The sequence below is a fragment of the Priestia sp. FSL P4-0332 genome, from assembly GCF_038005845.1.
Classification (GTDB): Bacteria; Bacillota; Bacilli; order Bacillales; family Bacillaceae_H; genus Priestia.
On record NZ_JBBOUA010000001.1, the window covers coordinates 3,749,394 to 4,210,766 of the forward strand.

At 39.2% G+C, this 461,373-nt stretch carries 458 protein-coding genes, 1 tRNA gene, 2 pseudogenes, 3 riboswitches and 2 other annotated features (2 of these 466 running past the window's edge); of the genes and pseudogenes, 68 read left to right on the top strand and 393 right to left on the bottom strand.

Annotated features, from left to right (window positions below; all coding sequences use genetic code 11):
• The 5 genes from MKY06_RS19760 to MKY06_RS19780 all read right to left on the bottom strand — a co-directional run.
• Positions 1-1,457 carry the 5' portion of an ABC transporter permease gene (locus MKY06_RS19760; RefSeq protein ID WP_098526544.1) on the bottom strand. Its footprint begins 454 nt before the window's first position, so 1,457 of the gene's 1,911 nt are visible here — the first part of the coding sequence; it begins with the start codon at positions 1,455-1,457; the stop codon falls past the left edge of the window.
• Positions 1,444-2,211 carry an ABC transporter ATP-binding protein gene (locus MKY06_RS19765; RefSeq protein WP_013058555.1) on the bottom strand — a complete coding sequence of 256 codons (768 nt, stop codon included), beginning with the start codon at positions 2,209-2,211 and terminating at the stop codon, positions 1,444-1,446. Before MKY06_RS19765 ends, MKY06_RS19760 begins: the two co-directional genes overlap by 14 nt.
• Positions 2,208-2,564: a DUF1093 domain-containing protein gene (locus MKY06_RS19770; protein ID WP_013058556.1), complete on the bottom strand. Its 357-nt coding sequence runs from the start codon at positions 2,562-2,564 to the stop codon at positions 2,208-2,210. Before MKY06_RS19770 ends, MKY06_RS19765 begins: the two co-directional genes overlap by 4 nt.
• 87 nt (positions 2,565-2,651) lie before the next feature.
• A complete protein-coding gene (locus tag MKY06_RS19775) occupies positions 2,652-3,686 on the bottom strand; it encodes a sensor histidine kinase (protein WP_098279142.1) in 1,035 nt (344 codons plus the stop codon).
• 1 nt (position 3,687) lies between these two features.
• Positions 3,688-4,359, bottom strand: a complete 672-nt coding sequence (locus tag MKY06_RS19780) for a response regulator transcription factor (RefSeq protein ID WP_013058558.1) — start codon at positions 4,357-4,359, stop codon at positions 3,688-3,690.
• Positions 4,360-4,684: 325 nt separating this feature from the next.
• On the opposite strand from MKY06_RS19780, the gene MKY06_RS19785 reads away from it, so the two are divergent.
• A complete protein-coding gene (locus MKY06_RS19785) occupies positions 4,685-5,503 on the top strand; it encodes a squalene/phytoene synthase family protein (RefSeq protein WP_029323747.1) in 819 nt (272 codons plus the stop codon).
• A 35-nt stretch (positions 5,504-5,538) separates the two neighbouring features.
• Here MKY06_RS19785 and MKY06_RS19790 read toward each other — a convergent pair whose 3' ends face one another.
• Both MKY06_RS19790 and MKY06_RS19795 read right to left on the bottom strand, forming a co-directional pair.
• Positions 5,539-7,488, bottom strand: a complete 1,950-nt coding sequence (locus MKY06_RS19790; RefSeq protein WP_064472035.1) for an FUSC family protein — start codon at positions 7,486-7,488, stop codon at positions 5,539-5,541.
• A 155-nt stretch (positions 7,489-7,643) separates the two neighbouring features.
• Positions 7,644-7,904 (bottom strand): metal-sensitive transcriptional regulator, encoded by a 261-nt coding sequence (locus MKY06_RS19795; protein WP_013058561.1) that lies wholly within the window; start codon positions 7,902-7,904, stop codon positions 7,644-7,646.
• Positions 7,905-8,196: 292 nt separating this feature from the next.
• Between MKY06_RS19795 and MKY06_RS19800 the strand changes: the two genes are divergently transcribed.
• Both MKY06_RS19800 and comJ read left to right on the top strand, forming a co-directional pair.
• Positions 8,197-8,571 (top strand): NucA/NucB deoxyribonuclease domain-containing protein, encoded by a 375-nt coding sequence (locus MKY06_RS19800; RefSeq protein WP_223269005.1) that lies wholly within the window; start codon positions 8,197-8,199, stop codon positions 8,569-8,571.
• A gap of 35 nt (positions 8,572-8,606) precedes the next feature.
• Complete coding sequence (gene comJ, locus MKY06_RS19805; RefSeq protein ID WP_064472036.1) at positions 8,607-9,014, top strand: competence protein ComJ; 408 nt, start codon at positions 8,607-8,609, stop codon at positions 9,012-9,014.
• Between the two features lie 28 nt (positions 9,015-9,042).
• On the opposite strand, the gene helD is transcribed toward comJ, so the two are convergent.
• From helD to MKY06_RS19820, 3 genes are all read right to left on the bottom strand, one after another.
• On the bottom strand, positions 9,043-11,361 hold the full coding sequence (gene helD / locus MKY06_RS19810; RefSeq protein WP_064472037.1) for an RNA polymerase recycling motor HelD: 2,319 nt from the start codon (positions 11,359-11,361) through the stop codon (positions 9,043-9,045).
• A gap of 244 nt (positions 11,362-11,605) precedes the next feature.
• Entirely contained in the window at positions 11,606-11,731 is a 126-nt protein-coding gene (locus MKY06_RS19815) for a hypothetical protein (protein ID WP_016765178.1), read from the bottom strand.
• Between the two features lie 139 nt (positions 11,732-11,870).
• Positions 11,871-12,389 carry an enoyl-CoA hydratase/isomerase family protein gene (locus tag MKY06_RS19820; protein ID WP_223268980.1) on the bottom strand — a complete coding sequence of 173 codons (519 nt, stop codon included), beginning with the start codon at positions 12,387-12,389 and terminating at the stop codon, positions 11,871-11,873.
• Positions 12,390-12,628: 239 nt separating this feature from the next.
• Between MKY06_RS19820 and MKY06_RS19825 the strand changes: the two genes are divergently transcribed.
• The 3 genes from MKY06_RS19825 (at position 12,629) to MKY06_RS19835 (ending at position 14,280) form a co-directional block, all read left to right on the top strand.
• Entirely contained in the window at positions 12,629-12,997 is a 369-nt protein-coding gene (locus MKY06_RS19825) for a winged helix-turn-helix transcriptional regulator (protein ID WP_029323759.1), read from the top strand.
• Between the two features lie 15 nt (positions 12,998-13,012).
• Positions 13,013-13,612 carry a CGNR zinc finger domain-containing protein gene (locus MKY06_RS19830; RefSeq protein ID WP_116327213.1) on the top strand — a complete coding sequence of 200 codons (600 nt, stop codon included), beginning with the start codon at positions 13,013-13,015 and terminating at the stop codon, positions 13,610-13,612.
• 113 nt (positions 13,613-13,725) lie between these two features.
• A complete protein-coding gene (locus tag MKY06_RS19835; protein WP_013058568.1) occupies positions 13,726-14,280 on the top strand; it encodes an HPP family protein in 555 nt (184 codons plus the stop codon).
• Positions 14,281-14,390: 110 nt separating this feature from the next.
• Here MKY06_RS19835 and MKY06_RS19840 read toward each other — a convergent pair whose 3' ends face one another.
• From MKY06_RS19840 to MKY06_RS19875, 8 genes are all read right to left on the bottom strand, one after another.
• The gene (locus MKY06_RS19840; RefSeq protein ID WP_013058569.1) at positions 14,391-15,605 is read right to left on the bottom strand and encodes a cytochrome P450; all 1,215 of its coding nucleotides are present in this window, start codon (positions 15,603-15,605) and stop codon (positions 14,391-14,393) included.
• 169 nt (positions 15,606-15,774) lie between these two features.
• Positions 15,775-16,170: a DoxX family protein gene (locus tag MKY06_RS19845; protein ID WP_013058570.1), complete on the bottom strand. Its 396-nt coding sequence runs from the start codon at positions 16,168-16,170 to the stop codon at positions 15,775-15,777.
• Between the two features lie 155 nt (positions 16,171-16,325).
• A complete protein-coding gene (locus tag MKY06_RS19850) occupies positions 16,326-17,798 on the bottom strand; it encodes a glycosyltransferase family 2 protein (protein ID WP_223268979.1) in 1,473 nt (490 codons plus the stop codon).
• Positions 17,791-19,014, bottom strand: a complete 1,224-nt coding sequence (locus MKY06_RS19855) for a nucleotide sugar dehydrogenase (RefSeq protein WP_029323773.1) — start codon at positions 19,012-19,014, stop codon at positions 17,791-17,793. Before MKY06_RS19855 ends, MKY06_RS19850 begins: the two co-directional genes overlap by 8 nt.
• Positions 19,007-20,533 (bottom strand): glycosyltransferase family 2 protein, encoded by a 1,527-nt coding sequence (locus MKY06_RS19860; RefSeq protein ID WP_029323774.1) that lies wholly within the window; start codon positions 20,531-20,533, stop codon positions 19,007-19,009. Before MKY06_RS19860 ends, MKY06_RS19855 begins: the two co-directional genes overlap by 8 nt.
• Positions 20,534-20,535: 2 nt before the next feature.
• Positions 20,536-20,736: a hypothetical protein gene (locus tag MKY06_RS19865; protein ID WP_029323776.1), complete on the bottom strand. Its 201-nt coding sequence runs from the start codon at positions 20,734-20,736 to the stop codon at positions 20,536-20,538.
• An 18-nt stretch (positions 20,737-20,754) separates the two neighbouring features.
• Entirely contained in the window at positions 20,755-21,102 is a 348-nt protein-coding gene (locus MKY06_RS19870) for a DUF2642 domain-containing protein (protein ID WP_029323778.1), read from the bottom strand.
• Positions 21,103-21,360: 258 nt separating this feature from the next.
• Positions 21,361-22,035 carry a C40 family peptidase gene (locus tag MKY06_RS19875; protein ID WP_013058576.1) on the bottom strand — a complete coding sequence of 225 codons (675 nt, stop codon included), beginning with the start codon at positions 22,033-22,035 and terminating at the stop codon, positions 21,361-21,363.
• A 185-nt stretch (positions 22,036-22,220) separates the two neighbouring features.
• Between MKY06_RS19875 and MKY06_RS19880 the strand changes: the two genes are divergently transcribed.
• Positions 22,221-23,510, top strand: a complete 1,290-nt coding sequence (locus MKY06_RS19880) for a globin-coupled sensor protein (protein ID WP_055990598.1) — start codon at positions 22,221-22,223, stop codon at positions 23,508-23,510.
• Positions 23,511-23,550: 40 nt separating this feature from the next.
• Here the strand turns inward: MKY06_RS19880 and MKY06_RS19885 are convergent, their stop codons facing one another.
• The 3 genes from MKY06_RS19885 to MKY06_RS19895 form a co-directional block, all read right to left on the bottom strand.
• Positions 23,551-24,081: an HTH-type transcriptional regulator Hpr gene (locus tag MKY06_RS19885; RefSeq protein WP_013058578.1), complete on the bottom strand. Its 531-nt coding sequence runs from the start codon at positions 24,079-24,081 to the stop codon at positions 23,551-23,553.
• A 197-nt stretch (positions 24,082-24,278) separates the two neighbouring features.
• On the bottom strand, positions 24,279-25,142 hold the full coding sequence (locus MKY06_RS19890; RefSeq protein WP_064472039.1) for an RsiV family protein: 864 nt from the start codon (positions 25,140-25,142) through the stop codon (positions 24,279-24,281).
• Entirely contained in the window at positions 25,139-25,639 is a 501-nt protein-coding gene (locus MKY06_RS19895) for an RNA polymerase sigma factor (RefSeq protein WP_013058580.1), read from the bottom strand. The genes MKY06_RS19890 and MKY06_RS19895 overlap by 4 nt, the downstream gene beginning before the upstream one ends.
• A gap of 158 nt (positions 25,640-25,797) precedes the next feature.
• Here MKY06_RS19895 and MKY06_RS19900 point away from each other — a divergent pair, with 158 nt between their 5' ends.
• Positions 25,798-27,207 carry a polysaccharide deacetylase family protein gene (locus tag MKY06_RS19900; RefSeq protein ID WP_098526541.1) on the top strand — a complete coding sequence of 470 codons (1,410 nt, stop codon included), beginning with the start codon at positions 25,798-25,800 and terminating at the stop codon, positions 27,205-27,207.
• Here the strand turns inward: MKY06_RS19900 and MKY06_RS19905 are convergent.
• Complete coding sequence (locus tag MKY06_RS19905; protein WP_078082106.1) at positions 27,163-27,537, bottom strand: GerAB/ArcD/ProY family transporter; 375 nt, start codon at positions 27,535-27,537, stop codon at positions 27,163-27,165. The genes MKY06_RS19900 and MKY06_RS19905 overlap by 45 nt on opposite strands.
• Positions 27,538-27,874: 337 nt before the next feature.
• Between MKY06_RS19905 and MKY06_RS19910 the strand changes: the two genes are divergently transcribed.
• On the top strand, positions 27,875-28,108 hold the full coding sequence (locus MKY06_RS19910; RefSeq protein ID WP_013058583.1) for a hypothetical protein: 234 nt from the start codon (positions 27,875-27,877) through the stop codon (positions 28,106-28,108).
• Between the two features lie 167 nt (positions 28,109-28,275).
• Positions 28,276-29,448, top strand: a complete 1,173-nt coding sequence (locus tag MKY06_RS19915) for a hypothetical protein (RefSeq protein WP_223268977.1) — start codon at positions 28,276-28,278, stop codon at positions 29,446-29,448.
• Between the two features lie 50 nt (positions 29,449-29,498).
• Here MKY06_RS19915 and MKY06_RS19920 read toward each other — a convergent pair whose 3' ends face one another.
• The 4 genes from MKY06_RS19920 to MKY06_RS19935 form a co-directional block, all read right to left on the bottom strand.
• Positions 29,499-30,932, bottom strand: a complete 1,434-nt coding sequence (locus MKY06_RS19920; RefSeq protein ID WP_029323791.1) for an amino acid permease — start codon at positions 30,930-30,932, stop codon at positions 29,499-29,501.
• A 231-nt stretch (positions 30,933-31,163) separates the two neighbouring features.
• Positions 31,164-32,063, bottom strand: a complete 900-nt coding sequence (gene rocF / locus MKY06_RS19925; RefSeq protein ID WP_098476256.1) for an arginase — start codon at positions 32,061-32,063, stop codon at positions 31,164-31,166.
• 515 nt (positions 32,064-32,578) lie between these two features.
• Positions 32,579-34,657 (bottom strand): gamma-glutamyltransferase, encoded by a 2,079-nt coding sequence (gene ggt / locus MKY06_RS19930; protein WP_029323794.1) that lies wholly within the window; start codon positions 34,655-34,657, stop codon positions 32,579-32,581.
• 409 nt (positions 34,658-35,066) lie between these two features.
• Positions 35,067-35,564, bottom strand: a complete 498-nt coding sequence (locus MKY06_RS19935) for a tetratricopeptide repeat protein (protein WP_223268976.1) — start codon at positions 35,562-35,564, stop codon at positions 35,067-35,069.
• A 174-nt stretch (positions 35,565-35,738) separates the two neighbouring features.
• Between MKY06_RS19935 and MKY06_RS19940 the strand changes: the two genes are divergently transcribed.
• Complete coding sequence (locus MKY06_RS19940; RefSeq protein WP_016765201.1) at positions 35,739-35,825, top strand: YjcZ family sporulation protein; 87 nt, start codon at positions 35,739-35,741, stop codon at positions 35,823-35,825.
• 188 nt (positions 35,826-36,013) lie between these two features.
• Here the strand turns inward: MKY06_RS19940 and MKY06_RS30735 are convergent, their stop codons facing one another.
• The 4 genes from MKY06_RS30735 to MKY06_RS19955 form a co-directional block, all read right to left on the bottom strand.
• Positions 36,014-36,094, bottom strand: a complete 81-nt coding sequence (locus tag MKY06_RS30735) for a YjcZ family sporulation protein (protein ID WP_078082107.1) — start codon at positions 36,092-36,094, stop codon at positions 36,014-36,016.
• Between the two features lie 322 nt (positions 36,095-36,416).
• On the bottom strand, positions 36,417-37,736 hold the full coding sequence (locus tag MKY06_RS19945) for a TrkH family potassium uptake protein (protein WP_098449427.1): 1,320 nt from the start codon (positions 37,734-37,736) through the stop codon (positions 36,417-36,419).
• Positions 37,737-37,739: 3 nt separating this feature from the next.
• Complete coding sequence (locus MKY06_RS19950) at positions 37,740-38,399, bottom strand: potassium channel family protein (RefSeq protein ID WP_013058591.1); 660 nt, start codon at positions 38,397-38,399, stop codon at positions 37,740-37,742.
• Between the two features lie 124 nt (positions 38,400-38,523).
• A riboswitch (cyclic di-AMP (ydaO/yuaA leader) is annotated at positions 38,524-38,668 on the bottom strand.
• A 115-nt stretch (positions 38,669-38,783) separates the two neighbouring features.
• Positions 38,784-39,242: a carboxymuconolactone decarboxylase family protein gene (locus MKY06_RS19955; RefSeq protein WP_013084575.1), complete on the bottom strand. Its 459-nt coding sequence runs from the start codon at positions 39,240-39,242 to the stop codon at positions 38,784-38,786.
• Positions 39,243-39,362: 120 nt separating this feature from the next.
• Here MKY06_RS19955 and MKY06_RS19960 point away from each other — a divergent pair, with 120 nt between their 5' ends.
• The gene (locus MKY06_RS19960; RefSeq protein WP_013058593.1) at positions 39,363-39,818 is read left to right on the top strand and encodes an Lrp/AsnC family transcriptional regulator; all 456 of its coding nucleotides are present in this window, start codon (positions 39,363-39,365) and stop codon (positions 39,816-39,818) included.
• Between the two features lie 448 nt (positions 39,819-40,266).
• On the opposite strand, the gene MKY06_RS19965 is transcribed toward MKY06_RS19960, so the two are convergent.
• Both MKY06_RS19965 and MKY06_RS19970 read right to left on the bottom strand, forming a co-directional pair.
• Positions 40,267-41,169 carry a peptidyl-prolyl cis-trans isomerase gene (locus tag MKY06_RS19965; RefSeq protein ID WP_013058595.1) on the bottom strand — a complete coding sequence of 301 codons (903 nt, stop codon included), beginning with the start codon at positions 41,167-41,169 and terminating at the stop codon, positions 40,267-40,269.
• Positions 41,166-42,440, bottom strand: coding sequence for a S1C family serine protease (locus MKY06_RS19970; RefSeq protein WP_013058596.1), 1,275 nt, complete (start codon positions 42,438-42,440; stop codon positions 41,166-41,168). Before MKY06_RS19970 ends, MKY06_RS19965 begins: the two co-directional genes overlap by 4 nt.
• Positions 42,441-42,662: 222 nt before the next feature.
• Between MKY06_RS19970 and MKY06_RS19975 the strand changes: the two genes are divergently transcribed.
• Positions 42,663-43,334: a response regulator transcription factor gene (locus tag MKY06_RS19975; RefSeq protein WP_029323803.1), complete on the top strand. Its 672-nt coding sequence runs from the start codon at positions 42,663-42,665 to the stop codon at positions 43,332-43,334.
• On the top strand, positions 43,331-44,680 hold the full coding sequence (locus tag MKY06_RS19980; protein WP_098804427.1) for a sensor histidine kinase: 1,350 nt from the start codon (positions 43,331-43,333) through the stop codon (positions 44,678-44,680). The genes MKY06_RS19975 and MKY06_RS19980 overlap by 4 nt, the downstream gene beginning before the upstream one ends.
• Positions 44,681-44,716: 36 nt before the next feature.
• On the opposite strand, the gene MKY06_RS19985 is transcribed toward MKY06_RS19980, so the two are convergent.
• Positions 44,717-45,709, bottom strand: a complete 993-nt coding sequence (locus MKY06_RS19985) for a D-cysteine desulfhydrase (RefSeq protein WP_057273860.1) — start codon at positions 45,707-45,709, stop codon at positions 44,717-44,719.
• A gap of 150 nt (positions 45,710-45,859) precedes the next feature.
• On the opposite strand from MKY06_RS19985, the gene MKY06_RS19990 reads away from it, so the two are divergent.
• From MKY06_RS19990 to MKY06_RS20000, 3 genes are all read left to right on the top strand, one after another.
• Positions 45,860-46,378: an acyl-CoA thioesterase gene (locus MKY06_RS19990; protein WP_013058600.1), complete on the top strand. Its 519-nt coding sequence runs from the start codon at positions 45,860-45,862 to the stop codon at positions 46,376-46,378.
• Positions 46,379-46,453: 75 nt separating this feature from the next.
• Positions 46,454-47,134: a GntR family transcriptional regulator gene (locus tag MKY06_RS19995; RefSeq protein ID WP_013058601.1), complete on the top strand. Its 681-nt coding sequence runs from the start codon at positions 46,454-46,456 to the stop codon at positions 47,132-47,134.
• A complete protein-coding gene (locus tag MKY06_RS20000; RefSeq protein WP_029323811.1) occupies positions 47,131-48,072 on the top strand; it encodes a DMT family transporter in 942 nt (313 codons plus the stop codon). The genes MKY06_RS19995 and MKY06_RS20000 overlap by 4 nt, the downstream gene beginning before the upstream one ends.
• A 41-nt stretch (positions 48,073-48,113) precedes the next feature.
• Here MKY06_RS20000 and MKY06_RS20005 read toward each other — a convergent pair whose 3' ends face one another.
• The 3 genes from MKY06_RS20005 to MKY06_RS20015 form a co-directional block, all read right to left on the bottom strand.
• Positions 48,114-48,692 carry a suppressor of fused domain protein gene (locus MKY06_RS20005; protein ID WP_013058603.1) on the bottom strand — a complete coding sequence of 193 codons (579 nt, stop codon included), beginning with the start codon at positions 48,690-48,692 and terminating at the stop codon, positions 48,114-48,116.
• Positions 48,693-48,915: 223 nt separating this feature from the next.
• Entirely contained in the window at positions 48,916-50,016 is a 1,101-nt protein-coding gene (locus MKY06_RS20010; RefSeq protein ID WP_098279135.1) for a M24 family metallopeptidase, read from the bottom strand.
• 75 nt (positions 50,017-50,091) lie between these two features.
• Positions 50,092-50,766, bottom strand: coding sequence for a hypothetical protein (locus MKY06_RS20015; RefSeq protein WP_053487663.1), 675 nt, complete (start codon positions 50,764-50,766; stop codon positions 50,092-50,094).
• A 537-nt stretch (positions 50,767-51,303) separates the two neighbouring features.
• Between MKY06_RS20015 and MKY06_RS20020 the strand changes: the two genes are divergently transcribed.
• Positions 51,304-52,035: an LCP family protein gene (locus tag MKY06_RS20020; protein ID WP_371399888.1), complete on the top strand. Its 732-nt coding sequence runs from the start codon at positions 51,304-51,306 to the stop codon at positions 52,033-52,035.
• 212 nt (positions 52,036-52,247) lie between these two features.
• A complete protein-coding gene (locus MKY06_RS20025) occupies positions 52,248-52,613 on the top strand; it encodes a hypothetical protein (protein ID WP_029323815.1) in 366 nt (121 codons plus the stop codon).
• Between the two features lie 27 nt (positions 52,614-52,640).
• On the opposite strand, the gene MKY06_RS20030 is transcribed toward MKY06_RS20025, so the two are convergent.
• From MKY06_RS20030 to MKY06_RS20055, 6 genes are all read right to left on the bottom strand, one after another.
• Positions 52,641-53,159, bottom strand: coding sequence for an NAD(P)H-dependent oxidoreductase (locus MKY06_RS20030; protein ID WP_013058609.1), 519 nt, complete (start codon positions 53,157-53,159; stop codon positions 52,641-52,643).
• 139 nt (positions 53,160-53,298) lie between these two features.
• On the bottom strand, positions 53,299-54,045 hold the full coding sequence (locus MKY06_RS20035) for a YwaF family protein (RefSeq protein ID WP_172738528.1): 747 nt from the start codon (positions 54,043-54,045) through the stop codon (positions 53,299-53,301).
• An 18-nt stretch (positions 54,046-54,063) separates the two neighbouring features.
• Complete coding sequence (locus tag MKY06_RS20040; RefSeq protein ID WP_013058611.1) at positions 54,064-54,234, bottom strand: hypothetical protein; 171 nt, start codon at positions 54,232-54,234, stop codon at positions 54,064-54,066.
• 142 nt (positions 54,235-54,376) lie between these two features.
• Positions 54,377-55,900, bottom strand: a complete 1,524-nt coding sequence (locus MKY06_RS20045) for an ABC transporter permease/substrate-binding protein (protein ID WP_053487665.1) — start codon at positions 55,898-55,900, stop codon at positions 54,377-54,379.
• The gene (locus MKY06_RS20050; RefSeq protein ID WP_013058613.1) at positions 55,900-56,850 is read right to left on the bottom strand and encodes an ABC transporter ATP-binding protein; all 951 of its coding nucleotides are present in this window, start codon (positions 56,848-56,850) and stop codon (positions 55,900-55,902) included. The genes MKY06_RS20045 and MKY06_RS20050 overlap by 1 nt, the downstream gene beginning before the upstream one ends.
• A 266-nt stretch (positions 56,851-57,116) precedes the next feature.
• Positions 57,117-57,189 (bottom strand) — tRNA-Thr (locus MKY06_RS20055).
• 210 nt (positions 57,190-57,399) lie between these two features.
• Between MKY06_RS20055 and MKY06_RS20060 the strand changes: the two genes are divergently transcribed.
• The gene (locus MKY06_RS20060) at positions 57,400-58,452 is read left to right on the top strand and encodes an aromatic ring-hydroxylating oxygenase subunit alpha (protein WP_098279134.1); all 1,053 of its coding nucleotides are present in this window, start codon (positions 57,400-57,402) and stop codon (positions 58,450-58,452) included.
• Positions 58,453-58,487: 35 nt separating this feature from the next.
• Here MKY06_RS20060 and MKY06_RS20065 read toward each other — a convergent pair whose 3' ends face one another.
• Positions 58,488-60,011: a DHA2 family efflux MFS transporter permease subunit gene (locus MKY06_RS20065; protein WP_013058615.1), complete on the bottom strand. Its 1,524-nt coding sequence runs from the start codon at positions 60,009-60,011 to the stop codon at positions 58,488-58,490.
• Positions 60,012-60,277: 266 nt separating this feature from the next.
• On the opposite strand from MKY06_RS20065, the gene MKY06_RS20070 reads away from it, so the two are divergent.
• Positions 60,278-61,180 (top strand): TetR/AcrR family transcriptional regulator, encoded by a 903-nt coding sequence (locus MKY06_RS20070; RefSeq protein ID WP_013058616.1) that lies wholly within the window; start codon positions 60,278-60,280, stop codon positions 61,178-61,180.
• Between the two features lie 256 nt (positions 61,181-61,436).
• On the opposite strand, the gene MKY06_RS20075 is transcribed toward MKY06_RS20070, so the two are convergent.
• From MKY06_RS20075 to MKY06_RS20100, 6 genes are all read right to left on the bottom strand, one after another.
• On the bottom strand, positions 61,437-62,258 hold the full coding sequence (locus MKY06_RS20075) for a carbohydrate ABC transporter permease (protein WP_013058617.1): 822 nt from the start codon (positions 62,256-62,258) through the stop codon (positions 61,437-61,439).
• Between the two features lie 15 nt (positions 62,259-62,273).
• On the bottom strand, positions 62,274-63,176 hold the full coding sequence (locus MKY06_RS20080) for a carbohydrate ABC transporter permease (protein WP_098279133.1): 903 nt from the start codon (positions 63,174-63,176) through the stop codon (positions 62,274-62,276).
• Between the two features lie 23 nt (positions 63,177-63,199).
• Positions 63,200-64,441: an ABC transporter substrate-binding protein gene (locus MKY06_RS20085; protein WP_013058619.1), complete on the bottom strand. Its 1,242-nt coding sequence runs from the start codon at positions 64,439-64,441 to the stop codon at positions 63,200-63,202.
• A 72-nt stretch (positions 64,442-64,513) separates the two neighbouring features.
• Positions 64,514-66,634, bottom strand: a complete 2,121-nt coding sequence (locus tag MKY06_RS20090) for an amylo-alpha-1,6-glucosidase (RefSeq protein ID WP_055990630.1) — start codon at positions 66,632-66,634, stop codon at positions 64,514-64,516.
• Between the two features lie 85 nt (positions 66,635-66,719).
• Positions 66,720-67,736, bottom strand: a complete 1,017-nt coding sequence (locus tag MKY06_RS20095) for a LacI family DNA-binding transcriptional regulator (protein WP_029323830.1) — start codon at positions 67,734-67,736, stop codon at positions 66,720-66,722.
• Positions 67,737-67,878: 142 nt separating this feature from the next.
• Entirely contained in the window at positions 67,879-69,153 is a 1,275-nt protein-coding gene (locus MKY06_RS20100; RefSeq protein WP_013058622.1) for an ATP-binding protein, read from the bottom strand.
• A gap of 271 nt (positions 69,154-69,424) precedes the next feature.
• Between MKY06_RS20100 and MKY06_RS20105 the strand changes: the two genes are divergently transcribed.
• Positions 69,425-70,189 carry a sulfite exporter TauE/SafE family protein gene (locus MKY06_RS20105; protein ID WP_013058623.1) on the top strand — a complete coding sequence of 255 codons (765 nt, stop codon included), beginning with the start codon at positions 69,425-69,427 and terminating at the stop codon, positions 70,187-70,189.
• A gap of 232 nt (positions 70,190-70,421) precedes the next feature.
• Positions 70,422-71,774, top strand: a complete 1,353-nt coding sequence (locus MKY06_RS20110; RefSeq protein ID WP_029323833.1) for a cation:dicarboxylate symporter family transporter — start codon at positions 70,422-70,424, stop codon at positions 71,772-71,774.
• A 27-nt stretch (positions 71,775-71,801) separates the two neighbouring features.
• Here the strand turns inward: MKY06_RS20110 and MKY06_RS20115 are convergent, their stop codons facing one another.
• Both MKY06_RS20115 and MKY06_RS20120 read right to left on the bottom strand, forming a co-directional pair.
• Positions 71,802-72,197, bottom strand: coding sequence for a hypothetical protein (locus MKY06_RS20115; protein ID WP_013058625.1), 396 nt, complete (start codon positions 72,195-72,197; stop codon positions 71,802-71,804).
• A 70-nt stretch (positions 72,198-72,267) separates the two neighbouring features.
• Positions 72,268-73,239, bottom strand: a complete 972-nt coding sequence (locus tag MKY06_RS20120) for an NAD(P)H-dependent flavin oxidoreductase (RefSeq protein WP_029323835.1) — start codon at positions 73,237-73,239, stop codon at positions 72,268-72,270.
• A 172-nt stretch (positions 73,240-73,411) separates the two neighbouring features.
• On the opposite strand from MKY06_RS20120, the gene MKY06_RS20125 reads away from it, so the two are divergent.
• A complete protein-coding gene (locus tag MKY06_RS20125; RefSeq protein WP_204231935.1) occupies positions 73,412-75,454 on the top strand; it encodes a catalase in 2,043 nt (680 codons plus the stop codon).
• 123 nt (positions 75,455-75,577) lie between these two features.
• Positions 75,578-76,291 carry a YoaK family protein gene (locus MKY06_RS20130; RefSeq protein WP_013058628.1) on the top strand — a complete coding sequence of 238 codons (714 nt, stop codon included), beginning with the start codon at positions 75,578-75,580 and terminating at the stop codon, positions 76,289-76,291.
• 27 nt (positions 76,292-76,318) lie between these two features.
• Here MKY06_RS20130 and MKY06_RS20135 read toward each other — a convergent pair whose 3' ends face one another.
• The gene (locus tag MKY06_RS20135) at positions 76,319-76,816 is read right to left on the bottom strand and encodes a GNAT family N-acetyltransferase (protein ID WP_013058629.1); all 498 of its coding nucleotides are present in this window, start codon (positions 76,814-76,816) and stop codon (positions 76,319-76,321) included.
• Between the two features lie 200 nt (positions 76,817-77,016).
• Here MKY06_RS20135 and MKY06_RS20140 point away from each other — a divergent pair, with 200 nt between their 5' ends.
• Positions 77,017-77,598, top strand: coding sequence for a YitT family protein (locus MKY06_RS20140; protein ID WP_029323840.1), 582 nt, complete (start codon positions 77,017-77,019; stop codon positions 77,596-77,598).
• 37 nt (positions 77,599-77,635) lie between these two features.
• Here MKY06_RS20140 and MKY06_RS20145 read toward each other — a convergent pair whose 3' ends face one another.
• From MKY06_RS20145 to MKY06_RS20175, 7 genes are all read right to left on the bottom strand, one after another.
• On the bottom strand, positions 77,636-78,604 hold the full coding sequence (locus MKY06_RS20145) for an LCP family protein (protein ID WP_013058631.1): 969 nt from the start codon (positions 78,602-78,604) through the stop codon (positions 77,636-77,638).
• Positions 78,605-78,691: 87 nt separating this feature from the next.
• Complete coding sequence (locus MKY06_RS20150) at positions 78,692-80,614, bottom strand: LTA synthase family protein (protein WP_013058632.1); 1,923 nt, start codon at positions 80,612-80,614, stop codon at positions 78,692-78,694.
• Between the two features lie 407 nt (positions 80,615-81,021).
• Positions 81,022-81,375 carry a cupin domain-containing protein gene (locus tag MKY06_RS20155; protein WP_029323842.1) on the bottom strand — a complete coding sequence of 118 codons (354 nt, stop codon included), beginning with the start codon at positions 81,373-81,375 and terminating at the stop codon, positions 81,022-81,024.
• A 52-nt stretch (positions 81,376-81,427) separates the two neighbouring features.
• Positions 81,428-82,327 (bottom strand): DMT family transporter, encoded by a 900-nt coding sequence (locus MKY06_RS20160; RefSeq protein ID WP_098979966.1) that lies wholly within the window; start codon positions 82,325-82,327, stop codon positions 81,428-81,430.
• 151 nt (positions 82,328-82,478) lie between these two features.
• Positions 82,479-83,606 carry an NADH-dependent flavin oxidoreductase gene (locus MKY06_RS20165; protein WP_013058635.1) on the bottom strand — a complete coding sequence of 376 codons (1,128 nt, stop codon included), beginning with the start codon at positions 83,604-83,606 and terminating at the stop codon, positions 82,479-82,481.
• Positions 83,607-83,801: 195 nt separating this feature from the next.
• Positions 83,802-83,987 (bottom strand): Fur-regulated basic protein FbpA, encoded by a 186-nt coding sequence (locus MKY06_RS20170; protein WP_013058636.1) that lies wholly within the window; start codon positions 83,985-83,987, stop codon positions 83,802-83,804.
• 109 nt (positions 83,988-84,096) lie between these two features.
• The gene (locus MKY06_RS20175) at positions 84,097-84,981 is read right to left on the bottom strand and encodes a DUF4405 domain-containing protein (RefSeq protein ID WP_098979965.1); all 885 of its coding nucleotides are present in this window, start codon (positions 84,979-84,981) and stop codon (positions 84,097-84,099) included.
• Between the two features lie 237 nt (positions 84,982-85,218).
• Positions 85,219-85,450: a binding site (T-box leader), on the top strand.
• Positions 85,451-85,517: 67 nt separating this feature from the next.
• On the opposite strand from MKY06_RS20175, the gene MKY06_RS20180 reads away from it, so the two are divergent.
• Positions 85,518-86,888 carry an amino acid permease gene (locus MKY06_RS20180; protein ID WP_029323851.1) on the top strand — a complete coding sequence of 457 codons (1,371 nt, stop codon included), beginning with the start codon at positions 85,518-85,520 and terminating at the stop codon, positions 86,886-86,888.
• 42 nt (positions 86,889-86,930) lie between these two features.
• Here the strand turns inward: MKY06_RS20180 and MKY06_RS20185 are convergent, their stop codons facing one another.
• The 4 genes from MKY06_RS20185 to MKY06_RS20200 form a co-directional block, all read right to left on the bottom strand.
• Entirely contained in the window at positions 86,931-88,157 is a 1,227-nt protein-coding gene (locus MKY06_RS20185) for a DUF819 family protein (protein WP_013058639.1), read from the bottom strand.
• A gap of 369 nt (positions 88,158-88,526) precedes the next feature.
• Positions 88,527-89,093, bottom strand: a complete 567-nt coding sequence (locus MKY06_RS20190) for a TetR/AcrR family transcriptional regulator (RefSeq protein ID WP_013058640.1) — start codon at positions 89,091-89,093, stop codon at positions 88,527-88,529.
• Positions 89,094-89,214: 121 nt separating this feature from the next.
• Positions 89,215-89,853, bottom strand: a complete 639-nt coding sequence (locus MKY06_RS20195; protein ID WP_057273875.1) for a hypothetical protein — start codon at positions 89,851-89,853, stop codon at positions 89,215-89,217.
• Positions 89,850-90,749: a LysR family transcriptional regulator gene (locus tag MKY06_RS20200; RefSeq protein ID WP_013058642.1), complete on the bottom strand. Its 900-nt coding sequence runs from the start codon at positions 90,747-90,749 to the stop codon at positions 89,850-89,852. The genes MKY06_RS20195 and MKY06_RS20200 overlap by 4 nt, the downstream gene beginning before the upstream one ends.
• Before the next feature lie 155 nt (positions 90,750-90,904).
• Here MKY06_RS20200 and MKY06_RS20205 point away from each other — a divergent pair, with 155 nt between their 5' ends.
• Entirely contained in the window at positions 90,905-91,654 is a 750-nt protein-coding gene (locus MKY06_RS20205; RefSeq protein ID WP_098399890.1) for a sulfite exporter TauE/SafE family protein, read from the top strand.
• A gap of 21 nt (positions 91,655-91,675) precedes the next feature.
• Here MKY06_RS20205 and MKY06_RS20210 read toward each other — a convergent pair whose 3' ends face one another.
• From MKY06_RS20210 to MKY06_RS20220, 3 genes are all read right to left on the bottom strand, one after another.
• On the bottom strand, positions 91,676-92,170 hold the full coding sequence (locus tag MKY06_RS20210; RefSeq protein ID WP_013058644.1) for a GNAT family N-acetyltransferase: 495 nt from the start codon (positions 92,168-92,170) through the stop codon (positions 91,676-91,678).
• A 73-nt stretch (positions 92,171-92,243) separates the two neighbouring features.
• Positions 92,244-92,885, bottom strand: a complete 642-nt coding sequence (locus MKY06_RS20215) for an NAD(P)-dependent oxidoreductase (RefSeq protein WP_098196885.1) — start codon at positions 92,883-92,885, stop codon at positions 92,244-92,246.
• A gap of 401 nt (positions 92,886-93,286) precedes the next feature.
• Complete coding sequence (locus MKY06_RS20220) at positions 93,287-93,949, bottom strand: MgtC/SapB family protein (RefSeq protein WP_013058646.1); 663 nt, start codon at positions 93,947-93,949, stop codon at positions 93,287-93,289.
• A 111-nt stretch (positions 93,950-94,060) separates the two neighbouring features.
• Here MKY06_RS20220 and MKY06_RS20225 point away from each other — a divergent pair, with 111 nt between their 5' ends.
• Both MKY06_RS20225 and MKY06_RS20230 read left to right on the top strand, forming a co-directional pair.
• Positions 94,061-94,552 (top strand): class I SAM-dependent methyltransferase, encoded by a 492-nt coding sequence (locus MKY06_RS20225; RefSeq protein ID WP_013058647.1) that lies wholly within the window; start codon positions 94,061-94,063, stop codon positions 94,550-94,552.
• Between the two features lie 363 nt (positions 94,553-94,915).
• Entirely contained in the window at positions 94,916-95,635 is a 720-nt protein-coding gene (locus MKY06_RS20230) for a poly-gamma-glutamate hydrolase family protein (RefSeq protein WP_029323865.1), read from the top strand.
• 136 nt (positions 95,636-95,771) lie between these two features.
• Here MKY06_RS20230 and pdxR read toward each other — a convergent pair whose 3' ends face one another.
• The gene (gene pdxR, locus MKY06_RS20235) at positions 95,772-97,175 is read right to left on the bottom strand and encodes a MocR-like pyridoxine biosynthesis transcription factor PdxR (RefSeq protein ID WP_029323867.1); all 1,404 of its coding nucleotides are present in this window, start codon (positions 97,173-97,175) and stop codon (positions 95,772-95,774) included.
• A gap of 112 nt (positions 97,176-97,287) precedes the next feature.
• On the opposite strand from pdxR, the gene MKY06_RS20240 reads away from it, so the two are divergent.
• Positions 97,288-97,686: a GNAT family N-acetyltransferase gene (locus MKY06_RS20240; protein WP_098288254.1), complete on the top strand. Its 399-nt coding sequence runs from the start codon at positions 97,288-97,290 to the stop codon at positions 97,684-97,686.
• A gap of 29 nt (positions 97,687-97,715) precedes the next feature.
• On the opposite strand, the gene MKY06_RS20245 is transcribed toward MKY06_RS20240, so the two are convergent.
• From MKY06_RS20245 to MKY06_RS20260, 4 genes are all read right to left on the bottom strand, one after another.
• Positions 97,716-98,555: a GNAT family N-acetyltransferase gene (locus MKY06_RS20245; RefSeq protein ID WP_289917703.1), complete on the bottom strand. Its 840-nt coding sequence runs from the start codon at positions 98,553-98,555 to the stop codon at positions 97,716-97,718.
• Between the two features lie 240 nt (positions 98,556-98,795).
• Positions 98,796-100,199, bottom strand: coding sequence for an alanine permease AlaP (alaP, locus tag MKY06_RS20250; protein WP_013058652.1), 1,404 nt, complete (start codon positions 100,197-100,199; stop codon positions 98,796-98,798).
• A 317-nt stretch (positions 100,200-100,516) separates the two neighbouring features.
• Complete coding sequence (locus MKY06_RS20255) at positions 100,517-100,675, bottom strand: DUF1540 domain-containing protein (protein WP_016765258.1); 159 nt, start codon at positions 100,673-100,675, stop codon at positions 100,517-100,519.
• Between the two features lie 100 nt (positions 100,676-100,775).
• Positions 100,776-101,114, bottom strand: a complete 339-nt coding sequence (locus MKY06_RS20260) for a hypothetical protein (protein ID WP_013058653.1) — start codon at positions 101,112-101,114, stop codon at positions 100,776-100,778.
• 69 nt (positions 101,115-101,183) lie between these two features.
• Positions 101,184-101,285: riboswitch (SAM riboswitch) on the bottom strand.
• A 121-nt stretch (positions 101,286-101,406) separates the two neighbouring features.
• Between MKY06_RS20260 and MKY06_RS20265 the strand changes: the two genes are divergently transcribed.
• Complete coding sequence (locus tag MKY06_RS20265; RefSeq protein ID WP_013058654.1) at positions 101,407-101,703, top strand: hypothetical protein; 297 nt, start codon at positions 101,407-101,409, stop codon at positions 101,701-101,703.
• A gap of 12 nt (positions 101,704-101,715) precedes the next feature.
• On the opposite strand, the gene MKY06_RS20270 is transcribed toward MKY06_RS20265, so the two are convergent.
• The 6 genes from MKY06_RS20270 to MKY06_RS20295 all read right to left on the bottom strand — a co-directional run bounded on the left by MKY06_RS20270 (position 101,716) and on the right by MKY06_RS20295 (position 107,429).
• A complete protein-coding gene (locus MKY06_RS20270; RefSeq protein WP_029323874.1) occupies positions 101,716-102,162 on the bottom strand; it encodes a GNAT family N-acetyltransferase in 447 nt (148 codons plus the stop codon).
• 83 nt (positions 102,163-102,245) lie between these two features.
• Positions 102,246-102,686: a hypothetical protein gene (locus MKY06_RS20275; protein ID WP_013058656.1), complete on the bottom strand. Its 441-nt coding sequence runs from the start codon at positions 102,684-102,686 to the stop codon at positions 102,246-102,248.
• Positions 102,687-102,796: 110 nt separating this feature from the next.
• Positions 102,797-103,786 (bottom strand): glycosyltransferase family 2 protein, encoded by a 990-nt coding sequence (locus MKY06_RS20280; RefSeq protein ID WP_063672536.1) that lies wholly within the window; start codon positions 103,784-103,786, stop codon positions 102,797-102,799.
• 12 nt (positions 103,787-103,798) lie between these two features.
• On the bottom strand, positions 103,799-105,484 hold the full coding sequence (locus MKY06_RS20285; RefSeq protein ID WP_053487671.1) for a DUF6044 family protein: 1,686 nt from the start codon (positions 105,482-105,484) through the stop codon (positions 103,799-103,801).
• A 38-nt stretch (positions 105,485-105,522) separates the two neighbouring features.
• A complete protein-coding gene (locus MKY06_RS20290) occupies positions 105,523-105,945 on the bottom strand; it encodes a GtrA family protein (protein WP_029323880.1) in 423 nt (140 codons plus the stop codon).
• 158 nt (positions 105,946-106,103) lie between these two features.
• Complete coding sequence (locus tag MKY06_RS20295; protein WP_035439110.1) at positions 106,104-107,429, bottom strand: metallophosphoesterase; 1,326 nt, start codon at positions 107,427-107,429, stop codon at positions 106,104-106,106.
• A 221-nt stretch (positions 107,430-107,650) separates the two neighbouring features.
• On the opposite strand from MKY06_RS20295, the gene MKY06_RS20300 reads away from it, so the two are divergent.
• Entirely contained in the window at positions 107,651-109,036 is a 1,386-nt protein-coding gene (locus MKY06_RS20300) for a protoporphyrinogen oxidase (protein ID WP_098279120.1), read from the top strand.
• Positions 109,037-109,509: 473 nt separating this feature from the next.
• Here the strand turns inward: MKY06_RS20300 and MKY06_RS20305 are convergent, their stop codons facing one another.
• From MKY06_RS20305 to MKY06_RS20320, 4 genes are all read right to left on the bottom strand, one after another.
• Positions 109,510-110,361 (bottom strand): VOC family protein, encoded by an 852-nt coding sequence (locus MKY06_RS20305; RefSeq protein WP_029323886.1) that lies wholly within the window; start codon positions 110,359-110,361, stop codon positions 109,510-109,512.
• A 202-nt stretch (positions 110,362-110,563) separates the two neighbouring features.
• Positions 110,564-111,502 (bottom strand): MBL fold metallo-hydrolase, encoded by a 939-nt coding sequence (locus MKY06_RS20310; RefSeq protein ID WP_057273886.1) that lies wholly within the window; start codon positions 111,500-111,502, stop codon positions 110,564-110,566.
• 24 nt (positions 111,503-111,526) lie between these two features.
• The gene (locus tag MKY06_RS20315; protein WP_098804421.1) at positions 111,527-112,453 is read right to left on the bottom strand and encodes a DMT family transporter; all 927 of its coding nucleotides are present in this window, start codon (positions 112,451-112,453) and stop codon (positions 111,527-111,529) included.
• Positions 112,450-112,932 carry a GNAT family N-acetyltransferase gene (locus MKY06_RS20320; protein ID WP_029323892.1) on the bottom strand — a complete coding sequence of 161 codons (483 nt, stop codon included), beginning with the start codon at positions 112,930-112,932 and terminating at the stop codon, positions 112,450-112,452. Before MKY06_RS20320 ends, MKY06_RS20315 begins: the two co-directional genes overlap by 4 nt.
• A 220-nt stretch (positions 112,933-113,152) precedes the next feature.
• Here MKY06_RS20320 and MKY06_RS20325 point away from each other — a divergent pair, with 220 nt between their 5' ends.
• Positions 113,153-113,773 carry a LysE family translocator gene (locus tag MKY06_RS20325; RefSeq protein ID WP_013058667.1) on the top strand — a complete coding sequence of 207 codons (621 nt, stop codon included), beginning with the start codon at positions 113,153-113,155 and terminating at the stop codon, positions 113,771-113,773.
• A gap of 277 nt (positions 113,774-114,050) precedes the next feature.
• Positions 114,051-115,484: an alanine/glycine:cation symporter family protein gene (locus MKY06_RS20330; protein WP_029323894.1), complete on the top strand. Its 1,434-nt coding sequence runs from the start codon at positions 114,051-114,053 to the stop codon at positions 115,482-115,484.
• 63 nt (positions 115,485-115,547) lie between these two features.
• On the opposite strand, the gene MKY06_RS20335 is transcribed toward MKY06_RS20330, so the two are convergent.
• Positions 115,548-116,000 (bottom strand): CBO0543 family protein, encoded by a 453-nt coding sequence (locus MKY06_RS20335; RefSeq protein ID WP_029323896.1) that lies wholly within the window; start codon positions 115,998-116,000, stop codon positions 115,548-115,550.
• Positions 116,001-116,157: 157 nt separating this feature from the next.
• Entirely contained in the window at positions 116,158-117,123 is a 966-nt protein-coding gene (locus tag MKY06_RS20340; protein ID WP_013058670.1) for a bile acid:sodium symporter family protein, read from the bottom strand.
• A gap of 290 nt (positions 117,124-117,413) precedes the next feature.
• On the opposite strand from MKY06_RS20340, the gene MKY06_RS20345 reads away from it, so the two are divergent.
• A complete protein-coding gene (locus MKY06_RS20345) occupies positions 117,414-118,520 on the top strand; it encodes a mechanosensitive ion channel family protein (RefSeq protein ID WP_013058671.1) in 1,107 nt (368 codons plus the stop codon).
• A gap of 40 nt (positions 118,521-118,560) precedes the next feature.
• On the opposite strand, the gene safA is transcribed toward MKY06_RS20345, so the two are convergent.
• From safA to MKY06_RS20370, 5 genes are all read right to left on the bottom strand, one after another.
• The gene (gene safA, locus MKY06_RS20350) at positions 118,561-119,184 is read right to left on the bottom strand and encodes a SafA/ExsA family spore coat assembly protein (RefSeq protein ID WP_078082276.1); all 624 of its coding nucleotides are present in this window, start codon (positions 119,182-119,184) and stop codon (positions 118,561-118,563) included.
• 137 nt (positions 119,185-119,321) lie between these two features.
• Positions 119,322-120,686, bottom strand: a complete 1,365-nt coding sequence (locus MKY06_RS20355) for a hemolysin family protein (RefSeq protein WP_098526537.1) — start codon at positions 120,684-120,686, stop codon at positions 119,322-119,324.
• Between the two features lie 612 nt (positions 120,687-121,298).
• Positions 121,299-121,529, bottom strand: coding sequence for a hypothetical protein (locus MKY06_RS20360; RefSeq protein ID WP_035439113.1), 231 nt, complete (start codon positions 121,527-121,529; stop codon positions 121,299-121,301).
• Positions 121,530-121,643: 114 nt separating this feature from the next.
• Positions 121,644-122,363 (bottom strand): NAD-dependent protein deacylase, encoded by a 720-nt coding sequence (locus MKY06_RS20365; protein ID WP_013058675.1) that lies wholly within the window; start codon positions 122,361-122,363, stop codon positions 121,644-121,646.
• Between the two features lie 12 nt (positions 122,364-122,375).
• Positions 122,376-122,774, bottom strand: a complete 399-nt coding sequence (locus tag MKY06_RS20370) for a universal stress protein (RefSeq protein ID WP_013058676.1) — start codon at positions 122,772-122,774, stop codon at positions 122,376-122,378.
• A 158-nt stretch (positions 122,775-122,932) separates the two neighbouring features.
• Here MKY06_RS20370 and MKY06_RS20375 point away from each other — a divergent pair, with 158 nt between their 5' ends.
• Entirely contained in the window at positions 122,933-123,076 is a 144-nt protein-coding gene (locus tag MKY06_RS20375) for a hypothetical protein (protein ID WP_013058677.1), read from the top strand.
• Between the two features lie 26 nt (positions 123,077-123,102).
• Here the strand turns inward: MKY06_RS20375 and pfkA are convergent, their stop codons facing one another.
• Positions 123,103-124,062, bottom strand: coding sequence for a 6-phosphofructokinase (gene pfkA, locus MKY06_RS20380; protein WP_013058678.1), 960 nt, complete (start codon positions 124,060-124,062; stop codon positions 123,103-123,105).
• Between the two features lie 345 nt (positions 124,063-124,407).
• Here pfkA and MKY06_RS20385 point away from each other — a divergent pair, with 345 nt between their 5' ends.
• Both MKY06_RS20385 and MKY06_RS20390 read left to right on the top strand, forming a co-directional pair.
• Entirely contained in the window at positions 124,408-125,085 is a 678-nt protein-coding gene (locus MKY06_RS20385; protein WP_098279116.1) for a C40 family peptidase, read from the top strand.
• Between the two features lie 139 nt (positions 125,086-125,224).
• Complete coding sequence (locus tag MKY06_RS20390) at positions 125,225-125,767, top strand: 5' nucleotidase, NT5C type (RefSeq protein WP_057273889.1); 543 nt, start codon at positions 125,225-125,227, stop codon at positions 125,765-125,767.
• 152 nt (positions 125,768-125,919) lie between these two features.
• Here MKY06_RS20390 and MKY06_RS20395 read toward each other — a convergent pair whose 3' ends face one another.
• The 3 genes from MKY06_RS20395 to MKY06_RS20405 all read right to left on the bottom strand — a co-directional run bounded on the left by MKY06_RS20395 (position 125,920) and on the right by MKY06_RS20405 (position 127,124).
• On the bottom strand, positions 125,920-126,045 hold the full coding sequence (locus MKY06_RS20395) for a hypothetical protein (protein ID WP_013058681.1): 126 nt from the start codon (positions 126,043-126,045) through the stop codon (positions 125,920-125,922).
• 445 nt (positions 126,046-126,490) lie between these two features.
• The gene (locus MKY06_RS20400; protein ID WP_255260849.1) at positions 126,491-126,616 is read right to left on the bottom strand and encodes a hypothetical protein; all 126 of its coding nucleotides are present in this window, start codon (positions 126,614-126,616) and stop codon (positions 126,491-126,493) included.
• A 103-nt stretch (positions 126,617-126,719) separates the two neighbouring features.
• A complete protein-coding gene (locus MKY06_RS20405; RefSeq protein WP_013058683.1) occupies positions 126,720-127,124 on the bottom strand; it encodes a secondary thiamine-phosphate synthase enzyme YjbQ in 405 nt (134 codons plus the stop codon).
• Between the two features lie 118 nt (positions 127,125-127,242).
• Between MKY06_RS20405 and MKY06_RS20410 the strand changes: the two genes are divergently transcribed.
• From MKY06_RS20410 to MKY06_RS20420, 3 genes are read left to right on the top strand one after another with little or no spacing between them, the layout of a single operon-like run.
• Complete coding sequence (locus tag MKY06_RS20410; RefSeq protein WP_029323899.1) at positions 127,243-128,673, top strand: spore germination protein; 1,431 nt, start codon at positions 127,243-127,245, stop codon at positions 128,671-128,673.
• Between the two features lie 21 nt (positions 128,674-128,694).
• Positions 128,695-129,798 carry a GerAB/ArcD/ProY family transporter gene (locus MKY06_RS20415; RefSeq protein WP_098279115.1) on the top strand — a complete coding sequence of 368 codons (1,104 nt, stop codon included), beginning with the start codon at positions 128,695-128,697 and terminating at the stop codon, positions 129,796-129,798.
• The gene (locus tag MKY06_RS20420; RefSeq protein WP_013058686.1) at positions 129,795-130,922 is read left to right on the top strand and encodes a Ger(x)C family spore germination protein; all 1,128 of its coding nucleotides are present in this window, start codon (positions 129,795-129,797) and stop codon (positions 130,920-130,922) included. The genes MKY06_RS20415 and MKY06_RS20420 overlap by 4 nt, the downstream gene beginning before the upstream one ends.
• A 6-nt stretch (positions 130,923-130,928) precedes the next feature.
• Here MKY06_RS20420 and MKY06_RS20425 read toward each other — a convergent pair whose 3' ends face one another.
• A complete protein-coding gene (locus MKY06_RS20425; RefSeq protein WP_013058687.1) occupies positions 130,929-131,297 on the bottom strand; it encodes a hypothetical protein in 369 nt (122 codons plus the stop codon).
• Positions 131,298-131,527: 230 nt separating this feature from the next.
• Between MKY06_RS20425 and MKY06_RS20430 the strand changes: the two genes are divergently transcribed.
• Complete coding sequence (locus tag MKY06_RS20430) at positions 131,528-132,130, top strand: DUF3885 domain-containing protein (protein WP_013058688.1); 603 nt, start codon at positions 131,528-131,530, stop codon at positions 132,128-132,130.
• 39 nt (positions 132,131-132,169) lie between these two features.
• On the opposite strand, the gene MKY06_RS20435 is transcribed toward MKY06_RS20430, so the two are convergent.
• From MKY06_RS20435 to MKY06_RS20455, 5 genes are all read right to left on the bottom strand, one after another.
• Entirely contained in the window at positions 132,170-132,865 is a 696-nt protein-coding gene (locus tag MKY06_RS20435) for a hypothetical protein (RefSeq protein ID WP_029323910.1), read from the bottom strand.
• Positions 132,865-133,734, bottom strand: coding sequence for an ABC transporter ATP-binding protein (locus tag MKY06_RS20440; protein ID WP_289917828.1), 870 nt, complete (start codon positions 133,732-133,734; stop codon positions 132,865-132,867). Before MKY06_RS20440 ends, MKY06_RS20435 begins: the two co-directional genes overlap by 1 nt.
• The gene (locus MKY06_RS20445) at positions 133,731-134,099 is read right to left on the bottom strand and encodes a GntR family transcriptional regulator (protein WP_034649413.1); all 369 of its coding nucleotides are present in this window, start codon (positions 134,097-134,099) and stop codon (positions 133,731-133,733) included. Before MKY06_RS20445 ends, MKY06_RS20440 begins: the two co-directional genes overlap by 4 nt.
• A 105-nt stretch (positions 134,100-134,204) precedes the next feature.
• A complete protein-coding gene (locus MKY06_RS20450; RefSeq protein ID WP_053487675.1) occupies positions 134,205-134,960 on the bottom strand; it encodes an alpha/beta family hydrolase in 756 nt (251 codons plus the stop codon).
• Positions 134,961-135,187: 227 nt separating this feature from the next.
• On the bottom strand, positions 135,188-136,078 hold the full coding sequence (locus MKY06_RS20455) for a YitT family protein (RefSeq protein ID WP_029323915.1): 891 nt from the start codon (positions 136,076-136,078) through the stop codon (positions 135,188-135,190).
• 258 nt (positions 136,079-136,336) lie between these two features.
• Between MKY06_RS20455 and MKY06_RS20460 the strand changes: the two genes are divergently transcribed.
• The 3 genes from MKY06_RS20460 (at position 136,337) to MKY06_RS20470 (ending at position 138,713) form a co-directional block, all read left to right on the top strand.
• Positions 136,337-137,146 (top strand): DUF4397 domain-containing protein, encoded by an 810-nt coding sequence (locus MKY06_RS20460; RefSeq protein WP_013058694.1) that lies wholly within the window; start codon positions 136,337-136,339, stop codon positions 137,144-137,146.
• Positions 137,143-137,766, top strand: a complete 624-nt coding sequence (locus MKY06_RS20465; RefSeq protein ID WP_057273893.1) for a class F sortase — start codon at positions 137,143-137,145, stop codon at positions 137,764-137,766. The genes MKY06_RS20460 and MKY06_RS20465 overlap by 4 nt, the downstream gene beginning before the upstream one ends.
• A 128-nt stretch (positions 137,767-137,894) precedes the next feature.
• Positions 137,895-138,713: a glycerophosphodiester phosphodiesterase family protein gene (locus MKY06_RS20470; protein ID WP_098526535.1), complete on the top strand. Its 819-nt coding sequence runs from the start codon at positions 137,895-137,897 to the stop codon at positions 138,711-138,713.
• 27 nt (positions 138,714-138,740) lie between these two features.
• Here the strand turns inward: MKY06_RS20470 and MKY06_RS20475 are convergent, their stop codons facing one another.
• The 11 genes from MKY06_RS20475 to MKY06_RS20525 form a co-directional block, all read right to left on the bottom strand.
• On the bottom strand, positions 138,741-139,427 hold the full coding sequence (locus MKY06_RS20475; protein ID WP_057273894.1) for a hypothetical protein: 687 nt from the start codon (positions 139,425-139,427) through the stop codon (positions 138,741-138,743).
• A 1-nt stretch (position 139,428) separates the two neighbouring features.
• Positions 139,429-140,271, bottom strand: a complete 843-nt coding sequence (locus MKY06_RS20480; RefSeq protein ID WP_013058698.1) for an ATP-binding cassette domain-containing protein — start codon at positions 140,269-140,271, stop codon at positions 139,429-139,431.
• A gap of 119 nt (positions 140,272-140,390) precedes the next feature.
• Positions 140,391-140,900 carry a GNAT family N-acetyltransferase gene (locus MKY06_RS20485; RefSeq protein ID WP_013058699.1) on the bottom strand — a complete coding sequence of 170 codons (510 nt, stop codon included), beginning with the start codon at positions 140,898-140,900 and terminating at the stop codon, positions 140,391-140,393.
• A gap of 35 nt (positions 140,901-140,935) precedes the next feature.
• Positions 140,936-142,141, bottom strand: coding sequence for a TolB family protein (locus MKY06_RS20490; protein ID WP_098399884.1), 1,206 nt, complete (start codon positions 142,139-142,141; stop codon positions 140,936-140,938).
• A gap of 361 nt (positions 142,142-142,502) precedes the next feature.
• Complete coding sequence (yidC, locus tag MKY06_RS20495) at positions 142,503-143,321, bottom strand: membrane protein insertase YidC (protein ID WP_013058701.1); 819 nt, start codon at positions 143,319-143,321, stop codon at positions 142,503-142,505.
• Positions 143,322-143,826: 505 nt separating this feature from the next.
• Entirely contained in the window at positions 143,827-145,206 is a 1,380-nt protein-coding gene (locus tag MKY06_RS20500; RefSeq protein WP_029323925.1) for a sucrose-specific PTS transporter subunit IIBC, read from the bottom strand.
• A gap of 178 nt (positions 145,207-145,384) precedes the next feature.
• Entirely contained in the window at positions 145,385-146,212 is an 828-nt protein-coding gene (locus MKY06_RS20505; RefSeq protein ID WP_013058704.1) for a PRD domain-containing protein, read from the bottom strand.
• Between the two features lie 37 nt (positions 146,213-146,249).
• Entirely contained in the window at positions 146,250-146,747 is a 498-nt protein-coding gene (locus tag MKY06_RS20510; protein WP_013058705.1) for a PTS sugar transporter subunit IIA, read from the bottom strand.
• Positions 146,748-147,001: 254 nt separating this feature from the next.
• Complete coding sequence (locus MKY06_RS20515; RefSeq protein WP_013058706.1) at positions 147,002-147,628, bottom strand: FMN-dependent NADH-azoreductase; 627 nt, start codon at positions 147,626-147,628, stop codon at positions 147,002-147,004.
• 140 nt (positions 147,629-147,768) lie between these two features.
• Complete coding sequence (locus tag MKY06_RS20520) at positions 147,769-148,221, bottom strand: hypothetical protein (protein ID WP_029323927.1); 453 nt, start codon at positions 148,219-148,221, stop codon at positions 147,769-147,771.
• A gap of 159 nt (positions 148,222-148,380) precedes the next feature.
• Positions 148,381-148,926, bottom strand: a complete 546-nt coding sequence (locus MKY06_RS20525) for a hypothetical protein (RefSeq protein ID WP_013058708.1) — start codon at positions 148,924-148,926, stop codon at positions 148,381-148,383.
• Between the two features lie 689 nt (positions 148,927-149,615).
• Here MKY06_RS20525 and MKY06_RS20530 point away from each other — a divergent pair.
• Positions 149,616-150,782: an FtsW/RodA/SpoVE family cell cycle protein gene (locus MKY06_RS20530; RefSeq protein WP_029323930.1), complete on the top strand. Its 1,167-nt coding sequence runs from the start codon at positions 149,616-149,618 to the stop codon at positions 150,780-150,782.
• 243 nt (positions 150,783-151,025) lie between these two features.
• Here MKY06_RS20530 and MKY06_RS20535 read toward each other — a convergent pair whose 3' ends face one another.
• Both MKY06_RS20535 and deoD read right to left on the bottom strand, forming a co-directional pair.
• A complete protein-coding gene (locus MKY06_RS20535; protein ID WP_013058710.1) occupies positions 151,026-152,474 on the bottom strand; it encodes a SulP family inorganic anion transporter in 1,449 nt (482 codons plus the stop codon).
• A gap of 219 nt (positions 152,475-152,693) precedes the next feature.
• Positions 152,694-153,398 carry a purine-nucleoside phosphorylase gene (gene deoD, locus MKY06_RS20540; protein ID WP_013058711.1) on the bottom strand — a complete coding sequence of 235 codons (705 nt, stop codon included), beginning with the start codon at positions 153,396-153,398 and terminating at the stop codon, positions 152,694-152,696.
• Positions 153,399-153,592: 194 nt separating this feature from the next.
• Here deoD and MKY06_RS20545 point away from each other — a divergent pair, with 194 nt between their 5' ends.
• Complete coding sequence (locus MKY06_RS20545) at positions 153,593-153,745, top strand: hypothetical protein (RefSeq protein WP_013058712.1); 153 nt, start codon at positions 153,593-153,595, stop codon at positions 153,743-153,745.
• Positions 153,746-153,796: 51 nt separating this feature from the next.
• Here the strand turns inward: MKY06_RS20545 and MKY06_RS20550 are convergent, their stop codons facing one another.
• The 5 genes from MKY06_RS20550 to MKY06_RS20570 form a co-directional block, all read right to left on the bottom strand.
• Positions 153,797-154,120 (bottom strand): hypothetical protein, encoded by a 324-nt coding sequence (locus MKY06_RS20550; protein WP_013058713.1) that lies wholly within the window; start codon positions 154,118-154,120, stop codon positions 153,797-153,799.
• Between the two features lie 246 nt (positions 154,121-154,366).
• Positions 154,367-154,993, bottom strand: coding sequence for a phosphatase PAP2 family protein (locus tag MKY06_RS20555; RefSeq protein ID WP_013058714.1), 627 nt, complete (start codon positions 154,991-154,993; stop codon positions 154,367-154,369).
• A 235-nt stretch (positions 154,994-155,228) separates the two neighbouring features.
• Positions 155,229-155,999 (bottom strand): sporulation protein, encoded by a 771-nt coding sequence (locus tag MKY06_RS20560; RefSeq protein ID WP_013058716.1) that lies wholly within the window; start codon positions 155,997-155,999, stop codon positions 155,229-155,231.
• Positions 155,986-156,822 (bottom strand): serine/threonine protein kinase, encoded by an 837-nt coding sequence (locus MKY06_RS20565; protein ID WP_098399883.1) that lies wholly within the window; start codon positions 156,820-156,822, stop codon positions 155,986-155,988. Before MKY06_RS20565 ends, MKY06_RS20560 begins: the two co-directional genes overlap by 14 nt.
• Before the next feature lie 3 nt (positions 156,823-156,825).
• Positions 156,826-157,080 (bottom strand): hypothetical protein, encoded by a 255-nt coding sequence (locus MKY06_RS20570; protein ID WP_078082119.1) that lies wholly within the window; start codon positions 157,078-157,080, stop codon positions 156,826-156,828.
• A 117-nt stretch (positions 157,081-157,197) separates the two neighbouring features.
• Between MKY06_RS20570 and MKY06_RS20575 the strand changes: the two genes are divergently transcribed.
• Complete coding sequence (locus tag MKY06_RS20575; protein ID WP_013058719.1) at positions 157,198-158,259, top strand: DUF2515 family protein; 1,062 nt, start codon at positions 157,198-157,200, stop codon at positions 158,257-158,259.
• Between the two features lie 58 nt (positions 158,260-158,317).
• Here the strand turns inward: MKY06_RS20575 and MKY06_RS20580 are convergent, their stop codons facing one another.
• The 3 genes from MKY06_RS20580 to MKY06_RS20590 form a co-directional block, all read right to left on the bottom strand.
• The gene (locus tag MKY06_RS20580; protein ID WP_013058720.1) at positions 158,318-158,488 is read right to left on the bottom strand and encodes a YozD family protein; all 171 of its coding nucleotides are present in this window, start codon (positions 158,486-158,488) and stop codon (positions 158,318-158,320) included.
• A 265-nt stretch (positions 158,489-158,753) separates the two neighbouring features.
• On the bottom strand, positions 158,754-159,440 hold the full coding sequence (locus MKY06_RS20585; RefSeq protein WP_013058721.1) for a hypothetical protein: 687 nt from the start codon (positions 159,438-159,440) through the stop codon (positions 158,754-158,756).
• Between the two features lie 202 nt (positions 159,441-159,642).
• Positions 159,643-159,858: a YozE family protein gene (locus tag MKY06_RS20590; protein WP_029323935.1), complete on the bottom strand. Its 216-nt coding sequence runs from the start codon at positions 159,856-159,858 to the stop codon at positions 159,643-159,645.
• A 408-nt stretch (positions 159,859-160,266) separates the two neighbouring features.
• Here MKY06_RS20590 and MKY06_RS20595 point away from each other — a divergent pair, with 408 nt between their 5' ends.
• Positions 160,267-161,304 (top strand): acyltransferase family protein, encoded by a 1,038-nt coding sequence (locus MKY06_RS20595; RefSeq protein WP_013058723.1) that lies wholly within the window; start codon positions 160,267-160,269, stop codon positions 161,302-161,304.
• A 121-nt stretch (positions 161,305-161,425) separates the two neighbouring features.
• Entirely contained in the window at positions 161,426-162,271 is an 846-nt protein-coding gene (dat, locus tag MKY06_RS20600) for a D-amino-acid transaminase (RefSeq protein ID WP_013084681.1), read from the top strand.
• A gap of 35 nt (positions 162,272-162,306) precedes the next feature.
• On the opposite strand, the gene MKY06_RS20605 is transcribed toward dat, so the two are convergent.
• The 13 genes from MKY06_RS20605 to MKY06_RS20665 form a co-directional block, all read right to left on the bottom strand.
• The gene (locus tag MKY06_RS20605; RefSeq protein WP_013058725.1) at positions 162,307-162,585 is read right to left on the bottom strand and encodes a YokU family protein; all 279 of its coding nucleotides are present in this window, start codon (positions 162,583-162,585) and stop codon (positions 162,307-162,309) included.
• A gap of 14 nt (positions 162,586-162,599) precedes the next feature.
• The gene (gene ablA / locus MKY06_RS20610; protein WP_013058726.1) at positions 162,600-164,012 is read right to left on the bottom strand and encodes a lysine 2,3-aminomutase; all 1,413 of its coding nucleotides are present in this window, start codon (positions 164,010-164,012) and stop codon (positions 162,600-162,602) included.
• 67 nt (positions 164,013-164,079) lie between these two features.
• Complete coding sequence (gene ablB / locus MKY06_RS20615) at positions 164,080-164,928, bottom strand: putative beta-lysine N-acetyltransferase (protein ID WP_029323939.1); 849 nt, start codon at positions 164,926-164,928, stop codon at positions 164,080-164,082.
• 26 nt (positions 164,929-164,954) lie between these two features.
• A complete protein-coding gene (locus MKY06_RS20620; RefSeq protein ID WP_029323942.1) occupies positions 164,955-166,220 on the bottom strand; it encodes a peptidase in 1,266 nt (421 codons plus the stop codon).
• 13 nt (positions 166,221-166,233) lie between these two features.
• Positions 166,234-166,896, bottom strand: coding sequence for a 3-oxoacid CoA-transferase subunit B (locus tag MKY06_RS20625; RefSeq protein WP_013058729.1), 663 nt, complete (start codon positions 166,894-166,896; stop codon positions 166,234-166,236).
• On the bottom strand, positions 166,881-167,582 hold the full coding sequence (locus MKY06_RS20630; RefSeq protein ID WP_340961232.1) for a CoA transferase subunit A: 702 nt from the start codon (positions 167,580-167,582) through the stop codon (positions 166,881-166,883). Before MKY06_RS20630 ends, MKY06_RS20625 begins: the two co-directional genes overlap by 16 nt.
• Positions 167,583-168,932, bottom strand: a complete 1,350-nt coding sequence (locus tag MKY06_RS20635; protein WP_029323944.1) for an aspartate aminotransferase family protein — start codon at positions 168,930-168,932, stop codon at positions 167,583-167,585.
• Between the two features lie 108 nt (positions 168,933-169,040).
• Entirely contained in the window at positions 169,041-170,276 is a 1,236-nt protein-coding gene (locus MKY06_RS20640; RefSeq protein ID WP_013058732.1) for a dicarboxylate/amino acid:cation symporter, read from the bottom strand.
• A gap of 533 nt (positions 170,277-170,809) precedes the next feature.
• A complete protein-coding gene (locus tag MKY06_RS20645) occupies positions 170,810-172,279 on the bottom strand; it encodes an NAD(P)/FAD-dependent oxidoreductase (protein WP_029323946.1) in 1,470 nt (489 codons plus the stop codon).
• Positions 172,280-172,496: 217 nt separating this feature from the next.
• Positions 172,497-173,897, bottom strand: coding sequence for an ATP-binding protein (locus MKY06_RS20650; RefSeq protein WP_013058734.1), 1,401 nt, complete (start codon positions 173,895-173,897; stop codon positions 172,497-172,499).
• Positions 173,898-174,050: 153 nt separating this feature from the next.
• A complete protein-coding gene (locus MKY06_RS20655) occupies positions 174,051-174,236 on the bottom strand; it encodes a YjcZ family sporulation protein (RefSeq protein ID WP_075419415.1) in 186 nt (61 codons plus the stop codon).
• Positions 174,237-174,327: 91 nt separating this feature from the next.
• Positions 174,328-174,753 (bottom strand): hypothetical protein, encoded by a 426-nt coding sequence (locus tag MKY06_RS20660; protein ID WP_223268973.1) that lies wholly within the window; start codon positions 174,751-174,753, stop codon positions 174,328-174,330.
• The gene (locus MKY06_RS20665; RefSeq protein ID WP_172738507.1) at positions 174,743-174,904 is read right to left on the bottom strand and encodes a hypothetical protein; all 162 of its coding nucleotides are present in this window, start codon (positions 174,902-174,904) and stop codon (positions 174,743-174,745) included. Before MKY06_RS20665 ends, MKY06_RS20660 begins: the two co-directional genes overlap by 11 nt.
• Before the next feature lie 214 nt (positions 174,905-175,118).
• Here MKY06_RS20665 and MKY06_RS20670 point away from each other — a divergent pair, with 214 nt between their 5' ends.
• Entirely contained in the window at positions 175,119-175,874 is a 756-nt protein-coding gene (locus MKY06_RS20670) for a DUF4397 domain-containing protein (RefSeq protein ID WP_289917919.1), read from the top strand.
• A gap of 32 nt (positions 175,875-175,906) precedes the next feature.
• Here MKY06_RS20670 and MKY06_RS20675 read toward each other — a convergent pair whose 3' ends face one another.
• The 7 genes from MKY06_RS20675 to ilvA all read right to left on the bottom strand — a co-directional run bounded on the left by MKY06_RS20675 (position 175,907) and on the right by ilvA (position 182,709).
• On the bottom strand, positions 175,907-176,479 hold the full coding sequence (locus MKY06_RS20675; protein ID WP_013058738.1) for a YpmS family protein: 573 nt from the start codon (positions 176,477-176,479) through the stop codon (positions 175,907-175,909).
• A 12-nt stretch (positions 176,480-176,491) separates the two neighbouring features.
• Positions 176,492-177,376, bottom strand: a complete 885-nt coding sequence (locus tag MKY06_RS20680; RefSeq protein WP_014458541.1) for an SGNH/GDSL hydrolase family protein — start codon at positions 177,374-177,376, stop codon at positions 176,492-176,494.
• Between the two features lie 236 nt (positions 177,377-177,612).
• Positions 177,613-178,191 carry an SCO family protein gene (locus tag MKY06_RS20685; RefSeq protein WP_029323951.1) on the bottom strand — a complete coding sequence of 193 codons (579 nt, stop codon included), beginning with the start codon at positions 178,189-178,191 and terminating at the stop codon, positions 177,613-177,615.
• 24 nt (positions 178,192-178,215) lie between these two features.
• Positions 178,216-179,832 carry an ATP-binding protein gene (locus MKY06_RS20690; RefSeq protein WP_029323953.1) on the bottom strand — a complete coding sequence of 539 codons (1,617 nt, stop codon included), beginning with the start codon at positions 179,830-179,832 and terminating at the stop codon, positions 178,216-178,218.
• Between the two features lie 150 nt (positions 179,833-179,982).
• Positions 179,983-180,825: a DegV family protein gene (locus MKY06_RS20695; RefSeq protein WP_013058742.1), complete on the bottom strand. Its 843-nt coding sequence runs from the start codon at positions 180,823-180,825 to the stop codon at positions 179,983-179,985.
• Positions 180,826-180,995: 170 nt separating this feature from the next.
• Positions 180,996-181,247, bottom strand: a complete 252-nt coding sequence (locus MKY06_RS20700; protein WP_013058743.1) for a YpmP family protein — start codon at positions 181,245-181,247, stop codon at positions 180,996-180,998.
• A 190-nt stretch (positions 181,248-181,437) separates the two neighbouring features.
• Positions 181,438-182,709 carry a threonine ammonia-lyase IlvA gene (ilvA, locus tag MKY06_RS20705; RefSeq protein ID WP_013084697.1) on the bottom strand — a complete coding sequence of 424 codons (1,272 nt, stop codon included), beginning with the start codon at positions 182,707-182,709 and terminating at the stop codon, positions 181,438-181,440.
• Between the two features lie 231 nt (positions 182,710-182,940).
• Between ilvA and MKY06_RS20710 the strand changes: the two genes are divergently transcribed.
• A complete protein-coding gene (locus MKY06_RS20710) occupies positions 182,941-183,159 on the top strand; it encodes a hypothetical protein (protein ID WP_029323955.1) in 219 nt (72 codons plus the stop codon).
• Positions 183,160-183,436: 277 nt separating this feature from the next.
• Here the strand turns inward: MKY06_RS20710 and MKY06_RS20715 are convergent, their stop codons facing one another.
• The 14 genes from MKY06_RS20715 to MKY06_RS20780 all read right to left on the bottom strand — a co-directional run bounded on the left by MKY06_RS20715 (position 183,437) and on the right by MKY06_RS20780 (position 197,895).
• Positions 183,437-183,922: a dihydrofolate reductase gene (locus MKY06_RS20715; protein WP_289917952.1), complete on the bottom strand. Its 486-nt coding sequence runs from the start codon at positions 183,920-183,922 to the stop codon at positions 183,437-183,439.
• Positions 183,919-184,713: a thymidylate synthase gene (locus MKY06_RS20720; RefSeq protein ID WP_013058746.1), complete on the bottom strand. Its 795-nt coding sequence runs from the start codon at positions 184,711-184,713 to the stop codon at positions 183,919-183,921. The genes MKY06_RS20715 and MKY06_RS20720 overlap by 4 nt, the downstream gene beginning before the upstream one ends.
• Before the next feature lie 177 nt (positions 184,714-184,890).
• Entirely contained in the window at positions 184,891-185,016 is a 126-nt protein-coding gene (locus MKY06_RS20725; protein WP_257146053.1) for a hypothetical protein, read from the bottom strand.
• Between the two features lie 144 nt (positions 185,017-185,160).
• Entirely contained in the window at positions 185,161-186,063 is a 903-nt protein-coding gene (purU, locus tag MKY06_RS20730) for a formyltetrahydrofolate deformylase (RefSeq protein WP_025750221.1), read from the bottom strand.
• A complete protein-coding gene (locus tag MKY06_RS20735; RefSeq protein WP_013058748.1) occupies positions 186,060-186,218 on the bottom strand; it encodes a hypothetical protein in 159 nt (52 codons plus the stop codon). The genes purU and MKY06_RS20735 overlap by 4 nt, the downstream gene beginning before the upstream one ends.
• A 131-nt stretch (positions 186,219-186,349) precedes the next feature.
• Positions 186,350-188,155: an IucA/IucC family protein gene (locus tag MKY06_RS20740; protein ID WP_029323962.1), complete on the bottom strand. Its 1,806-nt coding sequence runs from the start codon at positions 188,153-188,155 to the stop codon at positions 186,350-186,352.
• Positions 188,152-189,309 (bottom strand): MFS transporter, encoded by a 1,158-nt coding sequence (locus tag MKY06_RS20745; protein WP_098322316.1) that lies wholly within the window; start codon positions 189,307-189,309, stop codon positions 188,152-188,154. The genes MKY06_RS20740 and MKY06_RS20745 overlap by 4 nt, the downstream gene beginning before the upstream one ends.
• 3 nt (positions 189,310-189,312) lie before the next feature.
• Positions 189,313-190,602: a lysine N(6)-hydroxylase/L-ornithine N(5)-oxygenase family protein gene (locus MKY06_RS20750; protein ID WP_013058751.1), complete on the bottom strand. Its 1,290-nt coding sequence runs from the start codon at positions 190,600-190,602 to the stop codon at positions 189,313-189,315.
• Positions 190,581-191,174, bottom strand: a complete 594-nt coding sequence (locus MKY06_RS20755; protein ID WP_013058752.1) for a GNAT family N-acetyltransferase — start codon at positions 191,172-191,174, stop codon at positions 190,581-190,583. The genes MKY06_RS20750 and MKY06_RS20755 overlap by 22 nt, the downstream gene beginning before the upstream one ends.
• Complete coding sequence (locus MKY06_RS20760; protein WP_098279103.1) at positions 191,171-192,925, bottom strand: IucA/IucC family protein; 1,755 nt, start codon at positions 192,923-192,925, stop codon at positions 191,171-191,173. Before MKY06_RS20760 ends, MKY06_RS20755 begins: the two co-directional genes overlap by 4 nt.
• A complete protein-coding gene (locus MKY06_RS20765; protein ID WP_098279102.1) occupies positions 192,903-194,423 on the bottom strand; it encodes a pyridoxal phosphate-dependent decarboxylase family protein in 1,521 nt (506 codons plus the stop codon). The genes MKY06_RS20760 and MKY06_RS20765 overlap by 23 nt, the downstream gene beginning before the upstream one ends.
• Before the next feature lies 1 nt (position 194,424).
• On the bottom strand, positions 194,425-195,789 hold the full coding sequence (locus tag MKY06_RS20770; RefSeq protein ID WP_098279101.1) for an aspartate aminotransferase family protein: 1,365 nt from the start codon (positions 195,787-195,789) through the stop codon (positions 194,425-194,427).
• 262 nt (positions 195,790-196,051) lie between these two features.
• The gene (locus tag MKY06_RS20775; protein ID WP_013058756.1) at positions 196,052-196,744 is read right to left on the bottom strand and encodes a copper homeostasis protein CutC; all 693 of its coding nucleotides are present in this window, start codon (positions 196,742-196,744) and stop codon (positions 196,052-196,054) included.
• A 251-nt stretch (positions 196,745-196,995) separates the two neighbouring features.
• Positions 196,996-197,895: a hypothetical protein gene (locus MKY06_RS20780; RefSeq protein WP_289917995.1), complete on the bottom strand. Its 900-nt coding sequence runs from the start codon at positions 197,893-197,895 to the stop codon at positions 196,996-196,998.
• Between the two features lie 165 nt (positions 197,896-198,060).
• Here MKY06_RS20780 and MKY06_RS20785 point away from each other — a divergent pair, with 165 nt between their 5' ends.
• Together MKY06_RS20785 and MKY06_RS20790 are read left to right on the top strand one after the other, a co-directional pair.
• Positions 198,061-199,488, top strand: a complete 1,428-nt coding sequence (locus MKY06_RS20785) for a cryptochrome/photolyase family protein (RefSeq protein WP_098279099.1) — start codon at positions 198,061-198,063, stop codon at positions 199,486-199,488.
• Positions 199,489-199,701: 213 nt separating this feature from the next.
• Positions 199,702-200,934, top strand: coding sequence for an ATP-binding protein (locus MKY06_RS20790; RefSeq protein WP_223268972.1), 1,233 nt, complete (start codon positions 199,702-199,704; stop codon positions 200,932-200,934).
• A 346-nt stretch (positions 200,935-201,280) separates the two neighbouring features.
• On the opposite strand, the gene MKY06_RS20795 is transcribed toward MKY06_RS20790, so the two are convergent.
• Both MKY06_RS20795 and MKY06_RS20800 read right to left on the bottom strand, forming a co-directional pair.
• Positions 201,281-201,766, bottom strand: coding sequence for a metal-dependent hydrolase (locus tag MKY06_RS20795; protein ID WP_013058760.1), 486 nt, complete (start codon positions 201,764-201,766; stop codon positions 201,281-201,283).
• Between the two features lie 116 nt (positions 201,767-201,882).
• Positions 201,883-202,050 carry a hypothetical protein gene (locus MKY06_RS20800; protein ID WP_013058761.1) on the bottom strand — a complete coding sequence of 56 codons (168 nt, stop codon included), beginning with the start codon at positions 202,048-202,050 and terminating at the stop codon, positions 201,883-201,885.
• 123 nt (positions 202,051-202,173) lie between these two features.
• On the opposite strand from MKY06_RS20800, the gene MKY06_RS20805 reads away from it, so the two are divergent.
• Positions 202,174-202,416 carry a hypothetical protein gene (locus MKY06_RS20805; RefSeq protein ID WP_029320678.1) on the top strand — a complete coding sequence of 81 codons (243 nt, stop codon included), beginning with the start codon at positions 202,174-202,176 and terminating at the stop codon, positions 202,414-202,416.
• Between the two features lie 36 nt (positions 202,417-202,452).
• Here the strand turns inward: MKY06_RS20805 and MKY06_RS20810 are convergent, their stop codons facing one another.
• The 3 genes from MKY06_RS20810 to gabT form a co-directional block, all read right to left on the bottom strand.
• Positions 202,453-203,877 (bottom strand): NAD-dependent succinate-semialdehyde dehydrogenase, encoded by a 1,425-nt coding sequence (locus tag MKY06_RS20810; RefSeq protein WP_098279098.1) that lies wholly within the window; start codon positions 203,875-203,877, stop codon positions 202,453-202,455.
• A 31-nt stretch (positions 203,878-203,908) separates the two neighbouring features.
• Positions 203,909-205,279: a sigma-54 interaction domain-containing protein gene (locus tag MKY06_RS20815; RefSeq protein WP_098279097.1), complete on the bottom strand. Its 1,371-nt coding sequence runs from the start codon at positions 205,277-205,279 to the stop codon at positions 203,909-203,911.
• 148 nt (positions 205,280-205,427) lie between these two features.
• Entirely contained in the window at positions 205,428-206,783 is a 1,356-nt protein-coding gene (gene gabT / locus MKY06_RS20820) for a 4-aminobutyrate--2-oxoglutarate transaminase (protein WP_014458523.1), read from the bottom strand.
• A 276-nt stretch (positions 206,784-207,059) separates the two neighbouring features.
• On the opposite strand from gabT, the gene MKY06_RS20825 reads away from it, so the two are divergent.
• Positions 207,060-207,485, top strand: coding sequence for a DUF2621 domain-containing protein (locus MKY06_RS20825; protein WP_013058765.1), 426 nt, complete (start codon positions 207,060-207,062; stop codon positions 207,483-207,485).
• 31 nt (positions 207,486-207,516) lie between these two features.
• On the opposite strand, the gene MKY06_RS20830 is transcribed toward MKY06_RS20825, so the two are convergent.
• The 3 genes from MKY06_RS20830 to MKY06_RS20840 all read right to left on the bottom strand — a co-directional run bounded on the left by MKY06_RS20830 (position 207,517) and on the right by MKY06_RS20840 (position 209,588).
• Positions 207,517-208,008, bottom strand: coding sequence for a CcdC family protein (locus tag MKY06_RS20830; RefSeq protein ID WP_013058766.1), 492 nt, complete (start codon positions 208,006-208,008; stop codon positions 207,517-207,519).
• A gap of 104 nt (positions 208,009-208,112) precedes the next feature.
• Positions 208,113-208,670, bottom strand: coding sequence for a DUF2179 domain-containing protein (locus MKY06_RS20835; protein WP_013058767.1), 558 nt, complete (start codon positions 208,668-208,670; stop codon positions 208,113-208,115).
• A 210-nt stretch (positions 208,671-208,880) separates the two neighbouring features.
• The gene (locus MKY06_RS20840; protein ID WP_013058768.1) at positions 208,881-209,588 is read right to left on the bottom strand and encodes a cytochrome c biogenesis CcdA family protein; all 708 of its coding nucleotides are present in this window, start codon (positions 209,586-209,588) and stop codon (positions 208,881-208,883) included.
• Between the two features lie 140 nt (positions 209,589-209,728).
• On the opposite strand from MKY06_RS20840, the gene MKY06_RS20845 reads away from it, so the two are divergent.
• Positions 209,729-209,905, top strand: a complete 177-nt coding sequence (locus tag MKY06_RS20845; protein ID WP_013058769.1) for an aspartyl-phosphate phosphatase Spo0E family protein — start codon at positions 209,729-209,731, stop codon at positions 209,903-209,905.
• Between the two features lie 22 nt (positions 209,906-209,927).
• On the opposite strand, the gene MKY06_RS20850 is transcribed toward MKY06_RS20845, so the two are convergent.
• The 8 genes from MKY06_RS20850 to yneA form a co-directional block, all read right to left on the bottom strand.
• The gene (locus MKY06_RS20850) at positions 209,928-211,733 is read right to left on the bottom strand and encodes an ABC transporter ATP-binding protein (RefSeq protein WP_013058770.1); all 1,806 of its coding nucleotides are present in this window, start codon (positions 211,731-211,733) and stop codon (positions 209,928-209,930) included.
• Complete coding sequence (locus tag MKY06_RS20855; RefSeq protein ID WP_098279096.1) at positions 211,723-213,486, bottom strand: ABC transporter transmembrane domain-containing protein; 1,764 nt, start codon at positions 213,484-213,486, stop codon at positions 211,723-211,725. The genes MKY06_RS20850 and MKY06_RS20855 overlap by 11 nt, the downstream gene beginning before the upstream one ends.
• Positions 213,487-213,576: 90 nt before the next feature.
• Positions 213,577-213,789 carry a YneF family protein gene (locus tag MKY06_RS20860; protein WP_013058772.1) on the bottom strand — a complete coding sequence of 71 codons (213 nt, stop codon included), beginning with the start codon at positions 213,787-213,789 and terminating at the stop codon, positions 213,577-213,579.
• A gap of 90 nt (positions 213,790-213,879) precedes the next feature.
• Complete coding sequence (gene sirA / locus MKY06_RS20865) at positions 213,880-214,320, bottom strand: sporulation inhibitor of replication protein SirA (protein ID WP_013058773.1); 441 nt, start codon at positions 214,318-214,320, stop codon at positions 213,880-213,882.
• A 148-nt stretch (positions 214,321-214,468) separates the two neighbouring features.
• Complete coding sequence (gene tkt / locus MKY06_RS20870) at positions 214,469-216,475, bottom strand: transketolase (protein WP_013058774.1); 2,007 nt, start codon at positions 216,473-216,475, stop codon at positions 214,469-214,471.
• A gap of 167 nt (positions 216,476-216,642) precedes the next feature.
• On the bottom strand, positions 216,643-216,873 hold the full coding sequence (locus tag MKY06_RS20875; protein ID WP_013058775.1) for a DUF896 domain-containing protein: 231 nt from the start codon (positions 216,871-216,873) through the stop codon (positions 216,643-216,645).
• Positions 216,874-216,942: 69 nt separating this feature from the next.
• Positions 216,943-217,611, bottom strand: a complete 669-nt coding sequence (locus tag MKY06_RS20880; RefSeq protein WP_289918076.1) for a YneB family resolvase-like protein — start codon at positions 217,609-217,611, stop codon at positions 216,943-216,945.
• 53 nt (positions 217,612-217,664) lie between these two features.
• Positions 217,665-217,994: a cell division suppressor protein YneA gene (gene yneA / locus MKY06_RS20885; RefSeq protein ID WP_013058777.1), complete on the bottom strand. Its 330-nt coding sequence runs from the start codon at positions 217,992-217,994 to the stop codon at positions 217,665-217,667.
• A gap of 146 nt (positions 217,995-218,140) precedes the next feature.
• Here yneA and lexA point away from each other — a divergent pair, with 146 nt between their 5' ends.
• From lexA to MKY06_RS20900, 3 genes and pseudogenes are all read left to right on the top strand, one after another.
• Positions 218,141-218,758 carry a transcriptional repressor LexA gene (gene lexA / locus MKY06_RS20890; RefSeq protein ID WP_013058778.1) on the top strand — a complete coding sequence of 206 codons (618 nt, stop codon included), beginning with the start codon at positions 218,141-218,143 and terminating at the stop codon, positions 218,756-218,758.
• 211 nt (positions 218,759-218,969) lie between these two features.
• Positions 218,970-220,415 (top strand): hypothetical protein, encoded by a 1,446-nt coding sequence (locus MKY06_RS20895; RefSeq protein ID WP_053487688.1) that lies wholly within the window; start codon positions 218,970-218,972, stop codon positions 220,413-220,415.
• A 32-nt stretch (positions 220,416-220,447) separates the two neighbouring features.
• Positions 220,448-221,002 (top strand): annotated as a pseudogene (locus tag MKY06_RS20900) (glycosyltransferase); the annotation flags it as partial.
• A 38-nt stretch (positions 221,003-221,040) separates the two neighbouring features.
• On the opposite strand, the gene MKY06_RS20905 reads toward MKY06_RS20900, so the two are convergent.
• From MKY06_RS20905 to hflX, 7 genes are all read right to left on the bottom strand, one after another.
• A complete protein-coding gene (locus MKY06_RS20905) occupies positions 221,041-222,018 on the bottom strand; it encodes a cation diffusion facilitator family transporter (RefSeq protein ID WP_013058781.1) in 978 nt (325 codons plus the stop codon).
• Between the two features lie 108 nt (positions 222,019-222,126).
• Positions 222,127-223,953, bottom strand: coding sequence for an APC family permease (locus MKY06_RS20910; protein ID WP_013058782.1), 1,827 nt, complete (start codon positions 223,951-223,953; stop codon positions 222,127-222,129).
• Between the two features lie 162 nt (positions 223,954-224,115).
• Positions 224,116-224,257, bottom strand: a riboswitch (cyclic di-AMP (ydaO/yuaA leader).
• A gap of 191 nt (positions 224,258-224,448) precedes the next feature.
• The gene (locus MKY06_RS20915; protein WP_029320646.1) at positions 224,449-225,483 is read right to left on the bottom strand and encodes an N-acetylmuramoyl-L-alanine amidase; all 1,035 of its coding nucleotides are present in this window, start codon (positions 225,481-225,483) and stop codon (positions 224,449-224,451) included.
• Between the two features lie 739 nt (positions 225,484-226,222).
• A complete protein-coding gene (gene glnA / locus MKY06_RS20920) occupies positions 226,223-227,557 on the bottom strand; it encodes a type I glutamate--ammonia ligase (protein ID WP_013058785.1) in 1,335 nt (444 codons plus the stop codon).
• Positions 227,558-227,640: 83 nt separating this feature from the next.
• Positions 227,641-228,048: a MerR family transcriptional regulator gene (locus tag MKY06_RS20925; protein ID WP_013058786.1), complete on the bottom strand. Its 408-nt coding sequence runs from the start codon at positions 228,046-228,048 to the stop codon at positions 227,641-227,643.
• A 191-nt stretch (positions 228,049-228,239) separates the two neighbouring features.
• Positions 228,240-229,502 carry a methionine gamma-lyase family protein gene (locus tag MKY06_RS20930; RefSeq protein ID WP_013058787.1) on the bottom strand — a complete coding sequence of 421 codons (1,263 nt, stop codon included), beginning with the start codon at positions 229,500-229,502 and terminating at the stop codon, positions 228,240-228,242.
• A 14-nt stretch (positions 229,503-229,516) separates the two neighbouring features.
• Entirely contained in the window at positions 229,517-230,779 is a 1,263-nt protein-coding gene (hflX, locus tag MKY06_RS20935) for a GTPase HflX (RefSeq protein ID WP_078082127.1), read from the bottom strand.
• A gap of 277 nt (positions 230,780-231,056) precedes the next feature.
• Between hflX and MKY06_RS20940 the strand changes: the two genes are divergently transcribed.
• Positions 231,057-231,668, top strand: a complete 612-nt coding sequence (locus tag MKY06_RS20940) for a trimeric intracellular cation channel family protein (RefSeq protein ID WP_013058789.1) — start codon at positions 231,057-231,059, stop codon at positions 231,666-231,668.
• Positions 231,669-231,699: 31 nt separating this feature from the next.
• On the opposite strand, the gene spoVK is transcribed toward MKY06_RS20940, so the two are convergent.
• From spoVK to MKY06_RS21580, 128 genes and pseudogenes are all read right to left on the bottom strand, one after another.
• The gene (gene spoVK, locus MKY06_RS20945; RefSeq protein ID WP_013058790.1) at positions 231,700-232,656 is read right to left on the bottom strand and encodes a stage V sporulation protein K; all 957 of its coding nucleotides are present in this window, start codon (positions 232,654-232,656) and stop codon (positions 231,700-231,702) included.
• Between the two features lie 187 nt (positions 232,657-232,843).
• On the bottom strand, positions 232,844-233,068 hold the full coding sequence (gene hfq / locus MKY06_RS20950) for an RNA chaperone Hfq (protein ID WP_013058791.1): 225 nt from the start codon (positions 233,066-233,068) through the stop codon (positions 232,844-232,846).
• Positions 233,069-233,100: 32 nt separating this feature from the next.
• Positions 233,101-234,051, bottom strand: a complete 951-nt coding sequence (gene miaA / locus MKY06_RS20955; RefSeq protein ID WP_025601390.1) for a tRNA (adenosine(37)-N6)-dimethylallyltransferase MiaA — start codon at positions 234,049-234,051, stop codon at positions 233,101-233,103.
• Positions 234,052-234,151: 100 nt separating this feature from the next.
• A complete protein-coding gene (mutL, locus tag MKY06_RS20960; RefSeq protein WP_013058793.1) occupies positions 234,152-236,029 on the bottom strand; it encodes a DNA mismatch repair endonuclease MutL in 1,878 nt (625 codons plus the stop codon).
• An 18-nt stretch (positions 236,030-236,047) separates the two neighbouring features.
• Positions 236,048-238,705, bottom strand: a complete 2,658-nt coding sequence (gene mutS / locus MKY06_RS20965) for a DNA mismatch repair protein MutS (RefSeq protein ID WP_025601389.1) — start codon at positions 238,703-238,705, stop codon at positions 236,048-236,050.
• Between the two features lie 163 nt (positions 238,706-238,868).
• The gene (locus tag MKY06_RS20970; protein WP_013084740.1) at positions 238,869-240,266 is read right to left on the bottom strand and encodes an amino acid permease; all 1,398 of its coding nucleotides are present in this window, start codon (positions 240,264-240,266) and stop codon (positions 238,869-238,871) included.
• Positions 240,267-240,443: 177 nt separating this feature from the next.
• Positions 240,444-240,989 carry an outer spore coat protein CotE gene (locus MKY06_RS20975; protein ID WP_013058796.1) on the bottom strand — a complete coding sequence of 182 codons (546 nt, stop codon included), beginning with the start codon at positions 240,987-240,989 and terminating at the stop codon, positions 240,444-240,446.
• 224 nt (positions 240,990-241,213) lie between these two features.
• Positions 241,214-241,645 (bottom strand): RicAFT regulatory complex protein RicA family protein, encoded by a 432-nt coding sequence (locus MKY06_RS20980; RefSeq protein WP_013058797.1) that lies wholly within the window; start codon positions 241,643-241,645, stop codon positions 241,214-241,216.
• A 1-nt stretch (position 241,646) separates the two neighbouring features.
• Positions 241,647-243,176 (bottom strand): tRNA (N6-isopentenyl adenosine(37)-C2)-methylthiotransferase MiaB, encoded by a 1,530-nt coding sequence (gene miaB / locus MKY06_RS20985; protein ID WP_025601388.1) that lies wholly within the window; start codon positions 243,174-243,176, stop codon positions 241,647-241,649.
• Positions 243,177-243,731: 555 nt separating this feature from the next.
• On the bottom strand, positions 243,732-244,598 hold the full coding sequence (locus MKY06_RS20990; RefSeq protein ID WP_013058799.1) for a 2-oxoacid:ferredoxin oxidoreductase subunit beta: 867 nt from the start codon (positions 244,596-244,598) through the stop codon (positions 243,732-243,734).
• A complete protein-coding gene (locus MKY06_RS20995) occupies positions 244,585-246,342 on the bottom strand; it encodes a 2-oxoacid:acceptor oxidoreductase subunit alpha (protein WP_013058800.1) in 1,758 nt (585 codons plus the stop codon). The genes MKY06_RS20990 and MKY06_RS20995 overlap by 14 nt, the downstream gene beginning before the upstream one ends.
• Before the next feature lie 17 nt (positions 246,343-246,359).
• Positions 246,360-246,536: a hypothetical protein gene (locus tag MKY06_RS21000; RefSeq protein ID WP_155660653.1), complete on the bottom strand. Its 177-nt coding sequence runs from the start codon at positions 246,534-246,536 to the stop codon at positions 246,360-246,362.
• A gap of 184 nt (positions 246,537-246,720) precedes the next feature.
• Positions 246,721-247,638: a dipeptidase gene (locus tag MKY06_RS21005; protein WP_025601386.1), complete on the bottom strand. Its 918-nt coding sequence runs from the start codon at positions 247,636-247,638 to the stop codon at positions 246,721-246,723.
• Between the two features lie 75 nt (positions 247,639-247,713).
• Positions 247,714-247,974 (bottom strand): stage V sporulation protein SpoVS, encoded by a 261-nt coding sequence (spoVS, locus tag MKY06_RS21010; protein ID WP_003181955.1) that lies wholly within the window; start codon positions 247,972-247,974, stop codon positions 247,714-247,716.
• A gap of 223 nt (positions 247,975-248,197) precedes the next feature.
• Positions 248,198-248,995 carry a TIGR00282 family metallophosphoesterase gene (locus MKY06_RS21015; RefSeq protein WP_029320635.1) on the bottom strand — a complete coding sequence of 266 codons (798 nt, stop codon included), beginning with the start codon at positions 248,993-248,995 and terminating at the stop codon, positions 248,198-248,200.
• A gap of 81 nt (positions 248,996-249,076) precedes the next feature.
• Positions 249,077-250,636, bottom strand: coding sequence for a ribonuclease Y (gene rny, locus MKY06_RS21020; protein WP_013058803.1), 1,560 nt, complete (start codon positions 250,634-250,636; stop codon positions 249,077-249,079).
• A gap of 280 nt (positions 250,637-250,916) precedes the next feature.
• Positions 250,917-251,954, bottom strand: coding sequence for a recombinase RecA (gene recA / locus MKY06_RS21025; protein WP_013058804.1), 1,038 nt, complete (start codon positions 251,952-251,954; stop codon positions 250,917-250,919).
• Between the two features lie 199 nt (positions 251,955-252,153).
• Positions 252,154-253,395 (bottom strand): competence/damage-inducible protein A, encoded by a 1,242-nt coding sequence (locus tag MKY06_RS21030; RefSeq protein WP_029320633.1) that lies wholly within the window; start codon positions 253,393-253,395, stop codon positions 252,154-252,156.
• Between the two features lie 16 nt (positions 253,396-253,411).
• The gene (pgsA, locus tag MKY06_RS21035; RefSeq protein ID WP_013058806.1) at positions 253,412-253,996 is read right to left on the bottom strand and encodes a CDP-diacylglycerol--glycerol-3-phosphate 3-phosphatidyltransferase; all 585 of its coding nucleotides are present in this window, start codon (positions 253,994-253,996) and stop codon (positions 253,412-253,414) included.
• A 144-nt stretch (positions 253,997-254,140) separates the two neighbouring features.
• A complete protein-coding gene (locus MKY06_RS21040; RefSeq protein WP_223268970.1) occupies positions 254,141-255,118 on the bottom strand; it encodes a helix-turn-helix domain-containing protein in 978 nt (325 codons plus the stop codon).
• Between the two features lie 12 nt (positions 255,119-255,130).
• Positions 255,131-255,922: a DUF3388 domain-containing protein gene (locus tag MKY06_RS21045; protein ID WP_013058808.1), complete on the bottom strand. Its 792-nt coding sequence runs from the start codon at positions 255,920-255,922 to the stop codon at positions 255,131-255,133.
• 213 nt (positions 255,923-256,135) lie between these two features.
• Positions 256,136-256,396, bottom strand: coding sequence for a DUF3243 domain-containing protein (locus MKY06_RS21050; RefSeq protein ID WP_013058809.1), 261 nt, complete (start codon positions 256,394-256,396; stop codon positions 256,136-256,138).
• A gap of 65 nt (positions 256,397-256,461) precedes the next feature.
• Positions 256,462-257,187, bottom strand: coding sequence for an elongation factor P 5-aminopentanone reductase (gene ymfI, locus MKY06_RS21055; RefSeq protein WP_013058810.1), 726 nt, complete (start codon positions 257,185-257,187; stop codon positions 256,462-256,464).
• Positions 257,188-257,250: 63 nt separating this feature from the next.
• Entirely contained in the window at positions 257,251-258,534 is a 1,284-nt protein-coding gene (yfmH, locus tag MKY06_RS21060) for an EF-P 5-aminopentanol modification-associated protein YfmH (RefSeq protein WP_025750276.1), read from the bottom strand.
• Positions 258,521-259,816 carry an EF-P 5-aminopentanol modification-associated protein YfmF gene (yfmF, locus tag MKY06_RS21065; protein WP_013058812.1) on the bottom strand — a complete coding sequence of 432 codons (1,296 nt, stop codon included), beginning with the start codon at positions 259,814-259,816 and terminating at the stop codon, positions 258,521-258,523. The genes yfmH and yfmF overlap by 14 nt, the downstream gene beginning before the upstream one ends.
• A 258-nt stretch (positions 259,817-260,074) precedes the next feature.
• A complete protein-coding gene (locus MKY06_RS21070) occupies positions 260,075-261,034 on the bottom strand; it encodes an ABC transporter permease (RefSeq protein ID WP_013058813.1) in 960 nt (319 codons plus the stop codon).
• The gene (locus tag MKY06_RS21075) at positions 261,031-262,092 is read right to left on the bottom strand and encodes an ABC transporter permease (protein ID WP_098279091.1); all 1,062 of its coding nucleotides are present in this window, start codon (positions 262,090-262,092) and stop codon (positions 261,031-261,033) included. The genes MKY06_RS21070 and MKY06_RS21075 overlap by 4 nt, the downstream gene beginning before the upstream one ends.
• A complete protein-coding gene (locus MKY06_RS21080; protein WP_013058815.1) occupies positions 262,089-263,618 on the bottom strand; it encodes an ABC transporter ATP-binding protein in 1,530 nt (509 codons plus the stop codon). Before MKY06_RS21080 ends, MKY06_RS21075 begins: the two co-directional genes overlap by 4 nt.
• A gap of 119 nt (positions 263,619-263,737) precedes the next feature.
• Complete coding sequence (locus tag MKY06_RS21085; protein ID WP_013058816.1) at positions 263,738-264,826, bottom strand: BMP family lipoprotein; 1,089 nt, start codon at positions 264,824-264,826, stop codon at positions 263,738-263,740.
• Between the two features lie 133 nt (positions 264,827-264,959).
• Positions 264,960-265,685 (bottom strand): GntR family transcriptional regulator, encoded by a 726-nt coding sequence (locus MKY06_RS21090; protein ID WP_013058817.1) that lies wholly within the window; start codon positions 265,683-265,685, stop codon positions 264,960-264,962.
• A gap of 638 nt (positions 265,686-266,323) precedes the next feature.
• Positions 266,324-268,681 carry an FtsK/SpoIIIE family DNA translocase gene (locus MKY06_RS21095; protein WP_013058818.1) on the bottom strand — a complete coding sequence of 786 codons (2,358 nt, stop codon included), beginning with the start codon at positions 268,679-268,681 and terminating at the stop codon, positions 266,324-266,326.
• Between the two features lie 138 nt (positions 268,682-268,819).
• The gene (locus MKY06_RS21100) at positions 268,820-269,029 is read right to left on the bottom strand and encodes a YlzJ-like family protein (protein ID WP_013058819.1); all 210 of its coding nucleotides are present in this window, start codon (positions 269,027-269,029) and stop codon (positions 268,820-268,822) included.
• On the bottom strand, positions 269,026-269,778 hold the full coding sequence (locus MKY06_RS21105; protein ID WP_013058820.1) for a ClpP family protease: 753 nt from the start codon (positions 269,776-269,778) through the stop codon (positions 269,026-269,028). Before MKY06_RS21105 ends, MKY06_RS21100 begins: the two co-directional genes overlap by 4 nt.
• Before the next feature lie 105 nt (positions 269,779-269,883).
• Entirely contained in the window at positions 269,884-271,551 is a 1,668-nt protein-coding gene (locus MKY06_RS21110) for a ribonuclease J (RefSeq protein WP_025601502.1), read from the bottom strand.
• Positions 271,552-271,745: 194 nt separating this feature from the next.
• The gene (gene dapA, locus MKY06_RS21115) at positions 271,746-272,618 is read right to left on the bottom strand and encodes a 4-hydroxy-tetrahydrodipicolinate synthase (RefSeq protein ID WP_013084756.1); all 873 of its coding nucleotides are present in this window, start codon (positions 272,616-272,618) and stop codon (positions 271,746-271,748) included.
• Between the two features lie 75 nt (positions 272,619-272,693).
• Complete coding sequence (gene dapG / locus MKY06_RS21120; protein ID WP_013058823.1) at positions 272,694-273,926, bottom strand: aspartate kinase; 1,233 nt, start codon at positions 273,924-273,926, stop codon at positions 272,694-272,696.
• A 39-nt stretch (positions 273,927-273,965) separates the two neighbouring features.
• A complete protein-coding gene (gene asd / locus MKY06_RS21125; RefSeq protein WP_013058824.1) occupies positions 273,966-275,009 on the bottom strand; it encodes an aspartate-semialdehyde dehydrogenase in 1,044 nt (347 codons plus the stop codon).
• 191 nt (positions 275,010-275,200) lie between these two features.
• Positions 275,201-275,806: a dipicolinate synthase subunit B gene (locus tag MKY06_RS21130; protein WP_013058825.1), complete on the bottom strand. Its 606-nt coding sequence runs from the start codon at positions 275,804-275,806 to the stop codon at positions 275,201-275,203.
• Positions 275,806-276,705: a dipicolinic acid synthetase subunit A gene (dpaA, locus tag MKY06_RS21135; RefSeq protein WP_013058826.1), complete on the bottom strand. Its 900-nt coding sequence runs from the start codon at positions 276,703-276,705 to the stop codon at positions 275,806-275,808. Before dpaA ends, MKY06_RS21130 begins: the two co-directional genes overlap by 1 nt.
• 188 nt (positions 276,706-276,893) lie before the next feature.
• Positions 276,894-277,160, bottom strand: coding sequence for a YlmC/YmxH family sporulation protein (locus tag MKY06_RS21140; RefSeq protein ID WP_013058827.1), 267 nt, complete (start codon positions 277,158-277,160; stop codon positions 276,894-276,896).
• Positions 277,161-277,258: 98 nt separating this feature from the next.
• Positions 277,259-278,503: a M16 family metallopeptidase gene (locus tag MKY06_RS21145; RefSeq protein WP_013058828.1), complete on the bottom strand. Its 1,245-nt coding sequence runs from the start codon at positions 278,501-278,503 to the stop codon at positions 277,259-277,261.
• Between the two features lie 28 nt (positions 278,504-278,531).
• Complete coding sequence (locus MKY06_RS21150; RefSeq protein WP_013058829.1) at positions 278,532-279,512, bottom strand: polysaccharide deacetylase family protein; 981 nt, start codon at positions 279,510-279,512, stop codon at positions 278,532-278,534.
• Positions 279,513-279,654: 142 nt separating this feature from the next.
• Positions 279,655-281,781 carry a polyribonucleotide nucleotidyltransferase gene (gene pnp / locus MKY06_RS21155; protein ID WP_013058830.1) on the bottom strand — a complete coding sequence of 709 codons (2,127 nt, stop codon included), beginning with the start codon at positions 281,779-281,781 and terminating at the stop codon, positions 279,655-279,657.
• Positions 281,782-281,949: 168 nt separating this feature from the next.
• The gene (rpsO, locus tag MKY06_RS21160) at positions 281,950-282,219 is read right to left on the bottom strand and encodes a 30S ribosomal protein S15 (RefSeq protein WP_013058831.1); all 270 of its coding nucleotides are present in this window, start codon (positions 282,217-282,219) and stop codon (positions 281,950-281,952) included.
• Between the two features lie 149 nt (positions 282,220-282,368).
• Entirely contained in the window at positions 282,369-283,325 is a 957-nt protein-coding gene (gene ribF, locus MKY06_RS21165; RefSeq protein WP_013058832.1) for a bifunctional riboflavin kinase/FAD synthetase, read from the bottom strand.
• Positions 283,326-283,353: 28 nt separating this feature from the next.
• Entirely contained in the window at positions 283,354-284,271 is a 918-nt protein-coding gene (gene truB / locus MKY06_RS21170; protein ID WP_013058833.1) for a tRNA pseudouridine(55) synthase TruB, read from the bottom strand.
• Between the two features lie 92 nt (positions 284,272-284,363).
• Positions 284,364-284,729, bottom strand: a complete 366-nt coding sequence (gene rbfA, locus MKY06_RS21175) for a 30S ribosome-binding factor RbfA (protein ID WP_013058834.1) — start codon at positions 284,727-284,729, stop codon at positions 284,364-284,366.
• A 14-nt stretch (positions 284,730-284,743) separates the two neighbouring features.
• Entirely contained in the window at positions 284,744-285,022 is a 279-nt protein-coding gene (locus tag MKY06_RS21180; protein ID WP_013058835.1) for a DUF503 domain-containing protein, read from the bottom strand.
• Positions 285,019-286,887: pseudogene (infB, locus tag MKY06_RS21185) on the bottom strand (translation initiation factor IF-2); the annotation flags it as partial. The gene MKY06_RS21180 and the pseudogene infB, both read right to left, overlap by 4 nt.
• Before the next feature lie 22 nt (positions 286,888-286,909).
• Positions 286,910-287,209, bottom strand: coding sequence for a YlxQ family RNA-binding protein (locus MKY06_RS21190; RefSeq protein WP_013058837.1), 300 nt, complete (start codon positions 287,207-287,209; stop codon positions 286,910-286,912).
• A complete protein-coding gene (gene rnpM, locus MKY06_RS21195; protein WP_013058838.1) occupies positions 287,209-287,490 on the bottom strand; it encodes an RNase P modulator RnpM in 282 nt (93 codons plus the stop codon). The genes MKY06_RS21190 and rnpM overlap by 1 nt, the downstream gene beginning before the upstream one ends.
• A gap of 13 nt (positions 287,491-287,503) precedes the next feature.
• Positions 287,504-288,616: a transcription termination factor NusA gene (gene nusA / locus MKY06_RS21200; protein WP_013058839.1), complete on the bottom strand. Its 1,113-nt coding sequence runs from the start codon at positions 288,614-288,616 to the stop codon at positions 287,504-287,506.
• A gap of 37 nt (positions 288,617-288,653) precedes the next feature.
• The gene (gene rimP / locus MKY06_RS21205) at positions 288,654-289,124 is read right to left on the bottom strand and encodes a ribosome maturation factor RimP (protein WP_013058840.1); all 471 of its coding nucleotides are present in this window, start codon (positions 289,122-289,124) and stop codon (positions 288,654-288,656) included.
• A 364-nt stretch (positions 289,125-289,488) separates the two neighbouring features.
• Entirely contained in the window at positions 289,489-293,799 is a 4,311-nt protein-coding gene (locus MKY06_RS21210; protein ID WP_013058841.1) for a PolC-type DNA polymerase III, read from the bottom strand.
• Between the two features lie 118 nt (positions 293,800-293,917).
• Entirely contained in the window at positions 293,918-295,615 is a 1,698-nt protein-coding gene (locus MKY06_RS21215) for a proline--tRNA ligase (RefSeq protein WP_013058842.1), read from the bottom strand.
• Between the two features lie 105 nt (positions 295,616-295,720).
• On the bottom strand, positions 295,721-296,980 hold the full coding sequence (gene rseP, locus MKY06_RS21220) for an RIP metalloprotease RseP (RefSeq protein WP_025750292.1): 1,260 nt from the start codon (positions 296,978-296,980) through the stop codon (positions 295,721-295,723).
• Positions 296,981-297,058: 78 nt separating this feature from the next.
• Positions 297,059-298,207, bottom strand: a complete 1,149-nt coding sequence (gene dxr / locus MKY06_RS21225) for a 1-deoxy-D-xylulose-5-phosphate reductoisomerase (protein WP_013058844.1) — start codon at positions 298,205-298,207, stop codon at positions 297,059-297,061.
• Between the two features lie 35 nt (positions 298,208-298,242).
• A complete protein-coding gene (locus MKY06_RS21230; RefSeq protein WP_029320614.1) occupies positions 298,243-299,034 on the bottom strand; it encodes a phosphatidate cytidylyltransferase in 792 nt (263 codons plus the stop codon).
• Between the two features lie 18 nt (positions 299,035-299,052).
• Complete coding sequence (locus MKY06_RS21235) at positions 299,053-299,835, bottom strand: isoprenyl transferase (protein ID WP_028410833.1); 783 nt, start codon at positions 299,833-299,835, stop codon at positions 299,053-299,055.
• A gap of 134 nt (positions 299,836-299,969) precedes the next feature.
• Positions 299,970-300,527, bottom strand: coding sequence for a ribosome recycling factor (gene frr, locus MKY06_RS21240; protein WP_013058847.1), 558 nt, complete (start codon positions 300,525-300,527; stop codon positions 299,970-299,972).
• Between the two features lie 2 nt (positions 300,528-300,529).
• The gene (pyrH, locus tag MKY06_RS21245; protein ID WP_013058848.1) at positions 300,530-301,252 is read right to left on the bottom strand and encodes a UMP kinase; all 723 of its coding nucleotides are present in this window, start codon (positions 301,250-301,252) and stop codon (positions 300,530-300,532) included.
• A gap of 76 nt (positions 301,253-301,328) precedes the next feature.
• Positions 301,329-302,210 (bottom strand): translation elongation factor Ts, encoded by an 882-nt coding sequence (gene tsf, locus MKY06_RS21250; protein ID WP_013058849.1) that lies wholly within the window; start codon positions 302,208-302,210, stop codon positions 301,329-301,331.
• A 107-nt stretch (positions 302,211-302,317) separates the two neighbouring features.
• Positions 302,318-303,037 (bottom strand): 30S ribosomal protein S2, encoded by a 720-nt coding sequence (rpsB, locus tag MKY06_RS21255; protein ID WP_013058850.1) that lies wholly within the window; start codon positions 303,035-303,037, stop codon positions 302,318-302,320.
• A 158-nt stretch (positions 303,038-303,195) separates the two neighbouring features.
• On the bottom strand, positions 303,196-303,723 hold the full coding sequence (locus tag MKY06_RS21260) for a hypothetical protein (protein ID WP_098279089.1): 528 nt from the start codon (positions 303,721-303,723) through the stop codon (positions 303,196-303,198).
• A gap of 15 nt (positions 303,724-303,738) precedes the next feature.
• Complete coding sequence (locus MKY06_RS21265; protein ID WP_013058852.1) at positions 303,739-304,500, bottom strand: FliA/WhiG family RNA polymerase sigma factor; 762 nt, start codon at positions 304,498-304,500, stop codon at positions 303,739-303,741.
• A 49-nt stretch (positions 304,501-304,549) separates the two neighbouring features.
• Positions 304,550-305,044 (bottom strand): chemotaxis protein CheD, encoded by a 495-nt coding sequence (locus tag MKY06_RS21270; RefSeq protein ID WP_013058853.1) that lies wholly within the window; start codon positions 305,042-305,044, stop codon positions 304,550-304,552.
• Between the two features lie 50 nt (positions 305,045-305,094).
• Positions 305,095-305,523, bottom strand: a complete 429-nt coding sequence (locus MKY06_RS21275) for a chemotaxis protein CheW (RefSeq protein WP_013058854.1) — start codon at positions 305,521-305,523, stop codon at positions 305,095-305,097.
• Between the two features lie 30 nt (positions 305,524-305,553).
• A complete protein-coding gene (locus MKY06_RS21280; RefSeq protein WP_098279088.1) occupies positions 305,554-307,533 on the bottom strand; it encodes a chemotaxis protein CheA in 1,980 nt (659 codons plus the stop codon).
• 14 nt (positions 307,534-307,547) lie between these two features.
• Positions 307,548-308,591, bottom strand: coding sequence for a protein-glutamate methylesterase/protein-glutamine glutaminase (locus MKY06_RS21285; protein ID WP_098279087.1), 1,044 nt, complete (start codon positions 308,589-308,591; stop codon positions 307,548-307,550).
• Positions 308,592-308,600: 9 nt separating this feature from the next.
• Positions 308,601-309,470 carry a MinD/ParA family protein gene (locus tag MKY06_RS21290; protein ID WP_098279086.1) on the bottom strand — a complete coding sequence of 290 codons (870 nt, stop codon included), beginning with the start codon at positions 309,468-309,470 and terminating at the stop codon, positions 308,601-308,603.
• On the bottom strand, positions 309,463-310,560 hold the full coding sequence (gene flhF, locus MKY06_RS21295) for a flagellar biosynthesis protein FlhF (protein ID WP_029320603.1): 1,098 nt from the start codon (positions 310,558-310,560) through the stop codon (positions 309,463-309,465). The genes MKY06_RS21290 and flhF overlap by 8 nt, the downstream gene beginning before the upstream one ends.
• Positions 310,560-312,596: a flagellar biosynthesis protein FlhA gene (gene flhA / locus MKY06_RS21300; protein WP_098279085.1), complete on the bottom strand. Its 2,037-nt coding sequence runs from the start codon at positions 312,594-312,596 to the stop codon at positions 310,560-310,562. The genes flhF and flhA overlap by 1 nt, the downstream gene beginning before the upstream one ends.
• A 30-nt stretch (positions 312,597-312,626) precedes the next feature.
• Entirely contained in the window at positions 312,627-313,709 is a 1,083-nt protein-coding gene (gene flhB, locus MKY06_RS21305) for a flagellar biosynthesis protein FlhB (protein WP_013084780.1), read from the bottom strand.
• A 2-nt stretch (positions 313,710-313,711) separates the two neighbouring features.
• Positions 313,712-314,488: a flagellar biosynthetic protein FliR gene (fliR, locus tag MKY06_RS21310; protein WP_013058861.1), complete on the bottom strand. Its 777-nt coding sequence runs from the start codon at positions 314,486-314,488 to the stop codon at positions 313,712-313,714.
• 2 nt (positions 314,489-314,490) lie between these two features.
• Positions 314,491-314,760: a flagellar biosynthesis protein FliQ gene (fliQ, locus tag MKY06_RS21315; RefSeq protein WP_016765390.1), complete on the bottom strand. Its 270-nt coding sequence runs from the start codon at positions 314,758-314,760 to the stop codon at positions 314,491-314,493.
• 10 nt (positions 314,761-314,770) lie between these two features.
• Positions 314,771-315,439 carry a flagellar type III secretion system pore protein FliP gene (gene fliP, locus MKY06_RS21320; RefSeq protein WP_013058863.1) on the bottom strand — a complete coding sequence of 223 codons (669 nt, stop codon included), beginning with the start codon at positions 315,437-315,439 and terminating at the stop codon, positions 314,771-314,773.
• Entirely contained in the window at positions 315,432-316,073 is a 642-nt protein-coding gene (locus MKY06_RS21325) for a flagellar biosynthetic protein FliO (RefSeq protein WP_029320595.1), read from the bottom strand. The genes fliP and MKY06_RS21325 overlap by 8 nt, the downstream gene beginning before the upstream one ends.
• A 63-nt stretch (positions 316,074-316,136) precedes the next feature.
• A complete protein-coding gene (locus tag MKY06_RS21330; protein ID WP_013058865.1) occupies positions 316,137-316,499 on the bottom strand; it encodes a response regulator in 363 nt (120 codons plus the stop codon).
• 21 nt (positions 316,500-316,520) lie between these two features.
• Complete coding sequence (gene fliY / locus MKY06_RS21335; protein WP_025601678.1) at positions 316,521-317,651, bottom strand: flagellar motor switch phosphatase FliY; 1,131 nt, start codon at positions 317,649-317,651, stop codon at positions 316,521-316,523.
• A 4-nt stretch (positions 317,652-317,655) separates the two neighbouring features.
• A complete protein-coding gene (gene fliM, locus MKY06_RS21340) occupies positions 317,656-318,642 on the bottom strand; it encodes a flagellar motor switch protein FliM (RefSeq protein WP_029711210.1) in 987 nt (328 codons plus the stop codon).
• A gap of 20 nt (positions 318,643-318,662) precedes the next feature.
• Positions 318,663-319,094, bottom strand: coding sequence for a flagellar basal body-associated protein FliL (fliL, locus tag MKY06_RS21345; protein ID WP_025601680.1), 432 nt, complete (start codon positions 319,092-319,094; stop codon positions 318,663-318,665).
• Between the two features lie 3 nt (positions 319,095-319,097).
• Positions 319,098-319,307, bottom strand: a complete 210-nt coding sequence (locus MKY06_RS21350) for a flagellar FlbD family protein (protein WP_025601682.1) — start codon at positions 319,305-319,307, stop codon at positions 319,098-319,100.
• Between the two features lie 35 nt (positions 319,308-319,342).
• Positions 319,343-320,137: a flagellar basal body rod protein FlgG gene (gene flgG, locus MKY06_RS21355; RefSeq protein ID WP_013058870.1), complete on the bottom strand. Its 795-nt coding sequence runs from the start codon at positions 320,135-320,137 to the stop codon at positions 319,343-319,345.
• Positions 320,138-320,162: 25 nt separating this feature from the next.
• Entirely contained in the window at positions 320,163-320,591 is a 429-nt protein-coding gene (gene flgD, locus MKY06_RS21360) for a flagellar hook assembly protein FlgD (protein WP_025601684.1), read from the bottom strand.
• Positions 320,592-320,600: 9 nt separating this feature from the next.
• Positions 320,601-322,868: a flagellar hook-length control protein FliK gene (locus MKY06_RS21365; RefSeq protein ID WP_289918764.1), complete on the bottom strand. Its 2,268-nt coding sequence runs from the start codon at positions 322,866-322,868 to the stop codon at positions 320,601-320,603.
• Positions 322,869-322,885: 17 nt separating this feature from the next.
• Complete coding sequence (locus tag MKY06_RS21370) at positions 322,886-323,503, bottom strand: MotE family protein (RefSeq protein ID WP_029320584.1); 618 nt, start codon at positions 323,501-323,503, stop codon at positions 322,886-322,888.
• Between the two features lie 9 nt (positions 323,504-323,512).
• A complete protein-coding gene (gene fliJ, locus MKY06_RS21375; RefSeq protein ID WP_013058874.1) occupies positions 323,513-323,956 on the bottom strand; it encodes a flagellar export protein FliJ in 444 nt (147 codons plus the stop codon).
• Positions 323,957-323,958: 2 nt separating this feature from the next.
• Complete coding sequence (gene fliI / locus MKY06_RS21380; RefSeq protein WP_013058875.1) at positions 323,959-325,272, bottom strand: flagellar protein export ATPase FliI; 1,314 nt, start codon at positions 325,270-325,272, stop codon at positions 323,959-323,961.
• Positions 325,247-326,035 carry a flagellar assembly protein FliH gene (gene fliH, locus MKY06_RS21385; protein ID WP_025601671.1) on the bottom strand — a complete coding sequence of 263 codons (789 nt, stop codon included), beginning with the start codon at positions 326,033-326,035 and terminating at the stop codon, positions 325,247-325,249. The genes fliI and fliH overlap by 26 nt, the downstream gene beginning before the upstream one ends.
• Positions 326,028-327,047, bottom strand: a complete 1,020-nt coding sequence (gene fliG / locus MKY06_RS21390) for a flagellar motor switch protein FliG (protein ID WP_340961261.1) — start codon at positions 327,045-327,047, stop codon at positions 326,028-326,030. The genes fliH and fliG overlap by 8 nt, the downstream gene beginning before the upstream one ends.
• 11 nt (positions 327,048-327,058) lie before the next feature.
• Positions 327,059-328,651 (bottom strand): flagellar basal-body MS-ring/collar protein FliF, encoded by a 1,593-nt coding sequence (fliF, locus tag MKY06_RS21395; protein WP_098279081.1) that lies wholly within the window; start codon positions 328,649-328,651, stop codon positions 327,059-327,061.
• Between the two features lie 49 nt (positions 328,652-328,700).
• Positions 328,701-328,991, bottom strand: a complete 291-nt coding sequence (gene fliE / locus MKY06_RS21400) for a flagellar hook-basal body complex protein FliE (RefSeq protein WP_013058879.1) — start codon at positions 328,989-328,991, stop codon at positions 328,701-328,703.
• Between the two features lie 12 nt (positions 328,992-329,003).
• Positions 329,004-329,453 carry a flagellar basal body rod protein FlgC gene (gene flgC / locus MKY06_RS21405; protein ID WP_098279080.1) on the bottom strand — a complete coding sequence of 150 codons (450 nt, stop codon included), beginning with the start codon at positions 329,451-329,453 and terminating at the stop codon, positions 329,004-329,006.
• A 2-nt stretch (positions 329,454-329,455) separates the two neighbouring features.
• Positions 329,456-329,845, bottom strand: coding sequence for a flagellar basal body rod protein FlgB (flgB, locus tag MKY06_RS21410; protein ID WP_028411435.1), 390 nt, complete (start codon positions 329,843-329,845; stop codon positions 329,456-329,458).
• Between the two features lie 443 nt (positions 329,846-330,288).
• The gene (gene codY / locus MKY06_RS21415; RefSeq protein ID WP_013058882.1) at positions 330,289-331,068 is read right to left on the bottom strand and encodes a GTP-sensing pleiotropic transcriptional regulator CodY; all 780 of its coding nucleotides are present in this window, start codon (positions 331,066-331,068) and stop codon (positions 330,289-330,291) included.
• A gap of 28 nt (positions 331,069-331,096) precedes the next feature.
• Complete coding sequence (gene hslU, locus MKY06_RS21420) at positions 331,097-332,497, bottom strand: HslU--HslV peptidase ATPase subunit (RefSeq protein WP_013058883.1); 1,401 nt, start codon at positions 332,495-332,497, stop codon at positions 331,097-331,099.
• 16 nt (positions 332,498-332,513) lie between these two features.
• A complete protein-coding gene (gene hslV, locus MKY06_RS21425; protein WP_013058884.1) occupies positions 332,514-333,056 on the bottom strand; it encodes an ATP-dependent protease subunit HslV in 543 nt (180 codons plus the stop codon).
• A gap of 14 nt (positions 333,057-333,070) precedes the next feature.
• Entirely contained in the window at positions 333,071-333,973 is a 903-nt protein-coding gene (xerC, locus tag MKY06_RS21430; protein WP_013058885.1) for a tyrosine recombinase XerC, read from the bottom strand.
• A 65-nt stretch (positions 333,974-334,038) separates the two neighbouring features.
• Entirely contained in the window at positions 334,039-335,343 is a 1,305-nt protein-coding gene (trmFO, locus tag MKY06_RS21435) for an FADH(2)-oxidizing methylenetetrahydrofolate--tRNA-(uracil(54)-C(5))-methyltransferase TrmFO (protein ID WP_013058886.1), read from the bottom strand.
• A gap of 206 nt (positions 335,344-335,549) precedes the next feature.
• The gene (gene topA / locus MKY06_RS21440; protein WP_013058887.1) at positions 335,550-337,625 is read right to left on the bottom strand and encodes a type I DNA topoisomerase; all 2,076 of its coding nucleotides are present in this window, start codon (positions 337,623-337,625) and stop codon (positions 335,550-335,552) included.
• Between the two features lie 154 nt (positions 337,626-337,779).
• Positions 337,780-338,661, bottom strand: coding sequence for a DNA-processing protein DprA (gene dprA, locus MKY06_RS21445; protein ID WP_013058888.1), 882 nt, complete (start codon positions 338,659-338,661; stop codon positions 337,780-337,782).
• A 63-nt stretch (positions 338,662-338,724) separates the two neighbouring features.
• The gene (sucD, locus tag MKY06_RS21450) at positions 338,725-339,627 is read right to left on the bottom strand and encodes a succinate--CoA ligase subunit alpha (protein ID WP_013058889.1); all 903 of its coding nucleotides are present in this window, start codon (positions 339,625-339,627) and stop codon (positions 338,725-338,727) included.
• A gap of 18 nt (positions 339,628-339,645) precedes the next feature.
• Entirely contained in the window at positions 339,646-340,806 is a 1,161-nt protein-coding gene (gene sucC / locus MKY06_RS21455) for an ADP-forming succinate--CoA ligase subunit beta (protein ID WP_013058890.1), read from the bottom strand.
• 369 nt (positions 340,807-341,175) lie between these two features.
• Complete coding sequence (locus MKY06_RS21460) at positions 341,176-341,943, bottom strand: ribonuclease HII (RefSeq protein ID WP_098449456.1); 768 nt, start codon at positions 341,941-341,943, stop codon at positions 341,176-341,178.
• 107 nt (positions 341,944-342,050) lie between these two features.
• Positions 342,051-342,917, bottom strand: a complete 867-nt coding sequence (gene ylqF, locus MKY06_RS21465) for a ribosome biogenesis GTPase YlqF (protein ID WP_013058892.1) — start codon at positions 342,915-342,917, stop codon at positions 342,051-342,053.
• Between the two features lie 21 nt (positions 342,918-342,938).
• The gene (gene lepB / locus MKY06_RS21470; RefSeq protein WP_013058893.1) at positions 342,939-343,490 is read right to left on the bottom strand and encodes a signal peptidase I; all 552 of its coding nucleotides are present in this window, start codon (positions 343,488-343,490) and stop codon (positions 342,939-342,941) included.
• Between the two features lie 180 nt (positions 343,491-343,670).
• On the bottom strand, positions 343,671-344,015 hold the full coding sequence (rplS, locus tag MKY06_RS21475) for a 50S ribosomal protein L19 (protein ID WP_013084808.1): 345 nt from the start codon (positions 344,013-344,015) through the stop codon (positions 343,671-343,673).
• A 161-nt stretch (positions 344,016-344,176) separates the two neighbouring features.
• Positions 344,177-344,917 (bottom strand): tRNA (guanosine(37)-N1)-methyltransferase TrmD, encoded by a 741-nt coding sequence (gene trmD, locus MKY06_RS21480; protein ID WP_013058895.1) that lies wholly within the window; start codon positions 344,915-344,917, stop codon positions 344,177-344,179.
• Complete coding sequence (rimM, locus tag MKY06_RS21485; protein WP_013058896.1) at positions 344,917-345,429, bottom strand: ribosome maturation factor RimM; 513 nt, start codon at positions 345,427-345,429, stop codon at positions 344,917-344,919. Before rimM ends, trmD begins: the two co-directional genes overlap by 1 nt.
• 12 nt (positions 345,430-345,441) lie before the next feature.
• The gene (locus MKY06_RS21490; RefSeq protein ID WP_013058897.1) at positions 345,442-345,825 is read right to left on the bottom strand and encodes a YlqD family protein; all 384 of its coding nucleotides are present in this window, start codon (positions 345,823-345,825) and stop codon (positions 345,442-345,444) included.
• A 151-nt stretch (positions 345,826-345,976) separates the two neighbouring features.
• Positions 345,977-346,207, bottom strand: a complete 231-nt coding sequence (locus tag MKY06_RS21495; protein ID WP_013058898.1) for a KH domain-containing protein — start codon at positions 346,205-346,207, stop codon at positions 345,977-345,979.
• An 11-nt stretch (positions 346,208-346,218) separates the two neighbouring features.
• Positions 346,219-346,491, bottom strand: coding sequence for a 30S ribosomal protein S16 (gene rpsP / locus MKY06_RS21500; RefSeq protein WP_013058899.1), 273 nt, complete (start codon positions 346,489-346,491; stop codon positions 346,219-346,221).
• Positions 346,492-346,627: 136 nt separating this feature from the next.
• Positions 346,628-347,971, bottom strand: coding sequence for a signal recognition particle protein (gene ffh / locus MKY06_RS21505; RefSeq protein ID WP_013058900.1), 1,344 nt, complete (start codon positions 347,969-347,971; stop codon positions 346,628-346,630).
• Between the two features lie 12 nt (positions 347,972-347,983).
• Entirely contained in the window at positions 347,984-348,316 is a 333-nt protein-coding gene (locus MKY06_RS21510) for a putative DNA-binding protein (RefSeq protein ID WP_013058901.1), read from the bottom strand.
• Between the two features lie 290 nt (positions 348,317-348,606).
• A complete protein-coding gene (ftsY, locus tag MKY06_RS21515) occupies positions 348,607-349,605 on the bottom strand; it encodes a signal recognition particle-docking protein FtsY (protein WP_013058902.1) in 999 nt (332 codons plus the stop codon).
• Positions 349,606-349,630: 25 nt separating this feature from the next.
• Entirely contained in the window at positions 349,631-353,191 is a 3,561-nt protein-coding gene (gene smc / locus MKY06_RS21520) for a chromosome segregation protein SMC (RefSeq protein WP_098279079.1), read from the bottom strand.
• Between the two features lie 77 nt (positions 353,192-353,268).
• Entirely contained in the window at positions 353,269-354,015 is a 747-nt protein-coding gene (rnc, locus tag MKY06_RS21525) for a ribonuclease III (protein ID WP_013058904.1), read from the bottom strand.
• Between the two features lie 179 nt (positions 354,016-354,194).
• Positions 354,195-354,428 carry an acyl carrier protein gene (acpP, locus tag MKY06_RS21530; protein ID WP_013058905.1) on the bottom strand — a complete coding sequence of 78 codons (234 nt, stop codon included), beginning with the start codon at positions 354,426-354,428 and terminating at the stop codon, positions 354,195-354,197.
• Positions 354,429-354,566: 138 nt separating this feature from the next.
• Positions 354,567-355,307: a 3-oxoacyl-[acyl-carrier-protein] reductase gene (fabG, locus tag MKY06_RS21535; protein WP_013058906.1), complete on the bottom strand. Its 741-nt coding sequence runs from the start codon at positions 355,305-355,307 to the stop codon at positions 354,567-354,569.
• Between the two features lies 1 nt (position 355,308).
• Complete coding sequence (fabD, locus tag MKY06_RS21540; RefSeq protein ID WP_098279078.1) at positions 355,309-356,253, bottom strand: ACP S-malonyltransferase; 945 nt, start codon at positions 356,251-356,253, stop codon at positions 355,309-355,311.
• A 3-nt stretch (positions 356,254-356,256) separates the two neighbouring features.
• On the bottom strand, positions 356,257-357,261 hold the full coding sequence (gene plsX / locus MKY06_RS21545) for a phosphate acyltransferase PlsX (RefSeq protein WP_098279077.1): 1,005 nt from the start codon (positions 357,259-357,261) through the stop codon (positions 356,257-356,259).
• A 20-nt stretch (positions 357,262-357,281) separates the two neighbouring features.
• Positions 357,282-357,845 carry a transcription factor FapR gene (gene fapR, locus MKY06_RS21550; RefSeq protein ID WP_013058909.1) on the bottom strand — a complete coding sequence of 188 codons (564 nt, stop codon included), beginning with the start codon at positions 357,843-357,845 and terminating at the stop codon, positions 357,282-357,284.
• Positions 357,846-358,346: 501 nt separating this feature from the next.
• Positions 358,347-360,395, bottom strand: a complete 2,049-nt coding sequence (recG, locus tag MKY06_RS21555; RefSeq protein ID WP_098279076.1) for an ATP-dependent DNA helicase RecG — start codon at positions 360,393-360,395, stop codon at positions 358,347-358,349.
• On the bottom strand, positions 360,388-361,275 hold the full coding sequence (sdaAA, locus tag MKY06_RS21560) for an L-serine ammonia-lyase, iron-sulfur-dependent, subunit alpha (protein WP_014458410.1): 888 nt from the start codon (positions 361,273-361,275) through the stop codon (positions 360,388-360,390). Before sdaAA ends, recG begins: the two co-directional genes overlap by 8 nt.
• A gap of 99 nt (positions 361,276-361,374) precedes the next feature.
• Complete coding sequence (gene sdaAB / locus MKY06_RS21565) at positions 361,375-362,037, bottom strand: L-serine ammonia-lyase, iron-sulfur-dependent subunit beta (protein WP_013058911.1); 663 nt, start codon at positions 362,035-362,037, stop codon at positions 361,375-361,377.
• Positions 362,038-362,249: 212 nt separating this feature from the next.
• Positions 362,250-363,278 carry a PTS sugar transporter subunit IIC gene (locus MKY06_RS21570; protein ID WP_016765419.1) on the bottom strand — a complete coding sequence of 343 codons (1,029 nt, stop codon included), beginning with the start codon at positions 363,276-363,278 and terminating at the stop codon, positions 362,250-362,252.
• 195 nt (positions 363,279-363,473) lie between these two features.
• Positions 363,474-365,141, bottom strand: a complete 1,668-nt coding sequence (locus MKY06_RS21575; protein ID WP_063672611.1) for a DAK2 domain-containing protein — start codon at positions 365,139-365,141, stop codon at positions 363,474-363,476.
• A 16-nt stretch (positions 365,142-365,157) separates the two neighbouring features.
• Positions 365,158-365,520, bottom strand: a complete 363-nt coding sequence (locus MKY06_RS21580; protein WP_013058913.1) for an Asp23/Gls24 family envelope stress response protein — start codon at positions 365,518-365,520, stop codon at positions 365,158-365,160.
• 314 nt (positions 365,521-365,834) lie between these two features.
• On the opposite strand from MKY06_RS21580, the gene rpmB reads away from it, so the two are divergent.
• Entirely contained in the window at positions 365,835-366,023 is a 189-nt protein-coding gene (gene rpmB, locus MKY06_RS21585) for a 50S ribosomal protein L28 (protein ID WP_013058914.1), read from the top strand.
• Between the two features lie 57 nt (positions 366,024-366,080).
• On the opposite strand, the gene spoVM is transcribed toward rpmB, so the two are convergent.
• From spoVM to MKY06_RS21670, 17 genes are all read right to left on the bottom strand, one after another.
• Complete coding sequence (spoVM, locus tag MKY06_RS21590; RefSeq protein ID WP_016765421.1) at positions 366,081-366,161, bottom strand: stage V sporulation protein SpoVM; 81 nt, start codon at positions 366,159-366,161, stop codon at positions 366,081-366,083.
• Positions 366,162-366,240: 79 nt separating this feature from the next.
• On the bottom strand, positions 366,241-366,888 hold the full coding sequence (locus tag MKY06_RS21595; RefSeq protein WP_098279075.1) for a thiamine diphosphokinase: 648 nt from the start codon (positions 366,886-366,888) through the stop codon (positions 366,241-366,243).
• 116 nt (positions 366,889-367,004) lie between these two features.
• Positions 367,005-367,661, bottom strand: coding sequence for a ribulose-phosphate 3-epimerase (gene rpe / locus MKY06_RS21600; RefSeq protein ID WP_013058916.1), 657 nt, complete (start codon positions 367,659-367,661; stop codon positions 367,005-367,007).
• A 2-nt stretch (positions 367,662-367,663) separates the two neighbouring features.
• Positions 367,664-368,545, bottom strand: a complete 882-nt coding sequence (gene rsgA / locus MKY06_RS21605; protein ID WP_013058917.1) for a ribosome small subunit-dependent GTPase A — start codon at positions 368,543-368,545, stop codon at positions 367,664-367,666.
• Between the two features lie 13 nt (positions 368,546-368,558).
• A complete protein-coding gene (gene pknB / locus MKY06_RS21610; protein ID WP_170960230.1) occupies positions 368,559-370,604 on the bottom strand; it encodes a Stk1 family PASTA domain-containing Ser/Thr kinase in 2,046 nt (681 codons plus the stop codon).
• Positions 370,605-370,609: 5 nt separating this feature from the next.
• On the bottom strand, positions 370,610-371,353 hold the full coding sequence (locus MKY06_RS21615) for a Stp1/IreP family PP2C-type Ser/Thr phosphatase (RefSeq protein ID WP_013058919.1): 744 nt from the start codon (positions 371,351-371,353) through the stop codon (positions 370,610-370,612).
• 4 nt (positions 371,354-371,357) lie between these two features.
• Positions 371,358-372,449, bottom strand: a complete 1,092-nt coding sequence (gene rlmN / locus MKY06_RS21620; protein ID WP_013058920.1) for a 23S rRNA (adenine(2503)-C(2))-methyltransferase RlmN — start codon at positions 372,447-372,449, stop codon at positions 371,358-371,360.
• Positions 372,450-372,451: 2 nt separating this feature from the next.
• Positions 372,452-373,792, bottom strand: coding sequence for a 16S rRNA (cytosine(967)-C(5))-methyltransferase RsmB (rsmB, locus tag MKY06_RS21625; protein ID WP_053487705.1), 1,341 nt, complete (start codon positions 373,790-373,792; stop codon positions 372,452-372,454).
• Positions 373,785-374,723 carry a methionyl-tRNA formyltransferase gene (gene fmt / locus MKY06_RS21630; protein WP_013058922.1) on the bottom strand — a complete coding sequence of 313 codons (939 nt, stop codon included), beginning with the start codon at positions 374,721-374,723 and terminating at the stop codon, positions 373,785-373,787. The genes rsmB and fmt overlap by 8 nt, the downstream gene beginning before the upstream one ends.
• Before the next feature lie 10 nt (positions 374,724-374,733).
• Positions 374,734-375,207: a peptide deformylase gene (gene def, locus MKY06_RS21635; protein ID WP_013084828.1), complete on the bottom strand. Its 474-nt coding sequence runs from the start codon at positions 375,205-375,207 to the stop codon at positions 374,734-374,736.
• 70 nt (positions 375,208-375,277) lie between these two features.
• The gene (priA, locus tag MKY06_RS21640) at positions 375,278-377,692 is read right to left on the bottom strand and encodes a primosomal protein N' (RefSeq protein ID WP_098279073.1); all 2,415 of its coding nucleotides are present in this window, start codon (positions 377,690-377,692) and stop codon (positions 375,278-375,280) included.
• Positions 377,689-378,906 (bottom strand): bifunctional phosphopantothenoylcysteine decarboxylase/phosphopantothenate--cysteine ligase CoaBC, encoded by a 1,218-nt coding sequence (gene coaBC / locus MKY06_RS21645; protein ID WP_055992974.1) that lies wholly within the window; start codon positions 378,904-378,906, stop codon positions 377,689-377,691. The genes priA and coaBC overlap by 4 nt, the downstream gene beginning before the upstream one ends.
• Before the next feature lie 180 nt (positions 378,907-379,086).
• Positions 379,087-379,308: a DNA-directed RNA polymerase subunit omega gene (gene rpoZ, locus MKY06_RS21650; protein WP_013058926.1), complete on the bottom strand. Its 222-nt coding sequence runs from the start codon at positions 379,306-379,308 to the stop codon at positions 379,087-379,089.
• 2 nt (positions 379,309-379,310) lie between these two features.
• Positions 379,311-379,925, bottom strand: a complete 615-nt coding sequence (gmk, locus tag MKY06_RS21655; protein WP_013058927.1) for a guanylate kinase — start codon at positions 379,923-379,925, stop codon at positions 379,311-379,313.
• 13 nt (positions 379,926-379,938) lie between these two features.
• Positions 379,939-380,199: a DUF370 domain-containing protein gene (locus tag MKY06_RS21660; RefSeq protein ID WP_013084831.1), complete on the bottom strand. Its 261-nt coding sequence runs from the start codon at positions 380,197-380,199 to the stop codon at positions 379,939-379,941.
• A gap of 46 nt (positions 380,200-380,245) precedes the next feature.
• Entirely contained in the window at positions 380,246-381,121 is an 876-nt protein-coding gene (locus tag MKY06_RS21665) for a YicC/YloC family endoribonuclease (RefSeq protein ID WP_029320527.1), read from the bottom strand.
• A gap of 153 nt (positions 381,122-381,274) precedes the next feature.
• The gene (locus MKY06_RS21670) at positions 381,275-383,953 is read right to left on the bottom strand and encodes a cation-translocating P-type ATPase (protein WP_029320525.1); all 2,679 of its coding nucleotides are present in this window, start codon (positions 383,951-383,953) and stop codon (positions 381,275-381,277) included.
• Positions 383,954-384,094: 141 nt separating this feature from the next.
• Here MKY06_RS21670 and MKY06_RS21675 point away from each other — a divergent pair, with 141 nt between their 5' ends.
• Complete coding sequence (locus MKY06_RS21675) at positions 384,095-385,807, top strand: Rqc2 family fibronectin-binding protein (protein WP_041816621.1); 1,713 nt, start codon at positions 384,095-384,097, stop codon at positions 385,805-385,807.
• A 50-nt stretch (positions 385,808-385,857) separates the two neighbouring features.
• Here the strand turns inward: MKY06_RS21675 and pyrE are convergent, their stop codons facing one another.
• The 42 genes from pyrE to MKY06_RS21885 form a co-directional block, all read right to left on the bottom strand.
• A complete protein-coding gene (gene pyrE / locus MKY06_RS21680; RefSeq protein ID WP_013058931.1) occupies positions 385,858-386,496 on the bottom strand; it encodes an orotate phosphoribosyltransferase in 639 nt (212 codons plus the stop codon).
• Positions 386,493-387,215, bottom strand: coding sequence for an orotidine-5'-phosphate decarboxylase (gene pyrF, locus MKY06_RS21685; protein ID WP_013058932.1), 723 nt, complete (start codon positions 387,213-387,215; stop codon positions 386,493-386,495). Before pyrF ends, pyrE begins: the two co-directional genes overlap by 4 nt.
• Complete coding sequence (locus tag MKY06_RS21690; RefSeq protein ID WP_013058933.1) at positions 387,187-388,128, bottom strand: dihydroorotate dehydrogenase; 942 nt, start codon at positions 388,126-388,128, stop codon at positions 387,187-387,189. The genes pyrF and MKY06_RS21690 overlap by 29 nt, the downstream gene beginning before the upstream one ends.
• A complete protein-coding gene (locus MKY06_RS21695) occupies positions 388,125-388,898 on the bottom strand; it encodes a dihydroorotate dehydrogenase electron transfer subunit (RefSeq protein ID WP_013058934.1) in 774 nt (257 codons plus the stop codon). Before MKY06_RS21695 ends, MKY06_RS21690 begins: the two co-directional genes overlap by 4 nt.
• Positions 388,895-392,107: a carbamoyl-phosphate synthase large subunit gene (gene carB, locus MKY06_RS21700; RefSeq protein ID WP_013058935.1), complete on the bottom strand. Its 3,213-nt coding sequence runs from the start codon at positions 392,105-392,107 to the stop codon at positions 388,895-388,897. The genes MKY06_RS21695 and carB overlap by 4 nt, the downstream gene beginning before the upstream one ends.
• Positions 392,107-393,192: a carbamoyl phosphate synthase small subunit gene (locus MKY06_RS21705; RefSeq protein ID WP_013058936.1), complete on the bottom strand. Its 1,086-nt coding sequence runs from the start codon at positions 393,190-393,192 to the stop codon at positions 392,107-392,109. Before MKY06_RS21705 ends, carB begins: the two co-directional genes overlap by 1 nt.
• On the bottom strand, positions 393,177-394,466 hold the full coding sequence (locus MKY06_RS21710; RefSeq protein WP_013058937.1) for a dihydroorotase: 1,290 nt from the start codon (positions 394,464-394,466) through the stop codon (positions 393,177-393,179). Before MKY06_RS21710 ends, MKY06_RS21705 begins: the two co-directional genes overlap by 16 nt.
• Entirely contained in the window at positions 394,429-395,367 is a 939-nt protein-coding gene (locus MKY06_RS21715) for an aspartate carbamoyltransferase catalytic subunit (RefSeq protein ID WP_013058938.1), read from the bottom strand. The genes MKY06_RS21710 and MKY06_RS21715 overlap by 38 nt, the downstream gene beginning before the upstream one ends.
• 148 nt (positions 395,368-395,515) lie before the next feature.
• Positions 395,516-396,823 carry a uracil-xanthine permease family protein gene (locus MKY06_RS21720; protein WP_013058939.1) on the bottom strand — a complete coding sequence of 436 codons (1,308 nt, stop codon included), beginning with the start codon at positions 396,821-396,823 and terminating at the stop codon, positions 395,516-395,518.
• A gap of 156 nt (positions 396,824-396,979) precedes the next feature.
• Entirely contained in the window at positions 396,980-397,522 is a 543-nt protein-coding gene (gene pyrR / locus MKY06_RS21725) for a bifunctional pyr operon transcriptional regulator/uracil phosphoribosyltransferase PyrR (RefSeq protein ID WP_013058940.1), read from the bottom strand.
• Positions 397,523-397,713: 191 nt separating this feature from the next.
• Entirely contained in the window at positions 397,714-398,628 is a 915-nt protein-coding gene (locus tag MKY06_RS21730) for an RluA family pseudouridine synthase (RefSeq protein ID WP_013058941.1), read from the bottom strand.
• Positions 398,625-399,092: a signal peptidase II gene (gene lspA, locus MKY06_RS21735; RefSeq protein WP_013084844.1), complete on the bottom strand. Its 468-nt coding sequence runs from the start codon at positions 399,090-399,092 to the stop codon at positions 398,625-398,627. Before lspA ends, MKY06_RS21730 begins: the two co-directional genes overlap by 4 nt.
• Positions 399,093-399,172: 80 nt before the next feature.
• Positions 399,173-399,460, bottom strand: coding sequence for a conjugal transfer protein TraR (locus MKY06_RS21740; protein ID WP_013058943.1), 288 nt, complete (start codon positions 399,458-399,460; stop codon positions 399,173-399,175).
• Positions 399,461-399,630: 170 nt separating this feature from the next.
• A complete protein-coding gene (gene ileS / locus MKY06_RS21745; RefSeq protein ID WP_013058944.1) occupies positions 399,631-402,396 on the bottom strand; it encodes an isoleucine--tRNA ligase in 2,766 nt (921 codons plus the stop codon).
• A gap of 70 nt (positions 402,397-402,466) precedes the next feature.
• Positions 402,467-402,687: a binding site (T-box leader), on the bottom strand.
• A 69-nt stretch (positions 402,688-402,756) separates the two neighbouring features.
• Positions 402,757-403,251, bottom strand: a complete 495-nt coding sequence (locus MKY06_RS21750; protein ID WP_013058945.1) for a DivIVA domain-containing protein — start codon at positions 403,249-403,251, stop codon at positions 402,757-402,759.
• A gap of 84 nt (positions 403,252-403,335) precedes the next feature.
• Positions 403,336-404,109, bottom strand: a complete 774-nt coding sequence (locus tag MKY06_RS21755; protein ID WP_013058946.1) for a YlmH family RNA-binding protein — start codon at positions 404,107-404,109, stop codon at positions 403,336-403,338.
• Between the two features lie 51 nt (positions 404,110-404,160).
• Positions 404,161-404,430 carry a YggT family protein gene (locus MKY06_RS21760; protein WP_013058947.1) on the bottom strand — a complete coding sequence of 90 codons (270 nt, stop codon included), beginning with the start codon at positions 404,428-404,430 and terminating at the stop codon, positions 404,161-404,163.
• 3 nt (positions 404,431-404,433) lie between these two features.
• A complete protein-coding gene (locus MKY06_RS21765) occupies positions 404,434-404,898 on the bottom strand; it encodes a cell division protein SepF (protein ID WP_013058948.1) in 465 nt (154 codons plus the stop codon).
• Between the two features lie 16 nt (positions 404,899-404,914).
• Positions 404,915-405,598, bottom strand: coding sequence for a YggS family pyridoxal phosphate-dependent enzyme (locus MKY06_RS21770; protein ID WP_053487709.1), 684 nt, complete (start codon positions 405,596-405,598; stop codon positions 404,915-404,917).
• 7 nt (positions 405,599-405,605) lie between these two features.
• Positions 405,606-406,427 carry a peptidoglycan editing factor PgeF gene (gene pgeF / locus MKY06_RS21775; protein ID WP_029320498.1) on the bottom strand — a complete coding sequence of 274 codons (822 nt, stop codon included), beginning with the start codon at positions 406,425-406,427 and terminating at the stop codon, positions 405,606-405,608.
• 74 nt (positions 406,428-406,501) lie between these two features.
• On the bottom strand, positions 406,502-406,756 hold the full coding sequence (locus MKY06_RS21780; RefSeq protein ID WP_013058951.1) for a YlmC/YmxH family sporulation protein: 255 nt from the start codon (positions 406,754-406,756) through the stop codon (positions 406,502-406,504).
• 348 nt (positions 406,757-407,104) lie between these two features.
• Positions 407,105-407,884 (bottom strand): RNA polymerase sporulation sigma factor SigG, encoded by a 780-nt coding sequence (gene sigG, locus MKY06_RS21785; RefSeq protein ID WP_013058952.1) that lies wholly within the window; start codon positions 407,882-407,884, stop codon positions 407,105-407,107.
• A 148-nt stretch (positions 407,885-408,032) separates the two neighbouring features.
• Positions 408,033-408,752 (bottom strand): RNA polymerase sporulation sigma factor SigE, encoded by a 720-nt coding sequence (gene sigE / locus MKY06_RS21790; protein WP_013058953.1) that lies wholly within the window; start codon positions 408,750-408,752, stop codon positions 408,033-408,035.
• Between the two features lie 30 nt (positions 408,753-408,782).
• A complete protein-coding gene (spoIIGA, locus tag MKY06_RS21795) occupies positions 408,783-409,706 on the bottom strand; it encodes a sigma-E processing peptidase SpoIIGA (protein ID WP_053487710.1) in 924 nt (307 codons plus the stop codon).
• Between the two features lie 276 nt (positions 409,707-409,982).
• Positions 409,983-411,140 (bottom strand): cell division protein FtsZ, encoded by a 1,158-nt coding sequence (ftsZ, locus tag MKY06_RS21800; RefSeq protein WP_013058955.1) that lies wholly within the window; start codon positions 411,138-411,140, stop codon positions 409,983-409,985.
• Between the two features lie 41 nt (positions 411,141-411,181).
• Positions 411,182-412,477: a cell division protein FtsA gene (ftsA, locus tag MKY06_RS21805; protein ID WP_013058956.1), complete on the bottom strand. Its 1,296-nt coding sequence runs from the start codon at positions 412,475-412,477 to the stop codon at positions 411,182-411,184.
• Between the two features lie 425 nt (positions 412,478-412,902).
• Positions 412,903-413,661 (bottom strand): cell division protein FtsQ/DivIB, encoded by a 759-nt coding sequence (locus MKY06_RS21810; protein ID WP_013058957.1) that lies wholly within the window; start codon positions 413,659-413,661, stop codon positions 412,903-412,905.
• Positions 413,662-413,814: 153 nt separating this feature from the next.
• Entirely contained in the window at positions 413,815-414,720 is a 906-nt protein-coding gene (gene murB, locus MKY06_RS21815) for a UDP-N-acetylmuramate dehydrogenase (RefSeq protein WP_013058958.1), read from the bottom strand.
• A 540-nt stretch (positions 414,721-415,260) separates the two neighbouring features.
• Complete coding sequence (gene spoVE / locus MKY06_RS21820; RefSeq protein WP_013058959.1) at positions 415,261-416,361, bottom strand: stage V sporulation protein E; 1,101 nt, start codon at positions 416,359-416,361, stop codon at positions 415,261-415,263.
• Between the two features lie 61 nt (positions 416,362-416,422).
• A complete protein-coding gene (gene murD, locus MKY06_RS21825; protein ID WP_013058960.1) occupies positions 416,423-417,772 on the bottom strand; it encodes a UDP-N-acetylmuramoyl-L-alanine--D-glutamate ligase in 1,350 nt (449 codons plus the stop codon).
• Positions 417,773-418,747, bottom strand: a complete 975-nt coding sequence (gene mraY, locus MKY06_RS21830; RefSeq protein ID WP_013058961.1) for a phospho-N-acetylmuramoyl-pentapeptide-transferase — start codon at positions 418,745-418,747, stop codon at positions 417,773-417,775.
• Positions 418,748-418,808: 61 nt separating this feature from the next.
• Positions 418,809-420,272 (bottom strand): UDP-N-acetylmuramoyl-L-alanyl-D-glutamate--2,6-diaminopimelate ligase, encoded by a 1,464-nt coding sequence (locus MKY06_RS21835; RefSeq protein WP_013058962.1) that lies wholly within the window; start codon positions 420,270-420,272, stop codon positions 418,809-418,811.
• 211 nt (positions 420,273-420,483) lie between these two features.
• Positions 420,484-422,400, bottom strand: a complete 1,917-nt coding sequence (locus MKY06_RS21840; protein ID WP_013084856.1) for a stage V sporulation protein D — start codon at positions 422,398-422,400, stop codon at positions 420,484-420,486.
• Between the two features lie 69 nt (positions 422,401-422,469).
• A complete protein-coding gene (locus MKY06_RS21845; RefSeq protein WP_098279071.1) occupies positions 422,470-424,728 on the bottom strand; it encodes a penicillin-binding protein in 2,259 nt (752 codons plus the stop codon).
• Positions 424,729-424,733: 5 nt separating this feature from the next.
• Positions 424,734-425,093 carry a cell division protein FtsL gene (gene ftsL, locus MKY06_RS21850; protein WP_013058965.1) on the bottom strand — a complete coding sequence of 120 codons (360 nt, stop codon included), beginning with the start codon at positions 425,091-425,093 and terminating at the stop codon, positions 424,734-424,736.
• Between the two features lie 33 nt (positions 425,094-425,126).
• Positions 425,127-426,062, bottom strand: coding sequence for a 16S rRNA (cytosine(1402)-N(4))-methyltransferase RsmH (rsmH, locus tag MKY06_RS21855; protein WP_013058966.1), 936 nt, complete (start codon positions 426,060-426,062; stop codon positions 425,127-425,129).
• A 333-nt stretch (positions 426,063-426,395) separates the two neighbouring features.
• Positions 426,396-428,021: a bacillithiol biosynthesis cysteine-adding enzyme BshC gene (gene bshC, locus MKY06_RS21860; protein WP_029320486.1), complete on the bottom strand. Its 1,626-nt coding sequence runs from the start codon at positions 428,019-428,021 to the stop codon at positions 426,396-426,398.
• Positions 428,022-428,111: 90 nt separating this feature from the next.
• Positions 428,112-428,495, bottom strand: a complete 384-nt coding sequence (locus tag MKY06_RS21865) for a DUF3397 domain-containing protein (protein WP_013058968.1) — start codon at positions 428,493-428,495, stop codon at positions 428,112-428,114.
• A 1-nt stretch (position 428,496) separates the two neighbouring features.
• The gene (locus tag MKY06_RS21870; protein WP_013058969.1) at positions 428,497-429,378 is read right to left on the bottom strand and encodes a 2-dehydropantoate 2-reductase; all 882 of its coding nucleotides are present in this window, start codon (positions 429,376-429,378) and stop codon (positions 428,497-428,499) included.
• A gap of 158 nt (positions 429,379-429,536) precedes the next feature.
• Positions 429,537-431,078 (bottom strand): acyl-CoA carboxylase subunit beta, encoded by a 1,542-nt coding sequence (locus MKY06_RS21875; RefSeq protein WP_013058970.1) that lies wholly within the window; start codon positions 431,076-431,078, stop codon positions 429,537-429,539.
• Between the two features lie 19 nt (positions 431,079-431,097).
• Positions 431,098-431,310, bottom strand: coding sequence for a biotin/lipoyl-containing protein (locus MKY06_RS21880; RefSeq protein ID WP_013058971.1), 213 nt, complete (start codon positions 431,308-431,310; stop codon positions 431,098-431,100).
• Positions 431,307-432,659, bottom strand: coding sequence for an acetyl-CoA carboxylase biotin carboxylase subunit (locus MKY06_RS21885; RefSeq protein ID WP_340961280.1), 1,353 nt, complete (start codon positions 432,657-432,659; stop codon positions 431,307-431,309). The genes MKY06_RS21880 and MKY06_RS21885 overlap by 4 nt, the downstream gene beginning before the upstream one ends.
• A gap of 313 nt (positions 432,660-432,972) precedes the next feature.
• Between MKY06_RS21885 and MKY06_RS21890 the strand changes: the two genes are divergently transcribed.
• On the top strand, positions 432,973-433,443 hold the full coding sequence (locus tag MKY06_RS21890) for an N-acetyltransferase (protein ID WP_013058973.1): 471 nt from the start codon (positions 432,973-432,975) through the stop codon (positions 433,441-433,443).
• 81 nt (positions 433,444-433,524) lie between these two features.
• Here MKY06_RS21890 and MKY06_RS21895 read toward each other — a convergent pair whose 3' ends face one another.
• The 4 genes from MKY06_RS21895 to MKY06_RS21910 form a co-directional block, all read right to left on the bottom strand.
• Positions 433,525-434,127, bottom strand: a complete 603-nt coding sequence (locus tag MKY06_RS21895; protein ID WP_013058974.1) for an RsfA family transcriptional regulator — start codon at positions 434,125-434,127, stop codon at positions 433,525-433,527.
• 175 nt (positions 434,128-434,302) lie between these two features.
• The gene (locus MKY06_RS21900; protein ID WP_013084864.1) at positions 434,303-435,070 is read right to left on the bottom strand and encodes an enoyl-CoA hydratase/isomerase family protein; all 768 of its coding nucleotides are present in this window, start codon (positions 435,068-435,070) and stop codon (positions 434,303-434,305) included.
• Positions 435,071-435,239: 169 nt separating this feature from the next.
• A complete protein-coding gene (gene rpmF / locus MKY06_RS21905; protein WP_013058976.1) occupies positions 435,240-435,413 on the bottom strand; it encodes a 50S ribosomal protein L32 in 174 nt (57 codons plus the stop codon).
• A 65-nt stretch (positions 435,414-435,478) separates the two neighbouring features.
• Positions 435,479-435,997, bottom strand: coding sequence for a YceD family protein (locus MKY06_RS21910; RefSeq protein WP_013058977.1), 519 nt, complete (start codon positions 435,995-435,997; stop codon positions 435,479-435,481).
• A gap of 179 nt (positions 435,998-436,176) precedes the next feature.
• On the opposite strand from MKY06_RS21910, the gene MKY06_RS21915 reads away from it, so the two are divergent.
• Positions 436,177-437,376, top strand: a complete 1,200-nt coding sequence (locus MKY06_RS21915) for a nucleotidyltransferase (RefSeq protein ID WP_025750385.1) — start codon at positions 436,177-436,179, stop codon at positions 437,374-437,376.
• A gap of 27 nt (positions 437,377-437,403) precedes the next feature.
• Here the strand turns inward: MKY06_RS21915 and MKY06_RS21920 are convergent, their stop codons facing one another.
• Complete coding sequence (locus MKY06_RS21920; protein ID WP_272812415.1) at positions 437,404-438,420, bottom strand: SepM family pheromone-processing serine protease; 1,017 nt, start codon at positions 438,418-438,420, stop codon at positions 437,404-437,406.
• Positions 438,410-439,207 (bottom strand): patatin-like phospholipase family protein, encoded by a 798-nt coding sequence (locus MKY06_RS21925; RefSeq protein ID WP_013058980.1) that lies wholly within the window; start codon positions 439,205-439,207, stop codon positions 438,410-438,412. Before MKY06_RS21925 ends, MKY06_RS21920 begins: the two co-directional genes overlap by 11 nt.
• A 466-nt stretch (positions 439,208-439,673) precedes the next feature.
• Here MKY06_RS21925 and ylbJ point away from each other — a divergent pair, with 466 nt between their 5' ends.
• Positions 439,674-440,882 (top strand): sporulation integral membrane protein YlbJ, encoded by a 1,209-nt coding sequence (ylbJ, locus tag MKY06_RS21930; RefSeq protein WP_098288272.1) that lies wholly within the window; start codon positions 439,674-439,676, stop codon positions 440,880-440,882.
• Positions 440,883-440,941: 59 nt separating this feature from the next.
• Here ylbJ and coaD read toward each other — a convergent pair whose 3' ends face one another.
• Together coaD and rsmD are read right to left on the bottom strand one after the other, a co-directional pair.
• Positions 440,942-441,436 carry a pantetheine-phosphate adenylyltransferase gene (gene coaD, locus MKY06_RS21935; RefSeq protein ID WP_013058982.1) on the bottom strand — a complete coding sequence of 165 codons (495 nt, stop codon included), beginning with the start codon at positions 441,434-441,436 and terminating at the stop codon, positions 440,942-440,944.
• 35 nt (positions 441,437-441,471) lie between these two features.
• Positions 441,472-442,041 carry a 16S rRNA (guanine(966)-N(2))-methyltransferase RsmD gene (gene rsmD / locus MKY06_RS21940; protein WP_013058983.1) on the bottom strand — a complete coding sequence of 190 codons (570 nt, stop codon included), beginning with the start codon at positions 442,039-442,041 and terminating at the stop codon, positions 441,472-441,474.
• Positions 442,042-442,653: 612 nt separating this feature from the next.
• On the opposite strand from rsmD, the gene MKY06_RS21945 reads away from it, so the two are divergent.
• Positions 442,654-443,040 carry a DUF7147 family protein gene (locus MKY06_RS21945; protein WP_014458362.1) on the top strand — a complete coding sequence of 129 codons (387 nt, stop codon included), beginning with the start codon at positions 442,654-442,656 and terminating at the stop codon, positions 443,038-443,040.
• A gap of 79 nt (positions 443,041-443,119) precedes the next feature.
• On the opposite strand, the gene MKY06_RS21950 is transcribed toward MKY06_RS21945, so the two are convergent.
• The 22 genes from MKY06_RS21950 to aroB all read right to left on the bottom strand — a co-directional run.
• Positions 443,120-443,395, bottom strand: coding sequence for a YlbG family protein (locus MKY06_RS21950; RefSeq protein ID WP_098279070.1), 276 nt, complete (start codon positions 443,393-443,395; stop codon positions 443,120-443,122).
• Between the two features lie 397 nt (positions 443,396-443,792).
• Entirely contained in the window at positions 443,793-444,239 is a 447-nt protein-coding gene (locus MKY06_RS21955) for a YlbF family regulator (RefSeq protein ID WP_013058986.1), read from the bottom strand.
• A 100-nt stretch (positions 444,240-444,339) separates the two neighbouring features.
• Complete coding sequence (locus tag MKY06_RS21960) at positions 444,340-444,726, bottom strand: hypothetical protein (protein WP_013058987.1); 387 nt, start codon at positions 444,724-444,726, stop codon at positions 444,340-444,342.
• A gap of 99 nt (positions 444,727-444,825) precedes the next feature.
• Complete coding sequence (locus MKY06_RS21965; RefSeq protein ID WP_013058988.1) at positions 444,826-445,062, bottom strand: YlbE-like family protein; 237 nt, start codon at positions 445,060-445,062, stop codon at positions 444,826-444,828.
• A 5-nt stretch (positions 445,063-445,067) separates the two neighbouring features.
• The gene (locus MKY06_RS21970; protein WP_013058989.1) at positions 445,068-445,478 is read right to left on the bottom strand and encodes a YlbD family protein; all 411 of its coding nucleotides are present in this window, start codon (positions 445,476-445,478) and stop codon (positions 445,068-445,070) included.
• 82 nt (positions 445,479-445,560) lie between these two features.
• Positions 445,561-446,148 (bottom strand): DUF1405 domain-containing protein, encoded by a 588-nt coding sequence (locus MKY06_RS21975; protein ID WP_013058990.1) that lies wholly within the window; start codon positions 446,146-446,148, stop codon positions 445,561-445,563.
• Between the two features lie 135 nt (positions 446,149-446,283).
• Positions 446,284-447,051 (bottom strand): menaquinol-cytochrome c reductase cytochrome b/c subunit, encoded by a 768-nt coding sequence (locus tag MKY06_RS21980; protein WP_013058991.1) that lies wholly within the window; start codon positions 447,049-447,051, stop codon positions 446,284-446,286.
• 110 nt (positions 447,052-447,161) lie between these two features.
• On the bottom strand, positions 447,162-447,836 hold the full coding sequence (gene qcrB, locus MKY06_RS21985; protein WP_013058992.1) for a menaquinol-cytochrome c reductase cytochrome b subunit: 675 nt from the start codon (positions 447,834-447,836) through the stop codon (positions 447,162-447,164).
• 3 nt (positions 447,837-447,839) lie between these two features.
• Positions 447,840-448,340: a QcrA and Rieske domain-containing protein gene (locus MKY06_RS21990; RefSeq protein ID WP_013058993.1), complete on the bottom strand. Its 501-nt coding sequence runs from the start codon at positions 448,338-448,340 to the stop codon at positions 447,840-447,842.
• A 204-nt stretch (positions 448,341-448,544) separates the two neighbouring features.
• A complete protein-coding gene (locus MKY06_RS21995; protein WP_223268969.1) occupies positions 448,545-449,003 on the bottom strand; it encodes a YpiF family protein in 459 nt (152 codons plus the stop codon).
• A 117-nt stretch (positions 449,004-449,120) separates the two neighbouring features.
• Positions 449,121-449,666, bottom strand: coding sequence for a ReoY family proteolytic degradation factor (locus tag MKY06_RS22000; RefSeq protein WP_013058996.1), 546 nt, complete (start codon positions 449,664-449,666; stop codon positions 449,121-449,123).
• Between the two features lie 97 nt (positions 449,667-449,763).
• A complete protein-coding gene (locus MKY06_RS22005; protein ID WP_199866381.1) occupies positions 449,764-451,026 on the bottom strand; it encodes a tetratricopeptide repeat protein in 1,263 nt (420 codons plus the stop codon).
• Positions 451,027-451,360: 334 nt separating this feature from the next.
• A complete protein-coding gene (gene aroA, locus MKY06_RS22010) occupies positions 451,361-452,650 on the bottom strand; it encodes a 3-phosphoshikimate 1-carboxyvinyltransferase (RefSeq protein ID WP_029320453.1) in 1,290 nt (429 codons plus the stop codon).
• 21 nt (positions 452,651-452,671) lie between these two features.
• The gene (locus MKY06_RS22015; RefSeq protein ID WP_029320451.1) at positions 452,672-453,775 is read right to left on the bottom strand and encodes a prephenate dehydrogenase; all 1,104 of its coding nucleotides are present in this window, start codon (positions 453,773-453,775) and stop codon (positions 452,672-452,674) included.
• Positions 453,776-453,847: 72 nt separating this feature from the next.
• Positions 453,848-454,951 (bottom strand): histidinol-phosphate transaminase, encoded by a 1,104-nt coding sequence (hisC, locus tag MKY06_RS22020; protein ID WP_013059000.1) that lies wholly within the window; start codon positions 454,949-454,951, stop codon positions 453,848-453,850.
• A 4-nt stretch (positions 454,952-454,955) separates the two neighbouring features.
• Complete coding sequence (trpA, locus tag MKY06_RS22025; protein WP_013059001.1) at positions 454,956-455,771, bottom strand: tryptophan synthase subunit alpha; 816 nt, start codon at positions 455,769-455,771, stop codon at positions 454,956-454,958.
• Positions 455,758-456,972: a tryptophan synthase subunit beta gene (gene trpB, locus MKY06_RS22030; RefSeq protein ID WP_013059002.1), complete on the bottom strand. Its 1,215-nt coding sequence runs from the start codon at positions 456,970-456,972 to the stop codon at positions 455,758-455,760. Before trpB ends, trpA begins: the two co-directional genes overlap by 14 nt.
• Complete coding sequence (locus MKY06_RS22035; RefSeq protein WP_013059003.1) at positions 456,969-457,595, bottom strand: phosphoribosylanthranilate isomerase; 627 nt, start codon at positions 457,593-457,595, stop codon at positions 456,969-456,971. Before MKY06_RS22035 ends, trpB begins: the two co-directional genes overlap by 4 nt.
• Positions 457,585-458,352, bottom strand: a complete 768-nt coding sequence (trpC, locus tag MKY06_RS22040; RefSeq protein ID WP_098279068.1) for an indole-3-glycerol phosphate synthase TrpC — start codon at positions 458,350-458,352, stop codon at positions 457,585-457,587. Before trpC ends, MKY06_RS22035 begins: the two co-directional genes overlap by 11 nt.
• A complete protein-coding gene (trpD, locus tag MKY06_RS22045) occupies positions 458,342-459,367 on the bottom strand; it encodes an anthranilate phosphoribosyltransferase (RefSeq protein WP_098279067.1) in 1,026 nt (341 codons plus the stop codon). The genes trpC and trpD overlap by 11 nt, the downstream gene beginning before the upstream one ends.
• Entirely contained in the window at positions 459,360-460,874 is a 1,515-nt protein-coding gene (trpE, locus tag MKY06_RS22050) for an anthranilate synthase component I (RefSeq protein ID WP_057233632.1), read from the bottom strand. The genes trpD and trpE overlap by 8 nt, the downstream gene beginning before the upstream one ends.
• A gap of 283 nt (positions 460,875-461,157) precedes the next feature.
• A protein-coding gene (gene aroB, locus MKY06_RS22055; protein WP_013059007.1) for a 3-dehydroquinate synthase crosses the window boundary here: on the bottom strand, positions 461,158-461,373 show its 3' portion. 867 nt of this gene lie beyond the right edge of the window; 216 of the gene's 1,083 nt are visible here — the last part of the coding sequence; its start codon lies off the right edge, out of view; its stop codon occupies positions 461,158-461,160.

The window sequence follows — 461,373 nt, forward strand, 5'->3', positions numbered from 1 at the left end:
AGTTCATTTTGTTTGTTTTCATCATCCGTATTAAACACGTACACCGCTTGCTTTTGTCCAGCTTTTAAAAGCTTGTTAAATGTATCGTGGTTGACTACAAACTGATAGCCGGCACTTTCAGAGTCAAGAATAAGTGAAGGTTCTGATTTAACGACTTTTAAAGCAAGCTGTTCTGATTTGTTCAGCTGCACAACTGCCGTTTTACCTGTACTAGGCTTAAACACTTTTCCTTTTGCCATCGAATCAAAAACAACGGTTTCGTTTGCACTTAACGAAGGAACCGAAACGCCGTTTTTCCGCACTTCTTCTTCATCTAAAAAACTGATTCGCTCACCATCTCCGTAATAACCAGATGTAATAAATCGAAAGTCCGATAAATCAGCAGAGTGCTTCACGATATGATACACATACTGATTTGATTGGATATCTAACTTACGCAGTACTTCTATAAAGTCTTGCGCTGCGTTTTTGCTGTGCAGCGTATAGTCATAAGGCTGCATGCTTCTGGCGTCGGCTTTTGTGTTATAGTACGAGGAATACGTCACACCAACTGCTACAAGTGTAGTAGCCGACAAGATCGTAATTAGGGTTAACACTTGTGCATTTGCTTTAATTCGATACATCATAGTAGAAACGCTTAGCATATTTGCAAACGAATAATATCCGCTTGCATGCTCTCGGTAAAGTCCCATCAGCCACTCAATTGTGGCTTTAAAAAGTAAAAATGTACCGAAAATGACCGAGAACAGTACAACGGCTACAATTAGAAAAAACTTAGGCGTCACAATGTTTCCTGATGAAAGGTAGTACCCGTAGCCAACGAGTAAGATACCAAGTCCTCCCACTACAATTGATCGCTTTGAATTCATTTTATTTACGCGTTCACTTTTGCTTTCTGCTTGAAACAGATCTAATAGCGTATAGCGGTACATAATAAAATAGCCTTGAAACGATATAAAAATGGTAACAATTAAAAACACTACGGCTGTTTTTAAAACCGCTTGAAGAGAAAATGTGAGCGTAATAGAAAGCGACAGTCCCATAAGCTTTAGTAAAAACAGCACAAACAGCCTTGAAAACACGGTACCTAGTAAAATACCGACCACCAGAGAAGAAATCCCCAGCAGCATATTCTCATAGAAAATCATTTTTCCAATCGTACGTTTTTCAATGCCGACTAAATGATACAGCCCGAGCTCTCTCTTACGCTGCCTGATAAAAAATGAGTTTGTGTACCAAATAAAGACAACAATAAAGGTAAGCAGAACGTAGTTTGAAGCATTAAAAATGCCCTGCAGCCTCAGCTCTTCTCCAATAACCTTTGAAATCGATTGGTCGTACTGAAGTGTAGCAAACACATAGTACACAATAATGCTAAAAATCATTGAAAAGAAATAAAGGCTGTACCGGCTAATATTTTTGCGCATATTCTTTTTAACAAGATCAAATACGGTCATAGCCTTCACCGCCTAATGCGCCTTGAATGTTCATAATTCGTTTAAAAAATGCTTGTCTCGTTTGTTCGCCTTTAAACAGCTCCGTATAAATTTGTCCGTCTTTAATAAACAGCACGCGGCTGCAGTAGCTTGAAGCCAGCGGATCATGCGTCACCATAATAATCGTGGCACGGTCTTCTTGATTTAGTTGCGACAGCTTTTCAAGCAGGCTTGAAGCAGCTTTGGAATCAAGAGCTCCGGTAGGTTCATCGGCGAAAATAACGGCTGGATTCGTAATCATTGCTCTCGCTGCTGCAACGCGCTGTTTTTGTCCGCCAGAAATCTCGTACGGGTACTTATCCGCCAGCTCATAGATGCCTAGTCGCATTGCGGTGTCTTTAAGCTTCGCTTCCATCTCTTTCTTAGACATTTTTGTAACCGTAAGCGGCAGAAGAATATTTTCTTTTACCGTTAACGTATCCAATAAATTATAATCTTGAAAAATAAACCCTAAATGATTGCGTCTGAAAGCAGACAGCTTCTTATCTTTCATGAGCGCCACGTTTTCCCCTTGAATCCATACCTCGCCATCGGTTGGACGGTCAATCGTTGAAAGAATGTTCATCAGCGTCGTTTTTCCCGCTCCAGATGGTCCCATAATACCGACAAACTCTCCTTCTTCGATTGTAAAATCAATTCCTTTTAGCGCTTCGTATACATTTCCTCTTGATCCAAACGTTTTGGTTACATTTTTTCCTTCAAGAACAATGCTCACTTTTCCTCCTCCTTTCGTTCTTTTGTAGGCCACACGCTTTTCACTCGCTGCGGCAGCTCATTTTTTGTTATAATGTCATATTTCCGAACTTCATTACCTCGAACGAAAAGGTCAATAACCGTTCCTTCTTTTAACTGTTTAATCGTTGTAAATGTTTGAAACGTTGTTTGTCCTTTTTCGTTTATCACTGAAATTGTATATTGAACTCGTCCATACTCATCCACTTTTTTTGCTTCTTTTGGGATAATCCCGTATTGATGCTCCGTTGCGGCTTTTTGATAAATCTTTATTCCTCCTATACCTGCTCCTACAACAAAAAGCAGAGCTAAGAGGCTAATCCACTTTCTCTTCATGTACGTTCCCTCCTTGTGTATAGCTCTATCTTACTTTGAAACAAGGAAAGATTCGTTTGAAGCAGATGACAATCTCAGCGTGCAATCTTACATTTTTGAAAGGTTATCAAAAGAATTCGGTTTGTAGAAGGTCAGAATCACCGTGGTTCCTTCGTGTAAAAGTGAATTCACCTCTATTTGATGGCCAAGAGCATCTGTAATTTTTTTTGAAAAATACAGTCCTAGCCCTGTAGCTCCCTTCGTTTTTCTTCCCGCATTTCCTGTGAATCCTTTTTCAAAAACCCGGGGAAGATCTTGAGTTGGAATCCCTTTCCCTTGATCAGCGATAAATAACTTTACGTAATTTGGCGTTTCTTCACTAAAAAAAGAAAGCTTTCCTTCTAGAGGGCTATATTTAATGGAGTTAGACAGCACTTGCCTCACAACAAACTGCATCCACTTTGGATCAGTGTGCACCAGTATGTCTAGATTTTTTTCATCAATATGCAGTTTCTTTTCAATACACCATTTTGAGAAGTACGCAACGTTTGGAAAAACAAGTTCACTTAGCGACACTGCCTGCACCTGATAATCTTTTTCTAAGTACTGCAGGCGTGCAGAATATAAATTCTGATCTACTAATCCGTCAATTTTCATCCACTCATCTTCAATATCCTTTAGCCAAGGCCATTTATAAAGCTCTGTACGATGAGCATTAATAAGCAGCTTCATCGCAGTAAGCGGCGTCTTGATCTCATGAACCCAAGTCGTTACATATTCCTGCTGCTCTCGCTGCTGTACGTGAAGAGCATGAGTTTGTCTGCGATACACACGATCTATATGCTGTAGCAGACTCAGCATATCTTCATCTGCTTTCGTTCTAACGTATGAATGCATTTCTTGTAAATCGTACGCATCATGCCGCAGCATTAAGCTTAACTTTTTTAGAAATCTTCTTTCTTTTATTCCTCTCCATAAAAGAAACAGAATCAGCAGACACAGCGTTAAAAGATTCAAATACCAAAACGAAGTGGACGATACCTTAATATCATACTCAAGCAGCAGCAGAGCATCGATTACACTCAGCCATATAAGAACAAATAAAATCCAGCTTAGCCTTTCTCTTAAAAAACTTTTCCACATCTTAATTCACCAAATATCCTTGGCCTTTTTTGGTCACAATTTTATCATTCAGCCCGATGTCTTCCAGCTTGGTGCGAATGCGTGTGATGTTGACAGAAAGCGTATTGTCACTTACAAATTTCTCATCTTCCCATAACCTTCGCATAAGCTCTTCTCGCGATACAATCTTGCCTCGTTCTTCCAAAAGAAGCCGTAAAATAAAAAATTCATTTTTCGTTAAATGAATTTCTTGATCGTTGTAATGCAAACTTCCTTTTTTTAAGTCTAGCACCGCGCCGTTCCAATCGATAACGTCTGAAATCGTGTCTCCATATGAATACGTTCTGCGCAGAAGCGCCTGCACTTTAGCAACAAGAACATCCAAGTTAAACGGCTTTTGAATATAGTCATCTGCCCCAACATTCATTGCCATAACAATATCCATTGGATGTTCACGAGAGGAAAGAAAGACGATAGGAGTTTTTGAAACTGTACGTATTTGCTGACACCAGTAAAACCCGTCATATACAGGCAAATTCACGTCTAAAATAACAAGCTCTGGGCTTTCTGCAATAAATACTTCCATTACCTTTTGAAAATCTTCTACTCCAGCCACTTCAAATGACCACTGTTCAAATTTCTCTTTTACTAATTCATATATTTTATCATCGTCTTCTACAATTAAAATTTTCATACATTCACCTCTGTATTGTCCTATATATTATGTATAACCCACTGTTGAATACTCTCTTAAAAGCTCACCTAATTCATTAGCATGACAGCAATTTTCTTAAAAATAAACCATTTATTTCTGTAAAACGAAGAGTGAACGAGTATTATCGTAGTGTAAACTTGTATATGTTACAAGTTTCTCTGTTCAAATACTACAAAATAATGACAATATCGTTAATAAGTAATCTTTAAACTCCATTAAATGCTCATTTTTTGTTACTATAGTATATAAGATGAAAACTTAAACTAATTTGACATGTGGATATGTAAAAAGGAGCTAGTTATCAATGAGTGTACCCAACAAATTACGCGACAACGCAATGGTGATGTTAAAAGAGACAAGCCGAACATTTTTTATTCCAATTAGCCACTTGCCGGCAGAATTGCAGGATGCAGTAGGATCTGCTTACTTATGTATGAGGGCAATTGATGAAATTGAAGATCACCCTGAGCTAGAAGCCGGTGTAAAAAGCCGCTTGCTTTACGCCATTAGTGACCTGTTAAAAAAGTCTTTTAACGAAGACGAGTACATGGCATTAGTAGGTCCTTATCAAGCTGATTTACCTGACGTAACGCTTCAGCTCGGCAACTGGATTGCGCTTTGTCCGACTGGAGTTGCAGATCAAGTATTAGATGCAACTTCTATTATGGCCAAAGGAATGGCCGATTGGGTAGAAAAAGACTGGCATATTGAAAATGAAGCGGATTTAGATGACTATACGTTCTACGTAGCTGGTCTAGTAGGTGTGATGCTTAATGACATTTGGAAATGGTATGACGGCACGGAAACAGACAAAGAATTAGCCATTGCGTTTGGACGCGGCTTGCAGTCTGTTAATATCCTGCGTAATACCTCGGAAGATTCAGAGCGCGGAGTCAGCTTCTTTCCTAACAATTGGAGCAGAGAAGATATGTTTGCCTACGCTCGCCGCAATCTTTCACTAGGAAAGAAATATTTAGAAGATGTCAAATCGCTTCCGATCCTTCATTTCTGTAAAATTCCGTTAGCGCTTGCTGATGGAACATTAAACGCCTTGATGAAAGGAAAAGAAAAAATGACGCGTGACGATGTAAATAAAACGGTAAATGAAGTTGTGGATATGTAAAAACAAAAACACGGAGCCCCTGGGTTCCGTGCTTTTTATATTTCTACCTGAAGACTTTCATATAAAGCGACGAGTTCTCCTTGAATAATAGGGTAGTGTTTCAGGGTCGGAACACTTGAAAGCTTTGGCGCTCGTTTTTGCTCAGCTGCTGCAGCTAGCTGAGCAAATGTTTCTTGAAGCTCTCGTTTTTCCGTTTCTGAAAGCTCATATCCTTCAAACGACGCAAGAAGCATATAACCTAACTGCTGTGTAGCGACAACTGCAGGCCACAACCCTTCTAGCTTGACGGCCGTTTTAGAATATTCTCCAATCACATTATCGTACAGCGCCCGAAGATTAACGAGTTCTCCTTGAAGCTTATTTCTTTCTCGTTTAATTCTTTCTTCATCTTGTTCGGTGCTTAGCATTTCTAAAAACTGTCCTTCTTTTCGTATCACATCTCCAAGCAAATATGGCAAACGAAGTGAAGAAGCTCGTTTGAAAATTAATACCGTGCCGACCACTCCAATAATAGAACCAATGACAATATCAATCACTCGAGCAGACGTAAAGTAGCTAATCGCTTTATCAGGATGACCGCTTTCAGCAATTAAAAGAGCATTCGGTGTGATAAAGAGCGTGCCGAGCGCGTAGTTTTTGACAATTACAATTTCAATCGTCGACTGAAGCACAAAGACAATGAGCGCAATGACGATTCCCGTTGGTTCAAGCATTAGAATCCCGGTTCCAATTAAAATACCTAAAATGGTTCCGACAGAACGCTGAATACCTCGCTGAACCGTTGCACGAACGGTTGCTCCAAGCATCACTCCTGCGCACGTAAGCGGAATCCAGTAAGACCTTGGAATATTTGTCGTGTAGGCAACCGCTGCGGCAACAATCATAATAATTCCGTAGCGCAAAGCGTTTTTAAGCACATACGAACGTTTGTGAAAAGCAGCTTTTAACCGTGTTTTTACGCTGCCTTGTGAAAACTGAATATACTCCGTTTCTTTTAATTCTTTCATTTGAAGAACGTCATTTACATCCAATAGCAATGTACGCAGCTCTTCTTTGATGGACAGCTCTTCAATTTCTTCTCGAACGTCTCGAATTTTTTTATGTTTTTTTAACGTGGCCATTTCGGATGCGAACGTTTCAATCACTGCCTGTGCTTTTTTAGAAACAGCTGGATTAAAATCGTTCGCAGCGGCCATCACAAAGATAAACAGCCCTTCGGCTTTTTGATTTAATAAAAACAGACGATGCGCAAACGATGATTTTTTTCGATTAATTTTCGCTTGTTTCATCGCTGTTTCCGCTGCCCGAAGCTCGACAACCGTTTTATGCTGCTCGGCGTGAAACGATTCCGTACCAAGAGACCCGACAAACGAAGCTAGCTGCCTGTACGCTTTCGCCACAGCGGCAGTTTCAGGTCCGCGCGGGTTAATAAGCCAGCCGCTCATGCTAATACACCAAGATAGTGTCCCTCCTAAAAAAACGAGTCCTGCGTGCAAAAAAACAGCCTGCAAATTCGGCGCTGGAATGCTCGTACTCACAGCAAATGAAAGGACAAAAAACATGGCAGAAGGTCCTGGAATTTTTAAGGCTCCGAAAACATAAACCGATACAGCTCCAATAACACCAAATAAAATAGTTTTCATCCAAGCTACGTCAGCAAATAATGAGCCGAGTGTAAAACAGAGCGTAACGCCAAGCAAAGCTAAAAATAACTTAACGGCACGCTGCGCGTAAGGCTCATCTTTTGTATATAGATATGTAAAGCCGCCAATGCTTGCAATGAGTCCGTACTGCAAATGATCAAACAAAATTCCTATCAAAATCGGCAGGCTTGAAGACAAGCCTGAGCTGATTCCTCTTACCCACGGAGAAGAAGCGTGGTTAAAGCGAAAAGCAGCTTTGATTCCCGGCGCTTTTGGAGAAGCCTCAATTTTATGATGAATTTCCGTATGATTATATGTTGGTGACTTTTTGTCATCACTCACCTTGACCTCCTCCTTTCTCTCCATATATCTTTCCTGTTCTTAAAACGTGATAAACCTAAAAAACGGTTGTTCCTATCCGTATTGTGTTTAGGAACAGCCGTTTTTATCCTTATAAGCAGCCTATACTAAAACAAAAAGCAGATGAAACGAATGTCTCATCTGCTTTTTACTAACAGCTCTACTGCTTCTTTTACTAAGTTTTCGGTATTCTCGCCTTTTTCAATGCTTTCTCTTACGCATTGTTCAAGATTGGTGCTGACAATAACACCCATTGTGCGATCAATTGCGCTTCTAGCTGCTGAGAGCTGTGTCACAATGTCACGGCAGTCTTTTCCTTGTTCCATCATATTTAAGACGCCTTTTAACTGACCTTCAATTCGTTTTAAACGATTTTTAACTTGCTTATCATATTCCATCATACTACTACCTCCGATCGTGCATGATTGCGTTTCTTTCTTTTAAGCTGTACGCAAGAAATAAATGTATACACAACTTTATACCTATTAGGGTATGATGTCAAGTAAAGGAAGTTTAATATAAATGTTAATACTTGTTTACACCGTATTTATTGTCCTGTAATCTAAACTTAGCAATCTGAGAGTATAGTTAAGCTGTAAAAACGACTTATACTGGAGGTTTGAAATGGCTACATACGGGAAAAAATTAATGGCAAGTCTATTCATTATCATGGCATGTGTTTTAGGGTTTATGGGACATGCGGCGTTTTTAGCTCCTGAAAAAACGGAAGCTGAAGTAAACTACGATGCGACGCTTTATTTTCCGTTAGACCGATATCCTGAAACGGGTGATCATATTCGTGACGCGATTGCCGCTGGGCACTCTTCCGTTTGCACAATTGATCGCGACGGTGCTGAAGCGAACCGGGAAGAATCGCTGAAAGGATATCCGACAAAAACAGGCTATGACCGTGATGAATGGCCAATGGCTATGTGCGAAGAAGGCGGAGCAGGAGCTGACATTCGCTATATTTCACCTTCTGATAACCGCGGAGCCGGCTCATGGGTTGGAAATCAGTTAGAACAGTATCCAGATGGTACACGCGTACAATTTATCGTTCAATAATAGCAGAACAAGCTTTACTTTGAAGAGGTGAAATCATGAAAACAAAATGGAAAGAACAAGAGCTAACCATGTCTTATCATCAGTTTACACTGTTTCAAAAAGGACAGCCAAAGCCCCATCACGACTGGAGTGAAGAAGATATTCAAAAAGGATATGTCGCAGACGATAAAGCTATTTCATTTGAAGCCGTATCGAACACAAAAGCCATTATTGAAGTGTGGGTAAACGAAACTCCAGACGTATCACAGGCTGAAAAGACCACTCGCCTTCCTTTTCACGTCGAAAGCGATGGGATTGAAATCAAAAGCGTCCTATCTGAAACCTTAAGCTATGATATTCCAAACGGGTATTATTACGTCACATGCCTGACCATTCCTCTTCAAGAAAAAACAAACTCAGGCCTTTATTTGGTGAAGTATTTGCTGCATTTTGAAAGTCAATAAAAGAAGGCAGCCTACTGGCTGCCTTCTTTTATTGACTTTGGTATTCATAAGTTTCTTTATTTGATATAAACGGGCTGATTTCACCAAGCGAGAACAAGTGCAGCTCATGCATCGCTCTTGTACATGCTGTATAAAATAAATTTCGCTCGTATTCATCTTGGTAACATTCACTCGATGCATTGTAAATGATGACGGCATCAAATTCAATTCCTTTTGCTAAGTAAGCTGGCAGAACAAGCATGCCTTTTTCAAATGAACTTGTTTCTTTTGTCAGCAGCCTTGCAGACATCGCTTCAGGCAGTGCTTGGAATGCCTGACGACTTTCCTCAGCTGTTTTGGCAATAACAGCAATCGTTTTATAGTTTTGCTGCTTCAATTCATTAATTTTGTGTATAATTGCCTCATGCAGCTTTTGCACGTCGCCTGTAGCCGTTACGGTCGGTTTCGCTCCGTCTCGATTAAACGGCTCGATTAAATGACCGTTTGCTACCATATCCCTTGAAAATTCGACAATTTGACGTGTTGATCGGTAGCTTCTCGTAAGAGTCAGCGTTTCTGCTTCTTTCTCTTCGTACAGTTCGCTTGAAAGAATGGTCGGTGCGTTCAAGGCGTGCGCATAGATCGCTTGATTCAAGTCTCCAAGCAGCGTCATTCTGGCATGCGGAAACAGCTCTTTTAAAAACGCCAGCTGAAACGGTGAATAGTCCTGTGCTTCATCAATAAACAAATAGCGAATGACAGGGTTGGTTTTACGCCCTTCAATTTGATCTTTTATATATAAGTAAGGCGTTACGTCTTCATAAGACAGCTTCATGTTCATGACTCTTTGCACCGTGTTTTTAGCAGTGTCTTCCCATCCCTCTACGTGGGAAAAAAGGTGATTTCTTTCAAACAGCTGCATATAGATACGGCGAATGTCGATAAATTTAAGCTGTTTGATGGCTTGCTTAATAAATTTCATTTTTTTAGCTACAACCGCTTTGGCTAAATACGCTTGTTCCCGGTCAAAGTCGTCAAATGAACTTTCCGTGTAGCCTTCCTTTTTCTGCAAGTGCTGATAGGCCTCTACATAATCTTCTTTTTCTAAAAGCTGAATTTCTTCTTGAACCCAATCTTTTTTGCGCTCAAGTTTTTCAAGCTGATTAATGAGTTTAAGCGCCCATTCCGCAACGAGCTGCATCCTGTTAGGTATGGAAATTCCCTTATCAAGCGAATAGAAATAAGACAGCAGACGCCGAGCAGATAACACGATTTCGCCGCGAAACTTAATGTTTTTAAAAATGATGTCTTTAGTAGACAGTTCTTCAATATACGCATCTACCTGCTTTTTAAATTCACAGCTTGCCTTGTAGCGAATTTCCTGCATTTTTTGCTTTTTTGCCGCAGCATCTTTTTCCGTTAGCAAATATTCGATTTGCACGAACAAGTCCTCCACTTCAAACTCGTTTCCTAACCGGCCATCGGCATATTGCTGAAACGTTGTTTGTTTCATATTGTCTTCTCCAAGCTCCGGAAGAACGGTTGAGACGTAGCTGTTAAAAAGCGGATTTGGTGAAAACAGCATCATGTTTTCTGCAGTCAGCTGCTTTCGGTGATGATAGAGAAGATAAGCCACGCGCTGAAGAGCTGCAGACGTTTTACCGCTCCCTGCTACCCCTTGAACGATCAGCACTTTATTTTTTTCATTTCGAATAATTTGGTTTTGTTCTTTTTGAATAGTCGCTACAATACTTTTCATTTGACTGCTTGCATTGTGTCCGAGCACTTCTTGAAGCAGTTCGTCTCGAATGGTAATTCCTGTATCAAACATGCTTTTAATTACGCTATTTTCGATAATAAACTGACGCTTTAGCTTCATCTCGCCTTTAATCGCTTCACCTGGCGTTTCGTACTGCGCTTTTCCCGGTGAATAATCATAATAAAGACTCGAAATAGGCGCACGCCAATCATAAATTAAAAACTCTTCATCTTTTTGATCCATTAAAGAGCCCACGCCCACATAAATAGCTTCCGCTTCTTTTTCGCCATTTTCTATAAAATCAAAACGTCCAAAATAAGGGGATTGCGTTAGTTTTTTTAATGTTTTTAATTGATCATACGCTTGTCTATGGGTAATTTCACGTTCAGCTAAAAGTTCTGCCTGCTGCTTAATACTCGTAAATGTCTCAATCACATCATCCGGCTCATCCATATTAACCGTGACATCGTCCCAAAACGTGCTTCGCAAATCGACAATTTCGCCTTTTACGTTTCCTACGCTTTTGCCTATTTTTTCAGCTTTTTGGCTGATTTCTTCTACTACCCAATCAACTCGCTGCTGTTCTTCTGTTAAATTTTTGTCTTTCACTTATCCACACCCCTTACACACGTTACCCGATAACAGAACTTGTTACCGGGTAAAAGCGATCGTTGTTTATTTTTTTCAGAGTCTACATACTTCCCTACTGAATTCGTAAATCCCTGCTATGTAACCATATTATGTCTTAATTTCCACCGTTAGTATACTGAAAAATAATGAACTCCACAACAAAAAGGGCTGAGAAAATCTCAAGCCCCTTATCTTTATAAGTCGTTCCTCTACTTATTAGCTATTACTGTTTCCAAAAAGTTAGCAGATGAATGATGGCTGACACCACTTCTACCCCTTGAAACGCCAGTAAACCTGCTGCTGCCGCTGTAAACAATCCGACTACCGCTTCTTTAAAAATGAATGGCATTGATACCAGCTCCTTTGCTTATTTAAAATAAGTAGATTTGTTATCATTCTACTCCTTTTTTCAGAATTTTCAATACCTTTTTATCAACAAAGCAAAATAAAAACGCTTTCACTTTATAAAAATAAAGTGAAAGCGTTTTTTAAGCTTCCTTTTCTAATGCGTTCAGCGCAAGTGAATATTCTAATCCTTTTCCTTTTTGCACAACGTGCTGCACTTTGCCCATGTTGCACGCTTCTTGCGCACTAACAGTCATGCCGTTTGTTAACTTTAGCTGCACAGGTTCTTCCGCAATTCGTACATCGCATGCTAAAGCTAACTCATATCCTCCGCCAAACGTAAAGTTTGTAAGAAGCGCAATCGTTTGTTTGGAGCTGCATGAAATACGCTGAAAAATCGCTCGAGCTGCTACTGCATGAATCGGCTGATAAAGCCTTCCTGTTTCTTCACGTAGGAAAGAAGCTGTTCTATGATCTCCGTTCATCTTATAGTACTCTCCCATAAATACAATAGATCCAACCGACGCATCGTGCTGCAGCTCATTCATCGTTTCTTGCAGCTCATACATGACTTCACTGTTCAAACGATTAAGCATTGACTGATTCATTCGTACAACCGCCACATGATTTCTTTTTTCTACTTTGATAAATCTTTTCATCATTCCTCCGCCCTTTCCCCTGTCGTTCTTTATAAATAAAGCGCTTTCAAAATATTTCGCTTTTTAATAGAAAAGTTATTTTCATAGTTTCATCATACAACAAACTCATAATTATTTCCATTAATTTTTTAATTTTCCGTTAATAATTCCATGAATCATTTCCATGTTTTTATCAAATAAGACGTGCTATAGTATAAACAGCACAAATGCAGCTGAACTCACTGATAAAAGGAGTAATCACTATGAAATACGACTTAACAAAATGGGAGCCTCACGGCTATTCTTGCCCTGTGGAAGCAGCCGTTGATGTAGTCGGCGGCAAATGGAAAAGCGTCATTTTGTATCAATTATCGAAGGAACGCCGCCGCTTTAATGAACTGCGCAGACTCATTCCTGGTGTGACGCAGCGAATGCTCACACTGCAGCTTCGCGAACTCGAGCGCGACGGAATTATCCACCGCGAAGTCTATAAACAAGTTCCGCCTAAAGTAGAATATTATTTGACATCCTTTGGAGAAACGCTCATCCCTATTATCGAGCTGATGTTTAAATGGGGATATGATCATACCGATAAAATTGCTGAAGCGAGAATTCAAGCAGAAAAAGAGTAAGGAATGAGAAACGATATGAATAAAAGAAAAAAATTCCCTTTAATCTCCCCTTTTCTTTCGCTCAATTTAGTAAATACTGAAGTCGTCAGTCATGGCCGTCGTCACGAGTTACTAAGTGAAGACCAAGATTTGCTAGACTGGCTTCATATAATGTGTGAAGAGATCCCTTCTCTTGATAAAACAATATTGACTATGTCCCAAAGTGAATTAACGGAAGTGTTACATCTTATATATGATTTTCGATTGTGTTTAAGAAACAACTTTGAATCAATAGCAGATGGAAATGCCATTGATAATAAGTGGATATTATCTTTAGAAAGAAATATTGAAAAAGCTCCTTATGTTTTTAAAGTTCATGCACAGCAATTAGTACAAATCCCAATCGGGAGCATCGTAAATAAACTCTTTTCCTTACTATCATTAGATGCTTTGCAGTTAATCAGTGAAGGCCAACTAAACAAAATAAGAAGATGTAGCAACCCTGACTGTGTATTGTTATTTATTGATACAACTGGAAGACGTAAATGGTGCTCAATGAAAATCTGCGGGAACAGGCAAAAAGCGGCGCGTTTTCAAGATAAAAAGGATAGGGGTGAAAAAAAGCTTGAATTCTAATCATGAATTCAAGCTTTTTTTACCTCACAAAAAATAACCATTAAAATCATTATTGACAGGTTAATTTACAAAGAGGTAAAATGATTGAAAAATAAAGGAGGTTTTATATAAAGATGAATAGTTCACCTAAAGCGTCGGCAAAGGAAGACATTTCATACACGCAATCATATTTTTCTAAAATGATAACAACCGCGAGAAGCCCTTTAAAAATTGACGTAAAAGATGCAGTTACAGGCTTAGTCGGTGGAACGGTTAGTATTTTACTTCTAGCTATACTGACTCAGCTTACATCAAGCCCTTGGCTTATGGCCCCTTTTGGAGCCAGCTGTGTATTAGCATTTGGCCTTTGGAACGCTCCTCTATCGCAGCCCAGAAATATTATTGGAGGGCATTTAGTAGCGACTTTGGTAGGGTTAACCATCTATCATTTATTCGGTAATAACCCTTACACTTTAGGAACAGGAGTCGGCCTAGCCATTTTCTTTATGATGCTTACAAAAACAACTCACCCACCCGCAGGAGCAGACCCCATTGTTGTGATCTTAGGCGCTTCTTCTTGGAATTATATTATCAATCCCGTTTTAATAGGATCGATTGTAATTGTAATCGTTGCCCTTCTTATAAATAACGTACGAAGTAACAGGTCGTATCCTACCTACTGGATATAAGAAATTTGCTGATAAGAATTTAAAAGTTTATAAGAATAGTCTCTAGAGTGAATCTACATAAAAAAAGACTTCCCACAGGTCAGTGAAATTGACTTGTGGGAAGTCTTTTTTTATACGTTTTTCCGAATTAATAATTCTTTTAATCCGTATACAAATGTACTTTCAATCGGCTTTAACTCAAATGCCGGGCTCCAGTCCATCTGCGGATAGCGGTCAATCAGCTCGGCCAGCATAATTTTTGCTTCTATTCGAGCAAGCGGTGCTCCTAAGCAAAAATGAATGCCTCTTCCAAATGCCATATGCACATTTGGCTTTCGATCGATTTTAAATACATCCGGGTCTTCAAAATACTCCGCGTCTCGGTGCGCAGATCCCATCCATGGAACGACGTGTTCCCCTGCTTTTAGTTTCTGACCTGCAAGAATCACATCTTCTTTTACGATTCGGTGAAGAGCCTGAACGGGTGAACGATAGCGAAGAACTTCTTCAATCGCAGAAGGCAAAAGTTCTTTCTCACGTTTGAGTCGTTCAAAAGAAGCTTTATCTTCCATTAAACAATAAATCGTATTTGAAATTAAATTTGTGGTTGTTTCGTTTCCTGCAATCAGCAGCAAAATAGAAAAACCGACGATCTCTTCATCCGTTAGCTGTTTCCCTTCTTCTTTTGCCTGAAGAAGCACGGAGATAATATCATCTCCTGGACGCGTGCGTTTTTCTTCAATGATTCGATAAAAGTAAGTTTCTAGCTCATCATTTGCTTTCATTTTCTCTTGCTGCAATTTTTCGAGCGTTTCACGTTCGTTATTAGAAGGACCGGCTACGATAATATCCGACCAATCTTTAAACTGACGCTGATCTTCTATCGGCACGCCTAAAATATCGGCAATTACCATAACCGGAAGCGGATAGGACAGATGCTCGACTATATCAATATCTTCAAGATGCTCCACTTCTTGTAATAATTCATTTGTAATACGCGCAATTTTAGGCTCCCATGCTTTCATTGCTTTAGGCGTAAAAGCTTTATTAACAAGCGATCTCATTTCAGCATGCTTAGGCGGATCAATATTAATTAGGCTCGTTCCTAGAGCAGTTTGTCTTTGGTTTTGTGGAGGTCTTCGATCAGAAGAAAAAATATTCTTTTGTTCTAGCACTTCTTTGACTCCGTCATAGTGAAAAACATCCCATACCTGCCTTTCTTCATCCCATTGCACAGGCGCGCTGTTTCTCATCTCTTCATACCATGAAAAAGGATTAAAGCGCTCTTCTTTTGTTTGAATCGTATTCACTTGACGGACAATTCCGTTTTCTCTTTCGGTTTTCATGTTAAAACCTCCCCGTATCGTTCAAATAGAATGACTGTGTAGTCATCTATGACCAAATAGTACCATATATAAGAATTTTCTTAAAAATGATAGCTGTATATTTTAGTAAAAATGAATCGATAGAAGGATATTTTTTACAAAAAAGGGTAGGCGCATAGCGCCTACCTTTTTAAGAATAATGTTCTTCTGGTTTTTGTAATCGGTTGTCTAACGCGTACGCGCCGCTTCCTGCTAGAATCATATGAAGCGAAACGACAAAAAGGGCAACCTCAAGCTCATAGCCGCCTGTAAAACCAGCACCGCTTTTCGCTGTAAAAATAGCGCCAATCATCACAATCGCAAACAAGACACCGATTAAACGCGTTTGAAATCCAAGAATCATAGCGGCTCCCCCTACGAATTCAATAACCGCAACCGCATAAGCGAAAAACGCAGGAATGCCCATGCTGTGGAAAAAACCGACCGTATTATCAATACCGCTTTGGAATTTGCCAAGGCCATGAATAAAAAACGTTAGCCCTAACATAAGACGAAGTAAAAACGTTCCAAGCTGATAGCTTTTCATTTCTTTTCCTCCTTTTTTACTTTTGTCTGCACATGTAACAATTTTAGTTACAACTGTGAACAAATTCAAGGGGTTAGAACAGAAAAACAAGATATCAGCAAATTTCTTTATCTCATTTTAAACGTTTCTTTTGGAAGTAAGGCAATACTCCCTGCTCAGTCGCGCTGAAGATACGATAGAAATGCAAAAATATGATCCTGAATAATGAGTTCTGCCGTAGGAGAATGGCTCTTTAATGATAGGTGTTCAGAATATCGAAATCGGTTAAATTTATTTACATCAACATGGTGAACGGCCTGCACATGAAAACCTTCTATGATGGCTTTTATTTGGGCAAAAGGCGGTACAGCAAGAGATTCGGGCTTAATTTTCTCCAGACACTCTCTGCTTATGGCATGAGGAACAGCCGTCATGGAGCTCATTAATAAATCTTTTCTTCCTATTGTCTCGTTCAATACGTACTTCCACCCCTGCACCACATGCGTGAGCTTTTCTTCATCTTCACATACGTTTAAAGCTACATCAACGCCGCTCGCTACCGCTGAAGCAAACGGATACAACTCTTGAGCTGAAAGAACAAAATCCCCGTCTATAAAGAGAAGTATATCTCCCATTGCTGCAAGGGCCCCCGCAGCTCTTCCGCAATCATGCCCTAACCGCTCATCGTAGACGAGGGTTTTGACACCCTGTTCTTTGGCATACGCCTCCGACTGATCAGTGGAACCGTTAATCACGACAATGATTTCTAACGGCTCAAGTTTTCTTGCTTCTGCAATCACTTGTTTGATTGTTTGTTCTTCGTTGCAAACCGGAACAATAACAGACAGCTGTTTGCCTCCATAAAAAGATGATAGTTTCCCCCAGCCGTGCTCAACAACTGGAATGGGCTGCGCAAGCATATCCACTCTCCTTTTACGATTTGACGCAAGCGTATAGTATGTTTGAAGAAGCTGCTGGTAGGATTGAATTCGTTCTCTGCTGCGCAGCGGGCGATCGAAAGGACGAAAGCTTCCCTTTCCCTGGGTTTCAATCGTAATGTGCGAGCTTACACGATACTGCGTTAACAATGTCACAAATAAAGAAAGAGGCGGCATCTCCCAGTAGTTCTTCAATACACTTAACAGCACCCCGTAAGGCGCTTTTAAATAAGCGTTGGCACGATGAGGCTTTCCAAGCGCATGATGCAAGACCGCACTCCACGTCATTTCGCTGCGGTTAAAAGCATTTATCTTTGTTTTTTCCCACTTGTTTAGCACCACATCGCTATGTCCAAATAACAACGGCTGCACAAAACGTTCAATCTCAGAAGCAGAAAGAATAATATCTCCGTCTACAAATAAGACGGCATCTCCTTTGGCGGCTTTGGCTCCTTCCATTCTTGCTTCATGGGGAGAAAGGCGTTTTTCCACTACTTTTACCATGCACCCTTCTTCTTTTGCTATTTTTACTGAAGCATCGGTACAGCCATTTGCGATTACAATAATCTCAAGCACATTCACTTTCTTAATTTGTTTAAGCACGGTCTTTAGCGTGTCTTCTTCATTGTAAACAGGCAGCACGACAGAAAGAGTTTTCATTAATATCACCCCTAAAAAAGAACCACTGAATAACTCAGCGGCTTCATTCATTTAAAATACCTCTTGTATCTACAACTTTTTTTGCATTTTTTACGATTGACCAATCCACCTGACTATGGTCAGTTAATACCAGTACAACGTCGCTTTTTTCGATTTCCTCTTTTGTAAGCGGGACAGAAAAGTACGTTTGCTTATTAAACACGGCAGAGTCAATATACGGGTCATGATACGTTAATTCATACCCTTTTTCTAAAAGACCTTCACACACGGTCAGCGCCGGCGATTCACGTATGTCATTTACGTCTTTTTTATACGCAACGCCTACCACGAACACGCGCTTTTCATTTGCGTCAAGCTGCTTTTCAACTCGCCTAATCACTTTATTTGGCATTTCTTCATTAATATGATGAGCCGCTTCAATAAGTTCGCTCGTTAGCCCATTTTGCTTTAGTTTCCATAAGAAATAAAGCGGATCAACAGGTATGCAGTGCCCCCCTATTCCGGGACCTGGATAATAAGGAGTAAACCCAAACGGCTTGGTAGATGCCGCTTGTAAGACCTCATAAAAATCTATCCCTAATTCCCCACACAGTTCGTTTGTTTCATTCACCAACGAAATATTGACCAGGCGCTGAATGTTTTCAAACAGCTTGCACATTTCCGCTACTTTCGGAGAAGAAACAGGTACAACCTGCTGGAAAATGCTTTCGTAAAATATCTGTATATGATGAAGGCATTCTTTGCTGTAGCCGCTAATCACTTTTGGAATATACTCAATGTCGTACGACTTGTTTGCTGGATCGACTCGCTCTGGAGAATATGCTAAATAAAAATCAACTCCTGCTTGCAAATCAGACTCCTTTAAAATAGGTAAAACGACTTCTTCAAGCGTGCCTGGATAGGTAGAGCTTTCATAAATAATTGTTTGTCCTTTTACCATATGTTCCTTCAAAAACGTAGATGCGCTAATAACGGGTCCTAAGTCCGGATTATGATTCTCTGTAATAGGTGTTGGCACGGTCACCACTACATAATCGCATGCTTGAAATGCGGAAATACCTTTTTTTAATTCATATGCTTGAAAGTTTTTCTCACTTTGAATCACATCATTACGTACATCTGGAATATAGCTTTTCCCTTGTTTTAGCGCTTCAATTTTCCGAACGTCAATATCAAGTCCAATCACGGTGTAGTTTTTTTTAGCAAACAAAAGAGCAAGCGGGAGTCCCACATACCCTAGACCAATAACGGCAACTTTTTTATTCATTGTTTAACACCTCAAACAAAAGATCATGTCTTCGTATGTCCGGAAGAAATTCGCCTCTTTCACTAGTTTGGCTAATATAGTACGCCATGGCCTCTACATAATCTCCTAGAATTCTCTGAGTGGATGCTGCTAGACCTTTGACTTTCATATGCTCTTTTCGAATCCGGTTCGTTCGCGCCACATCCACAAAATGAACAGGCTGAACCATAAAGCCGTACATGATACTTTTTAATTGAAATAAAGGTGGAATAATAAGAGATTCGTAGCCTACTTTCTCCATTACATCCCGTTTAATTGCATGCGGAATCGCCGTCGTTGTATTAATGGTTAAATCCGGACGTTTGCAAACAATATTAAGAAAATATTTCGCCGCACTTACAGAGTGGATGGGATGCACTTCGTCAAGCAGACACTCTAAATTATTAAGCGCTACATCAACTCCTTGGTCAGCCGCTTCTAAATATGGACGTAAATGTTCCGCGGAAATAACAATATCTCCATCTACGAACAAGCAAACTTCACCGCTGCTGTACATCGCACCAATTGCTCGAGGTACATTGTGTCCAAGGCGCTGCTTGTAATGAAGAACAGTAGCTCCGGCTTCGATCGCTCGTTTGACCGTTACTTCATCGGCTCCGTTGGCAACCACGATGATCTCTTCCACTCCGGCTTTTTTTACTTCTTTAATCACGTTTGCAATCGTCTCTTTTTCTTCACCTGCCGGAATAACAGCACTGTACTTAACTCCTGTTTTCCGTTTTACATTCGGTGTATAAGCGGAAACAACTTCTCGGTTTCGATCACCATCTGTGAGCCCGCCTCTTATTCCTTTTTCTTCGATAAGATGAGCTAACGCTTTAATATGATCTCCAATAATATAGTTAGTGGAAATAGGGAAAGGAGAATTGGTAGGAATGGTTTTGTGGGTGGTTCTAATCTTATTGGTATAAATAACGTCTGAAGAACACGGTGCAACGATTGACATTCCTTTTAAAAGAGCAATCGTATGAGCAAGAGGCGGGTGAGCTAAGTTCTCGTATCCAATTTTAGCTGCTGATGTTTTCTTGATAGCATGGGGAATAGCTGTTAATGCTTGAATGGATAAATCTTCACGCTGCAAGCATAAGTTCAGCATGTATTTCGCAACGGAAACCGGATGCGGACGCACCTTCCGCTTCATAATCCATGAAAGGTTGTTCAACGCTATATCATGACCGGTTTCTATAGCCTTCGTATATTTCATCAGCTCCTCATGAGGAACCGCTATATCTCCGTCCAAAAAAAGCAAAATATCTCCTTTTGCTTTTTTAGCCCCAATGGCTCTTCCAATATTAATACCAAGAGCTTCCTCATAATAAATGACGCGGCAGCCTGCATCCTCGGCAATTTCCTTTGTTGTATCACTGGATCCATTTACGACGACAATAATCTCAAACGGCTTCATTTTTTGAACTTCTTTAATGACAGGTAACAAAGAATCAGCTTCGTTACAGGCTGGAATAATCACTGATACTTTCAAACTCACTCAACTCCGCTGAAAATTCGAACATACGTAATGGATACTAGTGGAATGGTTACATCCGCGGGCTCGCCATATGAGCTTGATGTACGTACAACAGCCGCTGCGTCCGTAACAGCAAGCAGTGTTCCATTAATAACGTCAATAGCTGTGATGATTTGCACAAATGAACCTACATTTTCTCGTAATGCATCTTGAAACATATTTTTTCCTCCTTTCGTTTAAGCGCTTTGAATAGTCACAATGCTTGTAAATGGCAGCAATACCGTTGACGTTGGAGACTCTACTAATTCCAAATAATCATCTCCTACAAATGTCACAACACCTTCTAGTGGACCAGCGGTTGTTTCAATCACAACTTCCTGTCCGATATACTGCTCGGCAATTTCTTTAAAAGGTGATTCTTGAGATTCTTTAATAATACTGATCACATATTCTCTAAACGTGTCAGAATAAACAACGTCTTCTACTGCTTTTTTTGTGTTTTCCTGAATAAATTCAGCAAATCGATTTGAAAACAAAAGGTGTTTTATCTTTTCTACATAGCGACGGTAACAACAAAAAAACATAAATTTTGTTCCTCCTTTTTATACTGTTATCCCTTCAAATTACCTACAACAATTGACGTAACCTGAGAGATTACTTTATCAATATATACAAGCTGTATCATAAAGGTGACAGAACTTTTGTCATATTTCCATACAAATACACACTTGACTAGTCCATTTTGTATAGGGTAATCCCCTACCTACCTCCTACCTACTGAAACCAATACAAAAAAGACAAAGCCCTTAGGCTTTGCCTTTTTGTATCTATTAAATGATAAATCAGTTAGCTGCAATACGCTTTGCTCCTATATAGCGATCTTTCCAATAGCTTGAATTTTTATCGCTAATCGTAACGCCTTTAGAAGACGATGCGTTAATAAATTTTCCGTCTCCAAGATAAATGCCTGCATGAGAAGGGCCTTCTTTGTACGTTTCAAAGAACACAAGATCTCCTACCTGCGGTTCACTTACATTTTCACCTGCTTTATAGATATCTTCAACCGTTCTGGGAATATCAACGCCTACACTTTCTTTATATACATACTGAAGATATCCGCTGCAGTCAAATCCTGAAGGTGTAGTGCCGCCCCATTTGTACGGCGTGCCCATTAAAGATTTTGCTTTGCTGATTACTTTATCCGTATTCACTTCTGATTCGCCTTCTACAACGCCGCCTTTACCTAATGCATTGTATGTATTCTCTCCAACAACTCCATCTGCTTCTAGGTTATGTTTCTCTTGAAAAGCCATAACCGCTTTTTTTGTTTCATAATTAAAATAACGCGATACTTCGCCTTTTAAAAATCCTTTATCTTTTAACACCGTTTTAACTTGTTCAACATCATCATTTGTCATCCCTTGTTTTAAAACCGTGTCGCCAAACGCAGCGTGTCCCATTGCCGGACTTGCAAATAAAGCTCCTCCTACAAGAAGCGCCGATAGCATTTTTTTCATTTCGTTTCCTCCCCGAATCATGTTTTAAGCACCGTACAACCATACCATCTGCGGATAACAATTCAATTAATAGAAGATAACAATTTGATAACAATCTTCTTAAACAGCCTCAACTCTTGGATGTAAAACGCCGAAATATAAGAAGAAGAGAAAAACAACTATTCTAGCAAATAAAGGTGATAAACATGAATTGGTTTAAACGAAACAAAGCGCATGCCGAAGCCGCGGCTGTCGAATCCATCACTGTAAAGCTTCATGTATCGGACCCGATGATAAAAAAGCAGATTAACATGATTTCCTTAACAGCAGAGGATCTCGAAAGGATTGCCAGATTTCAAGTTCACGCGCTGAACGCCATCGAAGAGATCGTGAATGATTTTTACAAAGCTATTGGAGAACAGGCCCATTTGGTTGAGATTATCGAAAAGCATAGCAGCGTCCATGCATTAAAACAAACGTTAAAACAGCATATCTTAGAAATGTTTGATGGACAAATAGATGATGCTTTCGTGGTAAAACGTCAAAAAATTTCCAAGATGCACGTTAAAATTGGACTTGAGCCAAACTGGTATTTGTGCGCATTTCAAAATTTATTTACGTCGCTTCTTTCAGTATGTGAACGTACGATGGAATCAAAAGAAGAATGTCTGGCTTTTATTGCAAGTATGACAAAGCTTATTAGTCTAGAGCAGCAAATTGTGTTAAAAGCCTATGAGCTTGAATATGACGAGCAGCGCGCTGGACTTCAGACTCAAAAAGAGAAGATTCAGCTAGAAATCTCTCGTACATCATCTATCCTTTCTTCGTTATCTGAAGAAACGAAGACGTTTATGAATCAAATGCACAGTCAATCCTCTGACGTCGTTTCTTATGCAAACAAAAGCTCTGAACTAGCAGAAGTCATTGAGAAGGAATCCGTTACGAGTCAAGCAAAATTAAAAGAAGAACAAAACATGCTTGGAAGCATACAAAAAAATACGTCGCTCATTCAAAACAAAATGAAAACGCTCGAACATACATCACAGCAAATTCATCAAATTGTTTCGATTGTTACTTCTATTGCTGAGCAAACAAATTTATTAGCATTAAACGCTTCGATTGAGTCTGCTCGAGCAGGCGAGCATGGAAAAGGGTTTGCAGTGGTGGCACAGGAAGTACGGAAGCTTGCAGAAGAAACGAAGAAATCTATTTCCAATATTTCAACTTTTATCGGAGACATTCAAAAACAAATCGAAAGCGTCTCGGCGTTAGGTGGAGAAGTCGCTACATTAACAAAAGATACGGCTGACAATATGAACAACATTACTTCTTTTTTCACAAACGTTCTTAGCATAACAACCGAGAACAAACAGCAAACCGTTCTAACAAAAAAAGAGCTTGAAAAAATAGCCGGCGTAATGAAGCAGCTGTCTCTCCGAATTGAGAAGATGGCCCATTCCTCAGAAGAACTTGAACGGTTAACTGAAAAAAGTTGATATGCAAAAAAGCCTTCTCAGCTTGCACAAGAAGGCTTTTTTATTTTTTCAAGCTAGCGGGCTCTTGAGAAGAACGTTCGATAAACTGGACAAAATCCTCTCCGTATATGCTTCGAATCAGAGCCGTCAGCTCAACAAAGTCAGGCAGCTCTCCGTAAACATCTCGTAGCGGCATCGCTCCTTGAAACAAAGGATTTTCAAGAGGATTATAATCCTCGAGCGTTTTTAAAAACATCTTTTTTCCTTCTTCTGTGAGCTGTACGTATGTATTCCGCTTATCTTTCTCATTTTTAGAAAGGGTAAGATAGCCCCGCAGGTGCAATTTTTTTGCAAAGTTAAAAGCTGTGGATAAATGCATGACGCCTAGTTTTGAAATGTCGGTCATCGACGCAATTTCCAGCTGATATGCAATCCCCAAAATGTGATGCTCATTAATGCTCAAATCGTACGGCTTAACCCACTGCTCCCAATCCTTTTCAGTAGACTTCCAAAGAGCTTTGCTTACCTGCATCACAAGCTGATTAAACAGCATAGCATCTTTAATCGTATCTTGATTTAACGTGCGTTTCACCTCTTCACTTCCTCTCTAGAAATGCAACCGTTCACATCATTTTCCCCTAAGACTTTATAAACAAAAAGAATGAAAATATATACAAAATATTATACATGATTGCTTATATATTTCAACTTATTTTGCATAAAAATAAATTTTAACGTTTCTTTATGTAAAAAAACAGGCGTGAACGTTCAGCGTTCATGCCTGTTTTTTTAATGAATATACCGTTTACCAACCAGAAGGTTTGAAATAACGTCTGTCGGAATTTCAAACTCAATGTTTCCCATATATCCTGGGGCGACTTTATATTTATCAAATACAATTCTAAGCTTGTGATCTTTTGTAATATAGAAGCTTTGATTCTCAGCAATCTCTTTAAAAGGATCCATATCTTCTTCAGTCAGCCAGTAGATTTTGCCCTCTTCATGCTTCATTTGATCTTTCATTTGCTGTTTAATATTTTCACTAATGACCTTTATATAGCTTTTATCTTTGAACAAACTTGGAAGCGTAACGAGCACTTCGTGTTTTTTATCAATCGTGTCGTACTGATTGACGCTCGACGTTGAAGCTCTCGATTCTTCCACATATCGATGAACCACAAGCAAATCATCGGTATCCGTCATAATATCATAGCCGCTGCTGACAGCCACGTTTCCTTTCTCTCCTTTTTGTAATGTTTTCATCTCTTTTTTAAACTGTTCATACAGCTGCTCATTTTCTTTTATATACTTTTCATTCAAGCTTGTTTGAAGACCTTTGTTTTCCAAGCCTGAAATCGATGGTGTTTTCACGTCAATACGAGAATGCTTTTCTTCTTGCTTTAGTTCATCAAATGTGATCGCTTCTACTATTTTTCCAAGCACAGGAATTTTTGCCATTGCATTTGCCGTATCTGGACTCACATTCACCGTTGTGATAAAAATCACCGCTGCTGCCGCAATCGCGCTCGGCCAAATATAGGATTTCTTTTTACGGGAATGTGAAGAAAGTGCCTGTGCAACAACATCATCTAATTCGTCTGGAATAGGAATGTCATGATACTGCTTCTTTAACTTTTCTATTTTTTCGTTCATTGTTCTAAGTCCTCCTCCGTCATCGTAATCCGCAACAGGTTCAACCCTCTGTATAGCCTTGTCTTTACCGTGTTTACATTTTCCTCAATGATTTCCGCAATTTCGTCCATTTTTAAATCTTCGAAAAACCTCAGAATAATAATGGTTTTATATTTAACCGGCAGCTGATCCATTGCTTGCTTTAAATCGATATCTTTATACTGATCTTCACGTCCGCTGCTCAAGTACTCAAGCGCTTCATCATCCATAAGCGTTAGACGTTTATGCTTACGCAGGAAATCGATTGCTGTTCGTACAACAATTTTATAAAGCCAGCTTTTAATCGATTGAATATCCTTGATACTGTCCATTGAAATGAGTGCTTTTTTAATCGATTCTTGCACAATATCAAGCGCATCTTCTTGATTTTTTACATAGCTAAAAGCAAGCCGGTAAAAATCCGCTTTATGCTCGGTTACGCACGCTACGAGCACCTGATGTGCATCATGTTTTTTCATCGTCTTTCATACCCTTCTATTTTCTCTTGCTGAAGTACATCTATAAGGTAGACGGAATGAGTAGAAAAATAGTTTGGTTTTTTTTAAAAAAAGTAAAACTAAATAATGGTCTCATGCGTCTATTAGGTAGATATATACAAAAAGGGGAATATTACTACATGAAAACCATGGGCTACAAACGTATTTTGACACTGCTTGGATGCTGTATTTTGTTTCTTGGTACAGCAGGGTATATCGTCAAAGCAAACAGTACAGAGAAAAAAACGGCAAGTATTCAAACAGATCAAACCTATCCAAACGTTGAAATTCAAACGCTAGTTAAGGACCTTACCGACGGAGGCTATGCCATTAGCTACCCTTCCTTTGGTAAAAAAGAAATCGATCAATCCATTCAAGCTTACGTAACAGATCAAGTGGCACACTATGAAAAAAAGCTGAAGAAGCAGTCAAAAAAGAAAAAATCTGAATTAACGATTACATATAAAATCGTCCATTACAGCAAGCAAACGCTAAGCGTTGTCTTTGATGAATATGAATCTGTAAATGGAGAGAAAGGAACGTCTTCTCTCAAAACCTTTACCTTTGACCTGCCTGCTCAAAAACAAATGACGTTAAAGAATTTATTTAAAGAAAATGCAAACTATTTAGATCGCCTTTCGGCTATTTCATATGCTGAATTAAAAAAACAAATGAAAACAGCTGATTTTGACCCGGACCTTCAAAAAGGAACTCAGGCAGCTAATCAAAATTTCAGTCAGTTTGCGCTGCTTGAAAACAGTATTGTGATCTATTTTAAGCCTTATCAGCTAGGTGCTGAACAAACGAAAACCAAAACAATCGCTATCCAAAAAGATTTATTTAAAGACATGCTGATCGATGCTTACAAAGACGAAGCAGCAAATAAAAATAAAGTCAAAGAAACGCCTCCAAAACATATCGTTAACGAAATGCCGCAGCAAGGAGCGCCTATTGATCCAACTAAAAAAGTCGTTGCGATGACCTTTGATGATGGACCTAACCCTTCATCTACCAATGTGATTTTAGATGGATTAAAAGAAGTGAACGGGCACGCTACCTTTTTTGTGTTAGGAAGCCGCGTTCAATATTATCCTGAAACAATCGAACGTATGGTCAAGGAAGGAAACGAAGTGGGAAATCACTCTTGGGATCATCCTCAGCTCACACGTTTGAACGAAGCGCAGGTCAAACACCAAATAGGCGATACCCAAGCGCTCATTAAACAAGTGAGCGGCTATGAACCACTGCATGTACGCCCTCCTTATGGAGCCGTCAACGCAAATGTAAGACGTTATATCGGAAATGTTGGCGTGACTCTATGGGATATCGATCCCGAAGACTGGAAATATAGAAACGTTCCTCACTCCGTTCAAGCAGTTATGAGCCAAGTCGGAGACGGAAAAGTTATTTTAATGCATGATATTTACCAAACAAGTGCCGAAGCAGCGGTTGAAATTATGAAGCAGCTTCATGCACAAGGGTATCAGCTTGTTACGATTTCACAGCTAGAACAAGTAAAAAAAGAGCGAGAGCAGCTGCATTTGCAGTAGCGGATAGCGGACGAACGCGCTGCAGCCATTAGGATGGCTGCAGCGCGTTTGTTTTTTTATGCGATGTTTAATAAATGCTATACAGAGCAGCGTAAACGGAATCACTACGTGAAAAGGGATAAAAAGCAACACCGGCATAATCGTTAGCCCTTCTTTTAAATGCTCTTGAACATTACTTGCAATTGTCCAAGAAAAAAATAAAATCACCGTGCCCACAGGATATGTCAGCGCAGAAGGTCGTTTCACCTTAAACAGTGTGGAAAGTCCAACAATCACAGCGTAAAAAAAGACGCTGATTTTAACAAATCCTACGATTACTAATGCAATCATAAAAAACACGTCTAGCCGTTCTAGCTATTACTTCAAGTCCTTTGTGCACCGTATAAATAATTAACAGCAGCAGCATCACATTCATTACAAATAAAGGACTGTCGCTTGTTCCTCTGATGACAAAGCTTCCGTTTCCTTTTTATTGTCTTTGCTTTTTTTATTTTTAAATAAAGAAGGCACGATTAAAAACACCTTTCTTTTCTTTTTTTTAGCTTTTTCCAAATAAATGCTTTGTATGCAATTTTTAATAGAGCAATCAAAGCGTAAGACAAAAAAAATAACAAAAACTATCGGTAGAATGTTTTTAAGAAAAAAACAAAAACGGAGAGTGAGACGTATGAAAATCGTTTGGATATCAGCTTTGCTGTTAGGATGCTTAATGGGATTTTCTATTGGAGTGGATATGATGCAAGGATTTAGTTTTTCCATGGCCTTGCAAAATGCCTACAGTCCGTTTCGTGTTATGGAGTTCGCTGAACTATTTGTCCTTTTTTTCCTTTTGTTCTGTTTTGTAGCTGAAGTGTTTTATCGTTCATTTAAAGTAAAAAAAGCAAAACAGCGACAAAAATAAAACTCCGTAAAAAACACATATTTCTCCTTTTTACCACCTATTCTCCTTCTCATTTAAATGTTATAATTTTCATAATTGGAAAAACTTTTACACGCCTTTCTACATAGAAAGCTGTACGCTTAAACTACAAAATAAACATTGACTTTGAACTAAAAGGTGAAGAAATGATGAAAAAAAAATTAGCCGTTATTAGTACAGCTTGCTTACTTATTCTTGCAAGTGATCCCATCCCTTCTAATGCTACTCCTGATTCCCCGGATTCCTCTTCCGACGTTTTGGACCAGTCAACAGACGTGGATACAGCTGAAGATGTAAAAGCTATTTTTGACTCTCTCTATCAAGAAGGCTATTCGCTTGGAGAAGAAGATGGATACGCAGAGAAAAAATTTGAACAGTTTGATCAAACAACAGGACTGGACAAATCTTCTGAAGAATTCACGTGGTTTATGATGGGGTATACGGTAGGATATAAAAAAGGACAGCAGCAAAAAGAGGAAGAACTTAAGACTGAACAAGAAAATGAAATGGCTGCCGGCGAAGAGGAAGGCTATCAGCAAGGCGTCCTTGATTACAAACATGCTACTATTCAATCAAAAATCGACCCTTTCCCTTCTAAGTCATCCGACTGGAATAAAGGGTATGTTCAAGGCTACAAAAAAGCTATTTCTTTAATGGACTTATCTGTTAAAGCAAAAAAAGAAGGCTATGACCAAGGTCTTGAAAATGATTCAATGAGTGTTCCGAGCATGTATGATGATGAGGATGTCACACGTCAGGCTTTTACAGAAGGCTTTGAAACCGCTCAAGCCGAAGTGCTGAAGCAGCAAAAAAAGCAGTTTGAAAAGCAGGGCTACGTACAAGGCTATCACGACCTTTCATTAGAAGTACCTGCAGAAGCAGAAGGCGAATTGCAAACAGCCTTTGAGCAAGGATATGAAAAAGGACAGAAACAAAAGCAAAAAGACGTAAAAGCAGACGGGTACGACTCAGCTTTCACTTATCAGACCTATAGAGCGCCTAAAAATCTTCAGGACAAGCCCGAACTAGAAAAATGGTACAAAGCAGGCTTTTATTCGAATAAAGACGTGAAACCTTTGCAGCAAAAAGCTTATAAAGACGGCTGGAAGCTTGGAAAAGAAATGAGCGTTCCAAAAAAATACCAGCAAAATAAAGCTGCCGTGGCGATGTATAAAAAATATTTTGAACAAGGCCAAAAAAAGCAGGATAAAACAGTGAGTCATATCCTGCTCGGCAGCGGTATTGTTCTTACACTTGTTGTCCTTATCACGCTATGGAGACTTCGCCGCCGTAAAAATGAAGAGACAACACTGGATAGCTAAAAACGAGTACATAAAAAACCCGGAAAATCGTGATTTTCCGGGTTTTTATGTTAAATAATCATTCGTTTATTTTCCGCAAGCTGAACTTCTTGCTCTTGTTTTGACTGATTTTGTTTTCGAATTTTCAAATAATAATAAACATAGCAGCCTATAAAGAAAATACCTCCGCAGTATAACGCCATTCGCTGCTCGGGATCAAACGCAAGACTGATCATAACGATACAGTTCGTAATAAGCGCTACGATAGGAAGAACCGGATAAAGAGGTGTTCTAAATTTGAGATCTTCCACTTTTCCACCTTTAGCCACGTAAGCACGACGAAACGCAAGCAGTGAAGCTGTAATCGCAATCCAGCCAATTTGAGCGCCGAGTCCAGCGAGTGAAATCAGCCACACAAAAACGGTTTTAGCTGCCACTACGCTTGAAAGCAGAGAAAAACATGAAATCACAAGCGTAATTAATAGTGCATTAAATGGAACTCCTCTTTTGTTAACTTTTCCAAGCGCAGGACTTGCCATTCCTTCTCTTGAAAGAGAATAAAGCATACGTGTAGCCGCGTAAAATCCAGAGTTTGCGACTGAAAGAAGAGCTGTTAAAATGATAAAGTTCATAATATCCGCCGCGTAAGGTACACCTACACTGTCTAACACAACAACAAACGGGCTTTCTACGACGCCTGCTTTTTCACGAGGAATCATGCTTGCTAGGACAAACACGGATAAGACGAAAAAGAAAAGCGTACGCCAAACCGTTTGCTTGATCGCTTTTGGAATTGTTTTTTCCGGATTTTCACTTTCTCCTGCCGCAATTCCAATCAATTCTGTTCCTTGAAACGAAAAGTTCACCGTAATCATTGTGATCAGCAAAGCCGTTACGCCATTTGGAAACAGCCCTTCGGCAAAGAAGTTTGATAGAAGCGGTGCTTCCTGTCCGCTTTTCATATCAATGAGTCCAAACATTGCCGCTCCACCTACAACAATAAACATAATGATGGCGAAAATTTTAATGCTTGAAAACCAAAATTCTGTTTCACCAAATGCTTTAGCTGAAAGTGCATTTAGTGAAAAAATTAACGCTCCAAAAATCGCGCACCATAACCAAACGGGCGAGTCTGGGAACCATCTTTGCATTAATTGTCCGGCAGCTAAGAACTCAAGTGCTACCGTTACTGCCCATCCTAGCCAGTACAGCCATCCAATCGCAAAACCGGTTGCAGGGCCGATAAATTTAGTGGAGTATGTTTGAAACGATCCTGCAACTGGCATAGCAACGGATAATTCTCCAAGACACAGCATCGTTAGATACATAATGATCCCTCCTACTAAGTAGGAAATCATTGCTCCCATCGGACCTGCTTCATTGATGGTATAACCTGAACCAAGGAAAAAACCGGTACCAATACATCCTCCTAGTGATATCATAAAAAGATGCCTTGTTTTCATCGTTCTTTTTAATTCTCCTGGCTGTCCCTGTGGAATATTCATCCCATTTCCTCCCTTTGCTGCATAAAAATGAAATCGCTTTCATTTTTTTAGGTTTATTTTGTTTTTATAGCCGCTTACTGGGTAGCTCTTCATGGCTGAAGTCCATTAGTGCCGGATGTTTTTCAAATGGCGCCAGCCCCGTAGCGAGGATGGCAGCCGATTAACCCTGCATGACCGTTTATTGGATCATAATAGATTTTCTTCTACACGATACCTGTAAGTAGCTCTTTCTTATAAAAGCTTATCGCCAAACAATGAACTCATTAACGCAACCGCTACTTCTGCAGTTTTGTTATGCTGATCTAAAATGGGGTTCACTTCTACAAATTCAGCAGATGTCACCATGTCTGCTTCCGCTAGCATTTCCATTGCTAAATGACTTTCTCGGTAGCTGATGCCGCCTTTTACAGGTGTACCTACGCCTGGTGCATCATCCGGATCTAAGCCGTCTAAGTCCAGCGACAGGTGCACGCCGTCTGTACCGCTTAAATAATCAATCGTTTCTTTCATCACTTGCGTCATACCTAAACGATCAATTTCATGCATGGTATACACTTTAATTCCTTTTTCTTTAATTAACTCTTTTTCACCATCATCCAATGAGCGTGCACCGATAATAACTAGATTTTCAGGTTTAATTTTTGGGGTATACCCTCCAATATTTAAAAGTACAGGATGTCCAATACCCAAGCTCACCGCTAACGGCATGCCGTGAATGTTGCCTGATGGAGATGTTTCAGCTGTGTTTAAATCACCATGAGCATCATACCAAATAACGCCTAAATTTTCTGAACCTTTCGCGACTCCTGCAAGCGTTCCAATCGCAATGCTGTGGTCTCCGCCTAATATTAACGGAAAGCGTTCTTGCTCTCTTACTTCTTCAACTCTTGCAGCAAGCTGTTCATTTCCGCTGGCTACAGCCGCTAAGTTTTTTAAATTCGTATTTTTATCTACGTCTGCCCGCTCTTTAATTTCTACTTTAATATCCCCTTCATCGTGTACGGTATAGCCAAGAGCTTCTAAGCGTGTATTCATGCCTGCATAGCGAATCGCGCTCGGCCCCATGTCTACACCCCTTCTTGTTTGTCCGTAATCCATGGGTACACCGATAATTGAAATGTCTTTTTTCATTTTCTATACCTCCGTTGCATTTTATTTTGTGTGAAGTAAACATAGGTGTTTATTTAACTATGTATTTTTTTCATTGATACAGCCCCTCATCTATTTCTTATGCAAAAATGATGCCAACTTTGTTTGTAGCATTCTATCAGTCTTTTTATCACGGGTTTTCTTACATGCGCCAAAAAAACTGTCGATTTCTACAACTTTTTGGCAAAACGTGCAAACTTTTTTGTCATTTCGTTTAAAATCGCCAATTATATTTGCTTTCATAAAAAAGAGATTGCGACATAACAAAATCCATTCAATCTAAAGATGAACAACTGTTGATTTCAGTGCAAGGCTTCGCTTTCCGCGGACTAGGTGAGCCTTGCTCTCTAATCAACAGCTAGAAGCAACTACATAGACGAAAACTATGGTCACCATAGCAATAAAAAAAATCCGAACGAGTTGGATTCTCCATCAAGAATCTCAATTCATCGTTCGGATTTTCTTTCACCTAAAATACTTTTGTCCCAGTCTCTTTTTTAATTTGTAATAACGTCTCCGTCTTCATCATCGCCGGCATCGTCTTCACCAGGATCTTTTTCTAATGAGACCACTTTCTTTTCTTCGTCCCATTTCACTTTGTAGCCAAGGGATTTTGCTACTTTGATAACTGATAAATAAGAGTGATGATTTGGTTTATATAGCTTTAAATCACTCGAATCAATGACGCCTAAGCCTAACAGTAGGCGATCGGACTGAACGTAAGGCTTTCCATCAATCAGCTTCACTTGCTTATCAGTAAATGGATAAACGGCACGGTTGACTTCAACTGTAAACTCTCCTTTTTTCTCTTCTTTAATTGGTTTTGGCTGTTTGGATACATATTTAATTGCGTCTACTCCTAATACCGTGCCTTGGCGCGTATTATCAGCGCCTCCGTACATTTTCCCTGTTTCATAGTCATAGATAACCGCTTGAACGTTTCCAATATGCTCAGGCTTTTCTTCAAACGCATGTCCTTTAGCCATCATTTCAAGAATTGTATCTTGGCTAAAGCCAGGTTCCCATCTTACGGTTGGATAGCCGCCTGAATAAATACGAGGTGTTAAGATCGCTTTTTGAATCGGCATCTTATGGTCAATAACATTCATAATCGTTTCTGCTACAGACGCAATAATGGTTGGGCCTCCCGGTGAACCAATTGCCATGAACGGCTTTCCGTCTTTTAACAGCATCGTTGGAGACATACTGCTTCGAGGACGTTTTTTAGGCTCAACCTGATTCACGCCTCCCGGAGTGGCATCAAAATCCGTCATTTCATTGTTGAGCATAAATCCGTAGTCAGGAACCATAATTCCTGAACCAAAAACTTGTTCAATGGTAGTCGTGTAAGAAACCATGTTTCCCCATTTGTCTACAACAGAGAAATGAGTCGTTTGGCCGATTGGATTTTCTTCCTTTACTGTTGCTTTATTTGGGTTTTCTTTTCCTTCATATTTCCAAGGGTCTCCTTCTTTGACATTAGGCGTTGCTTTGTTTGGATTAATTAATTTACGACGTTCTTTAATATAATCTTCATCTAACAGTCCTTTTTTCGGCACTTCGTAAAAGTCTTCATCTGCCATATACGCCGCGCGGTCCGCGAAAGCTAAGTGCATCGCTTCCGTTAAATGCTGCAAATACTGAGGCGTATTGGAACCCATTTTTTCTACATCATAACCTTCCATTAGCTTTAAAATCTGCTGCACGGTTAATCCGCCGGAGCTAGGAGGAGCCGCACTAACCACATCGTAGCCTCGGTAAGTTGTTTTGACCGGCTCACGTTCTTTTACAACGTAATTTTTCAAATCATCCATAGTCATGCTTCCATCGCGTTTTTGAACTTCTTTAACAAGCGCTTTTCCAATTTCTCCTTTATAAAGAGCGTCTGATCCTTCTTTTTGAATAAGCTTTAATGTTTTAGCAAGATCCGGCTGAACAAGCTTATCTCCTTCTTTTAATGGCTTGCCATTCGGCACGAATACACTACCGGCCGTTTGGTATCTTTCAAGCTTGTCCACATTTTCATCAATGTACTGAGCCATCGACCAATTTACTTTGATTCCTTGTTCTGCTTGAGTAATAGCTGGTTTAATAATATCTGATAAGTCCATTGTTCCATAATCTTTAAGGGCTGTTTCTACTCCTTTTAGCGTACCAGGAACTCCAACTGCTTTTCCTGTTATGTGACGCTTACTGAAAGGGATGACTTTTCCTTTTGAATCTAAAAACAGCTTAGGCGTGACATCAGCTGGTGCCATTTCACGGCTGTCTAGCATCGTAATTTTATCTTTCTTTTTTTCATAAATCATCATAAAGCCGCCGCCGCCGATACCTGACATCATCGGTTCCACAACGTTTAGAGATAATTGAATGGCAGCTGCCGCATCCACAGCGTTTCCGCCTTCAGCTAAAACTTTCCTTCCCGCTTCAGCAGCCAGCGGGTGAGATGCCGCTACAATTCCTTGTGTAGCACCTCGTTTCATTGAATGGTCGACACCCGGAACTTCAGCAGCAGCTGGTGTGACAACTAAACTTAAACTAAATAATGCAATAACCAACATCTTCATAACCTTCATCTGGGTCTCCTCCTTCAAATACATTATTTTACATCGTCTGAAACGATGGATTTCACAAAGAATAAATTGGTTTATTATGATATTTTTTACATATGTGTATAAATAAAAAGCAAAGTAAATCAGACCTTTGCTTTTTTAGTTAGTCGCATGTTTAACTTTTCTCTCTATCCATCTACAATTATCTATATTTTCTAACAATTTATCCATAGGCTGATAGTTTCTTACTATTTTTGGAATTATGTAGACTGAACGCTCTAATAATGTAGAAAATCTAGCAGTTAAGAAGTCGTTGGACTTACATGCACTTCTTAAAATTTCTATAAATATTCTTATTGTTATATAAAAAGCAATTCTTTATGAAAATCAGCATATGTTTCCTGAAAACCAAAAATAAAACAGGACTTTTGATTCACCGTCCTGTTTGCAGCATGTCTTCGACTTTTTTAATATCCGCGTGAGTAGGATTGATTTCCCTGGCATAGGCGATTTGTTCTTTCGCTTTTTCCATTTCTTTTAATTGAATATAGGTTTTGGCGAGTTCGAGCGGCAGCATAATCCCTCCAAAACCAAGATCTTGCGCCCGCTGCAAATAAGACAGCGATTTTTCGTAATTCCCTCCAAACATAAGCGGAGTTTCCCGGTATTTTATTCCTCGAACGAAGTGCGCCAAGCTTGAAGATGGATCTAATGTTAATGCCTGATGAAGAGCTCGGTCCATTTCTAAATTCAATACCATTTTTTCAAAAATAATTGATTCTTCGATTTGCTTTGCTAAACAAACTGCTAAGTAACAGTACAAATCAGATGCTTGAGGTTTTTTCTTCATTTCTTGTTGAATTTCGCGTTTGATCTCTTTCCACTTACCCTCTTCTAGCTGATTCATGACGTATTCTACATGTATTCCCACCACTTTGCCCTCCTTTTCCTCTTTATCATAAAGGATTTCTGCACAAATGAAAAAAGTAAGTGTTCTTCATTTTTCTCAAAAGATCGTTACCGTTAAAAAATAGGCAAATTTCTTAATCACTTAACCCAATTAGTACATAGGATATAGAGAATTTTATTAAAGGAGGTTACACATATGGGTGCAAAAGGCGGTTTTGGTTTTTCATTTATCGTTGTTTTATTTATTTTATTAGTAATCGTAGGGTGTTCTTGCTACTATTAATTTCTAAAGAGGATGAACATCATTCATCCTCTTGCGACAAAAAAACCATGCTTTCGCATGGCTACATACCGATTAGATAAATGAGTAGAGGAACTCATTGTTCGGCAATATTGAAGAAATTTTTGGTTTTCACTTCCGCCTAGTATGCCCTTCTTAACAGGGGCTATGCGCAAATAAAGAACTAACATTTAAAAGTGAAAGCCAGACGCACCTACAATAACAAGTAAAACAAATAACACAACGATTAACGCAAAACTTTGTTTTTCCACGTATCATCCCTCACTTCCTGTTATCTGCTTTTAGTGTATGCAACAGCTTGGCAAAATGTTTAGGACAGGGGTGTGGATTTTCATGAGAAAAACCTTCAAATTTCGCTAAAAAAGTGAATCATATTTTTGTTTCTTTCGTTATATATAGTAAGAGATTTTTTACTATAAAAAAGGGGGACCTTTAATGCGCCGACATTCCAAATTGCCCATTGTTCTTGTCTTTGCCTTCTTTTTATTCATCGCAACTGTTTTGTGCGTAACCTCTTATATGTCTTGAATATATAAATAACATAAAAAACCGCCTCCTTGGAGGCGATTTTTCTTACCCTAGCATAATATCTTCGTTTGGATATCGTACAGCTTCTCTCTTCTGTTTTGATAATGAAAATGCAAGCGTTAATGGCCCCACTTTTCCTAAAAACATGATAAAGATAATAATCACGCGTCCAAAGTACGAAAGTTCAGGAGTGGCTCCCATCGATAAACCTACTGTTCCAAACGCAGAAACAACTTCAAACATAATTTTTACAAACGGCAGGTTTTCCGAAATATTTAACAGGAAAATGGCCCCAAACACAAACATAATTGAAATCATCGTGATGGCTAGTGCCTTAAACACGTGAAGGGGAAGGAGCCTTCTCTTTAGGAGCACAATATCTTCCCTGCTTCGTAAAAATGCCCATACTGAAAAAATAATTACCACAAACGTTGTTAGTTTGATACCGCCTCCCGTTGACGCACTTCCTGCACCAATAAACATTAATAAAACCATTAAAAACACCGTTGCGTCATGCAGGTGAGCTAAATCAATCGTATTAAATCCAGCGGTTCTTGTCGTTACTGCTTGAAAATAAGACGCCCATGCTTTGTCCCCTAATGATAAATTTCCAAGCGTATGTGAATTGCCGTACTCTAAGAAAAAAATAAAAAGCATTGCAGTCACGTTAATCGCAAACGTGCTGATAATCATAATTTTTGAATGCAGCGTTAGTTTTTTGTACGATTTTTTCACCCACATATCAGCAAGGACGGTAAACCCTAACCCGCCAATAATGAACAGAAAAGAAATTGTTATGTTAATAATAGGGTCTCCTACATACTGAACTAAGTTATCAGACAGCAGTCCAAACCCTGCGTTATTAAAAGCAGAAATCGAATGAAACAAGCTAAAGAACAATCCCTTAGACCATCCGAATTCCGGAACCCAGCGTATTGCTAAGAAGATAAGTGCAACAAACTCAATTAAAAATGAAAAGATAAACAGCCTTTTAACTAGCAGCACAACTCCGCCGACGCTCGTCTGATTTAAGGCCTGCTGAACGAGCATACGCTCTTTAAATCCAATTTTTTTACCTAGCATCATAAAAATCAACACGGCAAATGACATAATGCCAAGACCGCCTATTTGAATTAACAGCATAATGATCGTTTGACCGATGACGGTAAAACGTGTACCTGTATCTACGACGGCTAAGCCGGTCACTGTCATAGCGGAAGTAGATGTAAAAAGGGCGTCTACCCACCGGATTGGCTCAGTAGTAGAAAAAGGCATCATCAATAGAAAAGCACCAATAATAATTCCTCCTCCAAAAATAGAGATAAGCAGCTGCGGAGGGGTAAGTTTAATGATTTGTTTTTTCATGAGTTAAACTCCTTCTTCTTCAAAACGGTTCAAATCGCGATTATGTCCGATAACAATCAGCATATCTCCTTGTTCAATTATTTCATGTGCGGTAGGCGAAATAACCATTTCCCCGTCTTTTCGCTGAAAGCCGATAATATTGCAGCCGTACTTGGCACGAATGTTTAAATCAAACAGCGTTTTATTATGAAGTTTCTTAGAGGCGACAATTTCGACAATACTATAATCCTTTGACAGTTCAATGTAATCAATGATTTTTTCTGACACCACGTGATGAGCAATACGCTTAGCGATATCGCGCTCTGGATGAATAACTTTGTCCGCTCCTATTTTTTCGAGCACTTTTTGATGATACATATTCACTGCCTTTACCCATACTTGCTTAACGCCCATATCTTTTAAAAGCATGGTTGCGAGTACGCTTGCTTCGATATCATCTCCAAACGAAATAAGCGCATGATCAACATTGCGGATACCTAGCCCCTTTAAGCTAGCTTCATCAATCGCGTTTGCTTGCACAACATATGTAGCTGAGTTGCTAAATTTATTTACTACCTCTTGATTGCGGTCAATAGCGAGCACATCCACATCCAGATTAGCAAACTCTTCAACCAAACTGCCTCCAAAACGACCTAATCCCAATACAGCAAACTGTTTTTTCATAATGTATTTATTCCTTTCTTCAACTGCTGTGTGTTCTCTTAGCTTATACTTTTTCTAAAAAATTACATCCTTTTCTTAAAAAAAGCGCAAAAAAACACAGGAAGGCTCCTGTGTTTTTCCACACTCTTCCCCCTCAAAACGCTTGCGAAGTTAGCTGTCGGGTTCGGGTTTTAAGAGTAACCCTACCTTTTTAAGGATTCACCCCGGAGCACAATATGTGCGTAAATAATGGGTCCTCCGCTCCGTAATGGATTAAGCGATTTTTATTCAAATGTCTATGATCTATTTTTTAGAATAATCGATTCGATTCATGATGCGTTTCACTTCACGAAAGCTATCTTACTCCTGTGGATTTTGTCTGTCAAGATATTTTTAGGGAAGATCTCACTTGCCCTGCAAGCTGCAAAAATCATATAAATCTAAACTGACAATCATTTTGTGAAATTGATCAAATAAATTAATAACAGCCAAAAGCTCTAACAGCTGCGTATCACTGTAAAATTTCTTTAATTGATTCATATCAGCATCCGTCAACTCCCTTGGACGCACCCGGTATACATCAATAAATCGAAACAGTAATCGATCTTTTTCTTCCAGCTCTTTTTCTCTTAACACTTTTTGATTAAGCGTCTCATCGCCTACATATGACATGCTCATACACGTCTCACAGCCGTTAACACCTGCTAGATAAAGCCTAATTTTTTCCTTAGTCTCTTTTTCTACTATATCGCTGTTCCAAAGCGTGTCGTAAAGCTCATCATACAATCTTTTTACATGCGGAATTAAATTCAATGCTTTTTCAAAATTTGTTCCCTCTTCGTTTGCTAACAAAACTCTTGCCATTTTTTACTCACTCCTTTTTAATTATTATAGTAAGAAAAATGGAAATTTCAGATTACATATAAAACATCTTATCTACTATTACTAATCAAATGAAACGTTAATGAGAAAGAAGGTTTTCAATTGAAAATTGATGAAATTGATTTATCGATTTTGCAGGCGCTGCAGCAAAACAGCCGCCTTTCCTTACGAGAGCTAGGAAAACAAATTAACCTGTCTCCTCCTTCGGTGGCAGAGCGAGTAAGGCAGCTAGAGAGCTTTGGCGTTATAAAAGGATATACGATCGATATTGATTATGAAAAGCTGCATTTGCCTGTGTCGTGTTTTATTGAAGTAACCATGAAAAACGGAGAGCATGAGCGTTTTAAACGATTTATTTCTCAGTATCCCTACGCTTTATTCTGTGAACGAATCGCCGGGCAAGCCTGCTTTATTACAAAGCTTCAGCTTCCTCACCTGCACGTACTCGAACAATTTATTAACGAAATTACACCTTATGCCAAAACGATTTCACACATCGCCCTTTCTCACGTGGAGATGGCTCCTGCATTATTGAGTCATTTAAAAGATGAAAAGTGATTGAAACCTAACGAAAGCGGTCCAATCTAAAAGCGAACAATGGGATCAATAAGCTCGTATGAATCACTTTTGACACCGCTGTTGATTTCTGTGCCAGGCTTCGCTTTCCGCAGGAGTCTTCGCCTTGCCCTCCAATCAACAGCTAGAACCAAATAAATAGATTAAACATACGTTCACCATACTAACGAAAAAATCCGAACGATTCATCGTTCGGATCTTCTTTCCATTAAACTACTTTTGTCCCAGCCTCTTTTATTCGTCCAACAGCATAAAAAATAACCCTCCAAAGCTGGAGGGTATAAATTTTCCGAATAATGAAAGTTTTACAACTTCATTTTATCAGGTGCCGACATTTCTGTCTACTTAAAAATGTAAAAGAGCTCTCTATTAATAGAAAGCTCTTTTACCTGCTTGTTTTTTGAAAACAATCAATCTATATAAAAGGGAACTACCTAAGGTTGAAAGTCACGTGAAACCTTGGCAGTTGATCCTGGATATACCGGTTGATATGATTCAAAACAAGTTCTTTCATCATTTCTTCTTTGACTTCTGATTCCGTTTTTTTATCTTTTTGTTTTAAAATAAGAATATAATAGACTTTACCCATTTTAATGGGCTCACTACTCTCTCCGATGTGCTGTTTTTTTAAAACATCTATAAAAGAGGGAGATAAACTTGAAAGCTTTAGATTATCAGCATTCTCTATTTTGCTCACTGTCTGGACATCAGCATATTTTTTTTGAACGTCCTGAAGCGATGTTCCCTTTTGCAGTTCAGCCGCAGCGGCAGCGGCATCATGTAAAGTGGAAAAAGCCAGCTGCGTAAAAGATACGCGCGTTAGATCGTTTTCAATACGTTTATAGTAAGCAGTTAGTTCATCAGACGTAATTTGTTTACGAAAATATTCTTCTAATTTAAACTGATTCGTTAGCTGGTTGGTTACATCACTGGAACGAATATTTAACACTTCATAACCTTGTTTTCTTGTATCCTCGTCATATGAGCGTTTAATTTGCTTCCACATATCCTCGACTTGTTTTTGTACTTTATCGCTTGTCTTTAGATGCGAAATTAAGATTTTTTGCATAACAAGCTGCCGCAATAACTCTTTGCGGTAGCTCGTATCATTTAGCGGAGCATCTGGATTTAAGAACCCTTCAACGGCTAAAAAACGGTTGAATTCAGCTCCTGTCACCTTGCCTCCCTCATACGCTGCCAGTTCTTTGGTAGAAGATAGCTGACTAATTTCTACAGAAGGAAACATCGTGTTTGAATGCTTCCCTTCGCAGCCGGTTAAAAATCCTAACGCTGTTAATACTGCTAGCAGCAGCTTTAACGGTGTTGAACTCATCCATTGTTATCCTGCTGCTCTGAAAGCTTCAGAGAAATAGTTTGTTTTTTTCCATTTCGATACACGTCTAATTTTACCGTGTCTCCTACTTTACGTTTTGTGTATAGATATTGACGTAAATCACTGGATGTTTTGACTTCATTTCCATCGATGGCAACAATCACGTCTTTTGATTGTAAACCTGCATCAGAAGCAGAAGAGAATGGTTCAACCGTCGTTACGACAACTCCTTCAGACGTATCGCTGGTTAGGCCTAGCTGGTTTTGTTTTGTTGCAGCTGAAAGCTGACCTACATCTTGAAGACCTACCCCCATATATGGACGCGTTATTTTTCCGTTTTTCATCAGCTGTTCAATCGTCGGCTGCACTTCATCACTTGGAAGAGCAAAGCCGATGCCTTCTACATTGTCTTCTGAAATTTTCATACTGTTGATACCGACTACTTCACCGGAAGAATTGATCAAGGCACCGCCGCTGTTTCCTGGATTAATCGCCGCATCCGTTTGAATTGCATCTACGTTCCAATTTTCTGAAATAGGGACAGAGCGTTTTGCTGCGCTCACGATACCTTGTGTGACCGTACGAGAAAATTGTTCACCAAGAGGATTTCCGATTGCAAGCACCGTTTCACCCGCTACTAAATCCGATGATTTCCCGAACTTCGCCACTTGTTCAACATTTTTGTCAGACATCTCAAGTACCGCTAAATCCGTTAGCGCATCAGCTCCGACAATCTTAGCTTTTTCTTTTTGTCCGTTTGAAAGTGACACTTCTACTTCGCTGGCGCCGTCAATAACGTGGTTATTGGTCACAACGTATGCTTTTCCATTTTCTTTTTTGAAAATAACACCGGAACCCGTTCCTGCTTCTTGCGTTTGGGTATCTCCAGAAAATGGATTTGTTTGCTGTTGAATATTGTTCACGCCTACAACAGCAGCTGATACTTTATTTACAACTGAAACAAGATCTGACTGATTCACGGTTGTGCTTACTGTTCGAGGCGTGGTGCTTGTTGTTGTTGCGGTTTGAGTCTGCGTTGTTTGATTCGCTGTTTGCGTATCAGCTGAATCTATTAATCCCAGCTGCGGAGCACCGTATAGCACAATTCCTCCCCCTAGCACTGCTCCGGCGATAGAAGATGCAATCACTGGAAATAAGCGTCTTCTTGGAGGCTGTGATGATGACGCAGGCTGATACTGATCATAGCGCTGCTGGCGGTTTTCATATTCTTCTTTTCGTTCTTGCTCTCTTTCATAATCACGTGGATCCATGAAAAACACTCCTTTTAACGTAGCAAATTTTATGTTATCTATACTATAAAATAAAAGTTTGGGATAAGTATCAAAACAATGTGTGAAATTGTGAAAAATTTCTTTATAACAGCAAACACGTAGTATAATAGCGGGTACATAGACCTTTAAAGAAACGCGCATATATGGCGTAATATGCTTTATTTACCTTAATTTTCATATATTCAGAGGAAGGTGTCAAATTTGAGCTTTACACTATATTTAGTAGAGGATGAACAAAATTTAAACGAAGTTTTAACCCTTTACCTTCAAAAAGAAGGCTGGGACGTTCACACATTTTTTAACGGCACGGACGCCAAAGAAATGATTGCAACTCCTCCGCATCTGTGGATTTTAGATATTATGCTGCCTGACATTGACGGGTATCAGCTCATTCGCGAAATCAAGCAGCAAACGCCACATGTGCCTGTTATTTTCATCTCAGCCCGCGATGCCGATATTGACCGGGTTCTTGGGCTTGAAATGGGCAGCGACGACTATTTATCAAAGCCTTTTTTGCCTCGTGAACTAGTTATTCGAGCAAACAAACTGCTAAACCGCGTATATGGTTCCAATCAAAAGAAAACCGATACCATTACGCTGACTCCTTATGAAATCGATTTACATACCCGTACGGTCAGTGAAAATGGAAAGCCGATTGATTTAACGTCTAAAGAATTTGATTTTCTTGTCACTATCTCAAAAGACCTTGGACAGGCTTTTTCACGGGAGCAGCTGCTGAATCTCATTTGGGGAGAAGATTATTTCGGCACAGACCGAGTGGTGGATGATTTAGTAAGGCGCGTGCGTAAAAAAATGCCGCAAGCACGAATTGAAACGATTTACGGATACGGATACCGGATGATGAAAGCATGAAAAACAAGTCGCTTGCATTTCAAATTTGGCTCGTCATCTCCGGTATTTTACTGCTTATTTCAATTTTGCTCGCTATTTTATTCCCAACGACGCTCAGGCAGTTCTTCACGAATGAAATTTATACCACTATTGAAAATGAACAGCATATTTTAAAAGAATACGGCTTGCCAAGCCGCTCAGGTGAATACTACTTTAGCAATGAAGACAGTGAACCAACACTTGGCAATCGAACCGTGGATCATATTTTATTGCCTGAACATGCGGATATCTCTTATTTTTCATCACGGGTGTTGCCTCAAGACTTTTTGAGAAAAGCACAGGAAGATGCAATCAGTCAGCGGAAAATCGTCGCTCGCTATGAAAAGGATCTCGGCAACCGGACGCTTTTTTATGTAATTCGAAAAGTAAGCGTAAACGGACAGCCTGCTTTTTTGCTTTCATTTTCGTGGGATACGTATCGCAACGCGCTCACTTCTACTCTGTTTAAACAGCTGCTTTTTGTAATTTCCATTGTATTTCTATTCAGCTGGCTTCCATCTATTTGGCTATCAAGATATTTAAGCAAGCCGCTTGTATCGCTTGAAAAAGATGTAAAAAAAATTGCCGAACAAAATTGGCATGAGCCCGTTACAATCAACCGTTCCGATGAAATTGGCAAGCTAGGCGCCTCGATCGAGCAAATGCGCAAAAGGCTCGTATCTAAAGATGAAGCACAGCAAACGCTGCTTCAAAATATTTCACATGATTTAAAAACACCGGTTATGGTTATTCAAAGCTACGCTCAGTCGATTCAAGACGGCATTTATCCAAAAGGTGATTTATCTCAAACGGTAAAAGTTATTGAAGATGAATCTAAAAATCTTGAGAAAAAAATCCGCGATTTGCTTTACTTAACCAAGCTTGACTATATGTCCACTCATCAGCTTGCACAAGATGACTTTGATTTTACTGCACTTCTTCATGAAGTAGTGGATCGCTTGCGGTGGAGGCGCCCTGAAATACAGTGGGAATTTGACGACGCAAACGCAACAATTAAAGGAGACAAAGAGCTATGGACAAAAGTTCTTGAAAATGTGCTCGACAATCAGCTGCGCTATGCCGAGACGAAGGTTTCACTTTCACTTGCTAAACACCAAACGAACGTTCAATGTACAATCAGCAACGATGGTCCGCCGATTGATCAAAGCGTGCTTCAACACTTGTTTGAACCGTTTAAAAAAGGAGCAAACGGTGAATTCGGTATTGGCTTAAGCATTGTAAAGCGTATTGTTACGATGCACGATGGAGCAATTACGGCTGAAAATACAGACACCGGAGTAACGTTTTCACTTACTATTCCTATATAAACTAAAAAAGCAAGGGAGTCGAATCCCTTGCTTTTTTTATGAAAAAAATGATGTATAGGCATAAAGAGCCGGTGAACCGCCTGAGTGGACGAACACTACATTTTCATCCTTATTAAAATAACCTTTTCGAATTAAATCAATTAGACCAGCCATCGCTTTTCCTGTATACACAGGATCTAATAAAATCCCTTCCGTACTGGCCACAAGTTTGACTGCTTCCACCATCTCTTCTGTCGGAACAGCATACCCTGGACCTACGTATTCATCCATACACACAATCTCTTCTTTTTTAAAAGGCGTTTTACTATGCAAATGATCATAAAGTTCACTCGTCAGCTTAGCAACTTTTACTTCTTGCTCTTCTTTAGCACGACTGACATTCATTCCAATAACAGATACGTCACTTTGAAGACCTTGAAAGCCTGCCACTAATCCTGCGTGCATGCCTCCGCTGCCGCTTGTGCAAACCACGTGGCTAAGCTTTATTTGCTGCTCATAGCTTTGCATAAGCAGCTCTTGTGCACAGGCAGCGTATCCGGTTGCACCGATAACATTCGAACCTCCTACTGGAATTAAATAAGGCTTATGACCTTTTTCAATTAGCTCTCGCTCTACTTTTTTCATTTCCGCTGTCAAATCAGAACCTTCAGCGACAAACCGCATGTCATGAGCGCCTAATAAATGATAAAGAAAATAGTTTCCTGTCGGCTGATCGCTTGCTTTATTTTCCCCTTCTTCCAGTACGAGCACGCATTTCATTTGCTCTTTTACAGCCGCAGCGAGCGTCAAACGACAGTGATTGGATTGTATCGCACCGCACGTTACAAGCACGTCTGCTCCTTGCGCCTTTGCATCAGCTACTAAATATTCAAGCTTGCGCGTCTTATTTCCGCCCCCTGTCAGTCCAAGCATATCATCGCGCTTCATATAAATTGAAGGTCCATTTAACTGCTGAGATAAAACCGATAGCTTTTCTAAAGGTGTAGGGGAATCCGTATATTTTCTTCTAGAAAATTGAGTTAAGTTCATGCTCTCATCCTCTCTTTCATATTTGTTCTATTTTACCATATAGAAGCTTTTGAAGAGCTTTTTACGAAAAGGCTTTCTATAACTTGTATACATAAGAACAAGTAGTCAACATACATTAAACCATATAAACAGTTTGAAGGAGTGTTTTCAATGAGTGAAAAAGCAGTACTTTGCAGCGTCTCACGAGTAGTCAAATCACAGCACATTTTTCCAAATGACCTAAACAATCACCACACCCTTTTTGGGGGGAAAATTGTCGCTGACATGGACATGACGGCTTCTCTTTCAGCAGCTAAACATTCCCGAAAGTCGTGTGTTACGGCTTCCATTGATCACGTTGACTTTATCGAACCCGTCACCGAAGAAGATTTTATTTCATATGAAGCATTCGTTGTTGTTACAGGAAAAAGCTCTATGATTATTTTTGTTAAAGTGATTGCCGAAAATTTGTTAACGGGCATTAAGCGTATTGCAGCTACTTCTTTTCTTACCTTTGTTGCATTAGAAAACGGGAAACCTGCCCCCGTTCCTCAAGTTATTGCTCAAACTGAAGAAGAAAAAAGTCTTCAAAAAGTAGCTCTTGAACGAAAAGAGTCCAAAAAAACGCAGGTTGAGCACAGCAAAGCGATTGCGAGCATTTTATCTAAATCTTTGCGCAGCAGTAATTAAGCTCTTCATCTAAAAAGCAGACAGCTGCTTTTTAGACGAAGTTTTTTTAGTTTTCACATTGTTATTTAATGTAATATGCGATATATTGGTTTTATGAAAAATAACATTCAACCTCTCAAACGACTTTCTTTAAGAGAAGAAGTCTATCAAACACTTAAACATAATATTGTCATGCTTGAATTTCAGCCGGAACAAAAGCTTCAGGATAAAGAATTGGCTGAGCAATTTGGAGTTAGCCGCACTCCTGTTCGAGAAGCATTAAAAAGACTTGAAGATGAAGGCCTTGTCCAAACGACACCTGGCTCTTCTACAAAAGTGGCTCCATTAAACCTTGAGGAGGCAAAACAATCTTTTATTGTCGTCGCAGCTCTTCATGCACTTGCTGCTAAGCTGGCTTGTACTTCGTTACAAGAAGAAGATATGGGCGAACTAATCAAACACAATCAATCTCTAGAACATGCAATCAAAACAAGAAATGTCCTTAAAGCGATTGAAGCGGATGAAGCATTTCATTCCGTCTTTTTAAAACGGGCGAACAATATAGAGCTAGAGCGTGTTGTAAAACAAACAAGCGCCAAAATTCAGCGTTTAGAAATAGCTCGCTTTTCTTCTCTTTCTAGTCTTGCTTCCGTTGATCAGCACAAAGAAATCATAAACGCTTGTCGTCAAAAAGATGCCGCACTGACAACGCAGCTTGTCGAAACGAACTGGCTGACGCTAGGTGAAGCGCTGACAAGTGAGGAGGAATCCAAGTGAAGCCTCTTTTATTAGGCATTGCTGCATCATTCTTTTTTGCTTTTACATTCGTTTTAAATCGAGCGATGGATTTATCCGGAGGCAGCTGGGCGTGGAGCGCGTCGCTGCGCTATTTTTTTATGGTACCTCTTTTGCTTGTGCTCGTTTATTTTTGGGGTGGTATTAAACCTGTGGTGGCAGAAATAAAAGCCCAGCCGCAAAAATGGCTGCTTTGGAGCACGGTTGGATTTGGCTTATTTTACGCTCCTCTTTGTTTTGCTTCAGCCTACGGTCCCGGCTGGCTTATTGCAGGAACTTGGCAAATCACAATTTTATCGGGGTCTCTCCTAGCTCCTTTGTTTTACAAAGAAGGAAAGAAGCGAGGAGGCATTCCTTTCAAGCAGCTAGGTTTTTCGTTTATTATTTTAATAGGAGTTGTGCTCATGCAGCTTGAGCATGCGACTGAACTGTCGGCCGCTACTGCCTTGCTTTGTACCATTCCCATTTTGATTGCCTCTTTTGCGTACCCGCTTGGCAACCGTAAAATGATGGAGGTGTCGTCACTTAATACGTTTCAGCGCGTGCTTGGAATGACGCTTTCAAGCCTGCCGTTTTGGATTATTCTTTCTGTCTATGCCTACGTGACCGATGGACTACCAAAAACAACTCAGATTTATCAAAGCAGTTTAGTTGCTTTACTTTCAGGAGTATGTGCAACAGTTTTATTTTTTGCAGCAACCGACCTTGTTAAAAAAGATTCTCAAAAGTTAGGTGCAGTTGAAGCTACACAATCGATGGAAGTTTTATTTGCACTGCTAGGAGAGGTCTTCCTTCTATCAAGTCCTTTGCCATCGATTCTTTCTTGGGTTGGAATGGGAGTTATCATAGCAGGCATGGTGCTTCACAGCTACCAAACGAGTCATAAAAAAGCTATACCGCAAAAAGAATTGACCTACTAATCAATAACAAAAAAGAGCGTCTCAGTCGGCGCTCTTTTTGTTTATACAACAGATCTTCTTTCTAAATTGAAGACATTCACCTGCTCAGCATCAAAGCGGCTTAGCAACGAATCTACCCCGTACTCAAGTGCAAAAGCACGTTCATTTTCTGAAATCGGAACGGCCTGCAGGAACGCTACTTTTTTATCAGATAGTTCAATCGTTGAAAAATTATCCCATAAAAACGGCGGAATCAGCAAAATGTGCTGCATATGAAAGCTGTCATCAAGGACTGCAATAACGTCTTTATAAATAGCTCCTGGGAAGATGGACACATGAGATTTCATCATATGGAAAATACAGTTTGCTAAAATAGCAGAATAAATACCGAATTCCTCATGACAAGCCCCAACGATTTCAATTCGAAGCGGGATCCCTCCAACTGTATAGCCTGTCGGACATTGATGTCCACCGAGCGTTGCATACGCGGTTACGTCTTGACGCGGATGGTTTTCACACGCCACAACGTGAATACCATGCTTTTTTCTTTCATCTGAATAATCTTCAATTCGATCCTTTTGACCAAATACATCTATTGCTTTATGTATAATTAATTCTTCATCTTTTGTAAAATTACTCATAAAAAACCTCCTTGCTTGCGACCTTAAAAAGCTCCCTACTGTACAGCATATACTACTGCACTCGCTTACGATATAGTTTTTAGAAAATGTGATAGAAATGTTATCGTTTCGTAACATACTATGAAATTGTACCAAGAAGCAAACAAGAAACCTTAACCAATTTTTTCTTTTCCCATAAAAAATAGAGCCTGCACCATGGCAGCCTCTATTTTTTATGACATTATTATGAAATAATTTGTAATTCTTTTGGGTATTTCGTTAACGTTTCGTATCCATCTTTTGTAATGATTACATCATCTTCGATACGCACGCCTCCGAGTCCTGGAATATAGATACCCGGTTCAATTGTATATACCATGCCTTCTTGAAGCACATCATCATTGTTGCGGCTCATTGAAGGAAACTCATGCACGCTGATGCCAAGACCATGACCAAGACGATGCAAGAAATACTCTCCATACCCTGCTTCTGTAATAATATTGCGTGCTACCATGTCCAAGTCGCCAATGCGAGTGCCGGGCTTGGAAGCTTCAAGAGCTGCCTGCTCGGCGCGCTGTACCGTTTCATAGATTTCTTTTTGCTTATCATTAATGGACTTGTAAGCGACTGTACGCGTAATATCTGAACAGTATCCGTCTAGCACTACACCTAAATCGAACAGAACCATATCTCCTGGCTTTAACGTGCGAAGACCTGGGTTCCCGTGCGCTTCTCCCGTTTTTTCACCAAATAAAACCATCGTTGAAAACGACATCTCACGAATTCCTTTTCGCTTTAGCTCGTATTCAATTTTAGCCAGAACATCCATTTCCGTAACGCCTTCTTTTAAAGCAGCTACGCCTACTTCTACACCAAAATCAGCTAAGGCAGCTGCCTTTTGCAGAATCTCAACTTCACGCTCATCTTTAATTAAACGCAGCTGATTTAACTTCTCTTCTGCTCCGACTAGCTCAGCGTTTGGATATAGGCTAAGCAGTTCTTCGGCTCTCGCATACAGCAGCTGCTCTTTCTCTACAGCAACCTTTTTCACATCTATTACGTTTCGTTTATGTAAAGCTTCTTTAATAAGTTCCCAAGGATTTTGATGGTCTTCATATCCAATCACATCAAACTTCCAGCCGGCTTCTTTTGCTTGTCCCACTTCCATTGATGGACAAACAAGCATCGGCTCCGCTTCGGTAAACACAAATAAGCCAAGCAAACGCTCATGCGGATCCGTGTGAAATCCAGTTAAATAAAATACGTTTTCGGTTGACGAAATAAAGGCCGTTTCTACATTCTTTTCTTTTAGCCACGATACGACTTTTTGTAAACGTGCTTCCATTAAAAAAACCCCTTTCATTGTGCAATATTACTATTATAACATAGTTATTTAGCAATATTGTACAATGAATAGAGGTTAAGACAAAGCCGCGTGAAGAGTAGTAAGCTGCTCTTTAATCGCTTTTCGCTGAATACTTACTTTCATCAGCCAGCCATTTTCTCCGTATCTATAAATAAATTCGTACGTACCTTTAGGAAAATATTCTTTTACCAGCATGTCTCGGTTTTCAACAAATCCGGGATCGCCAATAAAATAGGTACCTTCTTCAAGCGGAAGCTCATGAACTTTTTTTTCTAGCTGCTTCTCTTCGTCTTCGTCATCATCTATCACAATGTGCAGACCGCCTTCATCACGCACAACATCAAATTCACCGTTTTGTTCAAGCTCAAGCACCGGCACCACCTGTCCATTTACCGTTAACAGCTGCTTCGTTCCTTCAAGGACCTGGGACCAGTGATCATCGTATAAAGTAGAAGAATAAAAAATATAGCCCTGAGATTTATATAATAAAAGCAGCTGTTCAAAATGATTTTTTACTTGTTCTTTATCAAACAGAATAACAAAATGCTTTCGATAGAAAAAACTTGTAAAAGGCAGAATAGACGATTGATTAAGCTCTTTAATTATTTCAGCACTATCTTTACCTGAAATAATAGCTCCGGTCAATTCCCCCGCGCCATAAGGTTTCCAATGACTTAACGCCGCTTCTGGAATCAGCACAAGGTTCGAAGATGACACATATATACTCATTCGCTTCACTCCTTTTTTCTACATTTAGACCTATATTTGATTCTCCACAAACAGAGACTTTCCTCTTATTCCATTCTTAAAAGACAGAACTTTTTCCCTAACTATGATAGATTATAACAAATATCCTCGAAAAAAATAACCTTTATTTCCTCTTTCTTCTATTTGTACACTTCTCTTATTTTAGCTGTCTTCACAGATTTACTAGTGAACGTACTTGCTAATCTAATTCCTTAGTGTTAATTTTATTATGTCGTTTTATAATTTTTTGCATAATTGGTTTCAAACAAAAAAGTATTAATATTTTTGAATGCGATGGTGAGACATTTGGAAGAACGTACAGAACGTAAACAACATAAAAGAAAAAAGCAAAGAAAAAAGAAACGCTTTAGAAAGCTACTTCTTTTCTTTCTCATTCTTGTAATTGCCGCTGGTGCGTATGTGTATTATCAATACCAACAAGGGTTAGCAGAAGCAGACGGAGCTTTTGGGAAAGATGGACAATTTGATTTTAATGGTGCAAGTGCCAATTTAGATAGCATGAATGTGCTGCTTCTTGGAATTGACTCTCGAGGTGAAGAACATTCGCGTGCCGATACAATCATGATTGCTCATTATGACAAAGACAGCAATCAGCCTAAAATTGTTTCTTTGATGCGTGATTCATATGTGGATATTCCCGGACATGGCAAAAACAAATTAAATTCAGCCTATGCATTTGGCGGTCCCGAATTAATGCGTAAGACAATTAAAGAAAATTTCGGCATAGATGTAAACTATTATGCCGTTGTTGATTTTAAAGGTTTTTCTAAAGTTGCCGATACGATTGCCCCTGAGGGAATTACGGTTACCGTGCCGCACGAAATGTCATCAGGAATTGGCATGACGCTAAAACCTGGAAAACAAACTCTTCACGGAGATAAATTACTAGGATACGTGCGATTCCGACATGATAGCCAAAGTGATTTCGGGCGCGTGAAGCGTCAACAAGAAGTGATCGGTAAATTAATGGATGAAGCTCTTCAAGTAAAGACGCTGGCGAAAGCTCCTAAGCTATGGGGAGTCATTGATCCATATGTGGATACAAATATTCCGCCAAAAACATTTATTGTGATAGGAAAAGATTTTTTAGTTGGAAATCAGCCAGATTTAAAATCTCTTCGTTTACCGGTTGAAGGTTCCTATTCAAACGAACGAATATCCGGTATTGGTGCTGTTTTAAGCATCGACCTTGAAGAAAACAAACAAGCGTTACAATCATTTTTAAATTAGGAAAAGGTGTCCATTAGCGGACACCTTTTTTATACTATTCAAAAAAACTTCTGTTTTTCCTCCCTATCCTTCAAAAAATTTTCAGCTTCGACAAAAAATGAAGCCATTTTCCTAGAAACAGCCGTTTCTTTGGAGTTCTATTTTTGCTGTTACATGCGTATATGAAAGGAGAAGGACTTCTTTTTATATTTTTTAGCCAAGGAGATGAAATGATGAAATTATATGGTTTTCAAGCTGAAGAAGAGCGTTCCTTTCTTCATTCTACCTATAAAGTAAACCCATTACTTTCTCATACTGGAGATGTCAAAATCAGCTTTTTATCTTTTCAAGAAAATGATTATACCCCTCGTCAAGAAGCTACGATTCCACAGCTTCTTTTAGTCGTTCACGGGGAAGGCTGGGTAGCTGGCGATAACGGACTGAAAATTTATATCAAACAAGGTGAATCAGCATTTTGGAGAGCCGGGGAATCTTTTGAAGTCGGGAGTCTAACGGCTATGACAGGACTACTGATTGAAGGATTAGATATCGCTCCTCAAAAGCTGCTTACTTCTTTCTCACGAACAAACGCAAATTAAAAAGCCGCTGTGACGCGGCTTTTTTTATTATCTTAGTAATCGAGCGTAGCTTTCTGCACTATCTTGAATAACTTTGTCACTCAGATCACCGCCTGCTCCTTGAAATAAAAATGGCGTTTGAAACTTCATACCTGTTAAATTTGCCATAGCTTGAAAAGGAAGAAGCAGATGATTCATTGGGTAACGGTTGTATCCCCCTTCTTGATAAGCTTCTGCAGGGCCCCCTGTCGAAGTAGCTACGACAAACTCTTTTCCCTGAAGTTTAGTACCTTTGCTTCCATAAGCCCAGCCGTATGTTAAGACAACATCTTGCCACTCTTTTAAGAGTGCTGGTGAGCTGTACCAGTAAAATGGAAATTGAAAAACAATACGATCGAATTGAACAGCTAACTCCTGCTCTTTTTCTACATCAATTTTGAAATCGGGATAGTTTGCGTATAAATCATGAACGTACACATTCTCTTCTTTTTTTACTCGCTCTGCCCACGCTTTATTAATACGAGAAGATGCTAAGCTTGGATGCGCTAAAATAACCAGTGTTTTCATTTTGATACTCTCCTTCTGATATTTGTGCTTGCTTTATTCTTTTCTATTTTTATGCTTGCCTCTAACGGCTTGTTCAGTCATTCTTTCCTTTTCCTTCAGAAAATCTGAGTTAGTTTACACTTATAAACTACCAGTATTATCATTCTGCTTCAATAAAATTGACTTTGTTTTTATCACCTTTAATTTTTTTATGTACCCAAAACGGCAGATAAAGGACAAGAAAGCAAAGAATCATGATTCCTTCAATCCATACTAAATACCAAGGATGAGGTCCAAGAACATCCAGTAAGGAAGCGTGCTCTGGCTTTTTCATCATATATAAATAATTCGCCCCGAGTAAACGATTCATAGCATAGATAAAACCTCCGTACAGATTAACAGATACTACGCTTACCCATAAAGAACGAAACGTCGGCTCATATCTGCAGACAGCAATTAGCATACAGCAAGCAAGTACCACACCGCCATGCGATACATAAAACTGCACATAGCGAAACTGGGCATACGCATAGCCGCCAAGGTCCGGGGTAATCATCGCTTGAACAGAGCTGCTGATTCCTGCGAAGTACACAAAATAAAAAAGAAGCCTGCTTTTGGTTATCAGCATAACAGCAGCCAGCAGCACGACTATATCGCTGAGCTGAAGAGGCAAGGAAGTTTCAGCGGACCACTGATGGCAGCTGATTTCCCAAGCCTGGTAGGCTGTTTCTGAAGCAATTAGAATCAGTGAAAGCAAAATGAACACAAACATCTTTTTTCGCAGCTGCTTTCGACACAAAAAAATAAATGCTCCTATGATCACGATAATAGCTAAAGTTACAAGATGTTCAACTGAAAAAAGCTGAAAGGAATGTTGTACAGGATGACACGTAAAAAATGAATTCATAAAAGCGCCTCCCTTCCATCAGAAAACAAATTCGGTACCTTTAGCTTGTTCATAAGGCCTCATTTTCATTAATGCTTCTCCCGCATTAAAAAGAGATTGAGACATAACGAAATCACGCCAATCTAAAGACGGACGAATGGAGTAAATAATCAAGTATGGATCACTTCTTGCACCGCAGTTGATTTCCATGCAAGGCTTCGCTTTCCGCGGGAGTCTTCGCGTTGCCCTCCAATCAACTGCTAGAAACAACTAAAATAAAAAGATCCGAACGATTCATCGTTCGGATTTTCTTTCAACTAACATACTGTTGTCCTAGCTTTTTTCTTCGTTTTTACTCCTTAATTAATCCTTTTTTCACTAAGAATTGATGAGCAACTTCTTCAGCCGTTTTTCCTTTCGCATTTACTTGATAGTTCATTTCACGCATTTCGTCATCACTGATTTTACCGCCCAGTTGATTTAAGATTTTTTTCAGTTCAGGGTGCTCTTTTAGCGTATCTTCACGAAGCACAGGCGCTCCTTGATACGGAGGGAAGAACTGCTGATCGTCTTTTAAGACTTTCAAACCAAACTGTTTGATTTCAGGGTCCGTTGCGTAAGCATCAAGCACGTTAATATCGCCTTTTTCTACAGCGCGATAGCGAAGCTTCGGCTCCACCGTTTTAATATTCGGGAAGGTAAGGCCATATTCTTTTTGAATGCCTACATAGCCGTCTTCACGATCTTTAAACTCAAGCGTAAACCCTGCTTTTACTTTATCTGTTGCATTTGCCAAATCTGAAATAGTTGTTAGATTATTTTCTTTAGCGAATTCTTTTGTTACGGTCAATGTGTACGTATTATTAAACTTCATTGGATCTAAATAGACAAGGCCGAATTTCTTTTGAAATCCTTCTTTTGCCTGCTTGTACACCTCTGTTTCATCTTTGCTGTCCGGCTGTTCCTTTAGATGCGTCACAATGGCTGTACCCGTATATTCAGGGTACAAATCAATTTCCTTGTTACGCAGAGCCTCAAATACAAATACCGTTTTCCCAAGCGACGAACGTAGATTTACTTTCATATCGGTTTGATCTTCAATTAATTCTTTGTACATATTAATTAAAATATCTTGTTCTGCACCAATCTTCCCTCCGATAACAAGGTCTGGTTTTGTTGCGCTCATCGCTGCAAACGGAGAAACAAGAATGAGTATTAATACGATGATCATAATAAACGAGCGTTTTTTGGACCCTTTTTTAGCTGAGTGTTCAATCGTTCGCAGAATTCCATCAAAAATAAGCGCTAATAATGCGGCTGGAATGGCTCCTAATAAAATCAAACTATTATCGCTTCGGTCAATACCAAGCAAAATTAAGCTTCCGAGTCCGCCCGCTCCGATAAGAGCCACGATTGTCGCTGTACCAATAATGAGTACCATCGCTGTGCGAATTCCGGCCATAATGACAGGAAGTGCTAGAGGAAGTTCTACTTTGATTAATCGTCTCCACGAGTTCATCCCCATGGCTTTGGATGCTTCAATTAAAGATGGGTCCACTTCTTTAATTCCGGTATATGTATTTCGTACAATAGGAAGAAGCGAATATAAAAACAGTGCAATAACCGCGGGAAAGGTTCCAATTCCGACAAGAGGAATCAGTAATCCTAATAAAGCGAGTGAAGGAATGGTTTGCAGTACGGCTGTTACGCCAATGATCGGTTCAGCAATGCCGTCATGCCTCGTTAAGTACAGTCCGAGCGGCACTGAAATTAATACGGCGATAACAAGAGCCAGTACGGAAATTTGAATGTGTTCAAGAAGAGCTTGAAACAGTGCATCTCCTCGTTGATCTAATAATGTGCTTAGTGCATTCATTACAGCGTTCCTCCTTCTTTCGTTTTATCAGAAAGAAACGCTAATAGGTTTTTGCGCGTTACAACGCCAATGCGTTTGCTCCCTTTTTTCACGGCTATTGCTTCATGGTCGTAAAGGGCGTCCATTGCCTGCTGAACAGTGGCGGTTGAAGCTAGCTCTTCAGTAGGCTCTACGTCTGGCTGTTCACTTTCTTTGACAAACATATCCAATGTCTCAAATAAAGCATTGCCTTGATTTCCAATAAATGTTTTTACAAATTCATTTTTAGGCTTTTGAATGAATTCCTCCGGGGTTCCAACTTGAACAATTTCCCCATCTTTCATCAGGCAGATACGATCTCCAAGCGTCATCGCTTCGCTCATATCATGCGTAACAAACACAAATGTTTTTTTGATTTTTTCTTTTAAGCTAATAATATCTTGCTGAAGCTGTTCGCGGCTTAACGGATCGAGGGCACTAAAGGGTTCGTCCATTAAAATAACGGGGGGATCGGCTGCGAGGGCACGTGCTACACCTACACGTTGCTGCTGGCCACCTGAGAGCTCAGACGGCTTTCGGTTTCTATATTGCTTTGGGTCTAGTCCTACCAAGGTAAGCAGTTCATCAATGCGCGTTTTGATTTTGTTTTTCTTCCAATGCTTCATCTCGGGTACAATGGCTATATTTTCAGCAATGGTCATATGAGGAAAAAGAGCAATCTGCTGCAGGACATAGCCAATGTTCCAGCGTAACTTATGTATGTTGTGGGCCGATACGAGCTTATCTTTTATGTATAGTTCTCCTTCGGTAATATCATGAAGACGGTTAATCATTTTTAAGGTGGTTGTCTTCCCACACCCACTCGGACCAATTAAAACGAAAAACTCCCCTTCTTTAATTTCTAGATTAATATTTTTCACGGCGGTCGTACCGTCTGGATATTGCTTTGACACATTCTTAAACGTAATCAAATTATCGTTCACACTCCCTGTTGAAATTTAACCCCTAGTTTCGTGTACCCAATACTTAGAGGCAATAAACATTCTTTTAAGAATATTTCTAAATATGATTCATAAGACATAGTGGAAAAGATACACATGTTTTCTCACAGCCTCCTAATAAGGCTATCAAACTGTTAAAGTTTTCACAAGGCGGGGAAGAATAATTCGGAGAAGAATTTTAAAGTCAACACAAATAAAAAAACCTTCTTTCAACAAGAAAGAAGGTTTTTTTAGTATGCTAGCGACAGGGATCGAACCTGCGACCTCTTGCTTACCATGCAAGTGCTCTACCTACTGAGCTACACCAGCGTCTTGGAAAATTATATCACGTTTAAATTTATTTAGGAAGCGCTTTTTTAAATTTTTTTATTGGTATATTCTCTAATTTGCGTCTTCTGAAATTCGCACTTTCTACAAAGTTCCATATTTTATGTTAGAACTCCTTACATAAATTGTGTGAATTTTCTTTTTTTATATTACCCTTAGTAAAAGAGCTTACAAAAGAAGGGAAGAAAATAGATGGAACAACAACCAACCATGACCAAATCAAAAACGGCAACTCCCTACCCAAGAGACTGCACGTTCAGCCTGGAAGATTGGACGACGCTCGCCAAGTATTGGTACCCGGTCGCCCGCTGCAGTGATGTAACAGAGAAACCAACGTCCGTAAAACTACTAGATGTAAATCTAGTTCTATACCGCACGACAAACAAAGTAGTAGCGGCTCGTGATTTATGCGTTCACCGAGGCACCCCGCTTAGCATGGGCTGGGTGGAAGATGATGAAATTGTCTGTCCTTACCACGGCTTCCGCTATGCAACGGACGGCGCATGCACGTCGATTCCAGCTCACCCTGATGCCAACATTTCTCCCCGCCTGTGTATGGCCGTCTATCCAGTTATTGAACGATTTGGATTAGTATGGACTTCCCTGACAGGAGAACAAGATAACCTGCCTTACTTCGATGCTTGGGAGGACCCTGATTTTCAGCAAATTGTTTGTCCGGGCTTTGATATCATGGGTTCGGCCGGTCGTCAAATGGAAGGCTTTTTAGACGTAGCTCATTTTGCTTGGGTGCACACGGACACATTTGGTGATCGAAACAACGCCTTTGTGCCTAAATATAAAGTAAGCGATACAGACTATGGGCTTCATGTAGAATATACCAGCACCGTGAGCAATTATTCCAAAGAACAGCAGCATTTAAATCCACCTGATTTTAAATGGCTTCGCGTCTTTGATGTTTATCCGCCGTTTACAGCTACGCTAAAAGTATACTTCCCAGAAGGCGCAGAGCTGTGGATTATGAATGCAGTCTCTCCTATTTCAGCCCGCGAAACACGTTTATTCGCACCAATCGCTCGAAACTTTGACAAAGATTCTCCCGTTGAAGGTGTGTATGACTTTAACCTTCGCGTCTTTGACGAAGACCGTGAAATGGTTGAAAACCAAAAACCTGAAGACTTGCCTTTAGACCTGCAGATGGAAGCGCATATTATGGCTGATCAAACGTCCATCGGCTACCGGAAATTATTAAAGAAAATGGGCTTAAGCTTTAGATATACAAGCTAAAAGAAATCCCCGCTGTCTCAGCGGGGATTTCTTTTTTATTTAGCAAACTGCTCGCGTCCTGCTTTTTCCTTTATCACTTCATCTTCACTTGCCGGCGTGGCGCGTTTCATAAACAATGAAAGAATTAAGGCAACCACCACTAGTACTACTGAGACGGCAAACGCATCGTTAATTCCTTGTACCATTGCCTGCATCCCAATTTGTTCTTTCATTTGAGCTGCCCCGGCTGCCGTTGCATTCGCTGCTCCTGCTCCGCTCATTGCATCTTGAGCGAGCTCTTTTGCATGCGTAGCTGTACGGTTTGACATCACCGTTACTAAAAGAGCCGAACCAATAGCTCCCGATACTTGTTGAAGCGTGTTATTCATCGCAGTACCATGCGGATTAAAGCGCTGCGGCAGCTGATTTAACCCGTTTGTCATAACCGGCATCATCACCATAGACATTCCGAACATGCGAAGCGTGTAAAGCGTAATGAGCGTTGTATACGTCGTATCAAGCTCTAAGTTACTGAAGAAATACGTCGTAACGGCTGTAATCGTTAGACCCGTTACAGCCAGTGCACGCGCTCCGAATTTATCAAATAATTTTCCGGTAATCGGTGACATCACACCCATTAGCAGCGCACCCGGAAGCATTAGTAATCCTGAATGAAGCGGAGAAATGCCTCGTACCGTTTGAACATAAATTGGCATTAGCAGCATGGCTGAGAATAATGCCATTGTGATCACCATTGAAATCGTTGATGATAAAGCAAACATTGGATATTTAAAAATTCGGAATTCAAGCATAGGTGTTTTCAGCTTGAACTGACGCGTAATAAATAAAATCAGCGCCACAGCTCCTACGATAATGGTGCCGTATACTTCCACAGAATCCCAGCCTTTATCCCCTGCTGAGCTAAACCCGTATAGAAGTCCTCCAAATCCAATCGTAGATAACACAAGTGATAGGAAATCCAAATTGATTTCCACTTTTTCTTTTTTGTCTTTTAATAGGAAGAAAGAGCCTATTAATACAATTGCCGCGATTGGCGTAACAAGGTGGAACAGCATTCTCCACTCATAGTGTTCAATTAGCCACCCTGATAATGTAGGACCAATTGCCGGAGCAAAAATCATAACTAAACCGAAAATCCCCATCGCAGCTCCGCGTTTTTCTAATGGAAAACTTGTGAGCAATACGTTCATTAAAAGCGGCATCATAATGGCTGCGCCTGATGCTTGAATAATACGAGCGGTTAACAATACCGAAAATACGGGCGAAGCGCCGGCAAGTATTGTTCCTGCTGTAAATAAAGTCATAGCCGTTAAAAATAAGCCTCTGACAGAATAGCGCTGAATTAAAAAAGCGGTAGTTGGAATCATAATACCATTCACTAACATATAACCAGTAGAAAGCCACTGGACAGTTGACGTTGTCACATCTAAGTCTTTCATAATAGATGGCAGCGCCACGTTTAATAACGTTTCATTCAACAATGAGATAAAAGCGCCTATTAACAAAATAGCAATTATGCCATAAGGCGGCTTTTCCATTTGATTTATCGATTGACTCATTATTGTACCTCCTTATACTTCAAGTTCATTTTTTTAGACACATGTTCTACATAGAGTATATTATACTGTGAGTTCAATTTATGCAAGCGAAAAATCTTGCGTTCATGTCCTTTATTTTACCGACTTTTTTACTCCTATAACCCTTTTATATCAATACATTGTCGTGATATCGTCCATTTTTTAAAAAAAGAACATTTGTGTAAACGCTTTAAATCATGTATCATAAAGTTGGACCATGAGTCTAATTTTATATTTAGGTGATAATAATGAATAACCGAAAACAGCAAGTTGTAAAAAATGCACACCATCTCTTCGTTGAAAAAGGATTTCAAGCTACGTCTATTCAAGACATCATTGATTATAGCGGCATTTCAAAAGGAACATTCTACAACTATTTTTCTTCAAAAAATGAATTATTAATCGCTGTTTTTACCTGGCTCCATACAACAATTGAACAAGAGCGAAACCAGCTGCTGGTTGGTAAAAGCCTGACCGATGTAGATGTATTTGTTAAACAGATTGATGCACAGATGAAAAACCATCATAAACATAAATTTTTTACATTACTTGAAGAAGTATTTGTTTCCAATGATCCTGATTTAAAAGCATACATAAAAAAAACCCAGTTTATTGAAGTAAACTGGGTTTACAAGCGGTTCATTGATTTATTTGGACAAGAAAAGAAACCGTACCTGCTAGATTGTGCAATTATGTTTCTTGGCATGCTTCATCGCAACTTTCACTATAATTTTATGGTTAACGGCACAAATACTGACCCGCATGAGATCATAAGCTACAGTGTCAAGCGCCTGCTTCCTCTTGTAGACGAAGTAGCAAATGCAGGAGACATTTTGCTCGATCCGCAAACGATTAAAGAATGGCTTCCATCTTGCCCGAATACTAAAAATCAAATAGAACAGGACATTTCTGCAGCACTTATCGATTTAAAAAAACAAGTTCACAAACAATTTACTGATGAATTTGAGCGTCAAAAATGCACAGAGCTTATTAGTTTTATTGAAGAAGAGCTGTTTAAACAATCAAATCCCCGCAAGTTTGTTGTGGATAGTGCCCTTCAATCGTTAAAGCAGCTGTCTGTTAACAACAGTAAAACGCCCCTAGAGGAACTGCAAACGATGATTGATCAGTATGTGAGTGAACTTCATTAAAAAGCGTTTAAGACGTAACTAAATCATTTCAATTTAAAGTCGAACAAATTGAATAAAGGAGTTAGTATAAGTTACTTGTTACACCGCTGTTGATTTCCGTGCAAGGCTTCGCTTTACGCGGGCGGCCGGTGAGCCTCTTTTCCCGCAGTAGCCTTCGCCTTGCCCTTCAATATAACAAAAAAACGAACGATTAATATTTTTTAATTAATCGTTCGTTTATAATTCTAACTAAAATATTTTTATCCCAGCCTCTTTTTTATTTTCCTCCAGTAAACGAGATTCCTTTAATAAAATATTTATTAAAAAACGCATAAATGAGTAAAATGGGAAGTGTAAAAACCATGGAAGCTGCCATAATATAGTTCCAATAACTGATATACTGACCTTTAAATGTGTTAAGCCCTAAAGTTAATGTAAACATATTTTCATCAGACATCACAATTAAAGGCTTCATAAAATCATTCCAAAATCCCATAAATACAAAAATCGTTTGTGCTGCTAGGGCAGGTTTTGCAAGTGGAAGGACTATTTTGAAGAATGTTCCAAACTTTGATAACCCATCCAACTCCGCTGCTTCTTCAAGCTCTTTTGGGAAATTAATAAAAAATTGACGCATCATAAATATAAATGTCGCATTCACCATTCCGGGTACAATCATTCCCTGATAGGTATTTAACCAGCCTAACTCTTTCAAAATTAAAAAATTAGGGATCATGGTTACTTGTCCAGGAATCATAAGCACAGCTAAAATAATAATAAACAAACTTTTCTTTCCCGGGAAACTGAGGCGTGCAAGGGCATAACCAGCCATTGAGTTAAATAGCAAATTCAGAGCTGTTCCTACTACAGCAATAAATAAGCTATTAAACATCCAGCGAGGGAACAGCTTTTGTTCCACAAAGATTTGTTTATAGTTGTCTAGCGTAAAGTGTTTCGGAATAAAGTTCACCGTACCTGACACAATTTCTTCAAGCGTTTTAAAAGAAGCTGACAGCGCCCAAATAAATGGAATTAGCGTAATCAGTGCGTATATGCTTAAGATAGCATATAAAATAAGGACTCCCGTTTTTTTCTTCATCTTTTTCTTCCCCCCTTAGTACATACTTTCTTCTTTTGAAAACTTTCGCTGAAGAACCGTTGCCACCAAAATCACGAGCGCCAGCATAAAGGCTAGTGCTGCAGCATATCCCATGGTTCCTAAATTTTTAAATGCATATTGATAAATAAGAAGAACAACAGTCAGAGTCGAGTTATTAGGTCCCCCTGAACCTCCTGAAAAAATAAACGATTGATCAAACAGCTGAAACGTACCAATTAGTCCCATGATTACCACGAACGATGTAACCGGACGCAGATTCGGAACTGTAATATGCCAAAATCGTTGAAACACATTAGCACCATCCAACTGAGCTGCTTCATACAGCGAATCTGGTACATCCTGCAAAGCTGCCAAATAAATAACCATAAAAAATGGAGCTGTTGCCCAGATGTTCATAATCATAATGGCAATCAAAGCGACCTGCGGATCTCCAAGCCAATTATAAGTCGGAAGGCCAACAAACTTTAAAAACTCGTTCACAATTCCATTTTGATTGTACATCCACATAAAAATAAGCGTTAATACAGCCGATGATGTAAGCGTAGGTAAAAAATAAATAATACGAAAAACTTTTTCTGCTTTCAGCCCTGCATTTAATGTGGCAGCCAGTATAAGTGCCAATGCGGTTTGTACCGGTACAACAATTACTACATACTTCACCGTATTCCAAAGAGCAATTTTAGCTTTGTCATCTTCAAGAACCTTCAGATAGTTCTCAAGCCCTCGAAAATGGAACTCAGTCCCTCCCAACAATTGAACTTTATGTAAAGATAAAAAGATGGCATAAAAAATAGGTGCAATCACAAACAGCAACAGTACAAACAGTGTAGGTGTCATAAAAGCATACCCTTGCCCTACATCACGAGGTTTGTACGTTCGTATTTTTCCGTTTTTCATTTCCTCCACTCCCCCGCCAAGCCTTATTCATAAATACTAATCTCTTGATTTGCCTGCTTTTGTGCTTTTTTCAAAGCTGTTTCTAAATCACTTTGTCCTAAAAAGGCGCTTAAAAACTGGTTATTAAAGTTATTCATAATAATAGGCAAATACGGACCATCTTGCCAGACAGTAGCATAAGCAGCTCCTTTTACCAACGGACCGCGTTTTTCATCTTCAGCAAAACCAAGCTTATCCGCTACGGATTTTCTTGTTGGCAATGCGTACCCCTTACTTGTCCAAGTTTCCATTCCTTCTTTACCAGTTAAGTACTGAATGAGCTCCCAAGACGCTTTTTTCTTTTTCGAGTCAGCATTCATTACATACGCGACCGTAAATGCCATCGTATTTTTATGACCGTTTATTGTCGGAACCTCCGCTGTACCGTAATCAAGTTTTGGAAAGGACTCTTGTAGAAACGGAATCATCCAATTCCCTTCAATTACCATAGCCACTTTTTGTTGTGCAAACATGTCCGTACCTGAGTTTGCGCCTACATCAGAGGGTTGTACAGACGTTTTATCTTTTAAATGCTGATCGATGAGCGGCTGAAGAGCGTCAACGACTTCTTTCGTAGCAAAATTTGCCTTATTGTTCTTTACCACGTCTCCTCCGTTTGCCTGCGCCATATAAAAGATACGTGCTAATTCCGGCGTGACACCAAACGCTTGAATCCCTTTCTTTTTAAATACTTTTGAAACTTCTTCAAACTCACCCCATGTTTTTGGTACTTCTACTCCCGCTTCTTTAAATAGCTTTTTGTTGTAAAATAAGCCTAACGTGGAGTAATCTTTTGGAAAACCATATGTCTCTCCATTTTTTTGAAACGCTTTCAATAATGGTTTCTCAAAATCTTGAACATCAAAATCAGACTTTACATAAGAATTCAAAGGTTCTAAAACTCCTGTATTAATAAGACCAGGCGCTTCAAGTGCATCAAGATAAAAAACATCTGGACCGTTTCCACCTATTAAACGCGTTTTTAGAATATCCATGTATTGATCAGTGATTACTTCATGCTTCACATGAATCGATGGATGGAGCTTTTCAAAATCTTGAATAGTTTGATTAAGCAGCTTCGTCTCTGTTGGGTTGCCTCCCCAGCCGGCTAATACAATTTCGACTTGACCATCTTTCCCGGAAACTTCTTGTACATTTGAACATCCAGTTAAAGCTGCTCCGGCTACTGCCAGAAGCAAACTTAAAGCGAGTACCCACTTCTTCATTAGCTGTCTCCTTTCATTTCATTGACCTGCAGCTTATTAATAGACGCTTAATAAGCCCCAGTCGAATTAACATTAACCTACATAATTTCTTACTTTACATTGAGATAGAAGCTCGTATTTTGTCGTATTTTCTTTCACGTAAATGATAGTTTCGCTTTCTTCTTTTTTAACCGTTAATGACAGTTTTCCACTGCCAATCACAAGGTTTTCTACAGAGAGTTCATTCATATCGTCTATGAGCACAGGATTTATCTGTATCGTCCCTGCTGTGCTATCAGGAAACAGTCTCAGCATCGCCTGTACGAAAGCTAAAGGCGTACCGGCTGCCCAAGCTTGAGGTGAGCAGGCAACAGGATATTTAACAGGTTTGTCAAGTTTACTTGAATAGCCGCAGAATAATTCAGGAAGACGGTCGTACTCAAAATGTTCTGCTGCATCAACAAGCCCTTTTATAACTTTATTGGCTTCTGTTTGCTTGTTCGCTTTACTCAAACCGAGAACAATTAAACTATTATCGTGCGGCCAAATGCTCCCGTCATGGTAACTCATTGGATTATAGCCTGCTTCTCCTTCTGCCATTGTGCGGATACCGTATCCCGAAAACATAGAGTCCGATATTAGCCTTTCGCTTACTTTGTGCAATTTCTCCTCATCCATTATCTCTGCTAAAAGCGCATGACCTGGATTTGACGTAATCGTTCCTACTTGGCTCTTATGTTCATCCAGTGCAATTGCGTAGAATGATACGTCATCCATCCAAAAGGCTTCATTAAACTTTTTACGCAGCTGCCTTGCTTCTTTACGTAAATTATTTGCTTCATCTGTTTTGTTTAACTGATCATATAAAGAAGCAATACCCATTTTTGCTTGATATACATATCCTTGTACTTCCACTAAAGCAATGGGAGTTTTTGCATATTCACCGGTGCGATGGACAACAGAATCTCCTGAGTCTTTCCAGCCTTGGTTAGCAATTCCTTTACTTGACTCTTGATGATATTCAAGAAATAAATCGCCGTCTCGATCCCCATAATCGTTGATCCATGTCAAAGCTCTATCAATAGTCATGTGCATTTCTTGTACAAACTCCAAGTCTCCCGTCCATTTTACATATTCCGTTAATAAAATTAAAAACAATGGCGTCGCGTCAACCGTTCCATAGTACGGCGTAAAAGGAATTTGATTTGTGTTGGCAAGTTCTCCGTAACGTATTTCGTGCATAATTTTACCCGGCTGCTCATCACGCCATGGATCATTTGCTGTTCCTTGATACGCCGCCATCGTACGCAGCGTTCCTTTTGCCACTTCCGGATTAAAAGCAAGCATTTGAAGCGCTGCAATTAGACTATCCCTTCCAAATGGCACACCAAACCAAGGCAATCCTGCTACAGGAAAAGCACCGAATCCTACATCCGTTAACAGTACGCGCAGGTCGTTAAGCCCTCTTGTAATAAGACGCTGCATTGTCGGATGATCAGTTGTCACTTTTGTAGAAGATTTTTCCCACTTTTTATATGACTGCGTTAGTAAACTAAGCGCTTCATCAGCTGATAAAATATTTTCATTAATGTTTTCACCCATTTGCGGCTGAACCATTAATGTAATTTCTTCTTCTTCTTGATGATTGAGTTCAAAAGAAAATGTAACCTCTCCTTGCTCATCCATATATGAAGCTTCTTTATCCCAGAGAATCCGTGTCGCCCGCTTGATATCATCTGCTCCTTTGTATGTATATGTTAGGCTGCTTTCTCCTTTTATTTCCCCCGTTCGTTTTCCGACATTTCCAGTTTGAAAACCTCTTACGATGAACATATCGTTAAAATCGACATCTGCTTGGATACTTAATGTAAAAGCAATTTTTTTAGGAAAATAGCTTTTTAACTTTATTTTTTCATAGAAAACTCCTCCATATATAAAGCGCTTTCTCTCTATTTCTATAGACTCTCGCCATAGTACAAGCTCTCCTTCTTTTTCCATATGCGGATTAGTAAGAAGAATTGTAGCTAATAGGTTCTCCTCTGCACTTGAGGACAATAACACAGGATCTGTATCATTAATCTTCAAACGAAATTTGCTCAAAAAACGCGTATCTTTCATATATAGCCCTAAACCATACTGATGGTTTTCATTGATATTTCCTGCTGGATCAGTCAGTAAAAATAGGTCATTTTCTTTAATAACACGGTAATCCATTTCCATCCCCCTAAGTTTTACCGAAACGTTTTGGAAAAAGCGCACAATATCCGAAACGTTTCGGTTTTGCATTATATAAAAACCACTAATTGTGGTTTTTATCTGTTGATTCTCGAATAATTAGCTTTGTATCAAGATATCGCTTCATATTTGTTTCTTTTCCTTCTAACATTTCAATTAATAAATCTGCAGCTTCATAGCCAATCTGATATACTTCCTGTCCTACTGTCGTCAAATTTGGAGACGAATAAGAGGCAAGGACAATGTTATCGTATCCGACAATCGACATCTCTTTAGGTACATGAAGGCCAAGTTCTTTGCATGCTTTTAGTGCTCCAAGTGCCATTAAATCACTTGCACAAAAAATAGCCGTGACCTCTTTATGTCGATTTATAAGCTCCCGAACAGCTTTCTCTGCTTTCTTTTCTTCAAAATTCCCGCTTACAACCCACTCAGAACGAAACGACAAACCGCATTCTTTGAGCGCTTCTCTGTATCCGTTGAGACGTTCCTGGCTGACAAATGCGTCTTCATGTCCGTTAATCATCCCAATATGCTTATGGCCAAGACTCGCTAAGTGTTCAACTGCTTTTTTAGCTCCCAAGGCATTATCAGTGGTGACATAGCCCACTGAATTAGAATGAACTGGAATATCAACTAAAACACAGGGAATATCACTTTCTACTACTTCTTTTAAATAGGGATCTTCTTTTTTAATACCTTGAATAATTGCCCCATCCACCCTTCGCTCTCGACAAAGCTGGGTATACGTTTTTTCTCGTTGCATCATCGTGTTTGTATTAAATAAAATCAAATCATACCCTAAAGTAGATGCTCGCTCATTTACACCGCACAGCACTTCAAATGTAAAATTATCTTTTACGCTCTCTCTGCTGATGCCTGAAACTAGTAGTCCAATAGTCTTTGACTTTTGCATAACCAGTCCTCGAGCTAACGTATTAGGGCTGTAGTTCAGCTCTCTTGCTACGTCTGCAATCTTTTGCCTTGTTTTTTCATTTACATCTGAATAACCATTTAAAGCCCGAGACACCGTTGTTACAGATACGCCAGCAACTCGCGCTATATCTTTAATCGTTGTCACTCAAAATTCCTCCAAAACGTTTCGGATAGCTTTAAATAGATTGTAACGCTTTCATTTATTAAATTCAATACTTTTTTAATAATCAGTTTACTTTTTCTCTAAAACTTTTGCGTATAAAAAAAAGCAGCCCTAAGGCTGCTCTTTATTCACAAAGTGGAAATTCAAGTGAAAAACACGTTTCTTTTCCTTTTACGCTAGACACACTCACTTTTCCCTTCATATAATGAATAATGCTGAAAGATACCATCGTTCCAAGCCCCGTACCTTTTTCTTTTGTTGTAAAATACGGTTCGCCTAGCCGGTTGATTTGTTCTTGCGTCATGCCGCAGCCTGTATCGATAATATCCACAATAACAGCTCCGCCTTCTTTTGTTACTTTAACGGTTAACGTGCCTCCATTTTGCATGGCTTCAATACTATTTTTAAATAAATTGATTAGGCACTGCTGAAGCTTTCTTCTTTCTCCCATTACGAAGAACTTCACTTCTTCATCAAATGTAAAATCAATAGCGACTCCATTCATATTGGCAAGAGGCGTCATAATATGGGTGACATGATGAATCTCTTCTGAAATATTCATTTTTTCATTTCGTTCCGGAGCAGAATTGGCAAACAGCAAGTAATCATCAATGATTTCTTTTGCACGATCTAGTTCATTAATCGCAATGGAAATGTAGCGTTTTTTAGCAGGTTCTTTTTCATCTTCTTGCAGCATTTGCATAAATCCTCTGCTTGCCGTTAGAGGATTTCGCACCTCATGAGAGATGCTGGCAGCTAAATGACTGACAATTTCTAGTTTCTCTGCTTTCATCAGGCGCTGCAGTACTAGTAAATTTGCCCGTATCGCTTCCCACAGTATGGTAATGACAAACATGCCTGCTACATCTAAAATCGCGAATTGAACCCACACGCTAATAGGAATGCTTGTTACGTGCAAGACAAAAATAGATACAAGCATAGCTAATAAAGAACCGATTACACTAAGACAGGTGCTCACGATAATTCTATTTTTTAATGAGAAATGTAAAAAGTATTTTGTTATGAAAAATAAAGGAATGGATAAAATCGGAAGAGCAATTAGTGTTGATAAAAACCCTACATCGTACCCGCCAATTAGCAAGCGCAGCAGTAAAATAAAGACAAAAAGCAAGCTTCCTAGCGGCCAGCCTCCATATAGCGTTCCTAAAATATAAGGAATTCTTCGTAAATCCATTCGATAATCATCGGGGACATAAGCTCCGTTAACCGGAAACAAAAGGCAAAAGATAATAGCTAAAATCGGAAATACCGCGATATAACGATCTTTCCACCAATGAATTTTTTTAGCATACTTGATTAAATAAAACATCTGCACTAAAAACAGCGCCAATAAAATAAATAAAAAATTAATTAACAAATCTTTCGTGACAAAACTCATGTATTCACCGGTCTTTCAAATGAGATAAAAATAAACTCTTTTATTGCATTTACATTTGTAACACAAATTAGAGCGTAATCATAGACAAATAAACGTATTCTATTTACTTTTTTATAACTTCCTATGACTTTATCGTCCGTTCCCCAAAATAGTGAAGGCAAAGAAAACCTTTTCAACTCCACTAAAAATATTCAGAATTTTATTTACATATGAGCTACAATGCTCTATAATCAGATCAATGTACTTGGTTTTGAGAGTAGGAGGAAGAAACATGGAACTATCAATTACCTTAATGGGATTATTCGTCGGAACCCTAGTAGGCTTAACGGGAGTTGGAGGCGCCGCTTTATTAACACCTTTACTGATTGTACTCGGCATTAACCCTTCCATTGCCGTAGGAACAGATCTTGTCTACAATTCTATCACAAAATTATTTGGAGTCGCTCAGCACTATAAACAGCGAACCATTAACTTTAAATTAGCAAAATATTTAGCCTTCGGAAGTATTCCGAGCGCTGTTCTTGCCATTGTCACACTTCATGCATTTCCATCTTTTCACGAGCATCAAGAAACGATTATTAAGCACGCTCTTGGATATGTCATGACACTGGTTGCCATTTCAATTATCTTTCGCGTCTTTTTTGATAAATTCATTCGCCCAAATCGTTTTCAAGAAATGGACTTAAATCAGAAAAAAGGATTAACAATCGGAATTGGTGTAGTCTTTGGATTCATTGTCGGACTAACATCGATTGGTTCGGGCTCATTATTTGCGATTGCGATGCTGTACTTATTTAAGCTAAAAACATCTGAGCTAGTTGGAACTGATATTGCACATGCGTTTCTTCTCGTTACGGTGGCTGGTATTTTAAATGCAAGCTTCGGAAGCGTGGATTACATGTTGACTGCTAACCTATTAACTGGATCTATTCCAGGTGTGTTAATCGGAAGCCGTTTATCAACGAAAGTGCCTTCAAGACCGCTTCAAGCCATTATGGCAACCATCATTCTAATTAGCGGAATTAAATTAATTTAACAAATAAAAGCACATGCCTTTGCATGTGCTTTTTATTAGTTTTTTTAAAGATCTATATTAAAAATAATAATGTTTTAAACCACTCCCTTCCCTTCTTATACACTTCAACTAATATTTTTATTGAATTTTAGTCAAAGAGACCAATGACACCTCAAACAACCTTACGTTAAAATGTAAAAAAACATAACATCTATTGTGATATCTAAAAAATTGTACGACGAAGGGAGAACACATGACACAAACAGCGGCAAAAAGTAAGCAAAAACCTTTTTATAAAGGTCTTTTCTTTCAAATTATGATGGCGATTGTACTTGGCATAGCCGTAGGATATCTGTGGCCAAGCTTCGGGAATGCTGTGAAACCGATTGGAGACGGTTTTATTAAGCTTATCAAAATGCTGATTGCTCCTCTTATTTTTGGAGTAGTCGTTGTTGGAATTGCCAAGGTTGGAAACATTAAAACAGTTGGGCGTATCGGCGGAAAAACCATTCTTTACTTCGAAATTGTCACAACATTCGCTCTATTAATCGGTCTATTAGTAGCAAACGTAATGAATCCCGGCACCGGTATGAATGTTGATCCTTCAAGCTTAAGCACAAGCGAAGTGGACGCGAAAACTAACGGCTCCGAACTTCCGAGTGAAGGTGATTTTTTTCTTAATATGATTCCAGACAGTGCAGTTGGTGCTTTTTCAAGCAACTCCATGCTTCAAGTGCTTTTAATTTCTTGTTTGTTTGGCATCGCGCTTGTCCATATAAGTGGAAAAACAGCAGAGACACTTTTAAATGTATTGGAGAAAGTAAATGATGTATTGTTTAAAATTATGGGATACATTATGAAATTAACGGCTCTTGCCACGTTTAGTGCCATGGCATTTGCAGTTAGTCAGTACGGTCTTGGAACACTTGCTGCATTCGGAAAGCTGTTTATCGCTATGACAATTGCTTGTCTAGCATTTGTTCTTGTTTTAGCTGTTATTTTACGAATCTATTTAAAATTAAGTTTGTGGAAAGTCATTCTATATATACGAGAAGAAATTATGCTGGCATTTGCTACGGGTTCCACTGAAGCCGTTATGCCGCAGCTCATGGATAAATTCGAACAAGCAGGATGCAACAAAGCAGTCGTCGGCCTTGTTGTACCTACGGGCTATTCGTTTAATCTAGACGGTGCTTCCATTTACTTGTCTCTTGCCCTCGTCTTTTTAGCACAAGCAACGGGCGTGGATTTGAGCCTCACTGATCAGCTTTTAATGCTTGGTGTTCTTCTTCTTACGTCTAAAGGAATGGCTGGTATTCCAGGATCAGCTTTTGTTGCTCTCTCTGCTACCGCAGCAGCAACCGGATCCATTCCGGTAGCAGCCGTTGCTCTGATGCTCGCTCCTGATCGCTTTATGGGTAATTACCGGACTACAGTTAATATTATTGGTTATGCGGTAGCTGCTTTTATTATCGCACGATGGGAAAATTTATTAGATCTACAAAAAGCAAATGATGTGCTGGACGGAAAAATTGCGTATCAGCCCAAAAATGCTGAAATTTCTCTCCCAGAGAGTATTCCAGCAGCCAATGAAAAAGCATTTTAACAAAAAAATTTCCTGGCCGAGACAAGTCTATTTTGCTTGTTTTTCGGGCAGGAATTTAATTGTTACATGAAAGGCCTTTTGCTGAAACTTATTTTCTTCGAGTATTTTATATACCATTTGTTTAATCGTTTCTTGCGTTTTGGCATCAGCTGAAACGGAAGGTTCCATATACACATCCAGCTCTACTCTGTCTTTTGAGTAAAGGGAAGAATTCACGCCCCTTGATTCATAGCCCGCTTCAGTTAAACCGCTGCTGATTTTATGCCAAATATCCAGTTTGTCCATTTGTTTAATAACAGGCTTTGCCTCTTCGTACACTTGTGCTTGCTGAGTCTTGAAAACTTCTTCTTTTTTAGTAAAAACTGCATACCCTGAACCTACTACTAAAAACGTCATAATAGCAAATGCTCGCATCCTTTTCATTCTCTCACCTCATTTAGAGATATAGATTATAAATATGCGAATAATTGCTGCGGTATGACGGCTTGTATCTCTACTTCTTTTCCAATATACTCAGCAGTCGTTTAGAACCAACTTCTACTTCTTCTATCATACTGGCAAAAAGCTCTTGCACCGTTGGAATATTATCAATCAGTCCAACGACTTGGCCTGCCCATCCATAGCCTTCATCGATTTTATTTTCATAAATATACCGGCAGTTTGCCCCTCCGCTAATGACGTCTTTTAACTCTTCGTACCTCTCTCCTTGCTGCTCACGCTCGATAATGTCAAGAGTGTAGTGGGACTTCAATACGCGTCCAGGTGCCCCGAACGAACGTTTAATAACCACAGTATCGGTTTCTTTGGCTTCTACAATAGCTTGTTTATATGCATCATGGGCATCTACACATTCTTTTGTCGCGATAAAACGTGTTCCCATTTCTATCCCTTCAGCGCCTAATGATAACGCTGCTAATAATCCTTGTCCGTTTCCAATCCCTCCGCTTGCCAAAACCGGAATTGACACAGCCGCAGCTACTCGAGGAATTAATACCATTGTACCCAGATCCTCACGTCCGATATGTCCTCCTGCTTCTTGCCCCACTGCCATGACAGCATCTGCTCCTAGCTTCTCGGCTTTTTGAGCTTGACGCACGTTGGCTACCAGTACGAGCGTTTTAATTCCCGTTCCTTTTAATCTCTCAAAAATAGGTGCGGGATTTGCTCCTGTTATGGAAACAACCGGCACGCCTTCTTCTACTGCTACGTCGAGAAGTTCTTTATAAGAACCTTCTGTTTGACCTCCCACAGCAAAATTAACGCCAAAAGGACGCTCAGTTAAAGAACGTACTTTCTTAATTTCAGCTCGTAGTTTCTCAGGTTTTCGGAGCGTCATAGCTGTGATTTGTCCAAGCCCGCCTGCATTTGAGACAGCAGCGGCAAGTTCTGCGTACGCTAAATACGCAAGACCTCCTTGTACAATTGGATATTGAATCCCTAATAAATCTGTTACCCGTGTTTTCATCTATGTATCCCCTCTCCTTTTATTTTTGTATTTATGAATACTTATTCATAATCATAACAAGAAAATAACGGATTTCCTACGAAAAAATTCCAACATTTCTGTTTGCTTCAACTTTTGATAGGGTACACATTTTGTAATGATTATTAACTGAAGATCAAGGAGGAAGACAGGTATGACAAAAAAGCACCCTGTAAATGAAAAAAGCAAGCAAGAACAGCTCGAGCAGTTTAAAACAGATGATCGAAACCAAGCGCTCACAACCAATCAAGGGTTAAAGCTTTCCGAAGATGAATTTTCTTTAAAAGCGGGTGAACGTGGTCCAACCCTTATGGAAGACTTTCATTTCCGTGAAAAAATGACGCATTTTGACCACGAGCGCATTCCTGAACGCATCGTTCATGCACGAGGCTTCGCTGCTCACGGAGAATTTGAACTGTATGACTCTCTCAGTGAATATACAAAAGCTAAATTTTTACAGAATCCGTCTGTAAAAACACCTGTATTTGTCCGTTTTTCTACTGTAGCAGGTTCTAAAGGTTCAGCTGAAACGGTGCGCGACGCCCGTGGTTTTGCAACAAAATTTTATACAGAAGAAGGAAACTATGACTTAGTTGGAAATAACATTCCCGTGTTCTTTATCCAAGATGCGATTAAATTTCCGGATTTAATTCACGCTGTTAAGCCTGAGCCACACAACGAAATGCCGCAGGCGGCTTCAGCACATGATACGTTTTGGGATTTTGTCGCCAATAACCAAGAGTCTGCTCACATGGTCATGTGGTCAATGTCAGACCGTGCAATTCCACGCAGTTTGCGTATGATGGAGGGCTTCGGCGTACATACTTTTCGCTTAGTTAATGCAGAAGGAAAAGCTCATTTTGTCAAATTTCACTGGAAGCCCGTGCTTGGAACGCATTCCCTTGTTTGGGACGAGGCTCAAACAATTTCTGGGAAAGATCCGGATTTTCATCGTCGCGATTTATGGGAATCGATTGAAAACGGAGACTATCCTGAATATGAGCTAGGCATTCAAATCATAGATGAGGAAGATGAATTTAAATTTGACTTTGACATTCTCGATCCAACTAAGCTTTGGCCTGAAGAAGACATTCCCGTCAAACTAGTTGGAAAAATGAGCTTAAATCGAAATGTGGACAACGTATTTGCCGAAACGGAACAAGTCGCATTCCATCCGGGGCATGTGGTACCGGGAATTGATTTTTCTAACGATCCTCTCTTACAAGGAAGATTGTTTTCATACACAGATACCCAGCTTATTCGTCTTGGCGGTCCGAATTTTCACGAACTTCCAATCAACCGTCCAGTATGCCCGTTTCATAACAACCAACGAGACGGTTACGGACGTCAAACGATTAACAAAGGACCTGTCAGCTATCACAGAAACTCTCTTGCAGCCAACACGCCGGCTCCTGTACCTGAATCAGAAGGCGGTTATGCTCACTATCAAGAAAAAGTGGAAGGAAGAAAAGTTCGAAGCCGCAGCGAAAGTTTTAAAGACCACTTTTCACAGGCAACGCTATTTTGGAATAGCATGAGCGCCCCTGAAAAAGAGCATATTATCAGTGCTTTTAGCTTTGAACTTGGAAAAGTAAAAAGCAAGTCTGTTCAGCAGCAGGTCGTTGATATGTTTGCCAACGTCAGTACAGTGCTAGCTAAACAAGTAGCACAAGCGATTGGTGCAACGCCTCCATCTGGAGAAGACGCGCCAGTGACCAAGTCATCTCCGGCTCTTAGTCAGGAGCAAACGATTAAAAAGCCGAATACGCGTAAAGTAGCTGTCATTGTAGCTAATGACTTTAGCAGTGACCTACCACAGGTGTTAAACAGTTTAAAACAACAGGGCATTCAGCCTGAAATTGTAAGCACAACCCTCCAAAACGTAAAAGGAACAGACGGGTCAGAGCTTGAAGTACAGCACACCTTCTTAACAAGTGACTCTGTCTTATTCGATGCGGTTTATGTTGTCGGAAGTTCGTCAGCTGATGAGAAGTTTCGTAAAGAAGCACTGACGTTTGCTCAAGAAGCATTCAAGCATTTTAAACCAATTGGGGCGACGAATGAAGGTGTTAAGTGGCTGCAAGCTGCTGGATTAGATAGTAGTCCCGGCGTCGTAACTGGAGAAACTACACGCTTTACAGATGAATTTATTGAAGCTATTTCAGCTCACCGCCACTGGAATCGTCACGTTATATAAATTACAAAAAAGATAGGGACCTACCCTATCTTTTTTATATGAAATCGCAGTAATTGAAGAAAAGCTTCTCTTTTGCTTATACTAGATAATGCATCTTAGATTTTCAGGAGGCAGAAGGAAGACATGCTCACAAACAAATCATCTTACTTTTTACAATTAACGAAACGATTCAAAAAAGCTGCAACGGCAAATTCAGTTATTCTTGGAATTTTGTTAGCTATTGTGGGAGGTTTTCTTGATGCTTATACGTATATAAGCAGAAACGGAGTATTCGCAAATGCACAAAGTGGAAATATCGTCTTATTAGGTGTAAAGGCAGCGCAAGGTCAATGGACAGAAGCTTTTCTTCATATTCCCCCTATTGTAGCCTTTATCCTAGGCGTTGCTGTAACCGAAACATTTAAGCAACCGCGATTTGTATCTGTACTCCCTGATACTTCTCGTATCGTATTGCTTTTAGAAATTGTCGTACTCATTATCGTTGGTTTTTTACCGTCTAGTGTTCCTAATATGTTGGTTACAGTAACAATTTCATTTGTTGCTGCTCTTCAAGTTTCTTCATTTAGAACTTTGATAAAATGGTCATATAATACAACCATGACAACCGGAAACCTTCGTACTGCTTCTCAAGCAGCATACTATGCTATATTCAAACGCGATGAAAACGCTGCTTATCAGTGCCTTCGTTTTACCGCCATTATCCTCTCTTTTTTGAGCGGCGCATTGTTAGGTTCTATTTCTACTTTCACCCTAGGGACAAAAGCAGTTTGGCTAGCTTCTGCTATTCTTTTTCTCGCTTTTGTCATTTTAAATTCAGAATCTCAAAAAAGCCTTTGAAATCATTGATTTCAAAGGCTTTTTTTATTAAACTGATTTTCTAAATGCCATAACGTGCAAATCTTTTACCGGATAAAAGTCGTTATCAGGAAAGCGAACGTAACCTCTTTTAGTGTACAGCTTAATGGCATGTTCCATTGAATGATCTGTATGTAAACCTAAATAAGAACACCCTAGCTCCCGAGATTTTTTTTCACACGCTTCAAGAAGCGCATTGGCGACTCCTTTTCGGCGATGAGACGGAGCAACTGCCAGCAGACGAATTTCAGCCCATGGAAATGGTTTTAACAATCCTCCATATACATCCGTATTTGGGGGATAAAACAAAACGCTTCCTGCCATTTCTCCATCGATTTCAGCTACAATGCACTCAAATTTCTTTTCTTCACTCAGGGTATGTAAAATTCCCTTTCGATATCTTTTCCAGTGTGCTTCTGATTTTACAGCTGCATATTGCTCATAAGCAGCAAGCGTCACTGTTTCAATAGATGATGTTTCTTCTTCTCTAGCTTTTCGAACGATCAATTTTTTCTCCTCCATTTACCTTCTTCGTTAATTCTTATTGTCTATGGTGAACCATGTTTATGCAACACATTTGCATCTTAAAACAGCTTCCTTTGCATATATTTAATCCGTTCATTATGGTTTCTAAAGCGGTCTTTGTGCTGAAACTCTGCTTGTCTTCATATACATATAAAGAGATTCATAGACAAGGATGAGACAGCATGTATAAAAAATTGATTGCAATTGGAATTGGCAGTGTGTTTGTTAGTATCGGAATTAACGTTTTTATTCTTCCGCTTCAGCTTGTAACAGGAGGCATTACGGGAATTAGCTTAATCATTAATTATTTACTTGGCTATAAAGTAGGTGTGATGATTTTTTGCTTAAACTTGCCGATTTACCTTCTCGCCCTGGGTTTTAACCGCTCTTATTTTTTAAATGCTATCTATGGCATGGTTCTCTCAGCCGTTATGATTGATTTGCTGTTTCCGCTTCACGGGATGTTTCACCTTCCCATTATCTTAAGCGCTTGCCTTGGAGGTGTTTTTAACGGAATCGGAACCGGCATCATGCTCCGGCAGCACGCAAGTCAAGGCGGGGTCGACTTATTTTCTCTGATACTTGCGAAATGGTTATCTTTAAACCCCGGCATCATCATTTTAGTGATTGACGCATCTATTATTATTTCAGGTATTTTACTGCTTCAAAACGATACAGCTATTTATTCATTATTCATTGTTGTATGCTCTGGTATAGTGACCAGTTTAATTACGTCATTCAAACGCATCATCGTCTATGTATAAGGAAAAAGCCTCGAGACATGCGTCTCGAGGCTTTTCTTTATTTGTCATTTAAGAATTCTTGCAGCGCTTCTTTATTTTTATCTAAATCAATATCAAGCACCATCCCAACACCGCTATACGTTTTGTTTTCAAATGATCCGTCTAACGGCAGTCGCAGGCTTTGAACATCTTTCATGTTTCCTGTTACCACATCTTTAGCTAGAAGCATCATGCTTTTTGTATCTAAATTTGTATCGATGTAAGGATCCATTACGCCGAGAAGCTTCGGTATTTTAAACACGCTGTTTAGGCTTGCTGCTTCATCTTTAAGCTTTAAAACGACTTCTTGCTGGCGCTGAACGCGTCCAAAATCACTCATGTTATCATGGCGAAAACGTACGTAGCCAAGCAGTTGTTCACCGTGTAAAACTTGGGTGCCTTTGTGAAGCGTCATACCAATTCCCGAAGACATATCGTGAGGCACGGTTACTTCAATGCCATCAGGTGCAATCGTATCTACAATTTTTGAAAACCCTTCGAAGTCCACAACTGCATAATAGTTAATATCGATATCAAAATTTTGTTTGATTGTTTGACGCAGCAGCTCAGGACCTCCGAACGCGTAAGCAGCATTCAGCTTTTGCTTGCCGTGTCCTGGAATATCCACGTACATATCCCTCATAAGGGAAACAATTTTCGGGTGTTTGCTTTTAGAATCGTAGTGAGCAATTAAAATAGAGTCTGTACGAGAATGCTTTTCCCCGCGCGAGTCACTTCCTAACAGCAGCATATTTACTTCTCCGTTATTTGGGAGACTGCCTTGAAACTGTTCAAATGTCGTGCCGTCATCCGCAAATTTACCATCGCTTGCCATCGATAGCCCTTGCTTATATTGGAAATAGCTGTATATGCCTCCAACGATAATAAAAAGAAACAACAAAGCAAAGAACACTCTGCCCCATCGAACTCTTCTTCTTCTTTTGCGTCTTGTTCGCTCCACGTTTCTGTCACCAGCTTTCTTTTTCAATGAAGTTCTCATAAAACAAGCAAGTAGCTAAGCTTTTAAAAAGCTCCTCTACTTGCTTGTTTGGATTGTATGGTGTGAAAGCTTACATTACTTTTCTGTTTCTTGGTCTTTTCCATACATATATTTTGATGGATCGACCGCTTTAAAGTCATCTAATTTATTAAATCGTAATAAATCACCGTATAACACTTTATCAGAAAGTTCTAGCTCTCTTCCAACTTTCTTTTTATAAGCTTTCGCTTCGTCTGTTGCTGTGATTCTTTCTCCTGTGTTTGTATCGTAATACTTGCCGTCAATTGACGTGTATTTCGGAGAAACATAATCACCGTTTCTAAATGCTACTACCTGATCGTGGTCTTTTGATAATAAATCTGTACCGAATTGAACATACTCTTTACTATCAATTCCCACTAAGTGAAGAAGCGTAGGCACTACGTCAATTTCACCGCCGTACGTGTGGTTCACTCCACCTTTTACACCTGGTACGTGAAGGAAGAACGGTACGCGTTGAAGCTGAGCGTTTTTATATGGCGTAATTTTCTCGCCAAGAACTTTTTCCATTGCTTTGTTATGATTTTCAGAAATACCGTAGTGGTCGCCGTAAATCATAATAACTGAGTTGTCATATAAGCCTGAAGCTTTTAGCTCTGTAAAGAATTCTTGCAGTGATTCATCCAAATAACGAGCCGTTTGGAAATAACGGTCTACCGTTCCATCTCCTGTGTTTGCCGGCTCAATGCTAGCATCGCCTTTATCAAGGACAAATGGGAAATGGTTTGTTAATGTAATCATATGCGCATAGAACGGCTGCTTCAATGACTGTAGCATTGGCATAGATTCTTTGAAGAATGGCTTATCTTTTAATCCATAGTTTACTTTGTTATCACCAGTCATATTGTAATAACTTGCGTCAAAGAATTTATCCACACCGAACTGCTTATAAATTTCATTACGGTTCCAGAACGTTTTATAGTCTCCGTGTAAAACGGCACTTGTATAGCCGCCCTCTTGATCTAAGATCGCTGGTGCTGCTTGGTACGTGTTGCGGCCTTTTAAGCTAAATGCTGATCCTTGAGGCAAGCCGTATAATGACGTATCCATCATAAGCTCTGCATCAGCTGTTTTACCTTGTCCTGTTTGATGGAAGAAGTTATCAAAATACATAAATTCATTTCCATTTGCTAATGAATTTAAAAATGGCGTTACTTCTTGCCCGTTTAACTTATAGTTAATCAGGAATGACTGAAATGATTCTAGATGAATTTTAATAATATTTTTCCCTTTTGCTTTACCGGCATACTCAATATTTGGAGCTGCATAGTGACTTGTACTGAAGTTTTTCACTGTTGTTAAGTCATCACTGCTTGCGAATGCTCGCTGCTTTGAGTTTTTAAACGTTTGAACTGCATCATACACCGTGTAGTTGTATGCTCCTAAATATTTCACTAGGTAGTTGCGATCAAATGTTCTTGTTAATAATTCAGGGCGATCTTTTTCAGCATAGTGCAAGTTAATTGCAAAAGCGATAGCTCCTGCCGCTAGTACCATGAACGTATAGCGGAATTTAAGACGTGCTTTTGGCCATTCGATTTTTCTAACAAACAATAGCGCAATCAGTAAAATGATATCTACAAAGTAAAAAATATCGTGAGCTTTTACTAAATCAGCGATACTGCCTCCCATATGACCCACATTGCTTGTTTGCGTTAAAGTAGGCAATGTCACAAAGTCATTGAAGAATCGATAATATAAAATATTGCTGTACAAAATGACCGTCATGATTGTACTAAGAATAAGCGTCCAAACGATGGATCTTTTTCCTTTTGCAAACAATGCTAACCCTAAGAAGATCAGGGTTGAACTAATCGGATTAATAAACAATAACGTTTTTTGCATTGAGTCACTTATATCTAAGTTGAACTCCACTTTGTAAGACATGTAAGACTTGATCCACATGAATAAAACCGCTATAAAAAAGTAAAACAACGGCTTTGAAAATAGTTTTTTCATTTTCAAATTCCTTTCACTAAAAAGTAGAGATTTCATGTTCAGCTAATCTCAGGAAAGTCCCCTACATCAAATCGTAACGGTTACGTCCTGCAAAAGATTACCCGAAAATGATTCAATTTGTCAAACAATATCATCTTCATCTCTTTTTTTAGTCATCTACAAAATTCACAAATTAACTTGTAATCTCTTATTTTTTATCGTGATGTTAATATTACACAATTGTTAATTTGTAAATTTTGTTCTCCCTATATTGCATACATATTAATTTACCACATTTCTGCTCTGCAATAAAAGTATTTTTATATTTATTACGCATAATATTTCACTTACTTAATGAAAAGGTACTATTGTACTGGACGGTATTCTTCGCTTACTGTTAGGACTAGTAAAAATAGACTTATCTATGCTTAGTCTTCCTCTTTATAAACAGCTACGCGGTCTCCTTGTGCAAAAGGCTGTGAAATAACAAGAAACTCAATCTCCTCGCTCGAACGATTCATCATTTGATGAAGAATGAATGGAAGTACTTCTACTCCTTCATGTGCTTTTACATCATAAATGATTCCGTCTACTTCTAGAGCAGCTGTTCCTTTTAATACAAAGAAAAATTGCTGTGCTCTCGTGTGATAATGCCTTACCTCTTTCGTATGAGGGGGCATGCGCTCATGAATAATACTTACGTCTTTATTTTTCACTAGGTGCCACCCATCGCATTTTCCTCCCCACACATAGTGTTCTGCGTTTTGCTTACTGACTTTCATGACTAGCTCCCCTTTTTCTAATAAATGAGCACCTGCAGATTAAATAGAAATTCTATGTGATCTTTTTAATCTTGCTATTGGAAATACTTTTTTGAGATGAAGGTTTTGGCTTCAAAGTAAAAAGCATTCCTAAAAAGATCAAAACAATGCCTGCAAGCTGAAAAAGCGTCGGGCGAAATCCCGTGAATGCTGTATCTAATAAAATAGCAACGGCTGGATCTAAAAATACCAGAACTGAAATTACCTGAGTTTTTAAGTAGCGCAGGCTGTCGAAAAACAAATAATACACTAAACCAGTATGTACAAAGCCTGTTACTAAAATCGCTGTCCAATTGGCCGTTGTGAGGAGATGAAAATCATTAAAGTGAACAAACGGCAATAATAAAAAAATTCCTAAAAAAGTCTGAAGAAATGTAACAGCGTAAGCACTCGTATGAATAATTCCTTTGCCAAGCAGCGTCGTGCATGCATAAAACAAAGCGGCTAAAAGCGCCCACAGTATTCCTGACGACATGAAGCTATCAATCGTAAGTTCCTTCCCCCCAATAATCAGAATTGTTCCCACAAAACAAATAAAAATAGACACAACGCCAAGAACCGTTAATTTCTCCTTAAAGATACAGCTTCCCAGAAGCAATACTAAGACGGGCGCAAGATGATAAACAGAAATAGCTACCGTAACGGACATCATTTCAAATGCTTTAAATAGAAATACCCAGTTAAACACAAGAAATATTCCGCACAGTAAAATCTGCTTTATTTCTTTGGCATTCCATTTCTCCCTTTTATATTCACCAGTTACAAACCAGCACATTCCGAGAAAAAGCGTTGCACAAATACAGCGAACAAATACTAAATCAAAAGAAGGCAGTCCAGTTTGTGTGGAGAAAAAGCCAATTGAACCAAAAATACTCATTGAAACCATCATTTTTACCATTGGGCCTGCTTTCATTTTTCTACCTCACTTTCAGAAAACTATTATTATTCAAACATAAAGAAGCCCATTTGTAAATTAATGGTTCAAAAGCGCTATTCCATGAAGAAGCAAAAAGCGCAAAGACACGGGGGCAGTCCCATCGTCTTTGCGCTTTTCTGTCTTTCTTTTAATCTTCAACCGGGAACCAGCCTGGCGTGTTGATAACGGCTTGCCACAGTGGATCAGGAATGACAAGCTTTTCCTGATCTTTTTTGCTTAATGTTGTCACAATTTCATTTTCGCGGCCTTCTTTGACTTTTTGAACCCAGTCTGGATCTATAATTAATTCACGGCCAATCGCAAGCAGTGGAATACCCGTTTCAAGAGCTGCTGCTGCTTCGTCTGCTGTATGAATAGAACCTACGCCCATCACAGGCACGCGACTTCCTACTCGCTCTTGAATAATTTCAATACGTGAACGAGTATCTTCCACGCCTCGGCGCGGTTTTGACCAGAATTCCATTAGGGATACGTGAAGGTAATTAAGGTCTTTTTCTGCTAGTGCATCAACTAACTTCAACGTATCAGCCATTGTGATTCCGGGCGTTTCAGGCTCTTCTGGCGAGAAGCGATAGCCTACTAAAAATGGCTCTTTTGCATGTTTAGAAACGGCTTGCTTTACTTCGTCTACGATTGCTAGCGGGAATGTTAAGCGTTTTTCCACGCTGCCACCCCATTTATCTTCGCGGCGATTAGAATGCGGAGAAAAGAACTGCTGAATTAAATAGTTATTTGCTCCGTGGATTTCAACTCCGTCAAATCCTGCTTCAATAGCACGGCGCGTCATCTCACCAAAATCATGAATAATGCCTTCAATTTCTGCATTTGTTAACTCTCGAGGCACCGGTGCTCCTTCTTGTTCTGCAGCAACAGCACTTGCGCTAACAACCTCTCCATTTGGAACAAGCTCAGGCGGACACATGCGGCCTCCGTGGAAAATTTGAAGAACTGCTTTTGCTCCTTGATCTTTAATTGCTGTTGCTAAACGGCGCAGGCTAGGAATCATTTCATCGCTGTCTGCAGCAAACTCTCCGTGAAATCCTTTGCCGTTCGGCGTTCCGTATGTACATGCTGTAATGACCATACTAACACCGTTTGAACGTCGTACATAATAGTCTACTTCTGCATTTGATACTGTTCCATCTTCATTTGATGAAAAATTTGTCATAGGTGCAAGAATAACGCGGTTATCTAATTTGATGCCATTTGAAAAAGTAAATGGCTGTAAAAGCGGCTCATACTTTTTATTTGTCATTTTATTTCCCTCCAAAAATGATACGGTCAAAAATATTGGCATATTATAGGTAGAAACTGTTTTCTTTCCTACTAATATGTGTCATTTAAAACTGTAACTTTAAAATATACTGTTATTTTAAGCTGTACAGTTTTGCCTGTCAAAGAATAAGACTTTCTCATATAAAAAAGCACTCATACACTGAGTGCCTTTTTATCATTGCGAAAGAGGTTCTTGATTATACATAAATGCTTTTACTTTTACATATTGAGCTTCTAACTCTTGAAGTGTCAGTTCGTATAGATGCCGATTTCCTTTTTTATAAATACCAAAATTCAATAGCGCATTAATAAACCAATTTTTCTTATGTTCCGTTTCAGGCTGTGTGTGTTGTTTCACCATTTCCACCACCTAAGTTTATCTCATATTAATTTTGCAAAGCATTCGCTTTTACATAAATAATTTTACTTCTGTACGATGAAAAAACAGTGAAATAGAAAGCTTTTTTATTTTAAATTTCCGCAGCCGGACCCGCCATTTTTTTGCGTCTTTTTACTCCTGCTAATATTTTTTCAATATAATAAATAACAATAATAAAAACCGACATAATAGCAAAATAAGTACCGATTACAACAAAAGGATTCGGACTTTCAAAACCGCCTTCTTTTCCTTTCATCCCTCTTTCCAAACCTCCGCCATCGTGATCAAAGTTCGGACGTTCGTGACCAGCAGATGCCATCGCAGAAGATTTGTTCTCGCTAAATGAATGGCGATCAAAATCCGGCTTCCCACCGCCTTTTTGCGGCATATCTGAGGAACTTAAATTCAGCACTCTCGTTACTCCTCCAGGCTTTCCAAGAAAACCCGTCTCATTTATTTCGTATATGCCAACGACTAACAGTGCAACGGTTGCGAGCTTAGCTGCTATGTTCAAGCTTTTCTTTGACTTTTGGAATTTCGTCATATTTTTACATACATTTATAACCCATTGCCAATGAAGACCTATGTGAGCGGCTACTAAAATTAACACTAAAAATGATACTGAAATATGCGAAACCTTAAACCACTGTTCATTACCAATATTAATATTCGGAAATACTACTCTTGAAATAAAAATACCGCTAATCATAATAAATGACATCGTAATCAACAGCATGATATTTAAAAAATAACCGAACTTTGTTCTGCGGGGAAGCTTGCGGTCAAATAATTTAACCGTAACTCTCTTTACCCACTGCCAGTTTAGCAGCACGTGGGTAAAAAACGCGACGGCAATCGCTAGCCCCGCAATTTCATGAAACGTTAACCCTCCCAATACTTGTTTGTTAAAAAATAAAACAAACGTAACGGCCATTAAAAGATCCAGTCCAAACCGGACATACATCATCTTTTTCACTCTATTCATTCTCCTCACCTATGTATTTGTCAAAACAACCTCTTTTTCATATTTCTTAATGTAAGCAGAGTTGGTGAAAATTAGGTGAAACGACTGATTTTTTTACCAAAATAACCAGTCCTGAGTTCTAAAAAAACCAAAGTTCCATCATTGTATTTTTAAAGAAATAGCTGTTGACAAAGAAAAAAGAAGCACGTATAGTAATGGTTATTCATCAAGAACTTTCAGATTTTAATCAAAAACACAGCGATTGGGAGTAGTAGAAGCTTATTATTCGGTCAAGAGAGCTACGGGTTGGTGTAACGTAGTCCAATAATACTTTGAACTCGCCCAGGAGTGGTAATTCAGAAAGAATGCAGAAGTATTCTCTAAGTTTTAACGTCTAACCTTCGTTATCAGGTTTTAAGCAGGGTTCTTTAAGAGCCAACAAGAGTGGTACCGCGGTCAGCTAAAGCTTATCGTCTCTTCTCTCATTTGATAATGAGGTAGGAGACGATAAGCTTTTTTTATTTTATAAAAAAGTGGAGGGAAAAGTCATGAAGAAGGACAACCAAGGTTTACAGCGAACAATGACTTCACGTCACATTATGATGATGGCGCTAGGTGGAGCAATTGGCGCTGGTTTATTTAAAGGAAGCAGCTCAGCTATTGATATGGCAGGACCATCAGTTATCATTGCTTATTTAATTGGCGGAATTATTTTACTATTCATTATGCAAGGTCTTGCTGAAATGGCGGTTCGAAACAGTGACGCACGAACGTTTCGTGATTTAGTTCAGTCGATTTTAGGAAGCTACCCCGCTTATTTTTTAGACTGGATTTACTGGAAAATGTGGGTGTTAAACATTGCAGCTGAAGCCGTTGTAGCAGCTATTTTTATTCAGTACTGGCTTCCTGATTATCCAATTTGGATGCTTGCTTTAGGCGTATCCGTTATTGTCACAGTTATTAACTTGCTTTCGGTTAAAGCATTTGCTGAAACGGAATACTGGTTAGCCTTAATTAAAATCACGGTCATTGTGATCTTTATCATCGCTGGACTTCTATTACTATTTGTATCATTTGGTCACCATACCGCAGCGGGTTTTTCGAATTTAAGTGATCACGGCGGTTTCTTCCCTAAAGGACCAACTGGGTTAATTACAGCGATGCTAGTTGTCATCTACTCTTACGGTGGAACTGAAATCATCGGGGTGACGCTAGCTGAAACAAAAAACCCTGAAAAAGTAGTACCAAAAGCCGTGCGCAGTACATTAACGCGCATCATTGCTTTTTATCTGTTCCCGTTTTTTATCATCGTGAGCTTGATTCCTTGGAATGAAGTGAACGGCGTTTCTCAAAGTCCTTTTGTGATGGTATTTAACATGATTGGAATTCCCGGAGCAGATCATATTATGAATGCCGTGATCTTGTTAGCCGTTATTTCTTCAATGAACTCAGGACTTTACGGTTCATCACGTATTTTATATACGCAAGCAGTAGACGGTCGAGTGCCGAAGATATTTTCGAAACTTTCTGTTAACAAAGTTCCTGTCTATGCAATCTTAATGTGTACATCATCCCTTTATGTGGGCGTGTTGATTTCCTTATTTGCAGGAAGTAAAACATTTGATTATTTGATGGGATCCTTAGGATATACCGTGTTGTTTATTTGGTTGATTATTGCGATCGCACACTTAAAGTCCCGCAAAGTTCAGCCAGAAGCATCAAGCAGCTACTCTGTTAAATGGTTTCCTTATACGACGTGGGCTGCCCTAATTGCACTAAGCGCTATTTTAATTGGTGTTATCTGCACAACCTCCGTTGTTATTACGACTATTACACTGGCTATCTATTTATTTATTACAGCTACGTATATCTTTAAAGGCCGCTTTTATCGATCATCAGCAGTCAAGCACGCTAAATAAAAAAACGCCTCCTTTGAGTCATCAGAGGCGGCGTTTTTTTATTTAAAATGTTAAGTACCAATAGCCAAGTGCAAAGCCGATATAGTTACCAATAATATAGCCAAGCGTTCCTACTACCAAGATAGGACCAACCAAACTTCCCCATCCTTTAGCAATCGCCATTGCACTTGCTGTCGTAGGTCCCCCTACCGTTGCATTGCTCGCCAGTAAAATATGTTCTAAATCAATTTTAAATACTTTTCCTAAAAGCAGCCCCACAATTAAATTACTCATTCCCACAATGAGCACAAATAGAATCAAAAGCGGTGCTTTTTCAACAATTAATGGAATGGACGCCGGCACTCCAATGACAACAAAGAAAATATAAATGAAGTACGTGCCGATTTCTTGGCTTCCGCTAATGTTTTTAAAATAAGAAGGAAACAGATAAATGACAAGAAACGTAAGTGTGGAAAGCAATAAATATTTTTCGCTCAAAATAGTATGTAATAACGTTTGAACTACCGAAACATTTGGACCAGTTGGAATGATTGTTCCAAACCATTCGGCTAATTTAAACGATGCAACCACTAGAAAAAATGATGTACCAATTGAAGCCGCCACGTCTTTTAACGAAATTTCTTTTTTCGCCCAATATTTTTCTGCAAGCGTATGACGATCATTTTCTCCATATTGCCCAGCCTCTACTTCTTGAATATGAGGCGTCTTAAAATGTTTCCTAAAAAACTTCATAGAAGGAACAAACATATACACGGCAAACAGCAAAGCCATGACCATATTATCAGCAACCACCGTCGCCGAAACCATTTGACTTGATGGTTCAAATTTGGCCGTAACGGTAGCAAAGTTAACCCCTCCACCTACATAAGAAGCGCCGATAGCAGCTGCAATTTTTGCTAGTTCAGGAATATAATCTTTTAATAACAAGAAGCCTACCGTGCTCCCTATGACCGTTCCTACTGCACAGATTAAGAAAATAAAAAGCAGTTTCCGGCTTTCTTGAAATAATTCTTTCATATTGACTTGAAATAACAATAATGGAATGGCAAGCGGTACTAGATACGCCCAAACCGCATCATAAACCGGCGACTCTGTTGGAATGATTTTTAAATTTGATAGGATAAGCGCTCCTGCTAGCGCAATAATAGCTCCTGACAGAAAAGAAGCCCACTTATACTTTTGTTCGAGAAAAATACTAACAGAAGCCCAAATTGCTAAAATTCCCCATAGTGCCCACGTATCATCAGCTTGAATAATAGTAAAAATCACAAGCTACTCCTTTCTTTCCCTTTGTAAGAAATAGAATTTTCAGAAAATATACCTTTAAATTTTATCAATATATGCCAAATTCCGTCAATCTATAAAAAAGAATCGAGGACATAATAGTTTAGTTAAAGTGAAACACGAACTATCTATCAAAAAGGATGAATAGTTCGTGTTTTTTTATGATTATAGTGAACGTAGGTTCCATGTAGGTAGCTACTTCTAGCTGTTGATTATAGGACAAGGCGAAGACTCCTGCGGGGAAAGCGAAGCCTTGCACGGAAATCAACAGCGATGTCACAAGCAGTTCAGCTCATGTATCCCGATTGTTAGTCTTTAGATTAGATTCATTTTGTGATGTCCCAGCCTCACTTTTTATTTACGAACAAGCACTGGAATCTGCTGCTGAATCTGCTGCAAAGGAGCGCTTGTTTTCTCTGTTAACGAACGCAAGATTCCTCCTTCGATCATACAGTTAATCACAATTGCAAGCTCTCCTGCCTGCTTCTCTTGAAATCCGCTCTCTATCATTTTTTCTCTAAAAAGTTTTTCCCAATCTTGAAACGCTGCGTAGCAGACTTCGCGCAGCGGTTCATTAATAAGAGCCGTTTCTCCAGCCAGCAGTCCAACAGGCATACCAGCAATACTTTCTTCGTGTTCAAACTGCTTGGACAATTCTTCAATAAAATACTGAATAGCCTGCGCTGCATCAGAAGATTTATTTAGACTTTCTTTAATTTGAACTTGTACGTATTTATTCGTATATTGAACAGCGTGAATCGCCAGTTCTTCTTTCCCTTTTGGAAAATAATAATAAAGAGACCCTTTTGGCGACCCACTCTCTTTAATAATTTGATTTAATCCTGTTGCATGATAGCCTTGCAGCTGAAAAAGCCGCGATGCTGTTTCTAAAATCTTATCGCGTGCATTTGCTTTCTTCACAAAACGATGCCTCCCCTATATAATAAGTGGTTTCTATAACACTACTTATCATATAAGGAAATGAAATTTTTGTCAAAATAAAGTGAATATTTTACCATTTATTTTTTCTTCCTTTCATTTCTTATGACCTAATAATTGTTTTTCTTACTTCTTCCGCTAACGGTTGAAGAGGCGTAATAATACGGTCGCTTACCTCCTCCGCTGCTTCTACCATTGAGAGCTGTGCCACTGAAACAACAGTGTTATGCTCTTTTATTAGCTCATGTAAGACATGTTTTACCTTCTGTTTATACTTCTTTAGGTTTCCAGTCATTACTAGTTCAAAAGCACCTTCTATCACAACAGGGCGAACCTTTATCTTTACATTTTGATAAAATGCAAATTCGTCTAGGCGCTTCATTGTTCCTTCTACGGTCTCCGGATTTGTAAACACGATAAGCTGCGGTTCTTCTATTTCACATATTCGGCGAAAATAAGGCTCATCGATTTTAATAATTGGAACATCGCTTGTAAATGCTTCTGGTAAAAGAGCAATGTAATTCGTACACGTAAGTAAAATAGCATCCGCTGAACATTCTTCCATCCACTTTAACTGCTTTTCTACTTTTGCAGCTGCTGACTCCGCTGCAAACTTAGGGTCGGTTGTTACCCGATGTACAAGTCCAGGGTCTACGAAATGCATACAGTTCGCAAACGGCAGCGCTTTTTCTATATAAGAGATGTTCGAATGATGAGCGTGCAGGCAAGCAATTTTCTTCATCGTTTTCCTCCTGTATGATGGTCTTTGAAATACTGAATTAAAAATTCCTGGAACTTTTTCGCAACAGGAGTTAAATATTTATCCTTGTTCCACGCAATCCCAATTACCCTTGAAGCTGTGTCTTCTTTGAGCTTTATTTTTTTAATGCCTCGCAAGTCCACTCCCTTTATTTCAGGAAGCAAGGCAATCCCTAAATGAGCCGCTACAAAACCAATCACCGTCAAAAATTCTTCTCCTTCAAACGTAATATTTGGGACAATCTCGGCTTCGTCAAACAGCTGATCAAAAATTGTTCGGCTTCCGTATCCTTTTTTTAACGCGATAAACGATTCATGAGCCAACTCTGAAATCGAAAGCACTTGTTTTGAGGCAAAAGAATGCGTATCAGGGACATACGCGTACAGCTCGTCTTTCCATAAATATTCCCACTGAATTCCTGCCCTAGATTCCGTTACGGAAGACATACAAAAATCAATTTCCCCCGTTTGAAGCTGATCGAGCATGATGTTCGTGGCGTTCTCAAAAATTTGAAATTGAACGTTCGGATACTCTTGTAAAAAAGCATGAACTAGTTTTGGGACCGACGAAGCGCCTAATGATTTTAAAAAAGCAAACGAAATACTGCCGCGGTGAGGGTGGATTAAATCTGAAAGCTCACGTTTAGCTTCTTCCATTTCGTTTAATACTTTAGCCGTTCGTTCATAAAAAAGCCGGCCATATCGATTTAAAATGACTTGTCTTCCTTTTCGTTCAAATAGCGGCACGCCAAGCTCTGATTCTAATTTAGAAATTGAGCGGCTGAGCGTAGGCTGCGCGATTGATAATTTTTCTGCGGCCTTTGTGAAATGTTCCGTTTGAGCTACAACATTAAAATATTCGAGCTGCTGCCATTCCATTTTTTCACATCCTTTACTTATTACATAATACTATCAATTTCATATAAATTATACATTGGACGTCATAAAAAATTCATGTTTAAATGAAGAACGTAGCACTTGCTAAAAATGTTATGTGTCTGCATAGAATAAGTGTTGAAAGAAGGAATTAGTTTATGGATGTTTCAATTGTTTTAACAATGTTAGCCGTCGGACTGATCTTAGGATTTGTCGGAGCAGGCGGATCAGGTTTTATTATTTCAATTTTAACGCTGCTGTACGGCGTATCTGTTCACGTTGCACTTGCAACGGCTCTTACCGCAATGATTTTCTCTTCTTTATCTGGCGCAGTCAGTCATTACCGCGAAGGTAACGTATCTTTAAAATCCGGTATCTCTGTTGGTATCCTCGGTGCATTAGGCGCTTGGATTGGGTCTAACCTTTCATCCTTTATCCCAGAAGGCGAGCTAAAATGGCTAACAGCCGGTATGCTTTTATTATCTGGCGTTTTACTTTGGCTGCGAATGTTTTTATTTTCCCGTCAGCAAAAAGAACGTACGATTCCAACAGGAGCTAAATTTGTCGTCTACTCTTTACTGATCGGCTTAATCACAGGCGCTCTGTCAGGAATGTTTGGAATTGGATCAACTCCATTTATCCAGCTTGGCCTTATGATGGTGTTAGGCTTGTCTATTCGTCAGTCGGCCGGAACGACTATGCTCGTTATTATTCCGATTGCCGTCGGCGGAGGAATGGGCTATTATCAGCAGGGCTTTTTAGATATTCCGCTGTTGATTCAAGTAGTAGTCGGCACAATGGTCGGTTCATATATTGGAGCAAAGTTTACAAATCGCGTACCTGCTCCCGTATTAAAAACGTCCCTTGTAGCGCTGCCTATTTTCTCTAGCTTCCTCCTTGTTATATAAGAAAAAAGCTTGAACTCTTGTTCAAGCTTTTTTTATGTCCATCTGATAAACAAACTGCTTTCCTTGGCTTCCAAAAATATGCCGGCCTGTATCGACAAAGCCGCTTCTTTTGTACAGATGCTGCGCGGCCGTGTTTTTATAGTTCACGCCTAGCACCACTTCATTTTTAGTCGGAAAGTGATGGTTGATAAAAGAAGGAAGAAGTTTCAATGACTTTTTGCCAACTCCCTTTCCTTGATAATCAGGATGAATGGAATACGACCGTATTAAAAGCGCGCCGGAGCTCTCGGTATATTCTTTAACGGCTTCCCCTGCGTCGAGCACGAAAAAGCCGGCTACTTTGTTTTCTGCCAAAATCAAAACGGGCGTTCTGTCCTTTTCCTGCTCACAATTAGCTAAGGCTTCAGCGGGAAGTGCCGTATAAATAAGCTGCTCTTCAGGCAGCGTATAGCTATGTATAGACGAGTCGTACGCTTCACTATAACACGCTAGCGTTACGTTTTTTGTATTCTTCATTTTCTGCTGTACTCCTTTTCTTTTTTCATAGTATATCACTCACAAAAAAAAGCCGCATAAAGCGGCTTTTCCTTTATCTAGCGTCGGATACAACGGTAAAGCGTTCGTTTACATGCTCTCCTCGCTCAATTTCATCAATGACAGCAATAGCATAATCAGCATAGCTGACATGGCTGTTTCCTTCTGAGTTTAAAATAACATGATCTTTTCCTGTTTTATAAGCATCCGTTCGTTTTCCTGAAGGATTAAAAAATGCTGCTGGGCTAATAAACGTCCAATTAATATCGCTTGTACTTTCTAAGTCTTTTAAATTTTGAGCTTGGTTGTCAGCTGTCGCTTTATACTCTTTTGGAAAATCAGGCGTATCTGCTAAACGCGTCGTCTTCTCTTCATCGACAAACAAACTGCCTGCTCCTCCTACAACAAGAAGACGAACGTCCGGAGCTTGTTTAAATACATGAATTAACGACTGCCCCGCTTCTACATGCAGATGTTCTTTTCCTTCAGGAGCTCCAAACGCATTCACTACTGCGTCGAAACTTTCAATATCGTTTGCCGTAATATCAAAGATATCTTTTTCCAATGTACGAACATCCTTTTCTTCTACTTTGCCCGCATCACGTACAATTGCTGTTACGTCATGCCCGCGATTTAAAGCCTCTTTCACGATAAAACTTCCTGCTTTTCCTGTAGCGCCTACCACTCCAATTTTCATTTTATAACCTCCAGTAAAATTCTCTATATTTAGGTAATAGCCTTTTTTTGCTTTGCTAAAACACGGCGAAACAGTTTAAGCAAGATAGAGAACAAATAAAGAGACTGGAGCAAAAGTATTCTAGTTGAAGGAAGATCCGAACGTAGGTTTTATATATGTAGGTACTTCTAGCGGTTGATTGGAGGGCAAGGCAAAGACTCCTGCGGGAAAAGCGGAACAGGTGAGACCCCGTAGGAGCGCAAGCGGCGAGGAGGCTCACCGGCCGCCCGCGGAAAGCTAAGCCTTGCATGGAAATCAACTGCGGTGTACTAAACGATCCATACTGGCCCCTTTATCCATTTGTTCGACTTTAGATTAATTTAGTTATGTCTTAATCTCTTTGACAAAAAATAAATAAGTACTTATTCAATTTCAATAAATAACACATGAGCCATAGAATGAATCGATTTAATCAATTCTACTTTATTCCCTTTCTTTTTTGCTTTTCCTTTTATTTCAACAAAATAGAGCAGTTCACCTTGATGATGATCTCGGTGAATTTCATAGGATGAAATCATAATATTTTCCCTTTCAATCTTATCAAGAAGCTCATAAATATCCTCTTGATTCGCTGCACGAAACTTAATTAAAATGGAATGCGTAGAAAGAGATGTAAACATTACGTTCAATATTTCTAAGCCAATCAGCACCAGTATAGTTGCACTAATGCCGACTGTATACATACCCGCTCCAATGGTTAAACCAATTCCCGACGTTGCCCATACGCCTGCGGCTGTTGTGAGCCCTCTAATATGCTGCTTTTGAATAATAATCATACCTGCTCCTAAAAAACCAATACCGCTTACTACTTGTGCGGCAACCCGGCTCGGATCAAGGGCCATATGATCTTGATGAAGCACATCCGAAAAGCCGTATTTCGAAATTAGCATAATTAGCGTGCTACCGACAGCAACTAAAAAATGAGTGCGAAAGCCCGCTTCTTTTGCTCTAAATTCTCTTTCTAATCCAACCAAAGCTCCTAACAGACCCGATAGAGCTAGACGACTAATAAAAGCTGCGGTCATTTTTCCCCCTCCTTTCTCTTCATCTTCATTTTTTCACAAACGCACCTATTAACTATTTCTATTTTTGTTATAATTTACTATAACTAATTTTTGAAGTGGAGGCTAATCAAATTGGATAAAATCATCAATTATTACAGCAGATTCGATGAGTGGGGAAGATTAGAACGCGAGCCTATTGAGTTTCAAGTAAACTGGCATTTTATCAAAAAGCACCTTCCTCCCAGCGGACATATTTTAGATAACGGTGCCGGACCGGGAAGATATGCTTTGAAACTAGCGGAAAGCGGCTACGAATTAACTTTAACTGACTTGACGCCGCAATTAGTTGAGAAAGCCAAAGAAAAAGCTTTAGAACGGCAGGTATATGATGCATTTCATGATTTTCACGTGGCGGATGCCAGGAATCTTCAATGTTGTTTCGATGAACAATTTCATGCGGCATTAATGCTTGGACCAATGTATCATTTGCAGAAGAAACAAGATCGTATTCAAGCAGTTCGAGAGCTGTATCGAGTCACAAAACCAGGCGGAACTGTCTTTATTTCGTTTATGCCGCGCGTCCAGCACGTCATTTCTTCTTTAAAACATCCCCGGAGCGTTTAAAACCAAACAACACGGCAAAAGCGCTGCATGATTTTTATGAATCAGGCTGCTTTGATCATGCCGAAGAAGGCCGGTTTACTCATGCTTATTACGCTAATATTGAGGATATTATTCCTTTTTTAAAGAAGCATGGATTTCAATACATCGAGCTGATTGCCTCTAACGTTGCTTCGTCCGTTAATTCTGAGGAATGGACTTATTGGAAAGAAAAGTCCCCTGAAGAAATGGACAGCATCGTTCAACTGCTTATTCAACAAGCATCAAGTTCTTATCACCTTGGACTTTCTTCTCATTTACTCTATATCGGACGGAAATACTAATAATCACCTCTATTTATCATAGGATAAATAGAGGTGATTATTGATGAATCGTTTATTCAAATGGAGTACAAGCATTTTGTTGCCTTTCATGTGCTGCTTTTTGATTCTCCCTCCCTCTTATGCAAGCGGTGACTATTACTCCTCTTATGCCGAACTGCAGCAGCACGAAATTCTTCACCAAGACTACGATATTCGCTACGAGCAGCGCTTTAGCTACCTATCCATTATGGCCATTCATGGCGGAGGAATTGAACCGGGTACATCAGAAGTCGCCAAAGAACTCGCCGATCATTTTTCCGCTTCTTACTATTTATTCGAAGGCATCAAATCAACTAACAACGGAGTTCTGCACATAACCTCAGAAAACTTTGACGAACCCACTGCTAGAGGAATGGCTCAGCAAAGCATGTCCGTTTTGACGATTCACGGCTACAGCGGCAGTCAGCCTATCGTATATGTAGGCGGAAAAAATCAGCTTTATAAAGAGCTGGTAAAGCAATCGCTGCGCAAACACGGCTTTACAGTCCGTGACGCCCCTTCTGATATAGCCGGAACAAGCGAGCAAAATATTGTAAACGATAATCTGCTAAAAGCCGGAGTACAGCTTGAACTCACAGCCGAACTAAGAAAATCATTTTTCGTAAACCACGACTGGTCGAGAAATAACCGCATGAATGTAACGCCGCTTTTTCATGCATTTGTATCTTCCTTACAAGAAGCATCTTCTTCCTATCAAACTTTCCTTTACCTACAGATTCACTAATTTTCACAAACTCTCGATTTTCAGACAAAAAACCGGCGCAGTCTGTGTAATCAAACGCGCTGGTTCTTATCTATTTCTCTCGCTAAAATAGACCGTTTAAAGTCTTTTTGTTTAAAGAACTCTTTAATTTCACTTCTTATTGGACGAACCAAGCTTTAAACAGCGAATCTATGCCCGTTTTTATCTCTTCGTCAGACAGTCCAGCAAATCCAAGCAATACATAGGGCGTGTTGTTATCACCGGCACTATGATAATAAATAGACGTTGGATAAATCGTTACCCCTTGCTTGGCAGCTGCTTCTATTAGTTTCTGCTCACTCATTCCATTTTTCACCTCAAGAAGAATATGCAAGCCTGAATGTTCTCCAATAACATCTACATGATCTCCCATAATAGTAGTCAAGCAATCTAGCAGCAGCGCTTGTTTTTTACGGTACGTTGTTCTCATTTTATTCAAGTGACGTTCCCAGTGCCCTTCTTTCATAAACAGCAAAAGCGTATGCTGATGAAGCCTTGAAACAGGCTGTTTAAAAAGTCCACAGTGCTTCACATAGCTTGTACGAAGCCGGTGTGGCAGCACGGCATAACTTATTCGAAGAGAAGGCATCAACGATTTTGAAAACGTACCCGTATAAATAACGCGATCGTCTTGATCTAATCCTTGAAGGGCCGGAATCGGTTTTCCTTTATAGCGAAATTCTCCGTCATAGTCATCTTCTATAATATAGCTGTTCGTTTCTGCCGCCCACTCTAGTAGTTCAAGTCTTCTTGCTATCGGCATGACCATCCCAATAGGAAATTGATGAGACGGCGTAATGTACACCGCATCCGCTCCGCTTTCTTTCAGTTCCTTCACTTTCAAGCCAGAATTATCGAGAGAAATAGGGATAACTGACATGCCTTGTTCTTGAAAAACGTGCCTCGTTCGGTGAAAACCCGGATTTTCAAACCCAATTATTTTTTCTTTCCCCAACGTGACAGAAAGCAGCCACATAAGATACTGCGTACCTGCACCTATCACAATTTGCTCCGCCGTGCAGCGCACTCCTCTTGAATGATAAAGATACGCTGCAATTTCTTGGCGAAGAAGCAGTTCGCCCTGTGGATGTCCGCTGTAAAAAAGCTGGCTTTCATCATGATAAATAGTTTGAACCGTTAGCTTTTTCCACGTGTTATACGGAAATTTTTCTACGTCTACCTTTCCATGGCTAAAGTCAATGACAGTTGATTTCCGTTCTTCTTGCGGTAAAGAGACATAGGCGGGAGGCAGTTCTTGAAGCACAACTTCATTTTTTATCTCTTTTACAAATGCCCCTTTCCTGGCTAGTATCTCGATATAGCCCTCTGCTTCTAACTGTACATAAGCTGCTTCAACCGTATTTTGGCTAATGCTTAAATGAAGAGCTAGCTTTCGTTTAGAAGGCAGTTTTTCAAGAGGCGGAATGGTACCTTTTTGAATTTGTTTCTTTATGTAGATATAAAGCTGCATGTATAAGGGATCTGCTTTTCTTTTATCAAGCAAAGGCATTAACTCTAACATAGTGTTCTTTCCTTTCTAACTGATACTATTAAATTCACTGTTTCTGACACTTACTCTCAGTTCAGGTTCTTCATATACTGGACTATATCTTATAAATCAAGGAGATGACGCAATGACTATCACTTATAAAACCAACGTCTCAATCCGTGCGGAACAAGCTGCTGAAGTATTTGTACATTCCGGTATTAAACGTCCTGCACAAGACCTTGATCGAATTCAAAGAATGCTTGATCATGCTTCTCTTACTATCACCGCTTGGAACGACAGCGAACTCATTGGCATAGCCAGAGCGTTAACAGATTTTAGCTATTGCTGCTATTTATCGGATTTAGCTGTTGTAAAAGATTATCAAAATCAAGGAATCGGTACACAGCTAATCAAACACGTTCAATCAGAAATCGGCGAAGAAGTCGCGCTGATTTTACTTTCCGCTCCTTCTGCTATGAACTACTATCCAAAAGTCGGCTTTCATCAAATTGATAACGGATTTAAAATTGATAGAATTCGGTAGACGCGAAGAAAGGAGCTTCTCCTTTCTTTTTATCCAAACGCCTGAGCTGCTATAGCAAAAAGATTGCCCTGTCTAGCAGGTAGGGGATTGACACCATACGCCATAACAGGAGGCTCATTTTGAAGCTGAAATCCGTGATTTTCCATAAGTTTCTTTAACGTTTCCTCATGAGAAGACAGGTCAATTCTCAGCTTTTCTTTGTAATTCTTCGCTAGTTCATCAATGACTAGCATTGCTGCTTCAGCGTTTGGAGCAACTACAGGACCAATCACGATATTGCTTGGGGTACGAACCGCAAAACCATAACCCGTCATTTTATTTTGTTCGTTTTGTAAGACAACTGCTTTTTCAGCTTGCTGAATTCTACTTTTTAAAAATAGCTTTCTATTATCTCCAAATGCTGCTTCATCAAGCTTTACAACCTCTTTGAAGTCCCTTCTCGTTAAGGATCGTGTATAAACCCCTGAAGCTTTAAATGCTCTTGGTATGTATTCACTGCTTATATATTTACTTACATAGTCCACGGTTTTAAACCCTGCTTTTTTATATAAGTGCTCACCTTCTTTTGTCGCAATTAAGTAGGCATTCACCTCAGGGGAAAGAGTTTGCAAACAGTGCTTCATGAGCTGCCCGGCTAACCCTTGTTTTCGGTAATCTTTTCTCACAATTACCATTCCTATAAAAGCTGACTGATTTTTATACAAAATTACTGCTACGCTTGATACAATGTTACCTTTCTCATTTCTATGACCAAATACGTCTCCAGATGAAAAAATCGTATGTAAATCCGCTTCGCTATAATCCCATTTTTCCAACTTAGATAGCACTAGCAAATCCTTTATGTCTTTTTCACTAAATCTTTCTATCATTTCTGCCTATTTCCTCCCAACTTTTCGATGCACTGTACGGCGTTAAAAAGCGTAAAACTAACATACTTATCCACTTTCAATTACCACTTAATCATTAACGAATTCTCTAACTAAATAGTACAGAATAAATAGAATATTTTCTACATTATTCATACGTACCAATGATCCCTTAAAACAAACTAATCATTCGCACATAAACTAATGAAAAAAGACCTCTTTCCAAGAAAGAGGTCTTTTCTTTTATTTCACTAGCTTTTGCTCAGCTGCAGCTGAACCTTGACTTCGTTTGTGGAATCCTTTTGCATAGTACGCGATAATAAGACCGATAAACCATAATGGTCCGATGACAACTGCAATTCTAGTATCTGGATTATATGCCATGAGAACCACCACCAGCGCTAGGAACGCAAGTGACACATAAGATGTTAACGGAAATAAAGGCATTTTATATTTCAGCTTTGCCTCTTCACCTGTTTTTAACGTTTTGCGATACTTAATTTGAGAAAGCAAAATAATTCCCCATGTCCAAATCGCACCGAATGTTGCAATGCTTGTTACCCACGTAAATACTTTGGCAGGCACAATGTAGTTTAACGCTACTCCCACTAATAAAGCACCCGCTGATGCTAAAACAGCTTTTCCCGGTACGCCGCCTTTTGTAAGCTGGCCGTATCCTTTTGGTGCTTCTCCGTGCTCTGCTAAGTTAAACAGCATACGGCCTGTACTAAAAATACCGCTGTTACAAGAAGAAAGAGCTGCTGTTAGCACGACAAAGTTAATAATACCAGCCGCCGCTGGAATGCCGATTTTTTCAAATGTTAATACAAAAGGGCTTCCCTGTGAACCGATTTCTTGCCACGGATAAATCGACATAATGACAAATAATGCACCAACGTAGAAAATAAGAATACGCCAAAAGACAGAATCAATCGCTCTTGCTAGAGATTTTTCCGGATTTTTCACTTCTCCCGCGGTAACGCCGATCATTTCAATTCCTAAATATGCAAACATGACCATTTGCAGCGACAGCAAAATGCCTTTAAATCCGTTCGGGAACAGTCCGCCGTTGTCCCACAAGTTTTTGATACCAGTCGCAACGCCGCCGTTGCCGATTCCAAACACAATCATTAATAATCCAACGGCAATCATTAATACAATCGCTAAAATTTTAATAAGTGCAAACCAAAATTCCAGTTCACCATATGCCTTAACAGCTAAGAAGTTAACCGTTGTCATGATAACAAGCGCCGATAACGCCCAAATCCAGTTTGGTACATCCGGATACCAATACCCCATATAAATACCAACGGCTGTAATTTCAGCCATACATGTTACAACCCATAAAAACCAGTAGTTCCAACCTGTTAAATAACCGGCAAGCGGCCCTAAGTAGTCGCGTGCGTACTTACTGAATGAACCTGCAACAGGTTTTTGAATCGCCATTTCTCCAAGTGCTCTCATAATAAAAAACATAATCATTCCGCTAAATCCGTACGCCAATAATATTCCCGGTCCTGCTAATTTAATAGCAGATGCAGATCCAAGAAACAGTCCTACCCCTATGGCTGCTCCTAAGGACATCAGCGTCACATGTCTTTCTTCTAACCCGCGTTTCAATTCTTTCCCCTGAGTTTTCCCCTGCATAAACGTCTCCCCTTTTTCCAATCTGTCAAAACGAGATGAACACAGCCTTTTTTGTTAGCGCTTTCATATAAGTTTGTGCTAAAAGACAGCTAGGCTGTATATTTGTATTCTATCACCTTTCTCTCACTTTTCTTTTGTCGAAAAACAAAAAAATTATCTTATCATTTTGTTTAAACGCACAATTAGACATAGGCCCTGCTATTTTAATATGTATTTATTATTGCACTTAAGCAATAGTATTTTAAAAAAATAGAAAAACGCCGACTCAACTCCGTCAGCGCATCGTTCATTTTATGCTTTTTTATAAAAACTAGCATTTATCTCGCGGGTTCAAAAGTTTTACAGCCAGGTTCTTCCGTTTCAGAAACATGGTGACTACTTTCAGGACTCACAACGTAAATGGACTCTGCACTGCATTTATTTCCGGATTTCCAATACATGCACTCATTCACTTCACATAATACACCTTGGGCCACTGTTATCCCTCCTTTGCTTGTCTTATCTATTTACTACCCGAAATATAACGATTCTAACATTTTCACGCAAAAAAACCGCTTGTTTATCAAGCGGATCTTTTTATTGCGTGTGTTCAACATACTGTTTTTTAGCTAAATATAACTCACGGCTCAGCGTGATCCGCCGTTCTCTCAAGTGCCTTAATTTAGTCTGAAATTGTTCGTTAGTTGGCTCTTTTTGAATCAAGCGATACGTAAAAGAAATATCTTCATTTAACTGTTTAAAATCTTCCCATATCTCTTGAACTAGGGCGGATTGTTTTTCTTCAAATGAACGATTTTGCTGCGTTTTTAGCGCAGCTAAAGTTTCCTGCTGCCACGTTTCGTCTTTTATTTCTTTGGCTAATAAGTATAGATCTAAATAATCATCAGTGCTTAACGCTGTTTGTCTACTGTTCAATGTCCTCACCTTTTCTATACGAAATGTTTCTTCCTAAGAAGAGGATTTCATCATAGAAAAAGATTCCTCTTCTTATCTGTCAGAGCTAGGCTATGCTGGAATTAGCACCATTCAATAATTGTGGTTGCTGAGGCTTCAAAGGGCCAGTCCCTCCACCTCTCTAGATAAGAATATTTCGTTTTTAAATTATTTCTGGCTATTCTAATATGTTTTATAGGTTACGTCAATAGCTTTTCAATAAAAAGAAAAAAGAAGTAAAATATGGTATGATTTCATAAAGGATGGTGAGCACATGAAACGATATATGTTATCTGCTTTTTTGGGAAGCTTGCTGCTGCTTCTTACTATTGCTTTTTCATCTACTTTCCATATTGCAATTGTCAAAACAACGGGAAGCATCGGAGGAATTATTTTAGCTGCGGCAGCTTTAGTTATGAACGCGCTTGAAGATCCCCCTTCCTCAGATAATACAGGTGGAGGAGCCGTTGAAGTACTAGATAAAGGAGCCGTTTGGGCTACTTATTTACTTTTACTTTCACTGCCAAACCTCATCGCGTGTATAACATCTTATGTTTTATGGACTCGCTGATATTCACCAACGTTACGGACGTTTTACCATCTGTAAGGTCATTGATATTTGTTTATCTACAAATCCAAGGTCACGATACACATGCTGTGCAAAATTCCCAGCATGAACGCTGAGTCTGATTTCAGGGTATCCTTTGATAGACAATTCATCAATTGCTTTTTGTATTAACGGCTTGGCTAAACCTTGCCCGCGGTATTCCGGTACAACATATAATTCGTAGATAAAGCCAATTTCTTCTTTTGAAAAGAAGTCGGTAGATGGGCCGATAAGAACCCAGCCTGCGAGTTTATTTTCTTGTCTTGAAACTAAATAATAACAGCCTTTTTCAAAGGCACTACCAACTAGTTCATTTACGCGTTCAGCTGACGGATGAAACTGCTTCATTGTTCCTTCAAACAGCGCATCAGCAGATTTCGTCCGAATTTCCTGTAATTCTTCTTCAGTAGCTTTTGCAATCATTATCGATCTCTCCTTTCGTGTTCGTTTTCTACATGCGAGGATAAATTCCTGCAAAATAAAAGTCTTCGCCTAGGCGAAGACTTTTATTTAAATTCAAAATGCTCTTGATGATTACCTTGTTCGTCCGTCCAGTTGATCATGATGTCTAAGCTTGCCGCTTTTCCAGGAACAGCAAAATTCGCATAGCGAAAACGCTGACCGCTTTTGCTTAAGTTAGACCTTTCAATAGGAGAAAACAAGCTGTATTTCGCCTTATTTTTTCCTTCGTGCCGAAAAGCTTGGACCTGCACGCGCTCTACGTCTTTTCCAATGTTTTCAACGGTTAATCCATATGTATGATAGACGTTATTTTTCCACTTTAGCTGATTATCTCCCGTCATGCTCGCTTTTGTCAGTTCAACCGACCATTGTTCAGATGATTTCTTCATTGGAAGCTTCTCAATCGAAAGAGCGCTGACATGAATGGCTGCAAAAGCAAGCCAGACAAAACAAAAAGTGCTGACTGTATAAAATAGTCTTTTCATAGATTTTGATCTCCTTAGAAATTTTAGTAGTAGCATTTCCTGTTCACTTAAAAATTATGATAAACGCTTTAACAAAAAAAAACCTCTCCATTTAGGAGAAGCTTCTTAAATTAATGCATAAGCAAATCTTTTTGTTTGTCTAATGAGTGTTTTGTATATAAATCTCTTTCAATCGCATATTTAGGACGCTGTTTCACTTCGTTAAAAATCTTGCCAATGTATTCTCCGACAAGACCCATTCCCATTAGCTGCAGGCCGCCTACAAGCCAAATGGATAAAATAAGAGACGTCCAGCCGATTTGCGTATGATCTAAATATTTTTGAATCAGCGCATAAATACCAAACGCAATACTAAAGAGAAAAGAAGCTCCTCCAAGCAGCGTCAATAAGCGTATCGGCGCTACGCTAAAAGATGTAATCCCATCGAATGCAAAAGCAAGCATTTTCTTTAACGGATATTTTGATTCGCCCGCCGTCCGTTCTTTTCGGTCATATGTGACTTCCGTGGAGCGAAATCCTACTAATGGTACAAGGCCTCGTAAAAAGACGTTTCCTTCTTTATATTTCATGAGTTCGCCAAGAGCACGTTTGCTCATGAGACGAAAATCAGCGTGATTTTGAACGAGCTGAATTCCTAGCTTATTCATAAAATGGTAAAACCCTACTGCCGTGGTTCGTTTAAAAAATGTATCGGTTTCTCTGCTGTCTCGAACACCATATACGACTTCATACCCGAGCCAATATTTCTCCACAAAGGTACGAATGACGCTAATATCATCTTGCAAATCTGCGTCAATGGAAATGACGCAATCAGATTGCTTATGGGCTGCTTCTAGTCCTGCGAGCAAAGCATTTTGATGTCCTACATTTCGCGCTAGCTTTAACCCTTTTACAAATAAATTGCTGCAGCTTTCTTTTTCAATAAGCGACCACGTGCTGTCTTTGCTTCCATCGTCGACAAATAAAATGGTGCTTTCACTCGATACAAGACGTTCATTTATCAGTTCTTTTATTACAGTAGTTAATTGAAAAGATGTCTCTGTGAATACTTCTTCTTCGTTGTAACATGGAACAACAATCGTTAAAATAGGTCTGTTCATGTTATTGCCCCCTTACTTTGCTTCATATACATACACTTTCCAAGCGGACTGTTTATCGTTAAATGCTTTTAAAAAGTGCAAACCGTCACTTTCAGCATTTTCGATTGGAACAGCTGAAAAGATATAGCGACCGCCCATTTTCTTAAATTGGCTGATATTAAGCTGCAAATGACGGATTTTTTTCGTTGAGTCTTTTCGGTAATCATATTTTTTCCCTAGCTCGCTAACAAACACATAGCAGCGGTTGCCCCAGTGATCATAGTAGCTTTCTAACTTTTTATTTTTATCAAGCTCTTTGGCAATGATTTTGCGAAACTCATGTTTATAAGTTAACGGATAGAAGTTGTTATACGTATCTAGCGTATAAAAGCCGTTATACTGAGCAATTGATGGATGAAGCCCAATGCTTGCTACCCGATAAGATGATTTAGGTTTCCCTATATATCTGCTGATTTCATCGAATTGATGGACAGCATAAAATTCTTTGACTGACGGCTCGTGATTGTAGCGATAATAAAGCTCAGGGTTCGCTATAAATAACACAAGCAGCTGTAAAACCAAACACACCCACACAAACTTTTTCCACGCTTTGCCCCGCTTCCATAAAACATAGCCGCCAACGGCAAACATCAAATAAATAATGAGCGGGCGTAAAAAATGAAATCTAGCAAAGTTAAACGTATTTAAAAGCTGAAATTTTTCTTTTAGCGGCTCCCATCCTTTATAAAACCAAAACGCATACCAAATCGACAGTAGTAGATTAAGAACAAATAACTGCAAAAACGTTTTTTCAAGCTTTCCTTTCTGATTGCGAGCGACAATCCACAGTACAATAAAAGAAAGCGGTAAAATGACAAAGGTATGAAGCGTCATTACATGTGTATGCCCAAGCGTATAGTTCTTCAAAGTAAGGCGAATGGAATGTCCGAAACTTAGAGTAGAGCTTAAAAATTCATTTCGACTCGTCGGGGCCTCCGGAAACAAAAGAGAATCAACAAGCCGGTATTCAATGAGCAGAAAGACAGCGGTCATCGCTGCAATACTGCTTAAAAAAGGCATATTCCACGCTCGTTTTTTTACTGCATCTCTTAGCCATAGCAGCCCCATCGCTGCTAAAAAGAAGAAAAACCCTAGCACAAAGCTCGCGTAAAACGGAAGCAATAAAAGAGTAAGCCATTCCTTCCACGTTCCTTCGCGGTTTCGAATGGTTAAAAACGCCCACAGCGCCAGCGGCTGTCCTAATGTACTCAGCATCCCCGAAGGCCAAAAAGGAGTAAGTGCAAAAGCAAGTGATACAAGCACTCGAATCGCATAAGCATCCTTGCTTTTGATAAAATGCTTTTTTAATAATAAGTACATTCCAATTAAAGCAAATACGCGCGTGATCGTTTGACTCAGGCTGTATGCAAGCATGGTCGGGAATAAACCATACAGCCACTGAATACCGCTAAATTCTGTTCCAAACGTATTCCTCGGCAATCCGTTAATAATTTGAGGTAATACGGCATGACTGGAGCCAAACAGCTCTCCGCTTCGATGCAGAACTTTATACCACGTAATATTTGAGTCTAAATTATCGTGCACGCGTATATGTGAATTTTCCCCAAGCAAAAACATAGGGGATACATACGCAAGCAGCAAAAGGAAAGCGATAATAAGCAATGTTTTTTCTTTATTCATAGCTGTTTCTTTCTTCATCTGTTAACACCTATTTCCCTTTTCATAATTACTAGAAGCTACTCGTGTATGACGGCTGCTTCTTTTTTTGCATTAAATACAAAGTATTTTTGACCCGTATAATTTAAAAGCGTATACAGACCTGTTCCAATCAATATACCGACGTCTTTTTTGAACGGACGCACAGCAGCAGGAAGTTGGTGCAATAACCAGCTGGAGAACTGCAGTCCAATATAGTAAGATAAACCGTAGCAAACGCCAATAACCAAAATAAAACGCAGTATGCTTTTAGATAAATGAACTCCGCTTTTAAACGTAAATATTCGATTTAATACGTAGCTAACGACTGCCCCCGCTGCGTTGCCCACAAACGTTGCTGCCCAGTAATGATGAAAGATATGAAGCAGCACATACATAATGGAGAGACCTACTCCTGTATTGACCAGCCCTACTACTAAAAAACGTACAAAAGATCCTTTCATACAAACTCCTTTTGATTTTGATACTTTCATGAAAATTACATATTATTACTTTAAATACAGTTTCAGTGTAGCAACTCCACTTAAAAATCTAATGAAAATAACATTAAAAACAGATGAAAAAAAGTTAAAAGAATCAATAAAAATCAGGATTCTTTTAGCTATTTAGTAGAGCCTTCAATGATTAATTTTTGGTCGCTTTGATTGTCAAACGCATCCACTGCCGCTACTTCTATTTGATACGCAGTATGAGGCTGCAAACCTGATAACGGGAGACTTAGAACATCCGGAACAGGATCGCTGTAATATTGAGAAAATGCATTATATGTTTTGACCGCTTCTCCAGTTTCTTTATTTTTGACGGTAATGCGATAAGAATGAACCATCAGATTATCCACCGCTTGCGTAAACTGGATATAAAGCTGATTCGATGAAGCTTTTTCTTGTATAACAGAAATAGTAGAGCTTGGAAGAAAAATCGGTTTTACTAAATCTCGTTCATTCGTGTAGTGAAATTTTTTTGAATCTGCAGGTATGTCAATTTTCCACGCTTCTCCTGTCCACTTATTTGCGTGAAAATCTCGCCTTTTAACTACTACTTTTCGATTATAAACCTCTACAAGAAGACCTTGACTCACATCTCGGTAGCCAGGAGGAAGTTCACCTTGTAAATATCCAGCACCAGGCCATATATACCGAACAGAAGACGTTGCAAGAGATGTAAAATCTCTTTGAAAAATAGTACGAGGATCGTCCAACGGATGGTGGGTATGACCAGAAAATGTAATGACTTGCGGATAAGGTTTTAACGTATTGTAAAGAAGCTGTTCATTCACTTCTATCCCCCATCTGTTTTTCCCGTACAGTGTATTGTTAATAGGCTGATGAATAAAGACAAAAATCGGTTTTTTAGGATCGTCTCGCTTTGCTATCTTCAGCTGTTCTCCAAGCCAGTTAATTTGTTTGATTGAATAATCACCGGCGGTCAGACGGCTTTCTGTTCCAAGCATGATAAAATGATACCCTTTTATCACTTGATGAAAATAAAGAGCTTTCATTTTGGTTTTAGATAAAAAACGCTGCTGCGCTTGCTGATTAGTTACGCTGTCCCGGTATTCATGATTACCAATTGTAAAAAGAGATACGGCCTGCGGCTGTTTATTTTGATTATAAATAGAAAAAAAGCGGTCGTATTCTTTTAACGCGCCGGTATCAGCCAAATCTCCTACTACTACAAATGCATCTTGTTTCGGTGCCTGTTCATTTAATTGCGTTAATGCATGTTGAAAAGTACGCAAATCAAGCGTTCCTGTTTCCTTAATATGAACATCACTGATCACAGGAAAAACTAGCTTTGGTTCGATGTATCCGCTTCGTCCGCTCTTCTCTTCGGCTCGTACGTTTAAGGTAATACCGCATATAAGAACACTTATTAATACTAAAGCGAGCCAGTCTTTTTTCAGCGTTTCCATAAAACCGCCGAGCATGATGCTTCCTCCTTTCTTCACTGCTGCGTCTCAGTCATTTTCTCTACGTGTATGAGCTTTTATTTTATGTAATTTCAAAATATCTAATCGTATAGTTTCAATATTTCTTTTCGTGTTTGCACACACTATGTTCACAATCAATTCATTACACTTTTCCTAGTCATAGTGGTATGATTTTCGTATATTACAGACTAATTGTTGAAAATGTAGGAGTGAATATTTTGAAAACGGTCGCTGTTATTGGAGGAGGAATTACGGGCTTAACCACTCTGTACTATTTGCAGAAACTAAAACGAGAACGTAATCTCCCGCTTAAATTATTATTACTAGAGAAACATTCCCATTTAGGAGGGAAAATCAATACGCGTGAAGCTGGGGAATTTATCATGGAAACAGGGGCGGATTCTATTGTAGCTCGAAAAGAAAATGTTATGCCCCTGCTAGAAGAGCTGCACTTAACAAACGATTTAGTCTATAACGAAACGGGCAAATCGTTTATTTACTCTGCTAATGAGCTGCTTCCAATTCCTGAAGATACCATGTTCGGTATTCCAACAAGCGTAGAATCTCTTTTTAAAAGCGAGCTGATTTCTTCAAAAGCTAAAATTACAGCTTTAAAAGACTTAATTACTAAAAATACAACGTTTACGAAAGACAGCTCAATTGGACTCTTTTTAAAACATTTTTTAGGAGAAGAGCTAGTAGAAAAGCAAATTGCACCTATTTTATCGGGCGTCTACTCTGGCGATTTAGACAAACTCACGATTTCTTCGACTCTCCCGTATCTGCTCGACTATAAAAACACGTACGGCAGCATCATCAAAGGAATGGGAGCCAATGAAAAAAAATTTAAAACGGCAGGAAATAAAAAATTCATTTCGTTTAAACAAGGTTTATCAACGATTATTCACCGCTTAGAAGAAGAGCTTTCTGATGTAACGATCTTAAAAGATACGCCAACCACCAGCATAAAACGGAACGGTGAACGTTACCAAATCAGTACGCCGGGGCAAGCCCATTCAGCGGATTACGTGGTGTTAGCTACACCGCACACGGCTGCTCAGCACCTGTTGAACGATCCCGAATTAAACGAAGACTTTGAGCAGTTAAAAGATTCTTCTCTAATTAGCGTGTACATCGGCTATGACGTTCCAGACGAATACCTTCCCGCTGAAGGCACCGGGTTTATTGCCTCTCAATCAAGCAACTTAATCGCCAATGCCTGCACGTGGACGAGCAAAAAATGGGCTCACACCTCTAAGCGAGGGAATTTGTTAGTTCGCTTATTTTATAAAAGCACGAGTCACTACTTTGACAGCCTGCGGCCGATGTCAAAAGCAGAGCTGCTAGCAGTGGCACAAAAGGACATTGAAAACAGCTTAGGGATCAAAGAGAAGCCCATTGAAAGCGACGTAACCAATTGGGATAAATTGATGCCTACCTATCACCTTAAACACGGTGAACTCGTACGCAGCTTGACTCAAAAATTGCATGACAAGCACCCCGCTATTACATTAGCCGGCTGTTCTTACTATGGAGTAGGCATTGCAGCGTGTATAACAAACGGTAAACAAACGGCTGAAGCTATCTCTCAACAGTTGACTTAAAAAAGGTTTAAAAACAATAAAAGGCCTGAAAATAATATATTATTTTCAGGCCTTTTATTACCTTTTCGTTAGCATATAAAGCTACTTTCCTTACTATTAACAACTCTTTTATCGCTTTTCTTTTTGCAAAGCAGCAGTAGCAAACAATACAAGATAGCGCTCGTCTGAAGTTAATCTAAGCCAATGTTTCACTTTATATCTCACAGGTTTCCGCTCCCTTCCTTCAAGGTTTTATATGAAAAGACTTTATATAAAGGTTCAATAACGATAAGAAATGATGCTTGATATGTATTTTATTCCCACGCCCGCTTATTTACAAACTTTTTTAAACGTAAGACTCTTCGTTTATTTCCCTGAAAATAACACCGTTTTCGCCATTATCATCTTACTATTTGAGAAAAACGTGTACATTTCTTTCCTATTTTGACGAACATTGCGATAAATAAAAGCTGCCAATTACGGCAGCTTTTATTTTAAAGGACTAATCTAATTATATTGCCTGATGGATCTTTTGTGATGAAATCTTGGTTTTCTTTAGACACAGCTGCTCCAATTTCACGAAGCTGATTTATTGCCTGCTCCCTTGCTTCTTCAACTGGAAAAACAAGTGTAAATGACTCTAAACCAACGCTGCTTTCAAGAGGACTAGGCGCTCCAATTCCATTCCAAACGTTTAGTCCGATGTGATGATGATAGCGCCCAGTTGAAATAAACAATGCTTGATTATGGTAATTACTCACAACCTCAAAACCTAATCCATTTCGATAAAAGTTTTCCGTTTGTCCTAATTCAGAAACGTGAAGATGAATATGTCCCATTAAGGTAGCTGAAGGTAATCCTGTCCATGGTTTACCGTTTCCTTCAGCTAATATCTCTTCTGCATCTAAAGGTTTTGTAGCCATTACTACTTCACTGTCATTCCATTCCCATGTACTTGACGGACGATCTCGATAAATCTCTATGCCGTTTCCATCTGGATCTGCCAAGTACAGCGCTTCGCTCACTAGATGATCAGACGCCCCTTGAAGCGGATAACCGCTATTTAACAAATGCTGCAGTATACTTCCTAAATCAGAACGAGTCGGCAACAATAGAGCAAAATGATATAAGCCTGTTGTACGAGGCTGTTTTGCTGTAACGTTTTCCGGCTGTTCAATCGATAACAGCGCGGTGCGTCCATCAGCTGTTAACAGAGCTTTGTTCTCTTTTCTCCCTAAAAGTTTAAACCCGATTATTTGCTGATAAAAAGCAAGTGAGCGCTCTAAATTTTCTACTTTTAAATTTACTTTCCCAACAAATACATGAGGTGCACGGTGAAAATTCATGATTATTTCTCCTTTTGAATATATCATTTTTTAATCGACTTACTTTATGTAACTTATTATATTTTTATAACTTTATTTCGTCAAGTTATTTATTTTACTATCATAACTTAAAGCTTATATCACTGCACAACCAATTGAATAAGCCCGGCTGCTCATAACATAGTATGAACAGTCGGGCTTATTTATCATTATGTATAAACTATCAAAACAGTTCTCTGCTTTTGCGTTTGATATTTCCATTAACAAAATACTGTATTCTCTCTTTTTGCTCATTTGTCGGCTTTTTATATGTTTCACATTCAAACTGAAAACATGCTTTTTCTAAATCGACTTCATTTCCTACAATTTCTCCAATCGCACTCAATTGGTTTAAATCTCGCCAAAGTTCCTCAGGAGTTTCAGGGTCAAAATGAGATGAGAGATAATACTGCGCATCATATTTTTTAAGCTCTCTCTGAATCCGCTCAAAGTCTTCTTTATCATAACTCCAGTCACCGCTATAAAAATCTGGACATAGACAATCACCTAAAAACAGGACTTTTTCTTGGGGTATGTAGACAATAGACGAGTCCTGCGCGTGTACTCCTCCAATATGCTGAATACAACAAGTGATTCCACCTAGGTCAACTTCCATATGATGATGAAACGTTACGTCTGGCTCCTGTAAAATTAACGCCTCTCGACTCGGCATTTCTTTCTTGATCATATCCCGGCAAAATTCAATTTCCTCCCCCTCCTGGACGCGTTTATCCAAGGAATCATCGTCCCAGCGCAGTGTCTTTAAATAGGCCAGCTTTTTCTTTGTTAAATGATGGCTGATTGTATACTTATTCATTGCATGAATGCCAAATGTATGATCCCAGTGCCAATGCGTAATAGCTACTCCTTTGATTGGAGGGACGCCCATTTTTTCCACTTCTTCTAAAAATGATGATGCATGCGCAGGAGAATTCCCGGCATCTACGATGAAACTATACTTCTCCCCGCAGATAAGCCCGAGGACCGGCCGATCCGTTTCTTCAGAATGAGGAAAGTAATAAACGTAATCCGTTAGTTTTTTCAGCATATTTACACCCGCTTTATATAGTTTAATAAAAGTCTCTTCACCAAATGGTAAATAATGATAAATAAACTGTATCATACTCGGTGCTGCTAGCCTATCCAATTAGCTGATATTGGACTTTTCTTGAAGAGCCGTGACTTTTTCTAGCTCTGCTGCTTTGTACTTTAAGAAGATCATCACACTAATCATCACAATCATTCCTCCCACTAACTGAGAAACAGTTGTCATTTCTCCAAGCAAGAAATAAGCGAGAATGATGGCACCAATTGGCTCGCCCAAAATAGCCATTGAAATCGTTGTAGCATCTACGTACTTTAACAGCCAGTTAAATAAGGCATGACCAAAAATATTAGGAATAAGTGCTAAAAGCAAAAAGATCCACCAATCTTTTATGTCATATTGAATCAGCGATACGTTTGTACAAATATTGTAGACAAATAGAACCAGGCCACCGATTAAAAAAACGGCGAAGCTATAGATGATTGAAGGCATTTTCCTGCATAATTCTTGCCCCGCCAGCATATGAACAGAAACAGCTACTGTACCTAAGACAGAAAGTAAGTCTCCGTAAAGAGCCGTTTTGGATACTCCGATATCTCCCGATGCGATAGTCACTGAGCCGCTAACAGCAATTAAAATGCTGATGATTCCTACTTTGCTTGTTTTTTCTTTAAATAAAAAATAAGCTCCTATCACTACGAAAACCGGCTCAAGCGCAGTCAAAATCATAGCGCTAGCAACTGTTGTATGTGAAAAAGACTCCATCCAAAACAGAAAGTGAAGCCCTAAAAACACGCCTGATACAGCTAGCATTAGCCATTCTTTTAACGTGCTGTTTTTAAAAAGAATTTTCATTTCCCTCCATGGTAAAAACGGTAAAAATAAAAGGACCGTAAACAGCAGTCTATACATTCCTAAAATAGAAGCAGGCGCTTGCGACCATTTAATTAAAATAGAAGAAAAAGAAACGGCTACTACACCGATTAAAAGAAAGACAGGAGGCGGTAAAGGAAGAGTTGATTTATTCATGCCATTACTCCTTTTAGAATCTCTTTTTTCATATTTACTACGGGAATATCCACTCCGTCTCTATGTACGATTTCTTTTTCCTCTATGTAAAAGCCGATTGATTCATACAAAGCTATATTACGAGAAACACTCATTCGCACCTTGCATGATAAACTTTCCTTGCCACACTCTTTGGCGTATGTTTCTAACCATTGAATAAGCTGTTTAGCCATTCCTTTTCCTTGAAAAGTAGGAATAACAGACAGGCGGTAAAAATATAAGCTCGTTTCTTCTAGCGTAAAACGCGCCATCGCTACCGGCTTATTTTCGACGTATAAAATGACAGCTTCTTTTCCGTGCTTTAACGATTGCATAATAGATTCTATCGTTTCATCAAGAGCACTGGACGGTGGGACAGAATCGCGATAGACGGAGAAGGCTTGCAGCATAAGATCGTGAACTATAGCAGCGTCCTCTGGCTGTGCTAAACAGTACTTCATAAATTTTACCCTCTTTCTATAAAAATTAAGTATATCGAATTATTATACAACACCACCTATTTTTTTCCTACATCTTTTATTGATTTTCATTAGGAGAAATAACCTCTTTTTATGCTTTTATGCCTTCTTAACTTTACTCCATTAATCTATTAATTCATTAGCACACACTCTTGAGAACTTTTTGTCGAAATGGTTAAAATTCTGTTGGGAGGGAATCATCATGACATTTTCTTGGCTTATACCTTACATAGCCGTGTCACTTATCATTGTCTTAATACCAGGACAAGACATGATTTTTGTAATGACACAAAGTATTGCTTCAGGCGTCAAAGCAGGCATCAAAACCGTATTGGGATCTATTACGGGAACCTTTGTACATACTCTTTTAGCCGCAGTGGGGCTATCTATTATCTTTCAAAAATCAATTATAGCCTTTACGATTCTAAAGGTTGTAGGCGTTCTGTACCTGCTGTTTTTAGCATACCAATCGTTTCGCGAAAAAAGCGGTCCATTGGAATTAACAGAAAACGTTCAGCAGCACCATCACTTTAGAAAAGGATTTGTTAGCAACTTAACCAATCCAAAAGTAGCTATTTTCTTCATCACGTTCTTACCGCAGTTTGTTAATTCGTCTCTTGGACATGTAAGTTTGCAGATGATTTTGTTTGGTATCATCTTTATCGCCGAAACGCTCATCATCTTTTCACTTATTGCGCTATTTGCTTCTGGCCTTGGGAAAAAAGTCAAAAAAAGCCGTATCTTTCAGCACACATTAAAATATGTAAAAGGAACGGTTTTTGGCGTACTTGGCCTAAAACTTTTATTTTCTAGCAACAATTAAGTAAAACAAAATGAAATTTCTTTCATCCCTGCTGTTATCGCCTTTTCATACCCGCTTCATTTGTCATATCACCCTATTTTTCCATGTGAGGTTAGTTGACAAAAGACCAAAATTATTATTTTATATATATATAAGGTTCAGATTTAGCAACAAGATTCGACAAGGATAATGAAGAAAAACAGCGGGGAAATAGGGAGATCTATCTAAATAGAGGGAAAATTCTATAAATTCACGTTTTTTATTATTATTCTACTATAATTCATGAAGAGGTGAAACTATGCAAGAAGTAGTTCAAGGTTTTGTTAGTTCAATCAACGAATTTCTTTGGTCCTACTTACTGATTGCGATGCTGATTGCATTTGGTTTGTTTTTTACATTCAGGTCAAAGTTTTTACAAATTCGGTTATTAAGAGAAATGATTCGTGTATTAAAAGAAGGTGCGGATAGCTCTTCTAAAGACGGAATTTCGCCATTCCAAGCATTTTGTATCAGTATGGCAGCCCGCGTTGGTACGGGGAACATTACAGGTATTGCGATTGCGATCGCTTTAGGGGGACCTGGTGCTGTATTTTGGATGTGGGTGCTTGCCGTTATCGGTTCAGCTTCAGCATTTATCGAAAGTACATTAGCACAAATATACAAAGTAAAAGACAAAGACGGCGGCTTCCGAGGCGGACCGGCTTACTATATGGAAAAAGGTTTAAAGAAGCGCTGGATGGGCGGACTGTTTGCTGTCTTAATCACTTTATCATTCGGCTTAATTTTTAATGCTGTACAATCGAACACGATTACTCTTGCTTTTGAAAATGCGTTCGGAACAAATCGTTTAGTGTTAGGAATTATTATGACAGTGGCTTTCGCTGCCATTATTTTTGGTGGAGTTAAGCGTATTGCAAAAATGTCAGAATATATTGTGGTAGTACTGGCTGTTGCCTACATTGGCGTAGCACTCTTTATTATTATTATGAACATTCAAGAGATGCCTTCTCTTATTGCGTTAATCGTAAAAAATGCATTTGGTTTCGAGCAAATTGCCGGAGGTTCTCTTGGAGCAGCTCTTATGCAAGGAATTAAACGCGGATTATTCTCAAACGAAGCGGGTATGGGTAGCGCGCCAAACGCTGCAGCTGCTGCAACAACAAGCCACCCGGTAAAACAGGGATTGATTCAAGCCTTTGGTGTATTAACGGATACGCTTATTATTTGTAGCAGTACTGCCTTTATCATTTTACTTTCAGGTGCTTACACAAATAAAAATTTAAGCGGTATTGAGTTAACACAGGCTGCTTTAAGCACTCACATTGGTTCTTGGGCAGCAGGCGCTCTTGCGATTATGATTTTCTTATTTGCTTTTAGTACATTAATTGGTAACTACTACTATGGAGAAACAAATATTGAATTCTTGAACACAAATAAAGCTTGGCTGATGACTTATCGTGTTGCTGTACTTGCAATGATTGTGTTCGGTTCTATTTCTCAAATTCAGCTTGTATGGGATTTAGCAGATCTGTTTATGGGCTTTATGGTAGTAGTCAACTTAATCGCAATTCTCCTGCTGTCAAAAGTTGCCTTTGCCGCACTCAAAGATTATCTTGCCCAAAAGAAAGCTGGAAAAGACCCTGTCTTCTATCAAGACAGCATTTCTGGACTTGATAATATTGATGCGTGGGATCATTCAAAAGATAAATCCAGCTCGAAAAAAGCGATCTAACAAAAAAAGCCGTGAATATTCACGGCTTTTTTTATTGTGCATATTTACTTCTTTTTCTTTCTTCTAGTGAAGCAGTCTAAGACTAACCAAATACCTATAGTATAAATAAATCACGCTGTACGGAATCCAGTAGGAAAAAAATGTCCAGCCGAGATTCCACCCGTTTCCGTATATAACTCTTTCCATATGCACATACGTTCCTTCTAAAAATGTTGTAAACAGCGCAATAAGAAAAATAAAAAAATAAGGTTTTCCGATTCGCTGGATTAAAAAAATCATATAGCTGGCCAATACAGGATAGACGCCTAAATTAAAAGGCAGCGCCTCTAATGCTTCATTTTCTAAAGAAGTGCGGAGTTTCCAAAAGCCATAATAACTTCCTAATTCATTGACAATGATTGCTAAAATGCAAAAAGCAGTTCCTACTAAAGGCATTAAACGACGATTTTTAGGATGTAAATAAAGTGTGCCAAAAATCCAAGGTAAAACAAACCCCAGCGCTATATTGATAAGCAAGAATATCCGACCTTTTTCTTTCTAGTATGCCACACCGTTTCTTTTTCTAATCATCTCTTTATCTTGAATGCAGCAAGCGTAAAAGCACCTTATCTCTCATCATTAAAACAGAGTGCTTACTTTATGATTACTGTGGTTCGTCCCTTGCTTCTTCCATTTATTTTAATGAAACAAATTCAGCGTCTTTTTTCTGGTAATAGTTTTGAACTAAACGCCCTGATAAAGCGGCTAATACCTGCTGAAATAACATCCCTAGTACGACGGGTACAGCAACGGGAGCTGGAAAATAAGATACCGCTAATACGGCTCCGGCGCTAATATTTCTCATGCCCCCGCAAAACGTAAGCGTCACAACTTTTGCTCGGTCCCACCTTAGCCATTTACCAATCATCCAGCTAAAGAAATAACCAGCTGAACTCATTAAAAAGACGATCACGATGATAAACAGCAGTTTTTTATCGATATGTTTTAAATAAGGGGCAATCACTCCCCCGTTTACCATGACCATCACACTTAACCCTATTTTTGAAACAGGTGCCAGCTTTGGTCCTAATGTCTGCTTAATTGTTCCTTTTGTATATTGATTTAAGCACATGCCTAACAGAGATGGAAGGACAATCATAAAACATAAATCTTTGACTAGCTTTAGCGCTTCCAAATGCACGGTGTCTCCAACCACCAATAAAAGCGTATAAGGAACGATAAGCGGCGCTAAAAGAGTATCAATTAAAATAATGGACAGCGCAAGAGGAATGCTTCCTTTGTAAATAGAGACCCATATAAAACTAGTCACTCCGGTTGGAATAATCGCTGCTAGTAAAAGGCCCGTGCTTGTAAATACATCATGCGGAAAAATCACCTGGCCAACGCTCCAAGCCCACGCTGGCATAAAAATATGTAAAACAAACAGGGCCATAACGATTGGAAATGGACGGTGTATGGTGGCGTTTAACTGCTGAAAATTTGAGTTTAAACTTCCAGCAAACGTCATTAATGCAAAAAGCCATGGAATTAAAAAGGTATACTGACTCAGTGACGAACCGATAAGCACTCCTATGAGTAAGCTGACCGGCGTAATAAAGGGCATCAATTTTTCTAGCATTCTATTTAATTGACTTAACAAAGCTTCTCCCTCCAACGAACGTTTTAAATAAATAATAAGATAAATTAATGTTTATAATATCACCTATTTATTATACAACTTATTTTCAGACTATTGTCTGTCTCTTTTACTAAAAAGAGATATATTCATAATTATCACTTAAATAGATTTACGGGTATTTTTATGCTATTTTAATAGGGAAGAAGCTTTTAAAAAGCATGAATTTAGGGTACAGTACACTCTACATAGAAATGCTTTAATTGACGGATATAAATGAACTGTAGCACAGTTTTGGTAACTAGGAGGATTGTATGGATTTTTTGAAGTCTCTGTCATCTTTAGATGATTGGAAAAAAATCGTGATTGCGATTGGGATCTTTCTGATCTTTTTAATTCTTCGCAAGCTGTTCACGACTTATTTGTTTAAGTTTATTATTGGTTTTGTCAAAAATAAAAAAATCAATTTAATTACGAGCGTTTTAGAAGCTTTTGAAAAGCCGCTGCGCTGGATTTTTGTGATTATTGGTTTCAAGCTTGCTCTTCCCTATCTTCCCTTTGATGTTTTAACAGCCGACACGGAAAGACATTTAGTTCGTTCAGCTTCTGTTGGCCTTGCAGGATGGGGCTTGTATAATTTAGCTGCTTCTACCAATTTATTTTTTGCAACGTTTGCCAAAAGCTTTGATATCCAAGTGGATCGAATCATTATTCCTTTTATTGAAAAGTTCATCCGCATCGTTGTTGTTATGCTTTCTATATCCATCATCGCAGAAGAATGGGGTTTTAACGTAAACGGCTTTGTAGCGGGTCTTGGGTTAGGTGGTCTTGCTTTTGCCCTAGCCGCAAAAGACACCGTTAGTAATTTATTCGGCGGAATTGTGATTATTACCGAAAAGCCTTTTACTATTGGAGATTGGATTAAAACACCGAGTGTTGAAGGCGTTGTAGAAGATATTACGTTTCGAAGCACCAAAGTTCGAACGTTCGCTCAAGCAGTCGTAACGGTTCCAAATGCTACTCTTTCTAATGAGCCTATTATCAACTGGGCTAAGATGGGAAAACGTCAAATTGCCTTTCATTTAAACTTGAATTATAATACACCAAAAGAAAAGTTAGAAACCGTAGTGACAAGAATTAAAAAGATGCTGACGGAGCACGAAGAAATTCACAATGAAACGATTCTTGTGAATTTTGACGGCTTCTATGAATCTAGTCTAAATATCTATCTGTATTTCTTTACAAATACAACCGTTTTTGCTGATTATTTAGATGTAAAAGAAAATATAAACTTCGAAATTATGGACATTCTTGAAGAAGAAGGCGTAGAATTTGCTTTCCCTACGCGCACACTCATCGTTGAGCAGGACGGAAAGCTTTCTGGCAATCCAAAAGAATTTCTAGAAAGTGCTCGAAGCTAAAAAAAGCTGACTACTAAGTCAGCTTTTTTTCCTTTCTTTTTTAGTTTGAAATGAACATTTGAGTCCAGTAATGGCCGTAGCTTCCACCTTTAGCGTAACCTACTCCGATTTCGGTAAATTGACTCGATAGTATGTTTTTACGGTGACCTTCGCTATTCATCCATGCGTTAACCACTTCTTTTGGAGTTGCTTGTCCAGCAGCGATATTTTCACCTGCTGTACTGTATGTAATACCAAAGTTTTTCATCATGTCGAACGGACTTCCATATGTAGGCGATGTATGACTAAAATAATTTTTATCAATCATATCCTGCGATTTATAGCGAGCAACGCGAGCTACTTCCCAATTAGACTTTAAAGGCTTAAGTCCTACTTTAGCACGTTCTTGATTCACTAGCTGAACCACTTGCTCTTCGTATGAACTTCCTGCTTTATCGGTTGGAATAGTAATTTTCTGTCCCGGATAGATCGAATTAGGATTTTTAATAGCAGAATTCGCTTCAATCAGCTCGGAAACGCCAACCTGATATTTTACTGCTATTTTCCACATCGTATCTCCCGATTGAACGGTATGTACGGTTGCTGCTTGCGCAGTGTTATTAAGACCAAAAGCTAGAGTGACAGACAACAGTGTTACTAATAAAAGTTTTGATAGAGTTTTCATACTTTTATTAAAGCAAATTGATTTCAAGATTCATAGCGGTAATATTATCCCTTAGTTCCATCATATGACTTTATCATCTTCTCAGCACGCTTTTTTCATAAGAAAGGCGCACTGCTCTTTTGCAATGCGCCTTTTTGTTACGAAGATAAAGCCTGTGACTGGTTCATGTCCGACACATTAACCGCTTCATCCGTGCTTTGATGCACCTGACGTTTTTTGATCACATCAATATATTGAATGTGATGGCCTTCCATTTTCGCAACGGTAAAGTCATACTGATCAAAGCTAAGGCTTTCTCCTTGCTTGACGTCATATTTTTCCGTCAAGACCCAGCCTCCAATTGTATCAACATCCGTATCATCAATTGTTGTGCCAAGCAGCTCGTTAAGCTCACTTACTAATAACTTTCCATCTACAATATAATGATCGGGTTTGACTTTCTGAATTAATGGAAGTTCATCCGCATCAAATTCATCACGAATTTCACCGACAATTTCCTCTAAAATATCCTCTACTGTTACAATCCCTGCTGTTCCACCGTATTCATCAATTAAAATAGCCATATGGATGCGTTCACGCTGCATCTTAAGCAATAAATCATGAATAGGAATCGATTCAATTACTTCAATAACAGGACGGATATACTGTTTTAAATCTATTTTTTCCTTGCTGTTGTTCATGACAATCTCGGTTAAAATCTCTTTCATATTGACCATTCCAATAATATGATCTTTATCTCCATCGATGACCGGATAGCGGGTAAACCGCTCTTCTTGGACCATCTCAAGGATGTATTCGACTGTATCTTCCTGGTCAATCGAAACGACTTCCGTACGCGGCACCATAATCTCCTTGGCAACGCGATCATCAAAGTCAAAAATTTTACTTACATATTTAAACTCCGATTGATTGATTTCACCGCTTTTATAGCTTTCTGATAACAAGATGCGAAGCTCTTCTTCACTGTGTGCAAGCTCATTTTCTGAAGCAGGCTTTAGACCAAATAACCCTGTTATTAAACGAGAAGAACTGTTTAATAGCCAAATGAAAGGATAGGTTACTTTATAAAAGAGTATAAGCGGACGAACAAATAATAAAGTGACTTTCTCTGCTTTTTGAATTGCAAATGTTTTCGGAGCAAGCTCTCCGACCACAACGTTTATAAATGTAACAACCGCAAAAGAAATCGCAACAGATAGTACTTTTGTTAAAGCTCCGCTTATCCCTAGTTGATCAAGTAATGGTGAGAGGAGATGCGAAAGTGTAGGCTCTCCTAACCAACCAATTCCCAGCGCAGTAATCGTAATACCAAGCTGACACGCAGATAAGTATTCATCTAAATTTGAAATAACTTGCTTCGCAGCTTTTGCATTGCTGCTCCCTTCTGCTATAAGCTGATCCACTTTGGAACTCCTCACGCGAATAATCGCAAACTCGGTAGCAACGAAAAAAGCAGTTAATGCAATCAGTACCGCTAGTAAAATCAAGTTAAATATGTCCAATCAAGTTCCTTAGCTCGTTTAAAAACGAGTAAGGACTCACCTCCTAAAAAATAAAAAATTTGGATAAAGAACTCTATCCCTGTACTGATCACTTGGAAAAGTGCATATAAGGAGGAATCACATGATAAATGTATAAACATTTTTATATGGAGCAAAACTGCCAGTCTTTCTTCCTTATCTCACGTTTCACTCGTTAGTGTAGCAGGTCATTCTTTATTCAGCTGTTCTAGATGTGAAGCAATGGCTCACATCGCTTCATTTCATGATGTTGCTTCAGCGCTGATTCTCTCTTCCATTCATTTATAAAAAATTTAGTAGTTTACAATCTTTATAAAGTTAAAGTCTGTTAACGTCTTAAAAGAGCGATTATGTGATAAAGAGCGATATGCGTGAAGCAAATGTAGGTTTATATAATACTGTATTGTACGCTTTGACACTGGTGCATATAATGCTACTTCGCCAACGTGGTACACTGCCCCATCCAATCACCTCTATTTCCGTATATCTAAAAAGAATAAGGAATAATTATCCTATTTCTTTTTAAACTTATTGACTTTATTTTAAATGTTAAAAACTTTGCAGTCAAACGTTTTAGTTAGTCTCCTGCCCTTGCTATTTACTGGTGCGGCGATTTTTAGCAGGTAAATAAAAGCTTGCTGCTACACAAAAAAAACCAAGGACAAAACAGATAATGGGGAGTTTCACACCTATCGCTTCAGCATAATAAGTGAGACTCCTTCCGTGAATAGGGACAAGATTCATTTCAAAAATCAAAGTCAAAACAGCTGTCACTTTGAGTGCAATACCAACAATGAAGAGACAAACTCTCAAGCCTACACTCATATGCGAAAACATCCCTTCTATCCATTAGCGAATGGATGATGTACTACACCATATGATACATCCCTACACTTTATCACTAAATGCTAAAAAAGCGCTATGTCCATGCATAGACGCTTATAAATTTGCGACCACTTGTCCAATGGAATCATAGATAACCAAATCAAACAAATAATCGTAATGCGTAGGTTCTTTATTAATCATCACCATGTTTGTACGATTGTACCGGCTCACAAGCAGCGGAATCTGATTAATCGGTGCTACTTCAAGCGATGAACCAAGCACGATGAATAAATCAGATGACAGCGCTGCTGTAACTGCTTCATCGAACTGATGAATGGCATCTCCAAAGAGAACAACATTTGGCTTTAAAAGGCGCTCACACGCTGTACATTGTGGGAGAGCCGACTGATTTAAATACGCTAAGCCATACTCTTCTTTACAGCTTGGACAATGAGCTCTCTTAATGGATCCATGAATCTCAAAAACGTTCGTGCTTCCTGCATCTTGGTGCAAGCCATCAATATTTTGCGTAATCACATGCACGGTTTTGGCTTCTTCTAGTTCAGCAATAAAGCGATGGCCCGTATTTGCTTTATACTGATGCAGCATTTTAATATGAAAAATCTCTTTAAACAGCGGCCAAAACTCATGAGGATACTGTTCATAGAAGTCAGCAGCTACTATGTCCACAAAGCTTTTGTTTTGGCGATATAAGCCATTTTGAGAGCGAAAATCCGGTATGCCTGACTCTGTGCTCATTCCTGCTCCCGTAAAAAAACAAATGTGTTTAGCATCATCAATGAGCTGTTTTAATTCTTTGTACTGTTTTGACATTGCATTTCTCTCCTATTTAACAATTAGCACAGGAATCGTTACTTGCTGTGCAATTTTAGAACTCACGCTTCCAAGCAGCATGCCTTTTACAGGATTTAACCCTCTGCTTCCTATTACTACAAGGTCAAATGAATTTTGATTAGCAAATTGAATCACTGTTTTAGCCGCGTCTCCATGCATAAACGTAATCTCATACTCCACGTTTCCTTGCTTTAAAATTTCATCTGTTGTATGTATCCGACTTTCCCGTTCCTCGTCGCGGCTAAGTGATTTTAATCTTGAATCACCCTCTACTGCATAAATAACTTGAATAAAACTGTTTTCCGTCAGCTGAGCCAGCTGAACGGCTTTTTCTGTTGCTTTAGCTGCATGCTCTGAGCCATCTGAGGCAAGTAAAATTCGTTTAAACATCACGCTTCCTCTCCTCTTTTGTAAAATGGTCTTCTCTCTTTACTATATCACTCGCTGTTCAAATGTAATCATTTTTTTAATTATTTCTATAATTTTTAAAATTATTTGTCTACTTTTATGATAAACTGAAAGAAAACGTGTACAGAGGGGATGGAACGATGTTTGGTTTTGAATTAATTTGCACTTTTTGCAAAGGGCTCGGAAAGCTAGCCGTTATTCCTGGTATCGGTTACATGAAAACATGCAAACACTGCGAAGGGACAGGGATGCAATCAAAAAAAGACGAAACTCCTTCAATATAAGAAGTTTCGCCTCAGCAACACTGTGATTAGATTGAAAGCTCTTTAGATAAACGGTACATATCAGCATTGATATGGTGAGGTTCACCTAAAATTTCCATAATATCATAATCTACAATTTCATTTTTACGGATACCGATTGCACGGCCGCCTTTACCTTCTAGCAGAAGCTCGACTGCACGACCGCCGAAACGGCTTCCTAGCACACGATCTTGAGCAGTTGGGGAACCACCGCGCTGAATGTGTCCTAATACTGTTACACGCGTTTCAATACCTGCAGCTTCATGAAGCTGCTTCGCCACTTCATTACCATTGGCTACACCTTCAGCTACTACAATAATGCTGTGCTTTTTACCGCGCTCTTGGCCTTTTCTCAAACGATCAACCATTTCTTGGAACTCATCTTTTGCTTCTGGGATAAGGATTGTTTCCGCACCGCCAGCAAGACCTGACCAAAGAGCAATGTCTCCTGCATTACGACCCATAACTTCAATAATAAACGTACGTTCATGAGAAGTCGCCGTGTCACGGATTTTATCAATTGCATCGATAACCGTATGAAGAGCCGTATCAAATCCCAATGTAAAATCTGTTCCTGGAATGTCGTTATCAATTGTTCCTGGGATACCGATACAAGGGAAACCAAGCTCTGTTAGTTTTACAGCTCCCATATATGATCCGTCTCCACCAATAACTACTAAGCCTTCAATACCGTGCTTCTTAAGGTTTTCAATACCTTTTAAACGCCCTTCTTCTGTTTTGAATTCTGGACATCTTGCAGAATAAAGCATAGTTCCACCGCGTTGAATGATGTCACCAACATCTCCAACTTCTAGCTTTTTAATATTTCCTTCTATTAACCCTTGATATCCTTGATAGATACCGTAAACTTCCATACCTTCATGAATTGCTTTACGCACAACAGCACGAACCGCAGGATTCATACCTGGAGAATCTCCGCCGCTTGTTAATACACCTATTCTTTTCATTACTTTCACCTCATCAAAGTCACATACATGACTACTATATTATAGTTCTACATTTTACCCGAGTTCGAACTTTTTGTGTAGTAATTCACAACATATTTCTTTGTTAAATTTTAAATGTACATACTTTTTCATATCTTTTAGTTATTTACCGTCAAATATTCAAAGTTTTTCTAGCAATATTGCACATCTAAAGAACCCTTTTAGTTACAGCTTTTATAAGACTATATTCACCTTTATATTTCATTTTTTTCATATATGTAATGAAATTGTAACGTAGAACACTGTCGAAAGATGATATGATGAATTTACTCAAATCAGGAAAAATTTTCAGGGGGTACTAGTTTTATGAAAAAAGTAATAGCAGCTCTTACGCTTGCTGGCGTTATTGTTTCTACTAGCCCGATTGTCAGCCAAGCGGCTCTAGGCGACCAAACGCTTCGCCAAGGCATGAATCATCAAGATGTTAAACAACTACAACAAACGTTGAAAAATAAAGGTTATTTTAAAGGGAATACGACTACATACTTTGGGACTGTTACAATTTCTGCTGTAAAATCATTTCAGCGCAAAAATGGACTAGCAGCAGATGGTATTGTTGGAAAAGGAACGTATGCTAAACTAGGCGTTTCAGCAAAGGGTAAATCTTCTTCTAGCTCAGCGCGCTATAACCCTAACGCAGTGATTAACAAAGGAAAACAGTATATGGGCGTTCGATATCGCTGGGGTGGAACAACGCCAAGCGGCTTTGACTGCAGCGGTTTTATTGGCTATGCGTTCAAACATGGCGGCGGGGTTCAACTTCCTCGAACAGTAGCTCAAATTTATCAAAAAGGAACGCGCGTCTCAAGTCCAAAAGCTGGAGATATTGTGTTCTTTCAAACCTATACAAAAGGGCCTTCTCATGCAGGAATTTATTTAGGAAATAACCAGTTTCTTCACTGCTCTTCATCTAAAGGTGTGAGCATCTCTTCTCTGAAAGAGAGCTATTGGAGCAAACGCTATTTAGGTGCTAAAAGAATGTAGTTTCTATAAAAAGGGCAAGCTGTGCGATTTTGATGCGGCTTGCTCTTTTTCTGCATGTAAAAGATTTGGTATAGTAGAAGCAGCACATTACATTGCAAAACCAAGCGTGTAGATGAATACTGTAAAGGAAGTTGAATAAATGCACACCCTTTTAATTGACATGGATTCTGTCATTTGTGATCTTATGACGGATTGGCATAACCAATATAACAAAGATTATTGCGACAGCTTATCGGTTAAAAAGTTAAAATGCTGGGAATCAGAAAAGTATGTAAAGCCGGAATGCGGCACAAAAATTTATGACTACCTCGATCAGCCGGGGCTTTTTTTACATTTAAAACCTCTGCCTCATGCTGTTGAGGTTCTTAAACGACTTTATGAAAGGTTTGCCATTTTAATTGTCACAAGCAGCCGTACCTATGCTTATACAGAAAAAGAGCAGTGGGTTGAAAAACACCTTCCGTTTATCGGAAAATACAATATCGTGTTTACACACCAAAAAGATAAAATATACGGAGACTTGCTATTTGATGATGCACCGCATAATTTGAAGGCTTTTCAAGCTACAGGTCGCCATGCTGTTGCCATGAGCTACCCGTATAACGAAGAAGTAAAGGTCCCTCGCGTGGACGATTGGCTTCAGTTTGAACAGTACGTAAATACTTATTTCAACGAATGTTGAGCTTAAAAAAACACGTGGACTTTGTCATCAGAGAATGAATGCAGTTCGTTTGTTAGCACAGCTATAAGCATAAAAAAACCGCCCAAAAGGCGGTTTTTGACGGATAGCCCCCTAAGGGTTATCCTCTTTTTATTTAAAAAAGATATAGTTTTTTAGTACTTATCAGCTGATGAGAAAAAGTCCATAATGGCATGGATAATTTCAACGGACTGAAAAGAGAACAATGATATGGCTGTTAATGAAAAGAAACCAATCATGGCCATACGTACAAGTAACATAGACTAATCGCCTCCCTGTTTTGAACTAAATGAACGCACCCAAAACATTTCGCTATCTGTCTTTGTTTGTACGACGTTTTCGCCAAGCAAAGGCAGCTCATTCACTGCGTGTAACAATAACAATGAATCTTCATCTTTATCTTAAAGACTAAGCGTATAGTTAGTATATCAAATGAAACTTTTTCTTCAAGGCTGTACTAGCGGTAAAAAAGGAAATAGTATGAAACGATGCGTTTTATCTTTATTTCATACAATTCAGTACCCTAATATTTATTATATTAAACCTTTTAAGAAAATTGCTACTATTATATCTTTTTTATAAAAAAATATTGAGACATAGCTACATGCAGTAAACCTGCGTTCACCATCACAATGAAAAAATCCGAACGATTCATCGTTCGGATCCTCTTTCAACTGAAATACTTTTGTTCCGGCCTTCCCCATTTTATCGACACGTACTGTAATACTCATTGACAATGTCTAAAATGGTTGGGTATTCTTCCACCCATGTAAAATTTGTTTTTTCATTTTCTTTTTTTTCTGTTTCTTGTTCTGCACCTATCTTTTCCATTGTTCAATCTCTCCCTTTAACTGTTATATAACATTTATATTAAATTAACTTTGTTTTATAACAATTTTCAGAAAAAAGTTGGACAATGACGTATGAAAAAAAGTTATTGTGCCGATAAAATTTTCACATAATACGTACGAGTCCTCGGTCCATCAAACTCACAAAAATAAATTCCTTGCCACGTTCCTAGCAGCAGCTGCCCATCGTGAACGATTATATGCTGAGAGGAGCCGACCGTGCTCGCTTTGAGGTGCGCCGCCGTATTTCCTTCCATATGAAGATCTAACTTATGTTCCCAAGGATATACTTCATCGAAGCGTCGGATCATATCGGTTTTTACATCCGGATCCGCATTTTCATTAATTGTTATACCAGCGGTTGTATGAGGACAGTAAACAACTACAGCCCCTTCTTTTAACCCTTCTGTTCTTAGTACTGCCTGCACCTGACTCGTAACGTCAATCATTTCGTCACGCTTATTCGTTTTTAACGTAAATGAATGTAGCATATCATCACCTCTTTTCTTTACCATAACATATCTTTTCTATTCTTCCACATTTTTCGCATAACTCGTTTTTACATCGTAAACACTAAGCTCATTAATACAACAGGCGGTGAGTTTATTTATGCTCGATTCAAAATTTCAGCCCAATGCAGACTACACCGTTCAAACGTTTCTAGATTTGGTGGGTCAAAATACAGATGTTGGTTCCAAAAAATTATGGCTGTCTCCCACAAAATATATATGCATTATTTATCTCCAAGGATTAGTCGACGGAGAAAAACTTGATAATCTTACTCAGCATGTTGTTGAGACAAAAGCAAAAAGTGAAACGCAAACACTCGATGACATCGATTCGTTTATTTCTGTCATTAAAGACAAAGAAGTTTATACATACAAGCAAGCGATCTCGTGTTTTTTTAAAGGTCAGCCCCTGCTGTTTATTAGCGAAAGCACCACGGCATACTCATTAAATATGTCTATGACCAAACAGCGCTCTTTAAGTGAACCTACAACAGAAAAAGTAGTGCGTGGCCCTAAAATTGCTCTTATCGAAAACTTAGATGAAAACCTTGGTCTTTTAAGGCAGCGTTCTACCGAAGAAGAAATGGTTATTGAAGACATTTATATTGGAAATACAAAGGAACATCGAACAAGTATCGTTTTTCATAATAAACACTGTCAAACTCACATCGTGAATCAAGTCCGAGAGAAATTATTAGACATTCCTTTAGATAACATTCAAGACTCAGGAATGATTGAAGAATTTTTAGAAGAAGCACCTTACTCACCGTTCCCTCAAGTACAAAATACAGAAAGACCGGATCGTGTTCTCGCTGCGGTGAATGAAGGGCGAGTAGCCATTTTAGTAGATGGCTCTCCTTTTGCTCTTTTAGTGCCTACAACTTTCGATATGATTATGAAATCACCCGATGATTATTACGAAAGATGGATAGCCGGTTCATTGCTAAGATTACTAAGGTACTTGTCTATTTTTATTACCCTATTCTTTTCAGCTATTTATATTTCACTCGTTTCGTTTAACCAAGGCCTGCTTCCGACTGAGCTAGCTATTACGATTGCGGCCACACGAGAAAACGTTCCTTTTTCTCCTTTTATCGAAGCAGTGGTCATGGAAGTGACGCTTGAATTATTGCGCGAAGCCGGGCTGCGTCTCCCTACTCCTGTTGGACAAACAGTTGGACTTGTAGGCGGGGTTGTGATTGGTCAAGCAGCGGTGGAAGCCCATATCGTTAGCTCCGTTATGATTATTGTTGTATCTGTATCGGCAATTGCTTCCTTTACCGTTCCTCAGTATGGAATTGGCCTTTCGTTTCGAATTTTGCGTTTCGTATCTATGATGATTGCAGCAATCTTTGGGTTATATGGCGTTACCATGTTTTTTCTTGTTCTCGTCATTCATCTAACCAAGCTCGAAAGTTTTGGTATGGCTTACTTCAAACCGTTTTTTGCGTTAAATAAAAAAGCCTGGAAAGACTCTTATATTCGTCTGCCAAACAAAAGTCTAAAACAGTCTAAAAATAAATCGGAATAAAACTCACATAAGGAGGACCATATGGAACAATCACATTCACAATCAAGCAAGCTTCTTTCAGACTTTTATGCCATTTCAATTATTTCTTCAACCATGCTGGGCGTCGGTTTATTAACACTGCCAAGCAGCATTACAAACCAGACAAATAATGCAGATGGATGGATTGTACTTATTATGGACGGCCTTTTGTTTATTGGAATTGTTCTTTTTTTAGTCTGGATGGTTAAGTATTTTACGATTAGCTGTATGTTTGATTTCTCGCAAGAAGTAACCGGCAAGTTGATTGGAAATATATTCAATTTTGCTATAGTCGTTTATTTCACATCTGTAGCAAGTTTTGAAGTAAGAGCTATGGCAGAAATGATTCATTTTTATTTACTGGAAACGCTGCCCATTGAGTTAATTATCCTTTCGTTTATTTTGACAGGCGTCTATTTAATCACTGGCGGCATTGATTCTATCGGAAAAATAATGGCGCTATGTTTCCCTGTAACGGTCATTATTCTTCTTATCTTATATCTTCTTAGTATTGGAATGGTCGATTTAAAAAACTTGCAGCCTGTGTTAGCTGATGGCTTCAGTCCGCTTCTTTCTGCTTTTACAACCGTCTCTGTCTCCTTTTTAGGGATTGAAACGATTGTATTTCTTCCAAAGCATATGAAAAACAAAAATCATTTACGAAAAGTTTCTATCATCGGATTTTCCATTCCTTTACTTTTATATATTATCACTTACGTATTAGTTGTCGGCGCGTTATCCGTCCCGGAAGTAAAAACAACCGTTTGGCCTACCATTGAATTTGTTCAGACGCATGAAGTAAAAGGAATTTTCTTTGAGAGGCTTGAATTATTTTTACTTATTGTCTGGCTTCTTCAGTTTTTTTTAACCTTTGTAATGTATTTCTTTTTAGCTGTTTCAGGATTTAAAAAGATTTTCAAAAACCGATCAACTACTAATATTATCTTTCTTGTGCCCGTTCTATTTATGAGCTCTTTAGCGCCCAAAACAGCAAGCGACGTGTCGAATTATTCAACTGTTCTAGGCTGGGCATTTTTAGTGACATTTTTAGTTATCCCTCTTTTTTTCAGCATGTTAATGAAAATAAAAAAGGTTGTGTTCAAATGACGAAAAAATGTCTTCCTGTCATAATGGCCATTTTTTTATTGTGCGGCTGCACAAATCATCGAAACATTGAACAACTTGCTCTTGTTATAGGAGTGGCAATGGATATTACATCGAAAATCGAACCAAAAACAGGAAAAAACCAGCTTGTGCTGACTCATCAAACGTTAACCGAAACGGAATCCGGAAATATGTCTTCTTCCATTCCATACAAAAACATTACAACAGCTGGTCCTACAATTCATGAAATTACGCGAAATATTTCGCTGAAATCTGATCCTATATACAGCCAGCATCAGCGAGCACTTTTAATAGGAGAAAAAGCGAGCAAGACCATCCCTCTTGATGCGCTTATCAATCAGTTTGTCCGCGACAATGAAATACGGCGCAGCAGCCTTGCGTTTGTTACAAAAGGCGATGCTAAAAACGTTTTAACGATTCAAGGAATGTCTGTACCGCCTGTAAACTTAATTTACGAGCTTGTTTACAATAAATTCAAAACGAATAAAATTCTAAATCCCCTAACAATGGGAGAGCTATCGGCTAAGTTAAAAACCGATCAAAGCTTTTTAATACAGCGGCTTTCTAAAATAAAAAATAGCGTTGAAATAGACGGCGCGGCAATCATAAAAGATAAAAAAGCAAAATTCACCTTAACTCAGCACCAAGTGGAGGGTTTAACGTGGTTAACGGGGAATATTAAAGGCGGAATTATTTATGGCAAACACAGATCATACCCATTTTCCTATGAAATTGGAGATGTTCAGCAAGATGTGAAGGCCCGCATTGATTCAAATCACTCCGTTCATTTTGACATCAACGTTCAAACAAGCGGCAGGCTATCAGAAGATTGGGAGACTTCAAAACAGGCTCTTGCCGCCTCTAATGTAAAGAACACCGAAAAAAAAATAGAAAAAATCATTCGAAAAGACGCAGAAAAAACACTCCGCTTATTGCAAAACAACTACAAAGCTGATGTGATTGACCTGCATGATTACGTGCGAATTCATCATCCTCATTTTTGGAAAAAACATCAGCATGAATGGGATGAAATTTTTAGCCAGTCGACCATCGACTATCATGTTCAGGTTCAAATTAAAGATTTTGGGACACAGGGCAGAGATTAGCTCTTATTACTCAACGCCAGCTTCAGTGAGCTCTTTTTTCTTTAGTTCCATAATCGTGAACTTATCGGTATAGTTTTTGCTGACGAACAGCTGGCGTTCATTGTCGTTATTAAAATAAAATTTTTTATTATCTTGATATTGAAAATTCACTTTCTTCTTTTTCATTTGTTTAATAAACGTTAAGTAGTCATTTGAATGAATGAGATACCTTTTAGGCTTATCGGATATTTGAACAACATCTTCACCCGAAGATTTTAATTTTACAATACTCCATGCAATGGGGAGAGGATTACCTTCTTGAAAGATCGTTTTGTGAAAAATGAGCACAAAGAAAGCAGCTGTAATAATTGAAATAAGAACAAGCTGTTTTTTCACCGTATATCATCCTTTCTTCACGTCTTTACTACGTTAAGTAATACGACAGGCGTATGAAAAAACCTGTTCATCCGCAAAGGTTGTGTAAAGAAATAATGCAAAATCAACAAAATATAACAGTTTGGTTACCTTTTGATTAAATAACATTACTTCTTTACAAATTTAGCTAATCACGTGATAGACTAAACTCAACATATTAAGTCAGGACTAAACTAAATGAGGTGTTGCGTATGACTACAATGCGGCTTCAATCATACTTAACAACAATGTTTCCAAATGTTCAAATGAAAAGACCTCTTTTTTATAACGCGCCCGCAGGTATCCGCTTTACCCTTACCAATCAAAAAGGCGTATGGGAACGAGAATACATGAAAAATGTGTACGCACGCGCTTATGAAATTTTTGAGACACTCCATGAAAAAAATGATGAGCTGTTACTTGTTTTCAAAGCGAATGCTGCACAGGATGATTTACTTTTAAAAAAGAAAAAAGAAACAGCTATTAAAAAATTCATTCGCTCTCGCCTGAAGAAACAAGAAGTTCAATCCGTAGCATTATTAAATAACGCTGAGTATATTATTGCCTGTAAAACAAATGATGTGAAAGAAAAGCTTCTTTTGCAATCAATTGCCAACCGCGATCTTCATATTCATCCGGCTATTGAAGAAGAGTGTTATATTGTGAATTTGAATAAAGAAACCATCTTCCACCTATACGACGAGCGCGGACTGGACATTGTATCGAACAATCAGTCTTCTCTTCAACTTCTTCAGCAAAAGTTTCACGACTGGATTCTAGATATTGATGCAGCTTGCTCTAAAAAAGTACAATAAAAAAAGCAATCATTCAGTAAAGGAATGATTGCTTTTTTATTAGGCTTGATGGACAGGAGACGCTTTTTTTAAAAACAGCCAGTTGATAAGAAAGAATAAGAAGCTTACGATAACCATTGTTCCGAATGTAAGTAACAGCGACCCGTTCGAAAGGCTTTTTATAAAATGAATAACCGGTTCTTTTGTCACTGGAATCGTAAACAGTAAAATTAAAACAGCACCGGTGATCATCCCTCCTGTTTGCCCGAATTTGTAAACGATACTGCCGAGCAAACACGATGCTGCTGTAATAAAAAAGATAAATACAGCGTCCGTTAAAAAGTGAACAGCGACAGTAGGGTCATGAAAGATAAAATCGCTCGCATAATAAAGCTGAACATTCATTAAATTGAAACTATTAATCACCTTTATTGAAATGCTCATGATGACAACATTGATAAGGGACATTACAATTGCAAATAAAGCAAAAACACAGGTCATCGTTAAAAGATATGCTTTACGAGTAGCTCCTAACTTTAAGCAAAAGGAGAAACTTTTTCGAATGATAATAAAACTTACAATACCTGAAAAGATGTACTGCGGCATACTTGTTACTAATAGAAGATGCTCATTCACCTGACTGAACACTAAAATATCTACTACAACAAAAGCTAACAGAATCGTCCAAAAGCGAATCATTAAATACTTTAGTTCAACGTAGAGCGAATAACTAATGGCGGCAAACTGTCCTTTCATTATGCTACACCTCCACGATTTGCTGTAAGATAAATCATAATATCCTGTATGTGAACAGCTTCTACATGAAATGAACTGTCGACAAGCTCTTCAGCATAAATATCTTCATTAAAGAGCACTATTTTTTTCTCTCCTCCGAATACTTGTTCATGGATTACTTGCTTTCCTTTTTCATATTCTTCAATTTGACTTTTAGGTCCTTTCACACTTACGCAGCGCTGCTGCAAATTTTCTGCCGTATCCTGAAGAATCAGCTTTCCTTTTTGCATAATGAGTACTTCTTCAAATAAATTACTTACCTCATCAATTAAATGCGTTGAAATAATGAACGTGCGTGGATATTCTTCATATTCATCCAATAAAAGCTCATAAAAACGCGCTCGCATCGCAGCATCAAGTCCAATATAAGGTTCATCAAAGATTGTGATGCTCGTTCGAGAAGATAGCCCAACAATAATTCCTAATGCTGATTCCATACCTTTAGATAATGCTTTCACTTTCATATTACAATCTAAATCGAACTCTTCCATAAGCCTCTCAGCAGCTTCTTCACTCCAGTAAGGATAAAAAAGTGACGCAATTTTTAGCACGTCTTTGACTTTTAATGTTTTTTTGAAATTTCCGCTTTCGTTAATTAAGCAGATGTTTTGCAAAACAGAGCGGTTTTCAAATGGAGGTTGATTTCCCACTTTTACCTCTCCTGTCGTAACTGGAATATGTCCTGCTACAATTTGCATCAGAGTCGTTTTGCCGGCTCCGTTTCTACCTAGCAACCCGTATATTTTATTTTGTGCTAGCGTAAGTGAAATGTCTTTTAACACTTGTTTAGACCCATAGCATTTATTTAACAACTGCGCTTCTATATTCATTTTATTTCCCCCTTGTCTAACAGCTCTTTTAGCTCTTTTACCGTAATCCCCAAATGCTGTGCTTCTTTTTTCAGGGGAACGATAAAACGGTTATAAAATTCTTCTTTTCTTTGTGTAAGCAATACTTCTTTGGCGCCCGCACATACAAACATCCCTATCCCTCTCTTTTTATACAATATTCCGTGGTCAACTAGCTGATTAATTCCTTTAGCTGCCGTTGCAGGGTTAATGCGATACATTTTGGCAAATTCATTCGTAGACGGTACTCTTTCTTCTTCTGGAAAAGCATCATTCAAAATATTCTCTTCGATGGTTTCTTTGATTTGTTGGAAAATTGGTCGCTGATGATCTAGTGATTGTTTCATTTTGACTACCTCACTTAAGTGGTTCATTACTTATGTAACTAACTATATAACTGACTGGTTATTTTTTCAAGCGTTATTTCCAAAAAAAAGAAAAAAGTCCGTCAGTTAGTTACTGACGGACTTTTTCATTTGACTGTTTAACCACTTGACCGTTCTTTTTACTAGCTCATCCTGCTGCTCTTTAGTGGAAATACTGGCTTTGTTGTCGCCTTTTTGTTTCCCGTACATTCCAAACTGTGCGTGATTAGCTCCTTTTACTTGGACCAGCTCCGTATTTTTTGAAAGTAAATGCTTGGTTTCTTTAATTTTTCCAGGCGTCGACAAACCATCTTTCTCACCGGTTAAAGACAAAATAGGATAAGTGGAAGTTGAAAAATTATTTTTATTCATCGGATACGATGCTAAAAGAACTAAGCCTTTTATTGAATCTTGATGATCATACGCATAAGAGGCTGCACTCACTCCTCCAAGGGAATGCCCTCCGATAAACCATGCGGAAATCTTCGGGTAGCTCTTCACAATATCCGTTGCTTTGTTTTGACTAAAAAAACTCATATTAAACGGAGAATCTACAACAGCAACAAGATATCCTTCATTTGCAATTTGCTGAGCATAATAGCCATATGCTAACGGCTCTACTTTAGCACCTTGATAAATAATATAGCCGGCTTTTATCTCTTTGTTCGTTTGAGGCTTGAATACGTAATAATCGTCTTTCTTCACTACTTTTTTCTCATCTACTAGTGAGTGAAGCTGCTTTGAAGGTTCATAATCAAAACCTGACCATATGACAAAAAAAGCCACGGTTACTGCAACAAGAACAGCAAGACCGACTCCTAATGTTTTTAACGTTTTTTTCATGTCACTCCCTCTTTCTGTTTTTTTACTATGTACTCTTTTTATATCTTTTAGACATTTTACATGTTTGTTTTAAAGATATACAAGAAAAAAGAGAGGTTCGATATGCCCAAAGCAGGACGCAGCAGAAGTGACATAAACCATTCCATATACTCGAAGAAACAAAGAGAGAAAATTTAAAAGGCTGCTGCATGTAATAACGGGACAGCCTCATTAGCAGACAACCTTCACTAATGAATATCTCGTTTCTTAAACCTCCCTCCTCTAACTTCAGCAATAGCTGCTACAGCAAAAAAAGCAGATGGATCTATCTCATCGATAATCGCTTTTAGCTTTGCTTCTTCAAGCCTGGTAATAACACAAAAAATTACTTTTTTATCATCTCCCGTATACGCCCCTTCCCCATTTAAATACGTGACGCCTCTCCCTAAACGAGCAAGAATTGCTTCGCCAATTTGTTCATATTGTTCACTGATAATCCAAGCTGACTTAGACTCATCTAACCCTTGAATCACAATATCAATCGTTTTAAAAGCAATGAAGTAAGCCATTAAAGAATACATAGCGCGATCCCAGCCAAATACAAAACCGGCACTTCCCAAAATAAATAAATTAAAAAACATAATCGTCTCACCTACAGAGAAAGGCGTACGCTTATTAAATAAAATAGCTAATATCTCGGTGCCGTCTAGCGAACCTCCGTACCGAATAACAATTCCTACTCCCACACCGAGAACAATTCCGCCAAACACAGTGGCTAAAAGAGGATCACCTGTTAAGACCGGTAAGTCGTGAAAAATAGAGGTAGCAATGGATAGAATGATAACACCTAAAAGCGTAGATAGCGCAAATGTTTTTCCAATTTGCTTGTAGCCAATAAAAAAGAATGGAAGATTTAATACGAAGATATAAAAGCCGATTTGAACATCGGTTAAGTGGGATAAAATAATAGATATACCTACAATTCCACCGTCAATAACCTCATTAGGGACAAGAAAAAATTCTAGCCCGACGGCCATTAAAAGGGCTCCCACTAAAATAAACAGCATGCGCTTTACAATCATTTTAGCTGATAGCGAACGATGAACAACCTTTTTTATTTCATGATCCGTTTGCAGCACATAACTTCCCCTCCTTTTATGATAGAGACATCAACTACTAACCAAACCCTCTCTTTTAATATTATCACAAAATTCAAACTATTTACCTGCTCTTTTACAAAATTTCATCTAATGAAATAAATTATGCATATATTGGATAAAATTGTAGATGATAACAAGTGAATAAATGCCCGATCATGTTCAAAAGTGAATGCATGCCCACCACTTTTCATACGGGACTAACAGGACAAACTTAGATTAAAAGGAGAGTAAAACGTTATGAACCGTGTAAAGATTATTGCTGCTTCTTTACTCGCAGTTTTATTGCTAGCTTTTTCAGATAATTTCACTTCTGCAGCTGTGCAGGAGGCGATGATACGAGTTGTGCATGCGTCACCTGATGCACCTGAAGTAGATATATATGTGGACAATCAAAGCATCGTAGTCGGCGCATCGTTTAAAGATGTGACAGATTACCTTAAAGTACCTGCGGGGTCTCATAAAATAGAGGTATACGCCATAGGTACAAAAGGAAAAGAAAAACCTGTCATTTCCACTAATGTAACCGTCGAAGCAAACAAGGCCTATACTCTTGCTGCTATTAACCAAGTTGCACACTTAGAATTAAAAGTAGCTCAAGATGATATGAACGTAGCTAAAGGAAAGAGTAAAATTCGAATTGCTCACTTTTCTCCAGATGCTCCCGCTGTTAATGTAGGTATTAATCACGGCCCTACTTTGTTTAAAGACACTGCCTTTAAACAAATGACAAATTATTCTGAAGTAGATGCCGGAACCTATGATTTAACCATCGCAACTAGTCAAGACAATAAAAAAGTACTGGACATTCCAAACCTTAATTTAGAAGCTAACACGGTCTACACAGTGCTCGCTATTAACAAAGCCGACAGTCTTGAAACGCTTTTATTAAAAGATAATACGGCTATGCCTTCCGAAATGCCAAAAACAGGTATGGGCGGTGCTTCACAGGATAATTATAATTCAATTGTGCCAGTTCTTACTTTATTAGGAATTGGAGCGGTCGCTATATTTGTTGTTCGTCGTCACAGAGGATACGAAAGCGAATGAAATGGATAGGAGGGGTTTTCACCTTTTCTTTTATACTATTCATGAGCAGCTGGTTTGCCCAACCAGCAATTGCAAACGGCTCGACGGATTTTGTTGTGAAGATGGCTGAAACAAAATCGGCTCAATCCTTGAAATCTTCAGGAAACGCTTCTACGCCTCTTCCATCTCAGCTTATTATTCCGAAGCTTCATATTAAGGCTTTCATAAAAGGAATGGGCCTTACTAACCAAGGTGAAATGAGCGTTCCTGATAATGGTCATGATGTAGCTTGGTTTAAGCTTGGAGCAAGACCCGGAGAGGAAGGAAATGCGGTCATTGCAGGACATGTTGATGATCAAAAAGGACCCGCTATCTTCTATCATCTCGACAAGCTCACAAAAGGAGATGAAATTTTTGTAACCGATCAGCAAGGGGATCAGCTGACCTTTGTTGTTACCAATAAAGCTTCTTATCCCCGAGATTCTGCTCCTATCAGAGAGATTTTCGGTCCAACTTTTCAACACCAGCTTAATTTAATCACCTGTACGGGAACGTTTGATCATAAACAGAAAACTCATGAGCGAAGGCTCGTTATTTATACAAGCCTTCGCCCGGAAAAAACAGCCGATGTTTCTCACTAAACATCGGCGTTTATTACTTTTAATTACATACTGGTTCGTTTTATTTAAATATTTACACAGCCTTAATATGAACACAACATCTCACTAGTAAACTAATGCATGACCCCTCAATAAAAAGGAGTTTTGATATGAGACGAAAATGGTGGTTTGTAAGCTCACTCACTCTTTGTTTATGCGGCATTTTTATGTTTATACATACGCAGGCAGCTTCTATTCAAGCAGAAAAAGTAGCCATTATTGCTCATCGAGGCGCATCAGGGTATGAGCCAGAGCATACGATGCAATCTTATCTCGTGGCCGTCCAGCAAAAAGCGGATTACATTGAACTTGATCTTCACATGTCTAAAGATCAGCAGCTTGTAGCAATTCATGACTACAAAGTTGACCGAACGACAAATGGAACAGGATATGTAAAACAATATACAGTGAAGCAGCTTCAGCGTTTGAACGCAGGAAAAGGTAATAAAAAAGCCGTCATTCCAACTTTAGAAGAAATATTCCGTACGTTTGGCAATCGAACAAACTATTATATTGAAACAAAATCTCCTCATGAATATCCAGGTATGGAAAAGGAATTGTTGACGTTGATGGCTAAGTACAACATTCATACCAATCACGTCATTGTACAATCATTTAGTCCTGAAAGCTTAAAAACCGTCCATCGATACCGACCTACTATGAAACTAATTCAACTGATTCGTTCTAAGCAAACCAATATGTTAACAGATCAGCAGTTCAGACAAATCAAAACGTACGCGAACGGCATCGGTCCGAACGCAAACACGCTGACAAAACCATATGTACAAAAAGCTCGCTCGTACGATTTAGACGTTCATCCTTATACAGTAAATGACGAAAAACAAATGAGAACGCTTATCGAGTGGGGCGTAACCGGTATGTTTACTAATTACCCGGATCGTCTTTATAACGTGCTTCATAATAAATAAACACTTGCCGCGGCAAGTGTTTATTCTTTATACATCTCTTCTATTCGCTCTCCACAAGTACAGGCTAATTAATGCTATGGCATAAAGCAAAGCCCAGCCAAACACCAAAAATTTGTTTAATCCTTCGTTAATAAATTGAATGATTGCAGATACGGGTGGCAACACATACAGCAGCAGTCCGCCTCCTTGATACGGAAATGAGACGCCTGCCGCTGCAAGCGTAACGATTAAAATAAATAGAGGTCCAAACCATGATAAGCTGCCTTCTCTTACAACATCTCTTGTAAAAACAAGACCTATGCTCATACCAAGCAAACTAAACGTCCAGTGAATAATAAACCCAAACACCATTTGCTTAGTGGATATATCCACTTCAAACATATCAAGCAGCACGGGATAAGCAATAGAAACCGCTGATAAAAACGTAAACAGCAGCATACAGGTAATAAGCTTGCTCATAAAGTACTTGTTCTTTTTCCCTACATGAAGTTTTGTAATAACTTCTTGACTGGAATCTTCTGCGTGAAACAGCGACATCGTAAACCAAGTGGTTAGAAAAAAGAGGAAAAGTGCCGTATTAAAAAAGCTATCAAGCACCGGGTTCGGTCTATATGTATAGTTCATACACAGCGAAATAATATAAAGTGCAAGCGGCGGAATATATCGATACGATTTAATGTATGTAATAAAATGATAGCGAATCAATGCACCCATCTTAAATTTCTTCCCTTTCCATATGATATAGCTTTACAACTTCAGCTTGAACAGCAAGCAATTCTGCAAGAAACTCATTTACATATTTTTTATCTATATAAAAAATCCAGTAGTTTCCGTGCTGTTCAATTTTCGTGCACTTTTCTTTTAATAAACGAAGCGGCTTATTGAGAATGACATTTGCCTCAATAACCGTTAAATGCTCAATGAGTTGAACGCGCTCATTTTTTAAAATGCGCTGTGAGCCAATGGTGATAACACGATCGGCTACAGCATGAATGAGCCTTTCTTCATGACACGTAAATACAATGGTCATCCCTCGTTCTTTGAGCTTTGTAAAAATCCGTTCTACTTCTAGCTGAGCACGAGCATCTAATCCTGATAGAGGTTCATCAAGCAATAGCAGCTTAGAAGAACTCAGCAGTGCTTGCATCATGTTGACTTTTTGCTTCATTCCTTTTGAAAAAGAAATGATTTCTTCATGTCTAAACTCTACCATTTCGAAAGTTTCGAGCAGTTCTTCAATTCTAGAGCTGCGCTTTTTCTTAGACAATCCTTGAATTCGCCCCATGTGCTGCAGATAACCTGCTAGCGTAAAACGCAGCTCCTGAGGAAATTGTTCCACCACAAATCCAGGCGTACCGGTTTCTTTATGAAGGTGAATTGTCCCTTTAGTCGGTTTAGATAATCCGCCAATTAGCTTTAAAAACGTACTTTTTCCCGCACCGTTTTTTCCAACAATCGCGACAGTCTCTCCTTTATAAAGGGTCGTGTGAATGTTTTCTAATACGGTATGTTTTTTGTATACTTTTGCAACATTTTTTAATTCAATCAGTTTTTCCATCTGCTGCCTCGCCTCTCCATAATCCTATATGTTAAATCATAGCATATTTATGGGAAATGTGCTTCCATCTCTATACGTTTCAGCTAAATTTTTCCCGCACAAAAAAGCCTTTGATATGATCAAAGGCTTTTCATACACAATACCATATGCTCTTCATCGATAAATTCACCATCTACTTGAAGAGCTCTTTTTTCATACGCATAAGAAGTAAAACCGAGGCTTTTGTATAGGACTTTTGCTCCTTCATTTTTAGCAGCGACGGCCAGGTAGATTTGCAAAACATTTGTTTTTGAAAAAGCTTGTTCAACAGCGGTTTTTAACAGCTTCTTTCCAAGACCTTTCCCCCTTGCTTCAGGGGCTACGTACATCCCCCAAATATCTCCTTTATGCTGAACTTTTAAAGGCTTTTGCTGCTGAAACCCTACGATCCCCACAAGCTGTTTTTCTATAAAAGCTCCTACTACAAATTCTGATTGACTGCTTGGAAAATAATTTCGGATGTCAGCAATTTCTTTTTCATATTCTTCTTCATAACTTAAAATAAAACTTTCGGGATGATCTTTTAAAGCACGAAGACGGAGTTCAAAGTACGCGTCAGCGTCTTCTTTTACCAACAATCGTATATTCATTTTTTCACCTTAGTTTCTTATGTTTTAATTAGCTATTAAGGGTTGTACACGCTAAATACTTCATTCCACCGATACAGCTCATAATAATTTTCCGGCAGGTCTAAGCCTGAAATAAGTACCTTATCATTTTTCGTGTCTTTTACGCGTGTTAAAAGATTTGCTTGTTTTCGATTTGTACGAATCCACATCGTTTGATTCGTTGCTTTATGATAAACAGGCGCATAATCTCCTAAGCCTTTTTGTGGAAATGTGAACTGACTTTGCTTATTGGTCTTTACGTTCATGCTATACAAAAAAGGCAGTGGCCTCTTTTTTTCATCATTCGACCACCCTGCTTCGGGCACACGTGAAATGATGATGTTATCTTTTTCTGTCCAAGTAAAATCCCAATCTGCGAAGCCTTTTGGAGTAAACACATGTTCTTTAAAAACCGGCATCTCTTTTAAAGTAAACTTTTTATTTTCAGTGGCAAACCTTCCTTCCCCATTAATAAATGCCAGTACTGGCTCTTCATTACTCCACTTAAACCAATTGGGTACATTAAGCATATCTCCCACTACTTGAAAAGCTTTCCCTTCTTTTGTAATGATGCACAGCTTATTTGCATCTGCAGACATCGAAGCCGTTGGAATAGCAATAAAACTAATCCATTGACCGTTAGGAGACCATTTGAAGCTGCTTGTTGTATAGGCAAAAAATGAATCATTTTCTGCTGGCAGCGTTGTAAAAGCCTCCACTTTTTTTACGTCTAATCCTGCATATTTGCTCACTGTATATAGCTTTACCGGTCCCCATCCCGTCGGCGCCAGCGCAGCAGCTGACGTAATTAAAAATCGATCTCCTTCTGGAAACCATGAAAACTGATCAACTCCTACGGCTACACGCTTCTTTTCATGCGTTTTAACGTTGTAATATACTAAGATTCCATTCGAAATATACGCAAGTTCCTCAGCAACCGGTGACCATTGATAATGAGTCACATCATGTTCAACAAGTAGCGGCTTTCCTTTTAACGGTGCAATCATTAAAGAATCATTTTCTGCATAAGCAACTATATCTCCATGTGATGACCATTGAGGCATAGAGGCATGACGGGCATAGGATAACTGCCTTTCGGTACCGTTATCATATACCCATAGGTTTCCTTGCCGTATAAAACTGACTTTCACTGTATTGGCAGCATTTATTTGCATAGGGAACAACATAAGAAAAAGCAGACATAACGCTATTTTTTTCACCATGTTCACTCCTGTCTTTTTTTATAGCGTTACACAAATCTCCTCATCTCATCACATTTTTGAAAAAATAAAAGAGGTTAAGACATAATGAAATGAATTTAATCGAAAGACGAACAAATGGGATACATGAACTGAACCTCTTGTGACACCGCAGTTGATTTCCGTGCAAGACTTCGTCTAGCCCTCCAATCAACTGCTAGAAGCAACGAAATAGATGAAATCTCCGTTCACCATAACAAAAAAAACAAACCACTAATCAAATATTTTGATTAATGGTTCGTTTTTCACTTCGGCTAAACTACTTTTGTCCCAGCCTGTTTTAAAAAAATAAAAAAGCGCAGCGAATAGCTGCGCTTTTTGTATATTATGATTTTGACTTAGATTTTGGTGATGGCTTTGTTTTAGCTTGTGCTGTATTATTAGCCGCATCTTTTTCTTTTAATAAACTCATACGTTTTTTCAAGTAGTAACCTTGTCCAATTCCGAATAAGTTACCAATTACCCAATATAATGCAAGAGCAGATGGAAGTGAAATTCCCGCTACTAAGATGAAGATTGGCATAATGTTCATCATCATTTTCATTGGAGGTTGAATTTCATCCGTCATACTTACACGAATTTGTAAGAATGTCGTAATCGCTGCAACTACCGGTAAAATGAAGTAAGGATCTGGCTTTCCTAAACTTACCCATAAGAATGAATGCTGCGCAATTTCATGCGTTCGTGCAATGGCATTATAAAATGCGATAATAATAGGCATTTGAATAAAGATTGGCAAACATCCGCCAACCGGATTAATTTTATGCGTTTGGTAAAGCTGCATCATTTCTTTTTGCTGCTTTTGCTGTGTTTCAGGATCTTTTTTACCAGCATATTTCTTTTGAATCTTTTCCATCTCTGGACGAAGTGCTTGCATAGCCATCGTGCTCTTTTGCTGTTTTAAAATAAGTGGCAATAGAACTAAACGAATGATAACCGTCGCAATAATAATAGACAGACCATAGCTTCCGCCTGCCCACTCAGCAATTTTCGTTAATGCCATAGATAAAGGGTAAACAAAATAATGATCCCAGAATCCGCCGCTTGTAGCCGTGACCGGTGTTTTTGTACTGCTACAGCCGGCTAGAGCTAAAAGAAGCGCTCCCATTAAACCAAGCAATAATAATTTTTTATTTCTTTTCATATTCTTTCCTCCTAATAATGACTAAATGTATGAAGTGTTTTTCAGAAGGAAAGGATCTTCTTCATCATTATTCTTCTCTTTAACTGGTGTTTTTCTATACACATGTATAAATACATTTCGTCTTTTCCATATTGTTAATACTGAAGGGTCAATCCCTGCATTCACATGGTCGGTGACAGGTTCCGCATGAAAAGCCGTAAACCTAGCTTCACGAAGCATATAATAACAAAGGATGTATAAAACGAAAGCAGATAAATACGGCGCATATAGAAAAAGATCGTGATAAAATTCCATGTGCCAGCTCTCTTTCTGACTATAATAGTACAATCCAATATATGTAGTGTAGCATTTACGTTCCTGTTACACAACATCAACTTATCTCTTTGGCTGTTCTACGTATTACTTTTTAAAAAGTTTCATATTTACGACACAAAATTTGCTCACCATAAAATATGATGAGCAAATCTAATACCATTCTTTATTCTCGTATGCTTACCGCTGCTTCTCAGTCTTCTTTTAGTTTCATGAACCACGTAACGCCGAATGCTACACCTACAGAAATAATCATGCCGATTATATAGTGAATTAAATTGCTCATACCAAGCGGTGCAGCAATGGCCATCATTGGAATACCTGTGAGTCCGTAGGCATTGGCTACTACGTGCATAAGTACAACATAGCCTCCTCCGGCTGCTCCGCCTATAGCCGCCGCAATAAATGGCTTGCGAAGTCTTAAGTTGACGCCGAAAATAATCGGTTCTGTAATTCCTAAGAAGGAAGAAATAGCCGCTGGAATCGCAATTTTTTTCGTTTTGGCATTTTTCGTCTTAAAGTAAACAGCCAGCCCTGCTCCTCCTTGCGCCACATTCGCGCAGGCCCAAATAGGAAGTAAGAAGTTAACGCCAATCTTCGGATTAGCAAGCAGTCCTGCTTCAATAGCATGAAAACTGTGCTGCAAGCCTGTCAATACAATGGTGGAATATAAGCCACCAAACAAAATTCCTGCAAACACTCCGGCTACATCGTATAGAGACTGAAGGCTGATCGAAATTAAATCTCCAATATAGCGACCGAAAGGACCAATAAACACAAGTGACACAAAGCCTGTGATAATAACAGTTAAAAAAGGCGTAACAAGTAAATCAACCGAATTCGGCACAATTTTCCGGAGTCCCTTTTCAATTTTGCTCATGACGTAGATAGCCAATAAAATCGGAACGACCGTACCTTGATAGCCAATCAGCGGAATACTTAAGCCAAACAAATCCATATATTCTGGCTTAGCATCTGCTAATGTCCACGGATTTAATAACATCGGATGCGTTAAGATCCCGCCGATAACCGCTCCCAGATAAGGATTTGAACCAAATTCTTTTGCAGCTGAAAACCCGATTAAAATCGGTAAAATGATAAATGCTGCGCCTGAGAACATATCCAACAACACAAACAACGCGCTATCTTTTGAGACCCAGTGGAACGCTTTCATCATCCCGAGCAGTCCCATTAGTAAACCACTGGCTACAATGGCTGGAATAATCGGAACAAAAATATTGGAAAGCATGCGGGCAAAACGGGCGAATGGGTTCATTTTCTTTTTCATTTCTTTTTGATGATCCGCTGGGGCAGCAGCCTCGTCAGCACCTAATTCTTTCACAAAAGCAGCGTGGATTTTATTAACGAGACCGGTTCCAAAAATGATTTGAAACTGTCCTGAATTTGAAAAAGCCCCTTTTACATCTTCTATTTCATCTAAACCTTTTTGATCGATTTTGCTTTCATCTCGAATAACTAGGCGCAAACGCGTAGCACAGTGCTGCGCACTAGCAATATTTTCTTTTCCTCCTAAAAGCGGAACAAGTTTTTTAGCAATTTCTTTTACGTCCATCTTACTTCCTCCTTTTTGTATGTCATAAAAAAAGCAAGACCTAAAACACGCTTATAAAAGACACACTTGTCCTTCATGCGCATTCTAGGTCTTGCCTGCTTTACCAGTCACAATCCCGATTATTCAATTAATACGCTTTCATTGTACTCAAAGCAACAATATTCGTCAATGTTTTTTTCTATATTCTTTGCTCTATTCGGCAAATATGAAGCGTAATGTATCCTAGCTCCGCTTCTGGAAAATTAATTTCGTACTCATCTTTGACAAATTGCTTTATCGTTTCAGCACACTGATACGATTTTTTATATTTGACTTTTAATACGTCGAGCATCTCTTCATCCATTTCATGAAAAGGTTCATTTTGCGCTAAACGGTTTAACGCAAAGCGCAAGTGAGTCAGCAACCGCTGATAGGACATGCTGTTTTCATCAATCTCCGTATTCAGCTCTTTTTTTATAATCGTAACCATTTCATTAATAATCGTTGTATTCATCATGAGCTGCTGCATTCCCGGTGAATTCAGTTTCGCCGTATGAATATGAAGCGCAATATATCCCGCTTCGTCAACCGGCATCGTGATATCTAATCTCTTTTTGATATGCTGAAGAGCCCATACTCCTATTGCATACTCAGGCTGATAGAGAGATTTAATTTCATTAAGCAATTTATTTTGGATGGAAATACCGCGGGCTATCCTTTCAACAGCAAAAGATAAATGATCGCTCAAAGCAATATGCACATGATGACTTAACGTAGCAGAAAGCTGCTGCTCAGCATAAGAAATGATTTCTTCCGCCACTTGAATATGCTCTTCAGGAAGGTTTTTTAATAGTTCCTGAAACTTTTCCTGTTCTTCTTTCATGACAAAGACTTTCTCCACTTTTGCAGCATTAATAAGATCATTTTTACCTTTTTGAAAAGCAATACCGGGACCCATCGCAATTTTTTCAACTCCGCCTTCCTTAAAGACAACGGCGTTGTTATTTAACACTTTTAAAATCTTCAAATGCGCTCTCCTTTCTTAAAGGAAAAGGCCTTGCTTATTACTTCATCGTTACTTTTGCACAAGCCGTTTCGCCTTTTTGAACCGTCCCTTGAGCCAAAATTTCGAAACTTTCACTTGCATCACTGTTTGTAATAACGATTGGTGTGATAATGCTTTTCGCTTTTTCTTGAATAAGCGCTAAATCAAATGTGATAAGAGGTGTTCCTACACTTACTTTGTCACCTTGTGCCACGTGAGCTTCGAATCCTTCGCCTTCCATTGCCACTGTTTCAAGGCCGATATGTATTAATACTTCCGTACCGGCTTCTGTTTTTAAGCCTACCGCGTGTTTTGTATGGAAAAGCTGAACGACTTCCCCAGCAACAGGTGAAACAACTTGTCCTTCTGAAGGTTCGATTGCAAAACCGTCTCCCATCATCTTCTGTGAGAACACTGGATCTGGCACTTCGCTTATTGGCAGGATATTACCTGAAAGCGGAGCTAGAACGGTTGTTTCTTTTGATTTTGTCTTATTACCAAATAATTTTTTAAACATCTCAATCACCCTTTTTTAGATTGTACTTGTAGCATACCCCAATGATTCTGCAGAAAAACTTCCCCTATCCCGATGTTACGTTAACATGGTCATTATTTAACCATGCTTTTTTTGTCTTGTAAATAAAAATGTATAATCGTTTTTATAAGAAGTACGTTCTCTACGCTGCATTTTATGTAACCCTTTACATATTTTCCGAAGGCGGGATATTGAATTTCAAACCTAAAAAAAGCCCTTTTAAAGGGCTTTTGACATTAGAACGTTGATGCAACTTCTTTTGCTTTTTCAGATGCTTTTGCTAGAATATTGTCTGCTTCTGCTGGTGTGTAAGCCATGCCTTCTGCAACAACCAGTTGGAAATCTTGAACACCAATAAAGCTCATCACTGTACGTAAATAGCTTTGAGTAAATTCTAGCTCTGCCGCAGGGCCTTCTGAATACACTCCTCCACGAGCTTCTAGTAATACTACTTTTTTATCTGAAGCTAATCCTACTGGACCATTTTCAGTATATTTAAACGTTTTTCCTGCAATTAAAATGTTATCAATATATGCTTTCATTAGTGGAGGGAAGCTTAAGTTCCACATTGGAGCTGAGAAAATAACTTTGTCAGCTTGTAAAAACTGCTCTACTAATTCACCCATACGCGTTACTTTTTCTAATTCAACGGTTGATAATTCTTCACCAGCTCCAGCTTTTCCCCATGCCGCTAAAACATCTCCATCAATGAATGGAACTGTTTCTTTATACAGATCAAGCGTTGTCACTGTATCAGTCGGGTTTGCTGTTTTATACTCATCTAAGAAAACCTGTGCTAAACGAGTTGAAAATGATGCTTCATCAACCTGCGGATTTACTTTTACATATAATACATTTGCCATAAATGTCATCTCCTAAAAAGTGTCTATTATCATTAGTTCGAGATATTACTAAACAAATTATCTTTAATTCGAGATTTATTATATAACGCCATTTTTTATGCGTCAACCTTTTCGCACAAAAAAACTCCGCAAGCGGAGTTTTATACACATTGAAATTCTCGAATTTGATTTACATCTACCCCAGCATACACCCAGAAAGATCCTGTCCAGCGATATCCTGCAACTGAGCGTCTGCCTACAAAGGTTGGGTAAAACCAGTAAGGTCGACCATTTCTCGGCCATATATAGGTATATCGGTATAAGCATCCTGAAATAGCGCCTGGATCAACAGCATAAAGCGATGGACCTCCTGAACCTAGCTTTGGTGTAGGTGTAAAAGCTGGCGGTGGACTTGAAGGCGGCTGCGCTCCTCCCTGCGGGGGAAACCCTTGGCCCCCTCCTCCAGGTGGTGGCGGTGGAAACCCTTGACCTCCTCCTCCAGGTGGCGGTGGCGGAAATCCTTGGCCTCCTCCAGGTGGAAACGATGGAAACCCTTGACCTCCTCCAGGTGGAAACAAATTTTGAAAACGTGGATCGTATTGATATGGATACATACGCACTCCCCCTTTATAATGCTTGCTACGTTACAATATGCATCATAATGAAGATAGGTGAATGTCTACTTTTACCTTCTATAGACTAATTGTACGTGTCAAACTTGATGAGCTCAAAGGGGAGCCTTACCGGAGGAAATAATAAATCCAACACGGAAACTACTTGCGTGTTGGATCTGCTTGCGGGAAATATTTTTCAATAAAATTATACAGCCAAAATACGGTAATCAAAATAGGAGCTATTAGAAAAGGATGTTGAACCCACATTTTTACCAGTACCTTTTCAAATGACGGAATCGATTTTAACACTTGAAATAACGAGCTTCCGCTAAAAATAACGCTCGTTCCTATCAATAAAAAAGATAGCCAGTTAAATTGATCCATCCACATGCTCATAGAGATATAAAAACTAACACCTGTTCCTATGCCCCCCATTATTCCGCTTAAAATACTTTTTACCGAAAAAGGAATCCCTACAAACCATCCAGCTCCTAGTCCTGCACACCCTGCTAAAATGCTAGAAAAAAGCAGCGGCTGCTCAAGCCAGAGACATGCATTCACTCCAACCACTAAGGTGACATGTATTCCTACGTGAAGGGAAATTCTTTTGCCAACAGGCTCTGAAACATAATGATAGTAGCGCCCGCTATAAAAAATTGTCCACCATAATAATAAAAATGCTATCACACTTGCCCCTATAATCATAAACACACCTCTCTACGTTATGATTCTATTAATCTCTATCTATTATTTTCCTAATATCCTGTGTCTCTTATTCGTTAATCTATCCGTATACCTTCTATACATTCGTTCATCAGCAAGAAAGTAGAATATAACTGTATTCTTGTCTCAACTGTTTACTCGTGGGAGTGCTAAGAAGTTGAATGTCTGCATGTAGAAAAAGATAGTATAGAACACTTTCTCTTATCTTTACTATTATTCATATGTATAGCTTGCTAGATTTAGTCCTCGCAGTTTAGAATTTTTCAGTCGTTCATATGAAACTATTTGCCCTTTCTTTCGTTATATATATACACGTTTCTTTATCTTTTCACGTGCAAAAAAAGATGAATTCCTATAATATGTTTTCATATTAACCTTTAAGGAGATAAAGAAGATGAATTGAATAAATCCCTGCAAATAGAGTTTTTAGAAAAAAAGAAATTGTTATCATTTCTCCTATTTATGTTATAGAATAATTCATGTATAATAAAAGGCTGTATGGTAACGCAGCTTGCGACATATCTTTTCTTACTTTTAGCAAGTCTATATTCAAAGCAAAAACTGCAAAGTGGGGTTAGTGCGACTCTTCATTAATCGACTTTGCATTAAAAACCAGCATTTTTCTTTTATCATAAAGAAAGAATGAGATTTAATAGTGACAGGTGAATAATATGGGTGAAAATCAAAGAAATGTTAGTAGATTTGACTGGAACTTGGCTTTCCTAATCTTCCTATTGTTTTGCGTAAGCGTTGTGGCAATCCATAGTGCTGAAAAAATTGGGCAGTATGATAAGAACTTCGTAGCGCAACAAGTTGTGTTTTATATAATCGGAATGGTGATTATAGGGTTTATCATGCGTTTTGACTCCGATCAGCTTCAAAAGCTAACGTGGGTTTTTTATGGATTTGGGAACTTTTTATTACTTCTTTTACTAGTGGCTCCGTCAAGCATTGCCAGAGAAATTAACGGGGCAAAAAGTTGGTTCACACTTCCCGGCTTTTCGTTACAGCCATCAGAGTTTATGAAAGTGTTTTTGATTATCACACTGAGTACGGTCATTGTTAAACACAATGAAAAATATCGTATCCGGACAGTAAGAGAAGACTTTTTACTGCTTGGTAAACTGGGTGCTGTACTTGCTTTACCTTTATTATTAATTATGCAGCAGCCTGACTTAGGTACCGCTCTTGTGTTCTTAGCAATCACGATCGGACTTGTATTTGTTTCAGGCGTAAGCTGGAAAATCATCGCGCCTGCATTTTTAGGTATTACGGCGGTTGGTTCTGTCATTTTGGGACTTGTTGTTTATGCACCTAACCTATTAGAAAAGTATCTAGGGGTTAAGCAATACCAATTTGGACGTATTTATTCTTGGCTTGATCCTGAGTCATATAGTTCGGGAGAGGGCTATCATTTAAAGAAATCGTTAGATGCAATTGGATCAGGAATGGTAAACGGTAAAGGAATCGGAAATGGAGTTGTCTATTTGCCAGAGGGACAGACCGACTTTATTTTTGCGGTTATTGGAGAAGAGTTTGGCTTTATAGGCGCCAGCATTGTTATTAGTCTTTTCTTCGTACTCGTTTATTACTTGATCAAGCTAGGCCTTGAAACAAAAAATGAATTCAATTCTTACTTATGTGTAGGCGTTATTTCAATGCTTACGTTCCACGTATTTCAAAATATCGGTATGACCATTCAAGTCTTGCCTATTACCGGAATTCCACTTCCTTTTATTTCATATGGAGGTAGTTCACTGATGGGGAACATGTTTGCAATGGGTCTGATGTTTGGAATCTCATGGCATCATAAACGCTATATGTTTGGAAATGATTAAAGAGAGACGATGGTCTCTCTTTTTTCTTTTATCTCCCTATTAAGCATGCTACAATGAAGAAAACGTTTCCAAATCCTGTTTTAAAAGGAGTGGATATGCATGCTTGATTACCAATATCGGCGCAAAGCCTATGCTATTTTGTTAAAACAGACATCCGTACCCTCATCTACAACTTCTTTTTCCACCTGGCTCATACAGCTACTAAAACGAAACAAGTAAAAAAGGTGTGCTACTGCACACCTTTTATTTGTTCGACAGCGACGTTATGCCAATTTGCCTTACAATTTTTTTACTGTCTTCATTTAATCCTTTTACAATAACCTTTTTATTCAATCGCTCATATTTATCGATAATTTTTGAGATGCCGATCACGGCCGATTGATCCCATATATGAGAAGAACTAAAATCAATAATGATGGTATCCGGGTCTGTTTCATACTGAAATTCATCCATGAAGAAGCTGATGGTAGCAAAAAATAATTGCCCTGAAACCCTGTATTGCTTCATATTGCCTTCTGTTTGTGAAGTTGTTTTGATTTTAGCCATCTTCCAGCCAAATACAATCGTACTTAAAACAATACCTACCATTACTCCTAATGCTAAGTTATGTGTAAACAATACGATAACCACCGTAACAACCATTACAATGGCATCCGATAGTGGATATTTCGTTAAGTCTTTAAGGGACTGCCAATCAAATGTACCGGCAGCTACCATAAACATAACGCCTACAAGAGCAGCCATTGGAATCTGTTTAACAACATCGCCAAGCACCATAATTAAGAACAATAAAAAGACTCCGGCCACTAAGGTAGATAGCCTTCCACGTCCCCCTGATTTTACATTAATCATAGATTGTCCAATCATGGCACAGCCAGCCATTCCTCCAAAGAAACCTGTTACAATATTAGCGATGCCTTGACCGCGCGCTTCTTTATTTTTATTCGAAGGCGTATCTGTAATTTCGTCCAGCACCGTTGCCGTTAGCATAGATTCAAGTAGGCCTACAATCGCTAAAGGAAGCGAATAAGGTAAAATGATAAGCAGTGTCTCCACTGATAAATCAACCTTTGGAAAGTGAAGAACCGGAAGCGAACGCGTAATATTCCCCATATCTCCTACCGTTTTTAAATCTAAATGAAAGACAATCGCTACAATCGTCATCAAGACAATGGCAACAAGCGGAGATGGTATTGCTTTGGTCATGAGCGGAAACAAATAGACGATGAGCAGCGTTCCGGCTACCATTGCGTACATCATCCAATTTGCTCCTTGAAAATGGGGAAGCTGTGCTGTAAAAATTAAAATACCTAGCGCATTTACAAATCCAATCATAACTGTTTGAGGAAGAAATGATAAAAACCTTCCTACTTTCAAAACACCAAGTAAAATTTGAATAATTCCGGTTAAAACAGTAGCTGCAAATAAATACTCAATGCCGTGATCTTTGACTAAGTCAATCATCAATAAAGACATTGCTCCTGTTGCAGCTGAAATCATAGCTGGTCTTCCGCCTGTAAAAGCAATCACAATTGCCATACAAAAAGATGCATACAGGCCAACCATGGGATCGACACCGGCGATAATGGAAAAAGCAAGGGCTTCTGGAATAAGCGCAAGAGCAACTGTCATCCCAGACAAAATATCTGCTCGAACGTTTGAAAACCACTGCTGTTTAATACTTGCCATCATGATGGTTGATCACCTCTTATGAATTTTTTATACAATTTTCGACTTTCACGAAAATCAAAGCCGTTTTTAACGTATCAAATCGTACCATACAATTTCCCGTTTGGAAACAATTAATTTTCACAAATAAAAAGGCGAGAAGCTTGATTGCTTCTCGCCTTTTTATTTGTTACGCCGCAGCATTTCGCTGCCATTCAGCAAATAAACGAAATGAAATTATGTTCATTCATTAATTGCTGCTTCAAGCGCAACAACAATCATATCGTTAAACGTCGTTTGACGCTCTTCTGACGTTGTTTCTTCACCAGTAAAAATGTGATCACTTACTGTTAAAACCGATAAAGCATTACGGCCGTATTTAGCGGCTAGGGTATACAAAGCCGTTGTTTCCATTTCAACTGCCAATACGCCGTGAGCTGCCAATTTTTCTAGCTGGCCGTCTTCATTGTAAAATTGATCAGATGTAAATACACTTCCTACTTTTAACTGAAGGCCTTTTTCAACACCTGCATCGTAAGCGCGCTTTAATAAATCAAAGTTAGCTGTCGGTGCATAGTCAATAGGACCAAATTTAACGCGGTTCATTTGTGAATCACTTGACGAAGACATGGCTAAAATAACGTCACGTACTTTTACATCTTTTTGAATTGCTCCGCATGTACCAACGCGAATTAGGTTTTGAACACCATATTCATTCATTAGTTCATTTACATAAATAGCAATTGATGGTACACCCATTCCTGTTCCTTGAACAGAAACGCGCTTTCCTTTATATGTTCCTGTGAATCCAAGCATACCGCGCACTTCGTTATAGCAAGTTACATCTTCTAAAAACGTTTCTGCAATGTATTTTGCACGAAGTGGATCACCTGGAAGTAAAATCGTTTCTGCAATATCACCTTGTTTTGCCCCAATATGTACGCTCATTTCGTACCTCCTATATGTAAAAAATCTTACGCTTTCACTATACCATATTGTATCCCTTGCTTGTCTATTTACTTCTAACATTATGCGTCAAAAATAAAAAGACATACAGCCCAAAAAATGGCGTAGTATGTCTTTTTATATAAGGGTACGCTAATAGCGCAAGGGATTTACTAACGTTAGCTGAGGTGATATGTATGGGGAAAAAACATCGCAATCGAATTAATTCGCCTAAAAAGAATAATCATATTCCAAAAGAAGCAATTATAGCAGAACATGAAGCCCATGGAGATGAATATTCAGCAACAAACCGAAAAAATGGCCCTGGCCATCATACTCGTGATTACTAAGGGTCAACATATAAATAAAAAGCGGCCAGATAGGTCGCTTTTACCTTATGTTTAGCGTACGTGCAGGCGGTTCACTTTTTGCCAGCCGTCTGTCCATAACTTGTAGTAATACTTTCCTCGAGTACCTTCATCAATTAACAAAATATCGCCTGTGCTGATAAACCTCGCATCACAATCTTTTGGCAAATTATCAGCAATATTAAACATTTGAAATACTTGTGTTGCTGCGTCTTGATGATCGAATGCTGTAATCGTTAGACGATGGACAGGCTTATATCCGCGCTTTTCGCCTTTTTCTTCTGTTTGCATAATGGTTACATCATATTCTGTGCTAATATTAAATTGTTTTTTTATTGTGGTCCACACACTCAACATTCTTCCCTCCACCCAAAAGCAAGTATTTACTCTTTTACGTCATGTATTCTTATATAATTAGTGATAAAATCCGAAAATCCTTTATCGAATCAAAACGTTTTTTGTCGAAATTACTAGTTTTTTCTTATTAAACATGTACATAAAATATTTGTTTCCCATTTTATCATTAGTTGTTTTTGAATGGATGAATCAATAGGCCTACTTAAACAAAATGAAATATTAACGAAAAAAATGTAACCATTGCTCCTATTTTTGGTTATATAGGCGTTTAGAAAGGAGATAGACTCCTAAGGACCAAGCAAGTCCTAAACAATATCCTGCTAGTATATCCGTTAAAAAGTGTACGCCTAAATACAAACGGCTAAATCCAATTAATAAAATAACAATAGCTATTACGCATGCAGCTGCCGTTTTAACAGCCCTGCTTCTTGTATACATCCATATTAACAAAAGTACTCCGCTGTAAAACGCCATTGAGTTCATGGCATGTCCGCTCGGAAAACTATAGTGAGAGGCGGGAACGACTTGACTCCAATCAGGTCTTGGTCTTGCAAAAATCTCCTTCAATCCCCAATTTAAAGCGCGAACTCCCCAAAAAACGAGCGTGATATATAAAGCGAGCAACCCTTTTCGTTTATAAAGAAGAAATACTATAATTGCAAACCATATTGGCGCAGTGACATACCAAGATCCTACGGTTGTTATAAATATGATGATGGGTGTTAACGTGTCCGTCCTCCATCCTTCAATGGTATGAAGTACATTAAAGTCAAGCTGTTTCACCCAAGGTGTATTAAACGTAAATAAAATGAGTAAAAAGAAAGCTAAAAGCGATACAATAAATAGAGAATATTTTGTAGTGCGATTTACCATTTTTTATTTCCTCCAACCTATTAAAAGAAAAAGCATGTAGCGTTCTACATGCTTTACTTATTCACACGTTTTGGCTGAATATAGTCTTCCGGCTTAGGAGCTTGATGAACGACAAATTCAGCCGAAAATTCCTCTTTTGCATTTATTTTTTTCGTTTGCTTTGATTGCGGCATATACCTCTCTCCTTTCTTTTTACTGTCTTTAATATACGAAAAATAAAGGAGAGCTATGCACGTTAGCTATAGCGTGAAATAATATTGGTTAATATATTTTTTAACTGAGGAATTTCTTTTTCAGAAACATGAACATGAACGAGCGACTCATCTGCATCCAGCATTTCAGATAGAAAGCCGCCAAACCCTCTGGCACGTCGATCTACTTCTATAAATAAATCGTAGTCATGTAAGCCGCTCGGCTGTACGATGATTTCAATTTCATCTACTTTCCCAGCGTACAATCCACCGCTTGGAACAAATTCAAATTCTTGAACAAAAGGAAGTCTTTTTCTCATCCGGCGAGGGGCTTCTTCGCACTCGACTTGGCGCAAGCGAAAGCCAAGCTGTTCCATAGCTTCAATTGCGCTTGTTACCATAAGGTTAGGAAGCACTTTTACATGATCAATATCTGACGGATCAACGGCATCTTTAATATCGAGGCTCGTCGCCACCCAAACCCGGGTTCTCCCTAATGTAACAGGCGTATCATCAGGCAGCTGAAAGGTAAAAGGAATAGATTTCGTTTCAGATGGTTGAATCGTGAACGGGTCGTTAATCTTAAACGTATTGAGCTCAATATCCTGCTTGTATTTTTTATCGTCTCTTTCTTTTACATAAGTTGTGAATAGACGCAGATAGATGCTGTCAATTTTCTGCTCAACATTGCCTCCGTACACTTCAACAATCCCTTCAATCTTTTCACCAGCACGAAATTCATCATTGACAAGCTTAGCGTCCACTCGCGCTGCACCAATTCCAATGCGGGCTAACGCTTTATTAAATAGCGCCATACTTTCCCCTCCCTGAGTTCTTACTATTTATATAGTCATAAATATCTTTTTGTAAACTTTTAATGCTTTCATACGATTCATCTGCTCTCAGCATTTTTTGAATGATGATCTTAATAGGTGTCGACAAACTTAGCTCTTGTTCCCAGCTTCTTTCTTGTTTTTCCGTCGGCTCATAACCAGAGTATAATAAAAATAAAAGAAAATGACCAAGTGCATAGATATCGCTTGCAGCGGATGTTTGTCTCATAAACTGCTGTTCTTCTATAAGGGTGCTTGTTTCTTCATGGTCCCCTAAAAATCTAGCAAGACCAAAGTCAATAACATAGATGGTTCCGTTAACATCAATAATATTTGGAATACGAAGATCACGGTGAATGATTCCTTGCTCATGAATAGCAGAAACTACGTCTAGAATATTAAGTAAAATGTCAAGCGCTTGTTCTTCCGTATACACGCACTTCTCTTCAAAAATTAAACCTTCAAACGTTTTTCCTTGAATCAATTCCATCACTAAGAAACAGCCTTCATATGTTTCGATAGCTTCATACAGTGAAGGAATTTGAGGATGATTTAATTGAGACAGCAGTTTCGCTTCATAATGATAAGACTTCAGCCCCTGAGACGTGCGCTGCTTTGTTTTACGGAGCTGTTTTACTACTACCTCTTTTTGTTGCACAATATCGTTAGCAACATATGTTATACCATAGCTTCCCATTCCCAGTACATCTATGATTTCATAGCGCCCGCAAATGACTTTTCCTTTTTTAAAAGGGCGGTCAACTAACCAGCGATGAAGGTGTTTGAACATTCGATTTTTCATCATAAATCAACTTGAGAAAAAGCTTGAGAAGAAGCTTCCACTTTTACGTTTGCGCTTGTAGTGGTGGTGGCCATATTTTGAATGACTGTGGCTGTCATAATATTTGCTTCGTTTATAATCGCTACTGCTGCTATGGTGACGAGGACGTCTGTAATGCTGATCACTGCTGCTGTAGTGACGAGGACGTCGATAGTGTCGATCGCTGCTGCTGTAGCGTCGATGTTTAGATCCAGTTAATGATTCAAAAATTTTTCTGAACATAAAGAAAACCTCTTTTCTTAACATTTGTTACCCTTTATACGTACGAAATGTTATAAAGGTTTCAAAAAATCCCTTACCCTTTTTTTATATAGTTAAACGTTTCAAAGGAGGCTTAACATGACTTCTACTGACACAAATTCTCTCATTAAATTGGAGGATGTTCTTCGCCTGCAGCAGATGATGCAGCTCAAACCTCCTGCTACCCTCCCGCTGTCTTTTATCGGAGAAGACGTAAAATTGATTCAAGAGATTCGAAAAAAAGTAAAAAAAGCTAATCAAAACAATGTTACACGTACCCAAGCTTATTTAGACTATTATCAAAAACACCCCGAAATTCACTGGGCTTTTTTAGCACACTTGGTTTCACGGAACGGCGGCTATTACATGACAGATCTCTCCACTACCTTAATAAAATCCCTGCTTTCTCCAGAAAAACAGCACGCGTACTTCTTGTTTTTAGAACATTCCAATTCCGCCATTTTTCATGATGCTTACGCTCAGCTGTTACTCTATGAAAAAAGCAAAGAGCAAAACAGCAATCTGTTTCATTTACTACCCGCTTTTCACATATCTTTTTTTATGAAAACTGTTTGGAATGACTTTTGGCAGCATAGAAACAAAACGCTCTTATCAATAGCCCTGATTGTGAACGAACAGTATCATATCGAAAAAAATGTTCTCTTTAAAAAAGAGTTTCAGCGGGATGTTCTTCACTCTTGGCAGTTTCACACTCAAAACTTTCTCGGTATGACTCAAATCGTCTTTCCCTATTATTCAGGTAATAACATTGATTTATGTGGAACAAAAGTGTATCATTTCGAGTCTGTCTTAAAACGGATTGAAGTGGGAAAAACTTTATACGTTCTTCTTTTTTATTCAAACTTGCATGATTCTATCTATACATTTAGCCTTAAACACCCCCACACAGGGTCTCGAAGCGATTATAATACGGATATATTTACAAAGAATCGAACTCATTCCAAAAAGCTGTATAGCCCGACTTTAAATATGAGCTGGGGAGACCGCGTACACCTTTTTTTAAGAAAAGATGAGTGGTTTGAAGACGAAAGCATATTTTCTCTCCTTGAGTCTATTCCCGCTTCTTCAGTTAAAAAAATTCCCATTCAGCATCATATAAAAGTGCAATCCGCTATTAAAGCTGCTAACCCTTTTTCATAGCCGCTGTCTCATAAACAAAACGACGAGTTTCCCCGTCGTTACAGATGTATCTATCTTTTTATTCTTCATCTTGCTCATCAATAATACATTTATCAATGAGATAATCAAAAGTTATATCCGCTAATTCGCCTAGCTCTTCTTCAGCGGGAACATAGCCTCGCTTGACTAGTTCATTGTAAAAGAACTCCGCAATTTCTTCCGTATCAATGACCACTTCGATTTCTTTCACAATATCACTCCTTATCCCGTTTGAACGGATTAGCGTACCTTATTTTTCTTAAAAATAGGTTCACTCCATCTTCTGCTTGAAGTTTTACCTTATACACATTTATGAACAATTCAGCAATAGTATGTCTAAAATTTCAGCAGTTTAAATAGAAAGGTAATTATCCCCATTCTTTTTTCATTACCATCGCCGTATACACAATAAAAGATAGCTAAGAGAGATGTGATGATCTATCTCGGCTATCTTTTATTTATTAGGCATCTACCTGCTATTTTCCTTGTTCGGATTTTGCTATCTTTTTTAAATGTTTCAGCACTAAGTTCATGACTTCAGCGTATTCTTCATCTTCAAAAAGCTCATACAAAAATTTATAATCATTGTACACATCTAAAAGACCGTTTATAATCTCATGCTTTTCTTTAGTTAACCTCACTTCTTCTTTTTCAGAACCGTTTTGTTTTTTCATCTTTGGTAGCAACTCCGTCTTTTTAATTTCTTTACCTAAATACAACATATCAACACTTTGAGCATAATTTTCTGTTTCCTCATGAGGAGTTACGAGAATGAGTTCTTCTTCACTAGCCTCAAGCCATTCTCCATCTGTTACACGTGACAATTCATAGACAATATCTTCCCATGAATCCTCTTTATAACGCCATATTTCTGTTCGAATACCAATGATTTTAAATAACTCTTTTCCATAATTAAAAACCTGGACGATATCGCCGAAGAAAAATTTATATTCAAGCTCTACTCTTTCCTGTACTAATATTTGACCTTCATATTCTTCTAGAAGCTCAATTGTATCTTCTAAAAAAAGACCTTCACTATGGTTGATTTCGTATACAAAAATCCCATCCATTACTTTTATATCGGTTATAGTGCCAACGGTCCCGTATATTGTTACAACGACTGTTTCACCAATTCCGTATTTAGGTTTTTTCTTCCCTGCCATCGTCGCACCTCCTTAGTAAACATACACCTACTGAAAAGTTACAATATTATATGCAGTAACTAAAAAAGGGGAAGTATAACATCTTTAGAACCAAGCCTTTATTATCTATTGCCCTCTATCATTTTTACCCCTGCTTATTGCATGAGCTAAAGAAAATAAAAAAGCAGGCTGATGGATATCCATCAGCCTGCTTTTTTATTTCTCACGCATTATTTTGATAAAGCTCCCATGCTTCATCAAATACGGTCATACTTGATAAATAATGTCCGTTGAGCTCTAAATAAGAACTCAGTTCGTCATAATTTGTTGAAGATTTCGGGAAGCTGTGATCATCATAAGCACTTCGCGCAAACTCTCCCATTCGATCATGTTTTTTATTTGATCGGAATTTCATTATATAGTGATAAAAGGATTTCATCGTACTCCCCCTCCAGCGGTATGTGTATCTTTTCTATCATTTTTTCAAGAAATCTACAACTTTCTTCTGTGTTATGTAGATGTCGAACACTGCAATATAAGTGGTTTACCGGACAAAAAATATTAAATTCATGTTACAGTTGCAAAACAAATTTCACTATTAGCGTAACGAATAAATATTGTTATATCAATATTTTTCTTTTTTCAAAAAGACATTTGTAACAAAAACACATCGTTTTTATAACAAAAGCGTTGATTCGACAGGTTTCTCAAGCCTTTATGTAATTGCAAAAAAGAAGAATTCATGTTTTAATTCCGTAGTGAAAGGTTATTCTAACAATAATCGCCATTTAAATAAATCTTGTTGGTGGGAGGTTTACATCAGCATATGTTGAGGAAAAATAATACTATGAATACTCGAAATGCTTACTTTGATAATGCTAAATTTGTATTAATTTTTTTAGTTGTATTTGGACACATGATTTCTCCGTACCGAACAGATAGTAGCGGAATGCTGTCCATTTATCACTTTATCTTTATTTTCCATATGCCTGTCTTTATTTTACTAGCAGGTTATTTCTCAAAAAATTTTCATAAAAAAGGCTATTACAAAAAAATATTTACAAAGGTGGCTCTTCCTTACTTAGCTTTCCAAACTATCTATACCCTTTATTATAGTGTGCTTTATACAGATGAAACGTACACGCTTCAATATTTGGTTCCTAGATGGGCAATGTGGTTTCTACTGAGCTTAATTTTTTGGAAATTAATGCTTCCTTTCTTTGCGAAATTCCCGATGTGGATCAGCTTAACTGTCTCTATTTCGCTTGGACTTGCAATGGGCTTCATTGATATTGACGGATTTGATAAAATTCTAAGCATTAGCCGAATGTTTGTCTTCTTCCCGTTTTTCCTTTTAGGCTACTATTTGTCACAGCGACAAGAGCCTTTTACAAATCTTTTGACAGCGCGAAATCGAATCATTGCATCCATCGTATTACTAGTGACATTAATCGGAAGCTATTCTTTCTTAGACGACACGGCTTACACAGATATGCTGTATGGAACGAACACGTACGACAATGTGGCCGAATTTTTAATGCGCGTTTCTCACTATGGAATTGCTTTTCTTGTATCTTTTGCCTTTATGGCTTTAATTCCAACGCGCGGTTTTGCTTTAACAAGCATTGGACAGCGATCCCTATACGTGTATTTATTGCACGGCTTCATTTTAAAATGGTTCTTTACAACTGACTTCTCAAAAAGTCTAGAGCCAACATCATGGGGTATTATCGTCTTAATCGCCCTGTCCATTTTAGTAACGATGCTTCTCGGCAGCCGTATTGTCGATTGGTTCATCACCGGTACCAAGCTCATTGTTCAGTTTGTTACACCTAAAAAAGCCATTCAGAAATTTTCACTAGCATTCAAACGTACGTTTTCATAAAAGTCATACTCCTAAAGGAGTATGACTTTTTTCATTTTCTTCGAAGAAACCAAGTAAATAATTTCATTTTGCTGAATTTTATGTTAACGTTTTAATATCTAAAGGAAGGGAGTTTTTCAAGATGGAATTAGCATATTATGCTGGAGAGTTTAGAGATATTAATGAGGCTGTTATTCCAATTGATGAACGCGGTCACCAGTTCGGAGACGGTGTTTATGAATTTATTCGCGTATACAAAGGAGTTCCGTTTTCGATTGAACGTCACTTAGACCGCTTAGAAAGAAGTGCAAAGGCAATCTTTATCGAACTGCCGGTTTCAAGACAAGAGCTAAAGGACATCATTCACCAAGCAATGGAAAAATCAACGTTAAAAGACGCTGATATTTATATTCAAGTTACGCGCGGGATTGCTCCTCGAAATCATTTATTTCCCGATGTACCTGCACAATTAGCACTCACAATACGCCACCCTCGCCAAACACCTGAAGAAGCCTATGAAAAAGGCATTTCTACGCTTCTTTTGGAAGACGAGCGATGGGCTAATTGCTATATCAAATCATTGAACTTACTTCCTAACCTTCTGGCCAAACAAGCTGCGGCTTCTAAAGGATGTAAAGAAGCTATTTTAGTAAAAGACGGATACATAACCGAAGGGTCGAGCAGCAATGTATTTGCGATAAAAGACAACGTCTTGTTCACGACTCCTGCCACAAGAAAAATTCTATCCGGTATTACGCGCGCTAACGTACTCGAATGTGCGCAGGAACAAGCCATTCAAATCCGAGAACAAAATATGACTCCTTCCTTTTTAAAAGACGCTGATGAAGTTTTTATTACGAGCACATCTGTTGGTCTCTTGCCCGTTTCAAAAATAGACGAAGTCGAACTTCCAACTTTCCGTCCTGTTACAGTGGCTTTAAAACACGCCTACAGCCTGCGCACTGCTGGAACAAAGGCTTATCAATAAGCAAAGCCGCCCCTTACAAAATAAGGGGCGGCTTTTTAGAATTTAAAGTAGTTGCGCTTTAATAATCTCGGCACTTTCAATAGCTCATCATACCGAATGGATTCATCAAGTTTTTTTGTATCGACAAGAAGCAGCTGTGTTTCCACTTCTTCTATGATCTCTTCTTCTTGATATGACATCCCGCAACCTGAACAGCTGATACATGGCATATGAGTAATTTCAATACTTCTCGTTCCGTCTGGCAATTCCCAGTATGCGGTATTGGTTGTTTCTACCGCTTTTTCTTCTTCGCACCATGCGCATTGAACAGTCATATTACAGGACCTCCTTAAGATGATGGAGCATCGTCGCTTTTACCGTCTTTTTTCAATTGTGCTTTAAACTTTTTATCTTTTAATTCATCTCTTTTTTCACGTTTGTCTTTTAGGCTTTCGTGAGCACTGTCACTTTCATATGTTTTACGTCTTTTTACTCTCCCTAACCCTTCCGGTACAAGGTTGAATTGAGCATCATTCATAAGACCCGAGATGCCGATGGAAGAATCTTTAGTATCCGATGCTGGATAAACAGCTCGAAAATAATCATCTGCACCCCCAGGCACATAGCTTTCTGGCTCCGGATACGTCGTAATCACTCCTTCAAAGTTTCGCAGAACAACTTTACTTGCGCTTTGACTAATAATATAGTTTGGCTGAACCGCAATCTTTCCTCCTCCTCCTGGCGCATCAATAACAAACGTTGGAACAGCATAGCCAGACGTGTGACCTCGCAGCCCTTCCATAATTTCAAGCCCTTTGGAAACAGGTGCACGGAAATGCCCAATTCCTTCTGATAAATCACATTGATAAATATAGTAAGGACGAACGCGTATTTTCACTAAGTCGTGCATAAGCTTTTTCATGATAGCTACGCTGTCATTAATCCCAGCTAAAATAACGGCTTGATTGCCAACTGGAACGCCTGCATCGACAAGCATTTCACATGCTTTTTTTGTCTCTTCCGTAATTTCAATGGATGTATTAAAGTGAGTATTTAACCATACTGGATGATATTTTCTTAAAATGGCACATAAATTTTCCGTTATTCGCTGCGGAAACACAACGGGTGCTCTTGTGCCAATTCGAATAATTTCCACATGGGGAATAGCTCGTAAATTCTTCAAAATATATTCTAAAATGTTGTCATTAATCAGCAAGCCATCACCGCCTGAAATGAGTACATCTCGTACTTCGGGTGTTTTGGCGATATAAGCAATCGCAGCATCTAACTGCTTTTTTGGAACGCCCATTCCGATTTGTCCTGAAAACCTTCTTCGAGTACAGTATCTGCAGTACATGGAGCATTGATTGGTAACTAAGAACAAAACGCGATCAGGATAGCGATGAGTCAACCCTGGCACGGGAGAATCTTCGTCTTCATCTAGGGGATCTTCTAGATCGTATTTTGTTTTATGAAGTTCTTTGCCAACCGGAACAGACTGCATACGGACGGGGCAGCGAGGATCATCTGGATTCATTAAAGATGCATAGTAAGGCGTAATATTGAGCGGAATTGTTTTGGTTGAAATGCGTACTCCTTCTTCTTCTTCAGGAGTTAAGTTAATAACCTTTTTTAAATCATCTAACGTTCGAATTGTGTTTGTTAATTGCCAAATCCAGTCATTCCATTTTTCTTCAGGAACATCTTTCCATAACTCAATATCTTTCCAATGTCGGGACGGCTTATATAAATCATATAACATACAATCGCTCCTTTATGAAGATTTACTATTGTTATATGTTACAGCCCATAAATTGGTTAATTATTTCTCACCCTTTACTTTTTGACAGATCCTTCACCCATACGTTCATATCTTCTAACGATTTATAAATGTAGCAATTATTCGTTAATCGTCCCGTATAGATATACCCAAGCTGATGAAAAGCGGCATTCATTCCAAATGAAAGCGCTCTCGCTATTGTGTATGCACAAAAAATATGCCGCTGTTTTAGCTCCGCCTCTAGTGCGCTTAATAAATGCTTCATGAATCCATACTTTCGGTAAGCAGGGAGAGTCGCACAATCCGTTAGTTCAGCATTATGATAAACATAGTCAATTTCAGCAGAAGCAGCGCTAACGATATCGTTCTTGTCAACTATGATATAAAACAAACTATCTTCTTGAAGCAAACTAGAGAGATACTCTTCTTCGTAAAGGGGAGTAGGATACACTGTGAAGATTTGACGATAGAGCTGAGAAAGTTGTTTAGCGTCAGATGAAATGGCTCGGCGCATGATCAGTTGATTTGATAAAGGAGAATAATCAGATGTCGGCAAATTCAAAACATCTTGAAGCAGCTCTGTTTCTTTTAACGTCTCCCCGCTGTCTCGGCGGGATTGAGACGTATAGTAGCATAAAAGATACGCGTCGCTTCCGTTAAAATAGTAGGGAACAGTTGCTTCTAAAGAAAATCCCAAGCTCATCCAGTCCAACAGATGTTCAGCACGTGCTTTTATAATCCACTTTTCGTACGTTGCCTTATCAACTTCTTTATATATATAGCTGTAAATATCGTTCATATTTCCCCGGTAATCATCTATTCTCAGACGCTTGTTACATTCATCTAAAAAAAGAGTCATAGCAAAGGTTGGTTGACAAATATTTTCTTGTTTCGCCATTTGTTTGTATCCTCTCCCTTTTTAGCTTAGTCCGCAATACTGCACCAGTCTGCTACCGTGAGAGCAATAATTTCTGCTGCGTCAAGCATCGTTTGAATACAAATATACTCATTCGGAAAGTGGGCCACTTCTGTTACTCCCGGTCCAAAAACAACTGTTGGAATATCCCCTACTTGTGACAGTATCCCTCCGTCCGTTCCCCAAGGAGATGCTTCAATGATCGGCTGTTTCTGTTTCACTTGATAAAAAGAGGACGAAAGAGAGGTCATAAGCGGATGCTCCAATTCAATTTCACCGGGAAGCCAGTGGGCCCCAAACCATTCCAGGTCGACAGGATGCTCAGCAAACCACTCATCACACTGAGGCAAAAGTTCAAGCCAGGCTTTCATTTCTGCTCTGACATTTTTCATTTTTTCATGCGGAGCAACTCCTATCCTGCCTTCTAATATTACTTGATCAGCGACTGAAGAAGGCCACGTTCCTCCTTGTATATTTCCGATATTAATCGGCACGGGAATGGGAATTTTATTATAGAGCGGATCTGTAATTCGACTGTTTCTCTCTTTTTCAAGACCCTCAATATGTTTAAGCACAACAGCCGCTTTTTCAATCGCACTCACGCCTTCATACCGAGTCCCTCCATGTGCTGCTACTCCATGCACGGTCACTCGAAACCACATGGAGCCTTGCTGCTTAGGAAAGATCTTCATGTTGGTTGGTTCCGGAATAATGGCACCATCTGCTTTATACCCTCTAAGTACGCAGGAAAGTGTTCCTGCACCTCCGCTTTCCTCTTCTACTACGCTTTGAAAAATAACATCTCCTTTTAGTGAAATATCTAGCTCTTTCAACGCTTGAATAGCTAAAAGTAACGACACATTTCCTCCTTTCATATCCGTTGCTCCGCGCCCATATAAGTTTCCATCTTTTACAACAGCCGTATAAGGGTCTTCCGTCCACTGTGAAAGATCTCCGGGTGGCACTACATCAATGTGCCCATTCAAAATGATGGATTTCCCTCCGCCTTTCCCTTTTAACACGCCTACCACATTCGGACTGTCTCGAAAAGTAGAACGGTTGGAGGCAAAAGCTTCATGGCTACGAAGTATTTTTTCGTCCGGTTCCCATATATCAATATCTAACTGCAACTGTCGAAGGCGTTCAATGACAATTGCCTGCGCATGCTTTTCAGAACCTTGTACGCTTGCTTCTTCTACGAAACGCTTGAGTAAACGCACTGCACTTTGACGATGCTCTGTCATCCAGTTATGAATAGATTGCTGTATCTTCATGTAATGGTCCTCCTTATGGTATCGTAATCAATTGATCACTCAGGCGAACTGTCGCTTCTGTTGAACTCAAAATATCCTCTACGGTATAAGGAGACATTAACTCTGTTAGTAGAAGCGCATCTTTTTCCACTTTAAAAACCGCCCGATCTGTAATAACTAATCCCACGCAGCCCGAAGCAGTCAGAGGTAAAGAGCACGTCTTAACCAGCTTCGGTTCTCCTGTCTTGCTCGTATGATTCATTAGCACAATGACTTTTTTCGCTTTTTGAGCTAATTCCATCGCTCCTCCCATCCCAGGAACTCGCTTACCTGGCACAATCCAATTAGCTAAATCCCCTTTTTCACTCACTTCTAACGCACCAAGAATGGTCATATCGACGTACCCTTTTCGAATCATCGCGAAGGCTGTAGCACTGTCACAGTATGAAGCCCCTTGAACGGTAGTTGTTGGATAGCCTGCTGCATTGCAGACATTCTCATCTTCTTCACCTAAAGGAGGCGAAGATCCTAACCCTAAAATTCCGTTTTCAGCATGAAACATCACATGAACAGTACTTGGTACATAATTAGGAATAAGAGAAGGAATGCCAATCCCTAAATTAACAATCATGCCGTTTTTGATTTCAGCCGCAGCACGTTTTGCAATACGATGACGCATATCTATTCCCAAACCCATTTCCAATTCACTCCTTTTGAAGGAACAATATAATCCACAAATACACCTGACGTCATCACGTTCTCTGGGTCAATGTCGCCAAGAGGAACAATTTCATCCACTTCAGCGATAGTTATACGACCTGCCATTGCCATTAACGGATTAGTGTTTCGAGCGCTTTTATCATAAAGCAAGTTGCCGAATGGATCGGCTTTTTTTGCATACACAAAAGCAACGTCGGCTGTGAGCGGCTTTTCCACTAAAAATGTCTTGCCGTCTACTTCTACTTTTTCTTTTCCAAATTGAATAATGTCATTTTCTATTCCTACATCAACCAGTATTCCTCCAAGTCCAACTCCTCCCGCTCGAATACGTTCAGCAAGCGTTCCTTGAGGAGAAAACTCAACTTTTAGCTTTTCTTCTGTCATGAGCGTCCCAGCCACTGGGTTCGACCCAATATGAGAAGCGATCAGCTTTTGAATTTTTCCTTGGTTTACCAATTTTCCGGCGCCAATATGAGGAAAGCCTGAATCATTACATATCAATGTAAAATTTGATTTTCCGCTTTCAATCAGACCGTCAATGAGAGAAGGCGGGCTGCCTACTCCTCCAAACCCTCCTATCATTAGCGTAGCAGCATAATCGACATATCCAATCGCTTGTTCCACAGTTGTAATCTTTTGAAATGAGTTTTCGACCTTTGTCACTTATTTCACCTCATTTCTCTGTTTTTCATTTTGTACTTCATGCAATGTTTTTGAAAGCAGATCGACCGTTTCATCAAGCTGACGATGAGTAATTGTAAATGGTGGGGCAATAATAATGCCGTCTCCTTCGACTCCGTCTGTTCCTGCTTGTGAAGGGTAAAGAAGAAGACCATTTTTTTGGGCTTTACTTATTAGGCGTGCCGTCATATTTTCCGAGGATGAAAAAGGCTCCTTCGTTTTTGGATTTTGCACAAGCTCAAGACCAATTAGTAAGCCTTTGCCGCGTATATCACCAATGATAGGATAAAGAAGCTGAAGCTTCTTCAATTTTTCTACTAAGTAGTCTCCTTTCAGCGCTGCTTCTTGAACGAGATCATGCTTTTCAATATAGGTTAAAACAGCTAGCCCTACAGCCGATGACAGCGGATTAGCGCTTAGCGTATGTCCGCTCATAATTAATTTGGATCCGTTCATAATAGGTTCAATCGTTTTGCTGCTAGCCAACGTAACGGCTATTGGTGTATATCCTGCTCCCACTCCTTTTCCAAGCGTCATGATGTCTGGTTTAACTCCCCAGTGCTCATACGCAAACATCACGCCTGTACGCCCAACCCCAGTCATGACTTCATCCGCAATCCATAACACATCATATTTATCACAAATTTCTCTTATCACTTCATAATAACCGGGAGGAGGTGTAAGCGCTGCTCCGGCTGCTCCTACAATGGGCTCTGTAATAAAACCAGCAATATGTTCAGGGCCAGTTCGTTTGATAACTGTTTCCAATTCGTGTGCACAAGCAAGATTACAGGATGGATAGGTTTGATGAAACGGACATCGATAGCAATAAGGAGGTGAAACCGAAGGATAATCTTCAAGCAAAGATGAGAAGCGTTTTCGTCTTCCAACGTGCCCTGACATAGACAGAGCTCCTATTGTAATACCGTGATAGCTCATCCAGCGTGACAAAACCTTTGTTTTGGTTGGCTTTCCTTGCTCTTGAAAATGCTGAATTGCCGTTTTCATAGCCGTTTCAGTCGCTTCTGTCCCGCTGTTAACAAAAAAACTCCACTGGAAATGATTGCTGCTTAATTCACATAGTTTCTTAGCTAAGGCTTCTGTTGAGTCACTTGTAAACTGCGACCGATATACAAACGCAACTTTCTGTGCCTGATCGGTCATCGCATCAATAATTTCTTTTACGCCGTGTCCGATACTTGCTGTAACTGCCCCCGACGAAGCATCTATGTACCTTTTTCCATCTTGGTCGTACAAATAAATTCCTTTTCCATATGAAATAACTGGGTAGTCATCGTCGAGCAGCGGCTTTATTACATGAGTTTTATTCATTTCCGCACTCTCCTTTCAAACATACACTCTTATTAAACTGTATGCTGAAACGAAGAGTTTCTTGCCAATAAAAAAAGCCCTAGCATATAGCTAGAGCTTTTGCGCTTATTAAGCTGATTGCGTTACAGATTTATCGATACGCTTTGCTTCTGACTCAGCCACAATAACGGCACACGCAGCGTCTCCCGTAATATTTACAGATGTACGAAGCATATCAAGCAAGCGATCAATTCCAATAATTAATCCGATACCTGCTACAGGCAGTCCAACCGAACTCAGTACCATTGCTAGCATAATGAGACCAACTCCCGGCACACCTGCTGTACCAATACTAGCAAGCACCGCTGTCAATACAACCGTCACAAGAGCACCTAGCGACAGGTCAACGCCGTATACTTGTGCAATAAAAATAGTCGCTACACCTTGCATAATTGCCGTTCCATCCATGTTAATGGTAGCACCTAACGGCTGAACAAAACTGCTGATGGACTCCGGGACACGAAGATTTTTTTGAGCCACATTCATTGAAATCGGAAGCGTTGCATTACTGCTTGATGTACTGAATCCAACTGTCATCGCAGGAGCAAAACCTTTAAAAAATTCAATAGGGTTACGTCTGGCCATAAGCGCGACTGATCCCCCATATGTTACGATCGAATGGATAAACAGCGCGAGCACGACTACAATCATGTACAGCCCCATCGCTTTAATTGCCTCCCAGCCTTGACTTCCAACCGCGGTTGCAAGAAGCCCAAATGTTCCGTAAGGAGCAAACTTCATCACTAGATTTACAAGATACATCATCAATTCATTGCCTTGCTCGAGTAAATTGTAAAGCCCTTTTGTTTTACTTCCAAGCATCGTAATACCAAAACCGATAAAGATAGAGAAAACGATAAGTTGAAGCATATTCCCTTCAGCCATCGCTTGAATTGGGTTGACTGGAATCATATTTAAGAATGTCTCTCCAACCGGCGGTGCTTTTTCGGCTTCAAAAGAAGCGTTTTTTGTATCAAAAGATCCAAACGTACCCGGTTTAATTGCATACGCTAAAATTAAACCAATAATAATAGCAATGGTTGTTGTAACTAGGAAGTAGGAAACTGTTTTAGCCCCGATTCTTCCTAGTTTTTTAGGATCTCCTAAACCTGCTACGCCTAACGTGATAGAGAAAAACACAATTGGTACAACAAGCATTTTAATTAAGCTTAAGAAGATTTGGCCAAGCGGTGTAAACAAGTACTTGTCCAGCGGAGCAAAAGCACTTGGAGCAAAAGCATTAATCAACACTCCTACAACAGCACCAGCAATTAGCGCGATAATGATCTTTGTCGATAGCTTCATAGATTTACCTCCCGTAAATAAATTATATTAGAATGATTCTAACTACCATACTTATTTTACCATGCATTGAGAACGGTAACACTCGAAATATACAATATATTAAAAATTTTCAGATTAATATTTTTCAGCTATATAAAAAACCATGAGAATATCGTGGTTTCATAAACCACCATTCATAAATATGAATAATTATTCTAATACCCGCGTACTTTACTGCTTTCATAAATATTTTACTCATCAAAAAATAACTCTTTCCAGCTGTTGATTTTATCCTTATTGTACTGCTTGATATAACCCTCTTAAAATTTCACTGAATTTATTGATGGAAAGAAATGGACATTATCAATTCGCCTTATTCTATTTAATTCTGCTCACGATAGAAGTATGGATTCCGTAATATCTTTTAAAAAAGGAGCGGGTAATTATCATATAAAACTATCGGAGTTGGAGCGGTACAAGTTCTTTACTTTTTACTTATTCGCTCTCGTTATTTAACACATAAAAAAAAAGAGGCCGTGACGGCCTCTTTTTTTTTATACAGTAACAGGTTCAGAACTTGCTTTGCGATTCTTTAATTTTTCAACAATGTCACGCGCTACCCACACACCGCACGCACTTGCCTGCGCGAGCCCTCGCGTAATACCAGCTCCGTCTCCTCCCACGTATAAACCAGAAATTTCAGTTTCAAACTTATCGTTTAACTTCGGACGGGCGGAGTAAAATTTCGCTTCCACACCGTAAAATAGCGTATGTTCAGATGCTAATCCAGGCGTTACGTGATCCAGTGCTTCTGTCATTTCAATTAAGCTTTTCATCGTATTGTAAGGAAGCACTAAGCCCAAGTCACCAGGTACAGCTTCTTTTAACGTTGGTTCTAAAAAGCCTTCTTTAATTCGAGTCGCTGTTGAACGACGGCCCTTTAAAATATCTCCATACTTTTGAACAACTAAACCCCCGTTTGACAGCATATTAGCTAACCTTGATACTTCGTGCGCATATTCATTCGGCTGATCAAATGGATCCGAAAATTTATGGGAAACAAGCAGCGCAAAGTTCGTATTTTGACTTCCAAGCTTCGGATCTTTGTATGCGTGTCCATTTGCTAACATAATACCTGAATGATTCTCTACTACCACATGTCCTGAAGGATTGCTGCAGAACGTTCTGACTCTTGTACCTACAGACGTATTGTAAATGAATTTCCCTTCGTACAAGTGCTTGTTGATTTCTTCCATAACAACGTTGGATGTTTCGACTCGAACGCCGATGTCCACTTGATTGTTAATCATTTTTAAACGACGTTTTTTTAGTAAGTCACTCATCCACTTCGAGCCGTCTCGACCTGGTGAAACAACCACTTTATCAGCCGTAATTCTTTCACCATTCTTCAATTCGATACCGCGCACGATATGCTGACCATCTTCTTTTTCTGTTATTAAATCGTCTACTTCCGTTTTATACTGCATATCAATTTTTTCTTTTAAGTATTCATAAATGCTTTTTAAAATTTCTAAATTTTGCTCTGTTCCTAAATGACGCACCTGGGCACGTAATAGCTTTAATCCTGCTGCGTATCCGCGTTTTTCAATTTCACGAACTTTATCAGTTAACGGATCCGTAATCGTATCGGTTGCTCCGTGTTTTAAATTAATTTCATCCACATATTTAATTAAATCTACCACCTGTGATTCAGACAGATAATCCGTCATCCAGCCTCCAAATTCACTGGTGATATTAAACTTCCCGTCTGAATATGCGCCGGCTCCACCGAAACCATTTGTGATAGAACAAGCAGGCAAACAGCCAGCAAACTCTTTTTTGCCAACCGCAGGCGGACATTTTTCAATTTTTTTCTGAAGAATCGGACAATTACGTCGATAGATATCGTGTCCTTTATCGATTAATAAAATAGTTGCTTCCGGTAATTTTAACGTTAACTCATAGCAAGTAAAAATCCCAGCGGGTCCTGCCCCTACCACAATAACATCATAATTTGAGTTCATTGTACATTCTCCCATCATCTTTTTTCTTTGGGTAAAAGATAAAAGTTATTGACCGAATTTTCTTTTTTTATTATAATTCGGTTATTTTCTAGCCATTTGATAATATATCAAAAACAAACCCTTTAGTCAACAATATACACGAACATTAAAATAAAATATTAAAAAAACATTCGTTTTTATTCCAAACAAATAAAAACCAGTGAACGAATAGCAAGCGCTATGAAATGTTCACTGGTTCTTTAATGTACGGAAGAGCAATTTCTACTTTTGTTCCTACTCCTACTTTACTCGCAAATGAAATATGCCCTTGATGCTGTTCGATTATTCGGTAGCTAATCATTAACCCTAGCCCCGTTCCTGTTTGTTTAGTGGAATAAAACGGTTCACCTAGCCGAGCTAAAGATTGCTCATCAATTCCACAGCCTTCATCCTCGATAATGACCATGCCGTATTCATTTCTTTTCTCAACGGTGACTTTAACTGTCCCTTTGCTCATTGACTCAAGCGCATTTTGAATTAAATTAATAAAAACTTGTTTAAGCGCATTTTCTTCACAAAAGATTGTAATCTCATCACTAATCTCATTAATAATACGACAATTTTTATAATTGGCGTGTGTATCTAATAGTAATGTCACATGACGTATGATTTGATTGAGACTTTTGGGGTGGTATGAATTTTCAATTTTAGGCTTGGCCAGCGTTAAAAATTCTTGAATAATGGATTCGACGCGATTCAATTCTTCAAGCATAATATCATTGTATTCTTCGTTGTACTGTTTCGATGCTTTTAACAGCTGAATAAACCCTTTAATCGCCGTCATTGGATTACGAATTTCATGTGCTACTCCTGCCGCTAACTTGCTCACCATTGTAAGCTTTTCAGATTTGCTTGCCATTTCATCATATTTTTTTCGATCCGTTACGTCGCGAATAATATACTGAATGGCATCCTGTCCTTCAAACTTAATTTTGGTTGCCGAAGATTCAATAATGACGACTCCTTTTTTAGTCAATAGTTTCACATCAACACGCGGCCTCACGGACATTCCATTCATCAGCTGAACCATTCGTTCTTTTACGATTTCTAAATGTTCGGGGTGAATAAAATGAAGCCAAGGACGCCCGATATACTCTTCTTTTTTCTCGCCGCCAAGAAGTTTAACACCAGCGGGATTCAAATATTGAATTCTGCCTTCTCTTGTTACAATAAATGCATCTTGGCTTTGCTGGACAAACTGCTTATATTGCTTCATTTTTCGAATGACTTCCTCTTGCTTTTCAATACTTGAGGAAAACTCTTTCCACTGAACAACTAAGAGCGGAATATCCCCTTCCGTGCGCTGAATATGGATGTGCATCGGAAACTGCTGATCTACTTTTTTCTTAAGTAAAACAACTTCTTCCTCTTGCTTTCTTAACGGTTCCACTTCATGCTTTTCAATAAAAAAGCGATTTGGCTCTTCAAATACATTACAGGAAAGAAGTCGTTCCTCCGTTGTTTTAAAAAGGTGGCAGCACGCTTCATTTAAAATTTGAATATCTCCATCCATATTCATTACGAGCATTGGTGTAAATGACATTGAAAATAGCTGTTGAAATACTTTTTCCTTTTCCATATATTCACCTTCGCTTATTGAGTTACTAGCTATAGTATAATATGGTAAATGTTGATTTGGCAAAATTTTTTTATTATTTAAACAATTTATATGTAAGTTTGTCCTTTTCCATCTGTTATAAAAAGCTCGCACATGCGAGCAAATGAGATCTAATCAGCAAAAACAGGTGCAGCCAATGATGATTAATAAAATAAATAGCACAACAATCAATGCAAATGACTGGCCCGTTCCGCAATGATGATAACCGCCAATTGGATAGCTAATTGGATAGTGGCAAGTATCATATAGGTGGTGATAGCCTCCGTGATGGCATGGATCGTAACAATCGTAGTTATACATAGCAATCTCTCCTCTTGTTTTTTTTATTCATTTCGTACACTGTACTTTATATGCGTTAGTTGATTGTCCTGTATGTGCATTCGCCCATTTTTTACTTTCTCTTACGCCATATTCGCCTTTTGGGCTGCAGCGTATACGAAAACAACAAAAGTAAAATACTTCCCATCACCAGTAACGTAGTAAAATCTTTCATAAACTCAATAATGAGCCCTATATACGGGAGATGGTATGCGTAGCTTCCAATCACTTTAAAAGAGGCAGACAAAGAATCTCTTTGAGCTGTAACCAGTACATCTAGCTCTTGATTATGGGCCAGTACAAGTTCATTCTTTGAAGAAGATGATTCGTCTCTAAAGACAACTATATCTCCGCGATGCAGGTGGTGATAATCCGTTTCTTGAACGGTCACAGTGAAACCAAATAGGCTTGGAACTGTACTAACAAATAAAAATGTAAAGCAGATAGCATAAAGAACAAGTACATATCGAAACGCAGAAAACATACATTTATTGATCATAGGCAATCAGCTCAATTCGCTCGGTTACTTTATTTAGCGCGGGGGTAATGTGATTAAATGAAGTAGAGCGCCCTGTAAATTGAATCAAAAGTAGCAGCAGTAAAAAACTTAACATAATTAACCGTAGCATCCGAGCATAAAAATCGCGCATGCTCTCACTCCTTTTTTCTATACTAAATTCGGTCGTACAATAAGCCTTCAGTCAATAATTTGATTCAGTATATGCACATAGAGGGCATTTGGCTCATTGTTTCTTCTTGGAGGTCTCGGGAGTGATCAGTGATCGGCATAAATTATGAGTTTTAGCATATGTTTGGTTACGTATGGAAATGTTTTTATACTCCGACAATAAGGGAGCTGAACATATGGCTAATTATTCCTTTGATCAATATATCAAAAAAGCAATGAAATACGATTTTCTAGCTAACTACTATAAGTATAGTGATCCATCTAAGCATATTCATTATTATCAAAAGCATTTGTACTATATCCAGCAGGCCATCTTAACTTCTTCTGAAAATACGAATTCACGCGTAAATCCACCGCAAATTCGTATACTTCACGCTTCTCCAGATTCTCCATCTGTAGATATTTATATTAACAACAAACGAGTGATTCGCAATTTAACTTATAAACAAGAAACAGATTATATTGAATTACAAGAACCTGGAAGATATACAATTTCTATTTATCCCGCTGGAGAAACGGGAAGACCTGTTTTAACGGAATCATTTACATTTGAAGGAAACCAAAATTACACGGTAGCGGCGGTAGATGAGCTAAATAAGCTTGATTTATTATTTATCTATGACAATACGGATGTACCAAGTGGAGAAACAAAGCTTCGGTTTGTGCATCTTTCTCCTGATGCTCCTGCTGTGGATATTGCAGCTAGAGGCGGAGACGTCATTTTTTCTGGAGTGCAGTTTAAAGAAGTCACAAAATATTTGCCTTTATCCCCCATGCATGTTCAACTTAGTGTGCGCATAGCGGGAACCAAAAATGTATTACTCGAAATCCCGGCACTGAACCTTCGTCCGAATCGAACATATACGGTATATGCCGTCGGATTTGCTAAGAACCGTCCTGCGTTAGAAGCGCTGATTTCCCAAGATCGTTAACAAAAAAAAACCTTCCAAATTGGAAGGTTTTTTTATTCACTGCGCGAAATTAAACGTACGCGAATATCATCATTTTTTAAATCAAACTTTTGTACTTTTACAGCAAAATCACTCTCTAACTTCATCTGCTGTAACGCTACGTATACTGATTCATTCTTTGGATCAATCGTTACCCATTCTGGTAGCGCAAAGTTATTATTCACGTATCGAAGCACTGTGCGGACAGGAAGCTGCAGCTTTCCAACAGAAAGTGACTGCTGTTCAAGCACAATATCTCCATTTTTTTGTACGATTGGATCAAATGTCATTCGAATATTAATATCATCGCCGAATACTTGAATCGTACCATCTACTCTTACTACATCGGTAAGAGTAATTTTGTAGTTAAGCGGCTGATTCTTAAACTCTTTTTTTAAATATTTATCAATCAGTACATTTAAGTCCGCTTTTTTAGCCAAAATAGTTAGTTCTGCGTCTCCTTCTACTTTTTCAGAGGGAGTTGGATTGGCCTTGTCAACCGGTTGAAAAATAAACGCAATAATAAGGATAGCCCCTAGAACATTAATCCCTAATAACGCGATAAATAGGGTTTTCCACTTCTTCATATAACAATCTCCTTACTCGTTCCCACTCTCTTTCGTGTTTTTCTCTTTTTCATCAGATGTAACTTCTTCTGCTGTTTCCTTTTTCTGGTCTCCAACGAGAGGATCTTCTTCCTCCATTGATTTACTAATGCGCTCAGCCATTAGTTTGTACCCTTTTTTATTAGGGTGAAACTCGTCTTTCCCTAATAAATTTACGTCAGAATCATAAAAAATATCATCAATTTTTACATAACTTACATTATCATATTGAGAAGCAATTTTCTCGCTTGCCGCATTCCATTCATTAATAACAACATTAATTTCTTTCACATCACTTAACGATTTAAAGAATGGATTATAAAAACCAATTAAATAAATATGAGCATTAGGATTAAGCTTACGTATACGTGAAAACACGTCATTTAGACGTTTTTCATATTTTGACTGCTGTGATTCAAACGTCTTAATTGAGATATTGTAAAAGTAATCTCTTACCACTTTCATCACGTCATTGCCGCCAATCGTCAAGAAAACGATGTCTGCTCTTGATACTTCAGCTGCTACTCCCGGCTGATTTAACCTCGCTAATAGCTGATCCGTCCGGTTTCCTCTTTTACCTAAATTCTCTGTTCGTACATTTTGCACTTCATTTTGTTTAGAAAGGTATTTAGTTAAGTATGGTACATAACCGCCTTTTTTAGACTCATCTCCTACTCCTTCTGTTAATGAGTCGCCAATGGCTACAATATCTAAATCTACAGGAAAAAAGCCTTTCGGAATATGCTTTTTAGGTGTTAAATCCACTTCTTTCTGAACGGCTTCTTCTTTATTGTCCGTTGGCAAAAAAGTCGTCGTCGAACAGCTCGCTAACACCACCGCACTCATACTGCTTATCACTATACTTTTCCATTTTCTCATCATAACACCTACTAACTATGCTGTATTCTCGCTGTCACAAGCAATACTGCTTACCGCTCTGAATAACTATATCTTTATATCTTATCATACTATGTCAAGTTGATATTTTACTACGTTTCTTATATATAGTATATGTAAAAAAAAGGATAAGCATGTTTCTTTCATAAAAATATCCGCTAACACATCACTATAAAGATAGCTGTGTTTGGCGGATAGATTTGACGGATTTATAGCTCTTACTGAAGGGTTTTGATATCTTTTAACATATCTTCATAAGGAGGATCAGTCACTCCTTGATAAGATTTTTGAACGACTCCATCTTTGTCAATTAGAAAAAAATCCGTGCCGTGAATAACCTGCGGATTTTCTTGCGGCTTTTTCACAATCGTTTTAAATTGGTCCAGCGCAAACTTTTCAATTTCCGCTTGTTTATAACCCGTTAAGAAATCCCAATTCGAAAAATCAGCGCCAAATTTAGTCGCATAGTCCTTCATTTTCAGTGGAGTATCCACTTCAGGGTCTACGCTAAATGAAACAAAGCGAACGTCCAGCCCTTCATCCTTGGCCATTTTTTGTAATTTAGCCATATGAGCCGTCATTGGGGGACATACGGTTTCGCAGCTTGTGAAGATAAAGTTAGCTACCCAAACGTTCCCTTTCAGCTGACTTAGCCCTACTTTCTTTTGATCTTGGTTAACATAAGAAAAAGAGTCCATCTTCCAATTAAGCGGATTTTCTATTTTGGAACCACAGGCTGTTAACATCATACAACTAATGAGCAGTAAAAAAAACAATTTATAAGACCAGCTTTTCATATGTTCCTCCTGCACGGTTAAAGTTTAGTCATAGCTAGGGAAAATCAAGGTAAACGTTGAACCTTTTCCTGGTATGCTTTCCACTTCAATTCTTCCATTCATTTGTTCGACCAGTTGATAAGACACCATCAGACCAATCCCTGTTCCTTTTTCTTTTAAAGAATAAAACGCTGTTCCCAGCCGGTTCACTTGTTCACTGGTCATGCCTATACCAGTATCTTCAATTTGAATATGTACATGCCCTTCTCGCTTGTAAAGCCCTACTCGAAGCGTTCCTCCATTTCTCATGGCTTCAATTCCATTTTTCATAATATTAAGCAGAACTTGATTCAATTCGTTTCGGCTGCCGCGAACATACATCTCTTCTTTTGCGTCTAATTCTATGAGTATATTGTTTGTTAACAAAGCATAAGAAGATAATAAGTCTACTAAGCTTGTAACACACTCTAAGCAGTTAATAAAACGATGCTGATGAACATCCGGCTTGGCTAAAGATAAATAGTCATGAATAATCGCTTCCGCTCTGTCCATTTCGTTAATCATAAGATGAATGTAACTTAATTCAGTGTTTGAAAGCTTTGTGTTATCTTGAAACAGCTGTAAAAACCCTTTTACCACCGTCATAGGATTTCGAATTTCATGGGCTACAGAAGCAGCTAATTGACCAATTGCATTCATTTTCTCTGCTCGCTGCAATTCCTTTTGCATCCTCGTTTTTTCCATAATAACTTCTAATTCATCAATCGCTTTAGCAATTCCATCTTTTGAATGACTGAAATTCGTTTCTACGTTCAGCTGTTCTTTTGTTGCTGATACTTGTTGAAAAAGCTGCTGAAGCCGCTCGGTCATTTCATTAAATCTTGTGTGTACATTCCCTAACTCAGAATCATTTTCATGTGTCAGCTTCACATCAAACTTACCTTGACTTACTGCTTGAATTCCTTCTATTAATTCTCCTAGGGGCGACATTAATCGCCTTAGTCCCCAGTCTTGAATAACAATAATGAAGGTAAACAAAATCGTAAACGCAACGATCAAAGCCACAATTAAACGTTTTTGGTAGATATAGATAGCGCTCGCATCTATATCTACACCAAGCATAGCCACGACTTTTCCGGAGCTGTTTGTAATAGGCGATAAAACGGTGATCCACGTCCCGAATTCGTCTTTGTATGTAGATGTTACGATATTCTTCTTTTCTTGTTCTGCTTGCTTAAATGATTTGTAAAATTCTTCTCCTCCATAATAAATCATGGACGGCTCTAGTGATTGCTTAATTTTCTTATTCGCTGTTACGATAATCTTATTTCCATGCGACTTGAATTTTTCGGTCGTCATAATATATCCCTGCAAGTACGACGGATGCAATTCATAAATCTTTCTAAACTGCTTTTCTAGCTCGTCTTTTTCAGGAATCGTCCCGTTCCTTGAATCCACTGCTGCTATTACGGCTTGTTTAGATAAAGACTCCCTCCATAAATCAGCCATAATTAACGCGTGCTGCGTTAGTGTCTCTTTTGCCATCTTTTTTTGAACTTGATAGCTAATGGCTAAAGAAATGACTCCAAGGGCAACTACAATTAAAGTAGAAAATAAAACCGTTTTGTTAAACACACTCAAATTTCGAATATATTTTTTCATCGGTATACTCCGGATTCAAAAGAATAGTAACCAGCACAGCATTCGCTGGTAGAAAGTTGATTCTATTATATCACACGTTCGTCCACTTCTCTTTCCCCTTTTTCCAAAAAAGAGAAAGCCAAAAAAGTGACTTGCAAAAAGCAACCCACTTTATTCAGCAAAATACATAAAACCAATTGCACCAATACCTGTATGCGTCGAGATAATAGGCGTCGTATCTTCAATCGAAAATTGCGTATAGCCCCTTGCCTTCACAATTGATTCTTTTAACTTAGAGGCGAGTCCAAATCCATCTGCATGTACAAGCCCTACTCCTTTAATACTTTTTCCTTCTGTATGCTCTTCGAACTGTTTCGTTAAAAACTTAACAATTTGAGAATGGCTGCGCACTTTAGCAACAGGAGTATATACTCCGTCAGCTAGAGAAGCAATCGGCTTAATATTTAAAAGAGAACCGATCAATCCTTTTCCTCGTCCAATACGTCCACCTTTAACCAAATTTTCAAGCGTATCAACTACGACAAAAAGATTCGTATTTTGACGCACCTCTTCCAAGCGTGTGATAATTTCTTCTACTGTATGCCCATCTTCAATCATTTTCACCGCTTCAAAGACTTGAAACGAAAGAGCTTTTGTAATGTACATAGAATCAACAACGGTGATGTTTCCTTCTACCATTTGAGCCGCGCTTTCAGCTGCTCGAACAGTTCCGCTCATTCCCCCAGTCATATGAATCGAAATGACGTCATACCCTTCACTAACTAATCGTTCATATACTTCAACAAAAGAACCAATAGCTGGCTGAGAGCTTTTTGGTAATTCTTTTGAATTTTTCATTTTTTCAATAAAATCTGTCGGCGTTAATTCCACGCGATCTAAATACGTTTCATTATCAATGTTAATACATAAAGGTATCATCTCAATACCGTACTTTTCAGCTTCTTCCAACGTTAAATCAATTGTTGAATCCGTTACCACTTTAATTTTCGCCATGTGTTCACCCCTATAAGATGCATTGCAGACTAGTATAACATGAACACTTACAACAATATAGTTATAATAGAATGCAAGTTTTGCTAATTCGTAAAACGCATGTTCAACCTTTTATATCAACAAAAAAAAGTTGACTCTGCTGAAATATTCAGAAAAGTCAACTTTTACGTTTATGCATTATGTTTTAATACATGAGACTTAAAGAGCTGTTCGTAATCTTTCCATTTCAACACGCGTTTTAAATATTCTTGAAACGAGTAGGTTTGCTTCGGAACTGATTCGTTCGTGATTTGTCTAATAAATAAATCAAGTTTTGCAGATAACATGAACCGAAACGTGCTATTTTCCTCTAAAACTGGAATTTCAGTAATTTTTACTTTTTGACCACTGACATGTTTAAATTCAAGGCTTTTTAATAGCAAGGCGATCAACCCTCTTTTTACCCGTTTATTTTATTATAATGCTTAAGGCACTTTCTGTCTTGATAAAATAAAAAGAAAACACAAATATTCTTTAAAATAAAAAGAAAACACAAATATTCTTTAAAATAAAAATGCTTCATCAACTTATTCGACAGTTGATGAAGCATTCCTTTTTAAAATGACCTTCTATTTAAATAAATAAGTGAAACAAGTTGCTTTCTTTATTAATTTCTGTGTAAGGGAATCCTTTTTTATCCATACGATTAATCAGTGGATAATAATCTTCTTTATGCTTGAGCTCGATTCCAACAAGTGCTGGTCCGCTGTCTTTGTTATTCTTTTTCGTATACTCAAAGCGCGAAATATCGTCTGTCGGTCCAAGCACTTCGTCTAGAAATTCACGAAGAGCTCCTGCGCGCTGAGGGAAATTAACGATAAAATAATGCTGTAATCCTTCATAAATCATCGAACGTTCTTTGATTTCTTGCATACGTCCAATGTCATTGTTTCCTCCGCTGATGACGCAAACAACCGTTTTTCCTTTAATTTGCTCACGGTATGAGTCAAGAGCAGCAATCGAAAGAGCTCCTGCTGGTTCTGCTACAATCGCATTTTCATTGTATAGAGATAAAATGGTTGTGCAAACCTTGCCTTCAGGAACAACTACAATATCGTCCACAAGCTCTTTACTGATGTCATACGGAAGCGTTCCGACTGTTTTAACAGCTGCTCCGTCTACAAATGGATCGATTGCCGGTAGCGTCACTACATTTCCATTTGCTAAAGATGTCTGCATGCCAGGCGCGCCTGCTGGTTCTACCCCAATTACAGCTGTTTGAGGCGAGATGCTTTTTACGTATGTGCCGACACCGGAAATTAATCCGCCCCCGCCGATACCCGCAAATACGTAGTCAATTTCATCTTCACAGTCATTGAACATTTCAACGGCTACTGTACCCTGCCCTGCAATAACGTCTACATCATTAAATGGGTGAATAAATGTACGATGTTCCTCTTCACTGCATGCAATAGCTTGTTCATAAGAATCATCAAACGTATCTCCGATTAGTACGACCTTTACGTTATCTTTGCCTAAAAATTTCACTTGATTAATTTTTTGGCGCGGCGTTGTGCTCGGCATAAAGATTTTACCATCGATATTTAAATGACGGCACGCATATGCTACACCTTGTGCGTGGTTTCCTGCACTTGCACAGGCAATTCCATTTTCTAATTCTTCTGGGGATAACTTTTTGATTCGATTGTACGCACCGCGAATTTTAAATGAGCGCACCACCTGTAAATCCTCACGTTTTAAATAGATATTACATTCATATCGTTCAGACAAAACGTCATTACGCTGTAGTGGTGTATGCACAACAACATCTTTAATCAATTGATTTGCAATCATGATGTCCTCTAAATGTACGTGTTTTGTTCGATTATCTACTTGTTGTTTCATAACCAACTTCCTTCCTCTTCTACCATTATTAATTTGTACATTATATCACAAAAAATTTAGAAAAATCATTATTTTTCATTAATAATAACTAAAAAAACTTTTCCAACTATTTTACTGTCCACATACTTTACATATGTTTAGCAAACGCTAAATAGACTTACAAAATTGCCCATACTTTCTACATGCAGCTGATGCGATAACAGGTATAAATTAAGAAAGGTTGTGGAATAAATGGAGTTTTCGCTTCAAAGTCATGAAAGTGCCGTTCCGTGCGAAATAGTTGCAGATGAAGAAAACGGTAGATACATGCTTCGCAAAGCAGATACGAGCGGAGAAGTTTTTAATACACCAAGCGAGCTGATTCAATGGATTGAAGCTAACTGGAGCACTGAACAGTTTGTGAGCCCAGCGGCTTTTCACGAAATGATGAAGCAATTAAAATCAATATAAAAAGAGATTGAAACATAACGAAATCAATCTAAAGACGAATAAATGGAGTATAGGAGCTAGCTAGTAGGGGGTGCTTGTTACACCGCATTTGATTTCCATGCGAGACTTCGCTTTTCGCGGGCGGCTGGTGAGCCTCCAATCAACTGCTAAAAGCACCTACATACATGAAATCTACCTTCACCCTCATAATGAAAAGATCCGAACGATTCAACGTTCGGATCTTTCTTCGACTAACATACTTTTGTACCAGACTCGCGTTTTTTATAAACAAAAGAGATCAGCTTCGCTCGTATACGGTAAAATAATACGTGTAGGGATTTTTTTCATCTTTAATTCCTTGCTGCTTCGAAATAACTTTCCATTCGCTCAAATCAATCGCAGGAAAATGTGTATCTCCTTCAAAGGATTCTTCAATATGCGTAATATAAAGTCGGTTTGCAACTTCTAATGTTTGCTCATACAGAGTAGCTCCGCCAATCACGAAGAGCTCGTCTTTTTTTTCAGCATCTAATGCTTCTAATTCCTCAACTGAATGAATAACGGTTGCTCCTTCTTGTTGATAATCTTTTTGACGCGTAAGAACCACATTCTCGCGATTAGGGAGCGGTCGTCCAATTGATTCAAATGTTTTTCTTCCCATTATAATGGTATGACTCGTTGTGATGCGCTTGAAATACTTTAAATCTTCCGGAAGGCGCCATGGCAAATCATTTTCTTTACCGATCAGCCTGTTTTGATCCATTGCGACAATGAGGGAAATCATACGCTCACAGCTCCTTTGATGTGAGGATGCGCATTATAGTCTACTAGCTCAAAGTCTTCAAATTTAAAGTCAAAAATTGATTTTACGTCTGGATTGATTTTCATTTTTGGCAAAGCATGAGGCTCACGCGTTAACTGCAGGTTTACTTGTTCAATGTGATTGCTGTAAATATGCGCATCGCCAAACGTATGAACAAAATCACCTGGCTCTAAATCACACACTTGTGCCACCATCATTGTAAGCAGCGCATATGAAGCAATATTAAACGGTACGCCTAGGAAAATATCAGCTGAGCGCTGATACAATTGACAAGACAATTTGCCGTCCGCTACATAAAACTGAAATAAGCAGTGACACGGCGGTAAAGCCATATTGTCTACATCAGACACATTCCAGGCGCTTACCATTAAGCGGCGAGAATCAGGGTTGTTTTTAATTTGATTGATAACATTTGTAATTTGATCAATTTTTTCTCCGTCCGGCGTTGGCCATGAACGCCACTGATGGCCATACACAGGGCCAAGCTCCCCGTTTTCATCCGCCCATTCATTCCAAATGCGCACGCCGTTATCTTGTAAATACTTAACGTTTGTATCTCCTTGTAAAAACCAAAGCAGTTCATGAATAATTGATTTCAAATGAAGTTTTTTTGTCGTTAATACCGGGAAACCTTCTTGTAAATTAAAACGCATTTGATAGCCAAATGTGCTAATTGTACCTGTTCCTGTCCGATCTTCTTTTTTTGTTCCATTTGCTAACACATGCTCGCAAAGTTCAAGATATTGTTTCACTTCCGACACTTCCTTTATTAAAAAGTCCTTTTCTATTGTATAAGTGTTCACGAGCTAAGTAAACAACTAAATCTCAGCTCATGTAGAAAAGTTTTTTATCATTTAGATACACGATTTCCCCGAAAAAAACGAGGATGAGACCTAACAAAATCAATTAAATGATCGCGTATGAATCGCCTATGACACCGCGGTTGATCTCCGTGCAAAGCTGGCGGCCGATGAGCCTCCTCGTCGCTTGCGCTCCTGCGGAGTCTCACCGATTCCGCTTTTCCCGCAGGAGTCTTCGCCTTGCCCTCCAATCAACCGCTAGAAGCAACTAAATAGATGAAATCTACGTTTACTATCACCATAAAAAAATCCGAACGAATTTCATTCTCTCTCAAGAATTTCGATTCATCGTTCGGATCTTCCTTCGGGTAAACTACTTTTTTAATAGCTTAGTCTTTGTTAATTAAATACAATTGTGCGGTTTTCATGCACTAAAATGCGGTCTTCTAAATGCCATTTTACAGCACGTGCGAGCACCGTACGTTCAATTAAGCGGCCTTTTTTCTTTAAGTCATCCGCATCATCACGGTGGTTCACGCGTTCAATATCTTGTTCAATAATTGGTCCTTCATCCAAGTCGTCCGTTACATAGTGAGACGTAGCACCAATTAATTTTACACCTCGTTGATATGCGCGTTCATAGGGGCGTGCTCCGATGAATGCCGGTAAGAATGAATGGTGAATATTAATGATACGATATGGATTTTCAGCCACAAAAGTCGGCGTTAAAATTTGCATATAACGCGCCAAGATAATTACGTCAATATTATAATCTTTTAATACCTGCAGCTGTTTGGCTTCTGCTTCTTGGCGAATGTCTTTTGTCGCCGGTATATGCTTAAACGGTATACCGAATGATTCAACCACTTCGCGCGCATCTTCGTGATTGCTCACAACGACAGCGATGTCTGTCATCAAATCTCCGCTTTCCCATGCCCACAGCAGCTCTAGTAGACAATGAGGCTCCTTTGACACAAAAATAGCTGTTTTTTTCAAATTATGAGCATATGTAAACTGCCAGTTCATTGAAAACGTATCGGCAATTTTTTTGAAGCTTTCTTCTAGCTTTACTTCTTTAGCTAATAAATCCTCACATTCAAATTCGAAACGGATAAAAAACATCCCCCCTTCATGGTTCGTTGAATGTTGACTTGATTCTACAATATTTGCACCGTGCTCATGTAAAAACGTAGACACAGCGGCTACAATACCCGGTTTGTCCGGACAGCTAATTAGCAGCCGACCGCGATTTTTATATTTCTCTTTATATGAAGTTAAATGTTTTTGAATATGCGATTTCATGTAATTCCCTCTCTTTTTTTAAATATACAGACAATTGTACCATTATCCTTGCAGCGATGCGACATTGAAATAAGGCTTTGACAAAAGAAAGCCGAAACGTTTGCTTCAGCTTGTGTACTTGTTGTTCTAACATCTACTCCCATCAAATCGTTCATTCACTCACCTTTACGTTCTACACATACCTAAAATGAGTGTTTCCTAAAGTGCTGTAGCTCATCCAATTCTCTTGCTGCTTTTGAATTAAACATAAAAAAGCCGCTAGCACAACACCAGCGGCTTTTCCTTATTATTGCACAGCTTTTTCACTAACTTCATGCAAGGCATTTCGTACCTTTCCATATTCGCTTGCGTGAGGACGATCTCCGTCATCTTCGTATCCGTAATCAAACATTCGATTTCGATTTAACGTTAATTTCGTAATGGTTGGACGTAATAAATCAAACAATTCAAATCGTTTTTTCAAATGTGGAAATGATGCTTGATAATGTAAAATTTCTGCTCGTACACTTTTCCAAAATTCCGCTTCTTCTACGCCTTCATGCTCTTCTAAAATAGTCGCTAAATAGCGGAAGTGACAAACAAATAACCCTGTTAAAATAAACTGCGTCAGTCCTTCCGGCTCTTCGCTGCGCAACACTTCTTTCAGTTCAAAAGATAGCTGCTGCAGTTCTTCAAACGGCTGATCGCTAATATTCACGTCGTCTACAAAATCTTTCATAATAATTCGAACGGGCTTGTTGTTTTTAAGCACCAGTACCGTATTTTGACCGTGCGGGGAAAATACAGTACCGTATTGATATAAGTAATGAAGAAGCGGCGGCAATACAGCGCTGGTTAACGCATCAATCCACTCGACAGGAGTTAAACCCGACTTTTCTATATAAGATGAAACTAAAGCTTTCCCTTTACTGTCAACATGTAAAAGCGCAGCTAGCGTAATCGCATGCTCTCCTTCTTCTAACTCTTGATAGATGCTTTCACGCCAAACCACTCCCAGCATTTCTAAATACTGATAAGGCGCGTTTTTAATAGAAGCAAACGTGGGCTGAGTTACGTTTAACGTAGCCACTTCACCTAAAAGTCCTACTCTGCACGTATCTTTTAAAAACGCATCGCGATCTCGTATGCCTTTAATGTGCTGAGTTACTTGAGGAGCAATTACCGTCCGCTCACTTGGAAGGCCTCTGTACACAAGCGTATTTAATATACTCATGGGAAGCTTCACATGATATTTATCTCGATTTGTTGTATTCACAAATGTACGAATCGACTGCTGAGGAAAATATTGATCTTCACCTTCTCCTAACGGAACAATTAAATCATTTGCAATGTATTCAGCGAATAAAGGAACAATCACGTTCATCCACTGCCATTCATGGACGGGAATATAGTAATAGTCCGCTGCTAAAAGGTCTTGGCTTGTTAATTCTTTTTCAAATTCAGCTAGCGTCTTACCGCTTAACTCCTGCTCCATAACATCATCGAAGCCGAGGGTATCTAATGAATGAAACGAAGCAATTTGCTTCGCAACAGCAATCCATGAAAGCTTAATTTTTTGTTTTTGCTCAGGTGCAAACCGCAGATAATCATCATAGCCAAATCCGATGCGCCCTTTGTTGTATGTAATCCAAGGATGTCCCGTCATTTCACCTTCTAGCTCCGCATAATCCATACCTGCTAATTCATCAGCTGATTTTCGATTTTGCAAATGTACGTCTGCTATTAATGTATGAAAATATTCTTTTGCTAAGTGACCTGCGGTTGAGCTAGACATTCCTTTGTCTTCAGATAAGCTAATTAACAGCTGCAAGGCCTCCGAAAATGTAGGGGTTGACGCTTTAGATGTCAGCTTAATACTTTCTGGCAGTACAGAAAAACTATCAAACAATCGCTGTTTCGCTTGATATGTATACGTAACGCCCCGGTGGTCTTCCCATCGATACGTGGCAAGCGCACCCTGCTTTTGCAGCTGTTTTGGCTCAATAATATTTTCATACATGAATTCCTGCAGCATTTTAGCTAAAAGCTGGCGATTTGCTTTTTCCCATGATTGCTTATTAAATACGGAAAGATACGTTTCTTTGATTTTCATCCTTCATTCTCCTTTACTTGTCTTAGAATAGGGATTGTTTTATTACGCAGCGGCATTACAGCGCTAGCAGCTAGCAAAGCAGCAGCACCAGCTGCTAACGGAAGCGCTAAATTTACTTTGCTGATTTCTAGTGCTAAAAGCGGTGTAATCAGCAGGGCAATATTTTGAACAGCAATAAGCCAGCTGTAATAGTAAGCAGCTCCTTCTTTGCTTTTTTGAAATAAATAGATATCAAGTATAACCATGCTGAGATAAAACCCGGCTCCATATAAAATTCGACTTATAATAAATATGCTGAGATGATCGGCATATGCTTGCAAACATAGCAGTAAAGCACTAGCACCCGTTACGCTATAAAAAAGCGGTATAACTTTTCCATTAAATAGCTTTGTAGGTACCGTAAGCTTTAAGACGATCGCCATAATGCTCGGCATCACATATAACAAAGCGCTGCCTTGACTATTCATGCTATATGTGTCACTTGTAAACAATGTAAAATAAGGGCGAATGACATTGTGTCCAAGGTGAAAAAAGAAAATAGCCAGCAAATAGAAAAAAATAGGCTCGTTTATACTTTGAATGTATGCTGGTGTTTTTTCTTTTTTTAAAGATGAAGCTTTTCTTGTTATGAGCCATACGGCCAGTACCATATCAGCTAAAGCAAAGTACTGATATACTTTAAGCGGCATTTCCCATGCAATAATCGTACTTCCAAACAAGCTAGCGACAATAATAGCCGTATGAACAATAAATACATAGGTTGTTGCGGCACTTGCCTTTTTCTGTCCATTTTTCATGCCGCCTACTAAATATGGGTACAAAAGATATAAACTGCTTTGAAACACAAGTAATACTAACGAAATGGCTAAAAATCCATAAAAAGTAGAAACTTCGCTCAGAATGACTTTAATTAAGGCTGTCATTAGAAGTGACGCTACGATTATATGTTGTACTTTCCACTTCTTAAGCAGCATTCCCCATAAAGGAGTCATAACAATGACCACAATTCGGCAGCAAATAATAAAAAAAGACGTCATTGCGACTCCATCTACATGGAAAGCATTTGTAAAATACTGCGGATAAAATGGTGATAATAACACTTCCGACGTCATGGTCATAAACAAACAGATAAAAACAAAGCGCGGAGAAATCATTTCTTAAAATCCAAACTTTTGGAAAACAGTATTTTTATATATTTTGTACACGTTTTCACCTGCAATTTGATTAATCAAAACAGCATTGCGATAAGCGCCTAAACCTAAGTCTGGTGCTCCAACCCCGTGTGTATGAAGCTCTCCGTTTTGAACAAATAGCGGGGCGCCTTTTTTCTTCATCTCAACTTGATAGAGTTCGTTGATTTTCAGCTGTCCTTTTTCATCAAACAGCAAATGTTCTTTTAAACCTTCCATAAAAGCAGGCTCTTTTGCATGATAGCCCGTGGCCATAATGACAATTTCACTTTCTTCTTTTTCAAACGAGTCCTGCTCGTATTGGTGAAGAGTAAGAAGATGTGTATCGTTTGTCTTTTCAACGCCTGCAAGTTCCGTAAGCGCTCGCATCGTTAGCGGCACTTCTTTTCCTCCAATTGTTCGTTCGTAAATCAAATCATAAATATCACCGATCGTTTCAAAGCTTATTCCTTTGTATAAAAGAGCTTGATTTCGTAAAACGCTCTCTTTTTTCTCTTGGGGCAATCTGTAAAAATAGTGGGTATAATCCGGCGAAAAATGTTCAAGGCCAAGCTTTGAATATTCCATCGGATAAAACCCTTTTGAGCGCGTATACCAATTCAGCTTATAGTCAAACTGAGGCTGCTGTTGAAGTAAATCATAGACAATTTCAGCTGCGCTTTGACCAGAGCCAATTACAGTAATACTTTTAGCCTTCAGCGTTTGTTCACGATTCATTTTGTACTGAGCGGAGTGATAGAACGTATCGCTGGCTACTGATTGAAAGTCTCTTGGCACTACGGGCTGTGTACCTACTCCGGTTACAAGATGATAGCTGTAATAGGTATGAAGCTTTCCTTCTTTTTCAATCGTTACTTCATAAAAAGGTTTAGCGTCTTCATGCATTTTTACTTCTTTTACTGTGCTGTTAAATTCAAGCCCACTCAGCTGGCTCGCTACCCAGCGGCAATAATGATTGTATTCATTTCTCGGAATGTGAAACTTCTCAAAGAAATAAAACTGATACAAGCGCTCATGCTCATGCAGATAATTTAAGAACGTGTACGGACTCTTCGGATCCACCATCGTGACCACGTCTGCCATAAACGGAACTTGAAGAGTTGTCCCTTCTAAAAGCATTCCTGGATGCCAATTAAACTCCTTTTTTTGTTCAAAACATTTATATGTACAATCTGTTTTATCAATTAAAGCTGCTAATCCTAAATTAAATGGACCAACTCCTACTCCAATTACGTCTAAAATGTCCCGTTGTTCCATTCACTCCACCTTCTTTCAAATACTGTTCTTTCACATTTCAGCAGTACGCCTGTTTTATCAGGCAGCGACACTTCTTTCATAAATTGAAACCCGCATTTTTTAAATACTGCAATCATCTTTTCATTTCGTATATCTGGTTCCGCTATTACTTTAGCAGTATCTGCTACCTGGAACTTGTGCTTTAGTAAACTAAGAAGGAGCGGATAAATATGGCCTTTTCCTAAAAAAGCAGGTTCTCCAATTAATAAATGAATCCCTTGATCTCCTTTTTCATAAGGGTAATAGTTACTGATAATATCGCCGTCAACCGTATAAGATTCCCAATAGCTCATAGGTACACCGTCAATTTCTCCAATTAGCAGTTTTTGATGGGAATCAGCTAGAAATGTTTTTAAATGCTGTTCATACGCCTGTTTTGAAATATTTAAATTCCAATACGGAATAACATGCGGTTCATGCATCCACTTGTACAGCCGTTCGAAATCTTTTGCAAAAGAAACAGAGCGAAAGGTGATGCTCTGCTCCTTTTGCTGAATCATAAATGGATACTGCTTTTGTAATGCCGATTTCATAACCGTACACCTGAAGATTCGTACAGAGGATTTTCAACATTTACATAAACAGACTGCGTTTCAAGAGAGCCTACCAGCTCATCCATATCGTGAACGCGCGTTAAGAAATTAGCTTTGCAAGGCAGCACTTTCTCTTCTAATATTGATGAAACAAGCCCTGTATGATCTTTTTCTTTGTACATCTCTACCTCTTGTCGCAGGATCAATAGCAGATCTGACTCTTGAACGAGGCCAGCTGCACCAAAAGCGTTAACTAATCCTAAAATATGATTAAAAAATACGTAATAACGAAATCTTTCTTCTGCTACAGCGTCATCACATACCGTATCGCTTTCTCCGTTTAAGGAAGGAAGCAGCTTGCGAAGCTCTTGTTCCTTTGATTTCATAAAGTAATAGCCTTGGTTGTCACGGTAGTAAAACACCGATGGATATCCGTTTTCATCAAGTTTAATAACGGAATTTTGCTGATGAGCTTCCAGCGCAATTCCTTTTTGAGTGTAAAGCCACATCATAGGATGAAATGAGACATCTAAATAGCGTTTAAACCAGTGCTTGCTTATGTCTTCATTTGTGCTATTTTCACTTGCAGCAATGTAATTAATAATATTTTCAATTTGAGAAGCTTTCCCAAACACATGATCTTGACACAAACTTGCTAAGAGTGTTGTACGGTCCCCATGCTCACCTTGAAAAGGATTGCTTCGAATCATGACTTCAAACCCAAGCTCTTTTTTTCCAAGCGTGATGTAAGCAGGGTCTTCAATCACTTGAAAAGCCGGATAGTTTTCTTGAAGCTCCGCCTGCAATCCTTCTTGCAATAAACGGCTAACTTCTACCCCTCTGCTTAATTCTTTGCGTTTATTCACTCTCAGTGAATTCGTAATCTTCACCGGAATAGAAAATTTGTACATCACATCTGCATCTTCACTGTATACGGTTCTAACAGACGAAGTCGGATAAAACGGCTGACCGTGTGGCCCTAGATAAGCAAGCCTGCCTTTTTGAATCCATTCACACACTTCTTCTTTTCCTAAAAGATAACGAGCTTGCAGCGGATGCATAGGTATAAGTGAATAATCGTCCGCTTGGCAATGCGACTGTATGAATTCTTCAGAAACCTTGTTATCTTTTTTCAGCTGCTCTTTAATAAGCTGTGAAGCGGTTTGACTCCCGGCAGACTGTTCTGCAACAAGAGATTTATGTGCTTTAAAATAATGAAGCTGAAATTTGCCGTTAACTTCAGGCCCAAACACCTCTTCTTCTTCAGGTAATATCCCTTGACGGCTTTTAGGTGTAGGATGCAGCTGGTGGCCAATAAGCAATGACTGCTCAGATTCTAAGAACGTTTTGTCCCATTTATAGCACGTTTCTAACTCTTTCTGTCTTTTTTCAATGAACAATTTCATATTTTCATAGCTTAATAGCACACGTACAATTAGCTCATTTACCTGTAGTAAATGATCTGTTACTTCTTTTAAAAGAAAGGCCAAAAGAGTGACGACATCTAACTCCTTGAGCTCCTCTTTCTGAATGCGATAATAAAAGACCGGAAAGAACAAGTGACGTCCGGTAGCTGAACGGTACTTTACTGGAAAGTAAAGAGTTACCGGCTGTTTTTCTAGCCTAAGAACGAGCGTTTCTTCGCTTTTTATTTCTGTAATGGACTGCCATACTCCCTTACCTGTTTCTCGAATATAGCAATTAATAATATTTTGCATCGTAATAAAATTAGCCGATAACTGAGCGTTCACGTAATCGCTCCTCCTTTTTCTCCAACTCTTTTCCTAAAGCCACGACTTCCTCCAACTGAGTGGCAACAGTATCAACTGTAATCATGGGATTTAACATCGTTAGCTTTAAATAAGCTTGCTCTTTATGCTTTGTTTTTGCCATGATAAACGTGCCTTTTTCATATAAGTGCTGCTGAATAAGCTGATTCAATTCATTTTCATAATGCTGCTGTTTTTGACAATCAACATATAAAGTATCTGGCACATAGCGAAATACAACCGCGTTCATATAAGGATCATTTAACACCGTAATATTCCTTTGCTTTCGTAAATGTTCAGCTGTCTGCTTAGCCGTTTCAATCGTATGGTCAACCATTTTTCCATACTCATTTGTACCTACTGCACGGAAAGTCAGCCATAGCTTCAAGGCGTCAAATCGTTTGGTCGTTTGAATGCTGCGATCTACCAAATGTACGTGCTCATCTTCTTCAGGATTTAAATAATCTGCATGAAGCTGAATGTGTTTAAACATAGCTGAATTCTTCAGTAAAAATGCCCCGCAGCTCACCGGCTGGTAAAACCACTTATGAAAATCCATCGTAATAGAATCTGCTCGTTCAAGAGCTTTTAAGCGTTCACGATATTTATGTGAAAATAGCAGCGCTCCTCCATAAGCGGCATCGGCATGAAGCCAAAGCCCTTCTTTTTTAGCTAGCTCACTTATTTCAAAAAGAGGGTCTACGCTTCCAAAATCCGTCGTGCCTGCCGTTGCTACAACAGCAAAAGGAAGGTTTCCCTGGGCTTTGACTTCCCGTATCGCTTCTTCTAAATTTTCTATATCCATCTCGTGCCTTTCATTGCACTTTACCCTCACCACTGCATTCATGCCCAATCCAAGCTGAGCTGCAGATTGCCGCACCGTAAAGTGGGCTTTTTCGGAGCAGAAAATCCGCAGTTTTTTAGCTTGGAGCGGTAAACCTTCTTCACTAACATCAATTGAAAATGCAGCATGACAATATTCATTACGAGCAAGCAGAAGTCCCATATAATTCGACTGAGTCCCTCCGCTTGTAAAAACGCCCGAAGAAGAGCTTGGATAACCAATTTGTTTTGTTAACTCATCAATCACTTGATCTTCTATATACGTGGCTGCCGGACTTTGATCCCACGAATCCATAGATTGATTCAAAGCAGAAATCATCACTTCCGCAGCAAGGGCCGGTATAATCGGAGGACAATGCAAGTGTGCCATTGCCCCGGGATGCGAAATATGAAGCGAATGATCCAGCACTACGGCTTGTACGTCATCAAACAGATCTTCTAGCGGCTGTTCATGTTCGCTAAAATAGACCGAACGATTGACTAAGTTCGATAGTTCGTCAACGTCTATATGAGTATAAGGGGATTTTAGTTCATGGTAGTGACGTTTAATCATCTCTGTCATTCCGCCTATCATCGCTTCATAATTCTCGAGGCTTTCTTTGGATGATGATAAAAACCACTTTTCAAACGGCGCCATTTTATTTATTCACCCACTTCTCTTCTGCTGCTTTTATCGCTTCTTCAAATCTTGTTAACACTTCATCGGTTTGTTGTTTCGTTAAAATTAATGGAGGAAGCAGACGAATAACAGCACCATGTCTTCCACCCACTTCTAAAATGACGCCTCTGTCGAAACATTCTTTTTGAATCAGCTTAGCTAACTCACCGTTTGCAGGATGACTGCCGATTTTATTAGCCGGCTTTGTTGCGTCTATGATTTCAACGCCTAGCATCAAACCTCTTCCGCGTACATCACCAATTGAGAATACTTGCTTTTGAATATGTTTTAGCTGACTCTGAATATAAGCTCCTAATTCATGAGCATGTGCAGGTAAGTTTTCTTGTTTTATAAATTGCAAAGTAGCTCGTCCTGTAGCCATCGCAAGCTGATTTCCTCTAAATGTACCGATGTGTGCACCTGCTTCCCATTGATCAAGCTTTTTATCATATAGAACAACGGATAAAGGAAGGCTTCCTCCAATTGCTTTAGATAGTACTAATACATCCGGTTCGATATCAGCGTGTTCGAATGCATACAGCTTTCCTGTTCGTCCAATTCCAGTTTGAACTTCATCTACAATAAGCGGAATGTTTCGTTCTTTTGTGATTCTGCGAAGCTCTTTTAACCATGGAATCGGCGCCGGAACAGAGCCTCCTTCTCCTTGTACAATTTCTACTACAACACCCGCCGGAGTAACAATTCCGCTTTCAGGATCATCCAGCATATTTTCAATGTATGTACTAATGTAAGTGTGACCTTCAGCACCTACGCCAAACGGGCAGCGGTATTCATATGGATAAGGTAGAAAATGTGTATCGGGCACTAGCGCATGAATGTGCTTTTTGGGACTCGTTGTACCGCTAATGCTTAACGTTCCGTGCGTGGAGCCGTGATATCCCCCTTGAAAAGATAAAATCGTGCGGTTGCCTGTTGCTGTTTTTACAAGCTTCAAAGCCGCTTCAATTGCGTCTCCTCCAGTTGGACCGCAAAACTGTATTTTCGCTTTGTTTGCAAATACTTCTGGTAAACTAGCAAATACTTCATCGATAAAAGCTTCTTTCACAGGCGTTGTTAAATCTAATGTATGTAAAGGAATAGATTTTGCTAAAACGTCTTGTATTGCTTCATGGACTACGTAATGGTTATGACCAAGAGCAAGTGTGCCGGCTCCTGCTAAACAATCAATATACTCTTTTCCATCCATATCCATGATCACGGCGCCTTTTGCTTGTTTAATTGCAATAGGAAGGCGTCTAGGATAAGACCTTGCATTGGATTCACGTTCATTTTGCATAGCAAGCAGCATTTCGTTTGATGTAAGTTGTTTCGTTGACGTTGACATATCATATCCTCCTGTTTGTTCAATTGATAATGATTTTCATTAACAATTACAACAATAAATGATAATGATTATCACTGTCAATGATTATTCTGAAAATATGAAATTATTCCTATTTCACTCTAAAGTCGGGAAAACGCAGCATTTCTCTTATGTATCAAGGATTCAAAGGGTTTTATGATGTTTTCCATTTAGGGAAAACTATGTAATAAGTCCCTTTCTATTTCCAAATAAAAAAGTGCTACAATTCCTTGTAGCACTTCTGTTACTTTTGCTTATTCATCGTTTCTTTTGCAGCTTTTACACTCCTTGGGTCAAGCGGTTTCGTATATTGACAATTCACTCGAACCCCTGAACCAATACGAATTTCTTTCACGGGAGTAACGGATAAGAACGCTTGAAGATTTTCAGGTTTCAGCCCTTTTGTCCCGATTAAAATAATATCTTTATCTTTCATTCTTCTTAACAGTTTTTTAATATGAGGAATACCGTTTAGCGCACTTTTATCCGCTCCTGAAGTCATGACACGCTGAATTTGCTTATAGCTTACAAGCGTTTCAAGCGCCTTTTCTTGATCACTGATTTCATCAAATGCTAAGTGGAACGTTACATTCATTTCTCCTGCCGCATCCAGCAGTCGCTTTAAAGCTTGCTCATCAATAATTTTGTCTTCTGTTAAACAGCCTATTTCAATTCCATCAATGCCAATTTCTCTTGCATAGTGAATATCTTCAATCATTGTTTGCAAATCATCTTCATCATACTGAAAAGATTGATTATGTGGACGAATCATCACAAATATTGGGATATGTATCGTTTCTTTCACTTTTTTCATCAAACCGTAGCTTGGGGTTAAGCCGCCTTCACCGATTCCAGTTACAAGGCTTATACGATCGGCACCATGTTCCTGGGCAACTTTAGCATCATGTAAGGTTGCAGCTGTGACTTCTAATATCATTCTAAAAACACCCTTTCCCCTTTAATATAGAGCTTTTGCCTTCTTTTCCCTGTATTTATACTTAAAAAACTCTACCAAACTCTCTTATGTAAGAAAACACCCAAAAGATGTGATTAATATTTTCAAAAAATTGAATGTCATGGAAAAAGAGTAAGAACTATTCTTTTTCTCATGACGTTTCAATTAATAAAATTCTATATTTATACTAAAGATTCAAAAATACATCCCTTTTATCTAGGGTAAAGGGTTTATTAAAAAGAGCGTGGATTTGTTTGTTGCATGAACATCCAATCATTTAAAGGATGAGGCTGCTGATGACCAACGGGTGCTGAGAAATCGCGGCATCCGCAATCATGCATCGGCATTTGACCCATTCCTCCTTGCATTGGCGGCATTCCTCCGTGCATCGGCATTTGGCCCATTCCTCCGTGCATTGGCGGCATTCCTCCTTGCATCGGCATTTGGCCCATTCCTCCGTGCATTGGCGGCATTCCTCCTTGCATCGGCATTTGGCCCATTCCTCCTTGCATTGGCGGCATTCCTCCTTGCATCGGCATTTGGCCCATTCCTCCGTGCATTGGCGGCATTCCTCCGTGCATCGGCATTTGGCCCATTCCTCCGTGCATCGGCATTTGGCCCATTCCTCCGTGCATCGGCATTTGGCCCATTCCTCCATGCATCGGCATTCCGTCTTGCATCGGCATTTGACCCATTCCTCCATGCATCGGCATTCCGTCTTGCATCGGCATTTGACCCATTCCTCCATGCATCGGCATTCCATCTTTCATCGGCATTTGACCCATTCCTCCATGCATTGGCGGCATTCCTCCGTGCATCGGCATTTGACCCATTTCTTCATGCATTGGCTGTAGCTCTCCGTACATTGGCATTTGATTCATTTCTTTTTGCATCGGCGGCATTCCGCCTTGCATTGGCATTTGATTCATTCCTCCATGCATCGACGGCATTGCATCTTTCATCGGCGGCATTTCTCCGTGTATTGGCATTTGATTTGCGCCTTCTTGCATCGGCATTGCCTGCATTTCTTTTGCAGAAGGCATAGGCGGCATTTTAGCAGGTTTAGGTGCTGCTTGCATATATGGATTGGATATCGGTTGTCCGGTTTGTTTCATTCCATACGAATTTCTCATTTTTAAGGGCTCCTTCCCATTCTCTTACTCTGTTTACGTTATTCTTTTTACCATCAATCTGAAATTCGTCCATAAGAAAATAGGCCTTCTACACATTCAAAATTGTAGAACGTATAAGAAAAAAGCTATAATCGAGGCAAATTGCAGATAGAAAGGTGGCACATGATGAATAAAACCATTATCGTATGGATTCGAAAAGATTTCCGGCTAGTTGATAACCCAGCTCTATTTCACGCAGCTAAAGAAGGAATGGTTGTACCTGTTTATATCCATGACGACTATGAAGAAAGCTCAATGGGAAGTGCAAGTAAATGGTGGCTTCACCATGCGCTGAATGACTTTAAAACCTCGATCAAAAAAATAGAAGGAACGCTGATTGTACAAAAAGGAAACCCTAAAGATGTGTTACAAAAATTACTCCATGAAACGAATGCACAAGATATTTATTGGAATAGACGCTATGAACCACATGCGCTAAAAAGAGATAAAGAGCTTCAAGCTTTTTTTTCAGAGCAACAAATAAATATTCGCACATTTGAGGGGTTTCTCCTTCATGAACCTTGGAAAATCACAAAAGAAAATGGGGATCCTTATAAAGTGTTTACAGCTTACTATAAAGCTTCTCAAAAACATTCAGTATCTTCTGCTGTAAAAAAAGTTACTTCCATACAGGCCTCCTCTAAACCGGTTGAATCTCTTTCAGTCTCAGATCTCGATTTGCTTCCAAGCATACCGTGGGATGAAACGATTAAGTCGACGTGGGAAGCTACGGAAAAAGGCGCTATTGATGTCTTCAAAACGTTTTTAAAGAATAAGCTGCTTCATTATGAAAAAGGACGAGATTTTCCTGCTGAAGCATTAAATTCATTTCTATCTCCTTATTTGGCTACAGGACAGCTCTCAGCTCGAGTCCTTTATCATTATTTGAGAACTAAAGCTGAAAAAGTAGGTTCTGATGCTTTTGAACAGCAAGCTGAAATGTTTATTCGTCAACTTATATGGAGAGATTTTGCTTATCAGCTGCTTTATCATTTCCCGCACACTACAACTGAACCGCTTAATGAAAAATTCAAGCAATTTCAGTGGGCTGACGGCAATGAAGAGCTTCAAGCTTGGAAAAATGGAAAAACCGGCTATCCCCTTGTCGATGCCGGAATGCGGGAGCTGTGGGAAACAGGTTTTATGCACAATCGAGTTCGAATGGTAGCTGCTTCCTTTTTAGTAAAGCACCTTTTAATTCATTGGAAACACGGAGCAAATTGGTTTTTTGATACCTTAGTAGACGCAGATTTAGCTAATAATACAATGGGGTGGCAGTGGGTTGCAGGCTCGGGAGCAGACGCCGCGCCATATTTTCGTATTTTTAATCCAATTACTCAATCAGAAAAATTTGATAAAGAAGGAGAATATATTAAAAAGTGGCTTCCAGAGCTTAAAGATATTCCTTCTTCTTATATTCATAAACCTTGGGAGGCCCCAGCAGACGTATTAGAAAAAGCAAACGTTACACTTAATAAAACATATCCGGCTCCAATTGTCGATCATAAAGCAGCTAGAGAGCGAGCGCTGGAGCATTATCAGCACATCAAATAAGAGGTAAATCAAGCCTCTTATTTGATGTGCTGAATTTTTTAAATGTGTAAAAAATTCCATTCCTCATCTATTTACAACTAAAAACATGTATTTGAAATCTCTTTATAGGGTTTTCAAGCCCAATTCCCCTCTCTATAGCACATTTGATTTTTCATATTTTTTCCTATAATTTGAATATATAATAATGATTATATATGCTTGGGAACTCTCTCATTGCATAGATCTGATTGGAGTGATTCGATGCCCGTTTGTCCTTCTTGTAACTATAAGGAAGATTATAATTTTTGCAGAATGTGCGGCACTCAAGTTCGGCACACCTTCGCCAACCAAGAAGATCAGCCTTTTTATCCATTAAAAGATCGAATCATTACGGATGACAATGAACCAAAGCATCAAGCTATTTTATCTCATACCCATGATTTAGTATGTGCTATTACTGAAGATGGCATTTATGAATACGCTTCTCCTTCTTACGCTAAAACGTTAGGCGTTTATCCTGATGAGCTTATTGGACAACATGTGCTTATCAATGCGTATCCCGAAGACAAACACATAATCTCGACTACTTTAGCTAACATGAGCAAAACAAAAGATGCCTCCACATTTGAATACCGAAAGTTTCACGTGAACGGCACCATCGTTTTATTAGAATGTAAAGGCGCTCCAATTATTACATCCACTGGAGAAATCGAAGGGTTTGTATTTGTCTCACGAGACGTAACAGAAAAAAGACAAGCAGAGAAAAAGATCCGAAATTCAGAAAAACTTTCTGTCATTGGTCACCTTGCTGCAAGTATCGCACACGAGGTTAGAAATCCTTTGACAACCATTAAAGGGTTTGTACAACTGTTCAGTGAGACACAGCAGCCGAAAAAAACAATGATTTATCGAGATCTCATTCAGCATGAACTTTCACAAATTGAACATATCATCACAGAGTTTATGAGTTTAGCTAAACAAGAGTACGTATATACAGACAACCTTGTTATTACCGACTTGTTAGATGAGGTATTAAAGCAATTTGAACCGGTTACTGGAGTCAAAAACATCCGCATCTTTCGTCACTATCCAAAAGAACATCCTCTGCTCGTTAGTGGGCAAAAAACACAGCTAACCCAAGTATTTATTCATATTATACAAAACGCTATTGATTCGATGGAAAGCGGCGGCAAGCTGGCGGTATCGATTGAAAAATCAGCTAGAGAAACGCTGTGCATTGTGATAAAAGACAATGGATGTGGAATTGATTCAAAGCGTATCCCTCATATAGGAGAGCCTTTTTATACAACAAAAGAACGAGGAATAGGCCTGGGACTAACAATTTGCAACAAAATTATTAATGAACATAATGGTTTTTTTCATGTATCCAGTGAAAAAAATGACGGCACAAGTATTACCATTACCCTTCCTATGAAAACGACTGAACTTTACGTAGTGGAAGCCTAAAAGAGAGGTTGAGACATAACTAAATCACTTCCATTTAAAGACGAGCAAATTAGATAAATGCTCTAGTATAAATGGCCTTTTACACCGCTGTTGATATCCGTACAAGGCTTCGCTTTCCGCGGGCGGCCGATAAGCCTCCTCGTCGCTAGGCTCCTGCCGGGTCTCTTCTAGGCCGCTTTTCCCGCAGGAGTCTTCGCCTTGCCCTCCAATCAACCGCTAGAAGCAACTAAACAGATGAGACCTACGTTCACCATTCCAATAAAAAACGAACCACCAATCAAACATTTTGATCAATAGTTCGTCATTCACCTTGGCTAACATACTTTTGTCCCAGCCTCTTCTTCCTTTAAAACAGCTGGGTGTACAGCTGATACTTATAAAGCATATAAAAACTTCCTATCACTGCCAGGTAAAAGATGAGAGTCTCTGCTCCGCTACCTGTTTCATATGTTAAAGGAGGCTTAAACTTCTTCTTGCTAAGAGGAGAGAAAAAAGGTACCCCTCGTTTAGAAAAGAAATCTCCAAGAATATGAAAAGCGTATCCATAGGCTATTCCTAATGTAAAATCGTTGTTATACATCGTATGTAAATAAAAAATAAGTCCGCTTGCAAGAATAGAATGCGTAATACCTCGGTGACCAAAAATAGATTTAATGACTTTTGCGAGACCAAGAGATCTTCTACCAATATATGAATTTGGTTCATCAATATCAGGAAGCAGCGCTCCAATCGCAATGCCTACAACATAAGGAAATGTAAACGAAGCGTCTCCTGTTATAGCCACACCGGCACCGGCAGCAATCGATGTTGCAATATGTGTGTGATATCTCAAATATGCCACCTTCTTTCTTTTTCAACTTAAGGCAAGCACCGTGACCAAAATCATACATATGTTCGCCCAAAGTTAACTATAAGTGAAGGTGGTAAAAATGTCAAAATAATCTATGGTTACGTAAACTGCAGACCGACTAACCCGATAAGCATCACAAGAAAACTAATAAGAGTACCCTTTCCATTTTTCTTTGCTCTTCCATCTTTTTTGACAATTGAATAAATCCACGTACTCGAATACACAGCGAATCCAAGAAAACCAAATAACGTGATATATGTAAACATGCCGAAACTCCTTTGCTTGTCATTACTATTAACTATACGAGATTTTATAAAAAAAACAAAGTAATATGACAGCTTGTTTAATATCTCTTTCTTTTTCTTATACTAGGAAGAGGAGGGATGGCTATGCAACAGAAGCAGCTGGAAGATATATTCGACTTTTATGGGTTAAGTGAGGTTTATCGCGGCAATTTTGAGGATGTTGAACACCACTGGTTATTTAAAGACGTGGAGGCAACTATACTTGAAGATTTTTTTAACTCTCACGATTGCGAAGATCTCGAATGCTGTACTCTAGAAGAATTTTGTTTTTTATTCATGAATTTCCAATCCGTACATGCACAAATTCCCCACGTGTACTATTACTAAAAAAGTGATTTCGCAGGAAAGCGAAATCACTTTTTGTTAAAAGCCTAAAGAAATATATTTCACTTCTAAATATTCTTCAATTCCGTAATGTCCGCCTTCACGTCCAAGTCCACTTTCTTTAAAGCCGCCAAACGGCGCTTGTGGTGTAGAAGGTAGTCCATCATTTAGCCCTACAATACCATATTCTAAAGCTTCAGCAATACGAATAGCTTCTGAAATATTTTCAGTGAACACATAGGCTGCTAATCCGTAAGGCGAGTTATTTGCACGGCGAATAACTTCTTCTTCTGTTTGATACGTCGCAATTGGAGCAATTGGCCCGAATGTTTCCTCGTACATACAAAGCATATCATCCGTTGCACCATCTACAACCGTAGGTTCAACAAACAGTCCGCTTCCCTCTTCGCGTACAGCCCCTCCAGTTAAGACGTTTCCACCTTTTGCTACAACATCATCTAAGTGGCGCTTTACTTTTTCTAACGCTTTTTCATCGATTAGAGGTCCGATATCCGTACCTTCTTCTAAGCCGTTTCCGACTTTCAGCTGACTAACAGCCGCTGCAAACTGCTCTGCGAACGGTTTAGCAATAGACTCGTGCACGTAGATGCGGTTTGTACATACGCATGTTTGACCAGCGTTGCGGAATTTAGAAGCAATTGCATTTGTTACTGCTTTATCTAAATCAGCATTTGCTGTTACGATAAACGGAGCGTGTCCGCCTAATTCTAAAGACACTTTTTTAACCGTATCAGCTGCTCCGCGCATTAACAGTTTACCTACTTCTGTAGAACCCGTAAACGATAGTTTACGTACACGTCCATCTTGAAGCCACGCTTCTCCAATCGCTTTTGCATCTCCCGTAACTACATTAATTACGCCTTTTGGAATACCTGCTTCTTCTGCCAGTTCTGCTAGACGAAGAGCCGTCAATGGCGTCTGTTCTGCCGGCTTAATAACCGCTGTACATCCAGCTGCTAAAGCTGGCGCTACTTTACGTGTAATCATTGCTGCCGGGAAGTTCCACGGCGTAATAGCTGCCATAACTCCCACTGGCTGCTTGTGAGCAAATAGACGTTTATTAGGAGAAGAAGCTGGAATTGTTTCTCCGTAAATTCGTTTTCCTTCTTCTGCGTACCATGACACGAATCCGTTGGCGTAGCCAATTTCACCTTTTGCTTCTTTAAGAGGCTTACCTTGCTCGACTGTCATTATTTCAGCCAGTTCATCCGTGTGTTCTTCAATCAGCTGATGCCATTTAAATAATAGTTTGCCGCGCTCTTCTGCTGTTTTTTTAGACCATGTTTGAAACGCTTCATAGGCAGCATCTGCTGCTAGCTTCGCTTCTTTTTCTCCGCCTTTTGCAACGGTAGCTACTACTTCATTTGTCGCTGGATTTACCACTTCGTATGTATCATTTGTTGAAACAAATTCTCCGTTAATATATAAGTTTGCTTGCTTCATATTTCTTCACTCCCTGCTTAAATTTATCTACTCACTGTTCGGTGCTGTCCGACACGTATTTTCGGATTTTACGACTCGCTTGTGATTGGCTAATACCAAGCTGTTCGGCTACTTTGTAAGATGACCTATGCTGTTCAAACGCCTTGATGACCATTTCTTTTTCCACATGTTCAATCATTTCAGGAAGCGTATGAACAGGTGGATCGATAGCAAACTCTTTTGCAAACGGCAAGTCTTTAAGCGTAATCATTTCTTCTCCTGTAACAACCAGGCGCTCAATGATATTTTCCACTTCGCGAACGTTTCCTTTCCATTCCTGACCTAAAAATGCATCTAACGCCTTTGGTGATAAGCGTACATTACGTTCGTATACCGTATTAAAATGATGAAGAAATTGATAGACAAGAGGCAGAATATCTTCTTTTCGCTCTCGTAAAGGTGGAATCGTAATTGGCACTACGTTCAGTCGATAGTACAAATCACGTCTAAACTTTCCTTCTTCCACCATTTGCTCCAGATTTTGATTCGTAGCAGCAATAATTCGTACATCTATTGATACTGCTTTTGTTGAACCCACGGGACGAATTGTACGGTCTTGCAGTACATGGAGCAACTTACTTTGTGCTGAAAGAGAAAGTTCACCAATCTCATCTAGAAAAAGCGTGCCTTCGTTCGAAAGCTCAATGATACCTTTTTTCCCTTCTCGAAATGCTCCAGTGAACGTACCGCCTTCATAGCCAAATAGCTCTGATTCAATAAGCTGTTCAGGAAGCGCTGCACAATTAAGCTCATGATACGGCTGCTGTTTTCTTGTACTAAGCTGGTGAAGCAGTTTTGCTACTCTGCTTTTTCCTACCCCTGTTTCTCCAAGTAAAAGAACGGTTGTATTTACAGAAGCAACTCGTTGAATGGTTGAAAAAACCTTTTTCATCGCTTCGCTTTTTGTCACAATGCCTTCTAAGTCTACGGATTCATTTAACTCTTTTTTATAGTTTTCAAGCTGTTCTTCCATCTCTTCTACTTTTCGTTTTAATTCCATTAAGTCTGTGAGATCTCGAGAATAGCTAATAACACTTTTTAAATGCCCCTCATTGGTAAATACCGGCCTTGTCCGCACATGAAGATACCGGCCGGAGTTTGTTTTTTGAACCAATTCAATTGCTTGATTAGATTCAATCACCTTTAACGTGGCCGAAGGATAAAAAATACCCATTTCCTGCAGTTCTTTTACGTGCTTTCCAATAAAATCTTCCACTTTCAAAGCATAATTTTTTTCACACTCTGAATTTACAACTAATACATACCCATTTGCATCAGTTACAAAGATTTCATCAAATGATGACTCAAATATATCGTAAAGTTCGTCGTTAATTTGCTGAATATGCTTTTTATGAATGGTCATTTGAATCACCTTTTCGTCAAAAAATAATTATTATTTTATTTTATCAGAAAATGAAACATCTATAAATAGAGTGTCCAAACATACCCATTCTTTGTAATTCATGAAGAATGAGTGAAGAGTTCTCTCTTCACTCATATCTCAATTTCTCTTACACTTCAACAGTCTGCTGTACGCTTGCTTCTAGTGCTGCTTCAAAAATAGCTAAGCCTTCTTCTAGCTGCTCATCCGTAATAACAATCGGCATTAAGATACGAAGAACGTTTCCAAATACTCCTGCGCTAAGCAGTAATAATCCACGTTTGTTTGCTTCTTTTACGATACGCTGTGTAAGCTCTTTGTCCGCTTCTTTTGTTTCACGGTCTTTCACAAGCTCAATCGCAGACATCGCTCCTAATCCGCGAATATCACCGATACAGTCATATTTTTCTGCTAGTTTTTCAAATCGTGATGTTACCACTTTTCCAAGGTACTCACCGCGTTCGTTTAGCTTTTCTTCTTCAATGATATCAAGTACAGCTAAGGCTGCTTCACATCCAAGAGGACTTCCACAATACGTTCCGCCAAGCTCACCAGGATTAGATTCATCCATGATTTCAGCACGGCCAATGACACCGCTGATTGGTACGCCAGCTCCTAGTGATTTTGATACCGTAATTAAATCAGGCTCAACGTCAAAATGTTCAATACCGAAGTAGCGGCCTGTACGTGCAAATCCTGCTTGAATTTCATCTGATACAAATAAAATTCCGTGCTCTTTACATAATTGATACACTTCTTGCACAAAACGTTTACCTGGAACAATGAAACCACCTTCACCTTGAATCGGCTCCATTACAACAGCTGCAATCGTTTCCGGTGCTACTTCTGTATTTAAGAAGTTTTTGAATTCTGTAATCATGAAATCTTCGTATGCTTCAACTGATAACCCTTGTGGACGGCGATACTCATAAGGATATGGAGCTTTGTAAACTTCAGGAGCAAACGGTCCAAATTCATATTTATATGGTTTTACTTTACTTGTCATTGTCATTGTCATTAATGTACGACCATGGAAACCGCGGTTAAAGGAAATAATTCCTTGACGCTTTGTATATTTACGAGCAATTTTCACTGCGTTTTCTACAGCTTCTGCTCCGCTATTTAAAAGTAATACTTTCTTGTCAAATTCACCAGGTGCAATTGCTGCCAATCTTTCTGCAAGCTCTACATATGACTCATACATCATTACATTAAATCCTGTGTGAATAAAACGGTCTACTTGTTTGTGAAGCGCTTCTTTTACTTTTGGATGACTGTGTCCTACATTGATTGTGCCAATTGCGCCTACGAAATCAATAAACGTATTGCCATCGACATCTTTAACGATCGCCCCTTCAGCCGTATCAGCAAATGTCGGAATGCCATAACTTACACCTTTCGGAATGGCACGGTGTCTTCTATCTAATAATTGCTTTGCATTTTCTCCCGGTAAATTTGTTGCTACTTTGCTAAAAGTTTGACTCATTTTTTATCTTCCTCTCATATTAAATAATTCTTCAATTAGTTTATATGCAAAAAACGTGCCAACTTTTAAAAAGCTGAAAAATAAGGATTTTTAGATAATTCTAACGATAATTTACTCGTCAGCGAGTCTATATAAACTTATCGATGAGTCAAAAAAGACTTTCTTCTCCTACAAAGTACAGGAATTTTATATTGCCATAAAAGGAACAAGGCTTTTATAATAAATGTATAAATATAGTAATGTTTTGTTTAACCTCTTTATAAGGGAGTGAAAAATATGCTAGAGGGCTGGTTTTTATGGGTTATTTTATTTTGGGTTGTCTTTTTAATGAGCATGTTTGCTATCGGCGGATTTTTTATGTTCAGGAAATTTTTAAAGCGCTTACCAAAAGAAGACGGCATGTCTGAGCTTGATTGGCAAGATCACTATCTTTCCAAAACCGTCCACCTTTGGTCAGCGGATCAAAAGCAGCTATTAAACGTTCTTGTTGAACCAGTACCTGAACTATTTCGCGATGTAGCCAAACAAAAAATCGCGGGAAAAATTGGGGAACTCGCAATTGAGGAACAAGCAGCCTCTATAACGGAAGACTTAATCGTACGTGGATACATTTTAGCTACGCCTAAACGTGATCATAAATTTTTATTAAAAACATTAAAAAAGCAAAAAATAGATGCCGTCCCCTATCAGCATTTATTTTAAATCAAAAAAGGTGGCTGCGTAGCCACCTTTTTTAGTTTAATATCGTTGTATTAGCAAGACGATCATTATGCAGCTTTCGTTCGAGCTTTTTGTACGATGTGTACATAGCAATGCGCCAAGGTACAATCATACCAAATGCTAAGATCCAGAACATACCGCCAAGCTGGCCAACATCAATTGAAGAACTTAAATATATTTTCATTGCAATTCGAATAATAAGCAAACCAATAATAATGAATGCAAAAGCTTTTGAACGCTTCAAGTAAATATGATCGTCACGAATTTCAAATTTAGACGTTTTAATTAACAGGATTGAGAAAATCATGCCTGCTATTAACGCCTCAAGCAGTTCTGCACCCGTTACTCGAAACATTGGAAAGATAAACATTAACGCTCCCGTACTCATAAAAAAAGGCGGAAGTATAATTTTTTTTGCATTCGTTGGTTTATCAGCAGCTTTCATTCGAACAACTAATATGAAAGAAGCCATAAAAATTGCGACAAGTGTTGAAGCAATAACCAATGAAATCCTTCCTTTACTATAGTTTAGTGTTTACTTATATTATAATCCAAAAAACATCAGAAGTAAAAGTGCAACAAAAAAACAGAAGAGGATCTCTTCTGTTTTTATTTAGTAGAGGTGATATCTGCTTTTGCTTTTTGCTTTTGTTTTTGCTTTTTCATTGCTTTTAGTAAGAACCCGCCTTTAAATTTACGCGGCTCGTATGAAATAATGAAAGCACGAGGCTCATATTCTTCAATGAATGCTAATAGCTCTTCTTCTCTACTTCTTTTTGTTAAAATGTCTAATCTATAGCGTGCACTGTCTCTTCCTTCTCCTTGGTAAACAGTAACACCAAAACCTTCCTGTCGAAGGCGGTTAATCAACTCTTCATTTTTGGTCATAAGGTTAACTAAGAATGTTGTATATCCGATAGCAAGTCTAGATTCGATATAACTTCCAAGGATAATTCCCACTCCAAACCCAACTGCATATACAACCATAGCAAGCGTGCTTTGATCTCCTGAAAATACCAGGGATAAGCCGAATACATAAATTAACGCTTCAACAAATCCAAAAACCGAGGCATACATACTCATACCTTTGACTAAAAAAATTGTGCGCAGCGTCAAGATCGGTACATAGATCAGTTGCAAAAGCAAGATTAACAAAATATCTTTCAATTTATACACCTCTTTTTAACAATTAAAAATATGACGATTTTATTGTATCACTCCGTATTTATAGAAGATATAGTAAAAATAAATTTTTTCTATATATTTTTTCACATCATATTTGTGCTTATTTCCTAAGAGCGAAAGTAACTATTTTGTCTTTTAAAAAATAAAAAGAATCTGCCAATTCCCAGATTCTTTTTGTATCACTTTCCCTTTTCAGAAGCCCGTAAACCCTCCGAATACGCTCGTTGTATAAATAATAATTTTTGTCATCCAGTCAAAATACAAAATAAATCCCATTCCAATCATTGCGTATCCGCCAACTTTCATCATGGAATTCATATGTTTTTTTAACCAGTTCATTTTCCCAATAAAAAACGTCATAATAAAAAATGGAATAGAAAATCCAAGTGAATAAGTTATCATGTACAAAAGACCGGAGCCTGGGTTTGTCGCTGCAAGCGCCATAACCGATACTAAAATAGGGCCCGTACACGGAGTCCAGCCGGCAGCAAAAGCCATACCAATAAAAGAAGAACCTAAGAGTCCAGCCGGCTTATTTGCGAATTTAAGCTTGTGTTCCTGCATAAGAATTCGAGGCTTAAAAATCCCTAGTACAACTAGACCAAAGAAAATAATAAGAATAGCGCCAATCTGCCGAATTAAATCCTTATAGTTAAAAAACCACTGACCAATAAAAGAAGTGGCAAAGCCAATCATAATGAAAATAACAGAAAACCCCAATAGAAAAAAAGCTGTGTGAATAAAAGCTTTGCGCTGATGTGACTTAGCGCCTTCCTTTAGCTCGCTAACTGACACTCCTGTTATGTACGATAAAAAAGCTGGGTACAAAGGCAAACAGCAGGGTGAAATAAACGATAAAAACCCCGCGCCAAATGCCAAAAACAAATTTAAATCTCCCACATTTCCCACTTCCCTTTTTTTGTTCTTTTTGTTCTTTTTCGTTACCATTTTGTAACCAAATTGTCTTATCTCACTTCTTTCAAATAGTACCATTATCTTGTATAATTAGGTAAACGACTTGTTAGAAGGGATACATAGCATTGGCCAAAAAAGATATTCTATTAGCGATTGAAAAGAAACGAGAAGAACTCATCCGCATAGTCCGAGTAAGTGGATTAAACTCTCCACCTGCTATTAAACATAGTCAAGAATTAGATCATTTATTAAACGTTTACAATGAATTCCCTACTCAAACAACAGAAACAACCTCTTCATGAAGGTTGTTTCTTTTTTTCACCTTCACTCTATCAATTCTGTATAAATCTCTTTTACTCCTGTTTCTTTGCTGAAATTCTCTTCTTTTTCACTGTGCTGAAGCTGATACATATTATAGTACAAACCGCATTTGTTTAGCAGTTCAGCGTGCGTTCCTTTTTCGACGATTTTTCCTTTATGCAATACTAAAATACAGTCGGCGTGTTGAATGGTCGATAAGCGATGAGCAATCGCAATCGTTGTGCGGCCTTTTCCCATATCTCTTAACACCTCTTGAATCGCTTCTTCCGTTTCTGTATCAATGTGCGCTGTTGCTTCATCAAGAATAAGGATTTTAGGGTTTCGAATCACCGTTCTTGCAAATGCTAAGAGCTGGCGCTGACCGCTTGATAAAGTCGAACCTCTTTCCACTAGCACTTCATTATACTTATTAGGAAGTGCTTCGATAAATGCGTGAGCTTGCACAAATTTCGCCGCTGCTTTTACTTGCTCATCAGAAAAATGGTCTTCATGCAGCGTAATATTTCGCTTTACGGTATCGGCAAATAAAAAGGCATCTTGCAGCACCAGCCCTACCTCATCTCGAAGCTGTTTATTTGAAAAAGACGATAGCGGTTTATTATCGATCAAAATGTCTCCTTTTTGCTGCTCATAAAAGCGCATTAATAAATTAATGATGGAGCTTTTCCCGCTTCCAGTATGGCCTACTAAAGCCACTGTTTCTCCTTCGTTTACCGTAAATGATATATCAGAAAGCACATCTCGAACACCATCATAGGAAAACGTTACGTTTCTGAATTCTACCGTTCCTTTTTGTACCCCCTGCTTTTGTTCTCCTGTCATGACTGGATTTTTTTCTTTTTCATCCATCAAGTCAAATACCCGAGAGGCTGATACCATCGCTTGCTGATACATAGAAAGACGCTGCATCATTTCATTAACAGGTTCAAAAAAACGATCCAAGTAGTTGATAAACGCGTAAAGAACACCAATTTTAACAGGGCTGTCAGCTACGGAAATACCAAAATAACTGAGTACAAGAATAACGGCTAAAATGTAAAGTATTTCGACTGCCGGCCTCAGCAGCAAACCATCTAACTTAATATTGCGCATACCCGCTTTATAATGCTCATCATTAATTTCTTCAAATTCCGAGCGCAGCCGCTTTTCTTGACGAAATAACTGAATAATAGACATGCCTTGCAAAGACTCATGAAGCTTGGCATTTAATTGACTTAGCTTTTCTCGGAGCTGTCCGTAGTAAATAGCGCTGTAATGCTGATAAAGCTTCATAAGTCCCCAAATGAACGGGAGAAGAACTAAACAATAAAAAGCCAGCTTCACATCTAGCATAAACATGGCTATAAAAATACCGATCAAAAATACCCCATTTTGAATAAAAACCGCGATGACTTCCACAAACATTTCTTTCATGGCTTCCGTGTCATTTGTAATTCGAGATACCAGGCTTCCCGTTGGCGTGTTGTCAAAAAAGCGAAGAGCCAGGCGATGAACATGAGAAAAAACGTCAATTCGAATCTGCTGAATAATTTGAAGCGCAATTTTTTGAAACTGCAGAAGCTGAAAGTATTGAACGACAATTTTTAAAAGCTGTAAAAGCAAATAACTGCTCGCAAGCCACACAAGAGGCTGAAGAGGCAAGTACTTAGGAGTTAAATAATCGTCAATAAAAATTTTAATCAAAATGGGCCCTAATAAATCCGCAGCCGTAGCAATTAATAATAGTGTGAACGCTAAAAAAAATGATTTTTTATGCGGAATTGTATAGCGAAACAGACGTTTATGTACCGAAGAATGCTCAATTTTCATTTTTCGTCTCTCCTTCTTCTACCGCACGTTCAAGCTGCTGTCTATCGTACATATCCTGGTACCAGCCGCTCACGCTAAGCAGTTCCTCATGAGTTCCTCGCTGAATAATTTTCCCTTTATCAAGTACAAGAATCAGGTCTGCATGAGTAACCGAGCTCAGTCGATGCGCTGTAATAATCGTTGTTCGATTTTGACGTTTCTGCTTCAGCGCTTGTAAAATACCCGCTTCCGTTTTTCCATCTACCGCTGATAGCGAGTCGTCTAAAATTAAAAGCTCAGGATCTAATAGAAGAGCTCTTGCAATCGAGATACGCTGTTTTTGTCCACCCGATAACGAAACGCCTTTTTCACCTACTATTGTTTGATAGCCATCTGTAAAATCGAGGATGTCTCTATGTACATTGGCAACTTTAGCCGATTCTTTAATTTCTTGATTGCTTGCTTCTCTTTTTCCAAACGCGATATTATCAGCAACTGTTGTTGAAAACAAAAAGTGATCTTGAGGAACATATCCAATGCTTTTGTACAATGAATCAAAAGCATAGTCTTTAATGTCTTTTCCTCCCCATAAAACAGCTCCGTCGCTTACATCAAATTCACGAAGCAGCAGCTTTAAAAGCGTGGTTTTCCCAGCACCCGTCTTTCCGACAATACCTAACGTTTGACCGCGAGAAAGTGTAAAATAAATTTCGTTTAACGTATATTCATCTTCTTTAACATACGAAAACCTATGAATAACAGCTTCAATATTTCCTGTTGGCATTTCAACACTAGGATGCGCTGCTTCTTCAATCGAATTTTCTTCTTTTAATAAAGAAAATACCCTGTCATATGATGCTCTTCCTCGTTCCACAATGTTAAATAGCCAGCCAAACGCGAGCATCGGCCAAATAAGAAGGCCCAAATAAGTTGTAAAGGTAACAAGCTGCCCCAGTGTTAACTCTTCATTAATAACCATCTTGCTGCCAAAAATAAGAGCAAGTAAAAAAGAAAGTGCTACAATAATCGAAATGGTCGGATCAAACAATGCATCTACTCGGGCTACTTTCATGTTCTTTTGGACAACATCTGCAGACTTAATGCGAAATTCTTCGACATCAGCTGCTTCTTCCCCAAACGTCTTAATGACTTTAATTCCGCTAATGCTTTCTTGAACCTTATCATTTAAAGTAGAAAATGCTGCTTGTGCGTGATGAAACCGCGCATGAAGCAATGTACCATAGTAACTTGTTAAAACGGCCATAAGCGGCATAGGAATAAGGCAAATAAGCGTTAATTTCCAGCTGATTGTAAGGGCCATTGTGCATAGAACAAGCCCTCCTGTGACAATCGAATCTACAAGCGTCAGAACGCCCGAACCCGCAGTTTGTTGAATAGCTTGAATATCGTTCGTTGCATGCGCCATCAAATCCCCAATTCGCCGCCGCTGATAAAAGGCCTGATTCATCTTGGTAAAATGAGTGTAGAGGGTATTTCTCAGCTGCTTGGCTAGTTTAACAGATGAACCAAATATCATAATACGCCATATGTACCTTGTGAAATAGGCCACAACAGCAGCTCCTAGCAAAATGCCAACCATCTGCATTAAGCGCTTTCCATTCAGCGTCCCTTCTTTAATGCCATCTACCGTTAAACCAATAATTTTAGGCGGGAGAAGTTCTAATGCTGCCACAATAATGAGCAGCGCTATCCCCGATATGTAAGACTTTTTTTCCTGTTTGAAAAACCACCATAGCTCTCGAAAAATTTTCATCGTATCCCCCTAGCCCCACAACCATTTTCTTATATCTATCATAAAACAAAAGACACCCTTCTGAATAGAGAGTGTCTGTCCAATTAACCATTATTTAATTTGGCCGTTCATTGCTTTCATCATTTGGTTAATTTTTTTCTGCGATGGTTTCATGCCCATTTGCATCATCATCATTTTTAACATTTGTTCATTAATTGGTGGATTTTTCTTCAGATAGCTCATCATATATTTACGAGCAATGAAAAATCCTAGCGCTATCCCAACAATTAATGCTAGAACACCAACTAGAATATACATTCCCATGGTATTACTTCCTCCTTCGTGTTGTCTAACTTACAGTGTACTAGACCATACGCTATTATACAATATTTCCGTTCCAATTTCCTTAAATAATTACACAAATTTTCTTGTTTTCACAGGCCTCAGCCAGCCGTATTCATCCGTTCCATAATTCACTGCTAAAAAACAAGGATCTAGCTTGCGTAATACTTCAAAAAAAGCTGTCTCAGCATCAACATTGCCATCTCCTTCAATTGTTATACAGCTATTCGTTAATTTTATAGATGCTCGACTTTTTTTATGAGGATATTCCAGCACAAACGTCTCTTGATGAGTAAAAAAATGAGGATAATGAGAAAACGCCTGAAGTAATTCTCGTTGAATAAATGAAATGGGCAGTTGCCGAGTAATGTAATGAACTTGTTTTTGTAAGTGCGTTTCCTTCAAGTGACGCTTCATTCTATATTCAATCAGCAGCTGATAAATGAGCTTTTCTCTTCGAAAATAGGATGATGCAACTTCTTCCTCCATTAAATATACTTCATACGTTCTCACGATTCATCCTCCCTTTCGGCTCGTTCTTTTTTGTACCATTATACCGAATGGTGTACGCAATGCTTGTCTATCGATGAAAAAATTCCTTTGTTTTTTTGTCGAAAAAAAGAGCAGACCACAGGAGTCTGCTCTTTCTTATGAAAAAGAATTATGCATTAAGCAAGCTTTTCACTTTTGCTACTACATTTTCAACTGTAAAACCAAATTCTTTCATGATTGTTTCACCAGGAGCAGATGCACCGAAGTGATTAATACCAAGAACTTGTCCTTCGTCTCCAACATAGCGTTCCCAGCCAAGTGTAGAAGCCATTTCAATACCTAAACGTTTTTTCACTGATTTAGGGATAACACTTTCTTTGTACTCAGCAGATTGCTCTTCGAAACGATCCCATGCAGGCATACTTACTACAGATACGTCAATGCCTTCTGCAGCTAATGCTTTTTGTGCTTCTACTGCTAGGCTTACTTCAGAGCCTGTTGCAAGTATTAATGCATCGGCTTGGTCTTTACCAGCTTTAGATACAACGTACGCACCTTTAGACACGCCTTCGTATGCATTTTCTTTTGTACCTTCAAGCGTAGGCAAGTTTTGACGAGTCAATACAAGCGCCGTTGGGCGGTCAGTTGACTCTAATGCTAGGCGCCATGCAGCAGCTGTTTCATTTGCATCTGCAGGACGAACCACTGAAAGACCTGGCATTGCACGAAGTGATGGCAATTGTTCAATTGGCTCATGTGTTGGGCCGTCTTCTCCAACTGCGATACTGTCATGTGTGAATACATATGTTACAGGAAGCTTCATTAAAGCTGCTAAGCGAATTGCTGGGCGAAGATAATCAGAGAATACAAAGAATGTTCCTCCGAATACTTTTACACCGCCGTGTAGAGCCATACCGTTTAATGCAGCTCCCATTGCAAATTCACGTACACCGAACCAGATATTACGTCCGCTGTAATCAGCTGCAGTGAAGTCTTCTGAACCTTTAATCATTGTTTTATTTGAGCCAGCTAAGTCAGCTGAACCGCCGAAGAATTGAGGTACAGCTTGTGCTACTGCATTTAATACTTCTCCCGAAGAAGCACGGCTAGCTAGGCTTGAACCCGTTTCGTATGCTGGAAGCGTTTCTTCCCAGCCTTCCGGTAACTTTCCTTCTACTGCTAGTTCAAATTGACGACCTAGTTCAGGATATTTTTCTTTATACTGTGCAAATACATCGTTCCATTCGTTTTCTTTCTTTTGGCCATCTTCAGCAATTGTAGCTTTGAAGTGAGCATACACTTCTTCTGGCACATAGAAATCTTCTTCAAATGTCCATGCATAAGCTTCTTTTGTTAATTTTGTTTCATCGGAACCTAATGGAGAACCGTGCACGCCAGAAGTACCCGCGTGGTTTGGAGAACCAAATCCGATTGTTGTTTTTACTTCAATTAGCGTTGGGCGTGTTAAATCGCCTTTTGCTTCTTCAATTGCGTTTGCAATCGCTGTCAAGTCATTGCCGTCTTCAACGCGGATTACTTGCCATCCGTAAGCTTTGAAACGATCTTCTACGTTCTCAGAGAACGAGCGATCTAAATCTCCGTCTAAAGAAATATCATTTGAATCGTATAAAACAACTAAACGTCCTAATTTTAAGTGTGCCGCTAATGAAGCTGCTTCAGCAGATACACCTTCCATTAAGTCTCCGTCACCACAAATACCATACGTAAAGTGGTCTACAATTTCTAAACCTTCTTTGTTGTATGTTTCAGCTAAATGACGTTCTGCCATTGCTTTACCAACAGCCATTGCAATACCTTGTCCTAGTGGGCCAGTTGTTGCATCAACACCTGCTGTATGACCGAACTCTGGATGACCTGGTGTTTTACTTCCCCATTGACGGAAGTTTTTAAGGTCTTCAATTGATAAGTCATATCCAGCTAAATGAAGCAAGCTGTATAATAGTGCCGATCCGTGTCCTGCTGATAATACAAAGCGGTCACGGTTGAACCAGTTTGGATTCTTTGGATTGATGTTCATAAATTTTGTCCACAATGTATATGCCATTGGAGCAGCTCCCATTGGCATACCTGGGTGACCTGAATTTGCTTTTTCAATCGCATCGATTGATAAAGTACGAATTGTTGCAATCGAAAGATCTTCAATACGTTGTGTCATACTCTTCATTCCTTTCAAAACTATGTACATATGTTATCATACTAATGATTTGCTTATTTGTACAATACTTGAACCAAAAAAATTTCCACTTTTACAGTTTTTGTGTGCCTTATTAAAAATATACAAAAAACTAGAGGGAACTCTCCCTCTAGTTTTACTAGAACGTCTCAGTGAAGACGCTTCTTTTTACTCTCTTTTAACTTCTTAGGCGTAACATCTTTACCTTCTTCGTCCACAACTTTAATCGTATGAAGGTGATTTGTCATAGATTGTCGGAAAACTTTTAAATATTCCTGACGTAGCTCTTGCTGTTCTTTCGCTTCAGATTCTGTCAGCCCTTCAGCCTTTGCCTTTTTTGAAAGAGCATTAATACGAGCAAGTTTATCTTTTGATAGCATATAAAACCTATCTCCTTATAATCAATAATTAAAATTACCGAACCGTTCCGGCAACATGTAGTCATCTTACTAAATCTCTTTCGTTTTATCAAGAGATTGAGCACTGTCTTGGTACTCTTGATAGCGACGATGTACCGTCGCTTTTGAAATATTATAACCAAAACCTTTTAGCGTAACTGAAATTTCAGCAAAGGTTAAGCCGTTATGACGAAGGCGGACAATTTCTTCAATCGGCGCTTCTTTTTTTTCTCTTCCCGAGTTAACTCCTTGATTTTTTAAATTTTGCTGCGGACGATAACCTTTTTCTACGGCTCTTTTCATTCCTCTTTTAATTTTAGCATTATGTAATTTCCGCTGATGCTCTTCCACTAAGCTAATAATATCTAACACCATTGAATCAGATTCTGAAAGCTGAAGCTGGCCTTGATGACTAATCGTATAGATTGTAGCATTTTCTTTATGAAAAGCATGAAGCAGCGCAATTCGGGCGTTTCCTCTGCCTAATCGTGTTTCGTCTTGAATGAGCAGCACAGATATTTTCTCTTCTTTCATTGTATGAAGAACATCCAAAATACCCTCTCTGTCTACATCATATCCGCTTGCTTTTTCCATCACGACTTTTTTCACCTTTAGATGGTGAAGATCAGCAAGCTTTTTTAATTCTTCTTGCTGGCGCTGTAAAGATGTTTCTTGGGTTTTTTTATCCGTACTGACACGGCAATAAATAATGGCATCCACTTTTATCACGACCTTTTCGGCTTCTAACAATATTCAGGAACGGCCGTTACACACTACTGTTCAATTGCCACTTGATTATGTAACTCTTTTTTTAAAACAGGAATATATAATTTATCTCCAGGAGATAAAGACTGGGCAGTGTCTGAGTTTAAATCATTGACTTCTTCAACCCATTTGACAAATTCATTGGTGGTCAAATGATGGTGATTATGATACTTGTTGGACAAGTCCCAAAGCGTATCTCCTTTTGTAATAGTAACCGTTGAATATTTGTCTAAATCTACTTTATCCGCTCCTAAAACCAGCGTCAATACATATGTAAGTGCAGCGATAACTGCAAAAAAAATAGCGTAATGTTTCATAGAATGTAAGAATTGTTGCATATTATGATCCCCCTATCAGAATATATGTTCTTATTTTAGTGAGAACATTTGTTTCTGTCAATGGAATTCTTCGAACTTATGTTTGTATATTGACACATCACGTGGTATAATTCACCTAAAGAATAGCTAAAATCGAGGTGAAAAATATGAAGCTATCAAAACGTCAACAAGACATACTAGATTTTATTAAGCACGAAGTAAAATTAAAAGGTTATCCGCCTTCTGTTCGCGAGATTGGGGAAGCGGTAGGATTAGCCTCTAGCTCCACTGTACACGGGCATTTAGCTCGTTTAGAAAGCAAAGGGTTAATTCGCAGAGATCCAACAAAACCGAGAGCAATCGAAGTTCTTCAACTAGACGAAGTAAACATCCCTAAAAGCAATGTCATTAATGTTCCTGTTATTGGTAAAGTAACAGCGGGTCTTCCTATAACAGCCGTTGAAAATGTGGAAGAATATTTCCCTCTTCCAGATAAATTCGTTTCTCCAGATGATCATGTATTTATGCTTGAAATTATGGGAGAAAGTATGATTGAAGCAGGTATTCTAGATGGCGATATGGTAATCGTACGTCAGCAGCAAACAGCTAATAATGGAGATATTGTGGTCGCTATGACCGAAGACAACGAAGCAACGGTAAAACGCTTCTTTAAAGAAGAAAATTTCGTTCGTTTACAGCCTGAAAATTCAACGATGGCGCCTATTATTCTTCGCCACGTAACGATTTTAGGAAAAGTAACTGGTGTATATCGCACGATTCACTAATCAGACACTGTATGTAAAACCAACTAATCATGATGTTAGTTGGTTTTTTTACGTTTGTTTTCTAAAAAAATTGGCATATTATAAATGATACATTGAATCATCGCAGGCAGGTAGAACGGTTTTTATAAAGCTTGTTTTATCCTTTACTTTCTACCTGCATTTCCTCGACTCTTACAAGGAAATACAACCGACTATAAAAAGGATGTAGTTTATGACCAATACACCAAGGAAAACAGAACCATTTCAAACCATTGTACCTACCAAAGCAATGAACATGTTTCTTTTTCCTTTTTCCTTTGACCGAAAAAATAAAGAGCAGCTTGTTCATGCACTGGAAGCAAATTTGTTCGAGTTTTTTTCCATTCAAAACAAACATTTAGAAAAAGAATACTACGGAGAACAATATTACGTATCTCATGATAGCCTGGATCAATATTTTCTTCCTTACATTGAATGCATTCTATTCCCTGACTCGTGCGAAAAAGAAGGGTTGCTTAGATTTTCAAAAAAAATAGACCATACCATTACTTTACACACTTCCTCCACCACCGTGTCTAGCAACGTGCTGTCTGTGGATGTTTTTTTATGTCCTTTTGAAATTGGCGTCATGACCATTCGCACTGAGATGAGCCATAATCATTACACCTATGATGATATTTTAGAGTTCATGAATCATTTTCGTGTATTAGAACCGAAGCTTGCTGAAGAGCATGGATCCACCATTACCTATGAACATCATCGCTATAGCAAAGTGCAAGATTATATTTTTTCACAGCTCGCGCCATTTTTGAACGAACACATCAAGAAAGAAGCCACACGTGAACAGCACGTTGGGAGCCTTCCTTATTTTATCGATGAACGGATGTTTGTGTTAAGTTATGTAACGGTAAATCAAGAGCAAGAGATTAATTCCACAACTTTATTTCGTACTGGACAGCTAAATAGCTATACGCCTGGCGGGAAAGCGTTTATTTCTGCACACAATCATGAGTATATTAAAACGTATAATACTAAACACGTGTATTCCAGATGGGCTCCTGAAACCTATTACGTCATAACAGACCATGTGTTTTCGTGTATTTCTAAATCGACAGACTCTAAAACGGATCAGCTTTTGATGAATCATCTATTTGGCCAGCATTACTATAATTTATTTTTACATTTTTTCTATAAAATCGTGTTGCTAAAACTATCTTATGAATATTCTCAGCTCACGTTTCATAAAAATTCAGAGGGCATTGAACGACTAATCCGCTCTATTACCGTGTTTTCAGGTAAATATTTGTTTTTAGAAATTAGCTCTCGTACAGAAGGTCAAGAGTTTTCTGAGCTCTTTAAAAAAATCTTTCATATCAATTCTCTTTATCAAGAAGTCAAAGAAACCCTTGGTACTTTGTACCAAAATCAAGAGAAAATCGCAGCCAAGCGTCACAATTACTTATTATTAATTTTAACGATTTACACGGTTCTTTCCGGTATTTACGGAATGAATTTAGTTATTAGCAAACTAAAGGGAAACATCCATTGGGATAGTATGAAGCAGTTTTCTATCTTTGAATATATCGCTTTAATAGTAGCTCTATCAGGAATTCTGATCAGCATTAGTCTCGGAGTGAGTTCCCTATGGAATTTATTAAAAGATCGGTTTAAAACATAAAAGCTGTTCGCATACGTATGGATGTAAACAGCTTTTTAAATTATATGTCCGATATCGAAATCCCTAAAGACACGGGAGATTTTCGTATTATCGACCGAAAAGTAGCGGATGTATTCAAAAAAATGACTGAACGCAATCGTTTTGTACGAGGAATGATGTCTTGGATTGGCTTCAGGCAAACATATGTAGAATATGAGCGCGATGAACGCTTTGCTGGTGAAACAAAATATCCTTTAAAAAAGATGATCAAGTTTGCTTCAGATGGAATTATTGGGTTTTCAACGAAGCCTTTGCGTTTAGTAATGGTTATTGGCTGGTTATCGGTTTTTGTATCACTTTTAGTTTTAAGTTATTCGATTGTTGTTTGGCTGATAGGTAAAAACATTCAGCCTGGCTGGACTTCTATTATGGTAGCTATCACCTTCTTTAGCGGTATTCAGCTACTTGGCTTAGGACTAGTCGGACAATACATCGCAAGAATTTACGATGAAAGTAAAAATAGACCTATTTACGTTGTACGTGAAACCATTAACTTCTCGAAAGCTTCAACAGATTCTCCAAACGTACGTGAAAAAGTATATAGCTAAAAAAACAAGGAAGAAAACAGCTGTTTTCTTCCTTGTTTTTATTCTTTTTGAAGCTGTAAATCACTTGGCACCCAGTCCGGAATTCCATCATCTTCATCAAATTCAATAATGACATCCGTTACTCCTTTTTCCTGTAAAATACGATTTTCCAGACGATCTTTAATATCATCAGCTTCTGCCACTGTTAAAACAGGATCAATTTCTACTTTTAATTCAACGTGAAGCTCTTCTCCTTCTTTCATCACCATTAACGTTTGAATATCACGCACTTGTACATCTTGCATGACAATCGCGCCAATTTTCATTTCCATTTCTTTATCCGCTTCGCCAAGCGCTCCAGCAGCATTATCTAAAAAGACTCGTCCTACTACAAAAAACATCATAAGACCAATTAAAATAGAAGCAATTCCTTCAGCTTGATGAAAAGGCGTAAATCGCGAAATAAAAACGGCGATTAAAGCCAATACGCCTCCTCCAGTAGCTACCAGATCTTCCATAAAAACAAGTTTAGTTGCTGGCTTGGCTTTCTTTAAATGAACAAAGCTTTGCGCAAAAACATTTGTTTCTGCAGGGTTTATCCCCACATCGTGCAAAATTTCTTTCATTGCCTTAAATAGAACAAACATTTCAAGTAACACCGAGATGCCAAGTACTGCAATATTTAAAATAAAGCCTGAAGACTTCGTCGGATGAAGAATGTGGTGATATCCTTCTTTAATCGTTTCAAACGCCATAATTCCTACTACAAGAACCGCTCCTAATAGAACAAGATTAACCAATCGGCCAAATCCGTTTGGAAATCGTTTGGTCGGGGCTTTTTTACTTAATGCCGAACCTATAAAAACAAAAAACTGATTTGCTGCATCCCCTAAGCTGTGCATCGTTTCAGCAAACATCGCTACATTCCCTGTTAAAGCGAAAGCAATCCCTTTAATAATGGAAATAATAGTATTCACTATAGCGGCCATCATGGCCGATTTATTTCCTTTTCGCAATAACTTAATTAATTCACTCATACAATCCCTCCGTTTGCGCCTTTATGAGATTCGATTACGGTTAGTGTATGTGAATTTAAAAATTAAAAACCTCCAACATACAAGTTGGAGGTTTTTAGTCATGTTTCATTATTTTTTAAAACGGTACGGTACAGTTGTAACGATTACGTTTTTACGGTAAAGCAAATGTGCTTTTAACAGCAGACTGGACTGATTGTGAAGGATATTTTGCCAGCTTTTTTTCGTAATGAATTGTGGAATAACGACCGTAATAGCCATATTGTTTTCCCGCGCTTTTTCCTCGGCCATATCAATGAATCGAAACAGCGGCCGCACTAAGCTGCGGTATTGAGAATGAAACGTAACAATACGAATATCAGGCTGCCACTTCTCCCACTTCTCTTCCATTCTCTTTTCGCTTTCTCGATCAAAGGCCACATGCACTGCAATAACGGTATCGCCAATCGTTCTTGCATAATTTAATGAATTTTCTACTACCTTTGTCATTCCTGCTACAGGAACAATGACCACACTTCCTTCAAGCTTTCCAATCTTTTCTCCTTGCTTAATGCGAAGCTGCTCTCCTACCGCTTCATAATGCGTATGAATGCGATGAAAAATATAGACAATAACCGGTAAGAAAATGAGCACGGACCATACTTGTGAAAACTTCGTTGTAAACAAAATGATTAGCACAGTTAAGGTAATAAGCGCACCAATTAAGTTAATGGTTAGCTTTCCTTGCCAGCCGGCCGGCTTTTCTCTAAGCCATTTGACAATCATGCCTGTTTGAGAAAGCGTGAATGGAATGAACACTCCAACTGCATAAAGAGGGATTAATTGTTCAGTCGCTCCTTTAAAAGCTACAATTAAGACAATAGAAGCAATTCCAAGGGTCACAATTCCATTTGAATAGCCTAGTCGATCGCCACGAATTTGAAACATTCTTGGCATGTATTTATCAGACGATAAGTTGACAGCCAGCAAAGGGAAAGCTGAAAAGCCCGTATTCGCTGCTAGCACTAGAATTAGAGCTGTTGTGCCTTGAATAAAATAATAAAATCCATTTCGTCCAAACACACTCGATGCAATTTGTGATACAACCGTTTCATCTGCTTTTGGAGAAATGCCAAGCCAATAAGCTAAAAACGTGATGCCCGAAAATAAAACGGCTAAAATACCGCCCATCAGCATTAATGTATGAACAGCATTTTTTGCACCTGGCTCTTTAAAGTTAGGCACTGCATTTGAAATAGCTTCTACACCTGTCAATGCCGAACAGCCTGACGAAAAAGCTTTTAATAATAAAAACAAACTAATACCTGGCACTACTGTACCGAGAGATGGATGAAGCTCAGGTGAAACTTGACCTGTCGCTATTTTAAACAAGCCTACCGCTATTAACAAAATAAGAGCAATAACAAATAAATAAACCGGATAAGCTAATACAGAAGCGGATTCTGTTACACCACGTAAATTTAAAACAGTAATAAAAATCACCAGCAAACACGCAATTACTACATTGTAATGATGCAGCGTTGGAAAAGCCGAAGTTAAAGCATCGGTTCCTGCTGAAACACTCACGGCAACTGTTAAAATATAATCTACTAACAGTGACCCCCCAGCGATAAGCCCAGGATTTTCTCCTAAATTGGTTTTTGAAACAATATAAGCTCCTCCGCCTTGCGGATACGCATAAATAATTTGACGATATGAAAGAATTAAAGCCGTCAGGAGTACCAATACCCCAATCGCAATTGGAATCGAATACCAATAGGCAAGGACGCCGACTGTTGCAAGTACAATCAAAATTTGTTCTGTTCCATAAGCCACTGAAGATAAGGCATCTGAAGATAAAATAGCCAGTGCTTTAAGCTTACTAAGCTTTTGATCGCCTAACTCTTTTGTTTTAAGCGGCTTTCCAATCAATAATCTTTTGAGAACTGAATAGTTCACGCAATTTCCCTCCGATGATTGCCTAGCTACTATTTACTATTCATTGCTAAGCTCCGTTACAAGTTCACGAACAAGTGATATCATTCCTAAAAAATACCTTTTTATGTTAAAAAAGCGCACAAAAAAAACACTAAGGGTTCTCAGCGTTTTTACACAGCTTAAACCTCCTCTCCAAAACGCTTATGGGGTTAGCTGTCGGATTCGGGCTATGAGAGTAGCCCTACCTTTAAAAAAAGGATTCACCCCAAGTGACAATGCACAAATTTGGGTCCCCCACTTCTGACGAATTAAGCGATAACAGGTCAATATAATTTTCGGTTAAAGGGTATGATCGATAACATGTTTCTTTCATAACTATCCTTTGTTCTTAGATAATATACTCCCGTACAAATGGTTTGTAAAGCATTATTTTACGTAAACCATAAAATAGTACTTAAGGCGCTTTTAACAGAAAAACAAAAGGCCTTCTGCTCGCTTACAGAAGACCTTTTTGCTTTAACTTTTTGCTTTTAAAACGGCTGCTAGCTTGTTTTTCGTTTGAGGACCATAAATGCCATCTACATCATAAGGAAGATACACAAGCTGAAAACGTCTTACTGCATCTTTCGTTTGAACTCCATATATTCCGTCTACTGACCCTACTTTAAAATTAACTGCGTTTAATGCTCTTTGAAGCTGTTTCACGGCTTCTCCAGAATCACCTTGCTTTAAAATTCCATTGGGAAGTGGATATTGTTCAGCAGGTGGTGTTGGAGATGGGTTTGGTGAAGTCCCTGAAGGAATAACAATTGTTTTTCCAACCTGTAGTGTTAAAGGATCAGAAAGCCCTGTATTCGCTTCTTGAAGCGCTTGTACTGTTATATTGTACTTCTGTGCAATACTGTACAGCGTATCTCCTTGCTTGATCGTATACGTTTTTGTACCTGGTTCAGAAGGTGATGGATTTGGTGTTGGTGTTGGATTTGGGTTTGGAACTGCACGACGGGGTAAATTCAAATAGACGGCAATTCCTTTTGCATACGATTCACCCATGCTTTTTAAAAAAGCTTCGTTTTGGAGAAGTGCTGCATCGGTGCGGTTATCAATAAAAGCTATTTCAGTTAGTACTGCGGGCATATTTGTTAAGCGAAGCACCGCATAATTGGCTGACTTTCGACCGCGATTCGGATGATTATACGATAGCAGCGTTGGCTGTACTTGGCCGTGGACAATTGATTGAAACGTTTTACTGGCATTGCTAGCGCTTCTGTAAACATAATCTTCGTACCCTGTTCCTCCACCGGCATTTACGTGAATAGACATAAATGCATCTGCTCCCCACGAATTAGCTTGAGAAGCGCGCTGAGATAACGATAAAAAAGTATCTGTGGTACGAGTGGTTTTAATCGTAAAGTCACTGTAGGTGCTATTTAAATAGCTTATTAAATATTGTTGAATTTTTAAAACTAAGTTTTTTTCATACAGTCCATTCGCTCCAACTGCTCCTGCATCTGCCCCACCATGTCCTGCATCAAGATAGATTTTTTTCATATTACTTGTCCCTCCTTATTGTTAACATATGCACGGGGGCAAAAAGTGCTACGTATACTAGCCTAGCAGGTGAAAAATCACTAAAAAAAAGACCCGCTGCCTAATGGCAACGGGTTATTCTGCTTTATAGACAGAATACTGAATAAGGATAGCTCTCAAGGAGTGACAGCTATATGCAGAGTGTTGATTCGTTGATTAAATGATAATAATTATCATTTTCATTTAAAGTATACACTACAAGGAAAGTTTTGTCTATTCTATTATCGTCATAAGCCTATTTAAAAAGAAGAACACCTACAACAATGAGAATAATCCAAATTGGAATGCTTATTAAAATTCCTATGACCAAACCTTTAAAGAAATTTCCTTCTTTCATTTTCCTTACATTCCTCTCCAACAGTATTTTCTATCGATACTGTGCCTGGCTGAAAATTCTCTGAAGTTATACTGAAATACAGTGCAGAGTGAACACATAAACAATCTCTCTATCTGTTATACACTACTTTTACATATAGATTCAATGAGACAAAAAGATTATCCTTTTTAATTCATATAACCAAATTCTTTCCTGTATATAACAAAACAATAAAAAGCCTCCCGTAAATTATACGACAGGCAGCTATACTTGTTTTATGAACAGCTTAGTTCGATATTTAATATACGCATGCAGAATATTATTCATTTTGAAAAACAAAAAAGTCCGAGAGAACGTATAAACGATCTCTCGGACTTTTAGGAATTAATATTGGCTCATGTATTGGTCACGTTCCCAAGGATGAACTTGTGTACGGAACATATCCCATTCGATTTCTTTCGCTTCAACGAAGTGCTCTGCTAAGTGTTCACCTAATGCAGAAACCATAACTTCGTTTGATTGGAAGCTATCTAAAGCTTGAGCTAATGTTGCAGGTAAATCTACGATACCTTCTTCAATACGCTCTTCTTTTGTCATTACATAGATATTACGATCGATAGGTTTTGGAGCTTCAAGGTTGTTCTTGATTCCATCTAAACCAGCTTTTAATAGAACAGCCATTGCTAAATATGGGTTAGCAGCTGGGTCTACGCTACGTACCTCAACACGAGTTCCTACGCCGCGAGAAGCTGGAATACGGATTAATGGGCTACGGTTGCGAGCAGACCATGCAACATAACAAGGAGCCTCATATCCAGGCACTAGACGCTTATAAGAGTTTACAGTAGGATTTGTTACTGCTGTAAAGCTATGTGCGTGCTTGATGATACCTGCGATAAATTGACGAGCAGTATCACTTAGCTCTAGATTACCGTTTTCATCATAAAATGCGTTTTGACCATCTTTAAATAATGAAACGTTACAGTGCATACCTGAACCATTCACACCAAATAATGGTTTTGGCATAAATGTAGCATGTAAGCCATGTTTACGTGCAATTGTTTTTACAACAAGTTTGAACGTTTGGATATCATCACAAGCTTTTAATGCAGCAGCATATTTGAAGTCAATCTCGTGTTGTCCAGGAGCTACCTCATGGTGAGATGCTTCAATTTCAAAGCCCATTTCTTCAAGCTCTAATACGATGTCACGACGGCAGTTTTCACCAAGGTCAGTTGGCGCTAAGTCGAAGTAGCCACCTTTATCATTTAATTCTAATGTAGGTTCGCCTTTTTCGTCTAATTTGAATAAGAAGAACTCTGGCTCAGGTCCAAGGTTAAAATCAGTAAATCCTAACTCTTCCATCTCTTTTAACACACGTTTTAAGTTATTACGTGGATCGCCATCAAACGGAGTTCTATCTGCATTGTAGATGTCACAAATAAAACGTGCTACTTTACCTTTTTCAGATGTCCAAGGGAAAATAACAAATGTATCAATATCCGGGAATAGGTACATATCTGATTCTTCAATACGCACAAACCCTTCAATAGAAGAACCGTCAAACATCATTTTGTTGTCTAACGCTTTTTCTAATTGACTTACTGGAATTTCAACGTTTTTAATTGTTCCTAAAATGTCAGTGAACTGAAGACGAATATACTTTACATTCTCTTCTTGAACTTTGCGGAAAATATCTTCTTTTGTGTACTTTGCCATCGTGTGATCCTCCCCTAAATCTCTATATAATATTTATAATCTATACCCCTCATATACGAACGGCATAAATATTGATAACTTTATTAATGAAAGAACCTGGACATATCTCCTTGATTTAAAGTTGCTCGATTAAAACGGCCTGCTTGCATAAGTTCTGCACGAAGCATTTTTCGCAATTCATCGTCCGTTAATTCTGGCTTTGCTGTTGCTGCCACAACTTTTTCTTCTTGCTTATGCCCTTTTTGCTCCTTTTGAAGATGAAACAGCTGTTTTACACCTGCTAAGTTTACACCTTGTTCAATAAGATCACGGATTTCAAGCAGCTTATCAACATCGTTAAATGAGAATAATCGTCGATTTCCCTCTGTTCTTACTGGTGCAACTAATTCATGTTCTTCATAGTAGCGAATTTGGCGAGCCGACAACTCAGTTAACTGCATCACAATTCCAATTGGGAAAAGTGGCGTATTTCTTCGAATGTTGTCACTCATTTCAGTTCCTCCTTTGGATTAACTATTTACATTGTATGCTATGTTAGTTCACCTGTCAACCGAATGTTAGTAATTCTAACATAAATTTTTCTGAACATTTCTTCTATACAAATAAATAGCACTTCGTTTATTTTTATAAGCCTATCTTTTCTTTCTTAGCGGGGAGAAAAATAGTCTTTCTATCTTATATTTTATAAAAGTTCTTTCGTCAGCATTTGATCTACTGCCATACATATTGCTACTTTTACGTGAGCATACGTTAACCCACCCTGCACGTAAGCGACATATGGAGGCCTGATAGGCCCATCTGCCGTCAGCTCGAGGCTTGCTCCTTGTATAAACGTTCCTGCTGCCATAATTACATCATCTTCGTACCCTGGCATATAAGCAGGATAGGCTGTTACGTGTGAATTAATTGGCGAAGCGAATTGAATAGCCTGACAAAAAGAAACCATTTTATCGCGGTCATCGAACTGCACGGATTGAATTAAATCCGTTCGTTCACTGTTCCACTTCGGTTCACTTTGCATCCCTAGTTCTTCAAACATAGCGGATGAGAAAACCGCTCCTTTTAATGCTTGACCGACTACGTGCGGCGCCAAGAAGAATCCTTGATACATTTCTTGTAAGCTATAAAGCGTCGCTCCAGCTTCTGCACCGATTCCAGGAGTTGTCATTCGGTATGAACAAGCCTCCACTAAATCTTTGCGTCCTGCAATATAACCGCCGATTTTAGCAAGGCCTCCACCGGGGTTCTTAATAAGCGACCCTGCCATCAAATCTGCTCCTACATGCGTTGGCTCGATTGTTTCTACAAATTCACCGTAGCAGTTATCAACAAATACTGTAACGTCGGGCTTAATACTCTTTACAAAAGAAATCATTTCTTTTATTTGCGCGACTGTAAAAGAAGGACGAATGCCGTAACCTTTTGAGCGCTGAATGCCTATCATCTTTGTGTGCTCATGAATAGACGCTTTCACTTCCTCAAAATCCACTTGACCTTGCGCTGTTAAATCTACTGATTTATAGCTAATATTATATTCTTTTAAAGAGCCTACGCCGCTTCCTCGTATACCAACAATTTCTTCAAGGGTGTCATAAGGCTTTCCGGTTATATATAATAGTTCATCTCCAGGACGCAGTACACCAAACAGCGATATGCCGATTGCGTGCGTACCTGAAATAATTTGCGGACGCACCAGGCAAGCTTCTGTTCCAAAAACGTCCGCGTATACTTTCTCCAACGTATCGCGGCCTAGATCGTCATATCCATACCCCGTTGTCGGATTAAAATGTGAATCACTCACTCGATTTTGCTGAAAGCTTTGCAGCACCCGAAATTGATTTGCTTCAATGCGCTCGTCAATTTTCTCATGCACGGGCTTAATTTGTTTTTCTACTTTTGCAGCAAGTTCTCGAATGCGTGCCCCGTTTTTTAACTGATCAAACATCATTTCTTTGTTCCTCAACTTTCTTCAAGCGTTTGTAGCTTTTTGTAAAGGGGATGCTCTTTTGCAATATACCCTTTGCACTGATACTTCTCAGTTTCTTCATTGAATTTTAACGACTCAACAATAGAGACCGTTTTGAGTTCAGCGAGCATTTTCCCTTCATAAGCCGGCAGCAGCACATGAAAAAACGCCATTTCTTTTTTCATTTCTTCTTGAATTCTTTCCCCAAGCTTCACTAAATCAGCGGCTTTAAAAGCGCTCATTGATAACGATGTCGAAGCGGATGGGACAAATAGTTCATGCTGCATATCTTCTTTATTGTAAACTGTCAGCATCGGAATGTCCGTTACGTTCAGCTCTTCTAGTAAGCGATGCACTGTTTTTTCGTGGTTGTTGTAATCTGGATTAGATGAATCTACCACGTGCAGAACAAGGTCAGCTTCGGTTACTTCTTCAAGTGTTGAACGGAACGCGGCTACTAACGTTGTTGGAAGATCTTGAATAAATCCAACCGTATCCGTTAACAGAGCCGTTAATCCTGACGGAAGCGTATACTGTCTTGTCGTTGGATCAAGAGTTGCAAACAGCTGATTTTCTTCAAAAATACCAGCTTCTGTTAAACGGTTAAAGATCGTCGATTTACCAGCGTTCGTATAGCCCACAATTGCAATTTGATAGACATGATTACGCTTACGTCTTTCTCGATAACGTTCGCGGTGACTTACCACTGTCTTTAACTGACGCTTAATTTCATCAATTTTACGGCGAATATGTCTACGGTCGCTTTCAAGTTTCGTTTCACCAGGACCTCTTGTTCCAATTCCGCCTCCAAGACGCGACAAAGCGGTACCTTGTCCTACTAACCTAGGTAGCAGATAATTTAATTGAGCAAGTTCCACCTGCATTTTTCCTTCTCGCGTTTGAGCACGCTGTGCGAAGATATCCAAAATCAGCTGCGTGCGGTCAATAATACGCGCAGATAACCCTGCTGACAAATTGCGGATTTGACTCGGTGACAATTCATCATTAAATACAATTAAATCAGGCTCTAACTCTTCTTCAAGAGCTACAAGTTCTTCTACTTTCCCTTTTCCAATATAAGTAGCTGGATGAATGCGATCGCGCTTTTGCGTTAACCTTACCAGCACTTCGCCTTTTGCAGTCTCAGTTAAAGATGCTAGCTCATCCATTGAATATTCAAAACGTTCGTCATCGTCATGAAGCTGACATCCGACTAAAATTACGCGTTCAAGTTCAGTATTCATTTCTGCTGTCAAAGATTTTTCCTTCCCTTACTATTAAATTGACAAATCATTCATATCATATCAAAAAAATGTCCATTTCTCCATCTTTGCAAAAGAGACAGAATACATTGTCTTTTACTAGTTTAACACCCTTTTTAAAATCTATAAAACGATGATTAAAAAAACATTGAAATATCACGAAATTCTGTATACAATTTGAATTGGTTTACTTATCGAAATTTGAATCAGGCTGCCTGATTTTAAAATAATAGTCGCTACTTGGTGAAAACAGAATAAAGGGGATAGCATCATGACTTGGGACGTACTTAGCATTATTGGAACGATTGCTTTTGCAATCAGCGGAGCTTTCATTGCCATGGAAGAGGAATATGATATTTTAGGCGTTTACATACTCGGAATCGTAACGGCTTTTGGCGGAGGAGCCATTCGAAACCTGCTTATCGGTGTACCGGTGTCTGCCCTTTGGGAACAAGGACTCTTTTTTCAGATTGCTTTATTATCTATCACTGCCACTTTTTTATTTCCAAACAATATCTTAAAACATTGGAAGCGATGGGGAAACTTTTCGGATGCCATTGGCCTTGCAGCATTCGCGATTCAAGGAGCGCTTTATGCCACTCATATGAACCATCCGCTTAGCGCGGTTATTGTAGCTGCGGTCTTAACAGGAAGCGGTGGGGGGATTATCCGAGATTTATTAGCACGCCGAAAGCCTACTGTTCTTAAAGATGAAATTTATGCGGTATGGGCGATTATCGCAGGATTTAGCGTGGGGCTGCATATTACAAATACGCCTGTAGAACTTTATACGTTATTTATCTTACTTGTAGGTCTTCGGATGTGTTCATATATTTACAAATGGCGCCTGCCGATCAAAACGATTCGACAGCCAAATATGTAGAAAAAAGCCTTTCATGACGAAAGGCTTTTTTTTACAGCTGAATATCGCTTGACGTTAAAGTTAGAAGCTCGTTGCGCTCATAGCTTTCTTCTTCTAAAAGCCTCATGGATTGAGTGCGTATGGAACGTTCGATAATGTTTCGCACATATCTACCGTTACTAAAATCCCTAGGCGTCTGATTGTACTTCACGTCCATGAAATGATCTTTTAGCTTTTTATAGGCCTCTGTACTAAACTGATACTGTCTGTCATTCATCATGTGACCGGCAATGTCCATTAGTTCATTGACATCATAATCCGGAAAATCAAAAATAAACGGAAACCTAGAGCGCAGTCCTGGATTAAGACTTAAGAAATTTTCCATTTCTCTTGGATAACCAGCTAAAATCAATACAAACTTATCATTTGAATCTTCCATATGTTTGACCAATGTATCAATCGCTTCTTTTCCAAAATCTTTTTCTCCCCCTCTTGCAAGAGAATAAGCCTCATCAATAAATAAAATACCTCCAAGCGCTTTTTTTACAAGATCTCTCGTTTTCTGAGCGGTATGACCAATGTATTCTCCAACTAAATCTGCCCGCTCTGCTTCAATTAAATGTCCTTTAGACAAGATGTTCATATTCAAAAATAATTTACCTAGCAGGCGGGCTACCGTCGTTTTCCCTGTTCCTGGATTTCCTTTAAACATCATATGCAGCGCCTGCTTTCCCGCTTTTAAGCCCTGTTCCTCTCTTTTTTTGTTAATATATAACCACGCATATATTTCTTTTATCATTTTTTTCAATTCTTCCATTCCAACCAGTCCGCTCATTTCTCGTTCAATTTCCCGAAGCGGCTCATGATTTATCACAGCTTTTTTGGCAGGACGCGGAATTGATGTCGTATACGATTTTTCCTTTTTTGTTTCATTATTTAAAATGATATTAATTTGCCCATTATTTTTAAGAGTTATCGGCTGCTCCACCATGTTCACCTCTCGTTTCATCCCACTTCTCTGTATCGCATAGCTGCATGCGATGAACGATACGAAGACAATGATCTCTTATTACCGAAGAAATAATCGTCTATTATAAGGTTTATGTTCGATGAGTAAAAACAATGTTAAGAAACTTTTTTAAGCCTTTATTTGCATAAAAAAAGCATCCGAATATGCGGATGCTTCTCATTAATCTCTATTCAAGTTCTACTGTAATATTTTTATTTGGTACAAATGTCGAAATAGCATGTTTATAAATCAGCTGCTGTTTTCCTTCAGATTCAATTAACACAGTAAAGTTATCAAATCCTTTAATTAGTCCTCTTAATTGAAAACCATTTAAAAGAAATACCGTCACATAGATATTTTCTTTACGTAATTGATTTAAAAATTGGTCTTGAATATTAACTGATTGTTTCATTATTCGGCCTCCTCGTTTCTCTATCTGTTTACTTAATTCGCTTCTTTCTTCAGCTTTCCTGCAATATATGTAAAAATTTCAGCAAACTTTTCGGGAAATTTGTCAACTTCCATCTTTATCCATTTTACAGGCATTTTATTTCGAAACCACGTTAACTGACGCTTTGCATATCTGCGTGAATTTTGTTTCAACTGTTCAACGGCTTCTTCGAGCGTACAGCGTCCTTCAAAATAAGCATACAGCTCTTTATAGCCGATAGCTTGAATTGATTGTACATCATGCAGACCACTTTCGTACAATGATTTGACTTCATCAAGCAGTCCAGCCTGCATCATCATATCGACTCGGTGATTAATTCTCTCATATAATACGTCTCTATCCATTGTAAGTCCAATAATGCTTACGTCATATAATAACTCTTGCGACTGTTCTTTTGTATAGTCACTGAATTTTTTGCCGGTTACTTCATAAACTTCAAGCGCTCTGATTACACGGCGATGGTTATTTTTATGGATAGCAGCTGCACTGTCTGGGTCAATTTCTTTTAGCTTTTCATACAGGGGATCAATGCCATGAGCTTTAATAAATACTTCCATTCGTTCACGAACTTTTTCATCACTAGGAGTTTCTGTGAACTGATAATCATAAATAACGGATTGAATATAAAGACCCGTCCCTCCAACAATCATCGGCATTTTTCCTCTAGCATGAATATCATCGATTTGTTTTCTTACAATCTCTTGAAATTCTGCCACAGAAAACGATTCATCTGGCTCCTTAATATCGATCAGGTAATGGGGAATACCCTGCTTCTCTTCTTCTGACACCTTTGCTGTTCCGATATCCATCCCTTTATAAATTTGCATGGAATCACCTGAAATAATTTCTCCGTCTAACTGTTTGGCAAGTTCAATGCTCAATTTTGTTTTACCAACCGCAGTTGGTCCAATAATGACAATAAGTTTGGGTTTCTCTCCCGTCATAACAACACTACTTTCATCTATAGGCATTCACATCATTCCATTTTATCCAAATGGCCATGATTTATTCAACAAAACGGCTAGCTGCAGCTAGCCGCATTGCCTACATCACTCGCTTAAACATTTTTTCCATTTCATACGTCGAATGATGAATAATAATTGGTCGTCCGTGCGGACACGTAAATGGATCTGTTGTTTTTCTCAACGTTTCAAGTAAAGCAAAAATCTCATCGTTTCGCAAATGATGATTCGCTTTAATCGATCCTTTACAGCTCATCATAATAGCCGCTTCTTCTCGTAACTTTTCGATATTGACTCGTTTCATCGTAAAGATTTGCTGAATCATTTCTTCAATGGTTTCCTGTTCCTCTCCTTTTGGAAACCACTGCGGATGCGAACGAACTATATAGGAGTTTTGTCCAAACGGTTCTAAAAAGACTCCTACTTCAGCAAGCATGTCTTTGTATTCTTCTAAAATCAAGGCTTCATTTCCCGAGAACTCTAGCGTAAGCGGCATAAGCAGTTCTTGAACTTCTGAATCTACTTCTCCAAGCTTTCGCTTAAAATATTCGTACTTAATTCTCTCCTGCGCCGCGTGCTGATCAATAATAAATAATCCTTTTTCATTTTGTGCCAAAATATACGTTCCGTGCATTTGGCCAATTGGGTACATCGCAGGAACACGCGGTTCTGGCCGCTCTTTGGCTGAATGGCTCGGTTCTGGAATAGGAGCGTTTTCTTCCACCGATTCTTCATAGTGTTCTATTTCTCGAAACGTTGGTTCGAGTTCTTCATCTTGACGTATGACCTCTTTTTTAACAGGCGGCATGATCTCGTCTACACGAGCGGGAGCCTCCTTAAGGCTAGGCTCGCGAACCATGTCAGACGGCTGATAGCCAGACGGTTTAGACCGATGATCAAATGTAAAGGTCTGCTGCTCAGTTGGCTGAACAGCTGATTTTGACTTAGTTGGTACTACAGCATCCGGAATTAACTGCTGCTTTTTAAAAGCAGCTTTCACTCCTTGTTCAATAAGTTCAAACAGCTCCGCTTCCTTACTTAAGCGCACTTCTAGTTTCGCTGGATGAACATTCACGTCCACTAACAAAGGGTCCATTGTAATGGTTAAAAACACGATTGGAAAACGGCCGATAGGTAAAAGGGTATGATAGCCCTGCTGTACCGCTTTTAACAGCCCGTAGTTTTTAACAAACCGACCGTTAATAATGGTCGACATGTAGTTACGAGAAGCTCTTGTAATTTCAGGAAGAGCGACGTAACCACTCACTTCATAATCAAGAGACTGAACGTTAATCGGAATCATTTTTCTGGCCACTGCCATTCCATAAATAGCTGCAAGCACTTGACGCACATCTCCGCTTCCGTTCGTATACAGAAGCTGTCTTCCTTGATGCATCAGCCGAATTGAAACTTCAGGATGAGACATCGCAAGGCGATTGACTACGTCCGTTACGTTACCAAGCTCCGTGTTTACCGTCTTCATATATTTTAAACGTGCAGGTGTGTTGAAAAATAAGTTTTCAATAACAAGTTCGGTACCTTTTCGACTTGACGTTAATTCGTGATGAACGATTTCTCCGCCTCTAAGTTTAAGATGAGTGCCGGCTTCTTCTCCCGTACTCGTTTTGAGTTCAAGCATTGAAACCGAAGCAATACTTGGCAAAGCTTCACCGCGAAATCCTAACGTTCGAATTCGAAATAAATCTTGCTCTGTTTTGATTTTACTTGTCGCATGTCTTTTAAAAGCGGTCAAGCAGTCTTCAGAAGCAATGCCGTCTCCATTATCCAATATACGAATTTTTGAAAGCCCAGCTTCTTCTAGCTCAATTTCAATAACTGTACTGTTTGCATCAATAGCATTTTCGACTAGTTCTTTCACCACCGAAGCAGGTCGTTCAACAACCTCTCCGGCAGCAATTTTATTTGAAAGTTCGTCTGAAAGCTGCACAATTTTACCCACAGACTCACTCCTCTCAATCTATTTCTTCTTTAATGATTTTTGCAGTTCATACATTGCATTCATTGCGTCTAAAGGCGTCATTTCTAAAATATCCAGCTCTTTTAAACGATCTATAATTGCTTTTTCCCGTTTCGAAAGCGCAGGCTTTTCTTTTTTCTCTTCTATTTCAAAGAACGAAAGCTGATTGGCTTCATCTGCTTTTTTATTATCTGCACGTTCTTCTTGAACCAAAGAAGCACCTTCTTGTGGAACTTGTTGTGTCATCTCTTCTCTTTTTGGAGCCTGATGTACAGGTTCACGCTCAGAAGATTGTTCTAAATCGTGTAAGATGACGCGAGCTCGCTCTAGAAGCGGATCTGGAAGTTCCGCTAGTTCCGCTACGTGAATACCATAACTTTTATCTGCGGCACCATCTTTGATTTTGTGTAAAAAGACGACTTTCCCATTTTTTTCAACCGCGCTTACATGAACATTTTTAAGCGCAGGAAGCGACTCATCGAGTACGGTTAATTCATGATAATGAGTAGAAAATAGTGTCTTACAGCCAATATGTTCATGAACGTATTCAATAATTGCTTGAGCAAGAGCCATTCCGTCATACGTAGACGTGCCGCGTCCAATTTCATCTAACAGAATTAGACTCGACTGAGTGGCATTTGTCACTGCATTTTTCGTTTCTAGCATCTCGACCATAAACGTACTTTGACCTGAAATTAAGTCATCGGCTGCTCCGATACGTGTAAACACTTGATCAAAAATCGGCAGAACCGCTTCGTCTGCTGGCACAAAACAGCCAATTTGAGCTAATATCGCCGTTAAAGCGACCTGACGCATGTACGTACTTTTACCAGACATATTGGGTCCTGTAATCAGTAAAATTGAACTATCATCCGTCATTTGACAGTCGTTTGGCACATATTCCTGCGAATTCATTACTTTTTCTACCACTGGATGGCGTCCATTTTGAATCGAAATATCTTCACTTGAAAAAATAGGCTTCGTGTAATGACGTTCTTCACTGATTTTTGCAAAGCACTGCAGTACGTCAAGCTCACTTACTTTTTTAGCGAGTTCTTGCAGCCTTGGAATATATGCTTTTACTTCTTCACGAATTTGTAAAAACAATTCATATTCCAGCTCTACAATTTTCTCTTCCGCTTCTAAAATCAGCGCTTCTTTTTCTTTCAGCTCAGGCGTAATAAAACGTTCTGCATTGGTTAACGTCTGTTTTCGTTCATACATTCCTTCAGGCAAAAGATGGAGATTTGCCCGCGTTACTTCTATATAATAGCCGAACACGCGATTATAACCAATTTTCAGTGAGCGAATCCCTGTTTTCTCACGCTCTTGCTGTTCAAGTGACGCAATCCACGTTTTTCCGTTTCGGCTTGCATCTCGGTATTGATCAAGCTGTTCATGATAGCCGTCATTAATAATGTCTCCTTCTTTAATTGACAAAGGAGGGTGCTCTTTTAATCCTCTTTCAAGAAGATTAGCTAATCGCTCACAAGGATCAATGTCTTCAACAAGCTTGGTGGCATAAGGGTGATTCAAACGATTCACAACCTCTTGGATATGAGGCACATTTTGCAATGATTTTTTTAATTGAATTAAATCACGAGCATTTACATTACCAAAAGCTACTCGACCAGCTAAGCGTTCTAAATCATATACGTCTTTTAGCAACTCTCGCAGTTCTTCTCGTTCAAAAAACTGTTTCATTAAGACATCTACCATATTCAAACGATTATCAATATCCGCTTGTTTTAAAAGCGGACGGTCAATCCAATTTTTTAATAAACGGCCGCCCATTGCCGTAACAGTCTGGTCTAATAACCATAGAAGCGAGCCTTTCTTTCCTTTTGAACGAATCGTTTCGGTTAACTCTAAGTTTCGCTTAGAGAACAAATCAATTTTCATATATTCATTGATTTGATAAAACTGCACGGGCTGTAAGTGTTCAAGCGAACGCTTCTGCGTGCGAGTTAAATACTGAAGAATACGCGCAAACGTTGTAATAAGCTTTTGCTGCTGAAGCGACTCTACTAAATAATCTAGTCCTTCTACTTGCTCTGTACTATTCTCATAAGAAATGGTAATCGTCATGCGCTCTTTTAGTGTTTGTAATAAGTCAGCAGGAAACTCAGAGCTTACAACGACTTCTTTTGCTTCTTTTGCATAAATCTCTGAGACTATATCGTGAAACGAACTAACAAGCGTTACGCTGTTTTCTCCTGTAGACAAATCAGAAAGAGCAAGACCAAACGTTTGATCCTCGAACCCAGTAACAGAACAAATATAGTTATTTTCCTTTTCATGCAGTCCGCGTTCGTTCATCAGTGTTCCGGGTGAAATCACCTGTACCACTTCTCGCTTTACAACACCTTTTGCATGCTTAGGGTCTTCTACTTGCTCACAAATAGCTACTTTAAATCCCTTTTCAATTAAACGCTCGATATACGTAGGAGCAGAGTGATACGGAACCCCGCACATCGGAATTCTCTCTTGTCCTCCTCCGTCTCGACTTGTTAATGTTATTTCAAGTTCTTGAGAAGCTGTCGTAGCATCTTCAAAGAACATTTCATAAAAATCACCTAATCTAAAAAATAAAAAGGCATCTTGATACTCTGCCTTAATTCTCAAATATTGCTGTATCATTGGCGTATACGCTGCCATACTATTCCTCCATACCACATCTAGTTGTGCGTTTTTGCTACACGTATTATAACATAAGTCTTTCTTAAACTTAATTTATTCAAATAGAACAATCTTCAATTTCTTTTCATAAAACAAATAAAAAAGCTTCGGACGAAGGAAGAAGCTTGTCCGAAGCTTTTCATTATTTACTGCTGTTCAAATGACTATGCTTACGTCCGTATAAGAAGTAAACCACTAGCCCTAGTACAAGCCAAATTACGAAACTAATCCATGTTAACTTTGGAAGCTGAAGTGCTAAGTATAAACAGAACACAAAAGCTAAAATTGGAATCACCGGCACGAACGGTACGCGGAAACCAGTCGATTCTGAAGTTTGTTTTGATTTACGTAAATATAAAATTCCAATTGATACGGTCATGAAAGCAAAAAGAGTACCGATGTTTGTTAACTCTGCTAATCTTCCTAATGGTACTAAACCAGAGAAGATGGATACTAGTAAACATGTAATCCACGTATTTACTACTGGCGTTTGTTTTTTCTCACTAATTTTTGAAAAAGGCTTTGGCAATAGACCATCTCGACTGATCGCATAAAATAAACGAGTTTGTCCATACATCATAACGAGTAATACCGTTGTAATACCAACAATTGCGCCTAATGAAATAAATCCTGCTACCCAGTCTTGGTTAATGTAGCTTAAAGCAAATGCTACAGGGTTTTTAACATTTAATTCTGTATAAGGTACGATTCCTGTTAAGATAAGCGATACGACGATATAAAGGACTGTACAAATCGCGAGAGATGCGATAATTCCGATTGGCATATCCCGCTGAGGCTTGCGTACTTCCTCGGCCGCTGTTGCTACAGCATCAAACCCAATGTAGGCGAAGAATACAGTTGCTGCTCCTGTCGCTACTCCCGAGAAACCAAACGGCATAAACGGCGTCCAGTTTTCTGGTTTAACATAGCTAACTCCTACCCCGATAAACAGAAGTACAACAGCAAGTTTAATAATAACCATGATAGCATTAAAACGTGAAGATTTTTTTACTCCTTGCGTTAAAAGTAATGTGATTAAAAACACGATCATAATTGCTGGAATATCAATATACGTGCCGTTTGCAGGATTGTATGCACTTGTTAAAGCTTTGGGAAAATGTATGCCAAACCCTGCTAATAATCCTTGGAAATACCCGGACCATCCGCTGGCTACAGCAGAAGAAGCAAGACCGTATTCCAAGATAAGATCCCACCCTAAAATCCAAGCGATTAATTCACCAAATGTTGCATAACTGTAAGTGTATGCACTTCCTGAAACTGGAACTGTTGAGGCAAACTCTGCATAACAAAGAGCTGCAAACACACACGCAAGTCCTGACATAATGAAAGATATAACTAAAGCTGGACCGGCATGTTCAGCGGCGGCTACACCCGTTAATACAAAAATTCCGGTTCCGATAATGGCTCCAATTCCTAACATTGTTAAATCGAAAGCGCCTAAATCCTTTTTTAATTTAACACCTTTAGAATTGGTTTCACTAATTAACGTTTGAATTGATTTTTTTCGAAATAAGCTCATAGTAAACCCCCAAAAAATACTTATCTGATATAACTAAATTTTCTGAAAATTAATGCATTATTTTCTTTAGATTTACTATACACTGCGCATTCGACAAAAAGCAATATATTTTTTTGTTTTTATAAGAATTTTCTTAAAATAGTAAAAATAAAAAAACTAGGAAGAACTTCTTCCTAGTTACTCATCGTCCCCTAATATAAAATCAGGATCCAAATCTTCAAATTCATCGTCATCTACGTCTAAATCAAACTCATCTTCATCATCGCAGCCTTTCGGATTTACTGCAACACAAACCTTGGTTTCGCCAATCACTTCTGCCAATAATTCTCTCTCTACTTGAACAATCGTTTTATTGCCATTTGGTGAAATTGTGCACTCTAGGCAATTTGGCTGCTGCAGCACGCGAACAATTACTTCATAATCGTCTCCAATCGAATCTTCATCTTTATAGCGCAGCTTAATATTATCTTTGTATGATACGGTTTCCGTCCAAACTTCGGTTTTTGTATTATTATTGTACGAATACCAGATGTTAATATCATATCTGCCGTCAACTTCTACATTGCTGCCGCTTTTTTTTGCTTTGTACTCATGGTTAATCACCCAGCACCCCAAGATGCTTGTTGGTCGATTTTTCGGTGCAAGCGTATGAGACGATTGTGTAAACTTGCGACCTTTACCTACGACTGCTTTTGTAATAATTTCTCTATAGTGTTGTGACATGTGAGCATACCCTCCTCAAACTATCTTCATTTCATCCTATGCAGGCTCATTCACTTGTTTGCACATTATTTTTAAGAAACTAGGTTTAAGGCATAAAAAACCTATGTTCCATTGTATGCAAGGATATAGAAAAACGTGACAATTATTAGAGAGAAAATCTGCCCAATTTTATGCCACGGGATGCACAAAAAAATGCCTCAGCAAATTGCTGAGGCATTTTTTCTTTATGAGCAGCTAGATCCAGGGCTGTTTCGCACCTGTGAACCTGTTTCACCGCGCAGTAAATCACCATCTGTTGACACAATAATTTCATCCGTTACTGTGTTTGAAATAGTGTTAGCGACAAGTTGAAGCAAATCATTCACGTTTATTTGAGACTCTTGAAACTGCTGAATAATCGGCAGTTCATCGAGCTCTTCCTGTAAGCGATCGATTTTTGCCTCCACTTGTTTTAACGCTTCTGTTTTACCATAATGTTGGAAATTAACAGCTTGTTTTTGCAAGCTTTTAATGCTTGCAATGGTTTCACGCACTTTTTGATTTTCGTTAAGCTGAGCTTCGGCACGCTTGAAGAAATCTACTTCTTCCGTTTCAGCAATCATTTTTGCCAGCTCTTGAGCACGTTTAATTACGTCACTCTTGTTATACTGCGCCATATTACTTCACCTCTGCTGTTTCTTCTACCATTTCCCCGTTTAATGTCCATGTTTTGGCTTTTGTAACTTTTACTTTTACAAGTTGACCAATCACTGACTTAGGTGCTTTGAAGTTTACAAGCTTACTTTTTTCAGTGTAGCCTGCTAGTACTTCAGGGTTATTTTTACTTTCACCTTCTACTAATACTTCGACAACTTTACCTTCATATTCCTTCAATTTCTTTGCAGAAATTTCATTTACAAGAGCATTTAAGCGCTGAAGACGCTCTTTTTTCACTTCCATTGGTACATTGTCTTGCATCTTAGCAGCCGGAGTACCTTCACGAGGTGAGTAAATAAACGTGTACGCACTATCAAATTCAACCTCACGATATAGTGACATTGTTTCTTCAAACTGCTCATCCGTTTCATTTGGGAAACCAACAATAATATCAGTTGTTAATGATGCCGTTGGAATGGCTTCTTTAATTTTACGAACAAGCTCTAAATAATGTTCACGAGAATATTTTCGTGCCATAATTTTTAAGATGTCGCTGCTTCCTGATTGCACAGGTAAGTGAATGTGGTCGACAAGATTTCCGCCTTTAGCTAGAACTTCAATTAAACGGTCATCAAAGTCGCGAGGGTGACTTGTTGTAAAACGAATACGGGCAACATCAATTTTACGGATTTCATCCATTAAATCCCCTAAGCCGTACGTCATGTCTTCAAAATCTTTTCCGTATGCATTAACGTTTTGGCCTAAAAGCGTAATTTCTTTATAGCCTTGAGCAGCTAAATGACGTACTTCTTGGATAATGTCTTCTGGACGGCGGCTTCGTTCTTTTCCTCGCGTATACGGAACGATACAGTACGTACAGAACTTGTCACAGCCGTACATGATGTTAACCCATGCTTTAACGCTGCCTTTACGTGCTCTTGGAAGGTTTTCAATAACATCCCCTTCTTTAGACCATACTTCAATTACCATTTCTTTTGCTAAGTATGCTTCATTTAGAATGTGGGGCAAACGGTGAATATTATGTGTACCAAAAATCATATCCACGTGCTGATGTTTTTGTAAAATTTTATTTACAACTGACTCTTCTTGAGACATACATCCGCAGACGCCGATTAATAATTCAGGGCGCTCGCGCTTCAAGGCCTTCAAGTGTCCTAATTCACCAAACACTTTATTTTCCGCATTTTCACGGATTGCACACGTATTCAATAAAATAACATGAGCATCTTCAACAGAGTCAGTTGGCTCGTAGCCAAGGCCTAGAAAAATACCAGCCATTACTTCTGTATCGTGCTCATTCATTTGACAGCCGTACGTACGGATATAAAACTTACGTCCCTGTCCCATTCCATGAAACTGTTCATCGATTGCAAAATCATTGTGATAGGAAACTTCTTCTTTTCCTCGTTTTTTCGCATCTTTTAAAGAAGGTGGCATGTATACTGTTTGAAAATATTTACTGTAATCCTTTTCGGATTTTTTGTCCGCTGGATTAACTTGGTTGCTTTCTAAACGTTGTTTTTCATTCATAAAAAAATCTCCTTTCGCCATGACAATTGTCACGTTGCACCTGTAAATCGCAAAAAAATGTGAGAGCCTTATGCTTATGCATAAAACTCATCACATTAACATAGTATATAACTTTCAAGTAGCGAACACAATCATATACCTATTTTCTATACCTGTTTCGTTAAAATTTCGTTCGACTTTCGAAATATTTATTAAATCACAAAAAGAGATTGATACATAACTAAATTAACCTATTTTAGAGACGAACAAATGGGATAAAAGAGCTCATAGAAATTCGCTTATTACACCGTTGTTGATTTCTGTGCAAAACTTCGCTTTCGGCAAGCGGCCGATGAGCCTCCTCGTCGCTTCCGCTCCCGCGGGTTCTCACCTATTTCGCTTTTCCCGTAGGAGCCTTCTCCTAGCTCTCCAATTAACAGCTAGAAGCCACTCCCTACATGAAACCTACGTTCGCTATCACTATGAAAAAATCCGAACGAGTTGGATTCTCCATCAAGAATCTCAGTTCAACGTTCGGATTTTCCCTCTACTAAACTGCTTTTATTGCAGCCTCTTTTACATAAATTCAGCTACTAGCTCATCAAATTTTTCCTCAGTCATGCCTAAGTCTGCTTTTGACAGCGGCTCTTCACTATAACCGTGAACAAGCTGCTGATACGACGGCTGATGCGCATTTTGATAAATAAGCCCTGTTACTAAACCGTTATGCTCCATTAACGTCTGCATAGCTTGCATACGATTGTTTGCATCATAACCTTCAATTGTGCTAAGACTAGTTAGGTTTTCTTTAAACCAATCATACGTGTTCACTTTGTTATACGTTACGCACGGGCTAAATACGTTAATTAAAGAAAAACCTTTATGCTGGATGCCTTGTTCAATTAAGCTTGTTAACTCTTTTAAATTCGTTGAAAAGCTTTGAGCCACAAACGTTGCTCCAGAAGTTAACGCAAGCTCCATAACAGATAAAGACGACTCGATTGATCCTTCAGGCGTACTTTTTGTCTTGAATCCTACTTCACTACGAGGAGATGTTTGTCCTTTTGTTAAACCATAGATTTGGTTATCCATTACGATATACGTCACATCGATGTTTCTGCGAATCGCATGTACCGTGTGTCCCATACCGATAGCAAACCCATCTCCATCGCCGCCAGATGCGATAACGGTTAAGTCACGATTAGCCATTTTCACACCTTGAGCGATTGGAAGCGCACGTCCGTGAATACCGTGAAAACCATATGAATTAATATAACCAGAGATACGTCCAGAACATCCAATACCTGAAATAACAGCAAGCTCATGAGGTTCTAAACCTACGTTAGCAGATGCGCGTTGAATGGCTGCTTGTACGGAGAAATCTCCACACCCCGGACACCAGTTAGGTTTTACACTGTTACGAAAATCTTTAAACGTTGCCATTTAACACAAACATCTCCTTACTTTTTGCGTATACTTCTTGCGGAAGAAATGGATTTCCATCATACTTCAATACGCTTTGAATTTTATCATGACTTGCAATATTCATTTTTAAAATATTAGCAAGCTGTCCAGTAGCATTGTTTTCAACGACGACTACTTTTTTAGCTCCTTGCACGTAAGGAAGCAGTTCGTCAGCTGGGAAAGGATGAATCAAACGAATGTGAGCATGATTTACTTTTATACCGTCCTGTTCCAAACGTTCCATTGCCTCTTCAATGACTCCACGCGTCGAATTAAATCCAACAAATAAAATATCAGACTCTTTTTCATGAGAGTGAACATGAATTGGCGTATTAAAACGAATTCCTTTTGTTTTACGAAGACGCTTATTCATTTGATCATCGCGGTTCACCGGAGATTCAGATGGCTTTCCTGTCTCATCATGTTCTACTCCCGTCACGTGATGAATGCCATGCTTCATTCCAGGAATGACGCGTGGTGATACGCCGTCTTCTGTTACGCGGTAGCGCTTGTAGTATTGTTTTTCTTCTAGCTCTTCTAGCTCTCCTTGCTGAAGCTTACCGCGGCGGATTTCAACGCGGTTATAGTCAAGCGGTTCTACTGATTGCTTCCCAAGTGAAAGCTGTAAATCCGTTAGCATAATAACTGGACACTGATATTCTTCTGCTAAGTTAAACGCTTCAATCGTATCGTAGAATGCTTCTTCAACCGTACTTGGCGCCATGACGATCTTCGGAATTTCACCGTGCGTACCGTAAATCATGGCCATTAAATCAGACTGTTCTTGCTTAGTTGGAAGCCCTGTACTTGGACCGCCGCGCTGCGTATCTATAATAACAACAGGCTGCTCAGTGATTCCCGCTAATCCAATCGACTCCATCATTAATGATAGACCAGGTCCAGCTGATGCTGTCAGCGCACGTACGCCTGCATAGTTAGCTCCGATAGCCATCGTACATGCTGCGATTTCATCTTCTGTTTGAATAACGGTTCCACCAAATTGAGGAAGCTTTTTAATTAAGTATTCCATGATTTCTGAAGCAGGGGTAATTGGATATGCTGGCATAAAACGAGCCCCACCGGCTAAAGCACCTAGCGCAATCGCATCGTTTCCAATCATAAACATACGTTTTTTACCATCCGCTGGATCTAGTTTCATTGTTTCTAATTGTTCGCCTAGCTGTTCACGAATGTAATCTGCACCTTTTTTAATAGCTTCCATGTTTTTTTGTACAACTTTTTGGCCCTTTTTACCGAAGATTTCAAGCACTACTTCTTCAAATACTTCTGTGTCAATATGAAGCACAGCACTTGAAGCGCCAACAGCAACCATGTTCTTCATTAGTGACGTTCCTAATTCCGTTGCAATTTCCGTAAACGGAACAGCATATAGCGTAGCAGTTGTACATGTTTCGGGCAGACTTGGGTTGAATTTCGCATCTGCAATTACAACGCCACCTACGCGCAGCTCATGGACGTTTACATCGATTGTTTCCTGATCGAACGCAACTAAAATATCCAAATCATCTGACACAGATCGAACCTGAGTTGTACTCACTCGAATCTTATTATTTGTATGTCCACCTTTGATACGAGAAGAAAAATGACGATAGCCGTATAAGTAATAACCTAATCGATTTAAAGCGGTTGAAAAGATTTCTCCCGTACTTTCGATTCCCTCACCCTGCTGTCCGCCAACTTTCCATGAAAGTTGCTGTACCATAAATCAACGCCACTCCTTTAATTGCTCATAATATAGAAATCTATTTTATTAATAAAAACTGAAAAAAGTAAATTAGCAAACGATTTCATTTGCTTCTGCATTTCACCAACCAAAATCATCTGCAAAACTCCCACAGCACCTTGCCGCTGTGCAGGATACGTTTCTGCTTGAGCAGCTCCGTAATCCGTTTTCAATTTTATTCCGATTGCCAGAAAAATGCAACCCTTTCCATTGAATTCTCAATCGTTTTAATTATATTTATATTTAATGAATAAGATGAAGTTTTTTAATGATCTTTTCTGCCTTCACATGAGGCATTAGTATATAAATAATTTGTATAAAAAAGAGCTTTTTCAAGAAGAAAAAGCTCTTTTTTTATTAGCTGCATACACGATCAACAAAGTTTTGAAACAGAAAACGTTTTACCTGATCCTCAGTGTAATGCTTAAGGAGTTCTTCGATTAAATTTGTATACTGTTCATATCTTCCGAGACGATGAACCGTTTTGTCAATGCCGTCAAAGTCAGAGCCAAAACCAACGGAGTATTCGCCTCCTCTTTCACACATGTAATCAAGATGGCGGATCACATCCGCTATTTGCGCTTTGGCAGAACTCGTTAAAAATTCAGGCACAAACGTAATGCCAATCACGCCGTTTCGCTTTATTAAAGCATGAATTTGATCGTCTCTTAAATTCCGGGGATGAGAACACAATACGTGTGAATTGGAATGAGTAGCTACTACATATTGCGCTAGCTCAATCACATCCCAAAAACCTCTTACCGATAAATGAGAGACATCCGTCCACACTTTATATTCATTGTTCAATTCAACAACTTCTCTTCCAAAAGAAGATAATCCCGCGCCGCGAGGTTCTAAAATACCGTCACACACAGCATTGCTGTAATTCCATGTCAAACCTACTGAACGTACACCCAGTGAAAAAAGTGTCTTTAAGCGAACTAAACTTGTATCAATGGCATCGCAGCCTTCAAGCGTCAGCATTGCTCCTATTTCACCTTTTTTCAAGCTATCTATATCGCGTTTTGAACGAACCCATTTCACACCGGGAAGCGATAAAATATGACTCTGAAACAGCTGGATCATTTCTAACGCAACATCAAAGCGCTGAGCTGCCGGAACCGCTTCTGGAATATAAATAGCGAATAGCTGAACTTTCCCTTTTGCTTTTTTTATTCCTTCTAACGTCACATGCAGCGCTGAATCATATGTAAAAGATAAACGTTTATTTAGCCAGAGTTTCATCAATACATCACAATGAGCATCAAATATCACAACCCACACCCCTTTAACTCTATACAAAAAGGACCTGTTTGGCTTCTATGCTTTACAGGTCCGTGGTTTTTATAATTATCGCGGCTCTACAATTAATTTAATGGCTGTTCGCTCTTCTCCATCAATTTGAATATCTGTAAAAGCTGGGATGCAGATTAAATCAACCCCACTTGGTGCAACGAACCCTCTTGCGATTGCTACAGCTTTTACTGCTTGATTAAGCGCCCCGGCCCCAATGGCTTGAATTTCTGCTGCGCCGCGTTCGCGCAGTACGCCTGCTAAGGCACCAGCAACTGAATTTGGATTAGACTTTGCTGAAACTTTTAATATTTCCATATCTAGCTCCTCCTTATTCTTTACAATGTATGATGAGAGATCATTAGACCAATGACTTAATTGATTTCAATGTTACTATATTCACGATATGTCAAACGTATTCCTGCTTGTTTTTCCTAAATATTCAAAAACTTATATTTCTACACCTTTCTTTTTTCTTTTTACGTTTTTGACAAAATAAAAAAGCCAACGTATCGTCTTTCGACACATTGACTTTTTCCCTTTATTCAAAAAATGGATGGTCTTCGTTAATTAAAATTCGCTCTGTTTTTGTTGCTTTCCCCGTCTTTTGATCAATATCAATAACGATTCCACTAAGCTGCGTTCTTCCTTCTTTTGGCACTTCAAATCGAACAGGAAGAGACGTTAAAAAACGCTTAATAACAGCTTCGCGCTCCATCCCTAAAATGCCGTCATAAGGTCCCGTCATTCCTACGTCAGAGATGTAGGCTGTTCCTTTTGGCAATATACGATTGTCAGCTGTTTGAACATGAGTATGAGTGCCGACAACAGCGCTGACACGACCGTCCACATACCAGCTAATCGCTTGCTTTTCACTTGTTGTTTCAGCATGAAAATCAATAAAAATAAGCGGAGTGCGCTGACGTGCTTCTTCAATCAGTTCATCTGCTTTATGAAATGGACAATCAAGCGGAGCCATAAACGTGCGCCCTTGTAAATTAATCACGGCTACCTCAAGCTGATTGTACGTAAAATACGTAATTCCCTTGCCCGGTGTACCTTCAGGAAAATTAGCTGGACGAACAAGATTTTTTGCATCGTCAATAAAATCAAAAATTTCGCGTTTGTCCCACGCGTGGTTACCAAGGGTAATAATGTTAGCCCCTGCTTGTAAGAACTGACGATAAATCTTTTCAGTAATGCCTTTGCCCGAAGCTGCATTTTCTCCATTCACAATTGTAAGTCCCGGAGAGTATTTTCTTTTTAATCTTGGTAAATATTCTTCAACCATTTCACGGCCTGGAGAACCAACTACGTCTCCAATAAATAAAATTCTCATGTAAAAGCTCCTATACTTCATTCTTAATCTGCATCTTCATCTCTACGAAAAAAAATAAAGTGGCGAAACGCCACTTCATTTTTATTTTGCATACTCTACTGCTCTTGTTTCACGAATAACGGTTACTTTGATGTGGCCAGGATAATCCAGCTCATCTTCAATTCGTTTTCGGATATCTCGAGCAAGTCGATGCGCTTCTAAATCACCAATCGTATCTGGTTTCACCATAATACGAACTTCACGCCCTGCTTGAATCGCAAATGATTTTTCAACGCCTTCATAAGACTCTGAAATTTCTTCTAACTTTTCAAGACGACGAATGTAGTTTTCTAACGTCTCACTACGAGCACCTGGTCTTGCAGCAGATAATGCATCCGCTGCTGCAACTAGTACAGCAATGATTGATGTTGGTTCTGTATCTCCATGGTGAGAAGCAATCGCGTTAATAACAACCGGATGTTCTTTATACTTTGTAGCTAATTCAACACCGATTTCTACGTGACTTCCTTCTACCTCATGATCAATTGCTTTACCAATATCATGTAACAATCCTGCTCGTTTGGCTAACGTTTCATCTTCACCTAATTCAGCAGCCATAAGTCCTGATAAATGTGCTACTTCCATTGAATGTTTCAGCACATTTTGACCATAGCTTGTTCTGAATTTTAAGCGACCAAGAATTTTCATCAAGTCTGGGTGCAACCCGTGAACACCGACTTCAAACGTCGTTTGTTCACCAACTTCACGAATATATTCGTCCACTTCACGGCGAGATTTTTCAACCATTTCTTCAATACGCGCGGGATGGATACGACCATCTTGAACGAGTTTATCAAGTGCAATTCTTGCTGTCTCACGACGAATTGGGTCAAATCCTGATAAAATAACTGCTTCTGGCGTATCATCAATAATAAGATCAATTCCTGTCAAAGTTTCAAGCGTACGGATGTTTCGACCTTCTCGACCAATAATTCGGCCTTTCATTTCGTCATTTGGCAAGTTAACAACTGAGACAGTCGTTTCAGCAACATGATCTGCTGCGCAACGTTGAATAGCAAGTGAAAGAATTTCTTTCGCCTTTTTATCGGCGTCTTCTTTTGCACGGTTTTCTGTTTCTTTTACCATTATTGCAATGTCGTGGGAAAGTTCATTCTCAACACGATCTAAAATAATCGCTCTTGCATCTTCTCTTGTTAAGCTTGAAATGCGCTCTAGCTCTGTTTGCTGTGCACGTACTACTTCTTCAACTTTGCTTTCCATCTCTTCAATATGCTGTTGTTTAACAGTAAGAGAATCATCTTTCTTTTCAAGTAACGCTTCACGTTTATCAAGTGATTCGTCTTTACGATCAAGATTTTCCTCTTTTTGCATTAATCGATTTTCTTGTTTTTGAAGTTCTGCTCGACGATCACGAATATCTTGTTCTGCCTCTGTACGAAGCTGATGGATTTCATCCTTCGCTTCTAGTAAAGCTTCTTTTTTCAAAGCTTCCGCCTCGCGGGTTCCTTCATCGATAATTTGTTCTGCACTAGACTTTGCTCCCGCAATTTTAGCTTCAGCAATCGATTTACAAACAAAAAAGCCAACAACTGCACCGACGATTAGGCCAAGCAAAGCGAAGATGATTGTATTAGTATCCATCATTTCACCTCCCCTTGCTATAAACTTGTAAGTTTTAAATTTCATGTCGGCATGTACATCGTATTCACCTTTCAATATACACACAAAGGCTTTTAAACGCTAAAATGTTTTAAAAAGGGAAAATATACATCTTAATTGTAAATCTGTGCATTTTTATTGTCAAGCCTGCCTCTACAGTATATATTGAAATTTCGTATGTTACTTTTCTAGCATTAACAATTTTTACAAAAAAAAGACCCCTTCTTTGAAATAGAGGAGTCTTTTTTTATCTCGCAGCAAATTAAATATTTAAATCGCCTTGATCGTCATCCTCAGGAGCTGGCTCTCCATCTTGGTCTAAACCATGATGTTCACGCACTTGTCCCGCAATTTCCTGACGAATATCAGTATTTTCTTTTAAGAATTGTTTTGCATTTTCACGACCTTGACCTAGACGCTCGTCATTATATGAATACCAAGATCCACTTTTTTGAACAATATCTAGTTCAGAAGCGATATCCAAAATTTCACCCTCTTTTGAAATACCTTCTCCGTACATAATATCTACTTCAGCAGCACGGAAAGGCGGAGCTACTTTGTTTTTCACAACTTTAATTCTTGTTTTGTTACCTACAATATCGTTTCCTTGCTTTAACTGCTCTGCACGACGTACTTCTAGACGCACTGAAGAATAGAATTTAAGCGCACGTCCACCAGGAGTTGTTTCAGGGTTACCAAACATAACGCCGACTTTTTCACGAATTTGGTTAATAAAGATAGCGATTGTTTTAGACTTGTTGATAGCTCCAGATAGTTTACGCAATGCTTGAGACATTAAACGAGCTTGTAGACCCACGTGAGAGTCTCCCATTTCTCCTTCAATTTCCGCTTTTGGCACTAATGCTGCTACTGAGTCAACAACGATAATATCTACGGCACCGCTTCGAACTAAAGCTTCAGCGATTTCTAACGCTTGTTCTCCCGTATCAGGCTGAGATAATAATAGCTCATCAATATTCACACCTAATTTTTGAGCATATACAGGATCTAACGCGTGCTCCGCATCGATAAATGCAGCCTGTCCGCCCTGCTGTTGAACTTCTGCAATCGCATGAAGAGCAACTGTTGTTTTACCTGAGCTTTCTGGACCGTATACTTCAACTACACGTCCACGTGGATATCCACCTACACCTAAAGCTATATCTAACGCTAATGAACCACTTGGAATTGTAGAAATTCTTTTTTCCGTTTGTTCACCTAATTTCATAATTGAACCTTTACCAAATTGCTTTTCAATTTGTTTTAAAGCCATATCAAGGGCTGCTTGACGATCGTTCACTCAATTTCCTCCTCTATCTCTTTGAAATCATCTATAAACTGCAAACTTACTACGATGTAGTAGCAATGTCGAATTAACAACTTTCTATAACTTACTATACTAGTTTTCGAGTCGTTTGACAAGCAAAAAGCGAATAAATGTTCGTTTATTATTTTATAAAAAAAAGGCTGTTTTGGAAAAACCAAACAGCCTTTTTTCTTTATTTCTTTATCATCTTTAATACGTAATGACAGCCATAATTAACCGTTCGTGAACGAATCCCCTGGCGGCTTCCAGATAGCTGCAGGCTGTAAACTTGAGGAGCTTGATCTTTATAGGCTACCCCTATATATACTGTTCCTACAGGATGGCCTTCTTGTTTGGAGGGCCCAGCTACACCTGTAAACCCGATGCCAATATCCGTTTTGTATAACTGTTGAATACGCTGAGCCATTTCAGCCGCGCACTGCTCGCTAACGGCTCCGTACTGATTCAGCGTGTGTTCGCTCACTCCGAGAATATTTTGCTTGATTTCATAATGATAGGCGACCAGGCTGCCTTTTACAGCTTCTCCAGAACCTGAAACAGTTGTTAAACGTTCGCTGAATAAACCGCCGGTTAAACTTTCGGCTGAAGCAATCGTTAATCCTTGTGCCGTTAATTCTTTTACCAATTCATTATGTAAAGAAGTTGCTTCGTATCCATATAAATACTCGCCTACGCGCTCTGAAATGGTTTTTTCCACTTCGTCTAACATGCGCTGTGCTTCAGCAGCATTAGCGTGCTTAGCAGTTAAGCGAAGCGTCACTTCTCCATCTCCTGCTAGCGGCGCAATCGTCGGGTTGGTTTGCGCATCAAGCAAATCTTCAATTTCCGTCTCAAGCTGTGATTCTCCTATTCCGAAAAAGCGAAGAACACGTGATTCAATACTTTCTTTTAATTCAAGCTTTTGAGCTAAAAATTCTTGGCCATACGATTCATACATTGGATAAAGCTCTTTTGGTGGCCCGGGAAATAGCATATAGTGTTTTCCCTCTACCGTAAGCCCCATACCTGGAGCCATTCCGTAATCGTTAGGGAGCACTGCCGAACCTTCTAGCACAATTGCCTGTTTTTTATTGTTAGGTGTCATGACACGATTTGACTGTTTGAAATAGGCTTCAATGCTTTCAAGTGCTTCTGCATTTGTTGTCAGCTCTACTCCTAGCACACTCGCAATTGTTTCTTTTGTTAAATCATCTTTTGTAGGACCAAGCCCGCCTGTGAAAATAATTAACTCTGCACGCGTTTGAGCTGTAGCAATCACTTCTTTTAAGCGCTGTGCATTATCTCCTACTACCGTATGATAGTAAACATTAATTCCAAGTTCGGCTAATTTTTTCGATAAATACTGAGCGTTTGTATTGGCAATTTGTCCAAGCAGCAGCTCAGAGCCGACTCCAATAATTTCAGCGTTCATCATATCATCTCCATCTTACTTATTTTGAGTTAACAAAAGCCTGTTTGTTTTTAGCAAAGTAGTCCCAGCCTGAAATAACCGTAAAAATCACTGAGATCCAAAGCATTACGCTAGCAAATGGAATGGAAACCCATTCAAAAGGCAAGTTATACAACAGAATAGCTGAAATAGCTAAAATTTGAGTCCATGTTTTAATTTTACCTAACATATTTGCTGCTACAACTTCCCCTTCCCCTGCTAGTACAAGTCTTAAACCAGTGATAGCAAATTCACGGCTAATAATGATGATAGCAGCCCATCCTGCACCTGCAATTAAATCTAAGTCAACAATAGCTACAAGCGCAGCTGAAACCAATAGCTTGTCTGCTAGTGGATCTAAAAATTTGCCCAAGTTCGTGACTAAGTCGTACTTTCGGGCATAGTATCCGTCAATCCAGTCTGTTGTAGATGCAATAATAAATAATGCTGCCCCTAATAGGTGAGCGATCGGAATCTCTTTTCCTGCTGCCTCCACTGTGCCAAATGGTAGCGGCACCATCATAAAAATGAGGAATACGGGAATTAGGAAAATCCGCGAAATGGTAATCTTGTTTGGTAAATTCACTTCTTCTGCCTCCAATTACTGTTACAAACTGAAAGCGTGCAAACGAAATTGTTTGCACGGCTTTGGTTTTATTATAGCGTGAATGAGTGATTAATTCACATATTATCTTTATTTACACCCTGATCACTTTTTAAAACAGGGTGTTTACTGTGCTTCTGCCGGCTGATATTGAATCGTTACAACTTGTCGAACTTGCTTGGATGAATCAAACGGCAAGTCAACCGCTTTTCCATTTACTTTTAACTCTACTCCAGGTGAATAACCGATGTTGACACGAGCTTCAGTTTCTTTCGTCAAATCAAATTCTTTTGTTTCACCTTTTTTTAGAATGGAGCTAAAGAAAGCATTTCCTTTTCCATTTTTCACATCTAACCAAGTATCTGCTTGAGTGGATGTTACTTCTAGATTAAATGCATCTGTACCGGAAAGAGCATACGTAGCACTTCTGCCTGTTTTTTGAACTTCCTTGTATTCTTGTTTACCGCTGTCTTTCTTTTCTTTTTCAGCTTTTTCTTTCTCAGCTTTTTCTTTTGCGGCTTTTTCTTTTTCAGCTTTTTCTTTTTCTTTCTTATCAGCAGCACTTTGTTCATCTTCTGACTTGCTATTGTCATTTTTTGCAGTAGTTTCATTCGTTTCTTCCTGCGTGTTAGACTGCTGAACTTCGCTGTTTGGAGCTTCTTGGTTAGCCTGCTCCTTGTTTTTATCCGAGACGATATTTTGAGCGATTACCCAAATAATAATCCCAACAACTACAACTCCCGCCACCACTAGAACAGTTGGAAGGTAGTCATATGCTTTTGAAACTCCTTTTGTATGCTGAGGAATTTCTTTGCGGCTGCGAACGCGCGAAAGCTGCTGCGGCATGTCTTCTGTTTGAGTTGAAGGAATGTCTGATTTGTATTCTTCAAAAATAGCATCTGTGTCCAACCCAATTGCTTCGCAGTATTGCTTAATAAACGCTCGTACGTAAAATTTCCCCGGCATAACCTCATAATTGCCTTCTTCAATGCCAAGTAAATAGCGTTTTTGAATTTTCGTTAGTTTTTGTAAATCCTCTAACGACAATCCTTTGCTTTCTCGTTCTTGTCTTAACCTTTGTCCTAACTCTGTCAATGCTAACACCTACCAATTATGCTAAAAATCAAACATCGATAATCCACCGTCTTGAAACATTTGAGGACCTTCCATTATTTCATATGTAATTTTCTCATTGGGGTCGTTTCTTATTTCAATAATGTAGGCAAAATCATCTAACGAATACTCGGTATTTTGTACAAATACATCCGGATGCTCCACAATTTTTGTCGCGGGTACATTCATTACTTCTCGAACAAGCTGCCAGTGCTTTTCATTCGCGCGTTTTGTCGATACAATCCCGTCAATAATAAAAATATTATCAGCGTTGTATTCGTCAGCAATAAGCTGACTGCGAATCGTTTGTTTTAAGAGTGTAGAAGACACAAAAAGCCACCTTTTGTTCGCACATACGCTAGCTGCTACAATGGATTCGGTTTTGCCTACTCGCGGCATACCTCGAATGCCGATAAGCTTATGACCGTCTTGTTTAAACAGTTCCGCCATAAAATCTACGAGCAAACCTAATTCATCTCTTACGAAACGGAACGTCTTTTTATCATCTGCGTCCCGCTGAATATAGCGACCGTGACGCACTGCTAACTTATCACGCAATTTAGGCGGTCTCATTTTTGTCACAATGATATTATCCATTGTTTTCAAAATAGATTCAAGCCTGTCTATTTGCTCATGTGAATCACAGCGCAGCAATAATCCACGGCGAATATCATCTACTCCGTTAATTGTGACAATATTAATTGACAACATTCCAAGAAGCGATGAAATATCACCTAAAAGACCCGGACGATTTTTTTGTATCTGATATTCTAAATACCACTCAATTTTCTCCATCAAACCCCTCCCATTTCTTGGCTGGCCTTCGAGAGGTGCCCCCTTTTTTTCACCTAGTTTAACTATAAATGATTTCCATTATATTATAAACCCTAAAGACAAGTAGTTCTACATTTGTTATGTATGTAAGCGCTTATTTATTTGTACTATTTATTTCTAAGAAAAAAGGAGCTTTCACATGCGGTGAATTAGCTCCTTTTTAAAAACGATAACTTATTTTACTGATCCGTTATTTTGAACTAATTTCACCATGCTGCTCGCAATCGCATGCTGCTCTTCTTTAGAAGCAACGCTCCAAAGGTCTGCTAAAATTCGCTCTTGATCATTTTTTGCATCAACTTGGTTTGCTAAATATCCACCAATTTGATAAGCAAGATCATGAATAACTTCTTCTTGCATTCCTTCGTTTTGCGCATGATGTAAACGGTCGCCTAAAAAATCTTTCCAGCTATCCCAGTTTTCTAATACTGACATGAGTAGCCCTCCTTAAGGTTTATTCATATCATAGTTTGTACCGTGTTTTTGATTTTATGCACACTTTATATGTACCAACCGCCATTAACCGATAATATTTGTCCAGTTATGTAGGAAGCTCGTGAAGATATTAAGTATGAAACCGCATCTGCCACTTCTTTTGGATATCCTATTCTTCCTAAAGGGATCTCTTCAGCCAGCTCTTTGACCTCTTCTTTTGAATAGCTGGCCATCATATCCGTTTCAATCGCTCCGGGCGCAACTCCATTTACTCGAATCCCACTTAGTGCAACCTCTTTTGCCAAAGCTTTTACAAACGTATTTTGTGCACCTTTTACCATTGAATAAAGGACTTCAAATGAAGCTCCTGTAAGTCCCCAAATGGAAGAAATCATGATGATTTGTCCGCTTTTAGCACTAATCATTTTAGGTAATAAAGCTTTGGTAATAACAAAGGGAGCCGTGATGTGAAGATAGATCATTTCTTCGGTTTCTTTTGCCGGAGTATCTGTCATTAACCCGCTAACGCTTCGTCCGCTGTTATGAATAATAACTTCTACCGGAACAATAATTTCCTCTAAAAACTTCTCCACTCCCTCTTTACATGATAAATCCGCTTGTACCGTAAACACGGTTTTTACCTTTTCAGCAAGCTCATGTGCAAGCGCCTCTATTCTGTCTCTTCGTTGATGGTAATGCAAAATAAGCGAATATCCATCCTCAGCTAATTGCTTAGCAATCGCTGTGCCAATTCCTCCGCTTGCACCTGTCACAAGGGCAAATTTCTCCATAACCTTCTCTCCTTTACATGCAAAAAAGCTGATGAACATCAGCTTTTTTGGCAACAATCATCTTTATTTAGGTACTACTTCACAAACCGTAAAGTTCTTTTCATCAATAATCTCGTTTAGCACATCTTTTATTTCGTTCACCTTCAGTTTTTCCAGCGTTTCAACAATATCAAATAAATTCATATCATTAAATGCATAGCGTGTAAACTGATTAGCGATAAACTCAGGTGAGTTTAATGAACGTAAAAATCCGCCGATTTTCTTTTTACGGATACGTTCAAGTTCTTCTTCTGTTAGTGATTTTGTTTTCATTTCAAGTAAAATTTGTTTAACTCGATCATACAGCTGCTCGGGTTGGTCCGTATCTCCCCCAATAAGAGCAAAACCAAATCCTCTTTCCTCCGTATAATCATAAGCAAATGTTTCATCAATGAGCCCGTCTGCATATAACTCCTCATAGTACGAAGAGCTTTTGCCAAATGCGTAATCTAAGATAATATTCATTGCTAACTCATATTTAAGCATTTCTCCACCTGAACGCTGCGGATTTTTCGCTTTTAGACCCACCATACATTTAGAAGACTGCACCGGCATTTTTAGTACTTGTTTTTCTTGATCCACCGTTTCAGGCTCTTCGTCAAAGTGACGCTGTATGTCAGATATTTCTTTATAATCTTTTTTCTGCTGATTGTCTCGAACTTGCTTCATTACCTTTTCCGCATCAACAGGGCCTACAATGAACAACAGCATGTTGCTTGGATGGTAGAACGTTTCATAGCATGTATACAGCAAATCTTTATTAATATGTGAAATCGATTCGATCGTGCCGGCAATATCAATTTTAACAGGGTGGTTTTTGTACATATTTTGAATGGTACCAAAATACAAGCGCCAGTCCGGATTGTCGTCATACATTGTAATTTCTTGACCGATAATGCCTTTTTCTTTTTCGACCGTTTTTTCTGAGAAGTACGGCTCTTGTACAAAGTCCACTAATGTTTCAAGGTTTTCCTCAAAATTTGACGTACAGCTGAATAAGTAAGCTGTGCGGGTAAAAGAAGTAAATGCATTGGCCGAAGCACCTTGTTTACTAAACTGTTGAAAGACATCCCCGTCTTCTTTTTCAAATAATTTATGCTCTAAAAAGTGTGCAATTCCGTCCGGAACTTTTGTCATTTCATTTTCATTTAGTGGTACGAATTGATTGTCAATCGATCCGTAGTTCGTTGTAAAGGTAGCAAACGTTTTGTTAAACTCCGGCTTTGGCAAAATATATACCTGCAGCCCGTTATCCATTTTTTCATGATACAGCTGTTCCTGAAGCTGCGAAAATTCAATTTTCTCCATTTTCTTCACCGCCCGTTCCTGTTAAGAAATAAATTGTATCCATTTCAATTTTCTCAGCCACTTTAATAATTTCCTGCTTAGATACCGCATCAATATGCTTTAAGTATTCGTCAATTGAAATGTCTTTGCCTGTTAATTCATTATGATACATAACCTCTACTAGTCCTCGTGGAGTATCCACCGTTTCAAGCAGCTGATTGTGAATGACGGCTTTTGTTTGAGCGATTTCGCCGTCTGTGAACGACCCTTGCTTCATCTCCTGCATTTGTTCTTTAATAATGGTCACGGCTTGGTCGTAATTTTTAGCATCAATACCCGACATGACCATCAGTAATCCCTTATGACTTTCTACCCTTGAAGCGGCATAATAGGCTAAGCTTGCTTTTTCACGCACATTGATAAATAGCTTAGAATGTGAGAAACCTCCGAATATACCGTTAAATACTTGCAGAGCAAAATACTGTCTATCTCCGTACACAACATTTGTGCGGTAGCCAATATTTAATTTCCCTTGTTTTACTTCTTGTTTTTCCACTACTTCATTTACTTTTGAGATATCTTTAGACGTAATAGAATCTTCAATGTCTTTTTGCTCGCGCTTTGGTAACGTAAATGTTTCTTTTACTGTTTGTAAAACCTCTTCGACTTGCAAATCTCCAATAGCATAAAGGTGAATGGCATCTTCTTTTAACACCTGCTGATAATAGGCGTACAAACTTTCACCTGTAATTTCTTCCACGTCGTCAATTTGACCGTTTACATGTAAAGAGTAAGGTTCTTCCTTACACATTTCTTCGACTAATCTTAAATTAGCATAGCGCATTTTATCATCAAATACGGCTTGAATTCTCTGACGAAGCGAACGCTTTTCTTTTGTCATAATATCCTTTAAAAAAGAGTCCCCTTCAACTGCTGGCTTTAATAAAATATCGCCAAGAAGCGCTAACGCTTTTTGCAAAAGCGGAGTTGAATCTTTCAAATATTTTTCATTCGCTATATCAATGCGAATCGTAATATCGTGGTTATCACCTTTTTTTGTTAAGTCTACTTGTAAAGTAGCACCATAAAGCTCATCTAAATATGTACGAAGCTTTGTCGTAGACGGCAGCGACTCGGTAGCGCTTTGAAGCACATAAGGTAAAAGGGCACGCATTGTCACCGTTTTCTTATCTAAAGGGGCATTTAGTTTTAAAATGAACGTGTTTGTTTTGTACTTAGCTGTTTGAATGGTGTGAACAGTCAATCCTTCTAGTTCATGTTTTTGTTCAGTCAATAATTTCATATATAAACCTCCTTTTAAATTTTGATGTATTAACTAGACAATACTTCTATTTTGAATCTTTAACGCTAATTTTAGTCTTATAACCACTATATCGAATTCAAGGAAACATTTTCAAGTAACTTGCCGCGCGCTTCCTCATTTCTTTTCATATTCTTTCTCTCAATGAAAAAAAGGCGGAGAAAAGAATATGATTCCTTTGTCTCCACCTTCTATATTTATCCAACTTTAGTCATTGTTAGACCTCGTATAGAGGATTTATTAGCGGCGGCCTTTTTCATAAGGAACGCCTAGCGCTTTAGGAGCCTCAGCACGTCCTACAAAACCAGTAAGTGCTAAGATTGTTAATACGTACGGTGCAATGGTTAAAAGGACGGATGGGATATCTTGAATAACCGGAATCTGAGCTCCCGTGATACTCAAAGACTGTGCTAACCCGAAAAACATGGCTGCACCTAAAGCACCAATAGGATGCCATTTTCCAAAAATCATAGCTGCAATAGCAAGGAACCCTTGTCCAGCAATCGTTCCCGCTGCAAAGTTTGTAGCGATAGATGTAGCATACACCGCGCCGCCGATTCCAGCTAACATTCCGGAAATCATAACGCCAACGTAACGCATTCTCACAACTTTGATCCCCATCGTGTCTGCTGCCATTGGGTGTTCACCAACTGAACGAAGACGAAGACCAAACGGCGTTTTATAAATGATGTACCATACAGCAAAAGCTAGCGCAATTGCAATATAAGACGTAATAGGAACATTCGAAAACAGAATTTTACCGATTACTGGAATGTCTGATAGACCTGGAATACTTACTTTATCGATACGGAATTGGATAAAATCTGTTTGTCCTTTCCCAAAAATCTTTTTGATTAAAAAGATTGAAAGACCCGCAGCTAGAAAATTCAGCGCTACACCACTTACAGTTTGATCTGCTTTTAATGTAATACTTGCAACAGCATGAATCAGCGAAAACACAGCGCAAACAACAGCCGCAATTACTATCGCTACCCACGGGGCCCAAGCACCTAATGAATCCTGAAGTAAAAGGGTTGAAACAATACCTGTGAACGCGCCAAACATCATCAGCCCTTCTAATCCGATGTTCACGACCCCAGAACGCTCACTAAATATCCCTCCGAGCGCGGTAAAGATAAGCGGTGCAGCTGAATAAAGCGCCGCTGGAATAATAATGGCTAACACCTCTAAGAAGTTCATTTTGCTCCCCCCTTGCCTGCACGGCCAAGCACCCAGCGAATTAAATAACTAGATGCAACAAAAAAGATAATAAGCGCAATGACAATTTGAATTAATTCAGACGGTACGCCTGTCATAAAGTTCATTTGAGGAGCCGCAGTTTGCAATCCTCCGAAAAAGAATGAAGCTAATAAAATTCCAATTGCGCTGTTAGCTCCTAAAAGAGCTACGGCGATACCGTCAAACCCCGTACCCGTAAACGCAGTGAATGTGCCCATATACTGAAATGTTCCAAGCCCTTCCATTGCCCCGGCAAGCCCGGCAAAAGCGCCTGAAATCGCCATGGATAACACAATGTTTCGGCCTACATTTATTCCTGCATACTGTGAAGCATGTTGATTAAAACCAACAGCTCTTAGCTCGAAGCCCTTAGCTGTTTTATTCAAAATAAACCACATTACGATGGCTGCAGCGATGGTAATAAGAATGCCGTAATGAAGGCGGGAGTTATCGGTTAACTGTGCTAAAAAGCTTGATGCTAAAGATGCCGATTCCTTAATATCATACGATTTTTCATTACCCGCATATAAATACGTACGGATTAAGCTGCTCGTTGTATAAAGGGCAATATAGTTCATCATAATGGAAACAATTACTTCATGAACATGAAATTTTGCTTTTAAAAATCCTGGAATAAACGCCCAAACTGCTCCAGCTGCAGCTGCTGCTAATACAGCTAAAGGAATATGAATGACTGCTGGTAAATCAAACGCATACCCAACCCATACTGAAGCCAACCAGCCAACTAAAAGCTGTCCTTCTACTCCAATGTTAAAGAGACCGGTTTTATAAGCAAACGCAACCGCGATACCAGCCAGAGCAAGAGGAGTCATGGCACGAATCGTTTCTCCAATGGCTTTTGGCGTTCCAAACATCCCGTCAAAAAGAGATTGATAGCCAAGCATTGGATCATAGCCGCCTAGTAACATAATAACCGCTCCGGCAATGAGTCCTAATATGGCCGATACAACAGGGATCAAAATCATCATTACACGTTCATTTTTCACAAGTTTATTCATGCTGTTCCACCCGCTTTCTCACGCGTACCGCCTGCCATTAATAAGCCTAACTCTTGTTCATTCGTTTCTTTTGGATCTACAATGTCGACTATTTTCCCTTCATAAATAACCGCAATGCGATCGCTTAAATTTATTACTTCATCCAGTTCTAGCGAAACAAGCAGCACTGCTCGTCCTTTATCTCGTTCTTCGATCAGTTTCTTATGAATAAATTCAATGGCCCCTACGTCCAGCCCCCTCGTTGGCTGAGCTGCAATTAATAGCTCCGGACTGCGGTCTACTTCACGGGCAATAATGGCTTTTTGCTGATTCCCCCCCGATAGCGATCGCGCTTGTGTATATTCACTAGGCGTTCGCACATCATATTCTGCAATTAGTTCTTTTGCCTTTTTATACATCTCTTTATAATTTAAAATACCTGATTTAGACATCGGCTTTTGATAATACGTTTGAAGGCCAATATTTTCACCTATTGTATAATCTAATACCAGTCCGTGCTTATGACGATCCTGCGGAATATGTCCTATTCCTGACTCCGTAATTTTACGAGTGGATAACGTAGACAATTCTTGATTTTTTAATGTGATCGAGCCCGACTTTATTTTTCTCAGACCCGTAATTGCTTCAATCAGCTCTGTTTGACCATTCCCATCTACACCCGCGATGCCTACAATTTCGCCTGCCCGAACGCTTAGATCAAGTGAACTTACAGCCTCTACTCCTCGGCTGTCTTCTACTACTAATTCTTTTATTGTTAACACAGCTTCTTTTGGAGTCGCTGTTTTCTTTTCAGTTTTAAAATGCACTTCTCTTCCTACCATTAAAGCAGCAAGTTCATCAGGGTTGGTCTCTTGCACATTTACCGTGCCAACCCCGACACCTTTTCGAATAATTGTACAGCGGTCACATACTGACATAATTTCTTTTAATTTATGCGTAATTAAAATAATCGACTTTCCTTCTTGAATTAATTTTTTCATAATTTGAATTAATTCCGTAATTTCCTGAGGTGTTAAGGCGGCAGTAGGTTCATCAAAAATAAGAATGTCGGCTCCTCTGTAAAGCGTCTTTAAAATTTCCACTCGCTGCTGCATGCCAACTGAGATATCTTGAATCTTCGCATATGGATCTACCGATAATCCATATTGATTTGAAAGCTCTTGAATATCTTGAGCTGCTTTTTTAATATTGATTTTCCCCGTGCGCGTCGGTTCGTTTCCAAGAATAATATTTTCTGTTACTGTAAAGTTTTGAACGAGCATAAAATGCTGATGAACCATCCCAATTCCTAAGTCATTCGCTACGTTAGGGTCCGTTATTTTGACTTCTTGGCCGTTTACACGAATCTGCCCTTTTTCAGGCTGATAAAGTCCAAATAAAACGTTCATCAGCGTTGACTTACCTGCACCATTTTCTCCTAACAAAGCATGAATTTCTCCCTTTTTCACTTGGAGTGTAATATTGTCATTAGCGACAATACCGGGAAACTCTTTGCGAATATCTAGCATTTCAATAACATATTCCACTGCTTTCACTCCCTATTCCTGCCTGCTACAGGATTCTGTCTTCCGTTTTTTGGCTATGAAAAAGGCTAGTTTTCACTAGCCTTTTATACTCATATAATCATTGCTTAACAGACGTCAACTTATTTTTTAAGCGTTTTTTCAAACTCTTTAAATTCTTTATCCGTTTGAGGCACTGTAATGTCACCGTCTAGAATTTTTTGCTTATACTCATCAACTGCTTTTAACGCATCTTTGCTTACATTATCTTGTGATGGAGCAATTCCTACTCCGTCTTCTTTTAAGCCAAACACAACTTCTTTACCACCTGGGAATTTGTCGTCCATTGCTTTTTTGGCAACATCTTCTACAGCCAAGTCAACGCGTTTAACCATCGAAGTTAACGTTACGTTTTCAGGCATACCTTCTTCATGCTGATCGCGGTCAACTCCAATTACCCAAACCTTTTTGTCTTTCCCGCCTTTTGAACGGTTTTTAGCTTCTGTAAATACGCCGTTTCCAGTACCGCCAGCCGCTTGATAAATAATATCAGCGCCTTTGCTGTAAATGGTAGAAGCAATAGCTGAACCTTTTTCTGGAGAGTTAAAACTTTCTGCGTATTGAGAGATAACTTCAGCATCTGGGTTTACAGATTTAACACCTGCTTTAAATCCGTTTTCAAACTTCTTGATTAATGGAGATTCAACGCCTCCGATAAAGCCGATTTTGTTCGTTTTCGTTTGTTTAGCTGCCACTACACCTACTAAGAAAGAGCCTTGCTCTTCTTTAAATAGAATGCTTGCCACGTTATCTAAGTTCTCTGACTTTAGCGTATCGTCTACTAATGCAAAGTTAGCATCTGGATACTGCTTTGCTGCTTTTTTAATATCTTCTTTTAATAAAAAGCCAATTCCATACGTCAAGTTGTAGCCACTCTCAGCAAATTTAGAAAGATTGCTCTCGTATTCAGATGCTTTTGTAGACTGCAAATACTTATATCCAGTCCCTTCATCAAGTCCGTTATCTTTCCCAAACTTTGTCAGACCTTCCCAAGCAGATTGGTTAAACGATTTATCATCTACCCCGCCCGTATCTGTTACCATTCCCACTTTAAAATCCGCCGCTTTTTTATCTCCGCCGCTCTTACCTGCGTCGTCTGAGCCACACGCGCTTAAAAGTGTTCCTGCCGCTAATACTAGTGATAATGCAAGTCCCGTTTTACGTTTTAACATGTTTTAACCCCCTGAATAGTTTTAAAAGTATAAAGCCAATTTTCTATTTCGTCCTTGTGACCTACATTTGACACCTCCTTAAAAGGACAATGTTAAACAGTTATAAATTTTCTGACATTTAACCACAAAAAAACTAGACGCGTTTACGCAATACTTGGAAACTAAATTGATCTGCTTTAAAATAATTGATGGAATATAAAATGGGTTCATCATGCTGGTCATAATGCATTTGTTTCAGCACAAGCAAAGCGGTTTCTGGTTCGCATTGTAAAATAGGAGAAACTTTTTCATGATAGCCTAGAGGCTCAATGTTTGCCACTGCGTATGAAATATGTTTTCCTGCTTGTTTTTCAAGAATTTCTAGCAAAGACTCTTGTTTATATTCGAAATTTTCAGGCAATATTTTTTGAGGAACCTTGTCCATGCAATATACAACCGGCTCTCCGTTTGCCGTTCTCACCCGTTCAACAAATAAAATCTGTTCGTCTTCCCCGCAAGCAAAACGTGTTAAATCATTTTCAGACAACTCTTGTATTTGAGAAGATAAGAAGATTGTTCCAGCCTTCATACCGGCTTGTTCAATCATATGTGTTATACTATTTAATTGCTCAATCCCTGACAAAAAAGTAGGCTTCGTGTTGACAAATGTTCCCACGCCGTGTCTGCGAACAATAATATTCTCTTCTTCTAATATGCGAAGTGCCTCACGTAGCGTTGCGCGGCTAACCCCTAACTGCTTTGATAAATCAAACTCTGAAGGGAGTCTTTCCTTTTCTTTAAAAATTCCTTTTTCTATATTTTGTTTAATTTTATCAATCACTTGTAAATACAAGTGCCGATTATCCGCACGTATAGACATCACTCTTCCTCCATATTAAAAAGTCATCAGACCTCTGATGTTCGACTACTTAATCGAAAATAATATATCATTTTTCGACAGATAAATAAATAGGTTATATTAATTTTTTATTAAAATTATTATTATTTTTTTAAAAAAATGAATTTTTGTTATTTTTTAATGTCAGCATACCTAACAACCTGCTTTTCTTCTAATATTAGATAAAAACCAAACATTTTAGTCATTAAATTTTTTAATATTCGTTTTTATTTCATTTATTTAGCATGACATATTTTTGTATGATACTATTCTTACCGTCTCTTATTCCATAAAAAAAGAGGTTGAGACATAACGAAATGAATTCAAACTAAAGACGAACAAATGGGATAATGAGCTGAACAGCTTTTGACACTGCAGTTGATTTCCGTGTAAAACTCCGGTTTCCGCCGGCGGGTGATGAGCCTCCTCGTCGCTTGCGCTTTTCCCGCAGGAGTCTTCGCCCTGCCCTTCAATCAACTGCTAGAAGGAACGAAACAGATGAAACCTACGTTTATCATAACAAAAAAAACGAACCACTAATCAAACATGTTGATTAATGGTTCGTTTTTCACTTCAGCTAAAATACTTTTGTCCCAGCCTCATCTTTTCTAGTAACATTATTAAGATCCAACATCCTCATTTTGCTGAGAAATCAGCACGGAACGCGGCTTACTTCCTTCATAAGGCCCCACCACTCCACGCTCTTCCATTGCATCGATCAAGCGTGCAGCCCGGTTATAGCCAATTCGAAAGCGTCGCTGCAGCATAGAGACAGAAGCTGTTTGCATTTCTGCTACAAGCTGTACCGCTTCGTCATATAGCTCATCTGCAAAATCATCAACTTGTTCAGGAGCATCGGTTGGAATCATTTCTTCTTGATACTGCGCTTTTTGCTGTGCAATTACAAAATCAACAATTTCTTCTACTTCTTCATCTGATAAAAAGGCACCTTGCACACGCACAGGTTTTGAAGCTCCAACAGGCATGAACAGCATATCTCCTCTTCCTAGAAGCTTCTCAGCTCCTCCCATATCTAAGATCGTACGAGAGTCAGTTTGTGAAGATACACTAAAAGCGATTCGGGAAGGAATGTTTGCTTTAATAACCCCAGTAATAACATCTACTGATGGTCGCTGTGTAGCAATAATCAAATGAATGCCGGCAGCACGAGCCATTTGAGCAAGACGTGTGATCGAATCTTCGACGTCAGATGAAGCAACCATCATCAAGTCAGCCAACTCATCGACAATCACCACAATATAAGGAAGAGTCGGCTGTTTTGCATCGGCGTCTCCATCATCATTCATACGTTTTACTAAATCGTTATATCCTTCAATGTTTCTCGTTCCGCTGTGTGAAAACAACTCATAACGTCGCTCCATCTCACTTACAACTTTCTTTAAGGCTTGAGAAGCTTTTTTCGGATCCGTTACAACAGGAGCCAATAAATGCGGAATACCATTGTACATATTGAGCTCAACCATTTTAGGGTCAATCATCATTAATTTTACTTCATGAGGCTTTGTCCTCATTAAAATACTAATAATAATACCGTTGATACACACACTTTTTCCGCTTCCTGTTGCGCCTGCTACAAGCATATGAGGCATTTTATTAAGCTCTGCTAGCACAGCTTCGCCTGAAATATCTCTTCCTAAACCAACTAATAGCTTTTTATCCGGTCGGTTATTTTCAGTTGCTTCAAGTACTTCTCTAAGTGAAACCATCGCTACTTCTTCGTTCGGCACTTCAATTCCTACCGCTGATTTCCCGGGAATTGGAGCTTCAATCCGAATATCTTTGGCAGCTAATGCAAGTGCTAGATCATCACTTAAATTGACAATCTTACTTACTTTTACTCCTACATCAGGATATACTTCATATTTTGTAACAGCTGGTCCAAGGTGAACTTTTGCCACTTTTGCTTTTACGCCGAAACTTTGAAACGTTTTTTCAAGTTTTTCGGCATTTTTATAAATGTTTTTATGCTCTTTTGCCTGGTTGCTTTTCTTTGGCATCGTTAATAGCTTGATAGGAGGAAGCTCATACTCTTTATTTTCCGTTTCAGTAAATGTAATCATAGGAGCTTTTTCTTCTTCCTGTTCCTTTTGCGGCTTTGGCTGTTGCGGTGCAGCAGCTACAGGCTTCGATTCCATAACCGGCGGCGCTGGAGCTATAGGAGCAGCAGGAGATTGACTAGACTCTTCCTCTCCGTAGTCAAAGTGTTCAATAATTGGAGGCGAAGGTGCTTCTACTTCTATGTCCATGCTTTCTTCAGGTTCTTGCACAGCTTTTTCTTGTCTTCTCTTTTTTGTTGTTTTAGGAGCTTTTTTCTTCTTATGTTTCCACGTCTGAATATCTTGCCAGCCTTCTTTTAACTCCGTTGTTAAAAAATTCACTAGAGGTGACAAAAGTTTTAATACCGTTTCGTGAAGCGAACGTCCGGTAATAAGCAGTACCCCAATCACAATAAGCAAGGCAGCGATAAGTTCTGTTCCTAAGCTATCAAATAGATAGTAGAACATGGCAAACATAATAGCTCCTATCATCCCTCCGCCTAAATCACTGTGATTCGACTGGCCCGTTGCTTCGAGCATATACAAATCCCACGTGTTCATAATGACAGACGGATCTGTAAACGTTCCGTTTTTTGATAAATTTTCAAATAACGTAACATGACTAAACAGTAAAATAGATAAAATAATGAGATATGTACCGATAAGCTGCCGCGTCACTAAAGGAGGCATTTCTCTTTTCCAAATAATATAAACAGATAGAATAGCCATTCCGATTAAACACAGCATATACCATTCGCCAATAAATAAGCGGACCACTAGTACAAGGGCCTGTCCTACAGCACCCAGTCCTGCCATGGCAATTAACGTTAATGCTAATAAAAATAAGCCAATAAGCTCAAAGCGCAATATGCGTTTCCATTCATCCTTTTTTATTTGACCTCTTCGTTTTTTCTTTGCCATTTTTCCACTCCAATCAACGTCCAACACTCTATGTTGATTTTGTTTCTTTTATCAGTTGAATAAAAAAGCAGCCAATACAGCGGCTGCCTTCTTCGTCATATTCATTATACCATATTCACCATAATTATACTGAAATCCTTACGACAAAATTTGACCAGGATAATAATTTTCATTCAAATAATCTTGAGGATTCGTGCTTAAAATCCTCACAATTTGCTGTTGCTTTTGTTCATTTTCTTCAACAATAACCGGGATTCCATTATGGTTAATAAGCTTTGGCTGAGATTGTTCTTGATGATAAGACTGCTGAAAGATCAGTTCTTGCGGCATCATTGTATACAAAATCATTGCAGCAGCTGCTCCTCATTCTGACGTCCTTGCTCAATCAGTTCATTCAATTTTTTGATCGCTTGAGCAACTCCGCCTACTTCATTAATTAACCCGTATGAAACAGCATCTCCGCCAACTACATTTGTCCCGATATCACGCGTTAAGTTCCCTTTTGAAAACATAAGTTCTTTAAACTTTTCTTCTGAAATATGAGAGTGTTCTCTCACAAAGTTAATCACGCGCTCTTGCATTTTATCTAAGTATTCAAATGTTTGCGGTACACCAATAACAAGACCCGTTAAGCGAATAGGATGAATGGTCATGGTCGCTGTACCGGCAATATACGAATAATCAGTTGAAACCGCAATTGGAACACCGATTGAATGTCCGCCTCCTAACACAATAGACACAGAAGGCTTGGATAACGAAGCGATCATTTCAGCAATTGCAAGACCCGCTTCTACATCTCCACCTACTGTATTCAAGATAATAAGCAATCCTTCAATTTTTGGATTTTGTTCGATCGCCACAATTTGCGGGATGACATGCTCATATTTTGTCGTTTTGTTTTGAGGAGGCAGCTGCATGTGCCCTTCGATTTGTCCTACAATCGTTAAACAGTGAATATTAGAATCCTGAGGAAGCTGAGCCACGTTGGTCTGTCCTAGTTGTTGAATTTTATCTAATATTCCGCCCTTGCTTTCTTCATTTTTATTAGGCTGCTGAGGCGCTTCATCAGAATGTAATCTTTCGTTATTTTCAAACATATTCTAGCTCCTTTCACTTATTGATAGTAGTAGTATGAACTTCTCATAGTTATTACATCCGCATCAGCTGCAAATAAAAAGCCTTCCCAACGGGAAGGCTTCACATTAGATTTCCATGATAATCGGTAAAATCATCGGTTTACGACGGGTTTTTTCATATAAAAATTGATTTAAACTTTCTCTCATTTTTAATTTTAATGAAGACCACTCGATCACTTTGTCTTCCATACACTTTTCTAAAATTTGCTGAACAATCTTCGTTGCTTCTTCTAAAAGCTTTTCTGATTCTCTTACATAGACGAATCCGCGGGAGATGATTTCCGGCCCCGCTACTACCGTTTTTTGGCGTTTATTAATCGTAACTACCACCGTTAAGATTCCGTCCTGTGACAGCAGCCTGCGATCTCTCAGAACGATATTTCCAATATCACCGACGCCTAGTCCATCAATGAGCGTATTTCCCGCTTGAATAGAACCGCTAGGGTACATGCGAGCATCTTTAAATTCAACTCGCTCACCTTTTTCAAGCAAACAAATATGATCTTCTGATATTCCTAATTGACCGGCCAGCTTTGCATAAGCTTTTTGTTTTCGATACTCTCCATTCACAGGCATGACATATTTCGGCTTTGTTAAGTTAATCATAAATTTTAATTCTTCTTGACTGCCGTGTCCGGAAGCCTGCACTTTCCTCTGAGCAAACACTACGCTTGCTCCTAAACGAAAGATGACGTCAATTGTTTTTGAAAAGGTCGTTTCGTGCCCCGCCACAGGTGTAGCAGCCAGCAGGACCGTATCATCTTGTTTGATTTGAATAAATTTATGGGACTGTTTAGCCATTCGAGTAAGACCTAAAATCGGCTCTCCGTGATGACCTGTTGTTAAAATAACCGTTTCATGTTCTGGAAGATCTTTTAGCTTTTGTACAGGAACAATTAAATCCTCAGGCAGCTGCAAATGTCCAAGTTTTGCTGCAATATCAATGATTTTCAGCATACTTTTTTCCATAACGATCAGGTTACGGCCGTGCTGATATGCGGCATGAATGATTTGCTGAATACGGTGCAGATTGGAACTGTATGCAGCAACAATGATTCGACCTTTGCTTTTATAAAAAGCGTCGGTAATATTTTGTCCAATGACGGCTTCAGAAACTGTATAGCCTGGCTTATCCGCATTTGTACTGTCTGAAAGCAAACACAGGACGCCTTGTTCCCCAATGGCAGCCATTTTTCCAATATCAGCGCTTTGAATGCTGACTGAATTTTGATCAAATTTAAAATCACCTGTATATACAATCGCCCCTTGATTTGTTTGTAAACAAATACCGACTGAATCTTGGATGCTGTGCTGCGTTCTAAAAAATGAAATATCCACTCCTTCAAACGATAAAACCGTTGACGAAGTGATAGGATGTAAAGCTTCATATTTTTTAATTCCATATTCTTTTAACTTTTCTTTGATAAGTGCTAGCGTTAATTCTGTACCATATACAGGCACATCCAATTTTTGAAGTATAAAGGGAATAGCGCCAATTTGTTCTTCGTGTCCATGAGTAACAAATATGCCTTTTACGTTCTGCTGATTTTCTACTAAATATGTAATGTCCGGAATGACAATATCAATTCCTAACATTTCCCCTCCCGGAAACTTTGATCCTGCATCTAACACATATATGTTTTCATTGATTTCCACCACATACATGTTTTTTCCAAGTTCTCCGACTCCACCCAAGGCTGAAATTTTAATATTTTCTGTCTTTTCTAGTACCATAAGCTCCTCCTACTTACTTTCACCCGTACAATTTCATTTGCTTACATTATAACTGAAGTAAGAATTGGAATACAAGAAATTTCATTCGTCTATTTCCGTCATCTGCTCTTCTATTATCTTATAAGAAAAAAACGTCCCTTCATCGACTCGTATATACGGTCAATGAAGAGACGTTTAAAAAACATACTTATAGCTTATAGCGTATTTAATGTGCTGACTAACGTTTGGCGTTCTTCTTCTGTTAACGGAACTAAAGGTAATCGTACCGATCCTACGTCTAATCCTTTTAGCTGTAAAGCCGTTTTAACAGGCGTTGGACTTGGAGCTGCAAAAAGAGATTTCATAACAGGTACAATACGCTGATGAATTTTTGCTGCTTCCTTCGGATTTCCTGACTCATAAAGCTTAACCATCTCTTGCATTTCATTCCCAATAATGTGAGAGGCAACAGAAATAATACCAGTTCCTCCAATTGCTAATACCGGTAGTGTTAAGCCATCATCACCGCTGTATAAAGCAAAATCATCGCTTGTTTGTGCGATAATAGCTGTCATTGCGTCAAGATCTCCGCTTGCATCTTTTAACGCTACAACATTTGGCAGTTCAGCTAGGCGTACAATTGTATCAACAGACATATTGATCACGGATCGCCCTGGAATATTGTATAACATGACAGGCAGCTCTGTACTTTCAGCAATTGTTTTAAAGTGCTGATATAAGCCTTCCTGATTCGGCTTGTTGTAATAAGGTGCTACAATCATAATCGCATCTACGCCGATTTCTTCTGCCTTTTTCGTTAATTCAATTGATGCATACGTATTGTTGCTTCCTGTACCAGCCACAACAGGTACACGGCCATCTACTACCTTTACTGAGTGGCGGAACAGCGCCAGCTTTTCTTCTGTTGAAAGCGTAGGAGATTCACCCGTTGTTCCTGCAATAACCAACGCATCCGAACCGTTGCTGATTAAATAGTTAATAAGCTGCGTTGTTTTTTCAAAATCAATATTTCCTTTATGATCAAAAGGCGTTACCATCGCTGTTGCGACTTTCCCAAAATCAATCATGTTTTCACTCCTTGAAATTGCATTATCCCTATTCATGTAATGAACCGTTAGCTTATAGCTAACGGAACATGTAGTTTATCTCTTTTGCGGTGCTTTTGACAAGTCAAAGGCACCATGAAGAGCATTAACGGCTTTCTTTAAATCCTCTTCTTTTACAAGCACCCAAATCGTCGTATGGCTGTCAGCAGATTGTAAAATCTGAATACCTTCGCTAGAAAGGGCTGTAACAATTTTAGATGTAACACCAGGCACCCCTGCAATTCCTGCTCCAACCGTTGACACTTTGGCACAGTTGCGAATAACAGCCGGCTCATACCCCAGCGCATGAAGCACATCAATCGCTTTGTCAGTTGCTTCATCTGTTACCGTATATACAACACCCTTCGGTGAAATATTGATAAAATCTACGCTGATTTTTTCTTGTGCCATTGCTTTGAATACTTCTGCTTGCGTATCATAATGGCCTTCTTTACTAAAAACTTTAATTTGAGTGACGTTGGATACGTGCGCGATGCCTGTTACAAGGCGTTCTTGCACATCGCTTCCACGCTGCTGTGCTTCACCTTGAGATGTAACGAGCGTACCTGCTGAATCAGCATACGTGGAACGGACGCGCATCGGTACTTTTGCCTGCATGGCAATCTCTACGGCACGTGGGTGAACTACTTTTGCACCTTGATAAGCCATGTTGCATATTTCGTTATATGTGACAACGGATAGCGGCCTTGCATCTTCTACAATACGCGGGTCCGCTGTCATCACACCTTCTACATCTGTGAAAATGTCAATGTAATCAGCCATAAGGGCTGCACCTAAAGCTGAAGCAGATGTATCGCTGCCTCCGCGTCCAAGCGTTGTTGTATCACCTTCAGTAGTTGCCCCTTGAAAGCCTGTTACAACAACGACATCATATTCTTCTAATTCTTTTAACAAACGGTCGCATTTCATTTCCAGTATCTTGGCATTGGTAAAATCATCATTCGTCACAAACCCGGCCTGTGCACCGTTTAATGCTGTAGCTTTAATACCATTTTCGTTTAATAAATTCGTAAATACAACCGATGAAATTAACTCTCCGCATGCCATAAGCATATCAAGCTCACGTTTGTTAAGTGACGCTTTATTTCCATCAACAAGTGAAAGCAATGTATCTGTTGCATACGGCTCACCTTTTCGTCCCATTGCCGATACGACAACGACTACTTTGTAACCCTCACTTAATGCATTATTTAAATGATAGATTGCTCTCGCTCTTCCTTCTTCGTTACGAACGGAAGTTCCTCCAAATTTTTGGACGATTATTTTCATACTTACACCTCATCATGTTCCGAGACACTCTGGTTGCGCTTATTTTACTAAGCTAAGCTTAATAAGTGATTCTGCAATTTGTACAGAATTCCAAGCTGCACCTTTTAACAAGTTATCAGAAACGATCCACATATGGAAACCGTTATCGCGATCTAAATCTTTACGAATACGGCCGACAAACACATCTCGTTTACCTACACAATCTGCTGGCATTGGATATACTTGATTTTCTGGATCATCTTGCAATACGATACCAGGTGCATCAGCCAATAAATTTTTCACATCAGCTACCGTTACACCGTCTTTTTCAATTTCAATGTACACTGACTCTGAATGACCTGTTACAACCGGTAGACGAACACAAGTAGCAGCTACTGGCAATTCAGGCATGCTCATAATTTTCTTCGTTTCATTAATCATTTTCATTTCTTCAAATGTAAAACCGTTATCTTGAAATTTATCAATTTGCGGAATGGCATTAAAAGCAATTTGATAATGTTTTTTATCTCCACCAACCGGTAAAATTTCCGGTGTAAACTCTTTTTCTTCTAAAATAGCTTTAGCTTGTTCTTTTAATTCATTAATTGCAGCAGCTCCTGCTCCAGAAACGGCTTGATACGTTGATACTAGCACTTTAGATAAGCCGTATGTTTCGCGCAATGGCTGTAATGCTGCAACCATTTGAATTGTAGAGCAGTTTGGATTAGCAATAATTCCGTTATGTGCGTGTAATGCGTCTTCATTCACTTCCGGCACAACTAACGGGACATTTTCATCCATTCGATAAGCGCTTGTGTTGTCTACAACGATTGCTCCGCGTTTTACTGCCTCTGGTGCAAGTGCTTTTGAAATGCTCCCGCCTGCACTGAATAAAGCAATGTCTACGCCTTCAAAGCTATCCGGAGTTGCTTCTTGCACAACAACTTCTTCTCCGTTAAACAACACTTTTTTACCAGCTGAACGAGCTGAAGATAATAACGTTAATTTACCAACTGGAAAATTACGCTCCTGTAGGGTTTTAATCATTTGTTGTCCTACTGCACCTGTTGCTCCTACTACTGCTACATGTAATTCTCTTGTCATTTTAATACCGCCTCCAACAATTTTCAACTACTCAACATTTATCTGCATATACTGACTATTTTAACATATTATTATGCTTCATTGCGTCAAAGAAGAGAAGATTTTTAAAATCTTCTCTTCTTTGAGATTGAGAGTTCTCTTACAGCCGCAGTATTGAATAGATTCATGCAACAGCAAGAGGCATATATGTCCTATGACTCTTGACCGTCGCGGAACCTTTCGACAATAACAGGCTGAATCTGTTTATCTTCAAGCGCTGCGTACACCGTGTCTGATAACATCGTCATACGCGCTACCATTGAATTTGGCTTAAGCACCGGGTCATCTTGACCAAATGGAATAAAATAAATATTTTTAGTCGCCATTAGCCTCATTAAGTTTACACCATTTAGCCCTAGTGCGTCATTAGTCGAAATTCCCAGTACCACCGGCTTATTATTACGAAGCGTTGCTTTAGCTGCCATGAGTACCGGAGATTCAGTCATTGCATTTGCAAACTTACTCATCGTATTCCCAGTGATCGGGGCAACCACCATACAATCAAGCGGAATTTTTGGTCCTAAAGGCTCTGCTTTTACAATTGTATTGATGACGGCGTGACCTGTTAATTCCTCAATTTTCTTCACCCAGTCTTCTCCATCTCCAAAACGAGTATTTGTGGATTGTACAGTGTAAGAAACAACCGGTAACACTTCTGCTCCCAAATTAACAAGCTTTTCAATTTCCGGCATAACCGCATCATACGTACAGTGAGATCCGGTTAAGCCAAACCCTATTCTTTTACCTTTTAATGACATTATTTTTTCTCCTCTCTCGCATCCGCAGCGTCTTTTAATAAATTCACTAATACATTAGCGACAATCTGACCTGCTGTTTTTGGAGCCACAATTCCTGGAAGACCAGGTGCTAAAATAGCTTTAATTCCCCGTTTTTCTGCATAGCGGAAATCGGTTCCTCCAGGCTTTGAAGCTAAATCAATAATGAGCGCATGGGTCGGGACATTAGATAATGTCTTAGCCGTTAAGATGGGGTATGGAATGGTGTTAATACATATATCACTATCAGCAATTTCTTTATCGAGTTCAGAAAGATAGAAAGGTTGCAAACCCATTTCAGCAATACGTGCTAAATGTTCAGATTTTCTAGCTCCTACTTTTACATTGGCACCCAGTGCAGCAAAGGACCTCGCCACGCTCATTCCTACTCTTCCTAAACCTAGGACAGAAATATTTGAACCGTGAATAGTAAAATCTGTATGTTGAATAACAAGCATGATGGTACCTTCAACAGTAGGAATAGAGTTATAAATTGCTACATCATCACGCTCAAATAGCTGAACGAGTTTACGGTTTGTCGTTTTGACTAATTCGTTTAAATACCCATTGCTAATACCAGAATAAATAATGCAGTGCTCAGGCGTTTTTTTAAGTATTTCTTCAGTCAGCACTACTTTTTCATTTGAAAAAATAGTATCTACTTGCCCTTCGTGATTTGTTCCAGGCACTGGAAGGATGATGGCGTCAACATCTGAAAAATCCAGCTCCTCTATCTGATATTTCGTCGCACCTGTAAAACCATGATCTAGCTGATCAAAACCAATAAGAGAGGTTTTTGCATCTAATTGAATTAATTTTCGAATGACTTCAAGCTGCCTAGCATCACCGCCAATTACAGCTATGTGCAAATCCGTTAACATGTTTCATTTTCACCTTCTTTAACATTAAATAGATGTATCTTTCGCTTAAACCATCGAGATGTAAAGTGCTATCATTACGCCCTAGAATGCCTATTGCTTTTCTCCAACATACTATGTAAACACACAGGAATCGGTGAATCTTTATCCCTGAAAATAAAAGAAACGAGATGCAGTAAGCATCTCGTTTCTTATTTTGTTGACTCATTGTTTATGTCTTCTAGCTGATGGACATTTACAATCACCATATCTGTACCAATTTTCTCGATATTCCCCCACGGCACTCGCACTTCATCTCCTTGCTTTCGAAACCCAAACCACTTCACAGATGGAATAATAAGCGCATTAATTTGTCCCGTATGTTCATTAATTTCAAGATCTGTTTGCCCTAAAATACCCAAACGCTCTGCTCGCTTAACATCTACAATTTCTTTTCCACTCAGTTCGCTTAATCTCATAAAATCCCTCCTTTCATCTAATTTATTGAACAACCATACAAAAAATGACAAAAAAATAAGGCTGGCTCAATTATTTTAGCCAACCTTACTGTTACTGTTTAATTTCCTTTAAAACCTTTAGGTAAATCTCCACTCGGGCTTATTAATGAAAGAGCAAATTCATCTTTGAAAATATCTCGCGCAAGACCATTTACACTATCTTTAGTCACGGCATTAACAAGGTCTAAAATCTCATCTAATGAGCGGTGATAGCCTAGCATTAACTCATTTTTTCCGTTTCTGCTCATACGGCTATTTGTACTTTCAAGACTCAGCATTAAGTTTCCTTTCAGCTGCTCTTTGCTGTTAGAAAGTTCTTTATCCGTAATCCCTTTGTCTTTCAGATCATAAAGCGTTTCTTGAACCGTATCATATAATACGTCGAGCTGATGGCTTCCCGTCCCCCCATAAATCGTGACAAGACCGCTGTCTCGATAAGAAGAATGATAAGAGAAAACAGAATAAGCCAAGCCGCGCTGTTCACGGACTTCTTGGAACAAACGACTGCTCATACTTCCGCCAAGCACGTTATTTAATACAATTAAGCTATATACATCTTCTCCGCCGATTGGCAAACCTTTAAAGCCAAGGCAAAGATGAGCTTGTTCTGTTTCCTTTTTGCGCGCAATATGATTTGTATGGAACTCTGGCTGAACATATTGATGAGCGGAATGACTTGACGTATATGTACCAAAATAGTTTTCCACCTGTTGAATAAAACTTTCATCAATGTTTCCAGCTACTGAAATAACAATGTTTTCGGGAATATACATTTGCTCCATATACTGACGAAGCGAATCACCGTTAAATGTTTTTAACGTATCTTCCGTTCCTAAAATTGGATAGCCTAATGGATGATTGCCATATACGGCTTTTCCTAATAAATCATGTACAATATCATCAGGTGTATCTTCATACATTTTAATTTCTTCATATACAACATTTTTTTCACGAGCTAATTCCTCTTCATCAAATGAAGAATTAAAGAACATATCCGCCAGCACATCTAGCGCTTGATCTGCGTGTTCGTCTAATACTTTTGCATAGTAGCACGTGTATTCTTTAGAAGTGAATGCATTTACTTGTCCCCCAATGCGGTCGAAGCTTTCTGCAATTTCACGAGCAGATCTTGTTTTTGTTCCTTTAAAAAACATATGTTCAAGAAAATGTGATACACCATTAATTTCAGGGTGTTCACTTCGAGAACCCGTTCCGATCCACACCCCAATGGCCACAGATCGAACAGTTGGGATATTTTCCAATACAATTCTTACACCATTTTTGCACGTATATCGTTTTATCAAGCTAGTGCCTCCCTTTTGCTTATCTCACTTACTTCTTAGTAGAAGAAGGTATTTTCATCATTCGTTCTTCATCTAGCATTGTTGACACATCGCTAACTTTCAGGCCTTTGCGTTCAATATCGGTTAACAATTGGTCAAGCGATTCGGCCGTTGATTCAGTCGGGTGCATCAGTACAATAGCCCCTGGGTGAATCTTTTTCATTACTCGATTAATTAACACTTCTGAACTTGGCTTTTGCCAATCGATTGTATCAACCGTCCACATGATGGTACTCATTTTTAACTGAGAAGCAAGCGTTACTACTTCGGGGCGAAAACTGCCGCTCGGCGGAGCAAACCATTTTACTTTTTGTCCCGTAGTAGATGTAATAATATCATTCGTTTTTTTAAGCTGCTGATTGATTTGACTAGCCGATAAAGTGGCCATATCAGGATGAGAATAAGAGTGGTTTCCTACTTCATGACCTGCGTCTACAATCATTTTTGCCATATCTGGATTATTTTTAACCCATTTTCCTTCTAAAAAGAAAGTTGCTTTAGCATGGTGCTTTTTTAGCACTTCTAACATTTTAGGCAAATACTCGTTCCCCCATGCTACGTTCACTGTAAACGATACCATAGGCTTTTCATCGTGTCCACGGTAGATAGGTTCCTGCGGTAAATCACTCAAGTGAACCTTTGGTCTAACCTGTTTGTACACTAGTTTTTTTTCATCAAATTTACCCGCAGGTTTCATATTTTTATAAGAAGCAGCAAGATCAACTTTTATGCCGTTATAGCCAGGAACCCGTTTCCAAACGGGATCGATTCGTGCATTCGCTGCTGGCTTTTCATAATCTTTTGCTTTTTCTTCAATCTTTTGATATAACGCATCATGCTGAGCTGATACAAGTTGTACATCGGATTTAAGTGCTTCTATATATGCTTCAGCAAAAGGATTATAAATAGATTTATATGTAATTGCCAGTAAAAATAGAAATGCTGTAAATTGCACAATGGTTCTCTTCACTTATCCTTCCCCCTTTACCATTTAAAATATGTATAAAGAGGACAAGGTAGAACAAACATCTACAAACGATAAAATCGCCCTAAACATGGATTTTCTTCATGTATGGACGATTTCACAATATCTATATAGTAGTAAAAGAAGATTATTTTGTTTCTTTTGCTTTTTCTTCTTTTTCTTTTTGTTCTTTTAAAATTGCTTTACGAGATAAGTTAACGCGGCCTTGTTTATCAATTTCCATAACCTTAACTAAAATCTCGTCGCCAATCGATACAACGTCTTCCACTTTTCCAATACGCTCTTCTGCAAGCTCTGAAATGTGAACAAGCCCATCTTTTCCGCTGAAGATTTCTACAAATGCACCGAATTTTTCAATTCGTTTTACTTTTCCTAAGTACATTTGGCCGACTTCAACTTCGCGTACAAGATCTTCAATAATTTTCTTCGCTTTTTCATTCATCGGCTGATCAATAGAAGAAATGAAGATTGTACCATCTTGTTCGATATCAATTTTAACGCCTGTTTCTTCGATGATTTTATTGATTTGCTTGCCGCTTGGTCCAATAACATCACGAATTTTATCAGGGTTAATAGCCATTGTAAGGATCTTAGGCGCATATTGAGAAAGCTCTTGACGAGGCGTAGCAATCGTTGACATCATATGATTTAAGATCTGCATACGGCCTTTTTTTGCTTGTTGAAGGGCTTCATCCAAAATTTCACGAGATAACCCGTCAATTTTAATATCCATTTGAAGCGCAGTTACGCCATTTTCCGTACCTGCTACTTTAAAGTCCATATCTCCTAGGTGATCTTCCATTCCTTGAATGTCCGTTAGAATCGAGTAGTGTTCACCTGATTTGATCAGACCCATGGCAATCCCTGCTACAGGTGCTTTAATTGGAACCCCAGCATCCATCATTGCAAGCGTACTTGCACAAATACTTGCTTGTGAAGTAGAACCGTTTGACTCTAATACTTCAGATACAAGACGAATTGTATAAGGGAAATCTTTTTCATTTGGAATAACCGGCTCAAGTGCACGTTCACCTAGCGCACCATGTCCAATTTCACGACGACCCGGTCCGCGCATCGGTCTAGTTTCACCAACACTAAATGAAGGGAAGTTATAGTGATGCATGAAGCGTTTAGATTCTTCTACACTTAAACCATCTAAAATTTGCACATCGCCAAGTGCACCTAATGTACAGATGCTAAGCGCTTGAGTTTGTCCACGCGTAAATAATCCAGATCCGTGTGTACGAGGAAGCAAGTTTGTTTCAGAAGAAAGTGGACGAATTTCATCAATACTACGGCCATCAGGACGCACTTTTTCTTCTGTGATCAAGCGACGCACTTCACTTTTAACAAGCTTCGATAAAATTTCATTCACTTGATTTAGTACTTCTTCTTCTACATCTTGCTCTTCAAATTTTGCAGCTACTGCGCTTTTCACTTCTTTAATCGCATTTTCGCGCGCGTGCTTTTCTTGAACTTGAACGGCACGGTTCATGTCACCTTCTGCAATTTCACGAACTTGACGCTCAAGGTCAGCATCAACAGTATAAAGCTCAACTTCTACTTTTTCTTTGCCTACTGCTGCTACAATTTCTTCTTGGAACGCAATTAATTTTTTAATTTGCTCATGTCCAAACATAATTGCTTCTAACATTACTTCTTCCGGTACTTCATCAGCGCCTGCTTCAACCATGTTGATCGCGTCTTTTGTACCAGCAACCGTCAGATGAATATCGCTTTTTTCAAGCTCATCTACCGTTGGGTTTACAACAAATTCATTGTCTACACGGCCTACGATTACGCCTGCAATAGGACCTTCAAATGGAATATCAGATACTGATAATGCTAATGAAGAACCGAACATTGCCGCGATTTCTGAAGAACAGTTTTGATCTACGCTCATTACAACGCTGACAACTTGAACTTCATTTCGGAAACCATCTGCGAATAAAGGACGAATCGGACGGTCGATTAAACGGCTAGCCAAGATTGCTTTTTCACTTGGTCTGCCTTCACGCTTAATGAATCCACCTGGGATTTTACCGACTGCATATAAACGCTCTTCATAGTTTACTGTTAACGGGAAGAAATCTACATTTTTAGGCTCTTTTGAAGCCGTTGCTGTACTTAATACAACTGTGTCTCCATAGCGGATTAATGCTGCGCCATTTGCTTGTTTTGCCAACTGGCCAACTTCAACTTCTAGCTTTCGTCCAGCTAGATCTACGGAGAACACTCGTTTTTCTTGTTCCATATCGACGAGTACCCCTCTCTACATATAAAATATGTATGTAATCAAATGTGATAGTTTTATTATAAACGAAATATCCAAAAACAATAGCTTTTTTCACATTATGTAGCATCTTTAATGTTTCTTAAATGTACATACTAAAAAAGCGGGAATGCTCCCGCTTTCTTCTTATTATCGACGTAAACCAAGTTTGTTGATTAACTCACGATAACGAGTAACGTCTTTGTTACGTAGGTAGTTAAGTAAGTTACGACGTCGACCTACCATTTTTAAAAGACCACGACGTGAATGGTGATCCTTTTTATGAGTACGTAAGTGACCGTTTAGATTGTTAATTTGCTCTGTTAGGACAGCGATTTGAACTTCTGGAGAACCAGTGTCGTTCGCATGAGTTTTGTACTCACTAATGATTTCATTTTTACGCTCTTGTGTGATAGCCATCCTATTCACCTCCTTATTATTAAACCCCAGTTACCGAGCAAAACGTTGGTGAATCGTAATGCCAAGCAATGGTTGTTTTACATACAAGTGTTATGTTACTACTTATTAGAACAAAAAGCAAGTCGTAGCAACTATTTATATATATTTTTTTATTTCTTATGCTTTTGAATTCCTTCAAAATAAGCAAGGGCTTCTTCCTTGTCCTTTGAGATCTGACCGACAAGCTCTTCGATGCCGCTAAACTTTTTTTCTGAACGAATCATTCGGTGCCATTTCACCGTTACGTGCTGATCGTAGATTTGCTCGTCAAATGATAATAAGTGGACTTCGATTGTTGGCTTTTCTAAATTATCGTGAAAAGTCGGCTTGTAGCCCACGTTGCATACTCCTGCATACCACTTGCCGTGGAGCTGAAGCTCAACAGCATACACGCCGATGCGCGGAAGTAAATACTCATCGTCTAAAGCGATGTTAGCAGTCGGAAAACCTATTTGCCTGCCTCGCTTTTCTCCATGAGTTACTGTACCTGACACTTCATAATAGCGCCCAAGCAGCTCTTTTACTCGATGCATGTCTCCATTTGCTAAATTTTCGCGAATAAGCGTTGAACTAATTTTTTCTTCGCCATTTGTTAACTTATCAATTGTTGTTTGAGTGAATTTTGATCGAGAATGAAATGGTAGTATTTCCATTGTTCCTTTACCTAACTTTCCATACGTATAGTCAAATCCAGCTACCACATGCTGCACATTCAGGCCAATAATATACTGATCAACAAACTCTTGAGGCAATAGTGCTGCAAACTGTTTATCAAAATGAACGATATATAAAAAGTCAATTCCCATTTCCTCAATGAGTTTCTTTTTTTCTTGAAGTGGTGTGATCATATCAATGTGCTGCACATTGCGCCCAAGCACCACAGAAGGGTGAGGAGTAAACGTCATAACAGCACTAGCTATGCCTTTTTCATCCGCTAACTGTTTTGCTGAATTTATCACTTGCTGATGCCCTAAATGCACACCATCAAAATAACCAAGCGCTAACACTGATTGTTGAACAGCTTCTCGTTGAAAGTGGTGTGGATGTCGAATTTCAATCGTTTCCAAAACACAGTTCACCTTTTCTCTAACCGGTCTAGTCGATTGCCAACACTTTAACCGGCTTCATTAAATGTTTTTTTGTTGGGTGCTGAGCATAAATTGCTAAGCACTTGCCTGCAGAATTTATCATTAAAAAGAATGGTTCTTTTTTTAACTCTTCATCTTCCGTACACGGCAATACCGCGCCATTTTTCACTTTCTCTGCTAATGTATCACTAATTTGAAGTTTCGGCAAATGATTAAGAGCTTCTTCGATCGAATGCAGTTTCTCAGTGATCGTTTCTTCTTCTACCGCCCGTTCAATATCTTCGAATGTCACACAATCTTCCAGTGAAAACTGCCCGGAACCTGTTCGCTGCAAATAAGACATATGAGATGGATAGCCAAGAGCTTCTCCAATCATCACAGCAAGCGTTCGCACATATGTACCTTTGCTGCACGTTACGCGGAATTTGAAGGAAATCTGTTCTCCCTCAAATGTAGAGCGATCATCCAGCAGTTCAAAGCTATAGATATGAATAGTTCTAACAGGGCGCTCTACCTCGATTCCTTGCCTTGCATATTCATATAGTTTTTTACCTTTGACCTTTACCGCTGAATACATTGGAGGGACTTGCTGAAGTTCTCCTGTCATCGAAGACAGCACTTCTTCGATTTGAGCACGTGAAAAAGAATCCTCTACTTTCTTTTCTTCTACAACCTCTCCGGAAGAATCTTCTGTTGTTGTAGAAAATCCGAGTGTAACTTCTCCTTCATAGGTTTTAGTAGCTCCTGTTAGATATTCTACAATCTTGGTAGCTCTACCGATACAAATAGGCAATACCCCTGTAACGTCTGGGTCTAATGTGCCTGTATGCCCTACTTTTTTAGTGCGAAGCAGCTTTCGGACTTTAAACACACAGTCGTGCGAAGTCAGCCCAGCTGGTTTATGTAAAACTAAAACACCGTCCACTCATTCTTCATCTCCTTTTCATTTAAAAAAGGGTGTCTCAGAAGCAAAAACCACTTTTGAGACACCCTTTTTTGTTTCTACATTCACTGATCTTATTCGTTCTCTTGATGGTCATCGCTTTCTTTTTTAATTTCATGAAGCAATGATTCAATTCGATTACCATAATCAATTGATTCATCAAACTCAAACGTAATTTCAGGTGTTTTACGTAAGCGAATGCGCTGACCGATTTCTGAGCGGATAAATCCTTTTGCTTTCGCAAGGCCTTTTAACGTATTCTCACGCTGTTCAGCATCTCCTAAAACAGAGATATACACTTTCGCTTGCTGTAGATCGCCTGATACTTGAACATCTGTTACAGTCACAAAACCGATGCGCGGATCCTTGATTTTACGATTTAAAATCTCGCCCATCTCTTTTTTCATTTGTTCTCCGACTCTAGTTGCTCTTATGTTCATCTGTGTCACCCCTTTTATAACCAATCAAAAGTTGTAATGGTACGTTCAATCTCTGGAAAAGAATCAATCAAGCTTAGCGCTTTTTGCAGTTCTTGTTCCGTTGTGACACGGCTAGATGAGACTGCGACAATGCTAATTTTTGTTCGTTGCCACACATCTTGAAAATCAGTTTCTGAAACTGATACGTTAAACCGCTGCTTCAAGCGCATCAAGATGCGCTGAAGCACGGCACGTTTTTCTTTAAGAGAAGCAGCATCGTAAATTAAGCATTCACACTCCACTAGTCCAATCATTTAGGATCAATTTGCTCCATTACATATGCTTCAATAATATCTCCTTCTTTAATATCATTGAAGTTTTTAATTGTAATACCACACTCATATCCTTGAGCGACTTCTTTTGCATCGTCTTTAAAGCGTTTTAGCACATCTACTTCACCTTCAAAGATAACAATTCCGTCACGGATTAAACGAATTCCACTGTTACGTGTAATTTTACCGTCTGTTACGTAACTTCCTGCGATTGTACCAACTTTTGATACTTTGAATGTTTGACGTACTTCCACTTGACCGATGATTTTTTCAGCAAACTCAGGATCAAGCATTCCTTTCATCGCAGATTCAATTTCTTCAATTACTTTATAAATAATGCGGTGAAGACGAATATCTACGTTTTCTACGTCAGCTGTACGTTTTGCTCCAGCATCCGGACGCACGTTAAAGCCGATAACGATTGCGTTAGAAGCAGTTGCAAGAATGATATCAGATTCTGTAATCGCACCTACACCCGTATGGATAATACGAACATTTACACCCTCTACATCAATCTTTTGAAGAGCAGCAGCCAATGCTTCTACAGAACCTTGTACGTCTGCTTTTACGATAAGATTTAAGTCTTTCATTTCACCTTGTTTAATTTTTTCAAATAAATCATCTAAGCTTACGCGAGATTTTTCACCACGCTGTTGTTCAAGCTGCTTTTGAGCACGAGCTTCTCCGATTTGACGAGCTGTTTTCTCATCTTCAAACACTAAGAAACGATCTCCAGCTAACGGAACTTCGTTTAAGCCAGTAATCTCAACCGGAGTAGATGGTCCTACTTCCTTCACTCGGCGGCCGATATCATTTACCATTGCGCGAACGCGGCCAAACGTATTTCCGACTACGATTGGATCACCTACGCGTAGTGTACCAGTTTGAACAAGAAGCGTTGCTACAGACCCACGGCCTTTATCTAGCTGTGCTTCTACAACTGTACCTGCTGCACGACGGTTAGGATTTGCTTTTAACTCTTCTACTTCACTTACAAGTAAAATCATTTCAAGCAATTGATCGATCCCTTCACCTGAAATGGCTGAAAGCTTACAGAAGATTGTTTCTCCGCCCCACTCTTCAGCTACAAGGCCGTGCTCCATTAGTTCTTGCATAACGCGATCTGGATTTGCTGCTTCTTTATCCATTTTGTTAACCGCAACAATAATTGGCACTTCTGCCGCTTTTGCATGGTTAATCGCTTCAATTGTTTGAGGCATTACACCATCGTCTGCTGCAACAACAAGGATTGTAATATCCGTTACTTGCGCACCGCGAGCACGCATCGTTGTAAATGCAGCATGTCCTGGTGTATCAAGGAATGTAATTTTCTTTTCGTCAACCACAACTTGATAAGCACCGATATGCTGCGTGATACCGCCTGCTTCTGCAGCCGTTACTTTTGTGTTACGGATAGAGTCAAGAAGCGTCGTTTTACCGTGGTCAACGTGACCCATGATTGTAACAACTGGAGGACGCACTTGAAGGTCTTTTTCGTCATCAATGATTTCTAATGATTCAAAAGCAGTGTCATCTACTACTACTTCTTCTTCAACTTCTACACCGTATTCTCCGGCAATTAGTTCGATAGAATCTTTATCTAACTCTTGGTTAATTGTTGCCATTACACCAAGCATAAATAGTTTTTTAATAATTTCAGAAGGCTCTTTGCCTAATTCTTTTGCTAACTCAGAAACCGTTAAGCTTCCGACAAACGTTACTTTTTCCGGTAACTCTTTTGCAGCTGCTGGAGCTGGTCTACCTTTTGGTGCCTGTGACTTTTGTGCCTGTGGCTTTTTGTTACCTTTATTGTTTCCTTTGTTAGCTGTTGATTTTGTATTTTTATTCAATACTTTCACCCCCATAAAATTAACCGAGCATCGTTGCTAGCTTTTTAGCAAATCCCTCGTCCATCACGGCTACTACAACTCGAGCATCTTTACCAATCGCTTGACCTAGCGTATAGCGATCGGGAACGATTTTAACCGAAACGTTGTAGTAAGAACATTTATCCGTTACTTTTTTCTTTGTGTTTTCAGACGCATCGCTTGCTAAAAGTACTAACTTTGCTTTTTGTTTCCGAACTTCTCTAACCACAAGTTCTTCTCCAGAAATCAATTTGCGTGCACGGTTTGCAAGCCCTAAAAAGGAGATCCATTGTTCATTCATTAGCGTGACTGTTTCTCCTTTTCTACAAGCGCTAGCAACTCTTCATAAACCGCTTCATCTATTGACGCGCCTAAATGTGTCGAAAGCACATTTTTCTTTTTTGCCAATAAAATTGCTTCTTTATCCTTGCTTACATAAGCTCCGCGCCCGGACTTTTTACCCGTTACATCAACTGAAACGTCGCCTTCTTTTGAGCGTACAACGCGTACTAGCTCTTTTTTAGGCTTCATTTCTCCAGTGGCCACACATTTTCGCATCGGGACTTTTTTACGATTGTTCACCTTGGCTCACCTCTTATTCCATATCTTCATCTGAATCAAATGCATGTTGACTTACTAGCATATCATCGCTGTTTTTTACAACCATACCTTCTTGTTCAGCTTCTGATTGACTTTTAATATCAATTTTCCAGCCTGTCAGCTTAGCAGCTAGACGTGCATTTTGTCCACGTTTACCAATTGCAAGTGACAGCTGATAGTCAGGAACGATAACAGTTGTTGCTTTTTCATTTTCATCTACAATCACATCTACTACCTTAGATGGACTTAAAGCATTGGCAACAAATTCAACTGGGTCATTTGACCAGCGAACGATGTCAATTTTTTCACCTTTTAGTTCATTTACAACAGCCTGTACGCGCTGACCTTTTGGCCCAACACAAGAACCGACCGGATCTACTTCAGCATACTCAGAATGAACAGAGATTTTTGAACGGTCTCCAGCTTCGCGAGCTACTGATTTTAATTCAACTGTACCGTCATAGATTTCCGGTACTTCTTTTTCGAAAAGACGTTTTAAAAGACCTGGGTGCGTACGTGAAACATAGATTTGTGGGCCTTTTGTTGTTTTTTCTACTTTCGTAATATACACTTTAATACGATCATGAGGTTTATACTGTTCATTTGGCATTTGCTCGCTTTGAGGAAGCAATGCTTCAATTTTGCCAAGGCTCACATAAATGAAGCGAGAATCTTGACGCTGAACAATACCTGTCATAATATCTTCTTCGCGATCGCTGAACTCCGAATAGATAACGCCTCGTTCCGCCTCACGAACACGCTGTGTAACAACTTGTTTTGCTGTTTGAGCCGCGATGCGTCCAAAGTCTTTTGGCGTTACTTCGATTTCAACCACATCGTCTAGCTGGAAGTTAGGGTTGATTGTTTGTGCTTCTTCAACCGAAATTTCCAGGCGTGGATCATATACTTCATCAACCACATCTTTGCGAGCAAACACGCGCATTGAACCTCTTTCTAAATTTAAATCAACGCGTACGTTTTGCGCTTGGTTAAAGTTGCGTTTGTAAGCAGAAATTAGCGCTGCTTCAATTGCTTCAATAATTACATCTTTGCTAATGCCTTTCTCTTTTTCAAGAATGACTAAGGCATCAAATAACTCACTGCTCATCGTTGGATAATCCCCCTTTAATATTGGCCCCTACACATTAAAATACAATCGCTAATCGAGCAAAAGCGACTTTGTCATATGGTAAAACCACTGTTTTTGTGCGTGTTTTGATACGAATAGATAATGTGACAGTTTCTCCGTCAAATGATTGTAATTCGCCTTCAAATTCTTTTGCACCTTCAATTGGTTCATATGTTTTTATGTATACATGCTTACCAATTGCACGTTCAAAATCTTTATCTTTTTTTAATGGGCGTTCCGCACCAGGCGATGATACTTCTAAAAAATAGTTATGAGGGATTGGATCTACTGCATCCATTTTCTCACTCAATTTTTCACTTACTGCTCCGCAGTCTTCGATATCCACGCCGTTATCAGAGTCGATAAACACACGTAAAAACCAATCTTTTCCTTCTTTTACGTATTCAATTTCAACAAGCTCTAAATTCATTTCCTCTAAGATAGGGGAAACCATTTCTTCCACTGTTTGTTTTACATTTTTACTCATTCTAATCCTCCCTTCGAGACATTGCATGGTATGTTTAGGTTACGCGTTTTTTATGTCTCTTATATCAAAAAAGAGTGGTTTATTTGCTATTTTTATTTTGCACTCTATAAGAGGTCTAACCTACTAGAGTGGAAATGTTGTCATTTGTGTTGCAGGATTTTAAACGTCACATAATAAATCAATCATGGTGATTGAAAATCTACAGAAAAAACGAATCATGCTAGAAGCCGATTCGTTCTCCATACTACTTACTATGTCAGTAAGTTCATATCAATAAGAAAGAGCGGGTTTCCCCACTCTTTCTCGTCCGTATCCTTAGCATTTCCACAATTACTATATCATAACCGCTTATTTTATGCAAATGTTAGAAAAGAGAAAGCTGGTTCTGATCAGGTAATGATTCAAGGCATCCATGGTTGTCTAGATACTCTAAAATCGTCTTCGATACTTTGCCTCGCTGCTGCAAGTCTTCTTTCGATAAAAACTCTCCTGTTTCACGAGCTTTTACAATATTCAGCGCTGCATTTGTACCCAGACCGGGAATGGCATTAAACGGTGGCACTAAAGACGTGCCGTCAATTAAAAATTCATCTGCGCTTGATTTATATAAATCTACTTTTTTAAACGAATAGCCTCGTTCGCACATTTCTAAAGAAAGCTCAAGCACTGTTAATAAGTTTTTCTCTTTAGGAGATGCATCTAAACCTTTAGCGTTGATTTCTTCCATCTTCGCTCGAATGGCAGTTGAGCCTTTAATCATCGTATCAATATCAAAGTCATCTGCACGAACCGTAAAGTACGCTGCGTAATAAAGAAGCGCGTGATGCACTTTAAAGTAAGCAATACGCACGGCCATCAATACATAAGCAGCGGCATGGGCTTTAGGGAACATGTACTTGATCTTTTTACAGGAATCAATATACCAGTCCGGTACACCATTTTTGATCATTTCTTCTTCAAATTCAGGTGTTAGCCCTTTCCCTTTACGCACAGACTCCATAATTTTAAAGGCAAGTGACGGTTCAAGACCTTGATAAATTAAATAAACCATAATATCATCACGACAGCCGATTACTTCACTTAAGTTGCAAATATCATTGCGAATTAGCTCCTGCGCATTACCAAGCCATACGTCCGTCCCGTGAGACAGTCCCGAGATTTGAACAAGCTCTGAAAACGTCGTTGGCTTCGTATCTTCTAACATTTGACGCACAAAGCGCGTTCCAAATTCAGGTATGCCAAGCGTTCCTGTTTTACACATAATTTGCTCTTCTGTTACGCCAAGTGATTCCGTTCCGCTAAAAATTTTCATCACTTCAGGATCATCCGTCGGAATCGTTTTTGGATCAATTCCACTTAAATCTTGAAGCATGCGAATCACGGTCGGATCATCGTGTCCGAGTATATCAAGTTTTAATAAATTATCATGAATCGAATGGAAGTCAAAATGAGTTGTTCTCCATTCGGAATTGCGGTCGTCAGCTGGAAACTGGATCGGTGAAAAATCGAAAATATCCATATAGTCCGGTACAACGATAATCCCCCCTGGATGCTGACCCGTTGTACGTTTTACGCCCGTACATCCTGCTACTAAACGATCCACTTCTGCGTTTCGTAAATGTAAATCACGGTCACCGGCATAGCCTTTGACATAGCCATAAGCTGTTTTTTCGGCTACTGTACCGATTGTTCCCGCGCGGTATACATTATCTTGTCCAAACAGTACTTTTGTATAGTTATGAGCTCGCGGCTGATACTCTCCGGAGAAGTTCAAATCGATATCAGGAACTTTATCTCCTTTGAATCCTAAGAACGTTTCAAACGGAATATCGTGTCCGTCTTTAATAAATGGTACGCCACAATCTTCACAGCTTTTATCCGGCAAGTCGAATCCAGAACCAACGGAACCGTCATTAAAAAACTCGGATTTCTTACATTTTGGACAAACATAATGCGGCGGCAGTGGGTTTACTTCTGTAATTTCCGTCATCGTCGCAACGAATGAAGACCCTACGGAACCACGTGAACCAACTAAGTAACCATCATTCAAGGATTTTTTAACGAGTTTATGCGAGATCAAGTAAATAACGGCAAACCCGTGGCCGATAATACTTTTCAACTCTTTCTCTAGGCGAGCTTCTACTACTTCAGGCAGCTCTTCACCGTAGATGCTGCGTGCCATCGCATAGCTCATTTCACGCATTTCTTCGTCTGCACCTTCAATTTTTGGTGTATATAAATCATCTTTAATTGGTTTAATATCGTCAATCATATCCGCTATTTTTTGCGTATTATGAACAACAATTTCTTTCGCTTTGTCCCCGTCTAAAAATGAAAAACAATTCAGCATCTCATCCGTTGATCTAAAATGAACATCCGGCAGCTGGTGACGGTTTAACGGGTTAGCCCCGCCTTGTGAACCAATTAAAATTTTTCGGTAAATTTTGTCTTCCGGATTGAGATAGTGAACATTTCCTGTTGCTACAACCGGCTTTCCAATCTTTTCACCGAGCTTCACAATATTGCTGATAATATCTTTTAAGGCTTTCTCATCTCGCACTAAATCCAGTTCAATTAAGTGCTTGTAGTTGTCAGGAGGCTGCACTTCGATGTAATCATAAAATTCAGCTGCTCCTTCTACTTCATCAATTCCTTTTTGCATCATGCCTTCGAATACTTCGCCTCGGTCACATGCGGTTCCAATCAAGATGCCTTCTCGATATTTGTCGAGCTGAGATCTTGGAATTCGCGGAACTCGATAAAAGTAATTTAAATGAGAAATCGAAACGAGTTTAAATAGATTTTTTAAACCTACGTCGTTTTGTGCTAAAAGCGTCGCATGATAAGGACGGGCCCGCTGATATGCATTCCCTTCTCCCATATAATCATTTAAGCGATCGTGCATCGTAATTTCGCGTTCAAATGCATCTTTCAGCATTTTATTTAACAAATAGCCGGTTGTTTCCGCATCATAAATCGCGCGGTGATGCTGCACAAGTTCAATATCAAACTTTTTCGCAAGAGTATTTAAACGATGGTTTTTCATATGCGGATACAAAAATCTTCCGAGTTCAAGCGTATCAATAACGCCGTTAGCTGCTTTTTCTAATCCGATTTTTTGCAGTCCCATATTTAAAAATCCCATATCAAAGCTTGCATTATGAGCGACTAAAATACTGTCGCCCATCCACTCGTGAAAATCCCGAAGTACTTCTGAGATTTCAGGCGCATTTTGGACCATATCATCTGTAATACCCGTCAGCTCAATTGTTGTTGCAGACAGAGGATGATGAGGATTTGCAAACCGTTCAAATCGATCGATGATTTCGCCTTCTTTCATCTTCACGGCAGCAAGTTCAATAATGGTATCGTACACGGCTGACAAACCGGTTGTTTCGACGTCAAATACGACGTAAGTTGCTTCTGTCAAATCCACATGCTGCGGATTATAGGCAATCGGCACGCCGTCGTCTACTAAATTGACTTCCACTCCGTACAGTATTTTAATGCCGTTCTTTTTCCCGGCTCCATACGCTTCAGGAAACGACTGTGCAACCGCGTGATCAGTTATCGCTACAGCCGGATGTCCCCATTTTTTGGCTTGTCCGACTAAAGCTCCAACAGATGAAACGGCATCCATTTGACTCATTGGCGTATGCAAGTGAAGTTCCACACGCTTTTCATCTTCAGGCGCTGTATCCTGTCTAGCGGGACCGGTAATCTCGTTAACATCATTTCCAATCATAACTAGATCACGGACAAATGTATCATTTTGTACACTTCCGCGAACCTTTACCCACATTCCTTTTTTAATAGCTTGAAGTAAAGGAATATCTTCTTTGTCACGCGAAAACATTTTAACCATAATAGAGTTTGTATAATCTGTCACTTTAAAAATAAGAAGCGTACGTCCGCTTCGTAATTCTCTAGTTTCTGCATCAAATACGTATCCTTCAACGGCAATTCGCTTTTCTTCATCCACAATGGAATCCAGGCGAACCGTCTCGTCTTTAATCGTATATCCAATTGTAAGCGGACCTTTTGGTAGGTCTGGTCCATCACTTTTTTCATTTTCTTTATTTTGCATTTCTGTGATGGCTTGTAATACTTTTTCTGTATCTTCTTGTTTTCGTTGCTCTACAAACTGCTGAAATGCTTCTTCTGAATGTACAACTTCCGTCATTAGCTGAAGGTTCGGAAACCCATAGGACGCATACTGATCAGCAATTAACTGACTATACTTTTTACGTAAAGCCGTTCCTTCTGCATCATGGCGTGCGTTCACAATCAATTTGGCACCGTTCAATCTCGGCATTTGATCTTGTAAAAGCGACTGTAAAAGGGGAGATATGCCCTGCATTTCTCCAATACAATGCTTCCAATATGACTGTACATGCTCTTCCGTACATTCTTTATTAACGGTTTGAATAGAAAAAGAAACACTCGCAATATGAGAAAAAGCTGAAGACATGCGAGCATGGAATAACTCATAAATCTCAAAAGGTAATAACCCTTCTAAAGAAAAATGGAAATGCCATCTTTTTTGTTCTTTCTGAATGACGAGCTTTTCAATCGCTGCGTTTTCAAAGTAAGGAACAATTTGATCACTCGTCAGCTCTAACTGCTGCAGCAGCAACTTAAAACGCTCTTTTTTTCCTAGCGTTTGTGCTTCCAAGTTTTCTGCCTCCTTTTATAAATGAGTGCAATCTATTTTAACATAAATGACTTCTATTCTGTCATATGTTCTGTTTATAAACATAAAAACAGCAGGGATACAAATCCCCGCTGCTTCATTACTTCGCTAGCAGTTCTTTCACTGTTGAAACTAGATTGTCAACTGACACTTCTAATGACTCCCCAGTTTTGCGTACTTTTACTTCTACAATCCCTTCAGATGCACGTTTACCAACTGTTACTCGAACAGGAAGACCAATTAAATCTGAATCTGCAAATTTTACTCCTGCACGCTCTTGGCGGTCATCTAACAGCACTTCAAAGCGATTATCTAATAACTCATTATATAATTTCTCACCTAGTTCACGCTGTTCATCATTTTTCACGTTAACTGGAATAACGTGCACTTGATAAGGCGTAACAGCTTCTGGCCATAGAAGACCGTTCTCATCATTAAATTGTTCTGCAATCGCAGCTACTGTACGAGAAACACCAATACCATAGCAGCCCATAATCATTGGCTGGTTGCGTCCGTTCTCATCTAGATACGTTGCTCCCATCGCTTCACTGTAGCGAGTTCCTAGCTTAAAGACGTGTCCGACTTCAATACCTTTAGCGAACTTAATAACGCCTTGTCCATCCGGTGACTGATCCCCTTCTTGGATGAAGCGGAAATCTTCGTAAGTTGCATTAAAGTTACGTTCATTCACATTTGTGTAGTGATAACCTTCTTCATTTGCTCCGCATACACCGTTAGCAATTGCTTTTACAGCATGATCAGCTACCACTTCTACTGAATCACTTACTCCAATCGGTCCTACTGAACCAACTGCGCATTTTAATACTTCTTTTGTTTCTTCTGGAGTTGCCAGTTCAACAACGGAAGCTTCAAAATAGTTTTTCACTTTAATATCGTTTACTTCGTGATCCCCGCGAACAAGTACAAGCACAAAACGATCATCTACTTTAAATAAAAGGGACTTGATACAAGAAGTCGCTTCAACATTTAAGAAAGCAGCTACGTCTTCAATGCTATGCTGATTTGGTGTTTCTACCTTTGTTAATTCTTTTTCAGCTTCACCTGATTTTTCATACGTATTTACAACCGGTGCCATTTCAACATTTGCTGCATAAGAAGATGTATCTGAATAAGCAATTGTATCTTCCCCGATTTCAGAAAGAACCATAAATTCATGCGTATCTTTTCCGCCCATTGCACCTGAATCAGCGATAACCGCACGGAAATTTAATCCGCAGCGCTCAAAGATGCGGCTGTAGGCAGCAAACATTTTGTCATATACTTCATCTAAACTTTCTTGAGAAGCATGAAACGAATATGCATCTTTCATAATAAATTCACGACCGCGTAATAAGCCAAAGCGTGGACGTTTTTCATCGCGGAACTTCGTTTGAATTTGATATAAATTCAGCGGTAAACGTTTGTATGACTTCACTTCGTCACGAAGCAAGCTTGTGATAACTTCTTCGTGTGTTGCTCCCAAAGCAAATTCACGGCCGTGACGATCTTTCATACGCATTAACTCAGGTCCATATGAATACCAGCGGCCAGACTCTTGCCACAATTCAGCTTGTTGTAAAGCAGGCATTAATAATTCGACAGAACCTGCACGGTCCATCTCTTCACGAACAATTTGTTCAACTTTTTGCAATACGCGCTTACCAAGCGGTAAAAAGCTGTACACGCCGCTTGCATTTTGGCGCATATAACCTGCGCGCAATAGAAGCTGATGGCTTTTTATATCCGCATCAGCTGGCACTTCTCTTAATGTAGGAATCAATGTAGAACTTTGTCTCATAACCTCGCACCTCTTTGCTTACTTCTCTATCTTATTTTTTTTAGGCGGACCATGCCGCAATTTTCATATAATCAGCGAGGGAATATCCCTCGCTGAGCGTATGTCTTATAAAAAGAACTTTTGAATATCGTTCCACGTTACAACGAGCATCAGCAGCATTAATAAAGCAAAACCGATAAAATGAACAATGCCTTCTTTTTGACGATCAATTGGCTTACCGCGAATTCCTTCTACAGCGAAGAACAATAGTCGTCCTCCATCTAAAGCAGGAAGTGGAAGCAAATTGACAATCCCTAAGTTAATACTTAAAACGGCTGCCCATTTCATTAAATAATAAATGCCTGACTGTGCTACTTGATCGGTTGCTGCGTAAATACCTACAGGACCAGAAAGCATATCCAATTTGAACTGTCCTGTCACAAGCTTCCCTAGACCCGTTAAGATTTCTTTCATCCACGTATATGTTTCAGTAGCTCCGTGCGTGATCGAACCAATGAATGACTTTTCAACCGGTGCATATACGCCAATTAGTCCAATTGTCTGTTCCCCAACTTTGCGACTTTCAGGTGTAATCGGAATATCTAGCGTTTTGCCGCCGCGCTGAACCGTGAATGTAATTTGCTGTTCAGGATGTTTTTGAATTACTTTTACGACATCATCCCACGTTGAAACACTTTGTCCATCAATTGCTTGAACTTTATCTCCTTGTTTAAGTCCCGCATCAACGGCTACTCCATCTGATGTTAATTTGCCCATCACGGGTTTGTCAACAACATATCCTTGAGAAATCCCAAGAACGATAAAAATAACAAAGGCTAATATAAAGTTCATTAGCGGACCAGCGAAAATGGCTAGCGCACGCTGACCAAGAGTTTTGGAAGCAAACTGACGGCTGTAAGGTGCAATTTGAATTTCTTCTCCGTCCATAACGAAGTAAGATTCTTCTGCTACCTCGAATTTTTGCAGACGTTCATCTTCACCTTCTTCATAACCTGAAATAAATAGATTATGCTCTAAGTCTGCTTGCTCTACCTCAATAACTTTTGCATTTGGATGCTGTTCCTTGTTGTTAATAATGACTTTATTTACTTTGCCTTCCTTATCAAACATGAGGCCCACCATTTGACCAGGCTTAACTTCGATCATTTCTGGGTCTTCTCCAGCCATTCGAACAAATCCACCTAGAGGCAGCAATCGAATGGTATAAACTGTTTCATCTCGTTTAAATGAAAAGATTTTGGGACCAAACCCAATGGCAAACTCACGGCATAAGATGCCTGCACGCTTTGCAAAAACTAAATGACCAAGCTCATGAAAGAATACAAGAGCTCCAAAAATGACGACAAACGCAATGACTGTGTTCAATGGGTATTACCCCCTTCATGTAATAGAGTCAAACCTCCACCCACCAGAAATAAATGAGTGGCTTCTCTCGCACGCACATTATCGAGAGATGGCGGATCTAACAAACTCTCTTGCTTCTAAATCTACTTCTTTAATAGTAGATAAACAAGGTTTCTGTATTACAGTATGTTCATTCATTGCTTTTTCAATCACATCTTCAATTTGTAAAAATGTAATGTGACCATCTAGAAAGGCTTGAACAGCTTCTTCATTAGCTGCATTTAAAACAGTCGGAAGTGTTCCACCCGCTTTGCCAGCCTCAAATGCAAAAGCTAAACAGCGAAAACGCTCTTCATCCATTTTAGCGAAGTGAAGCTGGCCAATATCCGCCAAACTTAAACGCTTGGTATTGGGCAAAGACATGCGTTTTGGATACGTTAACGCGTATTGAATTGGCACGCGCATATCAGGCGTTCCAAGCTGAGCAATAACGCTTGTATCAGAATACTCTACCATAGAATGAATGATGCTTTCCTTATGTAACAATACATCAATTTTCTCATAGGGAAGATCAAAAAGCCAATGTGCTTCAATCACTTCTAGTCCCTTATTCATCATCGTTGCCGAATCAATTGTAATTTTAGCTCCCATTGACCAGTTTGGATGATTTAACGCATCTTCAACCGTTACTCCCTGTAGTTCTGCTCTCGTCTTATCTCGAAAGCTCCCTCCAGAAGCCGTTAAAATTAAACGGTCTATTGCTTTTTGATCTTGCCCTTGCAAACTTTGAAAAATAGCTGAGTGCTCACTGTCTACCGGTAAAATATCAGCGCCATATTCCTTGGCTGCTTCCATGACAAGGTGACCAGCGGTAACAAGTGTCTCCTTATTTGCAATAGCAATCGTTTTTCTCATTTTGATTGCTTCTAGCGTAGGAGTTAACCCTACACTTCCAAGAACAGCATTTACTAAAACTTCTGTGGATGGATGAGTTGCCACTTCCACAAGCCCTTCTTCTCCATAAACAAATCGAATAGAAGGGAATTCCGCTTGCAGTGACAGACAATCTTCTTTCTTCATCACAGAAACAAGGGCTGGCTTACACTGCTGAATAATCTTTCTTGCTTCATTAATATTTCGACCTACAGAGATTGCTGAGAGCTCAAAATGCTCCGGATGCGCTCGAACAATATCAACGGTTTGAGTACCAATTGAACCTGTAGCTCCTAACAAGGAAATTTTCTTCAAGTATATTCACTCCTATTAAAACAAAGACATCTTTTTTATAGAGATAATAAAAAAGCTAAAATTGGCATGATGAACATTAAACTGTCAAAACGGTCTAAAATCCCACCATGACCCGGTAAAATCTTTCCTGAATCTTTTACACCATAGTGACGTTTGAACGCTGATTGTACAAGATCACCCATCTGTCCAAATAACGATACGATAATACCAATTACAAGTAGTTCGATCATAGTTTGATCAATATTTGCTAACAGCTTAAATACAATAGCTACTATAATAGCGCATACGACGCCACCAACAAAACCTTCAATTGTTTTATTGGGACTGATTTCCGGCCATAGCTTTCGTTTCCCCATTGCTCGTCCAATAAAATAAGCTCCGGAATCCGTCGCCCAAATAATAAGAAAAGCAAAGAACAAATAAGCTAACCCGAACTCTTGACGAACCTCGATAAAATAATGAAAGCCAAAGCCAACATATACTGTCGTTAACAAAATAAACCCAACGTCATCGAAGGTAAATTTATTTTTAACTATAACCGTGTACATTAATAAAAGAAGGACAGCAGCAAGCGCTACTTCTATCTTATGTTCACTTAAGAATTGAAATGCAACATCTCTTCCATTTGGTAGTAAAAACACCCAGGTTAGCAATAAACTAATGATACTTGGAAAAGACATTGCTTTCAAATGTTTCATTTTTAAAAGCTCAATTACACCAACTGTTCCGATTACATACATGATAAGGGTAAAAGGTAACCCTCCAATTAAAACAATCGGCACAAATACCGCAAGTGCTACAATCGCGGTGATAATGCGCTGTTTCATCTTGTTTTCCACACCTTCTTATACACCACCAAAGCGACGACCGCGCTTTTGAAACGCCTCGACTGCTTCGATTAAATGATTTTCTTTAAAATCTGGCCATAATACTTCTGTAAACCAAAACTCTGTGTAAGCTAGCTGCCAAAGCATAAAATTACTTAAGCGAAGCTCACCGCTTGTACGAATAAGCAAATCCGGATCTGGAAGGCTTTTGCTCATTAAATAGGAAGAAAATAAATTTTCTGAAATAGAAGAGGAAGCTACTTTTCCCTGTTCTACATCTTCTACCAATGACTGAATAGCGCCCATGATTTCGTGACGGCTACCGTAATTGAGCGCGAAGTTTAAAATCAGCCCTGTGTTATGCTTTGTTTTTTCAATTGCGTTATCCACGGCTCGAATCGTATGGGCAGGGAGCTCACTTTTATCCCCCATAATACGAACTTGCACATTTTTTTCAATTAGCTCAGGCAGAAAGGTTGTTAAAAATTCCTCTGGCAGTTTCATTAAAAACTCGACTTCAGTTTTGGGGCGCTTCCAATTTTCAGTGGAAAATGCATATAAAGTTAATACTTTAACACCTAATTCATTGGCCAATCTGGTCACATGACGCACTACCTTCATTCCTTCATGATGGCCCATCATGCGAGGAAGAGCTCGTTTTTGCGCCCAACGACCGTTCCCATCCATAATAATTGCAATATGTTCAGGAACAGGGTGCTGTTTCACTTGATCTTTTCGTTCTGACAAAGACAGTGTATTTAAATCTTGACTTTTCTTCCATGCTTGAAATTTTCTTAACATGCAAAGGTCCCCCGTTGTACGCTCTCACATAAACGTGTGGCTTATGTGAGTTTTTTCTTACTACACATTATTAACAAAAAAACCCCCTGTAAACAATAGAGGGTCTTTTACAATATATTTTACCTTGAAATGACTTAAACTGCCATAATTTCTTCTTCTTTATCTTTCGCCACTTTATCCACTTTTACGATATGGTCATCTGTTAGTTTTTGAATGTCATCACTGTAGCCGCGTAAATCGTCTTCAGTAATTTCACCTTTTTTCTCTAACTTTTTGAAATCATCGTTTGCATCACGGCGTACGTTACGAACCGCAACTTTTGCTTCTTCAGCATATTTTTTCACCATTTTCACTAACTCACGACGACGTTCTTCCGTTAAAGCAGGAATCGATAAACGGATAATAGTTCCATCGCTTGTAGGTGTTAACCCTAAGTCAGATTTTAAAATAGCTTTTTCAACTTCACCAATTTGTGATTTGTCATAAGGCTGAATAACAAGCATACGAGCTTCAGGCACGCTTACTTGCGCCAATTGGTTAATTGGTGTTGGTGCACCGTAGTATTCTACCGTTACGCGGTCAAGAAGTGACGCGCTTGCACGTCCAGCACGAATTGATGCTAGTTCGCGGCTAAATGATTGAATTGCTTTTTCCATTCTTTCTTTTGCGTTTTGCAACACTTGTTTTGGCATGTTTATTTCCCCTTTACAATTGTTCCAATGTTTTCGCCTGTAACGGCACGTTTAATATTGCCTTCTTCCGTAATTGAAAAAACAATTAGCGGAATATCATTGTCCATACATAATGAAGAAGCTGTAGAATCCATGACAGCTAGTCCATCTTTTAAAACATCAATATACGTTAATGTTTCGTATTTTACAGCATCAGGTACAAGCTTAGGATCTGCATTATAAACACCATCTACGTTGTTTTTAGCCATTAAGATCACGTCAGCTTCGATTTCAGCTGCACGCAAAGCTGCTGTTGTATCTGTAGAGAAATAAGGGTTTCCTGTACCCGCGGCGAAAATAACAACGCGTTTTTTCTCAAGATGACGAACAGCTTTTCTTCTAATATAAGGCTCTGCTACTTGTCTCATCTCGATAGAAGTCTGAACTCGTGTTTGCACACCAATGTTCTCTAAGCTATCTTGAAGAGCCAAAGAGTTCATTACTGTTGCTAGCATTCCCATATAATCAGCAGCGGCACGATCCATACCCATTTCACTGCCAATTTTACCACGCCAAATGTTTCCACCACCAACGACTACAGCAATTTCCACACCTAATTCATAAACGGCTTTTACTTGTTCAGCAACAGATTTGATGATGGATGGGTTAATACCAAAACCCTCTTCACCAGCTAATGCTTCTCCACTTAACTTTAATACGATACGATTATATTTTGCTTGACTCATGCTTACCTCCATCGTTAACGGTGAGATCTCTTTTGTAAAAAAGGGAACACACAGTGTTCCCTATACGGTCAAACCCTTACTTTTTAACTTGGTTCATTACTTCTTCAGCGAAGTTGTCTTGACGCTTCTCAATACCTTCTCCTACTTCAAAACGAACGAAGCTTTCAACAGTAGCGCCTTTGCTCTCAACGAACTGACGTACTTTTTGATCAGGATTTTTAACAAATGTTTGATCTAGTAAGCAAATATCTTCGAAGAATTTGCCAAGGCGACCTTCAACCATTTTTGCAACGATTTTTTCTGGTTTGCCTTCGTTTAATGCTTGTTGAGTTAATACTTCGCGCTCACGCTCAGTTTCTTCAGCAGAAACTTGGTCACGAGAGATGTATTTAGGGTTGATTGCAGCGATGTGCATAGCAACGTCTTTTGCAACAGCTTCTTCAGTTGTACCAGATAATACTGTTAACACACCGATACGTCCGCCAGCATGTAGGTAAGCACCGAATGCATCAGCATCAGTTTTTGTTGCTACAGCGAAACGACGTAGAGATAATTTTTCTCCGATTGTAGCGATTGCAGAGTTGATGTGTTCTTCAACAGTTGCACCGTTTTCCATTTTTTGAGTAGCAGCTTCAGCAGCGTCAGCTGGTTTGTTAGCTAAGATGTGAGCAGCTAATTCTTTTGTTAATTTTTGGAAACCTTCGTTTTTCGCAACGAAATCAGTTTCAGAGTTAACTTCTAGGATAACAGCTTCGTTACCTTGAGTTTCGATGTAAGTTAGACCTTCAGCAGCAATACGGTCTGATTTTTTAGCAGCTTTTGCAATACCTTTTTCACGTAAGAAATCGATTGCTTGCTCCATATCACCGTTAGTTTCAGTTAACGCTTTTTTACAATCCATCATACCAGCGCCAGTTTTTTCACGTAGTTCTTTTACCATTTGAGCAGTAATTGCCATAATGTGTAGCCTCCTTGTTTGGGTATGTAATTAATGTATATAAATGGGTTAAATCTTTTCAAAAAAAGGTGATAAAAGGCTATTCCCTCTTATCACCTTTCACGGAATTAAGCAGTAGTTGTTTCAGTTTCAACTGCTGTTTCTTCACCTTGTTTAGCTTCTAAAATAGCATCAGCAACTTTAGAAGTTAAAAGTTTAACAGCACGAATTGCATCATCGTTTGCAGGGATTACATAATCAATTTCGTCTGGATCACAGTTAGTGTCTACGATACCAACGATTGGAATGTGTAATTTTTTAGCTTCCGCTACTGCAATACGCTCTTTACGAGGGTCAATGATGAATAATGCATCTGGAAGTTGTTTCATATCTTTAATGCCGCCTAAGAATTTTTCAAGACGCTCTAACTCTTTTTTAAGTTGAACTACTTCTTTCTTAGGTAATACTTCGAAAGTACCGTCTTCTTGCATTTTTTCGATATCTTTTAAACGTTTGATACGTTTTTGGATAGTTGAGAAGTTAGTTAATGTACCACCTAACCAACGTTGGTTAACAAAGTACATACCAGCGCGAGCTGCTTCTTCTTTAACAGAATCTTGAGCTTGTTTTTTCGTACCTACGAATAAAACAGTACCGCCGTCTGCAGCTAATTCTTTAACGAATTTGTACGCTTCTTCTACTTTCTTAACTGTTTTTTGAAGATCGATAATGTAGATGCCGTTACGCTCAGTGAAGATGTATTTCTTCATCTTTGGGTTCCAACGGCGAGTTTGGTGACCGAAATGTACACCAGCTTCTAGTAATTGTTTCATTGAAATTACTGACATGTGTTTTTCCTCCTAATGGTTTTAAGTCTCCTCCGCTCATTTCATCTTCAGCCGAAACTACAAAAAGTAGCACCATCAACCGAATCAACAAGCGTGTGTAATAACACCAAAAACAAATATAGCACACTCCTTTTTCACAAGCAAGCGTTTCATTAAGTTTATTGATGAAATTTCAATAATAATTCAATTTCAGTTTTCCCTCTGTGTAAATGTTTTGCAATTTCTTCGATTGTTAAACCTTTTCTTTTTAAATAAACGGAAAATTCTTTTATCTCTTCACTTGACAAATCTTGAATTTGGTCTGTAGTTAATTCGTCAAAAGATGTGTGTATATGCTTCTGATTTTCTTCTATAGAAAGAAGTTCATGTAGCGACTGGGAAGGCTCACTTTTTAGATCCACCCTTTTAACAGGCACGTCTTCTTCATCTACCAAAGGTGATTTTACGCTGCTTTTTTCCACTTCCGAAGAAAGCGAAGTGGAACGCTCTCGAAGCTGCCTTAAAAACTGCTCGTTTTGTTCCTGAAATTCAGCTAGATATGAACTCATCGCAGCTTCCATTTTATTTATATTTTGCTGGTGCAAGCGTTCAATCCTTTTCACTTTGGTCACTTGCATATATAAAAGAATAATGCAAAACAGTGATAGACCATGAATTAAAAAACTAACTGCGAGTAAAAACCCCATCTTTTTACCTCTTTGTTAAATTATTTTGCTTAAGCTCGTACGCATTTTAAACAGCGCTTTCGAATGAATTTGAGAAATACGTGAAGTAGATAGCCCTAACAGCTGTGCGATTTCTGTGAAAGTCAACTCTTCTTTATAGAATAATGAAACAACGAGCTGCTCTTTTTCATTTAGCTGCTCGATAACTTCAGCAAGCTCTTGATATCGTTCGTCGTTAATTAGCTCCTCTTCAGGAGAGAGCGTTTTTTCATCTTTAATCGTATATTTTTGCTCTCCATCTTCATACTCTTTCGGCTGTTCTTCCATTGACAACACGTTAGCTAAGAAGCCTTCGTTCATCGTATGAACGACATCTGCTTCTGTCATGCCTACTTCTTTTGCAACCTCACTTGGTGCAACTCTGCGCAAGTATCTTTGTTCAAGTGCTTCTGTTGCTTGCTCAATCCTTTTCGTCTTTTCCCTTGCGCTTCTTGATAACCAATCTTCTTTACGAAGCCCGTCTATTATCGCCCCTCGAATTCGAAAAGACGCATATGTATCAAACTTTAAGTCTCTACCGTAATCAAACTTTTCCAAAGCATCGTAAAGGCCGATTAACCCTAAACTACGAAGCTCTTCTTTATGAATATTCTTTGGCAGCCCCACGCTAATCCGCTGAACGTGATAGTTAACAAGCGGCATGTACTTTTTAACAAGCATGTTTCCTGCATGTGAGTCTCTCGTCTCTATCCATTCCTGCCAAATTTTATGTTCTTCAACTTCTTGTATACTTTCCAAGGGTCTTTCAACTCCTTTTTATAGCGCTATTAAACGGTCAGAGCGCGCTTTATATCGTTTTTATCCCTTCGTTAATCGTACGAACCTTTAAAATAGCCGTTTGAGGATCAAATTCAATTGTGCGTCCGTTGTGTCCTCCTGTAGCTTTTGCTGCAATTTCTACATTGTTTCTATGCAGCTCTCTCTCTACTGCTTGAACATTTCGAAGGCCAATTCGCATGACATCATTTCTTGGTTCAAATTGAAACATCTGCGCGCCTCCTGCTATTTTTGCTTTTAACAACTTTCTATGTGCGCCTTGTTTAATCAACATATTTATCAAATCAAAAATGGCTGTATCTGCATATTTAGCTCTATTAAAAGGACATTTAGCCCCGCTTGAATCCGGAAGCATCACATGAGCGAGCCCAGCTACTGAGTGAATAGAGTCATAAACGACAACTCCTACACATGATCCTAATCCCGCTGTTCGAAGCACTGCGGGTGCATGTGTAACATTCATCTCGGCAATTCCTACCTTAATCACTTGTTTATCATCTCTCACGATTCTTCAACTCCTAGAACCTTCAGCGTGATATCCATTATTCGTTTGGCTCACTGGAGGTGGTCTTCTAAAGAGAGCACTTTAGGTAAATTTAGAAGAACAATTAAACGGCTATCTACTTTAACGACTCCGTTTAAGTATTCTACAGCTGTTCCTTCAACTGTTTCAGGCACTGAAGCAATCGTTTTTTCATCAATATCCACTACATCATTTGCTGCATCGACAATCAAACCTGCTTCTACATCATTAAGACGAACCATAATAATACGTGTCAGCTCATGGTTAAGCTGTTCTTGCAAGTTAAAACGAGTGCGCAAATCAATAATCGGTGTAATAACACCGCGAAGATTAATAACACCTTTTACATATTTTTTTACTCCAGGAACACGTGTTATGTGCTGAATCTTTTCAATCGACTGCACTTCTTCTACTGAGATTCCGTACTCCTCGTCTCCCAATTGAAACACAATAATTTTCATGCCTTTCTCCCTTTCTTTTTACAGCATTTGTTATTTAATCAAAGCGTTGCAATCAATGATAAGTGCTACTTGTCCATCGCCTAAAATCGTGGCTCCTGAAATAGCAAACACATCCGGCAGATAATGACCTAAAGATTTTAAAACAATTTCCTGCTGACCGATAAAAGAATCAACAATTAGCCCGGCGGTCTTTTCTCCTTTTTTCACGATGACTACTGAATAATGAGCGCCTTGTACTGAGTTAGGCACAGTGAATAGTTCTTTTAAATCAATAAGAGGAATAATGGCTCCTCGAAAGTCAATAACCTTTTGACCGTGTACATGCATGACCTCTTTCGGCTGAACAATAGCTGTTTCAATAATCGAAGAAAGCGGCAAGGCATAGCGCTCTTCACTCATTTGCACGAGTAAAGCAGAAATGATAGACAGAGTGAGCGGCAGTTGAATAGAAAAACGCGAACCGTATCCTTCGTTAGAATCGATCGTTACAGAACCCCCTAGCGATTCAATCGTGTTTTTCACGACATCTAAACCTACTCCTCGTCCGGAAACATCTGAAATTTGCTCAGCCGTCGAAAAGCCCGAAGCGAAAATGAGCTCGTACACTTGTTTATCCGTCAGCGTTTCAGCTGTTTTCTCATCAATAATTCCTCGATCTAACGCTTTTTGCAGTATCTTTTCACGATTGATGCCCGCCCCGTCATCTTCTAAATCAATAAAGACATGATTTCCGCTATGATAAGCTTTAAGGCGAATCGTTCCCTTTTCATTCTTTCCGTTCTCTAAGCGTGCTTGAGGCATTTCAATTCCGTGGTCAACGGCATTTCTTAATAAGTGAACAAGCGGATCTCCAATTTCATCAATGACGGTCCGGTCCAGCTCTGTATCAGCTCCGACAATTTGAAGTTCAATTTGTTTCCCTAAATCTTTTGAAAGCTGTCTCACCATACGGGGAAAACGATTAAAAACGGTTTCTACAGGCACCATACGCATATTTAAAATAATCGTTTGCAAATCTCCAGAAATACGAGACATCCGCTCTACCGTTTCGTCTAATTCGCTATTATTCAATTCTTTTGATATTTGTTCTAACCTGCCTCTATCAATAACTAGTTCTTCAAACAAGTTCATGAGACTGTCCAAACGGTCAATATTAACTCGAATCGTCTTGTTATTTGAGGGCTGTCTTTTCTCTTCAACAGGCGATTTAGAAGGTGCTGACACAGTAACTTCCTGTATCGCTGCTGCTACTTCTGGTGAAACAAGCTCCTCCATTTCTGTCTCCTTTTTCACGGGGACCGCAGCAATTTTCACACTTTCTACTTCAGAGACTTCCATGAGGCTCGCCTGCAGCTTTTCTTGTGATTCGTTTGTTACTAATATAACGATAAAAGACGATTCAAATTTTTCTTGTTCGATATCTTGAACAGTTGGCGCTGACTTAATAACGTCTCCTGCTTGCTCTAACACATCAAATACCATATAAGCGCGTGCAGCTTTTAATAAGCAGGTGCGTTCAAGCTGTACGGTTATTTCAAACGAGTTAAACCCTTGGTCTGCTGTTTGGCTGAGCAGCGTTTGTACTAATTCATCGTACTCAATCGAAGAAGCTGCATGCTGTGCTACGGGTTCCTCTGCTACAATACGCTGCAGCTTTTGAACAAGCAATTTGACATCAAGCTGACCATCGCCGCCTTCAGAAATAGATTGAACCATTATTTCTAGCGCATCGACTGATTCAAACAAAGCATCAAGAACTTCCGTATGAACGTCGAGTTGGTGATTTCGAACAGCATCTAACACGTTTTCCATTTTGTGAGTTAATTGTGCTAAATCATCAAATCCCATTGTTGCAGACATACCTTTTAACGTATGAGCAGACCGAAAAATTTCGTTTACATAGCCAAGATCATCGGTATTTTTTTCAAAACGTATTAGCTGGTCATTAACGTTTTGAAGATGTTCCCTGCTTTCTTCAATAAACACTTCTAGATATTGATTCATATCCATCGTAACTTCCCCTCCTATTTCTGTGCGTAGCGAGAAATAAAGCTTCCAACGTTTCTCAGCGGTTCAATATAATCAACAAGTTTTGTAGAAACGGCTGATTTGGGCATCCCATAAATGACAGCAGTTTCCTCAGATTCAGCTAGTACAAGCACATCTTTATTTTTCTTTAACTCAATCACGCCTTCCGTTCCATCCGCCCCCATTCCCGTCAACACAATGGCAAGCGTTTGATAACCTGAAATTTTACTAATCGACTGAAACAAACGATCCACTGAGGGGCGATGTCCCTTTACAGGTGAAGAAGTATCTAAACAAATGCTGAGCTGTCCTTTTTTCTCTACAACCGTCATATGAAAACCTCCAGGCGCAATATACGCACATCCTGAGCGAACGATTTCATTGTCTTTTGCTTCTTTCACTTCAATATCAGACAGCTGATTTAATCTAGCTGCTAATGATTTTGTAAAATTTGACGGCATATGCTGCACAATAAAAATAGGTGCGTTTATGTCTTTTGAAACAGTTGATAATACTTCTTGCAGTGCACGCGGTCCTCCAGTAGAAGTGCCAATACAAATCATTTTGTTCACTTTCGTCCCCATCGGGAGGTTATATACACTGCTGTTTTGCGCGTGCTGATGACTGCTTGAAGATATGTTGGCTTTACTAGCAAGCAATAGTTTAGAGATAAGCTCATCTTTCACTTTATGTAAGTCCAGCGAAATAGCTCCCGAAGGTTTAGCAACAAAATCAACTGCGCCGTACTGCATAGCGGTCAGCGTATTTTCAGCACCTTCTATTGTTGTACTCGATAACATGACAACAGGAAGGGGCTTCACGCGCATGAGCTGTTTTAACATATCTAAGCCATTCATTTTGGGCATTTCAATATCAAGTGTCACAATGTCTGGCGACAGCTCGAGCGCTTTTTTCAACCCTTCTTCACCATTACGTGCGGTACCCACAACGTGAAAACGACTGTCACATGCTAAAAAATCGCCGATTAGCTTTCGCATAAATGCAGAATCATCTACAATAAGCACCTTTATTTCATTCACTCTAATTTCCTACCTTTCAAGAAAAAATCGTTTGAGGCGCCGAATAAACATTCCCTCGTTTTTAGCCGTTATCCTATTGTCGTGGGGAATAAGAATACTCACCATTTCTATTAGTGCTATACTTGCTTTAGATGCTGGATTTTGAAGCAAAAAAGGCATTTGGGGATTGACCGCTTTCTGGACAGCTTGATCGTTTGGTACAATACCTAATAGAGAAATAGATATGTTCAAAAACTGCTGAACAGCTCGGTTAAATCGTTCATACGTCTCATTTCCTTCTTTGTCAGAAAGCGTTTTGTTAATAATAAGACGAACCGGTGCTGATACAGAATAGGAAGCTGCTAGCTTAATAGCAGCGTAGGCATCTGTTATAGATGTAGGTTCTGGTGTTGTGACCACGATCATTTCATCTACAGCTTTTAAAAACTTAAGCACACTCTCTGACATGCCCGCTCCCATATCAAAAATCATATAATCATATTGATTTGTTAACGAATTTAATTCTTGTATTAAATGAGCAAGATCTGATGGAGACCATTCAAATACAGAGGAAATTCCTGTTCCACCAGCCACATAAGCTAAATTTTGAGGACCTTTTTTAATAATTTGCTGGATGGAAAGCTTTTTTTCCAGCAAATCAACCATCGTATATGAAGCAGTTTGACCAATCAGAATATCAATATTTCCCATCCCTATATCCATGTCAAAAAGAAGAACTCTTTGCTTTTGCTTCGTTAGTGCAAGAGATAAGTTTAATGATAGATTCGACTTTCCAACTCCTCCTTTTCCGCTTAACACGGCTAGTGTTTTACAATTCCTTAAAGAGTTTTGATGCTTCTTTAACACTTTTTCTCTTAAAACTGCTGCTTGATCATTCATCTTTCCAATCTCCAAACACATCGTCAATAAACTCTTTTATTTTAAATGCCGAAACATCTTCTGGTACATCCTGCCCGTTTGTTGTAAAAGCAGCTCGCTTGCCGTAATGATATAACATATTTAAAAGCGAGCCTTTGTGGGTTGTTTCATCTTGCTTCGTAAAAATCAAGTGATCAACAGGCAGACTAGCAAAACGTTCATATACAGCTTTCATATCTGATACTTTTGACGTTAGTGCTAAAACAAGAAACGTTTGCAAATCTTCTTGAAACGTAATAATTTTCTTTAAATCATTTACATATTGCTGTTCCAAAAAGTTACGGCCTGCTGTGTCAATAAAAATCACATCGTATGCTTCCGTTTCTAGCAAAGCTTTTTTAAAATCTGCTCCGTTATAACAAATCGTTAAAGGAGCATTCAAGATCGAAGCGTACGTCTTGAGCTGCTCAATCGCTGAAATTCTATACGTGTCAGTTGTAATAAATGCTATTTTTTGATTGTATTCCAGGACACACTTTGCGGCCAATTTAGCAAGAGTTGTTGTTTTACCGACACCTGTTGGTCCTACTACACTTACATATTTTTTGAAAGGGCCGCTCCATTCACTTGCTTTAAACTGATTGACAAACCAGCTCTTCGTCCACTCCATAAGTTGGTTTGAGTGAGGGCGATGTAAGTAGTAGTACTCTAGCATAGGAGCCTCTATGCTTTTTAAAATAGCTTCGTCTATTTCTTGCAAACGCAAATAGGCAAGCACATCCTCCACTGCTTTTGGATATGAACCTGAAGAAACCTTTGGCTTTTGATTCATTTGTGAGAGAAGAGTATTTAACTCACTGAGCTGCTGCTTCATAAAAGATTGATTATCTTCCATACTGGGTTCTGGCGGCGATGAGTTCTTCTTTACGCTCAGCCTTTCTACAGAATCGACAGCTGCCAATACTTCTATTTTTGCCTTAGTAAATAAGCCAAGAAACCCTCCTGTTCGAATTTGTTTTGAATGTAAAATAACCGCTTCCTCACCTAAATCTGAACGAATGGCTTTCATAGCTTGCGGCATAGATGCTACTACGTATTTTTTTACTTTCATCAGATATCCACCACTCCAACACTTTGAACTTCAACATTTGCTTCTAGCTCGTTATATGATAAAACCGCCATATGAGGAAAATACCGCTCAGTGATTTGACGCACGTACATCCTCACCGCAGGAGAACATAACACAATTGGAGACTGTTCTTGAAAAGAAAGTGTTTCTGTTTGATTGGCTATACTTTCTACGATAGCTTGTGAAACGCTAGGGTCTAGTGATAAATAATTCCCATGCTCCGTTTGTTGAACAGCTTCAGCCATCGTTTTTTCAACTTTTCCTGAAAGGGTAAGAACTCGAAGCAGACCTTCTTGGACCGTGTATTGACTGGTAATTTGTCTTGCGAGTCCTTGCCGGACATATTCAGTTAACAAATCGGTGTCTGACGTCATTTTGCCGTAGTCGGCCAGCACCTCAAAAATAATGGGTAAATTTCGAATTGAGACGCTTTCTTTTAAAAGCTTTGCCAGTACCCTTTGAATGTCTCCAACAGAAAGCGGATTAGGCGTTACTTCCTCAATTAATATAGGATACGTTTCTTTTGTGTGATCGATTAGTTGCTTTGTCTCCTGCCTTCCAATCAGCTCATGCGCATACGATTTTATAACTTCTGTTATGTGCGTAGACACAACCGACGGTGGGTCAACAACGGTATACCCGAACATCTCAGCCTGCTCCTTCACCGACTCACTAATCCATTTTGCAGGCATTTTAAAAGCTGGCTCTAACGTATCAATTCCTTCAATCAAATCATCATCCATTCCCGGACTGATTGCTAAGTAGTGATCGAGCAGCAGCTCCCCTTTTGCCACTTCATTGCCCTTTATTTTAAGACAGTATTCGTTGGGCTGAAGCTGAATGTTGTCTCTGATGCGAACAACCGGAATGACCAATCCTAGCTCAAGTGCCAGCTGTCGCCTAATCATCACAATTCGATCAAGCAGATCGCCTCCTTGATTCGTATCAGCAAGCGGAATTAATGCATACCCAAATTCAAATTCAATTGGATCAACGCTTAATAGATTGACAACACTCTCCGGACTTTTCATTTCATTGTCTTCAAGCTCTTCTTCAGTAGGCGCCATTTCTTCACGAACCGCCTGATGCTTAGCCCGAGACAAATAATAGCCTCCCACTCCTAACAAAATAGCAATAGGCATTGTAATAACATCATTAATTGGCGTAATTAAACCAAGAGCCGCAATCGTTCCTCCAGTGACATAAAGCATAACGGGAAAAGCAAACAGCTGCTGGGTAATATCTTCGCTCAAATTGCCTGTTGAAGCAGCTCTAGTGACGATAATACCTGTCGCTGTTGAAATCATAAGAGCTGGAATTTGACTCACTAACCCATCGCCTACTGTTAACAAAGTAAAGGTTTGGGATGCTTCAGTGATGGACATTCCCATTTGCAGCATGCCGATAATAATTCCAAACAAGATATTAATAAGGGTAATGACAATCCCTGCAATGGCATCACCTTTGACGAATTTACTAGCTCCATCCATTGCTCCGTAAAAATCTGCTTCGCGCTGAATTTTTTCACGGCGGTCAATTGCTTGCTTTTCTGAAATCATACCTGCATTTAAATCTGCATCAATACTCATTTGTTTACCCGGCATCGCATCTAAAGTAAAGCGTGCGGCTACTTCAGAAACACGCTCCGCTCCTTTTGTAATAACGAGAAACTGAATGATAATTAAAATAATGAAGACAACAAAGCCCACTAACGGATTGCCTCCAATAACGAAGTGGCCAAATGTTTCCACCACTCCGCCTGCTTCTCCTGTTCCTAAGATTGAACGTGTTGTCGATACATTCAAACCTAATCGAAACAGCGTAAGAACCAGCAGCAAAGACGGAAATACCGATAGCTCTAAAGGTTCTTTCATATTCATGGAAACGAGCAGTACAAGCAGCGCAAGAGAAATGTTAATCATGATTAAAATACTTAATAACCATGAAGGCAACGGAATAACAAGCATGACGATAATGAGTACAACACCTATAACAACTGGCAGTTCTCTTGCAGACATTAATTTTTCTCTCCTTACAATAGCGTAACGTTACATTTTATTTTGAATGCGGTATACGTAAGCTAATATTTCAGCCACCGCTTTAAAAAATTCTTCGGGTACTGCATCTCCTACTTTGGTTTGGTCAAAAAGTGCTCTTGCCAGCGGGCGGTTCTCTACCATGATGATTTCATGGCTTTTGGCAATCCCTTTAATCTTTTGAGCAATAAAATCCACGCCGCTGGCTACAACATAGGGAGCATCCATTTTTTCTTCATCATATTTTAAAGCAATGGCATAATGAGTGGGGTTTGTAATGATGACATCTGCTTTTGGAACTTCTTGCATCATGCGAGACATTGCCATTTCCCGCTGCTTTTGCTTTATTTTTGATTTGATTAGAGGATCCCCTTCAATGTTTTTATGCTCATCTTTGATATCTTGCTTTGACATTCGAATATTTTTCTCGAAATCAAACTTTTGGTACAAATAATCAAGCAGCGATAAAAATAAAAGCATAAGCGAGGCTGCAAGTCCCATTTGAAAAACAAGCTTAGACAGAACAACCAGCGAGTCCCCTATGCTTTTTTGAGATAAATTTAATACATCTTCTATGTGAATCCATAAGATAAAAAACGTGACGGCTCCGATACACATAATTTTCAGCGTTGACTTGATTAGTTCTACCAGCGCTCTCATGGCAAAAATCCGTTTGGCTCCGCTAATAGGGTTAATCTTTTCTAACTTAGGCTGAAGAGCCTCCGTGGAAAAAAGAATGCCAACTTGCATATAATTCGCTCCGAGCGCAGCAATAAAAGCTGCGAGCATAACAGGACCTGCTGCAAGGGCTATTGAAGGAAGAAGGTGCTTAAACATTGCAAATACGCGCTCTGCCGTCACTTCCTCAAGCATATACGTTTGAAAAGCTTCTCTTAACAACTTCATCATTTGCTGTAAAAACTGTTTAGCTCCAAACAAAAAATAAAGAAAAACCATTAAAAGGATGAGCGCAGTTGTAACGTCTTGACTTTTAGCTACCTGTCCTTTTTTTCTAGAGTCTTGCTTTTTTTTAGGTGTAGCTTTTTCCGTTTTTTCTCCCGCGAAAAATTGCAAATCAACTTTTACTAAAAACAAAGCTACACCCCTCCTAATATGCGGATCATCGCGTGCATCGCTTCTATCATTTGTTCAAATATGATTTGCATCATATAAAACATGCTCCCCATCACGACAATCAGCAAAATAAAGGCAACAATAATTTTTACCGGAAATCCCACTACAAAAATATTTAACTGCGGAACGGTTCTTGCGACAATTCCAAGCGCGATATCTACTAAAAATAATGAACCTACCAAAGGTAAAGACATTTGAACAGCTACTAAAAACATCGATGAAAAAACAGTTATGATGTGTGTAGCAAATGCTTGGCTTCCCACAGGGAAGGCTGTTTTGTCTAACGGAATAATTAAATAACTATTATAGATGCCGTCTATTAATAAATGATGTCCATTGGTCGATAATAAAAATAGGAGAGCAAATACATATAAATATTGACCTAGTATCGGACTTTGCGCCCCTGTCTGCGGATCTATTACGTTGGCAATCGCAAACCCAATTTGAAAATCGATGAGACCTCCGGCAATTTGAATAGCCATAATAAATACATACGCAGTCAAACCAATAAACAACCCAACAGCACATTCTTTTACTACTAAAAGTACAAACTGTGCATCTAACGAAACGACGGGTAAATCAATCGTTGTCGCAATAATGACGGATAGAGAGGCAGACAAACCTACCTTATGAACTGCGGGAATCGTTTTGTATGAAAATAGCGGAACCGTGATAAAAAAAGACGTTACCCGCACTAGCACTAGTAAAAACGCGGGATAGGATAAGATCAACTGACTCATAGCTATCCTACGTACCGATACAGATTTGAAAAAATTTCATATGTAAATGAAATCATTTTTGATAACATCCACGGACCAAAAAATACAATCCCTACTAAGACCGCTACAATCTTAGGAACAAAAGCAAGAGTTTGCTCTTGAATTTGGGTAGTTGCTTGAAAAATACTAATAATGAGCCCAACTACAAGGGCCAGCAGCAATAAAGGGCCAGATACAATTAAGATCGTATACACGCCTTTTTCTGCTAACGAAATGACAAATTCTCCATTCATTGTCTATCACCTATTGAAAACTTATTAATAATGATTTAACAACTAAATTCCAGCCGTCAACCAGTACAAATAGTAAAATTTTAAAAGGGAGCGAAATCATAACGGGAGGAAGCATCATCATTCCCATAGACATCAGCACGCTTGCTATAATCATATCGATAATGAGAAAAGGAATAAAAATCATAAATCCAATTTGAAATGCTGTCTTTAGCTCACTGATCGCATAGGCTGGGACGAGCGCCGTTAAGGGAATATCCTGAACAGAGGATGGTCTATCTATATCCGCATATTCTAAAAAAAGAGCTAAATCTTTTTGTCTTGTATGAGCACTCATAAATTCTTTCATCGGTTCAGCTGCTTTTTCATAGGCTTGATTCAGCGTGATTTTTTCTTTTAAAAGCGGCTGAAGCGCCTGTTCATTCACCTGAGAAAAAGTGGGTGCCATAATAAAAAACGTTAAAAACAGCGATAAACCAACTAATATTTGATTAGGAGGCATTTGCTGTGTCCCGAGCGATGTACGTACAAATGACAGCACAATGACAATGCGTGTAAAGCAGGTCATCATAATTAAAATTCCAGGAGCAACCGAAAACACCGTCAGCAGCAACAAGAGCTGAACAGACGTGGAAATATTTGTAGGACTGCTCGAGTTAAAGAGGTTCATCACTTCATTCATCGTTCTTTTTGTTCCTTTCTAACTCTTTTAGTACGTTTTGCCTTTTTATTTTCATTTCATTCATTTCTCTCTGAAAAAGCTGTTGAAAAGAATGACTAGATTTCTCTTCTTTTTTAGAAGTCAATTTTTCTAAAAAAGACGGTAGTACGACTTTATATTCGCTCTCGTTTTTCTGTTGTTCCTCATACTGCGTAAGCAGCTGCTGTTTCTCTTGCCCTGTAATTTCTGAAAGAAGCTGCACATTTTCACCGACTCCAATGATAAAAAGCTGATTTCCAACTTTAACTACTTGTACAGATTTGCTGCTTCCAACATTTGTACCGCCCAAGTTTTGTACTACTTTATTTTTTTGCAGCAGCCTTCCTTTTTTATTGACAAATTTTAAGAGCACAAAAAGCAGCCCAATTACAAGTAAAAACGCGAATATCATCTTCACGATATCTCCAGCTGAAAGCGTAGGTGTCCCCTGGAGTTCAGTTTTTTCTTTTGAATCAGTACTCCCACTCTCTGAACACTTCTCCGTTTTTTCCAAACATTCTTTTACCGATGCAGATCCACTTTCTGCATAGACGATTTGATTTGATCCTGCTAATACGCTTATTAACAGCGCAGCAATTACGAACTTTCGCAGCATTGTCTGCCACCTCTTACTTCAACATAGTGTAAGATTAGCGGGAAAGCCCCGCCAATCTGTTGTTTATCCAATTGCTTTTGAAATTGCCTCTAATACACGATCTGCTTGAAAAGGCTTAACGATAAAATCTTTTGCCCCTGCTTGAATGGCATCAATCACCATTGCCTGCTGGCCCATGGCTGAACACATAATCACCTTAGCATCACTTTTTATGGTTTTAATTTCTTTTAAGGCCGTAATTCCATCCATTTCAGGCATTGTAATATCCATTGTGACAAGATCTGGTGCATGCTCTTTAAATAACTCCACGGCCTGCTGGCCGTCTGCCGCTTCCGCTACTACTTCATATCCATTTTTCGTTAAAATATCTTTGATCATCATGCGCATGAATGCAGCATCATCTACAATTAAAATTCGGTTTCCCATCTCTACTCCTCCTAAAAATCCTTACTTTAGTTTGTTAATACGGTCTCTTTGACTAATAATATCCGTTACGCGAACGCCAAAATTCTCGTCAATGACGACCACTTCACCTTTTGCAATTAATTTGCTATTAATCAAGATATCTACTGGTTCGCCTGCTAGTTTATCAAGTTCAATGATTGCACCAGAAGATAATGCTAAAATCTCTTGAACCGTTCGCTTAGTCCTTCCAAGCTCCACGGTAACTTGAAGCGGTATATCAAGCAGCATGTCTAAATTTCGTGAATCCCCTTGAGGAGAAGACACGTGCTCGAACTCTGCAAACGATGCGGGCTGAACATCAACTGATACATGACCAGGTTCTGCCTGCTGCGTTTCTTCATGCTGTATGTATTCAGCTGCCGGCGGTTCTGTTTGCTTTTCGTTAAGATCTGATTCTTTTTCAATAGAAGCTGCCGTATCTTCTGCGCTTGGAACTAAGAGCTCTTCCACCAAGCTTTTGGCAAAAGATATCGATAAAAGCTGCATAATATTCGAATCGATTAATGTGCCTACCTTCAAATTAAAAGAGACCTTTACAAAGACGTCATCTTGGGGAATCAGCTCTGTGCCTTCCCCTTTTTGAATATTTAAAATATCTAAGCTCGGCGGAGAGATATCAATTTTCTTTTGAAATACCGTAGACATAGACGTCGCTGCAGAACCCATCATTTGATTCATCGCTTCCTGCACTGCACTCAGCTTAATTTCATCCATGATTTCCGTCGGATTCTCTCCCGTTCCACCAAGCATCAAATCTGAAATAACAGCTGCATCTTCATGTTTAATAACTAACAAATTCGTACCAGAAAAGCCTTCCGTATACTGAACTTGCACAGCGACATGAGGATTTGGAAATTCATCCGTCAGCTCTTCTTTATATACGAGCGATACAAACGGTGTGGTAATATCGACTTTTTGATTCAATAAAGCCGATAGCGCTGTTGCTGAACTGCCAAACGAAATATTTCCAATTTCGCCAAGCGCATCTTTTTCCATTTCCGTAAAGTAATCGTCTACTTGACTTGACTTATTCGGCTCTGAGAACTCGTCAAGTGAAGAAGTTCCTTTTAACAACGCAGCAATTTCATCTTGCGAAAGCATGTCATCGTTCATTCCTTTAGTTCCTCCTCTTAACATCATCTAGAATTTGCACAGCAACTTTCCGACTGACTTTTCCAGGCTGTGCAATAAATTTAGGTTGTTCTCCGACGTAAATAGTTAACGGATTATGAACGCTTGTTTGCAGTCGAATAACATCTCCTGCATCTAATGCTAGGAAATCTTCAATTGAAATATCCGCTGTTCCTAGCTCGGCTACAACCTGCAATTCCGCATCATTGATTTGTTCCTTTAGCTGTTCAACCTCTTGTACATTAGGTTCTTTTTTCGAAGATTGCATCCAGTAATGAACGGACAGTTTGGACACGATCGGCTCAAGCGTCACGTGCGGAATACATAGATTGATCATGCCCGTTTCATCTCCAATTTGTACGTTTAATGAAATGACGATGACAATTTCATTTGGTGAAATCACCTGCAAAAACTGAGGATTCACTTCAAACTCTGATGTTTCAGGCTCAATTTCCGCAATAGAACTCCAAGCTTCTCTCATACTATCTAACGTTTTCTCTAACAAGTTTCGAACCAAGCTCGTTTCAATTTCCGTTAAGTTACTAATTTTCCCACCGCTCTCTCCTTGTCCTCCGAGCAAGCGGTCAAGCATCGCATAGGCAATGTTTGGATTGACTTCCATAATGATATGCCCTTCTAAAGGAGGGACGGCTATCACATTTAAGATGGTTACTTTCGGAACAGAACGAATGAACTCCTCATACGGAATTTGATCCACTGATACAACGGACACTTGTACAATGTTACGAAGCTGCGCCGAAAAGACGTTGATGAGCATGCGCGCATAATTTTCATGAATTCGCGTCAAACTGCGAATCTGATCTTTTGAAAAACGCAGGGCGCGTTTAAAATCATATGTACGAATACGCTGTTTTTTATTTTCCTTTTTTAGCTCATCAGCATCCATCTCTCCGGTTGATAACGCGGATAATAGGGCGTCAATTTCATTTTGTGATAATACATCCCCTGCCACTAGCTTCCCTCCCTTTTTCTTTACTGCAACACTTTAGACGTTGTATAAATTTTAACAACATGTCCGTTTTCCATTAATTGATCAATTTGTTTTGCAATATCTGTTTCTAACGTGCTGAGTCCTTGCATTCCTTCAAAATCTTGGGCGCTCATATCTGAGAGCCTTTTGATAATAATGTCTCTTACTTGAAAATCTCTTTTTTGAAGCTCTGCCGCTGCTTTTTTACTATCCATTTGAATTTTAAATGAAATGCTGATGTAGTTATTGCTTTTTAAATTTGTTTTAATATCCGTTACATCTACAGAAGCTTTAATCACATCGTCGATAGATGGACCTTTTTCAGTACTTGCCTGCCCTGTATACTTTAGCGTCACGATAACAGCAATGCTTCCTATTAAAGTAAGAGAAAGCATGATAATAATCATCTTACTAATTAGCTTATTTTTAAACACACTTTATTCCTCCGTCGTTTGCTGCAGCCCTAATACGTTAATTCGCTGATAATAGGTCGTCACTTTCTCATTCACTTCTTCAACTGAATCCTTTACCACTAGCTTTTTGTTATTCGTTAGCGTAATGGTCGTATCGGGAAATGCCTCAACCTGCTCGATGTAGAGAGCATTTAACGTAAACGTTTTGCCGTTTAGCCTTGTTAAAGTGATCATAATCAATCGGAGTAATACTTACTCCTTCCTCCCGCCTATCGTTTCAGATTCACTAGCTCTTGCAGTATTTCATCGGATGTTGTAATAATTCTTGTGTTCGCTTGAAATCCGCGCTGTGCAACAATCATGTCCGTGAATTCCTCTGATAAATCAACGTTGGACATTTCAAGGGCGCTTGATACCAGAGTTCCTGTACCGCTAGCTCCTGGGTTTCCTACTAAAGGATTTCCTGAGTTTACGCTTTTAGCAAATAGATTTCCTCCTGCTTTTTCGAGGCCTTCGTTATTTGCAAATTTAGCAAGTTCAATTGTTGGTGTATTTGGAGTTATATTTCCATTAGCATCTATGATATTAACCTTTCCATCTGCTCCTATACTGTAGCTCTTACTTGTTGAAGGAATGTTAATATTTCCTCCTCCAGTTTTTTGTACGTACAGTCCATCACCCGTCACCAAATTACCGCTGCTATCTAAATAAAAATTCCCAGCTCTTGTGTAGTAGTCCGATTTCCCATCATTTACAACAAAATAGCCGTCTCCAGAAATAGCTAAATCAAGCGGACGCCCCGTTGACTGAATGCTTCCTGCCGTTTGAACTGTATCAATCGTGCCAATCTTTGAACCTAACCCGACTTGTTTAGCATTAACACCTCCACGGTTAGCTCCCGGTGCCGTTGCCCCTGCTACCTGCTGACTCACTAAATCTTGAAACGTTGTACGTCCTTTTTTATAGCCGTATGTATTAACGTTGGCAATGTTATTTCCTAGGACATCTAATTTGGTTTGAAAATTTTTCATGCCGCTGATTCCTGAATACATCGAACGTAACATAAAATCACTCCTTAAATTTGGTTGGTTAACTGCTTACTTCTAAGATCTCGTTTAGCGAAAGTACCGTATGATTTTCATCATTGATCCTAAACGATACCTCATTGTTTTTGACAGATGCTGTCGAAATGACTCCTTGCTTTTTATTTCCTTCTTCATCTAACCATGCAGCGGTTTTACCAATTAATTCGCTTCCTTTTAAAATAGGAGAAGCCTGAGACTGCGTTAAAAACGTATTGAGCGATGTGCTCATATTTGTCATTTGTTCAAGAGATGAAAACTGAGCCATTTGAGCAATAAAGTCTTTGTCTTGCATTGGATTCATTGGATCTTGATTTTGAAGCTGAGCAATCAAAAGCTTTAAAAAGTCATCTTTGCCAAGCGAGCTGTTTCCCGTTTGCTTCACTTGTGTCTCCCTATTGCTTAAATACAAGTCAGACGTAATTTCATTTGTCATTGTTATCACCTATACGTTGTAGTTAATGAGCGCTGCTTCAAAAGAAGATAGAAAGGAAGCCGATTCTTCCAATTGTTGTGAATCTTGATCTTCTTCTTCTTTTTTAAACGCTTCTTTTTCCTGTCTTTCTTTTTGCTGATCATTTTCATTGTTATACGACATCGCTTGTTCTGACAGTAGCACATCGATTTTATCAATTGATACATGCTGAGACGCGAGACCGTGCCGCAAAGTTGAAAGGTTGGAGTCCAATAACTCTTTTGTTTTTGCTGACGATACGACAATTCGTGCAACCGTTACACTGTCTTTCTGAAGCATTTCAATTGAAATCGCACCTAGCTGTTTTGGAAATAACTTAATGAAAAGCTTGGATGTTCCCTCTTCAGTACTGAACGAAGCTTTACTCCATATTTTTTCAAGCTCGTTTACCAAATTGCTAGACTGTTGATAGTCAGATTTTGCTTGCCCTAGATAAATAGAGAACTGCTGAAGCTTAGGCATTTCTCCAGTTCCAAAGGATGATGACTGATTCTCTACTGTCGCTCCGGTTGTGTTTGTACCTGCAGAACTTTCGCTATTTTTTAAAGAGCTATTTGTATCTATACTTTCGCTGTGTAATACCACATCTTTTTTCCATGGAAGCTGATTGAAAAACGGTACTTTTTCTTCTTTACGAAAAGCGTTCGTATTTCTCACAGAACTTTCTGAAGCGGTATGAACAGCGTCCACACCAACTTTATCAACATCAACGGATACATGCTGAGATGTGAGAGCTTGCCGTAATCTGAAAAGGTTGGCGTCTAACAGCTCTTTTGTTTTCGCTGACGATACAACTACTTGCGCAATCGTTTTATGATCTTGTTGAAGCACTTCAATTGAAATCGTACCTAGCTGCTTTGGAACTAACTTAATGGAAAGCTTGGATGCTCCCTCTTCAGTACTGATTGAAGCTTTACTCCATATATTTTCCAATTCGTTTACCAGATCTCTAGACTGTTGATACTCAGATGTTGCTTGCCTTAAATCAATAGAAAACTGCGGCACTTTTTCTTGTTTACCAAAAGCGTTCATATCTTTTACAGAAGTTTCTGGAGCTGCTTGAACAGCGGCCACATCGACTTGATCAACGGATACATGCTGAGAAGTCAGAACTTGCCGTAAAGTCGAAAGGTTAGCGTCTAATAGCTCTTTTGTTTTCGCTGACGATACAACCACTTGCGCAATCGTTTCATTTTCTTGCTGAAGCACTTCAATTGAAATCGTACCTAGCTGTTTTGGAAATAACGCAATGAAAAGCTTGGATCTTCCCTTTTCAGCACTGAGCGAAGCTTTACTCCATATTTTTTGCAGCTCATTTAAAAGATTGTCAGACTGTTGATGATCAGATTTCACTTGCCCTAGATCAATAGAAAACTCTTGGACCTTAGGTGCTTCTTTAGATTTAAAAGATGATGGAGTATTTTCTAACGTCGCCCCGGCCGTGTTAGCAGTGAAAGAAATTTCACTATCCTTTTTTGAACTATCCCTATCCATACTTTCGTTACGTAAAATCACATCTTTTTTCCATGGAAGCTGATTCAAAAGCGGCACTTTTTCCTCTTTATGAAAAGCGGTCATATCTCTTACAGAACTTTTTGGGGCTGCTTGAACAACGGCGAAGAAATCAGCTGAGCGCTTTTCATGTAAGGTATCGGTTAATACACGTGGTTGTTTATGAATTTTCTCTATTTTTTCAGCAGCAGTTTTCCGCAAACCCTCAAGCTGCGTATCCGAAAGCTTCACTGACTGCAGCTGCGGTTTTTGTAGTTCTTCCATCAGCTGAGCAAACTCTGTTTGAAAAACAGCTGACGTATTTTTACATAGTTCCAGCAAGGTAGAAATAGAAGTTAAATACTGTTCTTGACTGTCTGTTTCAGGTGAAACAGGTGCCCGCTGCATGTCTGTTAGCACGTGCTGCAGCTTTAGAAGCGGCTGTTCCAAATCTGGACTACTTGGAATCCTATTAATCATTTCGGTTAGATGTTCGTATAAGACAGCCGGTTCCATTTCTTTATCTTCTGCTTCACTTAACTGAATCGCAATTAACCCAACCGCCTGCAAGAGGTTTTGATCTACCGCTGTTTCATCTGATGATTTCTCCTCGGATGCTGAAGGCTGCGTATCTAACTGCTGAAGCTGCTGAACGATTTCTTCAAAAAAACCCTGAGTCTGACTAGCAGCTGCTTTTTCATCACAGTTTAACTTTGATGCAGCTGCTGGACGTAGTGAAATTTCCACTGTTTTCACCTCTGCTTTTATTCCTCAATCTGATCTGTTAACAATGTCGTATAGCGTGCAGCTACTTTTGGATCCATTTTTTCTAAGATTGCCGTTCTTGTACTCGCTTTGAACTGCTTAAGCATCGCGACCGCTTTGTCTTCTTTTAATTCGGCAAAGATAAGTGCTGCATTTTTAGGAGACATGTTTTCATAGGTAGCAATTACATCTTTTTTTGCCAGCTGATTGTTCTTTTGTTTTTCCGCTTCATCATCGGCTTTTTCTTCCATATCGCGCATTTCAATTTTTAGTTCATCCATTTGACGATCTTTTGTAGTGATCGTTTTCTCATAAGCTGCGATTTGCTTTTCTTTCGTGCTCAGCTTCTTTTGAAGGCTATCAACCTGCTTTTGTATTTCTTCATTGCTTTCTTGAATATTTTCATTTTTTTGCGACTGTTCACTTGATACAAACGGAATGGCGTGTGTAATACCTGAAACTTTATCATTTACATTAACGCCTAAAAGCGTCAGAACAATATAAGCCGCCAAGATGAGGAACACCGCTGGAATAAAGATTAAAAATAAAAACACTTGGCTTTTACTGTAAGACTTTTCTTCTTCGTACTCTTCTCTTAACTCTTTTTGATTAGCCATGTTGTCCACCTAATTCCTATGCAGCATATACTGCTGTAGCGACAGCTCATCCATTTGCTTCGCTTCTAACTGTTTTTCCGCGGTTATATAAGAATCGTAGTCTCTCTTTTTTAACTTTTCATACTTCTTTACTTCTATGTTCTTTTCTTCTAGCTTCAGTTTTTTTAAGTTCATTTGCTGTCTTGCAAACATGACCTCTTGTTGCAGCCTCTCAATCACTCGTTCGGCACTTGTTAAAAACTGCTGAAATGACGTAATTTCTAAAATAGAAAGCCCTTGCTTCATTTTGCCCGTATGCTGTTCAATCAGCGTTTCTTTTTCTTTTAACTTTTTATAAAGCTTTTCACCCGCTGTTTCAAACTGCTGTAAGGATTGATTATATTGAGATAGCAGTTCATCTTTTTCATTTGACTTGATTGCCATTATTTTAGATAACCTAAATTCATATGCCATATTTACTCACCTTTCACAAACAGTTCACAGAGCTTTGTTACACTTGTTTCAAATGATGGATGTTCGTTCGTTTTTTGCTTTAAAAATGCATCAATGACAGGGTGATAGTGGATGGCCTCATCAATGTAAGCAGAAGATCCTCTTTTGTAGGCACCTATGTTAATTAAGTCTTCAGAATTAGCATAGGTAGCCATTAATGAACGCAGTTTTTCAGCTGCTTCTTTATGCCGTTCACTTACGATATGGTTCATCACCCGGCTAACGCTTTTTAAGACATTGATGGCCGGATATTGACCTTTATTGGCCAGCTCCCGGTCTAGTACAATATGTCCGTCTATAATGCCTCGCACCGTATCCGAAATAGGTTCGTTCATATCATCACCGTCTACTAATACAGTGTAAAAAGCAGTAATAGATCCATGTTGATTAGTTCCCGTACGTTCAAGCAGCCTTGGCAAGCTAGCAAAAACAGATGGTGTATAACCTTTGGTAGTTGGAGGTTCACCTACGGCTAATCCAATTTCTCTCTGAGCCATTGCTACACGAGTAACAGAATCCATCATCATCATGACGCTCAGCCCCTCATCTCGAAAGTATTCAGCAATAGAAGTAGCTGTATATGCTGCTTTCATTCGAAGTAGAGCAGGCTGATCCGAGGTAGCAACTACTACAACGGAGCGCTTTAACCCTTCCTCTCCAAGATCTCGCTCAATAAACTCTCTAACTTCTCTTCCTCGCTCGCCTACAAGGGCAATGACATTGATATCTGCTTTTGTATTGCGTGCAATCATCCCGAGCAGCGTACTTTTTCCAACACCGCTTCCTGCAAAAATACCTATGCGCTGCCCTTGACCTACTGTTAGCAAACTATCAATCGTTCGTACCCCTACTTCAATCGGCTGTTCAATAGGCGGCCGCTCTAAGGGATTAGGGGGGTCTTGATCAGTTAAAACAAACGGCAAATAATGAGAAAGTTCAGACCCGTCTAAAGGGTTCCCTAACGAATCAAGCACTTGACCTATTAACTCTTTTCCCACGCTTACCTGCAGAGGTTTTTCTGTCGTTTCCACTAGGCAGCCAGGTCCGATATATCGAACAGACGTATAAGGCATTAAAATGACGTGCTCACCGTTAAAACCAACAACTTCCGCACGAATTTTATCTCCTCGTTCACTAAGATGAATAAAGCAAACATCTCCTATTGACGTTCTAGGTCCTCTAGATTCAATCATCATTCCTACTACTCGGCTAACTTTCCCGTACCGTTTAAAAGAAGATGTGCGCGGGATTTCATGAATGAGTTGTGCGACTTTCATGTTTACTCTCCTCTAACAAACGTTCTTTTAATTTTTTCTTCATTTCTGTTAACTGACTATCAAAAGAAGCAACAAGACGGCCATAAGAGGAATCGATGACACAATCCATTTCCTGAAGATTTTCATCTGCATAAATAAATAGCCCGGTTTCTCCGTTTAATAAATCGAACAGTTCTCGTTTATGTTCACATACATATGCATATTTTTTCGGAGAAACAAAAAGCTGGATTTCTTTATGTTCTCTAACTTCTTTTAAAGACCTTGCAACAAGTGATAAAAATGATTCATCTCTTTGAAGCTGCTCATTTAAAATCGTTTCAGCGAGGGCGAAACCTAATTCAAAGATGACTTCTTCAGATTGATTTATATATTCGTAGTACTGATTCTTTGTTTCTTCAACAATGTTTCGCGACATGGCTAATACATGCTCATACTCTTGTTTTCCCTGAAGCAGCCCTTCTTCGTATCCTTCTTCATAGCCTCGCTTTTGTTCTTGTTGAAACAGCAGCACCTTCTCTTCTTCCCACTGCTTTTTCAAACGTTCAACTTCGTTTTGAGCTTGTTTGCGGTAAGCGTCTGCCTCGGCCTTTACTATTTCAGCTTCACTGTGCGCTTGTTCAATAACGTGCTGTGCATTTTCTTGCTGAAGATGTTCTTCTGCGGGCTCATCTTGTATCGGAAAACCAAATGGAATGACTTGAATGTGCTTAGCATTTTCGTCTGAAAGTTTGTTCGTATAAGTTGATTTAATGATATTAGACAATAATATCGTCTCCTCCACCTCGAGCTAGTACAATTTCACCAGCATCTTCTAAACGTCTAATTGCAGCAACGATACGTGACTGAGCTTCCTCTACATCTTTCAAACGCACAGGACCCATAAATTCCATTTCTTCTTTAAACGTTTCCACCATACGGCTAGACATATTTTTAAAAATAATAGATTTCACTTCTTCACTTGCTACTTTTAAGCTCAACAATAAATCATCATTTTCTACATCGCGTATCACACGCTGAATAGAACGGTTATCGAGCGTTACGATATCCTCAAATACAAACATTCGCTGTTTGATTTCTTCTGCTAATGCCGGATCTTGAATTTCAAGCGTATCAATAATAATTTTTTCAGTCGCTCGGTCTACTCCATTTAATACTTCAACTACCGCTTCTAAACCACCTGTTTGGGTGTAGTCTTGGGTAACAGTAGCAGAAAGCTTTCTCTCTAAAATTTTCTCCACTTCATTAATAACTTCCGGAGACGTACTTCCCATCGTTGCAATCCGTCTTGCAATATCCGCTTGCCTTTCCTGAGGCAGTGATGATAAGATTTGTCCTGCCTGCGGCGGCTCTAAGTAAGATAAAATAAGGGCAATCGTCTGAGGGTGCTCATGCTGAATAAAATTTAACAGCTGCATAGGATCAGCTTTTCTGGCAAAGTCAAACGGACGAACTTGCAAAGAAGAAGTTAATCGATTGATAATCATCATAGCCTGCTCTGGTCCAAGTGCTTTTTCTAACACCTGTTTCGCATAGCTTACTCCTCCTTTTTCAAGATAGTTTTGAGCCAGCGTTATTTGTTCAAACTCATGAAGCACAGCTTCTTTTAGAGACGGCTCTATTTTTCTCACTGAAGAAATTTCAAGCGTTAGTTGCTCAATTTCATCTTCACTAAGATGTTTATAGATAGAAGCTGATACATCCGGACCGAGACAAATCAACAAAATTGCTGCTTTTTGCTTTCCAGTTAACTCATTTTTTTGCATAGCCTTTACCATTAGCCTTCCTCCTAATCCTCACTAATCCATGTTCGCAGCAGTTTTGCAAACTCTTCCGGGTCTTGCTTCGCTAACGTTTCAAGATTGCTTTTTGTTTGCTGTTCGGCACTTAAAACAGGGGCTTTTTGTGCCGCTTCATATGCTTCAAAAGTTTCATCATACTCTTCATCATATTCCTCTTCATCTAAGTCTTGACGCCTTTTCCTAATCAACAGCACAATAAGAACAACAATAATAAGCAGCAGTGCTCCTCCGATTATATACATCCACACTGGAATTGAACTTGCTGTGTTGTCAGCTGTTTCTTGTCCATTAAACGGCTGAACGGAAACGGTAATCTTATCGCTGACCGCGTTATCCGAGAGAGCTTTCGTATTTGCATCTTTTGAAATAGAAGTACGGACAATTGTACCTAACATTTTTTGAACGTCTGACTCAAGCGTATCGGAAACTTGTGATTTCCCTTTTGCATTGGACGGATCTATCATTACTTGAATGCCAAGATCTTGAATTTTGTATGGACTTTCGACGATTTCTTTATGAATTCGATTCACTTCATAATTAATTCGTTCTTCTTTTTTTTCGTAGTCTCCGTCTCCACTTGTTGTACTGGATGAGTAATTTGTTGTATCTTCTTCTCCTGTTCCAGCAACGCCTCCATCTTGAGCATTTTTACCAGAAAATGTTTCATTAATTTTTTCAGCGCTAACGGCAATTCCTTGCATATTATCTTTATCAACAGGCTCTACTAGCTTTTCTTCGCGATTTTCCTGTGTAAAATCAAGATCTGCTGTAACAGAGACCATTACTTTATCTTGACCGACCAGTCTTCCTAGCATTTGCTGTACTTGACGCTGAATATCTCGCTCAACTTCTTTTTTCGCTTCGTTCTGCGAAGCAAATGAGCTAGAAGCTGAATTCGTTTCGTTACCTTTTAAATCAAAGTACTCAAAATATTGGTTCATGATGACGATATTATCTGTAGGAAGGTTTGGCACACTTTTGGATACTAAATGATAAAGAGATTTAATTTGCTGATCATCAAATTTATAACCAGCCTTTGTATTAAGCACAATCGATGCTGATGCTTCTCCCTGCTTTTCATTCGCCCAGACGCTTTCATTGGGAAGGGTAATCATCACTTTTGCATCGTTGACTCCTTGAATGTTTTTCATTAAGTTAGCCAATTCAGTTTGCATCGCATCGAGTTTTAACACATCAAATTCATTATCTGTCATACCAAAGCTCGCATTTTTCCCAAAAAACGAATAGTCGATACTTCCGCTATCAGGAATTCCTTGTGCAGCTAAATCAACTTTTAGCGAGTCAACGCTTTGTTCAGGCACCGAAATGGTTGTTCCGTTATCAGAGATTTCTGAAGGAACGCTTCTAGCATCAAGCTCCGCTTTGATTTGTCCTGTTTCTTGAGCCGATAGATTGCTATAAAGAGGGACAAATTTATCCTGGTTTAAAAAAACAGATGCTAAACTAATGACTAGAATAGCCGCAAGAGGAGCAGCGATAAGGGCTATTTTCTGTCCTTTTTTGCGGTTATTCCAAAAGACTTTCATCTTATCTCGATAAAGAGCTATTCTTTCATTCATGGTATTCCTCCGGTTATTACTATTTTCATTTTCTTTAATAACCGCTCAATTACATTTGCATTCTCATCATTTCCTGATAGGCTTCAACAGCTTTATTGCGTATTTCAAGAGCCGTTTGCATCGTAATACTTGCTTTTTGAGCAGTAATCATCACATCTTGGATTTCGACGTTTTCTCCTTTAGCAAGCTTTTCAGTCGCTATATCCGAAGCGCGTTGAGTATTGTTTAACTCATTGATTGAGTCTTTTAAAAACGTTGAAAACTGTTGAGTTGTTTGTCCAGTGCTAGTAGAAGCTGCTGTTTTTGCTATTGCTATTTGATTGCTGATACCATTAATCATTTTATCGCTCCTTTATTTCCCAATTTCTAACGCCTTTGTTAATATACTTTTGTTTGTATTAAAGACCGTCACGTTTGCTTCATAAGATCGAGTAGCACTAATTAAATCCGTCATTTCCTTTAAAGGATCTACATTCGGCATCTGTACGTACCCTTGGTCATTCGCATCTGGATGCGTCGGGTTATATACTAAATTAAAAGGAGTATTATCTTCTACGATATCTGTGACTTTTACACCATTGTTTTGATTTTTATTAATTTCGGAGTGTAAGAGGGACGAAAAAGAAGGCGAACGATCAGACTGTATGACAACCATTTTTCTTTTGTAAGGCTGCCACTCACCATTAACGTACGTCCCTCTTGTCGTTTCAGCATTCGCCATATTAGATGAAACAACGTCCATCCTTAAACGATTGGCAGTTAAAGCTGAAGATGTAATATTCATATTTTGAAAAATAGTCAAACTTATTTACCTCCTCTAATGACTGTTTGAAGAGAATTAAATTTTCCATTTAAACGATCTACTAGCGCCTCATAGTAAATTTGATTTTCAGCCATATCCGCCATCTCTTTATCCATATCCACATTGTTTCCATTTGCTTGATAGGAAGTGTTTCCTTGCTGGGTAATCACTCGCTGGGATGAATCGGAAAATGGGATATGTTTTGAATCAGTCTGATATGCTTCTAACTCGTTATGTAATAAATCTCGGAATTCACTCGTACGCGATACTGTTTTCGATTTATAATTTGGAGTATCAACGTTTGCGATATTTTGTGCAATCGTCTGCTGCTTTTGTGACGCGTAGCTAATTCCATTTTCAATTGTTTGAAAAGTAGTTGAAAACAAACTCAATTCTTACACCTGCTTATCTATTCTATTTTCCTCAAAAATGAGACAAATTTCGACTTTAGTACCATAGAACTTATTGTAAGAAAAACTTCATGCAATGTCTATCCTTTTTTAAGAACTTTTGGACTATAAACCAAAATTTTCATTCGTTTTCCAAGCATATTTTAACATCAATGCTATACTTTAGCTCTATTTTTTAAATCCAAAATCAAAATATATACCATAAGTCCTGAACAATATGTAATAAAAGTAACGATTTGTAATCAACTAGTATCTTTTTACTATTTAAAGATTCTATAATATAATTTTTAGATTTTTATATGAAGTTTGTTATAGATTTGTAAAAATAGTGAACGAATCGTCTTAACTCACAGCGAGCCTTTTTGTACTGAGAGCACACAAAAAAAGCACACGGGCTTTGCCCGTGTGCTTTTTGGTTCATAAACTTAGTTAGATTTTAATTTTTCAAGCTCTACTAAGAATTTGTTGTTAAGAACTTTAATGTAAGTTCCTTTCATTCCTAAAGAACGTGATTCGATAACGCCAGCACTTTCTAATTTACGTAGCGCATTTACGATTACTGAACGTGTAATTCCAACGCGGTCAGCAATTTTACTTGCTACTAATAGTCCTTCATTTCCATTTAACTCTTCAAAGATGTGCTCAATAGCTTCTAACTCACTGTATGATAATGAGCTAATTGCCATTTGTACAACAGCTTTGCTACGTGCTTCTTCTTCAATTTCTTCTGCTTTTTCACGAAGAATTTCCATACCTACTACCGTTGCACCGTATTCAGCAAGGATTAAGTCATCGTCTTCGAACTGACGGTCTAAACGAGATAGTACAAGCGTACCTAGACGCTCTCCGCCTCCGATAATTGGAACGATTGTTGTTAGTCCTGCATCAAATAAGTCTTTATTTTCAACTGGGAAAGCTGTATATTGACTTTCAATGTTTAAGTTAGAAGATGTTTCTTGAATGTTAAATAAGCTTTGAGTATATTCTTCTGGGAACTGGCGTGCTTCTAACATATCTTTCATGCGCGCATTCTCAATTTGCTGTTTAACAGCGATTCCTAATAATTTACCGCGACGGCTTACTACGAATACGTTTGATTCGATCACTTCGCAAAGTGTTTCAGCCATTTCTTTAAAGTTTACTGGTTTACCAGCTGCTTTTTGTAGCATTGCATTAATCTTTCTAGTTTTCCCTAATAAATCCATTAGTACTCTTCCTCCTGCGATTTCAGTTCTATAAAATAAATTGACTCAAATCTTTGTTTTTAGCGATTTTTTCTAATTTTTCTTCCACGTACTGCGGAGTAATCACAATTTTCTCTAATGTTACTTCTGGTGCTTCAAACGATAAATCCTCTAGCAAACGTTCTAAAATCGTATGAAGCCTTCTTGCACCAATATTGTCTGTATCTTGATTCACCTGATATGCAATTTCTGCAATCTTACGTATAGCATCGTCAGAAAATTCAATTTGTATACCTTCAGTTTCCAATAATGCCGCATATTGCTTTAATAACGCATTATCTGGCTCTACTAAAATGTTTATAAAATCTTCAACGGTTAGCTTCGTTAATTCAACGCGAATTGGGAATCGACCCTGCAATTCTGGAATTAAATCCGACGGTTTTGATACATGGAAAGCACCGGCTGCTACAAATAAAACATGATCAGTTTTGACTGCGCCATATTTTGTAACAATCGTTGACCCTTCTACAATTGGTAAAATATCTCGCTGCACGCCTTCACGTGAAACGTCAGCGGAAGATGAATTAGCACTTTTTTGAGCAATTTTATCAATTTCGTCAATGAAAATAATTCCGTATTGTTCTGCACGATTCACAGCTTCTTGCGTCACTTCATCCATATCAATCAATTTTTGCGCTTCTTCATTTGTTAATACTTTTCGTGCATCTTTAACAGTAAGTTTGCGCTTTTTTTGTTTTTTAGGCATAAAATTACTTAAGGCATCCTGCATGTTCATGCCCATTTGTTCCATACCCGAACCTTGTAACATATCAAACATAGAAGGCTGTTGCTCTTCTACTTCAATTGTGACATAATGATTTTCAAGCTCTCCTAAAGCAAGCTGATGAGCAATCTGCTTGCGCTTCGTTGCAATATTCGTTTCCTCATCTTGATCAGGATCCGCATCGCTTGACTGTGTACCGTTTGAAAAAATCATTTCAAACGGATTTTTAAACGATTGCTGCTTCTTTTTGCTTGGAACAAGAAGCTCTACTATCCGCTTGTTTGCATTTTCTTCAGCGCGATCACGCACGCCGTTCATTTTTTCTTCTTTCACAAGTCGAACTGACGTTTCCACTAAATCACGAACCATTGATTCTACATCGCGTCCTACATATCCAACTTCCGTAAATTTTGTTGCCTCAACCTTAATAAAAGGTGCACCGACAAGCTTAGCTAAGCGGCGTGCAATCTCGGTTTTACCCACACCTGTAGGACCAATCATTAAAATGTTTTTCGGCACAACTTCATCACGTAAAGATTCGTCTAGCAGACCGCGTCGATAGCGATTTCGCAGCGCAACAGCGACCGCTTTCTTTGCCTTCGTTTGACCAATAATATACTGATCGAGCTTTTCTACAATTTGTCGAGGTGTTAAATGAGAATTCATAAAAAAATCCCCTTTCCTACAGTTCTTCTACAATAATATGATCATTTGTATAAACACATATCTCACTTGCTACATCTAAAGCTGCTTTTGCAATTTCTTTAGCTGTTAAATGTTCGCCTGCATGTTGTTTTAATGCACGTCCCGCTGATAAAGCATAATTTCCGCCTGATCCAATTGCTAAAATGCCGTCGTCCGGTTCAATAACTTCACCCGTTCCTGATACTAATAGTAAGTTATCTTTGTTCATAACAATAAGCATTGCTTCTAACTTTCGCAATACTTTGTCACTTCTCCATTGTTTAGCAAGCTCAACGGCTGCACGCTGAAGATTTCCGTTATACTCTTCAAGCTTCGTTTCAAATAATTCAAAAAGAGTGAATGCATCAGCTACTGAACCTGCAAAGCCGGCAAGAACTTGCCCTTGAAATAGACGTCTTACTTTTCGAGCAGTATGTTTCATAACAACAGCATTTCCGAACGTTACTTGTCCGTCCCCAGACATGGCACATTGACCGTTATGCTGAACCGCAAAAATCGTAGTAGCATGGAAAGTAGACAAATTAACTCCTCCTTTTATGCGCGAGGATGGTGATTCATATAAACTGCCTTTAAACGATCCTTCGTCACATGTGTGTATATTTGAGTGGTTGATAAATGTTCATGACCTAGCATTTCTTGAACTGTACGTAAATCTGCCCCTTCATTTAACATATGAGTCGCAAAAGTATGCCGCAAAACGTGTGGACTAATATGTATATTCTCAGCGGTCTTCTTTACTAACTGATCAATGACTAAGCGTATGCCTCGGTCTGTCAACGGTGTCCCCTTATAATTTAAAAAGAGCGAATGAGTATCAGAAGGAGCCTTTTTTAAAAGAAGCTTTCTTCCATTATCTATATATACTCTAAGAGCGCCCTTGGCATAACAGCCAAATGGCACGTACCGTTGTTTTTTCCCTTTGCCATATACGAGCAAAGTTTGAAGTGAAAAATCTATATCGCTAAGCTTAATAGATGCACATTCACTCACTCGTATTCCGGTGGCATACAGCAATTCTAATAGAGACTGATTACGCTGCCCTAACGGAGTTGTTAAGTCATTCATTTGAAATAATTTCACAATCTCCTCTTCATACAGAAAGCGAGGATTTCGCTCTTCCTTTTTAGGAAGGGTAACAAGCGCAAATGGATTATCTTCTACTAATTCTTCTCTATTTAAGTAACGATAAAACGTTCTCAAACAAGAAATTTTGCGTGACATCGATCTTTTTGAATACTGCTTTTCATATAGGCGTGTTAAAAACAGCCTTGCATCAGCATATGTAACACTTTGTAGGTTTTGTATTTGCTCTTCCTGCATAAAAGACATGAAGATACCTATGTCTTTTTCATAGCAGTCAACTGTATATTTTGAATAGTTTTTCTCAATTTGTAAATATTCTAGAAAGGAATTTAATACATCTTTAACAAATTCCAATGTTATCACCTCACAAGGGCTACTAAATATTATCACAATTAAGTAGCCCTTGCAAACAATTTTGATTATTTTGTTGTAAAATTCTGAATAGTTTCCAATGCTCTTTTAGCAAGCGTTTCATTTCGTTCTTGTTTGTTTTTGATTCGCACTTCCAATTCTTTGAATAAGCCAAAGTTGGCATTCATCGGCTGGAAGTTTTTAGCGCTTGTATGTGTGATATAGTGAGCCATACTGCCAATCGCCGTTTCCTGCGGCAATACAACCAATTCTTCACCAAGTACAAGTCGAGCTGCGTTCATTCCGGCCATTAGTCCGCTCGCCGCTGATTCTACATATCCTTCTACTCCCGTCATTTGTCCAGCAAAGAATAAGTCATCACGCTCACGATATTGATACGTCGGCTTTAACAATTTAGGAGAATTAATAAACGTATTTCTATGCATAACTCCGTAGCGTACTACTTCTGCATTTTCCAAACCTGGAATTAAGCTTAATACTTCTTTTTGTGCTCCCCATTTTAAATGTGTTTGAAAACCTACGATATTATATAGTGTACCTGCTGCATCATCTTGACGAAGCTGAACAACTGCATAAGGTCGCTTTCCTGTTTTCGGATCTTCTAACCCAACTGGTTTCATTGGTCCAAAGAGCATTGTTTTTTCTCCGCGTGAAGCCATTACTTCAATTGGCATACATCCCTCAAAATAAATTTCTTTCTCAAATTCTTTTAAAGGAACCGTCTCTGCATTGATTAATGCTTCATGAAAACGTTGGAATTCTTCTTTTGTCATCGGACAGTTTAAATAGGCAGCTTCCCCTTTGTCATAGCGAGATTTAAGATATACTTTATCCATATCAATGCTGTCTTTTTCAATAATAGGTGCAGCCGCATCGTAAAAATATAAATAATCTTCACTTGTTAACGCACGCAGCTTTTCTGATAAATCTTTTGACGTTAACGGACCTGTTGCAATAACAGTTGGTCCTTGTGGAATTTCCGTAATCTCTTCATTAACAACCGTTACGTTTGGATGGTTTTTAACGCTTTCCGTCACACGAGCGGCAAATTCGTGACGGTCAACAGCCAGTGCTCCACCTGCTGGAACCGCACACTCGTCTGCTGAACGAATAATTACAGAGTCTAATAATCGCATTTCTTCTTTTAACACACCCACTGCATTTGTTAATGTATTCGCACGCAGTGAATTACTACATACTAATTCAGCAAATTTGTCCGTATGATGAGCAGGTGTTTGCTTTACTGGTCTCATCTCATAAAGACGGACTTTCAAACCGCGCTTTGCGATTTGCCAAGCCGCTTCACTTCCAGCAAGACCTGCTCCGATAACATTAATTACTTGTTCATTCATTGTAAATCCTCCAACTTCATTTCTATCTTTTCTATCATTTTACTTATTCATTCACTTGTCTTTTCCTTTTTTAACGGGACAAAGAAAATGCGACATTACTCAATGTCGCTAATAACGTTTCCATTTTAGCACATGAAGCAATGTCGCCGCATCTTATATAACTGCTATTTTTAAATTTAAAGTGTGGGAATTCATCCCATTCTCTTTTACTGCTGAGCTTCCTCTTTATAATCACAACTTGTACAGACGACTTGAGTTCCTTTTTTCTGTTTCTTCTCCACAAGCAGATTTTCACATTTCGGACATTTTCTTGCAATCGGCTTATCCCAAGATACGAAGTCACAGCCCGGGAATCGATCACAGCCATAAAATGTACGCTTTTTCTTCGATTTTCGCTCAACGATATTTCCTTCTTCACATTTCGGACACTTTACACCAATCTCTTTTACAATTGGCTTTGTGTTGCGGCAGTCAGGAAAATTAGAGCATGCCATAAATTTTCCGTAGCGTCCCATTTTGTATACCATAGGTGAACCGCATTCTTCACAATCTTCTCCGGCAGGTTCATCTTTAATCTCCACTTCGCGCATTTCTTTTTCAGCATGTTCTAAGCGTTTTTCAAAATCACTGTAAAATTCGTCAATAACACGCACCCATTGAACATTACCATCTTCCACTTCATCCAAATCGTTTTCCATTTTAGCTGTAAACTCTACATCTAAAATTTCCGGGAAAAACTCCAATACAAGCTCTAGTACAATTTCTCCAAGTTCTGTTGGAACAAAACGCTTGTTATCGAGCGCTACGTACCCGCGCTTTTGAATCGTGTCAAGTGTTGGAGCATATGTAGACGGTCGGCCAATGCCTAGCTCTTCTAATGTCTTGACTAAACGAGCTTCAGTATATCTTGGCGGCGGCTGTGTGAAGTGCTGCTTTTCATCGATGTCCTTAGAATAAGCTACTTCTCCTTCTTCTAAGTCTGGAAGAAGATTTTCTTTTTCCTCCACTTGATCATCATTGCCTTCAACATACACTTTCATAAAGCCTGGAAATTTAACTTTCGAGCCGTTTGCTCTAAATGTTACGTCTCCATTTTTCAAATCTACAGCCATTGTATCCATAATTGCAGGTGCCATTTGACTAGCAACGAAGCGCTCCCATACTAGCTTATACAGTCGATACTGATCACGCGATAAGAACTCTTTTACCTCTCCTGGTTTACGAAGAGCTGAAGTTGGACGAATCGCTTCGTGGGCATCTTGCGCGTTCGAATTTTTCTTTTCTTTACGCTTTTCCGTTGCCACAAACTGATTTCCGTATGCGTTCGTAATGTAATCTCTAGCTTCTGTTTGAGCTGTTTCTGAAATACGAGTAGAATCGGTACGCATATACGTGATAAGACCTACTGTACCTTCTTTTCCTAAATCAATTCCTTCATATAATTGCTGCGCAATCATCATTGTTTTTTTCGCTCGGAAGTTCAGTTTCCGCGCTGCCTCTTGCTGTAATGAAGACGTGGTAAAAGAAGGAGCCGCATTACGCTTTCGCTCACGTTTTGTTACTTTAGAAATTGAAAATTCATTTCCATCTAATTGTTTAACAATGTTGGTTACATCATTTTCATTCGATAGCTCTACTTTTTTCCCTTGATATTCGATTAACTGGCCTTCAAATTGGTCGTTCCCTTTTTGAAAAGTTGCTTTTACCGTCCAGTATTCTTCTGGGATAAACTTTGCAATTTCTTTTTCACGATCAATAATTAACCGCACTGCAATTGATTGAACCCTTCCGGCACTTAATCCTTTTTTCACTTTTTTCCACAGCAATGGACTGATGTTGTAGCCAACCAGCCTGTCAAGAATACGGCGTGCTTGTTGAGCATCTACTAAATCCATATTAATTGCTCGGGGATGTTTAAAAGATTCTTTAATCGCTTCTTTTGTAATCTCGTTAAATACTACGCGACAGTCCGATGCAATGTCTACATCCAAACTGTGCGCCAAGTGCCATGCAATCGCTTCTCCTTCACGGTCTGGATCGGCTGCTAGGTAAATCTTTTTTGCTTTTTTAGCCGCTGTTTTTAGTTCTTTTAAAACCGGGCCTTTCCCGCGAATTGTAATATATTTCGGATTGTAATCCTGTTCAATATCAATTCCCATTTGACTTTTAGGTAAATCGCGAACATGTCCCATCGATGCTTTTACTTTATATTTCTTTCCTAAATAACGTTCAATTGTTTTAGCCTTTGCAGGCGATTCTACAATTACTAGGTAGTCAGACATCTATTTGTTCCTCCTCAAGAGGTAGAATAAAATCTTCATTATTATTAAATATTTGGTTCTTGTTTGTCAAATGTCCAAAAGATAAGTCATACGATTTTACTACGTATCTCACTAGTATTTCATACCATGCAAGAATATGACTACTTTGAAACATTCATCTTATATACATCATTTCATCTGTAATATCAGCAGCGCTTTGCACAAGTTTTGCCCCTAATTGGATTAACTTATTCGTTCCACATGATGTTTCTTCAAAAATAGAACCCGGTATGGCAAATACTTCTCTTCCTTGCTGAAGCGCCTGGTCAGCGGTAATAAAAGATCCACTTCTTTCTTTTGCTTGCACCACCAACGTGCCTCCTGTTAATCCGCTAATGATTCTGTTTCTGCGAGGGAAAAACCATTTCGTCGGCTTCATAAACGGGGCATATTCAGAAAGCAGCAAATGATGCTGCGCAATTTCTCTTGCTAAATTTTGGTTTCCTCTTGGGTAAATATTATAAAACCCTCCGCCTAAAACTGCAATCGTTTTAGCTTTTTCAGCGATAGCCAGTTCATGAGCAGCCTGGTCAATCCCTAGAGCTAGTCCACTTACAACGACAAATTCTTCATGCAGCATCGGCTTAACAATATGAGTCAGAGCTGCAGTTCCATATGAAGTGGGATTCCTTGTTCCTACAACGCTTAAGCTTTCTGGAGCGTGTAGAAGAGAAACCTTTCCTCTTGCAAATAATACCCAAGGCGGATCATAAATATGGCGCAAAAGTTCAGGATATTCATTATCTAGGATGGTGACACATTGAATATTCTCAGCGTCATATTTATCTAGGATATCTCGTATTGGAATAGTTTGCAAATCTTTTTTTATTTGATTAGCACGTTCAATCGAGAGAGTCAATAGTTTTTGAAGCTGTGATGGAGAGTACTCGTAGAGATTTTGTAATGAAGAATTCTGTTGAAGTAGCGTAAAAATTTGTTTCCAATTAACAGATGGACAATGTGCTAAATGAATTAATTTTTCCCGTAAATCAGACATTCTACAATCTCCTTTTTAAATGGACAAAATAGCCCCCGGTCAAAGGAGGCTATATGTCTTCTATTAATGAGTCTTACACTGCTCGTAAATGCCTTGTTCTTTTAACACTTTAATAAGTGTTTCTCCCATAACAGATGGTGTTTCAGCTACTTGGATACCGCACTCATTCATTGTTTTAATTTTTTCAGACGCTGTCCCTTTACCACCTGAAATAATAGCACCAGCATGGCCCATACGTTTTCCCGGAGGTGCTGTTTGACCGCCAATGAAGCCGACCACAGGTTTTGTCATATTTGCTTTTACCCATTCTGCCGCTTCTTCTTCTGCCGTACCGCCGATTTCACCAATCATAATTACTGCATACGTATCTTCATCTTCATTAAACGCTTTTAATACATCGATAAAGTTCGTGCCGTTCACTGGGTCACCGCCGATACCAACAGCTGTTGATTGGCCAATGCCAGCTTCAGAAAGTTGATGAACAGCTTCATATGTTAATGTACCAGAACGTGAAACTACACCTACATGACCTTTTTTGTGAATGTACCCTGGCATAATTCCAATTTTACATTCTTCCGGTGTAATAACACCTGGGCAGTTAGGTCCCACAAGGCGCGTACGTTTTCCTTCCATATAACGCTTTACTTTTACCATATCTAATACTGGAATACCTTCCGTAATACAAATAACTAAATCTAAATCTGCGTCAACTGCTTCAATAATGGAGTCAGCTGCGAATGCTGGCGGAACATATACAACAGAAGCCGTTGCGCCTGTTTTTTCTTTTGCCTCGGCAACCGTATTAAATACCGGAACACCTTCTACTTCTAAGCCGCCTTTACCTGGCGTTACGCCACCAACAATTTTCGTTCCATATTCTAACATTTGCTGTGTATGAAAAAGGCCAACTCCGCCTGTAATTCCTTGTACAATTACTTTTGTATCTTGATTAATAAATACGCTCATTCCTATCCCCCAGCCTTTCTATTTCACTAGTGAAACGATTTTTTGTGCGCCGTCTGCCATAGATTCAGCAGCTGTGATATTTAAGCCTGATTTTTGTAAAATTTCTTTTCCAAGTTCAACGTTTGTTCCTTCTAAGCGAACAACTAATGGAAGGCTTAATCCAACTTGTTTCGTTGCTTCAACAACACCTGTTGCAATAACATCACATTTCATAATCCCGCCGAAAATATTAACGAAAATACCTTTTACATTTTGGTCAGATAAAATAATTTTGAATGCTTCTGTTACTTTTTCAGCAGTTGCGCCGCCCCCAACATCCAGGAAGTTAGCAGGGTCGCCTCCGTAATGCTTAATAATATCCATCGTTGCCATTGCTAAACCTGCACCGTTTACCATACAACCGATATTACCGTCTAGTGAAATGTAGCTTAAGTCATATTTAGATGCTTCAATTTCTTTAGCATCTTCCTCTTCAAGGTCACGATATTCAAGAATATCTTTTTGACGATACAGCGCATTTGAATCAAAGTTTAACTTCGCATCCAATGCCATAACGTCTCCGTCACCTGTTACAACTAGAGGATTAATCTCTGCAATTGAGCAGTCTTTTTCAACAAATACTGTATATAAACCTGTCATGAACTTAACTGCTTTTCCAACTAATTCTTTTGGAATATTAATATTAAATGCAAGTCTGCGAGCTTGGAATGCTTGTAAACCAATCGCAGGATCTACATATTCTTTAAAGATTTTTTCAGGCGTTTTTTCCGCCACTTCTTCAATTTCAGTTCCACCTTCTTCAGAACCCATCAATACAACTTGAGACGTTGCACGATCAAGAACTAAACCGATGTAGTATTCTTTCTTAATATCGCATCCCTCTTCAACTAACAAGCGCTTAACTTCTTTTCCTTCAGGGCCTGTTTGGTGTGTTACGAGGGTCTTTCCTAAAATATCTTGTGCATATGTACGAACTTCATCTAAGTTTTTTGCTACTTTGACACCGCCCGCTTTACCGCGTCCACCAGCATGGATTTGTGCTTTCACCACTGATACTTGTGAACCTAATTCCTTTGCTGCTTCAACTGCTTCTTCAACAGTAAAAGCTACTCGACCGTTTGGTACTGCAACCCCATATTTTCTGAGTAGTTCTTTTCCTTGATACTCATGGATATTCATTTCCCATCCTCCTAACATAATCAACCACAAAACTATACTGCACGAAATAGACTGCGCTTTCATTGTATAAAAATAATTGTCTAATTGTCTACTATTCTAGTGAAAAATATTGAAATAATAAGAAAATTGATATTTTTATGGAGATAGTACTTAACTATACCTTATGAAGTCGATGAGGCTTTGCGGACGTTAAACGTATAGTTGATCATGTAAATCAACCTTCATAACTAAAGCGAACTGAGAGGAAAATAATTTACGAACTTCACCCTCTACAATATCTCCACTTAAATAGGCTATATTCTTTTTGAACCTAAAATCCCGCATGTGAAACATGCGCTAAAAAGCAGAGATATGCTCGGGTATCATGTTCTAGTTTACTTGGTTTTTTATCGGTGCAAAAGATCGGCGATGTTCTGGCAAAATTCCATATTTTTCGATTGCTTCTAAATGTTGTTTTGTTCCATATCCCATATGTTTTTCGAATCCATATGCAGGATAGCGTTCACCAAGTTCTTTCATCATTCGATCTCGCGTCACTTTTGCAATAACAGAACTTGCAGCAATCGAAATGCTTGTAGCATCGCCTTTGATGATTGACTGCTGCGAAATAGGCACCGGCAGCTTCATCGCATCAATAAGCAGTTCATCAGGCTGAACAGCTAGAAGTTCAATTGCTTCAGTCATTGCCTTTTTTGTTGCTTCATAAATATTAATAGAATCAATAACCTCTGCCCCTATAATGCCTATACCGATAGCAACAGCGCTTTTACAAATTTCTTCATAAAACGCTTCTCGCTTTGCCTCTGATAACTTCTTGGAATCTGTCAGACCAGGAAGAAAAAAATCAGGAGGCAAAATAACGGCAGCCGCTACTACCGGTCCCGCTAACGGCCCTCTTCCTACTTCGTCTACTCCGGCAATATAGGTTGCTCCTTGGCTATATAATTCATTTTCATATGCCATCATTTCATCAAACTGTTTCTTCAAGCGCTCAGCGGCTTCAAATTGCCTTTGTTTTTGAATAATAACCTGCTGCACACCTTTACGCTCATCTTGCGCATATGCCTTAAATAAAGCATCTTCCGAGCTTCTCACTTGCTTTAGTTCTTCTTTTATTTCCTTAATACTCTTTTTCATTAGCTCCACCTTCTTTATATCAACATTTTCACACGGCACCTTTACATAAAAAACGCCTCATGCTGAAAAGGCAGAGGCGTTTTTTGTTTCAGTTCGCAATGTATTGCTTACAGCTGCTGTTCAGCTTCACTTGGATCATCAAATGTAAAGGTGCCAATTTTATCCGTTCGAATTTCTCGAAGAACAAGCTCAGCTGTTTTATCGTAATCTACCATGCCGCCACCCATTAAACAGCCGCGGCGCGACCCAATTGCATCAAAAAGCTCTACAATATCTTCAGGGATTTCATTTAAATCATAACGCTGCTTTAATTGTTCTGGGTAATGGCTAGATAAGAAGCGCAGTGCATAAACAGCGACATCTTGCATATTTAAAATGGTATCTTTGATAGCACCCGTTGTCGCAAGCTTATATCCAACTTTTTCATCTTCAAATTTAGGCCACAAAATACCTGGCGTATCAAGTAGCTCCAGCTCATTCCCTACCTTAATCCACTGCTGTGCTTGCGTCACACCTGGACGGTCTCCGGTCTTGGCGATTTTTTTGCTGGCAAGGCGATTAATCAGCGTTGATTTACCGACGTTAGGAATCCCTACAATCATCGCTCGGATAGCGCGGGGTTTTTTAACTCCTTTTGCGCGCATGCGGTCAAACTTCTCTTGAAGAAGTTCTTTGGAAGACGAAACAATTTGTTTCATTCCTTTACCTGCTTGTGCGTCAATAGCTAAGGCATAAATACCTTGTTCTTTGTAATAATCTAGCCACTGCTGAGTAACGCGCGGATCAGCTTTGTCCACTTTATTCAGCAATACGATTCTCGGCTTGTTCACAATAATCTCATCAATCATTGGATTTCGCGATGATTGCGGAATGCGTGCATCAACCAGTTCGTATACAATATCAATCAATTTTAGCTTTTCAGTTACTTGTCTTCTGGCCTTGGCCATATGGCCAGGAAACCATTGAATTGTCATATTTTACTCACCTTTTATATTTTACTTTGCAAAACGTGCTTCTTTAATCGGCCAGTATACGGCACTCGTTTTACCAAGCACCTTGTCCATGCTCACAAAGCCAATCTGACGGCTGTCTTTACTGTAGCGTCGATTGTCTCCCATCACGAACAAATAGCCTTCTGGCACAGTCTTTTTACCCGTTACGTCTTCTAGTTTAAAGTCTTCGGTTAAATTACCGTCAATCACTTCTTTTTTATACTGATCTAAATAGGGCTCTTTATAAGCTTTTCCATTTACATATAGCGTATCATTTCGATACTCAATATGATCACCCGGCAGTCCGATAATACGTTTTATGTAATCTTTTTCCGCTGTAGCATGAAAAACAATAATATCAAAGCGATCAGGATCACCAATCTTATAGGAGAACTTATTTACAATCATTCGATTTTGGTCATGCAGCGTAGGCATCATAGAAAGTCCATCTACTACAATCGGTGCAAACAAAAAATAGCGAATTACAACAGCTAACAGTACGGCAATGGCGATTGCTTTTATCCATTCCCACAGTTCATTTTTCTTTCGAGCCATCTTCAGTCCTCCAACTCTTATGTCATACCTTTATTTTAAACGATAATGTTTGAAACGCCTAATAAATAAATAGAATAAAAAAATGATGACTTGTACGTCTATTTTTTACTGTCAGAGAACGAATCGTTCTAAAAAAACATTTGAAAAAAGGAGCTTGTATAAACAAGCTCCCCTTTACTATTATCGAATTTCTTTAATACGCGCAGCTTTACCACGTAATTCACGTAGGTAATAAAGTTTCGCACGGCGTACTTTACCGCGGCGCATTACTTCGATTTTTGCAATTTTTGGCGTATGAAGTGGGAATGTACGCTCTACACCTACACCGTAAGAAATCTTACGTACTGTAAATGTTTCGCTGATACCACCGCCACGACGCTTAATAACAACACCTTCAAATACCTGAACACGTTCACGAGTACCCTCAACGATATTTACGTGTACACGTACAGTATCACCAGGACGGAACGTAGGAAGATCTGTTTTTAATTGTTCTTTTGTAATCTCTTCGATTAATTTTTGCATCGCGTGTTTCAACTCCTTCCAACAGACGCTCATACCAATGCTTTTCAATCATTGCAGCGGAACATCGTTATAGGTGACCAGACATCTGCCCAAGCCACAAAATCTATCTTAGCACACTCTTATACCGTATGCAACAGAGTTTATGCATAAATTTTATGGATTTATGAAAGCTGGTTTTCTTCTTTTAATTGAGCTACTAGTTTCTTTTGCTCTTCCGTTAGCTCCATCTTTTCAAGCATATCCGGTCTTCGAAGCAGCGTGCGCTTTAAAGACTCTTTTTGGCGCCACTGTTCAATTTTTTTATGATTTCCTGACATAAGTACTTCAGGAACCGTTAAGCCTCTAAAATCAGCAGGACGCGTATAGTGGGGGTGCTCTAGTAAACCTGTACTGTGTGAGTCCTGTACAGCTGAATGATTATTGCCAAGCACATCGGGAAGCAGGCGAACAACGCTATCGATCACAACCATTGCACCAAGCTCTCCTCCAGTTAATACATAGTCACCAATTGAAATTTCATCAGTTACCAACTGCTCACGAATTCGTTCATCATATCCTTCGTAATGACCGCAAATAAAAATTAAATGCTCTTCTGCTGCTAGCTCTTCTGCTTTTGCCTGTGTATAACGTTCGCCCTGCGGACAAAGCAAAACTACCCGGGGCTTCTTAGCTGTTTCAGTCAGCTTTTCTACAGCGTCAAAAATAGGCTGAGGCGTCAATACCATTCCAGCACCTCCGCCGTAAGGATAATCGTCCACATTTTGATGTTTGTTCGTAGAATATTCTCGGAAATTAACTACATTCAGTTCAACCGCATTTTTTTCCTGTGCTTTTTTCAAAATTGATTCACCAAAAACACCGTCAAACATAGAAGGAAATAGCGACAGTACATCAATTTTCATTAGTCCAATAACCCTTCCATTACTGTAATAACAATCTCTTTTTCATCTATATCAATAGATTGTACAACGTCGTCGATGTAAGGAATAAGAACTTCTTTTCCGCCTTTTTTAACAACCCACACATCATTAGCTCCCGGCGTTAAAATTTCTTTGACCGTTCCTACCTCTACTCCGTCTTCTGTTTTTACTGTACAGCCAATAATTTCGTGGAAATAGAATTCACCGTCTTCTAAATCCGTTAGCTGCTCCTCAGGGATTTTCACTTCGCAGTTTTTATACTGCTCAACATCATTTACGTTTTGATAGCCTTCGAATGTAAGCAGATCAAAATTTTTATGCCTGCGGTGGCTTGCTACCGTTACTTCTACCGGCTCGCTTTGCTTTTCTTTGAAGATATAAAGTTTATTTCCTTTTTCATAGCGCTCATCAGCAAAATCCGTAGTTGATACAATACGAACTTCTCCTTTTACACCATGGGTATTCACAATTTTTCCAACCTTAAACCATTTCATGCTTCTTCACCTCTATCTAATCTCAACAACTTTGCTATCTTTTATAATAATTGTTTTACTTTCTTTTATCTTTTCCCAATCATCGCCGATTTTTACCTCTACTAAGGCATCCAGTTCCGTTTCAACGAGTTCGCTCCCTAAAGGAAGCTTTTCTAATTGCGTCAGCTGAAAGTTCAACACTTCAATTTTTTCAAGGCGAGCGGATTTTTCTTTTTCAAACTGACTATGTAATAAAGAAGAACCTTTATTGGCTTTTTCCATGTGCTTTAACTGAAATTTCAGCTGTTCCATTTCTTTTTCAAGCGCCTGCTTGCGGTTTATAAAACGATTTTCAAGATCTTGTTTGCTTGCTTCAGTTAACACTTGTTTCACAACCACTTTTTGAATAATGTTCAAAACGTTCCCTCCGCCCTCAAGATAGTGACCTTGTGCTTTTTACATGCATATTGAAATAGCTACCTCTTGCTCGCAAAAGACTTACTGTGATCAAAACGTTCATCTTATCATAACATAAAAAAAGGGCGAGGTTATCCCTCTCCCTTTTTGATTACTCTTGAATTTTCACATACACTTTTTTACCTTGCTGTGATGCTGCTGCATTCACAACAGTTCGAATCGCTTTTGCAACGCGGCCTTGTTTGCCGATTACTTTGCCGACATCTTCTTGGTGAACAGTAAGGATGTAAGTCACTTGACGTTCATCTTCTTGTTCCTCCACTTTAACATCAGCTGGATAATCAACAAGCGGCTTTACAATTGTTTCGATTAGTGATGTCATCTCGAGTGAAATTATTTTCCTAATTTAGCATTATGGAATTTTTCCATGATGCCTTCGTTAGAGAAAAGGTTACGAACTGTATCAGATGGTTTAGCACCATTTTGTAACCATTTAAGAGCTAGCTCTTCATCGATTTTAACTTCAGCTGGTTGAACTACAGGATTGTAAGTTCCAACTACTTCGATGTAACGTCCATCACGTGGTGAACGAGAGTCTGCTGCTACGATACGATAGAAAGGAGATTTTTTAGCTCCCATACGTTTTAAACGAATTTTTACTGCCATTTTATAAAGCACCTCCGAATATGTTTCAACAAGATAATATAATATCAAATAGGTAAAATGTTTGTAAAGGTTTTTTTCTTAACACTAGAAAAATATTTTATTTTCTTTGGTTTTTCAGTCCAAATCAAGCATTTTATCATGAAAAGAATGGAAGTTTCATACCCTTTTTCTTGCCTTTTGACATATTTGTCATTTGTTTCATCATTTTTTTCATGTCTTCAAATTGTTTAAGTAAACGGTTGACTTCTTGTACAGATCGTCCGCTTCCTTTTGCAATACGCTTTCTTCGACTTGCATTAATGATTTCAGGGTTTGTTTTTTCCGCTTTCGTCATAGAACGAATGATTGCTTCTACATGATTAATTTGCTTTTCATCAACCTGCAGGTTTTTGAGCCCCTTTACTTTATTGGCGCCCGGAAGCATACCAATTAGCTCATCAAGCGGTCCCATTTGACGCACCTGAGCAAGTTGATCTAAAAAGTCATCAAATGTAAATGACTGCGTGCGCAACTTAGCTTCAAGCTCTTTTGCTTTTTCAGCATCTACATTTGCCTGAGCCTTTTCGATAAGCGTCAGCACATCACCCATACCTAAGATACGGGAAGCCATACGCTCTGGATGGAATGCTTCAATAGCATCCATTTTTTCTCCAAGACCGACAAACTTAATTGGTGTATCGGTTACTGCACGAATAGAAAGCGCTGCACCACCGCGCGTATCGCCGTCTAGTTTCGTTAATACAACTCCAGTTAATCCTAATTGCTTATTAAAGCTATCCGCAACGTTTACCGCATCTTGACCCGTCATCGCATCGACAACAAGGAAAATTTCGTCTGGGTTAGAAAGCTCTTTGATCTGTTCTAACTCCTCCATTAGATTTTCATCAACATGCAAACGTCCCGCTGTATCAATTAATACATAATCGTGATGCTCTTCTTTCGCATGAGCAATAGCTTGTTTCGCAATCTCCACAGGACTTACTTGATCACCTAATGAAAAAACAGACATGCTAAGCTGTTTCCCTAGTGTTTCAAGCTGTTTAATAGCTGCCGGACGATAAATATCTGCTGCTACAAGCAATGGATTACGGTTATATTTTTTACGTAATAAATTGGCAAGTTTACCGGTTGTTGTTGTTTTACCTGCACCTTGAAGTCCAACCATCATAATTACAGTTGGAGCTTTTGGAGCTACTGCAATCTTGCTTTGCTCTCCGCCCATAAGTGCAGTTAATTCTTCTTGTACAACCTTAATAACTTGTTGTCCAGGCGTTAAGCTCTTAAGAACGTCTTGACCTACAGCACGTTCGCTTACGCGCTTAACAAAGTCTTTTACTACTTTAAAGTTTACATCGGCTTCTAAAAGGGCAAGTCTAACTTCACGCATCATTTCTTTAACATCAGCTTCGTTAACTTTTCCTTTTCCTTTTAACTTTTGCAGTGTGCTTTGCAAACGGTCGGCTAATCCTTCAAATGCCATATACGCCGCCCCCTAATCTAATTTCTCGAGCGAATCAAGAAGAGAAGAAAGCTTACTGTTCTTGTTTAAGTCAGCTGCAAGTTCGTCTTTCAGTTGTTGAACAATTGATTGACGCTCTTGAAACCGTTGAAATAACAATAGCTTTTCCTCATATTGTTCAAGCATTTGCTCTGTACGTTTTATATTATCATAAACTGCTTGACGACTCACATCAAATTCTTCCGCTATTTCACCGAGGGAATAATCATCCAAGTAATAAAGTGACATATAACTTCTTTGTTTGGGCGTCAACAGCGCCTGATAGAAGTCAAATAAGTAATTCATTCTTGTTGTTTTTTCGAGCATATGCACGCTCTTTTCAACCATCTGACCGCCCCCTTGTTAAGTGAAAAGCCTTTACATGTTATTAGTTTAACTAGGCTAGGTTTGAATGTCAAGTTTTTTCCTTAACACCTCACATTTTCCCACTTGAAAGAGATGGAGATATGATTAAATCACTTCGATTTAAAGACGAACAAACGGGTTAAGGGAGCTCGTATGAAACCTGCGTCCACCCTACTAATAAAAAAATCCGAACGATTAATCGTTCGGATCTTTCTTCAACTAAGATACTTATATCCCAGCCTCTTTTTAGATTACGCCTCTTTTTCTGTTTCTTCTTCTACAGCATTGGCAAATAACCCATAGATATATTGCTCCGTGTCAAACGGCTGAAGGTCGTCTACTTTTTCTCCAAGTCCAACGAATTTAACAGGAAGCTTCAGTTCGTTTCGAATGGCAAGAACAATTCCGCCTTTAGCCGTACCATCTAGTTTTGTTAACACAATTCCCGTCACGTTCGTTGCTTCTGAGAATGTTTTAGCCTGACTTAAAGCGTTTTGACCCGTCGTCGCATCAAGTACAAGAAGTACTTCATGAGGAGCACCAGGAATTTCTCGCTCAATAACACGCTTTACTTTCTCTAATTCTTTCATTAAATTCACTTTGTTTTGAAGGCGCCCTGCTGTATCACATAGTAAAACATCTGCTTTTCGAGCCTTGGCTGACTGAACAGCGTCATACATGACAGCGGCAGGGTCAGAGCCTGCAGATTGCTTAATAACATCAACACCAACGCGTTCTCCCCATACTTCTAACTGCTCAATCGCACCGGCACGGAACGTATCTCCTGCTGCCATTACGACTTTTTTGCCTTCTTGTTTGAATTTATGCGCAATTTTCCCAATTGTTGTTGTTTTCCCAACGCCGTTTACCCCTACAAACAAAATCACCGTTAAATCATTTTGCTGCATATTCAGTTCACCAATCTGCTCTTCACCAGATTCATAAATATCAATTAATTTCTCAGAGATGACAGCCTGCACATCTTGAGGGTCCTTAATATTACGGCGTTTCACTTCCGATTTTAAGTCATCAATTAAATCTAACACGGTAGCCACACCGACATCAGCACTAATTAAAATTTCTTCTAATTCCTCAAAAAATTCTTCGTCTACTTGACGATAGCGAGACACTAGATCATTCACGCGTTCTGAAAAAGAATTGCGCGTTTTTGATAGTCCATCTTTAAATTTTTGTGTAACAGAATCCGTTTGCATTGTAATTTTTTCTTTTAGTTTCTTAAAAAAGCTCACTCGTACCACCCTTTCATTCTATGAGTTAAACATATTGCTTTGATTCTTCTAAACGAACAGAGACTAATTTCGATACGCCAGATTCTTGCATCGTCACACCGTACAGTACATCAGCTTCTTCCATTGTACCTTTTCGGTGAGTAATAACAATGAACTGTGTTTGATTACTAAATTTGCGTAAATACGTAGCAAAGCGATGAACGTTTGCTTCATCAAGCGCCGCTTCCACTTCATCTAGCACACAAAACGGCACTGGACGTACTTTCAAAATAGAAAACAGGAGAGCAATGGCTGTTAACGAACGCTCTCCGCCTGACAGCAACCCTAGATTCTGCAGTTTTTTCCCAGGAGGCTGGGCAACAATTTCCACCCCTGTATTTAATAAATCTTTCGGATCTGTTAATTTCAAATCCGCTTTTCCTCCCCCAAATAGTGAAGAGAACACTGTACCAAATTCATTGCGGATACGAGAGAAAGTATCAGAAAAACGTTTCTTCATTTCCTCGTCCATTTCTTCAATCACTTGATACAGCGTGTTTTTCGCTTCGTCAAGGTCCGCTCGCTGCGTATTTAAAAATTCATAGCGCTCTGAAACGCGTTCGTATTGTTCAATAGAACCTAAGTTTACGGTTCCTAATTCATCAATTGCCAACTTAATGAGCTTGATTTTTTTCCTCGCTTCTTGAATATCTAATGTTAAAGGATACTTTTCTTTTGCTGCTTCAAAGCTAATTTCGTACTCTTCTGTCAGCTGCTGCAGACGGCTGTCTAGCTCTACGTCAATTCGATTAATTTTGACTTCTTCATCTTTTAAAGCATCCGCAATTTGTTTGTACTGACGCTGCAGCTCTTTTACAATCCTCTCTTCGTCTTCAAGTTTATTCTGGGCTTTTAACCGCTCTGATCTGCAGTCATCCATTAATTTCAACGTTTCTGTCTTTTCTTTTATTCGCTCATGCGCCGCTTCTTCGAGCTGAAGTTCACCCGAGTCGTTGCTCGTGATTTCACTCGTTAAAAGAGAAAGATCATCTGTAGTTTCAGATAAACGCTGAATGTTTTGATCAAGCTCAAAACACACTCTTTCATATTTTTCTTGCTGATTTGCGAGGAACTGTTCTTTTTTCGCAAGAAGGACTTTTACTTCTGTAAGCTCATGTTGAACCGTTTCTTTAGACGTTTGCTGTGTATGCTTGCGTGCAGCTAACTCTTCAATGTTTTTCTCTAACACATTTGCCTGCTGCTGATTTCCTTGCAAACTCGTATGCAGCTCATCAATTCGAGCGGACAAGCTCGTTTGATCTTGCCTAAAGCTAGCAATATCATGATCGTACATGGTCAATCGGTCATTCACTGCTTTTTCTTCGATGTCAATTTGCTTTACTTCTCGGTCAGACTCCTGCTCTTTGTCTTTCAAGCGTTCCACAAATGCCTGCTGTTTATTAATTTCCTGCTGAAGTTCTTCAATCTGTGACTTTTTATCTTTCACATCTTGCTCGAGCACAAGCGTCTTTTGTTCCATCTCTTCTATTTTTGCCGTAATGGCTTCCACTTCACGCTGACGGCCTAACAAAGAGTTGGACTTTTGCTTCATTGAACCGCCTGTCATCGAACCACCGGGGTTGACGACATCTCCTTTAACGGTCACAAAACGATAGCGATGCTGTACAAGACGGGCAAGTTCATTTGCACCTTTTAAATCATTGACAACAATAACGGTTCCAAGCAAATTTTTAATAACTCGTTCGTAGGTAGCTTCGTATTTAACAAGAGATGAAGCAATTCCTACATACGCTTCGTGACTCTCTAGCATAGAAATAGTTTGAGCCGGAACATAGCGGTCTTTTACAGACGTCAGTGGTAAAAATGTAGCTCTCCCGTAACCGTTTTGTTTCAAAAAGCCAATTGCCTGACGTGCACTTTGTTCGTCTTGAACGACAATATGCTGAGCTGCTCCTCCAAGCGCAATTTCAAGCGCTGTTTCATACTCTTTTGGAACATTGATTAGCTCAGCAATGGCACCTTTAATACCTGCAAGCTTCTCATCACGCGCTTTTAATACTTCTTTTACACCGTGAAAATAACCTTCATAGTCTTCTTGCATCTCTTCAAGCATTTCTTTTCGTGATTTTGTCTGCTGCACGTACTGATAAGCTTGATAAAGCGTAGACTCTTGTTTACGATAGGCTTGCCTTAATGACTCAAGCTTCTCTCCTTGCTGCTTATACACTTGTACAGCTTGCTGAAGCTCTTGACGAAACTGAGCAAGCCTTTTGATCGCCGCTTCTTTTCGCTGCGTTAATTCACGGCGCTGTTCTACGTATTGCTCGTTGGATTTTGTTAAACGCTGCTCTTTTTCAAACGTTTGCATTTTTTGCTGCTCTAAAAATGAAATTTCATTTCGGGCGGATGTCTGAGCGTTCGCTAATTCAAAATACTCGCTTTTCATCTGTTCAAGTTTTTCTTCTAGATTCTCGCTGTACTGCCTGAACAGTTGTTCCTGCTCAGTAAGCTTCAGACGTATCTCTTGTACTTCTTTTTGAGATTGCTCAAGATCTTTTCCTTCGCTGTCTTTTGCTTTACTTAGCTCTTGATGCTTATGAGTATACTCTTTTACTAAACGTTCCAGCTGCTCTTTATTTTGAAAGGCATTTTTCTTACGCTCTTTTAATACTTCTTTTTTGCCTTCTAGCTTTTCTACTTCTTCACTTACATATAGTAGTTTTTTATGTAAAGAGTCTAGTTGTTCATCTATTTGCTGAATGTGCAAACGAAGGGTCTGGATTTCTCCTTCACGCGTGCGAATATTCGTCGCGAGAGATTCTTCAAGCTGCTCGTGCTGAGCCATTTCAGCTTTTAATTTTTCCCATTTCTGATGAAGATCTTCAACTTCAAATACCGTAACAGCCACATCAATGTGCTCTAATTCTTCTTTTTTCTGCAAATAATCTTTTGCAATAGACGATTGAATCTGTAAAGGCTCTAACTGACCTTCAATTTCATGAAGAATATCTACCACTCGATTTAAATTTTCTTGCGTTTCAAGAAGTCGAAGCTCCGCTTTTCGTTTACGCGTTTTGTATTTTAATACACCTGCTGCTTCTTCAAAAATTTTACGGCGCTCGTCAGATTTACTGCTTAGTACTTCTTCTACTTTTCCTTGACTGATAATCGAAAAAGCTTCTCTTCCAAGTCCTGAATCCATAAATAAATCGACAATATCTTTCAAGCGGCACGGCTGGTTGTTAATAAAAAATTCACTGTCTCCTGAGCGGTACACGCGCCTTGTAATACTAACTTCATGATAGTCAAGCGGGAGAAACTGGTCATCATTTTCCAACGTAAGCGTTACGTCAGCAACATTTACAGCACGGCGCGATTCGCTTCCTGCAAAAATAATGTCCTCCATTTTCCCTCCACGAAGCGATTTGGCTGATTGTTCTCCAAGCACCCAGCGTATGGCATCCGTAATGTTGCTTTTTCCGCTTCCATTCGGTCCTACTACCGCCGTTACACCTGGCACAAAATCTATCGATACTTTTTCTGCAAACGATTTGAATCCTGCAATATCTAATCGTTTGAGGAACATAGAAATCCCCCCTCACACTTGTAATCTTTTCATAGCAAATCCCCCTTTATAACGAATACGTTAAGAGGGGGATCATTTTATTTCGTTTGACTTGCTCTAATTTTCGTAATAGCTACTTGAGCTGCTTTTTGCTCTGCTTCTTTTTTCGAACGGCCTACACCAACGCCGAGCTCTTCACCATTTAACGATACGCGAGATAAGAATTCGCGATTATGCGCTGGACCTTTTTCTTGCAAAACTTTGTATTCTAATTGTCCAACTCCATCACGTTGAATCACTTCTTGAAGCTGGCTTTTGAAATCCATCACATGAGAAAAAGCACCTTCATTAATTTTTGGAAAGACAACTTTTTTTAGAATCGTTACTACCGTATCAAGCCCTTGGTCTAAATAAAGAGCTCCGATAAATGCTTCAAACACATCGGCCAGTAAAGCCGGTCTAGATCGGCCGCCGGTCATCTCTTCACCTTTTCCAAGTAACACTAGTTTACCAAAATCCATTTCATTTGCAAAAGTAACAAGCGACGGTTCGCACACAACTGCTGCACGAAGCTTCGTTAACTCACCTTCACTCATCGTTGGATACTTTTTAAATAAAAATTGTGATACGGTTAGCTCTAATACGGCATCTCCTAAAAACTCAAGACGCTCATTGTCTTCATACGGTCTTCTGCGATGCTCATTCACATAGGATGAATGTGTAAATGCTTGAAAAAGAAGCGCTTCATTTGTAAACTGAATACCAATTTCCTTTTGAAACTCTGCAAAATTTTGCTTGAATTTCACGTTCATCTTTCGATCTCGATTTGAATATTGTTTAGGCATAAAATACCTCCGCTGACATGCTTCAATTGTTTCGTAGTTTTTCCTAACATCTCTCATTATAAAACGAGGTATCCTAAAAGATACACTACCTTTTCAAAAAAAGAGGTCTTTTTTTGAAATTCTTAAAAAGAAGAGAAAGCCCCGCTGTTTAACGGGGCTTTTCATACATATACTACAGATTAAATTTGGCTCTGTATGTAATTAACTGCATCTCCTACAGTTGAAATTTTTTCAGCTTCTTCGTCAGAAATTTCGATATCAAATTCCTCTTCAAGCTCCATTACAAATTCAACTACGTCTAGAGAGTCAGCACCTAAGTCTTCTTTGAAACTAGATTCTAGTTTCACTTCACTTTTGTCTACACCAAGACGATCAACAATGATTGTTGTTACGCGTTCTAGTACCTCTGCCATTGTTCTTCACCTCCCCTCAAGTCATTATAGATGATTTCCATGTAAAATACTATGGTTGAATAATAAAGTTTATCGGTCGCCTAGTAAACGTCCCTTTGTACTTTATCACCAAATTACACTTTTCGTAAAGTGCATTTTTTACATCACCATTCCGCCGTCAACGTGAATCGTTTGACCCGTAATATAACGGCTTGCATCTGATGCTAAAAACGCAACTGCGTTCGCAACATCCTCAGGCTGGCCGAAGCTTGCAAGAGGAATTTGCTTTAACATTTCCGCCTGCACTTCTTCATTCAATTTATCCGTCATGTCTGTTGCAATGAAACCAGGAGCAACTGCATTCACTGTAATATTGCGGCTTGCTAATTCTTTGGCAGTTGTTTTTGTTAAACCAATCACGCCTGATTTTGCTGCTACATAATTTGCTTGTCCAGCATTACCGCTGACGCCGACAATTGATGAAATATTAATGATACGTCCTGCGCGCTGCTTCATCATTTGACGAGTAACCGCTTTTGTACACAAAAATACGCCTTTTAAGTTTGTATTAATAACATCATCCCATTCGTCTTCTTTCATACGCATAAGAAGATTATCACGTGTGATGCCCGCGTTGTTCACTAAAATATCTACTGAACCAAATGTAGAAATCGCTTCTTTTATCATTGCTTGTACAGAATCACTTTCTGCCACATTTGCTTGTACAGCAATTGCATCCGTTCCTAATCCTTTAATTTCATCCACAACTTCAAGAGCTTTCGCTTCGCTGCCAGAATAGTTTACAACTACTTTAGCACCAAGCTTTCCCAGCTCAATTGCAACGGCACGACCAATTCCGCGAGAAGCGCCTGTTACAACCGCAACTTTCCCTTGTAACATGTTATTCTCCCCCTTTTAGTGCGTCAATCGTTGATTTTAATGATGTAAGATCATTAACAGCATACACAGTCGCACGGCGACTTACTTTTTTCACAAGACCTGATAATACTTTTCCTGGTCCAATTTCAACAAATGTATCTACACCTTCTGCAAGAAGTGTTTCAACTGTTTCTTCCCATCTCACTGGAGAATACAGTTGTTCCACTAGCTTGTTTTGAATATCTCGACTGTCAGTAACCGGCTTTGCTGTTACGTTTGCTATAACTGGAACCTTCGCATCGCTAAAGCCCACTGTTTCTAGCGTATCACGTAGTTTTTCAGCAGCTGGCTTCATTAAACTAGAGTGGAACGGACCGCTTACCACTAGAGGAATCACGCGTTTTGCACCTTTTTCTTTGGCAAGAGCTCCTGCTTTTTCTACGCCATTTACCGTACCAGAAATAACAATTTGACCCGGACAGTTAATATTTGCAAGCTGAACAGCGTCGCCTTCGCTTGTAATTTGAGCGGTAACGGCTTCTAGATCTTCCGCTGACATGCCAAGCACTGCTGCCATTGTACCTTGACCTGCTGGTACAGCCTCGTCCATATAGCGACCTCTTTTGTGAACAGCAACAACGGCATCTTTAAACGATAAAACCTCAGCAGCCACAAGCGCACTGTATTCTCCTAGACTGTGACCCGCAACAAAATCGGGTGTAATTCCGCTCGTTTTAAATGCTTCAAGCAGCATTGTACTCGTTGTTAAAAGAGCAGGTTGAGCGTGATAAGTTAAAGTCAATTCTTCTTGAGGCCCTTCAAAAATAATGTTTGAAAGACTGAACCCTAAAGCTTCGTCAGCTGTATGAATCAGCTTTTTCGCTTCCTCTGTTCCATCATATAAATCTTTTCCCATACCAACAGTTTGTGACCCTTGGCCTGGAAAGATAAAAGCAATTTTCCCCATTTCTTATCTCTCCTTTTCTTCATTAGCAGTTTGTTCGATTGCTTTTTGAATAGTGGAAGACACATTGTTTTCCACCATATTCACAGCTTGCTTAATCGCGCTAAATACTGCATTCGCATCCGACGAACCGTGCGCTTTGATAACAGGCGCATGCAATCCAAACAACCCTGCTCCTCCATATTCACTGTAATCCATTTTCGCTTTTAAGCCCTGCAGCTGAGGCTTTAGCACCGCTGCGGCTAACTTGCTTTTTAACGTGCTCATTAATTCTTGTTTAATCATAGAAAACAAGGAAAGCGCCGTTCCTTCAATGCTCTTAAGAGTCATATTCCCTGTAAAACCATCTGTTACAACCACATCCGCTACGCCGTTTAGCAAATCACGGGATTCCACGTTGCCTACAAAATTGAGATCAGCATTCTTTAGCAGCTGAAAGGCTTGCTTTGTTAAATCATTTCCTTTTTTATCCTCAGTTCCAATGTTCAGCAGCCCCACTCTAGGAGCTTGAATGCCGCGTACTTTTTCGGCATACACAGACCCCATCACAGCATACTGGAGCAAATGTTCAGGCTTGGCATCAACGTTTGCACCAACGTCTAGCATTAAAAAGCCTTTTCCATCTAGTGTCGGAAGCGTCGGAGCAAGTGCTGGACGTTCAATGCCTTTGATGCGACCTACAATAAAAAGTCCCGCTGTCATTAACGCCCCTGTATTTCCTGCTGAAATACAAGCATCAGCACGACCTTCGGCTACTTCATTTGCCATTAATACCATAGATGCTTGTTTTTTACGGCGCACAGCTCGCACTGGCTCATCAATTGCATCAATGGTTTCTTCTGTATGAATAATCGAAATACGATCTGAATTTGTTAAATACTTTTTTATTTCTGATTCGTTTCCAATTAACGTAATATGTAATTCTTTAAATTGAGCAGTAGCTTTTTCTACACCTTCAATAATGGCTTTCGGTGCATGATCTCCGCCCATTGCATCAATAGCTAGTTTCATGTTGAGTCTCATCCTTTTTATTATTTATCCTTTGTAGAACGATACATTTTAAAAGTGCCAGAGAACACTTGCTCTTGCCCTACATAGCTGTTTACCTCAACGGTGGTTCGCACTTCACTAGTTGACAGAACTTTCGCTTTTGCTATCACTCGTTCATGAAGCTTAACAGGGCGATGATAACGGATCGACGCATCTGCTGTGAGCGCTAGTTCGTTGTTAATAACAGCGACAGCTAACGAATTAGCTTGCGCAAAAAGGTGGTGACCACGAGCAATTTGATTACGCTGAAACACATGCTCTGTTTTCACATCAAAAATAGATATCGCTGATTGATCTAGTTCAATGTCGATAACTTCTCCAATTACTTCTTCAATCGGAAGCGAACGCACTTCCTCGTCTAGTTGTTTTGAAGCTACATGCTTAATGCGTTCTCGCAGTTCAGGAATTGACAACTCTAGGCGGTCTAATCGAATTGTTTGAACGCTCACTGAAAAACGGTCTGCTAGTTCTTCATCCGTAATAAATGGGTTTTCTTCAATTGTCGTTTTTAATAGCTGCTGTCTTTCTTTTTTACTGCGCTTCATTCTCCACCATCCGAACTTTTAATACTAGGTACTAATAGCAGTATATAATCATTACCTTCTAATTGCAACATTTTTCACATGCTGGATTCTGCGCATGAACGTAGTATTAATGGCCACCAGCCGCTAACTCTTTCACTCTAAGCCGTTTTTTATCTTTATAGACGAAAAGAGATTGAGACATAACTAGATCACTTCAATCTAAAGATGAACAAATGGGATAAAGGAGCTCGTATAGATTGCTTGTTACACCGCTGCTGATTTCCGTGCAAGACTTTGCTTTCCGCGGCCGGCCGGTGATCCTCCTCGTCCCTTACGCTTCTGCGGGGTCTCATCTATTCGGCTTTCCCCGCAGGAGTGCCTTGCCCTTCACTCAACAGTTAAAAGCACCTGCATACCCATCACATACATGAAATCTACGTTCATCATCACAATGAAAAAAATCCGAACGATTGATCGTTCGGATTTTCCTTCAACTAAAATACTTTGTTTCAGTCTCTTTTACTAATCAAATTTTTCTCCAGTTAATACGCCCGTTGCTTCTAGTTGTATTCTCAGCAGTGCAAACTGATCTTCTGCCCAAAAGCTGTCGGAATTTACAAGCTTAGCAGCATCTTCTCGAGCTACTTCAAGCGCACGGTAATCGTGCACCATATCGGCTACTTTAAACTCAGGCATCCCGCTTTGTTTTCTACCAAAGAAATCACCAGGTCCACGAAGCTCTAAGTCTCTTTCTGATAATACAAATCCATCGTTTGTTTCCGTCATAATGGTCATTCGTTCTTTTCCAACTTCTGATTTTGGATCCGCGAGCAGAATACAATACGACTGTGCATCTCCTCGTCCTACGCGTCCTCTTAGCTGATGAAGCTGAGATAACCCAAAGCGCTCTGCATCATAAATGACCATCACGGTTGCATTCGGAACGTTCACTCCTACTTCTACAACCGTTGTTGATACTAAAATCTGCACGTCATTTACGCTAAACTGTTTCATCACTTCTTCTTTTTCATCAGGTGACAATCTTCCGTGCATGAGACCAACGCTTGCTTTTCCATTAAAATAGTGAGTGAGTGTTGCATGTACATCAATTGCATTTTGAACATCCAGCTTGTCCGATTCTTCAATCAACGGACAAATAACGTAAGCTTGTCTGCCGTCATGTATTTCTTTTTCAACGAAATGTAAAATACGTTCAAGCATATCATGTTTTACCCAGTATGTTTCAATTGCCTTACGTCCTGCTGGCATTTCATCAATAATGGACACATCCATTTCCCCAAACACCGTAATAGCAAGGGTTCTTGGAATAGGAGTCGCCGTCATAAACAGTACATCCGGACTCTCTCCTTTTTCACGTAAAACCCGGCGCTGCCCAACTCCAAAGCGGTGCTGTTCATCCGTAATGACGAGCCCTAAACTATTATATATAACTTCGTCTTGAATTAAGGCATGTGTACCTACTAATACATGAACATCTCCGTCTTTCACTCGCTGAAGCAGCTCTCTTCTTGCTTTTCCTTTAACAGACCCTGTTAGCAAGCCTACGCTGATTCCTACCTTTTCAAGCATCGCAGTCAATGACTCAGCATGCTGTTCAGCTAAAATTTCAGTCGGTACCATTAAAGCACCTTGATGCCCTGCTAAAACAGTAGCGTATAAAGCAACCGCTGCTACAACTGTTTTACCTGACCCTACATCACCTTGCAGCAAGCGATTCATGCGATAAGGCGATTTCATATCGTGCGTAATTTCGTTTACTACACGTTTTTGAGCGTTTGTTAACGGAAACGGCAGCAAGTTCGTGAAGTTTACCAGCTCAGTTGAATCAAATACTTGCTTCATTCCAGGCGTTTCTTCTCTTTCGCGCTTTCTAAGCGCCTGCATTTTTAATTGAAAAAGTAGAAATTCTTCATAGACAAATCGACGTCTTGCTTGTTTTAAATCTTCATGATCACGAGGTAAGTGAATACTTCTAACCGCTTCTTCACGCGTTACTAGTTTGTATCTAGAACGAATAGAGGCCGGGAGCATATCCTGAATGCTACTGCCATAATTCTTCAACGCAAGAGAGACGAACTTCCTCATTCCTTTGACCGTTAAGCTGCCTTTAACTGAGTAAACAGGCTCAATCGTTTGATTTTTAACAAACGGAGAAAATTGAAGCTCCTGCAAGTTAATCGTTTGCCGATGCTGATCCCATTTCCCCGTAACCGTAACAGTTTGATCGATTTCTAACTTTGATTTATAGTAAGGGCGATTAAAACAAGTAACCGTAATCAAATAGCGGTTTACTAGCAGCCGAAACGTAAGGCGCGAACGTTTTTTTCCGTAATACGTAAGCGAGGGGACGCTGTGAACCTTTCCTTCTACGGTGACCTTTTCGTCATGCTTTGCTTCAGCCAAATCTTTTAACTCATAATCTTCATAGCGGTATGGGAAATGTTCTAACAAGTCATGCACACTGTGAATATGCATATCCTCTAATGCTTGTGCTGTTTCCTCTCCAATACCTTTAATGGTTTTAATTGAAATAGTTGTTAGTTCATTCACTTTTATTTAATGCAATACCAAAGATCTTCGCTTCAAGCTCGCGACCTGTTGGTGTTGCCGCTAAGCCTCCTTGTGCAGTTTCTCGTAATGCAACCGGCATTGTTTGACCAATTTTATACATAGCATCAATGACTTCATCACATGGAATACGACTTGTAATGCCTGCTAAGGCCATATCTGCTGCAATCATTGCATTCGCCGCTCCCATTGCGTTTCGTTTCACACATGGAACTTCTACTAGCCCCGCTACTGGGTCACATACTAATCCTAGCATATTTTTGAGAGTAATTGCCATTGCTTCAGCTGCCTGACTCGGTGTACCTCCTGCCATTTCAACAATCGCTGCAGCTGCCATACCTGAAGCTGAACCAACTTCTGCTTGACATCCGCCTGCTGCTCCTGAAATAGACGCATTATTGGCTACAACAAACCCAAAAGCACCTGATGTAAATAAAAATTCAATCATTTCTTTACGAGTTGGGTTTAGCTTATTTTGCACTGCAAACAGCGTTCCTGGCACTACTCCCGCAGATCCAGCAGTAGGTGTTGCACAGATTGTCCCCATTGCCGCATTTACTTCGTTTGTCGCTACAGCTTTGCTGACTGCATCTAAAATTAAATTTCCAGATAAAGATTTTCCACTTTGAATATAGTTTTGAAGCAGCACTGCATCTCCGCCTGTTAAACCTGTAACAGACTGTACCCCTTTTAATCCGCGTTCAACCGCTTCTTCCATAACCGTTAAGTTCCGGTCCATTTTTTCCATGATTTCTTCACGAGTAACTCCCGTGATATCTATTTCCTGTTGAATCATAATCTCTGCAATTTTTACATTTTGACTTTCTGCTAATTCTACTAGTTCTGCTACGTTTCGAAACATAGTAACCTCCGCTATCATTCTGTCTTATTTTCACTTTAGAATCATATACAATCACTCGGCCTCTGTTATTTTTTGCAGGCCGTTCACGTTCGTTCTATCCTATTCAACCATTCTTGTTACTTGAATAATGTGAGGCAATGTTTTTAACTCTTCAATAACATCATCTTCAATATTCGTATCCATTTCAATTGCCATAAGCGCTACTTCTCCGCGCTCTTTACGAGATACTTCCATATGTCCGATATTAATTGAATGTTTCATCAAAATATTCGTAACGGTCGCAATGGCACCAAATCGGTCATTATGCACAACGAGAATAGCTGGATTCATGCCTGATAAATTTAATTCAAATCCGTTCAGCTCCGTAATTTGAATTTTCCCTCCGCCAATTGAAATTCCAACAACTTCAATTTCCTTTAATCCGTCGCTCATTTTGATGCGAGCAGTATTCGGATGATCTGTGATTGCCGCTTCCTCAACAAATGTGACGTCCATTCCTTCTTTTTTAGCTAAGTCCAAAGATTGCGGAATACGCTGGTCGAACGTATCAAAATCTAAAATACCGCCAATCAGCGCTACGTCTGTTCCGTGCCCTTTATACGTTTGAGCAAAAGAACCGTACAGTGAAACCACAACTTTTGTGGGCTGCTTGCCAAAAAGCGTTCGGGCAACGCGTCCAATACGCGCTGCACCAGCTGTATGTGAGCTAGATGGTCCAATCATTACCGGACCAATAATATCAAAGACAGATTTATATTTCATAAGGATTTTCCCCCTGCTATTTAGACATTGTTATTACTTATATGTTACTTGAGCTTTTGACTTTTTGGAAGCTTTGTTTCACGCTCTTAAAAAATTTAAAAATTCTCATTTTTATTAGGGATTCACGCATAAAAAAAGCGGTGTATTTATCCATAAAAATAAGATAAGCACACCGCTTTTTTTGCTATATTATGCAGGAAAAGATGAATTACTTAAGCTGCTTCTTGCTCGGAAGCTACATCGTCTACTGTTTTAATTTTAAAGTTTTTAAAAACAACTGAACCTATAAACCCAGCTAATGCTCCCGCTAGTGCGCAAAGTACTGCACAAATTGTGACCTTCATAGGGTCATTAAACCCAAACATCACTGCAAGTCCTGCGATTGGCGTTGCCGTGCCTGCAGCATCATTTACCAATCCGAACAGAGCCACAACTACACCGGCTAGTGCACCTCCAACAAAGTTTGTAATGTAGATAGGAATCGGATTTGCTGAAATAATATTCGCTTGTGTTAAAGGTTCAACTGCAACTGAAATAGTTGTACGACGATCCCCAATTTTTAATCGATCAAACAGCACATAGTTCATGAAAGAAGAACCAAACACAGCAAGAGCTCCAATCGCCATAGGCAATCCCGTTAACCCTAGCATAGCCGTTAAAGCCATTGAACTAAGCGGAGCCGTTGCTACTACTGTAATCACTCCCCCTAAAATAATTCCCATCAAAATAGGGCTAGCACTTGTTGTATCTTTGATAATTCCTCCAATATTTAAAAGCGTCGCATCTACAATAGGTGAGAATGCATTACCAATTAATCTTGTTAAAGGTGCTGCAATTAAGATGTTGCCTAATAAGTCTAGACCAGCAGGTGCCTTTTTCTCAATAAATTTCACTACAAATGCCATGAGGTATCCCGCAAAAAATCCAGGGAGCAAGCCTAGCCCTGAACACACCACCCCCATCATAAGAGCATATACAGGAGATACTCCTAACGCCAAAGCAACTAGTGCTGCCGCCGCAACTCCTCCCATTCCTCCTGCAGCCTTTCCTACTTCACCTAGGAATGAAATACCTAGTAAATCTCCTCCTACATATGACTGAAAGGCCTCTACGAGAAACGCAGCTACCGCTCCGCTTGCCAGAGCCCCCATTGCTTTCATGCCATAAGGTGCCTTGTTGCTAAACAACCAAAATAAAAATAAAACTAATAATAATAAACCTGTTCCTTTTAAAATATCCACTGTTGTCTCTCCTCTCATGCTGTTTTCTTTCACATTTGACTCAATCAGTTTTCAAAACTACCATACAAACGGGTTCTTTTCAACTAATATACCTAACATACCGAACAATTACAACATTTAAAAATAAGATAGTTCGTGTTTAACTTAAAAAACACAAAAAAGAAGCACCCCTCAGGAGGGATGCTTCTTTTTTTGTTATTCAATTGCAAAAATGTAAGAATATAAAGGTTGATCTCCTTTATGAAGCTCTACCTCAACTTCTTCAAACGTTTCTTCTACAAACGATGTTAGCGCTTCAGCTTCATCATCTGAGACATCCTCTCCTTGAAGAATGGTAAGGATTTCCGCTTCGTCATCAATCATATAAGTCAAAAGCTTTTTCGCTGCTTCTAATTTCTCTGAATCTTTTACGACGATTTTCTTTTCGGCAATACCCATAAAATCGCCTTTAGCTAATTCAAGACCATCAATATTTGTATCGCGAACTGCATACGTTACTTGTCCTGTTTTCACGTGCTGTAGAGCTTCTGTCATTACTTCCTCGTTTTCTTTTAAGCTTTGCTGAGGATTAAATGATAGCAGCGCTGTCATTCCTTGAGGAACCGTTTTAGACGGGACAACCGAAACGTGACTGCCGGCAACAGCAGCCGCTTGGTTAGCAGCCATCACAATATTTCCGTTATTAGGTAAAATCAGTACCTGTTCAGCATTTGTTTCTTCAATCGCTTTGACAATATCCTCCGTACTTGGATTCATTGTTTGTCCGCCTTCAATGACAACCGTTGCCCCAAGGCTCTTGAACAATTCAGCAATTCCTTTTCCCATTGACACAGTAACAATGCCAAAGGGCTGTTTTTCAGCATTTTTTAGTGCAGGCTTTTCTTCACCTGAAACAATGCTGCTATGCTGTTCTCTCATGTTTTCAATCTTCATTTTAATTAAACTTCCATATTGCTGCCCGTAGTTTAACACTTCTCCAGGATGCTCAGCGTGAATATGAACTTTCACGATTTCATCATCAGATACTACAAGCAATGAGTCGCCCCATTTACTTAAGTCTTGACGAAACGTTTCTTCAGAAAATGTTTTAGCTGCAGGCTTATCCTCTTCCAGCCTTACCATAAATTCTGTACAATAGCCAAATTCAATATCTTCTGTATTCATATGGCTTTGCGCATGCTTATGATGCTCAGCATTTACGAGTTCATTCATCGAAGGAGCTGACATGGGTACACCCGGAAGTTTTTCACCTTTTAATTCAGCTAAAAACCCTTCATAAATTAAAACAAGCCCTTGGCCTCCGCTATCCACTACGCCTACTTCTTTTAACACGGGTAAAAGATCTGGCGTGCGATTTAACGAAGCATTAGCTTCCTTAAGTACTTCTTCCATGAACAGAATCATATCAGATTGCTTTTTAGCAACAGCTGCTGCTTTTTTAGCAGTATCCTTAGCTACTGTTAAAATAGTTCCTTCGATTGGTTTCATAACAGCTTTATAAGCAGTTTCTACCCCAAGCTCAAGAGCTTCAGCAAACTCAACTGTTGTAATCGCTGACTTTTGCTCAACCGATTTCGCAAAACCGCGGAATAATTGAGATAAAATAACTCCTGAATTACCGCGCGCCCCCATCAATAAGCCCTTAGACAAAGCTTGACTCACTTGGCCGATGTGATCAGATAGTTTATTTTTCACTTCTTTAGCACCAGACGTAATCGATAAGTTCATATTTGTTCCAGTATCACCATCTGGTACAGGAAAAACGTTCAGCGCATCTACATAATCTGCATTGTTAGATAGATGCTGGGCTCCTTGAAGCACCATTTCTCTAAACCGCTTTCCGTCCAACGTTGTCATTGACACGAATCTTCCTCCTTAATTAAACGTTCGTTACACGAACACCCTGCACATAAATATTTACTGAATCAACCGTTAAACCAACCGTTTGTTCCAGTGTGTATTTTACTTTTGTTTGCACATTATGAGCAATTTCAGAAATTTTTGTTCCATAGCTTACGATAATGTACATGTCGATATGTACGTCATCCTCTTCTTGTCTTACCACAATACCTCGTGTAAAGTTTTCTTTGCGAAGAATTTCTGTAAGACCATCTTTAAGCTGATTTTTTGAAGCCATTCCGACAATCCCGTAACAATCAACAGCTGCTCCTCCAGCAATTGTGGCAATTACATCTGTAGAGATATCAATTTGACCATATTTCGTTTTCATTTCGATGGACATACTCGTTCCCCTTTCTACTTTCATAGGTTATAAATATTCTACTATAATCAATCTCGTTTTAAAAGAGGCGTCCAGCTTGTCCCTTTTAAAGATGACAGTATTAGGTATCAACTTATCTTAAAATAAGTAATAGCCCAGGTTATACCTATTTCTACTCTCTATATTATTGAACATAGATTCATTTTATATGTCAAGGAAAATTTCTTGAAAGCTTTTCTCCAGAACTATTGCATTCTCTGTAAGGCTGTGATAAATTAATATAGTATTTCTCAAAACAGAATTGAGTAGTTTTTTTGGTGTTAGGAGGGAAAATCATGGCACGCAAATGTGTAGTAACTGGTAGAAAAGCTCGTTCAGGTAACGCACGTTCTCACGCAATGAACGCTACTAAGCGTAAATGGGGTGCTAACGTTCAAAAAGTACGTATCTTAGTGAACGGTAAACCAAAACGTGTGTACGTTTCAGCTAGAGCCCTTAAGTCTGGTAAAGTTCAACGCGTTTAATCTTTATAATGAAAAAGCACCATATTTTATGGTGCTTCTTTTATTATTCCGGCGTTGTTAATCTTTTTTGAACGAATTAAGCATGACCTTTACGATGCCACCTAAAAACTTTGGAAGTTTGATTGTATAGAATTTCATACTGTCCCTCCTAACCGTCTCCACACTTTATCTCCTTTTAAAGAAAGCCCTATGTCCTGCTCTCATTTTCCATACTTCATCACAAGCAACGTTTATCATTGCTTCTTACCATCATTAATATGCCTTTTGTAAATGAAAAAGTACCTCTTTGTTGAATAAGTTCATTGCTAATACATAAAGTTGAGCCCAGTTCTACTTCATGCTTATTGAGCGGATATTTGAAACCTTCTAGCGTAAGCTCTTTTACACCGCCTGCAAAAGGAACGAATGAAATATAGTGAAACTCCTTTAAACGATCAACATGATAAGTGCCTGGTTCAAACAATTGAATGATATTTTGATTGTCAATCATTTGTACATTCGCTTTCTTTTTTAACCCTTTGTACAGGAGCTGAATGCTTCCAAACATGTGGTCAAGCCTTCCACCTGTTGCTCCAAAGATACAAATACTGTCCGGTTTTTGCCCTATTGCCCACTCAAAAGCAAGTTCCAAATCCGTTGCATCTTTTTCTGCAGGATACAATTCAACATCTTGTAATGCTTCTCTCACTAGCTTAAGCTGCGTATTTGTAATGGAATCAAAATCTCCGAATGCTTTTACGGGCAAAATGTCTTGTTGAAGAAGAAGGAATACGCCACGGTCTACTCCTACCCACTTTACATCATTTGATTGGTGCAGGGGTGGCATATGTTCATCCGGTCCCCCTGCTAGAATATGAATTTTCATTATGTATATGCTCCTTTTCTATTAAAAAATGGACGAAATAAATATGTTTTCTTTATCCTAAAAGAAAAAGCTGCTGTGTACAAGTTCTACTCGTTGTACACAGCAGCTTTTATTACTTACGCTTGAACAGTTGTGCGAATTTGACTAATTGCGCCAGCTCGATCTTCTTGATTATAAATAGCTGAGCCAGCCACTAAGACATTTGCTCCTGCTTCCACACATTTTCTTGCTGTTTCTTCATTAATTCCTCCATCAACCTCTACTTCAATAGAAAGGTGACGAATTTCAATAAGCTGAGAGATTTGCTCAATTTTTGGCAATACACTTGGAATAAAGTTTTGTCCTCCAAAGCCTGGGTTCACCGTCATTAATAAAATAAGATCGATATCTTCTAAGATATGCTTTACCACGTCAATTGGCGTTGCAGGATTTAAAGCAACGCCTGCTTTCATGCCGTGCTCTTTAATTAATTGAATGGTGCGGTGCAAATGAGTACACGCTTCAGCATGTACCGTTAAAATATCAGCACCTGCCTTTGCAAACATTGGAACGTATTGATCTGGGTTTTCAATCATTAAATGCACATCTAATGGCAGTGTTGTGACAGGGCGTACAGCCTCAACGATAAGCGGTCCAATTGTAATATTAGGAACAAAATGGCCATCCATAACGTCTATATGGATGTAGTCTGCTCCACCTGCTTCAACTTCACGAATTTCTTCAGCAAGCTTTGAAAAATTGGCAGATAAAATGGAAGGTGCGATTTTTGTCATTTTTAATACCTCGGCTTTCTTTGCTTAATTTCCTCAATAAATTGCAAGTAATGTTCGTAGCGATAACTCGGAATTTCTTTTTGTTCGTATGCTTCTTTCACCGCACATTTTGGTTCTTTCACATGCAAACAACCTCGAAATTTACACTGTTCACTCAAACGCGACATTTCAGGAAAACAATCGGTTAACTCTTCTACTTCTAATGTTAAAAATTCTAGTGAGCTAAAGCCTGGCGTATCGGCTACTAAACCTTCACCAAACGAAATCAGTTCTACATGACGTGTTGTATGCTTTCCTCTTCCAAGTGACATTGAAATATCATTTGTCTTTAATTCAAGCTCTGGTTTAAGTGTATTTAACAGTGAAGATTTACCTACACCTGACTGTCCGGCAATAACCGTTACGCGATCTTCAAATAACGGCTGAATTTGTTCCATGCCTTTTTCTGTGACTGTCGACGTTAAAATGACCTCATATCCTATTTTACGATATTCTTCGGCATATTGCTCGATTTCTTGCTTTTGCTGCTGTGATAAAAGATCTACTTTTGAAATACAAATAATAGGTTCAATATGATTAGACTCCACTAACACTAAAAATCGGTCAAGAAGCATTGTGCTAAAATCAGGTTCAATCGCTGAAAAAACAAGCAGCGCCTGATCAACATTTGAAATAGGGGGACGAACTAATTCATTTTTACGTTCTTTAATTTCAAGTATATATCCTTCAAGCTTATTTTCCGCCTGAAATACTACATTGTCACCGACTAAAGGCGTTACCTTCTTTTTACGAAAAACACCTCGTCCTCGACATTGCGTTACTTGTCCGTCATGAAGAACATAATAAAATCCGCTAAGGGATTTAATAATTCTTCCTTCTGGCATAACCTCACTCCTATCACTCTGGATATTCAACGTCTTTTTCTTCAATAACTTCCCCGTCTCGGACAATTTTATAAGACGCCTTTTCATTTTCATCAACTAAAACATCGAACGATTCTTTTGTTGTTTCAGTAATCGTTAGTTCTTTAGCAGGAACGGACATATCGTTATCTGCATCTTCGATATAAATTTGTACTTTTTGCGGCTTTGGCTTTTCCTCTTCTGTTCCGGTGGCATCGCCTGTTTCCGTTGCGTCGCCTTGTTCCGTACTTGCTTCGGTGTCAGTCTCTTCTTTATACGGAATAGTCACATCCACTGACACCGTTTGAGGAGCTTTTGGCTCCTTGCCCATTGAGACTGTAATGGTGAGCCTATCACCTTGCTCGATACTCTGCTCCGCTGCAGGCTTTTGAGACATCACAAGACCTTTTTCAACAGTGTCGGAATACGCTGTTTTTACGTCCACTTCAATATCTTCATCTGATGCATAATCTTTTACGCTTTTTTCCGTCCAGCCCGAGAAATCCTTTAATGTAATCTTCGGCGGACCCTTACTTACCCATAGCGTAACCGTTGTATCTTCCGGCACGACTTGTTCGGTTTCTTTAGGCGTCTGATCTGTAATATTGCCTTTCGGTTCTGTGCTTTCAACTTCGATGGATTGGATATCTTTATAATTCTGCTTTTCTAACAGACTTTTTACTTCCGTAAAGCTTCTTCCAATGTACCGGTTAAATGCTTCTTTTTTCTTTCCTGTACTTCGATAAATAATGACATTAGATCCTTCTTTGATAACGTCTCCCGCTTCTGGCATCGTTTTAACCACGTCGCCTTCTTCCACCTCATTATCGGATATATCTTTAGGATTCTTCACTTTAAAGCCTAAAGAAACTAAATCGGTTACTGCTGATTCATAATCTTGATTATGTAAATCAGGAACCTTTACGTCTTTTGGCAGTAATAAAGCCGGAATAAATGTAACAGCGGCTACACTAGCAGCTGCCAGTAGCAAAAAAATTAAAACAAGCGTTACAATCAGCTTGCTTTTGCCTTTTTTCTTTTTCTTCTTTTTTTTCTTCGGCTTTAACTCTTCTTCCTCTTGTTCTTCCCGCTCTAAGTGAGGTGGTTTTCTCACAGGTACGTGCGTTTCTTCGGATTCAACAAAATCCTCCTTAATAACTGGAATGGCTTTTGTCACTTCTTCATCATCAGGCACCGTAAACCTTTGTTCATTATAACGATTTGGATGAACAGCAGACTGTAAATCCGCTTCGAGTTCTTCGACGGAACTGTATCGGTAAAATGGATCTTTAGTTGTTGCTTTTAATACAACATTCTCCACGCTTTGAGGGATAGATGGATTCCATCTTTTTGGAGAAGGTGTTTCTGTCTGTAAATGTTTTAATGCAATTGACACAGCCGATTCCCCAGAAAAAGGGACTCGACCCGTTAGCAATTCAAATAGGACGATGCCAAGCGAATAAATATCAGACCGCTTATTCGCAAGCCCTCCCCTTGCCTGTTCAGGAGATAAATAATGAACAGAGCCCAAAACAGAATTAGTATGCGTAATGGTTGTAGAACTTAGTGCTACGGCAATGCCGAAGTCAGTAACTTTAATGGTATCATCATGATCAATTAAAATATTTTGAGGCTTAATATCCCGGTGAATAATTCCGTACTGATGAGCATGGGCAATAGCTGATGTAATCTGCGTCATAATATGTATGGCTTTATCAAGAGATAGTGGTGATTCTTGCAGAATGTATTGCTTTAATGTCATACCCGGTACATATTCCATGATGATATAGTAAATATCTTCTTCTTCTCCAACATCATAAATGCTGACAATATTAGGATGAGCAATACTCGTAGCAGATTGTGCTTCTCGATGGAAACGCTTTATAAACGCATCGTCACTTGCAAAGTCTAAACGAAGCACTTTAATTGCCACATCACGATCCAAAATCATGTCGCGACCTAAATAGACGTTTGCCATTCCGCCTCCACCAATTACTTGCAATACCTTATAACGGTCGTTTAGCCGTCTACCTATTAGCAACACTCTCACCCACTTTCAGATGTAAAGTCCACAATTGCAAGTGTAATATTGTCTTCTCCACCAAGCTCATTTGCTAATTGAATCAGGCTCGTACCCTTTTCGTGAAGTGATGAACTTGTTGATAACGTTTCGTTCAGCTTTTGTTCCGTTACCTTATTTGTCAGTCCATCTGAACATAATAATAATCGATCTTCTTTTTCCACTTCAATTGTTTTTACATCTAAACTAACATTTTCTTCGGTACCTAGTGCTCGCAATAAGATATTTTTTCGTGGATGATGCTCAGCATCTTCTTTTGTGATTTGACCATTTTTTACGAGTTCATTCACAAGAGAATGATCTTCTGTTACTTGTTGAAATCCATATTCATTTGAAATATAGCATCTGCTGTCTCCTATATTACCAATCGCACAAAACGTATCGGCGCATAGAGCAAGTACAACTGTTGTACCCATACCTTTACACTCTTCATGCTCCTGAGCATACTGATAAATATCTTGATTAATTTGCGAAACATGCGTACGAATCCACTGCGTTGCCTCATCAGGAGACGTTACTTTGTCCGCTTCTTCCCACGCTATTTGCAATTTTTGAACCGCCATCTCACTGGCGACGTCGCCAGCTCGATGACCTCCCATACCATCAGCCACAATTGCAAGCAGCTGATTGTGTTGGTTCAAAAATACCCCTCCGTTATCTTCATTGTGTTGTCTAACTCTCCCTCGGTCTGTCATGAAGACAGTTGCCATACAATCACCTCGTCTCTTCTTTACGCTCCTTCGCACGTAATTGGCCACAAGCTGCATCGATATCATGACCTTGCTCACGTCGAATAGTCACGTTAACGCCACGCTTTTTAAGCGTACGTTCAAATGCAAAAATCTGTTCACGCGGTGTACGAACATAATCACGCTCAGGCACATAGTTTACCGGAATCAAGTTCACGTGACATTTAACGTCTTTAATCAAATCCGCTAATTCCTCGGCATGCTCTACTTGATCGTTTACTCCTCCGAATAGACCATACTCAAAGCTAATACGTCTTCCCGTTTTATCCGTATAATATTTAATAGCTTCCATCAAATCAGGAAGTTTGTACGCACGGTTAATTGGCATTAAGCGTGAGCGGATGTCATTGTTTGGAGCGTGAAGTGAAATTGCAAAATTGATTTGCATTTTTTCATCAGCAAACTTATAGATTTTCGGAATGATTCCACTTGTCGATACTGTGATATGACGTGCACCAATATTTAATCCATCATCACTGTTAATTGTTTTTAAGAAGCGCATCATTTCATCATAGTTATCAAACGGCTCCCCAATACCCATAATTACGACAGAGCTCACGCGTTCTCCTTGTTCATCTAGCGCTTTTTGTACTTTTACTACTTGCGCTACGATTTCTCCAGCTTCTAAATTACGCTTTAAACCTCCAAGAGTAGACGCACAGAACGTACAGCCGATGCGACAGCCAACTTGAGTCGTTACGCAGACAGAATTTCCGTATTCATGACGCATAAGCACTGTTTCAATCGTATAACCGTCATGGAGTTCGAATAAAAACTTCATCGTGCCGTCCCCAGACGTTTGCTGAACAACTGTTTTTAATGTCGTTAATGCAAATTTGTCTTTTAATTGTTCACGTAATCCTTTAGATAAGTTTGACATATCGTCAAAGTCCGTTACGCGTTTAACATATAACCAGTCAAAAATTTGTTTAGCACGGAACTTCTTATCTCCGTGTTCTACTAACCAATTTTCTAGGTCGTGCATTTCTAATGAATAAATAGATGGTTTTTGCGGTTTTTCTTCTGCTTTTGCTTTTCTTTTAGCTACTTCTTCCATTTTTACACCTTCTTCTGTAAACATGCAATATAAAATCCATCGCTTTGTGCATCTGGCAGCAATTGAATTTCACCATGTTTTACGTTTTGTTTAAGCTTTTGCGGCATCCGTGCAACAAGTGTTTCATCTTTTTGGAAATCAGCATGATCTGTTAAAAATGCTGCTACAACATCCCCATTTTCATCTCGGTCAATTGTACATGTACTATATACAAGGGTCCCACCTTTTTTTAATAAAGGCGCAACCGCATTTAAAATATCTTGTTGAATACGCGCCAGCTGCTTTACATCTTGCTCAGTTTTTGTATATTTCAAATCAGGTTTTCGTCTCATTACACCAAAACCTGAGCATGGGGCATCTACTAAGATGCGGTCAAACATTTCTTTATCAAACTGTTCGCCCGCTTTGCGGCTGTCTTGAACCGTCGGCTCAATATTGGTAAGATGCAGACGCTCTGCCTGCTGGGCAATCAGCTTTACTTTATGGTCATGAATGTCCAAGGAAATAACCTTACCACTGTTTTTAAGCTGCTCTGCAATATGAGTTGATTTTCCTCCCGGTGCAGCACAGCTATCTAAAATTAGCTCTTCTGCCTCTGCACCGAGCGCATGAGCCACTAACATAGAGCTTTCATCTTGAACGGTAAACATTCCTTCACGAAATGCTTGTGTATGAGCTGCATTTCCTTTTTGAACTTCTAGCGCCTCTTCTACAAAATGGCCTGGTTCTACAACAATCCCTTCTTTTTCAAGCGCTTCTTTTACTTCATTTTGCGTAAAGCGTGCACTGTTTACTCGGATTGTTTGTTTGGGGGCCATTAAATTAGCTAAACAGATTCCGCGTGTTTTGTCCAATCCATATTGTTCCACCCAGCGTTTTACAAGCCACAATGGATGACTCGTTTCAATCGCCAAGCGCTCCACAGGATTTTGTATTTCTTCTAAAGAAGGCGTGCCGCTGCGCTGAATATTTCGTAAAACGCCGTTTACCATTGAGGCAATTCCTTTGTGACCGCGTTTTTTGGCAATTTCTACTGCTTCATGAAGGATTGCCCGGTCCGGCACCCGGTCTAAATATACCATTTGGTAAAGAGATAAACGAAGCAGCACTCGCACCCAAGGCTGAAGCTTTTTTGGATTTTTCAAGAAAGGCGCTAACCCGTAATCTAACGTATCACGTCTTTGAATCGTTCCATACACAATTTCCGTTAACAGTCCTGCATCTTTTCCTTGAATACCCCGTTTTTGTATGCTGTTATTTAACAATAGATTGCTGAATGCCTGATTTTTTTCAATAGCTAGTAAAATATCTAAAGCTATGTCTCGAACGTTGTACTTACTCATTGACATCCCCTAATACTGTTCCGACTTCAACGGATGTACCTCGTAAATACTGCGCTGCATCCATACGTTTTTTTCCAGCCGGCTGAAGTTCCGTCACTTTAATAGCTGTTTCATTTCCAGTTGCTACTATAAATCCATCCTCTTCAAGTGATAAAACGGTACCCGGTTTGCCTGATGCGGATACTTTCTCTCCCCACCAAATTTTCATGACCTGACCGTCTGCTGTTGTATAAGCAACGGGCCAAGGGTGAAGTCCGCGGATATGGTTATAAATTTCTTCTCCTGTACGGGCCCAATCAATTTTCTCTTGTTCACGCTTAATGTTAGAAGCAAATGTCGCTTCGTCATCGTTTTGTTTAACCGGCGTAATTTCACCTTTTACAAGAGAAGGAATGGTTTCTGAAAGCAATTTTGCACCAGCAGCGCTGAGTTTATCATGAAGTGTGCCAACGTGATCACGTTCTTCAATCGGAACTTCTACCTGTGTTAAGATATCACCTGCATCTAATTTTTCTACCATATACATAATTGTAACACCAGTTTTCGGCTTACCTTGTAGAATTGAATAATGAATCGGCGCGCCTCCGCGCAGTTCAGGTAACAGAGAAGCATGCACGTTAATACAGCCGTATTTAGGCGCTTCTAAAATAGGGGTTGGTAAAATTTGACCAAAAGCCGCTGTTACAATTAGGTCAGGCTCATACGCTAACACTTGCTGATATTCTTCTTCTAAACGAATCTTTTCTGGCTGCAGTACAGGTATTTCATGCTTTAACGCCTCAACTTTTACAGGAGGAGGTGTTAATACGCGCTTGCGTCCTTTTGGTCGGTCCGGCTGTGTAACCACTGCGACCACTTCATATCCATCTTTAAGTAATGTTTGTAAAACCGGCACTGAAAAATCCGGCGTTCCCATAAATACGACTTTCATCGTGTAAAACCTACCCTTCTAGTTCATCCTCTTCGTAATACTTTGTTACTTTTTCCGTGAACAATACACCGTGTAAATGATCAATTTCATGCTGAATTGCTCGTGCTAAAAAACCTTTTGCTTCTATAAAATAAGGTTTTCCTTTACGGTTTTGCGCACGTACTTTCACATAATCAGCTCGAGCCACGTCACCAAAAAGGCCCGGAAAACTTAGGCAGCCTTCTGGACCGATTTGTTCGCCTCGTTGCTCAATAATTACCGGATTAATTAACTCAATTTTACCGTGTCGGTCATCCACGTCTACCACTGCCACTTGCTGCAGAACTCCTACCTGAGGAGCAGCTAGACCCACACCGTCTGCTTCAAGCATTAAATCATACATGCCGTTTAGTAATTTCGCTAATTTATTATCAAAGTTTTTAACGACTTCACATTCTTGTTCAAGTACTTCATTAGGATGGTAAACAAGCTTAAGCTTAGCCAAATAGGCACCTCCTTTATTCTTTCTATTTATATCCAAAAAGCTTCTTCTTTAACGCCATCAAGACGACTAGTTACATCATCGAGTATGGATTCAAATCAATAGTGATCGTTAAATTCTCCTTCTGCATTTCCGCTTGATAACGTTCTAATATATATTTCAACAGCGGAATCAGGCTTGGTTCCAGCTTGTATTTTAACATGCATTGATAGCGATATCTATCTTTTATCTTAGCAATCGGAGATGCGACTGGCCCTAAGATCGTTGTTTGCGGCGAAAGTTTCTGACTCAGATACTGCGAAATTTTGTCTGTAACAGACACCACTTTTGCAATATTTTCATGAGATACCGTTACAAGCGCCAAGTAAAAGAAAGGCGGATATTTATGCATTTTACGAATTTCCATCTCCTGCTTATAAAACGCATCGTAATCATGCTGACTCGCAAGTTGAATGCTGTAGTGTTCAGGCGTGTACGTTTGAATCACTACTTCTCCTGGAAGTTTGTGGCGTCCTGCTCTTCCGCTTACTTGTGTTAAAAGCTGAAACGTTTTTTCAGATGCACGAAAGTCAGGTAAATTCAGCATCGTATCTGCTGTTAAAACGCCTACAAGCGTGACGTTTGGAAAGTCGAGTCCTTTCGCAATCATCTGCGTCCCTAATAAAATTTGCGCTTCTCCACTTGCAAACTTATTCAGGAGCTTTTCATGCGCGCCTTTTCGGCTTGTCGTATCAACATCCATTCGAACGACCCTAGCCTCGGGCAGCACTTTTGTTAATTTTTCTTCCACTTTTTGTGTACCAGATCCGAAAAAGCGGATATGTTCACTGTGGCATTCTGGGCAATCAGTGTGGACATGTTCTTCGTGTCCGCAGTAATGGCATTTTAATTTATTTTGATAGCGGTGATACGTTAGTGAAATTTCACAGTGCTCACATGTCGGAACGTAACCGCAGTCTCTGCACATAACAAAAGAAGAATGACCTCTTTTATTTAAAAATAAAACGATTTGCTCCCCTTTTTCCAAACGGTCTTTCATCTTTTCAAACAGCATAGTTGAAAACATAGAGCGATTGCCGCTACGAAGCTCTTCTCTCATATCAACGATATCCACCGACGGCATTGATGACTTATTCATTCTTTGCTTTAACGTCAGTAGCTTATACACACCTTTTTGCGCTCTTGCAAAGGACTCAAGCGTTGGGGTTGCACTTCCTAAAATGACTGGACACTGATGATGCTGCCCTCGGTAAATGGCTACATCTCTAGCATGATAACGGGGGTTTTCTTCTTGTTTGTAACTCGTCTCATGTTCTTCATCGATAATAAGAAGGCCCAAATTTTCAAATGGCGCAAATACAGCAGAGCGGGCCCCTACTACAACGGATACTTCTTTTCGCTGAATTTTTCGCCATTCATCGTATTTTTCTCCAGTAGACAAGCCGCTATGGAGCACAGCAACTTTTGAGCCGAATCGCTCTTTAAAACGCTTGACCATCTGAGGGGTAAGTGAAATCTCCGGAACAAGCATAATCGCTTCTTTCCCTTTTTTTAGCACTTGATCAATTGATTGGAGATACACTTCTGTTTTTCCGCTTCCGGTTACTCCGTACATTAAAAACACATCGTGAAGATTTTCTTCGATGTCATGCAGAATCGGTGCGATTGCCTCAGCTTGTTCATCGGTCAATTGAAATGGCTGTGATGGTTTAAAGTATCGATCTTGATAAGGATCACGGTATATTTCAATTTCCGTTTCCGCTAAGAGTCCTTTGTTAATCAGCGCTTTTATAGGAGCGGAGGTAATCTGCAAATCTTCCGCTATTTCTTTTATGGCTACTTCTTCATTTCGATTCAGCATAAAAGACAGCACTTGTTTTTGCTTTTCTGCCTGCTTATTTAACTCGCTCATAAACTGCTGAATTTCTTCAAGGCTTTGATTCAGTTTTACGCCTTTTGCCGTTTTTTTGTTTCCTTTGTTTTTAACGACGTAGACGACTTCAATTAGACCTTTTTGAATATCACGGTGAAAAGCAGGAGCAGCGGCTGTTTTTTCTACTTCACTCCACTTCAGCGAGGATCTTGACTGAAAAAACGGCTTTACTTGCTCATGAAGCTGTTCGTGTGCCTCTTTTGAAAGGAGTGACAGTTCTTTATCATATTTTGCTTTCATCGCCGCAGGCAGCATAACTTGAAAAGCCGATATCATAAAACAAAGCGTTTTTTCGGTTAGCCAGTGCCCAATCTCTAACAGTTCGGGAGTCAGAACCGGCGTTAAATCAAGCAGGTCAGCGATTGGTTTAACACGCTTAACTTCAGCCTCTTCTTTAAGAGCCACCACAAACCCTTGAACTTTTCTAGGACCAAACGGAACGACAACTCGCATACCCGGAACAATAATTCCTTTCCATTTGTCGGGAATAGCGTAGTCAAAAGCTCGATCTGTTTGCTTAGCAGCCACGTCCACAATTACACTAGCTACACTCATTTTTTCAGCCCTTCTAACATTTCCTTCACTTCTTTTAACACCTCGGTAGCTACATCGTGTTTTGAAAGAATGGGAAGTTCTTTAGACTCTCCGCTTCGCTTATAGAGCGTTACAATATTTGTGTCCGTCCCAAAACCTGCTCCTTCTGTCATCACGTTATTGGCTACAATCATATCCAAGTTTTTAGATGCAAGTTTCTTTTGTGCATATTCATCCACTTGTTCTGTTTCTGCTGCAAAGCCGACTAAAAGCTGGTGTTCTTTTCGCTCTCCAAGCGTGCGTAAAATATCTGTTGTTCTCTCTAGCTCTAGTACTGCTTCACCAGGCTGCTTTTTCATCTTTTGATCAAACACATGCTTTGGTCGGTAATCTGCCACTGCGGCTGATTTAATGACAACATCTGCTTCATGATAACGCTGCATAACAGCTTCAAGCATCTGCTGTGCACTTTCAATTTGAACAACCTGCACTCCTTTTGGATACTCTAAATTCGTCGGTCCCGTTACAAGTGTTACGGATGCGCCTAATTTAGCAGCTTGTTCTGCAAGGGCATAGCCCATTTTCCCAGTAGAGCGATTGGTAAAAAATCGGACGGGATCAATGCGTTCTACCGTAGGTCCTGCTGTAACCAATACATTAACACCTTCAAGGATCTTTTGTGTATGTGATGCTTGTGAAAAATAAGATCCGATTAGTGAAACAATTGTTTCTGGCTCTTCAAGACGACCTTTTCCTACATAACCGCATGCCAAATACCCTTCTCCAGGTTCTACAAAAGAGTAACCAAATGATGAAAGAGTGCTCATATTTTTTTTAACAGCTGGATGATCGTACATATGAACATTCATTGCAGGTGCAATCCACACAGGTGCAGTAGCAGCCAGCAGCGTTGTGGAAATCATATCATCTGCAAGACCATTTGCTATTTTCCCTATCATATTTGCCGTAGCAGGAGCTACTAAAATTAAATCAGGCCAATCTGCTAAATCAATATGTGCAATCACAGATGGATCTTTTTCATCAAACGTATCTGTATAAACTGGGTTTCGAGACAGAGCTTGAAACGTAAGCGGCGTTACGAACTCGCATGCTGAAGCAGTCATCATTACTTTAACTTCCGCTCCCGCTTGTACTAATTTACTTGTTAAAGCTGCAGCTTTATATACGGCGATTCCGCCGCTAACACATAATAAAATTCGTTTTCCCTTCATCATTATGCCCCCATCTATTTATCCCGCTCAACCAGCATCCGCTTGTTTACTCGGGTAACTATCTAAAGCTTTTCAATTTAATTATTATACCATTTTTGTAGTGAGACATTCACTATCCTGCTTGAACACAGATAAAAGCACCAAAAAAATAACAACCTATAAAGTAGGTTGTTATTTTTTCACTTACTGATGTTTAGAATCTTCTTCTGCTACACCTTGCTTATAGCTTAATTGTTCAGCATTAATTTCTTCTAAAGCACAGCCTACAAACTTATAAGAAACCGGCTTTTCAATCGGCGTATCATTGTGAAGCTGTAATTGACGTGCACGTTTTGCAGCTACTGTCACAAGCGTGTACTTAGAATCTAATTTTTCCATTAGGGAATCAATTGATGGATAAAGCATGTTTATTCTACCTCCAGCATTCTTTTATAGCGCGCAGAAATACGATCACGACGGCAGTGTTCAGCCGTTACGATAGCACGGATGCGAGCACAAGCATTTTCTACTTTGTCATTTTCTACAACATAATCGTAGGCGTCCATAAGTTCAATTTCTTCTTTTGCCACGCGCATACGGTTATTGATTAAATCTTCTGTTTCAGTACCGCGGTTTACGATACGACTTTTAAGCTCTGACAAACTCGGCGGTGCCAAGAAGATGAACAAACCTTCTGGAAACGCTTCTTTCACTTGAAGAGCACCTTGCACTTCAATTTCTAGAAATACGTCTTTTCCTTCAGATAACGTTTGTTCTACATAATCAACCGGGGTACCGTAGTAGTTACCTACGTATTCAGCCCACTCTAATAATTTCTTGTTTTCAATCATGCGCTCAAACTCTTCGCGTGGTTTGAAGAAATAGTCAACACCGTCTACTTCACCTTCGCGGGGCTTTCTTGTTGTTGCAGAGATAGAATACTGCAATTTAATGTCTTCTTGCTCAAACAATGCTTTTCGTACCGTTCCTTTTCCAACACCTGATGGTCCGGAAAGAACAATTAATAAACCTCTTTCAATCATCGGTTCAAGTGACCTACCCTTCTAATAATTCTTCTTTGTTTATAAGTCGCTGTGACACAGTTTCTGGCTGTACAGGAGCTAAAATAACATGATCGCTATCCATAACAATAACAGATCGTGTTTTACGTCCTTGCGTTGCATCTATTAAAGAGCCTCGATCTTTTGCATCTTGAATAATGCGTTTGATTGGAGCTGATTCAGGATGAACGACAGAGATTATACGATTAGAAGAAATAAAATTTCCAAATCCAACGTTCACTAATTTACCGCTCATAAGAAGCCTCCTGCTATACCAATATAATCTTTATCTTACACGAAGGCTATTCAATATTTTGAACCTGCTCTTTTATGCGTTCTAATTGTGCTTTCATACTAATAACATACTGAGCAATAGTACCATTATTTGCCTTCGCACCGATTGTATTCATTTCACGATTCAGCTCTTGAACAAGAAAATCCAGCTTGCGTCCTACTGAATCAGGTGTATTTAATGCTTGAATAAATTGTGAAACATGACTTTGAATTCGCGTAAGTTCTTCGCTAATATCTGCTTTTTCAGCAAAAATAGCTACTTCAGTCAGCACTCGCTGCTCATCGAAAGTACCTTCTAAATAGTCGCTCAGCTTTCTTTTAATACGCTCGCGATATTGTTCAGCAACTTCAGGAGCAAGCTGTGTAATTTTTTCGCGAATGTCTTGAATGTCCTGTAAGTACCCCATCAAATCGTGATACAGCTCTGATCCCTCTCGTTTCCGCATATCCACTAACTGATGCACAGCAGCGTCAACGGCTTCAAAGATTGCACCATGAATACTCGTCTGATCAGCTTCTTCTTCATAAGTTGTCATCACTTCAGGCATGTGTAAAATGTCTTGAATTTGAACAGATTGTGACAGCCCATGCTTTTCTTGTACTTGCTGCAACGCATTCATGTATTCCTCAAGCAGCTGCCAATCCGTCTGCAGTTTCTTTTTTGCCATTTCTTCACCTGAAATAGTAACAAATACTTCTACTCTACCACGTTTTATGTATGTTTGAACGATTTTTTTTATTTTATCTTCAATTTCAATTAATTGTCTTGGCATACGAATAACAATTTCACAAAAACGATGATTAACAGACTTCATTTCCACTGTCACTGATCGATTTTCCACTTCCGCTTTTCCGCGGCCAAAACCAGTCATACTTTTTATCATTATCATCACATCCACTATGTACATCTTACATAAAAAGTATCATAAAAGAAAGTGTTAGCAAAAAAAAGAAATCTCTCTTCTTTATTCAACCTGTAAAGGCTGCCTTCATGAGTTTTCTCATTTGGGACAGCCTGTATTAAAGTATAGCACAATTTATGAAGGTTTTCTTGTTAAAAGTGAACCGGCAAGTAAAAAAGTTGGAAGGCTTGCAAGTCCTAAAATAACGAGCCATTCCCGCGGTGCAATGGCCATTGTATGAAAAATAGGCTGCAGCGGCGGATAGTAGATGGCCACCAGCATAAGGATAATAGATGAAATAACGGCTCCTACAAGATATAAGTTCTGAAATGGATTGCGATCAAAGATTGATTTTTCACTTCGACAGTCAAATACGTGAATAAGCTGTGCCATAACAAGTGTGGCAAATGCAATCGTCTGTGCATACTGCAGCCGATCTGGGTCATTGTCGTAAACAATCATGAATGCAGCAAGTGTAGCAGCTCCAATTAAAAATCCGCGGCTGACTACTTTCCACCCTAACCCTCTTGCAAAGATACCTTCACGCGGATGCCTTGGATGGCGCTTCATCACGTTATCTTCTGGCTGGTCTAAGCCAAGAGCCATCGCAGGCAAACCGTCTGTTACTAAGTTTACCCATAGTATTTGAATGGGCACTAGCGGAAGCGGAAGTGCTAAAATCATCGCAAAGAGCATAACTAAGATTTCTCCTACATTTGATGCAAGCAAGTAACGGATAAACTTTCGAATATTTTCATAGATGTTTCGTCCTTCTTTGATTGCTGATTTAATAGTAGCAAAATTATCATCAAGCAAAACGAGTGAAGACGCTTCTTTTGCTACGTCTGTCCCGGTGATGCCCATCGCGATGCCTATGTCTGCTGCTTTAATAGCAGGTGCATCATTTACGCCGTCACCCGTCATGGCTACAATGTGATCTTTTGCTTGAAGAGCTTTAACAATTTTAAGCTTATGCTCAGGTGATACCCTGGCATATACGTAAACATCATCCACTACTTCTTCTAGCTCTTCCTGCGTCATTTTGGATAAATCCGTTCCTTCCAAGACTTGACCGTTTTTCGGTAGAATGCCTAGCTGTTTTGCAATCGCCTGTGCTGTAATGACGTGGTCACCTGTAATCATAACGGTTTTGATTCCTGCGTCTCGGCATTCTTTGACCGCTTGCTTGACTTCTGGTCTTGGCGGATCAATCATTCCTTGAAGCCCGAGGAAAGTCAGGTCTTTTTCCGCTTCGTTCTCTGTATGAACGCTCTCATGGTCTCCTAACGGACGATAAGCAATAGCAATGGTTCGAAGCGCTTGGCTAGCTAACTGATCAATCGCTCCTTTTACTTCATTATGAACCGTTACCGACAGCGTTTGTTGTCTGCTTTCCCACAAAATATTTTTGCTGTTTACAAGCAGCACATCGGGAGCACCTTTTGTTATGACATAGCGCTTATTAGATGCGTCTTCAATGACTACACTCATCATTTTACGCGTTGAATCAAATGGAAACTCTTCAATAATCGTAAACTGCTTTTGAATGTTTTCTTTTGTCAGCCCCGCTTTCATTGCGGCAACAAGCAAAGCCGCTTCAGTAGGATCCCCGTCGATGACATATTCTTTATCTTTTCTCGAAATGGACGTTTGATTGCAAAGCAGACCAAACACCAAAAGCTGCTGAAGCGGTTTTTCACTCCGTGTATCAACTTCTCTTTCCTCTTGCGAAAATACGCCCGTAGGTTCATACCCTGTCCCTGATACCCTCCACGTCATTCCTCCTGACCAGAGGTGAGTAACTGTCATTTTATTTTGCGTTAATGTGCCCGTTTTGTCTGAGCAAATGACTGACGCGCATCCTAGTGTTTCAACAGCAGGAAGTTTGCGAACAATGGATCTTTGCTTAATCATGCGCTGTACACCAAGAGATAGCGCCACGGTTACGATGGCAGGAAGACCTTCGGGTATGGCAGCAACAGCTAAGGAAACTCCCGCTAAGAACATACTATATAAATCATGGCCTTGCAGCACGCCAATCCCGACCACTAATACAGTAAGTGCAAGCGCTACAACGATTAAAATTTTACCTAATTGCTCTAACTTCCGTTGAAGAGGGGTAATCATGACTTCAGCATTTTGAAGCAAATCAGCAATTTGTCCCATCGCTGTTTTCATTCCAATCCCTACAACGATACCTGTTCCGCTTCCTCGCGTCACAAGCGTACCCATAAAAGCCATATTGTCCTGATCTCCAAGCGGCACTTCATCTCCTGGCAAAGCTTTTATTTGCTTGGCAACTGGCAAAGACTCTCCCGTAAGCGCTGATTCTTCAATTTCTAGACTTTTGGCTTCCATAATCCGAAGGTCAGCCCCGATGCGGTCTCCGCTCGAAAACTTTACAATGTCTCCTACTACCAGCTCTTTAGATGGCAACTTAACCCATTTCCCTTCACGCATAGCTGCTACTTGAGGAGCAGAAAGCTCTTTTAATGCATGAAGAGATTTCTCTGCTTTTCTTTCTTGAAAAAAACCTAGAAATCCATTAATTACTACAATGGCAATAATAGCAATCGCATCGATGTATTCGCCTAAAAGACCTGAAATAAGCGTAGCAGCTAGTAAAACCAGCACCATAAAATCTTTAAACTGCTCTACAAACACAAGAATGGCCGGTTTTTTCTCTCCTTCAGTCAATTCATTAAATCCTTGCTGCTGCTGACGTGCTTTTACTTCTTTGTGTGTAAGACCATGCTGTCTGTCTGTTTTTGTTACTTCTACTATTGCTTTTTCACCTAATTCATACCATTTCATTGCATCTTTTCACACCCTTTTATTTGTAAATGCACCTATTAGATTGTTACAATCTTATATCGTATGCTTATTCAGACTCGTCCTAAAAAATGCTATACTTTTCTATAGGACAATTTTCAATTACTTAAGGATGTGAGCACTATGTCATTTGATGGTATTTTTACATATGGCATTTTACAAGAATTATCTGAGACCTTGGTTTCAGGACGAATTTCAAAAATATATCAGCCGTTTCCAAACGAGTTGATTTTACAAGTACGCGCTAAAGGTGAAAACCGCAAACTTTTAATCTCAGCTCACCCTAACTATTCACGCGTTCATTTTACAAATGAGCCTTATGAAAATCCATCTGAGCCTCCTATGTTTTGTATGCTTCTTCGCAAACATTTAGAAGGAAGCATTATTGAACAAGTATATCAGCTTGGATTAGACCGCATTTTAGTCATTGAAACAAAAGGACGAAATGAAATTGGCGACGTGACGTACAAGCAGCTTATTATTGAAATCATGGGAAGACATAGTAATGTTGTGCTTGTAGATAAAGAAAAACAAACGATTATCGACAGCATTAAACACGTTCCAATGGCCTTAAACAGGCACCGTACGCTTCTACCTGGAGCACCTTACGTACTGCCTCCTAGTCAAGATAAGCTTCATCCATTTGAAGCGGATGAAGAAACCGTGGTTAAAAAAATCGATTTTAATAGCGGAAAGTTAGCCACCCAGCTAGTGCAGACCTTCTCGGGGCTTTCTCCTTTAATTGCAAATGAAGTGGTGTTTCGCTCTGGCTTAGCGAATCGTTCTACCCTTCCAAAATCATTCGTCGAAACGATGACGCTGATCAAAGAAGGTCAGTTTACACCAACTCTGACAACCGTTAATCAAAAAGACTACTTTTATTTACTGGAATTAACGCATTTAGAGGGTACGAAAAAAACGTATGCAACCATCAGCGAGCTTCTTGACCGCTATTACTACGGGAAAGCAGAGCGAGATCGTGTAAAGCAGCAAGCGCATGACTTAGTACAGTTTATTTCTACCGAGAAAAAGAAAAATGAGAAAAAAATAAAAAAACTTGAGCAAACGCTGCAAAATGCAGAAAAAGCATCTGAATATCAGCTAGCCGGTGAACTCCTTACCGCAAATTTACACCTTGTCAAAAAAGGAGATGCGAAAGTGGATGTTATTAATTATTATGATGAAAATAGCGGTACACTTACGATTTCATTAGATCCGCAAAAATCACCGTCTCAAAATGCTCAAAGCTATTTCACAAAGTATCAAAAAGCGAAAAATTCCGTTTCGATTGTAATCGAACAAATTGAAAAAGCAAACGAAGAAGTACAGTATTTTGAATCACTTATTCAGCAAATGGATACTGCTACTCACAAAGACATTGCAGAGATTCGTGAAGAGCTTGTGGAAGAAGGATATTTGCGCAACCGTCAGCAAAAACAAGCGAAAAAACAAAAAAACACCACGCCTACACTTGAACAATACGTTTCAAGCGACGGCACGACGATTTTAGTTGGAAAAAACAATAAGCAAAATGAGTATTTAACAAATCGCCTTGCTGCTCGTGATGACGTTTGGTTTCATACAAAAGATATACCGGGTTCTCACGTTGTTATCCGCAGCCAAGAGCCTTCAGAAGAAACAATTTTAGAAGCGGCTCATCTTGCTGCTTACTTTAGTAAAGCCAAGAATTCAAGTTCAGTACCCGTGGACTATACAAAAATTCGCCACGTAAAAAAACCAAGTGGTGCCAAGCCTGGTTTTGTGACGTACGATAACCAGCAAACGGTGTATGTAACGCCTAGCGAAGAACTTGTACTGAAGCTGCGTCAGTCATAATAAAACCCCCTTTCTATAGAGAAAGGGGGTTTTTATTATATAGATCTAGTTTAGTTCATCCACGAAGGGTCTGAAGGATTTTCACGCCATTTAAATAGTTTGTCCATAGCTTCTTCTTCAATGTATCCCGCTTCGTTTGCCGCTTCTACTAGCGTAGAGTAGTCTGTTAGCGAATAAACTTGAAGTTCTTTTTCTTTAAACAGCTGACGCGCTTTTTCCAGCTCATATGTAAAGATAGACACAACTCCCAGCACTTCACACCCCTGCGCTTTTAATGCATCGACTGCGGTAAACACACTTCCGCCAGTTGAAATCAAATCTTCAATCACAACAACTTTTTGACCTTTTGTTACTTTTCCTTCGATTTGATTTCCTTGGCCATGTTCTTTTGCTTTGCTTCGCACATAGCACATTGGAAGCTCTAGCGCTTCACTTACCCATGCTGCATGAGGGATACCAGCTGTAGCGGTACCAGCAATCACTTCTGCATTGGCAAAATACGTTTTAATTAAATGCTGCAGACCTTTTGCAATTTCTTTTCGCACCTTCGGGTAGCTAAGCGTTAGACGGTTGTCACAATAAATAGGCGACTTAATTCCAGAGGCCCACGTAAACGGCTCGTTTGGTTGAAGGCTTACTGCCTCAATATCAATTAATTGTTTTGCAATTTCTTTTCGTAGTTTTGTCATCGCGTAATACGCTCCCCTTTCCACTGCTGTAACATCTCATAATATGCTTTAAGCGGGTCTTTTGCTTTAGTAATAGAACGTCCAACGACAATGGCACTTGAGCCATATTCTCTCGCTAGCTGAGGTGTTGCCACACGGACTTGGTCATCTACTGAATCTGTGCCCATACGAATACCCGGCGTTACGGTCAAAAAGTCTTCTCCTGCTGCTTTTCGAATCGAAGGCACTTCATGAGTAGAACATACAACGCCGTCAAGTCCACTTTTTTTAGCAAGTGCTGCATAATGCGTAACCACTTCTTGCATCGAATGTGTAATGAGCTGCTGCTCTTTTAGCATTTCATCAGATGTACTCGTTAGCTGAGTAACCGCAATACAATCCGGGCGCTTTTTGCCGGCAGCGGTTCCTAAGTCAAGTCCTTCAACGGCTGCTTGCATCATGTTCATTCCGCCCGCTGCGTGAACGTTAACCAAATCCACTTCAAGAGAAGCTAAAGACTTCATGCCTTGCTTTACCGTATTGGGAATATCATGAAGCTTTAAGTCTAAAAAGATTTGGTGGTTTTGCTCTTTTAATGCAGAAATAATGGATAACCCTTCTTTATAAAACAGTTCCATGCCTACTTTCACAAATAATGACTCTTGTTGAAAAGGCATTAAAAACTGCTGTACATCGTTAATTGATGAAAAATCAAGAGCAATGATTAACGGTTGCTTCACGCTTTTTCCAGCTCCTTCCGATACATTCTGAAACATGCTCGTATCCTAATGATGTTAATAGCCTTGGCAGTTCGTCAATGATGGTTGGGCATACATACGGGTCAACAAAGTTTGCTGTACCAACCGCCACTGCACTTGCACCTGCATATAGGAACTCGAGTGCATCTTCAGCAGTCGTCACTCCGCCCATACCGATAATTGGAATGTTCACTTTTTGGCTCACTTCATATACCATTCGAATCGCTACCGGTTTAATTGATGGGCCTGACAGTCCGCCTGTGCCGTTCGCTAAAACCGGCTGAGCTGTTTTCAAATCCAGACGCATCCCGAGAAGCGTATTGATCATCGTTAAGCCATCGGCACCAGCTTCTTCAACAGCCATCGCCATGTCTACAATATTGGATACGTTTGGTGATAGTTTAACATAAACTGGAACATTTGAAACATCTTTTACTGCTTTCGTTAAACGAGCAGCAATGACAGGATCTACGCCAAACGCAATTCCGCCTTCTTTTACGTTAGGACATGAAATATTCAATTCAAGTGCTTTTACATTTGATACGGTTGAAATTTCTTTTGCCACGTGCACATATTCTTCAATTGAAGCACCGGCTACGTTCGCGATAATCGGCACATCATATTGCTGAAGCCAAACGAGCTCTTCATTCATTACTTTTTCTAACCCAGGATTTTGTAATCCGATTGCATTTAACATTCCTGCAGATGTTTCCGCTACGCGAGGAGTTGGATTGCCAAAACGAGTTTCAGCAGTAGTCGCTTTAATCATAATGGCTCCAAGTGCATCAAGTGAATAAAATTGAGCATACTCACGTCCAAATCCAAAACAGCCGGATGCTGGCATAATTGGATTTTTCAAATCTAATCCTGGCAATGTCGTTTTTAGCATGCTCATAGAAGCACCTCCCCTGCTTGAAAGACGGGACCGTCGCTGCAGATTTTTTTATACGCCGTAGAATCTTCACTTTCTCTGCATACACATGCAAAACAAGCGCCGATTCCACAACCCATTCTTTCTTCTAAAGAAATGTAAAGCGGCTTGTTTGTATAATTATTTTCTAGTGCTTTCAACATCGGAGTTGGACCGCATGAAAACATAACATCATATGAAAACTGCTGCTCGTCAATCACCGTTGTGACAAAACCTTTTGTTCCGTAAGAGCCGTCTACCGTTGCAATATATGTTTCTCCTAAAGCTAAAAACTCTCGCTCGTAAAATACGTCTGCTTTTGATTGAAAGCCTAAGACGTGAATAACCTGCACGCCTTTTTCACGAAGTCTTTTTGAAAGCTCATAGAGCGGAGGCACTCCAATGCCTCCCCCTACTAATAAAGCGGTTTGACCTGCCTCTATGGTATCTAATGGAAAACCGTGGCCAAGCGGACCTAACACGTCAATCGACTGTCCGGCTTGTTTTTCGGCAAGCAGCGATGTTCCCGCCCCTTCTGCACGGTAAATCATCGTAAATTGTTCGTGAGTTTGGTCAATTTCTGCAATACTGATTGGTCTGCGAAGCAGTGGCAAATAGTCGTTGTTGACGCGGATATGCACAAACTGCCCCGGCTCATTCATGAAACGAACAAGCTCGCCTTGGAGGGTTAATTCATATACATTGTGTGTTAACGGTCGCTGACTGACGACTTGCATCATTTCATGTTTGATCATACGGTTGTCACCTCTTTAGTTGGACGAACTTTTTTCATTGGTGTTGTATGGAAGCTGATCGTTTCAAGCACTCGTAAAATCGCTTCTGCTGTATCAAGTGATGTTAAGCAAGGTACACCATTTTCAACTGCTTCACGGCGAATTTTAAATCCGTCACGCGCAGGCTGTTTTCCTTTTGTTAGCGTGTTGATGACAAGCTGCGCCTCACCTTTTCGTATCACATCTAAAAGATTGTGATCTTCATGATGAATTTTATTTACTACTTTTACGCGAATGTCTTCTTTTGTAAACGTTGAAGCTGTTCCTTCCGTTGCAATCACCTGGTAGCCAATGTTAGCAAAACGCTTCGCTAGCGCTGTTGCCTCTTCTTTATCTTTATCCGCTACTGTCATAAGTACTGAACCGTACGGCTTAATGGACATACCTGACGCAATTAGTCCTTTATATAATGCTTTTTCGTACGTTGAATCTTGCCCCATTACTTCTCCAGTAGATTTCATTTCAGGTCCAAGCGTAATATCTACGCGACGCAGCTTTGCAAATGAGAAGACCGGCACTTTTACGTAGACACCTTCTTCTTCAGGGTGCATGCCTGATTCATAACCAAGCTCTCGCAAACTTGTTCCTAAAATAACTTTTGTTGCCACATTCGCCATCGGAATACGCGTAATTTTACTTAAGAACGGCACCGTACGGCTTGAACGAGGATTTACTTCAAGAACAAACACTTCTCCTTTTGATAAGACGAACTGAATGTTGAGCAGTCCAATAATGTTTAAGCCTTTTGCAATACGTGTTGTGTAATCAATGATTGTATCTTTTACATCCTGTGACAGAGTTTGCGGTGGATATACAGCAATGGAGTCACCTGAGTGTACACCCGCGCGCTCTACATGTTCCATAATCCCTGGAATAACCACTGTTTCACCGTCTGAAATGGCATCGACTTCAATTTCTTTTCCAGTTAAGTAGCGGTCGATTAACACAGGGTGATCAGCGTGTACTTTTACCGCGTGTTTCATATAGTGAAGCAGTTCTTCTTCTTTATACACAATTTCCATTGCGCGTCCGCCTAGTACATATGAAGGTCGTACAAGCACCGGATAACCAATTTCTTTTGCCACAATCACTGCTTCTTCTACGGATGTAACCGTCTTTCCAAGAGGCTGAGGTACTTCTAAACGCGCTAGCGTCGCTTCGAATTTTTTACGGTCTTCCGCTGCATCTAAGCTTTCAAGCGACGTTCCTAAAATCTTGACCCCTCTTGCTTCTAGCTCGTCTGCTAAGTTGATTGCTGTTTGACCACCGAACTGTACGACCACACCTTCTGGTTTTTCTAAATCGATGATATGCATCACATCTTCAATCGTCAGCGGCTCGAAGTATAATTTATCTGAAATACTGAAGTCAGTTGATACTGTTTCTGGATTGTTATTGACAATAATCGCCTCGTATCCAGCTTCTTTAATCGCCCACACGGAGTGAACTGTTGCATAGTCAAACTCAATTCCTTGCCCGATGCGGATTGGACCTGACCCTAACACTACAACGCTTTTACGATCTGTAACAATCGATTCGTTTTCATCTTCAAATGTACCGTAGAAATATGGTGTTGTAGATTCAAATTCAGCTGCACATGTATCTACTGTTTTGTACACTGGCATCACGCCATTTTGTTTGCGGAAGTCATATACTTCACGCTCTGTTTGATTCCATAGCTTAGCAATCGTACAGTCTGCAAATCCCATTTCTTTTGCTTCCTGTAAAACTTCTACGTTATGAATCTCTTCTTTTAACACATTTTCAAAAGCAATCACTTTTTCAAGTTTTACTAAGAAGAAGAGATCGATTTTGCTCCACTCGTGAATTTGCTGAATCGTTATGCCGCGGCGAATCGCTTCTGCGATGTAGAATAATCGCTCATCACCAGCTTTGCGAATACGTTTTTCAATAATTGCATCATCAAATTCATGCGCATCTTTCAGCTCTAAGTGATGAACGTTTGACTCTAGTGAGCGTACGGCTTTTAAAATTGACTCTTCGAACGTGCGGCCAATTGCCATTACTTCACCTGTTGCTTTCATCTGTGTACCGAGTTTACGGTTAGCTGATTCAAATTTATCAAACGGCCAGCGTGGAATTTTAGATACGATGTAATCTAGTGCCGGTTCGAAACATGCGTATGTCTTCCCAGTTACCGGGTTCATCATTTCATCTAATGTTAAGCCTACCGCAATTTTTGCTGCTAATTTTGCAATTGGATACCCTGTTGCTTTTGATGCTAAAGCCGATGAGCGGCTTACACGAGGGTTTACTTCAATTACGTAATACTGGAAGCTTTCTGGGTCTAGTGCTAGCTGAACGTTACATCCGCCTTCGATTTTAAGCGCTCGGATAATTGTTAGTGAAGCATTTCTAAGCAGCTGATACTCACGGTCGCTTAGCGTTTGGCTTGGTGCTACAACAATTGAATCTCCCGTATGAATACCGACCGGATCAAAGTTTTCCATATTACATACTACGATCGCATTATCGTTTGCATCGCGCATTACTTCATATTCAATTTCTTTAAAGCCTGCAATGCTTTTCTCAAGTAAGCACTGTGTTACAGGACTGTGTTTTAATCCACTTGTTACAATTTCAATCAACTCTTGCTCGTTGTTACAAATTCCGCCTCCCGTACCGCCAAGCGTATAAGCAGGACGCACGATTACCGGATAGTTTACTTGTTCAACAAACGCATAAGCTTCGTCTAACGAATGAATGATTTCACTTGCTGGGACAGGCTGATTTAGTTCATTCATTAGTGAACGGAACTGCTCACGGTCTTCAGCTTGTTCAATCGCCGATAATTTTGTCCCGAGAATTTCTACATTAAATTCTTCTAAAATACCCGTTTCGTGTAATTCTACCGCTAAGTTCAGTCCCGTTTGACCGCCAAGCGTTGGAAGCAGTGCATCAGGGCGTTCTTTACGAATAATTGAGCTTACAAATTCAACCGTTAGAGGTTCAATATATACTTTATCTGCCATTTCTGAGTCTGTCATGATTGTTGCAGGATTGGAGTTCACAAGAATAACTTTGTATCCTTCTTCTTTTAGCGCAATACACGCTTGCGCTCCTGCATAGTCAAACTCTGCCGCCTGTCCGATGACGATTGGTCCTGATCCGATTACGAGAATTGTGTTAATATCTTGACGTTTTGGCATTAGCAATTACCTACTTTCTGATTGTTTTTCATAAGATCCATAAATTCGTTGAACAATCCGTTTGCATCTTCAGGTCCCGGTGATGCTTCAGGGTGATATTGAACCGTAAATGCCGGATATTCTTTATGCTTTACTCCTTCAACTGTTCCATCGTTAAGCGCAACGTGCGTCACTTCTAATGGCGTGTTGACAAGAGATGGCTCACATACTGTATAGCCGTGGTTTTGAGATGTAAGAGCTACTTTATTGGTTTTTAGATCCTTTACAGGATGGTTGGATCCACGATGACCAAATTTCATTTTTTCTGTATCTGCTCCGCATGCTAGCGCAAACAGCTGATGTCCTAAACAAATTCCGAAAAGAGGAACCTTTCCTAAAACCCCTTGAATCATCTCGATTGCTTCAGGTACGTCTTTTGGGTCTCCAGGTCCGTTGCTCAACATGATGCCATCTGGATTTAATTGAAGAATTTCTTGCGCAGTTACGTTATAAGGAACCACAATCACGTCGCATTGACGAGCTGTTAATTCGCGTAAAATTCCGTGTTTCATTCCAAAGTCAACGAGTACCACTTTTTTACCTCTGCCTGGGCTTGGGTAAGGCTTCACTGTTGATACTTTTTTAACTGAGTCAGTCGGAAGTTCATGATTTTGAAGCTGTGATACTACTTCTTCTACATTGACTTCCATGTTGCACACGCGTCCGCGAAGCGCACCGTGCTGACGAATTTTTCTCGTTAATTTTCTTGTGTCGATTCCAGCTAATCCTGGAATATCTTTTTGTTTTAAAAATTCATCTACTGATAGTTCGCTTCTGAAGTTTGAAGGAGCATCACAAATTTCTTTTACAATCAAACCGTGTACAGCTGGTTCAATCGACTCAAAGTCATCGCGGTTAATACCGTAGTTTCCGATTAAAGGATATGTTAATGTCACAATTTGTGCACAGTATGATGGATCAGATAGAATTTCTTGATATCCTGTCATTCCCGTGTTGAAAACAACTTCTCCTGTCATTTCTTTGTCGCTGCCGAATCCTTTTCCGATAAATACTGTTCCATCTTCTAAAATTAGTTGACGTTGCATGCTTTAACATCCTCCCATACTCGTTTACCTTCTACTAATGTCATTACCGGCCAACCTTTGCATACCCAGTTAGCAAACGGCGTATTTTTACCTTTTGATACAAATTCTTCTGGATTAATTGCTTTTTCTGTTTCAAGATCAATGATAGTTAAATCTGCTGGTTTCCCTACTTCGATGGTGCCATAAGGAAGGTTGAACGTGTCAGCAGGCTTGTTTGTTAAATATGATACTAGCTGCTCTAGCGTCATTACTTCTTTTAATACCAAGTTTGTATAAAGAAGCGGGAAAGCTGTTTCAAGTCCCACAATCCCAAACGGCGCAAGCTCCATGCCTGCTGCTTTTTCGTCCGCTGTGTGCGGTGCATGATCAGTGGCGATAAAATCAAGCGTTCCGTCTAATAAAGCTTCAATTAATGCCTGTTGATCATCTTTTCCTCGAAGCGGCGGATTCATTTTAAAGTTTGAATCAAGCCCAGGGATGTCTTCCTCATTTAGCAGTAAATGATGAGGCGTTACTTCTGCGGTTACGCGAATTCCTGCTTTTTTTGCATCCCGAATGGCGCGAATGGATTCTTTTGTACTTACGTGACACACATGGTAGTGACAGTTTGCTGCTTCAGCAAGCAGTACATCTCGTGCAATTTGAACGGCTTCACAGATAGAAGGGATACCGTTTAGTCCATGTTCTTTTGCAAATTTTCCGTCGTGGACGCAGCCTTTGTTGATTAAATCATTATCTTCACAGTGTGCAACGATTGCTTTATTTAATGAAGCGGCTTTTTTCATCGCTTCCAGCATCATTCCTGTTGACTGAACGCCTACTCCATCATCTGTAAAAGCAAATGCGCCCGCTTCTTTTAAGCCTTCAAAGTCCGTTAGTTCTTTTCCTAATTGGCGAGTGGTAATCGATGCGTATGGTAATACGCGAACATGTGCTGTTTCTTCAATACGCTTGTTTACCCACTCCATTTGTTCAACAGTATCCGGAACTGGACGCGTGTTTGGCATTGCAGCAATTGCTGTAAAACCGCCCTTTGCCGCTGCTAGAGTACCCGTTTCAATCGTTTCTTTCTTTTCTCCCCCTGGCTCGCGCAAGTGAACGTGGACATCGATTAAACCCGGTGATAAGAAGTTCCCGCCTGCATCAATGACTTCTTCATTCTCTACATCGATGTGTGAAGCTATTTCAGCAATTACACCATTTTCAATTTTCAGTTCGACTTTTTCAATTTTCCCTTCATTTAACCATGTAGCATTTTTGATAATTGTTGTCATTATTAAGTCCCCTTTCAATTGGTTGTAGCGCTCTTGCTAATACTGCCATGCGAATGTACACGCCATTTTGCATTTGTTTAAAAATTCTTGATCGTTCACATTCAACGAGCTCATCTGCAATTTCGACTCCTCTGTTTACAGGAGCTGGATGAAGGATAATGCTATGTGATTTCATTTTCCGCTCTCGTTCAACGGTTAATCCGAAGCGGCTGTGGTAGTTCTGTGCAAGCTCTGAAGTGTTCTCTTCGTGCCTTTCAAATTGAATACGCAGCAGCATCACAACATCGACCGTTTCGATTGCTTCATCGATATCAAGATATGTACCGTGTCTGTTCTCTTCATCTTTCCATTCTTCAGGTCCCGCAAAATATACGGTCGCCCCTAGTTTTGTCAGCATTTCAGCATTCGATCTCGCTACGCGGCTATGTCGCAAATCTCCGACTATTGCGACTTTTAATCCTTTAAACGAGCCGAACTCTTGGCGAATCGTCAGTAGATCAAGCAGACACTGAGTTGGATGCTGACCGCATCCGTCTCCTGCATTAATGATGGGAATCGATACTTTTTCCTGCAGTGCTTCATAATAACGATCTTGCGGGTGGCGAATAACAACTGACTGAACGCCGATTGAAGCTAATGTTTCAATCGTGTCATAAAGCGTTTCTCCTTTTTGGACGCTTGAAGTTGTTACTTCAAACGGAATTGTTGTTAATCCTAGCTGCTGTTCTGCCATTTCAAAGCTGCATCGAGTACGCGTGCTCGCTTCAAAAAATAAGTTGGCAACAAACATTTTCTCTTCCGGTTTCCATCCTTGTTTATTCGTTCGATAGTTTTCAGCGCTGTCTAAAATCTCTAGAATTTCATTTGTTTCTAGTGTTGAGACTGTCACTAAATGTTTCATATCGATTCCCTCCATTTTTGCTTTCCTCGCATTTCTTTATAAAAAACACCCTTTCTAACTTAGAAAGGGTGTAAGAAAACAAGCTTCGTCTATAACGCGCTTTTCACACACCCTTAGAAACCTCTCTGGATTTCAATTAAAAGGCGTTCTATGAAATTTTTCGTACTGACGTTTGTTGAACGTTTTCTGCTTCTTTTATCTTCTCTTTCGGCAGAACTAGATTCAGCAGAACTCCCATGATAGCAGACAGTGCCATGCTATCAATCTTTACATGTTCTGAGATATCTAAGTGTGCTCCTCCGATTCCTAACACTAAGATAATCGAAGCAATCATTAAGTTTCGTTTTGATCCAAGGTCTACCTTTGCATCCACCATCATGCGCAAGCCTGATGAAGCAATGATTCCGAATAAGAGAATTGAAATCCCGCCCATGACCGGCGTTGGTATACTTGAAATAAGAGCGTTGATTTTGCCGACAAACCCGAACAAAATCGCGAAGACTGCTGCTCCTGCTATCACAAATACGCTAAGCACCTTTGTGATGGCTAACACTCCGATGTTCTCACCGTATGTTGTATTTGGCGGTCCGCCGATCAGCGCAGCAAGCATAGTTGCTACTCCGTCTCCTAAAATCGATCTGTGCAGCCCTGGCTTTTCAATATAGTTTCGATCCACAATCTTATTTAAGACGAGAATGTGTCCGATATGTTCTGAGAGTGTTACGACTGCTACAGGTACCATGATAAGCACAATCCCTAATGAAATGGACGGCGTGTATGTGACGAACGGCACGTAGAAGTGAGGTACTTCAATCCACTCTGCTTTCACTACCTTTGAAAAGTCTACCAATCCTTGGGTATAAGCGAAGATGTATCCGCCGATAATTCCCATCAGTACCGGAATCAGACTGATAATATTTTTAAAGAAGATTGAGCAAGCAACGGTTATCGCTAGTGTCACAAGCGCAACCATCAGGTAAGTTAAGCTGTAATTTCCTTTTGCATCGTTCATAGCCATGCCTACTGCTGTATTAGCTAGTCCTAAGCCTATAACCATAATAACTGGTCCTACTACAACCGGAGGAAGCAGCTTCATAATCCAATTAATTCCTGTTCCTTTTATAATCAAAGCAACAATTCCATAAACAAGTCCGGCTAAGAAACAGCCAACCATCGTTTCTTCAGGTCCAAACGAAGCTTTTGCGAAAATGATTGGCGTGATGAACGCGAACGATGAACCAAGATAAGAAGGAATTTGACCTCTTGTAATGAGCAGGAAAGCAAGCGTTCCTACCCCGCTTGAAATCAAAGCAATTGCCGGGCTGAACCCGACTAGGAACGGCACTAACACCGTCGACCCAAACATTGCAAACAAATGCTGTAGACTCAATGTTAACCAATTTACTGCTTTTGGTTTATCATGTATATCAAGTACAAAATCTCGTTGTTGACTCATATGTTTTTCCTCCTATCACTATTAAAAAACCTCTTTACGCAGAGGCAAAGAGGTTTTCAGCATACAAGGAAGACGCTATACCGCAGTATAGTTTTCCTTGTATAGTGACCCCCCTTTTGCAGCCTCACGGGACTACCATTTAAAAGGGTATATAATTTATTTTTCGTAAATAGACACGTGGTCTTTTTCGTCTACTTCCATTAAATGCACCGCAATTTTTTCACTTTTAGCTGTCGGTACGTTTTTGCCAACATAGTCTGCTCGAATCGGCAGCTCGCGGTGCCCTCTATCCACTAAAACAGCCAGCTGAATGAGTTCAGGTCGGCCGATATCAATCAGTGCATCAAGTGCTGCTCGAACCGTACGGCCCGTATATAACACATCGTCTACTAAGATGACGTTCTTATTTGCAATATCTGTCGGAATATCTGATCCTTTTACGAGAGGCTCATCATTGCTTGTCACTTTCGATAAATCATCTCGGTAAAGCGTGATGTCTAGTTCTCCGACTGGCAATGTATTTCCTTCAATTTGTGCAATTCGTTCTGCTAAACGTTTTGCGATATAAATACCTCGCGTTTTAATCCCCACTAGCACACAATTTTCGATTCCTTTATTCTTTTCAATAATCTCATGTGCAATTCGAGTTAAAGCGCGGCGAATAGCCTGTTCGTCAAGTACGGTAGCTTTTACGTTCACTGTTTTTCACCTCAAGTTGTTGACATAAAAAAATCCTCTTGCCTTGAGGCAAGAGGATTTGGTTTTAGACATATTTCTTCAAAAAGGCTATAAGTATGCCTTTTCTGCACCGTTTCCTTCTCAGCCTCTCTGGACTGTTCTTAAAGGTTCTTATTAAGTTAATACAAGTATGCCATCACTTATGGCAGTTGTCAACTTCTTTTTTCAATAAGCTCTAGCATCTCATTAAACTCTTTTGGAGCCGGTGCTTCAAATTCCATATATTCATTTGTACGAGGGTGAATAAAGCCTAATACGCCTGCATGAAGCGCTTGTCCGTCAATCGGAAGCGTTTTTTTCGGTCCGTACTTCGGATCCCCGGCAAGCGGAAAGCCAATATACTTCATATGAACGCGAATTTGGTGTGTTCGCCCCGTTTCTAGCTTACATTCGACCAGTGAAAAATCTTTAAAACGCTGCAATACAGTAAAGTGCGTCACTGCATCACGACTGTTTTCATCAGTCACCGTCATGCTTTGACGATCTTGCTTATCTCGGCCGATTGGCGCATCAATTGTACCGTGATCGTGCGCAATTACTCCGTGAACGATAGCTTTATAACGACGCGTCACTGTTTTAGCTACAAGCTGACTAACTAATGATTCATGGGCTAAATCATTTTTTGCAACCATAAGTAAACCGGATGTATCTTTATCAATTCGATGAACGATACCAGGGCGCATAACGCCGTTAATACCGGATAAATCTTTACAGTGAGCCATTAGGCCGTTTACAAGCGTGCCGCTATGATGACCAGGAGCTGGATGTACAACCATGCCGCGAGGTTTATTTACAACAAGCACATCTTGATCTTCATAATAAATATCTAAATCCATTTCTTCCGCTACCACATCAAGCTCTTCTAGTTCCGGCACTTCAATAATAATAGCGTCTCCTGTTTTACATTTATAGTTTCCTTTGACGGTTTTATCGTTCACTTTTGCGTGACCTTCTTTAATCCACTGCTGCACTTGTGAACGTGACCATTCTGCATTTACAGTCGAAAGTACTTTATCAATACGTTCTCCTGCTTGTTCTTCATTTATAACTGTTTCAATTACATTCATTCTTTGTGCTCCTTCTTCATTTTCCCTTCAAACAGCGTCATAATAAACATGATGATTACTCCGACGACAAGTGCCGAATCAGCTACGTTAAAAATCGGAAAATCATACGTAAAGATGTATGTATTTACGAAATCAACTACTTCTTTACGGACCACTCGATCAATAAAGTTTCCAATGGCGCCGCCTAACATTAATGCTAGCGCAATACCGAACCATTTATCTTGTTTTTTGAGCTTTTGAATATAAATTATTAAACCGACTACCACAACCACCGTAATGAGATAAAAGAACCACATCTGTCCTTGTAAAATCCCCCACGCGGCTCCTCTGTTACGATGAGAGGTAATGTAAAGAAAGTTTTCAATTACGGTGATGCTTTGTCCATAATACATTTCTTTTACAATCATCCATTTTGTTACCTGATCAATAAGTATAACAGCTAAAGCGATAAGATAATAAAACACAAACGTTTTCCTCCCGCAATAAAATCAAACGAATCCATACTAAAGCATTTTAGCACATAATTCATTTTTTTTCTCGCTTCTCACCATAAAACAAATAAATCTTCGTTTGTGCGGGCCGTCGGCATTACTTTTAATTTATGAATAGACATCACTTCGCCAGTTAGTTCATCAATTCCGAACGCACCAACGTCAAGCTTTGCTAACGCGTGTTCTACATCTTTTAAATCTGCTTTAATCATTTCTATTACATAACGTTCCTTTTCATCTATATAACCAGATTGTTCTGTAGCATATCTCACTAGGCGATCTTGTAATTCTTCTTTAATAAGAGCTAATTCCTGTCCAATGGAAAGATAATTTTCATACATGCAAACGCCTCCTGTGCTGATAAGATGAAGTATTAATGATGTTAGGTTTACCGAGTTTTCCATCGAATCTACAACACAAGTTTTTCCTAAGGCTTTAAATGCTTTATACCATTGTATTTGGGAATTTCGTACAGCAAAAAACACGCCCAAAAAGGACGTGTTTTTGTTAATTACTGCTGAACGTAGTGATTTTTTACAACATCCGCACAGCGTGTACATAAGGTCGGGTGATCTTGATCTTCGCCAACTGTTGGTGATACAACCCAGCAGCGCTCACACTTCTCACCTTCTGCTTTACTTACAACAATTGAAGCATAGCTGAATTTTTGTGCTTCAGCAGGTGCTTCACCTTCCGCTACCTCAAGATCTGAAACGATGAAGAGTTGACCTACATTTTCAGAAATAGATGCTAACAGTTCTTTCGTATCTGCTGTTGGATACAGCGTTAATTTTGCTTCTAAAGACTTACCGATTACTTTTTCATTACGAGCTTGTTCTAGCGCTTTTAATACTTCATCACGAAGCTCCATGAATGCATCCCATTTTTCTACTAATTGATCTGCTCCTTCGATTTCTTGAACCTCTGGCATATCAACTAGCTGCACGCTTTCTTCCGTTACATTTGGAATGTGAACCCATACTTCGTCTGCTGTATGAGAAAGAATTGGAGACACTAATTTCGTTAACGATAATAACGTTTCATAAAGGACCGTTTGAATGCTGCGACGCTCTACATTATTTTCTGCTTCGATGTACAATACATCTTTTGCAAAGTCTAAGTAGAATGAACTCATATCAATTGTACAGAAATTATGCACTGCGTGATAAATGCTTGAGAATTCATATGAATCATAAGATTTTTTCACTTTATCAATTAATTTGTTCAGCTTCACAAGCATGTAGCGGTCTACTTCACGAAGGTCTTCAACGGCTACAGCATCAGTTGTTGGATTAAAGTCCGCTAAGTTTCCTAGTAAGAAACGGAACGTGTTGCGGATTTTACGATATACTTCTGCTACTTGTTTTAAAATGTTATCAGATACACGAACATCAGCTTGGTAATCTACAGAAGCTACCCATAAACGTAAAATATCTGCACCTAGTTGTTTCATTACTTTTTCTGGAATTACAACGTTTCCTAATGACTTACTCATTTTGCGACCTTCACCGTCTAAAGCAAACCCGTGGCTAAGTACCCCTTTATAAGGTGCTTCACCCGTTACAGCTACACTTGTAGAAAGACTTGAATTAAACCAGCCGCGATATTGGTCAGAACCTTCTAAATACAAATCAGCCGGACGCTGTAAGTCTTCACGCTCTTCAAGAACAGCTTGATGTGAAGAGCCAGAGTCAAACCATACGTCCATGATGTCTGTTTCTTTTGTGAAGCGGCCATTTGGGCTTCCTTCATGAGTAAAGCCTTCTGGAAGCAAGTCTTTTGCTTCACGCTCAAACCATACGTTTGATCCATGCTCTCTAAATAGATTTGATACGTGTTCGATTGTTTCATCCGTAATGATTGGCTCATCATTTTCAGCATAAAATACCGGAATCGGAACGCCCCATGCACGTTGACGAGAAATACACCAGTCTCCGCGGTCACGCACCATGTTATAAAGTCGCGTTTCACCCCAAGTAGGCACCCATTTTGTTTTTTCTACTGCTTTTAATAAATCTTCACGGAAATCTTTAATAGACGCAAACCACTGTGCCGTTGCACGGAAAATTGTTGGTTTCTTTGTACGCCAGTCATGTGGGTATGAGTGGGTAATGAAACTTAATTTTAACAGCGCGCCTTCTTCTTCTAGTTTGTCTGTAATCGGCTTATTCGCTTTATCATAGAATAATCCTTCAAATCCTGGCGCCTCATTCGTCATATGACCCTTACTGTCGACTGGACAAAGAACTTCCAAACCGTATTTTTGACCAACGATAAAGTCGTCTTCCCCGTGTCCCGGTGCTGTATGAACACACCCAGTACCAGCATCGGTTGTTACGTGATCGCCAAGAACAACTAAAGAATCGCGCTTGTAGATTGGATGCTCAGCTACTACACGCTCAAGTTCTGAACCTTTTACCGTACGAAGCGTCTTATAGTCAGCCCATTCAATTTCTTTAGCAACTGTTTCAATCAGTTCAGTTGCCACTACATATTTCGCTCCATCTGCTTCAACTACGCTGTACTGAAGCTCAGGATTGACAGCAATCCCTTGGTTAGCTGGCATTGTCCATGGTGTTGTCGTCCAAATGATGAATTTTTCATCTTGTTCAAGCACACCTTTACCATCTTTTACGTTAAACGCTACGTAAATAGAAGCTGAACGCTTGTCATAGTATTCGATTTCCGCCTCTGCTAAAGCAGACTCACTTGAAGGGGACCAGTACACAGGTTTTAACCCTTTGTAGATGTAGCCTTTTTTCGCCATGTCACCAAACACTTTGATTTGCTGCGCTTCGTACTGTGGCTGAAGCGTTACATATGGATTATCCCAATCTCCGCGTACGCCTAAACGCTTGAACTGCTCACGCTGGCCGTTTACTTGTTCCCAAGCATACTGTTCACAAAGCTTACGGAACTCAGCTACCGTCATTTCTTTGCGGTTTACTTTTTTATTTTTTGTTAAAGCTGTTTCAATTGGCAAACCGTGTGTATCCCAGCCTGGTACATAAGGTGCGCAGAAGCCTGACATCGACTTATAGCGAACGATAAAATCTTTTAAAATTTTATTTAATGCATGTCCCATGTGAATATCGCCATTCGCATATGGAGGTCCATCATGCAGGACAAATAGCGGACGGCCTTCCGTACGTTTTTGTACTTTTTCATAAATATTCATTTCAGCCCACTGTTCTTGCATTTTAGGCTCGCGGTTCGGTAAATTTCCACGCATCGGAAATTCAGTTTTTGGCATCAATAATGTATCTTTATATTCCATGTTTTACCCTCCAAAAAAAACGTAAATTTCATATCTTTTTGTACCATAACAAAAAGACCTCCTCATCCCAAAAAGGGACGAGAAGGCCTCCCGCGGTACCACCCTAGTAGATTTGCTGCACGCAAATCCTCTTTGCATTCGTAACGTGAATAAACCGCCACTGCTTACTATCATCAGTTCAGCAATGGTACTCTAGGGTGATTTTCACTTTTTTGTTTGTTATCGAGCTCACACCATCCTCGATTCGCTTTGACAAACTAAAAAAGCTACTGTCCCTGTCTCCGTACTGTTAGATATGAAATTTCATCTGTTACCAAATTATATGACAACAAAACGTGAGAAGTCAAGATGATGTCTTGACTAGTCAATTTTTTCTTCTAGCGCTGGCATCTCATAATCCATCAACTGATCCCAGTCGTCGCTGTTTAACATTTCAAGCTGTGCTTCGATTAACATTTTGAAACGTGTTCTAAATACTTTAGACTGCTTTTTCGTCTCCTCAATGTCCATCGCAATTTTACGAGACTTAGACAGTGCTTCATTAATAATACGGTCCGCATTTTTTTCTGCTTCTTTTATAATGAGCTTCGCTTCTTTTTCAGCGTTTCGCTTCACATCTTCCGCTGCTTCTTGAGCAATTAAAATTGATTTATTTAACGTTTCTTCGATGTTAGTAAAATGTCCAAGACGATCTGTTAATTCAGATACTCTTCCTTCTAACTCCTTTTTATCACGCATTACCAGCTCATAGTCTTTAATTACTTGGTCAAGAAACTCATTTACTTCATCTTCATCATATCCGCGAAATCCGCGATTAAACTCTTTGTTATGAATATCCAAAGGGGTTAAAGGCATCTAGGCCACCTCCGTGTTGTCTCATTACGTCATTAGTAATGGTTTATTCGACATAATTTTAAAATTTCCTGCTAGTAGATTTCTTTATTTCTGCTTTCCTACAACAATTCGCCATTTTTCTTTTTTTGTTTTACCTTCAAGTGAAACGATACGACTTCTGCCGTGACCACGAAGTGACAAAATATCACCTTCATGACATTCAAAAGAAGGCTGTTCAATGACTTTAAAATTTACTTTTACCGCTCCATTTGCAATAAACGGCTGGACTTTTTGTCTTGATAAATTGTGAATGGTCGACAGCAAAACATCAAGCCTCATTGAAGAAACTGTATAAACGTGTTCAATCAGCTCTTCTTTTACCACATGCAGCTGCTCCCTTTGAATAGAAGAAAGTGAAACTTTGGCTTTTCCAATTGATGTTAAATTCATCTCAATATAAGAAGAAATTTCCTCTGCAGCTACAAGCTGAATATCGTCTCCCGCGACCAAAATATCGCCAAATTTTGAACGGCGCAGTCCTAAGGACATCGCCGAACCAAGAACTTGAGGATGTTCAATCGTCACAAACTTTTTAGGATAATTGAGCTCATACATATGCAACTGAAAATCTTCGCTTTCAGGTACATAGTAATCCGGGTATAGCAGCGCACGCTTGCGTTCAGCAAACGGTTGTCCACCATCAAATGAAACTTGAACCTCTCCTTCAGTCCCGACAATAGCCGTCACAATCTGCTGCTCTCTTGGATCTAAAAAGTCCGTTAATTTTGGGCTGTATTGATGTAGGACATCTTCTTTCCACTGAAGAACCTGGTCAATAAATCCATGTTCTTCTTGCCTAAAATGTTCATAAATAGACATATTATTACTCCTACTATTGGTATGTAAAAAAGGAATCCAGCGATTCCTTTTTTAAATAAACCCCACCACATTATTAAGTGAATACACGCCTCTTTCCGCAAATCGCAATAAAAAGATTGCGACAAGAGGTGAAATATCAATCATGCCAATAGGCGGAATGATTTTACGAAAAGGCTCTAAGTAAGGCTCACAAATACTGCCAAGCAGCTGACCAAACTTAGACGCCCTTACATCGGGTACCCAAGACATCAAAATGTAAATAATCAGTGCCCATGAGTAAAGCCCAATTAATTTTCCAAGAATCCCAAAAACGATGTCCAAAAACTACCACCTCTTTACGTTTGTTGTATCATGTTCTCCCATCATATCTGAAATGCTTCCGCTTACGTCTACATTATCAGGTGTACATAAAAAGATGTCGGTTCCAATTTTTTGAATGTCCCCGCCTAAAGCATAAACTGTACCACTTAAAAAGTCGACAATTCTCACTGCTTGATCTCGTTGAATGCGCTGTAAATTCACAACTACGACTTTACGATTTTTTAAATGATCCGTAATTTCTTGTGCTTCGGCATAGACGCGAGGTTCGCAAAGCATCATTTTTGATGATTTTTGAACGCTTTGCAAGCTAATCACGTTTTGCTGCTGATTCGGCTGCTGACTAGCTTTCGCTGGTCTCGACTGCTGTACAGGCTCTTCTACCGACTCTTCTTCTTCGTAATGTTCTTCTACATATTCAGTATCGTCATCAAGAGCAAAAAAACTTCTAAAGCGATTTTTCATACTCATCTTGAATTACACCTCCTTAACGTTCATTCCCAACTAACGTGGTTCCTAGTCGAATGAATGTTGCTCCTTCTTCAATTGCAATTGCATAATCGTTTGACATTCCCATTGATAGCTCTGTACACGGTGCATATGGCAAGTTTAGTTCTTGTATGCGATTCTGCAATTTCTTTAGACCTTTAAAACAGCTGCGAAGCGTAGACTCATCATCTGTGTGAGGGGCCATTGTCATCAATCCGACCACTTGGATATTTGCAAATGCTTCAAGAGATTGAATAAATGGAATTACATCTTCTACAGCAAGGCCATGCTTTGATTGTTCTTCGGCAACATTAACTTGTACAAAACATTTTATACGATGTTCTGCACGTTTATCAATTTCTTTTGCTAAAGATAATCGGTCTAGTGAATGAATATAGTCAACTTTATCAATCACATTTTTTACTTTTCTTGTTTGTAAGCTTCCGATAAAATGCCAGGTCGCTTTCTCACCGATTGATTCATACTTTTCTAGAAGACCTTCATCCCTGTTTTCTCCGAGATGTAAAATGCCTGCATCCACTGCTTCTGCTGCTCGTTTTGTGGAAACGTATTTTGTTACAGCAATCAGCTCTACATCTTCTCGATTTCGATTAACTTTTTTACACGCTTCAGCAATTGTTTGTTGAACTGCTTCTAGATTTTCACTTACGCTAGCTGTCACTATGTAATTACTCCTCCTTAAAGCCTATGAAGTTAAACATGCGTCCTGTTTTCCCTTGGTCGCGGCGATGTGAGAAGAACAGGTCATCTTCACAGCTTGTACAATACGACGATGTTAAAATTCGTTCCGGCAATACGCCTGCGTTTTGAATCAGCAGCTTATTGACTTTTTTTAAATTAAGCGCGTATTGTCCAGGGCTTACTTCTTGATATCCATTTTGGCCAACTACTTCGTTTACTTGTGTAATGACGCGGTTATCGACAACATAACAGCAATCTTCAATCGAAGGGCCAATCGCCACGTAAATATCTTCAACCGGAACATTTTCTTGCTCTACCCAACGTCGAATCATATTTCCTGCAATATCTTTCACTGTTCCCTTCCACCCAGCATGAGCAAGACCAACTAAATGGTGATCAGGCGCATAGAAGTACAGCGGAACACAATCTGCATAACATAAAGCTAACAAAATATCAGATTCATTTGTATAAATGCCATCCGTTGCTTTTATGCCCTCTTCATACTTGTAGATTCCTTTTGCACAGTCGGCTTTTGTTACTTTTTGAACAGTTGCTTCATGTACTTGTTCAGCACATACAAAGCTTTCAAAAGACATGTCTAGTTCGGCTGCTAAAATTTTTCTATTTGTAATAACATCTTCTACGTTATCGTTTACGTGAAGCCCTAGGTTAAAAGAAGCAAATGGAGGTTTACTCACACCACCATTTTTTGTGGTGAAACCAGCAACAAGCATATCATTCTTTTCTACCCAAGGGCTCAGCCACATAAACGACTCGTGATGACTTTTTTTTAATGGCTCAGGATTCATGTATGTGACACATCCCTTGTTTCATTTGTTCTCACATATTGTACCACAGATTGCTAGGTGCTGTTGACAAAAAACTAATTCTCTTCAGGCTGAAATGCGTCTTTATAACGTACTAAAATGACATCAGAACCAATTTTCACAATATTTTTCCATGGAATCACAATTTCATCATCTTTTCCAAAGAAGCCCAATACACGAGAGCCTCCGATAATGACGGCCTGTATTTTTCCCGTTGTTAAGTCAATATCAATATCCCCTACATTTCCAAGTTTTTTGCCATCAGCTACATTCACTACATCTTTCAGCTGAAATTCTGAAATCTTTAACATGCTCTCTCCTCCTATAGCCAACTTTATTCCTTAGCCTATATATATTTTCAAATTTTCATTTCATGAAGGAAAAGCTTATTTTTTCTCTGCCATTCTCTTTCTATAGGCATTTTGTTTACTAATTACACAGCTTTTTAGCAAGAGACATTCTCAATGAGTAGCTAGAAGTCCTCACAGCAATAGGAAATCTGATATGAATATCCTGTGGTCATGTATTATACACCGATACATACAAAATAAGCACCGTGTCTGTTTTTATAGACACGATGCTTATTAAGTTGAACATCAAATAAAGTGGATGGTATTAATTGTATGAACGCGAGCAGCTGCCAGTTTAGATAGCTTTTGTTAACTTTGAATATTTTTATTCATCTGTTTAATAGCAGCTTTTTCTAAACGAGAAACTTGCGCTTGAGAAATACCAATTTCTTCAGCCACTTCCATCTGTGTTTTACCTTGAAAGAAGCGCTTTCGTAAAATTAGTTTTTCTCGCTCGTTCAATCTTCTCATACCTTCTTGCAAAGCAATTTCTTCAATCCAAGTTGAATCACGGTTGCGTTCATCGCTTAGCTGATCCATGACATAGATTGGGTCTCCACCATCATTGTAAATAGGTTCAAATAGAGAAACCGGATCTTGGATAGCATCTAAAGCAAACACAATTTCTTCATGCGGTACTTCTAGGACTTTTGAAATTTCCTCAGCTGTAGGTTCCTTGGATGTTTCACTCATAAGCCTTTCACGAACTTGAAGAGCTTTATAAGCAATATCACGAAGGGAACGAGAAACACGGATTGGATTATTGTCACGTAAATAGCGGCGAATTTCCCCTATAATCATTGGGACAGCATATGTAGAAAACTTCACGTTTTGACTTAAATCAAAATTGTCAATGGATTTCATTAATCCAATACATCCAACCTGAAATAAGTCATCAACAAATTCTCCACGATTGTTAAAACGTTGGATCACGCTGAGTACGAGACGTAAATTTCCGCTTACTAGCTTTTCTCTTGCTGTTCCATCTCCAGCCTGCATTTGTTTAAACAACTTTCGCATTTCTTCATTTTTTAATACGGGAAGTTTCGAAGTATCTACTCCACAAATTTCTACTTTATTTCTTGTCAACTCTTTCCCTCCTAACAGGAGATGATGTTCTGAATTCAGTATCTCCTCAGAAGGAAAAAATATGCACTTTTACAATTCTGACAATTCTCCACTAAAAAAGCTGATTGTATAAGATGCTTCTCAGCCCTTATACAATCAGCTTTTTTACTTAAACCATTTTATTAAATTCTTTTCGCAGCCGTTTAATAATTCGTTTTTCAAGCCTTGAAATATAAGACTGAGAAATGCCTAGCATATCAGCTACATCTTTTTGCGTTTTTTCTTCCCCGCCGGCTAGCCCAAAACGCAGCTCCATAATTTGCTTTTCACGATCATTTAATTGGTGCAGTGCTTTCAACAAGAGTTTTCGATCTACATTGGCTTCTAGGTCTTTTGTGATGATATCTTCTTCGGTTCCCATCACGTCAGACAATAACAGTTCGTTTCCATCCCAATCAATATTTAACGGCTCGTCAAATGAAACTTCAGATCGAATTTTATTGTTGCGGCGCAAATACATTAAAATTTCATTTTCAATACAGCGAGAGGCGTACGTCGCTAGCTTAATTTTCTTTTCAGGATTAAACGTGTTTACTGCTTTAATTAAACCAATGGTGCCGATGCTAATTAAATCCTCAATATTGATTCCCGTATTTTCAAACTTGCGGGCAATATAAACAACAAGTCGCAAATTACGCTCAATCAACAGCGAACGTGCTGCTTCATCTCCTGATGGAAGTTTTTTTAAGAGCACTTCTTCTTCATCTTTTGTTAAAGGGGGTGGAAGAGCTTCACTTCCTCCTATATAGTACACTTCATCTGTTTTTAGCTTAAGTTTAATTAATAATTTGTACCACCATAATTGAAATCGAATTCGATATGTAGCCATTCTGTATCCTCCTTTATTTGTTCACACCTTTTACGATGCGGAACTTACTTCTCCAATAACAATAAGCTTCGGATGAACAATACACTCATATTGCTTCTCCACTGAAAGCGTTGTATGACTAATACCTACTAATACTTTAGTGACTTCAATCGTATTGGACTGATGCACAAGCCTTACCATATCTGGCTTTAGAGCAAGCAGCAGCTGATTGGCTTGGCCCACGCTTCGATAAGGGACAAAGCGGACTTTTGAATACCACTCTTGATCAATATCTTCGCTGTGTGAAAAGGATTGGACATTTTTGCTTAATTCCATTAAGCCTTCAGGCAATATTTCTTTTAAAGAATCTGCTGTAACAATCATAACCGGGGTTTTCGTCAGCGGATCTACAAGCTGGTTTCCACTATCAATAAGTCCTTTCATCGACAGCGTCTGTTCGTTTAAAATAATTTCCACATCTACCAGCTGATCAAATGTAATATTTTTCATTCGCAAATCATCAACTCGTGTTTTTGAAAAATAAGATAATAGCGGAAAACCGATAAGAACAAATATCCAGCTAATAGGATCACCAAACTGTGGAGATTTCGTATCAACCATTTGATTAAGAACAAGGAACTGATCTTGAAATAAAAAGTGAACGCCCATTAATCCTCCACCCACAACAAAAGTTGCAAAATAAAACGTTAATAAATTCTCAAAGAAAAAGCGCAGTCGTTTATAACCAAACGTCATCAATACCATAAAAAAAGAGAATAAAATTTTAATAGCAGGGTGAACCATAAGATGAGAAAAAGGCGTAAACATAAGAAGGACAATCAATGAACCGATAAAGCCCCCAAGCAAAAGCCGCCACCACTTGTAATTCCGTTTAAGTACAACTGCACATAACATTAGTAAAATCGTATCTAACCCAAAATTCAGCATCCATATTAAATCTAAATAGATTGGCAATGTTTATAACCTCTCCATTCTTTCTGAATTTTTCTGTTAAAAATTAGTATATAGTACATCCTATTAGAAAGTCTGTCAGTTCATGCCGAGAAACAAGCAGTATTTTTGAGGAAATCATTCGATATTTGTCACACCACTTTTAGAAAGAAAACACAAACCCTTTGAAGGCATCATATTGACCATGTCGAATGTTTTTTATATTCTTTTGGAGTTTTCTAGCTTCATGGCATAAAAAAAGACCTCTGTATAAAACAGAGGTCTTGGCTTTTTATTTTCTTAGCGTCTACGATTACGGTTTCGTAAGAATGTTGGAATATCTAGCGCATCTTCAGACTGTGGCTGAGATGGACGCGTATATTCTTGCTGTACAGGTTCTTCACGCTTTACTTCACGCTTCGGCTGTGGGGCCGGCTGCTGTGTCGATTGCTGCATGCGATTCGCCGATAACGAAGGACGACCTGGTTTTGGCTGTGATAAATCTTGGTCACTAAAGCCAGTTGCAATAACTGTAACAACAATCTCGTCTTTTAGGTTTTCGTTAATAACAGATCCAAAGATCATGTTCACTTCTTGGTCAGAAGCCGAAGCAACGATATCTGCAGCTTCTTGTACTTCGTAAAGACTTAGGTTTGTACCGCCTGTGATGTTCATTAATACACCTTGAGCTCCATCGATAGATGTTTCAAGAAGTGGACTTGAAATAGCTTTTTTAGCCGCTTCAGCAGCGCGGTTTTCACCAGTTGCAATACCGATCCCCATAAGTGCAGATCCTTTGTTAGACATAATTGTTTTCACGTCAGCGAAGTCTAAGTTAATTAATCCAGGAACTGCGATTAAATCTGAAATACCTTGCACACCTTGTCGCAATACGTTATCCGCTTCACGGAACGCTTCTAGCATTGGCGTGTTTTTATCAACGATTTCCAATAAGCGATCATTTGGAATAACAATCAGCGTGTCCACTGCTTCTTTCATTGACGCAATGCCGCCTGCCGCTTGAGTAGAACGCTTACGGCCTTCAAATGTAAACGGACGAGTAACAACACCTACCGTTAGTGCTCCTAGCTCACGAGCAATTTGGGCAATGACTGGAGCTGCACCAGTTCCAGTTCCTCCACCCATACCAGCTGTTACGAAAACCATATCTGCACCTTTTAGTGCTTCTTGGATTTGTTCCTTACTTTCTTCAGCTGCTTTTTTACCAACTTCTGGATTAGCACCTGCACCTAATCCTCTTGTTAATTTAGCGCCGATTTGCATTTTTGTTTCAGCTTTTGATAAATTTAATGCTTGTGCATCTGTATTAACTGCAATAAATTCTACACCTTGGACGCCATGTTCAATCATTCGGTTAACCGCGTTGTTACCGCCGCCTCCGACACCGATTACTTTAATCGTCGCTAATTGGTCTACACTTGTATCAAACTCCAACATGATAGTTCCTCCTAATTCTTCGAAATTACCAATCCGTAACGTTAATCAAAGAAGTATCCAAAAAACTTCTTCATTAAATTTTGGTCATTTTTCTTTTTCGGCTGCTCAGCTGATTGTTGCGGCTGCTGTGGTTTCGGGCTAGGTTTGATCATTTCTTGCTCAATCGGCTCTTCTTCCACAACTGGCGCTCCAATTTCCCGGCCTTGTATTTTAGCATTTTTGTATGCAAATTTTATTAATCCTACGCCTGTTGTATAATGCGGCTCACGTACTCCAATATAATCAGGCACTGCTATGCGCACGTTATTCTTTAAAATTACTTGAGCTAGCTCAAGAATACCAGGCATCGCTACTACTCCGCCTGTTAAAACAAATCCTCCTGGAATATCTTTGTATCCTAGGCGATTTACCTCTTGCGTAATCATATCTAAAATCTCTTCTAATCTAGCTTCAATAATATCAGAGATTTCGAGCTGATTAAACTGCTGATGCTGATCGCTTCCAATGATCGGTACACTAAATACTTCTTCTTCAGAAGCATGATCGTAGAAAGCATGTCCATGCTTTATCTTAATATTTTCCGCATCTTCAGTCGATGTGCGAAGGCCAATCGATAAATCCTTGGTAATGTGCTCTCCACCAACAGCTAGTACATTTGTTACTTTCAAATGTCCTTGGTCAAAGATCGCAACCGTTGTTGAACCTCCACCGATATCTACCAGTGCGACACCTAAGTTTTTTTCATCACGAGATAATGCAATTGAACCAGCGGCTAGAGGCTGTAAACAAATATCACTGATTTCTAAACCAGCTCTTTCTACACAGCGTAATAAGTTATGTAAAACCGTTCTAGATCCTGTTATGATTGTGCCTTCCATTTCTAAACGTACCCCAATCATACCTCTAGGATCGTTAATACCTTCTAAGCCATCTACAATAAATTGCTTTGGAATAACATCAATGATTTCACGATCTGGCGGGATAGACATGACTTGAGCAGCATCAATTACTCGATGAATATCTTCGTTTGTAATTTCACGATTCTCGCTTGACACGGCTACTACTCCGTGACAATCCTGTAAAAATACATGATTTCCGCTTATGCCCACTACAACCTTTTTAATTGTAATGCCTACCATTCGTTCAGCTTGTTCTACTGCTTTTCTAATAGATTGAACTGTTGCATCTATATCAACGATAGAACCTTTTTTTAGTCCGTGTGATTTAACATTCCCTACACCAATGATATTCAATGAATCGTTACTCATCTCTCCGATGATTACTTTCACACTGGATGTACCGATGTCTAAACTAACGTATATTTCATTGCTGTTCATTCTTTGGCACCTCCTTTTTCTTTCTGCACATGTCATCTTAATAAATTAAGAAGAACAACAATATTAATTTTTTATTATATGAAAATATTCAACAAATACATCTGTTTCCCTTTTGTAAAATCAATTTTTTTCAAGTTTTTCACAGACTTTATCTCTTTCAAAGAACAAAACGTTCTTGTTTTGACTTTTTTTAGATTTAAGCCTAAAATTCACTGAAAAAAAGCTATTTAACTACAAGTCTACACTAAGATGTACACTGAGAAAAGCGAAACTTACCTAGAACAAATATTACATTTCCATTTCACAGCACCGGAGAAGAAAATCATATGTATGCAGAATACTTGCATGTGATTATACAATGTACAAGGGCTAGTTTGCCAGTCTCAACTCATCTATTTCCTTTAATTAACACTTATAAAAAATAATTACTGCTTGCTCTTTTTATAAGGTTTAAATGCATATCCTTCTTCTAAATCAATAATACCTTTTTGATCATCACTCAATTTACTTGCAATAGCTGGGTAATGAACAATTTTATCAGAGAAGTTGCTAATTTTCCCGCTTACTTCACGCGTATCATTCATAAATACCTCTATGTGAAGGGGTTCTGATTTTGTCGGCGCATAGTAAATCTCAGAAATAGCCCCTTTTATACTCTTAGGCGTTTTAGCTAATTCTTGAACCATGCTTTGTATAGCTTCTCCGTCTTTCCAGTCAATTAGCAACGGAGCTTCGGATGACACTTTCTTAGCACTTACTTCTTTTAAAACTTTTCCATTTTCATTCACAGGGAAATATTTATTCCCCGAGGTTACATATGCAATTCTTGCGTACTCTTTTACGTCGATTACGACCTTATTAGGAAATGTTTTGTGAATGACAGCTTCCTTTACCTCAGGGTTTTTTTCGACTTTTTCTTGAATTTGATCAGCATCAGCTTTCCAGTAGCTGGTTTTTTTGGACAGACCACTCGCTTTGACAATATCCTTATCACTTACATGTTTATTCCCTTGTACTTCAATGTTAGAAACATTACTCAGAGAAGATTGAGAATATACAATAAATAAAATAAGGATGAAAAAGAGTGATAAATACAAAATAAGCCGTCTATTTGCTTTTTGCTTTCGCTGTTCTTGCAGCTTCGGTACCCGATCTTCTAAAACAATTAACTTACCTTTTTCCATTTTTTTCACCCTTATCCATTTGAGAAAATAAACGAGGAATTACCATCCATTTATTTCCAATCTTTGCTTCATGAGAATATCCCCATTATAGCATAGAATAAACACATAAAAGCTACCTTTTCACGCATAACCATACAGCCACGGGCTGGGTAATTAGCGACCGATAATCTCAACTTCTGTATGAATATCAATATCGAATTTCTCTTTAATTGTTTTCTTAACGTGAGCAATTAAATTCAGCACGTCTGAAGCCGTTGCATCTCCTGTGTTGACAATGAAGTTCGCATGCTGCTCACTAATTTGCGCCCCGCCTACTGAAAAACCTTTTAAGTTGGACTTTTCAATTAAGTCTCCTGCATAATTTGGAAGTGGATTTCTAAAAATACTTCCTGCACAAGGGAAATTCCAAGGCTGTGTTTCGCGGCGATAGTCTTTATTTTTCTGCATGACCGCCACAATATCATCTTTCGTTCCCTTTTTCAAACGCAGCACGGCTTCTACACATACTCCAGGACGGTCTTTTTGTAGAATTGAATGACGATACGAAAATTGAAGCTCTTCATTTGTCAGCCACTCAAGAGTGCCATCTTCAAATAAAATCAACGCTTTTTCGACTACATGAGACATATCAGAACCATGGGCACCTGCATTCATATAAACAGCGCCTCCCACGGATCCAGGAATTCCACTTGAAAACTCCAGTCCAGACAGACCTTGTTTTGTAATAACTGTTGCAAGCTTGATGCTAGGGTATCCCCCACCTACAGTAACCGTCTCTCCATCTACTGTTAAATCATCTAATCCGGCTCCAAGCTTAATGACCACACCTTCAATTCCCTTATCAGAAACAAGAAGATTAGATCCTCGACCAATCGCTCTCCATTTCACGCCGTGTTTTTTAATAATATCCATTGTAACTTTTAAGTGATCAACAGAATCAGGTTCTACAAGCACATCTGCTGGACCACCAATTTTCATTGTTGTATGTTTTGCTAGCGGTTCATTTTCACGAACCTTTCCAATATTCGCTTCGACTAACTCTTTTACTAACGCTTCCATAAGAACCTCCTAAAACCCTCTTTGCTGTTATAAAACTTTCATGTCAATGCGCCCTTACTTCTAATGCATAAGAATAATAAGAACAGATTCGTAACTAAGCAGCAGCACCTTGTAAGATACCTTTTTTCTACGAAGGCACTCTATTCTGTTGTCAATTTCATCATTTTTATTTATCGTATGACATTCACCCATAGAATGTACGTTCATCTGCTATATAAAGTAATTTTGATTGTTTTTTTATCGTTTTTCATTTAGAAGTTAAACACATGCTGACAGTCATAAAAAAACGCTACGCTCATAAGTGCACATACGTTCACTTACTCACTAAGATAAAACATTTAACCTTACACATCATACCATAGTTGGACTCAAAATTGGTTATCACAACATTACATTTTAAAAACATTTCATACAAAAATATCATCTACCTGTAAAAAATCGAAAATAAACCGCCAACAAAATCCGGCGTGCACTTGGATTTAAGATGACGGTTTACTTCAGTAGACCATTGCCTACTTGACATTATACAATTTTTTTCAATTAATAGCGAGAATATCTACTAACATTTAACAAAACTCCAACTGCTGCCAGCATGAGCGTCAGCGATGATCCGCCGTAACTTAAAAATGGAAGCGTAATTCCCGTAACAGGCATAAGACCTGTTACCACGCCTATATTAATCATGACTTGAATCGCAACCATTGAAATAATTCCTAAGGCTAAAAACGTTCCGTAAAGATCAGGAGCTCCGAGCGCTACTTTAATTCCTCTCCAAAGCAATAAGCTAAACAAAAGCAGAACAAGCGTTCCACCGATGAAACCGAGCTCTTCTGCTAGAATAGCAAAAATAAAATCAGTTTGAGGCTCCGGCAGATAAAAGAACTTTTGTCTACTTTGCCCTAACCCTAATCCAAGCAATCCCCCCGGCCCAATTGCATAAAGAGATTGAATGATTTGAAACCCGCTTCCAAGCGGATCTTCCCAAGGATTTAAAAATGAGGTAATGCGTTTAATCCGATAAGGAGCCGATAAAACAAGCCCTACAAAACCAGCAACGCCAAGCAACCCAAGACCTGCAAAGTGACTTACTTTTGCTCCTGAAACAAAAATCATGACTAAACAAGTTCCAACAAGCACCGTTCCCGTTCCTAAATCCGGCTGCATCATAATAATGCCAAACGGTAAGAAAACCAGTAATAACGCCGGTAACATTCCTTTTCTAAAAGATGTAATTTTCTTCTGGTTTTCCGATAAATATTTCGCTAAAAATATAATCATAGCAAACTTCATAAATTCTGAAGGCTGAATCGAAAACGCTCCAACTCCTATCCAACTTTGCGACCCATTCCGTACTAGCCCTACTCCCGGAATCAATACAAGTACCAGCATAACAAAGCAAATGATTACAATTGGCTTCGCCCAAGTACGCCACATCCAATAATCAATATTCATGATGACAAACATTGCGCATACTCCAAGCCCTGCAAATAAGAGCTGGCGTTTAGCAAAGAAAAAAGAATCATTAAACTTGTATGTAGCCCATACCGCACTTGCGCTGTATACCATGATAAGGCCGATGGTTAGCAAGGAAAGCGTAACGATTATGAGAAAAAAATCTGGGGTAGACCTTTTTGTCGACACTGTTACACACCTCTAAAAATAGATTAGGGCTAGTGTATTTTCTAGGTGTTTAGACAAGCCCTTATTTCAGTTTATGCACAGATTCAATAAAGATGTCACCACGTTCTTCAAAAGTTTTAAATTGATCCCAGCTTGCACAAGCAGGAGATAATAAAATAACATCTTCTTCATCTGAACAAGCATATGCTTCTGAAACTGCTTGTTTAACATTATCGACACGTTTTACAATTTGTATTCCCGCTTCTTTTGCTACGCGTTCAATTTTAGGAGCCGTTTCACCAAACGTAATCACAGCTTTCACATTTTTAAACTCTTCTTTTAAATCATCAAACTCATTGCCGCGATCGAGTCCACCTGCAAGTAGAATCGTCGGCTGCGAAAAAGCGGAAAGAGCTACTTTTGTAGCAAGCATATTCGTAGCTTTAGAGTCATTATAAAACTTACGTTTGTTGATTGTCGTGACATATTGAACGCGATGTTTAACACCAGCAAACGTTGTGAGCACGCGGTAGATAGCTTCATTTGAACAGCCGTACAGCTTCACAACGGATACAGCTGCTAAAATGTTTTCTTGATTATGTTTGCCTGGCAGCACCACATCTTTTAACGACATCACTTCTTCATCTTTAAAGAAAATCGTTTCGTTTTTAATATACGCTCCTTCTGTCGTTTGAGCTGTAACAGAAAAAGGTACTTTTGTCGCTTTAACATCTGCACTAGCTTTCATCACTAGCTCATCATCCGCATTAATAACGGCAAAGTCTTCACTTGTTTGATTGTTAAAGAGATTTGCTTTCGCTTTGATATATTCCTCTTTTGTGCCATGATAGTCTAAGTGAGCATCAAACAAATTCAATAATAAAGAGATTTTCGGACGGAATTTTTCAATTCCCATCAGCTGAAAAGAAGAAAGCTCCGTTACAATTACATTGTCCTTTGTTGCTTTTTGCGCCACTTCACAAGCTACTGTTCCAATATTTCCAGCAATCAACGGCTGCTTTTGATCTTCTTCTAACATTTTATAAATTAGCGTTGTTGTTGTTGTCTTCCCATTGCTTCCCGTAATTCCAATAAAAGGAGCTTCGCTAATTTCATAAGCCAATTCTACCTCTGTTAAAATCGGAATATTTCGCTTTAATGCTTCTTGCAATAAAACATTTGAATACGGAATCCCAGGGTTTTTTACAATAACATCCGCTTTGTCTAAAAGCTCAAGCGGATGATGTCCACAGACAACTTCAATGCCCGTTTTTTCTAATTCCTGTGCTGCTACGTTCTCTTCGTACGGTTTTTGATCATTAACGACTACTTTAGCACCAAGCTGTTTAACTAACTGAGCGGCTGCTAAACCGCTCTTGGCTAATCCTAAAATAAGTACTTGTTTACCTTGATACGTATTGACTGATTTCATTTAAATCCACACCTCGATATAAATTCCAAGCATTGCAAATAATAGTCCTACAGCCCAAAAAGTCATAACTACGCGCCATTCCGACCAGCCGCTTAGCTCGTAATGGTGATGAAGCGGGCTCATTTTAAACACACGTTTTCCTGTTGTTTTGAAAGATGCGACTTGAATAATAACAGATAGTGTTTCAATAACAAACACACCACCGATAATAACAAGCAAGAATTCCATTTTCATTAAGACAGCCACCGTAGCGATAGCTCCTCCTAGCGCTAAAGAACCCGTATCTCCCATAAATACTTTTGCAGGATGGGCATTAAAAACTAAAAATCCTAACACAGCTCCTACTACAGCAACTGAGAAAATAGATAGCTCAAACTGCTCTGCATTCCAGGCAAGAACTGCAAATGCACCAAAAGCAATCGCACTTGTACCAGATACAAGTCCGTCTAATCCATCCGTTAAGTTAACCGCGTTTGAAAAACCAACAAGCCAGATGATGAGGAAAACAACATAAAACCAACCTAAATCGATTGGGTCTTTAATTCCAGGAATCGTCACTTCAGTTGAAAACTCAAACTGTCTTGCAATAAAGTAAAAAATAATTGAAATGACAACCTGACCTAAAAACTTTTGTTTAGATGTTAATCCAAGGTTACGCTTTAACACTACTTTTATAAAATCATCTAAAAATCCTAATAAACCAAATCCGATTGTGACAAATAATAATAGAAACGTCTTATATGTAAGTTCTGCATACTGATTGACCATAATAAGAGTTGCCACAATAATAGATAATAAAATCATGATACCGCCCATTGTAGGTGTACCTGATTTTTTCTGGTGAGATTTCGGGCCTTCATCACGAATACTTTGACCAAACTTTAATCTTCTTAAGAAGGGAATAAAAATCGGCGACAATACAACCGTAATCAAAAAGGCTACGCCGATTGTCAATAAAATTGATTGTTCTAGCACGATGTTCCCTCCTTAACTTCCAACTCATTCCGACTCATTTTGTTCTCTACCCATTTCATTACTACTTTCGCTCCTCAATCATTTTGCGTGCTACTTCTCGATCGTCAAAATCAAATACTTTTTTACCAATAATTTGATAGGTCTCGTGCCCTTTTCCAGCAATGACAACAACATCATCTGCATGCGCTGCTTCCACTGCATAGCGAATAGCTTCTGCACGATCAGCAATCGTCACATAGTTATCTGTATCCAAACCTTCTTCCATATCTTTTAAAATAGCCAATGGATCTTCACTTCGTGGATTATCAGATGTCAAAATAGCTTGTGTACTGTATTCAGCTGCAATCCGAGCCATGATTGGTCGTTTTGTACGATCTCGATCTCCGCCACAACCAACAATAACATATATATTGCGTTTTGCGAATTCTTTTACAGTTTTTAACACGTTCTCTAAGCTGTCCGGCGTGTGGGCATAATCAACGATAACCGTAAAATCTTGCTCCGCATCAACCACTTCAAAACGCCCAGACACGCCTTCTAACACTTTTATTTCCTCGACAATAACTGACAGAGGAATACCTGACACTAAACATGAAGCCGTAGCCGCTAATACGTTGTAGACGCTGAATTTCCCAATAAGCTTCATTTCTACACGAACCGTTTCTGTCGGTGTTGTCAAGTCGAACGTTGTGCCGCTGTTTGTAATTTGAATATTTGTTGCACGAATATCACTGTCACGGTCAATGCCATAGGTAATCACTGTAGCAGCCGTGTTTTTAATATATTCCTCGGTTGCCGCATCATCAGCATTAAGAACAGCAAATTTAGGACGATTATGGTTATAAGCGTTTCCTAACTGTGCAAATAGCAACCCTTTCGCACGACGATAATCTTCCATTGTATGATGATAGTCCAGGTGATCTTGCGTTAAGTTACTAAATACTGCCACGTCAAAGTCGCACCCGTGTACGCGTCCTAAGTCAAGTGCATGAGATGATACTTCCATCATCGCTACTTCTACATTCTCTTCCACCATTTGGTGAAATGTTTTTTGGAGCGTAAGCGATTCAGGCGTTGTGTTTTTCACATCATAAGACGTATCACCAATACGAATTTCAATCGTTCCAATTAGACCCGTCTTTTTATGTTGTGATTTAAAGATATGCTCAATTAAATGTGTAATCGTTGTTTTTCCATTTGTGCCTGTTACACCAATTAAATGCATTTTTTGTGTGGGCTGATTGTAGAAAGCATCCGCTAGCACTGCCATTGCTCGTTTTGTACTCTTTACGCGTACAACAGGTACTTCTACATCCACAGGCTTTTCCGCTAAGATTGCTACTGCCCCTTTTTCCACAGCCATCTGTGCAAAGCTATGGCCATCAACTGTATAGCCGTCTATACAAATGAACAATGCTCCGGGCTTAACTTCTCTTGAATCCATTTCAATTGACGTAATATCAATATTCTGTTCAGGAAGCTGAACAAAATCATGTAAATGTGTTAGTAGTTCTCGTAAATCCATTCCTACCATGTCCTCTCTATTTGTAAAGTGAAACGTTTGTTATAAGACGCTATGGCAACTATTCTTCTTTTTCTAGCACCTAACCTATTACATTTTACAGAAAAAGAAGCCCGGAGGGAACACCCCCAAGGCTTATTTGTTGATTTCATGTTCACACGCAGAGTAACCTGCTGATTATCATGCAAGGAAGAATAGTGGTTTATAGAGATTTTTATTTTCCCATATAAATTCTAACCGTTTCGCCTTCTTTAACTTTCGTTCCGGCTGCAGGAGACTGCTTGACCACTTTATCTCCTTCGCCACTCACATCTAATTTTAAATTAAGTAGCTGTTCTTGTAACTCTTTTTTTGACATTCCTACGACATTTGGTACTTTTATCATTGGTGTGTCCAGCCACGTTAACTCTTTTTCAATTTGTCCTTTACGCGGTTTAACGTCCATCACACGCAAACTGTCTTCAATCATTTTACCTACAATCGGAGCTGCTACAACTCCACCAAACTGAATGGTGCCTTTTGGATTATCAACCGCAACATACACGACAATTTCAGGGTTATCTGCTGGTGCAACACCGATAAAAGAAACGATGTGATTATTTTTTAAATACTTTCCATTTTGAGCTTTCTGCGCAGTACCCGTCTTTCCTCCAACGCGGTACCCTTCCACAAAAGCTCCTTTTCCGCTTCCTTGTGCTACTACACTTTCAAGAGCAAAACGCACTTGCTTAGACGTTTCCTCGGAAATAACTTTTCGCTTAGCAACCGGCTTATGACTGCTTACAACTTTTCCGGTAGTTGGATCCACCCACTCTTTTGCAATATAAGGTTCATAAAGCGTTCCACCGTTTACGGCTGCGGAAACAGCAGCTACTTGTTGAATAGGCGTAACAGCAACCCCTTGCCCAAAAGCTGTTGTAGCTTGTTCAACCGGCCCTACGCGCTCAAGCGGGAACAAAATTCCTTTTGCTTCCCCTTGTAAATCAATACCTGTTTTTTGACCAAAGCCAAATTCTTTAATGTATTTGAACAATTTCTCTTTTCCTAAACGTTCCCCAAGCTCCACAAAACCAGGGTTACATGAGTTCTGTACAACTTCTAAAAAAGACTGCTGTCCATGTCCGCCTTTTTTCCAGCAGCGAAGTCTCGCTCCGCCAACTTCCGCGGCTCCATCATCGTAAAATTGATCTTTTAGTAAATCCACTTTCTTTTCTTCAAGAGCAGCTGCCAGTGTAATAATCTTAAACGTTGATCCGGGCTCATATACGCTCCAGATTGGAAGATTGCGATTATACACCTCAGGCTTCACATTTTTAAAATCCGTAGGATCAAAGCCCGGACGACTTGACATACCTAAAATTTCACCGTTTTTAGGATTCATGGCAATGGCAATCATACCATCTGGATTATAAGCTGTCTGAGCATTATCCAACTCACGCTCCATGATCGTTTGCACACGTGAATCAATGGTCAATCTCAAATCCAGCCCGTCCACAGGTGCTGTGTAGTCATCGGCTATATTGGGCATCTTTTTACCTTTAGCATCCGAATACAATTTAACTGAACCTTTTTGTCCTTTTAGCTCTTTATCATAATATAATTCAAGGCCTGTTAACCCTTGATTATCTACTCCCGCAAAGCCTAATACATGCGACAAATAACTTCCAAACGGATAGTACCGCTTCGAATCCTCAGCTATATATACGCCTTTTAAATTTAAATTTCGCACTTCATTTGCTTTCGCATGTGAAATTTTTCTTCCTTCAGGACGCAAATATACGCTAGAAGAAGCTTTTGTTATTTGTTCATATACTTTTTCTTTTGATGCTCCCAGCACTTTTGCTAACTTTTCAGCCGTAACAGCTGGATTTTCAACTTGTCTTGGCATAACTAAAACGGTCGGTGCACTTTTATTTGTAGCAAGTGCCACATCATTGCGATCTAGTATCTTTCCTCTTTCAGGTTCAAAAGGAATATTCCGACTCCATAAGTCTTTGGCTTTTTCAGTTAGCGTATCCCCAGTCAGCAACTGTACATATCCAAGCCTTGTATCAATAATCAAAAACACAATAAAACCGACAAACAAAACAATGGCTAGCCTTTTACGAACTGTGACTCCTGATACCCGCATATATTAGAACCTCCTCTGAATCGGCTCGTTCCAATATATGCTTGTACAGGATTCACTAGAACTTATTTTCTAGTCAAGTTGCTTATCGTCTTTTTTACTATCAGAATCACTTTTTTCCGTTTCTTTTAACTTATTTAACGTGCTTGAAAACTCTTTAGGCGTTTCAAGTTCCACTTTCAGATACGTTCCTGCTTTTAGCGGGTCGCCTGCTTTAATACTTTGACTTACAACATAACCATTTTCAAGTGCGCTAGGTCGAACGTTGACAAATTCACTAAAGCGAATAACATCACGATGTGAAAAACCTGTTAAATCAGGCATTGTGGCTTTTCCATTTGTCTTAATGAACACGCGTTGACCAGTGACAATGGTATCAGAAGTAGGTGATTGGCTTTCTACCGTATCTCCTTTACCTATTACAACAGGAACAAGTCCTTTTTGTTTTAAGTCCTTCACGGCACTGTCAACTGATTCGTTAACGTAAGATTTAAGCGTAATTTCTGAATCTACCTTTTTCTCTTCTGTTTTCTTTCCATCTTCGTCTGTTTTTTCAGGCTCCACCCCTAAGTACTGCAGGCTGTTTTTCATCACCGGATTAAATACGGCTGTAAGCGGTGCAGTACCCGTCTCTTGAGGCGTGAGAGTTGGATTTTTAACGGCTACATAGACAAGCAGCTTTGGATCTTTAGCAGGTGCAAAGCCCATAAAGGAAATGAAATTTTTCCCGTGTCCATGCAAGTAGCCTCCGCTAGGACCAGGAATTTGAGCTGTTCCCGTCTTTCCAGCGACATCGTACCCTTCAATCGCGTAAGGTTTCCCTGTTCCGTCATCAGAAGAAACAACGGTTTCTAAAATATCTAGCGTTTCGTTCGCTGCTTTTTTAGAAATAGGTTGTCCTACTACGGTAGGTTTTGTTTTCTTAATCGTTTTTTTATTTGTTTCGTCGACTACTTGTTTAATCACGTAAGGCTTCATCATTTTCCCGTCATTTGCAATCGCAGTAGCCGCTTGAATTTCTTGAATAGGCGTAAAAGCAGACGCCTGTCCAAACGCAGTAGTTACGCGGTCTCTCGGGTACTTCGTCACTAACTTGCTAGAAGCTTCGTTTGGCAAGTCAATTCCCGTTTTATCCATAAAGCCAAACTTGTCCAAGTATTTATACAAACGGTCGGTACCTAATTTTTCATTGGCTAAAATGGCAACCGCTACATTTGAAGACCTTTGAATTCCTTCATTAAATGTAATAGCACCCCAGCCGACTCCGCCGTTGTGATCGTTAATCGGAACGCTGTTTTTCGTTACTTTATAAGATCCCGACTGATAGCGGTCTTCGCCGTTATAGACCCCTGCATCAATCGCGGCTGCTAGCGTAAAGATTTTCATCGTTGAACCAAGTTCATAGCTGTTTTCGACAAACGGATTACGATAAGACGTGATATCACGAATATTTGGGTCAAATGAAGGGCGGTTTGACATTGCCAAAATTTCACCGGTTTTCGGATTCACTACCGTTGCCATTAGCTCTTCTGGTTTATATTCTTTAGCAGCAGCTGTCATTGCATCCTCTAAAAACGTTTGAATTTTTTCATCAATCGTAAGCGTGACGCTGTCTCCATTTTTTGGAGCTACAATTGACTCTTTTGGATCCGGAAGCTTAATTCCATTTTTAGCAGCTTCGTATTTTACATATCCATCTTCTTCAGAAAGCTGCTTATCAAATACTTTTTCAATTCCCATTTTCCCTACGATTTTACCCGTATCATCTTTTTGTGCGTACCCTAAAATACTTGAGGCGAATACACCGTTTGGATAGAAGCGCTTCGAATCGCGTAAAAACGTGATGCCTGGGAGATTTAGTTTTTCAATTTTTTGCTTTAGCACGTTATCAATGTCACGGCCTCCGGGACCAAGTTCGACTTGGAATGCTCCCCTTTTAATTCCTCTTGTTAACATGCTGTCAATTTTTGATTCGTCCATCTTTAATAATGGGGCTAATTTTTCAGCCGTCTTTTCAGGGTCTACCACGTGCTGTGGATGATCTTTATCTTCTGATTGCGATTCCTTCAAAATCGCCACAACCGTATAAGCACCCGTGTCTTGGGCGATTGCTTCTCCGTTTCGATCGTAAATCGTACCGCGCTGTCCTTCAATTTTAGACGTTCGCGTATGCTGTTTTTGTGCAATTTCGGCTAAAGCTTCTCCGTCTGCTTTGCCCGTCGCTTGGATGTAAAAGAACCTGATGGCTAATACAAAAAAGAGCAATGCAAATATTAAAATTAATATTGCTGCTCCTGTACTAATATTGCTATTTTTTCTTGGCGTAGTCATCGCAATTAATCGTTAACGACTTTTACGTTATTTTCATTCAATTTTAGTCCAAGTTCTTTTGCTTTTGTCCAAATACGATCGTATGCACTTAACTCTGTTACCTGTAATTTTAACTCATTGTTTTTTGCTTCTTGCTTGTCAATCTTTCCATCGAGTGATTGCACTTCTTCACTGATGCTATAAAGCGAAGATTGATTTGAAATGATTTGCACAGACCCAAACAGCATGAGTGCGACAAATCCAGAATACACAATTTTTTCACCAACCGTGATTTTTCTTTTTGTCTTCCGAACAACTTGACGTACCGTCTTTTGCTGCTTCTGCTGCTGATCTTGCTCTCTTACTTTGTATGCTACATTGTTCATTCTCGTCCCCTCCTCTTTGATAAAACCCTTTAATTACACTAATTTCTCAACAATTCGAAGCTTTGCCGAACGCGCGCGCTTATTTTCTTCTATCTCTTCTTCTGAAGGTAAAATAGGTTTTCTTGTAATAACTTTCATTTTAGGTTTAAATTCTTCTGGAATAATTGGCAGTCCATGCGGAAGCTGCGGAACCGTGCTTGCATTTTTAAACGCAACTTTACAAATTCGATCTTCAAGTGAGTGGAAGGTAATAACACTTACACGTCCACCTTTTTTGATCACATCCATAGCCTGTTCAATTGCATCTTCAAATACTTGAAGCTCATCATTTACAGCAATTCGAATAGCCTGGAAAATTCGTTTTGCCGGATGTCCACCCGTTCGTCTAGCTGGCGCTGGAATACCATCTTTAATAAGATCAACTAGCTCTAGCGTTGTTTCAATTGGTTTAGACTCTCGATATGCTTCAATTTTGCGGGCAATTTGTTTCGAAAACTTTTCTTCTCCGTATTGGAAAAAGATTTTCACAAGTTTTTCATAAGGCCATTCATTTACTACGTTGTACGCAGAAAACATTGAGTTTTGATCCATGCGCATATCAAGCGGGGCATCATGATGAAAGCTGAACCCTCGCTCTGGTGTATCCAACTGAGGAGACGAGACTCCGAGGTCAAACAATACTCCGTCTACTTCTTCAATTCCGTGTTTCATTAGCTGCTCTTTTAAATAGCGAAAATTACTTTTGATTAGAATAACTCTGTCTAGATACGGGGCCAATTTCTCTTTTGCATTTGCAAGAGCGACATCGTCTTGATCAAACGCAATTAATTTCCCTTTTTCTGATAGCTGTTTTACGATATATTCACTATGACCTGCTCCGCCAAGCGTGCAGTCGACATATACTCCATCCGGCTTAATATTTAAGCCTTCCGCTGCTTCTTTAAGCAAAACAGTTGTGTGATTAAACATTATGACACCTACTTCTTTCTAAACTACTTAGTTATGTATACAAAAAGCAAAAAACGGTGTTTTTCTTTGATATATATACACGTTTATATTATATATCAAAGTTTAACATTATTTCAGCTATTTATATAAGAATTAAGTAGAATTTTGTCTTTTTGTCACAAATAGTGTCATTTTGTTAAAAGTAGGACATATTCGTAGAATAAAATGTAAGGAATATAAGGTTTTTTGCACAATTAGAAATAAATACCTTATAAGGATTCAATTGGTTAACATTCACCTTGTAGACTTTTTCTCTTTTCCAAAATAAAAATCCTGCTTTTCAGCAGGATTTTATTAGACATAACAGACTTTTAACCGGTGATTTAATTCGACTTCAGCACTTAGTAAATCTGACACAAATTGCATACCATAACCGTTTAAATAATACATAATATTCCACATGCGTTCTTGTGGAGCATTGTAGGGACGAAGAGCAAGTTCAATTTGAGCATATTTTGAATGCTTCACATCGTGCTTAATTAGCTGTTTGGATTCGACAATCTTTTGAATGGTTTCAAACTGCTTTTGAATAATCGCTCGATTTTTAAGCATGACTTCATCAAATGTTTTGTCTTCTTTTTGAATATTTTCACGAAGAGTTTTATGAATTTTTTCGAAATCTTCTTTCGCTTTTTCAAAATACATTTCGTATGGGTTGTGAACTTCTGTCTTAAGCCAGTGCTCCCTCTCTGCATCTACGCCTTCGTTCACTACGTTCGAAAGATCTAACTGAAGTTCATCCATATACTTCTCGATATGTCTTTCTACGATTGCATAGGATAACCTAGGGACCACGGGAGGCATTTTAAAGCTAAATAAAGAAAATGCTTTTTCAAGCTCTGCCCAATACGCTACTTCCCCGGGACCTGCAATAAACGCAAGGGTAGGAAGTAAGTACTCCTGCATAAGGGGTCTAGTCACAACGTTGTTACTAAGAAGCTCAGGCGTTTGTTTAGCAATTTGAACCAGCTCTTCTTTAGACAGCGCGAGTTCATTTTGCTTTCCAACAAACTGCTCTTGTTCTGCATCTCTTTCTAAAAGTACTCTGTTTTCGTTGTGTGAATAAAAGAGATGAGCCGTTTCTTCTCCCACTTCAATCATTCGTCCGTATTGTTTTTGAATCTCTGTTTGCTGTTCCATAACCGCTGACGATAATTTGTCATTTTGTTCAATTAACGTCACAAAGAAAGAAGATTCAATGCTGCGCACTTCTTTAGAGGCTGCATCCATTAAAATAAGACCTGACTCTGCGAACATTGTGGTAACCAAATGAGCAAAGAAATCGACATAGGTACGTGATTTATCTAACGCCTCTAAAACAAAGTGTAATACCTGGTTTGTATGCGCCGTTTCGTTAAACGTTTGAAATACATCACGAACCCAGCTTCTACAGGCTTCATGGTCTAGTTCGATTTGAGAAACCATTTGCTTTTTCTTTAAAGAATGCTTTAGCGTTTTCTTTAAAAGCTGGTTTTTATGCTCTGTGTATACATGGTTGATCTCAGCAAAATCATGATCTTCGCCAGCAATCCAAAACACCGGAAGCACGGGCACGTTTAAAGCTTCCTCTTGTTGTTTAGCTAGGAGCACAATTGAAATCACTTTATGAATGGTGTACAAAGGACCCGTAAGCAGCCCCGCTTGCTGACCTCCAACGACCACTACGCTGTTAGGATCTTTTAGCTTTTCAATATTTTCAATCGTCTTAGAAGATGCTCCGTAGCGCTTATTAAAATCAAGCAGATACTCAGCAAGCTGTTCTCTTGGATAAGACTGCTTTTGAACATCCGCTAAACGTTTTTCATATACGTCTTTTTCGTGTATATTATAATGAAAAAAGGAAAGTGCTTGCTTTTCACCTTTTATGTAATCGTTCGTTAGTTTGTTTCCCGCCTTTAAAGAGACGTCTGTAATCTCCATGAAAGAACTTCCTTTCTTTTCCTAATACTTATATTCTCTACATATAGCTTCATTATCCATAATGTAACTGCTCACGTCTAGTAACATGCTTTACAGAGAGGAAATACGAAAAGCGATTCCACCTATATTTAATACAATATGTGCAATAAGAAACAAAACAAAATTCATCCGAAAGAACCCTTTCGCAATAAGCTTCATTTCTAAGTCATGTTTGACTTTCCAATGTACAAACATCATAATCATTGCTACAACTAAAAGGACTAACGCAATCAACCACAAAAAAGAGTGCCCGAAAATTTCCACAGCTGCATAATGCACGGATAAAATAAGAAAAACCGTAGTAATGTACGTTGCTATGTGGACAGATTTCCTTTTATTTTTCGTCAGTTTGCGTAAAAGCATGTATAGAATAAAAAAACCAACGAGCGGCAGAGTGACAAACGTCGCAAAAACTCCAGCAATAAAACTTCCCATGTTAATCACCCTTTTCTTCTTCGATTCCTTTTATTGACCCATATAAAAAGTCAACAATAGGCGTCGACGTTCTTTTTTCAGCAGCTTGTGTTTGGATATAGCCTAAAATAGCATCAATTTCTGTTTGCCGCCCCTCCTGTATATCTTTTAGCATAGAAGATTGATTTGTACTCGTGCGTGAACAAACCCCCAGCGCATTTTCCCAATAATTAAAAGCTGAATCCAGTTTTAACACAGACGCAATCTCTTCAAACAATAGACGCATCGTTTTATAAAAGTAGCTGTTGTGAATCAGCTGCCCATTTTTTACCCGATACAGCGCCGTAAGAGGATTGATGAGCGCATTTACAACTAATTTCTTCACCAGCATCGCATACCAATCTGTTTCAATCACCCAAGGAAAATTCACAATTGGCAAGATAGACTCCATTTCTCCTCTGTACGAAGCAATACGGGTTGTTCCTATTCCTGTATGATGGACGCTATCCATATTTGTACGCATTGCCCCGTGTTCAACTGTACCCAAATAGAGAGTGCGCTGCGGGAGATTTTTGAGAATTTCAATATGGCTCATACCGTTTTGGATAAACAAAAGGGGAGTATGTATAGTAAGGGTTTGGATAAAAGGAATTATCTCTTTTAAATGATACTGTTTTACAGTAATAATGATTAAATCTGCTTCTTTTATGTTTTTTTCCAGAGGGATAGCACTGACTTTTTTAGTGTGATGTTCCCCTTGTCTATGTAAGGTAATTCCATTTTCGTTAATACACTTTGCTTGAGTTTTTGTTTTGGTGTACAAGGTTACATCATAACAGTCTGATAAATACGCGCTAAACAACAGACCTAATGATCCGCCTCCAATAATACCTATAGTTTTCATCGTATTTTTTGTTCCTCTTTCTATTATTGAGTTTCATTTTAGCAAAAAAATGCTTTGAATTAAATGCATTCTTTAAATTTTACCTATTCATATAGCCCGTGTGATTAAAAATCACCGGGCTTGTTGTAAATTATTTAGAGTGATCCCGTTTTTTTCTATTATACGGGATACACCGGATGTTTACGACGGCTAAAGGTCACATTCTTTGTTTCATATAATCGAAAGCGATCAATTAAAGTTTGACGCAGTTCGTTAGCAGGAACGATGTCGTCAATAATAAGTTCAGAAGCCAGCGTATAGATATCGATGTGTTCTTTATACTCCTGCTGTTTCTGTTTGACAAACATAAACCGCTCTTTGGGATCTTCAATTTCATTAATTTTATTAGAATAGACGGCATTTACTGCAGCTTCAGGACCCATTACGGCAATTTGAGCAGTAGGCAATGCAAGGCAGCAATCCGGTTCAAAAGCTGGACCAGCCATAGCGTAAAGCCCTGCGCCATAAGCTTTGCGCATGACTACGGAAATTTTAGGAACTGTAGCTGAACTCATCGCTGCAATCAATTTTGCTCCATGTCTAATGATGCCTGCTCTTTCTACTTTGGTTCCAATCATAAATCCAGGTACATCCGCTAAAAATAGCAAAGGAATATGGAAGGCATCGCACAGTTGAATAAATTTTGCGCCTTTATCTGCTGAATCTACAAACAGCACTCCTCCTTTGACCTTCGGCTGATTGGCAATAATCCCTACTACTTTTCCATCTATTCGTGCAAGCCCTGTTACCAATTCGGCGGCAAACAGTTTTTTCACTTCAAAGAAGCTCCCTTCGTCAATAAGGGTATCAATTGCTTCATAGATATCAAATGGAACATTTTGATTCTCCGGAATTAGTTCTACTAAACCCTTTGTCTGCTTAGGCTCTTTAGCTTTTTGTACTTTAGGCTTCTCTTGATAGTTTTGTGGAAAGTAGGTTAAATAAGATTTGGCATACGAAATAGCTTCTTCTTCAGAATAAGCTAACACATCTCCACATCCGCTAATGCTGCAGTGCATATGTGCTCCTCCCATTTCCTCTAGCGTAACCTTTTCTCCAATAACAGCTTCGGCCATACGCGGCGAACCTAAGTACATAGAAGCGTTTCCATCTACCATCACAACAATATCACAAAATGCAGGGATATATGCCCCTCCAGCTGCTGACGGACCGAAAAGCAAACAAATTTGAGGAATGACGCCGGAAAGTTTTACTTGATTGTGAAAGATCCGTCCAGCGCCTCGGCGGTTTGGAAACATATCTAATTGATCCGTAATACGTGCTCCTGCAGAATCCACTAGGTACAGCAAAGGCACATGCAGTTTTTCTGCTACTTCTTGAATCCGAATAATTTTCTCTACTGTTCTGGCCCCCCAAGACCCTGCTTTTACAGTAGAGTCATTAGCCATTACACAAACCGTTTCACCGTTTACTTTTCCAATTGCAGTTACAACACCGTCTGCCGGCAACCCTTCGGCTTTATTATTTGCAAACATGCCGTCTTCTTCATATTTCCCGTCATCAAATAAAAGCGCTAAACGATCTCTTACAAAAAGCTTCTGTTGTGTTGCAAGTTTCTCTTTGTACTTCTCCGCGTTGCCACGCTCTACTTTTTGACGATTTTCATCATATTTTTTCTGAGATTCACCTGTATGTATCATGATATCTCTCCTTTATGAGTTATGAAATAGTCACCAAAACGTCGCCTTCGTTCACAAAATCCCCCACGGCTATATGGACAGTCTCTGCAATACCAGCTTGATCGCTTTCAATAGGAATTTCCATTTTCATAGATTCTAATACAACAACAACTTCTCCTTTGGCTACACTTGCACCTTGCTGAACAAACACATTAAATACCATGCCTGCCATTGTCGCTTTGATTTCACTCATTGTGGTGCTCCTCCTTTATTTAATACTGTTGATAATAACGATGTGTTATAGGTGCCTTTTTCATATAACTCTTCATTTAACAACTGCTTAAATAGAGGAATATTCGTTTTGATTCCCTCTACAACAGCTTCCGTAAAATATGATTTAGCTAGTTCAATTGCATTTGAACGCGTACGACCAGTAATGATAACTTTTGCAATCATTGGATCATAAAAAGGTGTAACCGCATTCATATCACTGTAGCCGCTGTCTACGCGCGCATAGGTTCGCTCTGGCAAGTGATAACCCGTAATTTTTCCTGGAGCCGGTAAAAAAGTAAACGGATCTTCTGCATAAATTCGAAATTCAATGGCATAGTTATTTGCTGCTATTTCCTCTTGCACACGAGGAAGCTTTTCTCCGCGCGCAGCTAAGATCTGCCACTTAACTAAATCGACCCCTGCAATTTGCTCGGTGATCGGATGCTCAACTTGCAGCCGCGTGTTCATTTCAAGAAAATAAAAATTTTCGTCTTCATCCACGATAAACTCCACCGTACCTGCATTATAATATCCGATTGCTTTAGCCGCTTGAACGGCTTGGTTTTGCATGGCTTGTCGCGTACTTTCTTTTAAAGAAAGCGCAGGGGCTTCTTCAATCACTTTCTGATTTCTTCTTTGTACGGAACAATCGCGTTCAAAAAGATGAACGACATTACCATGCTGATCTCCAAACACCTGTACTTCGATATGTTTTGCATTTGTGATAAGCTTTTCAATAAACATTCCTTCTTGACCAAAATATGCTTTTGCTCTTGCTTTTGTTGAGGCATACACTTGTTTTACTGCTTCTTCGTTATCGCAGCGCACCATCCCAATTCCTCCGCCGCCTCCGCTTGCTTTTAACATAACGGGATATCCAATTAGACTCGCTACTTTACAAGCCTCTTCAACTGACGTCACATCGCCTTGGCTGCCGGGGACAACAGGTACACCCGCTTCTTTCATCGCGGCACGAGCAACAATTTTGTCGCCCATCATCGAAATGATTTCGGGAGAAGGACCGATAAAACAAAAACCTTCATCAATCGCTCTTTTAGCAAATGCACTATTTTCCGATAAAAATCCATATCCAGGATGAATGGCATCTACCTTTTCTTCATGACTAATTCGCAGCAATTCTTCTACATTCAAATATGACTTTTGCACAGGAGGCTCTCCAATTCGACGTGCTTTTGTAGCCGCTTGAACATAAGGAAGTTCTGCATCTGCATCGGAATAGACAGCCACCGTTTCAATGCCCATTTGTTTGCATGTATGAATAATACGAAGAGCAATTTCTCCTCGATTTGCAATCAGTATTTTTTTCACCTTTCTCTCCCCTTTCCTCAAATTTCTACTTTCCCCCATATAATTCTACAATAATTTTAAAACTCCTCTACAATTTTTGAAAACGCTTTCTATTTGAACCTCCCTTTCCCTTTGCTTCCTTTCTAAAAATTGATGCTTATAGTAATGTATTCTTCGTATTTAACTGAAAGAATTCATTTTTCTTTATGCGCATTGAACATTCGTTCACCAATCATGAAAACAGAATATTTTGTATTTTTGTTATATAATATTAGATGAACGAACCAAGCCAGTTCGTTCGCCTAGCAAGGAGACATAACAAGGGGGATATAGGATGAATTACGAAGTGAAGCATTTAAAAATTAATTTTAAAACACTAGAAGAGTTCAAGAAATTCAAAGAATATGGCATTCAAGAACTTTCAATGCTAGAAGAATTACATGCTAAGATTTCCGATAATGAAATAAATTCTCCGTTTTACGGCATTTATTTTGGAAATAGCTTAGTGGCTCGTATGAGTCTCTATAAGCGAAACAAACAGTACGATCAATATTTCGAGCCGCCTCAAACGTATATTGAAGTGTGGAAACTTGAAGTGCTCAGTGATTTTCAGCGCAAAGGATTAGGTCAAACGCTCGTTGAATATGCCAAATCCTTTCAATTACCTATCAAAACAAGCCCACGAGTAAAATCGAGTGATTTTTGGTCAAAAATGGGGTTCGTACCTGTAACGTATGATATCGATCGCGATTTGGGAGAAAACCCTCTTATTTGGCTACCAAATGGTGTAAGCGAACAAAAATAAACAGCTGATTTCCAGCTGTTTATTTTATATCTATGTGGTATATATGATCAACATGAAGTAGGGAGCATTCAAACTATCGCTTTACTTTTGAACTTTTTCTAAATTTAAATTTTTATCCACTTGAAATTTCACTTTTCTACTTTTTTCATCCTCTTTTAATACAACCATTTTACGAGCCCTCTCCATAATTTCAATAAGAGCTTTATAGTCATCCTCCACAATTAACAAGTTGTTTTGCAAAGCTTTTTTTTCTTTTTCCAAAATCGTTACTTTCTCTTGTAGACGTTCAATCTTTTGCTGCAGTTCTTCATTAGCTTCGAGAAGCTCTGACGAGTGTCTTTGCCCTTGATCTACATTTTCTAAATATTTAATTACCTCATTAAGCGAAATATGTTTCTCTGCTTCCATATATGATAAGCGTGCAGGCTGCTCGTCATCTTTTGAAACAGTTCTTGCTTTTAATTCTTTTCTCTGTTTTTTCGCAAGATCAATACCAGTCTTGTATTGTTTGCGCACAAAAGAATTCCAGCGGAAGCCACAAGCTGCTGATGTTCGTGTAAGTTTCTTCCCCACTTCTTCAAATGCAGCTAGCTGAGTGCCACCTTCACGTATATGACGCAGTACAATTTCTGCGAGTAATAAATCTTCATCATGAGTCCATGCATCTTGACGAGAAGAAGTCATTTTTCTATCCCTCCTTATCCGTACTTATTAAATGAATATGCACCTACTAGATAAGATAGACTATTGTTCCTCTTCTCAATCAAGAAAATCTTTCATATATGAAGCAAAATGAGAAACCCGTGATTCTTTCATCTTTCGCTTATTAACTATATTGCTATGGAAATGCAGTTCATAACTATGTTTTTTTAACGATGACCTTTTGAACCGCTTCTTCATGCTCAGGCGACTCCCACAATATCGAACAGCGGTGAATTTCTTGTTCCATCCGATTCCAAACCCGGCTTTGCTCCCATTTCTCAATAGCGATTTCTTTGTAAGCTTGCAATACCTGGGTCGGTTTATGAGTGATAGGCGCTAACCACTCCTCACACCTCATAGTTAGCTCTTTAAACGACGTGACATAGGAAAGAAATCCAATTTGCTTTGCTCGTTCTACTCCATACAGCTGAGCACTGTAGATCATTTCCATCGCTTCTTGATAACGCAGCTTTTCAAGAAGAATGGTTCCTCCTCCCCAGCCTGTTGTAATTCCTAAATTCCCTTGAATAAAGCCCATTTCGCTATGTGTTGCACTTATACGGAAGTCACATGCAATCGCAAGCTCACATCCTCCTCCAACCGATGTTCCATTCAAAAGAGCAACTGTTGGTTTTGGGAGTGTTAAAATCTCATAAAGAATTTTCCCCATTTTCGTTAACATTTGAGACGCCTCTTTCGAAGTCTTTAGCTCATGAAATACGCTTAAATCTCCTCCACTGCAAAATGCATCTGAACCAGCACCTGTAATTACAAAAGCTTTTACTAACTGATCATGTTTCACATAATCTACAGCTTGCTGCAGTTCATTCATAACATCATAATCAATGGCATTACGCTTTTCAGGACGATTAATCACAAACGTAGCAATGCCTTGGCTTGTAGTAAACAGCTCGCTTTTTTTCATGCTTTTTCCTCCCTATAGACAAGGTATGAATCCTTTTACAACAGTAATTGTTTATTTAAAAAGAGTTCTTGTTCTATAAGAAAAATCCTTCTCTTCCAAAGGGCAAAGAAGGAAAAAAGGCAAAAAAAAATAAAAGACCCTTAAGAGGGTCTTTTATTTAAATAAGCAATTATTTGCTTACTACGTCATTTCCTTTGTAAGTACCACAAGCTTTACATACGCGGTGTGATAGTTTCATTTCACCACAATTTGGGCACTCTACCATACCAGGAACTTGTAATTTAAAGTGCGTACGACGCGTTCTTTTCTTCATTTTAGATGTTCTTCTAAAAGGTACAGCCATTATTCCCACCTCCTTAAAAGAATTTTAAAATCATATGAAGGCCCGAAAGCCGGATCTTCGCATTTTTATTTCTTTTTGTCTTTAAAGAAATTTTCGAGTACGGCTAAGCGGGGATCTACTTTTTCCTGCTTTTCTTCTTCGGTAACAACTTCCCAGTCTTTTCCTGACTGTGGAGCTGCTCCTGCCGCTTGCTGATTTTCACTAAATACCTGCAGAGGAATTTCAACAATAATTAACTCTTGAATCAAAGGTTGTAAATCAACCGTTTCTCCCTCTACAATGCGTACTTCAGCATCTTCTTCATAATCAGCATTCACATTCAATAAAAACGTTTCAGTTGCGTTAATTTCAAACGGATACGGAACGTCAACTAATGTACGAGCACAAGGCAACGTCATTTCTCCTGAAATTTTAAGGTGAAACGTTACTTTCGAAGAGCTAATGTCGGCTCTTCCTTTCACGTTTACATCTGACATTCTACGAATTTGAGGATCAGCATTCATAAACTCTTTGCCGTCAATCACTTCATCAAATGTTAGACCTTTATTTTGCAACTGATACAATTGATGTATTGTCCATTTCATTGTTAATCACCTCAAGGCAACAAAGGTTATTATAGCTTTCACAAGATTATTTGTCAATATTTTTTCTTTACACTATAATGTACTTAAATATGCTTTTTTGTAAAAATTTCTTACTTTCATAAAAAAATGTTTTTAAAACAAAGAGCTAGACTAAAAATAATAAATTAAAAGGAGACATTATGCAAGCAGTTGGAATAATTGTCGAATATAATCCTTTTCATAACGGACACGCTTATCATTTGCAGCAAGCGAAACAACAAACCGGAGCAGATTGTGTGATTGCTGTGATGAGCGGGCACTTTTTGCAGCGCGGAGAGCCTGCTCTTGTATCAAAATGGTCCCGCACAAGAATGGCTTTAGCCGCTGGTGCAGACTTAGTCGTTGAATTACCCTATGCTTTTTCTACTCAAAAAGCTGAAACATTCGCAAGCGGCGCTATTTCTATTTTAGAATCCCTTCACGCTGACTTTGTATGCTTTGGCAGCGAAAATGGCAATATTGACTCATTTACCCGCACCGCTGATTTGCTCGAAGCTCATGAATCAGAACTATCCGCTTTAATTCAACAAGAGATGAAAAAAGGGAACAGTTATCCAAAAGCAGCTTCCAATGCTTTCTTACAGCTTTTCACGGAGGCTCCTATTGATCTATCTCAGCCAAATAATGTGCTTGGAATGAGCTATGTAGCTGCCATTAAAAAACAGCATGCATCTATTAAACCATATACAATCACCCGAATTCAATCACATTATCACGATGATTCCCTGTCTTCCTCTTTTATTTCAAGTGCTACAAGCATACGTAAAGCTATTTTTGACAGCAGCAGCCATGGGGACCTGAGCAAGCACATGCCAGTTAGTACGGCAAATGAATTAACAGCTTACAAGCAAGCACACGGACAGTTTCATCATTGGGAGCATTATTTCCCATTTTTGAAATACAAATTATTAACTACTCCGCTTTATGACTTACAGCGTATTTATGAAATAGAAGAAGGTATTGAACATCGGCTCCTATCTTATATTTCTTCAGCTACTTCATTTGAAGATTTTTTAACAAATGTTAAAACGAAGCGATATACGAGAACCCGTTTACAGCGCATGTGCGTTCACCTTTTAACCAATACAACAAAAAGTGAGATGCAACAAGCTGATCCTTACATTCGCTTATTGGGAATGTCAAAGACAGGACAAGGCTATTTAAAAACAATTAAGAAAAAGCTGTCCCTTCCTATTGTATCCACTGTATCGCAATGTAAACTAAAAGAAATTGATACCGATATTAAAGCGACACATGTTTATAGTATGCCGTTTCAAGAGCCTCTGCGCTCTCAATTTATGAAACAAGAATACACGCAGCCTCCTATCATTTGGCCATAAAAAAATCGTCTGCAAGAGACGATTTTTTTATGGTTTCAGCTTTTCTAAATACGTTACGGCATCCGAAAATGAATCTACGGGTACAATTTTCATATCACTGTCTATTTTTTTAGCTGTCTTCACTGCTTCTCGGTAGTTAGAGCCCGCAGCCCCTTTTTCATTTGGTGCAAAGAAAATCTCTGCTCCTTCTTTATCTGCGGCTACAATTTTTTGCGAAATACCTCCGATTGGCCCTACCTCTCCTTTATCATTGATAGTCCCTGTACCTGCAACGCGATGGCCTTTTGTCATGTCCTCTTTAACAAGCTGATTATAAATTTCAAGCGAGAACATCAGTCCCGCTGAAGGCCCTCCTATTTTTTCAGTATCAATATGTATATCGGGCTTAACTTTTAGTTCTTGGTTCGTTTCTAAGGCAATTCCTAGGCCTACTCGTTTCGGCTCGTCAGGGAATGCTTTAACTTTTAGAGTATGTTTGCTTTCTTTGCCATCTCTTTTTACATAAATTGATACTGAATCTCCTGCTTTTTTAGTCGATACGTAGTTGATTAAGTCCTCAGCAGTTTGAATTTTTTTCTCGTCTACTTTCGTCACTACATCTCCAACATGAAGTTTTCCATGTGCAGGCATATTTTCTACGACATATGTAACATATACGCCTTTATTGAGATAGGAAACGCTCTTTCCAGCTGCTTCGTATGCTACTGAAATAGCGGCATTTTTTGACGTATCCATCATATGTAATTGCCTTGTCGAGTAATCTTCATCGCTTTCACCTTGCTGCAAAATTTGCTTTGTAGGGAAAATTTCATGAAAGTCCTGTATTTTCGCAAGACCATATGAAAGAGGAGTTGCTCTGCCCATTCTTACAGTTGTCAGCATAAACGTCCCTTTTTCATGGTATCCATCTTCTACCTTAATAATAGGCGCAAGTTCTTCTGCCATTCCAGGCTTTGTAATGTAGTACGGCAAAGGATAAAAACAAAGCATTGCCACCACTGCAATAACAGCCAAATATACCAAAATTCTAATTCTAGATTTCACTTTTTTTGTTCTCCTTCCAATGATCAATTGCTTGTAGAATAGAAGGCAACTGCTCATGTGCTGCTTGTTCACCAATTGAAATCATTTCTTGAATGTTTGTAAACGCTCTGGAACTAAAAGTATCGAGATTAGGACGAATCATAATGTCTGAAGCAATGGTCCGATGAGCTACTAGCTCATCTTGCAAAATATCTAAACTTTGCATAATGACATCAAAAATGGAGCTGATTTCTGCATTCACTTTCGCTTTTGATACATCGACTCCAATGACAATATCAGATCCCATTTCTTTTACAACTGACACAGGAATACGGTCCACTACCCCCCCGTCTACAAGCAATCGTCCATCAATTACTTCGGGAGCAAAGATTCCTGGAATTGAAATGCTTGCTCTGACCGCTTCAGCGATAGGTCCTTTTTTAAACACCACTTTCTCTCCTGTTTTTAAATCTGTCGCTACAATGGCAAACGGTATAGATAGCTGTTCAATAGTTCTATTTTGCGTAAAGGTGCGAACCAGCGATTTTACTCTGTTGCCCGTAATAAATCCCATTTTAGGCACGGTAAAATCCAAATAATACTTTCGTTTGAACGTTAGCGCCATTTTATAAAGAGTTGCCAGTTCAATACCTGACGCATATAGTGCACCAACTAAAGCTCCCATGCTGCTGCCAGCTAGAAAATCAATAGGAATGTTATTTTCTGTTAGCGTTTTGATTACTCCTAAATGTGCAAAACCTCTAGCTCCACCTGAGCCTAACGCAACTCCTATTTTTGGGCTTTCCACTTTACCTGCCCCCTCGTTTTACCTTATAGACTTCTAAAAATGTAAAAACATTTGATGAGCTTCTCTATCATTGTTGCCCTGTATTCGGTAGGACTATTCTTCATTTTCTATTTGTTCATTTAGTATGAAGCTAAAGATATGTTTTACTCAATACACGGTGGTTATTAAGCATTATACTATACTGAAGGTTGTTTTAAGAAATTCTTACTCTTCGCTTGCTGCGTATACGTTTTTTTACTCCTTGACTATCCTAGAAGTGCATTGATTTATGTATATGAATTGTATTTCCAAATGTGACAAGACGCCTTTTTATTCAATATGAATTTATTTTCTCCTTACTCATAGGCATAAAGTCGATGCATAGCTTCGTATATTGATATATAGAAGAACTTGTACATTTGCCTAAAACTCCTCATTTCATTCATATCAAGATGACGTGAGCTTAGAAAAGGAGATGAATCGTTCGTTGAATAAATCAATGGTGAAAACACTTCTGCTCGGGACGAGCGTAACGCTTCTCGCTATTGCGCTTATTGTATATCCAAAAGAAGCGCTAGAAGGTTCAGTAAGAGGTCTCAACACATGGTGGAAGGTCGTCTTTCCTTCTCTGCTGCCTTTTTTTATTGTTTCAGAAATGCTTATTGGGTTTGGCGTAGTGAAGTTCATTGGGATCTTATTAGAGCCGTTTATGAGGCCTTTATTCCGAGTACCTGGAGTAGGGGGTTTTGCTTTAGCAATGGGCATGGCTTCTGGGTTTCCTTCAGGTGCAAAAATCACTTCCCGGCTGCGTCAAGAAAAGCAGCTAACAGCTATCGAAGCTGAAAGACTCGTATCATTTACTAACTCATCTAACCCTATTTTTATTTTTGGAGCTGTGGCAGTTGGCTTTTTTCACAATCCAGCTGTCGGTATCATATTAGCTCTCTCTCATTACATAGGGAATATTTGTGTAGGGCTGGTGATGCGTTTTTATGGATCAGCAAAACCGAAAGGACAAGTAACTCAAAAACCTTCTTTATCGTTAGCTTTTCATGAAATGCATAAAACGCGTTTAAAAGATAAGCGTCCTATCGGGAAGCTTCTAGGAGATGCGGTTACTTCTGCTGTTCAATCTCTCTTAATGATTGGCGGTTTTATCATTTTATTTTCTGTATTAAACAAACTTTTATATGTTACTCATATCACGGCCGTTTTAAGCAGCGGTCTAGCTTATTTATTTTCCCTGTGTCATATAGGGACTGAACTGAGCCTTCCCTTTATTTCAGGGCTTTTTGAAATCACGCTAGGAAGCCGTCTAGCAAGTGAAGCTCCAGACACGCTGCTGTTTCATCAAATTATCATCGTTAGCTTTGTATTAGGCTTCAGCGGTTTCTCCGTTCAAGCACAAGTGGCTAGCATACTCGCCGAAACAGATATTCGATTTTTCCCATTTTTTATTGCACGCATTTTTCACGGCTGTTTTGCGGTAGTATTCACTATCTTTCTATGGGGTCCTCTTCGGGAATCCATTACTACTTTTCAAGCATCTGAAGGAGCACTGCCGGTTTTTTCTCACTTGGAGTCCGTTACGATTCTATCGCGGTGGCTAAACGTGTACGGTCCGCTCTTAACGATTTTTACGCTGTGCTGCTATATTTATATATATTCAAAACGAACGTTTCTTCATCGTTCCTAGTAAAAAAAAGAACGTGACGTTTTCTTATCGGCAAAGAAAACGTCACGTTCTTTTTTATCTTATTTTTGAGACAGCTGTTCAAATTTTTCCGCAAGCGCTTCTCTAACAGGGGGAGGAACTAATTCAGAAATATTCCCGCCATATTTAGCTACTTCTTTTACAATACTAGAACTTAAAAACGAGTATTGATTATTTGTCATCATAAATAACGTTTCGATTTCTTTATCTAATACGCGATTTACAGATGTGATTTGCATTTCGTACTCAAAATCCGATACTGCACGCAAACCTCTTAAAATGGTTTTTGCCTGCTTTTCTTTTGCATATTCCATTAATAATCCGCTGTACGACTCTACTACCACATTAGGAAGTGATTTTGTTACTTCTTTCAGCAAAGCTACTCGCTCTTCCCCTGTAAATAGAGGACTTTTTGAAGAGTTATTTAAAACAACCACATAAATCGTATCAAATACATTTGCGCCTCGTTTAATAATATCAAAATGCCCATTTGTAACTGGATCAAAGCTTCCTGGACAAACAGCTATACTGCCCATACGTATCCCCTTTCTACATCTAACAGCTCATTGATTTAGTCAACTGATTCTTCTTTTTTGTATGTATAAATAGAAACACCAATGATACCGTACGTTTCGCTTTTTATTTTTTCAAATAAACCAATCTCATTATCTAACTGTACATCATGAGAATGCTCCGCTACAATAATTCCTGTTTTTGCTAGAAGGTTTTCTTCACTTACCGTTTCGATAAGCGCTTTCAACTTTTGTGCTTTATACGGTGGATCAAGCAAAAGTAAATCGACAGTCAGCTCCCTTTTCTTTATCGCTTTCAGTGCGCGTTCTGCATCATTTCGATACACTTCAGCGCGGTCTTCTAACCGGCAAGATGCTAAGTTTGCTTTAATCGTCTGAATCGCTTTGCCATCCCGATCCACAAAAATGACTTTATCTATTCCTCGGCTTAGAGCTTCAATTCCCAAGCCACCGCTTCCACCGAACAAATCAAGAGCTGTTCCACCTTCAAAAAACGGTCCAATCATATTAAAAATAGCTTCTTTCACCTTATCTGTTGTAGGGCGGGTTGAGTATCCTGGAACCGCCTTTAACGCATGGCCTTTATATAAACCTGCTACTACTCTCATCCTTATCACTACCTTACTTTTACTTCCTTATTCTTCATTATCCTAACATATTTTGAATTACAAAGACTAGCAAAAATCCTCAATTTATTCAATGCTGTATACATTCTGTGCAATAACCCAGCAGCTTGCTTTTATGCTGGACTTTTACGACCGTATCCTTAGATACACTGATTCTTTTCTAAAAGATACACCTATGAAGATCATTCGGCATTTCGTTCACAGAAGAATTCCTTTGCTTTAATATGTCATAATAAACGTAAATTTACCCTTTTTCTCTGTCATGTTATCAGTCTTTTATGTATTAAAAAGTGAATTTCACAAGACAGGTATATGAACGTTTAAAACGGACATACTTACTAGTAACAACATCATCTAACCGATGTTGTTGCCAACCGCGGAGAAGACTTACGTTTCCCCATAAGTTCTTCCTCCGGTTTCTCCTCTCCCTTTGCCTTCATCAAGGTGCTTGTAATCGCAGAGGTGATTACACCCCTTTATTGAAGGGCCCTACAATGAGTAGTTGTAGGGATTTTTTTATTTACTCTTAAAATATTCAGTGATACATTAAACTACGTGAGTTTGCTTTTTTAATACATAAAGGGGGAAATACATATGATTCAGCGTTTTATTGAGCTCGGAGAAGGGTATTCAGATATTTATGAGCTGTTAGAGATTGTCAAAAGCAACAAACACCGTCTTGCTCATCTTATTATGCTGCGAACAGTAAAAGAAGATCGACAAGTAGCTTCTTTTGTCGCTGTCTTGCATCCAACAGCTGAAGGGAATTTCCAACCGCTTTACGTTTGCCGAGAAGGAATTGTTTTAAAACAAAACGACAGCAAGCGCGTTGAGTTATTTAAACAAGCTGCTGAGGAAGCGGGAAAAGAAATTGTGGTACTCGATGTCAAACCATCTACTACATTTCCAGAAACAGCACTATACTATCAGCACCTTATTGGCATTTTGCGAATGAACCGCTTTATTCCGCCAATGCAATAATCTCATCTCATCCCTGCCTATTCGTTTACTAAGGGCAAGTAAAATAAAAAAAGGAATGTACATCACATTCCTTTTTTGTTTAAATTCCTATCTTATAGTCATATTCCTTCGCCTTATCCGGCTTTGAATTTTCGAATTCTGTTTTTAAAAACGGCCGATAAGAAGGATCTACTTTCTTCACAAAAGGTAGAGACTGAAGTTTATAGATTGTTTTTTCAATGCCATCTTGGTTGCAATATAAGACAACATACTTTAATTCTTTAGATACGTAATGTACATTTCCGTACTTTCGCAATGCTTTTGCTTGCTTGACAGAATGCACATACGCCACAATTCCTTGACGTTCAACAAACATATTTAGTTCCCCTTTTGCATACGTTATATTGGTTTTCTTTATCATAAATTCTTTTATATGAAGTAGGTGCTTTATGTATGAATTTAGATGATATCTGGATGCTCTTTCTTACTCATTTTAACGAGCAGAGAGCTATTGAACAAGTCATTTTCAAAAAAATCACAAATATACCCTTTTTGTATATAAACACATCAATTAAGCGTAGAAAAATAGATGAGCTTCTAGAAGCTTCATCTATTTTTGCTACATCCAATACAAATGCTACGTGGCGCTCGACTTTTGTCAGAAGTCAGCATCTTACTTATGTCTATCAGCACAGGTTTTACGTTCCACAGCGTAAAATGGCCTGCTGCGGAAATTCCTGTGCTGATTGCGTTCGATTTATACAGTGAACGGCTTATGCGCTGCACCCACAGCTTCCACCAGATCCGCAGCCACCGCCGCAGCTGCTTCCCGTATCAAAAAACGGATTTCCCGTCGGTACTTTCACGTGCTCTGAAACAGCTTGACCAAGGATAACGCTAATTTCATCAAGCAGCTTTTGTAATTCATTTTCTGCTTTTTTGAACGCAGCGATTGTCGCGTGTAAATCAACTTCACGCTTTACATCACGTACTTGTCTCGTAATGGTTTTATAATCAGGATGATATTTTCCAAATCGCTGAACATCCTCATACTGTTCCTTTATTTTCACAAATTCAGCAATTAATGCCTGTGCATGTGAATCTTTATTTAATCTATATAAACATTGACGATAGTTCTCGGCTACGTCTGATTGTAACACCATGTTCGCTACGTGATCAGACTCATCGAGTAATTCAACAGTTCTCATTGTTGTTAGCATGGCTGTGCACCTCCGTTTTTATCTTATCACGTTTTGGATCTAAAGAAAAAGAACTTGCTAAAACAGCTTACACTGATTTACTACAAGTTCTACTTTTTAACTATATAATTTCAACCGTAAAGGTATTCCTCACTTGATAACTTTCTTCTTTAGATTTCATCAGTTCAATCGTAACAGTATGAGATCCTTTTGGAAGATCACTTAAAACAAAGGCTGCTTGCTTCATTTCTTTAAATGGTTTTCCATCTACTTTGATTTGAAGGAATCCACTCTCTGTTGAAAATGAAAACCCGCTTAGAATACATTCGACGTATACGTTTTGTCCTTTCACATGCTGGTGTACCATCAGTGAAGGTTTTGTATTCATTGCACCAAACGTTTCAGCTGCCCGCGGTTGAGAGGAAATTTTAGTTTCAGGTTTTGGTTTATCATGGTTGCATCCTAGCAGAGAAACTACACATAAGGCCGTCGTTAATAGTAAGCGCATAATACCATTCCTTTATCATTCGTTTCTCCATAGTGTTTACAAACTCTTTGTTTTTACTCATGACGTGCAAAAATCTCTGCATCGCTATGTATGCAGAGATCATTGATTTTTCATGGACTGAAACATATGAAACATCATGTTTGCCATTTGAATCGAATTCGAAAACTTTTCGACTTTATGAGGAATCGTTTGTTTGTAGTAGTGCTTGGATTCTAATTCAAATTTCTCCAGTTCTTCAGGATTTCTAGATAAACGCCGGTACCACATTGGCTGTTCACGAACGAAGTCGTTGAGTTTAGGACGAGACTGCATATACTCGTATATATCTTTTCTCATTGCGTTTAATCTTTCCTAAAGCCAAATGGATTCCCTGGCCCGGAAGCTGCTCCTCCACCGGATGGCTTAGATGGCTGAAATTGCTGCAGTACTTGTTGAATATTGGAAATAGCTGAATTTACATTTGTGATATGATTTTGCATTTGATTCAAGTCCATGTTTTTCAGCGAGGATACAATTGTACCCATAATATCTTTTTTCTCCTCTGTTGCAGCAGCTGGTTCAGCCTTTGCACTTTCTTCTGAACGATATGCCTCCCACATTGGATCTTCTGCACCGAATAAATACCAATCTTCATAAAGCTCTTTCCACGTTTTTTGCTGCTTTCGAACCTGTTCTACTAATTTGGGATGTGATTTTACAAATTGTTTAAATTCCACAACGGACGGATGAAGCTCTCGTTTGGTTTCCTTCACAGTCACTCACCTCATACTTAAATATAGCCTACTATATCTTAGAAAAAGAGAGCTCGTTTCGTGCGCCTATTTCAAAAATTTTTTATAGCTGTTTTTTTGAAGAAGCACGAACTGTGAACCAGTATGTAATGAAAATAGATAAAATGCTTAGCCAAAATGTAAAATAACCAATTTCAGACATATACGCATTGAGCATGCTGTATCTTGGCATCATAGAAAAAACGTAATCAATGATATCATTATGTACAGCCCATACAGCGGCAACAGCTACATGCCATAATTTAATCCGGTAAAACGGTACGTACAAAAGCCCTTGAAAAGCCATTGCTGCATGAGAAGCCATTAACATAAGCATCATCCAATCAATGTATCCTGTTAACACATAGACCAATACATTCATTACGACGGCCCAAATCCCGTATTTAAACAGCGTGATCATTGCTAAAGCTTCAAACAGTGAGAAATGCTTTCCAAGTAAAAGACCGATAAGTACAATAACAAAAAACAAGCTTGCTGTTGGACTATCAGGCACAAATAATAAAAACTTCTTAGGCGTTTCCGCTAATTGACTTCCATACCAAATATATCCGTAGATTGTTCCTAGTATATTCACAATCAGCAAAAGCGTTAAAAAACGCTTATCTTTTAAGGTATACCATAACCAAGCCATTTAGAAAGTCTCCTTTACATTTAATCTCTTCTTTATTATGTACAGTTTTTGAACAATAGCAAGCATCTATCTCATTGATGTAAAACACAGCATTAAATAAATTCAAAAAAAAACCAGCCCTTTGGCTGATTTTCACTATTCTTTCCCTAAGTTGCCGACAAATTCCGAGAGCGTTTTCAATTCTTTATCTGAACCTTTGAAAACACCTTTTGGCATATTGCCTTTACCATTTTTTGCGATATTGGCGATTTCTTCAGGAGATAAATCAATTCCTGTTAAAGCCGGAGCCGCAGGGCCTCCTTGTAGATTATCACCGTGACAGGTCAAGCACGTTTGCTCTTGCATGATTTTGTAGCCTTCTGAATTTTTGTCAATCGCTACTTCTTCTCTAATTTTCCCTTGCTCTTCACGCGCTTTCCAATCCACCTGTGTCGCTGACTGCCACGTTAGGAAAAAGACTGCTGCTATAGCCAAAAGCATGAATCCTGTTGCAAACGGCCTCTTAGCTGGTCTTCTTTCCGGTCCTCGATCAATGAACGGAGCAAGCATTAATGCGCCAAATGCAATCCCTGGAATAATAAATGCACCTATAATATTATATGGACCAGAAGCAAATGAATATTTAAGCAATTGATATAGGAACAAAAAATACCAGTCAGGAAGAGGCAAGTACCCCGTATCAGTCGGATCGGCAATACGTTCAAGAGGAGATGGATGAGCGATGGTTAAACATAGATAACCGATTAAAAAAACTGCCCCTACCATCCATTCTTTTAGTAAAAAGTTTGGCCAGAATGCTTCTGTTTTCCCTGGAAATTCAGAGTAATCTTTTGGAATATTGGGTTTTCGTTCTGCAGGAACACGTGAATCTCCAACAAACTTCATCCCTTTACCACGATGCATGTTCTCCCTCCTTTTTCTCACTGTTCTAGTGAAAGTACTAACAACGGAGTATGTGCTTGATGCATATAATGACTAGTGTGATTGAATACTTGAATAAAGCGTATAAAATTTTATAGTGGTCCTGAAATTCCTTGTTTACGAATCATTAAGAAGTGGGCACCCATTAAGCCAAGTAGGGCTCCGGGTAAAAAGAATACGTGAATGGCGAAAAAGCGAGTTAGTGTTTGAGCACCAACGATGTCTGGATGTCCTGAGAGTAATGTCTTCACTTGCTGGCCTATAATTGGTGTGGATTCAGCAATTTGCAAACCTACTTTCGTTGCAAATAGCGCTTTCATATCCCACGGCAACAAATAACCTGTAAAACCTAAACCTAACATAACAAAGAAAATTAACACACCCACAATCCAGTTTAACTCGCGGGGTTTTTTGTATGCTCCTTGGAAGAAAACACGAAGTGTATGTAAAAACATCATGACGATAACCAAACTTGCTCCCCAGTGATGCATACCTCGAACAATTTGTCCGAAAGCGACTTCATTTTGCAAATAATAAACGGATTCCCATGCATTTTTTATATCTGGTACATAATACATGGTTAAAAACATGCCTGATAAAATTTGAATAACGGTAACAAAAAACGTTAATCCACCAAAACAATACACAAATGCTGAAAAGTGATGTGCAGGATTTACGTGCTCTGGCACTTCATGATCGGCCACATCTCGCCATAAAGGAGTAATATCTAGCCGTTCATCCACCCAGTCATAGATTTTATTCAACATTTTCTATGCCCCTCCTTGTGGTTTGGCTTTTCCTAGATATAACGTACCGCCTTTTACTTTTTGAACGTATACATCTAACGGTCCCATCGGTGGTGTCCCCGGTACATTTTTACCGCTTTTTTCATACATTCCCCCATGACAAGGGCAGTAGAAACGGTGTGGATAGTTTTTGTCACCAGCCCAGTTAACCGTACAGCCTAAATGCTTACAAATTGGTGACAGCGCGACGATTTCACCTTTATCAGTTTTGTACACCCAAGCCGATCTTGGCTCTTCTGATTTATGCCACGCATCCACTTGCTTGATTTTAAAATCGACACGTTTCGGCTCTTTTGTAATGTCTTTAACCTGCGCTACAGCTACTAAATCCTGACCCGCTTCTTTTTCTAAAATTGGATCTACTGCAAAGCGCACCATTGGCATTAACATTCCAGCAGCCATGAATCCCCCTACACCAGTGAGCGTATAGTTTAAAAACTGTCGTCTTGATACCCGATCACCCATGCTTTTCCCCCCTTTAAAAAAGTTCAGTCCAGAGAATTTTGGACACATGATGGACCATTCTATTAAACTAGGACATAATCATGATATATTAATATTTCTGGAAGGTCAATACAATAAAAACCTAAAACATGGAAATAATCTTTATTTTTCTAAATTTTTTGTCATTATTTTGTTTGCGCTTCCATTACTTATTCTACAGTCTTTTTAAACACTCCATTTCTCTATAAAAATCGGTAAGAGCTGTTGAACTTGTTCATGTATGAGCGTATACTTATGCGACTCATCTATATGCTCAAGCGGTAAAGCAGGTATCCAAATGCAGTACGCCCCTATTTCTTTTTCAAACTGCAGCCAGTCTCGGTCGCTAGTAAGCACAAAAAGATGTTTGACTTCATTGTCATTTATATGCTCATTCCAACGAAGTAATGTTTCATAAACAGCAGCTACTCCATCTTTTTTTAAGTATGTAAAACTAGGTGTTAAAATCACTCTTCCTTTAAATTGCCTCTCTAACTCTTCAGTAAGAGCAGTCGTATATTCACTCATAGATGCAGTAAGCTTTAAATCTTCTCCGAAATCAATCGGAATGAGTGGAACCAATACGGTATCAACATAACTTTTGGATTGTAGATACACATCCATTTCCTTGGCCTGAAGCTTCAACTTCCTTCTCCTCTCAGCAAGCCTGCTAAAGCTTGTCTTATTTATTTTCCAAAATGAATAAGGAGATAAAAAAAGAGATTGACCTTTTTCTAAGAAGCTAGCCAATCCCTCGTTTATCTACTGTACATAATGGTTATTTAAATATTCGCTTAAGCGCTGAAATTCCTCTTTATCGTTTTCATCTAATGCTTTATCAATTAGTTCCATGATTTTTGATCGCTGAAACTTCTGAATAGATTCTTCCAATATTTGCTCAGCTAATACTCTGTCTTTTTCATTTGTTTGATTAGCTTTTGGCATATACGGATTGTCTTCCAGTACAGCCACATATTGAGGCGATGAATACAACGATCGGAAGTTTAATTGAATATAAATGTCTTCTTCTCGATTCAAACGAATATCATGAAATGATTTTTCTGCATCGGTTGTCATGATATTTTCTTTATAAAAACGAAATGGAGGGTCTTCCACACAGTGCGTAGACATCACCATCCCGCGAGGACAAAACTGTGCTTGCTCAACGAAGTGAACTCGTTTCATCAATTGATCATGGCTCATCAAATAATTTAAAATCCATACACATTCTCTTCGCTTCAGCTGATAATTCGTTAAAAACCAGCGAACAAATTCTTTTTTCTCGTTGACAGTAACAGGGGTCGTCATATTCTCACTTCCCTCCTCTGTGTTTAAACTCTCAGTTAAAACACCTTTTACAGTTATTTATTCCACACGGCAGCAATAAAATCCTCTGAACTATTATTTATTCTTCTAATTGAAATAATATGTCTTGAATTTCATCTACTGTTGGATCCATTGCTAATAAGGCTTGGAAAATCCCCTTCGCTTTCGAGCGCTGTCCTTCTTCTAATAAGAAGTAGCCATACTCTTCTAAAAACGCATACTCTTCTTTAAAAACAGTGTATGCAGATTCGTAGTATTTTAGCGCTTCTTCATAATTTTCTAATTCCTGGTGAGCTTTTGCTAAATCCCATTCAAAATGAGGGTCATGCTCATTATATTCTTTGGCGTGCTCGATATTCTCTACTACATCTTCATATCTCTCTTGACTCATATAAAGTTTAGAGAGAGTTAAAATGGCTTCAATGTACCCTGGATCTAGTGCAATCGCTTGTTGAAATGCCGATTCAGCCTCTTCTTCTAGACCGCGCTTTAATGCTATCTTCCCTTTAAAAAAGTAAAGTTCTTTTTGAAATTCATCCTGGGCAATACCTTCGTTGACAGCCACCGCAGCCTCTTCTAGCATCTCTTCATGTTCATATGATTTTGCTAAATATAAATAAAGAGAATGGTACTCACGGTCTAGCTCTTTTAGTTCTGTGAACTTTTCAATAGCGGTCTGATAATGACCTGCTTGATACGCTGAAATCGCATATTCAAATAGTGTGTTAATCTCAAGCTTATCTTTTAGCGCTTGATCAAAGTAAGGAAGCGCTTCTTCGAACTGGCCGATACCCGCTAAACTTTCAGCTAATCGCTGACGAAGATCCGTGCCGTTAAATTCTTTTTCTGTTTTTAGCAGCGTTTGATAAAAAGGAATCGCCTTTTGATAAATTCCTTGACTGCTGTAAAATTCACCGAGCCCAAAATCTATAACCGGCTCATTTGGAAGCATTTTTTTCGCTTCCATTAACTTTTTCTCACTTACTTCACTAAGGCCTTGCATTTGATATAAGTCAGCTACAAGAAGCAGAGCTGGCACGTAGTTATCATCTTCGCTACTAATTTGATTTAAAATATGAATTGCTTCTTCTTCTTCTTCTAAATCGATAAGCATTTCAGCTTTTAATAAATACAGCTCGCCTTCTTCTGGGTATTTAGCGATGAGCTCGTCTATTAAAGGCAGCGCATCATTTACTAGTCCCCACTCCTGAAGCTGTTCAGCCATTAAAAATTTTTCTTCGTCTGTAGCTTTATCTTTCAATTCATGAATAAGGGCAAGACCTTTTTCAATTTCATTGGATTCTACGTAACCTATCGCGCGGTCTAATTCTTTCACACACAATTCTCCTTTATTATTACATTCACTTTTTATATACAAATAAAACGAATTAATTTTCTATTTTTTCCAAACCGAAGCAAGAACTCATGCTTCTATACACCATGATAAAATAGTTTGAGCGTTTGTTCAACAAATCAATTTGAATACGCTTACATTTTTCGAATAAAAACGAGATTGAGGCATGACTACATTAATCAACAGCTAGAAGCACCTACATACATGAGACCTACGTTCACCCTAACAATAAAAATCCGAACGAGTTTGATTCTCTATCAAGAATATCAATTCATCGTTCGGATTTTCCTTCAACCAAAATGCGTTTGTTTCAGCCTCTTTCTTATTCGCTTAGTTTATCAAGATCTTCAAAGAAAGTAGGATAGGATACGTGAATAGCTTCACTTCTCATTAGTGTTACCTCTCCCGTTGCAATGGCTGCTGCGACCGCAAGCATCATTCCAATTCGATGATCTCCATAGCTGTCTACTTCACCGCTTTGTAGGGCTGTCTTGCCTTCAATGATGAGGCCATCAGCTGTTGGAGTAACAGAGGCACCGAGCTTGCTTAACTCCGTTGCAACCGTATCGATACGGTTCGTTTCTTTTACTTTTAATTCTTCGGCATCTTTAATAACTGTTTTCCCATTCGCCTGAGTCGCCAAAAGAGCGATCACTGGAATTTCATCAATTAAACGAGGAATTAAATCCCCCCCAATTTCAATCCCTTTCAACTGAGACGTTTCAATCGTCAAATCGCCAATAGGCTCTCCATTTTGAATACGTTCATTAGAAATTGTAAGGCGTGCTCCCATTTGCTGAAGCACATCAATAATACCTGTTCTTGTAGGATTGAGTCCGACGTTTTTCAAAACGATTCGGCTGTTTGGAACAATGGCTCCTGCAACAAGAAAGAACGCGGCTGAAGAAATGTCACCAGGTACGTATACATCCGTTCCGCGCAGAGATTGTCCTCCTTCAATGCTTACAGTCGTTCCATCTACCTCTACGTCTACTCCAAAGGCGCGAAGCATACGCTCTGTATGGTCCCGTGATGTAAAAGGCTCGGTTACTTTTGTTGTGCCTTCCGCATGAAGTCCCGCTAGTAAAATCGCTGATTTTACTTGTGCACTTGCTACAGGAGAATGGTAATGAATTGCTTTTAAAGCTCCTCCTCGAGTGGATAAAGGCGTATATTGGCCGTGCTCACGCCCATCAATCTTTGCACCCATAGAGCGCAGGGGCACCGTAACGCGGCTCATAGGACGCTTGGCAATCGACTCATCTCCAATTAGAGACGTATGAAATGGCACACCTGCAAGAATCCCAAGCATTAAACGAGTAGTCGTTCCTGAATTTCCTACATCTAGGATGGAAGTAGGTTCACTTAACCCTTCGATACCTTTACCTTCCACTTCGACATACTCGCCTTCTCTTTTAATCGATACGCCCATCTTTTCAAAACACGAAATCGTACTTAAGCAATCTTCCCCTGCTAAAAAATGATTAATCGTTGTTTTCCCTTCTGCCATCGCTCCGAACATCACAGCTCTGTGAGAAATCGATTTATCTCCAGGAATAGAAATTTCTCCTTGGAGAGATGAAAGATTAGTTTTTAATTGTTTTCCACTCATTTCATTCACACCTTTCGTACATTAAGAAATAAACGTCTGATATTGATGCTGATGGAGACACGCTCTTGCCCGCTTTCTATCTTCCTCTGTTTGAAAGCTCAAACGTAATACTCCGTATATGTCTTCTCGTGTTTCTAAAATTCGAATGTTTGTAATACTGATTTCATCTTCTGCTAAATAACCCGTTACTTCTGAAATAATCCCCGGATAGTCTGGAACATCCACATAGAGATCATAAAAGGATGGAATCGCGCCTTTGGTTCGTACAGGAAGCTGATCTCTAAATTGTTTTGCTTGTGAAAAATATGTATAGATATCGTTCGCGTCTTTTCGTTCGATCATATTTCGCACGTCATTCATTTCTTCAAGCCAGTGGTCAAACATTGAAAGAAGCGCATCCTGGTTATGAAGCAAAATATCTCTCCACATCGCTGGACTGCTTGAAGCAATACGTGTAATATCACGAAACCCTCCAGCTGCAAGCTGCGAAACTAGCTGGTTGTCTTGTTGGTAATATTCTGCTTGATGAACAAGGCTTGCAGCAATAATATGAGGAAAATGGCTGATGACACCCGCTAATTTATCATGTTCTTTTGGTGACATCACAATAATTTTAGCTTTTGTACCACTTAGCAATTCCTTTAAACTGTCTAAAGCCTCCGAAGAAGTAGAAGATGAAGGTGTCAATACATACATTGCATTTTCAAATAAATGAGCTTTAGAAGCAGCTACTCCGCTTTTATGAGACCCAGCCATTGGGTGACCGCCGATAAACTCAATGCCTTTAGCGATAAGAGCTTCCGCTGTCTTCACTACCTCTTCTTTTGTACTCCCTACGTCTGTGACGATAACAGACTGTTTGAGCGTAAAATGTTCTAACTGTTTTAGCACTTCAGCTGCTTGAGTGACCGGAATGGCAATAACAATATAATCCGCTTGCTCCGCGCCTTGTTGTAAAGAAGAAGCCGCTTGGTCAATTACACCTAGGGTTTTGGCAAGCTCCAGCTGCTCCTGATTAATGTCAAAACCTATTACATCAAGATGATGATGGTGCGTCTTTTTTATATTAAGTGCCAGCGATCCTCCAATTAACCCCAAACCTATAACAAAAACATTTTCTTTCACTTTCCTTCACCTCATTGTACATATGAAGATGAGAGTGTGAAATCACACTCTCATCTTTTACTATATTAGGTATTAAGCTTTCGCTGCTGCTTGGTTAACAAACTGCTGAAGCAATTCAATGATTTGTTCATTTTGTTCTTTTGTTCCCACTGTAATACGAACGGAAGTTGGGAAGCCTAATGCATTCCCTGAACGAACAATAAATCCGCGTTGCAATAAAAATTGAAACACTTCATCGCCTTGACGACCAAAATCAATTAGAACAAAATTAGTGAAAGACGGATAATAGTTTAAGCCATTCTTATCACAGAAAGCATAGTATTGCTGCAAACCTTCTTCATTTTTCTTTTTACACTCTTCAATGAACGCTTGGTCTTCAAGAGCAACGATTGCTGCTTTTTGAGCCATGCGGCTTGTATTAAAAGGTTCACGAGCCGGCTCAATTTTTTGTAGCAATGATTCGTTTGCAATACCGTAACCAATGCGCAAAGAAGCTAAGCCGTATGCTTTTGAAAATGTGCGAAGTACAATTAAGTTTTCGTATTCATTCAAAAACTCTACCGTATTCGGATAGTCGGCTTGATCTGCTGCATACTCAAAATAGGCTTCATCCATAACGATTAATGTATGCTTAGGAACTTGTTTCATAAAAGAAATTAACTCATCGCCCTTCACATACGTTCCCGTTGGGTTATTAGGACTGCATACCCACACAATTGTCGTATTTTCATCAATTGCACGGAGCATAGCATCTAAATCATGATCTCCGCCGCGCAGCGGTACTTCACGAATTTCTGCACCTTCAATTACGGCATTGTGCTTATATTGAGGAAATGACGGCGTCGGCATGACAGTATTTGTATCAGCCGATAGCAAAGCTCGGCAAATAATTTGAATGACTTCATCAGACCCATTTCCAAAAATCAGCTGATCTTGCTCTACGCCTACGTGCTTTGCTACTGCTGCACGCAGTTCAGCTGCATAGCCGTCTGGATAAAGCGCCATATTCTCGATTTCTGCAGCAATCGCCTCTTTTACTAAAGCAGAACTGCCGTAAGGATTTTCATTAGACGCTAATTTTACGACGCGATCTAAATTAAATTCACGCTTTACTTCTTCAATTGGCTTACCTGGTTTATATGGAGATAAAGTTAGTAATTGTTCTTTTACCTTCAACGTGTTACACCTCGCATTTTTGTATAGGCGAAACGATGGATGCAACATACTCCTCAATTTGATTTAATCCGTCTCGGCGTGTATCCTTATTTAAAAGAACTTGTTCAAGCTGGCCAATTTTATTAACAATTGCACTTCCAATTACAATGCCGTCGCTATGTTCTTTTAACACCTCTACTTGTTCACTTGTTGAAATCCCAAAACCGACGGCAACCGGTATAGAAGCTGCTGCTTTCACATCTTCTAAAAAGGTGCCAATATCAGCTGGCAACGTAGAGCGAACCCCAGTAACGCCTAAAGACGACACGCAGTATAAGAAGCCCGTTGCATCTGCAGCGATTTTTTGAATACGCTCTTTAGATGTAGGAGCAACCATCGAAATGTACGCAACTTCATTTTCAGCGGCAAGCTCCCGGATACGGCCACTCTCTTCGTACGGTAAATCCGGAATTAGCACTCCATCTATTTCATTTTCTCGCATTAACGCGAAAAAGGATTCTAAACCTAATTGTAACACAGGATTAAAATAGGTAAAGAGAATTACCGGTATTTTCACACCTTTTTTTCTCATCACCGATACAAGCTTAATGGCTTTTGAAATAGACATACCGCCAGATAAAGCTCTTTTGGACGCCTCTTGAATAATTGGACCATCTGCTAAAGGGTCGGAATATGGTACGCCCAGCTCTAAAATAGAAGCACCTTGCTTTTGCAAAGACAAAGCAATATCCACCGTTGCATCTTCATGAGGATCTCCTGCTGTAATAAATGGAATAAACAATGTTTCATGTTTAGGTAGTCTCGCTTCAAACGTATTCATGTTCTTCTTCCTTCCCTTCTAGCAAGTTTACTAATGTATGAACGTCCTTATCTCCTCGACCTGACAAGCAAATTAAAATTGTTTCTTCTTTCGTCATGCTTTTAGCCAGTTCAAATGCTTTTGCCAGCGCATGGGCGGACTCAATAGCCGGGATGATTCCCTCTGTTTTCGCCAGCAGCTGAAGAGCTTCGATTGACTCATCATCCGTTACACTTTCGTATTCCACTCTTCCAATAGATGAAAGGTGAGAATGCTCTGGACCGATACCTGGATAATCCAAACCTGCTGAAATAGAATAAGGCTCTGTAATCTGACCATTTTCATCTTGAAGTAAATACGTGAGCGTTCCGTGAATAACACCTTTTGTGCCTTTAGCCATTTTAGCAGCATGAAGGGCTGTATTTAGTCCTTTCCCTCCTGCTTCTACGCCGATCAAGCGTACATTTTCTTCTTTAATAAAATCATAAAACATTCCGATTGCATTACTGCCGCCTCCAACGCATGCCACGACAGCATTCGGAAGTTTGCCTTCTACCGCTGTAAACTGTTCTTTTGCTTCTTCTCCAATAATTTTTTGGAAATCTCGAACCATTTTAGGATAAGGGTGCGGTCCAATAGCCGAACCAATTAAGTAAAAATGATCTTCACAATGTTGAACCCAGTAGCGAATTGCTTCATTTGTTGCATCTTTTAGCGTTTTTGTTCCAGAAGTTGCGGGAATGACTTCCGCTCCTAGAAGCTTCATGCGAAAAACGTTCAACGCCTGACGTTCAATATCTTCTTCTCCCATGAATACTTTACATTCCATTCCGAACTTTGCAGCTACTGTAGCTGTGGCTACCCCGTGCTGACCCGCTCCTGTTTCAGCAATAATTTTTGTTTTTCCCATCCGTTTAGCAAGTAAAATCTGTCCAATGGCATTATTGATTTTGTGAGCACCCGTATGATTTAAGTCTTCACGCTTTAAATAAATTTTTGCCCCGCCGAGCGTTTCGGTAATATTATCAGCATATGTTAAAGCTGTTGGTCGCCCAGAGTAGTTAACAAGTAAGGATAGATACTCATCTTTAAATGCCGGATCTTTCATTGCTTGATTCAAAGCTGCTTCTACTTCTTCAAGTGGTTTCATTAATGTTTCAGGTACGTATTTTCCGCCAAATTCACCAAAGCGGCCAAATTCATCAGGATGATTGTATGTCATAGTATGATCTTCCTTTCAATCTCTATAATTTTTGTATAGTCCTTCGTTCCATTTGTTTCAATACCGCCAGAAATATCAATCGCCCCAGGCTGGTAGGGTAACAAGTTCTCAATGTTACAAGCATTGATTCCTCCAGCAATAAAGCATTTTTTACCTAACCTTTGGGCAGCTGATTCATACTGAGGAACGAAGCTCCAATCAAAAGCGACGCCTGTTCCTCCAAATTGTTCTTTAACCTTGCTATCAATTACATACCCGTCAGCCTCTTCATATACATGCATTTGCTGCAGCGTTTCTTTATTGTGAGGGAGCGCTTTCCACACTTCATATCCACGCTGCTTTAACTGACGTACGTCCGCAGCTGTTTCTTGCCCGTGGCACTGAATTACATCTAAATTTGTTACGGAGGCAATTTCAAGTATTTGATCTACCGGTGTATTAACAAATACCCCTACTAGCGAGACTTGTTTTTTTATTTCATCCGTTACAAACTCATTTACTCGTTCAGGCTTTACATATCGTTTACTTCTAGGATAGAAAATAAAGCCAATGTGAGTAGCAGCCGACTTTTCGATTAAAGCTATATCTTGTTTTGATCGAATACCACAGTACTTAATGAGCATATTCACTTTCCCCAAACAGCTTTTCAATCGCTTTGGTTTGATTATCCTGCCTCATAAGCGACTCCCCTACTAAAATAGCTTTTGCTCCCGCTTCTTTTACGTAGGAAACATCATCGTATAAGTAAATTCCGCTTTCACTCACTAACAGCTGATCTTTCGGAACATACTTGGCGATTTCTTTTGTCTGCTGCAAGCTGGTTTCAAACGTGTGAAGATTTCGATTATTAATTCCAATAATCTTCGGGGTAAATACAGCTAGCAGCTTTTCAAGCGTTTCTAGAGAATGTACTTCTACTAAACAATCTAACTCTTTTTCAGCAGCTTGAAGATAAAGCTCTTGCAATTTTAATGGTTCAAGTGCTTCTCCAATGAGTAAAATAGCATCAGCACCGATTCTTGCACTTTCTTCCACTTGAATGGAATCAATGATGAAATCCTTGCGAAGCACAGGGACAGAGACATGCTGTTTAATGTCACTTAAAAACGTTCGATGTCCTTGAAAATAGTGCTGATCTGTTAACACAGACAAAGCATCTGCTTTCCCTTTCTCGTAGGCTTTAGCAATTTCCACAGGCTGAAAATTCTCTTTTATTAATCCTTTAGAAGGCGAGGCTTTTTTCACTTCTGCAATAAGAGCCAGCTCTCGATTCGGATTTGATAAAGCGTCTAAAAACGATCGTTTTGCAACATTTTGCTGTTCGGGTAACTGTAGGTTTTGAATTTCTTCTTTTTTTGTTTCAATAATTTTATTGAGCATGTTCAACCACCTTTTTCGATTTCAATCGTTGTAATTGCGTGTATGCAGCACCTGATTCAATTGTTTCTAAAGCTACAGCTACTCCTTCTTCAAAAGTAGAAACGTTTCCGCTAACGTAAATAGCTGCAGCAGAGTTTAATACGACTGCGTTTTTAGCAGTTACATTACTTTTATTTAAAAATAGCGATTCAATAAGCTCAGCACTCGATTTCGCATCTTCTACCACTAAGTCTTCAAGCTTCCCTCTCTGTAAGTGTACATCCTCTGGTGCAAGCGTATATTCTGTAATGACATTGCCCTGTACTTCTACAACATCCGTTACATCCGTGGCACTAATTTCATCTAAACCGTCCCTGCCCGCAACCAGAAGGACGTGGTTAGCTCCCAGTACAACAAGCGCTTCTGCTAATTTTCGTGCAAGCTCAATGGAATAAACGCCAATTACTTGCTTTGTGCAGTTAGTAGGGTTTGCTAATGGACCTAATGCATTAAAAACGGTTCTAAACCCTAATTCCTTTCGAGTAGCAGCAACGTGTTTCATAGCAGGGTGATAAAGAGGCGCAAATAAAAAGGACATGTTGAGGTCAGCCACCGCATTTTTCACTTCTTTTTCACTTCCTTGAATCCATATATCCAGATGTTCTAACACGTCTGCACTCCCGCTTTTAGAAGATACGGCGCGGTTCCCGTGTTTCGCAACCTTTACTCCCGCAGCAGATGCCACAATCGCACTAGCCGTCGAGATATTAAACGTAGAGGCCCCGTCTCCTCCCGTACCGCATGTATCTACTACGTTTAATTCTTCTAGAGAAATAGCATTCATATTATTTTTCATACCTCGGACAAAACCAACAATTTCATCGACGGTTTCTCCTCGGTACGTTAAGATGGTTAGCACGCTAGCAATTTGAGCTGCCGGGACTTTGCCGTTCATAATATCATTCATAATTTTTTCTGCTTCTTCCGCTGAAAGTGACTCACCGCGCAAACACTTTTTTAACAATTCTTTAAACATATACATCCTCCTTTTTATCGTAGATGTCTTGGGCTAATTGAATTGTTTTGATTAAAGCGCTAGCTTTATTGCGGGTTTCTTTCCACTCAAGCTCCGGTTTTGAGTCAGCAACCACTCCTGCTCCGGCCTGGATATAAGCGGTCTGGTCTTTCAAAAGAATGGTCCGAATCGCAATGCACGAATCAATGTTTCCATCAAATCCGAGATATGCTACGGTTCCTGCATATACATTTCGCGCAACTGGTTCAATTTCATTTAAGATTTGCATCGCTCGCACTTTTGGAGCGCCAGATACGGTACCCGCTGGAAATGCAGAAAGCAGCGCATCAATGGGATGTACTTTTTCGTCAAGGCGCCCTGTCACTTTAGAAATCAAGTGCATGACGTGCGAAAAGTTAACCTGCTGCATCAATACTGGTGTTTGGACACTTCCATACTGTGCAACTCGGCCGATGTCATTTCTTGCTAAGTCCACGAGCATATAGTGTTCTGCCCGCTCTTTTTCATCGTTAATTAAGTCTTCGTATAAGCGCGCATCTTCTTCTGCATCCCTGCCACGTCTTCTCGTTCCTGCAATCGGATGAATTTCTAAATGGCCGTTTTCAATTTGAATCAACCGCTCAGGAGAACTTCCAATTAACTCCACGCCTTTTACTTTCACGTAAAATAAATAAGGAGACGGATTAACTAATCGCAATACTCTGTAAATATCAAATCCAGCTACGGTCGTATCAATTTGAAATCTCTGCGACAATACAGCTTGAAAAACATCTCCGCTTTTAATGTATTCCTTAATTTTTTCCACATCTTGCACAAATTTATCTTTTTGGTATGACGATGTCACGCCTTCAAAGCTAACTTCGCGCTGCTCGCTTTCAAACATCATTGGCTTTTCTTTCACCGTCTGCGCTATTCTTTCAACATATCTATTGATCTCTGCTAAAGCTTCACCGTATTTTTCTTTTTTCTGCTGCTCTTTGTCTTGCTCATTAAGCTGAATGTAGTGAATCACCATAAGCTCTTTTGTTTGATGATTGTAAGCAAGCATCGTTTGACAATAGATAAAGTGAAAAGTAGGCATGTTCAAATCATTTTGGGCATGTACGTTTACTTTTTCAATTTGCGATACTGCGTCGTAGCTGATAAACCCTACTGCTCCTCCTTTAAAAGGAAGTGCAAGGTCTGGTACTTTCACTTTCAGCTCTTGCTGAATTTTACAAAACACCTCTTTAAAGCTGTCTCCTTGCAGCATAGGCTGAAGCTGCTTGTTTTTTGCTAGATAGGTTCCGTTTTCTTCCTCAACATACAAAAATGGATTTAAGCCAATAAAAGAATAATTGGACCATGGTGATGATTCATCATTACTTTCAAGCAAATATACGGCTTCATCTTTTACTTGTTGAAAAAGATCAACAGGTGTCATGCTATCGATAAATATTTTTTTGATAATTGGAATGGTTAAATACTCTGTAGAGTCTTCTAAAAAAGAAGTATACGTGTTCGTCATATCTTTCAATCCTCCATTTCATGGAGAATGAGAATAGATGAGGTTATATAAAAGAGGATATAATAAATAAACCCAAAGACACATCAAAAATGGGTCTTTGGGTATACGAATGGTAAAATTCACTCAACTAAACTCTGCTCAACTGTCTCATTCTCGTCTACCCTAATCTCAACTAAACTGTCTATTGTTTTCTCATAACTAAAATCTTTAAACTAACTTGTTACCAATTGTAGTACGTTTCAAATTCATTTGTCAACTACTATCTACTTGGCTTTAGACGAAACTAAGCTTTAAGCTCTTCATTCAGCAGTTTAAGAATCACTTCATCTTCTACTTGTTGAACAAAAGGTTTGCCTATGCCTTCAAGCAGTACCATGTGAACATTGCTTGATTTAGACTTCTTGTCCGCTTTCATTCTTACGAGCAGTTTTTCAGCTGAAAGATGGTTTGGGACAGACGTCTTGTAGCCAAATTTTTCAAACCATTTCGCAATGTCGTC

Coding starts and splice junctions, on each gene's coding strand:
- MKY06_RS19770 (WP_013058556.1), bottom strand. CDS start 2,564: ATGAAGAGAAAGTGGATTAGCCTCTTAGCTCTGCTTTTTGTTGTAGGA.
- MKY06_RS19775 (WP_098279142.1), bottom strand. CDS start 3,686: ATGTGGAAAAGTTTTTTAAGAGAAAGGCTAAGCTGGATTTTATTTGTT.
- MKY06_RS19780 (WP_013058558.1), bottom strand. CDS start 4,359: ATGAAAATTTTAATTGTAGAAGACGATGATAAAATATATGAATTAGTA.
- MKY06_RS19785 (WP_029323747.1), top strand. CDS start 4,685: ATGAGTGTACCCAACAAATTACGCGACAACGCAATGGTGATGTTAAAA.
- MKY06_RS19795 (WP_013058561.1), bottom strand. CDS start 7,904: ATGGAATATGATAAGCAAGTTAAAAATCGTTTAAAACGAATTGAAGGT.
- MKY06_RS19800 (WP_223269005.1), top strand. CDS start 8,197: ATGGGACATGCGGCGTTTTTAGCTCCTGAAAAAACGGAAGCTGAAGTA.
- comJ (WP_064472036.1), top strand. CDS start 8,607: ATGAAAACAAAATGGAAAGAACAAGAGCTAACCATGTCTTATCATCAG.
- MKY06_RS19815 (WP_016765178.1), bottom strand. CDS start 11,731: ATGCCATTCATTTTTAAAGAAGCGGTAGTCGGATTGTTTACAGCGGCA.
- MKY06_RS19820 (WP_223268980.1), bottom strand. CDS start 12,389: ATGATGAAAAGATTTATCAAAGTAGAAAAAAGAAATCATGTGGCGGTT.
- MKY06_RS19825 (WP_029323759.1), top strand. CDS start 12,629: ATGAAATACGACTTAACAAAATGGGAGCCTCACGGCTATTCTTGCCCT.
- MKY06_RS19830 (WP_116327213.1), top strand. CDS start 13,013: ATGAATAAAAGAAAAAAATTCCCTTTAATCTCCCCTTTTCTTTCGCTC.
- MKY06_RS19835 (WP_013058568.1), top strand. CDS start 13,726: ATGAATAGTTCACCTAAAGCGTCGGCAAAGGAAGACATTTCATACACG.
- MKY06_RS19840 (WP_013058569.1), bottom strand. CDS start 15,605: ATGAAAACCGAAAGAGAAAACGGAATTGTCCGTCAAGTGAATACGATT.
- MKY06_RS19845 (WP_013058570.1), bottom strand. CDS start 16,170: ATGAAAAGCTATCAGCTTGGAACGTTTTTACTTCGTCTTATGTTAGGG.
- MKY06_RS19850 (WP_223268979.1), bottom strand. CDS start 17,798: ATGAATGAAGCCGCTGAGTTATTCAGTGGTTCTTTTTTAGGGGTGATA.
- MKY06_RS19855 (WP_029323773.1), bottom strand. CDS start 19,014: ATGAATAAAAAAGTTGCCGTTATTGGTCTAGGGTATGTGGGACTCCCG.
- MKY06_RS19865 (WP_029323776.1), bottom strand. CDS start 20,736: ATGTTTCAAGATGCATTACGAGAAAATGTAGGTTCATTTGTGCAAATC.
- MKY06_RS19870 (WP_029323778.1), bottom strand. CDS start 21,102: ATGTTTTTTTGTTGTTACCGTCGCTATGTAGAAAAGATAAAACACCTT.
- MKY06_RS19875 (WP_013058576.1), bottom strand. CDS start 22,035: ATGAAAAAAATGCTATCGGCGCTTCTTGTAGGAGGAGCTTTATTTGCA.
- MKY06_RS19880 (WP_055990598.1), top strand. CDS start 22,221: ATGAATTGGTTTAAACGAAACAAAGCGCATGCCGAAGCCGCGGCTGTC.
- MKY06_RS19890 (WP_064472039.1), bottom strand. CDS start 25,142: ATGAACGAAAAAATAGAAAAGTTAAAGAAGCAGTATCATGACATTCCT.
- MKY06_RS19895 (WP_013058580.1), bottom strand. CDS start 25,639: ATGAAAAAACATGATGCACATCAGGTGCTCGTAGCGTGCGTAACCGAG.
- MKY06_RS19900 (WP_098526541.1), top strand. CDS start 25,798: ATGAAAACCATGGGCTACAAACGTATTTTGACACTGCTTGGATGCTGT.
- MKY06_RS19905 (WP_078082106.1), bottom strand. CDS start 27,537: ATGATTGCATTAGTAATCGTAGGATTTGTTAAAATCAGCGTCTTTTTT.
- MKY06_RS19910 (WP_013058583.1), top strand. CDS start 27,875: ATGAAAATCGTTTGGATATCAGCTTTGCTGTTAGGATGCTTAATGGGA.
- MKY06_RS19915 (WP_223268977.1), top strand. CDS start 28,276: ATGAAAAAAAAATTAGCCGTTATTAGTACAGCTTGCTTACTTATTCTT.
- MKY06_RS19920 (WP_029323791.1), bottom strand. CDS start 30,932: ATGAATATTCCACAGGGACAGCCAGGAGAATTAAAAAGAACGATGAAA.
- rocF (WP_098476256.1), bottom strand. CDS start 32,063: ATGAAAAAAGACATTTCAATTATCGGTGTACCCATGGATTACGGACAA.
- ggt (WP_029323794.1), bottom strand. CDS start 34,657: ATGAAGGTTATGAAGATGTTGGTTATTGCATTATTTAGTTTAAGTTTA.
- MKY06_RS19940 (WP_016765201.1), top strand. CDS start 35,739: ATGGGTGCAAAAGGCGGTTTTGGTTTTTCATTTATCGTTGTTTTATTT.
- MKY06_RS19945 (WP_098449427.1), bottom strand. CDS start 37,736: ATGAAAAAACAAATCATTAAACTTACCCCTCCGCAGCTGCTTATCTCT.
- MKY06_RS19950 (WP_013058591.1), bottom strand. CDS start 38,399: ATGAAAAAACAGTTTGCTGTATTGGGATTAGGTCGTTTTGGAGGCAGT.
- MKY06_RS19955 (WP_013084575.1), bottom strand. CDS start 39,242: ATGGCAAGAGTTTTGTTAGCAAACGAAGAGGGAACAAATTTTGAAAAA.
- MKY06_RS19965 (WP_013058595.1), bottom strand. CDS start 41,169: ATGAGTTCAACACCGTTAAAGCTGCTGCTAGCAGTATTAACAGCGTTA.
- MKY06_RS19970 (WP_013058596.1), bottom strand. CDS start 42,440: ATGGATCCACGTGATTATGAAAGAGAGCAAGAACGAAAAGAAGAATAT.
- MKY06_RS19980 (WP_098804427.1), top strand. CDS start 43,331: ATGAAAAACAAGTCGCTTGCATTTCAAATTTGGCTCGTCATCTCCGGT.
- MKY06_RS19985 (WP_057273860.1), bottom strand. CDS start 45,709: ATGAACTTAACTCAATTTTCTAGAAGAAAATATACGGATTCCCCTACA.
- MKY06_RS19990 (WP_013058600.1), top strand. CDS start 45,860: ATGAGTGAAAAAGCAGTACTTTGCAGCGTCTCACGAGTAGTCAAATCA.
- MKY06_RS19995 (WP_013058601.1), top strand. CDS start 46,454: ATGCGATATATTGGTTTTATGAAAAATAACATTCAACCTCTCAAACGA.
- MKY06_RS20005 (WP_013058603.1), bottom strand. CDS start 48,692: ATGAGTAATTTTACAAAAGATGAAGAATTAATTATACATAAAGCAATA.
- MKY06_RS20010 (WP_098279135.1), bottom strand. CDS start 50,016: ATGGAAGCACGTTTACAAAAAGTCGTATCGTGGCTAAAAGAAAAGAAT.
- MKY06_RS20015 (WP_053487663.1), bottom strand. CDS start 50,766: ATGAGTATATATGTGTCATCTTCGAACCTTGTGCTGATTCCAGAAGCG.
- MKY06_RS20020 (WP_371399888.1), top strand. CDS start 51,304: ATGAATGTGCTGCTTCTTGGAATTGACTCTCGAGGTGAAGAACATTCG.
- MKY06_RS20025 (WP_029323815.1), top strand. CDS start 52,248: ATGAAATTATATGGTTTTCAAGCTGAAGAAGAGCGTTCCTTTCTTCAT.
- MKY06_RS20030 (WP_013058609.1), bottom strand. CDS start 53,159: ATGAAAACACTGGTTATTTTAGCGCATCCAAGCTTAGCATCTTCTCGT.
- MKY06_RS20035 (WP_172738528.1), bottom strand. CDS start 54,045: ATGAATTCATTTTTTACGTGTCATCCTGTACAACATTCCTTTCAGCTT.
- MKY06_RS20040 (WP_013058611.1), bottom strand. CDS start 54,234: ATGGAAATCAACTGCGGTGCAAGAAGTGATCCATACTTGATTATTTAC.
- MKY06_RS20045 (WP_053487665.1), bottom strand. CDS start 55,900: ATGAATGCACTAAGCACATTATTAGATCAACGAGGAGATGCACTGTTT.
- MKY06_RS20060 (WP_098279134.1), top strand. CDS start 57,400: ATGGAACAACAACCAACCATGACCAAATCAAAAACGGCAACTCCCTAC.
- MKY06_RS20065 (WP_013058615.1), bottom strand. CDS start 60,011: ATGAGTCAATCGATAAATCAAATGGAAAAGCCGCCTTATGGCATAATT.
- MKY06_RS20070 (WP_013058616.1), top strand. CDS start 60,278: ATGAATAACCGAAAACAGCAAGTTGTAAAAAATGCACACCATCTCTTC.
- MKY06_RS20075 (WP_013058617.1), bottom strand. CDS start 62,258: ATGAAGAAAAAAACGGGAGTCCTTATTTTATATGCTATCTTAAGCATA.
- MKY06_RS20080 (WP_098279133.1), bottom strand. CDS start 63,176: ATGAAAAACGGAAAAATACGAACGTACAAACCTCGTGATGTAGGGCAA.
- MKY06_RS20085 (WP_013058619.1), bottom strand. CDS start 64,441: ATGAAGAAGTGGGTACTCGCTTTAAGTTTGCTTCTGGCAGTAGCCGGA.
- MKY06_RS20090 (WP_055990630.1), bottom strand. CDS start 66,634: ATGGATTACCGTGTTATTAAAGAAAATGACCTATTTTTACTGACTGAT.
- MKY06_RS20100 (WP_013058622.1), bottom strand. CDS start 69,153: ATGAGTTTTGTCACGAAAGATTTGTTAATTAATTTTTTATTTATTTTA.
- MKY06_RS20105 (WP_013058623.1), top strand. CDS start 69,425: ATGGAACTATCAATTACCTTAATGGGATTATTCGTCGGAACCCTAGTA.
- MKY06_RS20110 (WP_029323833.1), top strand. CDS start 70,422: ATGACACAAACAGCGGCAAAAAGTAAGCAAAAACCTTTTTATAAAGGT.
- MKY06_RS20115 (WP_013058625.1), bottom strand. CDS start 72,197: ATGAAAAGGATGCGAGCATTTGCTATTATGACGTTTTTAGTAGTAGGT.
- MKY06_RS20120 (WP_029323835.1), bottom strand. CDS start 73,239: ATGAAAACACGGGTAACAGATTTATTAGGGATTCAATATCCAATTGTA.
- MKY06_RS20125 (WP_204231935.1), top strand. CDS start 73,412: ATGACAAAAAAGCACCCTGTAAATGAAAAAAGCAAGCAAGAACAGCTC.
- MKY06_RS20130 (WP_013058628.1), top strand. CDS start 75,578: ATGCTCACAAACAAATCATCTTACTTTTTACAATTAACGAAACGATTC.
- MKY06_RS20140 (WP_029323840.1), top strand. CDS start 77,017: ATGTATAAAAAATTGATTGCAATTGGAATTGGCAGTGTGTTTGTTAGT.
- MKY06_RS20150 (WP_013058632.1), bottom strand. CDS start 80,614: ATGAAAAAACTATTTTCAAAGCCGTTGTTTTACTTTTTTATAGCGGTT.
- MKY06_RS20155 (WP_029323842.1), bottom strand. CDS start 81,375: ATGAAAGTCAGTAAGCAAAACGCAGAACACTATGTGTGGGGAGGAAAA.
- MKY06_RS20160 (WP_098979966.1), bottom strand. CDS start 82,327: ATGAAAGCAGGCCCAATGGTAAAAATGATGGTTTCAATGAGTATTTTT.
- MKY06_RS20165 (WP_013058635.1), bottom strand. CDS start 83,606: ATGACAAATAAAAAGTATGAGCCGCTTTTACAGCCATTTACTTTTTCA.
- MKY06_RS20170 (WP_013058636.1), bottom strand. CDS start 83,987: ATGGTGAAACAACACACACAGCCTGAAACGGAACATAAGAAAAATTGG.
- MKY06_RS20180 (WP_029323851.1), top strand. CDS start 85,518: ATGAAGAAGGACAACCAAGGTTTACAGCGAACAATGACTTCACGTCAC.
- MKY06_RS20195 (WP_057273875.1), bottom strand. CDS start 89,853: ATGAAGAAAATTGCTTGCCTGCACGCTCATCATTCGAACATCTCTTAT.
- MKY06_RS20200 (WP_013058642.1), bottom strand. CDS start 90,749: ATGGAATGGCAGCAGCTCGAATATTTTAATGTTGTAGCTCAAACGGAA.
- MKY06_RS20205 (WP_098399890.1), top strand. CDS start 90,905: ATGGATGTTTCAATTGTTTTAACAATGTTAGCCGTCGGACTGATCTTA.
- MKY06_RS20210 (WP_013058644.1), bottom strand. CDS start 92,170: ATGAAGAATACAAAAAACGTAACGCTAGCGTGTTATAGTGAAGCGTAC.
- MKY06_RS20215 (WP_098196885.1), bottom strand. CDS start 92,885: ATGAAAATTGGAGTGGTAGGCGCTACAGGAAAAGCAGGAAGTTTTATC.
- MKY06_RS20220 (WP_013058646.1), bottom strand. CDS start 93,949: ATGACCGCAGCTTTTATTAGTCGTCTAGCTCTATCGGGTCTGTTAGGA.
- MKY06_RS20230 (WP_029323865.1), top strand. CDS start 94,916: ATGAATCGTTTATTCAAATGGAGTACAAGCATTTTGTTGCCTTTCATG.
- pdxR (WP_029323867.1), bottom strand. CDS start 97,175: ATGTTAGAGTTAATGCCTTTGCTTGATAAAAGAAAAGCAGATCCCTTA.
- MKY06_RS20240 (WP_098288254.1), top strand. CDS start 97,288: ATGACTATCACTTATAAAACCAACGTCTCAATCCGTGCGGAACAAGCT.
- MKY06_RS20245 (WP_289917703.1), bottom strand. CDS start 98,555: ATGATAGAAAGATTTAGTGAAAAAGACATAAAGGATTTGCTAGTGCTA.
- alaP (WP_013058652.1), bottom strand. CDS start 100,199: ATGCAGGGGAAAACTCAGGGGAAAGAATTGAAACGCGGGTTAGAAGAA.
- MKY06_RS20265 (WP_013058654.1), top strand. CDS start 101,407: ATGAAACGATATATGTTATCTGCTTTTTTGGGAAGCTTGCTGCTGCTT.
- MKY06_RS20270 (WP_029323874.1), bottom strand. CDS start 102,162: ATGATTGCAAAAGCTACTGAAGAAGAATTACAGGAAATTCGGACGAAA.
- MKY06_RS20275 (WP_013058656.1), bottom strand. CDS start 102,686: ATGAAAAGACTATTTTATACAGTCAGCACTTTTTGTTTTGTCTGGCTT.
- MKY06_RS20280 (WP_063672536.1), bottom strand. CDS start 103,786: ATGAACAGACCTATTTTAACGATTGTTGTTCCATGTTACAACGAAGAA.
- MKY06_RS20285 (WP_053487671.1), bottom strand. CDS start 105,484: ATGAAGAAAGAAACAGCTATGAATAAAGAAAAAACATTGCTTATTATC.
- MKY06_RS20290 (WP_029323880.1), bottom strand. CDS start 105,945: ATGAAAGGATCTTTTGTACGTTTTTTAGTAGTAGGGCTGGTCAATACA.
- MKY06_RS20295 (WP_035439110.1), bottom strand. CDS start 107,429: ATGCTCGGCGGTTTTATGGAAACGCTGAAAAAAGACTGGCTCGCTTTA.
- MKY06_RS20305 (WP_029323886.1), bottom strand. CDS start 110,361: ATGAATTTTCACCGTGCACCTCATGTATTTGTTGGGAAAGTAAATTTA.
- MKY06_RS20310 (WP_057273886.1), bottom strand. CDS start 111,502: ATGATACAGTTTATTTATCATTATTTACCATTTGGTGAAGAGACTTTT.
- MKY06_RS20315 (WP_098804421.1), bottom strand. CDS start 112,453: ATGAATAAATCAACTCTTCCTTTACCGCCTCCTGTCTTTCTTTTAATC.
- MKY06_RS20320 (WP_029323892.1), bottom strand. CDS start 112,932: ATGAAGTACTGTTTAGCACAGCCAGAGGACGCTGCTATAGTTCACGAT.
- MKY06_RS20325 (WP_013058667.1), top strand. CDS start 113,153: ATGACATTTTCTTGGCTTATACCTTACATAGCCGTGTCACTTATCATT.
- MKY06_RS20330 (WP_029323894.1), top strand. CDS start 114,051: ATGCAAGAAGTAGTTCAAGGTTTTGTTAGTTCAATCAACGAATTTCTT.
- MKY06_RS20345 (WP_013058671.1), top strand. CDS start 117,414: ATGGATTTTTTGAAGTCTCTGTCATCTTTAGATGATTGGAAAAAAATC.
- safA (WP_078082276.1), bottom strand. CDS start 119,184: ATGAAAACTCTATCAAAACTTTTATTAGTAACACTGTTGTCTGTCACT.
- MKY06_RS20360 (WP_035439113.1), bottom strand. CDS start 121,529: ATGAGTGTAGGCTTGAGAGTTTGTCTCTTCATTGTTGGTATTGCACTC.
- MKY06_RS20365 (WP_013058675.1), bottom strand. CDS start 122,363: ATGTCAAAACAGTACAAAGAATTAAAACAGCTCATTGATGATGCTAAA.
- MKY06_RS20370 (WP_013058676.1), bottom strand. CDS start 122,774: ATGTTTAAACGAATTTTACTTGCCTCAGATGGCTCAGAGCATGCAGCT.
- MKY06_RS20375 (WP_013058677.1), top strand. CDS start 122,933: ATGTTTGGTTTTGAATTAATTTGCACTTTTTGCAAAGGGCTCGGAAAG.
- pfkA (WP_013058678.1), bottom strand. CDS start 124,062: ATGAAAAGAATAGGTGTATTAACAAGCGGCGGAGATTCTCCAGGTATG.
- MKY06_RS20385 (WP_098279116.1), top strand. CDS start 124,408: ATGAAAAAAGTAATAGCAGCTCTTACGCTTGCTGGCGTTATTGTTTCT.
- MKY06_RS20390 (WP_057273889.1), top strand. CDS start 125,225: ATGCACACCCTTTTAATTGACATGGATTCTGTCATTTGTGATCTTATG.
- MKY06_RS20395 (WP_013058681.1), bottom strand. CDS start 126,045: ATGTTACTTGTACGTATGGCCATGATTGGTTTCTTTTCATTAACAGCC.
- MKY06_RS20400 (WP_255260849.1), bottom strand. CDS start 126,616: ATGGAAAAGATAGGTGCAGAACAAGAAACAGAAAAAAAAGAAAATGAA.
- MKY06_RS20405 (WP_013058683.1), bottom strand. CDS start 127,124: ATGCTACATTCATTTACGTTAAAAACGAATAAGCGTGACGAAATGATT.
- MKY06_RS20410 (WP_029323899.1), top strand. CDS start 127,243: ATGCTCGATTCAAAATTTCAGCCCAATGCAGACTACACCGTTCAAACG.
- MKY06_RS20415 (WP_098279115.1), top strand. CDS start 128,695: ATGGAACAATCACATTCACAATCAAGCAAGCTTCTTTCAGACTTTTAT.
- MKY06_RS20420 (WP_013058686.1), top strand. CDS start 129,795: ATGACGAAAAAATGTCTTCCTGTCATAATGGCCATTTTTTTATTGTGC.
- MKY06_RS20430 (WP_013058688.1), top strand. CDS start 131,528: ATGACTACAATGCGGCTTCAATCATACTTAACAACAATGTTTCCAAAT.
- MKY06_RS20435 (WP_029323910.1), bottom strand. CDS start 132,865: ATGAAAGGACAGTTTGCCGCCATTAGTTATTCGCTCTACGTTGAACTA.
- MKY06_RS20440 (WP_289917828.1), bottom strand. CDS start 133,734: ATGAATATAGAAGCGCAGTTGTTAAATAAATGCTATGGGTCTAAACAA.
- MKY06_RS20445 (WP_034649413.1), bottom strand. CDS start 134,099: ATGAAACAATCACTAGATCATCAGCGACCAATTTTCCAACAAATCAAA.
- MKY06_RS20450 (WP_053487675.1), bottom strand. CDS start 134,960: ATGAAAAAAACGTTAAAAACATTAGGAGTCGGTCTTGCTGTTCTTGTT.
- MKY06_RS20460 (WP_013058694.1), top strand. CDS start 136,337: ATGAACCGTGTAAAGATTATTGCTGCTTCTTTACTCGCAGTTTTATTG.
- MKY06_RS20465 (WP_057273893.1), top strand. CDS start 137,143: ATGAAATGGATAGGAGGGGTTTTCACCTTTTCTTTTATACTATTCATG.
- MKY06_RS20470 (WP_098526535.1), top strand. CDS start 137,895: ATGAGACGAAAATGGTGGTTTGTAAGCTCACTCACTCTTTGTTTATGC.
- MKY06_RS20475 (WP_057273894.1), bottom strand. CDS start 139,427: ATGGGTGCATTGATTCGCTATCATTTTATTACATACATTAAATCGTAT.
- MKY06_RS20480 (WP_013058698.1), bottom strand. CDS start 140,271: ATGGAAAAACTGATTGAATTAAAAAATGTTGCAAAAGTATACAAAAAA.
- MKY06_RS20485 (WP_013058699.1), bottom strand. CDS start 140,900: ATGAATATACGATTGTTGGTAAAAGAAGACGCTGACGCGTACTTTGAA.
- MKY06_RS20490 (WP_098399884.1), bottom strand. CDS start 142,141: ATGGTGAAAAAAATAGCGTTATGTCTGCTTTTTCTTATGTTGTTCCCT.
- yidC (WP_013058701.1), bottom strand. CDS start 143,321: ATGAAAAGAAATAAAAAATTATTATTGCTTGGTTTAATGGGAGCGCTT.
- MKY06_RS20500 (WP_029323925.1), bottom strand. CDS start 145,206: ATGGACGTAAAAGAAATTGCTAAAAAACTTGTTCCGCTTTTAGGAGGA.
- MKY06_RS20510 (WP_013058705.1), bottom strand. CDS start 146,747: ATGTTTAAAAAATTATTTGGTAATAAGACAAAATCAAAAGAAACAACC.
- MKY06_RS20515 (WP_013058706.1), bottom strand. CDS start 147,628: ATGGCAAATGTATTATATGTAAAAGTAAATCCGCAGGTTGATGAAGCA.
- MKY06_RS20520 (WP_029323927.1), bottom strand. CDS start 148,221: ATGTATCCATATCAATACGATCCACGTTTTCAAAATTTGTTTCCACCT.
- MKY06_RS20525 (WP_013058708.1), bottom strand. CDS start 148,926: ATGATTATAGGGGCAAGTGTGATAGCATTTTTATTATTATGGTGGACA.
- MKY06_RS20530 (WP_029323930.1), top strand. CDS start 149,616: ATGGGTGAAAATCAAAGAAATGTTAGTAGATTTGACTGGAACTTGGCT.
- MKY06_RS20535 (WP_013058710.1), bottom strand. CDS start 152,474: ATGATGGCAAGTATTAAACAGCAGTGGTTTTCAAACGTTCGAGCAGAT.
- deoD (WP_013058711.1), bottom strand. CDS start 153,398: ATGAGCGTACATATTGGGGCAAAACAAGGTGATATTGCAGAAACGATT.
- MKY06_RS20545 (WP_013058712.1), top strand. CDS start 153,593: ATGGGGAAAAAACATCGCAATCGAATTAATTCGCCTAAAAAGAATAAT.
- MKY06_RS20550 (WP_013058713.1), bottom strand. CDS start 154,120: ATGTTGAGTGTGTGGACCACAATAAAAAAACAATTTAATATTAGCACA.
- MKY06_RS20555 (WP_013058714.1), bottom strand. CDS start 154,993: ATGGTAAATCGCACTACAAAATATTCTCTATTTATTGTATCGCTTTTA.
- MKY06_RS20560 (WP_013058716.1), bottom strand. CDS start 155,999: ATGGCGCTATTTAATAAAGCGTTAGCCCGCATTGGAATTGGTGCAGCG.
- MKY06_RS20565 (WP_098399883.1), bottom strand. CDS start 156,822: ATGATGAAAAATCGAATGTTCAAACACCTTCATCGCTGGTTAGTTGAC.
- MKY06_RS20570 (WP_078082119.1), bottom strand. CDS start 157,080: ATGTTCAGAAAAATTTTTGAATCATTAACTGGATCTAAACATCGACGC.
- MKY06_RS20575 (WP_013058719.1), top strand. CDS start 157,198: ATGACTTCTACTGACACAAATTCTCTCATTAAATTGGAGGATGTTCTT.
- MKY06_RS20585 (WP_013058721.1), bottom strand. CDS start 159,440: ATGGCAGGGAAGAAAAAACCTAAATACGGAATTGGTGAAACAGTCGTT.
- MKY06_RS20590 (WP_029323935.1), bottom strand. CDS start 159,858: ATGAAATCCTTTTATCACTATATAATGAAATTCCGATCAAATAAAAAA.
- MKY06_RS20595 (WP_013058723.1), top strand. CDS start 160,267: ATGAATACTCGAAATGCTTACTTTGATAATGCTAAATTTGTATTAATT.
- dat (WP_013084681.1), top strand. CDS start 161,426: ATGGAATTAGCATATTATGCTGGAGAGTTTAGAGATATTAATGAGGCT.
- MKY06_RS20605 (WP_013058725.1), bottom strand. CDS start 162,585: ATGACTGTTCAATGCGCATGGTGCGAAGAAGAAAAAGCGGTAGAAACA.
- ablA (WP_013058726.1), bottom strand. CDS start 164,012: ATGTTATATGATTTATATAAGCCGTCCCGACATTGGAAAGATATTGAG.
- ablB (WP_029323939.1), bottom strand. CDS start 164,928: ATGGCGAAACAAGAAAATATTTGTCAACCAACCTTTGCTATGACTCTT.
- MKY06_RS20620 (WP_029323942.1), bottom strand. CDS start 166,220: ATGAAGATACAGCAATCTATTCATAACTGGATGACAGAGCATCGTCAA.
- MKY06_RS20625 (WP_013058729.1), bottom strand. CDS start 166,896: ATGGGTTTGGGAATAGATATGCGTCATCGTATTGCAAAACGTGCTGCG.
- MKY06_RS20635 (WP_029323944.1), bottom strand. CDS start 168,932: ATGAATAAAACTCATGTAATAAAGCCGCTGCTCGACGATGACTACCCA.
- MKY06_RS20640 (WP_013058732.1), bottom strand. CDS start 170,276: ATGAAGCTATCGACAAAGATCATTATCGCGCTAATTGCTGGTGCTGTT.
- MKY06_RS20645 (WP_029323946.1), bottom strand. CDS start 172,279: ATGAACTCAAATTATGATGTTATTGTGGTAGGGGCAGGACCCGCTGGG.
- MKY06_RS20650 (WP_013058734.1), bottom strand. CDS start 173,897: ATGGAAAAGGAAAAAGTATTTCAACAGCTATTTTCAATGTCATTTACA.
- MKY06_RS20655 (WP_075419415.1), bottom strand. CDS start 174,236: ATGTATAACTACGATTGTTACGATCCATGCCATCACGGAGGCTATCAC.
- MKY06_RS20660 (WP_223268973.1), bottom strand. CDS start 174,753: ATGATCAATAAATGTATGTTTTCTGCGTTTCGATATGTACTTGTTCTT.
- MKY06_RS20665 (WP_172738507.1), bottom strand. CDS start 174,904: ATGCGCGATTTTTATGCTCGGATGCTACGGTTAATTATGTTAAGTTTT.
- MKY06_RS20670 (WP_289917919.1), top strand. CDS start 175,119: ATGGCTAATTATTCCTTTGATCAATATATCAAAAAAGCAATGAAATAC.
- MKY06_RS20675 (WP_013058738.1), bottom strand. CDS start 176,479: ATGAAGAAGTGGAAAACCCTATTTATCGCGTTATTAGGGATTAATGTT.
- MKY06_RS20680 (WP_014458541.1), bottom strand. CDS start 177,376: ATGAGAAAATGGAAAAGTATAGTGATAAGCAGTATGAGTGCGGTGGTG.
- MKY06_RS20685 (WP_029323951.1), bottom strand. CDS start 178,191: ATGAAAAGCTGGTCTTATAAATTGTTTTTTTTACTGCTCATTAGTTGT.
- MKY06_RS20690 (WP_029323953.1), bottom strand. CDS start 179,832: ATGAAAAAATATATTCGAAATTTGAGTGTGTTTAACAAAACGGTTTTA.
- MKY06_RS20695 (WP_013058742.1), bottom strand. CDS start 180,825: ATGGCGAAAATTAAAGTGGTAACGGATTCAACAATTGATTTAACGTTG.
- ilvA (WP_013084697.1), bottom strand. CDS start 182,709: ATGAAACAACAAGTAGATAATCGAACAAAACACGTACATTTAGAGGAC.
- MKY06_RS20710 (WP_029323955.1), top strand. CDS start 182,941: ATGGAGTTTTCGCTTCAAAGTCATGAAAGTGCCGTTCCGTGCGAAATA.
- MKY06_RS20715 (WP_289917952.1), bottom strand. CDS start 183,922: ATGATTTCCCTCATTGTCGCAATGGATCAAAACAGGCTGATCGGTAAA.
- purU (WP_025750221.1), bottom strand. CDS start 186,063: ATGAAATCGCATATTCAAAAACATTTAACTTCATATAAAGAGAAATAT.
- MKY06_RS20735 (WP_013058748.1), bottom strand. CDS start 186,218: ATGAACGATTTGATGGGAGTAGATGTTAGAACAACAAGTACACAAGCT.
- MKY06_RS20740 (WP_029323962.1), bottom strand. CDS start 188,155: ATGAAAATCAAAGAAACGTATCTTTCCGTATTTAATAAGCAATCATGG.
- MKY06_RS20745 (WP_098322316.1), bottom strand. CDS start 189,309: ATGATTTCTCCGCGCTTTGTTTTTATCTGTTTGTTTATGACCATGACG.
- MKY06_RS20750 (WP_013058751.1), bottom strand. CDS start 190,602: ATGGAACAACGGGACATTTTAGACGTAATTGGAGTAGGAGTTGGTCCA.
- MKY06_RS20755 (WP_013058752.1), bottom strand. CDS start 191,174: ATGAAATCGGCATTACAAAAGCAGTATCCATTTATGATTCAGCAAAAG.
- MKY06_RS20765 (WP_098279102.1), bottom strand. CDS start 194,423: ATGGCGCCGTTTGAAAAGTGGTTTTTATCATCATCCAAAGAAAGCCTC.
- MKY06_RS20770 (WP_098279101.1), bottom strand. CDS start 195,789: ATGTCAACGTCAACGAAACAACTTACATCAAACGAAATGCTGCTTGCT.
- MKY06_RS20775 (WP_013058756.1), bottom strand. CDS start 196,744: ATGATATTAGAAGTCACAGCTGCAACCTTACATGATGCTAAAGTTGCC.
- MKY06_RS20780 (WP_289917995.1), bottom strand. CDS start 197,895: ATGAGAAATTCGTATGGAATGAAACAAACCGGACAACCGATATCCAAT.
- MKY06_RS20785 (WP_098279099.1), top strand. CDS start 198,061: ATGAATAAAACCATTATCGTATGGATTCGAAAAGATTTCCGGCTAGTT.
- MKY06_RS20800 (WP_013058761.1), bottom strand. CDS start 202,050: ATGTTTACATATATCACGTTATTTGGTTTTCTTGGATTCGCTGTGTAT.
- MKY06_RS20805 (WP_029320678.1), top strand. CDS start 202,174: ATGCAACAGAAGCAGCTGGAAGATATATTCGACTTTTATGGGTTAAGT.
- MKY06_RS20810 (WP_098279098.1), bottom strand. CDS start 203,877: ATGAAGCAAGCAAACTTATATATTAACGGAGAATTTGTTTCAACAAAT.
- MKY06_RS20815 (WP_098279097.1), bottom strand. CDS start 205,279: ATGACCATTCATAAAAAGCATATTCAGCAAATTAACGACGAACTTTAC.
- gabT (WP_014458523.1), bottom strand. CDS start 206,783: ATGAGTCAAACTTTTAGCAAAGTAGCAACAAATTTACCGGGAGAAAAT.
- MKY06_RS20825 (WP_013058765.1), top strand. CDS start 207,060: ATGCTAGAGGGCTGGTTTTTATGGGTTATTTTATTTTGGGTTGTCTTT.
- MKY06_RS20850 (WP_013058770.1), bottom strand. CDS start 211,733: ATGAAAATTGAGCATTCTTCGGTACATAAACGTCTGTTTCGCTATACA.
- MKY06_RS20855 (WP_098279096.1), bottom strand. CDS start 213,486: ATGAAAATTTTTCGAGAGCTATGGTGGTTTTTCAAACAGGAAAAAAAG.
- MKY06_RS20860 (WP_013058772.1), bottom strand. CDS start 213,789: ATGGGAATGTATATTCTAGTTGGTGTTCTAGCATTAATTGTTGGGATA.
- tkt (WP_013058774.1), bottom strand. CDS start 216,475: ATGACACAACGTATTGAAGATCTTTCGATTGCAACAATTCGTACTTTA.
- MKY06_RS20875 (WP_013058775.1), bottom strand. CDS start 216,873: ATGCTATCAAAAGATAAACTTGCTCGTATTAATGCTCTTTCAAAAAAG.
- yneA (WP_013058777.1), bottom strand. CDS start 217,994: ATGCAACAATTCTTACATTCTATGAAACATTACGCTATTTTTTTTGCA.
- lexA (WP_013058778.1), top strand. CDS start 218,141: ATGAAGCTATCAAAACGTCAACAAGACATACTAGATTTTATTAAGCAC.
- MKY06_RS20895 (WP_053487688.1), top strand. CDS start 218,970: ATGACCAATACACCAAGGAAAACAGAACCATTTCAAACCATTGTACCT.
- MKY06_RS20905 (WP_013058781.1), bottom strand. CDS start 222,018: ATGAGTGAATTAATTAAGTTATTGCGAAAAGGAAATAAATCGGCCATG.
- MKY06_RS20915 (WP_029320646.1), bottom strand. CDS start 225,483: ATGAAAAAAATCTATCTTGATGCAGGACATGGTGGGGCAGATGCAGGA.
- glnA (WP_013058785.1), bottom strand. CDS start 227,557: ATGGCAAAGTACACAAAAGAAGATATTTTCCGCAAAGTTCAAGAAGAG.
- MKY06_RS20925 (WP_013058786.1), bottom strand. CDS start 228,048: ATGAGTGACAACATTCGAAGAAATACGCCACTTTTCCCAATTGGAATT.
- MKY06_RS20930 (WP_013058787.1), bottom strand. CDS start 229,502: ATGTTTGATCAGTTAAAAAACGGGGCACGCATTCGAGAACTTGCTGCA.
- MKY06_RS20940 (WP_013058789.1), top strand. CDS start 231,057: ATGACTTGGGACGTACTTAGCATTATTGGAACGATTGCTTTTGCAATC.
- spoVK (WP_013058790.1), bottom strand. CDS start 232,656: ATGAAACGAGAGGTGAACATGGTGGAGCAGCCGATAACTCTTAAAAAT.
- hfq (WP_013058791.1), bottom strand. CDS start 233,068: ATGAAACAATCAGTTAATATTCAAGACCAATTTTTAAATCAATTACGT.
- miaA (WP_025601390.1), bottom strand. CDS start 234,051: ATGACGGGAGAGAAACCCAAACTTATTGTCATTATTGGACCAACTGCG.
- mutS (WP_025601389.1), bottom strand. CDS start 238,705: ATGGCAGCGTATACGCCAATGATACAGCAATATTTGAGAATTAAGGCA.
- MKY06_RS20970 (WP_013084740.1), bottom strand. CDS start 240,266: ATGAGCTTATTTCGAAAAAAATCAATTCAAACGTTAATTAGTGAAACC.
- MKY06_RS20975 (WP_013058796.1), bottom strand. CDS start 240,989: ATGTCACAACACTATAGAGAAATTATTACAAAAGCAGTCGTAGGTAAA.
- MKY06_RS20980 (WP_013058797.1), bottom strand. CDS start 241,645: ATGGCGCAGTATAACAAGAGTGACGTAATTAAACGTGCTCAAGAGCTG.
- miaB (WP_025601388.1), bottom strand. CDS start 243,176: ATGAATGAAAAACAACGTTTAGAAAGCAACCAAGTTAATCCAGCGGAC.
- MKY06_RS20990 (WP_013058799.1), bottom strand. CDS start 244,598: ATGGCAACGTTTAAAGATTTTCGTAACAGTGTAAAACCTAACTGGTGT.
- MKY06_RS20995 (WP_013058800.1), bottom strand. CDS start 246,342: ATGGTACAGCAACTTTCATGGAAAGTTGGCGGACAGCAGGGTGAGGGA.
- spoVS (WP_003181955.1), bottom strand. CDS start 247,974: ATGGAAATATTAAAAGTTTCAGCAAAGTCTAATCCAAATTCAGTTGCT.
- MKY06_RS21015 (WP_029320635.1), bottom strand. CDS start 248,995: ATGAGAATTTTATTTATTGGAGACGTAGTTGGTTCTCCAGGCCGTGAA.
- rny (WP_013058803.1), bottom strand. CDS start 250,636: ATGGATACTAATACAATCATCTTCGCTTTGCTTGGCCTAATCGTCGGT.
- MKY06_RS21030 (WP_029320633.1), bottom strand. CDS start 253,395: ATGATGAACGCTGAAATTATTGGAGTCGGCTCTGAGCTGCTGCTTGGA.
- MKY06_RS21045 (WP_013058808.1), bottom strand. CDS start 255,922: ATGGAGAAAATTGAGTGGTATTTAGAATATCAGATACAAAAAAATCGT.
- MKY06_RS21050 (WP_013058809.1), bottom strand. CDS start 256,396: ATGTCAGTATTAGAAAACTGGGATAGCTGGAAAGATTTTTTAGGCGAC.
- ymfI (WP_013058810.1), bottom strand. CDS start 257,187: ATGGAGAAATTTGCCCTTGTGACAGGTGCAAGCGGAGGAATTGGCACA.
- yfmH (WP_025750276.1), bottom strand. CDS start 258,534: ATGGAGAAAATTGAATTTTCGCAGCTTCAGGAACAGCTGTATCATGAA.
- yfmF (WP_013058812.1), bottom strand. CDS start 259,816: ATGAAATTATTGACTGAACAAAAACATGAACTAGAAGGATTGACTGTT.
- MKY06_RS21070 (WP_013058813.1), bottom strand. CDS start 261,034: ATGAACTTCTTAGAGGTGTTAGCCATTATTATTCCAGCGGCGCTTTAT.
- MKY06_RS21075 (WP_098279091.1), bottom strand. CDS start 262,092: ATGAATAAACTTGTGAAAAATGAACGTGTAATGATGATTTTGATCCCT.
- MKY06_RS21085 (WP_013058816.1), bottom strand. CDS start 264,826: ATGTTAAAACGTAAAACGGGACTTGCATTATCACTAGTATTAGCGGCA.
- MKY06_RS21090 (WP_013058817.1), bottom strand. CDS start 265,685: ATGTCTATACGTGCGGATAATCGGCACTTGTATTTACAAGTGATTGAT.
- MKY06_RS21095 (WP_013058818.1), bottom strand. CDS start 268,681: ATGGCAAAGAAAAAACGAAGAGGTCAAATAAAAAAGGATGAATGGAAA.
- MKY06_RS21100 (WP_013058819.1), bottom strand. CDS start 269,029: ATGATTTTGTATACAATGATGCCGCAAGAACTGATCTTTCAGCAGTCT.
- MKY06_RS21105 (WP_013058820.1), bottom strand. CDS start 269,778: ATGTTTGAAAATAACGAAAGATTACATTCTGATGAAGCGCCTCAGCAG.
- MKY06_RS21110 (WP_025601502.1), bottom strand. CDS start 271,551: ATGGTACTAGAAAAGACAGAAAATATTAAAATTTCAGCCTTGGGTGGA.
- dapA (WP_013084756.1), bottom strand. CDS start 272,618: ATGATTGATTTTGGGAAAGTCGCAACAGCGATGGTAACGCCTTTTGAT.
- dapG (WP_013058823.1), bottom strand. CDS start 273,926: ATGAAAATAATCGTCCAAAAATTTGGAGGAACTTCCGTTCGTAACGAA.
- asd (WP_013058824.1), bottom strand. CDS start 275,009: ATGACAAGAGAATTACATGTAGCAGTAGTAGGAGCAACAGGTGCAGTA.
- MKY06_RS21130 (WP_013058825.1), bottom strand. CDS start 275,806: ATGTCATTAAAAGGTAAAAGAATAGGGTTTGGCTTAACCGGATCTCAC.
- dpaA (WP_013058826.1), bottom strand. CDS start 276,705: ATGTTAACGGATTTGCACATAGCTGTAATTGGCGGTGATGCTAGGCAG.
- MKY06_RS21140 (WP_013058827.1), bottom strand. CDS start 277,160: ATGAGATTAAGCGAACTGAGTGGAAAAGAAATTGTAGATGTTAAGCGA.
- pnp (WP_013058830.1), bottom strand. CDS start 281,781: ATGGAACAAGAAAAACGAGTGTTCTCCGTAGATCTAGCTGGACGAAAG.
- rpsO (WP_013058831.1), bottom strand. CDS start 282,219: ATGGCTATCACACAAGAGCGTAAAAATGAAATCATTAGTGAGTACAAA.
- rbfA (WP_013058834.1), bottom strand. CDS start 284,729: ATGAACATAAGAGCAACTAGAGTCGGAGAACAAATGAAAAAAGAGATG.
- MKY06_RS21180 (WP_013058835.1), bottom strand. CDS start 285,022: ATGATTGGACTAGTGGAGTGTGAATGCTTAATTTACGATGCTGCTTCT.
- MKY06_RS21190 (WP_013058837.1), bottom strand. CDS start 287,209: ATGAATGAACAATGGATCTCCTTTTTAGGGCTTGCAAACCGTGCACGC.
- nusA (WP_013058839.1), bottom strand. CDS start 288,616: ATGAGCAGTGAGTTATTTGATGCCTTAGTCATTCTTGAAAAAGAGAAA.
- rimP (WP_013058840.1), bottom strand. CDS start 289,124: ATGAGTAAAAATGTAAAACAAACAGTGGAAGAAATGGTTTCCCCTATC.
- MKY06_RS21215 (WP_013058842.1), bottom strand. CDS start 295,615: ATGAGACAAAGTTCTACATTGATTCCTACATTAAGAGAAGTGCCAGCT.
- MKY06_RS21230 (WP_029320614.1), bottom strand. CDS start 299,034: ATGAAACAGCGCATTATCACCGCGATTGTAGCACTTGCGGTATTTGTG.
- MKY06_RS21235 (WP_028410833.1), bottom strand. CDS start 299,835: ATGTTAAGAAAATTTCAAGCATGGAAGAAAAGTCAAGATTTAAATACA.
- frr (WP_013058847.1), bottom strand. CDS start 300,527: ATGCCAAAACAAGTGTTGCAAAACGCAAAAGAAAGAATGGAAAAAGCA.
- pyrH (WP_013058848.1), bottom strand. CDS start 301,252: ATGAGTCAAGCAAAATATAATCGTATCGTATTAAAGTTAAGTGGAGAA.
- tsf (WP_013058849.1), bottom strand. CDS start 302,210: ATGGCAATTACTGCTCAAATGGTAAAAGAACTACGTGAAAAAACTGGC.
- rpsB (WP_013058850.1), bottom strand. CDS start 303,037: ATGTCAGTAATTTCAATGAAACAATTACTAGAAGCTGGTGTACATTTC.
- MKY06_RS21260 (WP_098279089.1), bottom strand. CDS start 303,723: ATGGGGTTTTTACTCGCAGTTAGTTTTTTAATTCATGGTCTATCACTG.
- MKY06_RS21275 (WP_013058854.1), bottom strand. CDS start 305,523: ATGAAAATTATTGTGTTTCAATTGGGAGACGAGGAGTACGGAATCTCA.
- MKY06_RS21280 (WP_098279088.1), bottom strand. CDS start 307,533: ATGGATATGAATCAATATCTAGAAGTGTTTATTGAAGAAAGCAGGGAA.
- MKY06_RS21290 (WP_098279086.1), bottom strand. CDS start 309,470: ATGAATGATCAAGCAGCAGTTTTAAGAGAAAAAGTGTTAAAGAAGCAT.
- flhF (WP_029320603.1), bottom strand. CDS start 310,560: ATGAAAGTAAAAAAATACGTAGTAGCATCTATGCCGCAAGCTATGAAA.
- flhA (WP_098279085.1), bottom strand. CDS start 312,596: ATGTCTGCAAGAGAACTGCCAGTTGTTATAGGTGTTGTACTCATTATC.
- fliR (WP_013058861.1), bottom strand. CDS start 314,488: ATGAGTCAGTTGATCTTATCCTATCCCGCGTTTTTACTAGTGCTAGTG.
- fliQ (WP_016765390.1), bottom strand. CDS start 314,760: ATGAATGGAGAATTTGTCATTTCGTTAGCAGAAAAAGGCGTGTATACG.
- fliP (WP_013058863.1), bottom strand. CDS start 315,439: ATGAATGAAGTGATGAACCTCTTTAACTCGAGCAGTCCTACAAATATT.
- MKY06_RS21325 (WP_029320595.1), bottom strand. CDS start 316,073: ATGCTGCGAAAGTTCGTAATTGCTGCGCTGTTAATAAGCGTATTAGCA.
- MKY06_RS21330 (WP_013058865.1), bottom strand. CDS start 316,499: ATGGGAAACCGAATTTTAATTGTAGATGATGCTGCATTCATGCGCATG.
- fliY (WP_025601678.1), bottom strand. CDS start 317,651: ATGAACGATGACATGCTTTCGCAAGATGAAATTGCTGCGTTGTTAAAA.
- MKY06_RS21350 (WP_025601682.1), bottom strand. CDS start 319,307: ATGATCACTTTAACAAGGCTAAACGGCAAAACGTTTACGTTAAATGCT.
- flgG (WP_013058870.1), bottom strand. CDS start 320,137: ATGTTACGTTCGATGTATTCAGGAATCAGCGGCATGAAAAATTTTCAA.
- flgD (WP_025601684.1), bottom strand. CDS start 320,591: ATGACAAATGAAATTACGTCTGACTTGTATTTAAGCAATAGGGAGACA.
- MKY06_RS21370 (WP_029320584.1), bottom strand. CDS start 323,503: ATGGCTAATCAAAAAGAGTTAAGAGAAGAGTACGAAGAAGAAAAGTCT.
- fliJ (WP_013058874.1), bottom strand. CDS start 323,956: ATGGCATATGAATTTAGGTTATCTAAAATAATGGCAATCAAGTCAAAT.
- fliI (WP_013058875.1), bottom strand. CDS start 325,272: ATGAAAGTCGCACAACTCATTCATGAAATCCCGCGCACATCTTCTTTT.
- fliG (WP_340961261.1), bottom strand. CDS start 327,047: ATGGTAAAGGCTATGCAAAAAAATGAGTTAACTGGAAAGCAAAAAGCA.
- fliF (WP_098279081.1), bottom strand. CDS start 328,651: ATGAATGAAAGAATAGCTCTTTATCGAGATAAGATGAAAGTCTTTTGG.
- fliE (WP_013058879.1), bottom strand. CDS start 328,991: ATGATTAATGGTATCAGCAATCAAATAGCAATAGCAAAAACAGCAGCT.
- codY (WP_013058882.1), bottom strand. CDS start 331,068: ATGGATTTATTAGGGAAAACTAGAAAGATTAATGCAATGCTACAAAAA.
- hslU (WP_013058883.1), bottom strand. CDS start 332,497: ATGAATTCTCATTTAACACCTCGACAAATTGTAGAAAAGCTCGATCAG.
- trmFO (WP_013058886.1), bottom strand. CDS start 335,343: ATGAATGAACAAGTAATTAATGTTATCGGAGCAGGTCTTGCTGGAAGT.
- topA (WP_013058887.1), bottom strand. CDS start 337,625: ATGTCTGACTACCTAGTAATTGTAGAATCGCCTGCAAAGGCTAAAACA.
- dprA (WP_013058888.1), bottom strand. CDS start 338,661: ATGTCTGATTTACGGGAAAAATTAATTCATTTAGCACATTGTCCATCT.
- sucD (WP_013058889.1), bottom strand. CDS start 339,627: ATGAGCGTATTTATTAATCAAGATACAAAAGTAATTGTACAAGGAATT.
- sucC (WP_013058890.1), bottom strand. CDS start 340,806: ATGAATATCCATGAGTATCAAGGAAAAGAACTACTCAGAAAATATGGG.
- MKY06_RS21460 (WP_098449456.1), bottom strand. CDS start 341,943: ATGAAAAAGAGTATTAAGGAAATAAAAGAAGAACTAAAGCAAGTGAGA.
- ylqF (WP_013058892.1), bottom strand. CDS start 342,917: ATGACAATTCAATGGTTTCCTGGCCATATGGCCAAGGCCAGAAGACAA.
- lepB (WP_013058893.1), bottom strand. CDS start 343,490: ATGGCTCGAAAGAAAAATGAACTGTGGGAATGGATAAAAGCAATCGCC.
- rplS (WP_013084808.1), bottom strand. CDS start 344,015: ATGCAAAAATTAATCGAAGAGATTACAAAAGAACAATTAAAAACAGAT.
- trmD (WP_013058895.1), bottom strand. CDS start 344,917: ATGAAAATTGATGTACTGTCGCTATTTCCTTCTATGTTTGACGGTGTT.
- rimM (WP_013058896.1), bottom strand. CDS start 345,429: ATGAAATGGTTTAAGGTTGGAAAAATTGTGAATACCCATGGTGTAAAA.
- MKY06_RS21495 (WP_013058898.1), bottom strand. CDS start 346,207: ATGACATCACTAATCGAAACAATTGTAAAGCCGCTTGTTGATTATCCA.
- rpsP (WP_013058899.1), bottom strand. CDS start 346,491: ATGGCAGTAAAAATTCGTTTAAAACGTATGGGAGCTAAAAAATCTCCT.
- ffh (WP_013058900.1), bottom strand. CDS start 347,971: ATGGCATTTGAAGGATTAGCCGACCGTTTGCAAAGCACACTGCAAAAG.
- MKY06_RS21510 (WP_013058901.1), bottom strand. CDS start 348,316: ATGCTCGAAAAAACAACAAGAATGAATTACTTATTTGACTTCTATCAG.
- smc (WP_098279079.1), bottom strand. CDS start 353,191: ATGTTCCTCAAACGATTAGATATTGCAGGATTCAAATCGTTTGCAGAA.
- rnc (WP_013058904.1), bottom strand. CDS start 354,015: ATGCCTAAACAATATTCAAATCGAGATCGAAAGATGAACGTGAAATTC.
- acpP (WP_013058905.1), bottom strand. CDS start 354,428: ATGGCAGAGGTACTAGAACGCGTAACAACAATCATTGTTGATCGTCTT.
- fabG (WP_013058906.1), bottom strand. CDS start 355,307: ATGTTACAAGGGAAAGTTGCGGTTGTAACAGGCGCTTCTCGCGGAATT.
- fabD (WP_098279078.1), bottom strand. CDS start 356,253: ATGGGGAAAATTGCTTTTATCTTTCCAGGCCAAGGGTCACAAACTGTT.
- plsX (WP_098279077.1), bottom strand. CDS start 357,261: ATGAAACTAGCTATTGATGCAATGGGCGGAGATCATGCACCGAAAGCC.
- fapR (WP_013058909.1), bottom strand. CDS start 357,845: ATGAAGCGCAGTAAAAAAGAAAGACAGCAGCTATTAAAAACGACAATT.
- sdaAA (WP_014458410.1), bottom strand. CDS start 361,275: ATGTTTCGAAACGTAGCAGAACTAGTAGAATTAGCAGAAAGTCAAAAT.
- sdaAB (WP_013058911.1), bottom strand. CDS start 362,037: ATGAAATATAAATCTGTCTTTGATATTATTGGTCCGGTAATGATTGGA.
- MKY06_RS21580 (WP_013058913.1), bottom strand. CDS start 365,520: ATGTCCATCGAAATGAAAACGAAATATGGTCAAATTGATATCTCTACA.
- rpmB (WP_013058914.1), top strand. CDS start 365,835: ATGGCACGCAAATGTGTAGTAACTGGTAGAAAAGCTCGTTCAGGTAAC.
- spoVM (WP_016765421.1), bottom strand. CDS start 366,161: ATGAAATTCTATACAATCAAACTTCCAAAGTTTTTAGGTGGCATCGTA.
- MKY06_RS21595 (WP_098279075.1), bottom strand. CDS start 366,888: ATGAAAATTCATATTCTAGCAGGGGGACCGGATGAACATATGCCACCC.
- rpe (WP_013058916.1), bottom strand. CDS start 367,661: ATGACAAAAATCGCACCTTCCATTTTATCTGCCAATTTTTCAAAGCTT.
- rsgA (WP_013058917.1), bottom strand. CDS start 368,545: ATGCCAGAAGGAAGAATTATTAAATCCCTTAGCGGATTTTATTATGTT.
- MKY06_RS21615 (WP_013058919.1), bottom strand. CDS start 371,353: ATGGCAACTGTCTTCATGACAGACCGAGGGAGAGTTAGACAACACAAT.
- rlmN (WP_013058920.1), bottom strand. CDS start 372,449: ATGGAAGAAGTAGCTAAAAGAAAAGCAAAAGCAGAAGAAAAACCGCAA.
- rsmB (WP_053487705.1), bottom strand. CDS start 373,792: ATGAGTAAGTACAACGTTCGAGACATAGCTTTAGATATTTTACTAGCT.
- fmt (WP_013058922.1), bottom strand. CDS start 374,723: ATGAAAGTCGTATTTATGGGAACGCCGGATTTTTCAGTGCCGGTTTTA.
- priA (WP_098279073.1), bottom strand. CDS start 377,692: ATGAGTGTAGCTAGTGTAATTGTGGACGTGGCTGCTAAGCAAACAGAT.
- coaBC (WP_055992974.1), bottom strand. CDS start 378,906: ATGATGAAGGGAAAACGAATTTTATTATGTGTTAGCGGCGGAATCGCC.
- rpoZ (WP_013058926.1), bottom strand. CDS start 379,308: ATGCTTTATCCATCAATTGATTCCCTAATGGAAAAATTAGATTCTAAG.
- gmk (WP_013058927.1), bottom strand. CDS start 379,925: ATGATTGAAAGAGGTTTATTAATTGTTCTTTCCGGACCATCAGGTGTT.
- MKY06_RS21660 (WP_013084831.1), bottom strand. CDS start 380,199: ATGAGCGGTAAATTAGTGAACGTTGGATTTGGAAATTTTATTTCTTCT.
- MKY06_RS21665 (WP_029320527.1), bottom strand. CDS start 381,121: ATGATAAAAAGTATGACTGGTTTTGGCCGCGGAAAAGCGGAAGTGGAA.
- MKY06_RS21670 (WP_029320525.1), bottom strand. CDS start 383,953: ATGAAATGGTATGAATTAGGTGAAAAAGCAATAGTAGAAGTAACAAAA.
- MKY06_RS21675 (WP_041816621.1), top strand. CDS start 384,095: ATGTCATTTGATGGTATTTTTACATATGGCATTTTACAAGAATTATCT.
- pyrE (WP_013058931.1), bottom strand. CDS start 386,496: ATGACAAAACTACGAAAAGAAATTGCAAAACAATTAATTGATATTGAG.
- MKY06_RS21690 (WP_013058933.1), bottom strand. CDS start 388,128: ATGAGCATGCTAAAAACGACATTGCCAGGATTAGATTTGAAAAATCCA.
- MKY06_RS21695 (WP_013058934.1), bottom strand. CDS start 388,898: ATGATCAAACATGAAATGATGCAAGTCGTCAGTCAGCGACCGTTAACA.
- carB (WP_013058935.1), bottom strand. CDS start 392,107: ATGCCAAAACGTCAAGATATTAACACAATTCTCGTAATCGGATCAGGA.
- MKY06_RS21705 (WP_013058936.1), bottom strand. CDS start 393,192: ATGCAACGTCAACTAATTTTAGAAGATGGAACAGTATTTATCGGAAAA.
- MKY06_RS21710 (WP_013058937.1), bottom strand. CDS start 394,466: ATGACAACAATTATCAAAAATGCTACATGGTTAAATGAAGGGAAAATT.
- MKY06_RS21715 (WP_013058938.1), bottom strand. CDS start 395,367: ATGAAACATTTAGTGACAGTCTCAACACTAGAAACAAATGAAATTCTA.
- MKY06_RS21720 (WP_013058939.1), bottom strand. CDS start 396,823: ATGAGTCAACAACGAGATTTTGTACTTGATATACATGATAAACCAAAA.
- MKY06_RS21730 (WP_013058941.1), bottom strand. CDS start 398,628: ATGAATGTAATTGAAACAGTTATAAATGAAGAACAAGCAGGAGAACGT.
- MKY06_RS21740 (WP_013058943.1), bottom strand. CDS start 399,460: ATGTATGAAAATTATCTTTCCATTGGACAGGAATTAGCTCTTATTAAA.
- ileS (WP_013058944.1), bottom strand. CDS start 402,396: ATGGAATATAAAGATACATTATTGATGCCAAAAACTGAATTTCCGATG.
- MKY06_RS21750 (WP_013058945.1), bottom strand. CDS start 403,251: ATGCCTTTAACCCCTTTGGATATTCATAACAAAGAGTTTAATCGCGGA.
- MKY06_RS21755 (WP_013058946.1), bottom strand. CDS start 404,109: ATGTCTATTTATGAACATTTTAGGCAAGAAGAACATGGATTTATTGAC.
- MKY06_RS21765 (WP_013058948.1), bottom strand. CDS start 404,898: ATGAGTATGAAAAATCGCTTTAGAAGTTTTTTTGCTCTTGATGACGAT.
- pgeF (WP_029320498.1), bottom strand. CDS start 406,427: ATGAATCCTGAGCCATTAAAAAAAAGTCATCACGAGTCGTTTATGTGG.
- MKY06_RS21780 (WP_013058951.1), bottom strand. CDS start 406,756: ATGTTAAAGATTTCAGAATTTCAGCTGAAAGATGTAGTGAATGTAGCT.
- sigE (WP_013058953.1), bottom strand. CDS start 408,752: ATGGCTACATATCGAATTCGATTTCAATTATGGTGGTACAAATTATTA.
- ftsZ (WP_013058955.1), bottom strand. CDS start 411,140: ATGTTGGAGTTTGATACAAGTGTAGACCAATTAGCGACGATTAAAGTA.
- ftsA (WP_013058956.1), bottom strand. CDS start 412,477: ATGAACAGCAATGAAATATACGTTAGTTTAGACATCGGTACATCCAGT.
- MKY06_RS21810 (WP_013058957.1), bottom strand. CDS start 413,661: ATGGAAAAAGGTAAGTTAATTGTTTTAGAAGATCGGGTACCGAAGCTG.
- murB (WP_013058958.1), bottom strand. CDS start 414,720: ATGGAAGCGTTAGTAAAAGAGTTAGTCGAAGCGAATATTGGAAAGGTT.
- murD (WP_013058960.1), bottom strand. CDS start 417,772: ATGAAATCAGTCAATACGTATCAAGGTAAACAAGTACTTATTTTAGGA.
- MKY06_RS21835 (WP_013058962.1), bottom strand. CDS start 420,272: ATGGATTTACGAGAACTACTAACACATTTACATGATTTTGTTCAGCTT.
- MKY06_RS21840 (WP_013084856.1), bottom strand. CDS start 422,400: ATGCGGGTATCAGGAGTCACAGTTCGTAAAAGGCTAGCCATTGTTTTG.
- MKY06_RS21845 (WP_098279071.1), bottom strand. CDS start 424,728: ATGACTACGCCAAGAAAAAATAGCAATATTAGTACAGGAGCAGCAATA.
- ftsL (WP_013058965.1), bottom strand. CDS start 425,093: ATGAACAATGTAGCATACAAAGTAAGAGAGCAAGATCAGCAGCAGAAG.
- rsmH (WP_013058966.1), bottom strand. CDS start 426,062: ATGTTTAATCACACAACTGTTTTGCTTAAAGAAGCAGCGGAAGGCTTA.
- bshC (WP_029320486.1), bottom strand. CDS start 428,021: ATGGAGATTACAGACGTCTCTTTAAAGGCGGGAAACAAACTAACGAAC.
- MKY06_RS21865 (WP_013058968.1), bottom strand. CDS start 428,495: ATGGGAAGTTTTATTGCTGGAGTTTTTGCGACGTTTGTCACTCTGCCG.
- MKY06_RS21870 (WP_013058969.1), bottom strand. CDS start 429,378: ATGAAAACTATAGGTATTATTGGAGGCGGATCATTAGGTCTGTTGTTT.
- MKY06_RS21875 (WP_013058970.1), bottom strand. CDS start 431,078: ATGATACATACAGGTGAATCTCAGAAAAAATATGATGAAAATCGTCAA.
- MKY06_RS21880 (WP_013058971.1), bottom strand. CDS start 431,310: ATGAGTGAAATCAAAGCGACAATGGCAGGCATGGTATTTAATGTGTTT.
- MKY06_RS21890 (WP_013058973.1), top strand. CDS start 432,973: ATGAATTACGAAGTGAAGCATTTAAAAATTAATTTTAAAACACTAGAA.
- MKY06_RS21895 (WP_013058974.1), bottom strand. CDS start 434,127: ATGACTTCTTCTCGTCAAGATGCATGGACTCATGATGAAGATTTATTA.
- MKY06_RS21900 (WP_013084864.1), bottom strand. CDS start 435,070: ATGAAAAAAAGCGAGCTGTTTACTACAAGCCAAGGCATTGCTACGTTT.
- rpmF (WP_013058976.1), bottom strand. CDS start 435,413: ATGGCTGTACCTTTTAGAAGAACATCTAAAATGAAGAAAAGAACGCGT.
- MKY06_RS21910 (WP_013058977.1), bottom strand. CDS start 435,997: ATGAAATGGACAATACATCAATTGTATCAGTTGCAAAATAAAGGTCTA.
- MKY06_RS21915 (WP_025750385.1), top strand. CDS start 436,177: ATGCAAGCAGTTGGAATAATTGTCGAATATAATCCTTTTCATAACGGA.
- coaD (WP_013058982.1), bottom strand. CDS start 441,436: ATGGGCAGTATAGCTGTTTGTCCAGGAAGCTTTGATCCAGTTACAAAT.
- rsmD (WP_013058983.1), bottom strand. CDS start 442,041: ATGAGAGTAGTAGCAGGTTTATATAAAGGCCATGCGTTAAAGGCGGTT.
- MKY06_RS21945 (WP_014458362.1), top strand. CDS start 442,654: ATGATTCAGCGTTTTATTGAGCTCGGAGAAGGGTATTCAGATATTTAT.
- MKY06_RS21950 (WP_098279070.1), bottom strand. CDS start 443,395: ATGTTTGTTGAACGTCAAGGAATTGTGGCGTATGTGCATTCTGTCAAG.
- MKY06_RS21955 (WP_013058986.1), bottom strand. CDS start 444,239: ATGCTAACAACAATGAGAACTGTTGAATTACTCGATGAGTCTGATCAC.
- MKY06_RS21960 (WP_013058987.1), bottom strand. CDS start 444,726: ATGCGCTTACTATTAACGACGGCCTTATGTGTAGTTTCTCTGCTAGGA.
- MKY06_RS21965 (WP_013058988.1), bottom strand. CDS start 445,062: ATGAGAAAAGATATATACGAGTATATGCAGTCTCGTCCTAAACTCAAC.
- MKY06_RS21975 (WP_013058990.1), bottom strand. CDS start 446,148: ATGGCTTGGTTATGGTATACCTTAAAAGATAAGCGTTTTTTAACGCTT.
- MKY06_RS21980 (WP_013058991.1), bottom strand. CDS start 447,051: ATGCATCGTGGTAAAGGGATGAAGTTTGTTGGAGATTCACGTGTTCCT.
- qcrB (WP_013058992.1), bottom strand. CDS start 447,836: ATGTTGAATAAAATCTATGACTGGGTGGATGAACGGCTAGATATTACT.
- MKY06_RS21990 (WP_013058993.1), bottom strand. CDS start 448,340: ATGGGTGATCGGGTATCAAGACGACAGTTTTTAAACTATACGCTCACT.
- MKY06_RS22000 (WP_013058996.1), bottom strand. CDS start 449,666: ATGACGACCCCTGTTACTGTCAACGAGAAAAAAGAATTTGTTCGCTGG.
- aroA (WP_029320453.1), bottom strand. CDS start 452,650: ATGAGTGGAAAACAATTAAAAACTAATCTTTCATCTCTCCAAGGAGAA.
- trpA (WP_013059001.1), bottom strand. CDS start 455,771: ATGAATACGTTTGAAGCGAGACTACCTAAACATGAAACATTGTTTATT.
- trpB (WP_013059002.1), bottom strand. CDS start 456,972: ATGACATACAATCATCCTGATGAATTTGGCCGCTTTGGTGAATTTGGC.
- MKY06_RS22035 (WP_013059003.1), bottom strand. CDS start 457,595: ATGCTCATTAAGTACTGTGGTATTCGATCAAAACAAGATATAGCTTTA.
- trpC (WP_098279068.1), bottom strand. CDS start 458,352: ATGCTCAATAAAATTATTGAAACAAAAAAAGAAGAAATTCAAAACCTA.
- trpD (WP_098279067.1), bottom strand. CDS start 459,367: ATGTTTAAAGAATTGTTAAAAAAGTGTTTGCGCGGTGAGTCACTTTCA.
- trpE (WP_057233632.1), bottom strand. CDS start 460,874: ATGACGAACACGTATACTTCTTTTTTAGAAGACTCTACAGAGTATTTA.